The sequence below is a fragment of the Halalkalibacter alkalisediminis genome (assembly GCF_028610705.1).
GTDB classification, from domain to species: domain Bacteria; phylum Bacillota; class Bacilli; order Bacillales; family Bacillaceae_D; genus Halalkalibacter; species Halalkalibacter alkalisediminis.
Map to the genome: position 1 here is coordinate 57,672 of NZ_JAQQWT010000002.1, position 411,349 is coordinate 469,020.

Consider the following 411,349-nt stretch of genomic DNA (forward strand, 5'->3'; position numbering starts at 1 on the left):
ATTTGGTTTACAAATGCACCAGTTGAAATTAAAGTTGGAGACAAGGTTAAAGTTTGGTATGACTTTGTCGCGGACTCATATCCAGGCCAATCAGAGGTTATATATGTTACGAAAGTTTATCAAAGCCAACCTAAGGAGACCAACCTCACTGAGCCAGAAGTGTTATCTAGCGCTCTAAGTTCATTGGAGAACAAATCTGTAATGGCTGTTAAATCTATAAAGTTTAATGAAAGTTCACTTGCATGGAAGGTAACTCTATACGATACGTTTAGTAATATGGAAATTCATATTGATGTGGTAGATGAAAAATAGGCGTGAAGTTAATATGTAAGATAAAGAGCCAATGTAACGAAGTTTTCACAGCGTTCTCCTTTAGGAAGGCTGACATAAAGGAAGCATTTACATCCGATAGGTGGACAAACGAGAGTTGGTTAGCTTTGTAAACGATAACGAAATATCAATCTTGCCCACTGACCCTTAGCTACTCTAATAGGCCAAAGGGCATCTTTTTGTCCATATAAAATGATTAAATAGGAATGGTTATATGGTTTTATTAGAAGGACTTAATATAAAAAAATATGCATAGGACCGTTTATTACCTGATGTTTGATCAATTACAAATCTAAAAACGATCGATCGGGTTAGTTGGTCATAAATGAAAAACGGCTTTTATTAGGAAAGAAAATTTCAGAAGTACTAAGTCGATTAAGTATCGAACCATGTGAAGAATTAGAAAAGGAGTTTCAGTTCCTTTTAAAAGAGAAGCGGAAATTGGATAAGTAGTGTAAGAGATTACTTAGTTGATGCTCAAGGTAATACGTATGATATGGAAGTATCTTTAAAAATCGCATTGGAAAGTTAAATCCAATGCGATTTTTAATATAGTTGTATTTTGAGTCGAACTACCTATAATAATTGCTTTTTTTAATAAAATATACAATTAAAATAATCTATTGTACGGTTAAAGGCTTTTTGTAATGATGGAAAACAGCATGGTTATTAATTTAATTTCTTTAAATTGAATAGATTTGTTTTATAAGTTTTTCCCTCTTGTCATTGCAAACTAGCGATAATTATTTACAAAAAGAGAATCTCCTTCTAGCCATTCTGCATAAAATACTTGTTTTATATTAGCAATTCCCAATTTGTTTAGCTCATTAAACAGCCATTCTTCATTGTAGCCTGCTTGTTCTAAATTGTCATATAAAATTTCTCCATCTGAAATAACGGTGGTAGGTAGGAAAACAGGCTTGGCTATCACATTTATATCTTGTTTGGAATCATACAATGATTTTTTCATTACACTGACAGATCCATCCGATTCTAAAATAGCGTAGGCTACTTCACGAACAGAAAAAACATCTTTTTTTCTAAGTAGATTTTGTAATTGATTGATATCAAGACGATTTTTCTTCAACTCTTGAAAATCAATTATTCCGTTTCGAATAACAATCGAAGGTTTCCCTTCAAGCAGAGATCTTGTTTTTTTAAATTTTTGAGTAATCATCTCAACGGTGAAAATAAGTGTCGCCCATAATGTTAATGCCAAAGAACATATTGTATTCCTATTTCCTTGTCATAAATAGCGTTTCCTAATAGCTCTCCCAGTATCAGGGCAGAAATGAAATAAAAGGGAGTAAGTTGTGTAATTTGTGTTTTTCCAAGTATCTTCGTTACCAAGATTAGTGCAATAAACCCAATAATCAACTCAATTGTTAGATGGAAAAAGTTTGTATTCACTTATGTTTACCTCCTTATTGTTTCACATACCTATTTTTAACCAGTTAAGGGTACAATACTCAATGAAAGTAATAAGAAACTGACCTCATTCCTACTGAAGTTTTCACTCACATTCAACAAGTAGAGTCTCTGGATCAATCCTATCAAACTGGCAGATACTATTACTTGGTTCAACTGGGTGATTGGAGGGTTCGTTATGGCTGTTTTTAGTGTTCATAATACGACCATTGTTCAACAAACTTTGCCCAATCATATAACGGGAAAATATTCTCTGCTCGTCATTTTATTATTCGGGTCGCCATGCCTTTAGGTGTATTAGCTGGGGTGATTTTAAGTAAATTATGAGGCGGTCGGCCATTTCATATATTAATCGTAACTATTATTTGTATCACTTCATAAATTGGGATCACCGTTCCTTATTTTTAATTTATTGAACAAGATCCTAGAGGGGGTGAAAAGATTTTATGAAATTAGACTATTTGTGCGTAAATACATACATGTAAGGCTACGCGTACAATTTGATGGCTCTAGTCTAATAATTATTTCTAATACAAACTAGTAATAAATAATTTCACTCAGGCTAGAAAACGAAAGGCGAATATTTTTATTGTAAGAAAAGGCACTTACAGTTAAGTAAGCGCCTTTTCTAGATTTGTTATGATTAATACTGAGAACCGCCCATTTGCTGCTCAGCCATTTGAACAAGTCTATTCGTAATTTCTCCCCATATACCGAACCGTTAGCCATTTAAGAATGTTTTTGTAGTTTATTACTGTATTTTACCTTTTTCTTTTTCACCAATATCCTCTACAATATCTTCAATGGTTACATTTTCTAGTACCTTTTCCATAGCTAACTGAGCTGCTGACAATACAGGAGTGATAGAATCTTGGATGTTTCTGCCCACAAGACATTCAGGGTGCGGATTTTCATGAACATTAAACAATTCTTTTTCCTGAACAACATCAACCGCCTTATAAACGTCAAGTAATGATATATTTGAGGGTTCCTTCGCTAGTTTTGCTCCTGCAATACCAGGTTGTACCTCGATTAATCCTGCTTTTTTTAGCATACCCATAATTTTTCTTATCAAGGTTGGGTTCGTATTTACACTCCCTGCTAAAAATTCCGATGAGCTTATGCCCTCTTTATTTAAGTTAATAAGAGCTAATATATGAATACCAACGGAAAATCTGCTACTGATGGACAAATCATTCACCTACCTTATACTTGATTGCAAATTTATTACAAAAATCATGTATGTAATTTGATTACAACATATTATACATTAAAATTTGTAAAAAATGAAAAAGGGTTTATGAATTCTGTTGACAAATCAACAAGAAGTATCCATAATGAATACATGTATTCCTGGTGGATACAGGACGAATATGAATGGTTTAAATAATATAATTGGAGGAATATACAAATGAAAATGTTAGTAACAGGAGCAACAGGAAAATTGGGAACAAGAGTTGTAGAAACATTATTGAAGACCGTACCAGCAAATCAACTTGCTGTAAGTGTTCGCAACCTAAAGAAAGCAGCAGGATTACAGGCTTGTGGAGTAGAAGTTCACCAAGGAGATTTTGACCATCCAGAAACATTGGATTCTGCTTTTGCAAGTATTGACAGGCTTTTAGTTATTTCTGCGGATGGGGACAATGAAACAAGGATTAGGCAACATAGTAATGCGATAGCTGCAGCTGAGCGTGCTGGGGTTAAATTTATTGCTTATACTAGCATTGCGAACGCAAAGGAAAGTAAAAACTTCCTTGCCCCTACGCATAAAGCAACAGAAGAAGCTATTATAAAAACAGGCATACCTTACTCCTTCTTACGTAACAACTGGTATTTGGAGAATGAAGTTTCAGGAATTCAAGGTGTACTGGTAGGAGCGCCTTGGGTGACGTCAGCAGGAAATGGCAGAGTAGGCTGGGCATTACAACAAGATTATGCAGAGGCTGCGGCTGCTGTACTTTCTGGTAACGGGCATGAAAACACCATCTACGAGCTTTCTGGAAAGTTAATAACTCAGGACGAATTTGCCTCTGCCCTTGGCACTGTATTGGGTAAAGAAGTACCTGTTCAACAGGTTGATGATGCTACTTATACAGATATTATGAAAGGTGCTGGTGTTCCAGATTTCCTCATACCTTTTCTTGTTGACATCCAAAAAGGTATACGAGAAGGTACACTAGAAATTGAGAGTAATGATTTCGAAACACTTCTTGGACGTCCAGCTACACCAATCAGTGAGGGGTTAACTCAAATTGTTAAAGATATCTCTTAATCAGTTTAATTGAACTTATTTAAAAACCGACTTTCATATTAGGAAGGTCGGTTTTTTATAAATAAAGATTACCTGAATTCAATCTGTTAGGGGCTCTTTTCAAAGTCAATGCTAAAAGAACGTGAAGAATTGTACTTAAACTTAAACTTAAAATAACGAGTAACGTTAATTGAGAAAGGATTGGACGATAAAAATTACTTGGTAATCTAAGATATAGGCTTTATATTTCGGTAATAACAGCCTCATATATATTTAACATTATGAACGTCTTTGTTTTAAGTTTAGATAAAAGGGCTATTAGAAGTATTTAGTTACTAATTACCCAATGATCACTCTCTCTTTTGGGTAATGATAGTGCTCATCCGCGAGTTTTCCTCTAATAATAAATAAGAATGCAAAGACACCGATTCGACCAACAAACATTAAGAAGATTAACGTTAATTTACCAGCATTACTAAGGTCTGGAGTAATCCCCATCGATAATCCTGTCGTTCCAAATGCCGAGCAAACCTCGAAGATAATCGCGGTTAAAGGAAATGGCTCAATATAGGCAAGAAATATAACCGCTGATGCCGTAAGCATAATTGCCACACTAATGACTATAAAAGACTTTAACATATCTTCCTGATCAATCTCTCTTCCAAATATTTTAATAGAACTTCTTCCACGAGCAAAAGTATAAATTGTCAAAATAATGATGGCAAAAGTAGTGGTTCGAATTCCACCACCTACACTACTTGGAGATGCTCCAATAAACATAAGGGCGCTCAAAAATAACTGTGTAGGAATATAAAATTCTGCAACATCCATTGTAGCTAATCCGCCATTTCTAGTCGTTACAGATTGGAAAAGGGCATAAAAAAATGTCTCATGCCAAGATTTATCAAGGAAGAAATGATTCCTTTCTAATAAAAGGATCCCAAGAAACCCAACCAGAACCAGTAAACCAAACGTTGTAGTTGTTAACTTTGTATATAGTGAAAAGCGCTTATTAAATGTTTTTTCTTTTGCCGTTAGGAATTCTTTTAATTCAATTAGAACAGGGAAGCCAATGGCACCTAGCACTAATAAAATCATATTCACAAATTGTACAAAATAATCATGGGCAAAGGGCTCTAAGGAGCTTCCTGTAATGTCAAAACCAGCATTGGTTGTTGCGCTTACTGAGGCAAAGAAACCTTGAATAAATGCTTCTTGCCCAGTCGGGAAATATTGTAGAAAGTGGATACTAAGAATGAGTGCCCCGATAGCCTCAATCGCTAGAATCATAATCAGAATCTGTTTCATGACCATAACCAATCCTGCCATTTCTCCGCGATTTTGATCGGTCATGATCAATTGCCTTTCTCGTAATCCAATCTTTCGGCGAAAGAGCATCCAGACAAATGTTCCTAATGTCATAATTCCAATTCCACCAAATTGTAGTACAAAAGCTAGAATAAAGGTACCTGGCACACTAAAGGTTTCTGCGGTCGAAACAACCGTTAGTCCTGTTACACTTACTGCACTCACAGCAGTGAAAAGAGCTTCTATGAACCCCCATTGCGTTCCAGGATTTCGTGCAATGGGTAAACTAAATAAAACCATTGCAACAATTACAGCAACAACGTAATACAAAACAATAATTTGAACAGCTGAAAGATGACTTAAATGCTCTTTTATTTTAGCCATATATAAAACCTTCTTTGATATATTATTTACTTTATGGTTTTTCTTATCTACAATCCTTCATCCTCAAAACGTTTTAAGTCATTCTTATGTCCAATGACAATAAGAAGGTCCTTTTCAATAATGACTTCTTCAGGCATAGGGGAAACATTTACATCCTCACCACGTTTAATCGCAAGGATGGTACAACCAAACTTAGCTCGTATATTCAAATCAATCAGCGATTTATTATGAACTTTACTCGTAGCTAATAACTCAACGATGCTGTACTCATTTGATAATTCAATATAGTCTACAATTTTCTCTGAGGTTAGATGTTGGGCAATCCGAATGCCCATATCGTGTTCTGGGTGGATAATTCGGTCAGCACCTATCTTTTCTAGAACTTTATGGTGATAAGCATTTTGCGCTTTTACCCATACATTCGGTAGATTCAATTCCTTTAACACAAGTGTTGTTAGTATACTCGTTTGTATATCATCACCGATCGCCACTACTACATGTTCAAAGTTTCTGATCCCTAAGGAAAGTAGAGCTTTCTCATCTGCAGAGTTTGCTATAACAGCATGTGTGGCATATTGTGAAAACTCAGTAACCTTTGCTTCATTAATGTCAATCGCTAACACTTGATACCCCATCCTAAATAATTCTTTACAAATGCTACCACCAAAACGACCTAAACCAATAACAGCGAATTGTTTCTTTTTGTCTGCCAATCCAAACTTCTCCTTTTTTCTCCAAATAAAAAAGACCATCACAAAGAATGGTCCCAAATGAACCTTCTCTTTCATAACGCTTACGAGGTTAGCTGTCGGATTAGGGACTAAGAGTATCCCTTCTTACTAGGTAAGATTCACCCCAAGATGGTATATGATCCATCAAAAATGGTTCCCCCGCTCAAAATGATTAAGCGAATAAAGGTTTTATATAATTTTTAACTATTAGTGAATTTACTCCTCTTTATGGAACATGTCAATACATATTTTTTAACGAACTTCCATGATTTTTTCATAGGCTTCCTTACTACAAATGACATAAAGCTCTGCCTCAGTAGGAATCCGCTCTTCCAATTTCGCGAGAATGTTAAAGTCATTTCTATCAGAGATTAAATTTGCGCCTAACTTTTTTAAATCATCAAAAGCATCATTATACGTCTTCCAAATTTGCTTTTTCTTTATTTTTCGTATGTCAACGCCGCTTCTTCTACTTAAAAGTTCCATAATCAGTTTACTTGATCCTTTATCAACAGCAGCTTTAGCCATAAGGTCAGATAATGCTTCATCTGCAATAATAAATTCATCCACATTGGCATGCTCAAAATTTGATATGTGCTTTTCCTTGAGAATTTCAACTATTGTGTAAATCTCTTTATTCATTTCTACAGCGTAACTCTCAATAGATGAAACGATTAATAATGATTGTCCATCTGCTGTGACAGGGTTATACTCCATATCTCTCGTGAAAATTAAAACAGCTTTTGCTTCAAGGATATTAGCCTTTTCTAATGTTTCTATATCTGTGGGATCTCCTTGTATATAAGAAAATCTTTCATGCTCAATGGGGGACTTTCCTAATGAATCAATAACCAGAATTTTGGCATAATCATCTATTTCCATGATCTCATTCATTGTATGCTTTGCCTTATTCGTCCAGCCGATGATGACATAATGATTCTTACCTTTATATCTCAATTTCCCTTCCTCCTTTAACTTGCGGTATATACCGAAACCCTCAACAATTTTTCCAATGACAATCCCAATTAAACCGATGCCAACTAAATATAAAAAAAGTCCAAAAATACGCCCCATTGTGGTTTCTGGCACAAAGTCTCCATACCCTGTTGTCGTGACGGTTGTCATAACATACCAAAAACCAATAAAAGGGGTAACAAACATTTCTGGTTCTAACCAATGCATGATAAATGCGCTACTTATTAAGAAGATAAGTGTTAATAAAAGAAGTGTTAACTTTTTTATTCTTACAGTCATTCTCATGATCTCAAATATAAAAAGCATTAAATAACCTCCTTATTTACCATAACAATCTTTTTATATTTCCCTGTCTAAGCTGAAATATAAAAAAAGTTAAGTCATGAGAAGAAAAGTGTAATCAATTAATTTGTTGGCAGGATTAGGACTAAGGTTTGTCGAGGTACTCTAACAATTGGTTTTGAGAGATGTCTTATTCGAGTGCAGGAGGGAGATTACTTTTGCTATGTAAATACAAATTAATAATTTGTCATTTTTTACGTGAATTTATGGTAAAATTAGGGAGTTGGAGATATTGAATATCTTAAATACGTGTCAAGTTTGAAGGTATCATTGCAAACATAATTGTTGAAGTATTTGTTTGTAAAGACGGTCTTATTACTATGGGTGGAATATGTAGAAATATTGTATTGGTAATTGTAGTTGAAACAGGAATGTTTCGAAGAGGGGGTTAAAATGAAAGTAATAACTGGGAATAATAAACAAGATTTGTTAATCGAAACTGATACATTGGTAATGGGAAGCGTAGAAGGGGATATCAGGGTGTTAAGTGGTGCAAAACTACATTTGAAAGCTAAAGTAAAAGGAAATATCCATCTAAATAAAGATTCTGTAATCACTATTCAGGATAAAGTGATTGGAAATATCTACGATAGTGGCGCATCAATTGAGGTTATAGATGGAGAGGTAGAAGGTGAAATATTGATATATAGATAATTAATAGATGTATAATAACTCATTTAGCCTCTCATATTTTTCTGAGTTTTACAGTGAATAAACAAATGTAAGTAATGTACTTGAAGTATTTATGTTACAAAAGGATCTATAGAACCAAGGTCAACCTCGACCTTGGTTCTATTCTACATTCTCGCTTATTTTTGTAATAATCACAGTTTGTGTCTCAGGACAAAGTAGCGAGTAAGTAGACCCAAAGAAAACCTTATGTAACCGACTGGTGCTTCTCCAATAAAGTAGCCATGAACTTCAAAAGCAATTTTGGTTGGTTTCTTCGTGTTTGGTGCATGTAATTTTAGCGTGACGTTGCATTCCTCAAACTATACTAATTACGGAACAGAAGAAAAAGAGAGCGCAAAATGGATTTAGGATTACCTAATCCACAAGGTTCAAGATATCTCATCTTTTGAAAGATAAATAAATCAAATAATATCATTAAAATAACAGCTTTTCAGTATAAATAACAATTTAAGACTAACTTGATAATGGTCAACGAACAAACGCTAATCGGCTTTTTTTATGGAAAAACTCTCACTGTATTAAACTGTATATTTCGCAACCTCTAAAAGACCCAGAAAAAAATATTTATATTAACGGAAAGTTAGCAGGAAAAAAATGTAAGCTTGTTGAATTAACTTTAGCGCTAGTATTAATGCGGCCTTCCGTGGAGAGGAGTTCAATTTAAATATCTTTTATTTTATTAATTTTTGGGAGGAAATGGGATGGTTAGTTTGTTAAGAAAATCATTATTTTTTGCATTGCTTATTACTTTATTAGGAAGTTTATCTGTCAGTGCGTTAGCTGAGACAAATCAAAACAGAAATCAGGATCATTATCAAGCAATGAAATCCGAGAAAGAGATTAAGATACATCGTTTTGAAGCTAAAGTGAAGTTAGAGGGTCATGAGTTAAGAAATTCATCTCTCTTCATTCAAGAAAAGGGTAAATCGGCAAAGTCATATCAAGTTTTAACAGACTCGACTGGTAAGCTAAAAACAAAGTTACCAAATGGATCGTATACGATTAAAGCTGTCATTGAGGATGAAACATGGTATAGTACAAACGCTTCTTTTTACGTAGAAGATGGCAAGGTAGAAGGAGCAAAAGAGAATGAAATCAATCTTACTCAGAAAAGTAAGAGGAAAGAGTCTAAAAGAAAAGCTCAGCATAATGTTCAAGGATCATTAACTGAGGGGACAAAAGGGCTTAAAGGTGATCTTTTGATTGCTAAACACACAGATGTAGAGTATGAAGAAGAAATTTTTGTCATTTCGAGTAAAAATAATGGACAATTTACGGCAGCTCTTTCTGATGGGAATTATTATATGTGGGGCGTATTAGTAAATGGAGGCTATTATCGTTATGATCTTTCTTTTTCTGTAGTTGGCAAAGATCTATATGTAAATGGCGAGCAAGAGAGTTCTCTGACAGTAATGCTGCCTGAGAATCGGTATAAAGGCATCGTGCGTGATAACTCAAAGCCTCTGTCAGGTGCTGATATTATTTTAGAAGAAGTCATCGATGAAGATGACTATTACTTTGAGTTTATTCAAGCTGTTACGACAAACAACAAAGGTGAATTTCAATTAAGAGAGTTGCCTGATGGTGAGTATTCACTTAGTATAGCGGACAAAACGTATTATGCTTGGGATTATCAGAGGTTCACAGTCGTTGATGGCAACATTTTCGTTGATGGAAAACAAGTTTCAGTTTTAGATGCAAAGATTCCTACCATCAGCTTAAAGGGTACGGTTTATGATGGAAAGAATCCATTGACCTATGGTTATATAGATATTGAGCAACTCGATGAAGATGGCTATACAAAAGATTATTTCGGTGCAGCTGTTGATCAAAAAGGAAAATTTGCTTATAGACTAAATGATGGTAACTACCGAATTTCGTATGTTGATGAATTGAATCGTTATACGAGAGTAGACATTTCATTTGAGGTACAAAACGGAAAGCTCATCCAAGATGGCAAGGTTATTACCTCTTTGAACATTGATTTGCCTTCTGTTACGCTTTTGGGGAAAATCGTAGATGGAGAAGATAGCCTCCATGGTCATGTGGATATTGAGAAAATATCAGAGGACAGTTATGAGTGGCATTATGCTACCACCGATCAAAATGGAATCTATTCACTACGGTTACCTGATGGTGAATATAAAGTTACTTGGATGTACCTCTATGAGGAACATGAAGGAATTCCGCTTTCAAAAATGTTTGAAATAAAGGATCGTCAGCTTTATGTTGATGGGAAGAAGCTGGATATCCTTGAACTCCAAGTTCCACCAGTGACCTTGAACGGTCTGTTAAAAGAAGGCGACAACACTCTCGATAGTGGAGAAATAGGTGTCATTTCAATAGAAGAAGGTTTTTATTATTGGAAATGGATTAACGAGGATGGAACGTTTACGATGCGTTTGCCGGACGGCCATTATATAGTCAGAGATGTTTATACAGGTGAGGGCTCTAACACTTATGTAAATTTAACTTTTGAGATTCGTAATGGTCAGTTGTATGTAAATGACGAATTAGCAAAGAGATTGGAAATTGAGGTACCTCCAGTTACATTATTCGGCAACCTTACAGACAATGGGGTTCCGGTCCAAGGAGATGTGTCCATTCATTCAATTACGACGGACCCAGATGGCGAATATTATTATTTCTGGGGATGGACTAATGAAGAAGGAAGTTTTTCTTTCCGTTTGCCCGATGGAGATTATCAAATGAATTATGTTTATCTGTATGATGGAACGTCCTTTGTCTCTGGTAAGCCATTCACTATTCAATCAGGACAGTTACTTATAAATGGAGAGGCGCAAGAACTATTAGAGATTCAAGCAAACCCTGTGACTTTGTCAGGAAAAGTCTATAATAAAGGGAAAGTAATAAGAGATGGTTATGTTGCTGTCGTAAAGGTTAATGATGAGGGCGATTGGATTGACTGGCAGGATGGTTGGATTGGTTATGACGGAACATATAAATTCCGATTATCTGATGGAGAATACGAGTTGCTGTATGTGGATACTTTTAAAGAGACAGTATCTTTTTATCTGCCAATTATCATTCATGGAGGAATTGCGATTGTGAATGGTGAAGAAGTTTCTACTCTAGATCTTGAGTTACAGGAAGGTACTATAATCCCGTAAAATTTACTACAAATTGATTATTTTAAAAGGATTGGTGTTCAACGTTTATACTGTTGGCCTAATCCTTTTCTGTTTAATTTTGTTGCGGAGTGCGTGCTTTCAAGAAAAAAGTAGTGCTTTTGGTTATTGTACTAATAATCCTTTTTTAATTGTTGGTGTGATTAGTTAAATAATTTTTTGACCAAATTTAAAAACAAGTAGTCAAAACATTTTAGAGTTTTTCTAACTCAAAGTACGTTAATACCTGGTATACTTTTGTTGCCTACTCTTATAATTTAACAAGGCGTTCCGGCAACAGCAGCTGGAACGTTATTTCAAGAACGAGCTATCTCTTTCTTTATAGAGGGAGGTTAGTTGAACAAGGAATATATTTTTTAAATTTTTAAAATAGTCTATTAATACTATTAAATAATTAGTAAAATAATGCATATACTACTATTGACGGGGGTGAAATTTCATAGATAGTAAACCAATACATTATGATGAAAGTTTTCAAAACGTTGATGCTTTAGAAAGTGAAGCAAACAACAATGAAGAATTTGAAATAACAGAAGAAACCAGAAAAAATATAAGTGGAAATCCTTATATAAGTAAAGTCGAATAATATTACATAAAAGGGGTGTTTCATAAAGCACATCCCTTTTTTATTTTTATATAACCAAGTTCTTTTCAATCTAAAATCACTTTATATAAAATGATCGTAAATTAAAAATAAATGAATTAGAAATCAATAATATATTTTAATAAATTCACACAAACTAAAATGAAAATCCAGGAAGAAAGAAGGAGTACAAAATGGCAAAATTATTGTATATCACAGCTCATCCTCATGATGACACTCAATCTTACAGTATGGCAGTAGGAAAAGCTTTTATAGACACATACAAAAAGAAAAATCCAAACGATGAAATTTTGAATGTTGACCTTTATAAGGAAAATATTCCACAAATTGATGTAGATGTTTTTAGTGGTTGGGGCAAACTACAATCTGGAAAGGGCTTTGAAGAACTTTCATCAGACGAAAAGGAAAAAGTCGGTAGATTGTCCGAACTATGTGAACAATTTATATCAGCTGATAAATATGTTTTTGTAACACCATTGTGGAATTTTTCTTTCCCTCCAGTATTAAAGGCTTATATTGACTCAGTATCTGTTGCTGGTAAAACATTTAAATATACAGAACAAGGTCCTGTAGGTCTTTTAACTGATAAAAAAGCTTTACATATACAAGCTCGTGGAGGAATCTATTCAGACGGACCAGCTGCTCAAATGGAAATGGGTCATCGTTATTTAAACATTATCATGCAATTCTATGGAGTACCTTCATTTGAAGGCTTATTTGTAGAAGGTCACGCTGCAATGCCTGATAAAGCACAAGAAATTAAAGAAAATGCAATTGCACGAGCTAAGGATTTAGCCCATACCTTTTAGAATTCAAAAAGCCAACAATTGTTGGCTTTTTTATTTGATCTTCAATTAAAGGGTGGAATGCTTGAAGTACAGGCATTGCAAACAGAAGGTATTTCCATCTCGTTTCCATTTTTTATGCTCATTTTGTGTACTTTTTTACCAATCTTTATAATAGGTGATGTTGTTTTTTACTTTTTCGGGAAACAACTTAATCAAATACAATCAAGAAGGGAAATAGAATACTACCCTGTATTATTCAATTCTTATAATAATGGTGGAGGACAGGTGAGTATAAGGAGTAAGGAGAAAAAAGAAGTAAACATCCAGCTTGGATAGGAGTTATTTATATTATCTAAATGATATTCAACAATTGAATATTTGAAAATGGGAAACGAAAAACCACAACGTGCTTATAACTTAATAAATGAGTAAAGAATTATGAAAGAATTAATAGCTTATACTCCTTTACTATGTGGTACTTTACCAATACAGATTGATATTGATGGTTCAGATTTAGATATTATTATGGAAGTTAATGAATTTAATCATTTAAGGAACGAGTAAAGGCTTTATATGGAGAAATGAAAGGGTTTAAATTAAGCAAATATAAAATTAGGAATGTATTGATAATTAAAGCAAACTTCTTCTATGAAGGGTTTGAGTTTAAATTGTTCGGGCAAATGTTAAGGAACAATATGCATTTTTACAAATGAAAATTGAGGGTTACTTACTTGTGGAACATCCAAGTATGAGAGAAGAGGTAATATCGCTAAAGAAACAAGGGTACAAACAGAACAAGCGTTTTGTAAGGTTTTAGGTTTAGATGGAGACGATCTTTATACACTTCTAATAAAATACGGAAAAGATAAAGGCGTAACTTAATTAAATAGAAACAACTTGGAGTTTTATTTAGGAAAAAGCACCTACAGTAAAGTAAGTGCCTTTTCTAGATTAGTTATGATGTATACTGAGAACCGCCCATTTGCTGTTCAGCCATTTGAACAAGTCTTTTTGTAATTTCTCCACCAACAGAGCCATTTGCACGGGAAGTCGTGTCAGCTCCTAATTGAACACCAAATTCTGAAGCAATTTCATATTTCATCTGATCTAACGCTTGCTGTACACCTGGAACTAATAATTGATTTGAATTATTGTTGTTACTTGCCATGATTAAAACACCTCTTTCTTGGTTTTGAGAATAGTATTTTTTAGAATGCTTATTTATATTCATGAAAAGTAACTTACAACAGGAGGTAAATATTACCACCACAATCTCGCACTTTTATTATTGTTATATTCTCATCAACGTACATAGCCAATAGTTATAACATCGCATAACCCATTTTAATATGATTATTATACAAGATATAGAAATTAAGCTTTTTAATATGTTATTTTATTCACAACGGCATTTCAAATCTCACTTTTATAATCTTTGCTTGCTAAAAATTCAGGGCTTCTACATGCTCATATCCTGATGTAGGGAACGACTCTGAATAAATTCGTCCCCAAGTATCTTGAACTTGATCCCAATCACGATCAGAAGGGTGTGCTCCTTAGTCGGAGGCACTCTTTTTGTATTGGTAATCAATGTAGTTTGTCGTGTGTGACAGTGTAGTCTATGACTACCCATGTTCACCTGAATATGAAGAACTTTCTTAAGAGTTAGAGAGTATACTTCTGTATAGGCGATGATATAACCGACTGATAAGATAACTTTCCTATTACTGTTACAATATCATTTTTGTTGGTAACGGTTGTCTGGTCATATTGAGTAGGATTTTAAATAGGTATTTATTCGGTTTAAAAAAAATTAAAATCTTTTAACAGATTTTATATTCCTTAAATTACCTTCGTAAATATTGTGTTTCTTCACACTTTCTTGAAACATTAATTCTATTCTAATGATAGTAATTGATATGAGGTGTTGATAGATGATAGAAACTAGTTATAAGAAAGAAAAAGCTAAGGAATTAATTGATAGTAAATTAACATGTAGTTTAAAACATAGACAGGATGTTACCATTCCAGGTTCGATTAGAAAAAAGTTATTCATTCTACCTGGAGAAGAGGTAATTATTGGATTAGAGGAAGGTTCAAATGATTTATTTATCCGAAAGTACACGAATCATTCATTAGAAAACAAAATGGTGGTTAGTGATAGAGGTTCTATTCGGATCCCTACTGAGTTAACAAGAGCTTTAGGATTGTGTAAGGGTGACATGTTTCACATTTATCTAGTGAAAAATGAAAATGGTCTATTACTAAAGAAGGTTAATTTGTAACAGAAATTCACTACTAAGTTATCTACTATGAGAAAGTAATCTGACATTTTTTTGAAATTTAATGCAATACCTTTCTATCTTCATAATTTCTATACAATTTTTATTTACACTTAAGTAGTAATTAAGCAATCAATTTAAAGGAAAAGGGGAATAAAAATTGATAAAGTCATATAGTTTAGCTGGAATAACGCTTGCTTTGTCATTTGTGATAGCGGGCTGTTCAAATGATGCGGTTGACCATTCAACAATGGGACATGGTGAACCTCAGGAACAGGAACAAACTCAAGAAGCGCTAACGGAGGATGGAATGAAAGTGTTCGATCTTAATGTTACGGAAGTCCACTGGATGTTCAATGATGAAATTATGGATGATACGTGGACATATAATGGTAGTTTGCCAGGGGAAGAAATTAGAGTTCAAGAGGGAGATACAGTAGTACTAAATGTAACCAATTCACTTGAGGAACCAACAGCCCTTCATTTACATGGTTTTCCAGTTCCAAATGAAATGGACGGTGTTCCAGGTGTGACACAAAATGCAATTATGCCTGGTGAGGAATTTACGTATGAATATCAGGCTAATGTTCTGGGCACATATTGGTATCACTCACATCAAGATGGTGCTAGACAAGTTGGGAAAGGGCTTTATGGGGTCTTTATTGTCGAGCCTAAAGATGGTGAGCTGTACGATTTGGATAAAGTAATTGTAATCGATGAGTGGTCTTCTATGGGGATGGGAGACATGAACCATGGAAGTATGGATCATGGGGCCATGGAACACGGTAGTATGAGTGAAGAAGAAATGGATCATGAAAGTATGGACCATGGAAATATGGATATGAGTGGTGATAGTGATGGGTTAAGCCATTCAGAAATGATGAATAAAATGTATGATACGATGGTGATTAATGGAAAAGCAGCTCCGCAAATTGAGGCCATTCGTGTGGAAGAAGGGAATAAAGTGAAACTTCGTTTTGTGAATGCGGGACTTTTTACTCAAGTTGTTTCTATACCAGAACACTCATTTAAAATTACAAACTACGATGGGCAGCCAGTAAATGAACCAGAATTTTTAAATAATACGACTTTTCGTATCGCGCCTGCTGAACGTTATGACGTTGAGATAGAAATGGATAATCCGGGGGCTTGGGGAATTAAAGTTTCTGCTGAAGAGAATCAAGAGAAACTGCAGTCTCTAATACCATTTATTTATGATGGTTATGAAGACAACGATATTCAAACGTCCGAAACAGTATCATCATTCTTTGACTTTACCACATACGGGGAAGCGAAAGATCTGAATGTCGGTAATATTACAAAAGAGTATGATATGATTCTTGGAACAAATGATGGTGGCGAAACGTTTACGATTAACAATAAATCGTTCCCAGACCATGAAAGCTATGAAGTTGAAGAGGGAGATGTTGTGAAGTTTACTCTTGTGAACGATACGGACGTTGACCATCCAATGCATTTACATGGTGAATTCTTCAATGTTATTTCTAAGGATGGGACTCCGATCTCTGGTTCACCAATCGTTAAAGACACGTTAAATGTCAGACCAGGTGAAACATATGAAATTGTTTTTGAAGCAAGAAATCTTGGGATTTGGATGTTTCATTGTCATGAATTTCATCATGCAAATGCGGGTATGATGGCGGAAGTCCGTTACACAGGTTTTGATCCTGCATTTACGCCTGATCCTAGCATCCCGAATAAGCCTGAATAATAGTAATTTATTAAAACATGTTAAAATAAGGACTGAAGATCTAAGGTAGGTAAATTTTACTATACTTATCTACCTTAGGTCATTAAAAAAAGAAAACATTTAGAAAAGGGGATGTGTAAATGAAAAAAGGAATAATGGCTAGCATTCTTGCTTTATTTATCATTACAGCTTGCTCAAATGACTCAAATCAGGTTGACTCTTTTATGCATATTCATGGTTTGGAGTACTCCCAAAGCGATGAGAGTATTTTCTTAGCTACTCATATGGGTTTAATAAATATGAATGAAGACGCATGGAATTTAGTAGGTGATCCTGAACATCAGCATGACTTTATGGGTTTTACAATAATAAACGAGAAAACTATGATTTCGAGTGGCCACCCTGGTACTCGCTCTGACTATGTTGATCCATTAGGGGTTATCATTAGTCATGATTCTGGGGAGACATGGGAACCGATTGCTCTTTATGAAGAAGTTGATTTTCATTTGCTACACATAAATGAGGGGAATAAAGAAATCATGTATGGAATTGATGTATACAACTCAAACCTTTTCAGATCAAACAATGGAGGTTATGACTGGGAAATGCTTGATTCAACAGGGTTACCAGAACCTTTAGCTTCCGTACTCTCACTAATATCTCACCCTCAATCTCCAGATTACTTACTTGCTGGGACTGAGAAAGGGCTATATGAATCATCGGATGGTGGTTTAACATGGACCTTAAAAGAGAATAATCTAAGTACAAGCGCTCTACATACTCTTGATTCAAATTCAGAAGAGTTAGTTGCCTATCTTTTTGGTGAAAAAGAGGGATTGTTTTTTAGTGAAGACTTTGGAGAAACTTGGGTATCTCTTAATTTTAAGTTAGAAGATGATTACATTATGTATATTAGCAATCACCCAACTGACGACCAAAGAATAATAATTGGATCAGTCCACCAAAGTATTTATGAAACAACCGACTTCGGAGGAACATGGGAAGTGCTAGCGGAAGAAGGACAAAGAAAATAATAAATAGAGTCTGATTATGACTTGAGAGTAGAGTTAGTATATCAAATGACGGTTTGTCAATCTAACTGCGACACTTCTTCCTAAAATGCTTCGTATGAAGTTTTCATCCAAGACATTTTCTTGGACGATGATTAATTAAATACAATGCTAACTCTAAATTTTCTTCTGGAACTCGAGATAGATTGGTCTTCTTAGGTGGAAAAAGGAGTTCCATTCGCGCATTAATTGGACTCCTTTTATTTGGTGATTTACACGGCATTTTAGATTTTGGCACATAAATGAGCAAACAATAACGCAGCGCAAATCCCAACTATCTACTAGACAGCAGATTACTGTTATTTCAAGTATTAAACGGTCTGCTATTAAGAAACTTTTATGGTGCTGTATTTTACACGAACATCTCGTCTTCTTTTTCAACGAGGCTGAAAAATCGAAAAGCTAATGCCCTTCATCAAGCTGATGAAGAGCAAAGCAACGCAGAAACCCTAGGGAAATGTCCTTCATAAAGCCAATGAAGGACATTATTGTTGTGGATACACTTAGTAAGCAAGCTATCGGGAGCTTGTGTTTATTTAAAGATGACAAAAAAGCATTGGCTAATTTAGTTGTTAACCAACCTAGTGCTGCTCTTTGGTATGCGATTGAATATTTTCTACTCTTGAACCGAACCGGTTAATGGTTTTGATAATATAGCTACTTTGGCTGGAGGAATGGATGTATGGGATGGTCCTATTAGTGTGGATTATCAGAACAATTGAAAGAGTCGTTATATACAAGTTGGCCGAAATAATATAAGGTAGCAGGCTAGACCTAATTCATAAATATTTTTGATCGAACTACTGATAAAATAGAATGTCAGATACCAATCCGTAACAAATCTATACATAGGTGAATAAAATAGGGTATTTCATTCCAACTAAACCTTCAATTTAGAATGATAGGATAACCGTATGACACTTTTTGACTTCCTTTAATAAAATCCAATTGTACCTCAGTAGATTTAACGAAGGTACTGAAAAGGGGCATGATTTTTTAATCACAGCCCTTTTTTTCATTCAATTTTAATTTATACCTAAAACAAAGGCAAATCCCGGATTAATTTTGGCTATTTTAATAGATAAAAAATTTATTGATAAATATTACTTTAATGTTGGTTCAGAAAAAATCGTTAATATTGTAAAGAAAATCAACGTGACAATATTAACGATATAACAATTCAAATCGTTTGTATGAAGGGCCAGGATTGTCTCCGTATGGCTTTAATCCTATTACTTTACAGATACCAGGATTTGAAGTTATAAAGTATCAACTTAAAGGTATGTTAGGCGAATTCCTCTACAAACGCATTAAAGTAAAAGTGAAAGTGAATTTGCAACATTGTGAAGGATTACACTTAAGGGTGCGTTACTGCAACAGCAGCAAGAGCGCTTTTTCAGTAACAAGGCGGTTTATTACTATAAGGAATTACCAATTAATAACCCAAATATTATTGCTACAATTAGGGTGAACTCACAATGTAGAGTTTTAGAATTTTTGATTTTTAATTAAGAGAATCTTTGAATTATGAAAAAATAGAAATCGGAAGAATGTGATCCCATTTAAGAGCAATCAAATAAATAGTGTAAGATAATTTTAGCCTATAGAAAAGTATCGAGAGTATTCATGGAATATCGCTCAGTATGCGTTTTCCCTTTTTGTGATATTTATGATTTAATTAATGAATAAACTGTTCATACAGAATATATTTTATAAACACTTAAAACAAATATGGGAGGAAGTCATTTTATGGATAAAAGTGATAGGTCAATTTTTAAAGTTTCCGTCGGTATCGCAAGTCTTTTTGTATTAATAGGTATTCTTATCCCCGAACAACTAGGTCAAGCGATGGTCGTAGCACAAGGGTTTATGCTTGAGTCATTTGGTTGGTTTTATCAGTTAGTAGCTACATTTTTCCTTGTATTTTCAATATTTATGATCTTTAGTAAGTATGGAAAAATAAAACTCGGAAAAGCAGATTCTCAACCAGAATTTAGTCGACCGACGTGGTTTGCAATGTTATTCTCTGCAGGAATGGGGATAGGCTTACTTTTCTACGGTGTATCTGAACCAATTGCTCACTTTGCTTCACCTCCAATTGGTGATGGTCATACTGAACAGTCGGCGATTATCGGAATGCGTTATACGTGGCTTCATTGGGGCTTGCATGCTTGGGCAATTTATGCCATTGTTGCTTTAGCTCTTGCTTATCAAAAATTTAGAAAAGGTGCACCAGGGTTAATGAGTGCAACGCTTTACCCTGTGCTTGGTGAAAAGGTGAAAGGTCCCATCGGTCAAACGGTCGATGTCGTAGCTGTTTTTGCAACTTTGTTTGGAGTAGCAGCCTCTTTAGGGCTTGGTTCTCAACAAATAAACGCCGGCTTAGAATATCTTATCGGTATTCCTAATAACTTTATGGTACAAATGGTGATCATGAGTATCATAACAGTTCTTTTCATCATCTCAGCAAACACAGGTATTTCGCGAGGGATTAAATTAGTAAGTAATGTTAATATGTCCTTAGCAACCCTACTCTTTTTTGCCATGCTCATTCTTGGCCCAACCCTATTTTTACTTAATATGTTTACGACAAGCTTGGGTAGTTATATACAGAATGTTGCCTTAATGGGCTTAAGCTTATCGCCTTTTGATGGCAATGAATCAGCCTTTACCCAAGGATGGACTGTCTTTTATTGGGCATGGTGGATTTCATGGACACCATTTGTCGGTATGTTCATTGCCCGCGTTTCCAAAGGCAGGACGATCCGAGAATTTATGGTAGCCGTTCTATTTGTACCAACCCTTGTTTGCGCTCTTTGGTTTACGGTCTTTGGAGGTACAGGAATTTATTTAGAATTTGTTCAAGGGTTAAACGTATCGGGTCAAGGACTTGAGACTGCCTTGTTTTACGTCTATCAACATTTGCCGTTTGGTATACTCCTATCTATTCTGACGGTAGCCTTGATTACCACATTCTTCGTTACTTCAGCTGACTCAGCAACTTTTGTGTTAGGTATGCTGACTACTGGTGGAGATTTAAATCCTACCAAACGAGTAAAAATAACTTGGGGTGTTATCTTAGTGGCATCAACTCTAGTGTTAATGGCTTCAGGTGGGCTTGCCGGATTACAAACAGCCATTATAGTTAGTGCACTGCCACTTACATTTATTGTATTAGTCATGTGCTACGGATTGGTCAAAGCGCTTAATAAAGATTTAAAAGAGAAAAATAATGAAAAAGGGAAGCTAAAAGAGAAAAAGATGATCGGAAAAACAGCAAGTTAACAAATATAAAAGGTAAACTGGCCCCTCATCCAATTAGGAAGAGGGGCCAGTTTCGTAATGAATAAACATAAATAAATTGCCTCATCAGTTGTATCTGTTCGTCATCTTCATTTTTGTTTTCTTTTTTCGATGTGCTAGGCTTACCACCAGAACGAGAATGATAACGACTAGCGATTAAATGTATTGTTGTGTAACTAAAGGTGATCGATTATTCAATAAAGACAGTCGCTTCTTGTGGGTTAATGAAACAACAATAGAGGATTTATAAAATATTCTTTAATCAGTATGTATATAATCTATGGCTATTGTCATTGAAAGTGAAGAATTAAATCCATCATCATTCATTGAAGTAGCTTATAAAAAAATTTATGATAAGGTTATGATCGCACAGAAAATTAATTGGTAACGAAATTCGAATTTCTCGCTTACAGCACCCAGAAATTTGGCTTTTTTCATTTGGTTTTCCTTCGTTGTGAAATCACATTTTTCGGACGCCACCCCTTTAAGAAGAAAAATATGTTATTTTTTGATTCTTTTGGTTAGAATGAAGGAGGGACATTTTTATGTGCACTAATTTGATTTAGACCGTGATACGTCCAGTCAAGTTCTTTATTGAGAGACAATATGAGAGATTACAAGAGTGTAGGACATATCAATAAAGAGACATACACATCTACGTTTATAGAGCTTGATAACCGTGGCTACGTTTTGGAAAGATAAAGTATACCAGCAATAGTTAAAGAATTTACTGTTAATAAAGTTACTTGGCAAGAGCTACTTCAAGATTATATAACTGAATTTAAACATTACTGTGTTTCTTTTCCTAATCTAATCGAAATGTTAGAAGAACTGAAACGAAACAACCTTATTTTAGGGATAAATACTAATGGGAAAGGTCAGTTTCAGATGGATAACGTTATAGTCTTAGGGATCGACAAATACTTTGATGCGTCAGAATGAGAAGGACTAAGAAAGCCCGACAAGGAGATTTTTGAGAGAGCGTTAGAGAAATTACATGTATGTATCTGTGGAAGAAAGTGAGTGTTTGTTGGAGACCATCCAGAAAATGATGTGGAGGCTGCGCAACGTGTTGGCATGATCGGGATTTGGAAACAAGATGCTCAGTTTAATAATAGAATAGCTAATTTTATTGTAGATGATTTGGTCAAGCTACCTAGGCTTGTTAAAAATATACATTCTATTTGAAGTTACGGAGGAACAGTAATGGAGATCAGAGAAGCTAGCCCTAAGGATGCTGAAAGGTTCATCTCCTTAATTCAAAAAGTAGAAGCTGAAGCTGAATTTATGCTTATGGAACCAGGGGAAAGAAAAATGACTATAGAACAACAACGTAAATTTTTACAACAAATGAATAAAACGAACAACTCAATAATTCTCGTGGCAGATAAAGAGAGTGAGCTTGTCGGTTATGTCATAGCAATTGGTGGTAATACCAAAAGGAACAAACATTCTGCTTATCTGGTTATAGGAGTTATAAAAGAGTATAGAGGCCACGGTATAGGAACAAAATTGTTTCAACAGTTAGAAAAGTGGGCCATTACGAATCAAATGTATCGACTAGAGCTGACTGTTGTAACTGAGAATGAAAGGGGTCTTTCTTTGTATATGAAGCGAGGCTTTGAAATCGAAGGAACGAAACGGAATTCATTAATGATCAATGGAACGCTATACAGTGAGTATATAATGTCTAAAGTGTTTATAAAACTGTAGTTGTTACTTTATTTAACATATACCTTTACTGCATGTTCTTCGATGGAACAACTGAATAGAAAACCAGTGATCTAGAAGTAAGCTCTATTTTCAAGTCTGGTTCTTATTCAATGATTGACGAGGAAAATAAAGTTGGTTTAATATACGATGATTATTCAATTGCCTTTATTGCCGATGAAGAGCAAAATTAGAAAGTAGTGCAACAGATATAACAAGGAGATCTAATTCTTTATATAGCTATTCCATTCACATTATTACGCAAAATATAAATTTGACGTAATAATGTGAATGGGTTAAAATTGAATGGAGGTGAAATCATGACCAACGATGCTCAACAACAACATTACAAAAAACTTCAAACCTTACTTAAAGAATTACCTTGGTATGTTGAGGAATACATACATCATAAAAGAAGAAAATTATCCGCGGCATCTTTACTAAATTATGCTCATGATTATAAAATATTTTTCAATTGGCTACATGCAGAACATTTACATATGGACGAAATAAAAAATGTTCCTCTTGATTTGTTAGAATCACTTACTGTTCAACAAGTCGAAGGATTTTTAAGTTTTTTACAATATCAACTCAATAATAAAGAAATTACTGTAAATCGTAAATTATCTGCGTTAAAGTCCCTCTTTAATTACCTGCAAAACATTGCTGAGACTCGAGATTTAAAACCGTACTTGAATCGAAATGTAATGGCTAAAATTGAATTTAATGAGCTAAAGGATAGCATGGAAACGATCGCCAATAAGATGGAAGGAAAAATCTTATTGGGAGATGAATATGAGTCATTTCGGCAGTTTATTGCTTTTGAATATGGTCAGCTATTTAAAGATAATAAAAAAATAGTTAATTTTCATACACTAAATCGTGAACGCGATACTGCAATTGTATCATTGATTTTAGGGTCAGGATTACGTCTTTCTGAGGTTGTTAATTTAGATTTAGATGATATTGATCATAGCAAGTTTACCGCACGAGTCATTAGAAAAGGCAATAAAGAACAGTACGTCTACTTTAGTAAATTGGCCATGGATGACCTTCAAGAATACTTAAAAATCCGTGTTGAACGCTATAAAATAGATAAAACCAACAAGGCCTTATTTGTAGCAGCAGCAATGGGTCCAAAAGGCAAACTAAGAAGATTGACAGGTCGCTCTATAGAAAAATTAATTGAAAAATACGCAACAGCCTTTGGTAAACCCTCTTTATCTGTTCATAAATTGAGACATTCGTTTGCGACTAGGTATCACGCTGAGATTAACGATGTACCGAAGTTAAGGAGACAACTTGGTCACTCATCTATACAAACAACGATGATATACACTCATATCAGCAATGATGATTTGAAACATGCGGTTGATAAGATGGATATACCTAAAGATGATGTTTAGTCTTTTAGGGTATTTCTAAGTTTACTTCTTATAAAAAACTGCAACGCAGAACATTTGTTTGTGTGATGTGGTTAAGTTATATCTTTTACTCTTAGATTGATTATGCAAAAGAAGTTCTGTCATTTTTTAGATGGAGTTTACGTAGAGAGGTAACCAAGAAACTACGAAAAATAAAAATTCGATATTCGCGTTTGGGTTGAGAGTAAAGATCTTTACCTTCTAATGACAATATTGCACATTATGAATCTTAAGAACGCATTCGAAACCTATGAATTAAGGAGAAATTAAAATGTGGAAATTAACAGACGGAAAATTAGTCCATACAACAGATACTTCGAGAGTTAAGTTTAGAACGAATGTCAGTAAAGCGATAATTGACAAATTAAATGTAATGGCTATTGAGCATAATAGCTACCCCAATTACTTAATTGAAAGCGGGTTACAAAATGTACTTGCTGATGGAGTGATTCACTTTAATAAAGAATCTAGACCTAAAGACCGAATTCAATACAAAACGACGTATGATAGAGAATTATTGAATAGTGTAAAAGACTTAGCGAAAAAACACAATATGTATATCAATGATGTGCTGGAATATAGTGTTAATTTTATTGATTTAGAAAACATTAAAAAGAGTAGTTACAAACATCGTATAGAATAATTTATTAGAACGCCCCGAACATAACATATATTATTGGAACCAAAAACTAATCAATTAAAATCATCTCAAAAACTAAGTATACTCTTTATTTTGAGACGGAAAAATTATAATCTGAGTTTATCAAACATGAACTTAATTTTAGCTACGTATATATCTATATAGCTTGTCTAATTTATTGATGATTGCAGGTGATTTTGATTAACCATTTTTCAACTAGACAATGGATTGGTTTATATCTTGGTCCTTCTTTTGCATTACTCGTTTATTTTCTACCAACCATTACGAATTTGCCTAATGAAGCTAGAGCTGTTTTGGCTGTGACTTTATTTGTTGCAACTTGGTGGATAACAGAACCAATTCCTATGGCACTTACCTCTCTTCTCCCCCTTATTCTGTTGCCAGTCACTGGAGGAACCAGTTACGAAGCGGTTTCAAACGCTTATATGAATCCTCTTGTCTTAATGTTTTTAGGTGGTTTTGCCATTGCCTTAGCAATCGAAAAATGGAATTTGCATAAACGCATTGCTATGTTGATCTTATTAGTGATTGGAACGACCAGTAAACGTATTTTACTAGGGATTTCATTAGGAACTGCTTTTCTGTCTATGTGGATTTCGAATGCTGCTACTGCACTGATGATGCTGCCTGTTGCTCTAGCTTTAATATCAGAAGTAAAAGAAAAAAACTTATTTGATCAACAATCCTTTCGATCATTCTCAAAAGCCTTGTTACTTATTGTCGCTTATTCTGCATCCATTGGTGGTTTAGCTACGCTAATTGGGTCTGTACCTAATGCTGTATTTGCGGGGGTGATGAGTTCAATCCTACATCAAGACATCTCGTTTGCAACTTGGTTTCTCTTTGCATTTCCAGTAACTATAGTGTTGTTAATGTTGTTATATCTCTTAATCATAAATCAATTTCCTATAAATCGTAGCGCCTCCATCCCTCTTTCATTTGTTCATAAGCAATTATCTCAACTTGGAACCTTGACGAAAGAAGAGAAATTAATTTTTCTTGTTTTTCTTGCAACTGCATGTCTGTGGATTTTTAGTGATATGATCCCCCTTCATTTAACTGATTCGAGTATTGCATTAATAGGAGCACTAAGTCTTTTCTTTATCCCCTCTTCAAGAAATCAAGCCTTATTAACCTGGATGGATTTAAAGAACATTCCGTGGAATATTTTATTGTTATTTGGTGGTGGGCTGTCCATTGCATCGGCATTTATAGACTCAAATTTAACGAGTTGGGTTGGGGCACATTTCAGTCATTTATCCAATTATCCTTATTTATTGATTTTATTCATCTTTGCAACAGCGGTTCTATTTATGACAGAAATCATGTCTAATACGGCTATTTCAAATATGTTTATCCCCGTCTCCATTGGATTAGCCACTATACTAAGTGTAGAACCATCCGGATTAATGGCGATTGTTGCTTTATCTTCTACTTGTGCCTTTATGACCGGTCTCAACTCCTCCTAATCCAGTACTAATCATATCTCTCTTCTGAGGATATGATTAGTACTGGATGGCGATTGAATGTAATTGCAATATTTGTGATCGTAGCAGCCGTATACTTATGGTTGCCTCATGTGATTCACTAAAAAACTATATATTGAGTTAATACAGAATATTTATAAATTTCCTGGGTAAGCGCATAAAACAACCAAAAAAATTAGATTCGACTTTCCTAAGCATTTATTTACCGAATGGAGTCGAATCTAATAATGTAATTAACAATGGTTTTGTTTTGTATGAATGCCTAGCAAATACGCATCCAATAGTAAGCTCATGCTCTCATCGGTGCTTAGATTTAACCCAAATCCGCCATTTTGCTCCAATGACGCGAATCCATGTAAGATGCTTCGTAGTCCCCTTACTACGTGAAGGGCTTCTTCTTTTTCGAATTCAAACGGTTCCAGTGCTTCTAACGCTAGTGTTACTACCCTCTCCCCTGCTTCATACAAAGTCTTATCTTCAGGGTCAGGTGCGCTCAATGAAATCGAATACAAGCCTGGATGAGTTCGTACGAATGTAACATAAGCCCACGCTAGTGCCTTGACAGCTTTGTCACCTTTTAAACCTTCTATAGATTCATTTAACGTAAAATATAGTTGCTCAAGACCGTAAACAGCTAGTTGTTTACGTAAGTCGTGTAAGTTTTTCACGTGATTATATAAAGATGGCGGTTTTATGTTTAATTTAACGGCTAAAGTTGTAATCGTTAAAGAATCAATGCCATCTGTATTTGCAATGTCGGCTGCTGCCTTTAAGATCACTTTCTTTTCTAGACCTACTCTAGGAGACATCTAAACAGCTCTTTTCTTATCAATTTGTACGTCCTTTTTTGCTTTTTCAATTGCCTTATTCATCGCTTCGATCGGTTCTTTTAACATTTTACCATGACCTACGGCTAACAGCGTCGGGTTGAGCTCCATTAGCTTAATGGCGCTATCAATCGCAGCAACACGATTCCATGTGGCTAGTGCTGGAAATGGAAACAACCACTGCATATGACCACTAACGGCAATCCCTCCCCTTGTTTGAAATGCATCTCCCGCAATAAGTGCATTTGTACGCGTATCGACAAAAGACATTAGCCCTGGAGTGTGACCTGGAGATGATACACAGAGTAATGAGCCAATTACATCTTTGTCTTTTATGAAAAAATCAGCTTTTGTTTTTATCTGCTTCGGAACTCCACCTCTTATCTGCAGATTTGGCTCATTTGGAAATAATGAACGATCTCCTGCGAGCAAATGTGAATCTCTTTCTGATATATAAACCTTTGCATTAGGGATGTGTTTTTTTAATTGATCTAAGGCACCCACATGATCTTCATGTCCGTGTGTAAGAACAATCCTAGTGATTGGTTTTCCGATTGTTAAAGCTGTACTCAAAATAGACTTAGCTGAATAAGGCAAAGCAGCATCAATTAATGTCAGTTCTCTCTCCTCTTCTACTAAATAGCAATTTACAGGAAATAGATGTTCAAGAAACGTTAACTGATGTAGATGTTGGACCGTTTTCATAATAGCAACACACTCCCACTCGTTGATAAACTAATTTCATTAGTCATAAATATAAACTAATTAGATTAGTTTATCAACAAAAAAATAAAGCAGAACTGCTTTCTTAAACAACGGCCCTCGCACAGAGCCGTTGCTACTTTATCTTTTAAATCCACCTTCTGAATGAATAATCTGACCTGTAATCCAAGCTGCTTCTTCACTAACAAGAAATTTTATCGTTCTTGCGACATCTCTAGGTTCACCTATTCTCCCAAAAGGAAACATTGTTATTAACTCATTTTTTATTTCTTCTGTCATCCACCCTGTATCAGTTGGACCTGGATTGATAGCATTAACCGTTATTCCTAAAGGTGCAAGTTCAGCCGACAGTGTGATAGTTAGAGCATCAACTGCTCCCTTTGTTGTAGCGTAGGCCAGCTCCCCAGGCATCGGCCCTTGAAATTGACCCGAAGTAAGGTTAATGATTCTTCCTCCAGATTTCTTATTAAATACTAAAGCGAACTTACTACTTAACAAGGTCGTAGCGCGAACATTGACCATGTAATGTTTGTCTAACTCCTCCGATGTGACAGTAGAAAAATCATTACTAGTTGAGTATGCCGCGTTATTGATTAATATATCAGGACAACCAAGTTGCACAGTAACTTCATGTAAAAGTCGATCAGCTGCATCGGCTTGTATTAAATCCAACTCCATGTATGAAACTTGAACACCATTTTTTAATAATTCTTTTTTTAACGCACTTGGTTCATCTAAATCTATACTCCAGGGCATTTGTTGATCATATTCAGTCCAATATGTATAAAAAATGTGATAACCTGACATGGCTAACTCCTTACAGATTGCGGCTCCAATTCCTTTAAGACGGCTAACACCCGTAATAATCGCAATTTTTTCTTGATTCATAATTGATTTCTCCTTATGAAAGAAATACCAAAAGGCATAGGAGATGTTCTTTCCCACTGTTCCTTCTGAGTATCAAATTTATTTCTTCATTATGTAATTCGACTTATTTAGATAAAAACCTATCATTAGATTGTTGTTTTCTGTAAAAGATAAGAAGTAACTACAAGAAAGCTGGTGAAAGAATGGTATATCTCTTATTACTAGTCGGATTTGCCCTATTAATTAAAGGGGCTGATTATTTTATTGATGGCTCTTCTAATATAGCCACACTCTTTCGTGTACCACCGTTAATTGTTGGACTTACGATTGTTGCCTTTGGAACAGGAGCACCTGAAGCAACGGTTAGTATTATTGCTGCATTAGAAGGAAGCGCTGACGTTACAATAGGAAACATTGTCGGAAGTAACATCCTGAATATTTCGTTGGTCGTTGGGGTTACAGCTTTTATATTTCCTTTATCAGTCGAAAGGCCGACAATAAAAAAAGAAATTCCTTTTGCTTTTTTATCTGCCGTTGCATTAATTGTTTTAATGAGCGACCGAGGACTTCAAGTAACGGACGTAAATATGATTACTAGAAGTGATGGAATTATCTTTTTGCTGTTTTTTTCGATCTTTCTTTATTATGTTATTGAAGCAGCTCGAAATAGTCGCGAACAAACAAGTGACATTCCTTTACAATCAGAAGAAACTGGAACATGGGGAAAAAATGTCCTTATTACCATTGTTGGTCTAGCGGCGATCATTTTCGGAGGATATTTAGTGGTAGAAAATAGTACAGACATTGCTTTCCGTTTTGGAATGAGTGAAACCCTAGTAGGTTTGACTATTGTTGCTATCGGATCCTCTCTACCTGAACTCATAACATCAGTAACTGCAGCCATGAAGCAGCAGAGTGAAATTGCATTGGGGAATATTGTTGGAAGCTCCATCTTCAATATCCTATTTGTACTAGGAGTTTCATCCATTATTTCTCCACTTCCTGTTAATGATAAGTTATTTTTTGATGTCATCGTTCTTTTGATCTTAACGGTTTTCTTGTTTGTTTTTTCAAGAACCAAATATAAAGTGGCTAAATCGGAGGGCTTAATCTTAGCTATCTTTTATATCGTGTACCTCGTTTATATTGTTATCAGAAATTAGCAGAGCGTACGTTCCTTGGTGTATCGCTCAAAATGATTCGCCTAAATGGAACATGGCAATTGCATTAATGTCTAAAAAAACGTATACTTAACTTATATATCAGCATATAATAAAAAACCGACGGTGCTGGTAACACCATCGGTTCTGCAAAAGAACGGCCCTTCAAGGGGGCGGCAGATCATACAATTAAGCCTTGATCCACCCAGCTTCTCTAGAGTAAGGGTGGATTATTTTTTGTCTTTTGCGGTAATAATCACAACGACTAGTGTTGCAAAAGCAACCATAAGCATTAGTGATTCGAAGACGGTCATTGGCCTCACCCCCTTTCACATGGGGATGAAATGCCTCCACCCTTGAGAAGCAATATTCAATTTGCATCTACTATTATAACACAAAAGATACCATTCATAGAAACAAATGTTTGTATCCACCGTTGGAATCAATGATACATATATTGAATCTCTTCCAAGTCACGAATCAATGATTGGAGCTCTTCTTGTGACAAAGAAAGGAACATTTGATCGTACAAAGTAATGACTTGTCCATCCTTATCATTCTCATGACTTTTTAAATACCGATAAAGCTTATCCGTTTGTTTTTTATTGAGTATCGATTTTGTAGTTTGACTTTTTACTTGTTGTACAATAAATTCATTAACTTCTTTATCAAATTCTCCTGAAATAATTTTCCCATCCCAAGGCATTCTAACCACTCCTGAAGTTTATTACTTAGTATATCCACATCAGAAAATGACTATAAACAACTGGCTAATAATTCATAAGACTTCAATCGATCTTCAAATTGTAATGTATTGGTGATAACCATGATTTCGTCTACTTTGTAGTGTTCAATAAGGTTTTCTAATTCTCTTTTCACTTGCGATTGACTACCGATAATGGTTTTTTTAAATTTTGATCTCTCTCCCATCACTCTCACTCTCACTCATAAATAAACCAAATGCATAGGGCAATCCGTATTCAGCTGCCAGTCGTGCACTCGTCTTATTTGTTCCTAGAAGCCAAGGTTGTGCCGCGATCACTGGTTGTGGAGTTGCAACTACCTTAGAATTTGGATGGTCGGCTCGGGAGTGCCTTCAAAAAAGTACAGCAATTCTTTAAGTTTTTCTGGCATATTCCATACTTCTTTTAAAAAATGGTCTGACAACACGTCAGTTGCTTCTACAGACCCTCCAGGAGCACGAGCCATTCCTAGGTCCACTCTATCTGGAAAAAGGGTTGCTAACATATTCGCTAATTCAGCTACTTTATAAGGTTTATAATGAGGTAACAATATCGCTCCTGAACGAACCCTTATATTTTGAGTTTTTGTTCCAATGTAGCCGAGTAGAACTTCAGGAGCAGAACAAGCAAGATTGGGGAAACTGTGATGTTCAGCAACCCAATAACGAGTAAATCCCTATCGCTCTCTAGCTTGGGCTAATTTTAATGAAGCATTAAAGGCATCATAAGCCGTTTGATTCGTTGATATAGGGACCTGACTTAAAATGCTTATTTTCATGACTTACTACCTTTTTTCTAGCAATCCTTTGTAACCTTATTCTTAATTTTTTTGGGAAACCGTAACAAATGGCATTGTGTTATGATAAGTTTATTCTATTCATTGACAGGAGCTGATCAATTGATTAAATATAAAGAGCTTCATCACGTAAGTTTAACGGTAAGTGATTTACAAAAATCAACAGAATTTTATCGTGAGGTCTTGGGTCTTAGAGAGATCGAACGTCCTGATTTTGATTTCGCTGGTGCATGGTTTGAAATCGGCCAACAACAACTTCATCTTATTGTATTTCCAACTGCTCAAACCATCCGACATGATAAAAAACTAAGCAGTCGAGAAGGTCACTTTGCTTTAAGAGTAGAAAATTACCACGAAGCTTTGCATTGGTTGAAAAAGCATGACATCGAAATCCTCGAGAAACCCCACAGCAAAAGTGGGTTTGCTCAAATCTTTTGTACAGATCCAGATGGGCATTTAATTGAATTAAATGTAGATCAAAGAGACCTATAAATAGTAGAAAAAAACAAGGTGAGATTCTGTGTCCTCACCTTGTTTTTATTTAATTTATTATGCCCCAAATATATTCTGAATGAATATACGAACAACATCAGCTCCGCCAATGATTGTTCCTAATGTACTTCCTAAGTTGGTTAAGACGACGATTAATAAAATACGAGTGACCTTATTACTCCAAAATCCTTTAACGGTAAAAACATCTTCTGAAAGGGTTTCGAAATCGCCTACTTTCGGTTTACGGAAATAGGCCTCGACAAATCCAGCAAACCATCCAGCAGCTAAGAGCGGATATAAGGAACTAAATGGAGCAATGAGTAAAGCTGTTAATATCGTTAGAGGGTGACCTAAGGCAATCGCAGCTCCAATCGCGGAAAATAGCGAATTCCAAATGACCCAGCTCATTGTTAAATTAACACCCACTTCCGGATTTGCCCAGAATGAATAGCCAATGATGGCAAGAATAATGAATGGGATCGCCCATCCGATAAACATAGGTGCTTTTGATTTATTTGGACGTTTATTTAATGCATCTAAATTGTGTTCCTTTTTTATTTCTTCCTTGATCCCTGGAACATGAGCAGCTCCTAAAACAGCGAGAATCTTCTTCCCTGGAGCATCCTTTATTTTTTGTGCTAAATATTGATCTCGTTCATCAATTAATGGTACTTTTAATTTTGGAAAAGACTCAGTCAGTTCATCAAGCATGGAGTGTAGCATGTCTTGAGATTTCATTTTCTCGAGTTCTTCTTCTGAGATTTCCTCTTTATTAAAAACACTGTATATAATTTGCATAAGAAGCTTTGCTCTACCGCTCAAACCAATCCCATGCCAAATGCGCGCAAAAGTAATTTGAATATTTCTATCCGCCAAAACTAAATTTGCGTTTATTTCTTTTGCTGATTCAATCCCTTGAATCATTTCTTGACCTGGTTTTATATCAAATTGCTTTGCCATCCGTTTTTGAAAAGAAGAAATAAGAAGATTCATTAAAAGAAGAGTAGCTTTTTTCTCTTTAATCACCTTAAAAATATCCATATCTTTCCATTTTCTACCGTCTGTAATTGATTGGTACCTCTGCTCGTCCAACTCGATACAAACAGCATCGGGTCTCTCGGCCTCAATCACTTCTTTTACTTGTTCTGCACTTTTCTTTGAAACATGTGCAGTACCGATTAAAATAAATTCCTTATCCCCTATGTGGATTCTCGTAATGTTCTTATCTTGTTCTGACATAAATTACCTTCCCTTAGATAGATTCTTTATCTATTTAACCCTATGACACAATCATATAGCTTATACAATCATGAGCTAAAATGAGAAAAATTTCAATCAAATTGTATCGATTCTTTAAAATATACAAGATGTCACATCAAATTAAGATCATCTCTGTTGTTTCTATAGACCTGGATCATCGTAAGAGATTTATGAAATCCTTGAATAGGAATATAGGTTTGGACAAATAGTAAGAATTGAAAAAGAATTGGAGGGAATCAGATGATTAAACAACGAGCAATCGAAATTTCAGAATCACCTATTATGGCAAATGTTACTTATAACGATATTCCAGTATATATTCAGAAAGTAAGTGACCAAAATGAAACAGCAAGAATCTTCCCTTTAGATGATCCACAGGATGAAAAAGAAGTTAATCTTTCTAGTTTAATCGAACATTAATATTGAAAAACACCGCTCTCATTTATGAGCGGTGTTTTCTGAATGAATTATGTATTTTCGTTGATTTGCTTAATTTCTTCATCAGCAAAGTGCTCATTAGCCTTTTCTAAATCCTTGTGCTCGTTAACTGAATCTCCAGGGTATCGATCAATCGTATTTGAAGGATGATATGGATCTAGTTCTGTACGAATTCCGATCTCTCCGCCAGTGTTAGCTTCCGTTGGCAAATCAAATGTTTTCTTCTTTTTTTTATCCAAGACAATCACCTCTATTAATATCATTTGGTCTATAGTTTGCCTTCATAGCCATATTTATATGAATCGAATGTTGAAATACGAACATAAGTTCTATATAATAATAAAAGGGGGTTGAAGAATGTGGGATAAAGATGAAGAAGAATTAATAACAAAGGGTATTTACTTACCTCTAGTTAGAAAAGTATTAGAGCGAGATGTTGAAAAGTTGAAAAAAGCTGAATTGAAATTTATCGGACCTTATCTTCTATTAGTGGAAAGGACCATCATTAAAATTGGCTTGGAATTAGGAAAAGTAAAAAGACAATTGTCGCAAAAAGGAATTTATATATACAATGAAGGAATCAAAGAAGGCTTATGTTTATACTTAATTGTGATCAGAGGTTACCGTCAAGAAAAAAAGCTCTTCCCCCATTTAATGAAACAAAGCGTTGAAACCTATATTAACGAGTACTTAAATCCACCGCAAAATGAATGACTTGATAAGCAACAAGCAGGCATGTGTCATACATAAAATAATTAAAAATGGAATGCGTTCCTTTCACGCATCCCGTTTCCATATAAACATCCAAAACGATTGAACAAGTTAAGCTTACTCGTTGAAACTCTTTATAACGAGTGCCTTGAAAAGTTAACTAACCCACATCACCCTCAGCCATAAGTCCATATTCTTTACCAGATAACTTCAGTTCCATACGATCGCCGCTCTCTACCTCAAAAGTTATATAATATGTAGTCGAAGTTGAATGGTGAAGATGATCGTTATGGTGATGTCGGCGCCTGCAAACGGACGTTCGCTTCGCGACTACGTTTACAGGCACTGTTAAAACAGGCTGTTGATTATTGGAATTCCATTGTTTAACACCACTAACTATATTAAAATGACAATTCCCAAAATAATGAGAAAGAAAATGGGAAAAAGGCTTTCCATAATAGGAAAAGAATCAATTGCCATTTATACTCCCCTTAAACATGATCTAATTTACTCACCCTGAGTTCACCATCACTTCCATTTTTTATCTCTTGTTATTTAACTGTCGTTGTGTTAAAAAGGTTTCATCAAATTAGAAAACATTTTTACCAGTTTGGTAGTTTCATAAAAATAGGAAGAGATTTATCTCTTCCTACAGGCTTACACTTGATCTGGGTTTTCTAATTGAGGATATTCATTTAAAAATCGGTTTTCAGTTGTTGCAAACTTAACGGACAATAAACTTTCATCCGGATTTAATCCAAACAAATCCTTTTGTTCTTTTGTAGAAGACTCATTACGTTCTTTGTTTTTTTTCGTTGTCATCATGATTCACTCTCCTTTTCATTTACTATTTCCTAATGCTAAATGATTCACTCTTCCTTCATGGTTGTTAACTTTTTCTTTTCTTTGCTCCTTCTAGCGTCGAACATATTTTTCCTACAGGTGGGAAAGTAAAACTGGGGTGATCTAATGAGTTCATTATGGAGATTAATGATTTTAAAAAACTTCTTCTCCTCCTAAGGGGTTTGGTGATGAACAACCAAGGTATCCTTCTATTAACAAAATCACTTGGGTGAGAAGGGAAATGTTAGAGACCAAGGGAGATATATGGATCGCTGATTTAGAAAATCGCAACGCAAATCTCTGGATTCAGAACTCAGTAAGTCAGGCCATTTTCGAAAGGTGAAATAAATGACCGCATTCCATTTGTGAAACAGAATGCGGTCTTTACTTATTTTTGATTTGCGTACGGTTAAATCTCAATAATAATAGGAACGATCATAGGTTTTTTCTTTGTTTGGGCGAACAAATATTGTCCAACTGCTTTTTTAATATGCTGTTTGATTACTTTCCATTGGTTTCTATTCTCTTCTTGTAGATCAGAAACGGTTTTGGTAATAAGGCGATTCACATCTTTTTTAAGATCCTCGTAGTCTTGATACACAAATCCTCGGGTAATTGTATCTGGTCCAGAAACCATTTTTCGTTCGGCTTTACTCATGGTTAATACAATCACTAGCATGCCGTCTTCTGAAAGTTGTTTTCGATCACGTAACACCATTTCTCCAACATCTCCAACACCTACTCCGTCTACATAGGTATTGCCTGTAGGGATTTTCCGTGTCTGACGTGCTAGCCCTTCTTGAATATCGACAACATCACCATTATTTAAAATGAATGTGTTTCCTTGTTCGACACCAACAGATTCAGCTAATAATTGGTGATGGTGTAGCATTCTATATTCACCGTGAATCGGAATAAAGTATTTCGGTTTTATTAAAGTAAGCATCAATTTTAAATCTTCTTGATAGCCGTGACCTGAAACGTGCATACCTGATGTGCTTCCTGATCCGTAAATTACATGGGCACCCAGTGTAAATAAATTATCAACAATCTTTGTTACATTTCGTTCATTCCCTGGTATCGGTCCAGCAGCAAAAATCACCGTGTCTCCAGCTAAAATGTCGACACCGCGGAAGTTTCCAGTCGATAAACGCGCAAGAGCAGCCATAGGTTCTCCTTGACTACCTGTACATAAGATAGCGACTCTTTCAGGAGGTAGTTCATTGATTTCTTGTTGATCAATTAACATTCCTTCAGGAACTTGTAAATAGCCTCGCTTCATGGCAACTTCCACGACATTGACCATGCTTCGCCCAAGCAACGCAAGTTTTCGGTTGGTTTTACGGGCAGCATCTACGACTTGTTGAACGCGGCTTATATTTGAAGCGAAAGTTGATAGAATGACCTTGCGCTCGGCCTTCATAAAAGCTTCCTCAACATGTTCTCCTACCATTTGTTCCGATGGGGTTAAACCAGGGCGTTCTGCGTTCGTACTTTCAGACAAAAGGAGCAAGACACCTTCTTTGCCGATTTCAGCCATTTTATGAATGTCCGAATGCTCATTTTTTGCGGGCGTTAAATCAAATTTGAAATCACCCGTATGCACGACCTTCCCCTCGGGTGTATCAAAGACAATTCCCAAACAATCTGGGATGCTGTGTGTTACTTTGAAGAAACTTACATTCAACTCTTCAAAAGTTAAATTTGAATTCGGATTAATCTCAATTAGTTCCGTTTCCCTCAGTAACTTATGTTCTTTTAACTTTAACTCAATTAAACCAAGAGTGAAACGAGTTGCGTAAACAGGAACATTGATTTTTTTTAATAAAAAAGGAATGCCTCCTATATGATCTTCGTGTCCATGTGTAACAATTAAAGCTCGGATTTTTTCTTTGTTTTCAAGTAAATATGTAACATCGGGAATAATCAAGTCAACGCCTAATAAGTTTTCATCTGGGAACTTATTCCCACAGTCAATAATCAAAATGTCATTAGCTGACTCAATTGCATACATATTCTTTCCAATCTCATGTAAGCCACCTAAGGCGTAAACAGATAAAGTACTCAAGGTTACCATCCTCCCTTATGAAATATTACCGATAGTATGTCCTTGTTCTTGAACCATTATCTAGAAAAATTCAATTAAGACTGAGTTGATTACGTAATTGAATTCTCTTTTTTGTTTAAAATTCTAATGCAAGCAATAATAGTTCGACACATTAAAAATTTAATGGCTAAACTTACAAAAGACTGTTGCCATCCCCACCCTTTTTTCCAAGTTATCAAATCTGTCTTTTTAGCAGCGATGGTCTCAATAATAACTTGTGGGATAGTCATAGCAAAAAGCTTTAAGATGATAGCAGAGGGCTTGCTGTTTAATGTCCATTGATTGAAGTAAAGCAAGAATAAAGGGTAAAGTATATAATCAAATGGTAAATGAATAGAAAGTTTCTTTCGGAAAGGTCTTACTTTGTATTTTAAATATCCTTTAGAAACAAGTAAACGATCAGCAAAGGAGTTGCCAATGCAGCTAACAAGATAAACTATAATCCAATCTTTTAATGGGCGTTTCCCAATTGCAAAAGGCAACAAAACTACTCCGATAAATGTTGTAATCAATAGAAATGAACGCTCTATTCCTCTTTCCACGTACCTAACACCTCCGTTTTATAAGATGCCTTTTTTTGATGACTCATACATAGTTAAACGATTCTTACATTTAAAATCAAAACATACCTCTCACCTTTACACTCTCATAAATCGAGTACATGGCAAGAGGTTTCACTTAGATATCATAAAATTTTATGAAAGTAACATTCTTAATAACTTATCTATTTTAATGATTAAATCTTATGGTCAATATAAGTTATATCATCATGAGTAATAATTAGTTAAAGAAGTCTACTCCTAATACTACATACTACATACTACGATTCGTTATTAGGAAGGATTTATTTTTTCTATTATTCAATAGATTGACGACCAAACTCTAAACGACGAACCCTTCTTGTTAAATCCTCAACTTGTGTTTCTAAACGTGTAACACGCTGTGGTATACCTGTTGGTGGTGCAGGTGGTGTCGGTGGTACAGGTGTTGGGGGAAAACGAGGAATCCTAAGCACTTGACCTATATAAACTAGGTTTGGATTTGTAATTGCATTCAAAAACATAAGCTCTTGAAGTGTCACACCATAACGATTTGCGATACTCCACAGTGTTTCTCCAGGTTGAACCGTATGCATCAGTTGTCTCCTCCTCAAAAGATGTAAATTCAAACTAGTGTATGTGTTTAATTTTACAAATGTGCTTAGAATTAGCTTTATGGAAAGGAGGTTGGAATGATGGGTAAGTTCTCCGGGTGACCTAACTCAAGATCAAGTTCAACAATTACTTGGTGTCCTGCAAGGAATTCTTGGTGCACTTGGAAATCTAGGTACAGTTGAAAATCTTGTTGGCGGTGATGAGTAATTTAATTACTTGTTCATGTTAACAAACAACACGTGCAGTCGTTTTGTAAATGCACGGGCCCTTGAACTTTTGGTTCATGGGCCTATTAAGTTGATGTTTATTAAAATAAAATTAGCAACTAATAAAATCCTCCTTCGAAACAGTAAGGGGTTTACCTGCTTCCAACATTTTTCTTGTTAATGAATAAATAAAGATTTAACAAAAATTTCAGCTTCTCTTTCAAAATAAATAGTGGTATACTAATCTAGCGATGAGCTAAATTGCATAAGACGAGATTGACGCGCCTTTAGGCAATGCACAAATGTGGAGTGCTGTCTCTCGCCGCAATACGCATAAAAAGACGTCCTATGGACGTCTTTTTTTATGATGTAAAAGTATTTAAAAAGAAGAGAGAGTTATCGAGGTCACTGAAAAAGGAATGGTTTTAACCTTTGTCAATGATATCTAAGCAACGTGTGGAGCCATTGCCGCTTCTCGAATCTACTAAAAAGGGCTTTTTCAGCGGCCTCGGATTATCTCTCTTCTTTTTAGCGTTTTTTTAGCATGAATCTTATCTGTAGTCCGTATTAGTCGTACACGAGATTGTGATATTTTTTCAAAACGAACCTCGTTTATATCAGACGTTACATCATCCTTACTGTAGCATCGCCTTCATATCTTCCTCTACCGTAGTAATTAACTTCAAATCAAAAGCTTCTTGCAGGACACCGAGTACTCCAGGTGTAATCCATTCAGGTGGCTTTGGTCCAATTCGTACATCTTTAATTCCTAAACTGAATAGCCCTAATAAAATCGCTACAGCTTTTTGTTCGAACCAAGATAAAACAATGCTCACCGGTAATTCATTCACTTCACAATCAAAAGCTTCTGCTAGCGCAAGTGCAATTTTTACGGTAGATACGGAATTGTTACACTGACCTAAATCAATGTAACGTGGAATGCCCGTGTCAGCCACTGTACCAAAATCATGGTCATTAAATCTGAATTTTCCACAAGAAGTCGTTAAAATGACTGTATCATTTGGGAGTGTCGTTGCTAACTCACGATAGTAATTGCCAGCAGGTCCAGGTGCGTCACAACCAGCGATGACGAAGAATCGCTGAATCTTCCCTGCTTTAACGGCATTTACAATCTCTGGAGCAATTCCAATGACGGTATTATGGTGAAAACCGGTTGTTAATTGTTCTTCACTCTTCATATCCGCGTCTGGTAAAGAAAGTGTTTTCTCAATTAATGGTGAGAAGTCATCATTAACAATTTTCTCTACGCCCTCAAGTCCTGCAATATCATAAGAGAAGAAACGGTCGGCATACGTTCCTTTAATAGGCATAACACAGTTGGTCGTAGCTAATATAGCTCCTTTGAATTTCTCAAATAGACGTCGTTGATCAAACCATGCTTTTCCGATGTTTCCTCTTAGATGAGAGTATTTCTTTAATTCAGGGTATCCATGTGCTGGCAGCATTTCTGAATGGGTATAAATATTAATGCCTTTCCCCTCTGTTTGCTTTAATAATTCTTCTAATGCAAATAAGTTATGACCTGTTACGATAATCGCCTTTCCTTCGACATTATTTTGTGAAACGGTTACAGGTTCAGGAACTCCCAATCTAGATGTGTGCGCTTCGTCCAACAACTCCATGACTTTTACCGCTGCTGAACCTACCTTCATTGCCATGTCGATGTGTTCTTGAAGATTAAAGTTAGAGTTTGTTAAAGTCATATAAAGTGCTTCATGTGTAATAGCATCAACTTCTGGATCTGAGTAACCTAGTTGTCTGGCATGTGTCGCGTAAGCAGCAATTCCTTTCAAAGCAAAAACCATTGTATCTTGTAAACTTGCAATATCTTCATTTTTCCCACAGACACCAATAATTTGGCAGCCTCCTGTTGGGGTTTGTTCACATTGATGACAGAACATTCTCCATCGCCTCCGATTCATTCATTCATTTTTCTCTTTATAAGATGTATTTTAAATACTTCTTACTTGATTATCTGTGACATTCATCACATTTTAACCAATATTTTCATTCTCGCACTTAAAAGGTCCATGTATTGTTCAACAAAATCGAGTAGGAGGAGGCGTCTAGCCTCCGACCTCTCACACCACCGTACGTACGGTTCCGTATTTGGCGGTACTTCTTACCGTTCACGAGCTCATCACTGAGTCGTTGTTTTCTTGAAAAATTTCTTTATCTCGAAAACCCTGGGGGTAAGCCTAACCACTTTCCTCTAGAAGATACTGGATTTACTGTAGGAGATTCGGGCAGTGTTCGACTTCGTTTTCTATAGGAAACTCGTCCGTCTCCAGTCAGCCTTATAAAAATTTCTGTCCGTTGTCCAGAGATTTTGCGTCCAGCTTCCTTCAGATTCTAGCTCACCCTAGACACCCTTGCCATTCTCTAACAGTTCCCGCTTTCAAACCTGTAGTGGACATTCACCACCTAGCTGTTAGACATGCTAGGCACACTACAAAAAGCCATTGAGATATACATCTCAATGGCTTATCTATCTGATTTGAAGCAATTTTCTTGCTTCAAGAACGTTCTCTTCCGTTGGTGGCACTACCTCTTCTAAGGCATAGTCTAATCCTAATTCCTTCCACTTATAAACACCTAATTTATGATAAGGAAGTACCTCGACTCGTTCTACGTTATCTAATTCTGCAATAAATGCACCTAATGCGTGCAAGTCATTTGTATCATCACTTATTCCAGGTACTAATACGTGACGGACCCAGATCGGAACATGTTTGGTAGATAAATGGTTAGCAAACTTTAAGATATGTTCATTTTTCATGCCAGTTAACGCTTGGTGTTTGCTTGAATCAATATGCTTAATATCTAATAAAATTAAATCTGTTAATTCTAGTAAGCGATCTAATTTCTTTAGAAATTCAGGATGCTCTTGAAAACAGCCACCTGATGAATCGATGGTCGTGTGAATTCCTCGTTCTTTGCACTTTGTAAACAGTTCAATTAGAAAATCCATTTGTAATAGTGGTTCCCCGCCAGAGACTGTAATTCCACCGTTACTACTTTCGAAGTATGGAAGATAGTGCTCTAAATCATTGATAATTTCATCAACAGACATATCTTTTCCTTCACCAATTTTCCAAGTATCTGGATTGTGACAATATTGACACCGCAGTAGACAGCCTTGCATAAAAACTACGTAGCGCAGCCCTGGACCATCTACGGTTCCGCATGTCTCAATTGAATGTACCTTCCCTATCATAATAACCCCTCTTTTTCAAAATGGGATATACAACCCCCGATAAGATCTGGGAGTTGTATCCTCCATCATTTTTTAAAAATACAACCTATAGTGATTCATGGAATGTCCGGTTAATGACATCAATCTGCTGATCGCGCGTTAATTTAATAAAGTTCACGGCATAACCAGAGACACGAATTGTCAATTGTGGATATTCTTCTGGATGTTCCATTGCGTCTAGTAAGGTTTCACGGTTAAACACGTTGATATTAAGGTGATGCCCGCCTTGTTTCGCATAGCCATCTAGAATACCTACCAGATTTGTAATTTGATCTTGCTCTTCTTTTCCTAATGCCTTAGGTACAATGCTAAATGTGTTTGATATTCCATCTAGTGAATCTTCATACGGAAGCTTAGCGACAGATGTTAGTGATGCAAGTGCTCCTTTTTTATCTCTACCATGCAATGGGTTAGCGCCTGGTGCAAATGGCTCCCCAGCTTTTCGTCCATCCGGAGTATTTCCTGTTTTCTTACCGTAGACAACGTTACTAGTAATCGTTAATACAGACATTGTTGGAACGGCATTGCGATACGTTTGGTGCTTCTTCAATTTATCCATGAATGTCTTCACAAGCCATACCGCAATATCATCGACGCGCGCATCGTTATTTCCGTACTTCGGATAATCTCCTTCAATGTCATAATCAACAGCAATTCCATTCTCATCACGGATAATTTTTACTTTTGCATGTTTGATCGCACTTAAACTATCAGCTGTTACCGATAGTCCAGCAATTCCGCAAGCCATTGTACGAACAATCTCTTTATCATGTAGAGCCATTTCAATGCGCTCATAACTATATTTATCATGCATGTAATGAATGACGTTTAATGTATTCATATACAATCCGGCTAACCAATCCATTACTTTATCAAATTTATCTAATACCTCGTCATACTCTAAATACTCTTTTGTGATAGGTGCAAATGAAGGCCCAACTTGCATTTTTAACTTTTCGTCGATTCCACCGTTAATTGCATATAAAAGGGTTTTGGCTAAATTTGCACGAGCGCCGAAAAATTGCATTTGTTTTCCAATTTTCATTGCACTTACACAACAAGCAATACCGTAATCATCTCCGTAATGAGATCTCATTAAATCATCATTCTCATATTGAATCGAACTTGTTTTAATAGACATGTTTGCACAATAATCTTTGAATCCTTTAGGAAGTTGGTTCGACCAAAGTACAGTTAGATTTGGCTCTGGAGCCGGACCTAAGTTGTCAAGTGTGTGTAAGAAACGGAACGAATTTTTTGTCACTAACGGCCTTCCATCGACACCGACACCACCGATTGATTCAGTTACCCATGTTGGGTCTCCACTAAACAATTCATTATAATCTGGTGTTCTAGCAAATTTAACAAGACGTAGTTTCATCACAAAATGATCAACAAGCTCTTGCGCTTCTACTTCTGTTAATCGACCCTCTTTTATATCTCGTTCAATATAAATATCTAAGAAGGTTGAAGTCCTTCCTAAACTCATGGCTGCTCCGTTTTGTTCTTTAATTGCGGCTAGGTAGGCGAAGTACACCCATTGGAATGCTTCTTTTGCAGTTTGAGCTGGTTCTGATAGGTCAAACCCATAAGACGTAGCCATTTCTTTTAATTCTTGCAATGCTCGGATTTGTTCAGAGATTTCTTCGCGATCTCGAATAACCGCTTCTGACATCACACTGCTAGTTGATTCTAGATCTTTTTGCTTTTGTTCAATTAAGTAATGAATACCGTAAAGTGCTACTCTGCGATAGTCACCAATGATTCTTCCACGACCATAAGCATCTGGTAGCCCTGTGACGATCCCAGCTTTTCGAGCTAATTTCATTTCAGTTGTGTATGCATCAAAAACTCCTTGATTATGTGTTTTACGGTATTTAGAGAATGTATCGACTACATCTGGGGCTACTTTATACCCATAAGATTTACAAGAGTCGACTGCCATACGAATCCCACCATATGGTTGTAACGAACGCTTAAAAGGCTCATCCGTTTGAAGTCCTACTACTTGTTCTAGTTCTTTATTTAAGTATCCTGGTTCATGAGATACAATGCTAGATACTAGTGCCGTATCCATGTCCAAAACTCCACCATTTTCTCTTTCTTGCTTTGTTAAATCCATAATTTGCGCCCAGAGCTTGTTTGAATTCTCTGTTGGTTCAGCTAAAAATCGTTCATTTCCTTCATATAATGTATAGTTACGTTGAATAAAGTCACGTACATCAATACTTACTTCCCATTTTCCTTTTTTAAACGTTTTCCAAGATTCTTTCATATTAAGTCCCTTCTTTCATCAGGTTCCAGATTTGTTTTTGATTGGACCGAGTATCATGCAATGAACTCGGGAGTGATTGACCTCACACGGTAACTCCCTCTATGAGACTACAATAACCGTGTGAGAAGTCAGTTTTAAAGATTGAAGGAATTCCTCTTACTGATAAGCTTATAGATTTTAAGTGAAAATCAATGTGATAATAATCACATTGAAGCATTTAAATTTTGACAATATAATGAAATGAATTTTATAAAGCAATGAATAAATCATTTCCTACGATTTCTACTGGATAGGTTTTTACCTTCCCTTGGTCTGGAGCTTGAACAACACCATCCACTAAAGAAATTTTCCAATCGTGAATCGGACAGAATAAAAATTCTCCACTCACAAGTCCATCTGAAAGTTTTCCACCCTTTGGATGTGGACTCTTATTATCAATCGCTCTAACATTTCCATTTGATAAACGAAATATGGCGATTTCCTCTTCTCCTATTTGAATTAATTGTCCAATCCCAACAGGGAATTCATGAATGTTTTTAATTTTAATTTGTTTGTTTGTTGTGATCATCCTCATCTTTCCTTTCTTATTCCGTAACAATTGTCACTTGGTGTTTTGTGTAATAAGTGTCACGAATTAGCTCATTTTCAATCGCTTTTTGCCAAGGCTCTTCATAACGCGCTAACGTTTGATTCATTCTACCGTTTAATTCATCTCGTTTTATGCGGTCTGCAAGTACCACTTTGACATGATCTAAGCCGATACGTTCGATCCATTGAGAGGTACGCTCTAAATACAATGCTGTTTCACGATAATATTGTAGGTACGCTCCCGTAATTTCTAGCACTTCCTCTTCCGTTTTAACTTTGCATAACAGATCACCAGCACGAAGGTCTGTACCACCATTACCACCGACGTAAATTTCCCAACCGCCATCAAGACCAACAATTCCAACATCTTTAATGCCAGACTCTGCACAGTTTCTTGGGCAAGCAGATACCCCCATTTTCACCTTGTGCGGAGTATCGAGTCGTTCAAAACGTTTCTCCAATTCAATTCCCATACTCATTGAATCTTGTGTGCCAAAGCGGCAAAAAGCAGCCCCAACACATGTTTTAACGGTTCGTAATGTTTTTCCATAAGCGTAACCTGAAGGCATTCCTAAATCTTCCCAAACCGCAGGCAGATCTTCTTTTTTCAGTCCATATAACCCAATTCGTTGTCCACCTGTTAACTTAACTAGTCCGACATTATATTTATCTGCGACATCCGCGATCGTTCTTAAATCCTTTGCAGATGTAACCCCTCCATACATTCTTGGGATAACTGAATACGTTCCATCTTTTTGAATATTTGCGTGCATCTTTTCATTAACTAAACGTGAGTTACGCTCATCTACATAATCATAATGAACCATACCAAGAAAATAGTTTAGAGCTGGGCGACATTTGGAACAACCTTCATCGTTTTGCCATTCTAGAACATTCATTACTTCTTTAATGGATGTTAAGCCTTTCTCATGAATTTCCGCTACTACTTCATCTCGACTTAAAGTCGTACACCCACAAATCGTTTGTTTCTTAGCGGTTTGATCGAAAGAATCTCCAAGCGTATATTCAAGAATATCTTGGATAACTGGTTTACAACGACCGCATGAGCGACCTGCGTTCGTACACCCTCCTACTTGCTCAACGGTTGTTAACCCATCTGATTGGATGGCTTTTACAATTGTTTCTTTTACGATTCCATTACAGCCACAAACAATTTCGTCATCTGCCATAGATGCTACATCATTTGCTTCTGTTTGGCCCACTGCTTGAAGAAAAGAGATAGACGTTAAATCAGATACATCCTGTTTCTCTGTTAACATTCTAAATAGTCGATTGCTGTCTTTAGTCTCACCGTACAGAACAATCCCAACGATGCGATTGTCGCGCAATTGAACCTTCTTGTAGACTCCTTCGAATTCATTGTGTACGATAATCGATTTAGAAGTAGAATCTTCATAGATTTCACCGGCAGAGAAAAGGTCGATTCCTGATACCTTTAATTGCGTACCTGTAATAGAGCCTTCATAGGCTTTATTCTTTCCACCACATAATACTTGTGCCAAGACTTTACCTTGTTCATAGAGCGGAGCAACCAATCCATAGACAATTTCCCTATGCTCAGCACATTCACCAATCGCATACACATTCGGAATGGACGTCTCCATAAAGTCATTTACTACAATTCCACGATTAACGTAGATTCCACTTTCTTGTGCAAGGGTTGCATTCGGTTTAATACCAGCCGCCATGACGACAAGATCAGCTTCTGCTTCTGTTCCATCTTTAAATCGAATACCTTCAACACGCTCAGAACCTGTTAGTTCAACTGTGGCTTTTTCCATGAGGAAGTTCATGCCTTGTTCTTCTAATTCTTTTTTTAGCATCGTTGAAGCCACAGGATCTAATTGTCTCTCCATTAAATGAGGCATCAAATGAACAACATCCACATTCATTCCAAGATGGATGAGGCCCTTAGCTGCTTCTAAACCTAATAAGCCACCTCCAATTACGACTGCTTTTTTATATCGCTTAGAATCTTTGATCATCGTTTCACAATCTTTTATATCACGAAAACCAATAACTCCTTCTTTTTCCGCACCTGGCACAGGTAAAATAAATGGTAAAGATCCAGTTGCTAAGATCAATTCATCGTAAGTTACTTTTCTTCCTGTACTAGAAACAACAAATTGATTTTCTGTGTCAATTTTTTTTACTGTCTCCCCAGTAAAAAGTTCTATATTATTTTCCTCATACCAGTTCCAGTTATTTATGATAGTATCTTCGAAGCTCGTCTCTCCCTGAAGAACATTAGATAGCTTAATTCGGTTGTAGTTCGGGTGTGGTTCTGATCCGAAGATTGTAATGTCATAAAAGTAAGGATTAAGTTTTAACACTTCTTCTATAACTCGTACTCCTGCCATCCCATTCCCAACCATGATTAATTTTTTCTTATTCATATGGACCCCTCCAACTTGTGCATTGATTCACAATGTAATTTATATCCACATTGTATGGTTTTTTTTTTGGAAATAATGTGAGTTAAATCACAGTAAGCTAAATTATTTTTTATTAATCATTTTTTCATAAAGAATCTTTTTTTGTGTTAGAAATCGACTTTTCTTCCTTATATATATACATTCAATCTTTCCCATTTTCCCCACTAATCTTTTCATTTATGTGACTTACATCACATTCAATACTTCACTTTGTTTGTATGATTTGTTTTGTAAACAAGAATATATCAAAGAACGTATTTAATCATTATGGGGGAATAAACATGGCACGAATAACAGAATGGCAGCCGGAAAATCAAGAATTTTGGGAAAGAGAAGGAAAGCGACACGCAAGAAGAAATCTATGGATCTCTGTACCGACGCTAATGCTCGCCTTTATTGTTTGGCAAATTTGGTCAGTAGTCGCCGTTCGTTTAAATGACATAGGCTTTCAATTTACGGATGAGCAATTATTTACGTTGGCTGCAACACCAGGTTTAGTTGGTGCGTCATTACGATTTATTTATACATTTGCAGTTGGTAAATTTGGAGGACGGAACTGGGTCGTCTTTTCAACGGGAGTATTATTGATTCCAACACTAGGAATTGGATTTGCTGTACAAAATCCAGATACACCGTACTGGGTTATGCTAACTCTTGCTGCTCTTTGTGGTTTAGGTGGAGGGAACTTCTCTTCTGCTCTAGCAAACATTAGTTTCTTTTTCCCGAAAAAAGAAAAAGGAACCGCTCTTGGTGTAAACGGTGGTTTAGGAAATATGGGGGTATCAGTCGTTCAATTTGTAACACCGCTTATCATTACAGTTGGAACATTTGCCTTTATTGGTGGCGAAGCTCAAGTACTACCAGATGGACAAGAAATTTGGCTTCACAACGCCGCATTTATTTGGGTCATTCCGATTATTATTATGACTATTGTTGCTTATTTTGGAATGGATAACCTTCCAACTGCAAAACAATCTGTCAAAGATCAATTTATTATTGTAAAACGTAAACACACTTGGATCATGACGATTTTATATGTAGCAACATTCGGTTCATTTATTGGGTACGGAGCGGCTTTCCCACTTTTATTAAGATCGCAATTTCCTGAATATGTCGCATTAGCCTTTTTAGGAGCCTTTTTAGCTGCGGCTTTCAGACCTGTGGGAGGTTGGGTTTCTGATAAATTTGGCGGAGCACGAGTGACTTCTTATGTTTTAGCAGCTATGAGCCTTGGAGCCCTATCTGTTATCTACTTTATTGGGCAACAACATTTTATCGGTTTCTTACTTTCTTTCTTACTTTTATTTATTGCTGCGGGGATGGGATCTGGATCCACTTTCCAAATGATACCAATCATCTTTCCAGTTAAAGAAGCGGCACCTGTTCTTGGATTTACCGCAGCCTTTGCTGCTTATGGATCTTTCTTTATCCCTAAGCTATTCGGATGGTCTGTTTCAAATACTGGAACTCCAATAACCGCGTTATATTTCTTTATTGGATTCTATGTCATTTCAATTGTGCTCAACTGGTATTACTATCAACGTAAAAATGCAGAGGTCAAATGTGATGAAGCTGTTACTGGTGTGAAAAAAGCTTCATAAATGACTCTTCTCATTTATGAAGCTAAGCAAATGAAGAAAAAAGACTCAAGAGGTATAAAAGAATGAACTGTACTCTTGAGTCTTTTTATATACGTTGAAATAAAAAAAGACACTCACCGTATCCATCTATTTCCAGATGATCTTTTTGGATAAAACGAAGCGTGGCAGAATTTAACAATAACGGGGGCCAACCAACAATCGCGCAAAACATACGCTAAGCAAATTTCGACATGAAGAAAGCCGGAGTAAATTTTAAAATATGGTTTTTATTTTCATTCATTAATTGTTTCAATGTTTTCTTTTCACTCGTTTTCCCCATCTCGTTAAATAACCTATATTCTCTTTCTAGATCACTAATCTTCCTTAGGCATTCTTGGGATATCCAAATACCCTTCTTTGTTGACAAACCTTTTTCTAATCGGAACAGCAGAAAAATCAAAATATCTTCCATCCTTATCTGGTTCTGAAAAAGGATCGATCAACAAAGATGTATAACATATATATAAATCTTACTAAAAATTGATTTAAATTTTCTTGAAAAGTATTGGTCTTTAATACATTCATTTATTCCACTCCAATAATATGTAATAGTTAAACTTCTATAAAAGCTTTACCTTGTGCCACTATTCCAACAGACCCTTCAATCTTAAGACTTTCCAACTCTTCGTCATAACAGCTAGCAATTACATTAATAATCCCACCAGGCTGCCTTATTTTCGCAACAATCTCTCCTTTATTTTTCCATGAAAGATACGCTCCTAAGGAGGCTGTACCTGAACCACACCCCCTTTGCCATATCAAACTATCTAGATGTGGGACATAAATGAGGGGAGCCAATTCATCAGATTTCGTTTTATACAATAAAATGCCGATCAAGTTAGTACCTAAAGTGACTCCTAGCAACTTTGCTAATGATTCTGCTTTTTCTCTTATTGACTTATCAAATTCCTCCACTTCTATCACAATATGTATGAACCCCTGGTATCTCACTATGATTATATTTAAATCACTGCCATCATACTTTATTATTCTCTGTTCTATCTTTTTTGGGGTAGGCATAGTTACTTGGTATTAATATTCATCTATATTTCTTTTCACTTGACCCATTATTAATTGATATGTACCTGATCCTTCTAATAAGACTTCCGTCATTTCATTTTGCTTTAGTCCTTTTTTATACGCAATAAAAGCTGCCAACGCCATACAAGCATCTCCAGCCAACTGTAGATGTGCAGCAGCTTTATTATTTGTAGGTTTTTCTATAAAAGCCTACTTGTTCAGCATGCACGCTGTCATATGACATAATTTTTGAAGCAACGTGCTTATACTCCTCAACTGAATAATTAGTTTTAACAAGAATTGTCATATTTTGTGTTGGATTACATTTAATAAAATTTACTTCCTGTTTCATCACAACTATCCTTTACCTTTATTTTTCTTCAAATGAAATAAAACGTAATGATTACGATTTGATTATTACTAAATGAATTATAGCATGCTAATGTTGGATACTGTCAATATTTTCTATTTTTTATGATAGTGAAATCTAATGTCGTATAAAGATATCCGATATTTAGTTATCTATTCACTACCTTAGAGATAAAATTAACCTACTAGACGTGGTAAAGTCAGGGAGTTAAGTACCAAGTATTTCTCCCAAAAGAAAATTGTAAAAAAACTCATCAATTTCTGAACACGTAAAAATTAAAATAGTTTTCTAGTTTTCTATTTACTATAAGTGTTCAAAAACTCTGTAAATAAATCTATGTTTAGATATTACCCCTAACAGTAAGTTATGTTACGACAAAACAGAAAAATTAAAAACAAGAGGAGAAATTAATGAAGGTAGGTAGGATATGCGCGTGTTTCAACAGGTGTTCAAAATCTAGATTTACAATTGGATGCTCTTAGGGAACATGGTTGCAAAGAAATTTTCACAGATAAAATTAGTGGTACCAAACATAAAAGGCAAATATTGGAAGGGGCCCTTCGATTTGTACGCTCTGGTGATACGATAGTAGTTTGACGCTTAGATCGATTAGGGAGAAATATGGCATTTAATTAAAATTGTGAATGACCTTAATGATCGAGGCATTAGTTTCCATAGTCTTCAGAAAAATAGTACGATGGACAAGGCCAGTGCAACAGGAAAACCTATGTTTCATCTTTCTCCCCCCTACCGTTTGGCTACGCCCTTCACACGCTTGAAGAGGGAGTTTTCTCGCCTATTTTAGATAAAATTGCAGATAAAAGTCGGTTCGCTTTTATATTTAGAGTATCGCTGATCAGGATCATTATTGATAAAAACTTATTCATCCTTCGTCTTCAATCATTCTTCGCTTTATAAGACTTATCGTTTGCATGAACACTCCAAACAACATACTCAAAAGACGACTATGATTCCATAATCGTCCTCGAAAATTGTTATTTTATTGCCTTACTCACTTTTAATTTCTTTCCTTTAATGGTTGTGTTCTCCATTGCTTGTAACACTAACGAGCCTTTTCCGTTAAGAATATCGACGTAGGTCAGTGTATCTTGAATGGTGATAATGCCAATATCCTCTGCGGTTACACCAGGAATTTTAGCAATCGTTCCGACAAAGTCGACTGCTCGAATTTTCTTCTTCTTACCTCCCGTAAAGTGGAGTTTCATAATATCTTGGTTAATCCGAGCGGTTTTGTTATTTTTCACGACTCGGCGACCACTAATTTTCTCATCAAAAACAGCTTGGTTACTTACGACTTCTTCATACTTTGGAATATCCATAGCAGAAATGTTAAAGCCAATATATCTCTCAATCGCCTTCATGTATTTCTCTTCATTTGGTGTTAAGAAGGTGATGGCTTTACCTGCGTTACCCGCACGTCCGGTTCTTCCCGTACGATGAACGTAACTTTCTTTTTCCAATGGGACGTCATAATTAATAACAAGTGTGACATTATCAATATCAATTCCTCTTGCAGCTACATCAGTTGCGACAAGGTAACGGAAATTCCCTGTTTTGAATCCGTTCATAACGGCAAAACGGTCTTCTTGTTCTAATCCGCCATGAAGTCTTTCGCAAGAATAATTGGCTTCTTCTAACTCATTGAACACGAAATTAACGTGCTCTTTTGTATTACAGAAAATGATACAGCTGTCTGGATTCTCAACAACCGTTAGATCTTTGAGCAAAGCAATCTTGCCTTCTTCTCTAATTTCCACTAAACGATGATCAATTAAACTGGTTGTCAATCCTGTAGAAGCGATTTCGATATGAATCGGCTCTTTCATGTATTTATGGCAAAGCGTTTCTACATCTTTAGGCAATGTAGCAGAGAAAACCATCGTGATTCTGTCTTCAGGAAGTTGTTTTATAATCGACTCAACGTCATTGATAAATCCCATATTCAACATTTCATCTGCTTCATCAATAATGAGGTATTTAATTTCATCTAACGCTAGCGTTTCTCTTTCAATATGGTCCATCACACGTCCTGGAGTACCGACTACGACATGAGTTTTCTGTTTTAATTCTTCTTTCTGTTTCGAGAATGGCTCTTTGCCGTAGACGGCTAACGCTTTAATTCGCTTAAATCGACCAATATTCGTTATATCTTCTCGAACCTGAACAGCAAGTTCGCGTGTTGGCGAAAGGATTAAAGCTTGCGGTTTTTTCTCCTCCCATGAAACCATTTCACATATAGGAATGGCAAAAGCAGCCGTTTTACCGCTACCTGTTTGAGATTTGACAATCAAATCTTGATGATTCATTGCTTTTGGAATTACTTCACCTTGAACCTCTGTCGGAGTATCATATTTCAAAACAGTAAGGGCCCTTCTTAATTCTTCGCTTAACTGATAATCGTTAAAACTTCTTTCATCCATGTGCTAACCTCGTTTTTTTGTATTATTCGTTTTATAGATAGGATTTCTCATAAAGAAATATCATATGCAAAATCGGAATATGTTCATTATACTTCATCTAGCAAGTAAATTGACTTTTATATGAAAAGAATTAGGGCTCTTGCTAGTGAAACTAGTTTGAATAAACCCCCCCTTCCATCAGATTTGATTTGATAGTATAATGAACAAATTCGTTTTAGTAAAATGCAGGTAAAGTTTCTTGAAAACAAAGGAAACGTTAGGTATTCTTAATATACAAGATTGATTTAAGGAAGTGTCTAGTATGCGTATTAATAAATATATTAGCGAGTCTGGGAAAACATCTAGACGCGCGGCAGATAAGTTAATTAATGAAGGAAGAGTTATGATTAATGGAAGAAAGGCCAAAGTAGGTGATCAAGTAGAGCCTGGAGATGATGTTGTAGTCAACGGAAGCCCCATTCGAATCGCAAGAAACAATGTCTATCTTGCCTTGAATAAACCAATAGGCATCACCAGTACAACGGAGAAAAATGTAAAAGGGAATATTGTTGATTTAGTTAATCATCCATTACGAGTTTTTAATATTGGACGACTTGATAAAGAATCAGATGGTTTAATTCTCCTCACTAACGATGGTGACATTGTTAACGAAATTTTGCGAGCGGAAAACAATCATGAGAAAGAATATATTGTTTCAGTAGACAAGCCGATCACAGATGATTTTATTAAGAAAATGTCCGAAGGGGTACATATTTTAGGGACCAAAACCCTTCCATGTGAAGTCGTCAAGCTTTCAAAATTTGTGTTTCAAATTACATTGACGCAAGGATTAAATCGACAAATTCGCCGTATGTGCGAGGCACTCGGATATGAGGTGTATCGACTGCAGCGGACTCGAATAATGAACATTCATTTAGGAAATCTCCCTGTTGGACAATGGAGAGATCTTACGAAGAAAGAAAAGAATCAGTTATTCAGAGATTTAAATTACGAACCTAAAGAATGGTAAAACCAAAAGAGGGTGGGAGCACACTTAAGGTCTCCCATCCTCTTTTTTTATTTTAGCCTACATTTTTTTAAAAATCAGTGATACATTATGTCCGCCAAACCCTAAAGAGTTCGATAAAACAACATCCACATCTTTTTCCCTAGCAACATTCGGTACATAGTCTAGATCAAGCTCCGCGTCTGGCGTCTCATAATTAATGGTAGGAGGAACGACACCATCTTGAATAGCTAGTAGAGAAAAAATCGCTTCAATCGCACCAGCTGCACCGAGTAAATGCCCCGTCATTGATTTGGTTGAACTGACAGGAATAGAATAAGCAGATTCCCCAAATACTTCTTTAATCGCAACCGTTTCGTATAAATCATTATAATGGGTGCTTGTACCATGAGCATTAATATAATCAACTTGATCCACTGAAACATTCGCACCCTTTAATGCCAGCTTCATCGCACGTTGACCACCTTCGCCGTTAGGGGCTGGAGTTGTAATATGATACGCATCTCCAGTAGCTCCGTAGCCAACCATTTCTCCGTAAATATCAGCACCTCTAGCAAGTGCGTGATCTAATTCTTCAAGAATTAAAACACCTGCTCCTTCTCCGATCACGAAACCATCACGATTTTGATCAAATGGGCGACTTGCCGTGTTAGGATCAGGATTAGTGGAAAGAGCTGTCATGTTTGAAAAACCAGCAATCGTCATATCCGTAATTGCAGCTTCTGTCCCCCCTGTAATCATCGCGTCCATTTCCCCGTTTTGGATGACGCGAAATGCATCACCAATCGAATTCGCTCCTGAAGCACAGGCTGTGACAGAACAGTTATTAATCCCTTTTGCCCCAAGTTCAATGGAAACTCGGCCCGAAGCCATATCCGGAATTAACATCGGAATAATAAAAGGACTCACTCGTTTCGGTCCTTTGTCTAAGAAACGCTTGTGCTGTTCCTCAAATGCATCCAATCCCCCAATTCCAGATCCAATCCATACCCCGATTCTTTCAGGGTCAATTTGTTCTCCAATTTGAAGGTCTGCATCCTTTATCGCCATTTTACTGGCCGCAATCGCTAATTGAGTAAAGCGTGCCATTCTACGTGCTTCTTTTGGGTCCATGAAATCAGCTGGATTAAAATCCTTGACTTCTCCTGCTACTTTCACATTAAATTGGTCAGCATCTAATCTAGTAAGAGGACCAATTCCCGAAATTCCTTTTTTTACATTCTCCCAAGTTGTTTGAATATCATTTCCTAATGGAGTTACAGCACCAATTCCTGTAATGACGACACGTTTCTTCATAATCGATCTCTCCTATCAAATGAATGTTATTTTCCCCATCTTAAACAAAGTGAACCCCAAGTTAAACCGCCACCAAATCCAACAATCACAACGACATCGTCGTCGTTAATTAACCCTTTTTCAATCTCAGTAAATAACGCTAATGGGATAGAAGCCGCTGAGGTATTTCCATGCTTCGTTACCGTTGTTGATACTTTTTCTTTATCTAAACCCAATCGTTCTCTCGCTGCATCAATGATGCGCATATTCGCTTGGTGTGGTACAAGAAAATCTACTTCATCTTTTGACAAACCTGCTTTTGTGACTACATTCATACAGGACTCAGGCATTTGTCTAACAGCAAATTTAAACACTTCACTACCATTCATCGTCACGTAGTTCGTCTGATTATCCACGAGAAGATGTTTTCCGCCTGTTCCATCTGCTCCTAATTCAAAAGAAAGAATTCCTTTACCTTCAGACACTTCACTCAAAACGACTGCCCCTGCTCCATCACCGAACAGCACACATGTATTTCGGTCATTCCAATCTACAATTTTTGAAAATTTTTCACTTCCAATAACTAAAACATTCTTATATGTATTCGTTTCAATAAACTGTTTTCCTGTTACCAATGCGTAAACAAAACCAGAACATGCTGCACTTAAATCCATGGCTGGTGTATGTCTAATACCAAGTGCTTCTTGTACCATACAAGCAACGGTTGGAAATACATAATCAGGCGTTGCCGTCGCAACTAGGATTAAATCAATATCTTCAGGATGAAGGGAAGCATCTGCAATCGCTTTTTCCGCTGCTCGTATCGCCATATGAGAAGTGTCCATATCACTACTTGCAATTCTACGTTCTTCAATTCCTGTTCTTGATCGAATCCATTGATCACTTGTTTGTACTGACTTCTCAAGATCGCTATTTGTCACAACTTGCTCTGGTACATAAGCGCCTATACCGACGATCCCCACACATTTCATTTAATCACCCTAACTTATAAATTATGATCAGGTCATAATATCTCCTATAAAAATATATTACAGGAAAACACCGTAAAAATGAAGTTAAACTATAAAATAAGTAAATAGTTACATACAACCATAGAGCATTCTCACGGTTATCCGATTTACTAAAATACCTTTCCTTTTTATATGAGGTTTTTATCTTCTAAAAAAACACACTACTGCTATCCTTCGATAAAAAAATGCTTGAACCTGCACCGTAATTACACTAATGTTAAATTGGGGATTGTTCATAAAATTCACATTATTCATTTAAGAAGCGAAAGGATGATTATCAATGGAGTTTCATACTGCAGATCTTTGTGATGAACATCGTGAACGTGTAAAAGTAGCCGATTCTATCTTCACTTTGTACGGACAAAAAAGAGCTTTTTATGGACCTATTCATACGGTTAAAGTTTTTGAGGATAACGTACTTGTGAAACAAGCATTAGAAACGATTCCTAAAGAGAGTGTGCTTGTCGTTGATGGCGGTGGCTCTAAGAAATGTGCTCTCGTTGGAGACAATCTTGCTGAAATTGCGGTTAATCGCCAATTAGCTGGAGTGATTGTATTCGGTTGTATAAGAGATTGTGCCCAAATTAATGAAATGAATATAGGGATTTATGCCCTTGGTACGAATCCGTTGAAAAGCATAAAACAAGGAAAAGGACTTGAGAATGTCCCTGTTCAATTTGCAGGAATAAATTTTGAACCGGGTTCTTATTTATATGCAGATGAAGATGGGATCATCGTCGCTCGTGAACAGTTGGTCTAAATCCGATAAAAAGTATGTGAGGGTGGCCAGAATTCGACCACCCTCACATACGTTTAACGAAGGCCTAAACTAGCAAGGCCTATCACAGCTAACTTTTCTTGACCTGCAACTGTCGGGTGGATATCACCCACAAGGATATATTCGGCTTGATTTGTTCCTATGGCTTCAAAGGCATTAGCTAATAAGACATTTTCAAATTCTTCATTCAATTGGTACTGTGTCTCTAGAATTTTTGCATTAACACCTGGTAATATGCTTGTATGCGCTAATCCATGTAATGGATGATAATGATGGAACGGATTATAGACATTATAGATCACAATGGGGGCTTCAGTAAGGCTACGAATTTCTTTTGTAATGTTTGAGATATTATCATAAATGGGACTTGTTTCAACGGCAAAATTTAGTTTTAGTAGAAATTCTGAAAAATTACCATTACTCTCTAACTCTGCACGTGCAAGAGCTTGCAACAAATCATTATTACCGATCGTTAATGTAATATAATCTGCATGTCTAACCGCTTGACGAAATTTTTGCTCGGATCTTAAAGCGTGGAGCATTTGATCACTTCTCCAACCAGGGATTGACAGGTTTCTAACTCTCAAATTAGCTTCTTCACCCATAACATTTGGGAATCCAAATTTAGAAGGCTCTTCATTATCTTCTCCAAGATTATACCCGTATGGGATTGAATCGCCCAATCCAAGCAAATGCTGTTTTGCCTGATCGCTTTTAGCATAGGCAACTGTTGAAAATACTAAACTAAAAATAAGTAGAATGAGTAATGATTTTAATAGTTTAACCACAAGAACTCCCCCTCATCAATTGTAAGAGCTAACAAGTTTGAATTACATCGCGTTTTAAAAAGGAATCCTTCTTATTCTTTTTGGAAGAGACGGTCATCCCCTCCTTCCTACTATTTAGTTGTACATAGGAATACGAAGCATGGGCGTTGTATGTAAATCATATACTTATCTTAACAGTCGTGCTTGCATCTGTTAAGATTTTTTGTGGACATAATCATAAGCTGACGCCCTATAAAAAACGTGGTTAAATGCGTTTTCTTTTGTAGGCGTATCTCCTATTTCATTTTAACACATGTTGAAGGATTTTCCCCTCCGTTAAAAGTTGGATATCGATATCTCCCATCTTATATATCTTTGCTTTGATAGATAGGAGCCTCCATCGGAAAAGTTAGCCACTGCCTGCTCAGAGTTTAAAATGTCTTGTATAATTTCCCCTTTTACTACAAAAGCAATATTCGAATTAAATCCACTTGCATTATGAGGATTAGCAGAGGTAATAAGGGCTTCCTATTCTGTAGCCATAGCTTTACGATGATTTCCTTTTAAGTTAAGCATCCTCAAGTATGACCCAAGCGTAACTTTTGCTCCATTCTTACTAAACGAATTTTGTAACCATCCTTCTCCCTCTGTTCCAAAGACATGTAAAAAAGCACGCCAAAAACCTGAATATAAGGGGTTAGCATCTCTTAAATGAGTTAGGTTTTCATAGTTCCTTCTTATTATGAGTTCGTTCAGTTCATATAGAGTTCCGTATGAAGCAAAAATCATTCATGAAAAAGGGGAAAAGCTTAATAAAAAAGAATGGACGTTTGTTCGCCCATTCTTTCCTTATGCAATAAATTCAGTAAATCCTAAAATGAATAGAACCCAGATTCCAATTAACATATGAGAGAAACATACTCCTATCAGCGAACGTTGGCGAGCGAAGAGAAAGCCCCAATAAATGCCGGGTACAAATGCTACGAGTGCAAATAACGTCCCAATATGAGAATGAGCCATGGCAAAAAGCAAATTGGAAAGTACGACGGCAATGGCTAATTTGTGTTTTGAATCTGGTAAATATTGATAAAGAGCAGTTTGTAGTCCTGCTCTTGCGATAAATTCCTGAACAACAGAAAAAACAATATAGACAACGACTAATAAGATAAACATCTGATAGGAGAAGCCAATGTCTGCAAGCGCTGCAGATGGATTAAATAATGGAATGTCCGTAAAGGCGGGTATGAAAGTAATTAATCCCCATTTAATCAATAAGAAGAAAAGCAAAATAGGAGCAGTAAGAATGGTCGCTTCTTTCAAGTTTTCCTTCCAATTATCAAATGTTACGCCAAATGTCCTGAAGGAGTATGGACTTCTTTTCATTAATTTGTACATAATCCAGGCAAAACAAATAATTAGTGCGATATCTACATAGGTAGAAACCCCAAATTCTGAAACAAATCCTTGTAATGCGCCTAAGCTTAACGTATAAATCGAAAGAATACATAGCAGATAAATGGTGAAAGATCCAAGGGCATAGTAATTTTTTATCTGTTTTTGATTTCTATTAACATCGCTTGTTAGTTGTTTTACAAGTTTATTTAGTAGTTTAATCTGAAGCGGTTGGTACCGATTGGTTAAAAAGATCTTGTCTACATTAATCATCACTAACGTGGAAGGTTCACGTGCGATAACCGAATGGATCGGTGTTTCTGTTGATTTAAGAGCACCGACAAAATCTCCAGCTTCTCGGATCGTAATGGGATGTTTTGACATCGCTTCTTCAAGTACAACATTAAGACTTCCTGTTTTTACCAAGTAAAAGGCTTGATTGTAATGACCCTCTTTTATCATGTATTGTCCTTCATCTACATGAATTTCTTCAGAAAACATCGTAATTAATTTGATCTCATCGTCCGATAACTCATGTGATAACTGGTTGCTTCTTATATCAGTAACTAAATTTAAATTAGTAGTAGCCACTTTCATCTTCTCCTAATTAATCGAATCAATATCTATTCATTATACGGGAGTTTCTATCCGTTATATAGCAAAGGTGACCGGTAAATTATAGTAACTCAGGTGTAGTGAGACAAAAAAGGCTTACTGAGTAAATACTCAATAAGCCGACCGATTTAGTGATATAAACCTTTTTCTATAGCCTTCCAGAACTGTTCATCTTCTTGTCCCATTCTCCACATTGATACTCCGCCTAAGTTATACGTATGAACAAGTCTCGTTTTGATTTCGATACTCTTTTCATTCTCGAACCATACGATGTGCTTGTCTCCATTTGATTCTGTATATTCAAAATACGGACTTTGAACGGTACTATTCCATTGAACGATTGCCTTTGTTGTTTCAATAAGTGCTTGTACATTTTTCCATGTAAGAGCTCTGTTTTTTGTAGAATTTGTCAAATTCCAATCATACGCATAAGCTGGTAAACCAATGAGTAATTTTTCAGAGGGAATCTCACTTGTCGCGTATTTTAACACGTTTTCCACCCAGTCAGCACCGGCAACAGGACCAGGAGTTCCCCAAGAGCCATGTTGATCATAACTCATCAATTGGATGTAATCCGCTAATTCTCCTAACACTTTATATTCAAAGGTTCCACTCCATGCCCATGTTGGAAAATCTCCTGTTTTAGCCGGAACAGAAACGATAACTGGATATTCATTGGCATGAAATACATCCACTAATTCTTTCACAAATTGATTGAAATGAGCGCGATCACTCGCTAACATATTTTCAAAATTTAAATTAATTCCTTTATATCCTTTAGATTTTACTAGTTCAAGCATATTCATAATCGTTGTTTCTCTTAATTTAGAATCAGATAGAATCCGATTCGCCAAACTAGGATCGAATTTATTTTGCACGGTTACAAAAGGTTGAACCCCGTTCGCATTGGCAAAATCAACGCCTTCTTTAGGATCAAATCCTTCAATGGTCCCATTTGCTGTTACATCATAGGACGCCGTTGCAATAGCATTCATATAAGAATGATAGCTCGTTAATGAATGATAAGAAGTTAAATCCGTTGTCCAATACTTCGTATAATAACCAAGTTTCATAAAATTCGTTGGGTTTTCTTCTTCTACAGGTGGTTCAGGAGTAACAACTGGTTTTTCAGGAGCTGGTTCACTATCGACCGTTTTGTTGTTATTTTTTCCATTGCCATTTCCTTTTCCATTGTTGTTCGTGCTTAATGGTTCGATTTCACTTGAGTTAGGCTCGACAACTTCAACGCTCTCTTTTTGATTGCCTTTTCCGTTTGATTTTGAAGCTTCAATCAATATGTGGAACGAGCCAAAAGCTAATAAAAAAGCTAGTAAAATAGGAAAAAACTTTCTTAGTTTCATGTTGTTATCTCCTCTTTATAGTATTTCCCTACTAGATAACTATACTATGAGAAAATTTGGTCTCCTACTGGGAAATAGAGGTAAAAGATTTTTGGGAACGACACTTTATATATGAAAAAAACCTGTGAATGTTAAATTCACAGGGCCTTATAGATGAAAGAACTAGCTAGAGAGCCGTTCAACTATCTCTTGTTTCTTATTGATCGTTAAATGTACTTGTCGAATTCTTTTTTCTTCTGCATTTGTTATTCTAATCGTTAAATCTTGATATGAAAATTCTTCACCCTCTTTTGGAATTCGTTGAAATTCTTCAATCAACCAGCCACCTAATGTATGGTTCGAGGTTGATGGTGCATCCATATCTACAAATTGAGCAAAATCATCAATGGAATAATCTGCATTGACAACGTAATTAGATGGCCCCACCTGTTTGACTTGATTCACACTTATATCATGTTCATCCCAAATTTCACCAACGATTTCTTCCAATATGTCTTCTAAGGTAATCAAACCTGACGTACCCCCAAATTCATCAATGACAATAGCCATATGAACCTTTTTCTTTTGTAATTCGGGAAGTAGGGTTGATATTTTCATAGATTCAACCACGAATAAAGGGTGTCGGATAAGTGAACGAATTTCAATGCTGTCACCATGTTGGATGTAAGCTGTTAAAAAGTCTCTCTCAGACAAAATCCCAATAATATTATCAACATTCCCTTCATAGACGGGGAGTCTTGAAAACCGTTCTTTGAAAAAAACATCTTTAATTTCCGTTACACTTTGATTCACTTCTACTGCAATCATATCTGGGCGTGGTTTTAAAATTTCATGGACAATAATGTCATCAAATTCTAAAGAACGATGCACCATCTCTTTTTCGTTCTTCCCGATCACACCTTCATCCTCACTGATTTGTACAAGCATTTTAATTTCTTCTTCAGTGACAGATGGTGTATGATCTTTGTTTTTCACAAATAATGAAACGAGCTTTTTAAGCTGTAAGAATAGCCAAGTTATGGGATAAAACACTTGTATTAATAATAAGAGTAATCCTGACGTTTTCAAGGCATAACTTTCGGCATATTCTTTTGCTAAAGACTTCGGAATGATTTCACCGAAGATTAATACTAGAATGGTCACAACAAATGTACTGATGAAAACACCAAGACTAGGACCAAACAGTCGAATTGCAATTTGTGAAGAAAGCGTTGCTGCTGCAATGTTTACAAGGTTATTACCAACCAACAGGGTTGAGAGCGTTTTATCGAAATCCTCGGCTATTTGAACTGCCTTCTTGGCCCCCCTCCTTCCTTCCCCTTCATAATTCCTAAGACGAATCTTATTTACACTTGAAAAGGCTGTTTCAGCAGAAGAAAAAAAGGCTGACAAAAGCAATAACACGATAAATAACGCAATCAAACTCGACGGAACATCGTCCATCTAAACATCACACTCCAATTTTTGTATTAAGATTATTTTATAACTAAATGTTTAGTTTAGCTACTGTTCTTTTTAATTCGAAATAAGCTAACAAATACGCACTAATCCAACCTGTAATAAAAGCAAGTGTACTGATTAAAAACAAAGTAAAATTAGATTCAATGCCTGGGTAAACCACCACAATGGAACCGATGATAAAACCAATCATTACGGCATACATACCTGTTTTGTACTGTGCTAATAAATAAGTAATTAATCTACTAGTTAGGACAAGTCCAATGGCAATGCCAGAACCAACTGCCACAATAATCGATAGATTGAAAGTTGATAAGGCATTGATCACAGTCGGATAAACACCTAGAAGCAAAAAGATAAAAGATCCACTAACGCCAGGTAAAATCATCGCAGAACTTGCCATCCATCCAGCAAAAAATAATAAAAGATATTCAGTCCAACCTAAATGACCCATAGCTGTGGCTAGTTCATTTTCTTCACCGAAGATGGTTGCTCCTACAACCATTGCACCTATTGCAAGTAAGACATAGTGTTTCGGTCTAAATGATTTGCCTATAGTCAATGTCTTTTAACAACGTTGGGATGATTCCTATAATTAAACCTAGGAACAAGAAAAAAGTAGGTTGCGGATAGGCAACGAGTAACCATTCAATTAAATGACTAATAGACAGTAATGCCACAATAATGCCTAGTACAAGCGGCATGAGAAAGACAAGATGTTTTTTCCATTCCTTTGTAAATAGACCATTAATGGCTGCAATTAATCGTTGATAAATTCCTAGGACAAGAGCGATCGTTCCCCCGCTTACTCCAGGGATCAAATCACTAATCCCCATCGTCATACCTTTTAAAATATTACGCCATTCAATCAAGTCTCATTCTCCTTTTAATGTATCTTATAATCTTAGATTTTGCTAATATAACAAATTCTTTCATTTGTCATCCAAACTCTTGTTAGTTCTTACCCGAGAATCCAAAGCACGAAGGCGCCAGCAGCAAAACAGTAACGAAAAATTAATGAGCTTCTCCCTTTCATAATGTTCATAAACCACTTCAACGAGTAATAAGAAGCAATAACTACATCTTCCTCATTCAAACTTCTCATTTGTCACTATATAAACCAATGGTCGCCTCTCTTTTTCACCTTTTTTTAAAATGACAAAAGACCTCTACCAAAAGGCACAGGTCTAAAATATAAATTAAAAGACCTCTACCATTGGTAAAGGTCTGGCAAACAACATGATATGTTGCCAATAAAGCCGAGGATTTGATCCCGTGATGACGACTTTATTGTACAGCTACTCGCCTTTAAATAGGTGTATGCAATTATTGAATTTATATTAGTTGAATTCGATATATAAGACAACTCATTTTAAATGTTTTACTTAATTTCTCACAATTATATAGACCAAATAAATAACATAAACAACCGTTAATATTAGTCCTTCTGTTTTACCAACTCTAAAATTGGTACGAGAGAAAATCAACAACAAGAAGGTTAATAGGATCATGATGGATACATCCAAAAAAATTCTCGTGTCCACACCAAGTGGCGCAATCACAGAAGATGCACCAAGAACAAATAGAATATTAAAGATATTGCTCCCAACAATATTCCCTAACGCAATTTCACTTTTTTTCTTTATTGCAGCCGTTATAGATGTCACTAATTCAGGTAAAGATGTTCCTACAGCCACAATTGTTAAACCAACTAATGTTTCACTCATACCAAGGGCATAGGCAATTTCCGTACTGCTTCTAACGACTAAGTCTCCCCCAAAAATGATCGCTGCCAGGCCAAGAACCGTAAAAAAGATCGATTTCTTCCACGCTGTTGCTTCTGGCTTACTTTTTTCTTCAATAGAAAGAGTGTCCTTATGATTTCGTACAACTTCAAAAATATAATAAAGAAAAACAGCGAAAATCAGCAGCAATACTAATCCTTCACTACGTGTAATCACATTACTACTAGCAGATTGTAACATCACGTCACTTATAAAAATAAATAGAACAGCACTTGCTAACAATGTAAAAGGGATTTCTTTTCGGATCGTATCATTTTCCACTTTTAGAGGAGTAAGCATAGCTGTTATACCGATGACAAGAGTAATATTAAATATGTTACTTCCCACCACATTCCCAATGGCTACATCTGCATTCCCATTCAAAGCGGCCAATATACTTACGGTAGCTTCAGGTGAACTCGTACCAAATGCCACGATGGTTAATCCGATCAACAAAGGAGAGATATCAAGCATTTTGGCGATGTTCGATGATCCATCAACAAAATAATTAGCTCCTTTTATCAACAAAATAAAACCGACAAACAACAAAAGATATGCCATTTTTTACACCAACCTATTCTGATCATTTGTTTAAAATTTCCTTTAATTGTAGAGTGTGAATAGATTATAGTTGTAATTCGAAGAAAAAAATATCCATTCGATTATTTGATTTTAGGGCAGTATTTTTTAACAGCAAAAGGTCATTCAGAGATTAATCCTCAATTAGCCTTTTCTTAACTATTTTTGATAAGGAATGTAGAGATCATCTGTGTTATTTATAACAGAAATTGTAAATTTGTTCATATCCTACAAGATCTAATGTGAAAGAAGTGGCTGAATGTATTGATTCTTAGCGAAAAACAAACAAAATCCCTTCAAATATTTTTTTGAAGGGAAACGAAATATAGAAATTTTAATTAAAAACTCTTCAGTGAGCTCCATTTACATCACTTTTCTTAAATATAAACATTGCGCCTCAATTAATTGCGTCGCATGTAAAATTTATTCGTTAAATTCAACCCTTATGCGCCAGATCAAAACTTTATGCTTCCATCATCACGCAAGCACTCTTCTTTAACTTTAAATTGCTATCCTGTAGTAATCCGTCTGGAACTTTTCTCTTGTTCTTCAACAAATTCATTTCTCTCGCCACCATCAGAAAGTTCCTCTGCAAATTCTTGATCTTCCACAGGAGTATCGTCTAACCAGTGTTCCAAGGGTTCACATTGTTCTTTATCTTTTTTCATTCAAATTTCCTCCTACTTGTTCAAATTTTGTTGCGCCATACGGATCATCTCTTTCACCATGCTTCCTCCAATTTTGCCACCAACTTCTCCAGCTTGTTTGGAGGTCAGTGTACCGTTATATCCTTTTTTCAATGGGATATTTAACTCTTTCGCTACTTCAAATTTCACTTGATCAGGCTCATTTGAATTATCAGTATACCCTTGTTGCGCCATGACTTTATTTTTAAATTGATTAACGGCCTGTTGTGCCTCTGGTACGAGTAGCCTCTTTTTTCTAGCCAAATCAATCATCTCCAATTTTACTAATATACTTTTATCTTCCCACCCACTGTTAAAATCTTTCCTAGTACATTTTGGCTATATTCTTTGCTGATCAAAAAAAAGAACCATGGACAGCTCATGGTTCTAACCCTTAATCCATATTTTTACCGTAAAAAATTTCATCCATCTCGGTAGTCAGTTTGTTCGTAATTTCTTCTGCTTCCCCTGGATGTAAATCTACCTTTGTGGTTCCAAATAAATAATTATCTAAATCAAAATCCTTTAACTTACATTTTGTATGAAAGGTGTTTTCCTGATAAATATTCACATCAATCATGTCGTATAACTTTTTTACTTCGTCAGGAATATAATTTTGAATGGAATTAATATCGTGGTCGATAAATAATTTATGACCTTTAATATCTCTCGTAAAACCTCGGACTCGGTAATCCATTGTCATAATATCTGTTTCAAATGAATGAATTAAATAGTTCAACGCTTTTAATGGTGAAATTTCACCACAAGTAGACACATCGATGTCTGCTCTAAATGTGCTAATTCCCTCATATGGATGGAATTCTGGATACGTATGAACGGTAATATGACTTTTGTCTAATCCCATCACAACCGCCTCAGGTAATGGACCTGGAGATTCATCATAAGATTCATCTGGAACTTCTACAACCGGTCCTTCAGAGACTAATAATGTAACGCTAGCCCCTTGTGGTACGAAGTCTTGTTTCGCCACATTTAGAACATGTGCACCAATGATTTCTGTAACGTTCTCTAGTATTTTTGTTAAACGATCTGCATTATATTGTTCATCGATATATTCAATATAAGCTTCGCGCTCTTCTTTTGTCTTTGTATAACATACATCATACATATTAAAACTTAGAGATTTAGTAAGGTTATTAAAGCCATGTAATGTGATTCGGTCCTCAGGTGATAGCATGATTTAGATCCCCTTATTCTTTAGTCCTTTTCCTGTTCAATATCATTCATCTTACTTAGTATGTTACCCAACTTATACAATCTAAAACAATAAAATAAGATGTACTAATTTATAACTAGAGTAGCAAACGTCTTTTAAAGGAAATACTTATGAAGAGAGAATGTTCAATAGATCTAACATGAAAACCAACAGAATGGAGTGTAAATATGCGCGCAGTTACCTATCAAGGGCCGAATCACGTAGAAGTATCACAAGTAGAAGATGCAAAAATAGAAAAAAAAGATGATGTCATTGTTCGCATTACATCCACGGCCATTTGTGGGTCTGATCTTCATTTATATCAAGGGAATATGCCCTTACCTAAAGGCTATAGCATTGGTCATGAACCGATGGGAATCGTAGAAGAAGTTGGACCGGATGTAACAAAAGTAAAAAAAGGAGACCGTGTCGTTGTCCCTTTTAATGTGGCCTGTGGACATTGTACCTATTGCAACCATGGAGAAACCAGTCAATGTGATAATTCGAACCCCCATTATGATTCTGGTGGTTATTTAGGTTACACAGAAAAATTTGGAAATCATCCAGGGGGACAAGCAGAGTATTTGAAAGTTCCATTTGGGAACTTCACCCCATTTGTTATCCCCGAATCGTGTGAGTTAGAAGATGAATCTCTTCTCTTTTTGTCTGACGTATTACCAACCGCATACTGGAGCGTTGAACACGCAGGTGTCAAAAAAGGAGATACCGTCATTGTACTTGGGTGTGGACCTGTTGGGTTGATGACACAAAAATACGCCTGGTTAAAAGGCGCAAAGCGCGTCATTGCGATTGATTACTTAGATTATCGTCTAGCACATGCTAAAAAAATGAATCCTGTTGAAGTGTATGATTTCACAGATTTCCCAGACATGGGTGAGCATTTGAAGGAAATTACATCTGGTGGTGCCGACGTTGTTATTGATTGCGTTGGGATGGACGGAAAAAAATCGCCACTAGAATTTATTGAACAAAAATTAAAACTACAAGGTGGGACACTTGGTCCTATTCAAATTGCGACAAAAGCAGTTCGAAAAACAGGAGTTGTACAGCTAACGGGGGTATATGGTGCTAATTATAATAACTTCCCTCTCGGCCCATTCTTCTCTCGCAACATCACGATAAAAATGGGACAAGCACCCGTAATTCCAATCATGCCTAAACTATTTGAACAAATAGTTAATAATGAGTACGATCCTAAGGAAATCATCACTCATAAAGTTTCACTCGATGAAGCAAGCCAAGCCTATAAAATCTTTAATGATCATGAAGATAATTGTATTAAAGTTGTACTGAAGCCGTAATTCTAAGAAGTGCCGCATTAAATGTGGCACTCATTTTTTTTGAAAAATTTATCTTTTTTAGTGTCACAAATGCCTACCTCTGAATAAGGTGTTGTAGAAAAAGGAGGAGAAAAATTATGCAAAATTATCCATGGAATCAAATGCAACAACCAGGTACAACCGCCCCAACATCTCAACCGTATCAAGCTCAACAAGCACCAATGGGACCACCTCATCAAGGTGCCGTAGATCCGAGCATGCAACACCAGCAAATGTACGATCTATGTCAACAATACATGCACCACCTCGTACAATTTCAAACAAGTGATGGTCAAACGGTGGATGGCATCATTGATGGCATTGATCGTGATGGAGTAAGCATGCTAGTTCCTGATGGTGATGATGATCAAGCACAAACGACTCATAGCGAACTCAGATATGGATATCCTGGTTATGGTGGGTATGGCGGTTATCCTGGATACGGCTATGGTTACCCGAGAAGATTCCGCAGATTCAGACGTCGGCGTTTTCCTTTTTACTTGTTATCAAGCTTGCTTTTCCCGTACTTCTACTAAATTTAATATAAGAGACCAGCAACTAGTATGCTGGTCTCTCTATATTAAAATCCTCAATCAACTCTAAATGAAAGATACCCACCTGATTCTCCTCTTACAGGTTTGTAAAAGAAGTAGAATAATTACGAATGGCGGGTCGACCACTCCAGTTTCTATCAGGAATCTTGACATCAAAATTCATTTTATATAAAAGGGTTGTCATGGCATGGTACTCCTCACTAGTGACCTCGAAATCAAACACAATTCTCTTCACTTTTGGTCAATAATTTCATCATAATAACATAAGGCCTTGATAGGAATTTTATTTAAAATTACTGTTGAAATCATAATCAATCCTCCAAAAACATTCGGACAGCTTTTCTTTGTTTTTTATAAACGCTCTTGCCTAACTCAATCATTTCATCCATACATTTCACATCATCAAAAGGAACCTCTGTACCTAATTGCTCATTTAACCGAAAATATCGTTCTTTTAAAAGGTGTTGGCAATGATACGTAATCGATTCTGATGATAAATCTAATGCTAAATCAAGCAGTTTCGGTGTTATTTTCATAAACGGAAATTGAAAAGGAAGCCACTTTTTAATGCCCCAAAATTTGTCCTTTCCAATCTTATATTCAATTTCTTGCAGCCCAGTCCCGACCGAAAATATTTTTATATCCTCGAGATTCTTTTTAAAATGTTGTAATGCTTCCGTCACACAAACCATAGAGGGGTTATTTGCCCATAATCCGCCATCAACGGACAAATATTGGTTTTTAATATTGTTTGGTGGGAAATAAACAGGAGCTGAGCAAGAGGATAAAACAGCATCCCATAATTTAATGGATAAATCTTCACTTTCCGGATGGCCATAATTTGAACGAAATACATAAGGTCTGCCATGAGTCACATCAACAGCTGGTATTAGTAAAGGTCTATCTATATCAGAAAGCGTTAATTCCCCGAAATTATTTTTAAAATATTTTCGCAAATACCGATCACTGTAGACACTTTTAAAAATCCCTATTTGCGCTTGACGGGTAAATATTTGTTTCCCGAATTTCTTGTAGCTCTTTAAAACATCTTTCATCGGTTTCTTCAACACTACAGATGTAGCAATAATTGCACCTGTGCTCGTTCCTGCAATCACATCAAATAGATCAGCAATCGGTTTTTTATACTCGTCCTCCATCGCTTTTAACATAGATACAGCAAGAATACCCCGAATTCCTCCACCATCTATACATAAAAATTTCAAGTAACTCACCTAATTTACGTTATTTTCCTCTTAGTTTCTCCTGATGCATGACGGAGTATGTTCATTGTTTTCATTTTCCTTTCATGCCAATGAAATTTAAACCTTGCAAACGAATAGAACACACCCCAAGAGAGATATTAACAGTAGTAGGAAAAAGGAGGAGAAATGATGGAAGAGAAACAACCTATGGTGTTTGACCGCTACATCGCTGCAGATCTTAGTCCAGACCTGCTAAACAGAGTCATGATGTTAGAGTCGGAAATTCGTAATGCCACGGATAAAGACGTTGTTTTAATTGCATATGAGGAAAGTCAGCACAATCCAACCTAAGACAGAAGACCCTCTTTCATGCGAGGGTTTTCTTAAATATTTGCTTGAAATATTCTAAATATCGAATCCTCGCTCAAGTGCTCTCGGAATAATCGTCTTTCTTTTTAACTCTAGCGATGCTTCATTTGCCCAGTATGGATTTCTCAACATCCCGCGACCAACTGCGACAAGATCGGCTTTTCCATCACGAATAACCTGGTCACTATAGGTAGCATTCTCCATTCGTCCAACAGCAATGACTGGAACATCTAGTGCTTTTTTAATGCTTGCTGCTAAATCGACTTGATAGCCTTCCCCTGAATATTCTGGACCATTGTTGCTTTCCCCTCCAGATGAAATATGGAACAAGTCAATACCAGCTTCACGGTATTCCTTCACAAGATTGATCGAGTAATCAAGTTGATAACCCTCTTCTGCATACTCGACCGCTGAAATTCGAAAAATTAGAGGCATACATTCGGGCATTAACCGCCGAGCAGCTTGGATCATTTCTTTCCCGAACAAGGCTCTATCCTGCCCATATTTATCGGATCGCTTATTTGTGAAAGGTGAATGAAACTGATGAATCAAGTACCCATGTGCGCCATGAATCTCAATGGCATCCACTCCAGCTTGAACGGCACGCTTAAAGGCTTGTTCAAACTTTACGACCATTGCTTCTGCTTCTGCCGTTGAAAGTTCTTTTGGAGTATTGAATCTATCGGAGAAAGCCGTCGACGTTGAAGACACAGGAACTACTGCATCCTCCGCTTTTCTTCCTGCATGTGCAATTTGAATCGCCACTTTTGCCCCGTAACTTTGACAAGCTCTTATAATTCTCTCAAATGCGGGAACATGATCATCTTCCCAAATCCCTAAATCATAATCGGAAATACGACCATCTGGTTCGACATCTGTCATTTCTATAATGATTAAACTAGTTCCACCAATCGCTCTACTTGTATAGTGACTATAATGCCAATCATATGGATCTAATAAGGAAGCCATTTGTCTTTTCCCCCTCTCCTTACAGTTTTTTTGATACTTCAAAACGGTTAAGTTTAACAGGGTCTGCTAATAGGTATGGAGCCTTCAAACCGAAAATCTTAAAATAATCGGTATTATTATGAAACTCAAGTGCTTCTGCATCCACCCATTCTTCTACCATGACAAATGCATAGCGATTGACGGTATCTTCGTACAAATGACACGAAATATTTCCTTCTTCCGCCTCTGAACCTTTAATTAAGTCTTGAACATGATCTAAAAAAACCTCTCGTTTATCAGGGACAACCTTAATATGAGCATGTATCACAATCATGGTTATTCCTCCTTTTTGTGAATGAGTACGATGAACGAATTTGTCCATCGTATCAATAACTAAGCTAATTTGGCTAAGATTTCTCATCACGGATAAATGCCGGCTCATCTTCAGCTGCTAGATTTATTGTATAAACAGTACTTTTTTCCTTTACATTCAAAACCCTTCGCTAAGCCAATGATTGTAGCTTCATGACCTACCACCAATAAGTTTAGTGAATTCATCTTATAGATATTTTGGGGAGTAATTACAAAAAATTCGCTTCATTTGTATGCGTACCATAAAAATACACCCTCGGACTATGAAATCACCTTAAACGACAGGACATCCTCTTCTCCGATGACAAATCGTGTGTTTTCGACTGTAATCGGATATTTTGCTCCGATATCCGTAAGAAAAGACTGCTGAGAAGCGAGTCTCAAGCAGTCTTTAATCCATCTACTTATTTGATTACTTTGATTAATTTCGTGCCTTCAAACGAAACACCAGATTTCAGTTGACCTGTAATTGTAATTGAGGTTTCTTCCCCTTCATCAACTACAGTAAGAAGAGCTGCTCGTGAAAACTTCATTGACAATGTACGACCTGAAACTTCTGCAGTATCCTTAACTGGCTTTAATGCATAGTTAAGGTGAATGGACTCCAAATCAATGTCTTCAGCATTGAAACCATCAGGTAACTCAATGTAAAGGGTCGCGACTGAATCATTTTTCGCACTTGACTGTTGAACACCTTTTAAGTTCAATACTTGTGGATTAAATTCAACATCAGCTTCGATCGTTTCAACTTCAGGTTCTGGGTGGATCAATTTATTGAATGTTTCCCAAACATCATCCCATAAGATCTCTCCAGAGTCATTACGTTTAATCGAAACAATTCGACCATCATGATCTGTTTCAAAAATAGATTCTAAGCTAGCAAGAATTGTAGCAGATAGCTCTTCTCCTGATTTATTAACAGATGTACTACCATTAAACATGTAGTTTTGATCAGAAGCTAGTTCTGCTGGGTAACTATCTCTCGCACTCTCAACGTCAGCTGTTCGGTATGAAACAAATCCATCAATTGTGAAGTCCGTTGGAATATGTGCATACGTTGTAAAGCTTAAGTTTGCCCCGCCATTGTTATAGCCAATATTGTTCTGTGCAATCAATCCAGGATTACTATTACTCGTGAAGCCAAAATATCCATTCCCAAATGCAATGCTGTTTTTGATCACATGTGGAACGTGAACCCCTTCGCCACCAAGCTTAAATCCATTTTTACCCGCGTTTCCTTCATAACCATTTGTTAAACGGCCATTGTTAAAGGCAATACTATTCTCAATCGTAACCGCACCAATTGCCCCTGTTCCAACCTTGGTATAGAGGTCCCAACCATCATCAATGTTGTTATGAGACACACAACCTCGGAAGACATTTCCTTCTCCAACCGTTAATTTTGCAGCAAACCCATCAGCGTTATTTTCAGATGGGTCACGGTTATCAAAAGAAATACTATTTAACACCAAGTTATAAGACGGCCATTCTTCTCTAGGTGCAGAAGTATCCGTTCGACTGATTTGTAATCCTGTATCACCATGCTCAAAGAGGCGAACATTTTCAATGACATTATGGCTTCCACTAATTGTATAGCCTTTTGTGTTTCCGGCAGAACGAGCAAAGTCAATTCCTTCCACATGCCAGTAGTTGCCGCTATGCACAACCCCTTCTGAACGTCGATCAAAATCAATCAAAGGTCTCTCAGTTGCATCAGGGTCTGCGACTAAATATTTCATCGCTTCTGCTGTACCATCGTTATACTTTCTGATTTCAAGCAATGAATTACGAACGTAATTTCCTTCAAGAACAATGATTTTTTGACCTTCACGGACAAAGTGAATAGCCGTATCAAGATCTAATGGATTTGTTTTTGTACCGTCTCCAGCACTCGTTCCTGTTGGGGATACATACATATCTCCACCTTCGATAAAGGATCTTGTTTCAACTGTGAAGTTACGAACCATTTGATCATAGGAGGTTAAGAACTGAGTATCATCCGGTAAAAACGTTAAACTAAAGTTTGTGTTAGAATTCTCGTTTAGCACCGCTTTAATAGGTTTAACTTCTCCAGCTTGTACGACTTGGTCTTGAGCAATAACCTTTTGACCTTGTCTTACCGTAACAATCCCATCGACATTCGAACGGACCAATAAGTCATAATCCGTTTTTGATGTTTTATCAAGCGATAAAATACTTACTTGAGGAGAGACCGCTTCAGCTGGTGGTTCCAGTTTTGGAGCATCTGTTTTAGCAGCTGTTACTTGAAAATCAATGGCGCTCACTTCAATCGTAGCAAGACGAGCTGCGTAGAAACCTACATAAACCTTTGAATCTTGTACATGTAAAAGATCTGGCTCGAAGAACATCACTTCTTCCCCATTATTCAATTGACCTGTATAGCCACTGTTTGTTTTTGAGAGGGTAAGTCTATATTCCTTTTCAGGATGAGTATTTCCAACAGCAGGTCGCTCATGATGAAGCATTTTCTTTTGAATGCCTTCACTTCCCTCGCCATCGGAAGCTAAAACGCCAGTTCTTACAAAAGCTTGTGTACCATTTTCTTCTCTAGTACCTCCGCTAAACCCACCAATGGCAGCAATGTTTGATGCAAAAACACTTGCATCTTGAACTGAGTTAACTGCATCTCTTGCCATGATGCCAAATGATTCTTGCCCATCATGAGGAGTTTTCGCGTACTCTAAAACTTTAATATTTGCTGATAAAACAAAGTTATCTTCCTCAGCATCAATCTCAGTATAATAGAATGCAATTCCATCATGGTCTCCTGTAATTTTACCGCCGCCTTCTAACGCGACAACCTTAACAGAACCATCGTCTAACATCTCGACGTAGTTACGTTGATCAGAGCTTGATTGTCCAAATCTCATCGTCTTCCATTCTGTCTCCACATCTTCTCTAACGGATACAGAGTAAACAATCGAGTCAATAGATTCATCAGTCGGAGCAATCACTATGTCATACGTACCCGCTTTACTCGAATTAAAAGCAGATGAATCCACTGTATACTCACTTTCAGGTAAAACTTCTTTATCTAAATTATCATATACTTTTGAGACTACTAGTCCGGTAGAATTAAAGTTCTCATCAGTCACAAACGTTGTCTGCGGATAATTCGTCACTTTAATGGCCTCTAACTCTCTTTCTTTTACCCATACAGCAAAGTTTGTAGATACTCCCTTATGAGTAAATGTTACTTTACGCTCCCCTGTAGTTGTGGTCTCTAACTTTGAAACCTCATAATCACCTGCTAAAAGTCTCACTCCACTCCCGTTACTATACAGTGCATATAGACTTAGTCCAGCCAGATCTAATTCATCCCCTAGAAAGTAAAGGGTCTTCACAGGGGCTTGTCTTATTTCAAGTTTCTCCATTTCTGCATCTGTCACCACAACATCGAAGGTCGTTGTCGTATCAGGCGTTTCCGTTGAACGAACCGTTACCTCCACTGTGCCAGCTGATTCAAACACATATCCTTCATCAGTTAGTTCTTCACCTGAAATGATGAAGGAATATTGACTATTCTTGAGTTCTTCAAATTTATAACCGTTTTCATATTCTGCTACAACCGTAAAACCTAGAGGATCAAACGAATCTCCCTTGTAATAAACGGTTTTTGCAGGGAAATACTTAATGTCTAAACCTGTAACACTTAAAGCTTTAATTTCTAGATCAATCGATTTCGTTACCCCGTTGTAATTAATCGTAACCGTATTGGTTCCCACTTCACTACTGTCAAACCCAGTGACGATAAAATCATTGCTAGAAAGAACAGATTGACTACCATCTGAATATTGAGCCGTTACGACTAAACCTGTTAAGTCTAAGCTCTCGCCTCTCAAATACTCAGTTTTCATATTAGACGTATTTACATCTAATCCTGTTACTTGACGAGCATCAACATTGATTTCAAATTCACTATATATCACGTCCGCATCACGTGCTACGTAAAAACCGACGTAGATCTCATCAGTAAAAAGATCATCAAGAGTTACGGTTTCACTTTGACCATTGGCTGTTACAACAAAGGTATTCCCTGATTTACGAATGGTTAGGTCATATTCTTCTCCAGCAGCAGGAACGTTTAAATCTGTAAAAGGTTCGAATTTAGACTGTGTACCACCTTGCTTGTAAAAGCCTTTCATAACTGTATCCAAGGCACCAACTGCTACATACTCTGTCGTTTGCGTAATTGAATCGCCATGCTCACCAATTTCATCCCTTATCATCAGACCAAAAGATTTTTGGTTTGGTGTACTAATCGTACCGTTACTATTAAAACTGTTCACAGAGGCTTTAGTTTTTATTTCAAAATTAGCGGCTACAGATAGTTCTTTGTAATAAAACGATATTCCTTCGTCTGCAGCAGCTACTTTCCCACCAGTTGCTACCAACTTTACTGACCCATCGTCATTCAAAGTTGGTTCAGGATTGCGTTCGGAACTAGTATTCGAACCAAATGCATTAAAGTTCCAATCTCCAAGATCAATCTTGCCATCGTCAATCTTTATATTCACGTCACTAAATGTAACCGTTGTGTTTCTTGACGTGTAAAGTCCAGCAAAGTTAATTTCTCCATCATAATTCTCTATTAATCGAACTTCATCATTGATTTTTAGCATATAAAGATTGCCAGACTTTTGTATGCTCAGCTCGTATTCTTGATCAGCAGCAGGAGCAATAGCCTCAAATCCTAAGCCGTCTTTTTGTATACCAGAACTAGCATGCTTATAAAATCCTTTCATCTGTTGATCCAACGCACCCACTGCTACATAATCACCGGTAAAAGTTCCTTGATTTACATTCTCCAATACATTCCCACGGAGCATTAAACCAAAAGAGACCTGATTATTTGCAGTCCATGCATCCACATGAGCAGTTGCTGTAAGCTCAAAGTTCCCATCAGAGGGAACGTCCTTAAAATAATAAGCGATTCCCTCAGTGGAACTTGAAATTTTCCCTTTATCATTAGAGCTACGAACAGTTACTGTATCATTGTCATGTTCTGTAATCTCATAATTATCGTAGTTGATATTTCCCTGTCCTCCATTATCACCAAATACACTTCCTCTCCAGTCACTTGAGATCTGAATCATCTCTCGGTCTAGCTCATTCTCCCCTGTTTCGGCAAGAACGGCTAGATTCATCGGCGTTAAAACAAGGATAATTGCCATGATCATTGCAACAAAACGATGATGCTTTCTTCTCATAAGTACCCACTCCTCATTACAAATAATAGATTGATTAGTAAGTAAACCTCCTTTCTTAAAATGATGAACTATGATTATTCATGAAACACGGTTAGATAGCCGCTATCATGAAAAGGAATAACAATGAAAGATCACAAATATCAGATAGCATCCTTTTTAACAACGTTGTTAAAAAAGTACAAGAATAGCTAATTTCTACAATCCTTTCAATAACACTTTATTACAACGTTGTTATACTAAGGATTGTAATCGCTTACACGTATATCGTCAATCTATTTTTAGACGTAGTTCATAAGGCTCATAAGATAGAATTTTACATTTTAAATGGTAATTTAACAAATCAATAGTCTCACTATTGTGTTTTTGCTTTAACACCCAACACCCTACTCTTTCTTAAAAATTAATGTAAAAAACTGCCTTAAAAAACTAAGGCAGTTTCCTCATTCCTTACTTCCAAGATTCTAGTAACAAGTTTGCATAATTTGATAAATTCTTCTCTGCCTTTTCAGAAACAGTATCTTGCTTTGTTTTCTGTTCAAGTTGTGATACGAACTTATCTAAAGAAAGATGCTGCTTGTTTCGTAGATCCTTTATCCATTTGGTGTTTAGATTGTTTTAAAGTGTTTGTTAGCTTAGAAACGATCGGACCACTTACTTCTCCAGATGCAACATATTCCGACAATTCTTTTTCTATTTGCTCCATCAATCCTGGAGTCCAGAATGTAGGTATTGGAACCTTATCCCAGTCTATATCAGAAGCAAAATAGAAGCTAGGATATGCCGGCTGGTTATAAGTGGTTTGCTGCCACGCAATACCAGTACGATATTGGGCATCGTGCATTAAAGTATACAATTTACGGTCTGTTACTTCTGTACTTAAATAAATACGTATGGCCGAACTATCTGCTGTACGAATAAGTAGTTCCTCTCTCCAATCACCAAATACATCAGCAACTAAAGATGGATTTCCTTTTGTTCCATTATTCGTTCTTGTACCTGATGCAGTTAGAACTCTACCATTTTTCCAATCATCAATCGTTGGAGTTGCATTTCCCGATCCATTTACAATTTGTGTTGTCATATCTTTTGACCATTTGATGTTCATGTTCGTTCCTGGTGCTGAAGTTGATATTCTTTCTCCATCAGCTGTCCATAACCCAACACCCCATGTTTCTAAGCCACGACGGTCTGGGTCAACATCTCCAATCATTCCACGACCTGTATCTCTTCCCGTATAACCGCCATAAAGAACCTCACCAGTCTTGGCATCGCGAAGAGCGTAGCCATACGGAGCCCATGGCCCCCCTTCAAATACCATAAAGATCTCAAGTCCAGGACGATCGGGATCAATATCAGCCACATGTAGGGCGTCACCATGTCCAAGACGAGCCATGGTTCCTGGAGTAGCACTTTCTGGTGGCATAACATCCATCGAGCTATACAGCAATGTACCATCATGGTCAATCGTTGCCCCACCATAAATGATTTCTTGGTTTCCATCTCCATCCACATCAGCTGTGCTTAAGGAGTGGGCACCTTGAGTGGTAATCGTACCAAATTCAGGATCGGTACCATCTCTTCCATGAGGGCCATCATTAAATGGATTGGTCATTGGTGTCCAACCGCTATCAACATACCATCTTTCACTTAATTGCTCCCCATCCCAATCATAGGAAACAAGAGTTGTTCTTGTGTAATAGCCACGTGCAAAAACAGCAGAAGGTGTTTCTCCGTTCAGATAAGCTACACCCGCTAAGAAACGATCTACTCGGTTCCCAGGCTCAATCCGACTCATTGCATAGTCCCCCCACATTAAACCATCATCGTGACGACCTGGTTTATAGTGAATGGTTTCTAGCTCAGAACCTGTGGCACCATCAAACACGGTTAAATATTCAGGACCTTCTACGATAAAGCCTTCGAATTCTCTTAAACGGTTATTTCCACTTCTACTAGGTGCATAGACATCCATAAAATGATCAACTAAGCTTTCCGCATCCTCAAATGAAAGTGGATAGCTATATTGAGGCGCCATTCCTAATCCTTCCTCAATCGTTTCTGGCCAATTTCCATTAACAACCTCTTCATGCTCATGCCAGTGCATAAACATTTTTACAACATAATTATAATAATCATCGCGACTCATACGATAATCATCCTCATGACTATAACCGGCATCAATATCTTCTTGAGCCATTGTTATATACTCTTCTGAAGCCACATTTCCATCATCATCAAAATGGATGATTTTAGTTCCTGGAGCGGTTTTGAACATCATTTCCGCTTTTCCGTCTCCGTCGAAATCGTATACTAAAAATTGAGTGTAGTGAGCACCCGCTCTAATATTTTTACCTAGGTCAATTCGATAAAGAAGAGTTCCATCAAACTTATAGGCATCAATATAAACATTACCAGTATAGCCTCTTTGTGAAACATCTTTAGAATTAGAAGGATCCCACTTTACAAAAAATTCGTATTCCCCATCTCCATCTACATCCCCAACACTCATGTCATTTGCGGAATACGTATAAGTTTCCCCTGCAGGTGTTACCCCATCAGCAGGTTTCTGTAATGGTAAATCATAATAGGAATTTGCCCAAGGTGAAACGGATTCGCTCTGATCCATTTTTTGCCCATTTACTACAGCGCTCACATAGTAGTTCGACTCATTTGTACCTTCCTTATCTAAAAAGTTTGTACTATCAGCAACAGTAGCTATTTTCTGTCCATCTCGGTAGACATTAAAATTAGCACCCGTCAATCCATTTTCTGAATAGCCTGTTACTTCATTTGCTAACAAACGCCAACTAAGGAACACACCTTCAGAAGTCGAAGCGGCTACTAATCCCCTATCTAAGTATTCAAGCTGGATCACTTTGTCCTCTTTCACATCCATCGCAGTTGCACTAAAGGGTACAGGTAACAAAAGGGTCGTAGCTAAAACGACTGGCAGTACTTTGTTTACAAATGGAGTTTTCTTCAAATAACATCCACCTTTCTAGTAGTCTGTTTACATGGATTAAAACTTTATTGTGATATGACTTTTTATCACCTCCTTGACCGAACTTTGGTGGATATCGTATTAAGCTCTATCCACCATTCAAATGACAACTTTATATAGACGATTTAGTATTAAATTGCGTTTCTGCCTAATATATTAAAGCGCTTACAAACGATTAATTACATAACCACCGTCTACTGTTTCGGTCAACTTATTATAAAGTCAACCTCTTTATTATTTAAATATTAAAAATGTTAAATATCTTTTCTATAACAACAAGAACGGCATATCATGAAAAAACAGTTTATATATCCTGTATCAAAAGGATGATTTTGAAGACCTTTATAGGGATTTCTCACTACGAAATTCCTATAAAATTATACATCTCCCCCAGATCGTCACTTATATAAGTTTAAAATGATTCTCCTCCTCATTAATTCCTGAATCTTTATGTACTTTTTAACTTATAAAGTGAATTTTACAAGATGAGTTTTCATAAAATGACATAAGTTGAACAGTCATGTGTAATACCAAGGCGCAAACGATCCATAAGTGGTTATAGAGGAATCTGATCAAATAGTAGAAGCCCTACAGAATAACGGTATAAATATAGAGTATCTCGTCCTTAACAACGAGGGCCATGGCTTCTCGAATAAAGAAAATGAAAATAAAGTATATGAAAAAATGTTAAATTTTTGGTAAAACAACACTAGAACCACTCAAAATCCCACTTGGAAATGACCCCAAGTGGGATTTTACCTGTTTGAACTAATAGATAATGGTAAGTGACATTTAAAACTTTCTTAAACGAGAATAATTCCTTTATCATTCAACACTATTTTCAAGGATACTCTTACAAACGACAGATTTCATAACTACAGACAAAAATTAAACAAACGTTTGATTAATTTTTGTCGCACTATGTCCGAATGTGTTAGTTATTAACAGACGTTACCATATTGCAGTTCATCTAACTCTGATTTAGTAAGCAAAGGAACTATGATTTCTCCTAGTTAGAAACTATATCAACTAACTAATATCTTTTTTTCATTCATCTGAAATCTTATTAAGTTAATAAGATTTCGTCAAATGAGATTCCCGTTCTAAAAGCTAACGATTTAATGTAATCATTTTTTAGCAAATAAAAAACCCTCTAATCAACCGACTAGAGGGTCTATGAATCTTATAGAGAACCTTTTTTTAGAGACTCTGCAACTTGAACGGTGCGTTTAGCTTGATATTTTGCTGCTTCTTCCACATTCTCTTGCATCTTACCGTCTTGATCAACGGTGACACTTGTTCCATACGGATTACCACCAGAGGCAAACAATAATGGATCTGTATATCCAGGCGCAGCAACAATCGCTCCCCAATGATACATCGTTGTGTAAAGAGAAAGAATTGTTGCTTCTTGACCGCCATGAGCATTACTTGCAGACGACATCGCACTAACAACCTTGTTTGCAAGTTTACCATGGAACCAAAGTCCACCTGTAGTGTCTAAGAATTGCTTCATTTGAGCTGGCATGTTCCCAAATCGAGTCGGTACGCTAAATACAATCGCGTCTGCCCATTCCAAATCATCTAATGTTACTTCAGGTACATCAGCTGTAGCTTCAAGATGCTCTTTCCATGCCGGATTTGAATCAATCGCTGCTTGTGGAGCAAGCTCAGGTACTTTAAGTAGTTTAACTTCTGCTCCTGCTGCTTGGCCGCCCTCTTCTGCCCATTTAGCTAATTGGTAGTTAGACCCTGTTGAACTATAGTAGATAACGGCTAATTTAATGTTTGACATTTCAATCGACTCCTCTTTGTTTGAATTCCTAAATAATTTTTTAAAAAAACTCATCATCATTTCAACTCCTACGTCTTTTAATGTGATATCCAATGCACTACTTGAATATCATCACCTCCTCATAAAATTACACCTATTTTATTTTATCTTATTTCATATATCACGAATTAGAGATATCAGGCAACAAGAAGCCCTTTATAGACTTCTATTTAGGTCGTTCTAACTCAATCATCTCACCTAGCTTTGCATAAAAGTTCCCAGCTAAACGACTGATCGGTCTCAAATTTTCAGCATCAATCCGTCCATTCTGATAAAGCTCCTCTTGAATGTGATACTGAACCACACGACCAATTAATAGTTCACAGGCAGGTTCTTGTTCCGTCCCTCCAAGAGAAATGGCTTTTTCTAAAATACACTCCATTCGAACCTTTGCTTCTTGTATACCCGGGACTTTTATTTTTAAACTTTCAACAGGCGTTAGCTTAGCGTCCTCCACTTCACTTACATTAGAAGGGAGACTTTTAGCTGTCACATTAAGTTGATTTAAATAAAACTCATCAGCAACGTGGACAACAAACTCTTTATGCTCAATCGCATTGCGAGATGTATCCTTCATCACACCATTTGATCGCTGTACTGAGACTGAAATCATAGGAGGGTTAGCGGAGACGATATTAAAATAACTAAACGGGGCTGCATTTAACACACGATCTTTCGAAAGTGTTGTTACAAAAGCCACAGGTCTGGGAATAATGCTACCTGTTAAAAATTTATAATTCTCTTGTTCAACCAAATCACTTGGATCGACCGCTTTCATCCTTGCTCCTCCCCTCACATTTCATATATTCTTATTTCGAGATAATTTGAATCAAAAAAATTATAATTCCTGTGCATGGAATCCTAATTTTTTTAATTGTACGATCATGTCTTCCTTATCTTCTAATTCTAGTCCACCAAATATCTCATCAATAGCCGCACGATGCTTAGGAAATATGTCACTCATCAAATTCGTTCCATCTTCCGTTATTGCTGCATACGTAACACGCCGATCCTTTGGACAAGGCTTTCGAGTAAGGTAGTTCTTTTTCTCGAGTTTATCAACAACGTAAGTAATACTGCTGCTAGCTAGCAACACTTTTTCTCCAATTTTCTGGATGGGCTGTTCCCCTTTACTATAAAGAAGTTCAAGAACAGCAAATTCAGTTGGATTCAGACCGTAGCTTTTTATATCTTCTTCTACACGCTTCGTCACAGACTGCATAGCACGGGACATCACAACGAATAATTTAAGCGACTGATCCTGATTATATGAATGCATGGTCATCAGTTCCTTTAATTAATATCTCAGTTTCGAGATAATTATATCCTGAATGAAATAACCATGTCAACAGATAACGATACCAAAAAAACAACCCGATAAAGAATTTACCTTTATCGGGGTAACGGTTACTACAGTTTAAGCTTCGTATGTAAATGGACTAACTCTTTAGCTAATGTATCAATACGATCCCTAACCTCTTTATCAACAATTACGTTCGATTGATCAAAACAACTACTATGAACAAACACATTTGTTGGAGTAATTGCCTTAAAAAACGAGAGGATCGGCTTTAATTGATGATCGGCTACAAGAAAATGTTTTTCTGAACCAGCAGTAGTGACAGTACCTACTACTTTTGACTCAAAGACATTTGTCGGAAGATGATCAAACAAGTTTTTCAATGCACCCGTAATAGAAGCTTGGTAAATAGGTGTTCCAATTACAAATAAGTCGGCATCCGTAATTTTCTTTATAACCACTTGCGTATCCTCATTATAGTCATGTAGCGGCTTCCCAACAACAAACTCAACTTCATAATGCTTCATGTCCAATAATTCAATCTCTAATTTAGGTTCAAGTTCTTGAGCCTTTTTGATCACTTCATTAACAGCAATAGCCGTTTTCTCACCAATCAAAGATCCAGAAATTCCTAGTAATTTCAACCAGAATCGCCCCTAACATTATTTTTTGCAACAGTTCTATCTTACATTATGTATCATACCTTACTATTAAAACAGATATTAGCCAAAAGTACAAAAGAAAGACATGAACGATCTATAAACTGATGAAAATAAAAAGGAATCCAATGGCAGAATTTGTAACAACATGTCGATTTTTTTGGAAATTATTTGCTAATTATCCCATAGTAAATATGGTACTATGGTAATAACCTATTAACATAAACACACTGTAAACAAATCTTACACACGATTTTCTACCTACTTTTATTTCCCATCAAAACGTATAGTAATGTTCTTTTTCGTTTTTTAAAAAACTGAATAAAATGAAAAAGGCAAACTTATTGAAAAATAAGGACGCAAAGCTTCAGGTCTAAGGTAAACCTACTTACTAGGACGGCTGAGTTACCGAACAATGGAGGAATGAAATGTGATCGTAAAAGAAGAAAACACGAAAGCACTTGACCTAGAGTGGATCGAGCTGTTCATAGAAGCAAAAGACATGGGACTGCCCCCTGAAGAAATCAGAGAATTCCTCTTACATACTAGTAACAAGTTAAGATCTTGATTGTTGTAAAAGTACGGTAGAAAAGGATGGAAGATGGGTACTTAGGTACCCATCTTTTTTCTGCATTATTTTGTATATACCTAATTAAATAAAAGCTAAACAGCTTTTTGAAATTTATTTTTTCGTTAGGGTCAACAAGTTGATTTCTGGAGGGTTAAGAAAACGGAATTGCAAAAACGGTATGGCGTCACTGCTGCCGAGACCAGTGCTGACGTATTGTTTGGTTCTTTCGTACTCCCATAAGCCTTTCACTCGGTCTTGTGGTGGGAATAAGCCGTTACGATCATACCAAGGTTCTGGGACGAATAGAGCACCTAAAAACGGGAGGCGAATTTGGCCGCCGTGGTAGTGACCGGCGAGGATGAGGTCGAAGTTTCTAAACATATATTCTGGATGACTTTTAATAAAATCTATTCTAGCATCTACAATAGGATAATGATTTAATGCAATAATGGCATCATCTGTATGTTCTAAGTGGTCCAATAGTGAAATTTCATTATAAAGATTTCTCAAATGGTTTAAATACTTTTTTGTCACTTCATTATTGGGTTCTGCCCTGCTATCAAGTTCCTTTATTTTGCTTTCCCAATCTAGAATGGACAATTCAAATTCAACGAAATGTATATGAGACTGTCCGTTTTGAATGGAATGAATAGATTCAAGTAAATATACACCACGCTCTTCCATCCCTTTTATGAAATCGTGTTTATCAAAAGGATTTTGCGGCTGTGAAATATAATTATTAGGATCCGCATTACCAGGTACATAAATAGCATGTTCCTTATTATATATTCCTTCAATAAGATCATAAAAAGGTTGATAATGTGTACTACGATCGCTATCAAGCATATCTCCAGTAAAAACAATAGCATCATAATGAATATTATTAATAGAGTTGATAAGTTTCTTTTGTCGTTTTCCAAACTCTTTTTCATGTAAGTCCGAGACTTGAAGAATGGTAAACCCCTCAAGCTCACCCGGAAGGTTCTCTATTCCTATTTCTTGTTCTACCACAATAATTCGGTTATTGTCCCAGATGATAAAAACAAGTAGAACAACAAATACAAATAAAAGACCAACCATGGTCTTACCTCCTCTTTTTCTCAACGCAATCGCCCCAATAGCTTTATATTTATTAACTTAGAAAAGGATGACTTTCTAGAGTCACCCTCCTTGTTTTACGGTGTTGCTTCCATTTGATTACGTAATAAATGACTAAACGTACTTTTCTTCTCTTCAGAGAGTTGTGTGAATCCACCTTTTTGAATAATCTCTCCATTATCTAAAACCACAACTTGATCGGCATTACGAATCGTTGATAGACGATGAGCGATAACGATAATCGTCATCTTCCCTTTTAACCGTTCTAGAGCTTTCTGAATTTTAGCTTCGTTCTCTGTGTCTAATGCACTTGTAGCTTCATCTAATACTAGAATAGAAGGATTTCGTAAAATTGCTCGAGCTAATACTAGGCGTTGACGCTCGCCACCAGACAGTTTAATTCCGCGATCTCCGATTACCGAGTCCAGCCCTTCTGGTAGCTTTCTTACAAACTCAGCAGCAGACGAAAATTCAAGGGCATTCCACATTTCATGCTCGCTTGCATCTGGAACAACCAACTCTAAGTTTTCTCTGATACTTGCATTGAATAAGAATGGGTCTTGTGGAACGTAACTGATGGCTCTTCTTAAAGAAATTAAGTTCTCATTCGTTAACGGGGTTCCGTCTATAAGCACCTGCCCGTTTTCTGGCTGATTAAGTCCCATTAATAAATCAATTAAGGTACTTTTCCCTGCTCCTGAGCGGCCGACAAAGGCTGTCATCTGATTTGCAGGAATATGAAGGTTAATATCTTTTAGCGCGTAGGCTGATTCATTGTAACGGAAAAAGATATTTTGACAGTCAATTCCTTCTCTCACTTGAAGCGGTTTTACGTTCTTGCTATTCAAATCATCAAATTCTTTTGCGGATCGACATTCGTATTGTAATGCTTTAACCGCTTTAAAGGATGGAATTGTCGTCGCAATTTGCTCCAATGATCCTTGTATTCCAGCAACTCGTGGCCATAACCTTGAGAAAATAATAATGATCAGCATTAATTGTGCTGCTTGTGCATTAAAGAGCTGTACCGCAATAAAGATGAATGTCGCAATCAACACTGCTGAAGCAATTTTATAATAAAACTGTGACGTTGTTTTTAACATGGTATATTCAATCTGCTCTTTTTCCATACTACTTGTGACAGTTCGATACCAATGCATCCGCGATTCTTCTAATGTGTTACTTTTAATATCCTTGATTCCATTAATTTGATCCGTAATCCCACTTAAATAATCTCGCCCAAGAGTAAAGCTTCTGTTTCCTAACTCAAGCGAGCGTTTTAAAAACTTACGGTTAAAAAGTAAAAGAATAAAACCGCATGCTAGAACAAAGCTTGTAATCGTCGGTGACAACCAGAAAGCTAATCCAATTTGGATCATAGTGAAAATTAAGGATGCTAAAAACTGTAAAAACGAATGTGTAGCAGCACTTGATTTAGCAATTTCAGCTGTTAAAATATGAATCAAATCTGTTTTTCTATTCTTGACAAAAAATCTCCAATTTGCATGTAACAAAGATTGATAAGTTTCTACCCTCATGTGACGAAAAAAGCCGTGTTGAATTTTTGCGTTTCTAATCGTAATTTGCCTTGAGATTAAATTCTGGCCAACAACAATTAACACAAAGATTCCAAGGATGACAGGTAAACCTAGAGTACTTGGAAGGTCATTTAAAAAACCTAATACACCAGCTAGTGGCGTTCCTTCCGCATCTAAATTTACAATCCCTGTCATACTGATCATCGGAATCAAGAGCAAAATCCCAACTCCGTCCAACAGACCAATCAAAAGCATAGCAAATAGATTAATATAAAGAATCTTACCTGCGTAAGAGTCAATTTGCTTTAAGAAATATAAAATATCTTTCATTTAATAAGCCTCCTACGAGATCGCTTGTTTCTTCGTTTTGCGCCAAGCCCACAAGACTGGACGTAGTGGGAAATATAAAAAGTGCAATGATGTAGGTAATGGTAACGTTTGAGCATCCTCTGGAAACGGATGAAGAAAACTAGCAAGATGAATTATTTTTTGTTGACTAGACATTAATGAGAACAGATGTTTCGCATGATAACGTGCAATCTCTCTAGGAACAGGATCTGTATGTAGATTTACCATCTGTTCGAGGTAAAAGACTGCTTCCTCAGCCAGTTGTTTTGCGTTTTTTGTTAAGAATGGTCTCATTCCGTCTGAAAACTCTGCACCTAGTAAATTAGAAGCTAATATAATGGCTTGCCCTCCAACATGTGGGTTATGATACTTATCAAATAAACCGTACACAGATTCCCAGTTTAGTGATTGCTGCATCATCTTTTGAATATCCACTAACCACCGAAGACGTGACCAGCCATGTCTTGCTCCGTGTGCCACAAGAAACACAAATAGATCTTCTGTACCTAATATGGAAACGGAACTATTCGGAATCGTACTTGTTCTTCTCCGTTCCCATAACTCTTGAAAACTTGGTTCTTTCCCAGGACCTGGATGTAGACGCCAATGAATCTCAAGCTTCATCCCCTTCACAGGATGATAATAGGTTACGTGATGATGCCGCCAGCGCCAATCATTTAAAACAGTATCGAAATAATCATCCTTCTCATACCCGAGTTCTACCAATAAACGCTCGGCTTGTTCTAACTGGTCAATCGGAATGAGAAAATCTAAATCGCTCGAAGTACGAAGCGATAAATCTCCATACAGGTCATGAGCAAGAACAGGACCCTTTAAAAAAAGAGTTCGTATATCATGATTAGCAAACAAAGAGCTAACCATTTCCATCTCTGCTGTTAGTGGTAGCATTCGAAAGGTATTTTGCTGATAATATGCTTTTAGTGTCTTCGAAACATCAGATGGAATCGTAACATCAGATTGTTTAAGATGAGCGTAAAGTGATGGATAGACACGATGATGTAAAGAGAGTTCCAAAAACTGGTTCCAGTTCATGTCAGTCAACTGAAGATCTTGAAAATGACTTTGATATTTCATTAGCTCACATATGAATTTCAGCTCACTGCAAATGGTTTCTGTTTTAATTAAGTGATTCATGAGATTCTCCTTCAAGCTTTTCAGAGGTTAGCACCTTTGCAAATTTGGCTATTACCGTAAAACGCTCCATTCCTTCCGCTCCAGTGATATAAAAAGGTCCACTTCGTAACCATGCATGTGCAACAAACTGACCTTTGTCATCTTTCCCTGTTCCTAAATACAAGGTAGAATTGATGTTTCGCTTCTCAAGCATTTTCATGGCCGCAATGGCCTTAACGAGACACTGGCTTTCCCAGAACGTATAATTACTCATCATATGAACTGCATTAGAAACTTTCCTAAGTGTTGGCTTATCTTCTAGATTAGGAGTGTGAGAGGTTTCAACCATTTTCGTTCCTAACGAGGGAACCACTTTAGAAAAAGGCAGAAGCTTCAAAAATCTCGCCCACCCCAAATAGAGATAAGCTTCTACGAGCATTCCTTTCATTTCCCGATCTATATTAAGAAATGCCTTTACCTTTCTGATTACTCTCATTCGATAGTCCCTCCATAACTCTACTAAATTAGCTTTCTAGTTTAATTAAGCCTTCACTGTGTAATTGATGTAAGAAGTTTAAGACATGTTCTTCACATTCTTCGGTTTCAACGTCATACTGCAATTGAAGTTTTGCAATAACCCCTTCAATGGAAATTGGTTTAGTTATTAAATCCCAAATGTCGCCGCCAATATCACCAAGGTTGTAATACTTTCCATTATGAATACTAAGCATCACTTTCTCGCCATCCATATCAGAGACAATATTCCCTTCTACTTGAGATACGACTTGTTCTTTACCTAACTTTACGTTTTTAATCATACAACCTTCTCCTCCTTACGAACTGTAGATAAAATTAATTCCGTTAATTCATGAGCAGTAAAACGATTTATAGGTCTTTGTAATTGGAACATCTCGAGCTGGTTCACCATTTTAGCGGTTAATTGAAAATGCCATTCTAATAAACCCGCTGGTGTAATGAAAAAGTTTCTGTACGTATGGCTAAACAAAGTATGTAAACTCTCTAACCCTTGAACCAATTTAAATTCAATGTCGTCGTTCTCTGTTTTTAGTAACTCAATAACTCCAGCAAGCTGAGTTATTTCAGAACTGAATTGATCACGAACGGGAATAGCAAATTTTGTCTCGCGGTCAACTATAGGACGATAGCCCTCAGATGTCATTCCGAATTGATCCAGACTTTCGATCCAAAGCTTTTGTTGCGGATAAGCTGGGGTTATAACAGGAACACCTTTTTCATTTAACGTAACGGGAATGACATCATCACTTAAAAGCTTGTAGCCTCTTTTTAAGAATGCCGAAGCTAACGTCGATTTTCCTGCACCAGAATTACCTACAATGGCATAAGCTTTGCCATCAATTACTAGGGCACTTCCATGAAGAGGGAGAATTTTTCTCTGCATTAAAATAGCACCCATACACGTTCCAAGGATGTATAACCTTAACTGATCTTCTTGAACCTCGCCTATTGGAGAAACAAAGATTTCATTCCCATTTTGGATAAGAAAAATTCCAACTTCAGGAATACGGAATAATACATAATCTTCTTTGATAAAGAAATACTGATCATCTCCAGCACATTCTTCCCACAACGAAGTAAGAATGGTTTGTTCAATCTTAACGTCAATCTGATTAGTAGAATATGTAGTAGACTGAAGTAACTCTGGTAGAGGAAATTCGCTTTCTATCTGTAATCCAAAAGCTGTGTAGATTGTTTTCAACGGTGGTTCCTCCTTAGTACATTTCTATTTTACTTTTAATAGGTTCCCCTATACTTGCTTAAGGTATAAGGGGGGTAAATACTAATGGCTATTAACTACAACTAATTCGATTATCCGGTCTATTATTCGTTCTACCTTCATGAGTTACCGGCGGATCATGGACATCGGAGCAATCAGGTATTGCTCCTCCTCTACCAGTCATTGTCATACTCACATCAAGTATTTCTAATACTGGTGTATGCCATTCTTTCTTCATCTCTTCACCTCCCTTCATGCTAAGTTTCTCTTCAAGAATCGATGAACAATTAAAGCTCGAGTTAAAATTCTAAAGTGTGGATCTAACAGATACTCTGGACGAGGTTGATTCCCAAGATTATCAATTGCTTCCTTTATTGCCTTTATATTGAGGAAGTCAGCAGTTTCTTGTTGATTACATATATCCTTAACTTCTTCAATAAAGTCATTCCATGAAGCAGACATCCGATGTACTACATCAGCCCCCTGAATTCCTCGAATTTGCTGGTTAAGTCTCACTTTATCTGGTAAGTACGTTTTAGTTGCTCTTCGAATAAGTGAGCGATCGAAGCCATTCTGAACATACTGACTATCTGGAACACTTAAGCAAAAGCGTATAACTCTTATATCATTAGTTGGATCACGTTCCCATAATGAATAGCGCAATGACAACTTGGTACCTAATACCCCACTTTTATTCCAGCGGTATAACTGTTGAAAATGTCTTTTTCTTATGGCATTATCACTTTTTAATAGATCCCCTGTAAGGCTCAAGCCATGCTCTTTTAACTTACTAAAAACACCTGTTTGTTTTGCGAATGTTGGGTTGATCAACGAAGGAACTTGATAAGAATCATTTTTGTGTAACAGTTGATTCAGAAAAGGAAAGGAATAATCTCTTACTGTTGGTAATACATCTGTTTTTCCTAACCTCAAGTTTTTTGTATAATAAGTTAATTCTTTATTAAGTTGAACCAACCTAAATCTCTTTAATAGTTTAGAGTAATACGACATAGCAGAACCCCACGAAATAGACCAATTTCCTCTGGCACCATTTAGAAGAATATTGATACCTTCTTGATTCGCATTCTCATAGATTCCCTTAAGCCAGAAAGAGTTTTCAAAGAATTTATATGGCATTTCCATAATTTCTAGCCAATCATCAACCTCAGATAATGGGCTAATACCATCAAAGTCTAAATAATGGTCCTTAATATTTCCAACATGCTTTACAGTAGATTGGATATAAGGCCTTTCATCTGCAAGTAATGATTTATGAGTCCAATCCTCAAATCCCCTTTCCGGGATATAACTAAATGTATGTAACTGTTTATTACTTTTTTTTAGCTCATGTCCGGCAAAACTAACGACTGAACCCGAATCTAAGCCTCCACTCAAATGTGAACCAACTCCACCTTGAGTACGCAGCCGATCTGTTACAGCTCGCTGAAATACCTCTTGAAAAGCTTCTTCATACTCTTCATTCGACTTGAGCCTTAATGTTTTCTTGACTTCAATCCTGCTATATCTTGAAATTGTAACTCGACCATCACTAACCGTAATACTATGTGAAGGAGGAACTTGAGAGATAGCCTTATAGGCCGTGGTTGTCATGTCTACTGCTTCTACCATATTTGGAATAGCTAAGTATTCAGCCAACCATCCTTCATTTAGTTTCTTTTTAACATGTGGTATTGTAAATAATGGCTCTACTGTTGTAGAAAAGGCGAACTGACTTCGATCATTATAATAGTAAAGCGTACGCGCCCCACTGAAATCTCTAGCACCAAAAAGTTTTCGTTTTCTCTCATCCCAAATCATAAAAGCAAAATCACCAATTAGAAATTTAGGTACTTCTTCTCCCCATTTTTGATAGGCCAAAATAATTAATTGACTGTCAGGGATGGTTTTTCTTTGATGCTTATCTACTTGCAACATCTCAAATAACTCTTTTCGATTATCAATGATCACATCCGCTGTAATTGCTAGCTGTCTTTCATAATCATAATAAGGTAACTGTTCACCGATCGATTCTGGAGTAATCCATTGTGCATGGCAGCCTAGGAAAATATGCTGTTTCTGCCATGTTTGAATATCATCAGCAGGAAATTTCTCAAAGGTCTTCATCAAACTATAAATTTGCTCTATCCTGACTAAGTTCTTATTAAAATGAAAAAGTCCCGTGATCGCACTCACAACTTCACCTCCATTTCTTCTCACTAAAAGCGCACATCTCCCCTAGTCATTCGTTATAAAGGACAAAAAAACAAAAAAATATATTAATATTGCTATAACCTTAATAAAACTCCTTTTTAATTCTTTATAAAGAACAGCCCATTATTTTAAAATTATCACTATTTTACTATGTTGTCAATTACCCTTTTACATTTATCTATTGTTTGATTGATTTCATAAGAATCCACTTACAAACATGTAAAATAACCCATATATAAAACATATGAGCTATTTTACACGACAATTAAAACAAGAAAATCGAAACAATTTAAGTAGCATTGCTAATTAGTAACTCTCACATATTAATTTCTAACTAGTAAATCGATTATACGCAGGCGCACTGGCGTCAACTCTTTCACCCGGAACATATGCTTCATCCGTATATGGCCCATTAACAGTTGAGGCCATTGTCATATTTACCTTAAGTTCTTCCAATACAGGTTTTTTCCATGTTTGTTTCATATTGTCACCCCCTTTCAATCGAATCGTTTTAAAAATTTATAAACTATCAAACTACGCATAAGCACCTTGCTATTAGATTCAACAACATATGAGGGGCTAACGCCATCTTTCACTTTAATAAAAGCATCCTTAATTGCTTGACCATTTAAATAAATTAAATAATCCTTGTCATTTGCCATTTGTTGTACGTCTTCTATGAAAGTATCCCAATGCGGAATCATCCGATGAACCCAATCAGCACCTTGAACACCGTGAATACGCTGATTTAACCTAACGTTATCAGGCAACAATCCTTTAGTGGATCTTCGAATAAGGGCACGATCTAATCCTTTTTGAACGTATTGACTCTCAGGGACCGATAAGCAAAAGCGGATTACTCTGATATCATTGGTAGGATCGCGCTTCCATAATCCATGACGTAGAGATAACTTTGTAGAAAGAGTGTTACTTGCATTCCAATGAAAAACATCTGCAAAATGTCGTATCCTTTGTTCATAGATATTGGTTGACGAAAACCACCCCGATTCGTCTATGCCAAATTTACTTAGTTCCGTATAAACATTAGTTTTCCTAGCAAATTCTACGTTAATTAACATAGAATTCGTGTTTGAGGTGATTGCTGGTACTGCTCGCTTTATAGTAGGGAATGCTTTCTTTGCTAGACTAGGTAATCTCCGTAACCTAGCTCCACCCACGTTTTTACTATATTGATCCAACTCTTGATAAAGTCGAACCCATTTTAGTCTTTTTAATAGGAGAGCATAAAAGTCTAATGCCGATCCCCAAGATATACTCAGGTTTCCTCTTCCTCCGTTTAGAAGAATTCCAACACCCTCATTATTTGCTTTCTCGAACATCCCCTTTAACCAGAAAGAGTTTTCAAAGAATTTATAAGGCATTTCCATCATTTCAAGAAACCCTTCTATTTCTGAATATGAATCCCTTCCATCAAAATCTAGATAATGGTCATTTATACCACCTACATAATTCACTGTTGATTTAATAAGCGGCCTCTCATCAGGCATTAAATGTCTCGGTGTAAAGTCTATAAAATCACTCGGTGGGATATAACTGAATGTATGTAGTGTTTTATTACTTAAACTTAATTCCTTAGAAGCAAAACCAACAATCGAGCCGGAATCCAACCCACCACTTAACTGAGCGCCTACATGACGATACGTACGCAAACGAGAAGAAACAGCTTCTTGAAATACCTCTTGAAATGCTTCTACATACTCTTCATCTGATTTAAATTTCAACTTCTTTTCTGAGCTTAATGTACAATATCGGTTAAGGGCCACTTTTTCACCTACGATAGAAATGCTATGAGAGGGTGGAATTTGCTTTATATTGTTGTAAGGCGTTGCAGATGCATCAACAACATCAATCATTCCGGTTATAGCCAAATATTGAGCTAACCACTGTTCATTAAGCTGCTTTTCAACATACGGTAAAGACAATAGCGGTTGTATTGTCGTGCAAAAGGCAAACCGCTGTTTTCCTCGGTAATAATAAAGTGTCCTACTTCCAGAGAAATCTCTAGCCCCAAATAACTTTTGGTTGACATCATCCCAAATCAAGAAAGCAAAATCGCCTACTAAATACTTAGGCGATTCTTCTTTCCACTTGTGATAAGCAAGCAAAATTAACTCACTATCAGAAATCGATCTTCTTTTATAATAATCAACTTGTAATTTTTCAAATAGCTCATCACGGTTATCAATAATCGCATCTGCGGTAATTGATAACTTTCTATCTTTATCATAATAAGGTAATAACTCTCCTACTGATTCAGGAGTAACCCATTGTGCATGACAGCCAAGGAAAATATTCTTCTTGTACCAAGTTTGAATATCATCTGCTGGGTATTGTTCTAAGTTTTTCATAATGGCGTTACTATGTTCTATATGAACAGGTTCATTATTAGTATGATAAATTCCAGCAATTGCACTCATTGGCTCCTCCTATATTCGTACAACTATCGTTCTTATTAAAGAACTTAAAGAGTGAGAAAAGTTGAAGTTCAGGATTAGAATACAATAATGCCAAACTTCACAAATGTAACATGTCCGTATGTATTAATAATATATGCTGATTCATCGTTCTTTTTAAAGAACATTATAATACTTATATTACATCAAAATTATCTTATGTCAATCAGATAAAAGAAAAATCATTTACACAATTATCATTCCATACAGCCCTTAGTTCCTTTTCACAAAGAAACCCTTAATTACTTTCTACTTGTTTAATTGTTACATCAGCTTTGTCATTAGCCACATGAGGGTTTCCACCAACAAAGGTACAATCATTAAACTCATATTTCCCTTCTTGATTTATAACCGGTCCTACCGATCCACCTTCACCAGCTTCAAATACACAGTTGTTATACGTTCCCCTTGGAAGATCGAGCCCGTAAGTAGAGTTGTATCCAATGACTTTTAAATTGTCGAAAATACTTCCTTCTTCCACTCCACCCGTGAGATTTCGTAATGTTGATTGTCCTTCTATAGTAATATTAGTTAAATGTACAGGTTGGTCCCATACTGTTAATCCAGAATCATTTTTCTTATTATTCTTTATCAAAATATTTGAAGCTGTTACTCCAAATGGCACTTTACTACTTATACTAAATTTTGAATCTGTCAAAATCATCCCATCAATTGTAATGTTAGGACCTGTAAAATAGGTATACGAGTCATTCATTACATTATCTATGAATTCAGCATCATAATAAGCTACAATTCTGGATCCATCAAAAGTATTATTTTTTACTGTTGCTCCTGAAAATGGTTCTGAAATGGCTAAACCGATAGCACCTTTAGATCCTAAATAATTATTCTCGACTATAGCATTCTTTCCATCAAATAAAATAACATCATATGCTGCATTGTTATAGAAGTTATTATCTCTAATCTTAATGTTCTCATTAGGTAAACCATTTTCGCCCACGCCACCTTCAACATCAATTCCAGATTGAGGGGCTGTTCCTGAGATGTTATGTATTTCATTGTTTTCAATTAAAACGTTTTCTGCTCCACCTACAGTAATCCCTTGTCGGCGATTGTAAGCAAACTCAGAGTTTTTCACAGTAACATCTTTTGAAATTACTTTGTTCCAGAATTCTACGTAGACATCTTCTATAGCATCTGTATCAAAAACAGCATAATAATAGTCGGCATCAACAGGGACTTCGATCAAATCCCACCCTATCTTTTGATCTGTTACATGAGATAAAAAGATATCTTCTGCATTAAAAAAATACACATCAAAAGTAACTTCACTCGATAGATTACGTGGCAACGAAAACTGAAAGGTCCTTTGATTTTCAAAAATCCCATTAGTAAAATTCGTTTTTTCGATATCTTTAGTTCTAATTTTCGTTGTATCATAAATTAAATTGCCATTTTCATCGAGTCCTCCAAATTTAAAATCAGATTCAGATAACTCATTAATTAATTGACTTGTTCCACCTACACATAGGCCATCACCTGTAAAACTTACAGCCTTCACATTTTCAACAGTAAGACCTATAGCACCTTCAGCCAAAATCCCACATCCAGACTCATGAGTACCTGCACTATGTTCGTTATCTTTCCCTGAATAATCATGAGTATCACGGTCCCCCATATATATACCCCCAATTAAGGTAACGTTTTCTATGCCAGGACCAATATACAACAATTCATATCTTTCATAGCCATTTGTTTCTTTCTGAAGTACCGTTTCATCATCAAGTTTAAAAGTCATATTACTGACCATGTTTATCCGAAAATCTTTGTCTATAAGGTAGTTTCCTGCTGGTACCTCAAATATTATGTCCCCATTTTCAGATGCCCAATTAAGTGCTTCGTTAAATCCCTTAGTTGTTTCAATTGGGTGTGATTCATCATTATGTATATTCCAACGCTCTAGTTCCAAAGTATAAACCTGTTGTGATAAATCTTCCTCTTGTTCATTTTCGATATCTAAGCGAACTGCGTCAGAGTGGTCGGTACTGTTTGGTGTACACCCTACAAGAATGATGCTTATTAGCAACCAACCAAAATTGATTTTCATTACTACCCCATCCTCTTTAAAGTCCATTTTTCTCTATCATAACCTTCTGTTTCTTTATAGGATTTCTATAATTAACCTATGAAAACATAAAGAGAAAGCATCACAAATCACTCAAGATACTTTAACTTTTTCTGAAAATAGTTTTAGATTACACTTAACTAGATACTATATTACGACGTTTGTTCAAACTGATTATTAATTGCAACTAATCTTCCTTTGCTGATTTTGAATACAACATCACAATTCTCAATCGTACTTAATCTATGCGCTATAATGATTAATGTTTTTTCTCCTTTTAAACCGTCAATAGCCTTCATGATCTCTTTTTCTGTTTCATTATCTAATGCAGATGTTGCTTCATCCATAAATAATATTTCTGGATTATGATACAAAGCTCGAGCAATACCGATCCGTTGGCGTTGCCCACCTGATAGTCTTACACCTCTTTCTCCAATACTTGTGTCTAGTTTATCAGAAAGTTGTTCAACAAACTCTTTTAGTTGAGCCTGTTCCAATGCTCTCCACACTTCTGCATCATTAATTTGCTTTCCCTCTATTCCAAAAGCAACATTTCCACGTATCGTATCATCTGATAAAAATATAGATTGTGGAATATAACCTATTTTCTGTTGCCATATTGACTTTTGGTCAAGTAGGTTCTTACCGTCAACTAAAATGCGTCCCTTTTCTGGTTGTAAGACACCTAAAATAATATCAACTATAGTAGTTTTTCCAGCACCCGACTCCCCTATAAACGCAACAGATTGACCAATTGGAATCGTCAAAGACACGTCTTTTACTGAAAACTCATTTTGATTTGGATAACGAAAAGAGACATCGTTTAACTTTATGGCATTGTTAAAAACTTTCTTTCCATGGTTAACCTTTGCTGAATTCGTTTCAGTAGTGAAATCAACCTCTGAGGACTTTTCTTTATTCATGAATAAATCTTCATAAATAACCGTTAATGCAGGTTGGCTATAACGAATTGTTGTTATCATAGCCATGACTCGATTGATTGATGGCATTAGTCGAAAAGCTGTCATAGCAAATAATGCCATTGTTGATACTAATTCTGTCGTCGTATTTGTCCCTTGAAAAATTATTATGATCATAGTAATGAGGACAATCGCTACCAATAGTGTTTCGATAAAAAGCCTTGGAACTTGTTCCAACATTTTCATGTAACGATTATTATTCGCAATAGTTTGACTCTGTTTTGTATAAGCATTCACAAAAAAACTTTCTTTTCCTGATACCTTTATTTCTTTACTTGCTCCTAACCCTTGTTTTACCCATTTAATCATCGTACCACTTAATTTTTGTTGCTCTTTTCCTAAGTGACTAATTTTATTACGAAATACTTTAAAAAATAATACTACACTACTACATAATAATACTGCAGCAGTTATAGTTGCAGTTGGAGCTGTTACTAATAGCAATGCTAAGATGCAAATAATTACAAGTAACTCTGTAAATAAATGAAATGCGGACAAGATAATTCCTTGAAACACCTTAGGTACTTCACTATTAACATTTCGAAGTAAGTCAGCTGAATTTCGTTGTAGATGGAATGTGTATGGTTTTGTTAGGTACTCTTTAAATAGTTTTCGTGATAGCCTTACTTGTTGGTTTAAGATAACTCTATATTGTACATAGTGAAATAGTAGTAAGTAAAGGTTTTTCAAGACGAACACTGTAAGCAATACTACTACTGAAAATATAATAAACGATGCTGTTGTTGGGAAATTTAACATACTATAAATATATGATAATACGGCTTGCTCATGAATAATGCCTGGGTTTGTAATAATTCCAACAAATGGAACTACCAAGCCAATTCCAATTGTTTCAAAAATTGCTGCAATTAACATCATAAAAAATAATACTACTAACTTTTTCTTTTCTTTTTTCTCAAAAAGCATTAATAATTTCTTGAAGGCATCTTTCAATTGATTCACACCTTTAACTAGGATTAGTAATTTCACTTCAACATTTATTTAGAACCATTAGGTTCATAATAATAGAGTTTTAATTCCCTTATTTTTTTTAAAACTTTTGAATACTTTTATATCTCTTATAATCCAATTAAGGATATTATTAATATCTGCTAAGTTTAAATATTCCTTACTTTGATAAACTACGTTCAGCCAATGAGTAATATATTCTAAGTAGAATAAGTCCAAATAGAGATCACTATCTATAGTACTTGCATTGATAACATTCTCCTTATGTAAAAGTTTTATAAAAAAAGGTATATCCACTGTTGATTTTGTTTTATAACGTAAAAAGTGCAAATCGTATAGGATTGACCTTTTTTCACAAAACTCCCAATCTATGGCTTTGATAACTTTTTTATCTTTTATAAGGTTATTAAAATGAAGGTCTCCATGAGACATTACTAGATAAATCTTCTCATTTCCTCTCAGCAAAAGATCTTTTTTCATATCTGAAATAAAATCATTTATCTCTCTAATTTTACAGTTGTCACCTAACAATTTCCCTGTTGATTCAACCTTCAGTTTATGTAAATATACATCTAGGAGAATATGTTCTACAGGATATTTCGTTATTAAGTCCTTAATAAAGCTGGTTACTTTTTTAATTACAATTGCCTTATCTTCTTCGCTCATAGTTTTCAGTGAAAAGTGAGGATAATTTAAAAAAGCCTCTTTATACATCTTTTTTGTTTTGTTAAACTCAATTAATTGCGGTCCAAGACTTAATTCACCCAATTTTTTATACTTTTCTACTTTATTAGTGAGAATATCATTTTTGATACTATCTGAAAAAATTGTTGTAGCAATTCCCTTTTTGACATCAAATACCTTGAAGTTATCTTGCCTTTTACTATATATCGCTATTTGACCATAGACTGGTAGAACTATTAAGTTAGCTTTATTTATTCTAGGCTCTCTGTGAATATTGGTAATCAGGTGACAAATTCTATATAACTTTACAAACCATTCCGGAATTAATTTTTTATTTGTTGATTTGCCATCGATGATACTAAACGGTTTTAATTTGCTCCATAAGTAAAAAAACATTTTATACTTATTAGTATCTAAGCTATAAAAATAATTATTTACTTTAATATATCTGTATCCCTTGTACTTTTTTGTAGTAAAAATTAGTATCACCGCCTTTATAATTTTACCTTTTATATTTTTCATATAAATTTATAGTTCTACTACTAAACCCTTGCGTAAAAGGCAATACATTAAATAAAGTTGAGTAAACCCCTATATCTTTCGTATCACCTTGGGAAAAATCAACTGCTCCATTTTTTCTTGTAACTTTCATGAGATAATTAATTGCCATCTCACTACTTCTTAAACTTTCATTAGTAATCTTATCAATCTTTGCTGCATTCACTAAAAACCAAGCTAAAGTAGCTGTAGTTGAGGAATCAGGTCGTGATTCCTTCCTCGTCACTGTCCAATTCCAACTTCCATTCTTTTGTTGCATGTTTATACAGGCTCTAGCAAATTGTTCTACACTTTGATCCAATACTGACTTATACTTGCTATCTCCCGATAGTTCATTCCAAGCATCAATCAAACCGATAGCAAACCAACCAAGCCCTCTACCCCATCCATATAACCCAAGAGGCTCATGACTATCCACTTTATAGGCATGACATGGAATAGAATGTTTATCTAACATTCCATATTCTTCATACTCTTTAATTTGTTTTACTGCTAAATCAACACATTCTTCCTTGTTATACCTTGTTCCATAGGCAACTAAAAAAGGACATATAAAACCAATAGTATCTACGTATCTGTAGCTCATCATTGATTTCCTATATCCTACTGTTCCATCTTCACCTATATGATCTTTTATTAGTTCCCACGTATAATCCAATGCTTTTTGATATCGAGTTGTTTCTACAAAGTCTAACTTCATAACAGCATAAGCTAGTATTGCTACATCTACCTGATTAGGTTTATCTATCCAGTGACCTTCTTTATCAAATTTCCCATTTAAAAACTTTTCAATTTCACTTTTCACTTCAATATCATCATTAGTTTTCAAGTATTCTGATAAACCTAATAACAATGACGCCTCTTGCCAATGTTGTATGGCGCTTTTCATATAATTTCCTTTTACCATATCCAATACAACAAATCTTGTGTTATCAGTTACTTTGATTTTAGGAGTCTTATTTAGCCACCTAACCCCTTGTTTTGAAATAGCCTTATTCCATATTTCTTTATCAGTGTATCTCCCTATGTGGATCCGACTTACCCAATCTTTAAATAGAGGGACAATGTCTATTAGAACAATTATTGCTATTATGCCTAGTAAGAGAATAGCTACTAATTGAGTTATCATTTGTTAATTCCTTTCTGTCCTACTCTAAATAAATCGTATAGTTTTTGTATTTCAGATTCAGTTCCAAGTTCTTCTTTTAATAAATTTTCTTTGAGTGAATTCCTTATACTTACGTTATCAATTAACCTTTTTATTCCACCAGCAATAGCTTTTGGGTTCATTTCCACGATCAGACCATTTTGGTTGTTTGAAATTTGATCAGTCACTGTACTGAAGTTAGTTACCACTATTGGTTTGTTGAGTATTTTAGCCTCATCAATAGCAATGGACTTCCCTTCAAATCTAGATGGCTGTACATAAATATCAGCAGCTTTAATATACGGATACGGATTTTCCTTCAATCCTAGTAGAATAAAATTTTCAAGGAGATCATTTTCAATTATTAACCTCTCTAACGTGACCCGTTCTTCTCCTTCACCAATAACATACCATTTCACATCGTAACCATTTTTAACTAAATTTTTACATGCTTTTACCGCAAGTTCGAACCCTTTTTGTTGTGTTAATCTTCCTACTGAAACCAATGTGACTCCACTTTTTACTATGTCTATTTTTTCAGTAGACAATTTGTTCAGCACCGCTGGTGACACAATATTATACATTACATCTACTTTATTTTTGTATTGAGGGAATTTACTCCTTAATACCCTGGCGCATTCTTCTGAAACCGTAAGAATATTATCTAATTTACTAAAATAGTATTCATCAATTTTAGGATCCATCCCGAGTTTATTATAATCGTTATGTATGAATCCTATTTTTTTCTTCGCATTTACCTTTTCAATCGAAAAGTAAACCGGGCTTTTTTCTAAGTAACCAATTGCAACGTCATACTCCTTTTGAATAGACTGCAAAATATTTGATAAACATTTCCAAACCTTTTGCTCACAAATAGCCTTATTTTCCTCTGTTCGAAATATATAACCAGCCTTTAACCTGGAAAATACAATGTCAAACTGTCCTTTTTGAATACAATCTTTTATGGCAGTTTTTATGGACATATCAAAATATTTATAGCCACAAGGTTCTGCTAATAAATTCACTTCCGGAGGAATTTGCGAAAGGAATAGTCCTTCCTGTTTGAATAAAAGCAAATCGACATTAAACTTTGCATAATCTATTGTTTCTAATAATGAAATAAGAGCCTTTTCGGCTCCTCCACAGGTCAAGTTATTCATTACAAATAAAATGTTTTTTTTCACTGAACCCCACCTCCTCCTAAAACATTTTATACAGTTTATTTATCTCTTCTTCCGTTCCTAGTAGTTCTTTTGAAAGATTTTCTATAATATTATCTCGTAAATTATTGTCTAAAATGACTTTTTCCATCCCTTTACCTATTGACTCAGAATTCATTTCTACAATTACTCCATTTATCTCGTTAGTAATTTGATCTTTTGCCGTACTGTAGTTAGTAACTAGAATAGGCTTCTGTAAGATTTTCGCTTCATCAATAGCTATTGATTTCCCCTCAAACCTTGAGGTTTGAGCATAAATATCTGCTTGTTTTAGATAAGGGTAGGGGTTTGATTTCAGTCCTAACAATTTAAAATATTTTTCTAATTTGTTCGTTTTTATTAAACTTAAAAGTTTTTCTCGTTCTTCCCCTTCACCAATAATGTACCATCTAATATTGTATCCTTTATCTACTAATTTCTTACATGCTTCAATTGCCATTTCAAACCCTTTTTGATAATGCAGTCTACCAATTGACAAAATGATAACTTCATCATCTTTTTTATCATATATATCATATTTACCTTGAATAGCCATTTTATTTATCATCGATGGTGAGACAACATTATATATAACATCAACTTTATTACTTTCACTTGGAAATCTTCTTTTAAGAATACTGGCACATTCTTGTGAGACAGTTACAATGTTATCTAACTTTTTGAAATAATGAATATCAAATTCGGGATCCATACCTAATTTATCATAGTCAATATGAACCCAACCTATTTTCTTAGTTGCATTAACTTTATCGACACAAAAATAAGTAGATGTTTTTTCTAGGAAACCTATAGCGACATCGTATTTTTTATTTGTGATGTCTAAAGCCTCTGAGATATACTTCCAACTATATTGTTCTCTTTCAGAAGTATTTTTGTTATTTCGACTTGTTAATGTGAACATAATTCTAGCAATTGCTAATGAAGGCTTTCCTTTCAAAAGAAATTTAATAAGAGAATGGTAAAGTGGTAACGTAAATACAGAATAGGAGTCTGGTAAAGTTAGAACCTGTACTTCTTTCGGGATATATTCCATAAAAATACCATTATGATTTAATAAAAATAAATCCACATTATATTTCTTATAATCAATCTGAGACAATAAATTAACTAAACTCTTCTCTCCACCACCTGCAGCTAAACTTGGCATTACAAATAATAAATTTTTCTTCATTTTCCACCTCAGGTTATTAATTCATTAAGGTAATCTACTGCTTTATATGACATTTTTTTAATATTTGGTATTGATTTTTCTAATTGATTTCTAATCTGTATTTCTTCGCTAACCATCTTATCAAAAGAATTTATTAATTTCGTACTGTTAGATATTTCCTCAATCCCCAAAACTAATTTCTCTTTTCCAAATATATCTTTTGCTATCCCCTTTGATTTAACACTGTACCCTAAGACCATAGTTGGAATACTGTTCGAATAAGCAGCTATTGTTGCATGTGTTCTAGCACCAACAAAGTATCTCATTCTTGCTATATATCCTTTGTACTGGATTGCATTTAAATTATCCGGTAGTAAGATTACTCTACCTGTACCTTTAAACTCTTCATAAAAATTGTTTAGAATTTCATAGTCATTATTTCCTTCTTGTATAACATGCGGAGTAAGGGCGATTGTAAGATCTGTTGAATCTAGTATATGCTGAATTAGAGCTTTTACGGCCGTATGTGACTCCTTATTTCGCTTCCAAACTAATGGGCTAAAGTTCAACCCTAGAGTATTATCTACTTGCCAACCATCTGGTAACGGCAATTCTTCCTTTTCCATCGTGAAAGCAGGATCAGCACATAATTTTACATTGGTAAGGCCCTTATCTAATAACGTATTATAAGTTAGAGTCTCGCGAGCGAGGATTAAATCAAATAACTTTAAGTCTTCAAGCTTCCTTTCAGATAAGTCTTCTTCTCCGATAGAACAACCCCATAATACTAATTTTTTCCCTTTTTCCTTCACTCTTCTATCTATCTCATACCAACCTGGTTGCTCGCCATAACAGTAGTTATCACCACCAATTGATAAAAAAACGTCCATATCGTTAATATATTGAATTGTATTGTGTTCAATCTTTCCTAAAGCATAAGTTTCATCACTGAAAAACTTTATTTTAAGTGATGAAATAAACCATTCATAAGAATATTTTTTAATACTTTTTTTCGAGCCATCGTATATGCCGTCCAACTTAACAAGTACTTTATCTGTATCAGGTTTTCCCGATACTAAATACGTCTTAGCTCCATTAACCTTCTCTTTGATTAAATTATTTGAAGACCTAACTATAGCTTCACAACCTCTATTCAGACTTCCATCATGAGCAAACATCATAACTTTCATTTAATATACCTCCAAAAGGCTATTTATTTCTTAATCTACTGTATGTAACAGCACAATATAATCCTAAAATAGATCTTCTCTTTATCATATTAAGTATAAATTTTTCATATCTACCTGACATATTATAATTTTCACTATAATAAAAGGGTACTGATTCTCGAACACTTTTATTACTTATCATATTTTTTATATATCGATACCTTGTTTTAAAATTTACAACTTTTGATGGTTTAAAGTAAATATGTATGTACGCCATCACGCTTTGTATAAGTTTGATTGATTTTAGTTGAATTATCTTTTCTTTAGACATATCTCCTAATATGTCAAATAATAAATCTGATTTATACACTTCCAGAGCTCGTTCAAAATAATCTTTTTCCTCTATATTTCTAGTAGCACTACCTTCAACTTCCCTATAGTGATATCCCGTATAATCTACATACACCGCTTTGGTTGCAAAGCTAAAGAAACGTATGTTAAAAAGTCCGTCTTCTCCCAAGGTTACTCTTTTAGGGAATAAAACTTTATTTTCTTTTGCTATTTTAGTTTTATAAATTTTATTACAAGCCGTATTTAAATTATCATTTTTAAGAAAATAAGGTAAGAGTTCTAATTCAATGTATTTTCTATCTAAGGTTTGTATAATGGGAAATGAATATCTTGTGATCACTTTATGCCCATCAATTTCACTTTCAAAATTTGATATAACTACATCGCAATTGTTTTGCTTTGCTACACTGTATAATTGCTCATACATATCTGCTTCAATATAATCATCAGCATCTACAAATCCGATATATTCACCAGTAGCTACTCTCAATCCATTATTTCTTGCTATACTAACACCTTGATTTACTTGGTTGATTAGTTTCACCCTTGGATCTCGCTTCTCAACTTCCTCTATAATTTGTTGACTATGATCCTTTGAACCATCATTAACGAAAATAAATTCACAATCTTGAAGAGTTTGGGCTAAAAGCGATTCAATACATTGAGTAAGGTATTTCTCTGCATTGAAAACAGGGATAATAACACTTACTTTTGCATTCATAATTAACCCACTCCTCTTCTGTGCTCTTTGGAATCAGCTAAGTTATGTTTTTTCTCATGTGGACCAATAACCTTGTATAACTTTTCCAGTTCATAGTTATTTCTAAAATCTTTATACTTACAATTCATTTCCAGTCTCACTCTTAGTTCTTGATCGTAATAAAGATTCTCAATTCCTTCAGCTATTCCTTGAACACTTAACTCACATATAACTCCATCAACACCCTCATCAACTTGACTACTAGCTGTTGAATAGTTAGTAATCATTACTGGCTTTGAGAGAATCTGAGCTTCACCAACCGTTACAGCTTTCCCCTCATATCTAGAAGGCTGAACGTACAAATCAGCTACTTGCATAAAGGGGTATGGATTCGTTTTTTTACCCAGTAGTAGAAAGTTATTCTCTAAATCATATTGAGATATTAATTCTTTCAGCTTCGCTTCGTCGCCACCATATCCAACCACGTACCATGCCATATCACTATAACCCTTATCCTTTAACAGTTTTAAGGCTTTAACTGCTTGATCTATCCCCTTTGCATGAGACAACCTAGCTACTGTTACTATTTTGAAACGATTATCGTTAATTAAGGGGTTATCTACTACTTCATTTGCCATGCTTTTAATAAAGTCTGGTGACGTAATATTTTCAATAACGATAACCTTCTTTTCTAATTCATGGTATTTCTTTAGAAAAGATTGTTTACATGCGTCTGAAACTGCAACAATATAGTCAAATTTCTTCCACATGTCTACGTCTTTTGCTACATCTGTTTCAACAGTCGAATAGTCTGTATGAATCCAAGCTACTTTCCTTTTTGCCTTCACTTTTTCAGCAACAAAATAATGTGGCCACAGGTAACTAATGGCTACGTCATACTCTTTTTCCATTTTAGGGAGAAAAGGTAAGGCATATTTCCACATTAACTGCATTTGATAATAGCCAGGTTCGGTAACCCCTTGAAATCTTCCTTTTAAGTCAGCACTTACTTTAGCTAATACCCTCGATGCTCCAATAAAGAATTCCTTATCTTTTAAAATTTCACTGATTGATTTTCTAAAAGTGGTGTATTGTCGAATTTCGTCTAGTAAATTAGCCTTTTGAGATAGTAATTCCATAAAGTCACCTTGATGTTTATATAACATCAAATCTACTTTATGATTTCTATAATCAAAATTATCTAGCATGCTAATAAGACTTCTTTCGACTCCACCAACTTCCATATCAAAAGAGGCTATTAATACATTTTTCATTGTAACCTCCTAAGTTTTTGAAGTTAATCTTCTAATTTTTGCAATATTGTTTCCACCTATGATTTTTGAAGTTAACACTTTAATATTACTTTTCAATCTTGCTTTAGGTGGCAACCAACTCTTATAAAAATAATGCATCGTATATGAGTTTTTCGTAATGAATTTTCGACAGTTAATATAATCATAAGGAGAAAAGTAGGTCTGAGGATAAAATGAACCTAAGCCGGCTAGTTCCTGATATTCCCCGTTCTTTACAAGCCCACTGTTTTTTAAAATCTCCGTGATTATTGCAACATTGGTCAATTCATCAAAACTTCCATCTTGTTTAATAAAATTCTTATCTTGATAATGATCTAAAAATGTCTTTATCAACTTATTTCCTTTGGCAGCTCCAATTGTACTTGTCGCAATAAAGTTTTCTTGTTCAAACCCCCAGAAAGAATCATGGTGCAATAGGTCATCAAATGATTTGAACACTTCAACATCGGTGTCTAAGTAAATTCCGCCTTCATTATACAGGGCATGTACTCTGACGTAATCACTTACAAATGCAAACTTTTTCGATTCATACGCTTCCTTTACATATGGATTGCACGTTACATCGAAGCTTTTTTCATTCCACTCTTTTATTTGATAGTCGTTTAGATAGTTCTTCCAGCTATCAATACATCTAGTAACAATTGCAGGCTTTTCTTTCCCACCAAACCAACAATAATGAATGACTTTTGGTATCTTTTGATTCATTTTACTCATAGTGTGTTCACCCTTTGCTTATCTGACCTTTAATTGAATCGCGCTTGTGACACATTGAATGACTCTTTTTTGGTCGTCCTCACTTAGGTTTGACCCCGATGGCAGACAAATTCCTGTATGAAACAATTGTTCAGATACATTCTCAGTCTCACTATGAGGGTAGTATGTAGCTCCATCGAAAAGTGGTTGTAGGTGCAATGGTTTCCATACAGGGCGTGCTTCAATGTTTTCATCTGCCATTGTCTCAAGCAACGTCTTTACAGTAACTCCTGCTGCTATTTCATTTATCGTTAAAGAAGTAAGCCATCGATTTGATCTCGTATCTGTTAATTCAGGCATAAAATGCAGTCCAGGCAGCTGTCCGAGTTCATCATAATATCGGTCAAACACTCTTCTTCTAGCCTCAACTCTTTCATCTAGAACAGCTAACTGTGATCTTCCTACTCCAGCTAATATATTGCTCATTCGATAGTTAAATCCAAGTTTGCTATGTTGATAATGTGGGGCTTGATCTCTTGCTTGCGTTGCTAAAAACCTTGCTTTTTGTAGGGCTTCACCATTATTTGAAATAAGCATGCCACCACCAGATGTAGTAATGATTTTATTGCCATTAAATGAGTAAATACCGAACTCGCCAAATGTTCCACTTGGTTTCCCCTTGTAAGCTGATCCAAGAGATTCTGCTGCATCCTCGATGATCGGAATATTGTACTCGTTACACAAAGTAACAATTTCATCCATTTTTGCACTTTGACCATACAAATTCACAACAATTGCAGCTCTTGGAAGCTTCCCTTCAATAGATGCATCTACTAGTGCTTTTTCCAATGCCTGTGGTGACATGTTCCAAGTATCAGGTTCTGAGTCAATAAACACCGGTTCTGCTCCTTGATAAAGAATAGGGTTGGCACTTGCGACAAATGTAAGACTCGAGCAAAAGACTCGGTCTCCATTTTTTACTTCTAATAAAGAAAGAGCCAAATGAATAGCTGCAGTGCCTGAACTTAAGGCTACAGCTTCATTGACTCCAACATAGTTAGCTATCTCTTTTTCAAAAGCATCGACATTTGGTCCTAGCGGGGCAATCCAATTTGTATCAAAAGCCTCTTTAATATACCTTTGTTCATGTCCACTCATATGTGGTGGTGAAAGGTAAACCTTAGTTTTATTGGACAAGTCTATCACCTTCTTTCATTTTAACTTTGGCAGGAGTACCAACAGCTGTACAATTAGCAGGAATATGATTAATTACCGTTGCGCCAGCTCCGATAATTGACCATTCACCAATTCTCACATTAGGAATAATGGTAGCTCCAGCACCTACATGAACACCTTCTTCAATTTGAACAGAACCGGTTAACGTTGCATTCGGTGAGATATGAACAAAATTGTCAATGTGATTATCATGTTCGATTACTGATCCGGTGTTAATAATTGAGTGATGACCAATCCGTGTAGAAGCATTTATGACTGCGTTAGGCATAATAACTGAGCCACATCCTATTTGAGCGCTAGGACTGAAGCAGGCTGTCGGATGTACTATGGTCATATACTTTTCATTTGGTAAAGCCATCCTTTGAACAATTGATTTCCTAATGTGATTATCCCCAATTCCTACAACAAATTTTATATCCTCGAAATATTCAACTAATTTTTTAGTTGATTTTATAGGTCCCACATACATGCCATCAATGTTATTGAAATTGTTGTATTTATCATCTAAGTATCCGATAACTTCCATATCTTGATTTGAGCTAACAAGATCATGTATAACTTTGCTATGCCCGCCTTGACCAATAATAACGACCTTCATTCATGACCACCACCCGCTTTGGTGTTTACCCCATTAAAGCGTTCCATTGTAGCATTTCCAGGTTGACTTATCCCTTCTGACTTAAATACTTTGTAGACAGTTAATAAGAGTATTTTCAAATCAAGAAGAAACGATTGATTCTTCACATACCAAACATCTAATTCGAACTTCTCTTCCCATGAGATTGCATTTCGACCATTTACCTGAGCCCAACCAGTTATACCAGGCCTGACCTCATGTCGTTTGCTTTGTTCTTTTGTATATAACGGAAGATACTCCATTAATAACGGTCTAGGTCCAACTAAACTAATATCGCCTTTGATAACGTTTAAGAGTTGTGGAAATTCATCTAAACTATACTTTCTTAGTAACAGTCCAAAAGAAGTTAACCGTATATCGTCTGGCATTAACTCACCATTTGAATCTGTCTCACCTGTCATCGTTCTGAATTTATAAAGGTAAAATGGGCTGCCCTTTAATCCAGGACGTTCTTGTTTAAAAATAATAGGCTTACCAAGCTTAATTCTAATTAATATAGCAAGACAAAATATAATAGGTGATAATAACAATACTAAAGACAACGAACCAAATAAATCAAAAGCTCTTTTCAGATTCATCACCGCTTTCAACTAAAATGAAATTTTACTTATTATGTATTTTTCGTATCTGCGTCTTGCATTGCTTCTAGCACGCCTTGTTTAATGTCTTTTATTAAATCTAGTGCTTTCAAATCTTCTGTTTCCTCTCCCTTTGTATAAATGTTCATTAGAATGGTTTGTAATTGTTCTAGACTTAACTTCTCGGAAATATTCATTTTCTGACGCCTTTCTATTATATAAATCAAAGATTTATGTAATTGCTTTTATAGAACATGTTTAAAGCAATAACATGTTCATAATAAAAATAAATAAAATAACAACCTAATATACCAAAGTAAACTATTTTTTGGTCTTTTTCTGCAAATAGCTTTACAATCCAAGAAACAAGAATTAACTGGTATAACCCGAAGTAAATAGAGAAACGAGCGAATATCCAATTTTGTGTCGAAATAATCATAAATAGTAGGCTCAATACCGACATATTAACGATAACGTCACTTTTAGGATATATTTCTTTTAGTTTGTCTCTCCCTATAAATGCAAGCATAACCGGGGCTGCTGAAACTGCAACTCTAAGGAAATTTGCTCCTCCTTCTTGAAAATCACTGTACCCACCATACTGAGTATCTTCAATGGCTTTGAATAGCAAATCCATAAATTGATTAAAGCCCATTACAATTAGAATTGATAAGAAAAGCAAAAGAAATGTAACCTTTGACCAAGCAGGACTCCTAACAATGAAGTAAATTGGAATTAATATCAGAGCAGTTTGATGAATGGTTGATGCCAGAAGTACAACTAGTAGGTACTTCTTAAAATCCCCATTAATAATAAATTTTGTTGCAGCAAATACAATTGCAGCAGCTAAATACTGTCGAATCCCATTCATTGATACTAAAAAATAACCGATCGTTATATAGACATATAAGCTTAACTCAAACATTCGAGAATAATGATATAATGTCATGCCTATAAGAATATTAGTTAAAACTGCTGTTGTAAGTATCATTATTTGTGGATCTCTTGAAACTTGCTGTAAAAGCATTTGTAAGATATTAAAACCAAAGTCTCCAGTAAAGTCGATTGTTTCCCAAGTAATATCGAATTCTCGATAAGAGTGCATATAATAATAAGTGTCACCAACGTTATTTCGAAGACCTGATACCAATATTAATGTTGTTAATGCCAAAAAAGCAAAAAATTTGTTAGCGTTAAATTGAGCTGGAATTAATTCGGTCTGCTTACCGATATACCTTGCGAATAGCGACAACGCATAAACTAAAGATAGATTTATGTAAAATACAGTCATATGCGTTCTCCTCTCCCAAAGTATATCTATGCATTACTATTTTTTAGAATCGTTACTTTATTTGTATTTTTAATGTATAAGTACAAACACAATCCAATAGGACTAGCCAGTATGGTAGTCACCTTACATGGCGATTCTATTACAAACCTTTTATTTTTAATCATCAAATTACTCGACACATAATGGATTGATTCTCTTAATCTATCCTTAAAAGTTGGTGCATGTTTCATTGCTACTTTTCGAAAATAGGAAAATCCATGGGGATTATTTTTGTATTGCTTAATAATATTCATACTCGATCCATCCTCTAAATACTCCACATGGCAAAGAACCTCATTCATGACGAGTAGAGGCTGAATTTGATCAATTAAAATGTATTTATAGCTGAGTGGGCAGTACTTTTCATCCTTAAATAATGGATAAGGTGGTGTTCTCTTAGTTAATTCAGTCCGGTAAACAATTTTTTTATCTCCTTTTACTTTATGAACCCCGTATAACCTTGTAAGAGTAGACTCCTTTATTTGCTCTGGTAGCCTTGTTCCGATAATTTCTCCATCTCGAGTTGCATCCAACCCAACAATTCCTGCATAGGAGTCATTTCCATTTTCTCTCCAGAAGCATAAGATCTTTTCAACTGCTTCATCTGACATATAATCATCTGAGTCAATGCAAACATTTAATTCTGTCTCAATTAATTCATAAGCAGTATTATGTGCCCCGTGCATTCCTTGATTCTCTTGATAATGATAATGGATTGTAATTTCCCCTTCTAACATCCATTTTTCAATAAGTTGTTTTGTTTCATCTGTTGAGCCATCATCAATGATTAGCCATATGAAATCTTTAACGGTTTGTCTCTTCAAACTTTCATAACAAAGATGTAGACAATATGCTCGATTGAATGTAGGTGTAAAAATAGTTAAACTCGGATTCATACTGTTCCTCCATTAATTAGCTTGCTTTGTAAGTTGAATTTGACCGGAATAAAAGCCATATAGCCAGTCTGCCATGGTAACTGTATCGTAACCATTTTTTCTTAATTTCTCCGATGTATCCTTATGATCATAAGTTGAAGTAAGAATCACTTGAGCCCAAAATTTTGGTGACTTATTTAAGCTTACAAACTCAATTCTCTCAGTTACATCTGATTCAGAAGTGATTGAGTCTGAAACAATACATTTTAAACCAGCCGCTTGTGCTTCAACTAAAACAACTGGTAAACCTTCAAATAAAGAAGGGAATAAAAACAAGTCGAAGCCATGCATAATAGTTGAAATGTCTTCTCTAACACCCAAAAACAAAACCTGATCGGTTATACCTAACTCTGATGCTTTTTTTTCAATTGATGGACGTAAGTGCCCTTCGCCTACTAGTACGAGAACAGCGTTTGTTTGTTGTTCGTGGACAGCTTTAAAGATATCGATTAAAAAATCATGATTTTTTTGTTTGTTGAATCGACCAATGTGACCAATGACCAACTTATCATCTATCTTTAACTTTTTTCTTATTTGATTACGAGCTGATTGATTAAATTTAAATTCATTTACGTTAACAGCGTTATTTAAAACCAAATGCCTTGTTGAATTTGAAATTTCTTTTCCAAACAGCCATTCTCCAGCTTTTTGTGAGCAGGAAAAATAATCAGTAGGATGATTTTTCATTACATTTCTGGCATAGATTCGAAAAGGTAACTTGATGTCTATAGCCAAATCACTGAGATGACTGTGAGCAATTCGACATGGGACATTTGCTTTGTTTGCAGCTCTTAAAACAAAACTACTATTTTCGTTAATATGGGAATGTACTACTTTGTACTCAAAATGAGAAGAAAAGAACTCATCAAGTAGTCTGAAGTATCTTTTATAATTCCCTGGCCGAATTTGAGGCATTCGATAAATATTACCACCAAGCTTTAAAATTTCATCATCATAATGCCCTTCTTCATTCCGGTGCACCATAAAATCAAATTGAATTTTTGTTCGATCCATTTGACGGTAATAGTTCATTAACATCGTTTCAAGCCCACCACGATTCATAATGGTGACAACTTGTAAGATTCTAATTGGCTCCACTATAATCCCCCTATCTTACGACCTTTCTTAACCACTCAATGCTCATAAGTAATAAAAAGAAACTAAGTGCCTTCCTTGTTTTCGCACAAAAATAGAACATTCTCCATAATAGCGAGAAATGTTGCAGATCAAAATGTTCAAAAGATCGTTTAATTGTTCTGTGATTTAAGATTGTATCTAAGTTTCTTATTTTAACTAAAATAGAAGATTGATTTGCTTTGCTAATTTCATTTAAACCTAGACCTAAAGTATTTAGACAGATCCTATTATTTAATGCCTCATAATACTGATCATTCAAGTCATTTTCTTCTAGGAACGATTCGATCTCAGAGAAAAGAGTTGACCATTTTTCAATTAGTTCAGTTTTATAACCAGTAGTAACTGAATTTTCATTTACTCTCCAATAATGATAATAAGGTTTATTAGTAAAAACAAACTTATTTGCATAATAAAATGCTTGAATATTAAAAAGAGAGTCTTCATTCGTTCCAATTTTATTTAAATCAGTGAACACAATGTGATTTTCCTTAATAACTTCAGTGCGATAGATTTTAGACCAAACGGTACCCCAAGCATCAAGTAACTCAGGATTAGCAATTTCTTCATTTAGAGGTCCAATTAGTCTTCTCATCATCTTAAGCTGTACCTCTTCATTGGTGTAAGTTACTTTTTCAGGAAGAGGGAAGTTCTTTACTTTTGAATGTTTCCCAAACTCTCTAGTATAAGAACACATTGAAATATCAGCATTTTCGACCAAAACCATTTGATACAATTGTTCATACATGTGTTCGTCTACCCAGTCGTCAGGATCAACAAAGCCAATATAGCTTCCTCTTACTTTCTCAAGGCCTTTATTTCGAGCAGAGGATACACCCCCATTTTCTTTATCTATAACAATAATACGTTCATCTTGTTTAGCATACTCTTTAAGAATTAGTAGGCTATTGTCAGTTGAACCATCGTTTACCGCTATAATTTCAATGTCTCTTAAGCGTTGTGATACTAAGCTATCAAGACATCTTTTAAGGTACTTTTCTACATTATAAATAGGCACGATGATACTGACTTTTGGGTTCATTTTGTTCCTCCATATAACTTGAGTAAATCACATTTAATTCTTTCGTTGTCTGTTGTAAACTGTACTTCTTTACTACTTCAAGACTACCTACGCTAAGTTTAGTTAGAAGTTCCTTAGATTTATAAAGTTCTTTTAAATGGTCTGCAAATAATTGAATGTCTTCAGGATAGATTGTAAATCCATTTATTTGGTTCTTGATTAACTCTGAATGCCCGCGATTCTCACTCGCCACCACCGGCAACCCACAAGCCATCGCTTCCATAATGTTAACTGGTAACCCTTCTCTTAAGCTAGATGCCACCGCAATATCACAGGCTGGCAACAGTAGATCTATATCCTTCCGAAACCCTAAAAAGTCAATTTGTTCTATCACTTGCAGAGAGCGAGCCAGGTCCTTACATTCACCCATCAAAGCTCCTTCACCAGCAAGTAAAAGACGAGCTTTTGGAAGCTCGTCTTTTACCATTGCAAGTGCTCTTATAAGAAGTTGTTGATTCTTGTTTTTGTTAAACTCAGCTGCATAGAACATAAGAAAATCTTCTTGACTAAAGCCTAATTTTATACGTTCTTCCTTTTTTTTGTCCTCACCAATCGGCTTAAACCGTTCGGTGTCAATACCTACACCATGAACATGTTCAATTTCCATTGCCTTAAACCGATGTTTTGTAGCTAGGTAGAAATCCTCTGAATTAATCGTGATTAAGCTATCCGTGTATCTAGCTAAAAAACTCTCAATAGGATAGTAGACTAGCCAATTCATCAAAGGGGCTCCTTTACAAAAATGAAAACCATGAGCCGTATAAATTACTTTCGTCCCTTTGTTTCTCGACTGGCGAGCTGCCAATCTTGCAAGCACACCTCCAAGTGGAGTATGACAATGAATCATATCATATTGATTTCCGTCTATAATTCTCTTCAGTTCGCTGTATGCTTTCACATTCGCTAGATTAAATGGCGATCGTTCAATCGGAATATCGAACTTCTTATCAGTAAAAGGCAAGTCAATCGTTCCTGAAGCCGCCACATGAACGTCCCACCCCTGTTCCTTAAACCATTTCATATAAGGTAGATGAAAGGCTTTGAAATGATAATCAACGGTTGCACAAAATAAGATTTTTTTCGCCACTGTTTTCACCATTCCTTGCCTATTTAATGAATTCTTTTTCCATTACTTTGGATAGGTACTCTAGTAAGTCGTATTTTAAATCATCACGCTGAAGCGCAAATTCAATCGTTGTTTGAATGAAGCCCATTTTTTCCCCAACGTCATATCGTGTACCCTCAAAGTCGTAAGCGTATACGGCTTCGATTAAATTTAATGCGGCAATCGCGTCCGTTAATTGAATTTCTCCACCAGCACCAGGTTCTTGATTCCCTAAAATATCAAAGATTTTTGGACTAAGAATATAGCGTCCGAGTATCGCGAGGTTTGACGGTGCATCTTCTAACTTCGGCTTTTCAACCAAACTATTTACATTATAAAAGCGATCCCCCATTACCTTTCCATCAACGATCCCATATCTTGAAACATCTTCATCTCTTACCGTTTGGACACCTAGAACGGAAGCTTTATAGCGATCATATTGTTCGATCAGTTGTTTTAAACATGGTTTCTCTGCTCGGACAATATCATCGCCTAATAAAACGGCAAATGGTTCGTTGCCGATAAATTTACGAGCACACCAGATCGCGTGACCTAGTCCCTTAGGTTCTTTTTGACGAATATAATGAATGTCTACAAGTTTTGAAGATTTTTGGACTTCATTAAAAAGCTCGATTTTCCCTTTACTTAGTAGGTTTTGTTCAAGTTCAAAAGAGTTATCGAAATGATCTTCAATCGCTCGTTTCCCTTTTCCTGTTACAATGATAATGTCTTCAATTCCTGATTCAACTGCTTCCTCAACAATGTATTGAATCGTTGGTTTATCAACGATTGGTAGCATTTCCTTAGGCATAGCTTTGGTAGCTGGTAGAAATCTTGTTCCTAGTCCCGCTGCGGGGATAATGGCTTTTTTTACTTTCATGCGCTAAGCACTCCTTTAATTAACTTGGTATAGAAAGAACTTTTTCTTCGATTACTTTTCTATTTGCTAAGTCCACTAATGTACTGGCTAATGTTTCTTTATCCTGAATATCATAGGTAAGGATGATCTTTTCAATTTCTTCTAAGAAAATATGCGATGTCTTTCCAATATAAATCTTCGGAAAGATTTGCTTATCATGTACTTCGTTATCATTTAATAACTCTTCAAACAGTTTCTCTCCAGGTCGCATTCCGCTATATTCAATCCCAATTTCATCAATGGAATTACCTGAGAGCTTGATTAAATTTCTAGCTAGATCTACAATTTTCACAGGTTCTCCCATATCCAGAACGAAGGTTTCTCCCCCTCTTGCCAAACTTCCCGCTTGAATGACTAATCTTGATGCTTCGGGAATGGTCATGAAATATCTGACCATATCAGGGTGAGTAACGGTGACTGGTCCACCTTTTTGAATTTGCTTTTTAAAAAGTGGTATGACACTACCACGGCTACCTAATACATTTCCAAATCGTACGGCAATGAATTTTGTCTTGCTCATTTGATCCATATTTTGAATAATCATTTCAGATAATCGCTTTGTTGCTCCCATTACGCTTGTTGGATTTACAGCTTTATCGGATGAGATCATGACGAATGTATTAACTTCATTCCAATCAGCTGCCTTTGCCACATTCATCGTACCAATCATATTGTTTTTAACGGCTTCTTCTGGATTTCGTTCCATTAAAGGAACATGCTTGTGCGCTGCAGCATGATAGACGACATCAGGTTGATGAGCTTCCATAATGACATTCATTTTTTGCAAATCTTGAATATCTGCTATTTCCGTAACAAATTGAATGGTTGAGTGTTTATATGTTTCTTTTAGCTCAATTTCAATTGAATAAATGCTATTTTCGCCATGTCCTAATAAGATGAGCTTCATAGGATTGAATTGAGCGACCTGCCTGCAAATTTCAGAGCCGATTGAGCCTCCTGCACCTGTCACAAGTACGACCTTATTCGTAATGGAGTCTGAAATGCCATCGAAATCTAACTCAACTGGTTCTCTACCTAATAAATCTTCTACTTGGACATCCCTAAATTGATTGACCGATACTTTCCCAGTTACTAAGTCTTCTAGCATCGGAAGGATTTTTGTTTTCGCTTTTGTTTTCGCACATTCATTGAAAATCATGTTTAATTCTTTTTTATTTAATGAAGGAATTGAAATGATGATGTTATCAATCTTAAAGTCATTAACTGTTTGTTCAATCTGTTCAATCCCACCTACTACAGGAATTCCCAAAATATCTAAGTTATGTTTGCGTTCATTATCATCAATAAAGGCAACTGCTAGTAACTCTGCTTCATTGCTATTTTGCAATTGTCTTGCCACCATCGTTCCTGCAGCACCTGCACCCACGATTAATGTCCGTTTTTTGTTTTCGTTCTTTGTTATGTATGTATCTCGGACAACACGCCACCAAAAACGTGATCCTCCGATAAAAAACATATGGAGCATCCATGTAGCGGCTAGTAATCGCATAAATATTCCTTGTGCCACAACCTGTTGAACCAATGCTGCAATAAGAATGGAGAACGTTACTATTTTTAGAATAATAATAAGTTCTCCTATGCTTGCATACTCCCACGCCTTTTTGTAAAGCTTGTAATAAAATGAAAATACATGATGACAAATTAATAAAGTGCTTGCCGTAATAATAAGTGTTGAACTTAGTACTAAGTAACGATCATAGACAAGTAGGTTACTTAAAAAGATTGTGGTTAAAATAAAAAGTGAATCAACAAAGATTAATAATGAAAGTCTCTGGTGATACGCCACCTGATCTCCCCCTTTCTGTTAAAGTCGTAGTGTCCTTCTTTCAATTGCATTATCGATCAATTTTTTTATTTCTTCCAACTGTTCTTTTGGAGCATCCTGTTTTATATAGCGAACAGCTTTTTTTATCGATTTAGGATATTTATCCAAATTCATTCTAATCACTCCTTTTTTAAACAACTTTAACCATGCGGCTTTTAAAACCACATGGTTAAAATGTTTAAAAAAAATAATGGGCATTTAACCCTTCCTCACACCACACTATTGATGACTAGCATCTAAGGTTGTTTCAACCCACAGCATGACCGAGTACCTCCATAGATAATGGCAAGGAGATATCGCCAATTACAGTTTTAGTTCTTAATAAAGAACAAATAATTCAAAAAAAAATATCCTTTTTAATTTTCTTTAGATCTTTAACTTTCTTAAGATCGGATTTGTTCGTTTCCCATTCAGAATGACACCTAATAAATTGGCGTGAACCATGACTAATGACTTTTTTGCCTCTAATGCTAATGCATCTTCTGTTTTTCCGTTTCGAACGACTAGAATCACGCCATCACAAAGACTTGCCATAATTTTTGAATCATTTTCCTCCAGTACTGGTGGTACGTCAATTAGGACATAATCGTATAGCTCTTTTGCTTTATCTAGTAGTTGCTCTAACAAAACGGATCGGAATAATTTCTCCGAGTTATTAGGGATGGGACCACTGGTGACAACTCCAATTCTCCCGAATTCAGTTTGGTTCAGTGTTTCCTCTAGTGCTTTTTGACCTATTAAGACATTGGTTAAACCGATTGTGTTTTTTATTTTAAAAATTTGGTGAATGGAAGGATTCCTAATATTTGCATCAATAATCAATACCTTTTTACTATTTTGAGCTAACGAGATAGCTAAATTAGCTGTTGTGATTGATTTCCCTTCACCATACGTTGGAGACGTAATCATGATCGAACGGTAATTATTTTCAAAAGATGCAAACTCAATGTTCTCTCTGATAGTATCGTATTCATCTGCTACGATGGAATGAAGGTTTTTGTTTATCGTCATGTAGCTTCTTTTTCTAAGAACCAATTGTATCACCCCTTAAAGCAGGATTCGTTTTTTTGCCTTTATTCAACTCTACTGTTCTCTTATTCATTTTAGAGACTGTTCCAAGTACAGGAAGCTCTAGTAATTTCTCCACTTGTCTAGCTGAACGAAGACGGTTATCCAGACTATCTAGTAGGAAAATAAATCCAATTCCAATTATGATTCCTGCAGCGAAACCTAACTTTATTATTCGGTTGCTAGCCGGATTAATCGGCCAAGGATTTTCTATAACTTGGGCTTCTGCAAAAATATCAACGCTGTGAAAGTCTAAGATGTTTGCTACTTCTCTTTTATATACTGCAGCTACTGTGTTTGCAATTATGGTTGCTTGCTCGTGACTTTGATCTCGAGCAGTTATGGTAACAATTCGTGAGCTATCGATTCTCCCTACTGAAATCTGATTACTTAAACCTTGAGCAGAACGTTCCATTCCCAGCTCCTCTATTACAGCTTGCATAATAGGTGGTTCTTTAATGATAACTATTAGGGTGTCAAATAATTTCGAGTCTTCACTAATCATGATTCTTGCTGTCGATTCATAAATCGGTACAGGTTTATTTAGTTGATTGTAAGCGGCAGCTGCTCCTGTAGTGATCATCGTGATTAAGACAAGAATCCATAACCGTTTTTTTATGATATTAAAGATCTTTTTAATTTCAATTTCTTTCCCACTTCTCGGTTCCATCTGTTCACCTGCCTGTTTTATTCTGTTCTTTATAAAGTACGATAAAAATCAAAAAAATAGACCTGAACTTGTTTAAGAACTAGAACTTCCGAACTGCATAAATTACTCACATAAATTAACTTATTTGATAGTTTTATTTTAGTTCTTTATAAAGAACGTGTCAATGAGTTATTTGAAATTCCCCGAAAATTTTTAGTGAATAGAACAGTTTGTTGTCAACCATCTTATTTTACAGAGAATTATTTTATCACATTCGTCCGTTATAAAATATAATGTTAAATGATGTGAATAAAAAATACTTTTAAACTTTTCAATCGAAAAAAAGTTCAAAAGTATTAGGTAGTCTATCTCACATTCAAATAGCACTTCTTTTGCATTCGCTTTAGTGTACTTTGTTATTAGAACTGTAGTCGAGTAATCATGTTCTCACTCAGAAATGGGCCCATATAGTTTTAATACAGCTTTCGCATCGACAAAGCCCCATGTGACCGTTCCATCTGTTTCAATTCCTGAAGTATGGTTAGGAGCTATACTTCCACTTGTACCTTCTACAGTACACTTATATACCTTGTTATTAGCATGGACCAATTGGCCTTTTGTGTAAAGAGTATTTGTAGTCCATTGGTATTTATTTGCCTCTCCAGCAGAGGTACAGATCCACCCTACGTATCCACCAGGAATAGGACTTGCATTGTTTATCACTTTCCCTAATGAAAAATAGCCACTTTCAGGTTCTTTATTATTATGCGTAATGGGATCGTAACCAATATAAATTCCTTCATCTTCTTGTGGGAGGTTTATATTCTCAAATTTATTTTCTACTGAAATAAAATTTATCATGCTATTTTTGTTACTGTAATAGGATAAACTTAGGTTGTTACCCTCGCTTGAATATTTAATATTACATCTTTTTAAAGACATTATCACAATGGACCTGACTACAGTAAATCCATTCAAAATTAAGTGTTCGAAACTTGAGTTTGTGATTTCTATATTACACTTTTCAAGTTCCACATTTCCATAGCCAGCTGATCTGTTTATTTCTGTTGCTACAAGTACATTAACTGTTCTTACGATGAATTCACAGTCATTAGCAATAAAAGATGGATGTTCATTATCTGTGTTGATATTTCCTACTCTGATCGTACTATCAAAAAATTTACTTTTTCTTACCTCAACTAATCGTTGTTTCATACCAAATAGGTGGTTATCTACCCTACAGTTGATAAACTTACAGTCATGAAAAATAACCTTTTCTCTTGTAGTAGTATCATTCCTTGTTCTATTATTCAGTATTAGGTTATTATAAACACACCCTATTTGCTCATAAGACCTAACTGTTATTTCCCTTCGTTGTCCTTTCGCCTCCATTATACACCCTTCTAGCCTATTAACAGTTATCCAACCGGTTCCAGAATAATACGAAGAGTACCGTATATTATTATTCTTAAAAACTGACAAATCTGTGTTTGACATCGTTATAATAGAAGGGTCTACAAATGTATTCCCCATTACTAATACATCATATCCTGATCCACTTAATTGTGTATTCCCCCCGTGCATACTGTTATTTGTAATGTGGACATGAGCATTTTGAATATGCGCAGTCATCAAGCCTATTGTGTTTCCGCAGTTATAAATAAAATTCCCCTGAATATTCGCATATACAGTAGTGTAAATATTAATGGCTATAGAATCTACATTATATATATGATTATTTTCAATTAGGATTGAGTAACATCCTGCTAATATGCCATGATTCGTGTTATAAATGATGTTATTCCTAATAACACAATTATCTCCGTAAGAATCTTCTTGATTAATACCATACCTAGTAGGATCATTAAATTGAGGTTTTCCATCTAAGAAGTTCTTTCCGTTATCTCGTATCACATTATTTTGTACAACATTGTAACTTCCCCCTAATGTGATCCCCCCTCTATGGCCATTAAAAACTTCATTGTGTTCTACCTTGTTATGGTGCGGTGCTAACCCCCATCGTATCGTAACATTCATATTTTTTAATGGATTGGTTTCATTATTAAATACAAGCCTTAATTTTCTGGCTCCTACTGGTATAGAAATAGGTGTATAGATCTTTCTCCTTGTAAGTGGCCCGATATAAGTGTTGTCTTCTTTATAGAAGAACACACTTACTTCCCTAGTGGTAATTGAAGTTTGACGTGCAAACCCAAATCCAGCTATTAAAAATGATGTATATCCTTCATTCGGTATCGAAATAAACCCTGATGTTAGGGTGTTCGCAGAAGGGGTTAGGTTACCAGTTGATTGATCTACAGTATTTTTTGAAAGATTCATATTAAACTCTGTTAAAGTTCTAGGAGATTCACTAGTAAATGTAATATTATCGCCCATATAATCTCTTACAACACAATGTTTGATCGAACTATGATTGGTACCTCTCGTAAATACAACCCCATAAGTGTGCTCTTGTGCCCTCTCAGCACTTACAGCGAAGCTTCTATCGTCCCTACAACCTATGATCGTTCCACCAACTAAGCGTGAATTCGTAACGTTATCCAATGTAATGCTATTACCTTTAAAGTTGTAGTAGTCCGTGCCGGTTCTAGTGTCAAACGGAGACTTACGATCTGAGTCATAGATTACTTTTAACGTTGATCCGTTTAGGTGGAACACCATATGACTGCGTAAATTTATCGTTTTAGGATAGCATAACGCATACTTTCCTCTAGGCAGCACTACATCAGTAAAACCATTTTCTGATGCGTATTGCAAAGCGCTGTTAATCCCTTGTATATTTTGATCAGCCATGAAATAATCAGCGTCTTGATACGGTTTACTTGGTATGCCTTCCGTTATCCCCCATCGCTCTAATTCGATAACATATGCGTTTGATAGGTTGCTAGGACCATCATTATCATTATCTGATAGACTCACAGCTTTCCATATACCACCAGTGTATGAAAGTACAACTCCTTCATTAACAGCAGACACATCTACATCACTTAACCCATCTAAAGTTGTTACACCACTGTCTTCAGAATCGGGCAATGCTTTCGAAACAAATTTCTGTGTCGTAGAATCATACAGGAGAGCATGGCCATTTGTTTTGTTGGTCGTATCGACATCTGTAATATCTATTAACTTATGCTCATGGTTGACATCAGCCTTAGTTTGTAAAGCGTTATTGTACTCATCTACATCACTTTTATCAGCCTTTTTTGCTAGTTTATTAGCAAGTTCACTATTAGTTACCAAGTCCTCTATATCATCTCGATTGAATTTTGAATCTAAGCTTGCTTGTAATCCGGTTACTTCTTCTATTCTGTGTTCATGATCATGATCAGACTTGGCACTTAATGCTTGAATGAATTCTTCAATACTAACTAAATCAGCTAAAGCTTCTGTATTTGCTTTTTCAGACAATAAATTAGTCAAGTCCTCAATGCTAATTAACCCTTCTAAGTCTTTCAGATTAGCTTTACTTGAAAGAGAGTCATTTAATTTATCGTTGCTTACAAGATTTTGTAAATCATCTGTCGTAGCCATAGAATCTAATAGGTCTTTTATAGTAGAATCGTCGTAAACTTTAATGTCTGTCCCGTCAACTTTTATATATCCATTGGCTGTTGACGCCTTTACATCAGAACCAGGTTCAGATGGTACATTCATAAGTTTATTGCCAGATAATGTTCCAATATATAATTCATGCGTATCTATACAAAATCCAAATTCCCCTATATCCAATGTAGTCAATTCAGCTTTCAGTCCTTGTTTCACTTGAATTTTGGCCATTAGTTAACCCTCCGTTAATTGTATTAGTGTATTCTACTTGTTAAACCTCACTCCGATAGTTGCTTTATATCTCAGAGTCAAATTCACCATCAGTATCCGTTGTTTAACACTTTGGTATCTCGTTTTTCGTCAGCAAGCTTCATATAAAATTTCATATCACTCTCATAACCCTTCGCTCAAGTGAAGAATTGCCACCTGACATTTGATTATGGACATTTGAATTTTGGTCATTATTCCTTCTTTAACGCGCATATATACGATTCTTCCAATAAAATAAGAACTACGACTGCTGCCACATTTCATATCCGATCCAGATGACAAATTAAGTCCTAACCCTCATTTGCAATAATTTGCCCACCAGTAACTACAGCCATCCAAAACTTCCGGGACTTCCACTTACTCATTCTTCTCACCTCCCTATTTATATGAAAAGACAAGTTCTTTCGCTTGTGCATTGCCCTATTGGAAAACAAATAAAAAAACACTGTGGATTTTCATTCTTTTTAAGACAGGAAAAAAGAGTCAACACTGTGCGCTGACTCATTACATGGCTTCTTTAAGTTAAAATATGTAATTTATTTATAGGACAATAGGGATTATCCATTGAGTACTAGTCAATCGATCTATTACGTTCTCCGACTTATGGGCAATTAACACATAGAGCTTAAGCTACCAGTTAACAAACCAATTCGATAATTAGAAAAAGAATCACATTCTTATTTTGATGTTTGTTCACTTATGTTGCATTATCCTAGTTTAAATACCAAGAATACCCAGAATTTTCAATAACCTCATTATGTGCAAAGAAAAAGTCCTTTAAAATGGATTAAGTCAGGTGGTAACCCGTCCAAATCCACTAAAAAAGGACCAATTTATAGATAAGATTACACGCAAAACTTCATTTGGACAATGGTTTTCACCAATTAATCTTCATGTTTTTGAAGAAAATTTGAAAACAATGAAATTAGATCGCTATACGAAAGAATTAGCGACAGATATTTTCTTGAAATTATTACTTTTTGCGCAGCTCCAATAAATCAAAAGTCTACACGCGTTGGGAGATTCCCTATTTGATGACCAGTTTCAAAAAGGCCTTGATCTTGATTCAATCAGCATTTCACAGCTGTCACGTCAATTAAACGGCATGAATCCGGATATCTTCCAGCTTCTTTTCCTTGAGTTAGTATCCCAAATTCGTATAAAAACGCATGCTACCAAACTCATGATGTCCTTAAAAGTCATCGATCCAAACACATTTCCACTCAATTTGCCGAATCATTGGTGGGCAAAATTCCGCAAGACAAAGGCGGGTGTAAATTTACATCTGCGCCTTGTATTTATGGAAAAAGGAACATCTTATCCAGAAAAAGCCGTGCTGACAACCGCGAAAGAACATGATCGTGGCCAACTTGAAGTACTGGTAGATGACAAGAAATGCATGTATGTGTTTCACCGTTTCTATCTTGATTACGAACGTTTTGACCGCATGACAGATGAAGGTTATTTTTTATAAGCGAATGGGCGATTTACAATCAAGTGTTTATTGCACTGATCGTCTTTCACCTCCATGTTCTCGTGCAACTCGAAACGAAAAGTAAGCGTAAAATCTTGCAAATTAGTCGTTATTTAAGGGCTGCATTATGGAAGCTGATCTACTTGGCTTCGGAAAATTGGGGGATATCGATCCCTTAGCAAACAAAGTATTGTCGTCCAGTCAAATTGTAAATATACCCCACATGGATAGAGCCACTTTTGTTTGGGTATTAACTTTTTCGCTCTCTAATTATATGGAATAAGTGTTATAGAGTTTTAAAACTTTACTGTACTTCTGTGTTAGTTGACTTCGCGAACATTCTAATCAAGAACGGTAATAAAATCAATAACGCCAACACCCTCGCCATTTGAAACGTCGCTACCATCGCCGCATCCATCTTCAATGTAGCTGCTGTAGAGGCCATTTCTGCAGCTCCAGCTGGAACAATACCTAATAAACTTGTGAACCAATCAATCGGTGTTAACACAAAGAAGATCGTTGCAAGTCCAAGGCTCACAATAAAATAAATGAATAATGTAACAGCACTTATCGCCCCTATACTCTTCAACTGTAAGAGTGACTCTTTGTCAAAACGTATGCCAATAATGGCTCCCATAATTGCTTGTGCTACACCTGTCACCACTACCGGGACTTCGATCGTTGGAAATAAGAGATAGGCTAAAAAGCCTAATCCAATCGCAAAAAGTAAAGATGAACCTGGAAACTGTAATCGTTGACTCAAGAAAAGTGTCGCGAGCATGATGGCTAGTAAGGTAAGGATCGCCCAAAGAGCTTGAGTCAACGGAAACCCATTTGAAGCATTTGTATGTATGAATGGTGCATTTAATCCGACGACCAAAGGGATTACGAGTACAAACAAGGTAATCCTTGTCGTATGGAATGCTGCTACGATTTGTTCGTTCGCTCCATATTTGTGACTTAGAGCAATTACTTCAGATGCTCCTCCTGGTAAACAGCAAAAAAACGCCGTGTTACTATTTAAATTAGAAAAATGTTTTAAGAATTTTCCTAATAAAACTCCTCCTATGATGGTGATGAGGAGAGTTAAAAGAAACGGAAAAAGCAAAGCTTGATAATTTAAAAATTGTTCAGGTCTTAGCATTAACCCAATGTTGGCTCCAATCAACGCTAAAGCGATTTTAAACAGTTTGTTTGGGAGGTATATTTTAATAATAAAAAAGGAACTAATCATTTCTGCGAACATGGACCCTAGTAGCCAACCAGCCGGAACGTTCAGCCATGAAAAGAGGCCGCCTGAAAGAACAGCTAGTAAAATATAAATACTTTTTTTTATCAAGTGACCGCCTTCTTTTATTTTATAATGAGAATTTAATATTCTTTCGTGTATCTAATAGTATACCATCGTTTTAATATTATGAAAAATCGATATCTTCTTTATTTATATTTTCTACTAATGATTGTTTAGTGGTATATTTATAGTAAGTTAAATTGGAGGTGGATTTATATGAGTACCATTTCTATTTTAGGTGATTACGAGTATGTCTATGTGGAGTCGGAATATTATGCTGCTTTAAAAAAAGCTGGTCATGACATTAAGATCCATCATGAGGAACTTAAAAACGATCTGGAGATCATTGATGAAATACACGATGCTGAGGTAGTTGTGTTGATGCGCGAACGTACTCATTTAAATAAAAACGTTTTATCTAATGCGCCTAACCTTTCCCTTATCTCCCAAACGGGAAAAGGTCTCAATCATCTTGATCAAGAGTTTGCTGAAAAACAAGGTATTGAAATTCGAACAACTGAGGGAGTCTCTTCTCAATCGGTTGTCGAGTTAACGATTGGAATGATGATTGGGTGTGCACGACAGTTTTCCGTTCATCAACTTTATATGAGAGAAGCATTATGGGAGCAAACGCCTGGCTTTGAATTAAAAGGAAAACGGCTTGGTTTGATTGGTTTTGGTCATATTGGGAAAGGCGTTAGCCAAATAGCCAACAGCATTGGGATGGATGTGGTAGCTTGGAGACCACGAGGTGACAAAGCAAATGAACAGGAAGATTATCAGGTTCGAATTCTGAGTTTAGAAGAAGTTCTTTCAACGTCTGATGTTGTTTCCATTCACTTGCGGTTGCTTCCAGAATTCCGTCAGTTTTTAAACCGAGATCGACTCCGGCTGTTGAAAAAAGGTGCCATATTAATCAATACGTCTAGAGGTGAGCTTGTTGATGAACAGGCAATAGCTACCTTGCTTGAAAATCATCACCTTCTAGGTGCTGGGATTGATACGTTCACAACTGAACCTCTTACAGATAATCCTTTTAAAAATAGTACAAATACCATTTTAACGCCTCATATTGGCTATGTAACATACGACGTCTTGCAACGCTTTGCTGATGCTTCTTTGAAAAATGTTATTGATTGGTATAACATAAATGATCAGGTCTCACCTCCTTTTTAGTTAGGAGGTTTTTTATTATGTTTATTCGCCCTTTTTAACGTGAACAAGTTCCTTCAATCTTCTTCAACCTTATACTAATATAAACAGGAAAAGGAGGTCCTGCTATATGGAAAAAGTAAGAAAAGCGATTATTCCTGCGGCAGGATTGGGGACAAGAAGCCTACCTATTACAAAAGTGCTTCCAAAAGAGATGTTCCCAATCGGCGGAAAACCTGCCATTCATTATATAGTTGAGGAAGCAATAGCTGCTGGAATCGAAGAGATCTTAATCGTGCTTTCAAGAAGTAAAACGATGATTATGGATTATTTTGATCGTTCATTAGAACTGGAAGCTTTTTTAGAAAAGAAAAACAAATCACATTTGCTCGAGAAAATTGTAATTCCTGAAGTTAAGCTTTTTTATACAAGACAACCTTATGCTAGGGGTCTTGGTGATGCTATTCTTCAAGGCAAAGAATTTGTCGGTGACGAGCCATTTGCCGTATTACTACCAGATGATATTTATCTATATGATCAGTTTTCACCATTAGCAGAATTGATCGATTTAAATAGCGCGACAAGTCCAAATGTTTTAGCGTTGAAAAAGGTACCATTTGAGGCACTGAAAAAATATGGCGTTGTCAAAAATACAGAACTATCATCCGACGTACATCACATTACAGGCATTGTGGAAAAACCAGAAAGCCAACCTCCTTCTGATTTAGCCGTCATTGGACGTTACGTTCTTTCCTCTGATATATTTTCCATTTTAGAAAAGCTCAGTCCAGGAGTTGGTGGTGAAATCCAGTTAACCGATGCGATTGCCGAGTTAATAAAAACTCAAGCGTGCTTAGGCAAGGTCATTTCATCTGAGCGTTTTGATATTGGGGTAGAAGATGAGTATGTAGCACTGGTACAAAGAATCCATTTGTAGCTATTAAGACTAGGTAAATGGTCGTTTGCCTAGTCTATTTTTATGTAAATCAAGAATAACTAATGATTTTTCTAAAGGATGAAAAAAGGACCTTTTAGTAGTCTACGCCCTACCGGAATGTGAAATTTAACTATAAAAAAACAAGTGTAACTACGGAGAGAATCCATGTTTCCATTGGTTTCTTTGTATGGAGATAACTGTAGACATATAAAATCGTAAAGATGATACCAGACCAAAACACATTCCACCCGTGCCTGTAATCTATTAATTTCATTTTAACCGCTATATATTCACCGAATGTTGATAAAAAAGACCATTTGCCAATATGCCAAATTTGTTTGTTTAACGTCTCAGGATATGAACTTAAGCTTAAAAGGGCTAATGACGGTGTAACAAACAGGATATGTACAGCTCGTAACCACTTCCTATTTATTTTTCTAGGTCTGAATTCCCACAAAAAATAATTCCTACATAAATAATAATAGAAGGCATTTATGAAACTAACATACGCTAAACTTTTATAATACTTAGGCACTTGTTTCCACGACTTTTTTGAAACATTAAGCAAGACCACAAGCATAATGAGGGTGATGTGTTTTTGTTTCATCCTCTTCTCCTTTCCAATTTTTTGCATTTATAACTATATCATACCCTCCTTCCCTCCTTCTTACAAAAAATATAAGTTGTTTATTTAATAAAACAACAAAGGAACAAGAAGTTTATCTAGTTTCTCTTAAACAGCTACGGTCTTATTCTAAATTCGCATGTTTTCCATACATTTCATTTGAATCTAGACCTTTTTCTTCATAAGTTTTAAAATATTCGCTTCAAAAAACAATAACAAGCTTTGTTCGAATAGAGAGCCCCTTGGTTAAACCGTTTTATAGTCCTCCAACTGATAGATCTTTTGGTGAACCCGGCAAATCTAAGCTTGTCTTGAAAGGTTTGCAATGGTTGAATCGGGCTTGACCGTAACCGTTGCAACGGATGTCCAATTTCTTTAGCTTTTTACCCATTTCTCCTAATGGCAAATGATTTTCCTATTAAACCTGAACGACCTGCACCTGGTACAAAAATCTTCCGAGTTTTGAGTATCTCTTCTACAAGCTTTTCTGGTTGTTCATTATTAATTAGTTCGGTTGATTGTTATAGTTCACGAAGGATTACCGATAGGTAATGTGTTGTCTTCATCCTTAACTCAACCTTGTTTATTAAATTTTTACATTTTTGCATTTTTGCAGCAGCTTCAAACTTATTGTCTTGACCCGTTATCCCTCCGCTAACGATAACAAGGTCCCAGTTGACTTTAATGACCTCAGGCAATGTTTCTAACTTAATTCCTCCAGCAATTGCTGTTTTTGCATTTTTTACAACACTTTTAACGGTCTTTAGTTTTCAAAAGAGTTTTTCTGTTAACTCTTTCTCGCAGTTATACGTTTTAGCACAAACATGGCCATTTTCTTGACCTACCTTCGATCTTTTTATCTTTATGAATACAGAAGACCATTTAATTACCTGATCGTCCAATTGAATTAATGAAAAGATACGCAGAAATAGTGTATAATTTGGAATGGACGATAAGAACCAATATTGTAACTCTATACATAAAGGCAGTGAATTTAATGAAGTTTTTTAAACCTGATTTTGAACTCCAACATTTTTCTGAGATTACAATGGACTGGTTAAAGGCCAACCGAGTTGAAACCATTTTTTCTGATTTAGACAGCACATTAGCGACTCACGATTTACCAGCTGGCGATGATTTAGAAGCTTGGATCCAGATGCTGAAAGAGCAAGATGTACAATTAGTCATTGCTTCTAACAATAGTCAAGCTCGTGTCGATCGTTTTTGTGAGCCTCATGGGATCATTGGGTTTGGTCGATGCAAGAAACCAGCTGCTCGTATAGTTCGTCAGCATATGAATGAACTAGGGGCAAAAGATGATACCACGATCTTTTTAGGCGATCAATTATTTACAGACGTCTGGTGTGGCAAAAATGTAGGAATCAGAACTGTCCTTGTTCAGCCAATAGGTCAAGAACATGAACCGATCCAAATTGTGCTTAAGCGTAAGATTGAAAATTGGATGAAAAAGCGTTGGTAAGATCGATCGCTCCTTTTTTTAGGAGCGGTCTTTTTGATTAGAAGCAATCCCACTTTAAGTACTTCAAATGATTTTTTACAGGTTATAAACAAAATCCTCTTTTCTTCACATGAAAAATGAGCTGAGTAGTTATACTAACTTAGGGAGGTATATTTACTAATGAGCTATTTTCTAACAATTTTTCTGTTTTTATCATCCCCATTTTTAACTCCAGATGATTTGACTGTTACATACGAGGGGCAACCGATTGCAACCGTTAACAGAATGCAATTTCATTCTCCGTTAATCGGAAAGGAAATGATTGATTCAGATAAGTATCAGTTGTTTCTCAATCAAATTCAACAACAAGTGTATACACCACCTGTTAACGCAAAAATTGATAAATACGGGCAAATCGTACCTGAACAAATTGGCTATATGCTCGACAAACGTTCCTTCCATGAAACCTTTTATAAATACTATTATGGGAATGAAGAAGCACAATTTGAGGTTCCGCTTCGGCCGGTGCATCCTAAGGTTAACAGTGAGATTCTGTCTAATATTCGCGTTCAACGAATTGGTCAGTATGTAACTTACTTTAATAAACGGAATAAGGAACGGTCGCACAACATCTCGCTAGCAACCGAAGCAATTAATAATCATGTTGTCTTTCCTGGTGAGACGTTCTCCTTTAATGAAGTTGTTGGGAAACGAACGAGAGCGCGCGGATATTTAACTGCACCTGTCATCGTTCGGGGTGAACTTTCGGAAGACATTGGTGGTGGAATTTGTCAGGTTTCTTCGACGTTATATAATGCGATCGACCATGCTGGTCTAAAAATAGTCCAGCGTTATTCTCATAGTCGTCGTGTTCCTTATGTGCCTCGTGGACGAGATGCAACTGTAAGCTGGTATGGACCTGACTTTATGTTTAAAAATCAATTGAATCAACCGATCCTTATACAAGCTAGAATTTATGGTGGTCAAATGCTCGTGTACATTTTATCTTCTGACTTGATTGAAAATGAGCAACGACGTGTTCCTGGTGCTCCTCTTAAGTTACCAAAAGAAATTAACATAACAAACGAACAGAACGGATAACGTTCTGTTCGTTTGTTTCATTTCCTTAATAGTTGATCCGTTCTAACCCCATCAAGCGTCCATCCATCTGTGATCGATTCTCGTTTCAATCTAAATGTATAGCTAGAGGCCCTTTCCTTCTTGTCTTTTTGCTTTATGATAAAAGAAAGCGGAATCTCAAAAATGAGGTCGCCATTAAGTGTTGGCGATCGTTTATTACTTGTTAGACGTATCAATTCCACTTCATTAATGAATTCCTCTGCTTGTTCTAGGTCCTCGTTGTAAATCAATTTTAACAAATCTAAATCGTGTTGATTTAACGCAATAAAGAAAGTCTCGATAACTTCTTGTGCGGAAAGTTGCTTCACATATGGGGACAGAATACCCCCTGCTTTATACACCATCAACTGATGTGATAGATCGAGACTTCTTGTTGAATGAGTTAGGCTGTCTTTGAAGTGAATGCAAAAATGTCCTGGAAAGCCGTTTGCCAAAGCACCACCACCATGGGGCATCCCATGCATAGAAGCAGCTAAAGCCTGTCCGTTATGATGAACAAGAATGGCTCTTCTTTTCCAGCTCCACTTGCCACCGTATGCCTCTTTCATGATTGCTGTATCTGCTTTTGTTAAAGGCTGAACATCGGCATGGTTACTGCCGGCACGTCTTTGCGCTTTAAAGCGTAATCCTGTTTCTAAATCGGTAATTGTAAAGGTTGTATATCGAGGAATGATCTCGTCGATTTCTTCCCATTTTAACAGTGTCCCAAAATGATGCTCATGCAAACCTCGGAAATAACTTGTGATTTTCTTTGCTGCGTTCGGATCGACTTTTAACTTTCTTTTTTGTTGAACATCAAAGAAGTCACCGTTCACATCAATCGTGTATATTCGAATTGTCCCACGGTCTTCAAGCAACACATAATGATTAGTAAAAGGGATAAAATCAACTTTTTCAAGCTGAGTAGCTTGAAAAAGAGCTTGAACGATTTTTTCTGATCTGACTTTTAAAACGGTCTGATGCAATGATTGACTTGACGATTTAACAATTAATGATGCCTGTCCTGCAGCCTCAGTAGCAGATCCAATAGTCGGTATAGCGCCTAATAAGACAAGGAAAAGCGTCACCATCATCCATTTTTTCATTTGATATACTCCTTGAGATTAGTGTGATCGATTTCTATTCATCTTCTTCCATCACATCAGGATTAAATAAAGCTGTAACGACCATTTGATTTGGATTAATCGCTACTCCATCTGTGTATTCTTCAATCTCTTCTTTAATTTTTCTTAAATCATCTTCCACACTATCTGTTGGTTGTTGACTCGCCTTTAGTTCTTTTAGTCTTGCTTCGAGCATATTCTTTGTTTCCGTTAAGACAAAGACATTTTCAAGTTTTTCATAATAGGTTAAAGGTTCATGCTCCACTTAAGATTCCTCCTTTTCATTAGAGTCAATAAGGTATATCATCTCACATTAAAATAAACCTATTCGAGCATCGCTAAAACCAGTTGATCTTCAAGTTGCTTTGCTTGTTTCCCGTCTAATACTTGGTTAAGAATAATGGAGAAAATCAGAGGATCTTCGCTATGTTCAATATAACCAGCTAAAGAACTAACTGAAGTCAGTGTCCCGGTCTTTGCTCTAACTTTTCCACTTGCGACCGTAAGTCTCATTCTCTCGTGTAATGTTCCACGCTCAAGCTCGTTTTGCCCATCGACAAGTGGCATGGAACTTAGAAAAGACTCAAACCAAGGCTCGTTTTGTATCTCAAATAAAAGTTTTGTCATTTGTCTACTTTGGATTCCATTTACATGCGAAATACCTGAACCGTCTCTTATGATCATTGATTCACTCTCAATGCCCCACTTTTTTATTTCATCTTGTAACACTTGTAGTCCCATTTCCCAGCTTCCATCTTCTCCTTTTATATATCCCATTTCTTTAATGAGCGTTTCCGCATGACCGTTATTGCTTAGTTTCATAAATGGAATAAGTAATTTTGAAAGAGGCATGGAGCTATGAGAGGCTACCCTTTTTGAAGTTTGTGGTATTCGGTCTATTCTTGATTCACCCAATAAGGTAATGCCATGTTCCTTTAAAGATTGATTGAAAAGCTCTAATACATAGTTTGTCGGTTCCCATAGGGCAATCGTTTCTTTAAGAGAAGATGCGTTTTTGGGTATCCCCCCTTTGATGTACAGATGATTGGCCCCATGCTCACGCGATATCGTTAAATTGGTTATTTCGTCCATGTCAACGGTCGTGCTGGTGTTCCTTATCGTTAAAGGGGATGCGAAAGGGGTTACGGTGACTATTCCCTTCTCACCGATTTCATTTCCAGGAGTGATTTCAACCATTACGGTTCCCGAATCATAATTATTGTCTGGGGCAACGGTTAAAGCAGATACCTGTGCGCCATAGTAAGCCTCTTCATCTGACCAAGGTAAGTCGACTGAGTATCGCTGCGCATCATAACGACTATCGTCTGCAACTAGATTTCCTTTAATGAACGTTACTCCTTTTTCTTTTAACTGTTGAACAAGATCATCAATATCCTTTTTTAAAAGGGTAGGGTCCCCACTCCCTCTTATATAGAGATTGCCGTTAAGTATCTTCCATTTGATTGTTCCGTCTGTATACAAATTTGTTGTAAATCGGTGATGGTCTCCTAATACCGATAAGGCTGATGCCGCAGTAAAAAGTTTCATATTTGATGCTGGTCTTAAACGAGTATCAGCTAAATGCTCATACAGTACCTCACCAGTTTTAGCTGAGCGCACACTTACACTAATAATGGCTCCTTCTAAAATTGAACTCGTTTGCAAAAGGTCCTCTATTTTTTGTTGATCAAAAGCCTGTACATTTGGCATAAATAAGTTTATCAATAACAACATGATCAGAATGAAACCGATCTTTGCTCTCATTCAAACCCTCCTCTTCGTCCATGTTAGTATGGGAATCTCTTGCTAAAATAATTACGATTCCTATAGGGAAAAGTAACAGTACATCCTTTAAGGAGTGATACATGTGGAATCAAACGAAATGCGCGATCAGATTACCATTGAAGATGAAAATGGGCAAACAAAGGATTATTCAGTAGAAGCACTTTTTGACATGGAAGAACACTCATATGCTCTATTATCATCTAATGAAGACACCATTTTAATGCGTGTTGAGGATGAAGCTGATGGTCAGTACTTGGTGGGTATCACGGACCCCGAGGAGAGAGATTCAATCCTTTATGCATACGAAATAGCGGTTGATGCAAATCCAGCTGACTAAATATTATTTCGAGGTGAAACCATGGCAACGAGGAAAGAAAACAACGTCTTTGAAAATGTTCGTATGGGTCAAGGAAATATGGGGTTATTTGGTTTAACTGGACCAAAAGAAGTGGCTGATTATTCGTTATCATCGAGGCCCAAAACGACAGGCCAAATTGACCGTGAGTATGACGGTGCTACTGCAACGTCAAAAGAAACGGAACAAGGATAAAAAAACTGCACCTCCAATTGTTAGCGTCTAACAATTGGAGTGCAGTTCAATATAAGTGGTGCGGATTTCGGTTTCACACAAAAATAATGTGATACAGTAATTTTTTTAAATCGAGTTTAAATGGATAACTGTGCTGACAATTCATAGACTTGTTTGTCTATCTGATGTGGTTTCTGGAAAATCTCATCAAATGGGTAATGAACCAGTTGATTTTTCTCAAGACCAACAGCTATACCTGATTTTCCATCTAGTAGTAAATCTACCGCATACGCGCCTAAACGACTAGCTAACACTCGATCAAATCCGGTTGGAGATCCACCTCTTTGAAGATGACCAAGAACCGTGACACGCGTTTCTAATTGAGTCCTTTTTTCAATATCTTTTGCCACATCAAAGCCACTTCCAATTCCTTCTGCAACCACAATAATGCTGTGTTTTTTTCCACGCTTTGCACCACGCTCTAACCGATCAATGATGTCATCCATATTATGTCCGACTTCTGGTAACAAAATCGTCTCTGCGCCACCAGCTAGGCCACTTAATAAGGCTAGGTCACCAGCATGACGTCCCATGACTTCTATCACATAAGTTCGTTCGTGTGAACTAGCAGTATCTCTAATTTTATCAATTGAATCAATAATCGTATTTAAAGCCGTATCGAAGCCAATGGTAAAATCGGTTCCGGGAATATCATTGTCAATCGTACCTGGTGCACCCACGGTTGCAATCCCATGTTTTGAAAGCTTTTGGGCTCCACGGTAAGAACCATCTCCACCAACAACAATGACGCCTTCAATCCCATGCTTTTTTAATTGCTCAACAGCCTTCAACTGACCTTCTACGGTTCTAAATTCTTCACTTCTTGAACTATGTAACATCGTTCCGCCCCGATGAATAATATCTCCAACAGACCCCAGATCCAGTTCTTTTATATCTCCTTCTATCATCCCCGCATAGCCACGGTACACCCCAAATACTTTACAATCATGAAAAATAGACTTTCTTACGACTGCGCGGACAGCCGCATTCATCCCTGGAGAGTCTCCTCCGCTTGTTAAAACAGCAATTCGTTTCAAGAAATCACTCCTAGATTAGATTTAACTTTTTTAAAAGTATTTCTATATTGTTAAGCGGTTATACTTCTACCGATTTATTGGCTATGGTCAAGTTAAGAAAACGTTTAAGTGAACAAAAATAAGAAAGTAAGGACCAATAAACTCAATGTAACAAAATTCTCCCCTATTAATGACCCCGTCCTTACATATAGTGGCATTCTCACATTCATTTTAAATGGATATAAAAATTTAACACCTTGTGTCGTCATTGAATCAAGCAAAATATGACTTGCAACACCAACTAATACTCCAAGCCCCAATGACGTAGAACCGATAAAAGTTAATTGCTGAAAGAGTATGTATAACAGCATCATAAATAATAAGCTGTGGCTTAAGGAGCGGTGACCAAATATTTTGCTGAAAATCCGCGAAAGAATCGGAAGCCTCCTCCCGATCATTGATTTTGGATGACAAATATCTGGGATAATCGAGCCAATAAAAGCAGCACTATAATAATAGATCGGTTCTTGTATCGGTGTATTCGTAAATTTATGCCAAACAACGGCAGCGGCTATTCCTCCAATAATGTGGGTGGTCCCTTTCATTGTGTTCATCCTTTTATGTTTTAATTTTTATTAGTTTACATAACATTATTATAATAAACTGAAATAATCTTGTAATTTGTAAGGTTCGTTTTTAAGAGCATATAGATCAAATCGTTTCTAAAGGAATATATAAAGATGGAAAAACCGATGAGATTAAACCTCATCGGTTTTTAGAGTTGTATCAATTTCCTCCCATACTTCAATCACATCACCAGTTGTGGCAACATCAACAACAAAGGATCCATTGCTGTAACGATCGCTGTTACGATAATTATTAGGATCTATCGTCTCGATAACATCATTCTTTGTCCGAATGGTTAAGTGGGACGTTTCTTTCGTGACTCGCTTACATGCAAGCACTCGGTGTGGGTTTGATTTTAACTCTCTAAGCATCACAAGTCCACGTTTTGCACGACTTGATTTATCAAATTCTGTAATAGGAATCTTTTTAACGGCTCCACGTTGTGTAATGATAATAAACTCAACTTTCTTTTCATCTACCAAAAACGTGTCTGCACCAACGACATAGTCGCCTTCTTTTAAATTAATTGCTTTTACCCCTGCAGCCCTTTGACCAACCAAGTTGATTTCATCTACACTCAACCACAGGCCTAGAGCTAAGTTTGTTGCGATAAATAATTCTTCAGTACCCGTAGTATGCATCATGGCTACGACTTCATCATCTTCTTTAAGCTTAATTGCCATCAACGGTTTGGAGAAACGTTGTGCTTGGTAAAGCGATAACTGCGAACGTTTTGCCATTCCATTTTTTGTAATGAACAAAAGAGATTCTTCTTCTTTAAATTCTTTTACTGGCAATGCTTTGATGATTTCATCCTCTCGCTCTAGCCCACTAACGAGATTGGCAACATGCTGGCCATTGTCCTTCCACCTTATATCAGGGAGTTGGTGTACTGGAATATATAAGTAATTTCCTAGCTTCGTAAACAATAACAAAGTTTCTATGGTATTTATTTCGAAGTGGCCAAGAAGATAATCTCCTTCTTTCATGCCAGGATTTTCACCATTTGAGGCTCCATAAGAACGAATGCTCGTTCTCTTGACGTAACCTTCTTTTGTAACTGTAACCATCACGTCTTCAGAAGCAATCAATACATCCATATTAATTTTAATTTCTTCAATTTCCTCTTTAATAATCGTTCGACGAGGATCTGCAAATTCTTTCTTTATCGTTTGTAGATTTTTCTTTATAACTGAAATTAATTTCTTTTCACTTTCAAGAATCGCTTCAAGCTCATGAATACGACGTTCGAGTTCTGCAGCTTCTTCTTCAAGAGTCGTAATATCCGTGTTCGTTAAACGATAAAGTTGCAAGGTGACAATCGCTTCCGCTTGAGCTTCAGTAAAATCATATTTTGAAATTAAATTTTCTTTTGCGTCTTTCTTATCCTTTGATGCACGAATTGTTGTGATTACTTCATCCAGAATGGAAATAGCCTTAATTAGACCTTTAACAATATGTTGACGATCCAGTGCTTTCTTCAGGTCATATTTCGCTCTTCTTGTAAACACAAGCTTCTGATGATCAATGTAAGCTTGGATTAACGGTTGAAGACCCATTAACTTCGGTGCTTTATTAGCTATAGCCACCATGTTGAAGTTATATGTAACTTGTAAATCGGTATTTTTTAATAGATAGTTTAAGATTGCAGTAGCATCTGCTTCTTTCTTTAATTCTACCACAATCCGCAATCCAGTTCGATCGGTGTCGTCTCGGACTTCAGCTATTCCGTCAACTTTTTTATCAAAACGAAGTTCATCCATTTTTTTAACAAGGTTTGATTTTACAACCTCATATGGAATTTCCGTGATCACGATTTGCTTACGTCCACCGCGAATTTCTTCTACTTCTGTGTTTGCACGAACGACTACTTTACCTTTACCTGTGCGATAGGCTTGCCTGATCCCATCTAATCCTTGAACAATTCCGCCCGTTGGGAAGTCTGGTCCCTTAATCACTTGTAACAAGTCCTCAAGTGTCGTATTCGGATTTTCCATTTGCATGATTACACCATCAACAATTTCACCTAAATGGTGAGGCGGAATATCGGTAGCATAACCAGATGAAATCCCTGTCGATCCATTTACAAGTAAATTCGGATACATGGCAGGTAACACAACTGGTTCTTCCTCAGAATCATCAAAGTTAGGAATGAAATCGACGGTATCACGATCAATATCACGTAAGAGCTGTGCAGCGATTTTAGATAATCGCGCTTCTGTGTAACGCATCGCTGCTGGAGGATCTCCATCAATCGAACCATTGTTCCCGTGCATATCTACTAAAAGATTACGAACCTTCCATTCCTGACTCATCCGAACCATGGCTTCATATACGGAAGAATCTCCATGTGGATGATAGTTACCAATAACATTACCGACGGTCTTAGCCGATTTACGAAATGGTTTTTCAGCTGTATTTCCTTCTTTATACATCGCATATAAAATACGACGTTGAACTGGCTTTAGCCCATCCCTCGCATCGGGTAATGCACGTTCTTGAATAATGTATTTACTATAGCGACCGAATCGGTCCCCAATAACATCTTCTAAGGGAAGGTCTAAGTAACGCTCTGTTTGTGCCAAGCTTACTCCTCCTCAACTACTGCTAAGTTTTCATTTTCTAAGATGTTCGAGTCTTCTTCCAAGCCAAATTGAACATGTGATTCTATCCATTTACGTCTTGGCTCAACTTTATCCCCCATTAATGTCGTTACACGCTTTTCAGCACGCGCTGCATCGTCAAGTTTGACTCGAATGAGCGTTCTTGTCTCTGGATCCATAGTTGTTTCCCAAAGCTGGGTCGCATTCATTTCTCCAAGACCCTTATAACGCTGCAATGTATAGCCTCTGCCGACCTTTTTTGTTGCACTATCTAATTCACGTTCATCCCATGCATATTCAATAATTTCTTTTTTCCCAGTACCTTTGCTCACTTTATATAGGGGTGGCAATGCAATATAAATCTTTCCAGCATCAAAAAGTGGACGCATATAGCGGTAAAAGAACGTTAATAAAAGAACTTGAATATGCGCTCCATCCGTATCGGCATCGGTCATAATAACAACTTTATCGTAATTCACGTCTTCAAGCGTGAAATCAGCTCCAACACCTGCACCAATCGTATGGATGATCGTACGAATTTCTTCGTTTTTCATAATGTCTTCAAGCTTAGCTTTCTCCGTATTAATCACTTTACCACGCAAAGGTAGAACCGCTTGGAACTTTCGGTCACGTCCTTGCTTCGCGGAACCACCAGCTGAATCTCCCTCCACCAAGTAAAGTTCGTTTCGTTGCGGGTTCTTTGATTGTGCAGGAGTAAGTTTTCCACTCAACAAAACATCTCGACGCTTACTCTTCTTACCATTACGAGCATCTTCTCTTGCTTTTCTAGCTGCCTCACGAGCTTGGGCTGCTTTAACAGCCTTTTTAATCAGCATCGTACTTACATCTGGGTTTTCTTCAAAGAAATAGGATAACTTTTCAGATACAACACCGTCAACAGCAGAACGTGCTTCAGACGTTCCTAATTTCCCTTTTGTTTGTCCCTCAAATTGTAGCTTTTCCTCAGGCACTCGAACGGAAATAATCGAAGTGAATCCTTCGCGAATATCAGAACCATCTAAATTTTTATCTTTTTCCTTTAAGATTTTCACTTTTCTAGCATATTCATTCACAGCTCTAGTCATGGCTGCTTTAGCCCCTAGTTCATGTGTTCCTCCATCTTTCGTACGGACGTTATTCACAAACGAGAGAACATTTTCGGTGTAACCGTCATTGAACTGGAAAGCAAATTCAACTTCAATGTTATTTTGCTCTCCTTGGAAAAAGACAACAGGACTAATCGTTTCTTTGTCCTCATTTAAATATTCAACGAACGCTTCGATTCCATTTTCAAAATAAAACTCTTCTTTAGAACCTTCTCCACGTAAGTCAACCAGTTCAATTCTTAAGCCTTTAAGTAAGAAAGCGGCTTCACGTAGTCTCTCTGTTAACGTTTCAAGATTATACGTCGTTGCCGTAAAGATGGTTGGATCTGGCTTGAAGTGGATCGTAGTCCCTGTTTTACGAGTGTTTCCAACTTTTTCAAGAGTCGTTACAGGTTTGCCACCATTTTCAAATCTTTGCTTATAGACATGGCCATCTCGTTTGATTTCGACGACTAACCATTCAGAAAGGGCATTAACAACAGAGGCCCCTACACCATGTAGTCCACCACTTGTTGCATAACCGCCTTGTCCAAACTTACCTCCTGCGTGAAGAACTGTCAAAATCACTTCCGGAGTTGGCTTACCTGATTTATGCATTCCAGTCGGCATCCCGCGCCCTTCATCAGTAACAGAAATACTATTATCACGATGTACAGTTACATTTATGTATGAACCGTGTCCAGCTAACGCTTCGTCAACTGAGTTATCTACTATTTCGTAAACAAGATGATGAAGCCCGCGCGAGTCCGTACTACCAATATACATTCCTGGGCGCTTTCTAACTGCTTCAAGGCCTTCTAATACTTGTATTGATTCATCGTTATAATCCATATGTTGTTTTTTTGCCAAAGTTGAGACTCCTTTCAACATGCTACTCGTATTGTAGCACAAACGAACAAATGTTTCTTTTCCTCGAACAGTGCTGCTTAATCTATTTTAGCTGTTATTTCTGTATTCGCAACACCTTTTCTATTATCCTTTATTTTCTTTAAGTTTTTTAACAAGTAAAAAACGAGACTTTATAAGAAGCCTCGTCTTTAAAAAACAGTTATTTCCATTTGGCGTGTTCAACTTTAATACAACGATTCATAATGGTTTGAATTCCTTTTTGCTTGAGTATTTCGTAAGCTTCTTCATTTTCTAACCCAAGTTGTGCCCAAAATGCAGTAGCATCAACTTCCACAGTTTCTTTAGCTACTTCTGGTAAAAATTCACTTCTTCTAAAGACATTGACAATGTCAATTTTTCCTTCGATTTCATTTAGCGAGCTGACTGCCTTTACTCCTAATACCTCATCAACTGTAGGGTTTACAGGTATAATCTCATAACCAGCTTTTTGCATCGCTTCACTGACCATATAAGAAGTTCGGTCGGGACTCGCGGACAGTCCCACTACCGCAATTCGTTTACTTTCATTTAATAATTTTTTTATTTCTTCGTCTTTAGGATTTTGAAAACTCATGATGATCACTCCTTCCGTTTTATATCGTGTTCTTCTTTCAACTTCTTACTCCTCAATTCCTGCAATTTATGAAAACAAAACGTTTTATTCTCTTGAATTTGGCAAAACCTACTTGTATATCATTAGAAAAAGGGAGGTACAAATGAAACATCACCCAACTCTGTTTATTTTGCGTTCGCAATTTTGGTACATCCCAGCCATTTACGGAGTTATTTCCATCTTATTTGCTTGTTTGAGCATATGGGGGGATCGTTATATAAGTAGTCAGTTTCTGCCTAATTTTTTCTATGTAGACTTAGCTCTAGCGCAAACGTTGTTAAGTACAATCACTTCCTCATTGTTGACAATGACAACCATTTCCTTTTCTACAATTATGGTTGTGCTAACCACCTATTTATCACAATTCTCACCTCGAACCATGCAGGACTTTATGACGGATGTCTACACTCAGCGCATTTTAGGTGTATTCATTGGTGGATTTTTATATGCTTTGGTTCTTCTTCTTCTTATACGAGATACGAAGCAAGAATTGTTGTTTTTTTCCCCAACCTTAGCTGTTATATACGCGATAGTATGCGTCGGATATTTTGTTTTTTTCGTGCATCATGTTGGAAGATGGATTCAAGTGAGCAATTTAATTCATCATATTACTCGAAACACGATCGAATCGATCCATCATAATTACGACGATGCCATAGAAGAAGTGCCCGATGAGCCTTGGAAAGATTGGGAAAGTGAAGAGGTAAAATTAGTGGACCCTCTACACATCCATTCGAAACAAGCCGGTTATTTATTGGTAATCGAATTAGAAGAACTGATCGAGCAAGCTTCACAAGATGACTTGATTGTCAAAATCGAAGTAGGACTTGGTGATTTTTTAGAAGGAGGAATGGTTCTGCTATCTATATGGGGGAAAACTAGCCATTTAGATACGGCATTGTATGAACGTTATTTCCATGTTGGTGAAGAGCGAGCGACCATCCAAGATATTGACTTCGGCTTAACAAAGCTTGTTGAAATCTCGCTACGAGCCTTATCACCAGGGATCAACGACCCTAATACGGCGATTAGTGGCATTCGCGCTCTAGCTCGAATTTTAACCGTTTTAGCAAAGAAAAATTTACACCGATCCTATTATAACGATTCTCACCAAGCTCTTAGAGTCATTGTCCAACAACGACATTTCAAAGACTATCTGTATAAATGTTACTATCAAATTAGACGTCCCGGTACAGAAGATGTATCTGTTTTAGCCGCGATCATCGATTCCTTGCAATTGGTTGCAGCTCAAAACAACAAGCAGATTAAACAAACCATATGGGAATTTTCCAGATATATTGAAGAAGGAATTAAAAAAGAAGATATGCTTGATTTAGACCGCGTCTATTTAAATGAAAAACTGCAAAAATTAGCGATTCAAACAGATCAAAGTCAGAATTATCACCCCATGTGACTAGGAGCGTCTACTGTAGGTGCTCCTAACGTAAGTCTGTAGATTGAGTTCATTTAAAAATCCAAGAATGACTATTTATCCGATCTGATTGATTTATTATCTAAGCATCTTTCACTCACAAAAAAGACTGACAAACGAAGTCAGTCTCACTTTAAAAGCGCTTACTTTTTTGAATCAATACTAAAACTGAAACGATGCGTTATTCAGCCATTGTCCACCGTCAATTGTAATGCAATCTCCATTAATATATTGCGCTTCTGGTGAAAACAAGAACGCAGCTACCCCTGCTACTTCTTCAACTTTCCCAAAACGTCTTGCAGGAATTCCTTTCACTACCTTTTTATAAGCTTCTTCATTCATAATTAGTTTCTCAGCTCCACCCGTGTCTTCAATAGGACCTGGTGCAATCGCATTGACTCTGATTCCATATTGACTCCCCCATTCAACAGCAAGAGACCTTGTCATTGCTAGTACACCCGCCTTCGCACAAGCGGAGTGAACCACTCCTGCTCCAGCCGTCCATGCATAGGTAGCAACAATGTTAGTAATACTTCCAGACTTCTTTTCCTTAATCCATTCTTGGGCCACTGCTTGTGAGCAATACCACGTTCCATTTAAGACAATATTAATAACTGAATTCCATCCATTCACTGATAGCTCTTCAGCGCGAACAAGGAAATTCCCGGCTGCGTTATTGACTAAAAAATCGATGGTTCCGAATGCCTCTTTTGTTTGATCGACCATTGATTGAACCTTCTCAGGATCGCGAACATCCATTACAACAGGTAGAATTTGCCCTTCGAATGTCTCGATTTCTTGTTTTGCTCGTTCAAGTTTTTCTAAGTCACGCCCACTGATCGTAACATAAGCACCTTGCTCGGCGAATTTTTTAGCCATTGCTTTTCCCATTCCATTACTTCCACCTGTTACGATTACCACTTTCCCCTTCATCGTCTCAACCCCTATCATATAATAAACCTCCTTGAAATGAATGAATAGCCATTCATTTTAGTGTTACATCGAATTTAACACTATTTAGCAAAGGAAATAATGATCTTTTCACCTCCATTTAACTAATTAATCTTGGTGACCATGACAAGGATGTTTTTTCCATAGTATCATGTTCTTCTACCATACAGGAACCACTTTTTGAAATTTCTATCTTATTTTATCTTTGTTTTTAAGAAAAAAGAACTCTTTACGAGTCCTTTTCATTTTTCATTCCATTTTTATATGGATGAAGCAACGAGTAAATCGCATGAATCGATGGCACTTCGATCTGATATTTCTCTGCAAGTGTTAATAAATAGCCGTGTAGACTATCTAATTCAATCGATAACCCTTTTTCTAAGTCACGATGCATGGATGATGTCATTTCCGGTGAGAGACTATGTAACTTCGTTAAAATCGCTTCGATTGTGTTCTCAGGTAAAAGAATATTTCTAGCTTGTGCAATCTCATAGACTTCAGTAACCACATTATTCAAGAAGTTCGCTGTTACATCATCTTGAAGAGCAACGCCAATTGGTTGGCGTGTAGCCGTTGTAATTCCGCTTAAAGACGTTAAGAAAATATACTTTTTCCACATATCTTCTAAAATCGTCTCAGACAAGGTAACTGGCACCTTCGCTTGTTCAAACCTGTCTTTTAGATTTCGCAAAAAGATCCTATCTGTATCCAATAATGGTCCGAAAACGATCTCATGTAACGCACTTGTATGAACAATTTCACTTTCATTATTTAAGGTTGCTTCGATATAACATAGCCCACCTAATACTTTTTCTTGACCAAATTTTGACGTTAGGACATCAAGATGTTTAATTCCATTGAGTAAAGGCAGTACTTTCGCACCGTTGTTCACTAGCGTTTCAATTTGTGGCAACGCTTCTTCTAGATGATAATTTTTTAGCGCTACGATTACGAGGTCCGGTTTATCAATTTCGCTTGCTTCAAAGACAACATTAGGGGTTATAGAAAAATCCCCGGCTACACTTTTTACATGTAAACCATTTTTTTGTAGCTGCTTATATCGTTTAGGCCGAACGAGAAAAGTTACATTTGATCCCTTTGCTGCAAGCTTACCGCCAAAATAGCCTCCAACTGCTCCTGCTCCAAGTACTACTATATTCAATTAAAACGCCTCCTAGAATTGCTTACTTAACGGTTTAATTATACGTTAAGAGGAATATTTTATGGCAACATTTTCACTACTCTAAAGAATTCTAATGAAAGAGAAGAGGCTGTAAACAAAGCCTCTTCTCTATTAAATAACCACACCGCCATCGATACTTAATATCGTCCCTGTAATAAATCGCGCTTCATCTGAAGCAAGAAACGCGTATCCATTTGCTATATCTTCCGGTGAGCCTAAATCATTTAAAACCGATTTCTCTTTCATGATGTTCAACACTTTTTCAGGCATTTTTTCTGTCATTGGCGTCAAGATGAACCCTGGAGCTACTGCATTGACGCGAATGTTATAGCGGCCAAGCTCTTTAGCCCATGTTTTCGTCATCCCGTTTACTCCCCATTTGGTCGCAGCGTAATTGGTTTGTCCGAAATTCCCAAAAGAACCTACAATCGATGAGGCATTTAAAATGACACCACTATTTTGTTCTTTCATCACTGTTGCCGCCTCTTGAGATACAGTGAATACTCCTTTTAAATTCACATCGATGACTTGATCCCACTGCTCATCTGTCATTTTTAATAATTGAGCATCTGCCGTGATCCCCGCATTATTGACAACGACATCCACACTTCCATAAATCGCAATGGTTCTTTCCATAAGCGCTTTCACATCTGCTCTTTTTGTTACATTAACAAGCGTGCCAATCGCTTCTCCCCCAAGTTCTTTAATCGCTGTAACGGTTTGATCAACGTCTTCATGATTCAGGTCTGCTACTACGACTTTTGCTCCCTCACTAGCAAACTTCTTCGCTGTTGCTTCACCAATCCCTCGGCCAGCCCCTGTAATTATCGCTACTTTGTCTTTTAACCTCATCTTAGTTCCTCCTCGTATTCTATTAATTAAATAATTCCAATTGAAGCACATAAAATGGCAACAATTACACTTAAAATCGGAATCGCACAACCTACGACAAAAATATCCTTATAAGAGTCTTTGTGAGTCATAGCCGTAATCGTTAATAGCGTTAAAACAGCTCCGTTGTGAGGCAATGTATCGAGACCTCCTGAAGCAATGGAGGCGACACGATGGAATGCTTCTGGACTAATACCTGATTGAGCAGCAAGTTCCATATAACGATCACCAAGAGCTTCTAGTGCAATGCCTAGTCCACCCGATGCAGATCCCGTTGAACCCGCTAAAATATTAATGGCAACGGCTTGTGAAATGAGCGGACTTCCTTGAATGCCCATCAGGAAATCTGTTAATCTTTCAAAACCAGGAACAGCTCGAACAACGGATCCAAATCCAACAGCTGCACTGGTATTAATAATCGCAATCACAGAGCCACTTGCGCCTTTATTAACAGATTCTATGAACTTCTTCATCATACCTAGATTTAACAAAATAATCAAAATAATACCAGCTAGTAAAGCAACAACTATGTCCCATTTTAAGATATTTAACGTAAAAATGACTGTCATTAACGGTAAGAAGGAAAGAAGGGCATTAGGTAATTTTTCCGCTTCTACACGTTCAATGTTTTGATCATTTGGTTCTGTGTAAAATTCTCCAGCTTCTTTTGTCTTCTTCTCTCTCCATATTAAGTAGACATATCCTCCTATTCCCATAACTAGTGCTGCGACAATCCCCATAAAAGGAGCTGCCATGGCTGTTGTTCCATAATAATTAGTAGGAATTAAATTTTGAATTTGCGGCGTTCCTGGTACAGCTGTCATGGTAAATGTAAAAGCTCCTAGTGCAATCGTACCCGGTAAAAGCCTGCGAGTAATATTCGCTTCACGGAATAAAGCGATCGCTAGAGGATAAACCGCGAATACAACAACGAACAAACTTACTCCTCCGTATGTCAAAACTGCACAAGCAGCTATAACGCCTAGGATCGCCCTTTTCTTGCCAATTACCTTTGTAATGGTAACCGCCACCGAACTTGCTGCCCCCGTATCCTCCATTAATTTCCCGAAGATGGCACCGAGCATAAAAACGGGAAACCAAGCTTTAGCAAAGTTCACAAAGCCTTGCATGTACGTATCGGTATAAGCTTCTAGAAGATTTAATCCACCAAAAAGGGCCACAACACCAGCTGTTATCGGTGCTACCCAAATAATAGACCAGCCGCGATACGCTAAAAACATTAATAAGACAAGACCTAATATAATTCCAATCATCAATATCCCTCCAGATTCTAATTTGGTTACACTAAGATCGCTGTTCCTTTTTCAAGCGATAATCCCATTTTCCCTTCTTGGAATATACGTGTGTCCATTAGCTGAACTCTCTCTGGTACAATTGGTTTAAAATCCATGTGTGCAAGGATATCTTTTTCAATGTCTATTCCAGGTGCAACTTCTAGTAAGAGGACGCCATTTGGGGTTAACTCAAACACCGCTCTCTCTGTGACATACAGAATGGTTTGTCCTGTTTCATTTGCATAATCTCCACTAAATGTAATGTGTTCGACTTCTTGTAAAAATTTATTAATCTTTCCTTCTTGTAGAATTTCGAGTCTGCCATCAGCAATCTTAACTTTTAATCCTCCTGCCGTGAACGTCCCGCAGAAAACAACCTTCTTAGCATTTTGTGTAATGTTAATAAATCCTCCAGCCCCTGCTATTTTAGGTCCAAACTTGCTGACATTGACATTTCCAAAACGATCTAATTGTGCAAGCCCTAAGAAAGCAACGTCTAGGCCACCCCCGTCATAAAAATCAAATTGATACGGTTGATCAATGATACATTCAGGATTAATGGAGGCCCCAAAGCTCATACCCCCAGCGGGAATTCCCCCAATTGGACCTGATTCTACGGTTAAGTTGATTAAATGGTCAACACCTTCTTCATTAGCGACCATGGATACCCCTTCTGGCATCCCAATTCCAAGGTTCGTAATGGCATAAGGTTGTAATTCCAATGCCGAACGCCTTGCAATGACTTTTCTTTCATTTAGTGGTAATTTAGCTAAATCACGATTAACCGCTTTTAATTCACCGCTATAGGACGGGTTATACTGTTCAGCAAAAGTCTGCATATGCTCTTGCGGTTTAGAAAGGACAACGGCATCAACTAAGATTCCGGGAATTTTAACAAGTCTAGGATCAAGACTCCCTTTTGCAACAAGCCTCTCAACTTGAACAATAACCTTTCCACCAGAATTTTTGGCAGCTTGAGCAATTGACAAGATTTCAAGTGTTCCCGCTTCTTTATGCAAGGTGATATTGCCTGCTTCGTCTGCGAACGTTCCTCTTATGAGAGCAACATCAATCGGAAACGTCTTATAAAATAAATAATCACGTTCATTTAACTCCATTAATGAAACAAGATCTTCATTAGTTACTTCGTTTAATTTTCCACCTTGATTACGGGGGTCCACAAACGTTTTTAACCCAACATGTGTAAGTGTTCCAGGTTTTCCTGCTGCAATATCTCGAAAAAGATGCGTAATAACCCCTTGAGGGAAATTGTACGCTTTAATCTTATTTTCAATCGCTAGTTTCTGAAGCTTTGGAGCAAGTCCCCAATGTCCACCAATTACACAGGAAACGAGTCCTTCATAGCCAAGATGATTTAGGCCCTTTTCTTTTCCATCTCCTTGACCGGCAGCATAAACCAGAGTTAAGCCCGTAGGTTGACTTTCTTTTAGAAAACGTTCCTCTAAGGCTGCCGTTAAACCTTCTGGATGACCGTTACCAACAAATCCTCCTGTTGCGACGGTGGCATCATTTGGTATTAATTTCATTGCTTCTTCTGCCGTTTTCACTTTACTTATCATCTCGTTGTACCTCCTCTAAAACTTTGTATGCGCTTTCTTTTTCTACACTCTTCTTTATTGCAAAAGCCATGCCAACTTTAATAACTTAATAAACAGCGGATTTCAAAACATTTAAGCAGATTTAATTCCATTTTTGTACGGATAACCTTACAATCTATTAAAATAGTGTACGGAAAGACGAACATTAATACAGTGTAAGTTGACTTGTTGTACGGTAACGCTTACAAATAAACCTTTTCACTTACTCAGTAAACCCTAAACAATTTTTTTAAAAGTCTGTCACCCTGAAAAACGAGCCCTTTCAGAAATGGTGCAACACTAAAAAACCTCAATACATTATTGAGGTTTCAAGTTAATTCAAATCATACTTTGCAAGCTTTTCATAAAAAGATGTCCGACTAATTCCCAATTGTTTTGCGGCGTTTGAACGATTTCCGTTCGTTTGTTGCAACGCAGATTGAAGTGCTTCTCGTTCCGTTTTTTCCATTAATTCAACTAACGGTATGATGGGTTGTAAGTTAGATACTGACATAAGCTTTTCTGGTAGATGCTTAAGATCTATCCATTTTTCATGACGATCTACTAGGTTCATCGCTCGTTCAAGAACATTCTCCAATTCTCGAATATTCCCAGGCCAAGCATAATTGTAAAGTTGCTTTTCAGCTTCTTTCGTTAATGCTTGCACGTTTTTTTGCATAAACGTATTTAATTTTGAAATAAAATGATTCGATAAAATTGATAAATCTTGATTTCTTTCTTTTAAAGAAGGAATGTGGATCGAAACGACATTTAGTCGATAATAAAGATCGAGCCTAAATTCGCCTTTTTCAACCATGTCCTCTAAATCTCGGTTCGTTGCTGCAATAATGCGAACATCGATTTTTTTTGTTGATGTTGAGCCGATTTTTTCAACCTCTTTCTCTTGAAGGACACGCAAGAACTTCACTTGCATATGAAGAGGTAATTCACCGATTTCGTCTAAAAAAATGGTGCCTCCGTCTGCAGCTTCAAACTTCCCTTTCTTTCCACCTTTTTTTGCTCCCGTAAAAGACCCTTCTTCATAGCCAAATAGCTCAGACTCTAGTAAATCTGCCGGTATAGCTGCACAGTTTACTTTCACAAAAGACCCTGCCTGGCGCTTACTTGCATTATGTATGGAATGAGCAAACAATTCCTTCCCTGTCCCACTCTCACCTAGAAGCAAAATACTCGATTTACTTAAAGCTGCTCTTTCAGCTTCCTTTTTCGCTCTAGTTAAAGAAAGACTTTCTCCTATTAAATGGTGAAACGTATAAGCTGCTTTGTTTTGCTCCTTAAATTCCCCTTTGTACTTCTTAAGTTCTTTTTCTATGACATTGATTCGTTTATATAGAGAATTAAAATCTCCCACGTTTTTGAAGAGAACTTTTCCAACGGCTCCTTTAATCTCTCCATCTTTTATAATGGGCACACGAGTGGCAATCATATAGTCGCCGTTTATTTTTTGTAAGTCGGCAATTTCCACTTTTCCTGTTTTGACGACTTCGTGCATTCGGGTATTTTCAATTACTTCCGTTACATGTTTTCCGACAGCTTCTTTAGGATCAACTCCAATAAATTCACCATACTCCTTACTTAACATCGTCACAATTCCTTCTGCATCAACCATGACGATTCCATCATAGGCAAATTCCATCACTGTCTCTAACAGTTCATTTTTCTCTTGGTTTATTTGAAGTAATTGTTCCAACTGCTTGACTGAAGAAAGCAAATACAAATCATACGACTCTCCATGGACATACGCAAGTTCTTTTCGTATAACAAAGGAACGATTATCTATTTTTATGTATTGATTGGTACCAACCTGAATCGTTTCAATCATTTTTTGTTCAAGGAATTGATTAATTTTATATTGATCGACCTTTTTATGTTCTTTCTTGACCATACGTTCGAACATATCGTTGTGATAGTGGACCAGTCCCTTTTGATCTGTAAGGACTACAGCAAACGGCAAAGCTTGTACAATTGATTCCACTTGGTCAAAGGACCGAGCAAACTGACTTACTGTTTCTTTAATATTCATTTTACACCGCCTCTCTAACAGAAGTTTGTCTAAAAGGATAGCCCAGGATCGTATAGTTGGACTTTGTTAAAGAGGAACTCATCCTATTAGAGTTCCTCTTTCTTCTTATTTTCTCTCAACAATAAGAGCTGTTCCTTGCCCTCCTCCAATACAAAGAGTAGCCAGTCCACGTTTGGCTTCTCTTCTTTTCATTTCGTGAAGAAGAGTGACCAGAACACGAGTTCCTGATGCTCCAACAGGGTGGCCAAGGGCGATGGCCCCCCCATTCACGTTCACCTTATCAGGATTCAAACTCAGATCTTTAACAACCGCTAAAGATTGAGCTGCAAAAGCCTCATTTGCTTCAACTAAATCCAGGTCATCAACTGTTAGTCCTGCGCGATCTAATGCTTTTCTACTTGCAGGTACAGGTCCGTACCCCATAATTTTCGGATCAAGAGCCGCATTGCCATATGAAACTATGGTAGCTAATGGCTCGATCTCAAGTTCATCCGCTTTTTCTTTTGACATAAGTACAACCATAGCTGCTCCGTCATTAATTCCTGAAGCATTGCCAGCTGTAACCGTTCCATTCTTCTTAAAGGCAGGACGTAATTGAGACAACTTTTCCATCGTCATCCCGTGCTTAGGGTATTCGTCGGTATCAACATAAACAGGTTCACCTTTACGTTGTGGAATCTGAACGGGGACAATCTCCTCTATAAAGCGCCCCTCTCTTTGGGCAGTTTCCGCTCTTTGTTGGCTTAAACAAGCAAATTCATCCTGCATCTCTCGAGTGATTTCCCACTTTTCTGCAATGTTTTCAGCTGTCACTCCCATGTGATAGTCATTAAACTTATCTGTAAGAGCATCATAAATCATCGTATCCACTAGTTTTGCGTTGCCCATTCTTTGTCCCCATCTTGCATTTGGCATGACATAAGGGGCATTGCTCATACTCTCAATTCCTCCGGCTAAAATAACGTCTGCATCGCCAAGAGCAATAAACTGAGCTCCCATACTCACCGTTCGAAGCCCTGAGCCACAAAGTTTATTGATGGCCAGTGCGGGAGTTGTTTCAGGTAACCCTGCATAAATGGCCACTTGCCTTGCCACATTTTGACCAAGACCTGCAGAAAGGATATTGCCAATTAATACTTCATCCACTAGATCTGGCTTAATCCCTGCCCGTTTGATTGCTTCTTTTGTCGCAGCAACACCTAAGTCTACTGCTGAAACATTAGCTAGTGCGCCTCCAAAAGCTCCAACTGGAGTTCGAACAGCACTAACAATTACGACTTCTCTCATGTTTGGTTCACTCCCTTGCATACGCTTTCTTATAAAAGAAGAATTCGACTTTTATTTGCCGAATCCTGCATAAAAAAGAATGCAAGTTTTATGCCAATCATTTGCAATTTTACATGTCCATAATCTTTTCAATAAATAAATCATGAGCCCGATTTTTAAAGTCATGTTTTCCCTTTATAATCGAAAAATTGCGAGTGAATGTTCGATTGGTAATATGAATCTGTTTAATTTCATTTAATTCAAGTTCTTTTTGTACGGTTAACTTTGAGATCATGGCAATGCCTAACCCTGCGGAAACAGCTTCTTTTATACCTTGACTACTGCTAAAGATAAAGGACCGTTTGACCGGAATTTGTAAACCTTCAATTAATTGGTCACTATAAGCTCGTGTACCCGAACCTTTTTCTCTCCAAATCCATGATTGGTCGTGAAGCATATTAGGTTTCACCATTCGAAGCTGTGCTAATGGATGGTTCGTTGGTGCGATAATAATCATTTCATCTTCCATAAAAGGAACTGCATTCACATCTAACTCTTGAAATTCACCTTCGATTAAACCTATATCTAATTGATTACTTTTTGTTTTAGCAATGACTTCTTCTGTATTCCCCACTGTCACTTCTACATGTACTAACGGATTTTCATTGGCGTAACTGGCTAAAAGACGTGGTAGGATATATTCGCCAATCGTAAAACTAGCTCCAATATTAATCGTTCCTTGAACAATATGTTTTTGACTTGCAATTTCTTGCTTTGCTTCTTCATAAAGGGAAAGAATTTTCTTCGCTCGGATATACAACATTTCACCTGCTTCTGTCACTTTTACTTGTTTAGGTGAGCGAATAAATAAAGTCGTATCCAGTTCATTTTCTAAATTGCGAATATGAAGACTCACATTTGGTTGAGATAAACTAAGGATTTTAGCAGCTCTAGAAAAATGTCTTTGCTCAACAACGGTCACGAATATTTTTAATGGGTCAATAATCATCTATTTCTTCTCCCTTTTCGTCATTTCACATTTTTCATTTTATCATAAAAAATCCAAATAGTTGAAATAGCAAATATATATTTCCCTTATGATCACTCAACTCATATAGTTAATACATAAGAGGAGTGAATCATTTTGAAACAGAATGCAAGAACACCTAGAAGAAAAAATCAATCATCATTTATCATCGGTATCAGTTTGACTATCCTCATTGCGGGTATAGCTAAATATTTATCTCTTCTACCATTTTTTTCAATTATGGGTGAATTAGTTATTGCTATATTAATAGGCGTTATCTGGAGATCTACCATCGGCCTTCCGAAAGCATTCTTAAGTGGCACGGAATTTTCTAGTAAAAAATTATTACGGGTCGGAATTATTCTACTCGGATTTCGTTTGCATTTAGGAGATGTTTCTCAGGTGGGTCCGACCGTTTTTCTGCTAGCGAGTATTAGCTTAGTTTTCACATTAGTAGTTGTCTTTTTATTAACAAGAGTCTTTCATGTTGAAACAAGACTAGGAATCTTAACAGCATGTGGAACGGCTATTTGTGGGGCCGCGGCTGTGGTTGCTATCGCACCACAGATTAAAGCTAAAAATGAAGAGATTGCCATTGGCGCAGCGATCGTTGCCATTTTAGGGACGATGTTCACCATCCTATATACCGTCCTCTTCCCTTTTCTCGGCTTATCAGCTAATGGGTATGGCATTTTCTCGGGAGCTACCTTACACGAGCTTGCTCATGTTGTAGCCGCCGCCGCACCTGGTGGAGATGCAGCCGTTGATTTAGCCGTCGTAGTCAAACTAACGAGAGTGGCTTTGCTTATTCCTGTAGCGCTTGTAATTGGCTTTTGGTACTACTTAAGTCAAACAGAAAAACAAGATAAACCTTCATTTAGATCACTACCCATTCCTTGGTTTATCATAGGTTTTTTATGTACAAGCGCTCTTTACTCTCTTGGCATTATACCAAACTTTATTGCGGATACATTGGTTGGGCTGTCTTACTTATTCATTGGGACAGCCATGGCAGGTTTGGGTTTAAACATTCAGCTATCGAGCTTAAAACAGTTTGGACTAAATCCCTTAGCTGCCTCTTTTATCGGATCCATTTTATTATCGTTAGTAGGATATCTATTAATTCATTTGTTTGGCTTAGTGTAAAACACAAAGCGACTAATCATCTAACTAAGATTATATTTAGATGAAAGGAGACCTAGGAGACGTTACCCCAGGTCTCCTTTTTGTTCAAACATTTAGCATAGGCATTCTACTTAATTTCAAGAATCCATGTTTTTTGCCCACTCATTTTTCGAGAATAAACATACCTATGTACTATAACTCAAAAAGGAGGCATCCATGATGAGTTTATATGGTGCACCCCCATTTTACGGTTACCCAACTCCTTCCCAGGCATGGGAAATCATTTGGCGTTAATCGTTGTGCTGTTTATCCTACTAGTAATTGTAGGAACAGCTTACGTTACGTAACTACCCGTATAGGTATTTTTATTAAAATTGCTAGTTTATGGGTACTATCCCAAGCAATTTTACTCAAGAAGCATAACTATATGATATAGCTACTTAAAAAGGAGGTTTTCTATTATGGGTTACTATGGTGCAGGTAGCGGTTTTGCGTTAATCGTGGTTCTATTCATCCTACTAGTGATTGTGGGAGCAGCTTATATTAAATAATGACAAATATAACAGAAGGGTAGGAAAATGATCCTGCCCTTCTCATTTTAATTTAAGTCATAATAACCTTTTAAACAGCTTCTTAGCCATCCATTGAACTTTTCTACTATTTAATTAAATGATATAATCTACTAACTTCAATAAGATTGAAAGGATTTTGACGCATGCAAACATACATAAATAAAAAAGATGGGATCTTTCCATCCGTTTGTTCACTTGACTGTCCTGATCAATGTGGGCTTCTTGTCCATAAAAAAGACGGGAAAATTGTTAAAGTTCAAGGCGATCCCGATCATCCTATTACTCAAGGGAATATTTGCAATAAAGTACGAAATATGTCTGAGCGATTATACGATTCCAAGCGATTAACCACTCCTTTAAAACGAGTAGGACCAAAAGGCTCAGGATCGTTCACTCCTATTTCTTGGACTGAAGCGATTGACACGATTGTGTCTAATTGGAAACAGCTATTAAATGAACACGGACCTGAATCGATCCTTCCTTATAGTTTTTATGGGAATATGGGAAATATTAATGCTGAGGGTATGGACCGTCGCTTCTTTAACCGACTTGGCGCTAGCCAGTTAGACCGAGCCATATGTTCATCTGCTGGGGCTACTGGTTATTCATACACCATGGGAAGTAGCGCTGGAACCGATCCTGAGGAAACCACAGAAACCAAGCTCTTTATCATGTGGGGGATTAATGCAGTAAGTACTAATATGCATCAGATGATGCTTGCACAAAAAGCTCGGAAAAACGGCGCGAAAATGGTCGTGATTGATGTTCATAAAAATCAAACAGGTCGAATGGCCGATTGGTTTATTCCTATTTTACCAGGTACTGACAGTGCTCTAGCACTAGGAATAATGCATATTTTATTTGCTGAGAACATGGTAAACCGTGATTTTATGAAAGAGTTTACTGTGGGTTACGAAGAATTAGAAGAACATGTCAAATCGTATGATCCAGAAACAGTATCCACCATTACCGGTGTTACAGTGGAAGATCTCTATAAGTTAACGCGCATGTACGGAACCACTTCTCCTTCTTTAATTAGAATTGGAAATGGGTTACAGCATCATGATAATGGAGGAATGATCGTTCGCACAATTGCCTGTCTGCCTGCTTTAACAGGGGCTTGGTTACATACTGGTGGCGGCGCTATTAAATCCAACAGTAGTTTCTTAAGTCATAATGTCAATGCTCTACAAAGGCCTGATTTACTAGAAAATAAACATACACGTATGTTTAATATGAACCAACTAGGACATGTATTGTTAGAAGCCTCTCCTCCTGTGCGTTCCTTATTCGTCTATAATTCTAACCCTGCTGTTGTCACACCGGAGAGCAATAAAGTACGAAAAGGATTAGAACGTGATGACCTATTTATGATTGTACACGATTTATTTTTAACAGAAACAGCTCAATATGCTGACATTGTCTTACCAGCAACATCAGCATTTGAACATGCTGACTTCTATACCTCATACTGGCATCATTATGTTCACATGCAACAGCCGGTCATTGACCCTTATGGGGAAAGTAAATCGAATATGGATGTATTCAGGCTACTCTCCGAAGCTATGGGATTTGAAGAGGAAGCATTGAAAGATTCTGATGAGCAATTAATGCGTCAAGCACTTAACAATCCAACAAATCCTTATGCTAAACATGTGAATTATGATTCTTTACGTAAGGAAAAATATATGAAAGCGGACCGGAGCACTTTCAGTTTTAAGAAGTTAAATACACCAAGTGGCAAGATTGAACTCTATTCAGAAAAAATGGTAAGAAACGGATATCCAGGACTGCCTACTTATACTCCTTTAATAGACGATGGTCACTTTCCTTTTCTATTTATTCCTGGACCCAATCACAATTTCTTAAACTCGACCTTCTCCAATAACGAGAAACATATCAAGCTAGAGAAAAATGCGAAAATCCATCTAAATCAATCTGATGGGGATATGTTAGGAATTGAGAATGATGATTTAGTCAGAATTTGGAATGATCGCGGAGAATGTGAGCTTCCTGCTGTTGTTGGAGATTACGTCCTTCCTGGAGTCATAGTTAGTCAGGGATTATGGGCTGATATGCCAGGTAAAAAACAATTGGTCAATAGCTTAGTGCCCGACCGACTTGCAGATATGGGTGGCGGCGCGACATTCTTTTCAGGTCGTGTAAATATCGAAAAAGTTTATTAACCTACTGAGGGTGATTCAAGATTATGAATCACCCTCTCTTTTTTTTGCAAACATACCTTTTTATCAAGTAGATTGAACCAATCTATCATAATTTACATACATGTACATATAAATGGACAAAGCGTATTTAATCAATGAATCAAAGATTGGTGGTGCTAAAATTGAAAATTATCTCATGGTACGCGCACAAAGAAAAAGGCAACAAAAAAGAAGAAGAAAGAATAAATTTAGAAAAATCTCCAGCTAAGAGCTTATTTAAAATTAAGAAAAATAAAAAAGAAACTGAAAATGTAGAAGATGTAAAAGAATAAGGAAATTAACATGAGCCCCCGTAATTAGGAGGGCTCTAATTCATTGCTTCATGATCAAAACGCAAACACATGATTGCCAATCGTGGTAGATACGCTTCGACTTCTTATCCATTGATCGTTCGTTCGAGCAGGATTATAAAAATACAAGGAGCCATTTGTAGGATCTTCTCCTTTAAGGGCTCTAGTTGCTGCATCATAATTTACGGAATTAGGTGTTGCGCATAAATCGCTCCATTTCCGTCTGGAATAAATTGAAAATGACCATTATTTCTTTCTAAAATAACGCCTTCTACTGTATTCGGAAATAATCTGCTTTTAACACGATTCATGATGACAGCCGCTACGGCAATTTGTCTTTCTAAAGGTTCACCTCTAGCTTCACAAAAAATGATTTTGGCAAGCCAGTCTAACTGCGCTTGATTTACAGGAGCTTGTATCGGTGCTGATGGTGTTAACGTCGTCGCCTCGTTTGGAATCATTAAGCTCTGACCGATCCGAATCAAATCTGTTGTCAATTGATTCACTTCTCTTAAGGCTCCTACGGTCACGCCATGTCTTGCCGCTATTCCTGATAATGTATCTCCAGCTACCACTTGGTACCCAGTTGTTGATGTGGCAGTATTGGTGCTGATGGTGAAGGTACCGCGTTTAGAATAGTCAACCTTTGTCCCACTCGAATTAGATCACTCGTTAATTGATCCCCCTTTGTAGTTACTGTTCCCGATTCCATATTTTTTAGAAGTAATCGCCAAGATTAGCTATATTGATTAATCATATTTAGTACGATCGTTATAAAACTGATTTAAGTGGATATCGGACAGGCAACAATGGTTACCTTTCAAAACAAAAAACATTCCTTAATGGAATGTTCCGTAATCACCAACGTAAGAGTTTACAGTTTTCATTTCTCTCTAGCTTAAATATCTAGTTGATTTAAAACATCTCTAAGCTTTACAAGCTCCTCTGTTGAGAGCGTCAACCCTTTACCCATTTTCTCATGATTAGGGGCCCAGTCTCGAATATCATACTTTGGCTCTCGTCCATTCCAACTAACTAAATTAAGTTCTTTGCTCCAACCTTTTGAATTTTCAGCTAAAACTCCGACAGTTTCTATAATTTCATATTTTATCTCAGCCATGTTATCCAATCCTTTCTTTAATGAATCGCTTTAACTTTCTCCTTCTAAATTCTTCTTTTTTCGTACCTTTTTTCCATCACATATTGATAAATTGAAATACTAACAAATAGCCACATGCCGCTTACAAGAAACGCAGCAACAATATCACTAGGGTAATGAACTCTTAAATAGATTCGGCTAAAACCAATGACACTTATCATAATAGAGCTTAATATGATTAAGAGTATGCGTCCCCAAACGGTTGAGATATGTCTCCAAAATAAAAAGGTTACAATTCCGTAGAGTGATACCGCTGCCATTGTGTGTCCACTTGGATAACTAAAACCATTTTCTACTACAATTTGCTCAAAAGGTCGTTCTCTTTTAAAAACAAACTTTAAATTTTGATTAATACCCGTAGATCCTAGAGACACAATGACAAATAAGAGAACTTCATCTTTTTTACGATATAAAACATAAATAATAGCAAGAAAAATAAATGAAAGGACGACGACAGGACCTGTTGAACCCAAATGACTGAAAAAACTCATGAACTTTGTTAAGAACGCTGATTCAATCGGTTTAACCAGATTTAGTAAGGCTTTATCGAGAGGGAGTACCTCTCCATTTGTGACAAAATAGGTTGTCGTTATAAAACCTGCTAAAGGCAAAATAAAAAAAAGGATGAACATCCACCATAACTTGTGCTTCATCTCATACACCTCTACTTTGATCAAAGACCTAAAATATATAGTCCTCTACTTTTGAGGTTTATATGCAGAGTTACATGTGTAAGCTATTTTCCCCTTTTAAACGTAAATGACTTATCTTCATCCACCGCTGCCACCAACTCAACCTTTATCCTGTTTGGACATCAAAATAGACCCCATAGTGTTTTGAACCTCCTGCGTTAGGATATTTGTCTTCATATAGAACCGTCACCTGCTTTTCTTTTATCTTTTTGGTTATTTCATCCACCTGTTTTTTTGATTTAGCATGAAAGGCTAAATGATTTAAGCCAACTCTGCAGCGATGATAAGGCACGTCCGTAAAGCGTTCTTCTAATTGAACAAAAACCAAGTACGTTCGCTCGAACTTCCCCAACTTATACCAAAATCCATTTTTGAAAAGCCTCATAGCCTAGTTCTGTTAAAACCCCCCCAAAAAAATCACTTGATTTCTCTAAATTAGCAACATACAATTCCAGATGACATAACAATGAACCTCCTTTAACAAAATAAAAAGGACTACTAACTTACTTCAGCATTAGTAGTCCTAAGTTTTATTATTCTACAATATTAACAAAAATATCTTCTAATGAAGGCGACTCTTGAATCAAGTCAAATTCCAACATCCAATCAATTGTTTCTTGCCAAGAACCTGCTTCTTGACTTCCAAATCCATCTTCAGACTCCATTTTTGGAAGTAAGATGTTTAAGCTTTCTTGTTCTACTTCTTCAATTAATGGAAAATGAGCTTCGTCTTGATTCGTTAACAAGATGTTAAGAGCTTCCTCAGGATTATCTCTCATGAACTCATAGCCCTTTGACGCTCCACGCCAAAACGCTTTAATTTCCTCTTCTTGCCTTTCCCAAGTTTGATCATTTGTGACAACGACTAGCTCATAGTAACTTGGAACTCCATAATCAACAGGATTGAAATAGCGCGTTTCGTGACCATTATGTCTTAACACAGGTACTTCATGATTAATATACGCTCCAATAACGGCTTCAACACGCTCACTTACTACAGAAGAACCTAATTCAAAGCCTACGTCAATCATTTGTACATTCTCTGGATTTCCACCATCATTTTGAACCATTGTACTTAAAATCGATTCATTAAGCGGTATACCAGGAAACCCTACTTGCTTGCCCTCTAAATCTTTCGGCGACTCAATCTCACTATCTTCAAGAAACACGACGTGATTAAGAGGTGAGCGAACAATCGCACCAATTGATTTGACAGGAACATTTTGTGTCGCACGAGCAATTACAACATCTGGTTGATAAGAAATACCTAATGTCACTTGCCCAGCAGCTGCTAAATTAATAGGGTCCGTTGGGTTAGCAGGAAATTTAATATTGAGTTTAATTCCCTCTTCTTCAAAATAACCCTTTTCTTGTGCAACGTATAAATAACTATGTACCGCATTAGGATACCAATCTAACATAATATCCATTTCTGTTAATTTTACACCTTCTTCTGTAGCTGGTACAGGCGAAGCTGTTTCCGGCTCTGATTGCTCTTCACCACCCCCACACGCTGTAAGACCCGCTAACAAGATTGCACTAACAGTAGCTGTTAACCATTTTTTCATTCTGTTCTCCTCCACTTTAACGATAATTTTTCTAGTAAAACAACAAGTAAGAATAAGATTATTCCTATCGCTGATAACAAGACAATTGGCGCGAATACACCCGCACCATCAAATTGGGTCATCATTCTCCTGCTAAAATAGCCTAGACCTGATTGAGCACCAAGCCATTCCCCAATCGCTGCCCCAATAACGCTTAACGTAACTGCCACTTTTAAACCAGAAAAAAAGTGCGGCAGAGCAGATGGGACATTTAATTTTAAAAAGATGTCCTTTTGACTCGCTCCCATTGTTTGAAGCAATTCTTTTAACTCTTTGCTACTAGACTTTAGACCATCAAACGTATTAACTGTTATCGGAAAAAAGGTTATTAGCAAGGTCACAACGACTTTACTCCAGATCGAATAGCCGAACCACAAAACAAAAATGGGAGCTAAAGCAATAATAGGAATCGTTTGTGACGAAATAATAATTGGGTAAAAAGCTCTCTCTGCCGCTTTACTAATACTCATCCAAACGGCTAGGGCTACTCCTAAGACAATAGATAAGGCTAAACCTGTCACGATGATCAACAATGTCGATGGTAGATGAACGGTGAATAAGATTTGCCTAATGTCCCAAAGCTTCACAGCGACTTCGGTTGGCGCTGGTAATATAAACGTCATCCCGATAAATCTAGCTACTGCTTCCCAAAGAATAAGAAGCAACAGAACAACAAGAACAGGTGGTGCATAATTAGGGATCCTCTTCATGATTTCACCTGTTTACGTAGTTGTTCAATCAACTGTTCTTTCACAGCTATGACTTCCGGTGAATGAATGTCCCGAATTGCTCGCGGTCGTTTTAATGGAACAACGACTTCTTCTAGACTCTGAACAGGCGCCTCAGAAAAAACAAAAATACGATCAGATAAGAACAATGCTTCATCCACATCATGTGTAATAAAAAGAATCGTTGATTTCCATTTCTCCCATTGCTCTAATAACCACTCTTGCATAGAGAGGCGTGTAATCGCATCAAGAGCACTAAAAGGCTCGTCTAGCAATAGAACATTCGATCCACTTAAAACGGTTCGGAGAAAGGAGACACGTTGTCTCATTCCACCTGATAAATCACCTGGGTACATATTTTCTACTCCATTTAAACCAAATTCATGTAAAAGTTGAATGACTTGTTTGTGCGCTTCTTGCTTATGAATACCTTTTATTTCTAATGGCAGTGCTGCGTTAGTTAAAATCGTTCTCCATGGCATAAGTAAATCTTGTTGTGGCATATAGCCAACTTTTCCAAATCGGTCGGAATATGAATGGCCATTAATCAAAATCTCACCATGAACGGGTTGTTCTAGTCCAGTTATCAGCCTAAATAAGGTTGTTTTCCCTGAACCGCTCGGCCCAATGATGCTAACAAATTCACCTTCATCAACCTCAAAACTAAGCGAATCAAGGATGTGATCTTGATTTTGCTTTTGACCTTTTTTGTAGAGAAAGCTCACTTCCTTAAATTGCAAGGAATGTTTACTCATCTGTTGGCCACATCGCTTGATTAAAGGACATATCCCAGAACATATATTCAAAGCGCGTTGTATTTAAAAAGATTTCTTCAAGTTTAGCTATTTCCGACTCTGGTTTTCCTTCTGTTAATTGGTCCAATAGATCTATGCACCAATCAGCTAGTTCCTCGAACTCCTTCGAGCTATACATTTGGATCCATTCCCCGTAAAACTCATGCTCACTCGCTCCAGGAATTTGATTTAATTCTTTACCAATTTCCGAGTAACTCCACATACAAGGTAGAATAGCAGCTACTAAATCAGCGAGCGTTCCATTTTGACCAACATGTAACATATAATGGCTGTAAGCTAACGTCGTTGGTGAAGGCTTTGCTTGTTCAAATTCATCTTCATTCACGCCAAATTTCTTCGCATATTGGCGGTGAAGAGACATTTCTTCATTCAAAGTAGAATCTAGTAATCTTGCAAACTTACCCATGGTTTCTAGATCTTCTGCTTTCATTACTCCTAGAGCAAACAACTTAGCATAATCAATTAAATAAAGATAGTCTTGGATCATAAAGAAGCGAAACTTCTCTTGATCTAATGTGCCGTCCCCAATGCCTTGAACAAAAGGATGCGCATGGTTCTTTCTCCAAATCGGTTGCAATTCTTTATATAAGCGTTCGCTAAATTTCATGTTAGACACCTCTTTTATTCCTGATTGTTGGTCCATTCACAAATGAATTTCATCAGTGTTTTTGTGTATTCCACTAGCTGTTCAATCGATACTTGTTCATTCACTGAATGGGCATTAAGCAAATCTCCAGGCCCGTAAATAGCGGTTGGAATTCCTGCGTCCGCGAGCCAGCCTCCGTCCGTAACAGTTGGAGAAACATCAACAATTGCTTCTTTTCCAGTCACATGATGATGGGACTTTGCCAAAAGTTTGACTCCGGCATGTGTAGGGTCAATTTCAAGGGATGGAAAAATTTCACCTCGATCTTCTATCATTGATGCTCCACCCCAAGTAAAGGTAGGAAGGTTGTCCCGTAACCAAATATCACCTTCTGCTACTTTTAAGATGTGATCCTCAACTTCCTTTGAAACCTGATCGTACGTTTCATTGGGATAAAAATGAACAGTAACCCAAAGTCGACATTCGTCTGCGATAAAAGCAGCATGCCTCCCACCTTCTATTACAGCAGGATTAATCGTATTTGCTCCTGGTGGAAACCCTGGATAACTTTTAGTGACAGCCCAGTGACGTTCCAGTTCTTGTAATCCTTCTATTATTTTCACCATCTTCTCAATTGCACTAGCTGCAACTAAGTTTCCACCTGCGTGAATCATGTTTCTTCGTGTGGCGTCATGATAGGTCTGACTGCTTTTTACCGTAATCCAACCTGTAATGACCCCACCTTGGCCCTGTATATGTAAGTCGCTCGTATCCACAACCACTGCAAAATCAGCGGTGCTTCCTCGTTTGCAACATTGAAGCGTTCCAGCTTCTCCAACTTCTTCCCCGATTACGGATTGAAAGATGAGGTCTCCCGGTAATTCAACCCCCGCTTCGCGGAGTAATTTTATGGCAAATATAGCACCAGCTAAACCGCCTTTCATATCGGCAGCTCCTCGACCAATCACCACCCCATCTCGAACGATCGGCGTAAATGGATCCGTTTCCCACTGTTCATCTTCACTTACTTCTGCCACGTCCATATGTCCATTAATAATTAAACTGTTGTAGTTATTCGAATCACTTCCTTTTAGAATTCCAACGACATTTGGATCATTTGGATATACATCCCACATATCGATCTCAAACCCAAGCTCCTCTAGCAACGATGCAACATACAGTTGTGCTTCCTTTGTATTGCGAGCTGGTGGTGCTGGTGTTTCAAATGAGATGAATGTCTTTAATAGTTCAAGCAACTCTTCGTGACGTTCATCGACCTGTCTAAGGATTGATTCCATTTTTTCTGACACTATTGTCCCTCCTATTATTTAAGATAAGTCAAAGAAATAGACTTTCATGCTTATCGAAACCTATCCTGATTTTCACCATTTACTTATTAAAAAAACCACTTCTATTAATAGAAGTGGTTTATATTGGCAAATTACTAATTAAACAAAAGTTTGGATAAATAGAATTTACGAACACTTCTTCCCTACGCTAGTACAAACTAGATCAGGTTTTAAGGGTTAAGATTTTCATCTCTCTCAGCTATATAGCACCCCTAGTAGTGATAAAACATTAAATTTTTACACAACATTAGTTGTACCATACTATACCAATAACATCAATCATTACTAGAATTTTATTTTAAGATTGAGCCAAGTTGTCTATTCAATTAGGGACTTCTTCAACAGGGACAGCTCTTACATATGGATGTGACAATCGAAATGCCATTAATGCTACCCAAATCTCCGAAAAAATGATGACACCACAAATGGTTTTAAGCAACTAAACAGTCTAATCTTTGTTCTGTTGCTCGTCTTAAAACAAGTCGATATATTGCTAAAAAACGATTCTAATGTACCAAATATGTTCAGGAAGAGCCTATTTTGTTAGAACAAGTGACCATCTACAGAGTAGGCGAATATAGTACTTTGAATATTATAGGTTTAGGAGAGAGCTATATGATTACGATTTATCAAGGGAACACCCATTTATTAGAGTCATCAGACATTAATATCGTGATTGATGTAATCCGTGCTTTCACTGTAGCTCATTATGCATTTATCAATGGTACAAAACAAATTTTACTCGTAGAAACAACAGAAGATGCTTTTTCTATAAAAAATGAATACCCTCATTACCTATTAGCTGGAGAAGAAGACGGGATAGGAATTAAAGGTTTTGATTATGACAACTCCCCTAAACGAATCTCAAAAGAAAGGTTGAATGATCAAACATTAGTTCAAAAAACAACAAATGGTGTAAAGGCTACACTAAATAGTCTAAATACAAATCACCTTTTTGTAACAGGATATTCCAATGCGAGAACAACTGCTTTTTATGTAAAGAAAATCTATAATGCCTCATTAGAAAATTTAAAGATAAATATTGTTGCTTCTCATCCATCGGGGGATGATGATTTAGCTTGCGCTGAATATATGAAAGGCCTCATATTAGAGAAAAACAACTTGACTCCTTTTGAAGTGGAACAAAGAATCAAAAACTCCCATGTCGCACATAAATTCTTTGATCCAAACAATATTGATTTCAATTGTGAGGATATTTCCTTATGTTCTCTTGAGCGAGAATCGAATTTTGTGATGAAAGTAAACCAATCAAACCAAATACCCGTGATTGAGAGGATTAACATATGAACAGATTATTTGCTTGTGGATTAGACTTGCCCGTTAGAAATGCAAAGCCCCGATCCGAAGGCCTGACGATATTAATAGATAATGGGATATCTTTACACTCATTTAGAGATATAATCACTAGCTCTTCTGATCTAATCGATTTTGTCAAGTTTGGTTGGGGGACTTCCGTTATTACTAAACAACTTCAAGAAAAAATCAATTATCTCAAAGAAAACTCTATACATTATTTTTTTGGCGGAACCCTATTTGAGAAATTCTTAAGTCAGAATAAAATAGATGAATTCTATAACTATTGCAAGCAATATGATTGTCAGTATATCGAGATTTCCAACGGAACAATTGATATCAGCAACCGTGAAAAAGCAGCCTTCATTTCTGAATTCAGTTCTGAATTTACCGTTTTTAGTGAAGTAGGTAGTAAGAATCCTGAAAAATCAGATAAATGTTGCGCGTCAGAATGGATCGAATTTATTCAAGAAGACCTTAAGGCAGGCTCATCAAAAGTGATTACCGAAGCGAGAGAGAGTGGAACAAGTGGAATCTGTCAAAGCGATGGAGAAATGCGCTATCTATTAATTGATAGCATCCTCTCATCAGAGATTTCTATCAAAGATGTTATTTTCGAAGCACCTAATAAGAAAATGCAGACATTTTTTATTCAAAAGCTTGGAGCTAATGTGAATTTAGCTAATATTTCTTTCTACGACACCATCGCACTAGAAACACTTCGGTTAGGCTTACGCTCAGACACATTTAACTTATATAACTAGGAGGCTCTAATATGAGAGACACAAATAAAATATTCCATCTTGCCATTCCTTGTAAGGATTTAGATGAAACGGTTGTTTTCTATGAAAAGTTGGGGTGTAAGCTTGCAAGAAGGTATGATGACCGAGTAACTTTTAATTTCTTTGGTGACCAAGTAGTCTGTCACCTTAGTCCTGAGAACATTGATTTATCTCCTAAAATGTACCCTCGTCATTTCGGTATTACCCTAACAGACAAACAAGAATTTAATCAATTATTTGAAGAAGTTAAGAGTAATGGACTTCCATTTTTTCAGGACTTAACAACTCGGTTTAAGGGAAAACAAGAAGAACATCTGCTTTTCTTTTTAGTTGATCCCGCAAATAACCTTCTAGAATTTAAATTTTATCATGATACAACTATGGCCTATTAAGATTAACAAAGAAGAGATGGTCAGACCACCTCTTCTTTCTCCCTAGCCCGTCTAATATATAGATAGGCGTTATTGAGTATTATTGAAACTGATTTGGACTTTGATGCATTTGATTCATGTGCATAGGATTTTGTGACATTGGTTGCATATGTGTTTGAGTAGATCCAGTCATCGGTTGCATGGAATGAGATTGTGATAGGCGTTGATTTTCTTGAATTAGCTGGTTACACATATGCTGAAGTTGTTGGATTTGTTGACCGGCCATCCCTTCATGCTGAGCCATTTGTTGCAATTGGCTAGTAATTTGCTTTAATTGAGAAGCGTGTTGTTGTTCCATCTGTGACATTTGTTGAAGCATCTGATTTAATTGACCTGCCATGGATGAAGTGTTCATTGATGTCATTGAATGCATTTGTGAGTTTTGGTTTTGGTACATAGTAGTTCCTCCTAAGGTTGGGTTTGTAGTACAGATTTAAATTAACCTTAGAGAACAACAAATATGAGACGAATTCATGAATATTTTACTAAAGCTTCACAATGGTTCTTCCACGGACCTTTCCCTCTAAAATCGTACTTAAAACTTTTGGTAAATCCTCTAATGACACTTCATTCACTATTTCTGCATTTAGATGTACGGGCTTTAAATCTGTTGCCAAACGTTTCCATACTTTTTCCCTCGTCGGCATTTGACAATAAACGGAATCAATCCCGAGCCAATTGATTCCTCTTAGGATAAATGGGAATACAGTCGTCTCTACTTTTGTTCCACCTGTTAATCCACTGTTGGCAACCGAACCGCCATACCGGATCGAAGGTAAGATAAATTCAAGGGTTTTCCCTCCTACAGGGTCAACAGCTGCTCCGTAAAGTTGCTTTCTTAACACTTTCATATCTGTTGCTACAACTTGATCTCGACTGATCACTTCTTTTGCCCCTAACTTCTTCAGATATGTATGTTCTTCCTCTTTACCAGTGCTAGCTATAACCTCATATCCTAACTTCGCTAATATATCAACGGCAATGCTCCCTACGCCGCCTGTAGCACCAGTAACCAATACAGGTCCCTGATCTGGGGTTAACCCATTATCTTCTAACTTTTGTACCGATAACCCTGCTGTTAACCCAGCAGTCCCTAAGATCATAGATTCTTTTAACGTTAATCCTTCTGGCAAAGGAACGACCCAATCGGCTGGGACTCTTGCTAGCTCACTAAATCCACCATGATGTGTTACCCCTAATTCATAACTAGTGACAATGACCTCATCTCCTTCTGAAAAACGCTGATCTTTCGATTCTATAATGGTACCAGCTAAATCAATCCCTGGGATGAGTGGGTATGTTTGAATGATTCGGTTGGGGATCGTTGCCATACCGTCTTTGAAATTCACACTTGAATAAGCAACACGAATGGTAACCTCCCCTGCTGGTAAATCCGTTAACGAAATTTGTTTTACTGACATCTTCGTCTTCTCATCAACGAGATCTAAAACAAACGCTCTAAAATTCTCCATCACATTCATCCTTCCTATTTAAAAAACGCTTTATATCTTCTACTTCTTTTTACATACTCTTTTTCCTTCTTGCTTATCGAACTATACCTGATTTTCTTGCACTCTTCTTGTTTATATTCTAACGCTTTACTAGCCTCTTTCTTCTAGAATAACATCCATTTCATCTATGACTGTGATGTTCTTAACAGTTTTCAAAAAGAAAATCGTTTATATTCATACTATAAAAAGGAGGCAAATATGATGGTTTTACCTAAAGAACACGGTACATGGATGATGTTTTTCTTACCTTACTTACTTGGGGTGTTTCTTTCTTCGCCAAGTTTCATTCATCTTCCATTTTTAATAGGTTGGTTTTCTCTATTTCTAGCTGCTACACCACTTTTATCAATCATTCGTAACAGAAAGACGAAGGACATTATGGTTCCTTGGCTGATCATTTATTCAGTGATTTCCATTGCTTTTTTAATTCCGGTCATTTGGCTTTATCCGACTCTTTTATGGATTGGTTTATGCACTTTTCCTCTTTTAATCGTTAATATTTATTTTATTAAAACCAAAAATGAACGAAGCTTTTCGAACAATATTAGTGGTATTCTTGTTTTTTCGCTAGGTGGATTAGCTGCTCATGTCATTGGAGAAGGACAATGGACCATTGAGGCATTTATTACACTAGGATTGAGTGGTTTTTATTTTACGGGAAGTGCCTTTTATGTTAAATCACTAATACGTGAACGTAAAAATGTACGCTTTAAGAAACAATCACATCTGTATCACTTTTTTTTGATCGCTTTGCCTTGGATGATAGGTATACCGTATCTCATTTTAGCTTTTCTTCCAGGAACTTTAAAGGATTGGATCACTTCGCGCAAAAAGCAGATGAAACCGATAAAGATAGGAATGATTGAAATGGTAAATGGCGCCCTATTCTTCATAGTATGTGTAGCCATTTACTAAAAGGAGTCCAGTTCAGTTTTCTGGACTCCTTTTTATTCTTAGATTACAAAGTTTTACCTAGTTAAAAAAAGGGTATCAGCTTAATCATTAATTCACTTAGAACCCTTTCTATTGTAGAGGAAATCATTCAACTTAATAAAGACGTTCTCTGGACGTTTATTTGATCTCATTACTTTTCCACTCCTGGGTATAATAGCATTAGTAAGAAAGTGAGGAAGATAAATATGAAACTGGGATACGCATGTATTAACCTTTCCCTTCCTTCAAAGTTCAGAACTTGCCGCTTGAAGACCATCGAGAATGAAGGGATAGAAAAAGTGAAAGAACTTACCTTACATAATTTCAATGAAGTATTGAAAAATATCCGTTGGAACATTGATCAAGGAATTTTTTTCTACCGATTAAGTAGCGATTTAGTTCCTTTTGCCACTCACGAGATCATGGATTGGAATTGGGATCTTGATGAGAATGTGCTTAACCTAACGAATCAAATTAAAAAAATAGCTATTGACTATAACATAAGGCTTACCATGCATCCAGGTCAATATAGTATTCTTAACTCTCCTAAACCAGAGATTGTACGAAAAGCGATTTTAGATTTGGAGTATCACGCGAAGATTTTAAATCTGGTCAATGGAAGAGATATAATTATTCATGTTGGTGGTGCCTATGGGAATAAAGAAGAGGCTAAAACTAGGTTCGTAGAGACGTATAAGACTTTATCAAATGACATTAAAGCAAAATTGCGGTTAGAAAACGATGACAAAATCTTTCACATAAAAGATGTGATTGATATTTATAAAAAAACAGGCATTCCCATCATCTTTGATTTTCACCATAATCGCTGTAATCCGACTGATGAACTGCCATTAAAAGACGCCCTCGATATAGTGTTTGAGTCATGGGAGTCCGTAAATCGACCTAAAATGCATATTAGTTCAGGAAAAAATTCAGTAACAGATACGGCTCATCATGATTATATTTTAAATGAAGACTTTGTTGAATTTATCCAATTGATTGGCAATAGAGAAGCAGATATAATGTTTGAATCTAAACGTAAGGACGAATCCGTCTTAAGAGTTTATGACTTTATAAAAAACGGTTACCATGCTGAAGGGGTTACATTTGAGATGTAGCCTTTTTTGTCTAAACCTAATGTTCACAATACAGTACGTGAAATAATTCAACCTGAATGAACCTTATGCCTTAGAAAAAGATTGTCTTTAATTTTTCTTCTCCAGAAGTTTCTTTAATCAAGTGGATATGTCCCTTTAGGATTTTGTGAATATTAACCAACTTCCCTCCATCCTATACATAGATTATGGTAAGATTTTCATTAGATTCCTCTACCTGCTGTTAAATGAAAAATGATCATTGAGGGTTTTCAAGTTTAAATGGTATGCGAAGTCTCTTATTAGAGAAAAGTATTAATATGTTTAAAGAAAGGATGATCTACATGGTAGCCGTTATTTTTGACTTAGAACTCATTAAACGATTCCGCAAAGGTCAACCTAGTGAAATCGTTGAAATTGGTGCCTGCAAGGTCGATTTAGAATCACAGACAATCATTGACCAAATCCAAATTTATATCACTCCCAAAAGAGGACATATCTCCAAAAGCACAAGAAAATTTATTAAGATGAAGGAAGAAGACGTAAAGAATGCGGTGCCCTTTGAAACTGGAATCAGTCTCTTTCGTGAATGGCTTGGAAAAGGAAACTATTTCCTATGTTCATGGGGCAAAGATGATCGAGCTCATTTCATTAATCAATCTGTTCAACAAAAACTAGATCTTGATTGGTTAAAAAATTATAATGATATTCAAACTCCAATTGGTAAATTATTAACCGAAAATGTAAATGGCCAATTAGGTTTAAAGAATGCACTAACCATTGCAGGGATTGAATTAACTGGATTAGCCCATAGAGGAATTGATGATGCCCTCAATACAGCTGCTTTATTTATTAAGTTTATAGACCGAATAGAATTAGAGGAAAATACACTCTCCGAAAAAGAAATCCAAAATCATTATCGGAAGTACAAACGATCGAGGTTTCGACATTTGGACCGCCCTGCGAAAAAAGCACCTAAAGGTGAATAGATAAGGGAATAGAATATTAATAGGTAAGGAGGTGCCATGATGTTGCCTATCTTTGAAATCGGTACGTTCATTGAACAAGCTCTATTTTTGTCACCTGCTCATATCTACTCTTTCCTGTTTTCTCTAACCCTTATCATTCTTTTATATCGATTTAGAAATCATACATTTATTAACAAATATTCACGAGTTATCTTAATATCCATATTAGTCCTAACGGAAATAAGTTTAATCATCTGGAGTGTTTCTGTTAACCAATGGGACCTCCGTTATAATCTTCCTTTACAGCTTTGTACGATTAGTCTATATCTTTGTCTTTTTATGCTCATAACAAAAAATTTTTTTGTATTTGAAGTCGTCTATTTTTTTGGAATGGCAGGAGCCCTTCAAGCACTCATTACACCTGATCTTTTTTATACATTCCCACATTTTCGATTCCTGCATTTTTTTATTGCTCATATTGCAATTATCCTAAGTATTTTATATATGGTTTGGGTAGAAAAGTTCTCCGTTACATTCAGTTCTATTTTTAAATCCATGCTTGTGTTAAACGGTATCGCTTTTATTGCTTTTTGGACCAATAAAATAACTGGTGCCAACTATATGTTCCTTTCTCGAAAACCAAATAACCCAAGTATGCTTGATCTATTAGGACCTTATCCATGGTATATACTCTCCCTAGAATTTATCGCCCTTTTCATGTTTGTTTTACTCTATTTGCCCTTTCTATTAAAGCGGACCTCAAAAACAAATGAAAAGCGAAAGAGGAGGCGTCACTAAATCAAGGGTCAACTCTTTAAATTCCCCTTTTAACTAACGTCATCGAGGATATGGGTGGACAACAACAGGCTGAGCAAGTACAGCTAAAAGGACAGACCACGCCACTAGACTTCCTGTCATCCAGTAAGCAACACCTTTTTTAGAACCTCCTAGACTAATACTCATCATAGCGGTTAAATGACTTCCAACAAAAAACGGACCAATGATAGCAAGATCAGGAAATCCATATTTTTTCCAAATAAGTTGTGCCCTTTTTGTACGTTTACTTTCTTTTTCTTCTCTTTTTTCCGTTCTCTCCAACTTTTGATCTTATTAATAAATACAATAACTAGATAAACCGTAAGTAAATTCCCAACTAAAGCTATGATTAGAACTAATAGTGGATTTAAGCCCCCAACAATGGCAATTGGTACGATTGCCAAAGCTTCGAAGAAAGGGGTATCCGCTAACAAAAAAACAAGGATATAAGCCCACAAAACATTTAATAACTGCATTAATCTTCCCTCCAACTGTTATAAAAAGATGAAAAGCCTATTTTCAACACTTTAACAATAAAAAAAGAAGATGAACCACTCACCCCAATCATGGGGTAACTGCTTCACCTTCTTCATTCTGTAGAGTTAGTGCTTCTCCTCCACCTCTATAGAAACAATCAGTGTCACCGTAGCGAAAAATGACAAAATTAACAGCACTGAAAACTCTTCGCATCTAATTATTTATTTTCTCTTTGTACAAACATAGCTGTTCCAAGGGCAGGAGTCATTCCAAATAACTCACTTTCTGAGATCCATATTCGTACCGTATCTCCTTCATCTATGTCTTTCACTTCAAGACGAATATTTTGTTCATCCATGATTGTCGCATCTCGAATATCAAGATACACTTTTCCATCTATAAACAACCCGTGCTCCTCCACGCTTAAGACTTCCCCAACAAGATCAGGCTCAGAAACAGGTAACCCATTAATATAAGTTGGTTTCGTAGATCGATGAGGAAGTAAACACGATAGCATATTACTGATTTTTAAAGCGAGTAACATAATCTTCACCTTCTTCTTACTTAGTTACCCATAAAACGATGAAATTCAACAAAACGTTTCGTTTTTTTTTTTTGGAAAAACGCTATGGGATAAGAAAAAAGAGATGTTCTGTTCAAGGCGATCTGAGCTAGACGACTACTTTCTAATAGCAAGATCGTCTTCTGCACCTCTCAAGTAACAATATCCTATTACAAAAAAACAACTTGTTGCACGAAATATCTTATTAAATGAAAAAGAAGATCAAAGAATGATCTCCCAAATCCAATTTAATGGATCTTTAAATTGTTCAAATCAAATTGATAATCATTTACATATCTCTGAATGAGTTTTGCTTCACTTTCACTTAAACCTTCAAATTGTTCATCACATATGATTGCAGGCCCATATAATGCTTTTACTTCATTATTCTTTATTTGAATTCCTTTTTCATAACAGACAAAACCATAATTTCTACCTGCTAATGAATAACTTAGCCTACGTACTTCATCATGGAAGTAACTTTGCACATCATTTTCAAGAGCTGTAACTGTACAATTGTCTCTGGGGTTCATTTCAACAATACGCATTTTTTTCCTCCAACTGACATAGTGACACTAGTTTTAACTAAAACCTCCATCGATATACATCCAAATTAAAAATAAGCACACCAATTGAGGTGTGCTTAAACGATTAAAATGTTCTTCTTAAAATTTATATAGACGACGGTATTTTTCTGTTAAATAGGTCACTAATGGTTTCGAATCAATTCCTCCACCTGTAATATTTTTAATGATTTCGGCTGGTTGTTTCACTTTACCATGTTGGTGTACTTTCTCCGTTAACCATTCACGAATGGGAGAAAATTCTCCTGTTCTCACTAATTCATCGAAGTGAGGTAAATCTTTTACCATCGCTTCTTTAATTTGTGCGGAGTAAATATAACCTAATGCATACGACGGGAAGTATCCAAAGGCACCAAATGACCAATGTACATCTTGTAGAACGCCCTCTCCATCATTTGATGGACGTATGCCTAAATATTCTTCCATTTTGTCGTTCCATGCTTGTGGAAGTTCTGCTACTGTGATCTTATCTTCCATCAAGGCTTTTTCTAATTCATACCGCAAGATGATGTGTAAGCAATACGTTAATTCATCGCTTTCAATCCGAATTAGCGATTGCTTGGCTTCGTTTACAGCAAAGTAAAAATCCTCAAGCGAAACATCATCAAATTGACCAGACGAATGCTTTTTCAATAGATTATAATTGTTCTCCCAGAATCCGTAATTTTGACCAACAAATTTCTCCCAAAAAAGAGATTGTGACTCGTGAATCCCCATAGACGTTCCATCAGCCAATGGAGTACCAATTAAATCTTGTGAAATATTTTGTTCATATAGAGCGTGCCCCCCTTCATGAATCGTGCCGAATAACGCAACTCGGAAGTCGTCTTCTTTATACTTCGTCGTTACGCGTACATCATTAGGGTTTATTCCGATTGCAAACGGATGAACCGTTTCATCTAAACGACCTGCCTCAAAGTCATAGCCAATCTTTTTGAGAATTTCTAAACTTAGCGCTTCTTGATTCGCACGTGGAAACTTTTGAAACAGAAAATCCGTTTTAGGTTGGTGTGGCGATTCCATTACACCTTTAACAAGTGGAATCAATTGATCTCGTAATTCGCTGAATACCTTATCAATCGTTTCAACAAAAACACCAGGTTCATAATCATCAAGCAAAGTGTTATAAGGATGCTTTTCGTATCCCCAATAGCCAACAAAACGCTTTTTAAACTCAACTAACTTTTCTAAATTAGGTCTGAACAGTTCAAAGTCTGCCTTATCCTTAGCTTCTTCCCATAATGATTCAGATTGTGATTGAAGCATGACATATTCTTTATACTCTTCTTTTGGAATCTTTACATTTCGCTCATAGGATTTATGGCATTCGTCTACAGACTTTTGTGTAATGGTCGATAATTGACTATATACATCGCCTTTGCGAAGTTCGGTTAAATAAGTGCCCATTTGCTCCGAAGTTGATAGAGCAAATACTTCAGATGACAAAGTTCCAATTACTTCAGATCTTTGCTGAACGCCTTTTTTAGGAGCGCCTGTACGTGAATCCCATGCTAACACTGCAAGAGCTTGTCCGTAATCTTCAATTTTCTTAATGTATTGTCTAAATTCTGTTTCTAGATTTTGAATGTTGTCAGTCATAATAAGCATCCACCTTTTCTATGTAATAAAAAGTCCAAATTATTATTTCGTCATGCGAATCTATTTTTCCTTCTTCCTTTTATGCGCTTCTGGAAAAATGTTGATTCATGTGGTAATGTTTTGAAAGATAGGAGGTTTGAAAATTGCAGTTAACCATAACAGATTCAGCAGCACTTTTATATAAAAAAGAGATACCTCTTTATGATGGAGATACTATAAGATTGTATGTACGAGTAGGAGGTGTTGGTTCAGGTGGTTTTTCTGTTGGAATTATGAAAGATTTACCTACTGATACTTCATTTAAGATTCAAAAACAAGGTATTACTTTTTTTGTAACAGAAGATGACTTTTGGTATTTGGATGGCATGACCATCCAGTATGATGAAGATACTGGGTACCTTGATTTTTCAAATCCTAGGTTTTCTCAATTAGATCACCCCGAAAAACACGTTTAATCACTTTAAGAAAGGGACGATTCAGATTATGAATCGTCCCCTTTCTTATTTTTTCGCTTCTTTTAATTGATGATCGGCTTTATCAAGTAATTCTTGAGACATTTCAAAAAATGCCTCATCAACACCCGTTTGATGGGACATCGCTTTATACAGCTGTGATTTTGCATCTTGCAATGCATTCGTCGCTGCCTCCAATTGCTCTTCATCCATGCTCCTAGTTGCTTGACCAACCATATGTTCAGCTGATAATACAGACATTTCGACCTGTTTAATATCATTAAAACCTGATGGATTTGTCATTTCCAATCTCCTCCTTTTCAAATGCAAATCTTCAAGTAAAGGTTGTCCATATTGAATAAAAACATACTTTTATATATCGTTTTAATGTTTTTGAAAAAAATTAAATACAGCAGAATAAATTCGATATAAGCGGACATCATATTAACCGAGGAGCAATTAAATTGCTTTCTCAACCGACATGTTATTCAAGTACAATGATAACGATTTTTGAATCAACTCTTAATGAGGTGGTTGCATTGAACAGTGTCCAGAAATTTCAAGAGTGTTCCTAGAACATAAATGAAATGAGGGGTGTCTGTGAAACACAATAATCGTTACGGCCGCAGATAGTATTATTGAGATAGTTATCGGTGTTGACGATTTTTTATCAACTCTTAATGAGGTGGTTGCATTGCGCAGTGTCCAGATTTTCAATGCGTGTTCCTAGAACATAAATGAAATGAGGGGTGTCTGTGAAAGAGCATAATCGATTCGACCGCAGATAGGACTAGTCGTAATACTTGAGAAACTAACGATATCTCTTATTGAGGTGATTGCATTGTACAGTGTCCAGAAATTTCAAGAGTGTTCCTAGAACATAAATGAAATGAGGGGTGTCTGTGGGAGACAATAATCGTTACGGCCGCAGAGTGTTTGAGAACTTGTAGGTAAAAGTAAAAGGAGATGGCCATTTACGTGGTCATCTCCTTTTCAATATCGTGCTTTATGCTGTATTGGGAAAAGAAATGATAAAAGTTGTCCCCTTATGTAATTCACTTGAAATTCTCATCGTTCCTTTCATCATCTCAATAATCCGAATAGCTGAAAGCATACCCAAACCTGTCCCATTTCTCCCTTTCGTTGTGAAATAAGGTTCTCCTATACGAGCAATTTGTTCTTCTGACATGCCTATTCCTGTATCTGAAATTTTAATACTGACTTTGCTCTCCATATTTCTAACTTCTATCGACAAAACTCCACTGTCTGGCATTGCCTCTATACAGTTTTTTACGATGTTTAATAAACATTGTTGAAATAGTTGTCTTTCACCTTCTATAATAAAGGACTCAAGTTTCGTTTCTATCGTAATTGAATTCATATTCGCGAGAGGACTAATTAAATCTTTTAAGTGAGACAATTCTTCCGATACATCAAATTTTTCCAAGTTTTCTGGCTTCGGTTTAGCAAATGTAAGATAATCACGAATTATTAAATTGGCACGATCGATTTCACTAATGGAAATTGTTAAAAATTCATCCCTTTTTTCTTTACTTAAATCACCTTGCATCATCATTTGTAAAAATCCTCGCACCACCGTAAGTGGATTCCTTACTTCATGCGAGATAGAAGAAGCTAGATGACTGACTACCTCCATTTTTTCTGCTTTCATTACTTTTGATCTTAAAAGAGAGGCCTCTCTCATAAACTCAGTAAGGTAGACAATAACGATCGCAGCTATCACTTGCAGGCTCACGTATATTAGCGTCACAATAGGATCTAACTCTAGCCCATTAATAAAAGTAAGTGTAGTTAAAACTAAAAAACCTGTAAAAAGAGAGAACATTGAAATAATGGTGAGCTTTCTACGTTTTGAACTTTGAATAAAACGTGAATAAAGAAGGATTGCGATCGTCATAAGAACCAATGAAACAAAGATGGATGAAAGAGCCCCCATCCCCCCGAAAATAAGGCGATAGGTAATCCCAACAGTAAACAAAATGATACTCGCTGGAATTCCACCATATAAGCTACCTACCATCGTTGCGACAAGTCTTAAATCAAATACAAACCCGTCTGATATCTGAATCGGAAAACTAATACAACTTATAATGGCTAGTGCTGCACAAATAATATAAATGACATTCATATTGATATTCGTTTTTCTACTTATTTCTGCATCAGTAATCAAAGGAATAAATAAAAGAAAAAAACATAAGAAAAGTAAATTTAACAATAAAATTGCGATTGTATCATACATTTTACACCGTCCAGCTGAATTTAGAGTATATTCACAAGGATAGTATACTTTTACAGAAAGAGAAACTCTTTTTTTTGAAAATTTAAAAAGGAGAAGACCCACGCAATGGGATCTTCTCCTCAAACCATTAACCTTACTCAAGCATTTTAATTCAAGTTACAATCTGGGTCGTCACGATCTTCATTTTTCAGAGACACCTCAGCAGTTATGTTCTAAGGAACACACATGAAAAATGGTCACTGTCAAACATCATCACTCTCGTGATTCAATCGTCGTTTTCCTGTTGTATATGTGAACATCAACTTGATGGGATATGGTCAATGAGGCAACAGTCAACTGTTGACCTCGATATTAGAATGTGCTTCTAAACTTTGTTTATGCTGGTATTAAAAATCCAATATCCGGTAAATGAAATTTTAATTTCTTGGGGGTCTTGGACCAAAAAACTGATAATAGTCTACTTTCAAATTACCGTTATAAAGTTTGCGTTTTTTCGTTGCTTTTTTACCATAAAGCTCTTCGAATCCTTCGTGAGATGTCAACATATAAACTGACCATGTTTCTAAAAACTGGTTAAAAGTCTTGCCCATATCTCGATACATTTCTTCTACTTCAGGACGTTCCCCTAGCCGTTCTCCATATGGCGGATTCCCAATTAAAATTCCATACTCACCACGATGTCTAAAATCTTTCACTTGCATTTGTTTAAATTTAATCAAGTCACCAAATCCAGCTTCCATCGCATTATTACTCGCAAGCTCTACACTTCGGTGGTCAATATCTGCTCCTAAAATGTCCAATGGTTGATCGTATCTCGCTACATCTTCTACTTCTTGACGTGCTTTGTCCCATACATCATTTCCGATCCAATGCCAATCTTCAGATACAAATTCTCGATTAAAGCCTGGTGCAATATTTTGACCAATCATCGCAGCTTCGATAGGGATTGTCCCTGAACCCGTGAATGGATCTGCAAACGGTCGGTCTGGCTTCCACGCGGAAAGCATAATCATCGCGGCTGCTAATGTTTCCTTAAGCGGTGCTTCATTATGTAAGTAACGATAGCCTCGCTTGTGAAGACCTGTCCCACTTGAGTCAATCGTTAACGTAGCTACATCTTTATGCAAAGCGACTTCAATTCGATAAAATGGACCGTCTTCATCAAACCAACCTTGCTTATATTTTTTCTTCATACTCTCTACTACAGCTTTTTTAACAATAGCCTGACAATCGGAGATGCTAAATAATTTTGATTTAACCGATTTTCCAATTACAGGGAATTCCGCATCGACCGGAATTAAATCTGCCCATGGCAAAGCCTTAGTCTTCTCAAATAATTCATCAAATGTATAAGCTTTAAACTCGCCTATTTTCACCTTTACACGATCAGCTGTTCGCAGCCATAAATTAGCTCGTGGAATTGCTGAAATATCTGCAGTAAAGGTAACCTTCCCATTCTCTACTTGCACATCCTCATAACCTAAATCTTTAACTTCCCTAGCAACAAGAGCTTCTAGCCCCATTGTTGCTGTTGCAATTAACGTTACTTTTTCCATTATGTACTCCTTCAGTAGCTTAGCTTATTACTTTCATTATACGTTGTCTTTATATTGAAAACAAACTTAACTCGACTACGACTTTTTTTCAAAAAGGTGACCACTCTTTGATCATATGCTTTATACCCTTCGCAAAGGCTCCTCTTGCTGCGCGCTTTTCGGAGATACCCACTCAGAAAAGCTTAAAACCCTGCAGCGGTTCCGCTCTTTGCTACGACTTTTTAAGGAAGGGAAGGTCACCCTTCCTTAAAAAGTCTATAAAAAAAGCCCCTATAAGGGGTCTTTGTAAGAAATCATCCACTAAACATTCGATAAGCCATGTTCTGTTCCTTTGTACTGCAAACGGTGATGAACCTCGTACTCCGGGGGTAATCATCTATCTACAAGGGAGTCCCTTGTCCTTCTCATCTGTTCATTTCCAATTAGAGAAGATGCCCCTACCATATTTTGGGTTTCTCGCTCGTGGGGTTTACCGCGTTCCACTCTATTCGTTTCCGAATAGACTCCGTCACTGTGGCACTTTCAAAGGTCTCACACCATATCCAAAGACTTAGGTGCTTACCTTGCCGTTAGCCCAGTCGAAACCAGACTACCCTAGCTTATGAATTGGCTAGGCACGATCACTACGAACATCTCAGTCCGTGCGAGCATGGACTTTCCTCTACACGTAAACGTGCAGCGATTACCTGAATGTTTAATGTTGTCTAAAGCGACAAAACTTATTATACCTTTAATTTCAAAAGGATTCAACAACTATTTATTTCTTCTTTCTAATCGCTTGTCTAGCCAACTGATCTGCATTTCTATTCTGATTACTCGGAACCCATTTCATAAAAAAAAGGTCAAATTGATCTATTTTCTCTAGTGCCTTTTCTAGATAGGGCTGATATTTTTTATTTTTGACGTAACGCTTTTCAATCGCATCATCAATTAATTTGGAATCTGTTCGAAAGGAAACAGCTTTAATTCCTTTATCAATACAGAGGTCAAGTGCATGGATTAAAGCCTCATACTCTGCTTCATGGTTAGACATCATTTCTAAAGGAACTGCGTGACTTTCAACTTGACCATTTTTATAATTGATAAAGATTCCTGCACCGGACGGACCAGGATCACCGGCACTTGCTCCGTCAATATAAACATCAACCATCCCTCATCAATCTCCTACTCGTACAATTTACTTCCAAACACTTTTTTCTCTAAATTCGAAAGGCGCTGAAGAATATCATAATTCGTACTACCAACTGTTTGAGCAGGTGCCTGTCGTTGCGTACGTTCAGAAACTTTTTTCACTTCTCGTTTCAATGCTGCATTTTCTTGTTCTAATAATTCTACCTTACGTTGAAAAAGCTCGTAATCTTGTATAACAGCATCTAAAAATTTATCGACTTCGTCTGGATTATATCCCCGCATGCTTGTTTTAAAATCTTTCTCCAAAATCTCCTTAGCAGTAAAACGAATACTTTGCTGTTGATTCATTCCCATCACCTCTTAATATGTACGGCTTCTCTACTATTTTTCCAAAAGTTTTCGATCTTGTCAATTTGAATTATTAATCATTACTCATTAAAGCTCTCATATTGCTCTTCTTGTACTAGTATATCGAGATCAGTTGGAGTTATGATTACTATTGGAAAATGCTCATGAGCTTCTCGCTTTTTTGCTATTTCTAAATAATACGTAGGAGTACCTGGCTTTTCTTCATCATATAGCAACAATAACCCATCCGCTTTCGCAATAAGGAATTCATTTTTTTGCCTGAGCTGAACAGCATTGTCATAGGGTCTCCTTGTTATACTATCTTGAAAATCGGCTTGTTGAACAATTTCTTGGTAATACAGTTTTGTTGCTTCTTGCCATTTTTCCTCTTGATTTAAAAAAGGTGTTAATACAGCTAATTGTAGTTGGGGATATTCTTCTTTTAAATAAAGAACGACCTCAGCAGCCCAAAGTTCAACTCCTAATTGTCCGCTAATGATTACCCACTCAAGGCCTTCTTCCACTAATGATCGTAGACGTTGTTCAATTGCTTTTTTTATAAAATAAATCCCTTTATGTTTTTGGTCGAAGATTCCGAGCTCGTGGCCTTTGTACCCCGAAACAACGATTGATTTCATCAATTATCACCATAATTCTTTTACGAGTGTAAAGAGAAAGAGCGAACTGGACTCACAGTTCGCTCTTGTTGTTGTTCATACTAACGCTAGCAGCCGCATCCTTTACCGTGCATGTGAGGAGACATTGCTCCTGCTACTTGCGGGCCAAATCCTGGGCCTACGTTTGGAGACATTACTCCTGCTACTTGCGGGCCGAATCCTGGGCCTGCTGGAGACATTACTCCTGCTACTTGCGGGCCGAATCCTGGGCCGAATCCTGGAGACATTACTCCTGCTACTTGCGGACGAGGTCTTGGCGCTGCAAATTGCTGATGGAAAATTTGTTGACCAGCAGATTGTGTGTGTGGATAGCTTGCAACATGCTTATACACATGGTTTGTTTGGTGGTGTGTGTGTGATGGGAAAACATGTGGAACAATATACTCACACGTCTTCTCAACAACGTTTTGTTGAGTTGGAGCAACTTGTGCTGGCATCACTTGAGTTTGTGTTGGTAACTTACAAAATTTAGGTCTAGGTTTGCAATACATAAGTTATTTCCTCCTTTTATTGTTGAGTCAATATTAACCTATGTATTTTTAGGTGTAGATGTACTAATCATATCGCCTAAATAACCGCCTAATCCTATCTATCAACTGACCTAACTAGTAAGTTATAAGATTAGTAACGCCGAATCTCGCATTTCACTCATAATAAACACAGTGAGTCCAATCATCAAAAAAAACAATACTAATATCGCTCGATACATTTTGTTCACTCATTTCATAAGAAGAATATCGAACATATTGTAACGGTTTCTACACATAATGACAATTCTTTTTTTTGCATTACATTAACTTACTGAGGAATGTTCATAAAATTGTTGTTTTTTGTCCATTTGTACATTTATTTGCGCTTGCCCAGGAAATGGAGAACAACGGTTAAAAAAAGTTACAGAAAAAAAGTCGACTTTTACTTCTTTCAGGGCCTTACATAACTCTTTTTCTTTCCAGTCGCTCTATTCTTTGTTCAAGTTCCTTTATCATTTTTTCTTGTTTTGTTTTCGGTTGACTTATTACATAATCATCGTTATTTTTCATAACTTCCTCACTATAATAGAGAGCTTTTTCAACATCTTTAAATTGGTGTTCATATAATTTAGAAGATTCTACTGCAGCTAAGTACGTAAAGCCTTTTGTTCCAACTAATTTTAGAAAGGACTCGATAGCCGCTGTGTAATCACCCTGCTGTTTTTTCCCTTTTGCATAAGCAAATAAACTTGCTTCAGCCACTTCGTCCCCTACACCTTTTAGTTGTTCATAGAGATTCATGGCTATTTCTTTTTCTCCTAGTGCTTCATACCATCTAGCCAGTTCGTATTTCTCCCGAGGCCAAATGGCATCTCCTTCACAATCTAAAATTAAAGAAGAAAGATGAGTATATAAGGTCATTAAAGATAGAACATCCCATTCATGATGGTGGAATATTCCTTTTACAAATTCAGGATCTTGTTCTTGTAAAAAATCAAAGTATAGCATAGGAACCATATAACTTGGCGTATCTTCTACTCTCTCAAAATTCAAGATTTCTTTCTCAACAACTGATAGTTTACAAGAGGGTAGACTCTCTTTCCACAGTCGCCTAGAAGCATGTAGCAAATCAAAGTGTCCAAACTTTGGTAATTTAGGAACTTGATCTCTTACAAATGTATGCCTTGTCTTAACTTGAGGCCAATCAAATGCTTTTCCATTGTAAGTGACGAGGTTCCCGAGAGTGCCTACTTCTGTTAGAAAATGATGATATAAGGCGACTTCAGCTTCTGGACCTGGAAGAAAATACTGTTTTACTTTTACCGAATCAGACTGTAATCGACAGTAACCAAGCATAAAAATGGTATTTCCTACACCGCTACTTAAACCTGTTGTCTCCGTATCAAAGAAAATCAAGTCCGAAACGCTCCGACCTTTCGCGGAAAGTGGATGATTGAGTTGATGATCTTGCCATCTATGAATCATGTTGTTTATATCAGAAAAAAGATACCTTCCATGTTGGTGATTAAGTGGATATACTTTTTCACGTAAGAGAGTATATCCGTCTTCAAACCACAGAGCTTTCGTTCCAAAAGCGTCCCATTCAGTTTCATAGGGTATTACATTTGGATGTTTTGTTTCTTCAAGGACTGGAGCAGGCTTTAGATCTTCCTTCATTCCTAGATGCTGCTTCATTCGCGCAAGCTTGTTTTTCATTGACATCACATTTCCCCTTCCCTATTCCGCTTTAAGAGGCGAATGAAACGTTTTACTAGTGACTTTATGTTTCCATCACTAGCTCCTACACAAGCTGGACACCCTTGCTCACATGAACATGATGAGATTAATTGAGATACCTGATCTAATATTGTCGGCAAATGACGATACACTTCTTTAGCTAAGCCAATGCCACTAGGATAACGGTCATAGAGAAAAATGGTTGGTCTTTCTGAATGTTCAGCTTTCATTTGTGGTACAACATGAAGATCATGACGATCACACATCACAAAAACAGGGGCGACCTGTTGTAGCAGTTGAGCCAAACCAGTTAATGCTTGGTCAAACGCCCCTTCCCCGAAGCGATTCGTCACGTCCTCAGAAAAACTAATCCATATAGCGCTAGTATGAAGTTCTTCTTCTGGTAAATGTATAGGCCCTGACCCAATGTTTTCAAATGTAGACAAGCGGATCTTCTTAAAGATTGTTGCTTTTGCATTGACCATCACATCTCCATAGCTGACTGTGACCTCTTTTTCTTCACGCATGGCATCTTCTTCTAATACCCGCAACTGTACAGCTAAATTAGCATCTGTAAAATACTCCACATCCACTTCGCGGACGAAGGCTTTCTTTTCATCCCAGTCTAAATATTCTACTTGAAATTGAACACCTTGATGCAAATAAATCGCTTCATCATGAAGCAAGGTCATCGCACTAAAACGGTCCATTTCACCAATAACGCTCGAGTTCGCCACATCACTTTGATCAATAATGATCACATTCTCTTGTGAAGCAGAGCGAAGACTAATCCCATGTGCAGGAAAGGCATCATTCATCCAGTACCACTTGTTTACTCGCTCATGAAGAACCTGTTCTTCTGTTAAAAATTCTAAAATGTCTTCAATGTCTACCCCATCGAACGTCTCTGCACGTTTAAACGGGAGCTCATAAGCTGCACACTTCAGATGGTCGACTAAAATAACAAGATTATCTGGATTAATACGAGCAGATTCTGGACTTTTGTCAAAGAAGTATTCTGGGTGTTGTACGATGTATTGATCTAGGGGTGTTGAACTAGCAACCATAATAATAACGGACTCATTTTGCCTGCGTCCCGCTCGACCTGCTTGCTGCCAAGCACTTGCAACTGACCCAGGGTATCCTGTCATGATACAAACCTGTAATTGACCAATATCCACACCTAATTCAAGCGCATTCGTACTAACGACACCAACAATCTCACCTTGCCTTAATCCCCGTTCTATTTCCCGTCTTTGCTTAGGGAGATACCCACCACGATATCCACGTATCGTTTGGGGGCCCAAGTATTTCTTTGTTAGTTCTTGCAGATGACTTAGAATAATCTCAACTCGTACGCGACTTCTAGCAAATACAATTGTCTGAATTTTATTTTGTAAAAATTGTTTAGCTAATTCATTTACTTCAACCGTCGCACTTTGACGAATGTTTAATGCTTGATTAATAATCGGTGGATTATAAAAAAGGAAATGCTTTTTTCCTCTTGGAGCTCCGTTTTGATCAATTAAACGCATCTTTGTCCCAGTTAGCTCTTCCGCGAGTTCTTTTGGATTAGCAATGGTCGCAGATGTACAAATAAATGTAGGGTCACTCCCGTAATAACGAGCAATTCGTTTCAAACGACGAATCACATTTGCAACATGGCTGCCAAAAACCCCACGATATGTATGAAGTTCATCGATCACCACATATTTTAAGTTTTCAAAGAAGGCAACCCACTTTGTATGATGAGGCAGGATCGCAGAATGAAGCATGTCTGGGTTGGTAATCACAACATGTCCTGCTTTCCGTACAGCTTGTCGAATATTCGGTGCGGTGTCTCCATCATACGTAAAACATTTTAAAGGAATGCCCATCTCATCTATAATTTCATTTAACTCACTTTTTTGATCTTGAGCTAGAGCTTTTGTAGGAAACAAATATAAAGCCCTGTTTTCCTCATTTTCTAAAATTTCTTGTAAAACGGGCAAGTTGTAACAAAGCGTTTTACCTGATGCGGTTGGAGTTACAGCTACCACATTTTCCTTTTTTCTCGTATATTGAAAGGCTTCTGCTTGATGCGAATATAATGAACCAATACCACGACGCTGCATCGCTTGTTGAATTCTACTATCAAGAGAATTGGGGAACAGTTTATGTTTTGCTTCCACAGCAGGCATTTCATGCCAATGGACTATACGTTCCCGCCATTGTTCATTTGTTCTTAATTCATCTAATAATTGTTGAAGATTTTTTATAAACATCCGCTACACCTCAGTTTCAATTACTTTTATTTTAGCGAATGTTTGTTTGTTTTTCTACTCTGAACACGGAGAAATCACAAGAAAATATTGTATGAAGCGTAAACAAGATATGAACTTTGAGTTCTATACAATAGCTATCCTTTATGACGCATCATTTCTCGGTGGTTTCTTTTCGTTCAATAGCTATTTGATAAAACATAAATATTCAGCAATTATCCCCACGAATAAATTTGAGCAAAATAACTGATCATATAAAATGTTTGATAGTAATTCAAACACATTTTTAAAGGGGGAATAAAAATGGATATGTTCGGTCGTAAGCGTAAAAAGAAAAACGGTAATGGATTAATGATGTCAATGGTAGGAATCGGAATTGGAGCTGCCGCTTACAGCATGATGAGAAATCGTAATGGTGGTATGAACATGAACAACATGATGGAACCTATCAAAGATATGATTTCTCAAAACCGTAACCAAGACTAATTGGTTGAATGATACGGGTCAAACATGCTTTTGACCCGTATTCTTTTACCTGTATCTTTTTCTCCCCCTTTATATACATATTGCTAACCAAGTATCAAACGTACAGGAGGCTACTTGTGAACAAAGCCGTTTTTTTGGATCGTGACGGAGTGATAAATGAAGTTCTTTCTTCCCGGGTGAAATTTGTAAATAAACCTCATGAATTCTTCTTATTAGATGGGGTTGCAGAAGCTATTCGAAAACTCAATGAAGCAAACATCCCTACTTTCGTTGTAACAAACCAAGGCGGTGTCGGACTTGGGTTTATGAAAGAAAAAGGCCTATTAAAAGTACACGAAAAAATGCAAGAGGACTTAGCCGCATATGGGGCTAAAGTGGATGATATTGCTTATTGCCCACACAAGCCAAAAGCAGGCTGCGCTTGCCGGAAACCAGGCTCTCAAATGCTAGAGGCCTTGGCGCAAAAACATCAAATTGATTTAACTGCTAGTATCATGGTTGGTGATCGTGAGCCAGATATTGAAGCTGGTAAAAAAGTAGGTTGCAAGACCATTTTTATTGGCGATGAAGAAGAGGATATATCCGGTTCAAGTGCTGTTTTCTCCAATTTATTATCTGCCATCCCGTGGATTCTAGATCATTTCTTAGATGACCGTATTTCAAATGAATAATACCACTGCCAAAGAAAAAGGCTGCTAAAAGGTCGTTTCCACCTTTTATATTGTAAACCTTTCTATAAAATTTTTATATATTTTCGAACGAAATACATGCATACAACCTCCTAGAGTGCGTTAAATTTAAGTTTTTTAAAGGAGATACTTACATGATCCATACACTTGATTTAACAAAAGCTATTGATCATTATGCCAAACGTTTAAATGATTTATCTGATTTGATTCCATTACTAGAAAAAGCGAGTGGAGCCAAGTATGTCCTTTTAGGAGAATCTACTCACGGGACATCTGAGTTTTATTCCATAAGATCTGAGATTTCAAAATGGCTAATAAAAGAAAAGGGATTTCAGTTTATTGCTGTTGAAGGTGATTGGTCATCTTGTTACGAGGTTAACCGTTTTATCAAAGGGTACGATACCCCCTATACTCATGCAAGTGAATCACTGAGTGCCTTTAACCGATGGCCGGAGTGGATGTGGGCCAATGAAGAAATCGCTTCTTTCGTAAGTTGGTTGCAAGGTTTTAACAACGAGAAAGATACCTCATCTAAAATAGGATTTCACGGAATCGATATTTACAGTCTTTGGGAGTCAATGAGCGAAATTGTCTCTTACCTCGAATCCATTCAGTCACCGGATGTGGAGAAGGCAAAAAAAGCTTTTAATTGCTTTGAACCGTATCATAACGAACTACAAATGTACGGTGTTTCTGCTTCTTTTTACGGAAAAGATTGTTTGGATGAGCTTGTTGATTTGCTAAAATCCTTGCACCAAAATCGGACTTTGTACGAGCAAGATGCAGAGGCAGCACTTAATCTAGAACTCAATTCCCTCGTTGTAGACAATGCAGAAAATTACTATAGAGTTATGGTTACAGATGGCAATGAGTCATGGAATATTCGTGACCGTCATATGGTAGAGGCTTTCTATAAAGTGTCTTCCTTTTATGGGAAAGATGCTAAAGGCATCATTTGGGAGCATAATACCCATATTGGGGATGCAAGGGCAACCGATATGGCAGAAGATGGAATGGTGAATGTAGGACAGCTCACTCGGGAAAAGTATGGGGAAGAGCAAGTTTATGCCGTTGGGTTGGGAACGTATAAAGGAACGGTCATCGCAGCAGATCGCTGGGGAGATCCGCATGAAGAAATGGTCGTTCCAAAAGCACAATCTGGTAGTTGGGAGTATTATCTTCATCAAGCAGGCTCCTATGATAAATTTATTTTATTCAACCAGGAAAACATAAAATTTTTCAACAAAACCATCGGACATCGAGCTATTGGAGTCACTTACAATCACCGTTATGAGCATTTAGGGAATTATGTTCCATCAAGACTGTCAGAGCGTTACAATGCTTTTATTTACATCGACCAAACAAATGCCTTACGTCCATTAAAAAATAATTAAGTTGTAAATGAACTTGCTGTCTTCATTTTTGCTTTAGTTCAATAACTTTCTATTTATGATCATCTTCATTAGATCATCCATGAAAACACCCCTATTTGTGTGATACAGGGGTGTTTCTTACACTAATTATATAATACAAGTGACAGTATGCTCATTTTTACAAAAATGAGAATTCCATTTCAGGATGAAGCGACAAAACAAATTGCAGAAGCAAGTCTTTCGTCGCTTCTAAATCCATTAAATCGATCACTTCTACAGGAGAATGTGCATAACGAGACGGAATAGACAAGACGCCCGTTGGAATCCCTTTATTAGCTAAACTCATGGCTCCTTCATCCGTCCCAATACCAGGAAAGACTTCCAACTGATAAGGGATTTCCCGTTTGTCGGCTATTTTCAATAAATGATCTTTAACTGAAGAATGAGAGATCAAACTAAAATCCATTATTTTGATACCAGTACCGTCTCCAAGATTAAGACTTTTATCCATCATTTCCTCTGGTGTATCACTAACCGCTGTTGTATCAATCGCAATGGCTACATCAGCATCTACTTGTCTTGCAGCCACTTGAGCTCCTCTTAGACCAACTTCTTCTTGAACCGTAAAAATCATTGTTATTTCACCTGAAAAAGAGTGCGATTGTAGTTCTTTAAGTGTTTCAATGATGACCGCACAACCAGCTCGATCGTCAAAGCCCTTCCCTACTACTTTACCAGTCGTCTCGTTTCCAAGAAAATCGATAGATGGAGCCCAAGAAATCGGGTTGCCTATTTGCACCCCTAACCGGATCGCTTCTTCTTTGTCCTTTGCTCCAATATCTATGTATAACTGACGATGATTACGGACCTTACTCGCATCATCGAATTTAGTATAATGAGCTGATATGGTTCCAATAATACCGTTTAAATAACCTTTTTTCGTTCTAACTTGAACCTTCTGGGCTAAAAGAATTCGATCATCATGTCCTCCTAATTTTTCAAATCGAATGAATCCGTTTGGCTCAATGCTTTTAACTATAAAACCTACTTCGTCCATATGTGCCGTTAGCACTACACGAACACCTGATTTATCTCCTTTTTTACGTGCAATGACATTCCCCATTGGATCAACCATTACTTCATCAACAAAAGGCTTAACATAATCTCTTATCCATTTAGAAACAGGTTGTTCGAAGCCACACGGGCCATGAAGCAAACTTAAATTTTTTAGAAGTTCGAACAAATATATCCCCTCTTTCCTATTCATGAAAAACCACTCAGAAAATGATCTCATTTCCTAAGTGGTTTTATCGTATCATGTTTTCCTTAAACGGTTCCACTCTTCAGTAAGTTTCTTTAATTTATCTTTAATAGTGTTGATTGAATGCTCATCGTTTAAACTTATAAAGTAGGACAATTCAATCAAAAAATAATCAATTTCACGATAAACAACTTCTGCTCCTCTTTTTATTTCTTCAGTACTTTTTGAAGCTATTTTAACAGTGAAATCAATATCCTTATCTAAAACGCTCAAGACTTTATCGCTTTTTAACTTAGCTTCAATCAATTCTAAATAACCTTTGTGCCTTTTAAAAATAAGTTTATTATTCACTTCATTGTTGTAAATATTTAAAATCATCTTTCCTTTATTAAATCCCCAGAAGATTCGATATTTATTTTGAAGTACACCATTAATTAGTTTATCCAATTGATTTTTAGGTACATTAATCGACAGATCATCGTAATGTGTCACTTCCATGTTGATACACCCCTCACCTAATTGTTTGGTATTGATAATGTGTATACAGAAATGCTATGGTATAGACTTGAACTAAGTCACCATTATAAATGTAAGCCCTTACATTACTATTATATTCATTTTTCAGAATTCATGCTAATCTTTTTTTATTTCATTTGTTTTAGAAAAAAGACAACTCATTGACCTGCATTTCCTTATAGGAGCAGTTCATCTGAGTTGCCTTCATGCCTATTCACTTGTGTCATAGTCTCGGAATAGCTCTTTCACTTTATGTACTACATAAGCACTTCCCATTTCAATGTCTTCAATCATCATTAACATTAGCAAATCACGATCGTCTGTATCCATTGCAACGAACCAACCTGTCTCGCTTCCTTCATCATCTTCACGAGATAATTTATGCTCTGCCGTTCCCGTTTTTCCTGCTAGTTTTACTTGATCAAGGCGAACGTCTGAAGCTGTTCCATTTGGATTCTCAATCACTACAATCAACGATTCGAGAATAATATCTGAATGTTCTTTACTGATTACTTCGTCTAACCACTATTCGGGTTGTTCAGTTGACAAAAGCAAAGGTCTAGGTATTGAACCATCGTTGAGAAATGTTGAATATAACATGGCTAAGTGCAACGGATTTACTAATAATTCCCCTTGCCCATAAGCTGTATCTGCAAGTAAGATTTCCGTATCCACTTTTTCTGTTGCAATTTGTGATTCTGTAAATGGATAAGCAAATGGCATACTATCATTAAAACCGAATTCCATTAATCCATGTTCAAAATCATCTATTCCTAATTCAACAGCGATCTTAGCAAAATAGATATTGTCTGAATACATCATTGCTTCTGTTAAATTTAATTGTTCTAAATGATTCGGTACTCTCCTTACAGAATGATTCCCCCAAGAACCCTCTTTCCTCCACCCTTCATTTGAACTAGCAATCTTCTGATTAGGATCTAAACCATTTTTTAAGGCGATCGCCGCCGTAATGGGTTTAATCGTTGACCCTGGGATGAATGCTTGCGCAAAACGATTCGTAAGTGGTCTTTGCGGGTCATTTCTAGTTGACTATATTCAGTAGGTGACATAACTAAAATAAATTCATTTGGATCATATGCAGGTGAGCTAACGAGTGTTAGGACTTCGCCGGTCACAGGATGTACGGCTACGCCTACCCCTGAATCCCCCTCTTGATTGAACTTATTAAAGGCCGCTTCCTGTAATGTACGATCAATCGTTAATTGAATCGATTCACCATTGATCGCTTCCTTTCTCTGAACTACATGTTTGTCTTTTCCTTCAGCTGACTCTATAAAGATTTCACCACCACTTTGACCTCTTAACCGTTTTTCAAACAATCTTTCTAATCCTGCTCTACCTATCTTAGAATTAGATTAATAAGCTCTCTCTGTGTCTTCTTCTATATCCTTTTCTGACACCAACCCTATGTACCCAATTAAATGAGCCGAGGCTTTTCCTGCCGGATATACTCTAGCCTTTGCTTCTCTATAAGTAGCAAAAGGAATCGCTTCGTATAACTCTTCAACGAATGTTTGCTGATCGAATGAGACATTTTTAATGGAACAAATGTGTCAGGTCCAACCCAGGTTTGGGATAATTCCCCTCTTATAAATTCTTCTGAAACGTTAATTTGTTTACTTAATTGTTTGATCTCTTCTTCTTGATTTTCTACCCTACCAGGAACGACACCAATTTCATAAATCGTTCCATTCACAGCAAGTTCTTGATTATGACGATCAAATACACGCTCACTTGGATACAAGGTTCTAAGTTTAACGCGATCCCCTACTTCCATCATCGGAAAAATAAATTCAGGATTCCAATCGATTAACCATTCGTTTTTCTCTTCGTCAAGTGATAAAGAAACAGCAGAATCTAACTTGATGTCCCCTGTAAACATCGATAGATTTTTCTCATATTGAAGCGTTATTTCACTTCCTTCAATTTTTTCATTCTCTTCTTTTTCAGGTGATATGAGAATAATAGAGAGATCACTTGCTTCAATTTCCGTATATGTAGTTGTGTGTAACTCAATAAACTCATCTGCTGAAACGAGCTCCTTTGATTGACTTGAAAGTGATTCATACATCGCAGCATAATCACCTTGTTCCCATTCTAAGGCAAATGTTTGAAACACTTATTCAGGTGTGACAATGTTTTCAGCACACTCACCCACAATCAAAACGAGTAGACTGACTATCATTAAAGGTAATCTTATCATTAACTTCTTATTCTCCTTTCCTCAAACAATCATTCATATTAGGTAAATATTACCTTATTTTTAAACTTTTATCATGTGCATTTGCAAAATTGCTCATTTAGTTTACATAAAAAAATACTCGTAAACTAATATACTTGTTAAAAACTAAAAAAAGACATTGTCTCTTAAGAGACAATGTCTTTAGAACCATTTATCGTTTTACAACGTTAGCTGCTTGTGGTCCACGGTCGCCTTCAACAATTTCAAATTCAACAGCTTGACCTTCGTCAAGTGATTTGAAACCTTCACCAGTGATAGCGCTGAAGTGTACGAATACGTCGTTTCCGCCTTCTACTTCAATGAAACCGAATCCTTTTTCTGCGTTAAACCATTTAACTGTACCAGTTTGTGCCATGCTTAAAACCCCAATCTTAAAATAATTTTACTTAATATGCAATCGTATTTACAATCCGAGGTAAATAAAAATTCACATATTATAAGGAACATCAACCACGAATCGAGTGAATATCCCTTATAACATGTGAATACTGAACTCTTTAAAGTGTTGCCCATTGATGCAATTGTTTTATGGGTGAATCATAGGATCCATCAATCAATCTCCAGACGATGAAAGCCCTGCCTCTCGTTCATCCTTGCGGCTCCTAGACCGCGCCAGCTGAATGAAAAGCGCTATACGTAAGTTGGAAGTTGACGACCGTTGTTATTACTATATCCTATTCTACTGGAAATTGCAAGTAATTTCCCACTTATAGAAGGGGCAAGCCATGTGATCACAATAAAAACAGCTCCACCTGTACCATAACAATAAGAAAAAGCAGATTCTACAAACTCATAGAATCTGCTTTTTCTTTCTTACTATGGTTAATTACGGCTATAGTAGTCATTAATGGACTCGAGAATCGATTGATCTTCCTTAATTTCCACTGGTTTACGCTCTGATCCTGTTTGTGCTTTATTCATGTCATCTCATCCCCTTAATCAAGTTGTTTGAATTTTTCATTATTATTTTCTTGTTTTTATTATATGCTCACTGTACTATAATAGTCAATATATTTTTTATTTTTGTATTAATACACAATTCTCCCTACTTTAATTGATTTTAAGCAAAAAAAATAGGCCGAAAATTTCGGCCCTATGATAATGCTCTCCCTTTCCCAGAATCACTAATGGCTATTAGTCCTTCAGGATACGGTTCAAAATAGGTCTGCATTAATAAATAGGCATTTTCAAAACGATAACACCATGATCTTAATACTCCAAGCACACTACTAAGAGGGATTTGCTTCTTTCTATACTGGTCTAATAATTGCTCAAAATGCAGTTTTTCAGCTGAAGTCAGTTGATTGGAAAAATAGCCAAAAACATGTTGACAGACATTGATATGAGCGGTTAATTTAACTGTTGTCGCAAACAATTCATTTAATCCTTGCTCATATAATGAAAAGACTTCATCGATTTCTAACCCCGCCTGATTGGCAACTACTCTCCCCATCTCTCGCATTTTCACTTGGTTGCAAGCCATAAAAAGATACTTATTTTTCGCATGAAAGTTTACCAACTCTTTCATTTTAAGATCTTGTTTCATGATGCGAAAGTCCGTTACCGTAAATAGATGGGTAAAATAATGCTCTCTTATTATAAAATTTTTTAAACGCCCCTCGTCTTCTATTGGTTTCCCTGGAAAGGCTGCTTGGATCCGACTTGTAAATGTACCACTACCTGTTCGTACTACAGGAGAGTTATCGATCCTTGCATATATTTTCGCGTCTGTTATTCCACAACTAGGAGAACGGCTTTTTAATAGGAAACCATCAGTATTCGTCAAACTAGTTATAAAGTCATCTGCAAAATCTGTCATTACTTGCGTAAGGTTTTTCTTAGTTTTCGGCTGTATTAATTGATTCTTTTCACCGTCTACTACAAGGCGAATCACTTCTCGTGGGGTACCGAGTCCGATTTCTACTTCTGGACATACTGGAATAAACTCTACATAGTCAGCTAAGCTAGAAACAACCGGTTCACTTATTTTGTCACCGTTATACCTGCAGGCTGCAAATTCCATGCATTTACTTACGACTATTTTGGGTTTAGCAAACGCCCGCACATCCTCCACCTCTTTACTGATTAGTTTCCGCTAACATTTTTCGAATTGCCAAGGCAACCCCATCTTCATCATTTCTTTTCGTAATAAAAGAAGATAAATCTTTAATTTCTGGCTCCGCATTCCCCATCGCAATCCGATATTTAGCTATTTCAAACATCGAAATGTCATTAAAACTATCCCCGATTACCATCACTTCATTCATATCAATTCCATGTTGAGTAGCCCATGCTTTAACAGCTAGTCCCTTTTGAGCCTGAACATGCGTGATCTCAATATTATCAGCGGCTGACGCACTAATGGCCAAATCTTCATGTTCTCTTAATTTTTGTCTTGCCCTTTCTCGATTCATTTCATTTTGGGAAAAGGCAAGAATTTTCGTAACGATAACATCATCGTCACCAAGCAGGCTTTCATAACTATCGACTAACTGTATAGCTCCACTTGTATATCTTTCTTCAGCAATTAAACGCATCTTATCCATGGAATCATCGGTTCCCGCTGATATTAATACGTCAATGACCGTTTGTATTCCTAATTCGTAATGATTTGTAAACGCACCTTTGTTTGTATAAAGTTCAAAATAAACATTCTCTGAGACTAAAATGTCAAAAATAGCTCTCGCTTTCTGTTTTGAAAGCGGGAAACTAGAAAGAACTTCTCCATGTTCATTACAAGTCACCGCTCCATTGACGCTAATAACCGGACACGAAATGTCTGCTTGCTTAAGTGGCAATCTTGCCTCTAATTCATCTCTACCCGTTGCAACAATGACCGTTACACCTTGTGTTTGGGCTTCTTTAACTGCTTTTGCGTTTTCTATTGTGACCTCTCGCTCATCTCCAAGTAAGGTCCCATCCATATCTGTGGCAATTAATTTAATCATTGGCGCTCTCTCCTATATGTATGTTAACTTCTATATGTATATTAACTTAGTCTAGCAAATGCAACTAAATCACCTTTGTCGCAAGAGGTAAATTGATGCTTTTCATAAAATTTCCTCACCTCGACACGATCGTTAGTTAACAACACCTTCTGCCTTACTTTTTCGAAACGAATTAATACTTTCTCCATTAAAGTAGAAGCAATTCCTTTTCTTTGAAACTTTTTCAGTATAAGAATATCCTGTATATAGATAATCGTTTCCCCGTCGCCTACAATTCGAACAAGGCCTATTAACTCGTCTTCTGCCCAAGCCGTTACTACGTAAAGCGAATTTAATACAGCACGTTGTAACGTATCTGGATCCCTTATATAGGCAGTCCACCCGACATCATTATAAAGATGTAATAATTTCTGCTGTTTGAGTTCGGTATTTTCTTTATATGTGACGTTCATTATTTCCCTCCTCAAACCAGGCAATCGCTTTTTTCTCGATTTTTTGAATGTAACCATGTTTCCCCTTAATGTATTCCTCCATATTCGTTGGATGACTCATTGCTAAATTTTGTTTTAATTGACTATAGAACTGTCCTTCCTCTTTAAATGTCCGCATATAATCTCGAAAAACCAAATGCCTGGCGATCTCTTTATTTTCAAACTGATACATATGAACATGATGTGTACGTTCATCTCCACCTTTAATAAAAAATCGCCTACCACTCAAGCCGTTCTCACCTTGCGCTTCGTATCCGATCTCAAATAATGGTTCATTATAATCATCCATTTTTTCGATATGCTTTACCACTACAAGAATATCAATAATGGGTTTAGCATGCATACCATTAATCGATGTACTTCCTATATGATGAATTTCCTCTATTTCAGATCTTAGTATGCACTGCAGCTTTTCTTTTTCAACTTGAAAAAGAGTGTTCCAGTTTTTTTGATAGGGAATCACGTCTACCTTTCTCAATTACTCTTCCCCTTTCTTTATTAAACACCTTTAATGCTCCTTGATTATTATCGAGCTCTGATTAACTTTGGCATGTAGTTGAACTAGTCCACCTATTGGAAAAGTAAAGATTGGGGATGTGTGGCCAAAACTAGCATTGTATACAACAGGTATTGAATGAAGTTCTTGCTTTGTATGAATAATTAGGCGCAATTGATCTTCTGTTATATTAGAGGCTCTTTGAAATCTGCCAATGACCAACCCTTTCACTCCCCTAAACTGTGGTAGGTGCAAAAGAGATTGTAAATCACGGTCAAATGCTACAGCAGAGGAATCAAAATCGTCCTCAAGAAACAGAATACTCTCATGAAGATCAGGCATATAAGGAGTCCCTTGTAATAAATTGAGCGTACACAAATTGCCACCTAACAAGCGCCCTTCAGCACTTCCTTCATAGATGACAGTTAACCCTTTATTCTCTTCAAAAACTCTCTCGTTTTGATCAAGATACCAGTGATCGTCACTCCATTGTTTTGATGATTCAATTTTGTATGCTTGGTCTTCGAATAAGCATTTTTTAAAATATTCGAAGGTGTAATCAAACCCTTTAAGCATACCAAAAGTTGAAAAATGAGGTCCTGAATAAGAAACTAATCCTGTTTTCGCATAAATTGCGGCACTCAACGCAGTAATATCTGAATATCCACAGAGGATCTTTGGATTTTTCTTTATTAATTGATAATCAATGGATGAAAGTAGCTGATTGCTGTTATAGCCTCCAAGTGTCGTTAAAATCGCTTTTACATTTAGGTCTGCAAATGCTTCGTGTAAGTCGTCAATTCTTGACTCGATACTAGATGAATCAAACACATCGAGTTCTTCAGCATTCTTAGAAAAAGTAACGTTTAGGCCTAAGGACTCTAAACGTTTTATTGAAATTTCTCTTTGATCAAGTGCAACAACAGCTAAGCTTGTCGAGGGAGAAATAACTCGAACTTCATCTCCGACCTGGAGCTTTTTAGGAAAAATCATTGCTCTCACTCCTTTTTCTCCACATCGTAAAGTCACAAAATTCTCTTAAATAGGCTCCGTTTTACAAAGTTCATCATAATGTGCCTTAACAGTTTCTCAACCCTGACAAACGTTAAATCCCTTCCATTTCTTGTCTTTTTACTATAACATATAACTACATTCTGAAAATAATAAAAACTAAGTAGTAAAATCAAACGATCTAACTAAAAAGGTGGACAGCATATGAAAGCCATTCTACTTGGCATTTTATCTTCTCTTTTTTTCGCCTCGACTTTTATTCTTAATCGATCGATGGAGCTTTCTGGAGGAAGTTGGATTTGGGGCGCTTCCTTACGCTTCATTTTTATGGTTCCTTTTTTAATGGCTCTTGTTCTATGGAGAAAAAACTTTAAGCCACTTTGGAAAGAACTTAAGTGCAATCCAAAACCGTGGTTGATGTGGAGTTTTATTGGTTTTGTGCTCTTTTATGCACCCATTACATTCGCAGCCGCTTACGGTCCTGCCTGGCTCATTGCAGGGACATGGCAATTCACGATTATCGCAGGGGTCTTATTAACACCATTATTTAAAACTAAAGATCATCAAGCGCAGATGAGGATTCCACTAAAACCTTTAGCGATTTCATTGATTATCTTTATTGGGATCGTACTCATACAGGTTCGTCATTTTGAATCTGTCTCTTTATCTATTATGTTATTAGGTTGTATTCCTGTCATCATCGCTTGTTTTGCCTATCCACTCGGAAATCGAAAAATGATGGAAGTTTGCAACGACCGTCTTGACACATTTCAGCGCGTGCTTGGTATGACGATTGCGAGCTTACCCTATTGGGTTGCCCTGTCTTTTTATGGCCTTGCTACAGTGGGATTACCTAGTGGCAATCAAGTGCTTCAAAGTTTCCTCGTCGCTATTTGTTCAGGTGTGATCGCAACGATGCTTTTCTTTTTCGCAACTAATCTCGTTCGGCATTCATCAGAGCAATTAGCTGCCGTTGAAGCAACCATTTCCATTCAAATCATCTTCGTTATTCTCGGTGAAGTCTTTTTGCTTGCAAGTCCATGGCCAGATTCAATTGCTTTAACCGGCATTTTCATTATCATCTTTGGGATTATGGTTCATAGCTACTATTCAGTGAAAAAACCTAAAGTGACTACACATTTAAATACCGGTAAATTAAAAGCGTGAAGAAAGGTTGACTCGTATCATCGAGTCAACCTTTCTTTTGTATTCAATTGAATACCTACTTGCTCGATGTGAAACTGTTTTTGACGTTTTCGGATTAATAATATTTGCTTTCACACAATCACAAGCTTCACAATAAAAAACAGATGTGAGCCATTCACTTTCTGCTCGAGTACCATCAGCAAATACTCGACAATTATTCATTTGGTCATATCGATCAAGAACCTTTTGTATATCTTCATCGACTAAATATAATACCTGTAATAGAAACGTTGCTTTTTTTAGAAAAGGGAATGAAAATCTAGCTCCACATATTCAGGTAACCTACTCTCTAGCTCGGTAAGACTTCTAATTGTTACAACAGTCGGGCGTTTATGACCCTTCCAATTTAACCAAATTCCCTTCATCCCAGCGTTTCGACTAGCCAGAGCATCTATTTGAAGATTGTCCCCTACATAATAACAATTTTTTATTGGCATGTTCGCTTTTTCCGCAGCTAGTTCAAAGATTTTCTTGCTAGGCTTAGCTTTATTGCACATGCTGGCGGTAATCATAATTGAAAAAAAAACGTTCAATGCCAAGGTTCTTTAATTTTTTGACTTGTTGATTATAATCGCCATTACTAATGATCCCGATTTCAACTCCCAACGCTTTCAGCCGTTGTAAGCATGGTACTACATCCGCAAATACAGTCCATGAATTTTCATATGCCTCCAAGTACTCGTAAATGTGTATTTTTTCTCCAAAAATGCCTGAAAATGAATGGTTGATATTTGATGCCATAACTGGATAAAAGAATGAATAGGCATTTGAAAAGTGGAACGATAATGCTCAAAAAACACCTCAGCTCCTTGCCGAGATGCGTTTTCATGATCTAGTAACGTATCATCATGTCAAAGAATATCATCTTCTTTCACGCTCTCTCATAATGAACTAGTTACACTTTCGGCAAAGTTTAACTTAAATCCTTTATCTCACAAAAAAACATGCTATCCGCAGCATGTTTTCGTTTACAGTGTGACTATCTTTTCTTCTTTTTATTTCCTTTTTACTTGTTCATCCTGCTCATATTTACTCATCATTTCATCAATATAGGCTAATTCTTCATCGGCTGCCTTTGCTTGTAAGTATTCAATCGTTTGAGACATTTTATTTCCTAGCATCATAACTCCAAAGAAAAGTAAGAAGAAAATGGATAGAGAAATCGTTATGACTACTGTAAACATTTGACGTCCCCCTCGCCCTTTATACCATCATACGAAGGAATCCTCTAACTCATGCATACTTTTTCCTTTAAGTTCCATACTAAAGGAAACGTTTGCTAACGGAGGTTGATCTATTTTGAATAAGAAGTGTCTTTTCCTATTTGTAGGAGCCAGTATTCTGTTAACTAGTTGCGGAGTCGATTCAGAAGCTGATATCGCCAACGATGTAGAAGCTCAACAATTCAATCAAGAACGCCTTGGTCCACAGCCACCTAGTATAAGAGGACAAAACAGAGAAAGAATGGCGCAGGATGAACGTCACACCGCCTATGCACATGCAGCTGGTTTTTATTTAGCTGAAACAGCTACTTTACTAGAAGATATGACAGTTTTATTTGAACAAAATCAAGTAAATCAAGAAAACTTAAGTGCTACTCAAGATAAATTAGATGAAATTAGACAAAAGAGTGAACAGTTTATTAACCTTGATAGACCAGCAACGTTTGATGGTTTTCATCATGTCCATTTAGCTACACTTGTTGAATTGGACGCTCTTCGTAGAATACTCGATGACATGCAGGAACCTATACACCCTCTTCAAGTAACAAATGCGCGTGTTTATTATGAAAATGCAGTCATGTCCCATAAATTAATGGAGCGGGAATTTATGTCCGTTACAGAAGAATTAGGGATCTACTAATGCCCTAAAATATTTATCCACATAAAAAAGCAGGGAGAATCATTTCCCCTGCTTTTATCTACGTCCATGCGCGGCATCATCGACTAAATCGACAATGTCTCCTACTGCTCCTCCAATTGACTCAAAAGGTCTTGGTAAACCGACACCATGCTCAAGTGCATTCATCCGATTGATGATTTTTCGGTCTGTTGTAATATATACATTTGCTGTATCAACCAATTCAGATACTTCTTCTTTTACTGTTTTTATTAATTTAGGGCGATCTTGTTCACTTGACTCAAGGCCGATAATAATTCGATCCCCATCTGTAATCACATGTGCGTCACGAACAATTTCTAGCGATTCAACATGTTCTTCAATTGTTCTCGTTTGACTACTCGTTGCTTGAAAATCTTTTTGTCGGTTGCTTTGTTTCTGATTCACATCTGGATTATTACTATGTGCGTAACGTTCTCTTACAACCCCAGGTCGATTACTTAAAATTCTCTGCCCATAAATAGACTGCTCGTTAGCGATACTTAAGTCACGTTTCCCTGTTTTATAAGCTCCTTGACCGATTAATTCAGACGTAGGATCCGATAATCCTTTTGGTGCATGATCTGGAACCATTAAATCTGAAAGAGGTCCTTCCATCTGCCTTGTTTGATTGACTCCGTATCCATTAAATCCTTCGGTTCGATTTGAATTAGCCCCCATATCTGCTTGTTGTGGGACTGTGCAACCTGTTAAAAGTAATGCAGCAACCAGTAGATAGTTCCTATACCTCATTGGAATCCCTCCTACTTGTATTGTGCGGATAACCAATTGAATTCAACCCTGAAAATATTTAGAAATTCGCATCGTAGCTCATAAAAACTTTGTCGATTCTACACTTATTCAATCTAATTATGACTACTTTAGCAGAATCACTTTTCAACAATTTTCTTTTGGTTATAATAATCGTTATGAGCAGATTGTTTGGACCGATCTAACATATTTTTCCAGCAACAGCAACTAAGCCAGTCTGTTTTGATATATTATTTGAGTTGGAGTTGGAAGAAAATGCTGTATATTGAAATAGAACAAAAACGATTACAAATGTTGAAATTTGCAAAAAAATACGGGATGACTGCTGAGGCTACGGTACAATGCAGCCAAGAGTTAGACAAGCTCTTAAATTTACTGCAACTTCCCTCAACAAAAAAAAGAAAAATACTTTAAACCATTGCAATCATATAAAACATCTGGTAATGTAGACTCAAAATACGTAATATCTTACTTCAAATACTGAAGTGAGGGTAGAGGTGCAACTATCATTAGTATGTTAGCTGAAGAAAATGAGGTCTGTTGATGCTAACAAAAAGGGATATTTGCCGAAGCTTCTTGAGAACTCATTACTCAAAAGCTGGGACTGTTCTAAATAAGGGCAGTACTGTCATATAGCACCAGCTATATGGAGGGCTATCTCACACATTGAATGGTTTTGCAAGTCACGCATAACCTATCAACAATGAGTAGAGGCCTCATTGTTGTTTTTTTGTGCCTCCCAGTAGCCCATCTAGCCCAATACGTACGCGGAAAATTTGATGAATTGAGGGTGAATTGGATGAATTTTGGAAGAATTGTAACTGCAATGGTGACTCCTTTTAATCAACATGGACAACTGGATGTTGAAGCAACAAAGGACCTTGTGCAGCATTTAATGTCAAATGGAACAGACGCTTTAGTTGTAGCAGGTACTACAGGTGAATCACCTACTCTATCTACAGAAGAGAAACTTCTTCTTTTTAAAACAGTAGTAGAAACTGTAAATGGACAAATTCCTGTTATTGCAGGGACAGGCTCAAATAATACACAAGCCTCAATCGAACTTACCAAGCAAGCTGAAGAAATTGGTGTTGATGCGATTATGCTTGTTGTTCCTTATTATAATAAGCCTTCTCAAGAAGGTATGTACGCTCATTTTAGTACGATTGCGAACACAACAAAATTACCTGTTATGCTTTATAATATTCCAGGTCGTAGTGTAGTCAATATGAGTGTTGAAACGACACTTCGACTAGCTCAATTACCAAATATTGTTTCTACTAAAGAAGCAAGCGGTGATTTAGACGCTATTGCTTCTATTATCGAACATGCGCCTGAAGGGTTCTCTATTTATAGTGGTGACGACAGTTTAGCATTACCTGTACTAGCTATTGGTGGCACTGGTGTTGTTTCTGTAGCGTCCCATATAGTCGGAAGTGAGATGCAGCAAATGGTTCGCAATTACCAAGCTGGTCAAGTGACCGCAGCTGCCATGCAACATCGTCAACTTTTACCAATTATGAAAACTTTGTTCATCGCTCCTAACCCTACAGCGGTTAAAGCAGCACTTGAATTAAAAGGGATAAAAGTAGGTCAAGTTCGTCTACCACTTGTTCCGTTAACTGCTGAGCAGCAAGCTGAACTACAAACGGTTGTTCAACCAACGATTAATTTTTTTGTCAGCTAATGAAAAGCAGGGATAACAAATGTTATCCCTGCTTTTTTTCGTTTATGTAGGATCATCCGCTCACCCTCTCTTATTTTACTGTACCATTCGGTCACGGTTCCCCCAAAACTCTTTTCTAATTTGAACTTTTTGAATTTTACCTGATGCCGTCTTAGGCAAAGCATTAATAAAGGAAACTGATTTAGGTGCTTTAAAATGCGCTAGTTTTTGCCTCGCAAATTGAATTAGCTCTTCTTCAAGAAGCTCATAACCTTCTCGTATAACCACTACGGCATGTGGAACTTCTCCCCACTTCTCATGAGGAATGGCAACTACCGCTGCCTCTAACACGGCGGGATGATGATAAAGCACTCCTTCCACCTCAATTGATGAGATATTTTCTCCTCCGCTAATAATTACGTCTTTTTTTCGGTCCACAATTTCAATATATCCTAGCTCATTTACAGTTGCCATATCACCCGTATATAGCCAGCCGTCTCTAATTGTCTCTGCTGTAGCTTGAGGGTTTTTCCAGTAGCCCTCCATCACTCCGTTTGTTCGTGCCACGATTTCACCAATCGTTTTTCCATCAGACGGAACAGTTTCTCCATGTTCATCAATGACTTTTACTTTAGACCCAATCATCGCATAGCCCGTTTTCGCTTTCAGCTTTGATTGTTCACTTGGTTGTAAATCAACATATTGGGATCTTATTTCAGAGATTGTAATAAGTGGTGAAATTTCTGTCATTCCATAAACTTGAATAAACTCCCATCCTAAGCCTTCTTCCACTGCTGCTACAAACGCAGGTGGTGGTGCTGAACCCGCTATAATGATTCTTAATTGATTGGCCACATGTAAATGCTTTTGTTTTTGATACTCTAATAACATATTTAACACAGTTGGTGCCATATGGGCAACGGTAACACCGTAGGCATCAATCTTTTTAAAGATGGCTTCCGGATCAACTTTTCGTAACATCACCTGTGTCGCCCCATTAGCTGTATAATAAAATGGTGAACCCCATCCATTCACGTGAAACATTGGTAGTACATGAAGCAACGTATCTTGATCTGATACACGAAGGTGATGTTGAGTGGATAACGCATGTAAATAGTTACTTCGGTGTGTAAGCATGACACCTTTTGGTTTTCCCGTTGTTCCACTCGTATACAATAAACTAGCGACATCTATTTCTTCTAATAAGACACGATCAAACGATGCGAAGGAATACTGTGAAAGCCACTGATCATAGTTCTCTCCTTCTCCCTGTCTTTGAGTTCCTTGAACTATCACTTTCTTTAAGTTAGGTACGTTCGGTAAGATTGGTTCCACAAGTGGATATAATTCTGAGTCAACAAACAGCACTTTGCATTCGCTATGCTCTAAAATATAAAGATAATCCTCTGGTTTAAGACGAGTGTTCAATGGCGTCATGATTCCTCCTACTTGAAAAACACCGTAAAACCCCTCTAGCATTTCCATCGTATTAGGAGACAAATACGCCACTTTATCACCTTTTTCGATGTTAAGCGCTTTCAATCCATGGGATAATCGGTTGACTCTTTCCCCTAACTCGGCGTATGTATACGAACGATCATCACCAATAATCGCTAGCTTATTTCCGTACAATTCAACCGCTCTATCAAGAAAATCTGTAAGAATTAAAGGAACATGCATACCATTAGCCTCCTAATTATTCAAAATAGATAGAATATTCATATTGTATTATAACACATTCACCTTGTTTTTAGGATATGAAAAAAAGTGGTGACTGATCGTACTCACCACTTTTTTACTCTAGACTACTACATGCTTTTATTATGTAAGAGCTGCTTATGCTTAAGAAATGCACGTTCAATATATCCAGTTCCAAAAAGAACACCAATCACAATAAACATAAATCCAAATGTTTGATACCAATAAACTTGTTCTTTTAGGAAAAGCGCTGAGAATATCAACCCGAAGAAAGGTACAAAGTTGTTAAAAATGGCCGTTTGACCAGCTCCAATATGTTGGATTGCCGCATTAAATAAGAAGTGTCCAACAGCAGTAGCTAAAATAGACGAAATGAAGAAGAGCACATACAGAACTAACGATGCTTGGAACAGATTTGTCACTCCTGATGGTTCTACAACTAGACTAATAAGTAAAAGCCCAACCGAACCAAGTAGTAGCATTAAACTTGTCATTTGTTTAGAATCAAGAGTTGAAGTTGCTTTTTTTATATAAATAAAACTAATGGCTTGAAACACCATCGCAAGGAAAACATAAAATTCTCCGAGATCAATTGACCACGTTCCTGTGCCACCACCTTGTATAAATAACACACCAATAAAAGCAACACCTATCCCAAATAATCGCCATCTTGTTAAACGATCTTTCAAAAAAATGACAGCTAGAATAGACGTGGTTAATGGCAATAAAGCAAGAATTAAAACCGCATTTGTTGCATTCGTTAATGTTAACCCAGTGGCTAGAAAATAATGATGCCCTACCACGCCAAATAGTGCTCCTAAGAAGGTAAGATACCATTCCTTTTTGGTTAGTTTTCTGATTGAGCGCCCGAATAAAACAATCGTTAAAGCTGTTACACCAGCTAGCATGATGCGAAAGGTGGTCATCGTTACAGGTGGAAAAGCTTCCACTAATACTTTCAGTAACACAACGTTCAAACCCCAAGTGATCATCACTAAAAAGACGACTCCATATGTAAAAGCAAGTGGTTTGTCTTTCATTTTAACTTTCCACTCCATTTCTTATCTCTTTGATTAGTATCTTATCACCGCTTCATAAAATCGTCACGGACTTTTTTTCGCAACACGAAATGATAGCGATTTCAAATTAAATAAACCCGAAAAAGTAATTTTACTGTTTCGGGCTCATACTTTAGCGCTTATATTTAATTGTATTCTTCTTCCATTTGACCTAAGAAGTTTGCTCATCTGGTAAAATACCAAGCACCGGTTTTTCATATAGATCACGCGAGAAATTCGTTAATAATTCATGACCTTTATCTGTTATTCGAATGGTTTCAGTGATTTCGACACCGTAATCACTATACCAAATACCAGGCATTAGATGAAAAGTCATGTTTGGTTGTAAGATCGTCTCATCTCCTGGTCGAAAACTAACGGTGTGTTCCCCCCAATCAGGTGGAAAACTCAAACCAACTGAGTAGCCCAGTCTAGAGCTTTTCCGATGCCCATATTTTCCAATTGTTTTACTCCATACACTTTCTACCTCCTCAGCCTTCATGCCAGGTTGGATAAAATCAAGTGTCGCTTCAATGCCTTCCTCTACAATCTTTGCTAATTCCTTCACTTCGTTCGGTGCCGTACCGATTGACATCGTTCTAGCCATTGGAGCATGATAGCGTCTATACGCTCCTGCAATTTCGATCGTTAAGAAGTCTCCGTTTTCATACGTTTTATCTGTCCACGTTAAATGAGGAGAAGATGTGTTCTCATTTGTCGGCAGCATTGGCACAATGGATGTGTAATCTCCTCCATATTCTGGAGTTCCTTGAATTTGGGCATGATAGATAGCGGCTGCTACATCACACTCTCTAACACCGATTTGGACGCGCTCATACGCTGCTGTCATAGCTTTTTCGACTATTTTTCCAGCTCTTTTCATAAATTTAATTTCTTTTTGCGATTTAATTAAACGAACCCAATTAACGAGACTAGAAGTGTCCTTGAATTTAGCATTTGGTAGCCCATGTTTTAATCGTTCATAACATAGGGCGGTGAAATAATGCACATCCATCTCAACGCCGATCGTTCGTGCACTTTGACCAATTTCCGTGAGAATATTTGCGACGAAATCAACCGGATGTCTTTCTGTTGATTGGACATAAAAGTCTGGGTAGGAAATAATATGATGTTCATCTAGCCACGTCGTTTTCCCAACTCCACTTGCATCCATTTGCCGACCAATCCAGATTGGTTGTGCATCTTCTAATGTAACCACCATCATCTGATGGACATAGAAGCTCCATGCAGAATAATTCGTTAAATAAAACATATTTGAGGGGTTAGAAATAAGGAGTACATCTACCCCCTCGTCGACCATTCGCTTCTTTACAGTCTCTAATCTTTGTTTATACTCTTCTAATGCGAACAATCAGATCACCCTCTTTCTCTCTCTACTTCAATCCCCATAGAAGAAAGGTGCATTCTTTAATTTAAATGCGACTACCTTTTGCTCAGTCATGGCCTCAATAGCGTACCGAACTCCTTCTCGACCAATTCCTGAACCTTTTATCCCTCCAAATGGCATCGAGTCAATCCGGACATCACTACTATCATTGATCATGACTCCACCATATTGTAATTGATGAATCGCTTCAAATGCTTCCTCTAGCTTACTTGTAAAGATTCCTGCTTGTAAGCCGTAGCCTGTTTGGTTAGAACGCTCTATTCCTTCGATTAAAGACGAGATGGATTCGATTATTACAACTGGACCAAACACCTCATATTGAGCAAGTGTAGCGGTCTTAGGAACTTCGGTTAGAACAGTCGGTTCCAAGAAAGCCCTTGTTCTTTTTCCACCACACTTTACCTTTGCTCCCATTTTGACGGCTTCTCTTATCCACCCTTCTACTCGCTTTGCCTCTTTCTCTGAAATTAATGGACCTAGATCAGTCGATTCATCTGTTTTCAATCCAACTTTTAGCTTCTTTGTCGCGGTAATAAATTGCTTTAGAAATGCCTCGTAGATGCCGTGGTGAACAAAAATCCGTTGAACCCCAATGCAATTTTGACCGGCTACTCCAAAAGATCCAGATACCGTCGATAATACTGCTTCATTTAAATCGGCATCTTCTAATACAATCGTCGGAGAATTTGACCCTAATTCCATCGCAGTCTTTTTTACGCCCACTTTCCGGGTAATTTCTTTGCCCGTTTCATATCCGCCTGTAAATGAAACAAAGCGAACGTCCTCATGTTCAACTAAAGGATCACAAATTTGTGCCCCTCTGCCTGTTACAACGGATAAGATCTCTTTTGGTAAGCCCGCATGTAAAAAGGCTTCTGCTAACCGAATCGCACTTAGCGGCGTCGCAGTTGCCGGTTTTACGATCACGGCATTTCCAGCTGCGATCGCAGGACCAACTTTATGTGCCACGAGGTTTAACGGATCATTAAAAGGAGTGATCGCTGCAACAATTCCCACCGGAAAACGATACACATACCCCACTCGATTCTCGTGTCCTGGCATTTGCGAAAAAGGAATGGTTTCACCTTCAATTCTTCTCGCTTCTTCAGCACTGATTCTTAATGTCTCAATACACCTTTTTACTTCTTTTCTAGCTTCTCTAATCGTTTTGCTGCTCTCTAACACGATGGTTGTCACATAAACATCCTGATTCGATTCTATATAGGAAGCGGCATCTTGAAGAATCCGCATTCGTTCATGTACCGGAAGACGAGCACTTTTTTGTAACCCTTCACGTGCGGTTTCTATCGCAAACTCAACATCCTCTACCGTCGCTTCAGGAACAGTAGCGATCAAATCACCTGTACCAGGATCAAACACATCTATTGATTCATTTTTATGAACCCAATGACCACCAATCAACATCCGCTCTTGAACAATTTGCGTTGACATGTTATCCCTCCATCCCTTTTTTATGACGGCTTATTGCAATTAAATCGATAAGCACGGCAAATCCGGTTTCCTTAATACCAGCTCCTGCTCCCACTAATGTGATAGGTCCTGATAGATCACATGTATACGTGATAGCGTTCATCGCCCCTGTTACTCCGGCCAAAGGATCATCTAGATCAACCATTTCAGGCTTTACCGTTGCCATAACTCCTGCTTCTGTTTGTTTAAGAGACCCAATTAGTTTCCACCTTTTCCCTAACTCTTTTGCTCTATCAAGATCAGCTAAACTAATAGATGCTATTCCTTGACAGGCAACTTCCTCTCGCTTAAGAGGTACTCCTAACACAACATTAGCTAGAATTAATATTTTATATAGTACATCGTGTCCTTCTACATCAGCGGTAGGGTCGGCCTCTGCATACCCTAAACCTTGCGCTTCTTTAAGGGCTTCCTCATAGTTAAGCCCCTCCTCCATACGCATCAGCATATAATTTGTTGTCCCGTTTAAAATTCCTTTTATTTCCGTTATGTCATTTCCCGTTAAGGTCGTTTGTGGCAATCTGAGGGCTGGAGTACCGCTCATAACAGCCCCTTCAAATAACCACTGAACCCCGTTTTGTCTAGCCAGATTGGATAATGACTCATAAGCTAAAGCAACCGGTCCTTTATTGGTCATAACGACATTACGTTTATGCAAAAAAGCCCACTGGCAATGATCAATTGCAGGCTGTCCTGTTTGAACATCTGTAAACGTCATTTCGATAATTGAATCCGCATTCGTTTGTTCAATGGTTTCTTTGCTACTCCAATTCCGGATTAAACCTTCTTCATCCGGATACGCGTTCAAAGAACCCGTCTCTTGAACAGCTTTTATAACCTTATCTAAACAAAGTCCATCAGGATGGTATAAGGAACCCTTAAATAAGTCTGATATGGATACTACTTTGAGATCAATCTGATGATATTCAGACAACTTCACTTTTTTTTCTCTTAATATGTTAACAAACCCTTGACCAACTCCACCAAACCCAATTAATGCAAGTTTATGAGCCATTAGGATTCCTCCTTCTCCTGATCATACGTAATGCTCCGTCTACAAGGATTCGCATACCTAGTTCCATTGCGCGTTCATCAAAGTTAAAAGTAGGTTGGTGCAGACTTGTTTTACTTTCTGCTTGCGCACCAAGGAAGAGCATTGCTCCTGGAATTTTTCTAGTGAAATGACTAAAGTCTTCACCACCCATTCCAAATGATTGCTGAATAACCGTACAATTGGGCTCCATTTCCTTTATGAGCTCTTCTATCATTTGAGTGAGTTCAGGATCATTTAAAAGAGCAGGTTCTCCTTGATGAACATGTAAATCGTACGATCCTCCTAGTTGTATAATGATCTGTAAACCACGTTTTAGTTCTTCGACTAATTTAATTCTAGCTTCCTCGGAATACGTACGAATCGTCCCTCGCAACATGACATCAGAGGGAATGACATTTGTTGATGCTCCACCGGATATTTGGCAAATACTTAAAACAGAAGGTTCATGTGCTGCAAGCTTCCGACTTGGTAGGCTATATAAATAAGGCAAGACGACTGACGTAAGCCAAATGGGGTCAACCGTCTGTTCAGGATACGCTCCGTGACCACCTGTGCCTAAAATCGTTAATTGAAATGTATTGACATTAGCCATAACGGGTCCTGATTGTAACTTAATCTTTCCTAACGAAAGCTCTGGGTCGAGATGTAGTGCGAGAATCGCTTCAACATCGTCTAATACGCCTTTTTCTAATACATACTGTGCACCTGTTTTCCCCTGAGCATCTTCTGATTCTTCGGCTGGCTGAAAGAGACATTTTACTGTGCCTCGTAATGTTCCGAGTTGATACAGACTAGATAAAGTATGAACAGCACCTAGTAACATCGCAGTATGACCATCATGACCACACGCATGCATAATTCCCGAGTTACATGACTGATAAGAAGCGCCTGTATTCTCCGTAATCGGCAACGCATCTATATCCGCTCGGAGCCCAACAATCGGTCCGTTACCATTACCGACGATTGCCAAAACTCCTGTATGAACTCCTATTTGATCTATACCACTTCGTAATTGAACACCCGGCAGCCCTTGTAATTGCTCGATGATATAACTGGTAGTTCTGATTTCTTGGAAACTTAGCTCAGGTTCGCGATGTAGGTGCCTTCTCCATGTCATTAGTTGTTCAATACGAACCATAGATGCACCGCCTTTTCTAGACATCTATTGCAGCTAGAGCTTGCTTTAAATCTGAGATAAGATCCTCTATATCTTCAATTCCAGCAGAGTAGCGAACGAGTCCCTCTGGAATCCCAAGAGCGGCGCGCTCCTCTTCCGTATTCTCTACATGACTTGTAGTCCTCGCAGGTCCAACGGTTGTTTCAACGGCTCCTAGATTAGCGGCACGATGGGCAAACTCAAGCTTCGGCAAAAATTGTCTAACAGCATCCAGTTCACCCTTTAAAGCAAAGCTTAACATTCCGCCAAATCCGTTCATCTGCTGTTTCGCAATATCATGGTGTTTGTGAGTTTCAAGACCAGGATAGTACACTTGCTCGACTTTTTCATGAGTTGATAAAAAACGAGCAACTTGTAGTGCATTTTCTTGTTGTTTTTCGACCCGCAATTTTAATGTTTTCATTCCTCTTAATAATAAATAGGCAGCCATTGGATCCATTGTGGCACCATTGATTTCACGATAATGATAAATGTCTTTTACCAGACTTTCTGATCCACAGACGACACCACCCAATGCGTCAGCGTGACCTCCGAGAAACTTCGTTGCACTATGGATAACGAGATCCACTCCAAATGCAAGTGGATTTTGATTAATAGGTGTCGCAAATGTATTATCAACAAATACCAAAGCACCTACTGCCTTCGCCGCATTCGTAATCCGAGCTAAATCAGTAATCTTAACCGTAGGGTTAGTAGGGGTTTCTAAATAAACGAGTCTACAACCTTTTGCTATTTCCTTTTCCATTTCTGTGTGATTTCCTGTCTCCACTAAAGAAACATTAATTTGTAATCTTGGTAAAAATTCTGAGAATATTTTATTTGTCCCACCATAGGTATCTTTAATAGAGACCACTCGATCTCCAGGTTTTAAAACCGTAAGTAAAGAGTTGGAAATGGCAGCCATCCCTGTAGAAAAGCTTGTTGCAGCCTCTGCGTGTTCAAGTGCTTTTACTTTATCTTCAAATGCCTGAACCGTTGGGTTTGTATTTCTGCCATAAATGTGGCCTTTTCTTTTTCCGATTGCGACTTCATACCATTCATCAACATCATCATAACTAAAGGCAACACTATGCACGACGGGAACTTGTGTTGCCCCATGTACTAAATACTCCTTTTCACCAGCCCAAACTGATTGCGTTGCATCGCTTAAACGTCTTTTCTTTTCCATGCTGCCACCCCTTCCTCTATTTACTACATCTTATTTCAAATAATAAAAGAAAACATTCAACAATTTGTATGAAAGTTTAAAGGGCTGCATCATCTACTTTTACAAATAGTCTGATAATGACTACAATAAACGTAACTGCTTCATGTTTTAAGGAGGTTAGCTACATGAGTGTGACCATGATGGATGTTCAATCTTTAGAGATTTTCAAAGGTTCTACCATTCGAACAGGAGCAAATAAACTGCAGTCTCGTTATGTAAATTGGGTTTCCGTTATCGAGACACCGGTCGAATCGTTCGTTCGTGAAAATGAACTTGTCTTAACTACAGGTATTGGCTGTGGTCATGATCAAGAATTATTTTACAGCTTTGTTGACGACGTCATAAAATCAGGTGCCTCTGCCTTAGCTATTGCCCTTGGTCCGTTCGTTGAAGCAATTCCACATCGCGTTATTGATTTAGCTTTGAAGGAAGAATTCATTTTAATTGAATTAAATTGGTCTGTACGGTTTTCAGATATTTTAGAGCAAGTACTTGAACAAATTCATGAAGAAAAAAGACAGTACTTTGAAAAGATCGAAACCATTCGTAAGTCTTTGCTCCACTGTATATTGTCTGGTCAATCTCTTGATTTGGTTGCTAATCACTTTGCAACTTCCATTGGTTGTGAGGTTTTTATAGCAGATAAGCGAGGAGTCATCCGTGGCAAATGTAAGGACCTTGCGGAGGATTTACAAGATAGATGGACTTCATTCATGCAAGAACAACTTGAAGAGGATGGGATTTACCACTCTCTAGGTAATACATTTGAATGGCTTCAGTATTCAGGAGGTTACGCACTTCAGTTAACGATTCACTCAGCTGGGAATATACAAGGTTATATTATTGTTGGTGGGTTTGGTGCAGAACCATTTACCGAAGAGGAACATAAAGAGTGGTTGATGTTACTCGAGCATGCAACTACAGCTGTCGCGATTCACTTTCTTCATGAGCAAGCAGCAAAAGAAGCAGAATGGCGACTTCGAGATGATTTTGTATGGGAACTAACAAGAGGTTCATTTCATTCACAAGAATCCATGCTTTCAAGATCAAAATCATTAGGCTATCAATTGAATCTTCCATATATTTGTGTCGTTGCTAAGCCAGAGCACCTAAAACAGAGTTTTCAATCGATGACACACTTAACGATTACATTTGATCACTGGCTTCACGAATGTATCCGTCACATGGAGGAAGAAGCAGAAAGTGTGGCGAAGTCCATGGCTTTAAAGTCCATGGTTACATTTCAACAAGAAGAATTAATCATCTTCTTGGAAGTAAACCATCATAATGCTAATCAACAAACGAGAACGTATATTACGAAGTTAATCAGGCGCTTACACTATTTATACCCAACAATTACCTTAACATGGGGAATCGCTAAGCAATATGGGTATTCTTGTTTCACTGCTAGCTATCAAGAAGCGAAACGCGCGCTTGAAATAGGTAGAAAAAAAAACGATCAGCATGCAATATCGACGTTTGCTGACACTACAGCCGATCGAATTACTGAAAATTTATTAAAGAACGAAGAATTAATAGATATTGCTAGTTCTGTCCTAGATTCACTTCTTCGATATTCGGAAGAAAGGCAAATCAACTTACTGCACACGTTTACGACCTATCACCATAATAGAGGAAATGTTAGTCAAACTGCTAGAGAATTAAATTTACATCGTCAGTCACTTCTTTATCGTTTGCGAAAAATAGAAGCGTTGACTAATTGCTCCTTAGATGATGCAGATGATTTATTTATTCTAGATTTAAGTACTCGTTTATGGTTAAATGGGATGAAAACACATAGCGATTAGATTAAAGATCATTATAGATAAAGAACCTCCCCCATTCCCCGCCATTACGTATAATGGTCCGGAAATGGAGAAGGTTCTTTTTACTATTAAAAACCATATTCACTTTTACATTCGTTAAGCTTTTCAAGTGAAGCTTTCGCCCAATCTGAATCGTCTTCTTCTAAACTTTTTTGCAGTTCGACGACTGCTTGAAGAAGAGAACTTTTATATTCAGGTACTTCTCCCTCATACGATTTCAACGAAGAAAGAGGTACCCACGTTTTCTCAAATTGCGCTAATGCTTTCCTTTGATGAAACAGAGGCACTTCAATCATTTTAGGGTTATGAAGATCACCTTGTGTTGGATGTTTTAAGACAGCTAGAACTTTAACAAGTGCACGTTGCATGCTTTCTTGTCGTTCCACTAATTCTGCGATATACACTCCCGTTTTATAGAAGGCACGAACATATTCCATATTACCGAACCCCTTTTATAGCTGTATTAGATAATCCCGAAAGAAAACATAACGACTAGATAGATGATAATCATAATAAGTCCAATCGAAAAACTCCAAATAGCTCGTTTTTTCTTTTGATGGAAAATACTCCAAATGCCAATTCCACCAAACAAACCCGTTAATATAAAAAACACAAAAACAGTTATAATTAATTGAATTTCTTCTGGCATATCCCCCTCCTACAAACCCGGTACTAGCCATGTGAAAAGTTTCCACATAAACTCCGAAGTAGGAACAAGGTATTGTTCAGATAACACTCCTAGTCTCGTCGTTTCTGAAAAACTGTCAATGACGATAAACGTAAACGTAATTAAAATGGCAATAATCGTAATTGCTAATATGATGGCAAGTAATGCTACGTATCCGAGTAAAACGCGAAGTGTCCATTTTAACCATTCCGGCCGTCTTTTTTCTTGAACATGTGAGTTCAAACAAATCCCTCCCTGCTGATCATTATACATATATCTTTATCCTATCAGAATTATGTCGAAAAGCAGAGAAAGTAATTGAAAAAATAATGAATTTCTTAATCTAAATCTAGCTTATCAAGTATCGCACCAATAGGAACCCCGTCAGCAGTAGAAACATCACTGAAATCATAATCTCTTAAATCAATAAGCTGATTGCTTATTCCACGAATTTCTACACTAGAAAGCACATTACTAGACACAACGTCTTCTTCTTTCTTAGCACCATTCTTTATCGAATCAGGAAAATCAAAGGCTCTCTCATTACTTACTTCAGTATTAGCAGTATAATTAAGGGAGGCAGGATTTGGATCATGGGTAAATTGGATAAGAACTATAACCCATACTCCAACAAACATTATAGCAGCCAAGCCAATTATTAATAATTGTTTAATCATTCTTCACTCCATCTTTCATTTCATCCATTTTATAGGTCAATTTTACCACGAATGATCATCCATGTCTGTTACAAAATATCTAAATATGTAAAAAAACCGCGTATAATTTATACGCGGATCATACTGTTCCATCTAGGAGGCATATCTTTCCCCCATGGAATATTCCCAATGGTATGGTGTTTTTCATGTTGATCTAAATAAGTGTGATAATGAAAGTTAAAGGTATATCCCTGTTTAGGTGGTTGATCTCTTCGAACGTGAAAACGGAATATATCTTCTCCTGTCTCCTCATTGTATAAGTGGAAGATCTTTTCCCCTAAACCAGCAGAAGGTGTATTAGACATTTTAACCTTTTCCCAATCTTCATTAGAAAACGTCTTTGTTGTTTCACGAAGAACGTACTCTAATTCCGGTAAGATATCATCTTCAAAAGGACCACTAATTTTTTCAGTAATTACTGTACCAAATTTCATCATACTTTGTTTAACAGCTTCTTTAATAAAAAAGTTATTAAGTAGATCGGCCGATGAAACATTACGGTGAATATATTGCTCCGTTTTTGCAGGTAAGACCTCATCAAATAAATCATAACTATGTTCATTAACTTGATATATTAATGGTTTTTCGCTATTTGTTTCACCAGTGGCTTTCTGTGGAGTTTCAGCTTGCACCTCTCGAACAAAATCCGTTGTCGGAACAAGGAATCCAAATGTCAGAAGCGCCGATGAGATAACGATCCCACGCTTCATAAGTTGAATCACAATCATACGCCCTTCCATAGTTTCATTTTTGAAGAAAATTGCTCAAAAAGATCGACCTAGTATCTTTTTCAACATTTTTTAATGAGCGCTTATTGTTATGAGAGCCTGCTATGAGTAAATACTCACAGCAGGCTAACATAATTGTATTTTCATACACGCACTCTAATACTATAATTCTCTCATGAAATCTATGAAAACGCCATTACAAATAGATTAAAAATTGTGAAATACTATGGTAAATTAGAACTTCCCATTAAGTAACGATCGCACTCTCTTGCGGCTTCGCGCCCTTCATGAATAGCCCATACAACAAGACTTTGTCCACGACGATTATCACCAGCAGCAAAAACTCCCGCTACACTTGTCATATACTTACCATATTCAGCCTCAATAGTAGAACGTGAAGTGGTATCAATTGAGAGTTCCTCTAGGATACGCTCTTCAGGTCCTGTGAAACCTACCGCTAATAGAACTAGATCTGCAGGCCAAACCTTTTCTGTGCCAGGAATTGGTGTACGAATCTTTCTACCACTTGCATCGATTGTCGTTTCAACACCAATTGTGTGAATTTCTTTAACATGACCGTTCTCATCACCAACAAATTTCGTTGTACTCACTTGGTAACTACGAGGGTCCTGTCCATAAACTGCTTTAGCTTCTTTTTGTCCGTCTTCAACAGTATGGACAATGGGAAATAGTGGCCAAGGATTCTTATCACTACGCTCATCTGGCTTTTGACGGTTAATATCAAATTGAGTAATTGATTTTGCTCCGTGACGAACAGATGTCGTAATACAGTCTACACCTGTATCTCCGCCACCAATGACAATTACGTTTTTCCCTTTTGCTGATGTGTATTTTCCATCTTGATGATTAGAGTTTAAAAGGCTTTTCGTATTTTCAGTTAAAAAGTCCATTGCAAAATGAATTCCTTTTAACTCACGGCCTTCAACCTCAACATCACGAGGCTTCGTTGCTCCTGTACATAAAAGAACTGAATCAAATTCATTCTTTAAATCAGTCGCAGAAATATCTTTTCCAATTTCTACGTTGGTCTTAAACGTGATTCCTTCTTTTTCAAGAATGCTTACACGTCTTTCAACCGTTTCATTTGCGAGTTTCACATCAGGAATTCCGTAAGTAAGGAGTCCTCCAATTCGATCTTCTCTTTCAAAAACTGTAACTAAATGCCCTGCTTTATTAAGCTGAGCTGCTGCTGCTAGACCAGCTGGGCCAGAACCAACTACTGCCACTTTTTTACCTGATCTTTTCAAAGGAGGTTGTGGAACAATCCACCCTTCTTGGAAGCCTCGTTCAACAATATGGTACTCAATACTTTTGATAGAGACCGCATCATCACTGATCGCAACTGTACAGGAACCCTCGCAAGGTGCAGGACATACTCTTCCTGTAAATTCAGGAAAATTATTTGTTTTATGAAGACGATCTAGAGCTTCTTTCCACTTTCCGCGGTAAACTAAGTCATTCCATTCAGGAATCAAATTATAAACAGGACAACCAATTTCTCCAGACCCGTCTATTGTTGTTCCAGTTTGACAAAAAGGAACGCCACAATCCATACAGCGTGCTCCTTGTTGACGTAAAACTGGTTCAGGCATTAAAATTTGAAATTCCTTCCAACTTTTAGTACGTTCAAAAGGATCTCGTTTTGTAGGATTCTCTCTTTTATATTCTATAAATCCAGTTGGCTTCCCCATCGCATTCACTCCAATCTTCTTCTTCTCTAACAATTAAGAAGGCAAATAACTCAGGGAAACGACCCTCTCTTAAGCTTACTAGCTTAAGAGCGGAATCGTTTGTAAGTCATCTATTATTTCCCGCTTACACGAGTCTTGTCACTTTTATTTTCATCAAAAGCAACCATGACCGCATCCACGTCCGTAAGTCCTTCTTGTTTCACTCGATCAATTGCTTCAAGCATTCTTTTATAATCTTTTGGAATTACTTTTACAAATTTCGTTAAATAGTCATTCCAATTTGTAAGAATGTCTGCAGCACGAGTACTCTTCGTATAAGAAGAATGGTTTTCAAGTAACGTACGTAATTGATCAATATCTTTTGTTTCAATTACAGGCTCAAGATGAACCATTTCTTTATTACACTTCTTATCGAATGTTCCGTCCTCATCAAGAACAAATGCCACACCACCAGACATACCAGCAGCAAAGTTCTTTCCAACAGTTCCTAGGTTAACAACCACACCACCAGTCATATATTCAAGACCGTGATCGCCAACACCCTCAACAACAACTTTTACTCCAGAGTTACGCACAGCGAAACGTTCACCAGCAATACCGTTGATGTAGGCTTCTCCACTAGTTGCTCCGTAGAATGACGTGTTACCAATTAGAATATTGTCTTCAGCCTTAAAAGTTGAAGCTACAGGTGGATAAACGATGATCTTACCACCTGATAAACCTTTTGCTGTGTAATCATTGGCATCACCCTCTAAACGCAATGTCATACCTTTTGGTATAAATGCACCAAAGCTTTGACCTGCAGATCCTTTAAAATCAAAGGTAATTGTATCTTCTGGTAAACCTTTTGCTCCGTATCGCTTGCTAATATGACTACCAACAATCGTTCCAACAACGCGATCTACGTTTTTAATAGGGAATTGAGCATGAACCTTCTCACCACGTTCAAGAGCAGGTTGACTTACAGCTAGTAACTCTCTCATATCTAAAGAAGCCTCTAATTGATGATCTTGACTCTTTGTGCAATAATTCCGTTCATGGTTATCTGGTTTCGGTTGATAAAGAAGATTTGATAAATCTAGATGTTCAGCCTTCCAGTTATCAACATTCTTATTCATCTCTAGTAAGTCTGTACGACCAATCAATTCGTCAATTTTACGAATTCCTAGCTCAGCCATTAGTTCACGAATTTCTTCGGCTACAAAGCGCATAAAGTTTTCAACATGCTCAGCTTGCCCCATATACTTCTTACGTAATTCAGGGTTCTGAGTCGCAATTCCAACAGGACAAGTATCAAGGTGACAAACACGCATCACAATACAGCCTAATACAACTAGTGGTGCAGTAGAAAAGGCAAACTCTTCTGCTCCAAGTAAAGCTGCTGTAACGACATCGCGTCCTGTCATAAGCTTACCATCTGTTTCTAATGTAACACGATCACGTAAGTTATTAAGAAGCAACGTTTGATGCGTTTCTGCAAGCCCAATCTCCCAAGGAAGACCTGTATGTTTAATACTAGTTCTCGCAGCAGCGCCTGTACCACCATCATAACCACTAATAATAATTCCATCAGCGCGACCTTTTGCAACACCTGCAGCAATCGTACCAACTCCAGTACCAGCTACAAGCTTAACACTGACCTTTGCAGTAGGATTCGCATTTTTTAAATCATGAATCAATTCAGCCAAATCCTCGATTGAATAGATATCATGATGTGGTGGTGGTGAAATTAAACCAACTCCAGGTGTAGAACCACGAACTTCCGCTACCCAAGGATAAACCTTGTTTCCTGGTAATTGACCACCTTCACCAGGCTTAGCCCCTTGAGCAACCTTGATTTGAATCTCATCAGCATTCACAAGGTAGTGACTTGTTACTCCAAATCTACCAGAAGCAACTTGCTTGATAGAACTACGGCGCAAATCCCCATTTTCATCTGGTGTAAAACGGTTCGGATCTTCTCCACCTTCACCTGTATTACTCTTCCCGCCAATACGGTTCATTGCAATAGCTAGTGTTTCATGCGCTTCTTGAGAAATCGATCCAAACGACATTGCACCTGTACGGAACCGTTTGAAGATTTCTTCTACTGGCTCTACCTCATCAAGTGAAATAGATGTGCGTCCTTCTTTAAAAGCCAGTAACCCACGTAATGTTGTTTGTTCTTTCGTTTGTTCATTAATAGCATTTGAATATTTCTTAAAAAGATTAAAATTGTTCGTACGACATGCATTTTGAAGCATGTGAATTGTATGAGGGTTGTATTGGTGTGGATCCCCATTACGACGCCATTGTAAATCATCACCTGGGTCTAATGCTTTATCAACGCCTTCTTGATCTGAATAAGCACGACTGTGACGTGTACGAACTTCTTTTTCAATGATTTCTAGATTTATTCCACCAATTCTTGTTGTCGTCCAAGTGAAGTACTTATCAACAACGGACTCGTGAATGCCAACTGCCTCAAAGATTTGAGCACCACGGTAACTTTGAATGGTTGAAATACCCATTTTTGATAATACTTTCATAATTCCTTTTGAAGCAGCTTTCACATATTTGTTAACAGCTTCTACATAAGAAATTTCTTCAAGTAATCCATCTTGAATTAATCCATCAATAGAATCGAAAACAAGATATGGGTTAATAGCTTCTGCTCCAAATCCAAGCAAACAAGCGAAATGATGGACTTCTCTTGGCTCACCAGACTCAACCAATAGGCTTACTTGTGTTCTCGTACCTTGACGAATTAGGTGATGATGAAGCCCAGATACCGCAAGTAGTGCTGGAATAGCGGCTTGTGTTGCACTCACCCCACGATCACTCAAGATAATTAGAGTATGACCAGCTTTTATTGCCGCATCAGCGCGAGCGAATAAAGAGTTTAATGCATCTTCTAACTGGTTATCTTCTTTAGAAACATCAAATGTAATTGGTAAAGTGATAGATTTAAAGCCTTCCATTTTATTATGACGAAGCTTCGCTAACTCTTCATTATCCAGAATCGGATACGGAAGGTGAATATGGCGACAGCTAAGTGGCTCTGGATTTAATAGGTTACGCTCAGCACCAATGGTTGTACCCATTGCTGTAACAACTTCTTCACGAATGGCATCAATTGGCGGATTAGTAACTTGAGCAAATAATTGCTTGAAGTAGTTATATAAAAGTTGAGGACGTTTAGACAAAACCGCAAGCGGTGAGTCATATCCCATTGAACCTACTGGATCAACACCTTCTTTAACCATTGGTTGAATGACTTTTGACAACTCTTCATATGTGTAACCAAAAGCAAGCTGACGAGTACCTAAATTTTTAAAATCGGTATTTTCAACATGAGCTGTTTCAAGAACATCTTCAATTTGAATTAGGTGATCATTTACCCAATCTTCATATGGATGTTCACTTGCGATTTGGTGCTTAATTTCATCATCAGGAATAATACGACCTTCTTCTGTGTCAACTAGTAACATATGCCCTGGATGAAGACGTTCTTTATATAAGATATTTTCTGGTTCAATATCTAAGACCCCAACTTCAGATGACATGATAATATAGTCATCTTTTGTTACATAGTAACGAGACGGACGTAGTCCGTTACGGTCTAAACATGCTCCAATTTGTTTTCCATCTGTGAATACAATGGCCGTTGGTCCATCCCATGGTTCCATTAATGTGCTATGAAACTCATAAAATGCTTTCTTTTCAGGCGACATATGTTCATCATTTTGCCACGGCTCTGGAATCATCATCATAGCTGAGTGAGCCATCGATCGACCAGATAGCGATAAAAATTCAATTGTGTTATCAAACATAGATGAATCTGATCCATCTTTATCAACAACTGGGTGAATTTTTTCTAAATCACTTCCGAACGCATCGGATTCAAACATTGCTTCACGAGCATGCATCCAGTTTACATTTCCTTTGACCGTGTTAATCTCACCATTATGAATCATATAGCGATTCGGATGTGCTCTTTCCCAACTTGGGAACGTATTTGTACTAAATCTTGAGTGAACAAGTGCAATGGCTGTCTCAAAATCTGGATCCGGAATATCTAAAAAGAATTGATCAACTTGTTCTGTTGTCAACATCCCTTTATAGACAATTGTACGACTAGATAAACTAGCAAAATAGAACGATTCGTCTTCTGGTACAAATGAGATTAATTCTTTTTCTGCACGTTTACGAATGACATACAATTTACGTTCGAAATCTAATTCCGTCTTTAAGCCTGGGTTTCTTTTAATAAATAATTGACGAATATATGGCATAGCTGCTTTTGCCGCATTACCAAGCATTGAATCATCAACAGGAACTGTACGCCAGCCTAGAAGCTCCATACCTTCTTTTTCTATAATGGCTTCTAAACCTTTCTCGCAACATTCCCTTGCTTCTTCATCCTGTGGCAAAAACAGCATCCCTACTCCATACTCGCCTGTTTCAGGAAGAGTTACACCATCTGCCAAACAGACCTTTTCGAAAAAATGATGAGGTATTTGTAATAAGATTCCTGCACCATCTCCCGTATTAACTTCATCACCTTGCCCGCCACGATGTTCCAAGTTTCGCAAAATATGAAGGGCATCTTCAACTATTTGATGCGATTTCTTCCCTTTCATATGGGCTAAAAAGCCGATGCCACAATTATCATGCTCAAATTGTGGATCATATAGGCCTTGTTTCTTCGGTAATTGTGAGTACCGCATTGGCATCAACCCTTTCTCCAAAAAAGTAAAAATCAATCAACTCTCCCCAAAATCTCATGAGCTAATATACAAGATCATATCATTTTTCTGACATTTCGGCAAATTAAAATTTAATATAAATATCTATGAAAGCGCTTCCTGCCGTGTGGTTTTACCGTTTTTTTTACGTTTTAGAGAATTCACCACAATGTCTAACTTTGCATAATAATAAAATGCATTTGTATAAAAATTCACCTTTCCGAACATCTTAATTGCTTTTCTATAAAAATGTTATTACTGACTCCATTCTTTTTCAATTCGTTTTAGTTTTACTCCTTCTGGTCCGTACCCTTGTTCGACAAACTTCATTCGCCCTTCACTGTCCATTAAAATTATTGTCGAAGCGCGCGTACCATAAGTTCTTCCATTAATAAAAATGGATGAAAGCTGACGTTCACGTTTCATTCCAATACCTGTATCTGGTAACTCACTATCATGAAATAGTTCGTCATCTCTTAACATATTCATGCATAGTTCAATGAATAGTTGCTCTTGTTCATTAGTTTGACAAATTATTTTAAATTTTTCTTTCATTCGCACAGTTTTAGGCCAATCTGTTTGTAAGTCAGCATTGCTAACTACATGAAAACCCTGCTTGAGTTTTGTCTTTTTCGCTCGATTGGACATATAGAACCATTCATCTTTTTGACCAAATATTAAATTATACCCTTCAAATTGAGTTTCACTTAACTCCAGCTGGGTCAAATATTCATTTACACGTACGGATGTCGTTAGAAAATCCAAAACGAGTTTCCCTCGAGAATACTCAGCTTCTCCTCTCAATCCATTGGGATATTCTCGTACATTCGTGACAGCAGCGACCTTACCATTGCGATGAACCCCCATCCAAGTACCACCTTTCAATAAATCTTTTCCTGCCCAAACGTTAGGTACCTCTTCCCAGTAATAAGGGCGTTTAGTTGGTCGACTAAAAAATTCATCTCTGTTTGCACAAATAATCAGCTTGTAAATCGGATGGACATTTAATGCCATTGCAAGTAAACACATTTTTATCACCTCTACTATCATTAACTTAATCATAAAATAATCCCCTACATTAATCTAATTTTTATACACAGGATCAAGTACTCTCTCATTTGTCTTTTTCTTCTTGCGGTTTGATATGATTGTATTCAAAGAGAAAATCCATCATAATATTACTTGACTTGAAACAATTTGAAACATCATCACGTAAAGACAATAGATCGTGATTAGAAGGAGGCATATTAATGATTAACCAATCCGACAATACCCACAGTTTATTAAATCAATATAAAGAAGATAAAGACATGTCCAAACTTCTTTCTTCATTAGATACACTAGGTGAAAATGAGCAACGTGAAGCAGGAGAATCTCTTGAAGCCTTAAAAAGGCCTGTAAAAGAAATGATGCAGGATCAATCTAATCAATTGCCTACTCAGTTGCACCAATTAAAAGAAACCGTTAGTCAACTAGAGCCTAATTATTTAAAAGCGAGTCAAACTAAAAAATGGGTCAACAAGCTGCTTCGCAGAAACCCTATTGAACAATATGCACGAAAGTATCAAACAGTAGAAGCTCAAGTAGATTCCATTGTGGAAGGTCTCCTTAGTGGTAAGGATAAATTGCAGGAAGACTCTCTAATGCTGCATCAATTAAAAGACACAGCACGAAAAAGAATAAATAATCTAAATGAACAAATTGAACTTGGTCAGCAGCTCAACCGGATGCTCGAAGACGAAATGACAAAAGAACAATGGGCCGACAATCCAAATGAGTTAAAAAAGGGACAGTTAAAAGTAACTTCTCGTGTAAAAAACATGTCGCAAGCCGTTATGGTCCTTCAACAATCCTTAGCATCGGTTGATTTAATTGTTGAAAACAATGACAAACTAGAGGAAGCCATTTTTAACGCGATTACCATGACTAAAAATGTCATTACGGTTTCAGCTTCCATTCAATTGGCCTTGTCTAACCAACAAAAGGTCATTAAAGCAGTTAAAAATGTTAATGAAGCAACAGAATCAATGCTATTATCGAATTCAGAGTTGTTAAAACAAAATACTGAACAAACACTTAAAACATTGGAAGAACCTGCTATTGCGATTGAATCTTTTAGAAAAGCTTATAACAATGTATTTGAAGCGATTGAATTAACTGAGAAATCTAATGAGAAAATCGTTCAGTCAGGTCAACAATTTATTAAGGAATTAGATACATTAAATAAAGAAATGCAGACAAAATTACTAAATTAACACTTGTCATTCGTTGGAGAGGAGGAGTTTTATATGGAGTTAATTGACAAAGTAAAGTCCTTCTTCACCCCCGCTCATAAAAAGCCTATTGATGAACATTTAATAAGAGATAAATCAACTAGAAGTTTAATTGAAGATTCGGAAAAGCTTTTAGAACGCATGGCCCAAAATGCCCCTTCTTACAATAAGAAACGTACTGTACGTCGGAAACAAAAAGAGTGGCAAATAAAAGTTAAGATCACCCATTCTACAATTACAATTGTGATGATGGATCACAAAAACTCTACCTCACCGATAAAAAAGCGCTTTGTCATTACATGCTATCGAAAATATATGAAAGCTCAAAATGGTGTTGGTCTTTGTAAAGAAGCAAGCATTCGTTATATAAAAGATGGACGAGCGCACATTCGTGCTATTCGTGAATCTCCTATGTTCCATACACTTTTTTATCGTATTCATCAATTAGATTTAGCTTATTCCAATGAAACTGTGTCTATGGGTCAACCATCGAAAGAGATATTAACGAACCAACAAAACCTTTTACAAGAGACTTCAACTAAAGATGTCTTGCTCTTACTTGAAGAATCAAAACGGTACGTGCAAACCGTAAAACAATTCTCTCTTGATCCAGTAATCGAAAGTCGACTTCAAAGGCTACTGCAACAGGCTGAAAAATTGAAAGAAGATTTCTTACTGTTAGATTTTGAAGAGAGACATACAGTCCGACGGATGTTCAAGGACGACATCCCATCCTTGATTCACACATATTTATCTTTATCGCTAAAGCACCAACTTCATCAGAAGGAAAATCTCTACATTGCTCTATCTAAAATGGAACTTACACTCATTAACTATGTTGAACGTCTAGAGAAATTAAGAGTTGACCGGATGGACCATCTCCTTAGACTACAATCATTACGGTATGATAAAGAGTAGTAAGAAGATCTTTCATATTTTAAAAATTATCCTTGTCACTTCCTACTAATACACTTACACTATTTGTAAGTGTTTTCATTTTGTAGGGAGGTTAGTTGTATGTCTACTATCACATCGATATCACCTAGAATTTCACTTATCGACGGTTTTGATCTCGGCCTTAAAGAAAGAACCGGTACATATGTCATTCAAGAAGAAAAAATTACGTTAGTTGAAAGTGGTCCAAGTCCCTCAGTCCCTCATATTCTTAAAGGGTTAAAAACACTGGCTATTCTACCGGAGCAAGTTGATTACTTAATCGTCACTCATATCCACCTTGATCATGCCGGTGGAGCTGGCCTTTTGCTTGAAAAATGCCCAAATGCAAAGTTAATCGTCCATCCTAAAGGTGCCCGTCACTTAGTAGATCCTTCTCGTTTAATTGCCGGTGCCCAAGCTGTCTATCAAGATAAATTTGATGCTTTATTCCAACCGATTATACCTATTGACGAAGACCGGTTGCTAATAAAAAATGATTTGGACACTCTTGAAATTGGACCAAATTGCAACTTAACTTTTTATGATACACCAGGTCATGCTTTCCACCATTTCAGTATTTTAGATCCGGGTTCAAATGGTATTTTTACAGGAGATACTTTAGGTGTTCATTACGAGTCCTTAGCCAAAGATGGTATACATTTTGTTCTTCCATCAACGTCTCCTAACCAATTTAATCCAGAAGCCATGATTGCTTCATTGGAAAGAATACAATCTCTTCATGTCGACACCATCTTTTTTGGTCATTATAGCGCCTCACACCAACCAGTAAAAGTGTACGAGCAAGTAAAGTATTGGTTGGAGAGATTTGTCTCAATAGGCAAGAATGTAGAAGAAGGAAATGGCACTGTTAATCAACTTAGTCAGTTACTTCTCACCTCTATACAAAATGAACTTGATGAGCTCGGCGTTTCTAGAAGTCACCCCGTGTATGAACATATTCAATTAGATTTACAAATCTGCTCGATCGGCATATTAGATTATTTACGAAAGCAAGAAAAAGGAAAAGGAAAAGGTTATAGCTGAATATTTGATAATGACAAGTAATAACTTGCTTTAAGAAAATAGAGACGTCTATAATAAAATGGAATAGTATGGATTATGATTACAATGCATCAAGACTGTTGTAGAAGTGAGGGGTTTTATGGACCGAAAAAAAGCACAATCATTAATAGGAAAGTTCATTAAAGTAGATGATGGAGTAGCAGGCTGTTATATTGCTATCCTTAAAGAGATTAACGCAGAGCCCCGAAAGCCTTGGAAAGGGGTCGTACAAATTAAAGCTGTTCTAATGCTACCAGCAATAAATGAGTCTAACAATCAAGATCGGTTGCTCCCTTATAAAGAGGACCAAATTATAGAATTCGATGGAGCTAAATTATCAGCTGATTGCAAGCAAGAAACTCCTGAATCCTATGAGAATAGTTTAGTAAAATCTGCACAAGTCTTCATGAATAATTTGCAAGCTGAACAGCTTTTATTAGAGGAAAAAGAAAAGACCGTTCTCTCCTATTTTGAAGATATAGGCATTGATTTACATGCCATACAATCTGAAGATGACGAGAATGGCGAATTTATTATATACACATTCCATCATGATGGGGATCGTTATATCTTGATTGATGATCAGGATGAACGACTTGACTTACAAGATTGCCCGTTTAAGATATCATGGAAACATAAAGATCAAGTGATTACGGGAATTTACGAGTCTAATGGTACATTTCTTTCCGATAATGGGGTCAGATATACCCCAAAAGAAGGTGCTGTCTTTATCATAGCGAAGGAACAGTTTGACCCTTACGTTATTTTACTCAATGAACTTGAACCAACAGCATTAGCTTCGTTAGAAAAAAATTTGGCCCATCATCAATTACAGCATGATGATTTAGTAGAATGTCATAACTCGCTTTTAACCCAACTATTGGATGGCGATGGTCAAAAATCTTTCAAAGGTGTCAATTTCTTAACGTACAATGGAGCGGATGGTATAGTTCACGTTCAACATCACTATGAACGTGAACTGCACAGATATAAAAACGATAAAGTGTATGATCGCTTTGAGTTTACAACCGAACAAGGTAAACGTTCCATTGTCACTTATACGAATGAATATTCCCACTAAGGCAAGTAAATGAAAAAGCTCCCGTAAATGATCAAACCATAGATTTACGGGAGCTTTTATTTTTTTATTTCAAATTAGAAAGAATTTACTCCAAACCTTAGGTAACTCTTTGTTCCTATTTTTCTTTTATGTTGCTAGTCATAAAGCATTTAAGCATATGCATGGCGTAATCCCGATCTAAATCTAGCACCATAAATGACTTCCCCACCACACTTGAGAGAATAGAAAAACGAAAACTAGTCAATGCTTTTCGTTTTTGGAAAAAAGACGTTCTTATTTCCGCGGCTTGAATCTTTTTCCGTTCGGAAATGACTACGACCTGGCTGACTTTGCGATAACGTAACCAAAAATGTGTATGGTCACAACCAGCTCCTGAATCACGGTATTGTAAGTAACCAAAGATTAGACATATGACCACGATGATCAAACCATAATAGGCAATTGGATTGATGAGCCAACCTATTAAGACGGTTACGACTAATGGAGTAATCGCATTTCGGATTAAAAAGCGAATTAACGCTCTTCTAGGTACAGATTGTAACGGATATTCAATTGCGTAATTCGGTAAAATTCGTTCAAAAACACCCCGAATATCTTTCATTCTAGCAAGAGGAATTAACACGGTTGATAACTGCTCATCATTCGTCCCACCACCTGCACTCTCGACATAAACCGTTGCAAAGCCAAATGGTTGTCTAAAGATATTACGAACTACACGAATGGCTGTCACTCGATGTGTGTGGATTGTTAATTGCCGCTGTTCGAGCAAACCTCGTGTTATGACAATCTCTTCTCCATGCTTTTCTATTTTAAAACCACCATACTTCAACAACGTTCCCAGAAAAGAAATACACCAGGATAAGATTATTATGATGACAACTAACCCTATAAAAAGAGCTAGTCCAGATTCAGCAAGAAAACCAAAAAGTTGCTCATAAATTGATTCCGGTAAAAATTGTTCAACTTGACTAAACAATGCAGCAACAGCAGAAATCGTTAAGCCAATTCCACTTGACGTAAGTGCAGCAATTAGTAAATGACCTTTTGATAAGAACCAGATATAATCAGCTTTTTCTTCAACTGCTTCAATTGTCATCTCACCTGATTCATCCATCACCGAGTGAGAAGTTTCATTCTTTCTAAGTAACTGAGCACGAATATCTTCTGCTTCTTCCCTACTTACTGCACTTAGATGAAGCTCTGGCTCAGTTCCTCCACCCGCTGTTTCCACTTTTAATTTTACAAGGCCGAATAAACGTTGAAACACTCCTGCACTAATATCAATACTTTGTACTTTTTGTTGTTGGATGTATCGTTTCTTTTTTACAAAAATTCCTCTTTGTATATAGAGTTCCCCTGCCATGATTCGGTATCTAAACGTTAACCAATGACCAATTCCTTGTAAGAAAATAAAAAGGAGAATACCGATCCAAATATATTCAAATCGAAAAAAACCCGTCGGCTCATTTGAACTCCCTAGAAATAGACTCAAAACAAGCGGGATTAAGAAGCTTCGTAAAGCAGTTAAAAAAGATACGAAAATAGCTGCGACATGAAGTCTTTTAAAGTCATTCATCTTCAGCCACCGCTGCTAATTCCGCAATACGGTCTCTTAATTCATCGGCTACTTCCATCGTTAATGATGGAATTTGATGCACTGTTGCCGCTGTAGAGATCGAAACCGTTGCTAACTGGTATCTTTTAGATAATGGCCCTTGTTCTGTATCTACATACTGTACCCTAGTCATTGGAATTATCGTACGTTTTACAATAAAGACACCACGTTGAAGGTCAATTTCATCTGCAAGTACATCATACCGCCAACGCTTCCAACGCATTGGAGGTATGATTAAAACTGTTACAATAATATAAACCAGATAACCTGTAATTAAAGGCCATAAGACCCATACTCGAAAGTCAAAAAAATAAAGTAGAACACCATATCCAATTGGAACAAGTGCTACAAAAAGACTTTCAAAAAAAGCTTGTAGTCTCCAAAGCGGCAATGCTTTTTTCGATAGAGGTTGAGATGGTTCAAGGCGCAAGTTATTGCCCCCTCTCATGTAATTTACTCTTCTTCTTCATCCGTTATAAATACGATTGAGACACCAAGTTCTCTTAATACATTTAAAAGAGCCTCATTTAGATTCCGATCATAAAGCAGGCCAATTGACTCTACTAATTCTAACTCTTCTAGATGACCTTTTTCGGCATCTTCAATCATTTCTAGCATATCTTCCATACCAAGACTCTCTAATTTGGCAATGACTTCATCTTTTGTCATTTTTAACACCTCTAATCATTTTGTTTACGGGATTCGGTCATTTGTTTCCAGACAGAGCCCTTCGCTTCTTCTCCACCTTCAATTCGAGCAAGTGCCATCTTCACTTGTAGAGCAACTTCAAACTCTCGATCTGATTCAGCTTCCCTTAAAGGCTCTACAGCTCTTTCGTCTCCTACTTCGTAAAGAAACATCGCTGCACGCCAACGTACTAATTTATTTTTATCATTTAACGCTTCAATCATCGCAGGAATGGCATCTGCATTGCCTAAGTCCGATAAACAGTCTCCAGCTGTCCGACGTACCGTAACAGATGAATCTTTAAGCGCTCTGTACAAATAAGGCAATACGGCTTCAGTCTCGATCATCCCAAAGTAAACGGTTGCTAATCGTCTAATGGACGCTTTTTCATCCTGCAATGCTTTTTCCAAAACAGGGATATCCTTTTGTTTTGGATCCATTCTCTCTAATACCGCGTAGCGATCACGCCAATCCTCTTGACCTAGCATAGCTAGCGTCACATCAATGAAACGCTCACGTTGAGCAGCTTGAATATCTTCTGTTCCATTTGCCATTGCTACAAGTCCATTCAACCGCTCCTGAGAATAAGCGGCAGATAATTCATCGGCTACTTCCTTAGCGATTTCATCTAAATCGCCATAGCGCACCCCTTTATCAACCCATTTCCGAGCCATTACCACATTGTCATCAGGCTTTTGAGCTTTAGCAACAGCTTGGACAAAACGATCAGGCAGACCTTCTCTTTTCTCTTGTTCTCCATCTGTTAATTTAATTTGCATTGGTATCCCTTTAAACATTTGAATCGCAACATTCACTTCACCAAAGTGATCATTTACTTGATTTTCCTGTACGGTGGCATTAACATCTTCTCCAAACATCGTACGTACTTGAGGAAGGATTTCTTTCCAATCTTTTTTAGGATGACGATCAATCGCAATAAAATCGGCAACGTGATAGACACCTTTAACACCATCAATTTCAAATAGTTGTTGTATGTAGGTTGGGGCTTCATTTTTATTTTTTTCGTTATAACTATTTCTAGCACTTTCACCCAGACTTTCACTTAAAGTTAATTTCATGGTATTGGGACTTGGTGTTGGTTCAATAGATGTAATATACATAAGTTTAACCTCCAATTTCTCTTCTTTTTAATCTCTACTTGATCTTATCATAGCTGTAAAAATCCTGCCAACCACACGGTTTACTCTTCAATAAACAAAAGAATCACAAATGAAAAGGATTTGAAACATGAAATTTTAAGCTTGTCTGTTATAATAAGTAAAAAGGGAGGGTTTACATATGAGAATAGCTTTTTTATCTGATATTCATGGAAACGCGACTGCTTTAGAAGCCGTTTTAAGAGATGTACGATTACAGCAAGTAGATAAGATTTGTTTTCTTGGAGACTTATGTTTCCGCGGTCCAGAACCGAAACGTGTCCTAGACATTATTCGTAGCTTAGATGCAGATGTTATCAAAGGTAATGCGGATGAGTGGCTCGTTCGTGGGATTCAACAAGGTGAAGTTCCCGAGAGCTCTCTTGAAATCATGAACTTGGAGCGGGACTGGACACTCCAACGCCTTGATGAAGAAGATCTGAAATATTTAAAAAATCTTCCAACTGAGCTCATTCTTGATGACGGGTTAGATTCAATTGTTCATGCATTTCACGCTACTCCAACTAGTTTGTTTGATGTAGTCTTGCCTGATGATACCACTAAGATTGAAGAAACGATTATGCAACGTGACGAAGCGGACCTTTATGTATACGGGCATATCCATCACCCTTTTATAAGGTCGATGCACGGTAAGAATGTCGTAAATACCGGAAGTGTCGGAATGCCATTTGATGGACATCCACTTGCCTCTTATTTGATTGCTGACATTGAAGAAGGTAGACACCGTCTTCATTTAAATCGTGTACCTTATAACCGCGAACACGTTGTAGAAATCTATAAGCAAGGTGGATATCCAAATATTGAAACAATGGGAAGAGTTATATTTTATGGGGTTAGACCTTAATGATTAAGGTCCTATCAAGGTTGCTACACCTTGCATAATGTCCATAATCGTAGACCTATCGTGATAGATAAAAGCTATGTTTTTATTTTCGTCAATTAGAACAGTTGTTGGGACACCCATACAATGATACTGATCATAGACTTTTGTTCCAGTGTCTTTTAAAACAGGAAACGTATAGTTATGCTCCTGTAGAAAGGCTGATACATCAACATCAGGATCTCTACCGGTCACATGAATCATCACCATTTCAATGTCATTGGTATGAAGCGACTTATACAACGTATGCTTTGCTTGCAGATCTCTTTGCGAATCCGGACACCAAGACGTCCAGAATGTTAACATGGTTACTTTCTTAGTTGCATCTTCAAGTGTCCAATCGCCTTCTTTTACACTAGGCAATATAAAAACCGGTGCTTTTTTCATGATTGCATCATCCTTTACAAAAAAATGGTGACTCTTTATTTAGAGTCACCTTCTTTCAGCTTATATACTACAATGTTTATTATAAGCCATCGCTAAATTACGGATAATGCTTTCTGGGGTTTGACCTTCAATTTGCTCACGAGGAATAAAGTGAACGACTTCTTTTCCTTTTAAGATAGCCATTGATGGTGAGGATGGCGGTATTTCTGAAAAATAAGACCGCATTTCAGCAGTAGCTTCCTTATCTTGACCCGCAAATACAGTCACAATATGGTCAGGAGTGTTGTCATGTTGAAGCGATGTAACGGCTGCAGGTCGTGCTAAACCGGCTGCACATCCACAAACTGAATTGATTACAACCAAAGTTGTCCCTTCAGCCTCCTCCATATACTGTTTAACTTCCTCGGCCGTAGTTAATTCTTTAAATCCATTTTCAGTTAATTCCGATCTCATCGGCAAAACCACTTGACGCATGTATTCTTCATAAGCCATTGACATCATTCATTTCCCCTTTCATTTGTATTTGTTTTTTGTAAAGTCCAAGCAGTCGCATAAGGTTTTAACTTGTTATAAAGGAAACCAATAGAACCAAATGCATAGATACGTTCAACTCCTAGTCCTTTTTGAAACACAAGTAAACATGGAACACTTTGTATTTTCCATTGTTGCGCAAAAGTTGGTGAGTGATTGATATTTAGACTATACATTGGTAATGATTCAAAACTAGATTCAACAACTCGTAACATCCCCTCTGCTAATTTACATGTACCACATAATGGAGTATACACAAAAACAATCGTTAGTCGTTCTCTGGCTGCTAACTTTTTATCCAGTACGTTACTTACAATTTCCTCCATCTATTTTCCCTCATTTCATCATTATCTATTTTACCAGAAAATAATGAAACATGCTTGAGTAATGATCGATTTCTTTATACATACAAGTCGAAAAAAGCGAACACCCTAAGTAAGGATGCCCGCTTTTTTATTAACGCTTTAGAATAAAATGATTTTGCATTTGATGAACTTGAATTTGAGCACGATATAATTCATCACGTTGCTCTGGCGCAGCTGCATGTAATAGGGTATCAAGCTCGTCATCCAATTGTTGTAATTGACTTTGTACTTTCATATAGTGTTCCGGATCACCAGCTTGGACACGTTGTGAATCATCAAAAACCTGTTGGGCCCCTTGTAATGCCATTTCTACTTCTTCAAGAAATTGTGCAACTTGAGTACGCTCTGCCATGATCATTCCTCCTACTATAGTTGAATTCCTGATCTTACTTTGCGCATCTTACTTAGTTGTTATTCATTAACTTGTACACCATTAAATCATGTGCAATGAGCGACTCTGTAAATGTCCGCTGAGCTTCTTCTAGTAGTTCTTCTTCCTCTCCTGCATATCGGGAACTGATATGCGTCAAGATCAATAGTCCTACTTTAGCCTCCTTGGCTATTAACGCAACATCTGAAATCGTTGAATGGCCAAATTGATCAGCATGATTTTTTTTATCATATCGAAATGTCCCCTCATGAATAAGAAGGTCTACTCCTTTTGAAAATTCCTTCATTTTTTTTAATGGTCTTGTGTCTCCGGCTATGACTATTTTACGACCAATTTTATTCTCCCCAATATACTTAGAACCGTCAATCATCTTTCCACCTTCAAGTTCGATGACCTCTCCATTTTTAATTCTCTGAAAGATAGGCCCTGGTTCCACACCTATTTCTTTTAACTTTTCAACATTTAACGCCCCGGGCTTATCTGCTTCAATGATCTTAAAAGCAAAGCTAGGCATCACATGATCAAGTTCGATCGCTTCGACTGCAATCGTTGCATCTTCAAAAATAACCCCCTCATGAACTGGAACATATGATACCTCATAACCAAGATAAGATTTTGATACATTTAATGCAGTTTCAATAAACGTTTCGATTCCAAGAGGTCCATAAATGGTTAAAGGAGATTTGGCTCCTTGTGCGGAACGAGAACACAATAAACCAGGTAGTCCAAATAAGTGATCACCGTGAAGATGACTGATAAAAACTCGTTCAATTTTTGATAAAGAAATGGGAGTATGTAGGATCTGATGCTGTGTCGCCTCTCCGCAATCAAACAACCATTGGGTACTCTTCTTTTGTAGAAAGCGGACAACCAATCCGCTTACATTTCGAGTGGTTGAGGGGACGCCTGATCCCGTTCCTAAAAAATGAAATTCCATGACATCACCACTTTAATCCGCTAGTGCATCTGCAAAAGCTTTTGCATATGGAGGTAAATCTGGAGGTCTTCTGCTTGAAATAATATGTCCATCGACCACGACGGCTTCATCCAGCCACTTTGCACCTGCATTTTCCATATCATCACGAATACCTGGTGTACTTGTAACCCTTCTTCCATTCAAAACCTTTGCCGAAATAAGTACCCAACCAGCATGACAAATTTGACCAATTGGTTTTTTATCGTGATCCATCTCTTTTACAAACTGCAACACTTCACTATACCGACGCAATTTATCTGGAGCCCATCCTCCTGGAACTAAAATCCCATCATAGTTCTCGGATTTTATATCTTTAAACGCCAAATCAGTCGTAGCTGGAACTCCATATTTCCCTATGTATGTTTTTCCTTTTTCAGCTCCCACTAAGTGAACGGTAGCCCCTTCTTCCTGCAAACGCATGATCGGGTACCAAAGTTCTAAATCTTCAAATTCCTCATCAACTATCGCCATCACTTTTTTATCCTGTAACCGCATAACAATCACTCCCAATCCTTTTTACATACACTAAGTATAGCATGTCTAAAGAATTAGCAAAACCAATAGACAGTTCTAGCAAGGAGCTTCACTATATAAAATAAATGGTAGATTACCCAACAAAACTAACTAATTTCAGGAGGGAATCATCATGAATGCAAAGACTACAAGCTCTCTAATCCTGTCAACCGCTATGTTTGGAACTGTATTAGCCATGCCTCTAAACGATAGCCATGTCGAAGCTTCGACAAAACCTATTTCGAGTAAAAAAAACTTCAAGTAAACCAAATTCTTCAATTCGGGGCAACCGGGACACAGGTTTATGAGATACAAAGTTATTTAAAAGTTTTTGACTACTTTTTAAGGGCAAGCAAGATGATCTACGGCGTTCTTACTAAGCAAGCAGTCGCTACATATCAAGAAAAACATTCATTAAAGAGGGATGGAATAGCCGGTCCTGAGACTATTGGCCACTTGTTACATTCAAGTGATGTGCAAATTAATATAAACAATGCAACAACAGTGAAAATCCAGGAAGAACCAAATGACCCTAATCAAGCACTGACTTCAGACCGATTCTCCTTAGCCATCAAAGGAGAATCGGTTAGAATTTTCAGTCAAGGTGATCGTGGTAATTAAATCACCGAGTTTCAGCAACAACTTCATGAACATGGTTATTATAGTGGGGTAGACGGTATTTTCGGACCTAAAACAGCTGCGGCCGTCAGGTGATTTCAACAAACACACGGATTACAAGTTGATGGTATTATCGGACCTAAAACAAAAGCTATGCTAGCAACCACAGCCGAGGTTCAAACACCTAACATCCAACAACCAACTAAAGCAAATGAAGTAAAAGTAGAAACAACTCAAACTGTACATGAAACAAAATCTAATCATTCAAACCTTACAAAAACCGCTTCATCTTTAAAAGGTACGCCTTACGTTTTGGGAGGTACATCGCCTGTTGGTTTTGACTGCAGCGGCTTTATTCAGTACGTCTTTAATAAACACGGGAAAAACCTCCCTCGAACAACAACAGATTTATATCAAGAAGGGCAGCCTGTTTCCAATTTACAGCCTGGAGATATTGTGTTCTTTACCACTTATAAAAATGGGTCTTTTCACGCTGGCATATACTTAGGTGATCGATCATTCATTCACGCCGGATCTTCTACGGGAGTTACTACAGCCTCCCTTGAACAACCTTATTGGTCACAGAGATACTTAGGAGCTAAACGTTTTTAATAGAGACAAAGAAGGTTGCTATTTAAGCAACCTTCTTTGTTTCAGTTAAATTTTAAGCTTCATTAGCTGTTCTAGAACTTACTTCGCTATACACGCCTTGAATTGCTTCTTTTATAGGTGATTTTTTATATCTTCCAATAATCGTACTTGCTACAAAAATGGTAAATATAGATAAAAGAGCATTGCCCCACCCTACTAGTAACCCAGCAAAAATAACAATTAATAAGTCACATAAAAATATCGTAATTCCACGGTTAATATTCCATTTCTGATCAAGGTATAAAGCTAAAATGTGAATACCACCGAGAGAAGAACCATTGTTTAATACAAGAGTAACTCCAAAACCAATACATAAACCTGCAAGGATGGTTGCAAGCCACATAGGAACGGAGAAAAAAGGAATTAAATCTAAAGCGTCACGAATAATAGAGATCCCAATAATGGACATAAAACTAGAGATCGTAAACCATTTTCCGAGCTTCTTGAAAGACATCCAGAAAAAAGGTACATTCGCTAAGAAAAACAGCACACCCCACGACCACGTGCCAAGAAAGGTCAATACTGTCGCAAGTCCTGCTGTTCCTCCAAAAGTTAACTCGTGCATCGCTAAAAATTTCAAGCCAAAAGAAGTGAGAATTAACCCCAAGATAACTAAAGAAACCATTTTCATGCGCTCTGCCATCGTTTCCACCCCCTATTTATCTATTACACTATCTACCATATCTGATCGAAAACTCTCCGTCAATGCATATAAATGAATTTTTATTCATCAGAATTATCAGAAAAGTGTATCAGAGTTGATAAAGTAAAAAGATCATACAAAAGAATATGCATAATTCCATTCATTTTCAAACAAAAAAAAATGATAATTAGTTTTAAAATTCGTTTTCTAGACGAAATAAAACCTTATCATTCTTTCCCTTTTATAAAATTAATTGATCAATAATTTGAATGAGCTTAACGATATCTGGCTTACTGATTTGGGCATTAGCTCCAACACCCTTCCCTCTATGGTAGACATCATCTGTAATTAACGAAGAAAAAATGACAACAGGTAATCCTGATAATTGTTCATCTTCCTTAATTCGTTTTGTTAAATGGTGTCCGTCCATTTGCGGCATTTCAACATCCGTAATAATCAGTTGTACTTCCTGATTAATATCTACTTTTGGGTCTTCTTTTAAGAAAGTTAAGTAATCCCAAGCTGCTCTTCCATTATCAAAAAAGGTTACTTGGTCATATCCAGCTTCAGAAAGAGTTTCGTGGAGAAGCTTTCGTAACATCGCTGAATCTTCTGCTGCCACAATTTTTTTATAACTTCTCTCTCTTTCACCTAATGACTTCACTTGCTTTACATTGATGCCTTTTTCAGGGTTTATATCAACGACAATCTTTTCAAAGTCAAGTAATAATATCATCTGATCATCCATCTTTACAATCCCTGTTGATGCATTTTGTAGCCCTTGAGATAACTCTGTCGGCTTCTCAATTTGTTCCCAAGAAATACGATGGATTCTAGAAACATTCTGTACTCTAAAAGCTACCTTAATTTGGTTTAGTTCTGAAACAATTAATTTATCATGTTCTGGATTCTCAGAAGGTGGCAATCCTAATACTTTTGTTAAATTAACAACAGTAAGTACTTCATCTCTTAAACGAATAATGCCTTCAATATGAGGATGAGCATTTGGTATTGACGTTACAGGAGGAGCTTGTATGATCTCTCTTACCTTCATAACATTAATCCCAAATGTGCCTGTTCCAACCTGAAAGACGATGACTTCTAGTTCATTTGTCCCACTTTCAAGTAAAATCCCTTTTTCTTCGTTCACTTATGAACTCCTCCTTAAAGGCCATAGATCTAAATAGTTATATTTATATAAGTAGGTGAAAAAGGCTTTTATCTTTATTTATCTCTTGGTAATCAAATCCTTTTTTCTCAAGACGCTTGATTAAGCCAGGATAATCCTCCGGACTCTTCAATTCGATTCCAAGCAAGACCGGCCCGTTTGATTTGTTGTTTTTCTTTGTATATTCAAAACGAGTGATATCATCATCTGGACCAACAACCTCTTGAATAAATTCTCTTAATGCACCTGCTCGTTGTGGGAATTGAATAATAAAGTAATATTGTAATCCTTCGTAAATTAAAGAGCGTTCTCTCATTTCCTGCATACGACCAATATCATTGTTACCTCCACTAACCACACATACGACGTTCTTTCCTTTAATTTCATCTTTATAAAAATCTAATGCCGTAATTGGCATAGCTCCAGCAGGTTCACAGACAATCGCATTTTGGTTATATAATTCAAGAATGGTTGTACAAATTTTCCCTTCAGGAACGAGGACGATATCTTCTAAAATATTTTGACAAATTTCAAATGGAATTTCGCCTGGTTTTTTCACGGCTGCTCCGTCAACAAATTTATCAATTTTCTCTAGCTCAACAACTTTTCCTTGTTTTAATGATTCCTTCATTGCTGGTGCTCCAGCGGGTTCACAACCCACAATTTTCGTATGCGGACTAATACTTTTTATATAGATCCCCGTCCCACTAATTAAGCCACCACCACCAATAGAAGCAAAAAGAAAATCAATATTCTCCTCAATGTCATTCATAATTTCCATTCCAACAGTCCCTTGACCTGCAACGATCTTTTCTTGATCGAAAGGATGGATAAATGCTTTATTGTTTTCATTGGAATAACTCATCGCTTCATTAAAAGAATCATCAAATGTGTCTCCAGACAAAACAACTTCTACGTATTCTTTTCCAAAAAATTTAACTTGATCCACCTTTTGACGAGGAGTTGTTGATGGCATGAAGATTTTTCCATTGATTCGTAATGTACGGCAAGAATATGCGACACCTTGAGCGTGATTACCCGCACTTGCACAAACAATGCCATTATTTAACTCTTCTCTAGATAAACTTGATATTTGATGAAAAGCTCCACGGATCTTGAATGAACGGACTACTTGTAAGTCCTCTCGTTTCAAATAAACATTACATTCATACCTTTCTGATAATACTTGATTTAACTGCAAAGGTGTATGAGTGACAACGTCTTTTAATCGCTGGTTTGCAATAATAATATCTTCAATATGTACGGTTCCCATAGTCTTAATCCTTTCACTTCAAACTATCTTAAATTTACAATACGTTTATCTTATCATAACCGTTATCATTTGCGTAACCCCAATCATTCACACGTTTCGTAAACAATTCAAGTGTATACGCTTACCTACTATGTCTTTTTTCATGATTGATTATTTATAGGGTCCTAACTATAATAGAGAAGATAGAACATGACACTAACAGATACATATGTAGAGACATCTGTTTTTTTATTTAAGGAGGGTTGATCATGGGAAAATTGCTTACATTATTAACAACAATGGTTTTGGCTTTCGTTATCGTTCCTGGACAGATTCTAGCGGCAGGAGGCGGCGGTGCTGAGGATGCAGCTCACGCTGAGCCATCAGGTTTACTTTTGGCCACATTAACAATTATGTCCATTTTAACAATGGTTGTAATGATTTTTTTCTCGTTTCGTGATAACGGCTAATAGCTAATCGCAAGTGAACGTGGACAAGCGAAAGATTTGTCCACGTTTTTTATTGTTAAAAAAGATTTTTGGAGGAGAGAGAAACATGATTTGGGACATTTTAACACTCATTGGAACTGTAGCCTTTGCACTTAGTGGTGCAATCGTAGCTATGGAAGAAGATTATGATTTAATGGGTGTATACATCTTAGGTTTAGTTACTGCTTTTGGAGGAGGAGCGATTCGTAATTTGTTAATTGGTCTCCCTGTGTCAGCATTGTGGGAACAAGGCTCTTTTTTTATAATCGCGGTTATTGTCATGAGTATCGCTTTTATCTTTCCAACCATATTATTTAATCATTGGGTTAAATTCCATCTTCTTTTTGATGCAATTGGTCTTTCTGCATTTGCGATTCAAGGAGCTTTATATGCAACAGAAATGGGACACCCCCTTTCTGCGATCATAGTAGCGGCAGCTCTTACAGGGGCAGGTGGCGGTATGGTCCGCGATGTACTTGCGGGAAGAAAGCCACTTATTCTTCAAAAGGAGATTTATATCGGGTGGGCGATGCTAGCGGGTGTTGTTGTGGGGCTTGACCTTCTTTCAGGGCCTATAGGATTAACCATATTATTTATTAGTGTGATTATCCTGCGAATGCTTTCCGTTCATTTACAATGGCAGCTACCTCGTAGAAAGATCACCGGTATAGTTAGGAATGGGGAAAAGAGTTTAGAAAAGAGTTTAAATTAGGTGGATCATAAAAAAGGTTGTCGAAAAGGAGTGCTCACCTTTTCGACAACCTTTATCAATACTTATTTGTCAATTGCTCCTAACATTTGATTTAATACGTATTCTACGGACTTAAACGTTTCCATTTGTCTTTTTTTACTGGTTTCTTTATAAAACGATTTAATAGCTACAATTTCAAGATTTTCTTCCGTTTGTTGAAGTTGACTAGGATGAAGATGCAGCGGTTTTTCTTTTTGGACAAACTCTTGTGCTAGTGGCATCCACAGATCACGTACCTTTGCCATGTCTTCGGCAAAAGGTTTGACTACTCCAAAAAAATCAACCTCCCCCTCTTCCTCTCTAGCTTTTATATAATATTCTTCAGCCTTTTTATTTAAACGGATTAATGCATTTGTTAGATATTTTAATTCGGAACGGGTCATTTCGTTCATTTCGCACCTCCGTTCCTCATCTTAGCAAATCAATCTCTAACTTAAAAGGAAAAGATCTGCATAAGTGAACGCCATTTATTTTTATTGACACTTCCGCCAACAGCCATTGGGAGCTCACGCTCTTCAGGGATGTTATGATCCTGCATACGATTCTCAATTTTATTTAAACGTCCCTCTAAGTTTTTAATCATTTTCATCATATCCTCTAATTCTGAACGGTGCTTAAGCAATTGATAACTAACTACCTCATCTGCTTTTTGAGACAACTTACGATCTAACTCGCCGACACGAGTTATAACCTCTTCTAATTTTTCTTCATAAGTTGCTGTTTTAATGTTAAGTTCATTCTTTTCCATTTGGTTTAGCCCCATTCCTAATTGGATCTCCTTCATTTTCTTTCCTTGTTGAAGTTGAATCTGAACTTCACGCATCGTCTCCACATGCTCTTGGGTGAATAAGAAATGACCATGTTCATTTGTCTCACATACAAGACCAAAATATTTCGCCCACCGTTGTACCGTTGTTGGATTAACACCCAATACCTCAGATACCTCTTTTGTTTTCAAAGCAGTCTTCATGTAACGAACCTCCCATTTTTTCTTCTTGCAAACGAATTCGTCTCAACACTCACATATCCCTCCACCCCTGACAAAACTAGAATTAATTCGTCAAAGAAAGTGGAAAAATTCTTTCTGACGTGAAGGAAGTTCGCATTTTGACAAAACTTGTAAGCATTTGTTGAGGTTCGTCATGCATGGAGAACTCATCCCTCTCACATACTACTTTTGAACACCAAAAAGGGAGGCTATTCAAATGAACCAAAACAACAAGCAACAAACAGAAGGTAATACACACGACAAAACAAAACAACAACGCAAGGAAGGCTATACTGGGGACAAAAAACTAGGTGGGCCAAATCGTCCCGCTGAGTAGTAAGTGGTTTTAATTGCCCATCAATAAAAAATGGAACAAATGAACTCAGATCTTATGATTCGTTGTCTTAAACAGTCAAGTTATTGACTATTTGAGACAACTTTTTTTATCTTTTGAATGAGAAATAATTCTACCCATTTACGATGTAGCCATGACGTTCGTTCCACAGGTATACTTGTTTGAATTGGCTTCAAATAGCGACTTGGTTGAAGTACTGTCTCAGACCAATCCTTTCTCTCCGACCAATGGTGGGATACGACCGGATAAACGTCTCGTAATATAGGACTTGTGTTCCCAGTAGACCAATTCATAAACTGTTCATAATCATCTCTAGAACCTGTTGGTACGGTTTGGATTGTAAATTTGTAAATGTCTTCATGAATGAAAGGATGAAATAACAATTGCTGCAGTTGTTTCCCTAACCAAATTCGAGCTTTTACACTCTTGAAATTTCTTACATATAAACCATATACCTCTCCTTTTACTGTCGGAAAAATAACATAGCTCATATGTGCATGTTCTTCCAAAATGTAAAGGAGAGAAGAGAACACTTTCTTTCTATACAATGGATTTTTCATGACTGTTTCCTCAATCATATGTTGCTCATTGATAATCAAAGCTGTACAAAGTCTTTCTCCATCTCGGTTTTCAAAATAATACTTCCATTCCTTTTGCATAAACTTTGAAACCCCTAAACAATTAAGGAGGTCATAATTCGGATAACTTTCTGATTTGACCCACTCATACCAAAGTAACTGAGGGTATGCGTCGGCAAATATGGTCCAGTTTGCCCGTTCATATGTTTGAAACAATAAATCTCTATAACGATTCGTTAATAATGTTTGAAACCATTTGCTTTTAAGATCCGTCATATTCCAGCCAGCATTCCTTGACACAATTCCAGCTAATAAAGGCCATTTGATCTCTGGGTGCCTTTTGTAAAATTGTTCATAAAATTCGGTACGTGAAATATTATCTTTGTTACCTTGTTTCGTTTTCTTTAGAATTTGTTCATGAATCTCCGCTAACATACGTGCACCCTCTTTTGTCGTTCATCGTTTCTTCATAAATTTCTACCTTCTAAGTGTCTATTTATGGTAAGATTATGTGATGGAATCTAATTATACTTTCTTCAGTTCTTAGATAATCCATGCATGCATAGATATTTGTTTGGAAAGGTTTGTGAGTGAGATGGCGATACGTTATCCAAACGGACGGCAATTTAAAGGGCCCAGTGCCTCAAAGAAAGCATCACAAAGAGAGATAACTTATAGCAATCGAGGAATGACACTGGAAGAAGATTTAAATGAGACAAATCAATTTTACTTAGAGAAAAAACGGGCTGTCATTCATAAAAAACCAACTCCAGTCCAAATTGTTCAAGTTGATTACCCTAAAAGAAGTGCTGCCGTTATTAAAGAAGCTTACTTTAAGCAAGCTTCTACAACAGACTACAATGGAGTCTATCGCGGTCATTATCTTGACTTTGAAGCGAAAGAAACTAAAAACAAAACTTCTTTTCCATTGCAAAACTTTCATGACCATCAAATTGAGCACATGAAACAAGTCATGATCCAAAACGGAATCGCCTTCGTCATTCTAAGGTTTTCAATAACAGACGAAGTCTATTTACTTGATGCGAGCCACTTAATACAATTTTACGATCAAAAAAAGTCCTCAAGAAAATCTATTCGCAAATCAGATATTGAAAAATACGGGTATTTGATTAAAATAGGATATCATCCACGGATTGATTATTTACAGGTGATTGACTCTGTTTATTTTAAGGACGAGTCATAAACTTACCGAGGAAAAGGAGAAAAACGATGTCAAATGAAACGAATAATACAAGACTCGGGCGTCGTCAAGCCCAACAACAGAAAAAAACAAAGAAAACTCCAAAGAAAGGGATTTGGAAAAAATTTTTATTAGCCCTTCTCATTCTAGCCATGGTTGCAGTATTAGCTGGTGGTGTGACCATCTTCGCTATGATTCAAGGAGCTCCAGATCTCGATGAAGAAAAGCTTATGCTTACTCAGGGTCTGCTTATTCATGATGATGAAGATGTGTTTGTGTCACAGCTAGAAACGACTGAGCGTCGTGTTACTGTTAGCATTCAGGATGTCCCTCAAGTCGTTGAAGATGCTTTTATATCCGTAGAAGATATCCGCTTTCGCGAACATTTTGGGATCGATATTAGACGACTCTTTGGTGCAGTTAGAGCGAATATTACGGGTGGTTTCGGTGCAGAAGGTGCAAGCACCATTACACAACAGTTGGTTAAAAACCTTTTCTTAAACGAAGAGAAAAAAATAACTCGTAAAGTTCAAGAGCAATATTTAGCCATCCAGTTAGAGCAACACTATTCTAAAGATCAAATTCTTGAAATGTATTTAAATCAAATTTATTTAGGGTCTGGGGTTTATGGTGTTGAACTTGCATCACAAACTTATTTTAATAAGTCTGTAGAAGATTTAACGTTAGCAGATGCTGCTCTTCTTGCAGGTATTCCGCGACGTCCAAGTTTTTATGATCCAACTAAGAACCCAGAAGCTGCAGAGAGCAGACGAAATCTAGTTCTTTCTCTAATGGAGCAACATGGAAAGATCACAAGTGAAGAAGCTGCAGAAGCTAAAGCTGTGCCATTAAGTGATCAAATTGTGTTAACTGAAAGAGAATCTTATGCTTATGAAGCTTTTTACAATCAAGTCCTTACTGAACTTGAAGCCATGGAAGGCATTACAGTTAATGATATTTACAATGCTGGTTTGAAAGTGTACACAACCCTTGATGTTTCAGCTCAAGAACATGTCGAAAATGTGTTGCAAACAGATGAGTTTGTCGGGGTCTATCCTGATAATGAAGACTTTACTGCTGCCGTTACCCTACTCGATACGAAAACAGGGCAGATCAAAGCTCTCGGAAGCGGCCGAGAAGATACAGGCTTGCAACGTGGTTATAATTTAGCTACGGATGAACGACGTCAGCCTGGTTCAACGATTAAGCCTATTCTTGATTATGGACCGGCTATTGAATATTTACAATGGTCTACGGCTCAACGTATTACTGATGAACAACATGAATATTCAAACGGGACTCCTATTCGGAATTTCGATCGACAGTATGGCGGTCCGATGTCCATGCGTACAGCGTTAGCCCGCTCTCGAAATGTGACTGCGATAAAGGCCTTACAAGAAGTTGGTGTTGATCGTGCTCAAACGTTTGCAGAAGGATTAGGAATTCCCATTGAATCCCAAATACAAGACAGCCAAATGCCAGAAGCATATGGGCTTGGTGGATTTGATAATGGTGTAACGACGAAAGAACTTGCTGGTGCTTATGCTGCCTTTGGTAATAATGGGACGTACACTGAACCTTATACCGTTCGTAGAGTCGAATTTCCAGATGGTCGTGTGATTAATTTAGAACCAGAATCTACATTAGCGATGAGCGATTATACAGCTTATATGATTACAGATATGTTAAAGACCGCTGTTACAAACGGAACAGGTGGAGTAGCTAATATTGCTGGTCTACCTATGGCTGGGAAAACAGGAACGACCAACTTTGACCAAAGTGATCGAGAGCGACTCGGAATCCCAGAAGGTGGTGTTCCTGATATCTGGTTCTCTGGATACACAACAAACTATACGATTTCAGTCTGGACAGGATTTAATCGTAATGCTGAAAATGCTAGTAACAATTATTTTCCTAGTGGGGCTAATTCACGACAAGCAGCCCAACAAATCTTCAAAGCTATTATGCAAAATGTTTCATCTGATATAGAAACTCCTGATTTTACTATGCCTAACTCTGTCGTCCGAGTTGGTGTTGAACGAGCAACAGGTCTCCTTCCAAGTGACTGGACTCCTCAAGATGAAATCATTCAAGAGTTATTCGTTCGTGGAAATGAACCAACTCGTGTTTCTGAAAAATTTATTGAAATTGATGCTCCAACTAATTTGATGGCAAGCTATGAAGAGGCCGCTAATCAAATCATCGTAACATGGGATTACCCAAAAGAGCATCGCGATGACGTTACTTTTGAGATTCAGGTTGCTATTGACGGAGGTAGTCCGCAAACGCTTGATCGTAAAAAAGATATGCAATACATTTTCGGTGATCCGCAACCAGGTTCTAGTTATGTGTTCACTGTCATTGCGATCTCAGATGATAACAGTTCTTTAAGAAGTGATTCGGCTTCAGTTGCGGTTAAAATTGAAGAAGAAATTGTTGAAGAGGAGGAAGAGGAAGAAGAAGAAGAAGAGGAAGAAGAAGAGGAAGAAGAAGAGGAAGAAGAAGAAGAAGAACAAACGATTCCTAATCCTCTTGATGAAGTTGAAGATGATGAGCCAGACGATGAAGTAACTGACGGTGACCAAAATACGAACGAAGAAGAAGACGCAGATCAAGAATAAGGAAAAGACCCGCATATAATTGCGGGTCTTTTTATTGCTACAATGCTTGAAGCTCGTTGCTTTCTTTTGCCAATGATTCCACATGCTTAGGATCAGCCAAAGCCTCAAATCTCTCAAGTTCACGAACTAGCCCCTCGCGGAGTTTTTCTTTGGCTAGTTTCATTTCATTTTCAAATTTTTCATCAAGCAAGGCCAGGGTTTGTTGTTCGATGGTGCGCAAAGCTGAACTAGATTGCTCCGTTCCCTTCTCGACAAGAACCTCTTTTAACTTTTTAAGTTGGCCCTCTTCAAAGAACGATTTTGCCGAATGAAAATAAGTTTTAAACTCTTCTAATTCAACAGTAATAAATCTCTCTGTCTTTTTTAGAGGAATATCTTGTTGGTCTCCTTCGTACGATGCTTGAAATACAGGAAAATCAGCACGAATTTGTTTAATCGTTTCAGCCATCCAATCTTCAATTGCGTTAGACAAAGCAATTTCAATTCGAGTTAATGTCGCTTGTATCTCCTGCTTAATAAAGTGCTCCCCTTCACTTCTCCATTCTTGAAGTGCACTAATCAAAGCTTTTTGTTGAGCGCGCTTACTAGCACCTACGACTGTTGTCACATTAACCGCTTCAGAAAATTGATCTCCTAAAACGTATCGAACCCGATCTCTTAAAAATAAGAATAGCTGATTCACTTCTTGTGTACTTGTTTGATACGCCGTTAAAGGCTTTATATCGTCCAATTTCTTTTGCCAAATTGAAATCGCTGCAACAATTTTATTTCGTTCCTCTTCTCTTCCCTTTTCCTCTCCTGTTGCATATTCTAAGCCCTTCCTTAACATCGCTTTATACCTAGTTAACTCTTCTCCTAATAACTCAAAGCTTAATCGTTTAAGTTCTGTAATCGTTTTATCATAAAACGATTTTTCAAAAATAGTAAATAATTCATCTCCGTCTCCTTGCTGTTGCTTCCCTTTTAAGCCTTGCTTGCTTGAGAGAGGATATAGGCGAGGCTCATTCAGGCCATTTTGAATCAATTGGTCGTACACATGTTTTCGTACCCCATTTAATTCATATGGGCTATGAGCCAAATCAGCAGCATTTAAGATGAAATAAAGTTTATCTGTACGAAAACCTTCATTCACCTTTGCCATTTGCTGCAAGAATTGTTGGTCTGCTTTGGAAAAAGCATGATTGTAATAGGTTAAATAAAAAATCGCATCTGAGTCCCTTAGCTGCTTAAATGCAACATTCGTATGTCTACCGTGAATCGAATTAACACCTGGTGTATCAACTAGAATGATTCCTTGCTCGGTTAAAGGACAATCATAGTAAAGTGTCACCTGATCAATTAAACAAGCATCGTGTTCGTTTGCGACAAATGGTTGAAGTTCTTGTAATTTCACTTCAAAAGATGAACCTAATTCCCATTTCCCGTCTGCCAAACTATTTTTCAATGTTAAGAGATACGATTGATATGTTTTTTGCCAACTTGTCGTTACTGTAGGATCTTCTTTCCATGACACTAGTGATTCAATGGTTACTTCTGTGTCTAATTGCTCTCCCACTGATTTAATTTCATCTGATAATTGTTGTTTTGATTTCACTTGTACAATAGCTGTTCCAGAAGCATGATTTTTATCAGATCGTTTTACAATATTAACTGTTGCAGTAGTCGGATGCGGAGAAACTGGTAAAACAGTATCGCCAAGCAGCGCATTGGCAAAACTAGATTTACCTGCACTAAAAGCACCGAATAAAGAGATCGTAAATGTCTGCTCCTTAAAACGTTGAATTCGTTCTAGTAACATCGATCGTTCAAAATCAAATCTTTCTTTTACTTGATATTGTTGAAGCACAGTACGTAGTTGTTGAATCCATTCATTTGCTTGCTCTTGGTTAAAATCATTTATGACAACATCTTCTTGTTGCCAATCCGTATTAATGACTGACTCATCAGGTAAAGTAATCGATGACACTGAAGCTGATACTTTAAATTCAGGTATATCTTTCTCCATTGCTTCTACTAGAACTCGTTCAAACCCTCCAGCATCTTGGTATTGGTTTACTCGTTCTGAGTGTTCTTCGATAGCCGTATCAAAGCTATCCTCAATCTTAATTAATTGCATGGCAAACACATCAATATCATGAAGTTGCTCGAGCTCTTTTTCTACGTCCTCTTGTTCTTGTTCCCAATGATCTTGCATACCTATAGCCATTATATTGATAATAGATGCTGCCTTTTGACGAAGTATTTTAATGATTGTTGCTGTACGATCTTTCGTAAAAGTATATACATATTCTCTGTTTTTAGGCCCAGGCTGCACAGCTTCTTTGAAAAATTGCTCATCAATCGTTACATGAAGTTGATTTAATTCAGTCTCAACCTGTTCTCGATTAGTTAATAAAGTAAAATCATAGGAGTGAAATAGTTTATGCAGATGAAATTCTAACTGGCTTTTTACTTTATCTTGTGTTTCTTCTAATAGGCGTTTTAGCCTAACTTCTTGTTCTTCTTGTGTTTTCTTTTTTGTAAACAATAATCCTACTTTAAAACTTGGATCCATGCTTTCAAGCCAACTTCTTACTAGTTCTGTTGTTGTATAAGGAAAAACCGTTACATCCTTTACGATTTTCTGCCATTCCCTTTCGAAACTTTCTTCAAATAACTTCTTTGCATGAATGGCTTGTTCATAGCTTATCGCTAACGTTTGTCTTCGATCTAATTGTTTCAAAGAAAAGCCTTGCTGTTTCATTTCTTCCTTTACTTGATCTAATTCATCTTCTTTTTCTTCTTCAAGTCGATTAATGATACTTAGATAAAACCCTTGTTGTAAACGCTGTTTGGCGAAAGGAAGTAGTTCTTGCCCCCGATATAAAATAGCCTTCATTTCTCTTTCAAATTGCGCTAATTGATTCAGGGGATGTTGCCTCGCTTTCATGCTTGTATAGCGTAATTTAAGGATGTTAATTCCCCATGAAGCAAACGTATCACGAATCGATTGATCGAATTCTTGAAAAGAAAGTTCCCCGTCATCATGTTTATCAATTTGATTGACAACTAAGTATAATGGTTTCTTTTCATCCGATAATTGTTTTAAAAAGGTTAAATTCGTTTCAGACTGAACGTGATTATAATCCATTACATAACAGATGAAATCTGTTGTGTAAAGCGCTTCCAACGTTACCGCCTGATGGGTTGGGTCTGTAGAATCGACCCCTGGAGTGTCATAAATCCAACTATTATCTCCTAAGAACGGTAAGGGTGCTTGAATGGTTATGGATGAGATTTCTGCACCATTCATTCCCCATTCTCTAACTCGTTGCCATGGAATTTCCCCATCCCAACTTGTTTGTTCACCCTCAATCGATTGAACCGTTAAGCTCAAGTTTCCATTTTTAATTCCAATAATGTTTGCGCTTGTAGGAATGGGACTTGTTGGCAACATTTCTGCGCCTAATAAATGATTAAGAATCGTCGATTTTCCAGCAGAGAAATGACCACAAAAAGCTACTTGAAAGCTGTTATTTTGTGCTTTACCTTCCATTAATTGCTGACGCTCACGTTCTTTTTCTGTTATTTTCGTTACTTTTATCATTGAATCTAATGCTTTGCTCATCTCAACACCTACTCTTTTCTAGCTTATTCTATGTATTCTGATTATTGTATTAGTGAAAGAAGGATCTAGTGCGAGATCCTTCTTTTTATTTAAGTAATATGTTCAAGTAATTTTATTTTAGCGTATGTTTTTCGTACTTCTAGATATAAAGCTCTTAACTGTGTAAATGATTGATATTGACTCGGATGCCGAAGGACAAAATCTAATCGTTCTTCGCAATTAATTGGTTTAAACTTAATGTGTGCAAGATCTTGCTCAAGTTGAGTTAGTCCTGATAAAGTCTTATCATTCATCCAAAATAAACAATCAATAAAAGCCGCAGACATAAAAATCATAACAGGTCTAGCTTCTTTCGTATTACGTTCGCGGAATAACATTGTGAGTGTTTGTTCTTCTTCACTCCACCATTCTAGTAGTACCGGAATAATTTCATGCTTATTTTTCCAGTACTTCTGGTCCTTTACCATATCGTAATAAAAAGGAATCGTTCGACAAATTTCTTTAAATGAATTCTTTAAATCCGGTAAAGAGACCATTTTTTGTTGATAAAAAGGTTGAATCTGAAATGAATCTGGTATTTGAATCATTTTTTCTCCCTTGCTTTCATTCGCTTCTTGCCTTCACGACAACTCTCAAGTAAAGGACAGGTCTCACATCGCGGAGACTGAGCTTTACAATGATAACGTCCGAAAAAAATGAGTTGATGATGAGAATCAGACCATCTTTCTGCAGGGATTTTTTTCATTAGTGATTCCTCTACTTGAAGAACACTATCTTTCCACCGACAAATGGCAAGACGCTTTGATACGCGTTCTACATGCGTATCAACCGCAATGGCCGGTACACCGAATGCAACCGACGTTACAACGTTGGCTGTTTTACGTCCCACACCTGCTAGCTTTACAAGTTCATCTCTTTCTTTCGGTACTTCCCCATTATACTCTTCAATTAACATTTGACACAGCTTTTTTATATTTTTCGCCTTACTGCGAAAAAGTCCAATCGACCTGATGTCTTGCTCTAGTTTTTCTAATGGAACGGCTAAATAATCCTCAGGTTGCTTGTACTTTGCAAATAATGAAGGCGTAACCTTATTAACAAGCGCATCCGTACATTGTGCAGAAAGAAGAACTGCAATAACTAACTCAAACGGATTCGAATGTGTAAGTTCGCATTCTGCATCAGGATACATTTCGGCAATGACGTCAAGAGCCTCTATCGTTTGTTTCTTTGATAACATCTTTCTTCTCTCCCTATTTTCCCTACGACTGATCTAACCAGCTAAAAGTTGGGTATGATTCAGCTCGAACTCTTTTTGGTTCAGGTTTTGGCTGTTGATTATATTTACGAAATTTCTCTCCCTGTGCTTTCGCTTGGTCTAAAGTCCTGATGCCATTTCGTTTCCATTCAAATAAGATTCGATCAATATAACGAAAGTTTAATTTTGCTGAAACAACAGCTTCACGCAAAGCTGCAAGAATTAATTCTGAAGAATGATGGTCTTGGTCTAGCCACATTGATAGCGTTTCAGCCTCAATGGGGGATAACGGTCTACAAAATTCTTCTTCAAATCTTTTATATAAGATTCCTTCATCATTTTGCTTTTGTTGTTCTTTCTCCTCGAGCTGTTCCCCTTTCATCAATTGAATTAATCTAGTCCATAACGGTTCAAGCGTAAAATATTCATATAAAATTCCGTGATCATCCCACTTTTTATCAAGCGTGAGAAACCCATTTCGAATTAATCGTCCAAGCATTTCTGCACATTCATTCATAGATAACGTCATTCGTTCACTTAATAGCTCTGGAGTAGGAAATCCATCACCTTCATCGATAAACGATTGAACGTGTATAAGAGCAACAAGTTCTTCTTCTTTCAACCCTAACTGTTTATAATGTTTGAGCAATAATGTTGGTATGGAAAGTTGTCTTTGAGTCGTCCATTTTATAAGTAAATTCTGGTCCATTAGCAAACACCTCTACTCTAATTATAACATGCAAATACGTATACCGGTGTTTCCTTTTACTGACTGCGCACCTGTTAGCATAGTTATCGTAAACGGCTACTTTTGCTCCTTTTATTGACAAAAGCCTGCTATGAGTGTCCATAACAGGCTTTTGTTGCAGCTTGCGAAGTAAAATGTTTAAGGATATAGACGGTTTAAAAGTCTTGGGAATGGAATCGTTTCACGAACATGCTCAACCCCCGAAATCCAGGCAACCGTACGTTCTAATCCTAAACCAAAACCTGAGTGTGGAACTGATCCATATTTCCTTAAATCAAGGTACCATTGATATGCATCAAGAGATAATTGATGCAATTCTAAGTTTTTCTTTAGTAATTCATAGTCGTGAATACGTTCTGAGCCACCGATTATTTCACCGTAGCCTTCTGGAGCAATAAGATCCGCACAAAGAACCACATCATCACGGTCAGGTGCAGGTTGCATATAAAACGGTTTTAAAGATGTTGGGTAATGCGTAATGAACACTGGTTTCTCGTAATGTTCAGCAATAGCCGTTTCATGAGGAGCGCCAAAATCATCCCCCCATGATATATCATTAAAGCCTTTTTCATTTAGGAACTTAATTGCTTCATCATACGTTATTCTTGGGAAAGGAGCTTGAATGGCCTCAAGTTTCGTAAGGTCTCGCCCAAGCGTTTTCAATTCTAACTGACAATTTTTCAGAACAGATTGAACAATGTATGATACGTATTGTTCCTGAATTTCAAGGTTTTCATTAAACTCAACAAAAGCCATCTCTGGTTCAATCATCCAAAATTCGATTAGGTGTCTGCGTGTTTTGGATTTCTCAGCGCGGAAAGTGGGTCCGAATGAAAATACTCTTCCCATTGCCATTGCGGCAGCTTCCATATAAAGTTGTCCACTTTGAGAAAGATAAGCATCTTCATCAAAATACTTTGTTGCAAAAAGCTCTGAGGTCCCTTCTGGTGCACTCCCCGTTAAAATAGGAGGGTCAATTTTAGCAAAATCATTTTCGTTAAAGAACTCATAGGTTGCACGAATAATCTCGTTTCTTATTTTCATTACGGCATGCTGACGTTTTGAACGTAGCCACAAGTGACGATGATCCATTAAAAATTCCGTACCATGTTCTTTAGGTGTAATTGGATAATCGATGGCTTCATGTAATACTACCACTTTAGTAACCGTTAACTCATATCCCGAAGGAGCTCGATCATCTGCACGAACGATTCCTGTAACATATAAAGAGCTTTCTTGTGTTAAATTTTTAGCTTTTTGGAACATAGCTTCTTCTACTTCAGCTTTCACCACAACACCTTGAATAAAGCCTGTCCCATCTCGCAATTGTAAAAAAGCAATCTTACCACTTGATCGCTTACCTGCAAGCCAAGCACCGATTGTAACTTCTTGATCAACAAATTGGCCCACTTTAGCTATAGTTGTTTTCACATTCATACCTCCATCACTACTATGTATAACATCATTCATTATACCCTTCTACAATTTTTCAAGTCAACGAATTAAGTACGAAAAAAGGTGACTCAAAGGTTATACCCATTGAATCACCCAAAATTTTAGTAACAAAGCCTAATAAAGATTATAAACCCAATCAACTAGTTCTATCTCTAGTCAAGAATAGAAAGATAAATTATTTCGTATGTGTACGAACAAAACGTTCAATTCTTGTTAATGCTTCTTCTAAGGCATCTAGCGATGTCGCATACGATAATCGGACATTATCTGGAGCTCCAAACCCTGATCCAGGCACTAAAGCTACTTTCTCCTCTTCCAAAATCGCTTCAACCCATGCATCTACATCAGCAAAACCATTTAATTTTACAGCTTCACTTACATTCGGAAAAAGATAGAAAGCTCCTTTTGGTTTTACGCAAGAAACACCAGGAATTGAAATAAGTTTCTCAAATACGCGGTTTAAACGACCTTCAAACGCTTCTCTCATTGTCTCTACAGAGCCATCATCTTCTGTATAAGCGGCAATCGTACCATATTGAGCAGTTGTTGTTGGATTTGAAGTACTGTGGCTAGCTAAGTTCGTCATCGCTTTTATGATCTCTGTGTTTCCTGCAGCATAACCTATTCTCCAACCTGTCATTGAATGTGATTTCGATACTCCATTCACAACTATCGTTTGTTCTTTAAGTTCATTCGATAATTGAGCAATTGAAGTATGTGTTGCTCCGTCATACACAAGCTTCTCATAGATCTCATCTGAAACAATAAGAATATTATGTTTGATACAAACTTCTCCAAGTTGACGAAGTTCATCATCTGAGTACATAGAACCGGTTGGATTACTCGGTGAATTAAGAATAAATGCCTTTGTTTTTGAAGTAATGGCTTGTTCGAGTTGCTCCGCAGTTACTTTAAACTCATTGCTTTCAAGTCCTTCAATATAAACAGGATTTCCTTCTGCAAGCTTCACTTGTTCAGGATAACTTACCCAGTAAGGTGTAGGAATAATGACTTCATCACCAGCGTCTAAAATCGCTTGAAATAACGTATAAAGTACATGTTTCGCTCCTGAACCAACAAGGATTTCACCTGGAGTATAAGAGATGTTTTGGTCTGTTTCAAATTTACCAATAATCGCTTGCTTTAATTTGGGTAATCCAGCAGAAGGTGTATATTTCGTATGTCCTTCTTCCATCGAACGAACTGCAGCATCAATTATGTATTGAGGTGTATTAAAATCAGGTTCACCTGCTCCTAGACCTATTACATCATGTCCTTGCTCTTTAAGCTCCTTCGCCTTTGCTGTGATCGCAAGTGTTGAAGAAGGTGTTAAGGTAGATACTCTTTTTGCTAAATTCATTGATTAATTTCCCTCCCATGTTTTATATATACACTATAGTGTCTCGCTTACAATGATTCAAGTCCGAATGTGATGAAATGTTTAAAATAATTGCTTTCATTCAACATTTTACTTCCTTTTTACTCTGTACGAAGGACATATCTTTTCATAAAGGTGCCATCTTCAAAAGTCAGGTAATAATAACCTTTGCGGTTGTCTTCATTAAGGTATGTCACTTCATAGACCGGTAAGTTTCTTTCATATCCAAGCTTAACAGATTGAATTCGCTTCACACGGTCCTGTTGTTTTACGATTGCAATTGCCTCTTCCTTTGTGATGCCTTCGCTTACTTTTTCTGTATGATATGCTGAAAAATCCTCTGACACCCAAACAATCGTATCCTCTTCGTCTTCCGTTAAACCAAAGAAAACATAATATGTTTCAGTCCCATGATAATAAGAAACATCATACACAGTTTGTAGTACCTGACCTCTCACAAAATGTTCTGCTTGCTCAAGCTCATGTAACAATGGTTCACGAATGGTTTGATACGCGTAAACCCCAGCTCCCGTTAGCAAGACTGTTACTAATACGAAGATTATGATCAACCATTTTTTCATTATAATGCTCCAATTATGTACGATAAATCGTAAAAACCATTTTGTCTTGATCCTGCTTATCTAATGCGAGACCAAACATTAGATCCTGCTCTTTTAAAGTTCGATTTAATGAATCCACAATTTTATAAAGATCAGACGTTTTATTCACTCGAGTAGTGGATAACACAACCATTTTTTGTTCCATTTTTCTCCTCCAATTGGCTAAAGTTATTCCTTGATGTACAAGTATTGCTAACATAGTAATAGCGGACATGGTGATACTATAAGTACGCCAATGAAAGGGGGCGTACATGTTGTCCAGCTTAAAATCAACTGCAGAACGTTTTCAAAAAGAAAAAAATGATGTTGCCCTGTTACGTCGTAAAGGATTGAAATGGCATCAAGTATTCCCCATCTCAATCAGACAAACGATGTTTCCATCATTTTTTCAAGATCGTCCTGATTAAATACTGATATGTATCATCATAAGACAAAGTTGAAAAACAAACAACAACATTTCCTTCTCACACCTCAATGATGTCCTACACAATGCCCAGTGTAGGACATTTTCGTGGTCATCAAACACAGCGGATCCTAAACATGGCTTACTAAACTGCTCGGTGATCTGAGAAGTTCACTAAAGAAACATCTTAAGACCCTGCATTGACTCTGCTCATGCTTTGTAGTCATATAAACAGGTATGACCACTAGAAATGCACGGTTACGAGTTCGTAGTCAAATTCATTAACTTTTAAGATGACAGATCCATTTTGGTTCATAGTGTAAGTATCTATCCAGGTTTCTTGTAGTCTTTCCAACAGTGCTCCGCTTATTTCAGCGTTTTCTTTTGAGAATAGAATAGCCACCTGTGGGTCAATTTCTTTTAAAAAGCGCTGTGTGGTTCCTTCATCTGTTCCAAATTCAGCCACTTTTAAAAGGGTAACCGGTGACAACCCTTTCTCTAACCAATTTCGTTCTAATTGCTCATTTGCTTCAGAAGAGAAAAAGAATCGATGTTTATTGTGAACCGTAATAATAAACGAGAGCATGGGCATTAGCGATGAATGATTAGACAACGTCTTTATTTGCAAAAACTCACTTATATCATAATCTTCTTCTTCTTCCCAGCCGACAATATCTATCCCTAGATATTGATATTGTGTAATCGCTTGACTTAGTCCTTGATTAGGTACGATCAATTGATCCGTCTGGAACTGTGTAACCATTTTTTCAACATTTCCACTATATTCTTTTTCAAACCTAGGCAAAATAATTGTATTTATATGACTTACATTCAATTTATTTAATCGTGTAAATAATTCTTCGGACGAATCTTTAGCTCCCGTTCCAATTAAAATGGTTTCACCATCTGGGAGTTCCAAGTAAGTCGATTCTCCATTCGGTAAATCTAAAAACACCATTCCTAATTCTTCTTCCTCTAATTGTAAATCCAATTCAATTTGTTCATCTTGTTCATTTGTCGTAACACGAATATCTAACCCTACAATTACTCCTAACACAATAAGGCCTAACAGTCCTAAAAGACCTTTTCGCATAGCAGTCGCCTCCATACATTTACATGTAGTCTTGAAATTGTTCGAGCAAGTTTTCTAGTTCGTCTTCAAATACTGGTACATTTGGTAATGAACGAATAAATTGTTTTCCATAGCGAGCCGTTGAAATCCTTCGATCAAAAACAAACACAACTCCTCGATCTTCAGCCGTTCTGATTAAGCGGCCAAATCCTTGTTTGAACCTAATGATTGCCTGAGGTAAGGAAATCTCCATAAATGGGTTCTGACCATCTTCTTTTGCCTTTTCAAATTGAGCTTGAAGGAGTGGTTGGTCGGGAGGTGAGAAAGGCAACCTTACAATGACTAGGGTTCTCAACTCATCTCCAGGTAGGTCAATCCCTTCCCAAAAACTACTTGTACCAAAGAGAGTAGCTTGGTTGCTTTGTTTAAACATTTTCATTAGTTTCGCTCTACTCCCACTAGTAATTCCTTGACCAATCAATTGATATGTCCCAAATTCATTGAATTGTCTAACGTGATGATAAACTTGTTTCAGCATGTCATACGAAGTAAACAAGACTAAAATCTTCCCTTTAGACACTTCCATTAATCTCCACAGTTTAATGGCTACTTCAATTGAAAACTCTTCTTCCTTTACGTCTTTAATTGCTGGAATATCTTTAGGTAGCAGCAGTCTAACTTGATCCATATATGAAAATGGCGAAGGGATGATCGACGTCTTCAATCCAAAATCTGTCAAACCAAGTCGCTTCTCTTGATAATGAAAAGTTCCATTTACCGATAAAGTAGCAGAAGTGAGAATAACACTTTTTTTCTTTGTAAAGAAATGATCCGCAAGTAGTTCCGATACATCAATTGGTTTACTAAAGAGGAAAGTTGCATTCTTTGCTCCTCTTGGTTCAACTTCAATCCAATAGACGACATTCGGATCATACTCAAGTAACATTTCATAAAGAATTTGTTCTTCTTCGTATAACATGTCAATTACGCTTTCAACATCGACAATAAATCCCCTGTCTTTATAAGTCATATCATCACGTATATCTTGAAAAAGTTTTAACCACTGTTTAAGCTGTTGCAAACAGTCTTTTGTTTGCATATGAACGCGCATTCCACATTCTAAAATCGCTTGCCAATACGAATTGTTTTCTGCAAAACTTTCAAACCGGTAACGAATTCGACCTACATCAGTCGAACTCGTTCTTTGCTTTTGCATTACATAACCATGAAGCATTCGGAACAACTCGTCTATTTCTTCCTTTAAGCTTATAAGTTTATTTGAAAGGTCTTCTGCTTTAACAGCGATCTGGTAGTTCGCAATCAGGTGAGTAAGAGTTTTTAGCATATCTGCCTCTTGATTTATGCCGATTCGTTGAAACAAGTAGGAAAATGTCAAGAAATCCGTTTTAGCTCCTAAGTGATCACTCGCTGTCTCTTCTAGATGGTGGGCTTCATCTATTACAGCATGTGTGTACGCTGGCAATAACCTTTGTTCATGAACTAAGTCCGTACATAATAAAGCATGATTAGTAATAATTAAACTCGCTTTTTGAGCTCTTTTTCTTGCACGATGGTAAAAGCAACGAGAAAACCACGGACTGTACCTCCCTAAATCAGATGCCGCATCACTTTGAACTTCAAACCAAAATCCTCTCCCCCCTGAAGGAAGATTCAACTCTTCTATATCACCTTGATCAGTCTCCGTCAGCCAAATAAGTAACAAAGCTTTCGTTAATAAAACATCATAGCTATCTGTATCAATAGAGGTAAGTGATTGTTCAAACTTTCTTAAGCAAAGATAATGACTTCTCCCTTTTAAAAGAGCTGCATCTACTTGAAAGGGAAGCATTTTTTTTAGTAAAGGTAAGTCTCGTGCTAATAACTGTTCTTGTAAAGGAATGGTTTGCGTGCTAATGACAACCGGCTGCTTATTTTCATGAGCATAAAAGGCAGCCGGAATTAGATAAGCAAGTGATTTCCCTGTACCCGTTCCTGCTTCAATCATTTTATGTTCATTTTGTTGAAACGCTTCATCTACTTCCTTCATCATTTGCCTTTGACCTGGTCTTAATTCGTACTTTATGAAAGCTGATTCCATTTTCCCGTCTTCTTCAAATAAAGAAGAAGAATAATCAGAAAACGTGAAGGAATGCTCAGATTCAACTTCTACCTTATCATCAACTATCTTTTTTAAGGCAAGTTGACGATAGCAATCATAGTCCCTGTCATCACTTATTCCCATATTCACTTTTTCGTGGATGTAACTTGATAACAAAGGTTCTAAATCACTTTTAAACCGTCTCGATAAAGGAACCAATTGTTGCAAGGTAAGTAATGGTAATTGCTTTAGCTTATGTATTAAAGTCAAAAAAAGAGTCGCTGTAACCTCAGCATCACTATCGGCTTGATGAGGACGCTCATGAGAAAAACCAAGTTGGTCCGATAACTGACTTAATTTGTAACTCTCCTGTTGGGGAAGTAAAATCCTTGATAATTCAACCGTATCAAAAACAGGCATCTTAGGAAATCGATACCCTTCTAACTCCATCTGCATTTTTAAGAAAGATTCGTCAAAATCCACATTATGTGCAACAAATGCGCTTCCTTCTAATAATTCAAGGAGATCAGGAATGATCTTATGAAAGGCAGGGGCATTTGCTACATTAGCATCAGAAATCCCCGTAAGATCCTCAATAAAAGGAGGAATGACTTGACCAGGATTTACAAACGTAGCAAATGTTTCTACAACTTCACCATGTTCAATAACAACAGCCCCTATTTGAATAATTCTGTCCCCTTTTATGACTGAATGTCCAGTTGTCTCTATATCAACCACAGTATAACGTTCTTTCATTTTTCCACCTCTATTTTAAACGACCCTGCCCTTTAATTATAGTTCATGTACTTCTGGCCAAGTTGCCCCTAGCCATTGAAGCGATTGTCGGATATCGCTATTACCAGGATCTAACCGAAGTACATCACGGAAAAATTTAAGAGCGTTCTCCTTATCATCTATTAAAGCAAAGTTCCATGCTAAGCCATGTAAAGTAGGAATCGTATCCCCATGTATTTCCTGGATTCGTTTATAACAATGTATAGCTAAATAATGATAACCATGCCATTCACAGACATAAGCTAAAGAAAGCAAAGCCTCTGTTGATTTTAATAAGTTGATACTTGTCGTCCAAGACGCCCAGGCATCTTCCTTTTTTATGTTTTCCCACTGGCAGCACCCTAAGAAGAATAACGCTTCCCCATCTTCTGGTTCCTCTTCACAATAAGTCATGAAATACTTTTCAGCTAGATGAAACGCTTCTTCATAGAAATAACATACTCCTAAATTATACACGACATCGGTCGTTAACGTAAGCTGTTTGGCTGCCTCAAAAGAAACGATCGCATCTTGAATGCGCTCTTCTTGAGTTTGCAGGCAACCTAAGCCCATGTATGCAAAATGCTTAATTTGTGGATGTACGCTTACTTGGATCAAATATAAAAATGTTTCTTTTGCCTTTGCCACCTGCATAGAAAAAAGAAAAGCAAAACCTAAGTACAATCTGCGCAATAAATCCTTATCACCATTTGTTTTTTCATTCTCAAGTTCTAGGCTTGCTCGTTCAAACATCTCTAGTTCATAAAACCATGTCCCCTTGGAATGAAATGAAATGGAATCTGTTCTCCCTACTTCCTCCCGCAAATCATTAATCTTTTCATCCATTTCTGTCCATGTATCTAAAAGTGTACCAGCTGTTTCTTCTAAATAATGTAACTGCTCTTTTTGTTCCTCTTGTGACATAAGTGCCCATTTTTTTTCTGTCTCTTTAAAAATGGTTTGCCATGAAGATAACCATTCATTCAAAAAAACCCCTCCTCTTCAAACGCCTATTTAAAGTGTTTATCGAAGAGGAGAGGAATATGCGAATTATAGAACGGTAGAAGCTGGCTCTGCGTGCAACATTTCAACAATTTGATTGCACTCATTCATAATAGCGACTTTCGGCTTATGTTCTTTTACTAATTCATTAGCTACAAGTGCATACGAAATGACAATAATTACATCACCCTCATGAACTAGCCTTGCTGCAGCTCCGTTTAAGCAGAATACATTACTTCCTCTAGGTCCTTTTATCACATAGGTTTCGAACCTAGCACCATTATTATTATTAACAATTTGTACTTTTTCATTTTCCACTATGTCAACAGCATCCATAATATCTTCATCAATGGTAATACTACCTACATAATTTAAATTCGATTCCGTGACACGAGCACGGTGAATTTTGGCTTTCATCATTGTACGGTACATCGTCACCCTCCTACGCCTCCAAAATATAATTATCAATTAAACGTGCGTTTTGATAAAAGTAAGCAACTGCAATAATAATGGCACCATGTAATGTTTGTGTCTCATTGAGACTTGGATAGCTGAGAATCGTTAAGTAATCCAAGCGACCAGTACCATTATCCAAGCGAGCTTTCATTTGGTCTAACACACGATCACGTTTCTTTTCACCTGACTTAATAAGTTCTGCCCCAAACTGAAGCGTTTCGTATAGTAATGGAGCTTCTTGTCGTTCTTGATCTGATAAATACACATTTCTTGAGCTTTTAGCAAGTCCGTCCTCTTCTCGAACGGTTGGGCATGCAACAATTTGTAATGGTAGATTAAACGCAGACACCATATTCATAATAACAGCAATCTGTTGTGCATCTTTCTGGCCAAAAAAAGCTTCATCTGGCTGAACAATCTGAAATAGTTTCATGACTACTGTCGCCACACCATCAAAGTGACCAGGTCTACTTTCCCCACAAAGAACCTCAACCCCTTTTGTCACATGAATCGTCATTGGCATTGTCTCTGGATACATTTCTTGAACAGTCGGGTAGAAAAGGATATCCGTACCAATATGTTTAGCTAGACGTTCATCCCTTTCAAAATCTCTTGGATATCGCTCTAGATCTTCATTCGGACCAAATTGTAACGGGTTAACAAAAATGCTGACAACCACAACGTCATGCTTTTCTTTTGCTGCCTCAATCAAGCTTAAATGTCCTTCATGTAAATAGCCCATTGTCGGAACAAAACCAACTGTCTGACCAGCTTTTCTTGCAATTGTTATTTCTTGTCTCATCTGTGCAATGGTTTCAATGATCTTCACGAGCTTACTCCTCCATATAAACCTCTGAGTTCCTGTTCGTTCATTGTAAATGAATGTTCTTGTGCGGGAAATGTCTTTGCCTTAACTTCATCTACATAGGACTTAAGAGCTATTTCAATAATCGGTGAAACTTGCGCATAGTTTTTGACAAACTTAGGCACGTGCACATCACCATACCCAATTACATCGTGATAGACAAGGACTTGGCCGTCTGTGTCAACACCAGCTCCTATTCCTATAATCGGGATCTCGCAAACTTCTGAAAGCATAGCCCCCACCTGCTCTGGAACACATTCGACAACAATAGCAAATGCACCGGCTTCTTCTAATGCTTGAGCGTCAGCTAAAAGCTTACGAGCTGATCGGGAATCTCTTCCTTGAACCCGATACCCACCTAAAACCCCTACTGATTGTGGAGTCAATCCGAGGTGGCCCATTACAGGAACTCCAGCAGCTGTTAACTTAGAAATCGTCTTAATAACTTCCCCTGCCCCTTCAAGCTTTACTGCACTTGCTCCCCCTTCTTGCATTAAGCGCGCCGCATGCTTTATCGTTTCTTGAATACTAGAATGATAGGTTAAAAAAGGCATATCTGCGACAATAAACGTATGGGGAGCACCTCGACGACTTGCTTTTGTATGAAGCACCATATCATCAATTGTTACGGGAACAGTTGAATCATATCCGAGTACGACCATCCCAAGGGAGTCACCAACGAGAATCATGTCTGTCCCAACACGTTCAACTATTCTAGCAGCTGGAGCGTCATACGCCGTCATCATTGTAATCTTTTCTTGTTCTTTTTTCATCTTCAAAAAGCTTGCTGTTGTTTTCATAGTTCAATTCCCCCTTATTAAGGAGGGCCTCAAATCACGATAAACGTCGAAACGAAAAAAGATTACCCCTACAAGATTATACACCTTGAACACAGAGGTAACCCTTTATAGCCCTTTTAAGGCTAGTCTTAAGAACTATTTCAGCTTTTGAAATAGCACTAACGTTTATGTTATGAACCCCTCTGTCCTAGTCCAATCTGGATCAAGGCAGATCCGTATATAAATTAGTTGTTCGGTGCAGTTCTAATTAGATACCGCCCATTCCTCAAAATTATAACAGTAACTTTTATGTTTGGGAAGCAATTTCAATATCTGCAGAATAGATGTGATGGATTTTTCCTTCTTCGTCCTCAAGTAATAACACACCGTCATCTGTGATCCCTTTTGCAAAACCGTAAATGACTTCACGCATCGTCCTCGCATAAAGATACGTACCCACACTAATTGAATGAGCCTCCCATAGTGATTTAATGGGACGAAAGCCGTCTGTTAAATAAAGGTCATACAATTGTTCAAATTCATTTAATATAGCAGATATCACGTTAGCGCGTTCGACCATTTCACCTTTTTCAAGCGCTAAAGAAGTGGCAATGTCTCGAACTTCAGGGTCAAAATCCTCTTCTTTTTGATTGACATTGAGACCAATACCAATTATTACGGACTGAACCATATCTGGGTCTGCTTGCATTTCTGTTAATATACCGACTAACTTTTTTCCATTAATTAAAATATCATTAGGCCATTTTATTTCTGAATTGACCCCTAGTTTCTTCTTTAACGCACGGACAACAGCTACTGCTGTCAGTAATGTGAGTTGTGGTGTTTTTTGAGGTGGTAGTTCAGGACGTAAAATAAGGCTCATTGAAACACTTGTTCCGGACCTAGAATGCCATTTCCGACCAAGTCGCCCTTTTCCAGATGTCTGCTCATTAGCAATCACGACATGCCCTTCCTTCGCACCCTCTTGAGCTAGCTTATGGGCTACAATTTGAGTCGATTCTGTTGCGTCAAAATAAGTAATTTCCATACCAAGACGACTTGTTTTTAATCCCACTCTAACTTCATGTGAATGAATACCATCTGCTTTACTCACAAGTCGATAGCCTTTTCGAGGTGCTGATTCTAATGTATACCCGCTTTTTCTTAATTCATCAATGTGCTTCCAAATGGCAGTTCTCGAACACCCGAGTTGTTGACTGATCTTTTCACCCGACACAAATTCTCCAGGATGATCGGCAAAAACTTTCAACAGTTTTTCCTTTAACAATGTTCACACTTCCTTAACTCTTTAATAATAATTGATTTTTCATTTAGACATTTACGTTCGATCACTAGCTTCTCTGCTCGAAGTAAAAAGTCTTTGAGCCAAGGGCCTTGTTCTTTTTTAAACTCTTGTAAGAGGTCTCCGCCTGTTACAGCCAATTCTGATCGATTATGTATAGGTAGCGAATCCCACATTGCTTTTAATTTCGATTGGTCCTGTGCAGGAAGGCCAAATAAAAATCTTAATTTTTCAACATCTTGGGCGACATCAATAGACGAATCATATAAGTCCATATCTGACCAACTATGTACCTTCCTCTTTTGGTAATAATACATTCTCACTTTGACCGCACGAAGTAATTCATTAGAGAGATTTAATTGCTTCAAAGTCTCTTCATTCGGAACATTCATACACAAACAGAAAGCAGACCAACAAATGCTCTCAGACTCATTAACTAATGATTTTAAATGTAATAACTCATCTATTGCTTTTGCGTGAAGAGATAGACCTGGTATAGACTGATATAAACCTGTTTCTACTAAGAAACGAAGAGCGTCTTTTCGATCGGCTCCTTTTAATACTTTCACCCATTCTTTGACCACTCTTTCAACAGCTACCTTATTAATCAGTGGATGATTCTCCTTAATCGTGTTAAAAAGATTAGGGGCGACAGAAAACCCAAGCTCACTAATAAAACGAGCAACACGTAGCATTCTTAAAGGGTCCTCTGTCATTCGAGCTTTCGCATCAATTGATCTAAGCTGCTTGAACTCTAGATCCCTCTTACCATTTACTACGTCCACCAAATCACCATGCTCATCCATAGCTAAACTATTTATAGTGAGGTCCCTTCTCTGCATATCCTCTACAAAACTTGTCCCACGTATCGTTGTAACCTCAAACAGTTCTTGACCTTCTCTTACAAGAACAGTCTGATGCTGGTTGCTCAGTTGAACCGTTTTATCAAATAATTTTGAGACTTCTTTCGGTGTAGCGGCAGTAACAATATCAATATCAGAGAGCGTGCGACCTAAAAGAAGATCACGAACTGCGCCACCGACGATATATGTTTGGTATCCTTTGTTATTTAATTTACCAATAAGCGTCTTCGCTTCGGTCCATTGATGTACCACAGTCTTTTCCTCATTTCTGCAATACTTGTTTATAAAGTTTTTCATATTCAGATACAATAATTTCGGAGTGAAAAACGGATTTCACATGCTCCATTGCCCGTAATGAGAAAGCTTCATAACTCGAAATATCTGATAGTAACATAACCGCTTTCTTAGCAACACATTCAACGTCACCTACTTCGCATAAATAGCCTGTTACACCATCTGTAATGACTTCAGGAATCCCTCCTGCATTTGTTCCAATAACCGGGACTCCACAAGCCATCGCCTCTAGTGCGACGAGACCAAAGCTTTCTTTTTCGCTTAAAAGCAACATAAGATCGCTCATGGAAAGCAGTTCAGCAATATGCTTTTGGTTCCCTAAAAATAATACTTTATCTTCAATTTCTAACTCTCTTACTAATTGCCTAGCAATGGATAACTCTGGTCCATTTCCAATTAAGAGTAATTTTGATTTGACCTTTTTTGAAATTAACGCAAAGCTTTTGACGATATCCGGTATTCGTTTGACTGGACGGAAATTGGAAATATGGATAATCACTCGTTCATCCTTAGCAATTTTGTAATGACCCTTTAACTCTTCCGTATCAAGCTTTGTATACACACGTTCATCAATGAAGTTATAAACGGTTTCAATTTCTTTTTCGGTTGTAACTAATTCCCTCGTTTGCGTCACCAAATCATTAGATACCGCTGTAACAAGATCAGATTGCTCAATTCCAAACTTAATAATATCTTTTAAAGATGGATCATACCCTAGAACCGTGATATCTGTCCCATGCAAGGTTGTCATAATTTTTAATTGGTTGCCGAGCATTTGTTTAGCTAAAATAGCACAAATCGCATGTGGGACGGCATAATGGACATGAATGAGGTCTAACTTTTGCCTCTTCGCTACTTCCGCCATTTTGCTAGCTAGTGTTAAATCATAAGGGGGATACTGAAATACAGAATATTGATTAACTTCAACTTCATGATAATAAATATTCGGATAGACACGATCTAAACGAAACGGCACACTCGATGTAATAAAATGTACTTCATGCCCACGTTCAGCAAGTAATTTACCCAGTTCTGTAGCAATGACACCTGATCCGCCTACAGTTGGATAACAGCTAATACCAATTTTAAGCTTCATTGTCACGATCCTCTCCCGCAAAGAAATCAGGAACAATGATTGGTTTTGAAGTCATAAATCCCTCTGCAAAAGCAACACCCACCTCTTTACCAAACAAACGCTCTCTCCCTTCAACAACAGCGATGTAATCGTTTGTTAACGGAGTGTCAACAGAGTCATCTGTCTTGACAAACTGACTTTCGTAAACCATCAAAGCTTGTTTCTTTTTCTCCATTGTCTTCGTAACATCAACGACAAAGTCAGGATGTTGATAGCCATTTATAAAGTAATAATATAAATCTCTAGGCCGGTAAGCATCTAATCTGCTTTTACACGGATATTTCTTAATACCTGCATTAAAAACTGCTTCCTCTATCAGTTTGGCACATGCGCCGTGATCAGGATGACGATCCTTTTTAAAAGGAGCAAAGACAATGGATGGTCGATACTTTCTTATAATGGAAACCAATTCAGCAAGTTCGTCATTGGAAATCATCTTCAAACCCCGATCAGCCATTGTTAGCTGAATTCGAACATCTATACCTAAAACATCAGCAGCTCGCTTAGCTTCTGCCTGTCTAATTTCAACCGTACCGTTTGAGGATAATTCAGCTTTTGTTAGATCGCATATTCCAACACGATACCCTGCTTCTACATATTTAGCTAATGTTGCCCCCATCCCGATTTCAACATCATCGGGATGGGCACCAAAAGCTAGGATATCAAGCTTTCTCATTTAACTCATCCTTATCTTCTGCTCTCCAAGCAAAATCTCCTCTATCTAAACCCTTTAATAACACCTCAGCTGTTCCTAAGTTTGTCGCAAGAGGAACTTGACGTACGTCACATAAACGAATGAGTGCTGTTACGTCTGGCTCATGTGGTTGAGCTGTCAATGGATCTCGGAAAAACAAAATTAAATCAAATTTATTCTCAGCAACAAGTGCACCGATCTGTTGGTCGCCTCCAAGTGGTCCTGATTTAAATCGAGTTACATCTAATCTCGTAGCTTCCATAATTCTCGTTCCTGTCGTTCCTGTCCCATATAGTTCATGCTTAGCTAAAATTGCTTCATAAGCAATCGCAAATTGTACCATTTCATCTTTTTTCTTGTCATGTGCGATTAAAGCGATTCTCATCTAACTTCCCCCTTTAAATAAGTCAAACAAAACATAAACCTCTAATAAGTGGTGGTTTCACTAGTAACTTATAATACTCCATAGATTTTACTCAATAATATGTTCTAAACCATATACAAGCGTATCAATTTTCAACACAGATTCAACAGCTAACTTTACACCTGGCATAAACGATGTGCGATCAATCGAATCATGACGAATGGTTAACGTTTGACCTACTCCTCCAAAGATGACTTCTTGATGAGCAACAAGTCCAGGTAACCTTACACTATGTATGCGCATGCCTTCAAAATCTGCTCCACGAGCTCCCTTTAACTCTTCTTTTTCATTCGGATGCCCTTGTGCTTTCTCTGCACGTACTTCTGCAATTAATTGGGCTGTTTTAACAGCAGTTCCAGAAGGAGCATCCAACTTGCGGTCGTGATGCTGCTCAATGATCTCGACATCTGGTAAATATTTTGCAGCCATCTGCGAGAATTTCATCATTAAAATAGCACCAATAGCAAAATTCGGTGCAATGATCGCCCCTAGTTCTTTTTGTTCTGCCATGTTCCTTAATTCGGCAATATCAGCCTCTGAGAAACCCGTTGTTCCAACAACAGGTCGCACACCATTTGCAAAAGCAATCTCCATATGCTTTCGACCAAAAGCTGGAGCCGTTAAATCAATAAGTACATCCACATCAAGCTCCTCAAAACATGTCTGTATGTTTGTGTAAACTGGAACATCAATGCCGTGGAACCCTTCAATTTCGCTTAAAGACATTCCCTCATGTTTTGAATCAACAACAGCTACAAGCTCGAAGCTTTCCGTTCCCGAAACCATTTTTACTGCTTCTCTCCCCATGTTACCTCGAGGTCCGGCCACTACAATTTTCACATTATTCATTAGTTATTTCTTCTCCTTCTTTTCTTGTCCAACGATCTTTATCTCGGACTTCAAATTTATTCATCACAAGGTTAAATGCTTCTTCTAAATCTATGTTCAATGAATTGGCAAAACAGATCAAGACGAACAGAATATCACCCATTTCCTGTTCCATCGTATTTTCTTCTTCTTCAGATTTTTTAGGTTTCTCCCCGTAGAAGTGGTTAACTTCTCGAGCTAACTCGCCAACTTCTTCACTCATTCTAGCAAGCATAGCTAAGGGGTTGAAATACCCTTCTTTAAACTGACCAATATATGTATCAACTTCAGATTGCATTTGCTTCATCGACTTATCCACCTAATTCACCTCATCTTTCTACACATCCATGTTAGCGAATTGTTAACCGTTTGACAAATATTAGTTCTCATTTAATTAAGATTTGCCGTTCGACGGCTCTTTCTATATAATAGGCATGAAATTCCATTCTTATTTTATCACAAGGAGGGCTTCATGGCTTATACGGTTCGCTTAAAAAATATTCTTTTTATTTTACTTGGTTCGGCCATTTTATCCTTTGGTCTTGTTTATTTTAATATGGAAAATAATTTAGCCGATGGTGGTTTTACAGGTATCACACTTATTCTTTATTTTATCTTTCTCATCAACCCAGCTATTTCCAATCTTTTATTAAACATTCCCCTCTTTTTTATCGGTTGGAAAATTTTAGGTAAAGTTACATTTGTTTATACCATTATCGGAACGGTTGGTGTTTCAATTTTTCTGGAGATTTTCCAGCGTTTTCAGGTAATTAATATACCTCTTCATGATGACATGACACTCGCCGCTCTTTTCGCTGGTGTGTTTATCGGTGTTGGCCTAGGTATTGTTTTTAGATATGGTGGAACAACGGGCGGGGTTGATATTATAGCCAAGCTTGGCTTTAAATACTTAGGATGGAGCATGGGAAAAACGATGTTTATGTTTGATGCACTAGTCATCGCCACCTCTCTTATCTATTTAAATTACCGAGAAGCTATGTATACGCTTCTCGCTGTTTTCATAGCAGCTAAAGTCATAGATTTTATCCAACAAGGAGCGTATTCTGCAAAAGCTTCCCACATTATTTCTGATAAGGTTCCTGAAATAGCTGCAGCAATCATGAAAGAAATGGACCGTGGAGCCACCATTCTAAAAGGCAAAGGAAGCTTTACGGGTACAGAGAAAGAGATACTTTATTGTGTTGTTGGCCGAAATGAGCTCATCCGTTTAAAAACATTAGTAGAACGAATAGATCCACACGCTTTCGTTACCGTAAATGATGTCCAAGATGTAATTGGAGAAGGATTTACCTTAGATGAAAACAAAAAACCCCTAAGCCTCTAAATACCATAACTGAACTATTTCAGCCAATTAAAATACAAAAAAATCTTGGAGCCTAAGCTCCAAGATTTTTAATCATCATTATTCATTCCGATGTACATTAAGATAAAACGAACAAGTTCTAACAGAGCAACAAGTGCCCCCGCAACATACGTTAAAGCTGCTGCATTTAGGACTTTTCGAGTATCACGTTCCTCATCGTTACGAATGACACCAGATGAAACAATTTGTTCCATCGCTCGGCTAGAAGCGTTAAATTCAACTGGTAATGTAACCAATTGGAAAAGAACCGCTGCTGCCATTGCAAAAATCCCTAATAAAATAAATCCAGAAGCACCCATTAAAATACCAGCTAAAATCAAAAAGAATGAAGCATTTGATCCAAAGCTAGCAACAGGAACTAATGAGTGACGAATTCGTAAGAACGCATAGTCTTCTGAATCTTGCATCGCATGACCAACTTCGTGAGCGGCTACAGCCGCACCGGCAACCGAAGTACCATAATAGTTATCCGTAGATAAGCGAACAACTTTAGAACGAGGGTCATAATGATCCGTTAATGTACCGCGTGTTTCTTCGACTTTTACATCATACAACCCATTTTCGTCTAAGATTTTTCGCGCAACTTGTGCACCTGTAAGACCAGATGAAGCATGAACTTGAGAATACTTACGGTAAGCACCTTTCACTCTCATTTGTGCCCAAATAGGAATAATGAGAAGCAGGATAAAATAAACCAGAAAAGCCATTGAATAAACCACCTCTATGAGTATTTCTTACTACTAGTTTAAAATGAACATCAAACAAAGTCAAACAAAAACACCATTCTCACAGTAGTTTCAGGCAGTTCTCACATTTTTGTCACATTACTCCTTAACTCGCACTTTTCGTTTTTCCGCTCTGTACTTTTTCCAACCGACATAGGAAAGAGACATGGTAATCATTCCACCAATCGTAAACATAACCCACCAAAGGGAAGGATCAGCACTATCTTCCTTTATTCTTTGATAAAGATTTGTCCACTCTTTTTCCATAATTTCTAGATGAGATATCACCTTATCTTCATCTAAGCTTTCATTTCTTATTCGTTCTAGAAATGTAATTTGAGAATCCACTCTTTGTAGTTGCTGCGGTTCAATATCAATAAATAAGGCCGGTCTGATCATATCATAGTGCCGCAGAAATTCATTAAAGCGATGTTGGAATGCTTGCGTTTCACCTTCTCCGATCGTCTCCTTCATAGCCCTGATTGCATTCATAACCGATTTTTCAGTATGCAACCACAAAGGATGATGTTCACTTGATAAAGCATCAATAGCTAAGCGAAAGGCCGTTACGGTAAAGATTCGTTGATCCAAAGGCATATCTATAGCAGTTACAGCCTCAACTGCTTTTTCAAATGAGCTCGTTACCGTTCTTAAAGAACTCATCGTTATTCCTTCTTCTTGAAAATCAACTTCTAAAAAAGAAACAGAAAAATAATCCAACATTTGCTTCGCTTCTTCAAACTCCTCTTGTTTCACTAACTGAAGAATTTGGTCCGATGTGTGATTTAATTCTTTCCATGTATGTAGGGATGTGGCTTCCTCGGCATGAATACTTTGCGGAACATTGAAAAGAAATATGGCTATCAATAGTATGATTACTTGACGCATGTTTGTCCCTCCTTCTTCTATTTCCATCCTATGAGCAAATGGACAAGAGTAGACCAATAAAGAGAGACAAACTGTTAGAATTATTAAAACTAAAATAGTTAAATCCTTTACCCTTCTAGTTCAAGCACTTTTCTACCTTTACGTACACCAATCAAATAGACAATTAAAATAGAAAACAAACTTAACCAAAAAGTAAAATAACCAATAAGATTTATGTCCGGTACTAAACGGACAGATACCCATGGATGCATCATAAAAACATAATCAATGAAATCGTTATGTAATGTCCAAATGGCCGCAACAATTATATGCCAAGACTTTATCCGATAATAAGGTGCGTAAAGTATGGCCTGAAGAGCCATCCCAGCATGAGAGATGATTAGCATATAATTAGTCCAATGTAGTGTATCGCCCGCCACACCTCCAGCGATATTCATGACAACGGCCCATATTCCATATTTGATCAACGTAACAGCCGCTAGAGCTTCCATCAAAGGCCAGTTTCGCCTTATAAGAAAAGCCACTAACACGAACACAAAAAACAAACTTGCCGTTGGGCTATCTGGTACAAAAAGCAAAAAATGAGTAGGTGTTTGTGCTAGCTGACTTCCATACCAGTCATATCCAAAGATGGTGCCCGGAATATTTATCAGTAGCAATAATACAATTATCCATTTCTGACCAAACAATCGGAGTAAATTTGTAATCATCTACATTCCTACCTCTAATCTAATTTTGATATGAAAAAAGCTGACTGAAACAGTCAGCTTTTTCTCTTATTCATCTTCAGGGTTACCATGTGCTGCAATGTATTCAGCAAGAATTTCAAGCTCTTCATCTGAACCACCGAACAATCCAGCAGGCATCGCACCTTGACCATTAACAATTACATTCATTACTTCTTCTGGAGTTTTCTCAGTGTCTAGTAATGACGGGCCTCCAGCTCCTCCAGCCATAGTATCTCCATGACAGCCAATACATGAAGCTTGAGCTGAATAGATTGCATACCCTTCTGCGTCCGTATTAATATCAGCTTCTTCTACAATTGCACCTTGTTGAGCTGCTGCTTCCCAATCGTGTTGGTCAACAGACTCCCAAGTCAAGTAGAATACGGAAATAAATCCAAGTAACATCATGCTAGTAGCAATCGGACGTCTAAATGGGCGACGCTCTTTACCTGTATCTAACCAAGGTGCAAGAAGTAGCGCACCAAAAGCAAGACCCGGCATTACGATTGTTCCGATAACGTTATAATCACCAGAAGCATAAGTGTATTTTAAAAGTTGATACAAAAATAAGAAGTACCAGTCTGGCAATGGAATATATCCAGCGTCAGTAGGGTCAGCCATACGCTCAAGCGGCGCTGGATGAGCAACCGTGATGAGTAGATAACCCATTAAGAATACCGCACCAACCATCCACTCTTTCAAGAGGAAGTTCGGCCAGAACGCTTCTGTTTTACCTGGATACTCCGAGTAGTCCTTTGGAATATTGGGTTTGCGATTGTTTGCCTTGACACGAGAGTCACCGACAAACTTCATCCCTTTACCACGTTCCATCTCGTTCCCTCCTTTTTCATTTGTTTGCAAGTATGTACAAAAGAGTTGAAATGATAATACAAATCTAAGCTCTTTTGACAACCATTAAAGATTTTTTTATAACGGTCCAGAAATACCTTGTTTACGGATCATGTAGAAGTGAGCCGCCAGCAAACCAAGTAATGCAGCTGGTAAGAAGAAGACATGGATCGCAAAGAATCTAGCTAATGTTGCAGCACCGATTACTTCCCCACCGGCAAGCAACGTCTTTGTGAATCCACCAACAATCGGTACACTTTCAGCAATCTGAAGAACAACCGCTGTTGCAAAGTATGCCTTCATATCCCAAGGTAATAAATAACCCGTTACCCCTAATGCAAGCATAACAAAGAAAATAAGGACACCAACTACCCAGTTTAATTCACGAGGCTTTTTGTACGATCCTGTAAAGAAAACACGTAATGTGTGTAAAAACATCATAACAATAACCAAACTTGCGCCCCAGTGGTGCATTCCTCGAACGATTACACCGAAAGCGACTTCATTTTGTAAGTATGCTACTGATTGATAAGCGTTGACAATATCTGGTACATAATACATCGTTAAAAACATTCCAGATAAGATCTGAATAACTGTAATGAAGAAAGTTAATCCCCCGAAACAGTAAACGAATGCAGAGAAGTGGTGAGCAGGGTTAACATGCTCAGGTACTTCGTGGTCAGCAATATCGCGCCACATAGGCGTAATATCAAGACGCTCATCAACGTAGTCGTAAATTTTTTGAAGCATCGATTACGCCCCTCCTTATGTTCGCTGATTAATTTGACCTAAGTAAACTTTTCCATCTTCCACTACAACATCATAAACGTCTAGTGGACGTTGTGGAGGTGTACCTGGAATGTTAATACCTTCTTTGTCAAACATTCCAAAATGACATGGACAGAAGAATCGATCTGGATGATCATCTTGTGTACCATACGCTACCGTACAACCCAAGTGTGTACATGTTGGTGATAATGCAGTTACTGTATTATCACGAATGTAAATGTACGCTTCTCGAGTTACTTCTGATTCGTACCATGCATCAACTTGTTCAAATGAAAATCTGAACTTTTGTGGTTCTTCCGTTAATTCTGCCACTTCACATACATATTTGAGGTCTGATTCCGCACCAGCCTTTAGAGCAGGGTCTAGCGCAAATCTAGCCATCGGCATTAACATACCCGCAGCCATAAAGCCACCAACACCTGTAAGTGTGTACGTTAAAAATTGTCTTCGTGACACTCTGTGGTCTCTTTCACTCACTCGTTTTCCCCCCTTACGCCATCAGGTAGGCCCAAAAATGGGCATAATTTAACACATATTATACTAGGACATACCCATGATAATATAATGCGACTCAATAATCAACATTTTCCGCAATTTGGCACAAAATCGGCATAATTAATGTGATGAATCTCATTGACCTTTGCACTTGTAGCCCATACAATATCAAACAAAATGCCATTTTTCAAAAATAACTGATTCTCAAAAAGAGAAAAACCATTACTTGGATTGCCACTTATTTGTCATAATAGGCATGATTTGCTTAATTTGGTCTGTTATGACATCTTGCTTATAATTCGCTTCCATATGTTCGAGTGGTATCGTCGGCAACCAAAGTAACATCCCATCTAAATCGCTCTCTATGCTTTTCCACTCACTATCTGATGTTAAATAGATAATGTGTTTAACTCCACCAGCTTTTAGTTCATTTTCCCAATTACGAATTCGTTCAATACGTGGAACCTTACCTTCACTTTTGATGTAAGAAAATGCTGGAAACTGAACGACTCTGCCATGAAATTGCTTTTCAACCTCGGTTGCAATAATGGAAATAAATTCTCCCATAGCAACGGTCTGTTTAATTTCTTTTTCCCACGAAATCGGTATTAGTGTAATGATCGCCGTATCAACATATTCCCTCGCTCGTAGATATGTATCCATCTCAGTAGCTTGCCATTTCATTTATGTACACCTCTTCTAAATAACAGTCGCTTTTTATTTTAACGGTTAATCTCTCAACACACAAATAAAAAAGGATGATTCATGTAGTCTTTTTGCATAAGCTACCGAATCAACCCTTTAATATTTATTTACATCTCATCTAATTGCTGCAATTGTTGAACTAACCGTTTAAATGCAAACTCATCTTGTTGATCAAGGGCGTTATCAATTTGCGATAACAGTTGTTCTTTCCTGAACTTACGTATTGAACGATCTAGCAAAAGTTCCGCTTCCTTCTGGAAGGCAACCGTCAGCTCAATATTCTCAGGAATATGTGGATTGTCTTCTAAGACGACTAAATAAGGTGGATAATGTTTTGCACCATTAAAATGCAGTTCAATATAAATTTCTTCGTTTTGATTCAAGCGAATATCATGAAATGCTTTTTCAGCATCAGTCGTTATATGCTTTTCTTTATGGAAAGAAAACGGTATAGTATCGACCCCTTTTGCTGATATAATTAATGCTTTAGGAGTATGCGCTGCCTGTTCAACAAAATGAACTCTTTCCATCAATTCATCATCACTCATCAAATAATTTAACAACCAAGCGCACTCACGACGTTTCAACTCAAACTGTTGCAAGAAACTTTTAAGAAATTCTTTTTTGTCCACAACTGGAATGATGTTGCCCACGCTTCACCCCTCCTTAAGATCTTCTCATTTCATAGGTATTCATGAAGAAGTTTGTATGATGATATATTCGCTAAATATTAATGAATTCCTTTTTAAAACAAAATTTAATCGAGACTTTCAAGTAACTCAATTATATCGGCATTCTCAGGTTCGAAGATTAAATATTGTTGCAATTTCTTTTTTGCTTCTGCTCTCATCCCATATTCCAATAAGAAATAACCAAACTCTTCCAAGAAATCAATATCTTCTTTAAAATGAGCTTCAATTTCTACATAACGCTTGTAAGCATCCTCAAATTCATCTAATTCTTTTAACGCGGTTGCCTCATACCATGTAAAGAGAGTATCTTCTTCACCATACTCTTTCATATGCGTCATTAAATCGAGTAATTCATCAAATAAGTTATTATGTTTAAAATAAGCAGCCAAAGTTTGTACGGCATCAATGTTCGAAGGATTTATAGCGATTACCTTTCGTAAAAACTGCTCTCCTTCTTCTGGTTGTTGACGCTTAAAACTCAACTTCCCTGCATGTACATATAGCTGTTCATTAAACTCATCTACCTTAATGCCATTTTTCAGAGTCTCTAGGGCATCATCTAACCTTCCCTCAGCCTCATAAGCCTTTGCTAAATAAGGGTAGAGACTGGAATAATCCGGGTCTAATGCGAGTAAAGACTCTAACTGTTCAATTGCCAAAATCATATCCCCTACTTGATAGGCAGTAAATCCATAACCAAAAAGAGCATTTGGTTCTAAATGGTTTTTTAAGCCTTCTTTGTAGTACGTAAGTGCATCTTCAAATTGACCACTAGCACTATAAGCTTCTGCTAATAATAACTCTACGTGAACGTTCGGAATCGGTTCACTTCCATGGACAGCTTTTTTAAAATATGGGATACTTTTTATGTAATCTCCACGCTCTAAATAAAATTCCCCAAGCCCATATGAAATAATCGTTTCCTCTGGAGCTTTTTGGGCTGCTAATAGTAATTTTTGTTCCGCCACTTCGTCTAGGGACTGCATTTGATACAAGTCAGCAAGTAACAATTGCGCTTGTAAAAAAGCAGGATCATCCTCTTTAATTTCAAGGAGCAACTCTATCGCTTCATCTTCTTGATCCATATCAATCAGTAATTCTGCTGCTAAAGCATATAAAGTCCCTTCATCTGGATACAACATTAATAGCTCATCAATGATCTTTTTTGCTTTCTCTATATGTCCTAAGCTATGGTAGATCTCAGCAATATCATATTTCATTTGGTGATCTGCTTGTTTTTCAATTCTTGCAAGTTCACTAAGACCTTCGTTCACACTACCATTCTCAATATCCTGTATTGCTTTTTCAATCACGTTCATGATTAATTCCTCCAATGTTTAAATACCATGAATCACACTTCGACACTCAAACACAGGAACCCTTCGATAAAGAAAGAAAACCACCATTCCATTGAATGACGGTTTGAATGTCCAAGCATAAAATCAACCGCCGCTAGACTGTTGATGTAGTTGGTCCGTACTCGAAGCCTCTGATAAAGACATAAATCGCCCTGGTCTAACCACTTCAACTAATCGTCCAAAACCAGGCCTGAGTGAAAATGTATCATTCGATTTAACAATTTCCCCTTTTACAATGACAATAACCGGTTCTTTCTCATGATAAACATTCTGATCAACTCGTGCAACTTTTTGATCTACGGAATAATGACTTTTACTACTTTCTTCATGGAAAAGTAAATAATCTGCATCACTGCCATTCAACAAAATTCCTTTTTGTGGGAATAACCCAACTTTTTGCAATAATGGTTTAGACCAGTTTTTTAGTGGTTGAAGCGAGGGAGCTGTATGGATTTGAAAGTTTGCACAATGCAATTCCCACTCTTTCAATAGAACACTTTTTAACTTCGTAGACGACGTCTCTATCTCTGGTACAAGTACGATTGGATATGTTAACAGCGTTTGTGATAAATGCGTCCAAGGTAGCTTTTTTATGTCATTAAATGATTTAAGGGTAATACGTAAAAAAGGAATACGTAAATTTTGACATAAACGTAAAGCAGAAGTTCGTAATAAACAAACAGGAATTGTAAGTCCTACTACATAATCTAAGGTACTACTCGCTAGCGCATGTTTCGCACGTTTAAATTCAGCCTCGATCTGCCTCTCATATTCAACTAAGGGCGCAACCGCAACCGTCGTAAACCCGTTTTTGATTAATTCCTTCTGCCGAGTTTGAAATTCATGAAAACTTTCACAACCTAGAATTTGATCATCAAAAGTGATTCTTCCATTTGTCATAAGTATGCCCTTCATTGAAACGCGGCTTTTATTCCATTTATCAAAAGTAGTAGTTACATATTGGATTTGACCATCTTTAATCAAATAGGAACGTAGCGTATTTACTTCTTCGTCTATTTTCATCGCTTTGTCTAATAAGTACATCTATATTCCTCCTACAACTTGATATAGACAAGCTATGAAGAAAATGTGCAAAACAGAACTGCACAAAGTAAAAATAATTTTCGATTCAGAATTTTATCATTATTGTATTGACTTATTTTGAGATCTAGCTATAATAAAGATTAAGCGTATGGTTTCTCTCCACTCCTATCCATACAAATTTTTAGCTTTTGCTAAACTCCTTATTGAAAACGCTTACGTTCTCAATAAGGAGCTTTTTTTATGATTATACATATTCTCCTTTAGCCAAAAAAGGACTTAAATCAAAGTTATGATCTAAGTCCTCTTTCTCATTATTTGCTTTGTAACGTCTCAATGTGATTAAAAAAACTCGGGTAAGAAACAGCTATGGCTTCGCTACGCTCAATCTTCACTTCTTCACTAGCAATAAGGCCTGCTATAGCCATCGCCATACCGATGCGATGGTCTCCATAACTACTTACTGTCGCGCCATTTAATGACGAACGACCTTCAATAACCATTCCATCTTCTGTCGCTTCAATATTTGCACCTAGTTTCTTCAGTTCGCTAACAACTGTATCAATACGGTTCGTTTCTTTTACTTTCAATTCCTCTGCATCGCGAATAATCGTTCTTCCTTTTGCTTGCGAAGCAAGAACAGCAATAACAGGAATCTCATCAATTAACCTTGGAATTAGGTCTCCACCAATTTCTATTCCCGTTAAGTCTGAAGTAGAAATAGTAATATCAGCAATTGGTTCCCCACCAGCCATCCGTTCATTTTGAATAGACAGATTTGCGCCCATTTGCTGTAATACATCGATAATCCCTGACCTCGTAGGATTCATCCCCACGTTTGTTAACGTAATCTCACTGTTTGGAACAATCGCCCCAGCAACTAGGAAAAAGGCTGCTGAAGAAATGTCTCCCGGCACGACAATATGTTGTGCCTTCAGTGTTTGACCACCCTCCACTGAAACCGTTAACCCATCACGTTTCACTTCCACTCCATATGCTTCGAGCATTCGTTCTGTATGATCTCGAGACAGGGCTGGTTCACTCACAGACGTTGTGCCTTCACTTTGTAACCCAGCCAACAAAATGGCGGATTTCACTTGTGCACTTGCTACTTTTGATTGAAAAGCGATCCCTTTTGTTGCTCCTCCACGAATCGAAAGCGGCGTGAAATTCCCATGATCACGACCATCAATTGTTGATCCCATACTACGTAAAGGTTCCGTCACACGTGCCATTGGACGCTTAGCAATCGAATCATCACCAATTACAACGGAGTGAAATGGTCGAGTTGCTAATATACCTAGCATTAAACGAGTTGTCGTTCCTGAGTTGCCAACATCAAGAATGTCTGTTGGTTCCTTTAATCCATCCCACCCTTTTCCTTCAATCGTTACTTTTTCTCCCTCTTGCTCAATGGTTACACCTAATTTTCTAAAACAAGCAATAGTACTTAAGCAATCTTCTCCTGGTAAAAATCCTTCAACTGTCGTTGTTCCGTTTGCAATCGCACCAAACATAACTGCACGATGCGAAATTGACTTATCTCCAGGGATTTGTACCGAACCCTTTAGACCTACTTGGATATGGTTAACAATAGCAGTACTCATCTTTTTCCTCCTCATAAAATATACGTATCGTACATTTCTTGTTGTAAATGAATTTGGGCTCGTTCACGGTCTTCTTCAGAACGAAAACTCAATCGAAGAACCCCCATAATATCTTCTCTTGTTTCTAAAATACGAATATTCGTCAAACTAATTTGGTGTTGAGCAAGAATTCCCGTCACATCCGAAATAACACCTGGGTGATCTGGAACATCAACAAACAAATCGTAAAAAGAAGGAATAGCCCCTTTTTTCCTAACAGGAAGCCCATCCCGAAAATCTTTTGCGTCTTGGAAATACGTATGTATTGCTGAGGCATTTTCCTCTTCGATTAGTGTTTTGATTTGATCCATTTCACTCGTCCAAGATTCAAGCAACTGTAATAAACTCTCTTTATTATGTAAAAGGATATCCCTCCACATCGTAGGACTCGCTGAGGCGATCCGAGTAATATCACGAAACCCTCCTGCAGCTAATCTTGAAACAAGGGGGTCTTCTCCTTCTATTTTGGCAATCTGATGCACAAGACTAGCGGCAATTACATGTGGAAAATGACTAATGGCACCTGCTAATCGGTCATGTTGGGTTGGAGTTAGCTCAATAAAGGTTGCTTTTGTCCCCTTCAACCAATTTTGTAGTTGAATGATTAACCGCAAATCGGTTCCTTTAGCGGGCGTTAAAATATAAAAGGCATTCTCAAACAGATGAGCTCTAGCTGCCTCTACTCCTGTTTTATGCGACCCTGCCATAGGGTGACCTCCAATAAAAGTCACTCCTTTTTCCTTTAAACAAACAGCTTTGTCGACAATACGACGCTTTGTACTACCAACGTCAGTAACGATCGCTCCCGCCTTCAAACTATAATTGGTCAAGTCTTGAATAAATTGCTCTGTTTTACTAACAGGAGTTGCAAATATAATCAAATCTGCGTCCTTAACCCCTTCTTCAACCGTGGAAGCAACTTCATCAATAATTTGTAAAGATGAGGCCACTTTCAACTGCTCTTCTGAAATATCAAAGCCACGGATATGGACATCGTGCTCTCTTCGAATAGAAAGAGCAATCGAACCACCTATTAACCCGAGGCCAACAATAAACACCGTCCGCTTCATGTTAAGCTCCCTTCAGCTCTTAAGAAAAAACGCCCTTCAGCTTTATGAAAGACGATTTTTCATCCATACTTATTGTTCGACCGTTTTTGAAACGAGCATCTCTTCTAAAACAGCAAACAATTCTTCATTTTGCTCTTTTGTACCAACCGTTATTCTTACACAAGTAGGAAAGCCCAATGCTTGTCCTGATCTAACGATAAATCCTTTTCTAAGCAAATAATCAAACACCTCATCGCCAGGACAATTAAAGTCAATTAAAATGAAATTCGTCTGTGAAGGGTAAAAAATTAAATGGTGTTTATGACAAAAATCCTCAAATTGCTTTAGAAATTTCGAATTTTTCTCCACACAATGATCAATAAATTGGTCATCTTCTAGGGCAGCTACTGCTGCAGCATGAGCAAATAACGTATTATTAAATGGCGGTCTAACAGGATCAATCGTAGAAATTAGTTTAGGATTGGCTACACCATATCCAATTCTGAGAGCGGCTAAACCATACGCTTTAGAGAAAGTCCGCAAAACAATTAAGTTTTCAAATTTCTCAAGCAACGGCAAGGTTTCTGGATAATCTTCAGCCGTTACATACTCGTAATATGCTTCATCAGATACAACAAGAACATGTGCAGGAACATGTTCTAAAAAGCGACTAAATGCTTTATCGTTCACATATGTACCCGAAGGATTATTAGGATTACACACCCATACAATTCTAGTATTTTCGTCTATCGCCTCTAACATAGCATCTAAATCATGGACACCGTTGACACAAGGAACTTCTCGTAATTCTGCCCCTTCAATAGCCGCATTTAATTTATACTGTGAAAAAGTAGGGTCTGCTGTTACCGTGTTTGTATTTGGGGAAAGAAAGGCACGGCATAGAAATTGAATAACTTCATCAGAACCATTTCCAAACACAAGTTGATTTTCTGACACGCCTAATTTAGTAGCAACCTTTTCACGAATAGTAGCAGCATAGCCATCTGGATAGATAGCTGTCTGGGAAGCAATTGCTTGAATTGCTTCTACTGCCTTTGGTGAGGAACCGTATGGATTCTCATTAGAAGCTAGTTTCGTGACTTTAGTTAGACCTAACTCCTTTTTCACTTCTTCAATTGGCTTACCTGGTTTATAAGAAGGCAAACCATTTAATTGTGGTTTTGCTTGCATAAAATTCACCTCATCTTATCTATTTAGTCTACTGTATAATGTTACGATGAAATAAGGGATGAGACAAACCTTTTTATTTCTTCGAGAGCATCTGGACGAGTTTCTTTGTTTGTAAGCTCCTGCTCTCGTGCTCCAATTTCTGTAACAAGTGCACTTCCTACAACTACACCATCAGCGTGCTCTCTCATCACCTTTACTTGCTCGGCAGTAGAAATCCCAAATCCGACTGCAGTAGGGATATGACTTGCTTCACGAACGGTTTTAAGAAAATCATAAACTCTTGGATCCAACTCATTACGAGCTCCTGTTACTCCAAGTGAGGATACACAGTATAAGAAGCCTTTCGAACGTTCGGCAATCTTAATCATCCTTTGTTTCGAAGTGGGAGCTACTAATGAAATGAAAGAGAGATCCTTCTTTTCACAGAGGATTGCTAAAGAATCACTTTCTTCAAATGGCAAATCAGGGACAAGTAAGCCATCAATTCCAAGCTTAGCTGCTTGTTCTGCAAAACGTTCTTCCCCGTATTGTAACAATGGATTAAAGTAAGTAAAAATAATAACAGGAATGGTTAAGCCACGCTCTCTCATTTCTGGTACCAATTTCAATGCTTTTTCTAATGACATACCACCTCGTAGCGCTCGTTTAGATGCTGCTTGAATGGTTGGCCCATCAGCAAGAGGATCGGAGTACGGAATGCCTAATTCTAAAATAGAGGCGCCAGCTTCTTCTAAACATAAAGCAAGATCAATCGTTGCTTCAGCCGTTGGGTCCCCTGCTGTAATAAAAGGAATGAACAAAGGTGTATCAGACTGTGTCGCTAACTCCATACGTTTATTCGCCATTTGATTCACCTCGGAAATGTTTCATTAATGTATGAACATCTTTATCTCCTCTACCAGATAAACAAACAAGGATTGTATCATTTGGTGTTAACTTTTTCGCCCGTTCTACTGCCTTCGCTAACGCATGAGCAGATTCAACCGCCGGGATAATACCTTCCTTTTCTGATAGGAGTTTTAATGCATCTAAAGCTTGTTGATCCGTAACGGCTTCGTATGAAACACGACCATTACTCGCTAAAAAGGCGTGCTCAGGACCAACTCCCGGATAATCCAAACCGGCAGAAATGGAATAAGGTTCTGTTATTTGTCCAGCTTCATCTTGTAATAAATAGGTTAGAGAGCCGTGAATAACTCCTTTTCGTCCGTGTGTAATGGTTGCTGCATGTTTGTCCGTATGAACACCAAGTCCTGCAGCTTCAACACCTATTAACTTAACCTCATCCTCTAGGAAAGGGTAAAACATGCCAATCGCATTACTGCCTCCACCGACGCAAGCAATAATCTCACTTGGAAGAGACTCCTCTCTCTCTAAAAATTGCTTTTTCGATTCATCTCCAATGATTCGTTGGAAATCACGGACCATCTTTGGATAAGGATGCGGTCCGACAACAGAACCAATTAAATAAAAAGTATCCTCTGCATTAGCCACCCAGTAACGAATGGCTTCATTCGTTGCGTCCTTTAATGTTTTACTACCAGAAGTGGCAGGAATCACCTCTGCCCCTAGTAGTTGCATTCTAAACACATTAAGTGCCTGACGCTCCATGTCTTCTTCACCCATGAATACTTTACACTCAAGACCAAATCTAGCAGCGATCGTAGCCGAAGCTACTCCGTGCTGACCGGCTCCTGTTTCCGCGACAATTTTAGTTTTTCCCATCTTTTTAGCAAGGAGCGCTTGACCCATCGCATTATTAAGCTTATGGGCACCCGTATGAAGTAAATCTTCCCGCTTCAAGTAAATTTTAGCGCCACCTATCGTTTCTGTTAAATTTTGAGCGAACGATAACGCCGTTGGCCTACCTGCATATTCTCTTAGATGCTCTAAGTACTCCATTTTAAACGACTCATTGGCCATCGCATCGTCTAAAGCTGCTTCTAATTCTTCAATTACACTCATTAAGGTCTCAGGGACATACTTCCCACCAAATTCACCAAAACGTCCACGCTTATCTGGATGTACGTCTGTCATACTCGATTCATCCTTTCCTCAAGCTGCTTGATTAGCTTGTTACACTTGTTACCATTTTCCTCAATCCCGCTAGAAACATCAATTCCATCAGGCTCATAACTAAGAACCTGATCAATATTTTCTGGTCTAATCCCTCCAGCTATAAAGACAGGGACTCCTTGCGTTCTTCCTTCTTGCAGATAAGCCGGAATATATGTCCAGTCAAAAGAAACACCCGTGCCGCCCCACTGATTCCCTACCTTACAATCAACGATATACCCATCAACACTTCCATGGTACGTTCTCATCACTTGTAAAGCTTCACTATTATGATGAATAGCCTTCCAAACAGGTAAACAGGTAACTTGTTTGATTTTAGCTATTTCTTTTGCTGTTTCACTTCCATGACACTGAATAATATCAATAGGCAAGTCTAAAATAAGAGATTGTATAGTATTTGCCGTCTCATTCACAAATAATGCAACAAGCTTTTTCTCTTTTAATTCTCGATTTAATAACCACGTTTTTAATTGTTCTCGCGTCACTTGTCTCTTACTTTCTGCGAACACAAAGCCAACATAATCTGCTGAACTCGCTAAAGATAGGTTTGTATCATCAATTGAATGATTCCCACACAATTTAAGAAGAGGCTGCAATGGTTTCTCCTCCAAATAAGTGAGAAATACCAGCTACAGGTGTCTCAGCGCGCATGAGAGATTCTCCTACAAGGACTCCAGCTGCGCCAACTTTCCCAACTCGTTCAAGATCTTGTTTACTATGGATCCCACTCTCACTTACAAATAAACTTCCGTCCGGTATTAAATCTGACATTTCTTCAGTTTGAGTTAAAGAAGTTTCAAATGTTTTTAGGTTACGATTGTTTACACCAATAATCTTAGGGCTAAATGATGCCAAAAGCTCTTCTAACTCGCTCTTAGCATGAACTTCAACTAAGCATTCAAGTCCTTGACTATATGCATACTCATAGAGCTCCTTTAGCTCAAGGATCGGTACGGTTCCAACGATTAGTAGCATTGCATCCGCACCAATCCTTACCGTTTCATCCACTTGCTTTTTATCTATGATAAAATCTTTCCTCATAACAGGAAGACTTACGACCTGCTTAATAGCCGTTAAATAATCACAATGCCCTTGAAAGTACTTAACATCTGTTAAGACAGAAATCGCATCTGCACCACCTTCTTTATATCCTTTTGCAATAGCTACCGGTTCAAACTGTTCTTTGATCACTCCTTTAGAAGGAGATGCCTTTTTCACTTCAGCAATTAATCCAATTGAACGATTCGGTGAGCGTAAAGCTTCGTAAAGAGAGTGATGAGGTACATCTACTTGCTCCGGTAACTCCAATGCTGCAATTTCCATTTTTTTAGTTTCAAGTATTTTCTCAAGCATGTTGCTGTTCCTCCTGCAATGTTTGATAATGACGATTTACGACTCCAGTTTGAATAGCTTCTTTAACCAACTCAACACCTTCACTTATCGAAGCTATCCTCTTGGCCGCATAAAGAGCCGCAGCCGAATTAAGAACAACAATACCTGTAGCCGAATCATTTGCTTCCCCTTTTAGGACAGCTTTAATGAGTTGCGCACTTTCAGCTGGCGTATTGACTTGGATCTCTTCAAGAAGTCCTCGTTTTAAGCCAACTTCTTCCGGAGAAAGGGTATAAATGCTTTGCTTTGTTCCATTAACCTCTACTATTTGTGATTCAGTTGTAATCGATAATTCATCAAGGCCCTCACCACCTGTGACAAATAACGCTCTCGTTGTTCCTAATCGCGCGATGGTCTCTGCCATGTTAATGGCAAACTCTTTGTCATAAACACCGATTAATTGATGTTTCGCATTAGCTGGATTCGTTAGCGGTCCAAGCAAATTAAATATCGTTCGAAACCCGATTTCTTTCCGTGGGATCACCGCATGCTTCATCGATTCATGATATAAAGGTGCGAAAAGAAAACAAAGATTAGTGTCTAGTAAGGACTGTCTTGCTTCTTCTTTTGTATGTTGTGTTGGAATCCGAAGCTCTTCTAAAACATCAGCACTTCCACTTTTAGAAGAAACAGCTCGATTACCGTGCTTGGCAACAGGAACACCCATTGCAGCGAGAACAATCGCACATGTCGTTGAAACATTAAATGTGCTTAAATCATCCCCCCCTGTTCCACATGTATCAACTATAGAAAGGTCATCTGCTAGAATTTTAAGTGAATGTGATCGCATCGATCGAGCAAATCCTGTCATCTCATCTACAGTTTCCCCTCGAAAACGCATGAGTGTAAGTAGGCTTGCAATTTGACTAGGAGTCGCGTATCCATTCATGATTTCATCCATCACATCTTGTGCTTCTTTTTCTGTCATCAAATGACCATCTAGACATTTTTTTAGAATGGACTTAAACATATTGTGAGACCTCCTTATTACCAAACATTTTCTCAGCTAGTTGTACTGCTCGGATCAAAGCCTTCGCTTTATTTTGAGTTTCCTCAAATTCATTCTCCGCAATTGAATCAGCTACAATTCCTGCACCCGCTTGGATATGAGCTTTCCCATCTTGTATTACCATTGTTCGTATCGCAATGCAAGAATCAATATTTCCATCAAACCCTAGATATCCAATTGCTCCTGCATACACACCTCTTTTGGTTGGTTCAAGCTCTTGCAAAATCTCCATCGCTCGTATCTTTGGCGCCCCTGATACTGTACCTGCAGGAAAGGATGCCATCAATGCTTCTAGAGGCTTTGTCCCTTCTCTAAGGCGTCCTGTTACTTTGGAAATAATGTGCATGACATGTGAGAATCTACCGACCTCAAGCAAAGTTGGAGTTTCAACAGAACCGTATTCAGCAATCCTACCAACATCATTACGAGCTAAGTCTACTAACATATAGTGTTCGGCTCTTTCCTTTTCATCTGCCAAGAGTTCTTCTTCTAGCAATTTATCTTCTTTTTCATCCTTACCACGTTTTCTTGTTCCAGCAATCGGATGAATCTCAACATGTCCGTCTTGTACTTGAACAAGGCGTTCAGGCGAGCTTCCGACAATCTCCATCTCATCAAATTTCAAATAAAATAAATATGGTGACGGATTTACCATCCGAAGAACACGATATACATCAAGAGCTGAAGCTGATATGTCCATTTCAAACCTTTGTGAAAGAACCGTTTGAAAAACATCACCTGCTTTAATGTATTCTTTTATTTTTTCTACATCTGTTAGAAAATCTTTTTTCTCGTAATTAGACGTTACTCGTTCAAAGGAAACATCCACATCAATTTTTGGAACATTCTTTAACATAAGTCCATTACTTGGTTGTTCTAATATAGAGGAAATCCTTTTAATTTCAGCTCTAGCATTATGGTACGTATTGACTAGTGATTCGTCCTTATTTGGTCTAGCGTGAACCAAAATAGAAAGCTCTTTATTTATATGATCATAAGCAATTAATGTTTGGCAAAAAAGAAATTGATAATGAGGCAAACGCTCCTTCGTTTCACTTTGTAGAGACGGCTCAATGGTTTCGATGGCATCATAGCTCATGTATCCTACTGCTCCACCTTGAAATGGAATAGGGATGTCAATCGGTTGAACATTCAAAAACGCCATTGTCTCATCAAATGCCTTTTGAAACGTGTTTGCTTCATTGACCACATCACGATTTTTGGAGTAAGTTCGATAGACTTGATTTTCTTCAAGTAGCTCAAACATTGGATTTAAACCGATAAAGGAATATCTAGACCACGGTGACTGTTCATCCTTACTTTCTAGTAAAAATGAAACCTGGTCTGACAATTGATGGACAATTTGAACTGGCGTTAAACCATCAGCAAAAAAACGTTGGTAAACCGGAATGGTGTGGTAGGTTTCAGCGGTCTTTTCAAATTCTAAAAATGTTGGGGTTATCATTTACAATCACTCCTTATTTGGGAATGAATGAAATGAGTGGGAGGGGATGATTATAATTATATTAATATAAAACCTCCTAAACAAAATCTGTTTAGGAGGTTAATAGATAGACTTATCCCTCAACTAAACTCAGCTCTCCTCAACTCAATCTCATTCTCGACTCGTCTCAATATTCTTACTTTTCTAACTAAGGCTCGAAGGAATTCATTTTCCTTCATCTCATCTGCCCTCAGTCTACCTTTTTATTGACCATTCGTCAAGGTTAAATCTGGTCTAAGCTTGATCGCATCTCGTAAGTATGCATGAGCTATTTGGTCTTGTTTCACCTCTGTATTTACGGTAATAAGCACACGAATGCACATAGGTAAACTGCCAGGAACCGGTATTTCTTGGGCACAAACGACAGGTACTAATGACCAACCTGGAAATTCTCTTAAAACTTTGGCAGGAAAGGCCGCTGTAACGTCTTCGGTTACTGTAAATAGAACTTGTGCAACAGTATCTGGATCTATCTGATTTTGTTCAATTAGTACTTGAATGAGCTCAGAAGATGCTTCTGTAATCTCTTTATCTGTATTTGCATCAATGGTAATTGCTCCACGTATTCCTCTAACCAATCTTTTCTACCCCCATTCTTTCAACTAGTAATTGCTTTACTAGTGTTGGAGGAATGTCAATTAAGGCGGCCTCCCCAATCTTCTTTAAAAGGACCATTCTAATCGACCCTGCCTCCGCTTTCTTATCTTGACGCATTTTCGCAAGGAGAAGATCAGGCTCACAATCTGGCGGAATTTCAGTTTGAAACCCAAGATCATTAAGCCATTTCTCAAATTCCTTCACCTGTAGATCGATCTGATACATTTCTTCACTAACTCTTAATGAAAAAATCATTCCTACTACGACCGCTTCTCCATGTGTCAATACCCCATAACCAAGTTCAGCTTCTAGAGCATGCCCAAGTGTATGACCAAAATTTAGAAATGCACGAACTCCATTCTCTTTCTCATCTTCCTTCACAATCTTGGCTTTTACCCTAATAGACGTTTCTAATATTTCGCCTAACTTTTCAACAGGAAGTTGTTCAATTCCATTTAGCTCTTGTAAGTTATTTAAGAAAGTGTGATCGTGTATAAACCCATGTTTAATCACTTCAGCGAAACCAGAACGCCACTCCCTAACAGGCATTGAATACAACGCCTCTGTATCATAAAAAACAGCCTCAGGTTGGTGGAAACATCCCACCATATTCTTACCAAGGGGATGATTAATAGCTACTTTCCCTCCAACACTACTGTCATGAGCTAATAAAGTTGTCGGCACTTGAATAAAACGAATCCCTCTCATGTAAGTAGCTGCAACAAACCCAGCTAGATCCCCAACTACGCCTCCACCTAAAGCGACAATTAATGATTTACGATCTAAAGAACTAGAAAGGGCTTCTGTTAGTACTTGATCATAAACAGCTAATGACTTAGATGCTTCACCGCACTTAATGACTTCAGTATAAACAGGAAGCTGATTGTCAAAGCTCTCAACAACGTCGTTTAAATAAAGAGGAGCGACATGAGAATCCGTAATGACTAGAACCGATGAAACCGGTTCTGTCATTACGTTTTTTATTTTATCGCCAATCAAATGGCGAATACCAGGCTCTATGTAGACGAAGTAGTCCTTTGATTCTGCTTCAATCTGGACTTTTCTCATTAAAAAGACCTCGCTTCATCCTGATGACGTTTTACATTTGCTTGAATCGTTTTCATTTGATCATGTCCAAATGTTTCTAATAGCGCATTAGCTACTTCCCAAGCTACAACAGCTTCAGCCACAACAGCTGCTGCAGGAACAGCACAACTATCTGAACGTTCAATACTAGCTTCAAACGGTTCCTTTGTATCAATATCAACACTTTGAAGCGGTTTATAAAGGGTTGGAATAGGTTTCATAACCCCACGAACAACAATCGGCATCCCTGTTGTCATTCCACCTTCAAATCCTCCAAGACGATTGGTCTTACGTGTATACCCTTTTTCTTCGTCCCAAAGAATTTCATCATGCACCTGGCTCCCTGGTAAGCGTGCTGCTTCAAATCCAATTCCAATCTCAACACCTTTAAAGGCATTAATACTCATCACAGCAGCGGCTAATTTCGCATCCAGCTTGCGGTCATAATGGACATGGCTTCCAAGTCCAATTGGCACATTCTCAATAACAACTTCAACAACTCCTCCAATGGAATCTCCGTCCTGCTTAGCCGTATCAATTGCTTCAATCATTTTCACACTTGCTTCCTCATCTAAGCAACGAACTTGTGAAGCCTCAGAACGCCTTTGTAATTCTTCAACTGAATCATAAGATACATTCTCAGCTTTAACACCACCAATTTCAAGCACGTGTCCGCCTACTTTAATTCCAAATTGTGAAAGAATTTTTTTAGCCACTCCACCAGCTGCTACACGAACTGTTGTTTCGCGAGCAGATGAACGCTCAAGTACATTTCTCATGTCACGGTGACCATATTTGATCGCACCATTTAAATCAGCATGGCCTGGGCGTGGTCGTGTTAACTTTCGTTTCACTTCTTTTTCTTCTCCCTCGCCAATTGGCTCAGCACCCATTACTTTTGTCCAATGAGTCCAATCTTTGTTTTCAACAACAAGGGCAATTGGTGCACCCGTTGTTTTCCCGTGACGAACTCCACTCAAAATCTGAACTTGATCTTTCTCAATTTGCATTCTTCTTCCGCGTCCATACCCACCTTGACGACGTGCTAAATCGACATTAATGTCTTCTGCTACTAGTTCAAGTTGAGCAGGAACACCTTCTATAATCGTTGTTAATTGTGGTCCATGTGATTCACCAGCGGTTAAATATCTCATCTTTTTACTCCTCCATTACAACTCATTCTCTTTATCGCTTTTATGCGTTAAATTATAACATGATTTCAAACCCTTGTCCCGAAAATTTTTGACAATTAAGTTATTAATTAAACATTGTAACAAATTCGGACAATATAGTCTAAGAAAAATAAAAGAAAGTTGGTCTTCTGTTGCAGAATGACCAACTTATCTTACTATTATTATACTTTTTTATAGAAAAATGTATCTTCCGTATCAAATTGAAACGTAGAAGGGTTAAAAATTTGTTCTGTGCTTCCGACAAATAGAACGCCGCCAGGACGTAAAGCACGGCTAAATTTATGGTATAATTCATGCTTGGCTTCTTCTGTAAAATATATCATTACATTTCGACAAATAATTAAATCATATTGTTCTTCAAATCGATCAGCTAATAAATTTTGCTGTTTAAATCGTACTGTTCTTTTTATATTATCATTCACTTTAAATCCCATAGGGTCTTTGGTAAAGTGGGCGGATAAAATTTCTTTAGGTACTTCTTTTAAAGAGCGGTCTGTGTACAACCCCATCTTTGCCCGTTCGAGTATTCCACGGTCTAAATCTGTAGCGAATATAGACACTTTTGATAAAGAAATAAATTTAGACATAATCATCGCAAGCGTGTAAGGCTCTTCTCCCGTTGAACATGCTGCACTCCATAATTTGAGTTTAGCATTTTCTTTCAGTAGTCGGGGAAGAATTTTTTTCTCGAGCACTTCCCACCTTTTAGCATTCCGGTAAAACTCTGATACATTGATCGTCATTCGATCAAGAAATTCATTGAACATGTCTTCATTTGAAATTATCGCTTGATAATAAGACCGAAAATCATTGCAACCTCTTTTATTTCGTAAAGACTCTAGTCTTCTTTTCATCTGAGCCTCTTTATATAAAGACAAGTCAATGGCTGTTTTCTTCTTAATATCTGCGATAAATTGTTGATAGTCCTGACTCATTTCACTTACTCCTCATTAATTCATAATGATTTAATGATACGATGAAACAACAATAAATACTATTACAAAATAAAGCTCGTCCAAAATTTGGACGAGCTCTTAAATGATTAATTTTGATTAAACCCACTTATTAACTGTTTTCTCATAAGCGCTTAACTCTTCTTCATTAAAAAAGATTGAAATTTCACGAGCGGCACTTTCAGGTGAATCCGACCCATGAATAACGTTCATGGCAACTTGAACACCAAAATCACCACGGATCGTTCCAGGAGCTGCTTCTGCTGGATTTGTTGCACCCATCATCGTACGAGCAGTAGAGATGACATTCCCACCTTGCCAAACCATTGCAAATACAGGACCTGAAGTGATAAAATCAACAAGTTCACCGAAGAACGGACGCTCTTTATGCTCTCCATAATGAGTTTCAGCTGTTTCTTTAGAAAGTATTGTTAACTTAGCCGCCACTAATGTAAACCCTTTCTTTTCAAAGCGCGAAACAATTTCTCCAATTAAATTACGTTGTACTCCATCTGGTTTAATCATTAAATATGTACGTTCCATCTTCTCTATCTCTCCTATCAAATCTTGTAGTTAGAACCTCTATTAGTATAGCAAACAATCAAAACCGGAACAACAGTAGTTGAGATTTTTTTCTTGGAAAACGCAAACATTGTAAAAAGAAAGAAAAAAGAGAACTCATCCTCCCTAGTTTCTTTCCATAGGGTTTACTGAGACCTCTTTTATATTTAAAATTTTCGCTTTCCTATATAGGCAGCTATTTCTCGTAAATACGTTTTTTCTTCAATGTCAGGTAGTTTTTCTAGTGCTTCATAAGCCTTTTGTAAATATTGATCACTTATGGAAAGAGAATATTCAATTCCACCAGAATCCTTAATGGCTGATAGCACTCCCGTTAAATCAACATTTTCTGGAAACTTGGTTTCAAGTAATTCCATAATCCTCTTCTTAAGCTCAGAATCATGATGCATCGCATACAAAGCCGGTAAAGTGACGTTCCCTTGGCGTAGATCTCCTCCAGCAGGTTTCCCTAATTGCTCATCTGTACCAACAAAATCTAACACATCATCTGTGATCTGGAACGACATTCCGACATTATAGCCAAATTGATATAAATTTCGTTGCGTTTTATAATCCGCATTAGCAGCTAATGCCCCTAATTCACAACTAACAGCTATAAGTAAAGCTGTTTTTCTTTTAATTCTGCGTAAATAAATCCTGAAATTTTGTCCCCAATTATACTGATCTCTAATTTGTTCGATCTCACCTAAACAAATCTCTAACATCGTATTGGATAAAATTTGATGAATTTGAGGGTTATCAAAAAATGTTGTAGTCTCGATCGCTTTACCAAAAATAAAATCTCCAGTATACATAGCAATCTGATTATTCCATTGTGATTTGATCGTTTTTTTGCCTCGACGCAGCTCAGCATCATCAATCACATCATCATGTACAAGAGATCCCATGTGAATTAATTCCAATGGAACAGCAATATGCTTAAGCTCACTAATATCATACTTTCCGAATCTAGCGGCTAACAGAACAAAAACAGGACGAATTCTTTTTCCTCCTGCCTTAAGTAATTGTAGGGAGGCTTCTTGTAAAATGTCATTATCTGATTGAACAGATGCTTCAAGTTCTTTTTCAATTATCGTAATATCAGATTGAAATTGCATATAAATTTCTGCTAGTTTCATGTCGTCCACCTTATTTAATCAAGGCGATATCTCATCGCCGTTACTACAATCATTGTATTTATTGAATCATTGATACCTTATTTTTGCAAGCTCTTATTCAACTATACGCGCTGCATCCCAAATATTTAACGTTTTCACCTGATTCGGCAGATATCCCATTTGAAAGAGAAGTTCATAGAAGTAATCTAATCCTTTTTGTTCTTGTTCCCCAAAATCATTACAGAGATTTTGAAAGTACATATCCCAAAATTTCTTTTCTCCACCGTGTGTTTTTAAAATGTCGTCAATCATTAATTCATATTGATTGGTTTCACTCATTTTTTTACTTTCAAGAAAAGAGCGATAGACCGCTCCTATTAAACTTGGGTGCTCATTTAGAGTTTCATTCCGAACTGCAAAAACGGCAAACGTCATCGGTAGCCCTGTGTGCTTATACCATATATCTCCTAAATCATAACAATAGTATGATTTGCCAACCTCGTGTTTAGCTAAAATGGCATCATCACCAATAAGTAGACAGGCATCATGCTCTACTAACATTTTCTTTAGATCAGGTGTCATCGTAGTATAAGATACCTCCAAAGAATAGAAATGCTCCAATACGACCTTTAATAAGTTAACAGAAGTAGCAGAACTACTTGTTAAAGCAATTTTCGCTCCACCCAACTGTTGCAGAGGTTTTTTAGAAAATAAGAAAATAGACCCAACAGGACCATAAGAAGTAACCGATAAATTAGGCAACAAGGTAAAATGAGTTGAGTTTTCAGCATAGGCAAATGACGAAATACCTCCAACATCAATCTTTCCAGCGGCCATTGCTTGATTGAGCTGTGCAGGAACCTGTGGGACAAAAGAACATTGTTGCCTTTGTAGTTTGTCCCGGTCCAAATAATAGAAGAATGGCAATATATTCGTATAAGAGATTTCCCCAATGATTACGCTCACTGTCCCTCCCCCCATCTAGTAAACAATGTATGGTCTACTCCAAGGCTATCTAAAGCTTTTCCAACTAGGAAATTGATTAGATCATCCATCGATTGCGGCAGATGATAGAAACCTGGCATCGCAGGTAGCACTTTCGCTCCTACTTTTGATACACGAAGCATATTTTCTAAATGCAACTGATTTAATGGTGTTTCTCTCGGTACCAGTATTAATTTACGCTCTTCCTTTAACATAACATCAGCAGTTCGCTCCAATAAATTACCAGACGCTCCGGTCGCAATTCCTGACAAAGTTCCCATCGAACAAGGGATGATAATCATTCCATTATTTTGATACGAACCACTTGCAATGGGAGCTCCGTAATCATGTAAGTGATGAGTATGAAGTTCACCTTCATACTCACCAAATAATTGATCAATCACAGCATCACGATTTTCTGTGTCAAGTAATAACTCTTCTTTAAAAACACGCCAAGCTGCTTCCGTTAAAATTAAATGGACCTTATATGATTGTTTTAAAAGCTCCTGTACGAGGCGAACTCCATAAATAGCACCACTCGCACCAGTTATTCCAACAGTATAAATCCCTTTATGCTCTCTACTCATATAAGGATATCTCCAATCGCAAAAATGAACATAACAAGGCTTAGGATTCCATTCATTGTAAAAAATGCAACATCTAGTTTTGATAGGTCATGTTCAGAAACAAGCGTATGTTCATAGACCATAATAGCTCCAGCTATTAGGACGCCAACAAAATAAATCCATCCAAGTGGAGTAACGAAAAACAAGCTAACAAACGACAAGAAACTGATTACATGCAGAAATCGAGCAATTACAAGTGCTCGTCCAATTCCAAATCTACTTGGAATAGAGTGTAAATTATTTTCTCGATCATAATCAGCATCTTGGGTCGCATAAATAACATCAAATCCAGCAGTCCATAAAGCAACAGCGAGAAACAATAGAAACGCTTCCCACGTTAACGCACCGGTTGCACCGACCCATCCTCCAAGTGGTGCTAGAGCAATGGTTACACCTAAAATAAGATGACAAGCCCATGTGAATCGTTTGGTATAAGAATAAATAACAAGGAAAAAGACCGCAAGTGGAAGCAAATAAACAGCTAACATATTAAGTTGAAAAGCTGCATAAAAAAGTAAAGCAAATGAAACAATGATAAAAAATAAAACTTCTAATTTTGAAACTAATCCAGCGGGAATCGCCCTTGTAGCTGTTCGCGGATTATATTTATCGATTTGCTCATCAATTACTCGGTTTAGTGACATCGCTGCACTTCTTGCCCCAACCATTGCTACCGTAATCCAAATCCACTGTAACGTGGAGGGAAACTGTCCATTGACAATGAACGCTCCTAAAATGGCACCAAAATAAGCAAACGGTAATGCAAAAACAGTATGTTCAAATTTGATCATTTCTAAGATGATTTTAATCTTTCTAATCACGTTATCTGCTCCAATTCTATATCCTTCTTACCAAGGTGCATCGCTGCAACCCCACCAGAATAACTTTTCACTTCAATGTTGATTAGCCCAGCGTCCCTAAACATTTGCGCTAGTTTCTCTCGATTTGGAAAAGACATAGTTGATTCCTGCAGCCACGAATATTCGTCATAACTCTTTGCAAAGAATTTTCCAAATATCGGCATAACTCGACTAAAATAAAAAAAGTATAACTGTTTAAAAACGGGAATCGTCGGCTGAGAAGTTTCCAAACATACAACGCTACCACCAGGTTTTGTGACTCGAAACATTTCGCGCAACACCTGCTCATAATCAGGTACATTTCTTAATCCAAAGCCTATCGTTACAAAATCAAAACTATTGTCCTCATACGGAAGTTCCATTGCATTTCCGTGAGTTAAATTGATTTGAGTCAAGTTTTGCTCTTTTACTTTTTCTTGTCCTACCTTTAACATATTCTTACTAAAGTCTAACCCTTCAACTCGGCCCTCTTTTCCTACAGCCTCTGCAAGAGCTATGGTCCAATCAGCCGTACCGCAGCAGACATCTAATGCATGGTCACCAGCTTGGACATTCATTCTTTTCATAGTATCTTTACGCCATGCTTTGTGGCGCTGAAAACTTATAACCGAATTCATAACATCATATTTTTTATAAATTGATTCAAATACTTGATGAACTCGTTCTTCTTTTGACTGTGTCATCTTGCTCACCCTTCTTCTGCTACGATCTCTTGTAACGACTTACGACCAATCAGTTCATCAACATGTTCCACAACAAATCTCTCAAATGATTGCAGTGCCTTGCTGTTAGAAAGAAGTCGATCTTTCACATCCTCTACTTTCTCTTCAATCCAATTTAGTTCATTTCCAGCAGTACCATTGCTGTCTCTTAATATAGCTTGGATAATCGGTGCTTTTTTTCCTGCTAGCCACTCTACTCGGTCTTCTAAAAGCCGTTTTAAAAAGAAGAAATCTTTCATGACCCCTTTCCAAGCAGTTTGTTCAAAGTGTTCAGCCATATTTTGCATTAACACCGATTCAATTTGAGAAGTATTATTTTGTACTTCTTCGTAAGATAGGTCCCTTGAATTGCAAAGATTTAATTTGTATTCATTGATTTCTTGTATTGACTGACTGAATACCCTAATCATGGGTATTTGTTGTTTCTCTGCTAGTAAATAATAATGAAGACTTACATAATAATCGCCTGCTAAAACAGTCAATTGCCTATTTTTGCGTAGTCGATCCGAATGGATAGGATCCTGGGAAACTTCATCGTGAACATCAAGACCAGCTTGAAGTAATAACGCTGAAATCGTAAACATTTTAGCCTCATTAGTGGAAAGTTTTTTTTGCATCATCGCGTACAGAAAACGAACTTTATCATCATCTAAATCTGGTTTCTGAACATACGATTGTAAATACAGATGCTTCGTTAGACCATAAAAGCTTTTTTTTATCTCTTTTACTTTGTCATCAAACTGACTCATACTCACCATTCTAAAATCCCCCAAATTCCGTCCATCATTGTTGTATCCACATTTATATCGCAACTATTATACCATAGGTTTTTACATACGAGAAAATGAAAGTCCTTTCCTTTCATTTAATAACCAGTTAATCTTCCGTATCCATTGTGCCATGACTTGTTTGAATGAGGGCTTTGCCTCTTATTTTCACAGCCGATGTATGCTCTGTAAACTGTGCGATCATAACTTCACCTTTATCCAGTTTTTCAGAATGATGAAAGCGAGTATCAGAACCACGAGTAAGCCCAATTACATTTACTCCGTTTTCCTTCGCTTTAATAACAAAAAATTCATTTTGATTGCTCATCTCAACTCTCCTATTCAAAAATTCTTCACAGATAAATCCACTTTGTCCATTTTAACATGAAATAGTATTTTTCGCTTCCGTTCAGAAAATTTCCCTAATCACTCGCCATTATACGTTAAAATCTTAGCATAAACATTGCCTATAAGGCAAAAAGAACCCCCTTTGTAAGGGAGTTCTAGACTAGCTAAACGAAGGTATAACTTTATACAATTAGAGGATAATCGCGATAAGCCCACCAGATCCTTCGTTTATAATTCTTTCTAGCGTTTCTTTCAATTTGTAACGAGCATTTTCAGGCATTAAAGATAGCTTAGCTGAAATACCTTCACGTACAATCGAATTCAGCGAGCGACCGAAAATGTCGGAATTCCAAATTGAAAGAGGATTTTCTTCAAAATCTTGCATTAAGTAACGAACAAGTTCTTCACTTTGTTTCTCCGTGCCAATAATTGGAGCAAACTCAGACTCAACATCTACTTTAATCATATGAATAGATGGTGCTACAGCCTTCAACCTAACACCAAAACGTGAGCCTTGACGGATAATTTCTGGTTCATCGAGACTCATGTCAGACAATGCTGGAGCTGCGATTCCGTAACCCGTTTGCTTCACCATTCGAAGCGCGTCAGCCACTTGGTCATACTCTTGCTTCGCATGAGCAAAGTCTTGCATTAATTGAAGAAGATGGTCTTTCCCTCTAATTTCTACCCCAACTACTTCTTTTAGCACCTGATCGTATAAGTCATCTGGAGCATATAAGTCAATCTCTGCAATACCCTGCCCCATCTCTATACCAGCAAGACGAGCGTCATCAATAAATTCATATTCTGTAAATTGTCCGACTACACGGTCAACATCACGAAGACGTTTTATATCTTTAACGGTCTCACGAACAGACTCTTCATAACTTTGACGTAACCAATGATCTTCTCTTAAAACCATGACCCAACTTGGAAGATTTACATTCACTTCATGAACTGGGAATTCATATAACACTTCGCGAAGAACATTATTAATATCTTGGTCTGTCATACTCTCAATGCTCATCGCCAAACAAGGAATGTCATACTCCTCAGCTAATTGTGTACGTAAAGCCTCTGTATCAGGATGATGAGGGCGAACACTATTTACGATCATAATAAATGGTTTGCCCACTTCTTTTAATTCCTCAACTACACGAGCCTCAGATTCTAAGTAATCATGACGTGGAATTTCTCCGATTGATCCATCAGTTGTAACCACAACACCTAATGTAGAATGTTCTTGAATGACTTTACGTGTTCCAATTTCAGCTGCTTCTTGAAATGGAATTGGTTCCTCATACCAAGGCGTATTAATCATACGAGGTCCATGTTCGTCCTCATATCCTTTGGCTCCTGGAACCGCATATCCTACGCAATCCACTAAACGGATATTCACATCAAGACCCTCATCCACATGGATAGAAATCGCCTGATTTGGAACAAACTTTGGTTCTGTTGTCATAATTGTTTTTCCAGCCGCACTTTGAGGCAACTCGTCCTGAGCGCGAGCTTTTTCGGATTCATTCGTAATATTCGGGAGAACGACTAGCTCCATAAATTTCTTAATGAATGTCGACTTCCCTGTGCGAACTGCACCTACTACTCCAAGATAAATATCGCCACCAGTGCGTTCAGCGATATCCTTAAAAATATCAACCTTTTCCACGTGATCCCCTCCCGATCGAGTAAAAATTTGAGATTCAACTTCTTCCGGTAAACCTTTGACACTATCATATCTATGATGTTGTCCAAAGTTTATGACAACTGTTCTTGAAAGAAAGTAGATTCTCGTTTTTGGGCTACCGAGAAGGGGAGATAAATAAATGCCCCTTCCTCTGATATGTATATCAACAAGGTAGGGACATTAGACCAAAAAATTCAAGTCAACTCTATTATTTTTTTCTAAGCTCCATCGAATAAGTCGGTTCACCATTATCATCAAGTACATACGGAACGCTTCTTACAGGAACAAAAGGTGCGATTTCGTATAGTAGCGAGCGAATATCTTCCCCTTCTTCAAATTGATGCTCCTGTTGCTGAAGCATCATATTTAAATCAATTCGGTAATCAATAATGATTTCTCCATCATTTGTTAATAATAAAGGAAGCCATGTATCATGATAGGGACTTCTTACATGAGGAGCTTCTTTATAATTAAGAGCTTCATGATCAAGGAGAAAAAGCCCAACATCAAGCATTTCCTTAATTGGAGCGAAACGATGTTGTCTCATATATTCATTTAATCGTTGCTGCAATAGTCTAATTTCCCCTTGTGAAGTCAGATCAATTACTTTTACTTCAGGTTGATCTTCAACATTAACGAGCACATATTGAAAAACACCTCCACTTTCAAACGCAGTACCAGGAGGTTGTTGTAAATATCTCGGAATCAATTGATTGAAATCTACAACATAACGTTGATACAATGAAGTATTTTCATCAAACGTGCGAATAGGCAATACACCCGTATCCTCTTGAAAACGTTCAATAGCTTGTTCAACAGACTGTAACTGGTCAGGATAAGCAATTCGATTCTCTGCCCGTTGATCATCTGGATACATACACCCACTTAGTAAAAAGAAAACCATTGCACTACTCATTAAAACAAGTCGGTTCATACGTATTAGTCAACTCCTTTCTTATTTACTACAAAGTAGCGGTCGGCCCACCTACAACAATAAGAAAGACAATAATCCCAGATACAAGTAGACACATAAATGAAAAGGCCAATACTATTTTTTGGACCCATCCTTTTAACTTTTCTCGGCTAAAAATTGCAGCTCCCGCTGAAACGAACATTAAAGCAAGTGCAAAAAATGAAATCCACATATTTAACATCGCTTGTGACACGAATATCATCCTCCATTTAACTTTTTCCATGACACATTATAGCATAGCTTGTCCCAAAAGTCGGTGTCAGGTTGTGGTCAATTTTAGTTTAATAGCGAAAAAGACCAAAAGGCTAAAGTGCGGCCTTTTGGTCTCCAAACTAAAATCAGAGAAGTGGGGGCACACTTCTCTGATTTTGACGAAACCCTTCGTCTATAACGCAGCCCTATTGTAATGTTCGTTCTTTACAAGTATATGCAGAAACCTCATTTGTGTTTGTGGTTTTTGCCTACACACCGTTATTTTTTATTGAACATTTTTGCAAGTGAAGCGAAGTCCATTGGCATGTTGTTCTTTGTTATAGCTTCAACGATCTGATCTTCTTTTTCTTTTGAAACCGGTTTGTTAGCAAGCTTAGCTACTTGTGCAATAAGCTGTCTAACCGCAGCTTCATCTTGAAGATTTGTGTTACTAACGGAGTTAGCTAATTTAAATAAATCATCTGGTTTTACATTAGCTTTTTTCTGAATTTGATCCATGAAAGATGAGTCATTATTTTGAAACATGATTTGCCCTCCCTCATTCTAATATCACGATATCATATGCGTGAGGATGAGGAAGGTGCCGTGTAATTTATTATTTATTCAATCGCTTATTGGAAATCGACCGATAATTGCTCAACTTCGTGTTTCTTAACACGCCCCATTAATTGTTCTGTTGCTTGATTTGGAGAAAGACCTTCAAACAGCACAGCATATAAAGAACTAGTGATTGGCATATCAACTTGCCATTTCAACGCTAATTCATGTGCCGCTTTTGTGGTTCTTATTCCCTCTACAACCATTCCCATCGAAGCTAAAACATCATCTAAAGATTTTCCTTCACCTATCATCTTACCGGCTCTATAATTCCGCGAATGAATACTTGTACAAGTAACAATTAAATCACCTAAACCAGAAAGACCTGCAAATGTTAAAGGATTGGCACCAAGCTTAACACCCATCCTTGTTATTTCTGCTAGTCCACGAGTCATAATAGCCGCTTTTGTATTATCCCCTAGTCCAAGTCCATTCGTTAATCCGCAAACTAATGCAATGCTATTTTTTAGAGCTCCGCCAATTTCAACTCCAACTAAATCAGAATTCGTATAAACTCGAAAATGTTTATTAATGAATAAGTCCTGCGCAAGTTCGGACGCCTCATGACTTTCTGAGGAAACAGTTACCGTCGTTGGTTGACGAAGGCTAACTTCCTCTGCATGGCTTGGGCCAGAAAGTACCACAACATTTTGAAGCAGATTAGTCTTAGAAAATTCCTCTTCAATCATTTCAGAAACTCGTTTATGAGTTCCTGGCTCAATTCCTTTGCTAGCATGAATAATCGTAATTGGCTTCGATAAGAACTTAATCATGTGTTGTACGTTTTCTCTAATTGCCTTAGTTGGTACAACTAAAACGACAACTTCTACATTTTCTAAAGCTTTGTCTAACTCAGTATAAGCGGTAATTCTCTCAGATAAGGTTATATTAGGTAAGTATTTCGAATTCGTGTGATGTTCATTTATTTCATTCACTTGATCTGATCTTCTTGCCCATATGCGAACATTGTGGTCATTATCTGCTAAAACCATAGCTAAAGCTGTTCCCCAGCTTCCTGCTCCAATAACAGCTAAATTACTCAATACAATCACTCCTTACTCTCTGCCGGTGTCTTTTTTCCTAATTTGCTTTCTGTCCCAGTTACCAAACGGCTAATATTGGCGCGATGTCTCCATATAGATAGCAATGCAACAAACCCTGCTAAATAAAGATAAACGACTGGATAGTCATAATGATTATAGAGCAAAAAGGCAAATAAAGGTGTTAATCCAGCAAACAATAAGGAACCTAGTGACACGTATTTTGTGACGAAAATACTCAGTATCGCAACAATGCCCGCCCATAAAGCAGGAAAAAATACAAGAGTAGCTAACACACCAATGGTTGTTGCAACTCCTTTTCCCCCACGAAAACCATAATATACTGGCCAATTATGACCAAGGATTGCAGCTAATCCAGCTAAAGCTGGAAATAACCCAGAATCATCTGGTGCAACCCAAGCAGCTACAAGAACAGCGACAATCCCTTTTAGTACATCTAAAGCTAAGACAGAAATGGCTGGTCCAATCCCTAAAACTCTCAACGTATTAGTCGCGCCTGCATTCCCGCTTCCATGTTGTCTAATATCAACCTTTTTAATTTTCTTCGCAATAATATAACTAAAACTCAATGAACCTAAAAGGTAGCCAAATAAAACAGTTAAAATGAGTGCAACGATCATAAAGCCTTCCCCCATTTCAGCCTCTCCCTTTAAACATTTTTCTTTCTAGCAAAAATTTTAATCGGGGTTCCCTCAAATTCAAATGTGGCACGTAATCGGTTTTCTAAGAACCGTTCATATGAGAAATGCATTAACTCAGGCTCATTCACAAAGAACACGAATGTAGGTGGTTCTACAGCCACTTGAGTAACATAATTTATCTTAAGACGCTTCCCTTTATCTGTCGGTGTTGGGTTCATCGCAACCGCATCCATGATCATGTCATTTAATACATTCGTCGCAACACGAAGGTGATGATTTTCTGATACCTTTTTAACCATTGGCAAAACATGTTGCAATCTTTGTTTTGTTTTTGCAGAAACAAACAAGATTGGTGCATACGTTAAAAATAGTAGTTCTTCCCTTAATTTCGTCTCGAAATTCTTCATCGTTTTATCGTCTTTTTCAACGGCATCCCATTTATTAACGACAATGATAACAGCACGCCCTGCTTCATGTGCATATCCGGCAATTTTCTTATCTTGTTCAATTAATCCTTCTTCTGCATTAATAACAACTAGTACCACATTTGAACGTTCAATTGCCTTAAGCGAACGAAGTACACTGTATTTTTCAGTTGCTTCATATACTTTTCCACGTTTTCTCATTCCAGCGGTATCAATCAGAACATAATCCTGCTCATCTCTTGTAAAAGGAGTATCAATAGCGTCACGTGTTGTCCCAGGAATGTTACTCACAATTACTCGCTCTTCACCAAGCATTGCATTAACGAGCGAAGATTTCCCGACATTTGGTCGTCCAATTAATGATATGCGAATCGTATCTTCATCATACGGGTCTTCTTCTTCATCAGGGAAATGTTTGATTACTTCATCGAGTAAATCACCTAAACCTAGTCCATGTGAACCAGAAATCGGATAAGGTGTATCCATTCCTAAAGAATAAAATTCATAAAGCTCTTCTTGCATCTCTGGATTGTCAATCTTATTCACTCCTAATACAACTGGTTTATCAGAGCGGAATAATATTTTTGCAACTTCCTGATCTGCACTAGTAATACCTTCACGACCATTTACAATAAAGACAATGACATCAGCTTCTTTAATGGCTAACTCTGCTTGAGCGCGCATTTGAATAAGTAAAGGCTCATCACCTAGTTCGATACCACCCGTATCAATTAAATTGAATTCACGGTTTAACCATTCACCTTTACTATAAATACGATCACGTGTTACCCCTGGCATATCTTCGACAATGGCAACTCGTTCTCCTACTATGCGGTTAAAAATTGTTGACTTCCCTACATTAGGACGTCCGACTATTGCTACAACAGGCTTTGTCATCACGTCACAACCTTTCTTTTTTCATATGTAAAATCATCCATTTTTCAATGTAACTTATTTATCTTACTTGATTTTTAAGCACTTGTCGATGTTTTCTATGATCAACATGATTTTCAGGTTAAGAACTTTGTTTCAATACTCGTTGTTTCGACTCCGAAATAAGCTGATCCGCTATCCAAATAGAAATTTGTTGAAACCCCCATACGATCGAGAACAAAACACTTACAATTGCTACGATGTCAAAGAAATATAGATCGCCAATTGTTTGTTCTATTCTCATATGACGTACTAGGACCATACTGGTTAGCAGTTCTCCTTGAACAAGTCCTATTAAAGCCACGTACAAACGATCCTTTAAATTACGAGAAAGAAAAAAAGCAATGATCGCAATTATACAAGATGCCATCCATCTACTATCTGTGTATTCAATTACAGGATCAAAAATGAGAAGCATCTGAAAACCGGCATGTGCTGCTGCAATCGTAATAGAAACAATAAAAACATGAATAAGTCGGGACATTTCATACGATTTCATATGCCAACTTAAATAGATAGAGAATAAAACAAAAGCCAAATGAAATTGGATTTGACCAAATTGAATAGAAAGGGGTAGCACAATCAATAACGCAAGAATAAGAATGGCATAACCCATCCTACGTTTCGTCTTCGGCCAAAAAAAACTAATAATTGTCCAAAGTCCCCAACCTATCCAATATGCATAGACACCTTCCATTTCATCACCTCTTAATTATCCTTTACTAATAAGTATCGACTAAGGCCCACAGTTCTAACCATCCAAATACATAAAGAACGATCTTTGTTGGAACATTAATTGAGAACGCTTCTATTCAAAAAGTGAAAGGAAGGGGATATGTATGGGGAAAGACCGTCAAGAAAGAAAATTAAAACAATCAGGTAAGGTAGAATCTGACCGTGATCAAAATCTAGAATACCAAGGAGCTGCAAAATTACAAAGCCCAGATGAAGCAAGGAAACAGCAGCGCCCTTAAATGATGGTCCACTCTTAACTAAAAAGAGACGAACTCTTTTGGATTCGTCTCTTTTTAGTACGATTATCTTTGACTTATATCACTTATATCTAATCCTCGTTGAGATGCCCAATGAAAGGTATCCCCTGAAATAACAAGCGGCACTTCTTTTAGTTGTTGTGGAGCGTGTAGTTGTAGCGCTGTTAAGATCATCTTCAAATCTTTTTGAAGCTCTGTTATTTCTGTAATAAGTGCTTCTTGACCTTTCTCTACCAATATCTTTAGAAAATGCCCAGCAAATCCGCCAGCACAGGCTCCTAACGCCATTGCTTTAGCGAGATCTAGTGCCGTTTGTAGACCACCGGACGCCAAAACGTGAAGAGTCGTTCTCGCATCTTTCGCTTCCAAGAGGGAACAAGTCGTTGTTATTCCCCAGTCATCAAAGAAATCTAATCGACGCTGTCGGCGTTCATTTTCAATCCTCGAGAAATTAGTGCCTCCAAAACCACCAACATCCACTGCTTCTACACCGACTGAAGCCAGTTTGGAAACAGTGGATTTACTCATGCCATAGCCGACCTCTTTGACAATAACAGGGACTTCTAGTTGATGAACAAGATGTTCAATTCTAGTTAGTGTTTTTGTGAAATCTCGATCTCCCTCAGGCATCACAAGTTCCTGGATAACGTTCACATGGAGTTGAAATGCATTCGCTTCAAGCATATCAATCGCTCTCTTTGCTTGATCAACAGTAGCCTCACTCCCTAAATTCGCAAAAATAATACCTTTGGAATGAATACGGCGTACAACCTCATAAGTCGATCTTTGTTCCTGATCTTTAAGCGCCGCCATTTGTGAACCTACAGCCATCCCTATATTCGTCTCAGCTGCCACCTCTGCAAGTTGTTGATTAATTTCTTTTGTACGCTCTCCGCCGCCGCCGGTCATCGCATTGATAAAAATCGGCGAACTAAGGTGTAGTTCGCCGATTTCCGATGTAAGACTAATTTCATTAATGTTTATTTCAGGTATGCTATTGTGTACAAACTTAAGATCCTGAAACCCATGAGAATTTGCTTGACCGGTTATAAGAGCGTGATTAATATGATCTAGCTTTCGCGCTGACCTATTCATCTCATCACCCTGTTGTCATTAATTTTTATATTTCTTTAATTGGTCACCAATCATATCACCAAGTGAAAAACCACTTTGATCATCTTGCTTTGACGCCTCATAAGCTTGATAATCTTCATCCGATGTATCTTCTTTTTCAAGTAAATCACGGATGCTTAAGGAGATACGTTTTTCTTGAATGTTTACATCCAAAACTTTCACCTGCACGGTTTCACCCTCCGAAAGGACTTCAGAAGGTGTGCCGATATGTCGGTTAGCAATTTGTGAAATATGCACTAACCCCTCAACGCCTGGAGCTAATTCAACGAAAGCACCGAAGGAAACTAATCTTCTTACGGTTCCGTCGAGTACATCACCAGTTGACACAGTTCCTGAGAAAGCTTCCCAAGGTCCAGGTTGAGTATCTTTAATAGAAAGAGAAACGCGCTCACTATCTTGATCGACTGAAAGAATTTTAACTTTAACGTTTTCCCCTTCTTTCACTACATCAGATGGTTTATCGACTCGATGATGAGCAAGTTGAGAAATATGTACTAAACCATCTACCCCTCCAACATCAATAAAAGCACCAAAATCCGTTAAACGTTGAACTTTCCCTTCTACAATATCACCAGCTTTCAGCGATTGTAGTACAGAACGCTTTCTACCTTCTAATTCTTCATCTAAGACCGCTCGCTGAGAAAGAATTAATTTATTATTCTCTTTATCAATTTCTTCTACTTTCAATCGAAGTTTCTTTCCTTTGTAATCAGAAAAATCTTCGACAAAATGACGTTCGACTAAAGAGGCTGGAATAAATCCTCTAACTCCTAAGTCGACAACCAATCCACCTTTAACTACATCGGCAACTTCCACTTCTAAAATTTGCCCGGAGTCATAAGCTTGTTGAAGTTCGTCCCACGCTTTCTCTGCTTGCACAGCACGCTTTGAAAGAATGAGCTCATCGTCCTCTACTTTGAGAACCTTTAATTCTAGCTCATCGTCAACTGAAAGAACATCACTCACTTTTTCAACATGTAAACTTGATAATTCACTAATAGGAACAATACCGTCTACCTTAAATCCCACATCTACAAATGCTTGTTTATCTTCTACTTTCGATACTTTCCCTGTAACAATTTCTCCTACAGAAAAAGATTTTATTTTCGTCACTTCGTTGTTCATTTCTTCGACCATTGACTTTTGCCTCCTTCAAGCCCGCATTATATACGGTTATCTTTCTTTTATTATAACGAACTTTCGACAGGTGCGAAAACTCGTATATACCCTAATTTAATTAGTCGTGTGTTGTTCAAGTAACAATCTAATCTCATTCATAATGACTTCAGTTGCTTCCTCAGCTGACGCCTTTTCTTCTCTTAATTGAGTAAAGTCAATTGGCTCACCGTAGACAAGCTTCAACGTTTTAGACCGTTTATATGGTCCAATAATCGCACACGGGATAACGACAGCATCTGTACGTAGAGCAAAGAAACCAGCTCCAGATAACCCCTTTTGCAGTTGTCCATCTTTGCTTCTCGTTCCTTCAGGAAATAAGCCGAGGACATTCCCCTCTTTTAACAGCTTTAAAGCTGTACGAAGCGCTTGTTTGTCACTCATTCCTCGACGAACCGGAAAAGCACCTAATTTAGGTAGTAATTGTTTTAAAATTGGTTGTTCAAATAATTCCTGCTTTGCCATATAGTGTACTTGGCGCTCTATGTAAGAACCAAGGAGTGGAGGATCAAAGTTATGGATATGATTACAACAAAGAATCGTCCCCCCCTTATTGGGAATGTTCTCCTTCCCCCTTACTTCTACTTTATAAGAAGACGAAAGAAACATTCTACACACACTTCGACCAAACTGATAAATACCCATTTATGTCGTTCTCTCCTTTGCTAGCTCAATAATTAGTTCAGCAACTTCTGGTATAGACAACGTTGTTGAATCAATTTCTATAGCATCATTAGCCATTTTCAAAGGAGCAAACTCACGTGTGGAATCAAGTTCATCACGGCGAGCAATATCAAGTTTTAATTGTTCGAAATCGGAGTCGATTCCTTTTGCTTGCTGTTCTTCAAAACGACGCCTTGCACGCTCCTCGACAGAAGCTGTAAGAAAGACTTTTAATTTGGCATCCGGCAAGACAAATGTCCCAATGTCTCTACCATCAAGTACTGCATGTCCACCTTCAGCTAACTTCCTTTGCCGTTCAACCATTTCAACACGTACTAACTCGTGACTTGAAACGAGCGAAACATTGGATGTGACCTCTTTTGTTCGTATGACATCCGTAACATCCTCCTCATTAAGAAAAACACGAACTCCACTCTTTTCATGTTTAAGAGAGATATCTATTTGACTTAATAATTTAAATAGAGAAGGTCCATCATTCAATTCAATTTCATCCCTTAAAGCTGCATAGGTTAACGCACGGTACATCGCACCCGTGTCAATATACAAAAATGAAAGTTGTTCAGCTACTAGCTTGGCGACTGTACTCTTTCCTGCACCAGCAGGTCCATCAATTGCAATATTCATCTTCTTGTTCATTTACATAGCACCTCTAAACAAACAATTGAAAGTGTTTTCAATTGGTCAAACATTCCAATTGTTCTCATTATTATCTTATCATACTCTGACTGCTTGGTCTAACGAAAGCTTATGAATCTGTCAGATATTTCCGAAATCAGGCTTCATTTTTACGACGAAGCGCTAATTGCCTTTCAAAACAAAATCGGATTATTTTCTGTTGATCCCGTTCATCTACATTTAAAAATTGCAATGAAGCTCTTAGTCTTGCATCAGGTCTTGGTTGGTATACACGAACGATTTTGCAGTAGGCTTTTACATATGCGATATCTCCAGATTGCATGTGTAAAACGAGCCATAAATTAAGTTCCCCAACCTCTGGCAAAGTTTGATCCTGTGGGATTACAATACTACACCCCCCACCACTTAAATCAAGTGTAACCGTTCTAAACGGAGAAAAACCCTTTTCAATTGGATATATTGCTGCGTCTACTGTAGTTTCCACTCTTACGTAGTTTCTCCGTTGAATGCGCAAGTATTTTTCTTTACCCGGATTCTTCAAAAGCAGTACAGGAATATTCCCTTTTCTCCTCCCAATGATCTCCGTGTCAAATGCATATACCGCATCGTCATCTGCAATAAAAGAGGCTCGAAACTCTGTTCCATCGAAGAAAAAACTAGGTTTGTTTGTTTCTTCATTGATAGGATAATCGATAACGTAAATAGAATCAGTACGATCAACTAACCGGCAACGGAAACGAGTCTTTTTTTTCTCAAACTCTTTCATTTCCTCTAATTCTAAAGAGATCGTAGTACCAATAGTAATCAAGCTTCTTACTCCTTCCAAACCTTTATAAGTTACTGTTTCTAAACGAATTATTCACCTAATTCTAAAGCATCTGACGCAATCCCTATGTCATCACAATAAAGCGTTAAGATGACTTGCTTTTTTGCTTCCAATTAAACCTTTGATTATGTACACGCATAGTTTCTATTATTGCACGAAAGTCCAAAAAAAAGAAGAAGCATCTCCTGCTTCTTCTTTTCTTTCATTAGGTGAAATCATAGACCGGTTCTGAGTTATTTAAACGTTCAACTTTCTCTTCTTCACCATCTTCAGCATTAATAAAAATACGATACGTATCATCATCAATGACACCAAAAAACTCATAACAAAGCACTTCTTCACCTAAATCATTTTCTATTACAGCAATATGATCCTCCATTACATCTAAACGAGGGTTTAAACGTTCACTAGCCTCTTCACTAGTGATCTTAGGGTCAGGAATATTGCGCTTCTTATGATTTATTAAGTAAGCTTTTGCTTCATAACCTAAGATATCTCCATCATCCAATGCAACTTCTAACGAAATTAAATCGTTATAGACACGAACATTATCCTCAAGATGAACAAATTCTAATAACGCAATTGAATCATATTGTCTGCTATCTATTAACTGCATGCCTTCTTTTCCGTTATCTTCAAGAAATTTTTGTGCGATTTCCACAGCTTCATTTAAACTGATCTCTTGTTCCTCAATTTGCCGGTCTTGCAAGAACCAAATCGGTTCTCCACCATTAACACTTACATCCATGTAGTAATTCGTTTCATGATCGGGATCATCTACCACAATCGTATAAGCAGGGTACGCCAATCCATTTCCTGTTTCCGATACATGTACAGTAGCTTGTTCTCCAACTTCTAAATACTGACGTGCGACATTTTCAGCATCTTCTTTTGAAGTAGGTTCACCGTCTAATGCTCTCTTTAACTCACCATTCAGGTCATCAATAGCAGCTAAACCAGCACCCCATTCCGTTTCACTATAGCTTTTAATGGATTTGTTCATCACTTCTAAATTATTAACCATCATGTTATCAAGCGGTTCTTCTGAGGCAGCCATTTCAGCATCAATATCAACCCATTGATCTCCATTTGCTAACATCATTGCCTGCGACTTACGGACTTCTTCTCTAATTTCTTTAGAGTATCCATACAGCTTTTGTAAAGTTTCATATTCTTGATCCGTTAGTGGATCCGTTTCAAGATCTCGTATCGAAGTTCGATAACTAAAACGACCTAACTTGAATAAAAATTCTTCTGTTTTTCCTAAGTCTACAGAACTAAGTGGAAGTTGTCCGATGTTCTCTTGAGCCAGACTAACGATTCTCCATACATCAGCCAAAGCAGGCGTTAATTGACGACGTGTATTCATTGCTAACGTCGCCCCTAGTTGATCTTCAATTTGATCAATATGAAAGGCTAGCTCATGAAACGCACGCTGATAATTGTTTTCTGCCGTAATTTTTAGCATAGCCTTTTCTTCACGTTCTTGGAAACCCCAATTACCTGTCGCCACAACGGCAATGGCTAAAAGTCCAATTACAAAATTTCGTACCATAACTACTCACCTCCAAAAAATTAATGACAGAATATATGCTTTCCAATTCTCTTAATTTGTGGTCTTGACCAAATCCAACCCGATGTAGCTGTGTCTGGATTAAAATAATAAATCGCGTTTCCAGTTGGATCTTGACCATTAATCGCATCAAGAACTGCTCGACGTGCTGTTTCATTAGGTGTCATATAAATTTGCCCGTCCGCTACAGCTGTAAAAGCTCTAGGTTCAAAAATAACACCAGAAACGGTATTTGGAAAAGTCGGACTATTAATGCGGTTTATAATAACCGCTGCAACTGCCACTTGTCCTACATAAGGCTCCCCACGTGCTTCACCATATACGGCTTGAGCCATAAGTTGAATGTCATTCTCAGAATATCCAGGAGGTACATTTGTAGCCTTTTGAATATTCACATCATTATCAGCCTCTTCAGGTGTCTCTTCATACGGAACAGGTTCTCCTGGAGTTGGTTCCGGTTGCTCTTGCTCTTCTGGAGCTGGTTCTGGTTGTTCTTGCGGCTGTTGTGGTGTTTCACCCGCTCCTGGTTGTTCACCTGCTTGTGGTTGTTGCTGTGGTGCTCCCGGTTGTGGTTGCTCTTGACGCTGAGCAGTCCCTTGAGCTTGACCATCGTTACTTCCTTTTGGTCCTTTCTGTATTTCTTTAGGAGTTCCACCGTAGTGAGTAAATTTCCGTCCTTCATTTAATGCTTTTTTTACAAACTCTTCATTGTATTTAGTTGCTCTTTCTAACATATCTTTCATTTTCGGCCCTACAAGACCATCAATCTCTAAACCAAATTCACTTTGAAAATTTCGGACAGCCCAATAAGTGCTCCACCCGTAAACTCCATCGATTGTACCGTCATAAAAGCCGTTGTACTGAAGACGGGCTTGAAGTTCAACGACATCGTCACCTGTTGCACCTCTTTGAATGATTTGATCAGTGAATGCGTGAGTTGGAGAAGCTTGACTGATCAAGCCGATACAAATGAATGCCATGATAAGTGGAATCTTAAACGAAAACAGATTACGTTTCATGGTGTATACCTCCTTGTGTTCATGTTATCTGTTTCATGACACTACTTTTTTGGTCATGATTGATATGGATATTGTTTGTTAGCATTCTCTTTTTATACAATTTTTGAGCAAAAACTTACCATAATTCTTCCTAAACATCCTTGATATACAGTTTTGTCCAAGAAAAAACTGCTGAGAATATCTCAACAGTTTGAAGTGAAAGCGCATATAACAAAAGCCTACGTACTTATAAAATGTTAAGCTAACACATTAAAGTATCGGCCTTCAGGATGAGCAAATACCATTGCAGTAACGGATGCTTCAGGCTCCATCATAAATCCTTCTGTTAATTGAACGCCAATTTTTTCTGGTTTTAATAATGAAAATAATTTCTCTTGATCCTCCAAATTTGGACAAGCAGGATAGCCAAAAGAAACTCGCACACCTTGGTACTTCGCTGAAAAACGATCTTCCATTGTCATGTCTGCAGAATCTGGGAAGCCCATTCGATCTCGCATTTGCTGGTGAACACGTTCAGCAAACCCTTCAGCTATTTCAAGAGCCGCTGCTTGGATTAAGTGACTATATAAATAATCTCCATCTCGTTTTGCTTGTTCCGCTAATTCTCTCACACCATGACCAGCAGTAACAGCTAAAAATCCTACATAGTCCATTTCACCACTTGAAACAGGACGTAAATAGTCTGCTAAACATAAAAATGGTTTATGACTTTGTCTCGGAAAAGAGAATCGTTCAATTTCAGTTTTCTGATCGGCTGGATCGTAGATAACGACATCATTCCCATCTGCTTGTGCAGGGAAGAATTGATACATACCGTGTGCTTGAATCCATTGATTTTGCTTTGCCTTAACTAAAAATTCGTCTACCTTCTCTTTTAAATCAACAGTTCTTGGATCTTTTTCTTCCAGCAGCCTACTAACTTTCCCTTGAATTCCAAGATGTCTACCAAGCAACATTTGCATATTAATATAGGGCTCCAAATGTGATAGTTTATAATCACGTAAAATATGTGCATCCAAATCGGTTGGCGTATAGATAGGTCCATCTCGCTTAACATCTGATTGGGCATTTTCGTCAACAGGACGCTCATTTAGCGGTTTCCGTTCAGTTGGACGTACTGCCTCTTTCTTCGCTCGAGCTTCTGCAAGTTCTTCCGCAAGACGTTCACGTTCCTCTGGCTTAGCTAAGCGATTGGCTATATCCAACCCATTCATAGCATCTTTCGCGTATAAAACGAGACCATCATATTCAGCCGCAATTTTTGTATCAGTAAATTTTCTCGTTAACGCCGCTCCCCCAACCAAAATAGGTATGGAAATATTTTGTTGTCGTAAATCTTGAGCAGTTAACACCATTTGTTGAGCTGATTTCACTAGTAGGCCAGATAAACCAACCGCGTCAGGATCTTCTCTTTTTACAGCTTCTATTAATTCATTGGACGTAACTTTAATACCTAGATTAACGATTTTAAAGCCGTTATTCCCTAGAATAATCTCAACTAAATTTTTCCCTATATCATGCACATCACCTTTAACGGTAGCGAGCAAAATTTTCCCTTTACCATTATCGTTTTCCTTTTGCTCCATATGTGGCTCTAAATGAGCAACCGATGCTTTCATCACTTCAGCACTTTGAAGAACTTCAGCAACAATCAACTCATTATTATTAAACAAACGGCCAACTTCATCCATTCCCGTCATTAGCGGACCATTAATAATATCTAACGGTTCAGAGTAAGTGGTTAAAGCTTCGTTCAAATCTTCCACTAATCCTTCTTTTGTTCCTTCCACAATATAGGAAGCCAATCGTTCTTCGAGTGTTAGATTGGAATTATCTACTTTTTTCTCTGCTTTTTTCCCTCGATAAAATGCTGTGAATTCAGCCAGAGTTTCATCCGTTGTATCAAATAAGAGTTTGCTCGACATCTCTTTTTGTTCATCGGGAATGGAGGCATATCTCTCTAATTTTTCTGTATTTACAATGGCATAGTCTAAACCAGCTTGCGTACAGTGATATAAGTAAACGGCATTTAATACTTCACGCCCAACAGGTGGCAATCCGAATGAGACGTTACTTACTCCTAAAATCGTTAAACATTTAGGAAGAGCTTCTTTAATTAGCCGAATACCTTCAACAGTAGCATTTGCTGAACCAATATACTGTTCATCACCTGTACCTACAGGAAAAACTAATGGATCAAAAATAATGTCCTCGGATTTCAGTCCATACTTATTGACAAGAAGGTCATGAGAGCGAACGGCTACTTCTAGTTTTTTCTCCGCTGTAACAGCCATCCCGTCCTCATCTATTGTTCCTACGACAACAGCAGCACCATAGCGTTTTATGATCGGAACAACTGCTTCAAACCGTTCTTCTCCATCTTCTAAATTAATTGAATTAATGATCGCTTTTCCTTGAGAGTAAGTCAATGCTTTTTCAATGACTTTTTCATCGGTTGAATCGATCATCAGCGGAACCTTTACTTTGTTGACAAGAAATTTAAGGAAGTTCTCCATATCTTCCATTTCTTCTCTGTCAGGATCTGCTAGACAAGCGTCAATAACATGCGCTCCTCTTTTTACTTGGGCACGCGCAATTTCTGAAGCTTCTTCAAACTTTCCTTCAGCAATTAGACGCTTAAATTTCCGTGATCCAATGACGTTCGTTCTTTCCCCTACAAATAATGGACGCATACTATCATCATAAATTAGTGGTTCTATTCCTGATACAGCATGAGGGTGAGATTGCTGAAAAACTCTAGGCTCAAACTCTCTCGTTGCCTCTACCATCGCCCTGATATGATCTGGCGTCGTTCCACAACATCCACCAACAATATTCAACCAGCCCTTTTCTGCAAATCCACGCAATTTGATGGCTAATGATTCTGGCGATTCATGATAATGACCTTCTTCATCAGGTAAACCAGCATTGGGGTAACAACTTACATAGGTGGTTGCTAATTCTGATAATGAGCGAATATGATCTCTCATAAATTCAGGTCCAGTCGCACAATTTAATCCAACGACCGTTGGGTTCATGTGTTCAAGCGACAAATAAAAAGCTTCAATATTCTGACCAGCTAACGTCGTTCCCATTGGTTCAATTGTTCCAGAAATGAAAATAGGTAACTTTACATTTAACTCTGTGAAAGCACGTTCAATTCCAATATAACCCGCTTTCACATTACGCATGTCCTGACTTGTTTCAAGCAACAGAATGTCTGCTCCACCACGGATAATCCCTCGTGTTTGTTCATGATAGGAATCAACTAATTTTTCAAAAGTGGTTCCTCCTGTCACAGATAAAGATTTAGTCGTTGGTCCCATTGCCCCAGCGACAAACCTTGGCCATTCTGGTGTAGAGAATTCATCTGCTACTTTTCTTGCAATCTCTGTAGCAACTCGGCTTAACTCTTCTGCTTTATAACCGAGATCATAATCGTCCAAAACAATATCTGTAGATCCGAAAGTATTTGTTTCTATAATATCTGCACCCGCTTCTAGGTAAGCACGGTGGATGTTTTCAATCACATGAGGAGCTGTTTCATTTAAATACTCATTACACCCCTCATACTCTTCTCCACCAAAATCTTCTGCCGATAAATTCGCTTGCTGAAGCATGGTCCCCATTGCCCCATCTAGTATGAGAATTTTCTTTTCAAGCTGTTGTTCAAATAAAGACTTAATCATAATTACGTCCTTTCTACTTCCTCATTATCTTGACAATGATCTATTATCTTGCAAAATTAATTTCTGTGATTCAATATATTGTGTTAACTCTACCGTAATTTCATAGCGGAGAAAAGGAGTGATTAAGTAAATCCCATTAAAATGAGATAAGGCTGCATCAATTAATGATTTAGCAATAACAATCCCTTCCTTCGTTGAAGCTTCTCTGTCCTCTCCACAAGCAGCCATTGCTGCTCGAATATCATCTGTCAACTTGATACCCGGAACTTCATTATGAAGAAACTCAGCGTTTCTTGTTCCTGTCAATGGCATAATCCCTATATAAATCGGCTCACTTATATGCTTCGTTTCTTCGGCAAGTGCTTCAATTTGATCCACACTATAAATCGGTTGAGTCATAAAATAATCCGCGCCGCTATTCACTTTTTTCTCCATTCGTTTCACAGCCTTATCCAAGTGCCTTACATTAGGATTAAAAGCTGCCCCGACAGAGAAATTAGCTTTTTGGCCTAGTTCTTTTCCAGAGAAGGAAATTCCTTCGTTCAATTGTTTAATTAATGAAATAAGTTGAAACGAACTTACATCGTAAACAGAAGTAGCCCCTGGAAAATCACCAATTTTCGTTGGGTCACCCGTAATAGCTAGAACATCGTCAATCCCTAAGGCATGAAGTCCCATTAAATGAGATTGTAATCCGATTAGGTTTCGATCGCGACACGTTATATGAACGAGTGGACGAACACCAACCTGCTCTTTAATCATGGCTCCAAGCGCTAAATTATCAACTCTAGGAGAGGCCAGAGAATTATCCGCCAAAGTAACTGCATCAACTCCAGCCTCTTTCAAGGCTTTTGCTCCGTCCATAAATTTCTTCGTACTAAGCTTTTTAGGTGGATCAAGTTCAACAATAACAGACTTTCGCTCTTTAACAAGTTCTGGTAAAGGCCGTTGTTTTCTAGGTATATGAATCGCTTCACGAGCTATTTGCAAAGGGCGAACCACTTTTTGAGTAGCAGGCTTTGTTTGGGCTCTTACTTCTGAGAAAGCTTGGATTAATTCTGGATTCGTTCCACAACATCCTCCTAGCAGTCTAACCCCTTGCTGAATAAATTTTTCTCCCATCGCTTTAAAATAATCTATATTTGATTCGTAATAAACACGACCATCCCGAAAATCTGGCAGACTAGCATTCGGATAAGCAGAGAAGAATGCATCTTGTCTAAGTGGAATCGTTTCAAATGACCTGAGCATGTGAAATGGGCCCGTCCGACAATTTAACCCAACGACATCTGCTCCTACAGCCGTTAATTGATTAAAAGCTTCTGAAATAGGAATGCCTCCATTCATAACACTTACATCACCTAAGGACAAGTTAACGACAAGTGGCAAATTCGTTAATTTGCGTGCTAAACCAGCTGCCATTTTGGCTTCCTCTAAGTCGTAAAACGTTTCTAATAATAAACCATCAACACCTTCTGATAACAATTCGTTCATTTGTTCTGATAAGGCTACTTCGATTTCTCGCAAGCTCCATTCTTCAAGTTGAAAACGTCTAACTCCTCCGAGGGTTCCAAATACATACGTTTTTTCGTCTGCCGCTTTTTTAGCCAGTTGAACAGCCGCCTGGTTTAATTCTCTTGCTCGCCTCTCTAGCCCGTATTTCTCCAATTTTAATGTGTTGGCGGCATACGTATTCGTTTGTATGATATCAGCGCCTGCTTCCACATATTTTCTATGCACACTTAAGACTTTTTCAGGTTGTAAAACATTTACTTCTTCGAAACATTGGTCTACACCATTTTCATACAATAAGGTACCCATTGCTCCATCACCAATTAAAACCTCTGATTTTATTTGTTTTAGGAAACTCATTCCTTCTCCTCCTTTTATGACTGAATATGTTCTTTGACGAAGCGAAAAGCTTGATCCAGATCAGCAATTAAATCTTTATCGCGTTCAATGCCAACCGAGAAACGAAGGAGGCGATTACAAACACCATTAGCGATTCTAATATCTTCTGGTATGTCCATGTGCGTTTGTGTAGCAGGGTATGTCATTAAGCTTTCCACTCCGCCTAAACTCTCCGCAAAGGATACTAGCTTCAACTGTTGGAGGAACGGGTTCACCCAAGCCTCATGCAGAATTCTAAATGAAATCATGCCACCCTTACCTGGATAAAGAACATCGGTAACACCGTCTTGATCCTCTAAATACTCGACTAGTGCTTTTGCATTTTCTTCGTGTTTATCCATTCGAAGGGCAAGTGTTTTCATTCCTCTTATTAAGAGATACGAATCAAACGCTGATAAAATGGCTCCAATTCCGTTATGATAATAACCAATGCGATCACAAAGTTCTTTTCCTTTAGCTGCAATCAATCCCGCAATGACATCATTATGCCCACCTAAGTATTTCGAGGCACTATGTATAACAATGTCAGCTCCGTCAACGAGTGGTTGCTGCAATAAGGGTGTATAAAATGTATTATCAACAATTAATAACAATCCATGTTTTTGAGCTATTTTAGCTAAGTCAGGTATCGAAGCTTCCTGCATTAAAGGATTTGTTGGCGTTTCAATAAAGAGTGCTTTTGTTTTCTCAGTTATACATTGCTCAAACTGCTCTAACTTCCTTGGATCTGCGAAGACAAAAGATAGTCCCCACCGATTCCAACCTTGTTCAAATAAACGGTATGTCCCCCCATATAAATCTTGAGAGGCTAAAATTTCATCACCTTGTTCAAATAAGGATAACACCGTTTGAATCGCAGCCATCCCCGAACTACAGGCAAACCCTCTATCTCCCTCTTCTAATCTAGCGATCGCGTTCTCAACTACTTCGCGTGTCGGATTTCCCGTCCGTGCATAATCATAACCTGTTGATTCTCCAATTCCTGTATGTCGATAAGCCGTTGAAAAGTAAACGGGGGTATTTATTGTACCAGTTCGATCTTCAGACCTGTTTCCTAATTGTACTAAAATCGTTTCAAGTTTGTCTCTGTTCATAAAGGTATCCTCCAGTTTATCTAGAAATTAAAAAAACCACCTTCGATAATAAGAAGAAGGTGGTTGTATCATTGGGCTCTTCTTCTTATCTTTCAAGTCGGTTGACTTGATGGAATTAGCACCTGACCAAATCCTTTGGCTGGTTGCTGAGACATCATAGGGCCATTCCCTCCGTCTCTCTTGATAAGAAATTTTTATTAAATTTTAATTATTCATTTAATCAAAATTACAACAATTCTCATAATATTGCAAGCATAATTTTAAAATGTTCACTCAAATAAGTCAACTAGTCTACTCAAGAGTCGCATCAATATTTAACGTTTCTTCATTTCCACAAATGCAACGTTTAAAACCAGTTTCATATTCACCTTTTTCATTTCGTCTTCCCCGTAAAATGTATTTTTCACCACATACAGGGCAACGAATTACGATTCGATAACGTCCTTCAGCCATATTATTCACCCTTTACTTCGTTCTTTTCCTTTAGTGGTCTAATTGGTTTGCTTGTTTCACTTTATTTAATGCTACCCACCAGAGCAATAACATAAACGGAATAAGTCCAATTAAAAAGTAAATATCGAAAATAATTAAAATGAAATCATACATTCCATGTAAACCAACAGGCAATAGAATAGATAATAACAAATGCTTCTTTCGATTTTCTGTTTCCACTTTTGCCCGCCCCAAATAGTAACCCATGATGACTCCATATAAAGCATGGCTCGAAACGGGTAACAACGCGCGTCCAAAGGCTGTTTCAAGCCCATTAGCAATTAGATAAAGAACATTTTCTACTGTCGCAAAACCTAAAGATAATGATACTCCAAACACAATCCCATCATAACGCTTCGAAAAAGTAGCATGCTGATAGGCAAACGCCCATAATAAAAACCACTTAAAGAACTCTTCCACGAACCCATATAAAATAAAAGCCCGACTGAACGGTTCAGTGAAGTAACCTTCAACCGTGAAAGCATACTGTAAAACCATAACAGGAAAAACAAGAAGAACCCCAATTAAGAACGTACGAAAGACTAAACCATTTGTCGTAGTACTATAATGATTCTTTAAGTAAAAATAAGATAATAATGCCATCCCTGGCGCCATTGCTGCTGTTACAATTGCAAACAATTCGCCCTTCCTTTCTTCTTGCATCGCTCTTTTTTATATAGATTAATTTATTAGATATGTTATTATGTATGAGATAAAAAGACTAACATTCATCGAGGTGCCTATATGAAAAAAATACTTGTCTTACATACAGGGGGCACAATTGCCATGCAAGAAAATGAGCAAGGTGCCGTCCAGCCAAACGTAATAAATCCATTATATTCCACTATCGAATCTCTATCAAGCATAGCGTCCGTTATTGTCGATGATTATCTTAATATACCGTCTCCACACATGACACCTGCGTTAATGGTTGACCTCGCTGAGCGATTAAAAGAGCGAGCGAAAATAGACCAATTGGATGGAATTGTCGTAACACACGGGACAGATACGCTAGAGGAAACGGCTTATTTGCTTGATCTCCTATTAGATTGGGATATACCTGTTGTCATTACGGGAGCGATGCGCTCAAGCAACGAACTAGGAGCCGACGGTCCACATAATTTAATTTCTGCCGTTCGAGTCGCTGCAAGTGATTCCGCTTGTGGGAAAGGTGTATTAGTCGCTTTAAACGATGAAATTCACACAGCAAAGAATGTGACAAAAACGCATTCGAGCAACATCGCTACCTTCCAAAGTCCACAATATGGTCCGATTGGAATAGTCACTAAACGAGGCGTGTTTTTCCATCATACTCTCTCTGATCGAGAATGCCACCCCGTAAAATCACTTACTAAAAAAGTGGCTTTACTTAAAACGTATGCCGGGATGGATCATACCATTATTGAAGCTGTCGCTGAAACTAAAATAGATGGATTAGTCATTGAAGCATTCGGCCAAGGAAACGTACCACCTCTAGTTATGGATGCCTTGACAAAACTCATCGATGCGAACATCCCAGTCGTGTTAGTTTCACGTTGTTTTAATGGAGTAGTCCAAGATACCTATGCCTATGAAGGTGGCGGCAGGTTGTTAAAAGAAAGAGGAGTCATCTTTACAAACGGTCTTAATGGTCAAAAAGCCAGACTAAAATTAATGGTAGTTTTAGAACAGACAACAGAACATGCTTCATTACAGGAATGGTTCTACAAATAAAACAGCTAAAGAAGCCAACTATGAGTATAAATGCTCTAGTTGGCTTCTCTTACTTTCAATTCATGCAATTACTTTCGTTTTTGGATGGCAGCTGCAATTTGCCCTCCATGAAAACGACCATTTTCAATAAAAATCTCATTTGCATTATTGCCAGCTGCAATAACGCCTGCGATAAATAAACCCGAAATATTGGTTTCCATCGTCTCTGGATCAAAATGAGGACGACCGCTGTCATAATCAACTTCCACACCCATCTTCCGAAGAAACGAATGATCTGGATGATACCCTGTCATAGCAAAAACAAATTGAGCCGGCACCCTTTTTATTTGATCATTTTGTCTATAGATCACTTCCTCATTTGTAATCTCAATGACATCAGCATTAAATTCCAACTTAATTTGTTCATGTCGAACGAGGGAATCAAATTCTGGTAATATCCACGGCTTCACACTTGGTGAATATTGGGATCCACGGTATAGGTTCGTTACACGAGCTCCAGCCTTCTCTAGCTCCAGGGCCGCATCAACAGCTGAATTTTTCCCACCGATTACTACAACATCCATATCAAAGTATGGATGCGCCTCCTTAAAATAATGAAGCACATGCTCTTGATCTTCCCCAGGGACTCCCATCAAATTAGGAGAATCGTAGTAACCAGTGGCAACAATTACATACTTAGATGAATATTCCTCTTTAGTTGTTGTTATGAAGAAGTGTTCATCAGGGTGTTGCTTAACAGAGATCACTTGTTCATACGCTTGTACGCGAATATTTTTCCGCTTTACAACTTCACGATAGTAAACAAGTGCTTGGTTTCGTTTAGGCTTCCTGTCCTCAATGACAAATGGCAATCCTCCTATTTCAAGCTTTTCACTTGTACTAAAAAAAGTTTGATGTGTCGGATAACGATGAATGGCACTTACTACATTTCCTTTTTCAATCACTAATGGCAAAAGCCCCACTTCTAAACACGCAATCGCAGCCGCTAAGCCACACGGACCTCCCCCAATAATAATAACCTCTTCTTTTCTCATACAATCACCTCTTATACAATCAGAGCAACCCTTGCATCGATCGATACAAGGGTCACGTTAACCACAGCTAATTTACACCCATCCGCGGAATCTTGATGCTTCAGCCATTTTTCGAACGCCAATCATATACGCTGCAAGGCGCATATCCACCTTCCGAGTTCTTGATAGCTTATAAATATTCTCGAAAGAACCTACCATGACTGCTTCTAGCTTCCCTTCCACTTCTTCTTCCGTCCAGTAGTAACCTTGATTATTCTGAACCCATTCAAAATAAGAAACCGTTACTCCACCTGCACTTGCTAGAACATCAGGCACTAATAAAATGTCACGTTCCGTTAAAATACGTGTTGCTTCCATCGTAGTCGGGCCATTAGCAGCCTCTACCACAATGGATGCCTTTATTTCATGCGCATTTTTTTCTGTTATTTGATTTTCAATTGCTGCAGGAACTAGAATATCACAATCAAGCTCTAACAATTCTTCATTTGTGATCGTCTCTTTAAATAACTTCGTGACCGTTCCAAAACTATCACGTCGATCGAGCAAATAGTCAATATCTAGTCCTTCAGGATCATATAAAGCACCATACGCATCTGAAATCCCAACGACAATTGCTCCAGCATCATGCATAAATTTGGCTAAGAAACTGCCTGCATTGCCAAAGCCTTGGATTACAACACGAGCGCCCTCAATGTCAATTCCCTTTTTCTTAGCCGCTTCTCTTATACAGATTGTTACACCTTTAGCAGTAGCGGACTCTCGGCCATGAGATCCCCCTAATACAAGTGGCTTCCCTGTAATGAATCCAGGAGAATCGAACTCTCGAATACGACTATATTCATCAAGCATCCACGCCATAATTTGTGAATTGGTAAATACATCAGGAGCAGGAATATCTTTAGTTGGTCCAACGATTTGACTAATGGCGCGTACATACCCGCGACTAACCCGCTCTAGTTCCCTAAATGACATCTCTCGTGGATCACAAATGATTCCACCTTTGCCGCCTCCATACGGGAGGTCAACAATACCTGCCTTTAAACTCATCCATATTGAGAGTGCTTTTACTTCTTTTTCCGTCACATTAGGGTGAAAACGTACTCCCCCTTTTGTAGGTCCAACCGAATCATTGTGTTGAGCACGGAATCCAGTGAAAATCCTAGTAGAACCATCATCCATTCGAACTGGAATACGAACAGTTAACATTCGAATAGGCTCTTTCATTAATTCATACATTTCATCTGGATAACCGAGCTTGTCCAATGCTTTCTTTATGACACTTTGTGTCGATGCAAGCACATCGGTTTGTTCGGCTCGCTTTTCTTGTTCTGCCATTTCCCTTTTCACCTCAATAATGGTAATTAAAGCTTTTATCACTTCTAACTATAATGAAACGTGCGTAACTTTTCCACCTTTTATGAAAAGTTTTATACAAAAGAAATATCGAATTTTGTTTTTCAGAATAATCATTTTTTCCTTTCTGTTTACCCATGTCATTTGAAAGAAAAAAAGAACTGATAGTCGTTTATCAGTCCTTCCTATTTTCAATAAAACAACTGTATAGCTGTAAAATAGAATCAGCTTTCATTAGTTTTTTTCCGTACTCTTCAACTAAATACGAAGAGACTGTTGAAGGACTTCCAAATTCAGACAATAAAGCAACAAAAGCTTCTTCATCTACAACATCAACATCATATTCTTCAAATTTAATGAAATATTGATTCTGATAAGAATACAACTTTCCACCTTTTATTCCAAATGGATGGAGTCTTGAAGAAAGTGCAATCACATCTTCAATATCTTGAAACTCATAAAAAATATCATCTGTTTCATCAAGAGTTACTTGCATTTCAATATAACCCTCTTCAAATCCTTCTTCATCAAAGTCGTCATCTGCTTGACTCTTTGAAACGATGATTACCATTCCTTGAGCGGGCATTGCATACACTTCAACTGCAATAGGTCCATCAACTTTAAATCCTAATTCATCATCTGCTTCAATAATCATATCACGAAATAAGTCGTGAACTTTGGGAAGGTCTTGCCACAAATCTTCTTTAGTCAAACCTCTTTCGTGCATATCATCATAGGTTAAAAAAGCTTTGAATTTATCTGTATTTAAACGTTCAAGACGCATTTTAAACCCTCCTTATAACGAACGTCCATCATCACTTTCCAGGTCCGTCAATAACCGTTTACTATACAGTATGAAAGGACAGAAAAGAAGGTTCGATACACAAGACTAGAAATTTAAATTATAGGTTCTTTTTTAACCATTTCTCCCAATCTCCTTTTTTCTTTCCAACTAGAAAATCAGCGTATGTAGCCGCTTTGCTTTCATTTAAACGATCAAAGGCAAATCCACCTGCTCCAATTTTAAGATCCGGAAACTGTACTCGTAAGTGATCTAAAAGCTGTATTGAGGCATCAAGGTTTTGATCCATCGTACAGGATGTAAAGAACATATCTGGATCGACTTCTTCAATAACATGTTCAAGGTCCGTTTCAGGTATTCCTGCCCCTAAGTAAATGACTTCAAAACCCTTTCTACGCAGAAAAAGCGTAAAAATTAATAATCCTAATTCATGGGTTTCATGAGGACCACACACTGCAACCACTTTTGGCATAACCCCATCTACCGGTAAACCATGAAAAATGGTTCCAATTTTCGTTCGTAAAAAAGAAGTGACGAAATGCTCATGAGCAACTGAAATTTGATTCCGTTCCCACATATACCCAACTTTAACGAGCAATGTCCCTAAAATATCAATCGTCACTTTATCAATGCTAAATAAACAAAATGCTTGATTCAACAGTTGATTCGCTTTATTCTCTTGGAAGGACAATAGCGCCTCTAGAATGTCTTCAGATAATTGGATTGAATAATCCGCATACTGTTTATCTTCTTGCTCTATTGAAACGGTCCCTTGTTCAAATAAGTCGACGGCTTGTCCAATGGTAAACCCTTTATTCACCTTCTCCAGTAGCCAACGTAAAATAGCCACATGTTCATCTGAATATAATCTATGTCCAGCCTTATTTCGAACTGGTTCAATGATTTGATAGCGTCTCTCCCAAGCTCGCAGAGTCCCCGCTTGTATGCCAAGCATGGTCGATATTGCCTTTATATTATATTTCCCTTCTTTTGAAGCCATATTCCCTTCCTCCCATACAATCATAAAGCAAAACATCCAAATTATCTCTACTCTTAGTAACAAGAGTATATCGAATTACATCAATTGTGTAAACTTTGTACAACTTTTTTCTACATTTCACTTTGTACTTAATGTGATCAAATGAGTTTCCGCAGGTGCACAAAATCTTAAAGGCAAAGCCGTTGTTCCATAACCATTGCTTATTAATAGGTCAAAATGGTTGTAACGATAGAGTCCGCCTTTTCGAGCGATTCCCCATCTAAAAAGCCTTATTTGTCCACCATGCGTATGTCCAGTTAATATTAACGAAAAGGAATGGTTAGAAGGTAATTCTTCCGTAATTTCAGGATAATGACAAACGAGAATAGAAAAGGAATCCATCATTGGGTCTACCTTACTTAACGAATCTTTAGCAGTCTGTAATTCGTCTATTCCTATAAGAACGAGTATTTCTTCATCACGTTTAATTACTTTTTCATCTAACTCGAGTACCTTATAGTTTTTTAAGATGGTTTTAAGTTGTTTAACACCGACTTCGTGATCATTATTTCCCCAAACAAAAACACATGGAGCTAGTTTTGAGAGCTTTTGAATGTTAGCTTCAATTCTCTTTAACGGCACACCTTTTTCACACAAGTCTCCTCCAATAATGATATAGTCAACACGATTTTTTACGCTCTCTAACACTTTGTCTGAAATTATTCTTCTATGTATATCACTAATAAAAAATAGACGATAGCCTTCAAAAGCACGAGGCAACTCTTTATAGGTTAACGTTAGTTCCCTTACGCGGTTACGCTTTGACTCAACATACATATATAAGATCAGGATTACAAGTACCCCACTAGCAATGATCAAGCTCATACACGATTCTCCCCTTATCGATTCCAACAAACTACCTGTTCCGTTTCTCTAGATTCACATCCATAATACCATACCAAAGCGCTAACGCTAAACCTATCAAAGCTAACATGCCACCTTGCGAAAGCAAATGAAGCCAAGAAAGAATGGCCAGTAAAACAAAAAATAGCCTAGGTATTCTCAATGTATAATCGTGTATACGTGGACGATACACTTTTACTAAATCTCTAACAAATAATGAATATGATAAAAAGCCAACAACAAATAAAAACACCGCTATTAGTAACTTTAATGGAGAGAACAAAATTTCACCAATAAAAGAAGATATCGACCAAGGTGACGGATTAGGAATCATCGTAACGGATGATAATATTCCCACATATGCCGCTAATAAAAGTAGCACTTTCTTATAAATCCAGTACGCCAACTAAGCCACCCCCTTTTATCTAAAATATATGCAATTCAGTTCCAACAAGTCCATCTTTACATTAAAAAAGGCTCAAATAGCTGCTAAGCCGATTTGAGCCTTCTAATTTATATAATCCTTAAATTAAATGTTCTTGCACCCTAGACGTTTCAGTTTCACTACGCTCAAGAAAATCAATAGCTGCTTTGCCTAAGCATTTCGCTGCGACTAACATAGCTTGTTCATCAAAGTCAAATTTCGGATGATGGTGAGGGTAAATAATTCCCTTTTCATGGTTCCCAGCCCCAGTAAAGAAAAATGTACCTGGAACATGCTGCAAATAATAGGAAAAATCTTCCCCTCCCATTACAGGATCCATTTCACGAACAAGTCCCTCCGTTTGTATGGTTTTAGCTACTTCAATAAAACGAGATGTTTCAAAAGAATCATTTACCACAGCTGGATAGCCTTTTTGATAATTTAATGAATAAGTCGCTCCCATTGCATCACAAATCCCTTTAGTGATTTGATCTATTCGTCCAATGATTAGCTCCTGTATAGCGGGATCAAACGTGCGAACCGTCCCTACGATTTCAGCTGAATCCGCAATGACATTGAATGCTCCACCTGCATGAAAAGACCCTATACTTATAACCGCTGATTTTAATGGGTCTATATTTCGGCTTACAATTTGTTGCAATTGCATGACAACACTGGATGCTACTGCTATAGAATCAACGGTTTCATGAGGAATAGCCCCATGCCCTCCGCGTCCATGAATAACGAGTTCAAATCGATCAGCTGCCGCCATAATAGGACCTTGTCGATAACCAATTGTTCCAAGTGGCATAGTCGACCATAGGTGGGTTCCATAAACCGCATCAACTCCGTCTAAACAACCATCTTTTATCATCTCAATAGCCCCACCTGGAGCAAGTTCTTCAGCAAATTGATGAATAAGAACAACCGTACCCGTTAACTGATCCCGATACTCCACTAAGGCCTTAGCTAACACAAGTAAAGTAGCAGTATGCCCATCATGTCCACATGCATGCATGACACCTCGATGTTTCGAAGCAAAAGGCAGACCTGTTTCTTCTTCGATTGGCAATGCATCAAAATCAGCTCTAAGTGCGACTGTTTTCCCAGGTTTTTGCCCTCTTATGTAACCAACTACACCTCGCCCACCAACGTCTCGCTTTACTTCAACGCCTAATCCTTCAAGGTAGTCTGCAATTAGTTTGGGTGTTTTCACTTCATGAAATGACAATTCTGGTTCAGAATGAAGCAAGCGTCTAAGCTCCACCATTTCTGGATACAACTCTTCTAATCTAGTTAATAATGTATCAACCAACGGACATCCCTCCCTTTTCTATTGTACGCTTCGCTTTTCGAAAAGAAAACAGGAAATGCAAAATGTTCCGTTAATTATGCATAAAAAAAGAATAATCCAAATTTATTGACTTTCTGTCAAATCCTTTGAATTATCCTTTTATTTAATTATATCTGTTATCAATCTGAATGCTCTGCTACTTTAAGCATATAGATAGCCATCGCAACAGCTACCACCATGGCCATAAGTCCGATACCAAGGATTGCTACTAATTGACCTGCTGTCATCATCCATCCACTCCTTTATTCAAAAAACTTTTTCATTTCTCAGTCACATTTCCACTATAAAAATAGTAGCATAGGAATAAAAGGTCCGCCAAAACACTATGTGACAATTTTAAGAATTTTCCTTTGAGAGTGATTAAAGTCATTGAAAAGTTACTTAGAAAGTGCTGAAAGTAGCTGATAATAGTGCTAATAAGATTTAACAAAATCTCTGTTAGAAAACTCAACAAATAAATTGAAAATTTAGGTAATTGACGGTATACTGAAGTTAATAACTAAAAGGAAACGCTTACAAAATCAAAAAATCGGGAGTGATCTGCATGACCTTAACTAAATTAACCGACAAATCGCTCATTACGAACGAAGACCTTGATTTTAATCATCGCCTAGGACTTCCTGTTGAAGTGTTCTGCTCGAAAAAGGGAAAAACGATCGCCTTTGGTGCTATTCATGATTTTGATGAACAACATATTCATATACGCGGTGATGAGTATTGTCGTTCTACCTTTTTGTTCTTCGGTCAACCATCATTATCTTCTCCTTGTTGATTAAAATCATTCATACCCACAATAAACGACCTCCTTTTTCAAGGTCGTTTATTGCTATTTATGGTATAAATTAATATCGTGTTCTTCCTTCATATACGAATATACGGCTTCTCTGGATTTCCAATTAACGTCCGCCTCCCAAAATTCTAGGCTTCTAGCAATAATTTCTTCACGTAATTCATCAAATTCTTTTTCAGCTTTTTTTTCCTTTTTCCCAAAGAAGTGCAATTGAAAAAAACCTATTGCAAGAAGGAGCATGAGCATTAGAACAATGGGCTGTCCAATCAATGCACTTAATACATTTGAACTCAGTTGCGACTGTTGAAACTGAAAAGCTCGGTATCCAAATAAACAAAAAATAGCTGCACAAAACATTAAGTATAATGACCAACGTATTTTTGCTTTTTCCATTTGATCTACTTTATTTTTTCTTACTACAATTTCCTCTAACATGACCTTCACGACTTCAGGTCCATAATTCGATTTAACATTCCACTCTTTAAAGGGCTTCATCATGCACCTCCTCATAAACAAAGTATGAGCGAAGGACATGTTTTAGAATAAAATTAACGATCTTTAAGGCAATGGCTACACTTCTGCGCGCTTTCTGAAAAAAACGTTCAGAAAGCTTAAAACCTAGCAGCGTTTCGCTCATTGCTTTGAAGAACATGAAAAAGGTAAAGTTCAACCTTTTTCATGTTCTTCTTTTATGGGAGCCAGTAGGGTGATGTTAGGGCTGTGATGATTAAGGCAATGAAGAGCACTAATAATAAGCGAATTATTGGAAAGGAAAGTCTAAACTTACTTTTCTTTGCTTTTGTTCTCTTTCTTTGAAGGCGACTCCGAGGTGGTAAAGAGTGAATCGGTTGCTCCGCTTTTTTTTCTTCTTCATAAATCTCCATTTCTTCACGCAATTGCTCCGATTGATCTTGTCCTTTAGTCATGTCCTTACTCCTCCCTCTTTTTCAATGTTCTTTTTGTATCTATTTCTTAAAATAATCCCTAATAGAAAATCAATAAGAAAATGGGCGAAAATAGTTATCATAATCATCCCTGTCCAATAAAACAAAGTTCCAAGTAAAAAGCTTACTAGACAAACGTTAAAAAATAAGATTGGTTTATCTAAATAACGAATATGAACTAAAGCAAAGATCACACTTGCAATTACTAAGCCAAAAGCTGTTTGGATAACGGCTCGAAACAACAACTCTTCAGCAAATGCCACCACTGCACATAGAAGAAATAATTGGGGAATAGAAAGATTCCTAAAAACTCTTTCGTTAATTCCCCCATCATCTAGCCACTCTTTAGGCAACAGACGTTCTAAAATGAGGTCAGTAAATACGACAACTAGCGCTACACCGCCCCCTACTAAAATCATCCATTTTAGATTTGTTTTAAACAATAAACCAAAATCGAACCAACGATCAAAAACAAAATAACCGATTATAAGTGCTAAAACCAACATAATGACTTGTGTTAAATAAACATTTAACACTAGTTCCTGATCTGTTAAATCAGCTACGATTTCACGTTGTTTTTTCATCGTTCTAACAACTCACTCTGTCCAAATAGCTTCACTAACGTTTCCCTCCAAGGACGTAAGGTTTCTGATTGACTTAAATCTTGGAACTCTTCGGTGAGTGTTGCTCCGCAATTATCACAACAACCATTAGGACGAGTCTGTAAATATTCGCCAAAATAAGATAGAAGCTTTTCTCTCCTACATGTAGTTGAACGAATCCATCTTAAAAAAGCCTCTAGATTCATTCTCTTAACCTGCATTCTTTCTTCTTCTTCTTGTCGTATGCTTATGAAAGCCGAGTCCAATGAGAAAGGATGGATGCGATCGTTTCTCAAAATTCCTCTTGCTTCAAGTTGGAAACGAAGCTTTCTCCAAGTAATTTCTTGAATAGAGAGGCGATCCATCAGAACTTTTTCTTCTTTAAAATCTACCTGTTTTAATGTTTGTATAACGTTCAGAATTTGTTGCAGCTGATCATCTGTCAACAACTCTCTTTCTAAGAGCATATTAACTAATCCACGATCTTCCTCGCTATAAAGTAAAATGGCCACACTTGCTTCACCGTCTCTTGCCGCTCTACCAACTTCTTGGACATAGGACTCAATATCAACAGGATAATGAAAATGAATGACGTAACGTATGTTTTTTTTATTAATTCCCATACCAAAAGCACTCGTACAACAAATAATATCTATTTGGTCGTTCATAAATTGTTGCTGAATGAGCAATCGATCTTCTGTCGACAATCCACCATGATAGTAAGCCACCCTCCCAATTCCGGCCTCCTTAAGAAGATAGGAAATATTTTCAGCCCACATTCGGCTTGAGAAATAAATCATTCCAGGCCCTCTTAACCTTTTTACTAACTCCTTTATTCTCTCGATTTTATCCTTTGCGGTAGGACATGATTCTACATGGTAGGAAATCATTGGACGATCTACCGAATAGATAATGGAAGTTGGAGTGGTCAGTAATAACTGACTACATATATCTTTTTGAACCACCTTGGTTGCCGTTGCTGTAATTGCTAAACAAGGAGGATGACCTAGTGCTTCTTTTACATTGCCTAGCCTTAGATAGTCCGGTCTGAAATCAGGACCCCATTGTGAAATACAATGCGCTTCGTCGACGACAAAAAAAGAAATGTTCATTCTAGATAACTGCCTTTGAATAAAGGACATTTGCAACATTTCAGGCGATAGATAAATCAATTTATATCTATCCAATTTTTGTAATACAAGATCCCTTTCTTCTTTTTTCATAAAGCTATTTAAAGCAGTAACGGATTTAATTCCCTCACTCCGTAGCTGCTGTACCTGATCTTCCATTAATGAAAGTAGAGGGGAAACCACAATTGTCGCTCCATTAGACAAAAGTGCTGGTAATTGGTAGCAGATTGATTTACCTGTCCCCGTAGGGAGCATAGCGACCACATCTTCCCCTTTTAAAAGCGAGGAAATCACTTCTTTTTGCCCCTCCCGAAAAGTCATATAGCCAAAATAACGCTTAAGTTCATCTTCAAGCTTCATCATTTACCTTCTTTCTCGCAAGCACTAACCGAATCATAAAGTAACTAACTTTTGATTCCATTTTTTCTTTTAATTCACGCAGGCGACTTGTTTGTAATGTTTCTGACAAACTTAAGATGGTTTCTTCTAATTCTTTAGTAACGAAAGCTCTTATTGAGAAATGAGGATTTGAAATAGCAATTTCTACGATATGATCCTCAATTGTGCTTCTTTTCAATTGACGTATTTGACAGATCGAATCCAACGTTTTACCCTGTTCAAGCAAATCATACGTTTGTCTTGCTGATTGGGTAAGAACAAAATCTCTTTTTAAGTCTTTTATAAAGATGGACAGGTAGCTATATTGGGACTCTTTGCTTTCTATAGAATTAATAAGTCGATGAATCGTTGATATGTGGAAAAGGTTTACTTCGTCCAAACTTACTCCTATCTTTTCAGATAATTGAAGTCGTGTCAGACCAATTAGGTTGATTCCACTTAATTGATGCACGAATACTAGAGCTTGTTGCTCATTACACGCTGATAGGAAATCAAACAATTCGTCATAAGTAGCCTGAAGGAATTGTTGCCTTTCTTTAATTGGGATATGATTTTTCACCCATGCTTGTACGCGAATGTTGTGAGTAATTGGATAAAACCGCCGATTCCCACTTACAATATTTGTTAACGTTTGAATAAATAAACTTAAACGTAACCATACTTCTTCTGTATATGGGTGATAGTGCCATCCTCTTAAATCACTGAAACAACGGTTTCTTTCAACATTTTCCTTTAATGTTACTTTCCCAAACTCAGTTAATCGTAAACGATCTTGTTCTAAAAGCGTAGCTTGTCCATTTTCAATTAGTTCACGTACATCTTCTTCTAATTGAGCACGTGTTAATTCTGGAAACAAGCCGAAATAAGAATTTAGTCCGAATAAAGCACCATCTTGAATAGTCTGAGCGGATTTTTTACCTTTTAACAAATGAAAAGCACCATAGATAGACCTTTCTCCGTTAAATCCATTTAAGATTGTTGCTGTTATGGCTTGTCTCACATTCATACAATCATTCCTCGTCAATCTTTTATTCATATTTTTTATTGTATCAAATTCCAGAGAAGATGGTGGCTGAAAAACAAGAACCGGGAGATAAATAACAAGAAGAACTAAATTTTAAAATGAATTGGTTGAAAAGTTTGGCAATCCGTTTTACAATAAATCAGTAGAAAAAACACTTTTCGTATGAAATCGTAATAAGATGAACGAGGAGAAAAACAATGGAGGTTTATACAAATGGCTAAATATACAATTGTCGATAAAGACACATGTATCGCATGCGGAGCCTGTGGCGCTGCTGCTCCAGATATTTACGATTATGATGATGAAGGAATTGCTTTTGTCATCCTCGATGACAACAAAGGTACAGCCGCTATTCCTGAAGAGCTTGAAGAAGATATGATCGATGCTCAAGAAGGATGCCCAACTGATTCGATCAAAGTTGCTGATGAATCATTTGATGGCGATGCACTTAAATTCGAATAGTAGGAAACGCAATAGTTAAAAGAGTAGCTCACCTAAGGGGTGGCTACTCTTTTCTTCTATTTGCATAATTAACCTTTTTATCCGTTTGGAATACGGCATGTTCAACACCGACAATATGACTCATCATAGCTCCATATGCGTTTGTTGAATCTTGGCTTTTTATCGCTTTATAAATTTCAAGATGTTCTTCATATAACAATCTCATCTTGCCACTTTCTGAAAAAAGAAATAACTTACGTGCTTCCCGCATGGAAACTTGCATCGTATCTGAGACCGTTTCTAGCAATTTTAATAGCATCTCGTTTTTGGTTGAGCGGACAACAGCCATATGAAAATCGACATCTGCCTGTTCCCCTACTTCCCCATCCCCTTGCGCTCGTTTCATCTCTGCAAGAATACGTTCCATTTCCAAAAGATCTTCTTCTTCGCGATTAACAGCGGCTAACGAAGCAGCTCCTGTTTCAACAATCTTCCTAATCTCAAATAATTGTCTAATATCCTCTTGTTTCATAAAGGCAACTGAAGGTATTACATTTGAGGTTAAATCATGATTAATCTTCTTTACAAACGTTCCTTCGCCTTGTTTAATCTCAACTAACCCTACTGCCTTTAAAGCACTTAAGGCTTCTCGTATAGCTGATCTTCCAACATTAAAATCTTCAGCAAGCTGTTGGACAGAAGCTAAACGATCCCCTGGCACGACCTCGCCGGATTTTATCATTTCTGTTAAATGTTCTGCAACTATTTCGTATATTTTTTTTGGTCGCACATGTTCAATTGCCATTGTCCTACCCCCGTAAAATCACCCTAATTACCACTTATAGTAAAATTGTAGCGCTGTTTTATTCGTTTGGCAACTAGTCGATAATAGGATGTGCCAAAAGCTACTAACTCACTTTTATCAGATCATTCTTAAATACAAAAGCGAACGGGTTCCAAAAGAACATTTTAAAGAACAAGACCTTCCAAAGCAAGAAGACAATTATTGGACCAAATTTCACCATAAGCATGAATTGGAAGCGGATTGGTTCCTACTCCTACCTCAATTGTAAAACCAGGTCTTCCGGTCTCTTGTATGAACCAATCTTTGTAACCACCATCACTGTCTGCTGTATGGACCGGAGTATATGAGCTTACTAACGAAAGGCGTTCTACCATCCCTTTGCTTTCTGATGGCTCCATCCCGCGGTATCCCCAGTAAATAACTTGGCCTTGTGAATGAAATGCGAAAACGTAAGCAAATGAGTGTTGTTTCGTAAATTGATATACAGCTTTTGCTTCAGGTTCTGTCAACGGCGCTTTTCCACTATAATGGCGCGACCAAGGTTGTTGTGGACTTTCCTTCGCTTCAATCTCCCAGCCCGCGGGCCATTGATGATTTAAATCAACTCCTCTTATATTACTTGACCAATGTTCAAACCTTGTCATTCCTTTATTAATATTTAGTACTTCTTTTGAATAAGGATGTTCATCATAAATACCTTGTAGGACAAGATCAACACCGTCTGGATTTACTAACGGTACCACATACAAAGTAACTTCTCTTAAAATTTTTTCAATATCATATCCATGCCAGGAAAATCCTTGTTGTTGATAAAGAGCCAATTCCTCTATGTACTGAGTAATAAACTTACTTGTATGCCATTCATTTGCATGCCAACCGGCCGAATAAAAAATTTCTTTTTTTCCAGAGCCAATGGCTAGTGCATAAAGGGGTTTATTCATCACAGAATACCCAATTATCTCCACACGAATTCCTTGTTTTTTAAAATCAGGTATTTTTTTTTCAAGATCAGCTTGACCGAATTCCGTTTTTAGCTGAACATCATTGTCATTAAGTGACTGTTCCATTGTGATCTGAGGTATATGAATGTCTTGACCAGGGGATAAATAACTTTGATCTGAGTAAATATGCGGGTTAAATAGCAATAAATCAAACGGTCTGACCTTAAACTTATACGCAACCTTTGCGATTGTATCACCAAGTTGAACAGTGTATTTCATTGTGTTTCCCCCTCCTCCCTTACATGTATATGAGGATCGAATCAGAAGCATACAATTAAATTTTTGAAAACATTGTAGATTTCCTTGATTTAATTGACATACCAAATCCAATATGATAAATTATCAAACAATTAGTACTATTTAATTTCAACTATAAAACTAAACATAAAAATACGATGATGAAGAATGACAGAATGATTACCAATTCAGAGAGCTAGTGGTTGGTGTGAACTAGTTTGGTTCTTTCTTGATAGCCCTTCGGAGTTCATGCATTGAACTAAGTAGATGCATTCGGTTAATCCGTTATCTTGGAGTTAATTCTCCTTAAGATAAGCCCTTTTTATGGGTGTATGAATGAGGGTGGCACCGCGGTTAAAACCTTCCGCCCCTCACGACAGCCGTCGTGTGGGCAGAAGGTTTTTTGTTGTAGCGGTTACAATTAAAAATGATCATATAAGGAGTGTAGAGAAAATGAATAATCAAGTAGTTGCCGATCGAACATCTAACACCCAGACACAAGCAAAATATCAAATTTTAGTATCAGATAGCATGAGTAAAGAAGGATTATTGCCTTTACTTGAGAGTGATCAAGTCATATGTATTGAAAAGAATGTGAATGAACTTGACGATTTATCTCAATTTGATGCCTTACTTGTTCGAAGTGCTACAACTGTAACGGATGAATTATTAGCGAAGATGCCAAATGTTAAAATTGTTGCTCGAGCTGGTGTTGGGGTAGATAATATTGATTTAGATGCCGCAACGAAACGTGGAGTTGTTGTTGTTAATGCGCCTGATGGGAATACCATTTCTACGGCAGAGCATACCTTTGCGATGATGATGTCATTGCTTAGAAACATCCCTCAAGCTTATGCATCTATCAAGGCTGGTGAGTGGAACCGCAAAGCATTCCAGGGTTTTGAGCTTCGAGGAAAAACACTTGGAATCGTCGGGTTTGGACGAATTGGTACCCAATTAGCACAACGGGCAAAAGCTTTTGAAATGTCTCTTCTTGTTTTTGATCCGTTTTTAACGAAGTCTCGTGCGGAAAAAGTCGGAGTGACGACAGCTACTCTTGATGAAGTTTTAACTGGTTCTGACATTATTACGGTTCATACCCCATTAACAAAAGAAACGAAAGGCCTACTTGGCATGAAAAACATTGCTAAAACGAAGCCTGGAACGTTCTTAATTAACTGTGCACGCGGTGGAATTATTGACGAGCAAGCATTGAAGCACTTTCTAGCTAATGGTCACATTGCCGGTGCTGCTCTTGATGTATTCGAGGAAGAGCCTGCAACAGATAAAGAGCTATTAGCATTCCCTAATGTGATTGGAACTCCTCACATTGCTGCTTCTACGAAAGAAGCTCAATTAAATGTAGCGGCTCAAGTTTCTGAAGAAGTCCTGCGCTTCTTAGAAGGTGAGCCTGCTAGTAATTCAATTAATTTGCCGACACTATCTAAAGAAGTGTATGAAAAAGTGAAGCCATTTTATGAGCTTACGAAAAAAATGGGGAATATTCTTTCTCAAGTGATGCGCACACCTGTTCAAGAAATTGATGTCAACTACGGTGGTACCGTTACGGGACTTGAAACATCTATTACAACACGCAGCTTAATGGCTGGGTTCTTGCAACCTCGTGTGGATGCAGCTGTCAATGACGTGAACGCTAGTCTCATTGCGAAAGAGCGTGGAATTAGCTTTGGTGAAAAACAAATTAACCAAACGTTTGGTTATTCTAACATTGTTCATGCTATCGTACGTGGTGAAGATCGTACGTTCGAATTAAAAGGAACATACATTAAAGAATACGGTCCACGCATTGTCAACATTAATGGTTTTAACGTAGATTTCACACCTGAAGGTCATCTGATTTATATCCAACATAATGACCGACCTGGTGTAATCGGTAAAATGGGGCAAACATTAGCTGAACACGAAGTAAACATTGCAACGATGCAAGTAGGACGTAAAGAAGAAGGCGGAGAAGCGATTATGATGGTCGCTGTCGACAAGCTTGTGAATGATCAAGTGATTCAAGCCCTTCGTCAAATTGAAGGCATTCATTTTGCTGATACGATTGAATGCTGATAAAAACAAAGCTAGCCTTCTTTACTTAGCTTAGTCATGTTTGCCGCTTGGAAACCTATCCTGGTTTTTACTAGGATTCCCTTATAAAAAGAGGTTGTTTAATACAGCCTCTTTTTATAATAAAAAATTAAATATTGCTTTATCACAAGGGACATGACGATTTTGCATACGCACTATTGTATGGTGAAAAAACAGCTAGGGGACGATATAGCCGTTAATGCATCGTTTAAAACTACACAAGCTCGTTACTACTACTCAATATGAAGGTAATCTCTCCCACTCTTGTTAGAACATTGATTCAATTAAAGTTTTAGTAGAATAATGAATGGAGCCAGGGCTTAAATGCTCTGACTTTTTTGAATCAAGCTCAAAGTATTTCACACAGCTTAGAAAAGCAAGTAACGCTTATTTCCCGCTTACAAAAACTGGAATTTCGAAATAAGGTAGCTCTGCCCTTTCTAAAGGCTAAAGCAGCAAATTCTACGTGACATTTCCCATGAAACAATCTTATTTTCCAACAAGTTTTCTATCAAGCCTAGAAACTACAAAGAAACCTGCGAATCAACGCAAGTTTCTTGTTCAAATCCATTACCAAATGTATGAAAACAATAAGTCTAACTGCTCTTCTTTATTTTTCAGAAGATAACTGCTTCCTACAAAAGTCAGAACAAGCTTATCATAATTCCTTTCCACTAGACCTTCTGCAAAAGCAACGTCCACATAGAATTGATAAAGATGAGCTTGCTTTCTACTACTTTTGGGCTTCATTAAACCATAACCAAATGTTCGATCATGTGAACGCCAAAACCGCGGATGTAATTCTCTTTCATTAATAAGTCGTATTTCACGGTGATGGTTAATTTTCTTCAACATAAAAATAAACCCATCCACTAAATCCACTTGAGAGCTTTTTAAATCGGTTTGCTCATTTAACCACTGAAACATTTCCGTGTTGACTTTAACCATCTCGATCGCCATCTATCTTCATCCTTACCCACTTATCTTGACTTAATTTTACCATATTCGACAAGATTTTCACAGAGGGTTACCTTCTTAATTAACGACGATCGTTTGTCCCGGAAAAATATCTTCAGAACTCAAATTATTTTGAGCAATCAAGCTATCAATTGTCACTTCATACTGGTCTGCTATAGATGATAGGGTTTCTCCTTGCTCAATAACATGTACGTTCTCAGACTGCTCTATCGTTAAGACTTCATTTACTTGAATGATATCATCTTCTAAAGCATTCCATTCTTTTACCTGATCAACCGTAACCGCAAAGGTGTTTGAAATACTCCAAAGAGTATCTCCCTCTTGAACTTCTACTTGGACCAGTTCAGTGTTTGGTTCAAATACTTCTTCTGCTGTATGCATTGCATCTTCTAGTAACTTCGGACTCATAACAGAGGCAATTTCTCTTTGCTTCCAATCTTGTCCATAAGGAGAGTCTTGACCCAAGGCTGCATACATAAATTCAGGTTCCTTGGATAACACAAGAAAAGGATCAATGGATTCTGATTTCTCCATGTTCCAATTTCCTTTATGCACTTCAAAGTGAAGGTGATTCCCAGAAGATCGACCTGTATTGCCAACGGTCCCAATCTTCTTCCCTTCTTCAATAGCTTGTCCTTCTTCCACTTTTCTTACATGAAGATGCGCATATACGGTCTCTAGACCATTATCGTGCTCAATAAAGACGACATTCCCATATGTATCTGAATAATACGATCGACTAACTTTACCTGGTGCTATCGAAACAACAGGAGTGCCTTCTGGAGCAGCTACGTCAATTCCATAGTGCTTGCCCCCCCTTGTCCCATATATATCGGTAATCTCACCAAACGTTGGCCAGATAAGGGCTTCAAAGAGCTCCTCTGGCACCTCCGTTCTCGTTTCGGCAAATGTCGTCGTCGTACTAATGAAAAGCAATCCAATAAATGTTGCTAAAGCAAGAGCAATACAAATTCGTTTTATAAAGTCAACCATTATATCCTCCTCATATTTAGGAAACCTATTCACTTTTCCATTTGTTACACATGTTATCCTATGGAGGATTCCCTCAAATTATTCCAATAACTTTTACTCAACTGCCCCCGACTGTATGATGTCCAATTGAACCGTCACATTAAATTCAACCGTTGGGTATATCTCATTCTTCCATTTTTCAGGTTCCCAATTTCTAGTCGTGCTACGAAAGGTTTCTCCAATTCCAACAGGATCTATACCATTATCTCGAAATTGTATTAATAGTTCTTCAGCACGGTTAGCTAATTGCTCTTCAATGGAAGATTCAATTTCATCAATAATCTCACCCTCTTCTAAATTTTCTTCTCCATCATAGTCATCAATTGCTCCATCCATTTTAATGTTAAAATGAAATTTAGGTCTATCACCGGCTTTATCCACTCTTCTTTTTGCCTCACTATTAATATTTTCTATCACGACAAAATTAGCATTTTCTCCATTTAATATTTCGAACTGTTTCGTAGCTTGCCTAATAGGTTCTTTCACAACTTTTAAAATAAACGAGTCATCATGGTCCAGTTTCGAATGTAATTTTTCACCTAAAAATAAAGCAGTCCCCCATATAGTAGAGCCTTCTTCTGATTGTCTTAGAAATGGTAAATGTGGATCTCTTCCATCATTATAAAGACTAAACAAAAATTGATGCATATTGGTAGATGGTAAGATGCTTAAATCCATGTTGTGTTCAATTAAATCAGGTAAATAAACTCCTGCTAATTCACCACTTTCACCCGGTTGTAAATGGGCACTAGCGTCATCTCCTTCAGCAATCGCAAGGAAAATCCGATTTCCCACTGAAGGATCCCTATACATAGCATCTATGTACGTTTCTATACCTTGCTCCGCTAATTGCTCGCTGAACAATAACACGCGAAGTTGCCCGAAAACAATTGGTTTTTGACTACGTTTGCTTAAAATAATCCTTGCCCCTTTTGTCGTTTCACCAGTTGCTGAAATCAAACTATCTTCTAATTTGTTTTCTGCTCCATCCTCAGGAAAAGTTGGAAAGTTTGCTGTTAATTTAATTTGGTTATCTTCTGTTAAATCAAAGGATGCCGCTCGAACCATAGACACTTCGTCTACAATATTTGTGTCTAAGCAACCAGTTAGCAGCAAAGCAGACAAAAGAGCAACGAAACTAGAGGTTAGTCGCATGTTCATGATTTCTCCTCCTTACTTTTAAGGTAATTGCTTGAAGAATGACAAGTAATGGAATATAAACAAAAACCATATAAAAACCGATTTCACCAATCCATTCACTAAATACACTCACTTCTTGCCTCGTAGGAAGTAGCATGACGATTGTGACCATAATCACAATTGCAACACCTAATGCAAGACGCTGATTCACTGAGAAAGCTCTTTTCGCACAACGGCTCGCCCCCCATAATGCTAACGCAATATTCGGTGCAATAAAAAACATCCATAAGGATATACCTACGTATTCAAAACGTTCCAAAAAAGGCAATTGAACGACTTTAAATAACGTTAAAGTCGCCCATATTGTTTTATTTAGTTGTTCTTCACTATAAAACGCTAGGCTAACAAACATAAGAGCCGTATAGGAAATGTTCGTAGCAGCAGCTCCAAATTGAGCCCACTTTTGACTCAACTCTCGTTTCTTCAAAAATGGATAATAAAGCAATAGCAACTCAAACCCTAAGTAGCTAAGTGACGTGTCCTTCGCTCCTAATGCCAGCTCTTTCAATGAATGTTTTAAAATGGGTAACATATTAATAAAATTGGCAAATTCCAGAGGTAACAAGAGTATAGGTGATATCACAATAGGTATAACTACTCCAAGAAACATTAAGCCAACTACCGTTCGAAAACCTCCAGTTACAACATAATAGAAAAAAAATCCAGCAACGATTGCTATTGACCATGTCGGTAAATCAGGAAACATCCACACCTGAACAATTTCTATATAAGCTCTAAGGACAGTTGTTGCCAAAGCGACGAAATAAAAACAAACTAGTAGGCTCAGAGCATTCCCTACCCACTTTCCAAAGATCTGTCGATGTATCGTGATTAGATCACCATCTGCACGTTTTAATAAAATATACATACAGGCAATGATTAGGTGAACAACTGCACCTGCGATTAAAACAGAGATCCACCCATCGTAACCAGCTGACTTGACAACTGTTCGTTGGAAACCAAGTACACCAACCCCCACTTGCATTCCATGAATGAGAAAGAAGGTTAGAAAACCGGACACTAAATATTGTTCTTTGATAGGCTTATCCATTCCTTACACCTCCTTTATTCGTCAATATCTTTTTTCTTCTGTGCCCTCGAAAAATTAAAGCGCCCTTTATCATTAGGTCTTAAATAAACAGGCCGTGACGACATCCAATTAAAGGGGAGCCTGACGAATGCGTCACGCCAGTCTCTAAACCTTGGTGGAAATAAAGGTTCTAAGTACGGTCTTCCTAACGATGTTAAGTTAAGTAAATGAACGACTGTATACAATACACAAAAAGCTACCCCGATACCACCTAGAAAAGCAGCAGTTAAAATAAAAGGGAATCTGATCAGACGGATCGTGTTGCCCATTTGATAAACAGGTGTGGTAAATGAAGCTAAAGCGGCTAAGGCAACAATAATCAATAAAATATTACTTGTAAGACCAGCCTCAACTGATGCTTGTCCAATTACAATTCCTCCAACAATACCAATGGTTTGACCTACTTTTGTAGGTAAACGCGCTCCGGCTTCCCTTAACAATTCAATGGTTAATTCAAGAAAGATGGCTTCAAGGATTGGGGGGAATGGAATATTGCTTCTTGATGCAATAATTGTTGAAAGTAAGTCCCTCGGTATTAGCTCATAATGAAATGTAAGGACGGCAACGTAGATAGGAGTAGATAAAACAGAAAACATTACAGCAAAGAAACGCAACAAACGAACAGAAGTCGCTATTTGCCATGGAAGGTAATAATCCTCTAACGAAGAAAAGAATTCAACCAATGTTGCAGGCCCCAATATCGCTTCAGGAGAGCCATCAGCCAAAAAAGCTACCTTCCCTTCCGCTAATACAGCGGCGACTCGTTCTGGTCTTTCTGTATTAATTAATTGCGGGAAAATGGACATAGAATTATCTGTAATCATCTGTGCAAGACTACTTGAATCAATGACTTGATCAAATTCAATATCTTTTAACCTTTGCTCCATCGTACGTAAATTATCTTGATCGACAAGTCCATCTATATAAAGAACGGCTACACGCGTTTGAGTCACCTTGCCTAATTTAAATTCATTTATTTGTAACTGAGGAAGCGGCAAACGTTTACGAATAAGATTAATATTCGTTTCAATGGACTCAATAAAAGATTCTTGCGGTCCCGCCACACTAAACTCTGTTTCCGGCTTTGCTACAGCCCGGTTTGAATCCAGTGCCGCATCGATGACCGCACACTTAGATGGATTATTCCCCTCATAAATGATAATAGAACCGTGCAACACTTTTTCTTTTAAATCTTTAGCTGTATCAATTATTTCTTTATCTTGAATTGGAATGTTAGGTAGGATCTCCTTAAGATTCTGTTCCTTAGCACTCGTCACATATGGAAGAAGGTCACGGTTTAGACGATCACTATCAATCATTGTCTGAAAGTAACCAACGTTAAATGTCTTTGTTTCTTTTTTTAATGGATGGATAACGAAGTCGCTAGATTTCAAAAACACATCCAAAACGTCTTTTATGGTCTCTTTTCGGCTATCTCTCAATTGCTTATACAACCATTTACCGAGCATCACTCTTCCCCCTTCCGTTCCAAACTTTGTCTATTTTAGTATGAAATGAATGAAGAGAATTATGCAGTTGAACGAATAGATTGGTTAAAAGACATAAAAAAAAGTATAAACTGGCTACTTAATTGTAGTTTCGCTTATACCTGAAGGCTATTAGTGCGTATGGACAGAAACTTGAATTTCTCCACGATTTAAATCAACATGTGAGCGAATTAAAACAGGAAATGAATTAGAATTTTTAAATTTGAAGTCTGGGCCTCCCCAAGAAACCGTTGCATCCCTTCCTTCTGGAACGTAACCAATCTCACGTGAATGGGTATAACGTTCAATCATCTCTAAACCGGCATGATCAACCGCATTAAATAAAGTAGACGACGTTTGACAAATTCCTCCGCCAATCCCCATAACAAATTCTTTATTGACGATTTCTTTAGCCTCTTGATAACCTCGCTCTCTTGTCCGTTCCCCAACGGTTTGATTAAAGGAAAACGAGTCGCCAGGTCCAAGGATGATACCTGAGATCGCTTCTGAAGATAACAATACGTTCTTAGCACGACCGGTTACAGAAGGATTAAAGTATGTGGTGTATTCAGCAAGTTTCTTATTTTCAATTCCTTGCAAGTCATTCTCGCTGACAGCAGGTTCTGTTACATAAATAGGTAGCACTAATTCCTTCGTTCCAACCTCTAACTCTAGTAACTGGTCCATCAGCTCTTGTTCAGACAAAATCACTCGCTCTTTTCCAGGAATGAATTCACCGTTTGGCTTTAAACGAGGATTTTCCATTGGAGTATCAATCTGCCTCGCTAAATCACTAACTAATTGACGAAGGGACTCTTCGTCAACTTGTTGGGAAAATAAATATCCATAGTCATTCATCGAAACGGTATGAACTGCTTTGTTCCATTCATCTTTTAATTGTACGGGCCAATAAACAGGTGGTTTCTCTTTCGTCTCACTTACAAAATATGAAGAATGAACCGATACTACTTTAGGATCCTCTGCCCACACGGAATTCGTACAACCAGCAAGGAACAACAAAGGTACAATTAACAACTTTTTTTTCATCAATCTTCCCCCTCTAAAACATGAACACCCTTCAATATATGAATTCGCCTTTTAAAAATACCATATAATTACATCTTTTTATATGATTAAATTTCAAAAAAAGTTGACTTTAAAGGTGAGGATCCAAACCTTTAAAGTCAACCCATTATTGTTATTATTTCTTTCTTTTTCCGTCCCTAAAAACAATGGCACTTCGCTCATATTCAACATCTTTCACTTGCAGACGATGATTTACAACTCTGGCAATGGCAAAGAAATAATCAGAGAGACGGTTCACATACTTTAGAACAATCGGGTTACATACATCTGCTTCCCGGTGAAGTTTTGCGACATGCCTTTCCGCACGTCTTGTCACGGTGCGGCAAACATGAAGAGTTGAAGCAGGCACAGTACCTCCTGGTAAAATAAATCGCTCTAATTCTGGTGCTTCCTTAATATATTCGTCAATTCGCTCTTCCAGAAAATCGATGATTTCTTGCTTTGCTTTATAAGGGTGGACTTCTGATACTTTCACCATCGCTAAATCCCCACCACAGTCAAACAATTCATGTTGAATTTTGACTAGCTCGTTTCTAATATCAGGGAACAGATTTTCATCTAATTGAGTAAGAGCTATCCCAATGAATGAATTTAATTCATCTGTTGTCCCGTAAGCAACCACTCTTATATCGTCTTTGTCTAGTCTTCCTCCTATTACACTCGTTTTCCCTTCATCGCCAGTTCTTGTATATAGTTTCATTATAGAAACCTCCTATTATTTTAACTGCTCATTTAAGCCATACCAAATGACATCTACTCGGTTTGCCTGTCTAGCTACGTCTTGAAAGCACCAACCAACAAGGTCTCGATAACGTCTTGCTCCCTCATCAGTTGGTACAATCCCTTTTCCGATGTCCGTTCCTATTATGCTAAGATTGAAACCATTATCGATCTGTTCCCATTTTAGCCATGTTACGAGCCACTCTTGAAAGCTCTCCCTAGGCTTTTCCTTCCCAAGAAACGTACGAATGAAAGCTTCTAATCCAAAAATGATGACGTTACCATTATTTGTATTCAACGGTACAATGTTTGATTCACTATAACCATTGTACCATTTGATTGAATCATCACTACTTAAAAACTCAAGTGCCCATCTATTTTTGCCATGATAGGCTCCTCCTGTAATGAAATGAATGTTGATCCCCTCCTTACATCTAAAAGGTTTCCACTTAATTGAAATCTAGCATTAATCGGTACATCCCATTCAAAAAAAGCTCGTTTAATGGGTGAGAACATAGAAAGCCATTGCCTCACGACTCCTCCATGACAAACGATTGTGACATGTTTGACTTTTTTTTCTTCTATTATGTCTAGCATCTCAAAAAAAGCTTCATTTGTACGCGTTTGAAATTGTTGAAAGCTTTCCCCATTTGGAGGAGTCACCTTTTCAGGATCGTCGAGCCACCTTTGATAATGCTCTAACCCTTTCAATTGCTCATACGTTTTCCCTTCCCAATCCCCAAAATCAAACTCTCTTAATTTATAGAAAGGGATGAGAGAGTTATTAGGAAACAAGAGTTGGGCCGTTTGTTGACTCCTTAGCAAATCACTTGTAAAAAGAAGCTCAGTCTTGTGCTTGGATATAGAAGGAATTCGAGATAACACTTCGATTCTCCCCCGCTCTGATAAAGGGAGATCATGCCACCCTAAATACCGCTTCTCTTCATTAAATGATGTTAATCCATGTCTTATAAGAGTAAGAACCAAAGAATTCCCCATAGGAATGTCTCCCCTCCTTCCGCACCTGCTCCGATGGTGTCACCCGTAATGCCAGCAAGCTGATCATTGACCCATTTCTTCCAAATTACTAAAAAGAAAACTGCAGCTAAAAGTAACGAGATTAAACTTGGAGAAACGACAAGTAAAAGAAGAGCCAAACCTATTGTCCAAATTAAATAAATAATGACCATAACTTTAGTTTTTGCAGGTTGAAGCGCTGCTGCCATTCCTTCTGCTCTTGCAAACTTACTTTGTAAAACCTGCCAACCAAGCATCAGCCTAACGAGAGTGTAGATAACTATTACAGCCAAAACAGTTGAAGGAGTGGCTACTTTTACAATTTCTAACATAAAAATAAAACGCCATCCTACCACAAACAGCAAGGCTAACACACCAAATGTTCCAACTCTCGGATCCTTCATAATCTCTAATTTCTGCTCACGACTTCTTCTTGAAAAGACAGCATCGTGAAAATCAGCCCAGCCATCAAGATGCAAGCCTCCTGAAAACAAGATCGAGAAAGTTAAGAGCCATCCTACTAAAACAAATGGAGAAATAGATGTGTATTCTGTGAAAATAAACCATTGTAGAGCCATTAATGTGCCAAGTATGAGCCCAACTAACGGGTACGCACTAACAGATGCTTTTGCCCTCTCATCATCCCACTCAATTTGCTTTCTGATCGGAACCGTTGTTAATAGCTGGAAAGCTAGCATCGTTCCATCAACCCAGATTCTCAGCTTATGTTTCATTGTTCCACTCCCTCATACGCTGCAGGAGTTCATCAACGTTTAATTCTTGCTCTAACCAATCAGCTAACTCATCATAAGCTCGAGTACGTACCTCACTAAATGATTTTTTTTGTTTCTTTTTTAGACCTCGCTTTAGGCGAAGCCGATTCAACCACCAAGTACGCCATTCATCATTATGAAAGAGATGCTGAAAATAAGTTCCTATAATTTGACCACTACGAAGAAAGATTCCTGCTTCTCGCTCTCCCACTTTTAGGAAAGAACTAGAAGCCTCATCAAGCTTTTTCGTTAAACCTAAATGAATCTCAAAACCTTTCACTCGTAAAAGTGAGGTTAAATCACCAGGAATAAATGCCCCAATAGATTGACTTGTACACTTCTCATTTTTAAACCTAGTCTCAACTGGGATTAGACCCAACCCATTTACTTTCGTACCAGGTGTTCCTGTATCAGAACCCACCTCATCTATGATATATGAATTATTGGGTATATTTTGAGATTTAAAAGGTGCCACTTTGATTCCTCTATTAACTAACGCCCGGCAAAGAGCTGTACATATCAAACTTTTCCCGACATCTGAGGAAGTTCCTTGTATCATGATTCCAACCATGATCCCTCTCCTCCTTTTTTAAAACAGGGCAATCCATGTTCAACTAATATAGCTTCAGAAGCTAAGGAAACAATAAATTGATGGAGTCTGCCTAGTAGTTTCATGTAAACATTTGTGCCTAGTTCCTTCACTGGTAGATCGTAGGATACCTCATTTGAAACAACGAAGACAGAATATGAAGAAACAGCCATCTCTGTAAACAACCGCTTCATTTTCATCTCTAGCTCTCTTATAAAATCGTTGCTCTTCCATTTCTCTTGATTTATCTCCCAGCCTACAAATAATTCATTGCTTAAAAGGGTGGTAAGACAGTCTAATAGAATGACATCTCCTTCTTGAAACTTAGGCAAAAGCTCGTCAATCTCTCTTGATTGTTCATAAACTTGCCAATTTGCACCACTCTTAGCTCTTTGATGTTGATGCTTTTCTACTCTTGCTTTCATTTCACGGTCATATATATGACTCGTGGCAATATAATAGAGTCGGTCATGTTTTTTCCTAGAAAGTAGGTTGAGAGCGCGCGTTTCTGCATACTCACTCTTTCCACTTCTAACTCCACCTGTTATAAAAAGAATCATCTTTTCCTCCACATAGCTAAAGCATCCATCAGTTGATCATTATTTTCCCTCGTCTTTACTGCTAAACGTAGATACCGTCCATCTAATCCATTGAAATTGTATGTATGGCGAGCTATGATTCCTTTTTCTAAAAGAAAAACAAGTAAAGGCATCAAATCTTTTCGATCGCGTTCCGCAAGTAAATAGAAATTAACAACAGAATCCGAAACAAAAAAATCAAGATCGTTTAACACGCTTGTGACACGTCTACGCTCTTGATGAATATTCAATAGCGTTTGTTCGACAAATGCATCTTCTTTGAGTAAAGAAAGACCGACTTGCTGAGCGATTCCATTCACACTCCATGTAGGTTGTCGTATTCTTAGCTTCGTAATTAAGTCTGAATTTGCTAAAAGATAGCCAAGCCTAATACCGGCAATAGCAAACATCTTCGTTAAAGAGCGAATGATTACTAAAGTCGAAAATCGATTTACTAGCTGATGGAGACCACAATCTGCTTCAGTAAAATCATAAAAAGCTTCGTCTAGTACCACATAAACTCCTTGTTTTTCCGCCGCTTCTATTAAATGAATGATTTCTTCCTTGTGATAGCTGACGCCAGTTGGGTTATTCGGTGAACATAAAAAAAGGACATCGATGTCTGAAATGGAAGAAAGAACCATATTAACATCGAGATGCCAAGGTGAAGATAACACGATAGATGTCACGTTACACTCAAAAGCCTCGCATGCATCTCGGTACTCAGAAAAAGCAGGTTCGACAATCGCCACTCGCTTTCCTTGAAAGAAATTTGCTAGTAGAAAAATCAGCTCAGCTGCTCCATTGCCTACTAAAATGTTTTTTGTAGGTATCATAGTAAACTGTGCTAGTTTGCTCGTTAACTCTGTCACATGCGGATCAGGATAATTAGTCATCGTTTTAGTAAAGTCTGTGTTTAGAAATTGTATAACAGCTGAAGGTGGGCCATATGGATTTGTATTCTCACTGAAATCGATGAGATCATTTGGTATCTGTTTCCCAAGAGCCTCTATTAATTGTTTAGGATTAGCCCCATGGTTAGGTAAAAACATAGAATATACTTCCCCCTAAAAGTAGCATAAGTGTAAACACATAAGTTGTCCTGAGCATAATGAGGTTCGTTTCCTCAATATGTAGGGACCTAAGAGTCACAAGATCATCACCCATTTTAGCTCGATTTGAAACAACACCTTGATATGTATTTATTCCTCCAAGTTGAATGCCAAGAAGGGCAGCTACAGCTGCTTCTCCCCAACCACTATTTGGACTCGGGTGTTTTCTCGCATCTCTTTTAACAATTGCCCAGCACTCGCTCTTTGAGCGATTAAGCTTCGGTTTTGTGCAAAACACCATAATAAAGCCTGTTACTCTACTAGGAACCCAATTTAGTAAATCATCGCATTTAGCTGATGCCCATCCAAAATCACTATAGCGTTCATTCTTATATCCCACCATTGAATCACATGTATTTACAAAACGATACAACATCGCAAGTGGCGCTCCCCCTATTAACGCAAAAAACAAAGGAGCAGTCACTCCATCACTCGTATTCTCAGCGACCGTTTCCACAGTCGCACGTGTGATCTCTTCCTCGTTCAGTGAGTCCGTATCTCTTCCAACAATATAGGAAAGTTTCTTTCTTGCTTCATCAAACTCTCCTTTTTTAAGTGGAACAGCTACTTCATCTGCAGCCTGTTTTAATCCTTTTGATGCAATCGTTGTAGAGATTAACCATGCTTCTAGTAATATTCCGACATATAGATGGATTTGATAGGCCATTTGTACAAGGAAAATGGTTAAAGTTAGGACCGCTATGGCAAGAGCACCTACCATGAACAACCCTTTTGCTTTTCGATGATTCTCTTTATTCAATAGTCGTTCTGTGATTGAGATGAGTTTGCCAAATCCAACTACGGGATGTGGAATAAAACGGGGATCACCAATCATTCTATCTATCACAACAGCTAGTAATAACGCAACTAGATGAGACATTATAACGATTCTCTCCGTATTTTATTGCGTTTAATAGCGTCTCTTGTACCTTTGTACACTAACCTTGCTATTTCCTTACCAAGCGGTGTAATGGTGCCCGCATAAGGATAACGAACTCCTGATTGGCTTGAAGCAATTAATACGCTGTCTGTTGACGTCCCTGTTGCGATTGTTCCACTGACCGAATCTATTACATGTTCATCATGGAGTGCTTTTGCCTTTGCTTCTGTAACGGTCATCACCGCTTGAATATACGCAGCTTCTGGTAAATTTCCTTCAATAAACACCCAGATGTTAATTGTTCCCATTACTGGAATCCAATCGGCTTGTTGATGAGCTGTTGCCGCATCAACAGCATTTGAGACACCTGCACTAATCATGACATAAATAGCAGGAGAAGACGGTTTAGAAATGAGAATAGAAGCATCTTCGAGAAAAGCGGCGGTCATCATACCTAGCGTATCGTTAGGGTCAAGGCCTTTCTCCCTCAGATACTGCCCATATTCCATTTCAACATTATCAGCACTATAATTTTTATCAACATGACGGTTAACAAATTGATGATGCCAACGAAATCCAGCTCCAATTACAGCAGATGATAGCGTCTTCCATTTTTGACTGCTTTCTATTTTAATCCATTCATGCAGGCGTTCAACCTTTAGATCTTTAATCACTGCAAAGTCTTCAGTCCGCTCTGGAGTAAACGTAATTAAAGGACTTGGAACAGCTGGATGCTCCTTGCGCTGAAGGGATGTTTGGTAAACACCTTCTAGCTGCTTTTCTTCCATTACATCAACAGGAGTCCCTAAAGCAACAGAGGATCCTTCATTCAATAAAAGAACACGGTCACAATAAAGGCTAGCCATATTCAAATCATGTAAAACGGCAATAACGGTTAGCTTGCGCTCATGTGACCATTGTTTTAACGAATTGAGCAAGCCCATTTGATGAGAAATATCTAGGTGATTCGTTGGTTCATCTAACAAAAGAATATCCGGTTCTTGAGCAAGTGCCCTTGCTAATAAAACACGTTGGCGCTCTCCACCACTTAATTGCTGCAATGGCTTCGTTCTAAATTGATACGTGTCTGTTTGAAGTAATGCTTGTGTGATCATGTCTTCATCACGCTTTGAAATCCCTTGAAGCCAACCTTTTTGATGAGGATACCTCCCTAACGCAACGACATCCCAAACCGAGTAGGAAAAAGCCGTATCCGATTCTTGCGGCAAAACAGCAAGCTTCCTAGCTAACTCTTTTGATTGATACGCACTTAAGTCGCGGTGATCGATCATGATCTCTCCTTCTTTTGGGATGATCCCCCCACCAATCGCTTTTAATAAACTTGTCTTTCCACTTCCATTGGGACCGATAATTCCAAACATCTCACCTTGATTTACTTCAAAAGAAAGGTTGTTGACAACTTTTTCTTGTCCATATTGTATCGTTATATTCTGACATGTAATCAACGTTTTGCCTCCTTCCATTTTTTATTTAAGTCGACGTTGTCTTAATAAAATTAAGGCAAAGACAGGAGCTCCAATAATTGATGTAATGACACCTATTGGCAATTCAGTTGGGGCAATTATGGTCCGCGCAACAAGGTCGGTAAGAGCTAAAAATCCTGCACCGACAAACATAGATAAAGGCAAAAGATGACGATGGTCAGACCCCCAAATCAATCTTGTTAAATGAGGAATAACTAGTCCAACAAACCCAACCGTTCCTGAAACAGCAACTGCACCACCTGTTAAAGTAGTCGCACCTATTAGGATTAATATTTTCCGCAAAGCAATATTCACCCCTAATTGTCTCGCTGTTTCCTCACCAAAAGCCATCGCATTTAACTCATGGCGGTTAAAAAACAACAAGAGAAAACCAATGACAAAACAAGGAACAATCATCCATATAAATGGCCAGCCCCTCATTGCTACACTCCCCATTAACCAACCGATAATCTGCCTTAGCTCTTCTCCAGTCAAAGCAATCATGAGCGAAATAAAGGCCCCTAAAAAGGAACTGAATATAATTCCAGCTAATATAATCGTTTCAGCAGCCATCGACCTTTGAACAACCCTTGCAAATGTAATCACCAAAAATAAGGTAAAAAAGCCAGCTAAAATACTAACAAAAGGAAGAGTAAACCTCCCAATTATAGGAAGACTAATCCCGAAAAACAAAACGGCAACTGCCCCGACCGCAGCACCAGAAGAAACTCCCAGCGTATAAGGATCAGCAAGTGGATTTTTCAAGAAACCTTGAAAAGCAGTTCCAGCCATTGCTAAACAAGCCCCAACAAACATCGCAAGAACAGCACGTGGAAAACGAATTTCCATCACAATATTAATGTGCATTGGGTCTAGTTCCACATCAAGTGGCATACGAAACAGTTCGGTTGCTAATATTTGTAGAACGGTCAGAAAGGGAAGCTCAACGCTTCCCCGACCGATACTAGTAATTAAAGCAACAAAACAAAATAGAGTGACAATCACATATGCAATTTTAATATTATTCGCCAAATACCTCTGGATAAACTGCTTTTGCAATCTGCTCGACTCCCTTAGCTAAACGTGGACCAGAACGAGTCACCTCATCTGAATCCAATTCATAAATTCTTTCATTAGCAACAGCAGGAACATCTTTCCACGCTGCACGTTCCATAACACCTTCAGCTGCATCTTCAACGTAATAACCATATGTAATTAAAATCACATCAGGATTAAAGGCTACAGCTTCTTCTTCTGTAAACATTGGCCAACCTTCTTCTTCACCAGCTGCATTTTCTGCATTAATCATTGTTAACATTTCGTCAAGAAACGTTCCTTGACCTGTCGTGTAAATTTCAGGAGCTGGACTCACTTCCACCCAAACATTTTTACGATCTTCTTCTGAAATTTCACTTGCTTTTGCTTCTATAGCAGCAAATGTTTCTTGCATATCACTAACAACTGAATCAGCTTCAGCTTTATGGCCAGTTACTTGACCAATCAATTCAATGGCATGAAAGACCTCATTAATCGATGTCGCATTATAAACGACAACGACAGGAATACCAGCATTACGAATTTGGTTTAATCCTTCTTCTGAACTATGTGCATTCGAAGCGTGAGACAAAACTAAATCAGGCGAAAGCGCTAAAACTTTCTCAACATCAAAATTCATATCTCCAACACTTTCGATATCAAGTACGGCCTCAGGATAATTATCCCAGTCGGTACGGCCAACAACAGCATCTCCTGCTCCAACAGCAAATACTGTTTCGGTTACACTTGGTATTAAAGAAACAATGCGCTCAGGTTGAGCTTCGATGATTACTTCATCTCCTAGTGCATCGGTAATGGTTAAAGGATATGAGCCATCCTCTCCCTCTTCTCCATCCGTTGGTTCTGCTTCTTCAACTTCCGTTTCAGGTGCTTGTTCTAGCTCTGTCGCTTGGTCTTGTCCACATCCAGCAACAAAGATTGCCATCAGTAGCGCAATCAACATTAATTTTAACTGCTTCATTTCTCTCTTACCCCTTTTTTCTTGTTTTCTTATCTCTCTTTGAAACGATTGATCCTATGTAACATCAGTGTTTTAAGCACTAAAAAAAGCCCTCCCTATAGGAAGAGCTTGAAAACAAAAGAGTAAACATCTCGAAAAGTTCGAATGTACATCTATTGCTTCCCCTTTTCCTCGAAGGTTTCACATCAGCGTATAGGCAGGTCTCCTGACTCATGCATCTTGATTCACTTCACCTTCCCATCCATTTAGACAGTGGTAACCGAGGTGCTTCGCATTTACAGTGGCGGGACCGTGTCGGATTTTCACCAACTTCCCTATTATCATCTAATTTACATTAAATGACCTATACGTGTTTCATATGAGATTATGATAAGTACTTTTAGTATACATTAAAACAGAAAAGTTGACAGTATTTTTTACTAAAGATAACCATTCTAGAAGTCACTGAACTTATATGAACCATAATTTTCATTCTTTCTAGAACAGACAAGGTTTACCAATTAAAAATCTATATAAATGTTTTTTAAAAATTAAAAAAAGATTGACAACAACAACCAATGTACGCTAAAGTGAAAACCAATTTCATATGTTGGAAACAGGTACTTTGAATATCCTTTCAAAGTTTAAAAGGGAATCCGGTGAAAATCCGGAGCGGTCCCGCCACTGTAATAGATGAGTTTTCGTGATACATGTCACTGGCAATCGCCGGGAAGACCCACGGAAATGATGATCCTAGAGCCAGGAGACCTGCCTGCTTCAACAACACTGTTTTTTTACCTACGGGAGATAGGGAGGTGTTAACTTTATCACAAGAATTTTTATGGATATAGTTACCTTTCTACTGGTAATTATATCCATTTTTTTATTACAAAGAAAATGAACATGGAGGGTTTATCATGACAAACATTATTAGTAGTAGTAATCTCGGCTACCCACGTATCGGGGAGAACCGCGAATGGAAAAAAACGCTTGAAGCTTTTTGGTCTTCCACTATTTCTGAGGATACTTTTCTAAAACAAATGAAAAATTACCGTTTAAATTATCTAAAAAAACAAAAAGATTTGGATATTGATTATATTCCTGTTGGTGATTTTTCTTATTATGATCACGTCCTTGATACGGCTACGATGTTTGGTTTAGTTCCTAAACGCTTTGAGTACTCAGGTGGACCCGTTTCGTTAACAACATATTTTGCGATGGCTCGAGGAAATGAGCATGCCCACGCTTGTGAAATGACGAAATGGTTTGATACGAATTACCATTACATCGTTCCAGAAATAGATAATAATCAAACTCCTATGTTAGTAGAAAACAAACCTCTTCAAGCATTTCTTGAAGCAAAGAATGAATTAAACATGATCGGTAAGCCCGTGATACTAGGACCATTTACTTTTTTAAAGCTGTCTAAAGGATTCAAGCAAGATGAATTTGCAACGATCTTAAATCGCCTTGTACCTATTTATATACAGATATTACAAGAGCTTGAAACAGCAGGTGCGTCACTTGTACAGATTGATGAACCAGCTCTTGTTACTGATATGACAAAAGAAGAAATGAAGCTATTTTCGACGGCTTACGAAACAATCACCAGTCAGGTTCTGGGACTAGATCTCATTCTTCAAACTTATTTTGAATCCGTTACGCACTACGAAGAATTGATTCAGATACCCGTTAAAGGCATAGGACTTGATTTCGTTTTTGGAAAAGAGGAAAATCTCACATCCATCCTTACATACGGATTTCCCAAGGATAAAATATTGGGTGCAGGTATCATCGATGGCCGTAACATTTGGAAAAGTGATTTAAATGTTACTCTTGATCTTGTTCGCAAGCTTAACGACTACGTCCCTTTTGAACGTCAGATTCTTCAGCCTTCCTCAAGCTTGATTCATGTTCCCGTCAGTTTAAAACATGAAACTCAACTTGAGCCGCTCGTTAAAAATGCATTAGCTTTCTGTCTTGAAAAATTAGAGGAATTAAAACTGTTAAAAGAAGTAGTCAGAACCCCGACTCCGGCTAAAATGCACGAATTATCATTACATCATCAAACATATAATGAATTAGCAACATCCAAATGGCGTAAAGAGAAATCTCAAACACATTTACCAAACCAGAGAACCCTACCCTTTATACAGCGCCAAAATTTACAGCAGAAAAAGTGGAACTTGCCCCTACTACCTACTACAACCATTGGCAGCTTCCCGCAAACAAAAGAAATTCGTCAGACTCGGGCTAAATGGCGAAAAGGAGAACTTACAAATGAAGAGTATGACATTCAAATTAAAGAAGAAATCAAAAAATGGGTTGCGATTCAAGAAGAGATCGATTTAGATGTATTCGTACATGGTGAATTTGAACGAACTGATATGGTTGAATTTTTTGGTGAGAAGTTAGCAGGCTTCACTTTTTCTAAGAATGGTTGGGTCCAATCTTATGGTTCACGTTGTGTCAAACCACCTATTATTTACGGAAATGTATCTTTTTTAGAAGCGATGACAATAAAGGAGACTTTATACGCACAATCGTTAACAAACAAACCCGTCAAAGGAATGCTTACTGGTCCAGTCACGATTTTAAATTGGTCGTTTGTCCGTAACGATATTCCTAATGAAGAAGTCGCTTTTCAAATTGCTGAAGCCTTATTAAATGAAGTGCAATTATTAGAAGATGCTGGTATTACGATGATTCAAGTTGATGAGCCTGCTTTAAGGGAAGGGTTGCCATTAAAACAACGCAAGCATGAAGCATACCTAAATTGGGCAGTTAAGGCTTTTCGTACCACTACCTCTGCAGTAGCAGATTCGACTCAAATTCATACACATATGTGTTACTGCGACTTTGACGAAATCATTGATTCAATTTACGATTTAGATGCTGATGTCATCTCCATTGAGACTTCAAGAAGTCATGCGGAACTTATTTCAGCATTTGAAACAACTGTATATAACAAAGGTATTGGGCTTGGGGTATATGACATACACAGTCCCCGAATCCCAAGTGAACAAGAAATGCTTTTGACTATTGAACGAGCCTTGTCTGTACTCTCTCCTTCTCTTTTCTGGGTCAACCCAGATTGTGGCTTGAAAACACGAACAGAGGTCGAAACGATAGCAGCTCTTAAAAATATGGTAAAGGCAGCTAAAAAAGCACGCGCTTTAACCGTAGAAGTATAATAAAAACCTGTTCAATGGAATATCTATTCTCTACAGAGGAGTTGGTTTTAAAGTGAGATATGAACTCGTCTACTTCCTGCAAAATATGAATGATGAAAAAGTAATTGCTGCTTTTATTAAGAAGTTGGATGCGAAAAGTTTGACGATCTTGTTTCAATATCTTGCTTTAACGGATGATAATACCCAACAAAAATGGGTACATATTTATCAAAACTTGTTTTAAAAAGATGAAAATCTGTTTTTTAAACAAAGAAGGACAATCTTAAAAAAATAAGATTGTCTCTTGTTTGTTTTGCATTCCATATATTTTGATATCGCTACTTGTTCGGAATAAAGAAAGAAAACGTTGTCCCTTCATTTACTTTACTGTGAACAGAAATATGACCATCATGGGCATCAATAATATTTTTAGCTATCGCAAGTCCAAGACCTGTGCCCGAGCGTCCCCTTGTTCTCGCTTTATCTGCTTTATAAAAGCGTTCAAAGACATATGGCAAATCAACTTCTGGAATTCCAGAGCCTGTATCTTTCACATCGAACTTAATTCCTTCGTCATATTGACATACCGCTAGTGTGACTTGACCGCCTCTTTCTGTATGACGGATCGCGTTGTGAAGCAAGTTGGTTAACACTTGATCAATACGATCAGGATCACAGGTTATAGTGGTTATTTCATTACTATCAAGTGATAGTGTTATATCCTGTTCCCTAGCTAAACCTTGAAACTTACGAACAATTCGTTCACTAAACGATTCGACTTCAACCGTTTCAATATTTAGCTCAACATGACCTGCTTCCATTCTAGCCATATCTAATAACTCATTAACCAATCGGCCCATCCGCAATGACTCGTCATAAATAATTTTGGCGATCTCTTTCTTCTCTTCATCAGACCCGGCAATGTCATCAATAATGGCTTCACTGTATCCTTGGAGCATCGATATAGGGGTCCTTAGCTCATGCGAAACATTCGCAATAAAGTCTTTTCTTAACTTATCATGCCTTCGCTCTTCCGTCATATCACGTAAAACGGCAACCGCACCCCTTATTTCATCTTGGTCGTATAAAGGTGTGATCAGAATCGTCCAACTTCTTCCTTGTATTTCCACTTCACTCATTTGTTCTTTTTCAAGAAGAACGACTTTTTCAAATAACGTTTGTAACGTATCAGGTAAGATTTGATCGACATCATCATTCATTCCTTGCTCATAATACCAAGACTGGATAAAACGCTCAGCCGGTGGATTCGTTAATACGACTCGACCCTTTTTGTTTAACGTGACAACACCGTCTGCCATACTGACTAAAATACGAGCAAGCTGTTCTTTTTCTTGATTAAGTGCATGAATGTTGTTGTTTAACTCACGACCCATTCGATTAAACGCAATGGCAAGTTGGCCAATCTCATCGTGAGTTAATATCGGAATCTTTGTTTTAAATTTCCCTTGTGCGACTTCTAAGGCCACTTGACGCATTTTGCGAAGAGGGGCTGTAATTCTAGATGAAAGAAAGAAAGCAAAGATCGTCGTTAAAACTATGGCAATTCCAGCTGAAAAATAAATAATCTGTCGTGTTTCATTGGATGCCTCTTCAATGGCTGAAAGCGATTGATATAAAAATAAAGCACTATCCTCTACGTTGTCAAGTTGCAATGGAATTCCAACTATCATAATCTCAGATAGAAACTCCTCACCATTACCTGTAAATGGAAAGTCCCCTTCTGTCATCACAACCTGCTCTCCTGAAAAAACTTGCGATAAGGTTTCATCTGTAAAAAAAGTATCGAGTGCGACTTGATGTGCTTCAGCCTCATCTGAACTCCAAACTTTTTCACCTTCGACTAAAAAAATGACATGCATATCGAAAGCTTCGGTATACTGGAAAATGGTATTTAACGCATCACTTTCCGAACTATACTCTTGATAAATAGACGAAATCATAACCGCATGGTTTAAAAGGCGCGATTCCGCTTCGTTTACATGAAAACGTTCAAACGACTGCAACAACAAAACCATTAGTACGGTTAGTACAACAGATACTAGAAGCAAAATGGTAATCCAGAGCTTCCCTACGACACTGCGCCAAAACATTATTACTTCACAGCCTCAAATTTATAGCCAATGCCCCAAACTGTTGAAATCATTGATGCCGCCTCAGGTGAGATCTTATTTAGTTTTTCACGTAGTCTCTTTATATGAGTATCTACTGTTCTTAAATCACCAAAGAAATCATAGTTCCAAACATCTTTTAAAAGTTGCTCACGAGAGAATACTTTATCTGGAGACTGCGCTAAATAATGTAACAATTCATACTCTTTAGGCGTTAAGCTAATTTCTTGATCTGAAACTGTCACACGATGAGCGTCGTTATCAATCATTAAATGTTGAAAAACAAGAACATCCTTCGCCTGTGTTTCCGTATGCAAAAACTTAGTGGACGAAGAACGTCTTAGTAACGCCTTTACCCGAAGTACAACCTCTCTTGGGCTAAAAGGCTTTACAATGTAATCGTCTGTCCCAACTTCAAAACCTTGAACCCTGTTTGCCTCTTCTCCTTTTGCTGTTAACATCATAACAGGAGTTGCTTTCGTTTTACGAAGTTCTTGACATACTTCGATCCCATCCATTCCAGGCATCATAATATCAAGTAAAATAAGATCATATTCATCCGTTAAAGCCAATTCTAGGGCTTGTTCACCGTTTTCTGCTTCTTCCACTTCATAATTTTCACGTTCTAAATACATTTTTAATAGTCTACGAATTCGATCTTCATCATCCACTACTAAAATACGCGCTTCTTTTTCCATCTTTACTTCCTCCTAATTAAGGTCTCTTATATGTAGTCTAACACGAATAAGTTGCGAGAAAAACTAAGGCCTATCAGCTTATTTTTCCCTATCCTACTTTAAGTAATGAGAGTAGGTAAAGGATTACCATTAAAAAACTTCCCCGCAATTTCAGATTTTATAATCAGCCTTTTGAATAACTTAAGGCACGTTCATTCTATATCTTTGAAAAAAACCCTCGCATGCAGCGAGGGTTCGTATCATCAAGCGTACGAGTGAAGACCCGCAATAACAAGGTTTACAAACACTAAGTTAAACATGATGATCGCAAAACCGATTACACATAACCAAGCTGACTTTTCTCCATGCCAACCTTTTGACAAGCGTAAGTGTAAGTATGCCGCATAGAACAAGAAGGTCACTAGCGCCCATACCTCTTTAGGGTCCCACCCCCAGAATCTAGTCCAGGCGATTTGCGCCCAAATCATCGCAAAGACAAGACCTCCAAGTGCAAAAACAGGAAACCCAATCGCAATAGCACGATAACTTACTTCATCTATAGCTTGCGGGCTCACACCTTTTAGGATTGGTTGAATGGCACCACCGATTCGTTTACGTAGGACAAGACGTAATAGCCAATAGATAACCAAACCAGAAAGTAGAGACCAGATAACCGTATTAAGATCATTTGCGACTATGATCGCCGGGGCATCAAATAATGGTGTCATTTTTCCTTCTGTTAAAAGCTGACCTTCGTTAGGACCTACTAAAGCCGGTAAGTTGTAAACCATTTCAGCTTCAATGCCATTTTCATTCACATAGGCAAATGTAGATTCATAATTCATTGCATTAAAGATCGACCCCATTAAAATGAAACCAACTAAACTGATAATCGAGTACATCACCATTTCAAGTGCTCGTGTTTGTTTATTTGTTTTCGTAAAGTCGAGCGTCCTAATCAAATAGATGAGGCCAGCAACGAATCCAATTGATAAAATTCCTTGTCCAAGCGCTACTGTAATAACATGTATTTTCAACCAATAGCTTTGTAAAGCTGGAATAAGCGGTGCTACTTCTCCAGGGAACATGGAAGCATACGCAATAATGAGCATGACAATAGGCATGGTAAACATTCCAAGATAATTAGAACGATAAATAGCATAGATAATAACAAAAGCAAAACCAATCGCTATTCCAAGGAACGTCATGTATTCAAACATATTACTTACCGGCGCATGACCAGCATGTATCCAGCGAGTAATGAAATAGCCAAGTGAAAAGATCGAGCCTAAAATCGATAAAATATATCCAATTAATCCCCAACGATTTCCGTTCATTTCCCCTTGTTTGTTACGCCATTTCTTTCCTGTTATTGATACGGTAAAAGTAATTGTCGCACCAAGATAGAGGAAAAAAGCAATAAATAGTAGATTTCCACTAATTGCTCCCATGATAAAACCTCCTGACAAAAGGAAGGGAATACTCACTCACATTCCCTTTCTCCTCTTATTAACCTTCTATTTTTTTCAATTCTTCTTGCTTGGACTCTTCAGCCTCAACCTGATCAATCGGTGAGGAAATTTCCGTCTCAGCAATCGCATAATCAATATCTTTACGTAAAGCAAGATAATTCTTATTCGTATGACCTGCAATCCAAACCTCACCATTTATACGTTGTAACCAAATGCGACGATGAGACCAATACGAACCTTGTGTTAACCCAATCATGAAAATAATTCCCCCAACAATTAAGAAAGGAAGCGTATAATCTCTTCTAACGACTAGTCCAGTTACGTGTTTCGTATCTACGTCAATAAACGTCATTTTATAATTATTTTCACCCATAGGTTCAAGATTCGTTTGAATTCCAACAAAACTCACTTCTCCTTCAGGTGTTTCTGGAGTATACATATCAAAAATAAACACCGGATTGTCCGGAATTTGCGAACGAGTGGACGGGACATTCGAACTATTTAAGAAATAATCAGGAAAATACTCTCTTATTTCAATTCGATAGCCTTCTCCTAAATCATAAATTCGTTCTGGATTAAAGAGATTCACATCAATACGTCCAGTTGTTTCACCCGTTGCTTTATTTTCAAGTGTAAAACTCATTGTGTTCAATTCATGGAGTTTATAATCTACTTGATAAAGAGCAAAGCCATCAAATTTAAACGGTTCATTGACACGAATCTTATGGCGATCAACTTCGACTAGTTCACCTTCGCCAACTATTCCAGTAGATTCACTTTCATACAGTACCGCATCCGTTTGATAGGTTTTTACAATCTGACCACCAGCCCGTTGCATGGCTTCTCCGAAAATCTCATCATCTTCATCATATAATTCGACGAGAAATTCCTCGTTACCAATATGATATTGTCCATTCGTCCCAGGGACAACGGTCGTTTCCCCTTCACGAACCCAGACATTTTCATCAATATACATTCCAGGAAAATAACGAAGCATACAACCAATTAAAAAGACGATTAACCCAATATGATTAATATAAGGACCCCACCTAGCAAAACGTCCCTTTTCAGCAACGATGTTTCCATTTTCTTCTGATAGATTGTATTTCTTCTCTTTCAATTTTGCTTTAGCTAGTTCCAAAGAATAATCAATGTCTTGGACTTTAGACGTTCCATACACACGTTGTCTTTTTAAGAAGTTAGCATGCCTAGTTACCCGCTGCGTTTTTAAAGCGCGGTATAATGGAAATACGCGATCCCAACTAGCGATGAAAATCGAAACACCTAATGCTGCAATTAAGAGCATATACCACCATGAACCATATAAATTATGAAAACCTAACTGATAGTATAATTGTCCAGTAATTCCGTATTCATCGACATAGTATTGTGCTGGATTCACAGTCGGTGGGATATACATTTCCTGCGGATAAATGGTACCAAGTGCTGATGCGAGAAGTGTCAGCACGATCAACCAAATTCCCACCTTTACTGAAGAAAAGAACATCCAAATTTTATCAATAAATGTCGTTGTGTACGTTTGTGACCGGCGGGCAACGCCTTCATATTTCATATCGAGTAGCTGTTTTTGATTTTCTTGATCATCAAGAGGTTTGCCACACGATTCACAAACGATCGTTCCTTGTGGATTTTCATGCGTACATTCACATGTGATTTTGTTCATTCTCGTGCACCTCAATTATGTCCCGGGTTTAATCTCTTCCATGAAGTCTCGAACCATTTGCTCTGTCATTCCACCTTGATGCACACGCACAATTGTTCCGTGTTCATCAATTAATATCGTTGTTGGTAATGGCGAAATTCCATACGCATCGATTACGTCTCTTCCCTTATCAATGGCAATCGGAAAAGTAAGCCCGTAACGCTCAGCAAAACGTTCAACCGTTAGTCCTGGTTCAGCTGCGTTTACTGCAATAATTTCTACACCCTTTTCTTTATACTCGGTGTATAACTCTTCCATAATCGGCATTTCTTTTACACATGGTGGGCAATAAGTACCCCAGAAATTAAGAAATACCCCTTTTCCTTTTAATCCTTCAAGCTCAATACGTTCCCCTTTTAGATCATTCAGAACAAAGTTGACTGAAGCCTCACCAGCTTTGGCGACACTTCGGTCAGCAATAAAGTTTGAGTAAAACGTATAGGCAAGAGCAATTGCGATAACAGCCAGAATGCTCGATCGCATTATTAGGCGTTTTTGTTTCAACAAACTCTCCCCCTTTTTTGAATCAACCAATTTAAAGCAATTTTCTCTATTATAACGTTAGAAACATCACAATTTATGATTGCTTTATGACGGTTTCGTGACAGCTAATTCACGTAAATGTTTCACTTCAATTGGCTTAAGAGTTCTAGCATCACCAGGGTTTAAACCACGTAAATTCAGAAAGCTATACTGTTCACGTTTTAGTTTTAATACGGGGTGATCTATCGCATCAAACATCCTTCTTACTTGTCGGTTTCTACCTTCATGAATAGTAAGTTGAATGATTGACGTTTGCTTTTTCTTATCAATCGACATCACTTTCACTTTTGCGGGGGCAGTCTTTCCATCTTCAAGCATGACTCCATATTGCAGCTTTTTCAACGCTTCTCTTGAAGGGATCCCCTTCACTTTTGCTACATACACTTTTTCAATTTTAAATTTAGGGTGCATAAGCATATTCGCAAATTCTCCATCATTTGTTAATAAAATTAACCCAGAAGTATCATAATCCAATCGACCTACCGGGAAGATTCGTTGTTCGATTTCTAGAAAATCAGTCACAACCGTTCTTCCTTTATCATCACTCACACTAGAAATCACTCCACTTGGTTTATAGAGTAGATAATAAACAGGCTCTTCACGGTCAATCGGGACACCCTCAACTTCAATTTCATCCTTATTAGGCGTTACTTTTACTCCAAGTTCACGCACTACTTGTCCATTTACTTTTACTTTTCCTTCAATAATAAGCTGTTCTGCCTTGCGCCTTGATGTAATACCGGCTTGGGCAATCACTTTCTGTAACCGTTCCATCTCTTTCACCTCATGTCCCATCATACTCTTTCAATTATGAATTCTCAAGCCTAAGAGGGCCTCCTCATATGATTACCGTAAAAAACATTTTAATTTGAATAGTTAGTTTATTCCTGTCGATAATTCGACACGCTCATTTTCTAACAACAAAACATACCCGTTTCACTTGAAAAATCACCGTTACCATAGTTTAATCAGCTGCATTCATTCTGCAATTTCCTTACACCCTCTTGTTTTTTGGTTGTATCGGACATAAGTTACTTTGTTTCTCAAACTGATAAGAATTAGACTGTTCATTATCAGTATAGCTGAACTAATGTCCGCTAAACTCTATTATTAGATCTATTTTGATTGGATAACGGAACCAGTGTCCGCTAAAAACTAAATGACTCCACTCTTACCTTTCCTATTCAAAACCAAAAGAGACCAAATCGAATTTGGTCTCAATCATTCTTTACTAGTAGAAGTTCTCCGTTTAAATACCCAAAGAGATGTACTTCGTTTCTAAAAATTCCTCAATCCCGTGATGGCCACCTTCTCTACCTAATCCACTTTCTTTAAAGCCTCCAAACGGAGCTTGAGCTACTGCTGGAAGTCCATCATTGACACCGACAATTCCATATTCTAACGCCTCGCTCATTTTTATTGCATGAGATAAATTTTGTGTATAGAGGTAGGCTGCTAAGCCAAATCTCGAATTATTGGCACGCTTAATAACTTCTTCTACTTTTGAAAACGTTGCAACAGGCGCAAGAGGTCCAAACGTTTCTTCATTCATACAAACCATTTCATCAGTTACTCCTGCTAGAACAGTTGGCTGGTAGAAGAGTCCAGAAATAAGGTCTCCTCCAACTAATACTGAAGCACCTTTTTCTTTCGCATCACGAATTTGATCTTGTACTTTCGTAATCGCATCTTCATCAATGAGCGGTCCAATCTCTACCCCTTCTTTCAACCCATCTCCAACAGAAAGATCTCTCACTTTCTCAATGAATTTAGCTAAGAACGGGTTCATGATATCTTCATGTACATAAATACGATTGGCACAAACGCATGTTTGACCAGCGTTTCGGAATTTTGATGCCACTACCCCTTCGACAGCCAAATTAAGGTCAGCATCGTTCATTACGATAAATGGTGCATGCCCCCCAAGTTCTAAAGACACCTTTTTTACTGTATCTGCCGCCTGTCTCATCAGAAGTTTTCCAATTTCAGTGGAACCCGTAAATGTAATTTTCCTTACTCTTTCATCACTCATCCAAGTCGAACCGATCTCTTTAGGGTTTCCCGTCACGACATTGATAACGCCATCAGGAATACCTGCTCGTACAGCTAATTTAGCTAAATAAAGAGCAGTAAGTGGTGTTTGTTCAGCAGGTTTGATAACAGCTGTACAACCAGCAGCTAAAGCTGGTGCAATTTTTCGCGTGATCATGGCCGCAGGAAAATTCCAAGGCGTAATGGCAGCCACTACACCCACAGGTTGTTTTTGTACTAGTATTCTTTTATTAGGAAAGGATGCGGGAATCGTTTCCCCATAAATTCGTTTTCCTTCTTCTGCATACCATGAAATGAAACTATTTGCATAATTCACTTCTCCGAGAGCTTCTTTTAAAGGTTTCCCTTGTTCTATAGTCATTAGTTTTGCTATCTCTGCTGCTTCTTCATTAATTAATTGATGCCACTTAAGAAGCAACTCACTACGTTCAAGCGCCGTTTTGGCTTGCCAACTTGGAAGAGACTCGTAGGCTGCATCGACAGCTTGTCTTGCTTCAGATTTCCCTCCATTAGGAACGCTTCCAATCACGTCTCCAGTAGCAGGGTTTGTCACTTCAAATGTCTCTTTTAGCGAGAGCCATTTTCCGCCAATTAATAAATCCCAACTCTTCATAACTTTTCTCCTCCTAGGAACAATTTGAGAATAATAGATGTACAACAAAGCTGGAATCGCTAGCGATTTAACAGCTAGATAATTGTAGATCTGTCTACTAATCTGTAACCTCTTCTTTATTTTTTCAAACGATAATCAAAAAATCAATGAAAAAAATGGAGATTACTCTCTAGTTTTATGCTTAGAATGAGAACAGGAAAGCAGACCTTTATCTGCTTTCCTACATACCGAATACATACGTTACAATGATAATGGAAGCAACAATACCCACCACGTCGGCTAACAAACCAACTTTTAAGGCATCCCCCATTTTCTTTATCCCCACCGCTCCAAAATATACGGTCAGCACATAAAACGTTGTATCCGTGCTTCCTTGCATCGTTGAAGCCAATCTTCCAATAAATGAATCAGGTCCATGCGTGGCAATTAAATCGGAGGTCATTCCTAAAGCTCCCGTTCCAGAGATTGGACGTATCATAGCTAACGGAACGATCTCTGATGGAACTCCGATTGCCTGCAAAGCTGGCTTCATAAATTCAATAATGAAATCCATTGCACCGGACGCTCGAAAGACGGAAATGGCGACGAGCATTCCAACGAGATAAGGAATAATGGAGATCGCCATTCCAAAACCTTCTTTTGCTCCTTCTACAAACGTCTCGTAGGTGGGAACTTGCTTATACGTACCATACATCAGTACAAAAGCAATTAAAACTGGTATGAACCATATTGAAATGACGGTGATCCAGCCCATTTAAGCTCGCCCCTTCCTCACGCGTCTAAAGTAAAAGTATCGATCGATTAGTAATGCTCCCAAAGTCGAACATGTCGTTGCTAAAAGAGTGGTCCCGACAATTTCTGTTGGCGAAACGGAACCATAACTCATCCTGATGGAGATAACTGTAGTTGGAATCAATGTAATACTCGCTGTATTAATGGCTAATAACGTAATCATTGATCTGCTAGCTGAGTCTCTTCCCCCATTTAGGTCTTTCAGTTGTTGCATGGCCTTTATTCCCATTGGGGTTGCTGCATTCCCAAGCCCGAAAAGGTTCGCTGTCATATTCGATAATATATAACCCATTGCAGGATGATTAGCTGGAACCTCAGGAAAAATGCGTGTCGCAATAGGTCTCATCAATTTCGCTAATAGATTTAAAAGTCCACCCTCTTGTGCAATTCGCATAAGTCCTAACCAAAATACAAGAATACTAATTAACCCGAGACAAATGGTGACAGCATCTTTTGCCCCTGCAAAAATAGCTTCATTTACCTCTTCCATTCTGCCATTTACCGCTCCAAATCCAATGCCTATGACAAGCATCGCAACCCATATTTTGTTAATCACTACTTCTCACCCCTATAGTGAAAGAAAAAAAGTCAATGAATCTAGCCCAAAACCCTTTCTTTTCTTGCACTTCTGGAGCTTCGTATAATAATGGGATTTGACCGATAAGCTCATTATTTATTTTGAACTCAACTTTCCCGACTGGTTGGGGTGGGATATAATTTTCTGAACGAGTATCTCCTGGCGGGCGATACAAAGTAATTTCTTTATTAAGTGACTCGAGTTCAGAGTTGGTTAAAGGGTATTCAAACGAATAAGGGGCAAATACACGATCCTTATAAAACTCATCTTCTATTTCAGATAGAGTCCCTTCTTCTACTAACACATTCATGGAAAATGTATCAAATGCCCAGTTAAACAAATTCATATGATCATGCCAATCACTTGGGGCATTAAGCGTTACTGCAATTAAATCAGTGCCTTCTTTTTCAGCTGTTGATACGAGCGTTCGTTTCGCGCGCTTCGTATACCCTGTTTTCCCACCTGTTGAATATTTATAAAGCTCGGTTAACAAACGATTCTTGTTACGCCATACACGAATTTGCTCACCGTCCACACGGTAACTTTTAGTTGAAGATATTTCGCGATACAATTCACTATCCATGGCGTATTGTGTTAATAGCGCCATATCATAAGCACTTGAGTAATGATCTTCATGATCATCTAGACCATGGGGATTTTGAAACATCGTGTTCACCATACCAATTTCTTTTGCCTTTTCATTCATTAAATAAACAAAGCCTTCTAAACTTCCACCGACATGTTCAGCAATGGCTACGGCAGAATCATTTCCACTTCTAAGCATCAGACCATATACTAAGTCTTCTAATTTGATCTTCTCACCAGCTCTTAAATAAATGGAAGAACCTTCTGTACCTTCTGCCCTTGTAGAAACTTTGACCATTTCATCCATTTTTTCCGATTCAATTGCCAGAATAGCTGTCATAATTTTTGTGATACTCGCGATCCTTAATGGTGTTTTCTCATTTTTACCGTATAATATTCTTCCCGATTCCTGCTCGATAAGGACAGCAGCCTGAGCAGAAACAGAGAAATTTCGTTGCTCAGCATGAGCATGTAGCGGTACTGTGACAATAAGTAAAAAAGCAATCAGTATAAGTGCAAATTTCGTTCCCATTTTGATCCCCGTCCTGTCGTATTAATGTAGTCTCATGATGTGAAACGTTGTGCTTGTCTTTTCTTCTCTTACTAGCAATGTCTATGCAGGACAACCAATGTTATGACTGAAACATAAACGAATTACTAATGAACTTGCTTGTTTATCTTTCCTAAATTAGGAAATAATGATTAGATAATTTCGTAAGGGAGAGGACGGATTTATAATGTTATTAGAACTTGCTAATATATCGGGGCGTATCTTAACCATTTTCCCTCTTTTACTTGCAACAACATTATTTATGGGAAAGAGATCGATCGGTCAGGTCCCTATTTTTGATTTCCTCATTTTTGTTACGCTAGCAAGTGTCACTGGAGCTGACTTAGCTGACCCTTCTGTTAGCCATATTCATACAGCCTTTGCAATTGTTGCAATTGGTCTCTTTCAAAAAGCGGTTGCAAAGATCGCTCTAAAAAGACGCAAATTAGGAAAATTAATCACGTTTGAGCCAACTGTTGTGATAAAAGACGGGCAATTATTAATTGATAATTTACAATCAATTCAATATACAATTGATAATATTTTTCAGTTACTTCGTCAGAAAAATATATTCGATATAAATGAAGTCCTGTTAGGTGTTATTGAAGCAAACGGGGACATTAGTGTTCAAAAAAAGCCCGAGAAATCAGCTCCTAGCATTGAAGATTTAGGGATTAAAAAGAAAAGTAGTGGTATGTCCTATCCCGTTATCATTGAAGGAATGATGCAAGAAGAGATTATAAAAGAACTCAACATAACAAAAGAAATCCTTCGTTTGCGTTTGCAAAACGAAGGCATCGTTCGTATAGAAAGTATTTTTCTTTGTACGATGAATGACGAAGGGAAGCTACACCTCGCTTATTCACGAAAGGACGAAAAACATCAACGCATTCAACACTGATATGGCGTTTCTTTCAATAAAAGGTCAAATACTCTAACTTATTAGTTCTATTTCTAAAATGGTAACAACACAAATTAAAACATTCCCAATTCATTTTTTGGGAATGTTTGCATAACCAAGCTATGTATATACTACTCTTTTAAATATCCACTCATATCATCTAACAATTTATCCATTTGCTTGGCATATCCATTGTACATCTCCTTTGCATTTTTATTTTCAGTTTGCAAAGAAAAATTCACTAAGTTCGCCTGAAGCTGTTTAATATTGGCAGCAACTAATAACTTTTGCTTAACTTGTGGCATTTTCAACGTATCGTTATACAGGTCAACATAAACATTTCCCATCGAATCAATTTGAGCGAAAAACACATCTGGAAAATTCTTTGCTCCCTGCTTCATGATTTCACCTAACAACCATTCTTTCGTATAACCATATTCACTCAAACTTCTTTCCATAACATTCCCATCTATAATGACAATACGGGGTTCGCGTTCCTGTTCTGTTACCTTCCCCACATCCTTTGGCGTTAATGGCTGCAGTTCGGTTTTTTTCATTACACTAACTTGTCCATTTTTCTCCATAACAGCTGTTTCGACTTCGGAAAGTTTGAATACATCCTTTTGCCTTAAAGCAATCATAAGTTCATCTACCGTGAAATCTTCCTTTTTTAAACTTTTCTCAAGAATTTTACCATTCTTAATTAAAATTCTCGGTGTGCCTTCGGTCAATGTTCGAAAGCGAAATGATTTTAACTCCATTTTGGATATGAGAACAGGGATGATTGTCCAAATAATCATCCCAAGAAGAAAATTGGACATTCTTACCTCTGTACCGAACGTTAATTCCGCCGCTATACTCCCAATTGAAATTCCTACAACATATTCATAAAAGGTCATATTTCTAAGATGTTTCTTTCCCATAAGGCGAGCCAAAGTTAGCATGAAAGTAATTCCGACCACGCCTCTAAACAAAACAATCCCTAATTCATTCACAAAACCCCATCCTTATTTCATACAATGTACTATTTTTCTATTATTGGGCAAACTATATCCAAACATACTACTTAAAAATAATTAAAAGGAGTGTTAACGTGACAAGAATAAGCAGTGCTTTTGGATTATTGCTGATATTAACCTTCTTTTCAGGTTGTAATGTCGGGAATATCGTAAAAACGGAAAAAGATGAATTTTTATTTAATAAAATCAATGAGTTGCAACATCAGATTGAACAAAAAGAATGGGATGAGGTACGCTCAAACATTACCGAATTTGAAAAACAATATGCGCAACGAAAATGGAAGTTGCAGCTTTTAGCAGCACTGTCTGATTATAAAGACATTGAATTAGAAGTTGAATTGCTTAAAGAAAATGTGAAAGATGAGGATGAGGTGGAGTCTTTGATAAGATTACGACAAATTCACTACCAGCTAACTGTAATCTATAATATGTAAAAGATATAGAAGGACTAACTCAAAAATTTGAGATAGCCTTTTGTTTGGTGGGAGGTTTTCAAACTTCATTATCCATTTTAAAACTTGGTTCTTCCTCCTCCATTTTCTCCATTCGTGTTTCTAACCCTTCAATTATTTCTTGAATCTGTGCCGCAGCTTGGCTATACCTCTCTTTAGCTACCTCATCTTTCGTTTGCAAGGCAAATGTTTCAAAATTTGCTTGTACACTTTTCGCGTTTGCTAAAGCTTGCCTAACTTGTGTTCCTACTGTCACTTTAAACGCCTCCTTTAACGAGCACTATCCTTATACTTTCCCCGTAAGATCATTTTATTTACCCTATAGAACCCACTTCCTAAATAGACCTAGGCGGCATTTTCTTATCGTTATGTTGCCTAATAAGGTTAGTATAAATTTGTATTTTAAATCATAGAGGGTGAAAATGGTTGTCTTCCTAAATGAGCATGGATGGGTTTTATTTATTCTTTCAAAAGGACTAACTTGGTTAGCTGCGCTGTTGTTTTTAATCAGCCGATACCGGCTGAGAATAGATCGCCTGAAAGATCGACAATGGCTATTTCTTATACATACGACTACTTTATTTGTTATTCACCTTGCTTGGTTGATGATAGATAGCAAGGCATCTAATCAAAGATTATTTTTAATCAATGATTGGATTCAGCACCCACATCATGGTTTTTTAATAATCCGATTTTCAACATCATTAGTTATGTGTGGAGTATTTTATATGTCTTTGATCTATACTTCTTTCTATTTTGTTCGTTATTTTGCTGGATTAGGCACCTTAGAAATACATAAATAAGAGAAAAAAACAGTAGCAAAATCCTGCTACTGTTTTTTCAAGTATATTATTGGTTATTTTTAAATTGTGGTTCTTCTTGAAGAACTTGCTCATAGCGTGTTTGTAATTGTTGTACAATGTTTTTTTGCTGTTGGGCTAACTGTTGAAACGTTTGTTTAGCTTGCTGATTTTCTGTTTCTAGACTGAATTGCGTTAAACTTGCTTCAACACTTTGTGCAGAAGCTAATGCCTGTTGAATTTGAGTTTGAACTGTCATTTACTGGTCTCCTAGAAAGTAAAAATGTAAGCTTATAAAGGTTAATATGTCTAATTGAAATGATCCTATACAGCCAATAACTTCCATAACTTATATAAAAGGATATACTATATAATATAACAGTAATTAAAGACGGATATATGAGTGAGTTGAAAGATCATCATTTTAATAAGATTTTCTTTACCTGTGCTATAAAAAATACTGAGTCATGAGTGATATCACTATAGAAAAAAATACGGCTAATCCCCTATATTAATAGAAAAAACATAAAACTATGAATAGTCAAGCTGCTTATGTAGGGCTGTTTTAGCCATTAAATGAGAAAATGGCTTGTTAGATAAAATGAATTCATCTATACAATCTAGATTTGTATTTGAGATGTGGTCTTCATCTAAAATTTCAACTATGATATAAACATCAGCGTTTTTCTCTTGTGCCAATTGTTTAATGGTAGACGCAATTAATAAGGTCTTCCCATCTCCTGCCACCTCATCGATTATATTATCAGGTACAAAAATACAAATGGATTCTGCATGCAATACATTTGCTCTTTGAAGTGTATCTATCTTCGTTACGTTTCCTTGAACATAATGAATTTGATCATGTTGGCACGGAGAATTGTTTAATTGGTCTATTAAGACAATCTCAAGTTTTGGCTTCTTGTTTAATATTTCTTCAATTGTTATTTTCGTTTTTTGAGACCAATTAATCATAATCATATGATTTTTCCCTCTATAACCCATTATTTCTTTCTCCTTTAATTCTTCATAATTATTTAGTAAGTCTACCCACTTAGCAATAATGATGGCAAAAAAGCCCACTCCTATAAGGTATAGTAAGACTGTATAAAGCCTGCCAAACATGGTTTTAGGAATATAATCGCCAAAACCGACTTGTGAGATAGTCGTCATCACAAACCAAAAACCGTTAAGGGGATTTTTAAATTCATCCGGTTCTAATAAATAAATAATAAATGAACTTAAAATAATGAAAACAACACCTATTATCATTAATTTCCAATGTTCTATATTAATTGTTTTTTGAAGTACTTTTTTAATGAGCGCTATTAACATTTATTGATAGCTCCTTGATTAACCGACTAGTTTACCTTATTGATTTTCCTTATTTAACAGGTCCTGTTTTTCTTTTCCAAATAAACTTAACTTACCGTTTGGTTCCAGAAAACCGTGTTGTACCTCGGAAGGGGATCGAAATCCATTAACTCGTAATTCCTCACTTAATTCATTTTTGCTGATTCTGGCTTTACGTAATCCATTCATAATAATTGAGCCATTCTCAATCACCTTAATTGTTTTCCCCGCTATAAAACTTTCAAAGACTGTACTTTTAAGAGACAACCAACTAATAATTATTTGGGCGATCACCAATGCAAAAATAGCGACAACTGAAATCCATGGATTTAAATCAGGGTCTGATAGCGGTTTAGCAATTAAAGCACCAATGGCAATGGCCACAACCAGATCAAAATCGGTTAATCTTCCAACTGCTTGACTACCCATCAATCGAAATGCCGTAAGCCCAACAGCGAACATTCCTAATGCTTTAGCAAATGATATTATATATTCCAACACTTACCCCTCCTTTTTATTTACTCAATGGATTCTAACTTAAAGACAGTATTCCCAAATAAAGCATGATGCAACAAATTGATTACACTAAGACAAAAGAAAATTGAAATTCACTAAAAAATCCCTTCGTGAATTTTGCAAAACGAAGGGATAAGGAGGTATATTCTAAATGATAACTAAAAACATGCACCTTGTAATTAATTGTACTGTCAACTAGTTATGATTTTGTATAGGGTGATACCATTTCATGAACATGCTTCATTTGTTCTGCACACCACTTATACATCTGTTTAACTTGAGCATTTTCAGTATCAAGTGCAAATAACTCCATATCCGCTTGTGCTTTTTTGATACTTGCCTCAAGCAATGGTAATTCAGTTGGTTGTGGCACTTGGAGAATATCGTCAAATAAATCGAACGTTAATTGGCCATATTCATCTATTTGCGCCAAGAATACATTTTCTACAATGGCATCCATCTTCTTAAGCTCTGTTTTTAGCCATTCCTCACTTAAACCCCGTGTTGATAAAGGCTCATGAAGAATCTTCCCATCCATAATCACCGTTTCTGGTTCTTTTATAGGTGGAACCTGATGATGGAGCATTTTCGCCGTTATAGGCTGTTGCTCTTTTTTTACCAGAACATTTAATTCACCGTTTCCCTCAAGAACAGCGAATTCTACATCTGCCACTTGAAACACTTGTTTTCCACGAAGCTTACGAAGTAATTCATCTGTTGTTATATGTTGTTTTTTCATATTGTCTTCTAGGATTTTCCCATCCTTCATGATCGGGATCCCTTTCCCATAAATCACAGTACGGAATGATGCATTTTTCAAACTTAACATAAGGACTCCAAATGTCCCTCCGACCCAGATGAGTAAAGCAATCAATAAGTAAGAGATTGGAATAGCTAATTGAATGGACCCAATTGCTAGAATGACGGCGACTGAGGCGATAAGACCAAATTCTAATTGGGATGTCTCACCAATCGGCTTTCTTACAAATAATCTGGCGATAGCGAAAAATAACAAAAAACCAATAAAACTACGAAGTGCAACCTCAATCCACCCTTGCATCTTAATCCCTCCTTTCTAAGTTTCTTGATACTCGGGCTCTTCAAATTCAATTTGCCCCTTTCTTTTTTGAATCTCTTTAATAATGGTCCTTGTTTTTAAGGCACTTTGATGAAAAGCTTCCCTTGCTTCTCGCTCCTCCGTTTTTACAGCAAGCGACGAAAGAATAGCATCAATTGATTGTAATGATATAAGTAACCCTTGAACCTGACTACCTACTGTCATATTTTCACTCCTTATCCTTTTGGTTTAAATACAAGAGAAGCGATAAATCCAAAAATGATCGCTGCTGAAATCCCCGCACTTGTCACTTCAAAAATTCCCGTTAACACACCAACTAAACCATTCACTTCTGCTTCCGCCATCGCCCCGTGTACAAGTGAATTACCAAAACTCGTTATAGGAACTGTCGCACCAGCACCAGCAAAATCAATTAATGGTTCATACAAGCCAAAACCGTCCAATACCGCGCCAGCAACTACGAGTGTACTCATCGTGTGAGCAGGGGTCAGCTTTAATACATCCATTAATATTTGTCCAATTACACAAATCAAACCACCGACTACAAATGCTGATAAGAAGATCATAACTGTTCACCCACTTCAATTGAAACGGCATGAGCGATACATGGAATCGTCTCTTGTTGTTGAAAGGATAACGGTGAAAGTAACGCCCCTGTAGCAACAATAAGCATTCTCTTTAATTCTCCACGTTTCATTCGGTTTAATAAATGCCCATACGTTACAGACGCTGAGCATCCTGGACCACTTGCCCCAGCAAAAACTGGTTGTCCTTCTCGATAAATCATAAGGCCACAATCTTGAAACGTATTTTCGGGCAACTCTAATCCTTTTTGTTTTAAAAGCTCTTTTGCAATTGGAAGTCCAATCTCTCCTAAATCTCCTGAAGCAATTAGATCATAATGATCTGCCGGAAGATCACGGTCTCGAAAATGAGAAATAATCGTATCTGCAGCAGCTGGTGCCATAGCTCCTCCCATATTAAACGGGTCCGACAATCCCATGTCGATAACTTTGCCTATTGTTGCAGAGGATACTACAGGTCCATTTCCCACATGAGAAACGACTGCCGCACCTGATGCTGTTACGGTCCATTGAGCTGTTGGGGGTTTTTGCCCCCCGTATTCGGTTGGGTATCGAAATTGCTTTTCCGTTGCCGCATTATGACTTGAAGCAGCCGTAACAATTCGCTCTGCCCCTTTTGCATTTACAATGAAAGCTGCGAGCGCTAACCCTTCCATAGATGTTGAACAAGCACCAAAGAGACCTAAATAAGGAATGGCTAGTGTTCTACTTGCAAAGCTAGAAGGGGTAAGTTGGTTAATTAAATCTCCTGTAAACATAAATTGAATATCTTCATTTCTTAACTCAGCCTTTTCAATTGCCGTTGTAACTGATTCTTCCAATAATACTTTTTGAGCTTTTTCATAAGAGTCTTGTCCGATCCATAAATCATCATGTAGTAAGTCAAAATCGTCTGCTAATTCTCCGTTAGCTTCAAAAGGCCCACCAACAGTTCCCGTAGAAAGAATGACAGGATAATTTTCAAATTCCCATGTTTGATGACCTCTTAGCATTTTATAACCCTCCCCACTTCACAAGTATTGTTTTTATGATCGCGATAAAAAAGGCTGCTACCGTACCAAACACAATAACAGATCCCGCGAGTTTAAACATTTTCCCACCTACACCAAGAACATATCCTTCTGTTCGGTGTTCAATGGCTGCTGAAGCCACTGAATTCGCAAATCCTGTAACAGGTACTGCTGTACCAGCACCAGCAAATTGTGCAACTCGATCATACACTCCAAAACCGGTTAAAAGAACAGATAAGAAAATCAAAGTTGCAACTGTTGGATCTCCAGCTGTTCGCTGTGTAAAATCAAAAAATGTATAATAAAACACATGTAAACCTTGTCCTATTAGACAGATAACCCCCCCAACAAAAAAGGCTCGAATACAGTTTTTCCCTACTGGTCGTTTTTTTTCATATTTACTTGCTAATTTTTGATATTGTTCTTGTGCAGGAGTAACATTTTTCTTTTTACTTGTAGACATTCCCTTTCACCTCTTTTTAGCCTCTCGTCATTTCATCAAGTTCTTTCAACCGTTGCTTTAACCGTTTTTCACTAATCGTACGTTCTTTCAACTCTTGCTCCAGTTTTTCTAATTCCATATATATCTTTTGATCTGTAGAAACATGAACAGTAGCGTCTGGATACCTCTTTTTCACTGCGTCATGACCATATTTACGAATTTCCTTTAACCTGAAACGATCAAAATGTTTGACTTTTGGAGCTAAGTAAATATTATTTTCATCTGATACTCCTTTAACCTCAGTAACTTCCTCCATAGAGAGGATGATTTTTTTCGCTTCATCGGCTTGTTCTTGATCCAATACTGCGTTGGTTGAAAGTTGTAAAGGCTTAATATCTTGTTGGGGTTCTGCCATTTGACAGCTACATAAAATGCATAAAACAAGTAACCCTTGAATAATCCCTTTCATGGATAGCTCTCTCCTTTCAATAACTATGTACAACTGACACGAGCCTAAAAACGACTCGTGTCCAAGAACTTTTACTGTTTATATTGTGGCTCTTCTTCCTCAATTTGTTGTAATCGAGGTGCTAACCCATCTACTACACCTTGTGTCTGTTGAGCCATTTGTTGAAAAAGCTGCTTCGCTTGCTGATTTTCTGTCTCTAGAGCAAATGTTTCTAGACTAGCCTGAGCACTTTTTAATCCTGCTAATGTTTGCTTCATTTTTGCTGCAACGGTCACTTTTCATCCCCCCAATTTTTTAATACATGTTGAATAAGCTTTCCACCTTAGGATTGGAGAATTTGTACAGAACTATTAGAAACAAATTTTGTAAAAAAGGCCATTATGCTACACTGAAGGTTAATAACAAATAGGGGTTGTTAATAAATGTTCCTTACTTGGATTAACATAATCGCTCTTTTTACAACTTTATGACTCATATTCATCCTCTTACTAAATCAACGACAACTAAAAAACAAGCTTATACACATTCAACATCCTCTTAGAGACCTATCTCCCTTATCGAAATGAATCATTACTTACAAGAAAAAATACGCGAATAAAGAAAAGCACAGCTGTTGATTTATCAGCAACGCGAGGCGATTGCGAAACAACAAAGAGGTATTTTTCCAAAAGCAATTGAGATCTATCATCTATCCACTTTCATGATTCAGACCTTGTAGCCTTATTTTCACCGAAACAAATGTTAATTATTAAACAATACTTGACTGAGGTAGAAACCTATCTATTAACGTATTGATTGACGGCAGATCGTAGTGGTTTTTAAAGGTCGCCTCGATGATCGTAATTCCGAAACGGCATTGCTTCAACAAGCTTCAAAGCGATTAGTGCATAAATTAGATCAATGGCTCATTCAACTAAACTCACCCTCATAAAATCTTGTATTTATGTACACAATAAACTGAAATGTTATATGGAACAGAGGGGTACAAGTGTGAATACTAATTTTCTTTCTTTAACGCTTGAGTTGTTTGTTGGTTTTTTTGCACTCTTAGTGATGACGAAAGTCTTAGGGAAAAACCAAATCACTCAGTTGACTCCCTTTGACTTTATCTCTGCGCTTGTATTAGGAGAACTTGTTGGAAACGCCATTTATGATAAAGATATTGGGTTGCATTATGTTCTTTATGCAGTAGTAGTTTGGGGGACATTGATTTACGTGATTGAGATGATCACCCAGAAATTACGCGGGTCAAGACCATTGTTAGAGGGAACTCCAACCCTTGTCATTTCAAAAGGAAGAATACAATATGATGCATTACGAAAAAACAAGTTGGATTTAGACCAACTTTTACACCTTCTGAGAGATAAAGGTGTTTTTTCTATACGAGAAGTGGAATATGGGGTCCTTGAAACCAATGGAGCGATTAATGTTCTACGTAAACACCCTTATGAGATGCCAATAAATCGCGATTTACAAATGGCTCCTAAGTCTGTTGAGTTTCCCGTATTACTCATTCTTGATGGGGAGATTATTCCTGAAGGGTTAGTTAAATTAGACAAAGAAACAGCTTGGCTGAAGAACGAGTTGTTTCATCTTGGGATTCCTGGTCCCTCAGATGTCTTATATGCAGAATGGTTAGAAGGAGAAGGCCTGGAAATTCAAACGTACTAGTTAATAGGAAGGTGATACGAGATGAGAGCAATCATTGTATGGATTCTTATTGGCTGTCTACTAGTAGGATGTGGCGACAATCGTCCTGAAGGAGCAACGTTAGTACAGTCAACAAAAGCAGATCCTTTAAACGAAAAAAAGGTGATCGTTGTTTTAATCGATTCTATGACGAAACCAGTAATTGAAGAGGGCATGAAAAATGGTGCGCTTCCTGCTTTATCCTATCTAATGGAAAGAGGCTCTGTTTCCCATGATCTAGTAGCTCCATTTCCATCTATGTCAGTACCGATTGAAACGACGATCATTACTGGAACATCACTAAAAGAACACAAGTTGCCTGGTCTTGTTTGGTACGATTCAGAAGCTGATACACTCATTGACTACGGTTCAACACTCGTTAAATATTGGAAACTGGGAATGAATGATACACTGATGAATTCCCTCGTTCATCTAAACACGAATCATATTTCACCACAGACAGAAACCATTTATGAAAGTTTAAATCAAAAAGGATACTCCTCAGGTGCCGTTAATATGCTTGCTTATCGTGGAGATGAGACTCATACAATCACTTTACCAGTCTATGTAAAAACCCTACTCCACGTAAACGGTAAAATGGAAACGAAAGGCCCTGATCTTTTAGCCTTCGGACAAGCGGTACAACCTAAGGTTATTCAAGGAAAAAATGTTAAAGATAGCTTATATCAACGCTTCGGCTTAAATGATTCCTTTTCTGCTGAAGTGACCGAAACACTCATTAAAGAAAAACAACAACCTGATTTCTTAATGGTGTTCTTTCCCGATTATGACAAAGACGCTCACACTCACGGTCCTGTAAGTATTGAACACTTTGCGAACACGGATCTGCACTTACAAACCATTCTCAACGCATATGAAAGTTGGGAGCAGGCATTAGAAGAAAACATTTTTGTAGTTATGGGGGATCATGGTCAAGATTTATTAAAAGAGAAAAAAGAAGTGGCGGCCATTGAACTAGAACCATTGCTTGATCCATTGGTCGTTGCTCCACTTCTAGATGAACCCAGTAGTGGAGATGTTGTGATCGCCAATAATCATCGGTCTGCTTATTTGTATCCTACTACGGATGTGATTCATTACACAGATATTGCTGAAAGACTTCAACAAGATTCACGGATCGATCACCTTGCATGGCTCGAGGAAGAAGAACTTATTCTCTACCAAGTCGGTACTGAGGGTGTTCTTCGAGTAAAAGAAAATGGCGATTGGACCGATTCTTATGGACAAACTTGGACGATTGACGGCAATCATCAAATCGCTGACATCACATTAAACGATAATCAAACGATTACATTTGGAGATTATCCAGACATCTTCCATCAACTATATAGTGCTCTTAACAGTCACCTTTCAGCTATGGTCGTTACCGCCAGGCCAGGACATGTTATAAGTTCTGAAGGGTCGCCTGTTCATCAAGGCGGTGGCGAACACGGGGGATTACACAAAAACGATACACTTACCTCTATTATTATTTCCGGTACAGACAAGGAATTAGAAGATCATCGGATGGAAGCTTTAAAAGAGTTTTTCATTGAGTTACTTGAAGACCAAAACTAATCCATTTTCAAGCGTTTAGCTAAAAAACAAGCTAGCTAAAATAACATTCATCTTGGCTAGCTTAATCCTTTCGTTATTTGTATGTTTTCCACCTTAATTTACGCGCTTCTAAGTAACGCCCTTCTACTTCCGGCCAGTTTACAACATTCCACCAATTCGAGATATAAGGTTTTCGTTCGTTTTTGTATTGTAAGTAATATGCGTGCTCCCACACATCTAATACTAGTAGAGGAATCACATCTTGCTGGCTAAGATTTTGGTGTTTTTCTGCTTGTAAAATTTCTAGTCGATGGGTTCGAGGTGACCAAACCAATATTGCCCACCCTACCGCTTCTACATTTTCAGCAGCTTTTGAAAAATGTTCTTTCATTTTTTTGAAACTACCAAAATCTTGACTTATTTGTGCTGCTAAATCGCCACTTGGTTGACCTCCACCATGCGGACTCATGATGTGCCAGAAAATCGTGTGTAAATAATGCCCCGCTCCGTGAAACGCCGCTTCTCTTTCCCAATGTTTAATTAAATCAAAATCGTTTTTATTTCGTGCTTTTTGCATCTCTAGCTCAGCCTTATTTAATCCATCGACATAACTCTGATGATGCTTGCTATGATGTAATCGCATAATCTCTTCAGAAATGTAAGGCTCTAACGCATGATAATCATAGGGCAACGGCGGCAATTTATGTCCACCGATCGGAACAGGATCAATGAGGTGATTACCTTCTTCTGCACGGGTTGTCGGTTCTAATTCACACCAATGTTCATATACCTCTGAAGCTAGAGTTTCTAATTTTTTGATTCGCTTTTGTTCAGAATCACGTGTTTCTGAATACTCAAGTTCATTAAATAAGGTAACTAACGCTCCAACAAAAGGCTTTATTTGATCATAGCCTACACGGGCCTCAAGCACTGAACCATGTTGATTCCAAGTATCTTTGACTTCATTTGCCCATTCCAAAATTGCTTTTTCTTGTTTGTTCATCGAAAATTCCTCCTCATCTTACTAGCAGTAACATGTTATCCTATGCAAGATGAATATCTATGTGTGCCCAGGGAACAGACTTTTGTGATGCCTATTTCCTCTTATTAACCTTCTCCCTGTCAACGTAAAAAAGCCAATGAACTCAATTGGCCATTGGCTTGTCCTTTCTATTCTGTTTCAAGAGTTTCCTCAAATTTACTAAAGAAAAGATCAGCTTCATCCTCTAAATAAGACTCATCGATATTTTCTGGCAACGGCGGTAATTCATCTAAATTTCTTAATCCAAAATGATCTAAGAAGAATTTTGTCGTTCCATACAAGATCGGCCTCCCTGGTCCTGGTGCCCTGTCCACTTCTTTAATGAGCAATTTCGATGATAGCGTATGAATCGATCGGTCAGACTTCACACCGCGTATTTCATCGATTTCCATTCGAGTAATCGGTTGGCGGTAGGCTATGATGGCCAATGTCTCAAGAGCTGCCTGAGAAAGGCTCGAATGCAAAGGTGAAGTAGCCATTTTTTTAAAGTAAGGAGCGTGCTCCGGCTTCGTCGTTAAACGAAACGCACCCGCAACTTCAACAATTTGCAAACCACGTTGTTGTTCTTTAAACAACAATTGCAGAGAGTACATCACTTCTGAGATTGTTTCTGGCTCTACCTCTATAATGGTTGCCAGATCAGCTGTTGACAAACCTTCATCTCCTGCCACAAATAACAATCCCTCAATAGTTGCTTGAAGTTCTTGAACTGTCAATGTGGATTCCCTCCTCTATTCTGTATATCATGATGTCAGAAAAATTCATCGTCTGTTCACAGCGAATGGCTTTTGTTTTCATTAGTTCCAAAATAGCCAGAAAGCTCACGACAACATGCCCCCTATCTGGTACCGGAAATAAATCGTAAAAACGGCAAAAACCTTTAAATCGATCTAGTTCACTTAGAACTTCTTGCATGCGTTCTTCAATGGAATATTCTTGACTTTTAACGGTTGTCGTCCGTGGAGCTTTTAACTCTTTTCTCTTTAATAATTTTTGATAAGCACTAAGCATATCGAACAAAGAAACCCCTTGTATAGCAATATCTCTTCGTTCTTCATCAGTTATAAAGGGTTCAAGGTCTTCAGGTGGACGTGTATGTACCAGACTTCGCTCTTGTTCCTTTTCTTTCAATTCTGTAGCAGCTTCCTTGTATTTTCTGTATTCAACCAGTTTGAATATCAGCTCTTCACGAGGGTCTTCTTCTTCCATTTCCCAATCCTCATCAAAAAGCTCCTCCTCTTGTTTTGGGAGAAGCATCTTGCTTTTGATAGCAAGTAATGTTGCAGCCATAACCAAGTACTCACTAGCAACATCAAGTTCTAATTCTTGCATCGCATGTATATAGGTTAAATATTGATCGGTAATAACAGCAACTGGAATATCATAAATATCAACCTCTGCTTCATTAATCAAATGCAAAAGAAGATCAAGAGGTCCTTCAAACAAATCAAGCTTTACACTATAGGGATTCATCTTACCACCACTAGCATTCATAATTTACACTAGGTGAAATTATACCATAATTTCACCTAGTGGGATATCATACAAGATAACATTACATAATTATGATAGACTAGGTTTAGTAAAAACTGTAAAAGGAGATTTCCATCATGTATCCAACCGCCTATTTAGATTACCTTATTTACTTTCATGTTGACCGCGACTACTTTGAATGTCATGAAATATTAGAAGAGCATTGGAAAAAGCAGCCTGCAACTAACCGGCAACCACACTGGGTTGGACTTATCCAAATCGCTGTAGGCCTGTATCATCACAGAAGAGGAAACATGATCGGGGCCATACGTATGTACAACAAAGCGTTACAGACCGTTTCGCTTCAAGCGAATGCCCTAAGTCATCTCGGACTTGATGTAGATGAACTTATCCTTCTATTAAACAAGCAGATTAAGCTTGCTGAGACTCCGGAAGAACCTTTTGTTGATCTTAATTTACCCTTAGATGATTCAACGCTTTTAGCTCTGTGTGTAGATAGATCCGAGCAACTTGAAAAAAAATGGATCTTTACCGCTTCACCCTATATCGACAAAGCCTTAATTCACAAACATCGTGACAGAAATCGCGAAGATGTAATTAATGAGCGTCTTCATCAACTCCAACTAAAACTGAAAAAAAGGCAGTGAGTATATCACCTGCCTTTTTGAGGATAACGTTCAACTGTTCTCCTTTTAACTAGTCTTCTCTTCTCCTTGACAAGCTAACATAAAAGCCTCAGTCTCTTTTGTTGGCAGCAACTCACATGGAATAACACTTCTTAATTCATGTAGAATCATTTTGCCGATCCCTTCTTGTCTGAAGGAAGGATTCACACATAAATGCTGCAAATACGCAAACTGACCTTCAATTGAAATCCCAGCAACCCCAACAAAATCATCTTCTTTCCATAAATAAAGCTTCCAATCTGGGTCGTTTTCATATCGTTCCATTGTTTTCAGAAGTTTTTTGACGTCTTTCTCATTTGGCATAAAAGAAAGCAGTCCCATTGCAATTTTTTGATTAATTGGTTTATAAGGTATAAGCATGATAGACCTCTCACGTTTCTAACCCACTTACGGGCTGATTTCGTATGCGCTTTCACCACAATATATTTTACCATATTTTATTTAGTTTTGGATCGTTTTTTTACATTTCGCCTCTTCTAATCTACTTTATGCTAAGAGTGACTAAAATGTTTCTCAAATTCAACATTGATTTTTTATATTTTGTTACAAAATTGAAGTAGTATTTGTAATAGGTACATTAAATTTTAAAAAAGAAAAAGGAGATGCTAGCCTAAGCTAGTGCATCTCCTTTCATGTCTCTCACCTAAATGAAAAAATTAACATGATATAATAAACGATTAATTCTCAAAGCTTCTTCCTAAATTCGCCATTTCAATAGCAGCTGTAGCCGCGTCCCAACCTTTATTACCCGCCTTGGTTCCCGCTCTTTCAACTGCTTGTTCGATTGTATCAGTTGTTAGAACTCCAAAAATAACCGGTTTTCCAGATGAAAGCGTTAGAGACGCCACTCCTTTAGCCACTTCGCTACATACAAAGTCAAAGTGCGGCGTTGCTCCGCGGATGACTGTACCTAACGTAATAACAGCGTCATATTTACCTGTATCAAGCATTTTCTTCGCCGCATATGGAATTTCAAATGCTCCAGGTACCCACGCTACGTCTACATCCTCTTCTTTGATACCATGACGCTTAAGCGCATCTTGTGCCCCACCTAATAATTTACTCGTAATGAACTCATTGAATCGCCCTACTACAATCCCTACTTTTAATCCTGTTGCCACTAAGTGCCCTTCATAAACATGTCCCATTTACATTTCCTCCTCAAGTGTTTTCCGTTTTATTTTTAAATGTTGATGCGTACTACTATGTAGTTGTTCTACTATACTAGAACAACTTGTAATTCAGTTTATAGTAAAAAGGTAAAGTTCGATCTTTTTACTATAAACTCTCTAAAAGTGAAGCATGTGGCCTAGTTTTTCTGATTTTGTTTTTAGGTACTGTTCGTTGTCTTTGTTGTGTGGCAGTTGGAGGGCTACTCGTTCGACGACTTCGAGTTCGTATCCTTTTAAGCCTGTAATTTTACGTGGATTGTTTGTAAGCAATCGCATTTGCCTTACTCCTAATTCTCGTAAAATTTGAGCTCCGATGCCGTAGTCGCGTAGATCCGCTGGGAATCCTAGTTTTTCATTGGCTTCTACTGTATCATAGCCTTCTTCTTGAAGCTTATAGGCTTTCAATTTATTCATTAAGCCGATTCCACGGCCTTCTTGTCGCATATAAAGGAGAATTCCACGACCTTCTTGCTCAATTTGAGCAAGAGCTGCATGCAACTGTGGACCACAGTCACAACGATGTGAGCCAAAAACATCTCCTGTCAAACATTCTGAATGAACACGAACAAGAGTCGGTTCTTCTTCTGTAATTTCTCCTTTTATCAAAGCAACACTTTCTTTGCCATCAATAATGTCAGAGAATCCAACCGCACGGAAATCTCCAAAATCAGTTGGAAGTTGAATTTCTACTTCACGTTTTACTAATTTATCTTTGCGATGACGATATTTAATTAAATCTTTAATTGTGATCATTTTCAATTCATGTTCATCTGCAATCTTACGCAACTGTGGAACTCTTGCCATCGTTCCATCTGCATTCATAATTTCACAAATCACACCAGCTGGTTTTGCACCGGACAAGCGTGCTAAATCTACTGCTGCTTCCGTATGTCCTGCACGTCTTAATACTCCTCCATTCTTCGCAACAAGAGGAAAAATATGACCAGGACGTTTGAAATGATGCTTCATTGACTCATCATCAATTAGAGCTCGAACCGTATCCGCTCTTTCTTTCGCCGAAATCCCCGTAGAATTTGTATAATGATCCACACTTACTGTAAAAGCAGTACCGTGAGGATCGGTGTTATGATCAACCATCGGTACAAGATCGAGTTGTTTCGCGCGTTCTTCTGTGATCGGTGCACAAACAAGTCCCCGACCATGCGTTACCATAAAATTAATAACCTCAGGAGTTGTTTTTTCTGCGATGGCTACAAAGTCTCCTTCATTTTCGCGATCTTCATCATCACAAACGATAACACAACGACCTTGCATTAACTCATAAATCGCTTCTTCAATCGGATCAAACATTTTCGGCTCCTCTTTGTTAACAGTCATTTCTTTCACCATCCTATCTTCTATTTTATTTATAACCGTGCTCCGATAAAAAACTCTCTGATAGCGAAGAACTAGGCTTCTTTTTAGATTCAAAACGTCTTGAAATAAATTGTTCAATGTATTTACTAACCATATCACATTCAATGTTGACGATATCGCCTACACCTTTTAAACCAATAATCGTTTCCTCAATCGTATGTGGAATAATCGAAATCGTAAAACTTTCCTCATCGACTGCAAAAATCGTTAAGCTCGTTCCATCTACCGCAACAGATCCTTTTTCAATCATGTAATGCTGCAAGTCAGGAGATACCCCAATTCGGTAGTAAACCGCATTATGTTCTCGCTTCTTCGCTAAAATATTCCCAATGCCATCAACATGTCCAGATACAAAATGTCCTCCAAAACGTCCATTCGCACTCATTGCACGCTCAAGGTTCACCTTAGACCCTCGCCCAAGACCTTGTAAACTCGTTGCCCTTACTGTTTCCGGCATGACATCCACCGTGAAGAAAGTAGACTCATAAGAGGTTACGGTCAAACAAACACCATTCACAGAAATGCTGTCACCGAGATGAACGTCTTTCAATACGTGACTGGCACCGATTTTCATTACCATGGATTCTCCACTCGAGCGCATTTCCTGAATATTTCCTATCTCTTCTATGATACCCGTAAACATTTATTCACTTCCTTTCACACGCGCCACCACTTTAATGTCTTTTCCTATCTTGGTTACTTCGGCTATGTCTAGTTCAAGCGCCTCCTCCACTTCATCAATTCCTTCTCCACCAATCGCAGTCGGTGAAGCATGTCCCCCAAACAATTTAGGAGCTAAGTAAGTAATAACCTGGTTGACCGCTTTAGCTTTTAAGAAGCTTCCATTTACTTCAGCACCACCCTCAACAAAAAGGGATGTCACCCCTTTTGTACCTAGGACCTGTAATATCGATTCAATAGAATCATCAGAGAGCTGAACAATCTCTACACCAAATTTCTCCAACTCTTCTCTCTTCTTTAAAGAAGGGTCAGCTACTGTCAAAATCCAAGTCGGGGCCTCTTGGTCTTGAACGAGTTTTGCCGATATGGGTGTTCGTAATCTCCGGTCTAGTACAACGCGAATCGGATTCCTTCCACCGTTTGCAAGTCGTGTCGTTAAAGAAGGATCATCAGCCAGTACCGTGCCAATTCCGACGAGGATCGCATCATGCGTGTGCCGATAACGGTGTACATCCTCCCTTGCTTCTGGCCCTGTGATCCATTTGCTTTTTCTAGTTACGGTAGCGGTCTTCCCATCAAGGGTTGTTGCAGATTTCAACGTGACAAAAGGCTTCACATGTTGGATAAAGTGAAAGAACACTTCATTTAGCGCATCGGCTTTTGGTTTTTCAATTCCAATGACAACGTCCAAACCTGCTTTTCGCAACTTTTCTATTCCTCTTCCTGCTACTGCAGGATTTGGATCAGTTGTTGCAATAACGACTTTTTTCAGTCCTTTTTCAATAATTAGATCTGCACAAGGCGGAGTTTTCCCGTAATGACTACAAGGTTCAAGTGTGACGTAAATGGTTCCACCCGCAGCCTTATCTCCAGCCATATTTAATGCTTGCACCTCGGCGTGACCTTCTCCAGCTTTCAAATGTGCCCCCATCCCGACGATCGCTCCGTCTTTAACAACAACAGAGCCTACCATTGGATTGGGTGTCGTTTGGCCACGTGTGCTCTCTGCAAGTTGCAAAGCAAGTTTCATATAATCAACATCATTCATACTATTCCTCACAATCCGTTATTTCATCAACAATACAGAAAAAGCCCTGAGTTTAGTATACTCAGGGCCTTGAAAATAAAAGTGTTCACGAAATAAACGTACAATTAATAAATTGCCGTTTAGCCAGTGCCTCTAAAAAAGGATAGACTAACCCCTTTATAGAAAAGGTTCTTTTAAAAAACTCAAATAACCTTTAACACTGATTCGTTCCTTCTCCCATCCAGACTTTCACTGTCGGTCCCGGATTTACACCAGGTCCACCGGCTCTATATACATAGAGCCGGGTCACGGACTAAGAAGCTATTGCTTCATCACCGCCGGTCGGGAGTTCCACCCCGCCCCGAAGGAAACGACCAAAATTTGGTCTTATATTAGATTGTGCTTAAATTGTATCTCTATTCGTTGTCATTCGTCAACAAAAAGATCTTAAGTAATAGTAAATGAAATTTAATCTACTTAATAACGTCAAGTACCAAGCATCCCGATACCGGACTTGCATGTAACATGTTATCATGGTGACATAGTTATTGTTTTAAGGAGGACCCTTTTCATGCATGTTTCATGGCTATCAGCTACATTTATTTTATCGATTGCTAGTACCCAAGCAACTTTTAATAGAGGAATTAATTATCATCGATTAGGAAAAATTTCAGATTTAACTTATGATTCCCGTCTCCAAACATACTCTGCCGTTGTTGATGGATCTTTGCTTTATGAATGCGAAGTGAAAATACACGGACCAGAACAAATTGATTATTCTTGTGATTGTGAAGCAGCTGCCACCTATCCGGGTGCATGTAAACATATTATTGCCATGTTGTATGAAATCAAAGACGGCTCTAACGAAATCGTAGCCCCCGTGTTAGAAGCGCCACAGGCCAGTAGCATCCTGCTACAAAGGTTTCGAGATACGACTTTTGAAGAAGCTCATTTTACTTCTATTCAAAAGGAAGAACTGCTGGTCGAGTATGAAGTCATCTTCTCATATGCACCAAGCTTTAAAGAACATATCATTGACAAAATTGAGCTAAAATTAAAAGTTGGATCCAAACGTATGTATGTCGTAAGAGATATTGAAGAGTTTATTCAAGCTTGGATGGAGAAACAACCCTATACATTCACTCCAAATTTTCGTTATGATCCATCCGTTCATGTTTTTCATAAACGCGATGTGGCCATTTTTCAACAGCTGTATACTCATTTGGCTATTCAAGCTACACAGCAACAATCTTATTATTATAAGCCACATCAAAAACGTTCATTAGAAATTCCTGCCGTCAGCCTACATTCTCTTTTAGAGAAGTTAAAAGAGGTTTCTTTCTCCTATACAATTGGTGGCTATCAATCAAAGAACGTCAAAATTGAACCACTTGACAGGCAAAGACTGTTTCAGTTTTCACTACAAGAATCCCTGGATCAAGAGAACGTTATTGAGTTAATCAGTTTAAATGCTTCTGATTTTGATTTTGCAGAAGAGGAATACCGAATACTTTTACGCGCAAATAAAATCTATCAATTAACTAGTGCTCAAGCAAAAGAAATTCAAATTATCGGAGAACAACACTCCAATGATGAAGTGATGGATGTCATTCCAAAAGAGCAGTTAGAAGCTTTCTGTTCTTACGTTCTTCCTGCCTTGTCTACGATTGGACAAGTTAATATGTCTGAGTCTTTGCGACAATCGATCGAAACAAAACCACTAAAAGCGAAATTCTTTCTCGACATTGATAATGGCATATTAACGGGACGTGTATCCTTTGAATACGGAGAACACACTCGTAATCCATTTGGTGAAGACGACGATCTAGATCAAGATATAATCGTTACGCGAGATGTCCGAAAAGAAGAGTTAATTTTAGAGATAATTCGCCGTACTGATTTTTCCATTGAGGACGGACAACTGAAATTATCGACTTGGGATACAATTATCCCCTTTCTTTTTGAGGAACTCTCATCTTTACAAAATGAACTTGATGTCTATACGACTGCTTCCGTCAAAAAGGTTATTGCTACACCAGCATCGACTCCATCTGTACAATTAGATGTCAATTCAGAGACCAATTGGCTTGATTTAACGTTTTCCATTGACGGTATTCCGGAAGAAGACATTATGAATGTCCTGCGCGCTTTGCAAACGAATACGAAGTATTACAAACTGACTTCTGGAGCTTACTTACAACTAAATCATGACAGGTTCGATTCAATGAAACAAGTGATTCAAACCGTCTCTTCTCCTAAACAAGCTTTGCAAAAAGAAATGGTGATTCCTTTACATAAAGCTTTTGAATTAGAAAAAGACAAAAGCTCGACAAAAATCTCGAAACAACTGCATCAACTTTTGTCTGACATTCAATCACCTGAATTTAGTGATTGGAAACTCCCTTCAGACTTTCACGCAGAACTACGAGAATACCAAGTCAATGGGTATCGTTGGTTGCGAACATTAGCTCAAGTTGGACTTGGTGGAATCTTAGCCGATGATATGGGACTTGGAAAGACCGTTCAAACGATTGCCTTTTTGCAAGCTGAGAAAGAAGCACGCTCTTCATTTCAATCATTGATTGTCGCTCCTGCTAGTCTCATTTATAACTGGGAAAAAGAAATTGCGAAGTTCGCTCCTACGTTAAACACCGTTGTAGTCACGGGAGCCAAACAAGCTCGTAAAGACTTACTGACCGATAATCCGGCTGCTGATGTCTTTATCACCTCCTACCCACTCATCCAGCGAGATGGTGATATTTATGAGTCTGTTTTATTTCAAACGATTATTCTTGATGAAGCACAAGCAATAAAAAATGAAACAACAAAAACAACGAAGGCTGTACGATCATTGCGTGGGAATAGTTGTTTTGCCTTGAGTGGAACGCCGATTGAGAATCATCAAGATGAGCTATACTCGATCTTTCACAGTCTCTTACCTGGAATGCTTGGGACGAAAAAACAGTTTAAAGAATTGGAAAATGACGTGATAGCCAAACGGGTTCGTCCCTTTATCTTGCGTAGACTTAAAAAGGATGTTTTATCTGAGTTACCAGATAAAATAGAGTCCGTTCAATATACAGACCTAAGTGCGGACCAAAAGAAAATGTATGTCGCCCAAGTTAAACAATTAACCAATGACGTCAACGAAGCGATCACAAGCAATCAATTCCAACAAAAACGAATTGAAATATTAGCTGGATTAACGCGACTCAGACAAATCTGCTGCCACCCTAACTTAATCAGTCAAGACGCCGTTTATCAATCTGGTAAAATGGAACGATTAATGGAATATGTGGAGGAAGGCTTACAATCTGGTCAACGGATGGTGATTTTTTCTCAATTCACTTCGATGCTCCGTCTCATTAAAGATTCATTTGATGACAATAGTTGGACTTATCATTATTTAGATGGTCAAACTCCACCTAAACAGCGGGTTGAGATGGCGGAAAAGTTTAATAACGGCGAGAAATCCCTCTTTTTGATTTCCCTAAAAGCCGGAGGCACAGGACTTAATTTAATTGGCGGTGATACCGTGATTTTATATGATACATGGTGGAATCCAGCGATTGAAGAACAAGCAGCTGACCGTGTGTATCGCTATGGTCAAACCAAAAATGTTCAAGTCGTTAAATTAATCGCCAATGGTACGATTGAAGAGAAAATTCTTGATTTGCACGAACGCAAAAAAGCACTCGTTGATGCAATCATTCAACCTGGTGAGGAAACGTTGCAAGCACTTAGTGCAGAAGATATTAAAGATCTACTCGCTTTTTCTTAAAAATTGGCTGAAAAATGACTTCACTATTGTAGTGAAGTCATCTTCTGTTGCTACCTATCTAATCGAGAACAGCACTAACCTCATCCCTCGTTGACATCCCCTATTGTGCACCGAGTTTCGTCACTTTTAGTGCCCCAACGTTCTCAGGCAAAGCTACTACACGCCTCTGTTAATTCCTTACCCTCAGACAAAGCAACAGCCAATGCCCAAAAGAATCACCTGCCCCTGTTGTTTCTACAACACGTACTTGAACACTTGCAAGATGTTTCTCATTCATGCCATCGTAAAAAGAAATACCCTTCTCCCCTTTTGTCACAATCATTTTCCGTCTTTCTTCATGAGCGAATTTTTCAGCTTCATGTTCATTTGGTGTTAAATACGTGATGTAATAACTCTGGAGAAAGAGATTGAACAGGAGCTGGATTTAAAAGAACAGGCTAACTTAGCTGAGTATTCAACCGTCTTCATTGGAAATTCCAACTAAATAAGTAGAATATCCCTTGAAGCGATCACATTTTCATACGATTGAACGATTTGCGGTGTCAATTCTTGATTTACGCCTTGAATAACAATCATGCTATTGTCTCCATTTGAAAGGGTAATTGAAGCGATTCCCGTAGGTTAGTTAGCTCGGTACCTAGACACAGCCTGATCCCCTCTTTAAAAAACTGGGCCTTCAGTTCTTTTCCAAAGTTTTCTTCCCCAACGCAACCAATAAGGGTCATCCCACCAAGCTTTGTAGCTGCGACCGCCTGGTTCACTTTTTTTCCACCGGGAAAGGGTTTGAAATGACTCACCTTGTACTATTTCACCCTTACTAGGTCGTACCACTGTCGACGTTCGCAATTCCATATTGATCTACCAATCAATGTAATTTTCATTATTCTTCATCTTCTCTCCTATCCCATCAAAGGCTTAATCTTAAATGCAAAACATCCTGTAAACCACTTCTCCCATCAAGCGTCTTTCCATGCCATACAAATCCTACCGATTCATAAAGTTTACGCGCTGGCACATTCTTTTTGTTAACAGCTAATACGATTTCATCTATTTCAGGAAACCTCTGATGAACTAATAGTGGTAATTGATTCATCACTTGCTTAGCAACTCCCTGTCCCTGTTCATTTACATCTATTGAAAAAGCCCTTAGAATTGCAGCTCTTACATTCTTACTAAATACCTCAGTTCCGTTCCCTATATGTAACACGAAAAAACCAACTATCTTTCGCTCTCTTTCAATGATAAATGGATGTCTTTCGGGCTCTTCTTCACACAGTTTAATGGCTTCAAGTGGATGTAGGGTGAAGGCATCTTGCCCCTTTCCGAGGTGATAAGAACAAAACAATTGCTTGTCAACTAATTGATAGGGTCTCACACGGACCAACTTCTCTTTCACGTAGTCAATGACCTCCTTCTTTAATGGGAATGGAACATCTTCCTCTTTTGGATTGTTTTGATTCTGTGAGCACTGTATATGTTTTTTAACGATCTTGATTTTAACAATTTTGTTCGCTAGGCTTTCATTCCTTTAAAATAAGTCGATTGTTCCATATGCTCATTTATTTATACACTAAACTTATCATACAAAAAGGAGTGAGTACATTTGGCAACATCTAAAGCTAAGAAAGCACGCCTAAAACAGGAACGAGAAGGAAGAAGAAATCCCGAGCTTAATCGAAGTCCCTTTACGTTTGCAGATTTACGAACTAGAAAAACTAAAACGAAAAAGGTCTATTATATCGCCCTAAGCACAAGAATCATCCCTCCACTAATGGAAAAGATGATTCTTTTTTATTTATACAATTGTTGTCTTACTCGTCTTTCTTAAACAAACGAGTAGTAAACTCATCGAACGTACTTTCTAATTGGTACTCTTCCCATGTTCCATTACCAGATTCACTTTCCGTAATATAAACAACAGACGGTTCTTTCGTCTTTCGGTAATCAAGAGCTAACCAAGAATGTAGATCTCCTGTTAATAGAACAAGTCCCTCTGGAAGGCCACACTCCTCAATAAATACTGGCGATAAACCAATACCATGTTCCATATCAATTTCATATAAATATGGAACAATTGCCGCATCCCCATCCTCAAATAATACATATCTGAAGCTGAGTTCTCCCCCATTTTGTACTTCCATCAACTTAAGGTAAGAGGCTGGTAATGTAACACCTAATAGTCGTTCAACCTCCTGAAGGGTTTCTTTTGATAATTTCACTCCTGGTTTATATTCAGTTGGAGTTTTCCAAAAGTTAGTTCCCTCATAAAAACGCAAGTTCATTTAGTTGCCTCCCAATTCTCTTTAAGATTCGTACACTCGTGGCTTCTCCTCTACAATACGTTTTGATACAATTTCTAATTCTTCAAGAACATCATGAATAGAAAGAATGACAAATAGCACGATGGTTTCCGTTGTAAAATGATGATGATACTTTTTAACTGAGGGATGCGAACCATCATTTGTATGCCAAAATAATTCGTCAAGTTCTTTAATATTTGCAACATGTGCATCATTCGTGGGCTGTCTGCCAGCTGTTTTCATGAGCGCAACTGTCGAATCCACCGTTTGTTTAAGCAGTTCCTGATTGGAATGAATGAATTCTTTATCATTAATATGTACGGTTATTAAATGTCCTAAATGATAATGAATTTGTTGTAGCTGTTCTAATTTTTTTGTTTCATAGACAAAAGCCCTTAGTTCACTAATGGAATGTCTATGATACTTCCACTCTTCACGCTGATAATGAGCTAGTTGAAAAGACTTTGCGAGTTCACTTGTAATTCTCTTATACTCTTTTTGACACTCTTTTGATATTGCCTTTTTATGTAAAATAAGCTCATCCGCTCTTTTCTTTAAAAGCGTAGCTGTTTCAGTGAAAAGCTGATCATTTCGATTTTTAATTTCCTCTGAAAAACGAGGTGGAAAAATAAAGAAATTAACAAATGTTGAGACGACCAAACCAATGGTTGTCGTACCGCTTCTTTCAATAAAGGTAAGAAAATAGTGATCCTGCGTTACTGGAATCATCGCTACTGCGGTAATTGTCGCAATCAAGGCCCCAGCTTCTAGTTTTAGTCCCATACAAAGATAAATAGTAAAAACAGCAGCAAGCGTATAAGTAATCGGACTGTGCCCAAACCAATACGTAAACGTCATCGCTAAGCCTGCTCCAATTAAAGCAGCAGGAAATCGAATCATTCCTTTTTTAATGGAATCTGAAGCAGTTGGTTCTATTGTTGCTATTGCAATAATAACAGCAAACACAACAGGTAAATCAAAATAATAACAAATTGTAGCGGTAATAAAAACAGCAATCCCTGTTTTCATTAATCTAGCTCCAAAAAACTTTAATTTTTTATCCTTCATAAATGAAAACCCTACCTATTTAATAAGCTACTATAATCTTAGCATAAATAGATAGGATCAGGGGATCTTCGTATAAACTACTCTTCACTTTTTGAAAGATACGCATATAGTTGCTCTTGTTGATTTTCTGTACCAAACGCATGGGTTACTCCCCAAACCCGGTCCACTTTTTGTTGATTCATCAAGGCATCGAGATCATGAAAAATACGATGTAAATACCTAACCGACATGGAGTCTCCTGTGCTCATAGCCATCGTGAAAAAGTCCCTTGCATTTTCCATATCATTTATCACTTTAGATTCAGCAAATCCTTGTTCCTGTAACCACTTTATATCCTCCTCGAGGCTTTTCCAATTCTGATCATTTTTTAGTTGTGTTGAATTAACTGTCTCTGCATTTCCCCAGCCTGCTAGTTCATTTAAATATTCATGTTGTTTCGCTATAATGGCTTTCACCGCTAGTTCTTGGCCTTCATGATAGGCTATATCTTGATCATAACTTTGTTCTTCTTTTTCTAAATTAGCAGAAGCTGTTTGGACGATATCCAGTTCTTTGTCTTCCTCTATATCTTCTAATCCTTCATCAACGATTAGTTCAGGCTCGATGTCATTAAGGGAAGCCTCTTCAATTGAATTATGATTAAAGGATATGTAATATACGCTAACACCCACAACAATGACTCCTAAAATTCCAATAAGTATTCTATTCACAATACGCATCTCCTTAACTTAGTAGTCTATGAAAAGCCTACTATGAAATGAACTGACAATTCAAGCACATGACAAAACAAGAACGAAATCGTTCTGAACAGTCAAATTTCCAAGGGGACATTCGTTTGTTTTCGTCAAAAAACCACCCTAAGGGTGGTTTAATATTCTTCATAATTTCCTTTCACGCCCTGCCTCATCTCGGATGATGACTTCAATTCCTTTTGAATTTCCACTATAGATGTAATTCTCTTCATCCGATATTTGAAATTGTCCTTCTAGACGAACAAATTTCTTTTCTTTACTATACAACTCGACCACATGTGGCCCTAAATCGTTTAAATAAGAATACGTCTTAGCGTCATGAGTAAAGTAAAAACGCTCGACCAACTCAATCTCAAAGTCAACTTCTGATTTTCCTTTGTTTTCAAATGCGAGAATACATTCGATATCGGCTACCATTTCCGCTTCATTCAACTCATAGATACATTCGCTCCATTCTTTTTCATAGGAAATGGCATGAACACCAGAAGCTAAAAAAGTCTGATAGACATTTATTAATACAACTGGCCCAAAAAGAAAGAACAGGATGCATGCCAATACGACACTACCGTTCCACTTTGGAAGCATTTGATGAAAGAGAATTAAACTCATGAGCAAAAAGACCATTGCTATTATCCCTACATAATGAAAACCCATTTCATGCTCCATATTTGAGTAAGCAGGAATGCCTAACCAATTAAAAATTCGAGTGCCAAATGGGGTTTGATTAGGAAATGGAAAAATGAAAAGCATCGTTAGAACAAACAATAAAACCGCGGCATAAAGAAATACTGTTCTTGTCTTCACCTTCCCAACTCCTAGTTAAGCTCCCTTTGAAAGCTCCTTCTTTTTTTTCACATGTTCCATACGGTTCGTTAGCATCCCTGATGTTAAGTACACACCGATAAAGACAAGAATTCCTCCGACCATTTGTTCAAGCCTAATGGTTTCACCTAGGGCTAGACTAATCAAAGCCGTAAATACAGGAATTAGATTTAAAAAGATTCCCGCCTGACTCGCTCCTATTTTTTTAACTGAAATATTCCAAAAAACAAAAGAACAAACCGATGAAAATAAAAACATATATATGATTCCATAGATGGAAATTTGACTAGTTTTTGCAAACGGAAACCCTTCCCAAAAAGCAAAAGGGGCCAAGATGACCATCGCTAAAAGAGTTGATACTGCTGTTGCTGTAATCGGTGGAATGGATAAGCGTTTGCCAATGATCGAATAAAACGTCCAGACAATCACAGCACCAATCATTAACAAGTCACCACGATTATACCTAATCTCAAAGATTCCAAGTAGATCCCCTCTAGTTAAAAGAATAAGGGCTCCAAATAAAGAAATAAATAAACCGATTATTTGCATCCTTGTTAACGATTCTTTTAATAACAACACAGAAAATAAAACAATAAGTCCTGGATTAATTGCACTAATTAAGGCTGCATTCGTTGGGGACGTATACCCTAACGCTGAATATAGCAATAAATTATAACCAATGATGCCAAGAATCCCGAGTAGCAATAAAGGCTTCCAAGCTTTTTTTACATGATACCAATTCGGTTTCTCCACTACGATCGCAATCGGAAGAAGAACGAACAAGGCAAGTACCCACCTTGAAAATGTAATCCAAATAGGAGACAGCTCTGTGACCACATACTTACCGAATACATAATTTCCTGCCCAAAAAAAGGTGGCTAACACTAACATCAGCCAATATTTTAGCTTATTCAACCGATCTCTCTCCTTTTTCTACCCTCTCTCTTTAAACAACACTCTGAATCAAAAAAGCTTCCTTCAATGAGATAGCCATCTCTCGAAAAGAAGCTTCTAGAGCTTTTTCTATATTATGACAAATATTTAAAAGTAAGTAAACAAGACTTCAATAGTAACTTCGTAGATTAATTGACCAGGCTGAATCGGTGTAGGCGTCGTTTGAGCAGCAAGAACCGTTGGATAGCGTTCGGGAATTAGGCCCTTTGCTACCTCTTTCACTTCAAGTGGTACTGGGTTCAACGTTACATTAAGGGAACGAGCAAGTGTAGCCGCTTTACTTCTAGCATTGTCAACAGCTTGTGCTAAAGCTTGATTATAAACAGTCGTGGGATCTTCAAGTGTGAACTGGATGGAAGCAATTGAATTCGCTCCACTGTTTACAGCAGCGTCAATGACTGGACCCGCTATTCCCACTTGATCAAGCGTAATTTGAAGAAGGTGGACGATCCGATATCCACGAAAAACTTCGACTCCCTCAATGTAATCATACTGAGGGTCAATCCGGTAAACGACTGTTTGTATTTGATTCTCTTGAACATTTAATTCTTGTATGGCTGCAATAACAGCTGCTATCGCTTCTGCATTTTCCTGTTGTCCGATCGTGATCGATTCATTTTGAGTAATCACGCCTAATCTCATTTGCACTTGATCTGGAGTAGCTGATATTGTCCCTTCACCAAATACTCTTAACGTTTTCCGACCTTCAGCTCCCTCTTGATTTTGACGGTGATTCATGATTGTTCCCACCTTTCAAAAGATCCTTACCACCATTATTATATTGGTTCGTGCTTCATATAAGACCAATTGAACAAGTAATGATTTAGCCATATGTTTACAGGAATGACTATGGGGGAACAGAATCTATAAGCGAAGAGGAAAGGAGGGATTTCTAAATGTACTTAAAAGCTAAAAGTTTAGGAAACTTCACTATGAATTCCAAAGATGGAGAACTAGGATCGGTTCACAATCTTTATTTCACTACAAAATCGTTAAGTATTTGTTATATCGTTGGAGACACAAGACCTTGGTTTATAGGTGGGAAAGTATTACTTAGTCCAGAAGAGTGTACAGCGATCAACATAGAAGACCAGACCATCTCTATTAACGCAACGAAAGAGCAAATCAAAAACAGTCCGAAACCAGACAAGCACTCTCCTATTTCCCGCTCTTTCGAAAAACAGTTAAGTGATTATTACGGTTGGCGCTACTATTGGAGGGATACGATTGGTCCATTAATTAACAGCGGTGATGTGAGTGGAACACCTGTTGCTAAAACGCTGACTCCTTCTTTTCTAACAGATAAACCATCGGAAAAAGAAAATGAGGTCCATTTCGACCATCTACTTTTAAGTGTAAATGAGATGAGAGGGTTTCAAGTTATAGCGAAAAATCAGCAAATGGGGAAAGTATCCGATATTCTAATCAACCATAACACGTGGAAAATAGAGTTGTTAGAATTAGAAATAGGCGGTCTTCTTTCCAAGCAATATGTCCCAATCTCAACCGAATGGATTACACATATTAACTGGTCTGAGCAGACAATCATCATGAATAAGGATCGATACCAAACAGCAGAAACTGAACTACGAAACCACGTCAAAGCTGGTCAACCTTTTTCAACCTAATCTGCTAGAACAGTCAAGTAGACAAGCCCCTATTATATAAAGGGTCTTGTCTACTTTAATTGAACCGAGTATATGAAGCTTTTGCATGATTGAAAAGTATTAACACTAGATCTTAATGAATCGTATTAAGTGTAGCCAGCGCCTTTTGCACCTGCTCTTTTGAGACATCGTAATGTGTAGTGAAGCGGATAAGGGATGGTCCAAATGGCACAGCTAAAACACCGTTTTCTTTTAATCTTTCAAGGTACTCCTTAGAGTTTAAACCCTTCTTTGATACATCCACTAACACAATGTTTGTATCCACTGTGTTTACCACTTCTAACCCCGATACATTTTTGATTCCTGATGCTAACAGGGAGGCATTCTCGTGATCTATTGCCAAACGCTCGACCATTTGCGTTAAGGCAATAATACCAGGTGCTGCCAGTACGCCAGCTTGCCTTAAACCACCACCTAGGCGCTTTCTCCATTTCCGAGCTTTCGTAATAAACTTATGATCGCCAGCTATGATGGAGCCAACAGGCGCCCCAAGTCCTTTCGACAAACAAATTTGCACAGACGTTGTGTATTGGGTGAAATTCTTAATCGAACAATTCGATGCAACCGCAGCATTAAACAAACGCGCTCCATCAAGATGAACAGGAACATGATGCTTGCTTGCCACTTGATAAATTCCCTTCATATTTTCTTTTGGAACAACAGACCCCCCTGCTCGGTTATGAGTATTTTCTATACAAATCAATCCTGTTTCAGGTTCATGAATGTCTTGTCCTCGAATCGCTGACTCGATTTCGAGTGGATTCATCGCCCCATTCACACTTGGAATTGTCCTGGTTTGCACACCAGCAAAAGCAGAGATCGCTCCTCCTTCGTAATAAAATATATGTGAGTCTTTTTCTAGTAATACTTCATTTCCACTAACACAATGGGTTAAAACCGCAATTTGGTTTCCCTGCGTCCCACTTGTAACAAATAGAGCGGCTTCCTTCCCTAGCTTTTCAGCCGCTAACTCTTCTAATTTATTAATAGTCGGATCTTCTTTATAGACATCATCACCTACTTCTGCATCAATCATTCCTTGTTTCATTGCAGCCGTTGGTTTCGTCACCGTATCACTTCGTAAATCAATCATATTAGCCCTCCTACAATTATCTCCTATCCTATTATACATCCAATGAGACAGGAAGAAAAAGGAAAGAATGAAAAAAGGCTAGTGAATGAAGGGTGATTTCACCTCATTCATTAGCCGTCAAATGCTGTATCTAGCTGTACTTATTAAGCCTTCTATGAATTTTGATCTAATCCTTCTAATTAAGGGTGATTCGTTCAATCAAATGGTTGTCTTCTAGTTCAAGTAAGTCACTACCTTCATAAATTGATAACTCTAATGTGTATTTTTGACCTTGATGGTTAGTGGGGACGTTTATGATTGTTTGGATCGTATTCGCGCTACCAGGCTTTACTTGTTGACTTACAAGTGTTTGCTCCTCTGTTCTACCATGCTTATCGACTATTTTTACAGCTACAAGCATATCTTTTGTTTCTTTTTGGTTGTTTTTCACTTTATTCTCTATCAAGATTTGCTGGTTTCGTTCAAGCTTTGTAACCTCATTTCCTTTCTCATCAGTAAATGTATTTTCCACTTCATAAGGATCGATTACTCCAACAATATCAGCTTCCCCACGAGGCTTTAGTTGAATCGTATTATGATATCGACTTGAAATGCCCGTTATCGAAACAGTATCTCCATTGTTAAAAGCAAAGTCATCATAAGCCAAACCCGTCCGATTATCAACACGGACACGAACTGTTTCATCTCCTTGAGTCGCATCAAATTCAAACGTACCAAAGTTATTTATACTCGATAAATTTGAGATCGTGGCTTCTTTCACAAAAATTAATTTTGCTTCATTTTCTACTGAAATTTGCTTTGGCGTTACTTCTAACGGCTCAGGTATTTCTCCCTCTCCAACCTTTTCAATCGATGTAACATTTGAGATTTGTATCTCACTAGCAAAAGCTCCTTTCACTCCTGTCAAACGAATGATGTCCCCAGCATCTACATCTTGAGATGATTGAAAGACGTATATCCCTGCTTCTTCGTCTTGAAGATAAAAGCCTTTTTGACCCCAGTAACCAGAATCAGTTGTTGCTACAGCTTCAATGCTGACGGTTGAACCCTCAGCAGCAGCGCGCGCTTCGGTGATTGAGATAGGTTCGATTACCGGTTCTTCGATTTCAATGAAGTCAAATTGTTTGGTATCTCTCAGACCTGGTTGTGAAAAGTAATTAGCTAGACTCCCTGTAACCTGTACCAGCTTGCCATAGTTATCAGGATTATCAACTAAATTCAATCCTGTCCGCACACTTCCTGTAGGTAGCATAACGGGTAAGATTTTCGCCTTATCTCTTTCTTCTAAAGAGTCCGCAATAATTAAGTTTGTCGCCACGAAATTGCCGTCATACACAGGATTATTATTTGTCATAGTTCCGACAATATAACCCTGTACAGTTGCTGTACCACTGTTTAAGCTAATTGCCTCTGCCACTGTTAAATAATCGCGATCCACTGGAGGGTAAGGTTCTCCATTAGATTCATCTTTAATCGTAATTCGTGAACCTTCTTCATAATCAATAGGACCTTCATGATTTGTAATATACCAGACAATTGCTTCCCAAACCTTGCCATAGCTATCACCCACAAGATCACTGCCCAAATTGTAAAAGCCAGCTCCATGCATATAATCGTTATAAGCAACGGTATATTCCTTATTTTGATCTAATGGTGTACCTTCCGGAGTTGTAATAGTCACATCAACAAATTTGCCGTTCTCTTTCACTAGCTCATAATGCAAACCTGATACTTGTAGGTCATTGCCATTATGATAAACGGCTTGTGTCAGTAATATTTCTTTCATTCGTTCAGCTTTTGTTTTCACGACTACAACTTCATTTCCAAATTGATCTAAAAATTCAATTTGACCACCTGTAATGATACCAGGTGCAATGCTGCCGGTAACGGACGAACTGTTTAACATGCCGAAATTAGCATTAGTTATTGTTCGAACGGAATCAGCATATAGATTTCCAAGACTAGAATCACCTAGACGGTTATTAGCTGAAGAAAGTCCTCTTTCAGTTGAGCCGATTGGCTCGCCTACAATTGGTGCGTCATTCGACACTTCAAATGAAATCCTTTGTCCAGCCTGATAGTTAACGGCTTGTCCTTCAGCAGTTAAGTGTTTCGCGTAGGCAATCATGGCATCTGTCATATAACCTGATGTTGCTTCTAGAACCGTTCCCGCAAAATCATAGCCACTTCCACCCGTTCCAATATAATCTCCAACGGCTACGATATACATTTGATCGTCTTCAATCAGTTTTCCATCCACCTTTAATTCTGAATCAATGTAGCGACCCGCATTATTTGTAATAATCTTATAGGTTAATCCCGAAGTTTGAAGATCAATAGAGCTTCGGCGCTCATATGAATATTTAATAACTTCTTTAACGGCTGCACCCGTCATTTCAATTTTCATAATTTCATTGGCGAAAGGTTCAATCGTATAAATATCAAATTTCGTTATATCACCTGCAGGAATATTTGCACGAATTCCACCATTATTCGTTAACGCAATATCTGAATTAGTATGATAACGAATCGCATCTGTCCAAAAATTCCCTAGCTGCGTATCGCCATTTCCACTTCGGTTTAAACCAGTCTCTGTATACCCAATTACCTCTTGAAGCAATTCTTCCATTTCTTCATTGTAACCATCGACTTTTGCTTGAATTCCTTCATCAACTTCAGTTAAATTACTTACGTTCTGTAAGAAACCTGTAACCGATTCTACTTGTTTCGCTACTTGGTTGTAGGATATTGTCACATTTCCAACATTTAAGGCATTTCCGCCTGTTTGGACAATCGGGGTTCCATTCACAACAGCAGGTTGATTTAAGACCGTATGTGAGTGTCCACCAATAATTAAATCAAAATATTCAACTGCTTCCGCTAATGCTCGATCATCACTATAGCCAATATGTGTTAAAGCGATTAAGATGTCAGCTTCTTCTTTCAATTCTTCTTCATATCTCTTGGCCGTTTCAATAGGATCTTCAAAATTGATTCCTACCGTGTTGGCTGGTGCTGTAGCCGGAGGATTTTGAATGACCGAAAATACGCCAACCTTAATTCCATCTACATCAAAAATTTTATATGGTTCTGGTTGAGGAAAGTCTACCAGTGTGTCTCCTACGATCGTATTGGCACTTAACCAAGGAAACTCGCTCTCCTCCATACGTTGTACCATCTCTACCTGACCATAATCAAAATCATGATTTCCTATAGCCATAGCTTGAAGGCCCATATCGTTTAATAGATCAATAATCGGTTTCCCATATTGCAAGTCAACAACTGGGTTTCCACTAAAAATATCACCAGCATCTAAAAACATTGAGTGTGATGCAGCCTCCCGTTCTGATTGAATATAAGCAGCTATTTTCCCGAAATCATTCACACGAGCGTGAATATCATTTGTATGTAATATTTTTAATTCAACGATGTCCTCTTCTTTACTATTTGCAGCAAATACAGGAACAAAAGAGCCAAGCATTGAATAAAGGACTAACGTAAAGACTAGAAACATCGAAATAAATCGATTATTCTTATGTGTAGATAAAGACATAATATTCCTCCTCATTTTTGGATTCTATTAAACTATAAACGACGATTGTTAAAGCGACATTAAAATTATGTAAAAATATGTATATAGTAATTGATGTTGAAAGATTAACCTACAAACCTTCAGGAGGAATGGCTTATGAAAGTTTTTGTAAATAACCAGTCTATAGACCTACATTATGGGGCAACACTCAAACATGCTCTTTTAAAAACAAATGAAAAATTGTATCACGAGGTTATTAAAGGAGAGTCAATTATAAGAGACCACGAAGGAAACGAAACATACATTAGTGGAGCTGTTGCTGAGAATGTTTCATATTTTGTTGTAAAGAAAGAAGATAACTCTTGATCTTTTTAAAGGAGCAGCATCTTCCCCCTCCTTTTATCTATTGAAAAAACGCTAGATTCAATTGAATAGAAATTTAATTCTTACAATGACAATCCCGGTAATTAGTTAGATGCAATCTATCACCATATTTGTTATAATTAACCACACCAACACTTCAGTCCGCTTTGGGAGGCTAGGAAATGTCAAAATCGATTCTTGTATTCTTATTTACTCTCACTTTTTTATTAGGAGGTTGCGGAACCGACTCTACTAGTGTATTTGAGGAAAAAGATTTACTAGATGAGTTAGATGAAAAAGAGGTAGTAGCTCAGCAAGACACACATAGTGATTCTACAGGACAATTATCCGTGCATTTTATTGATGTTGGACAAGCAGATTCTACCTTGCTTACCTATTCAGATGCCGATCAACATTGGAACATCCTTATTGATGCAGGAAATTGGGATTCAGATCAGGTGATCAAGTATCTCCACGCACATGAGATAACTGAGATTGATCTATTAGTTGGTACCCATCCACATGCTGACCATATTGGTCAGATGGATCGTATTTTACAAGATTTTCAGGTCAGTGAGATTTGGATGTCAGGTGACGAAACCACTTCTCAAACCTTTGAACGACTACTTGATGCTATTCTAGAAAGTGACGTTGATTACCATGAACCTAGAGCTGGTGAACTTTATGACCTTGGTGCTCTTACTTTAGAAATTTTAAATCCAGTTTCGCTAACTGGAGATGCACATGAAGGATCCGTTTCTATTAAAGTTTCGTATCGGAACGTATCATTCTTATTTACGGGCGATGCTGAACATCAAACCGAACGAGCGATGATTGAACGTGGACATGATCTTAAGGCAACTGTATTAAAGCTAGGCCACCATGGATCGAACACCTCTACATCCCCTGATTTCTTGGAATCGGTAAAACCTGAAATAGCGATTATATCCGCAGGTGAAGTCAATCAATACGGACATCCACATGAAGAAGTCGTATCAAGAGTTCAGGATGCAGGAATAGAGATTTATTCAACTAGTATTCATGGAACAATCGTTATTACTACAGACGGAGATGACTATTTACTTAAAACGAAAGAAGATGAGATACCCTCTCCACCTGATAAAGATCAGTCACAAGTATCCGATTGTGTTAATATAAATGAGGCGACAGAGGCTGAATTAGAAAGGATTATCCATATTGGGACAGAACGTGCTAAAAGTCTGATTGAATTACGGCCTTTTGAAACACTGAATGATCTCGTAAAAATTAATGGGATAGGACCAGGACGACTTGCTGATATTCTTTCTGAAAACGTTGCATGTATGGGAGGATCATAACATGATAGCTGGTGTCATTGACCGTATTGTAGATAAGAAACACGCTGTGATTTTATTAGAAGATGAGAAGAAAGAACGAGTAATTAGTGTAGATCACTTACCAGAAGGAAGCAAAGAAGGATCTTGGTTACTTATCGACATTCAAGGTGAAGCTATTAAACACATTCAACTTGACGAAAAAAAAACAGAAAAAAAACAAGAACAAATCAAAAATAAACTGACTCAGTTACGGGCAAGAAGTACAGGTAGTCGTTTTAAAAGGAACTAACCAGATGTATTAATACATCTGGTTTTTCTTTACTAAAGAGCTACCCCTATCGATTAGTTCTTGAGCCAATTCTTTAGGGACGAGACTTCCTCCAGTTCCCCAAACAAGATGAGTAATCTTCTTTTTATCGATGTAATGTTTTTCAAGATAGCTCGAATCTTCTATCAGGGCAGGGCCCATCATCCCGGCTAGAGCTGAAGGTTCAAGGAACTTCCCTTCAGATTTTTGTAATATGTAAAGAAGTTTAAATAAGTCTTCATCTTCTATGGTAAAGACCCCACTTAACAACGGTTCCATTAATTTGCCTACAAATGCCGAAGGTCTTCCAACTGCTAAACCGTCAGCTTCTGTTTTATTATCAATGTTAATGTCTTGAACGGAAATTGCACTATGTTTTTTTGTAAGTACGCCAATTAACATTGCAGGTGAATGAGTCGGTTCAGCGAAAAAGCAATGAACTGCATCACCAAATACATGCTTTAGTCCAAAGGTGACACCACCCGGACCTCCTCCTACCCCACATGGTAAATAAACAAATAACGGATGCTCTTGATCGACTTTAATGTTGTATTCTTCTAGCTGCTTTTTTAAACCTAGAGCAGCAACCGCATAACCAGAAAAAAGACTCAATGAATCTTCATCATCAATAAAATAACAGTGTTCTTGTTTTTGACAAAGCGCTCTGCCACTGCTTATCGCTTCACTATAATCACCTTGGTATTCAATCACGTAAACTCCATTTTGCCGTAATAAGTCTTTTTTCCATTGTTTCGCATCAGCTGACATATGAACGGTTACTCGGAAACCTAATTTTGAGCTCATCATTCCGATACTAAGTCCCAAATTTCCAGTCGACCCAACAGCAATGGAATAATTTGAAAACACTTGGCGACTCTCAGACAGCAAAAGTTTAGCATATGAGTCATTTTTATCATGCAATAGTTGATGTTCTAGTGCAATCGCTTCAGCAATGGTGAATACTTCATGAAAGCCTCCCCTTGCTTTAATCGATCCGGCTACAGGAAGTAAATCATCGGATTTTAAATATAAACTCCCTTCGATCGTCGTTTTAGTAAATTGCTCTAATTTTTTCTTCATTTCAGGTAACTCGAGTAAAGGAGACTCGATTTGTCCTTTTGTTAAATGAAGTTCAGAATAAGCAGCTTCAAGAAAAGGCTCAAACCGTTTAAACCGTTGTGCCGCCTCTTCAATCAGTTCGACACCGATTCCGTTAATAGGAAATTCAGTTTTTGTTAAACGATCATTTTGCCATAACAACGGTTCTAAATTCATGATTCTCTTTAAAACGGGGTAACGTGTTATTAAATCAGCTATTTCTTTTTCCATTCCACTAACTCCTTTTAACATAACCTCGTACGATGGATCCTCAACAATTGAGGAAATCTATTCTGTGTTAACTTTAAGCGGGTCCCTTTCTTCAATCATTTGAATGAAAGGAAATACAAATTCAGGATCAAACTGACTATCTGAACATCTCTTTCATTCTTCTATTGCTTCATGAAAACTTTTGGTCGCTTGAAAAGGCCTCACGGTCGTCCTCGCATCAAAAGAATCAATAATACACAGAATTCTAGTTAACTAATGAATGTTATTTCCTGTTAACCGTGTGGATATTCCTTTCACCATTAACTGCAAAGTTCGATTTTATAAATGAACGAAATCATCGCTCGATCATTAGACCCATCTGGCAATTCCTCTGCACAAGGATCAGAATATAGAACTTTATTGAATCCGGAAAATAAATGTCTTCTTTTTGACCATAATTACTTAAGACCAGTACTCCAAGCGTATATGGAACACCATTTATATTTGTCATTCTTGAACTAGTTCCAATACCTCCTTTAAAACCAAGGCAAGACATTCCCGTTCCAGCCCCCACACACCCTTCTTCTACCTCATCTTTCCCTGTTGGATAATGACCAATCTTCATTCCTACATCACGTAGTCGTTTTCTCTTATTAGACTTCTTCTCACAACTTTCTCTCTAAACGTTATAATTAGTGCTTTCGTTTGTTCTTTCCTGTGTTCCGCTAATGATCTATCCCTTTATTTCAATACTAACATAACTTATAGTATACCAAGCAAAGGAGGTGATCGACTCAACCTGGTCACCTTAAATTTAGCTCCTCCACTAGACAAGCATCACGATCAGATTCACTTTTCTCTCCTTTTCTAAAATAGAGAGCGTCACTTGTGACGCTCTTTCGTTTTTCTATTTATTTTCATGTTTATCGAACAGTTTGATAACAGACTTCGCTAAGATCGTCACACCATCTTCTAAAGCTACTAAATCAAATTTCATTCTCGGATGATGTAAGCCTGGTGTAAGATCGGCTCCTAGACCTACCATCGTCGCTTTTAGATTTGGCTGGTGCACAGCATAAAAATGAAAATCTTCTCCTCCTGAAGTAACAAGCGGAGGGGATGTCCCTTTTTCTCCTAACGTTTCATGTATGGCCTCTTGAACGAGTTTCTCCATCCATTTATTAGGAACAGCTGCAACCAGTTCTACCAAAGTTTCAAGTTCTACTTCGGCACCGTTAAATCCAACTGAAGCAAATACAGCTTTTTTTACTTGATCAAGAAGAACTTCCATTGCCTCGTTTGTTTGTGCCCGTAAATCAATTCCAAATATACACTCGTCCGGAATAATGTTCATGTTTTTTCCTTCTGTTTGAACCATCGTTACTTTTGCTGAACTAGGTATAGCTGGATCCATTTTAATCGCATTAATGGCATTAATGATCGCTGCAATGGAATCTAAGACGTTAATGCCTAAATGCGGCCTTGCAGCATGCGCTTGTATCCCTTTGACTTTTCCCTTTAACACCATCGTAGCACCGTGATAAATCGCAGGCGAAGCTTGTTTCAGACTTAACTCTTGGATTGGTCTTACATGGAGCCCAAGTAAATAATCAACATCCTTGACCACTCCTTTTTCGATAAGCGCTTTTGCCCCTTTCCCTGTTTCTTCTGCTGGCTGAAAAATAATCTTTAACGTCCCCTTCGGTTGAAACCCAATATCCTTTAACATCTTAACCGTATATAAAACCACCGTTGCATGTCCATCGTGTCCACACGAATGATTAGCTTTCCAAACTCCATCTACATTTTGCCACAGTGCATCTATATCAGCTCTAATAGCAACGGTCGGCCCATCTATCCCCCCCTGCCAATAAGCTACTACTCCAGGATGATCTTCAAATGTCAAATAAGGTATTCCTATTCGATCAAGTTCCTTGCATAGATATTTTGTCGTTTCTACTTCTTGCCAACTTACTTCTGCAATCGAGTGAAGATGCTGATATGTTTCTTCTAGCTGATCTTTATTCTGATCGATCCACTCATCAAACTGTCTAATTGTTCTCACTCCCTTGTTATGCTGTCTCTACTTATCAAAGAAATTAAGTTATTACCACACAAATGACCATCACATTTTGCAAGAATATAAATTTCCAATTAGCGTTTACTCTTATTCACTATAGGCTTAGAGGACTAATAATGATCTGATATATACTATTCATTCTCCCTCATAAATTCTATTAATTGTTGGGAGTTCATACAATTATTATTGAAAATAAATGTTCCTTCTATCTTTAATACGCCTGGAAACATTTACTGTTATTGACATCCTTAAATGCCCCAAAGTTGACGGTATTGCCTATCCAGAATTAGACGATTATAATGTCCATATATAATTCGAAACATTTC

Annotated in this window: 400 protein-coding genes, 1 other RNA gene, 18 pseudogenes, 8 riboswitches and 1 other annotated feature (1 of these 428 running past the window's edge); of the genes and pseudogenes, 94 read left to right on the forward strand and 325 right to left on the reverse strand. The window is 37.4% G+C overall.

What is annotated here, in order from left to right:
• Positions 1-312: the 3' portion of a DUF3221 domain-containing protein gene (locus PQ474_RS02800; protein ID WP_273840404.1), read on the forward strand. The gene continues 183 nt to the left of window position 1, outside the view; only the last 312 of its 495 coding nucleotides appear in the window; its start codon lies off the left edge, out of view; the stop codon is at positions 310-312.
• A gap of 751 nt (positions 313-1,063) precedes the next feature.
• On the opposite strand, the pseudogene PQ474_RS02805 reads toward PQ474_RS02800, so the two are convergent.
• Both PQ474_RS02805 and PQ474_RS02810 read right to left on the reverse strand, forming a co-directional pair.
• Positions 1,064-1,740 (reverse strand): annotated as a pseudogene (locus PQ474_RS02805) (DUF421 domain-containing protein).
• A 769-nt stretch (positions 1,741-2,509) separates the two neighbouring features.
• Complete coding sequence (locus PQ474_RS02810; protein WP_273840405.1) at positions 2,510-2,950, reverse strand: Rrf2 family transcriptional regulator; 441 nt, start codon at positions 2,948-2,950, stop codon at positions 2,510-2,512.
• 219 nt (positions 2,951-3,169) lie between these two features.
• Between PQ474_RS02810 and PQ474_RS02815 the strand changes: the two genes are divergently transcribed.
• A complete protein-coding gene (locus tag PQ474_RS02815) occupies positions 3,170-4,033 on the forward strand; it encodes an SDR family oxidoreductase (RefSeq protein ID WP_273840407.1) in 864 nt (287 codons plus the stop codon).
• A gap of 318 nt (positions 4,034-4,351) precedes the next feature.
• Here PQ474_RS02815 and PQ474_RS02820 read toward each other — a convergent pair whose 3' ends face one another.
• The 3 genes from PQ474_RS02820 to PQ474_RS02830 form a co-directional block, all read right to left on the reverse strand.
• Positions 4,352-5,704, reverse strand: a complete 1,353-nt coding sequence (locus PQ474_RS02820; RefSeq protein ID WP_273840408.1) for a TrkH family potassium uptake protein — start codon at positions 5,702-5,704, stop codon at positions 4,352-4,354.
• A 47-nt stretch (positions 5,705-5,751) separates the two neighbouring features.
• A complete protein-coding gene (locus tag PQ474_RS02825) occupies positions 5,752-6,456 on the reverse strand; it encodes a potassium channel family protein (protein ID WP_273840906.1) in 705 nt (234 codons plus the stop codon).
• 22 nt (positions 6,457-6,478) lie between these two features.
• Positions 6,479-6,624: riboswitch (cyclic di-AMP (ydaO/yuaA leader) on the reverse strand.
• A gap of 63 nt (positions 6,625-6,687) precedes the next feature.
• On the reverse strand, positions 6,688-7,716 hold the full coding sequence (locus tag PQ474_RS02830; RefSeq protein ID WP_273840409.1) for an ion channel: 1,029 nt from the start codon (positions 7,714-7,716) through the stop codon (positions 6,688-6,690).
• A 429-nt stretch (positions 7,717-8,145) separates the two neighbouring features.
• On the opposite strand from PQ474_RS02830, the gene PQ474_RS02835 reads away from it, so the two are divergent.
• The 5 genes from PQ474_RS02835 (at position 8,146) to PQ474_RS02855 (ending at position 13,803) form a co-directional block, all read left to right on the forward strand.
• Entirely contained in the window at positions 8,146-8,406 is a 261-nt protein-coding gene (locus PQ474_RS02835; RefSeq protein ID WP_273840410.1) for a hypothetical protein, read from the forward strand.
• Positions 8,407-9,146: 740 nt separating this feature from the next.
• On the forward strand, positions 9,147-11,576 hold the full coding sequence (locus PQ474_RS02840) for a carboxypeptidase-like regulatory domain-containing protein (protein WP_273840411.1): 2,430 nt from the start codon (positions 9,147-9,149) through the stop codon (positions 11,574-11,576).
• A 795-nt stretch (positions 11,577-12,371) separates the two neighbouring features.
• Positions 12,372-13,007: an FMN-dependent NADH-azoreductase gene (locus tag PQ474_RS02845; protein WP_273840412.1), complete on the forward strand. Its 636-nt coding sequence runs from the start codon at positions 12,372-12,374 to the stop codon at positions 13,005-13,007.
• Positions 13,008-13,424: 417 nt separating this feature from the next.
• A complete protein-coding gene (locus tag PQ474_RS02850; RefSeq protein WP_273840414.1) occupies positions 13,425-13,550 on the forward strand; it encodes a DUF4269 domain-containing protein in 126 nt (41 codons plus the stop codon).
• A gap of 145 nt (positions 13,551-13,695) precedes the next feature.
• Positions 13,696-13,803 carry a hypothetical protein gene (locus tag PQ474_RS02855; RefSeq protein ID WP_273840416.1) on the forward strand — a complete coding sequence of 36 codons (108 nt, stop codon included), beginning with the start codon at positions 13,696-13,698 and terminating at the stop codon, positions 13,801-13,803.
• 138 nt (positions 13,804-13,941) lie between these two features.
• Here the strand turns inward: PQ474_RS02855 and PQ474_RS02860 are convergent, their stop codons facing one another.
• On the reverse strand, positions 13,942-14,154 hold the full coding sequence (locus PQ474_RS02860; protein ID WP_273840419.1) for an alpha/beta-type small acid-soluble spore protein: 213 nt from the start codon (positions 14,152-14,154) through the stop codon (positions 13,942-13,944).
• A 766-nt stretch (positions 14,155-14,920) separates the two neighbouring features.
• Here PQ474_RS02860 and PQ474_RS02865 point away from each other — a divergent pair.
• The 3 genes from PQ474_RS02865 to PQ474_RS02875 all read left to right on the forward strand — a co-directional run bounded on the left by PQ474_RS02865 (position 14,921) and on the right by PQ474_RS02875 (position 18,013).
• Positions 14,921-15,271: an AbrB/MazE/SpoVT family DNA-binding domain-containing protein gene (locus tag PQ474_RS02865; RefSeq protein WP_273840421.1), complete on the forward strand. Its 351-nt coding sequence runs from the start codon at positions 14,921-14,923 to the stop codon at positions 15,269-15,271.
• A gap of 157 nt (positions 15,272-15,428) precedes the next feature.
• Complete coding sequence (locus PQ474_RS02870; protein ID WP_273840423.1) at positions 15,429-17,000, forward strand: multicopper oxidase family protein; 1,572 nt, start codon at positions 15,429-15,431, stop codon at positions 16,998-17,000.
• 119 nt (positions 17,001-17,119) lie between these two features.
• Complete coding sequence (locus tag PQ474_RS02875) at positions 17,120-18,013, forward strand: F510_1955 family glycosylhydrolase (protein ID WP_273840424.1); 894 nt, start codon at positions 17,120-17,122, stop codon at positions 18,011-18,013.
• An 80-nt stretch (positions 18,014-18,093) separates the two neighbouring features.
• On the opposite strand, the pseudogene PQ474_RS02880 reads toward PQ474_RS02875, so the two are convergent.
• Positions 18,094-18,215: pseudogene (locus PQ474_RS02880) on the reverse strand (IS30 family transposase); the annotation flags it as partial.
• Between the two features lie 327 nt (positions 18,216-18,542).
• Between PQ474_RS02880 and PQ474_RS02885 the strand changes: the two are divergent.
• From PQ474_RS02885 to PQ474_RS02915, 8 genes and pseudogenes are all read left to right on the forward strand, one after another.
• The gene (locus PQ474_RS02885; protein ID WP_273840427.1) at positions 18,543-18,689 is read left to right on the forward strand and encodes a hypothetical protein; all 147 of its coding nucleotides are present in this window, start codon (positions 18,543-18,545) and stop codon (positions 18,687-18,689) included.
• Positions 18,690-19,798: 1,109 nt separating this feature from the next.
• Entirely contained in the window at positions 19,799-21,334 is a 1,536-nt protein-coding gene (locus PQ474_RS02890; RefSeq protein WP_273840429.1) for a glycine betaine uptake BCCT transporter, read from the forward strand.
• A gap of 789 nt (positions 21,335-22,123) precedes the next feature.
• Complete coding sequence (locus PQ474_RS26300; protein WP_337956318.1) at positions 22,124-22,294, forward strand: HAD hydrolase-like protein; 171 nt, start codon at positions 22,124-22,126, stop codon at positions 22,292-22,294.
• A gap of 81 nt (positions 22,295-22,375) precedes the next feature.
• Positions 22,376-22,540 carry an HAD family hydrolase gene (locus PQ474_RS26305; RefSeq protein WP_337956310.1) on the forward strand — a complete coding sequence of 55 codons (165 nt, stop codon included), beginning with the start codon at positions 22,376-22,378 and terminating at the stop codon, positions 22,538-22,540.
• A gap of 18 nt (positions 22,541-22,558) precedes the next feature.
• Positions 22,559-23,065, forward strand: a complete 507-nt coding sequence (locus PQ474_RS02900; protein ID WP_273840431.1) for a GNAT family N-acetyltransferase — start codon at positions 22,559-22,561, stop codon at positions 23,063-23,065.
• Positions 23,066-23,382: 317 nt separating this feature from the next.
• Complete coding sequence (xerS, locus tag PQ474_RS02905; RefSeq protein WP_273840433.1) at positions 23,383-24,468, forward strand: tyrosine recombinase XerS; 1,086 nt, start codon at positions 23,383-23,385, stop codon at positions 24,466-24,468.
• A gap of 289 nt (positions 24,469-24,757) precedes the next feature.
• Positions 24,758-25,129: an rRNA methyltransferase gene (locus tag PQ474_RS02910; protein ID WP_273840436.1), complete on the forward strand. Its 372-nt coding sequence runs from the start codon at positions 24,758-24,760 to the stop codon at positions 25,127-25,129.
• A gap of 197 nt (positions 25,130-25,326) precedes the next feature.
• A pseudogene (locus PQ474_RS02915) lies at positions 25,327-26,738 on the forward strand (SLC13 family permease).
• Positions 26,739-26,867: 129 nt separating this feature from the next.
• Here the strand turns inward: PQ474_RS02915 and PQ474_RS02920 are convergent.
• From PQ474_RS02920 to PQ474_RS02930, 3 genes are all read right to left on the reverse strand, one after another.
• Entirely contained in the window at positions 26,868-27,443 is a 576-nt protein-coding gene (locus PQ474_RS02920) for a TetR/AcrR family transcriptional regulator (protein ID WP_273840437.1), read from the reverse strand.
• Positions 27,444-28,166: an MBL fold metallo-hydrolase gene (locus tag PQ474_RS02925; RefSeq protein WP_273840439.1), complete on the reverse strand. Its 723-nt coding sequence runs from the start codon at positions 28,164-28,166 to the stop codon at positions 27,444-27,446.
• Positions 28,167-28,304: 138 nt separating this feature from the next.
• Positions 28,305-29,072: an SDR family oxidoreductase gene (locus PQ474_RS02930; RefSeq protein WP_273840441.1), complete on the reverse strand. Its 768-nt coding sequence runs from the start codon at positions 29,070-29,072 to the stop codon at positions 28,305-28,307.
• Positions 29,073-29,254: 182 nt separating this feature from the next.
• Between PQ474_RS02930 and PQ474_RS02935 the strand changes: the two genes are divergently transcribed.
• On the forward strand, positions 29,255-30,214 hold the full coding sequence (locus tag PQ474_RS02935; RefSeq protein ID WP_273840442.1) for a calcium/sodium antiporter: 960 nt from the start codon (positions 29,255-29,257) through the stop codon (positions 30,212-30,214).
• Between the two features lie 227 nt (positions 30,215-30,441).
• Here the strand turns inward: PQ474_RS02935 and PQ474_RS26520 are convergent, their stop codons facing one another.
• The 4 genes and pseudogenes from PQ474_RS26520 to PQ474_RS26530 all read right to left on the reverse strand — a co-directional run.
• Positions 30,442-30,525 carry a putative holin-like toxin gene (locus PQ474_RS26520; RefSeq protein ID WP_390186695.1) on the reverse strand — a complete coding sequence of 28 codons (84 nt, stop codon included), beginning with the start codon at positions 30,523-30,525 and terminating at the stop codon, positions 30,442-30,444.
• Positions 30,526-30,653: 128 nt separating this feature from the next.
• Complete coding sequence (locus PQ474_RS02940) at positions 30,654-30,917, reverse strand: hypothetical protein (protein ID WP_273840444.1); 264 nt, start codon at positions 30,915-30,917, stop codon at positions 30,654-30,656.
• 50 nt (positions 30,918-30,967) lie between these two features.
• Positions 30,968-31,141 carry a hypothetical protein gene (locus tag PQ474_RS26525; RefSeq protein ID WP_390186643.1) on the reverse strand — a complete coding sequence of 58 codons (174 nt, stop codon included), beginning with the start codon at positions 31,139-31,141 and terminating at the stop codon, positions 30,968-30,970.
• 129 nt (positions 31,142-31,270) lie between these two features.
• Positions 31,271-31,570: pseudogene (locus PQ474_RS26530) on the reverse strand (LLM class flavin-dependent oxidoreductase); the annotation flags it as partial.
• 282 nt (positions 31,571-31,852) lie between these two features.
• Here PQ474_RS26530 and PQ474_RS02950 point away from each other — a divergent pair.
• Positions 31,853-32,242: a VOC family protein gene (locus tag PQ474_RS02950; protein WP_273840445.1), complete on the forward strand. Its 390-nt coding sequence runs from the start codon at positions 31,853-31,855 to the stop codon at positions 32,240-32,242.
• 57 nt (positions 32,243-32,299) lie between these two features.
• Here PQ474_RS02950 and PQ474_RS02955 read toward each other — a convergent pair whose 3' ends face one another.
• Positions 32,300-33,481 carry a TraB/GumN family protein gene (locus PQ474_RS02955; RefSeq protein ID WP_273840447.1) on the reverse strand — a complete coding sequence of 394 codons (1,182 nt, stop codon included), beginning with the start codon at positions 33,479-33,481 and terminating at the stop codon, positions 32,300-32,302.
• Positions 33,482-33,742: 261 nt separating this feature from the next.
• Between PQ474_RS02955 and PQ474_RS02960 the strand changes: the two genes are divergently transcribed.
• The gene (locus PQ474_RS02960; protein WP_273840450.1) at positions 33,743-33,922 is read left to right on the forward strand and encodes an H-type small acid-soluble spore protein; all 180 of its coding nucleotides are present in this window, start codon (positions 33,743-33,745) and stop codon (positions 33,920-33,922) included.
• 47 nt (positions 33,923-33,969) lie between these two features.
• Here the strand turns inward: PQ474_RS02960 and PQ474_RS02965 are convergent, their stop codons facing one another.
• A complete protein-coding gene (locus tag PQ474_RS02965) occupies positions 33,970-34,179 on the reverse strand; it encodes a hypothetical protein (RefSeq protein ID WP_390186640.1) in 210 nt (69 codons plus the stop codon).
• A gap of 118 nt (positions 34,180-34,297) precedes the next feature.
• Here PQ474_RS02965 and PQ474_RS02970 point away from each other — a divergent pair, with 118 nt between their 5' ends.
• The gene (locus PQ474_RS02970) at positions 34,298-34,654 is read left to right on the forward strand and encodes a YhjD family protein (protein ID WP_273840453.1); all 357 of its coding nucleotides are present in this window, start codon (positions 34,298-34,300) and stop codon (positions 34,652-34,654) included.
• 157 nt (positions 34,655-34,811) lie between these two features.
• Here the strand turns inward: PQ474_RS02970 and PQ474_RS26310 are convergent, their stop codons facing one another.
• The 10 genes from PQ474_RS26310 to nirB form a co-directional block, all read right to left on the reverse strand.
• Positions 34,812-34,997 (reverse strand): DUF2500 domain-containing protein, encoded by a 186-nt coding sequence (locus PQ474_RS26310; RefSeq protein ID WP_337956312.1) that lies wholly within the window; start codon positions 34,995-34,997, stop codon positions 34,812-34,814.
• Positions 34,998-35,308: 311 nt separating this feature from the next.
• Positions 35,309-35,476, reverse strand: a complete 168-nt coding sequence (locus PQ474_RS02980; protein WP_273840455.1) for a hypothetical protein — start codon at positions 35,474-35,476, stop codon at positions 35,309-35,311.
• A gap of 427 nt (positions 35,477-35,903) precedes the next feature.
• Positions 35,904-37,571, reverse strand: coding sequence for a ribonuclease J (locus PQ474_RS02985; RefSeq protein ID WP_273840457.1), 1,668 nt, complete (start codon positions 37,569-37,571; stop codon positions 35,904-35,906).
• Between the two features lie 80 nt (positions 37,572-37,651).
• Complete coding sequence (locus tag PQ474_RS02990) at positions 37,652-38,143, reverse strand: CBO0543 family protein (protein ID WP_273840459.1); 492 nt, start codon at positions 38,141-38,143, stop codon at positions 37,652-37,654.
• Between the two features lie 314 nt (positions 38,144-38,457).
• Positions 38,458-38,736: a LysM peptidoglycan-binding domain-containing protein gene (locus PQ474_RS02995; RefSeq protein WP_273840460.1), complete on the reverse strand. Its 279-nt coding sequence runs from the start codon at positions 38,734-38,736 to the stop codon at positions 38,458-38,460.
• An 860-nt stretch (positions 38,737-39,596) separates the two neighbouring features.
• Complete coding sequence (hcp, locus tag PQ474_RS03000; RefSeq protein ID WP_273840462.1) at positions 39,597-40,883, reverse strand: hydroxylamine reductase; 1,287 nt, start codon at positions 40,881-40,883, stop codon at positions 39,597-39,599.
• A 587-nt stretch (positions 40,884-41,470) separates the two neighbouring features.
• Complete coding sequence (gene pflA, locus PQ474_RS03005) at positions 41,471-42,199, reverse strand: pyruvate formate-lyase-activating protein (RefSeq protein ID WP_390186637.1); 729 nt, start codon at positions 42,197-42,199, stop codon at positions 41,471-41,473.
• 85 nt (positions 42,200-42,284) lie between these two features.
• Positions 42,285-44,513 (reverse strand): formate C-acetyltransferase, encoded by a 2,229-nt coding sequence (gene pflB, locus PQ474_RS03010; protein WP_273840464.1) that lies wholly within the window; start codon positions 44,511-44,513, stop codon positions 42,285-42,287.
• A 247-nt stretch (positions 44,514-44,760) separates the two neighbouring features.
• Positions 44,761-45,081, reverse strand: a complete 321-nt coding sequence (gene nirD / locus PQ474_RS03015) for a nitrite reductase small subunit NirD (RefSeq protein ID WP_273840466.1) — start codon at positions 45,079-45,081, stop codon at positions 44,761-44,763.
• Positions 45,082-45,097: 16 nt separating this feature from the next.
• On the reverse strand, positions 45,098-47,518 hold the full coding sequence (gene nirB / locus PQ474_RS03020; RefSeq protein WP_273840468.1) for a nitrite reductase large subunit NirB: 2,421 nt from the start codon (positions 47,516-47,518) through the stop codon (positions 45,098-45,100).
• Between the two features lie 320 nt (positions 47,519-47,838).
• Here nirB and PQ474_RS03025 point away from each other — a divergent pair, with 320 nt between their 5' ends.
• The gene (locus tag PQ474_RS03025) at positions 47,839-49,158 is read left to right on the forward strand and encodes a NarK family nitrate/nitrite MFS transporter (RefSeq protein WP_273840469.1); all 1,320 of its coding nucleotides are present in this window, start codon (positions 47,839-47,841) and stop codon (positions 49,156-49,158) included.
• 356 nt (positions 49,159-49,514) lie between these two features.
• Here the strand turns inward: PQ474_RS03025 and PQ474_RS03030 are convergent.
• Together PQ474_RS03030 and PQ474_RS03035 are read right to left on the reverse strand one after the other, a co-directional pair.
• Positions 49,515-49,664, reverse strand: a pseudogene (locus PQ474_RS03030) (opine metallophore biosynthesis dehydrogenase); the annotation flags it as partial.
• 85 nt (positions 49,665-49,749) lie between these two features.
• A pseudogene (locus PQ474_RS03035) lies at positions 49,750-50,569 on the reverse strand (histidine racemase CntK family protein).
• A gap of 486 nt (positions 50,570-51,055) precedes the next feature.
• Here PQ474_RS03035 and PQ474_RS03040 point away from each other — a divergent pair.
• Positions 51,056-51,326, forward strand: a pseudogene (locus PQ474_RS03040) (recombinase family protein); the annotation flags it as partial.
• Positions 51,327-51,582: 256 nt separating this feature from the next.
• On the opposite strand, the gene PQ474_RS03045 reads toward PQ474_RS03040, so the two are convergent.
• The gene (locus tag PQ474_RS03045) at positions 51,583-53,028 is read right to left on the reverse strand and encodes a DEAD/DEAH box helicase (protein ID WP_273840470.1); all 1,446 of its coding nucleotides are present in this window, start codon (positions 53,026-53,028) and stop codon (positions 51,583-51,585) included.
• 301 nt (positions 53,029-53,329) lie between these two features.
• Between PQ474_RS03045 and rluF the strand changes: the two genes are divergently transcribed.
• On the forward strand, positions 53,330-54,037 hold the full coding sequence (gene rluF, locus PQ474_RS03050; protein WP_273840471.1) for a 23S rRNA pseudouridine(2604) synthase RluF: 708 nt from the start codon (positions 53,330-53,332) through the stop codon (positions 54,035-54,037).
• Positions 54,038-54,094: 57 nt separating this feature from the next.
• Here the strand turns inward: rluF and fabF are convergent, their stop codons facing one another.
• Both fabF and PQ474_RS03060 read right to left on the reverse strand, forming a co-directional pair.
• The gene (gene fabF / locus PQ474_RS03055) at positions 54,095-55,330 is read right to left on the reverse strand and encodes a beta-ketoacyl-ACP synthase II (RefSeq protein ID WP_273840472.1); all 1,236 of its coding nucleotides are present in this window, start codon (positions 55,328-55,330) and stop codon (positions 54,095-54,097) included.
• 26 nt (positions 55,331-55,356) lie between these two features.
• Entirely contained in the window at positions 55,357-56,292 is a 936-nt protein-coding gene (locus PQ474_RS03060; RefSeq protein ID WP_273840908.1) for a beta-ketoacyl-ACP synthase III, read from the reverse strand.
• A 328-nt stretch (positions 56,293-56,620) separates the two neighbouring features.
• Between PQ474_RS03060 and rraA the strand changes: the two genes are divergently transcribed.
• Entirely contained in the window at positions 56,621-57,100 is a 480-nt protein-coding gene (rraA, locus tag PQ474_RS03065) for a ribonuclease E activity regulator RraA (RefSeq protein ID WP_273840473.1), read from the forward strand.
• Positions 57,101-57,153: 53 nt separating this feature from the next.
• Here the strand turns inward: rraA and PQ474_RS03070 are convergent, their stop codons facing one another.
• From PQ474_RS03070 to speD, 9 genes and pseudogenes are all read right to left on the reverse strand, one after another.
• Entirely contained in the window at positions 57,154-57,906 is a 753-nt protein-coding gene (locus PQ474_RS03070; protein WP_273840474.1) for a GDSL-type esterase/lipase family protein, read from the reverse strand.
• Between the two features lie 828 nt (positions 57,907-58,734).
• Entirely contained in the window at positions 58,735-59,868 is a 1,134-nt protein-coding gene (locus PQ474_RS03075) for a CPBP family glutamic-type intramembrane protease (RefSeq protein ID WP_273840475.1), read from the reverse strand.
• Positions 59,869-60,020: 152 nt separating this feature from the next.
• Positions 60,021-61,253 (reverse strand): glycosyl hydrolase family 18 protein, encoded by a 1,233-nt coding sequence (locus tag PQ474_RS03080; RefSeq protein ID WP_273840476.1) that lies wholly within the window; start codon positions 61,251-61,253, stop codon positions 60,021-60,023.
• Positions 61,254-61,415: 162 nt separating this feature from the next.
• Entirely contained in the window at positions 61,416-62,696 is a 1,281-nt protein-coding gene (locus PQ474_RS03085; protein WP_273840477.1) for a hemolysin family protein, read from the reverse strand.
• A 43-nt stretch (positions 62,697-62,739) separates the two neighbouring features.
• Positions 62,740-63,580 (reverse strand): annotated as a pseudogene (locus tag PQ474_RS26535) (DUF368 domain-containing protein).
• A gap of 516 nt (positions 63,581-64,096) precedes the next feature.
• The gene (locus PQ474_RS03095) at positions 64,097-65,056 is read right to left on the reverse strand and encodes a calcium/sodium antiporter (RefSeq protein WP_273840479.1); all 960 of its coding nucleotides are present in this window, start codon (positions 65,054-65,056) and stop codon (positions 64,097-64,099) included.
• Positions 65,057-65,583: 527 nt separating this feature from the next.
• Positions 65,584-65,742, reverse strand: a complete 159-nt coding sequence (locus tag PQ474_RS03100) for a hypothetical protein (RefSeq protein WP_273840481.1) — start codon at positions 65,740-65,742, stop codon at positions 65,584-65,586.
• A 12-nt stretch (positions 65,743-65,754) separates the two neighbouring features.
• The gene (locus PQ474_RS03105; protein WP_390186693.1) at positions 65,755-66,033 is read right to left on the reverse strand and encodes an alpha/beta-type small acid-soluble spore protein; all 279 of its coding nucleotides are present in this window, start codon (positions 66,031-66,033) and stop codon (positions 65,755-65,757) included.
• Between the two features lie 121 nt (positions 66,034-66,154).
• Entirely contained in the window at positions 66,155-66,961 is an 807-nt protein-coding gene (speD, locus tag PQ474_RS03110) for an adenosylmethionine decarboxylase (RefSeq protein ID WP_273840909.1), read from the reverse strand.
• Positions 66,962-67,164: 203 nt separating this feature from the next.
• On the opposite strand from speD, the gene PQ474_RS03115 reads away from it, so the two are divergent.
• Both PQ474_RS03115 and PQ474_RS03120 read left to right on the forward strand, forming a co-directional pair.
• Entirely contained in the window at positions 67,165-68,298 is a 1,134-nt protein-coding gene (locus PQ474_RS03115; RefSeq protein ID WP_273840485.1) for a zinc-dependent alcohol dehydrogenase, read from the forward strand.
• Positions 68,299-68,414: 116 nt separating this feature from the next.
• Entirely contained in the window at positions 68,415-68,852 is a 438-nt protein-coding gene (locus PQ474_RS03120) for a hypothetical protein (protein ID WP_273840487.1), read from the forward strand.
• Positions 68,853-68,946: 94 nt separating this feature from the next.
• Here PQ474_RS03120 and PQ474_RS03125 read toward each other — a convergent pair whose 3' ends face one another.
• Together PQ474_RS03125 and PQ474_RS03130 are read right to left on the reverse strand one after the other, a co-directional pair.
• Positions 68,947-69,105, reverse strand: coding sequence for a DUF3219 family protein (locus tag PQ474_RS03125; protein WP_390292466.1), 159 nt, complete (start codon positions 69,103-69,105; stop codon positions 68,947-68,949).
• A gap of 76 nt (positions 69,106-69,181) precedes the next feature.
• On the reverse strand, positions 69,182-70,102 hold the full coding sequence (locus PQ474_RS03130) for a CBASS cGAMP-activated phospholipase (RefSeq protein ID WP_273840490.1): 921 nt from the start codon (positions 70,100-70,102) through the stop codon (positions 69,182-69,184).
• A 159-nt stretch (positions 70,103-70,261) separates the two neighbouring features.
• Here PQ474_RS03130 and PQ474_RS03135 point away from each other — a divergent pair, with 159 nt between their 5' ends.
• The gene (locus PQ474_RS03135) at positions 70,262-70,423 is read left to right on the forward strand and encodes a hypothetical protein (RefSeq protein WP_273840492.1); all 162 of its coding nucleotides are present in this window, start codon (positions 70,262-70,264) and stop codon (positions 70,421-70,423) included.
• A 54-nt stretch (positions 70,424-70,477) separates the two neighbouring features.
• Here PQ474_RS03135 and PQ474_RS03140 read toward each other — a convergent pair whose 3' ends face one another.
• From PQ474_RS03140 to PQ474_RS03155, 4 genes and pseudogenes are all read right to left on the reverse strand, one after another.
• On the reverse strand, positions 70,478-71,410 hold the full coding sequence (locus PQ474_RS03140; RefSeq protein WP_273840494.1) for an oxidoreductase: 933 nt from the start codon (positions 71,408-71,410) through the stop codon (positions 70,478-70,480).
• A gap of 19 nt (positions 71,411-71,429) precedes the next feature.
• Positions 71,430-71,723 (reverse strand): putative quinol monooxygenase, encoded by a 294-nt coding sequence (locus PQ474_RS03145; RefSeq protein WP_273840495.1) that lies wholly within the window; start codon positions 71,721-71,723, stop codon positions 71,430-71,432.
• A 442-nt stretch (positions 71,724-72,165) separates the two neighbouring features.
• The gene (locus PQ474_RS03150) at positions 72,166-76,992 is read right to left on the reverse strand and encodes a bacterial Ig-like domain-containing protein (RefSeq protein ID WP_273840496.1); all 4,827 of its coding nucleotides are present in this window, start codon (positions 76,990-76,992) and stop codon (positions 72,166-72,168) included.
• A gap of 447 nt (positions 76,993-77,439) precedes the next feature.
• Positions 77,440-79,918: pseudogene (locus PQ474_RS03155) on the reverse strand (rhamnogalacturonan lyase).
• Positions 79,919-80,524: 606 nt separating this feature from the next.
• On the opposite strand from PQ474_RS03155, the pseudogene PQ474_RS03160 reads away from it, so the two are divergent.
• Positions 80,525-80,695, forward strand: a pseudogene (locus tag PQ474_RS03160) (alpha/beta hydrolase family protein); the annotation flags it as partial.
• A gap of 481 nt (positions 80,696-81,176) precedes the next feature.
• Here the strand turns inward: PQ474_RS03160 and wrbA are convergent.
• From wrbA to PQ474_RS03180, 4 genes are all read right to left on the reverse strand, one after another.
• Positions 81,177-81,842: an NAD(P)H:quinone oxidoreductase gene (gene wrbA / locus PQ474_RS03165; RefSeq protein ID WP_273840910.1), complete on the reverse strand. Its 666-nt coding sequence runs from the start codon at positions 81,840-81,842 to the stop codon at positions 81,177-81,179.
• A 151-nt stretch (positions 81,843-81,993) separates the two neighbouring features.
• Positions 81,994-82,605 (reverse strand): flavin reductase family protein, encoded by a 612-nt coding sequence (locus PQ474_RS03170; protein WP_273840497.1) that lies wholly within the window; start codon positions 82,603-82,605, stop codon positions 81,994-81,996.
• Positions 82,606-82,665: 60 nt separating this feature from the next.
• The gene (locus PQ474_RS03175) at positions 82,666-83,106 is read right to left on the reverse strand and encodes a MarR family winged helix-turn-helix transcriptional regulator (RefSeq protein WP_273840498.1); all 441 of its coding nucleotides are present in this window, start codon (positions 83,104-83,106) and stop codon (positions 82,666-82,668) included.
• A gap of 131 nt (positions 83,107-83,237) precedes the next feature.
• Positions 83,238-83,771, reverse strand: coding sequence for an NADPH-dependent FMN reductase (locus PQ474_RS03180; RefSeq protein WP_273840500.1), 534 nt, complete (start codon positions 83,769-83,771; stop codon positions 83,238-83,240).
• A gap of 339 nt (positions 83,772-84,110) precedes the next feature.
• Positions 84,111-84,199, forward strand: a riboswitch (cyclic di-GMP riboswitch).
• A 17-nt stretch (positions 84,200-84,216) separates the two neighbouring features.
• Between PQ474_RS03180 and PQ474_RS03185 the strand changes: the two genes are divergently transcribed.
• Positions 84,217-84,354 (forward strand): anti-repressor SinI family protein, encoded by a 138-nt coding sequence (locus PQ474_RS03185; RefSeq protein WP_273840502.1) that lies wholly within the window; start codon positions 84,217-84,219, stop codon positions 84,352-84,354.
• A 114-nt stretch (positions 84,355-84,468) separates the two neighbouring features.
• On the opposite strand, the gene PQ474_RS03190 is transcribed toward PQ474_RS03185, so the two are convergent.
• From PQ474_RS03190 to PQ474_RS03360, 35 genes and pseudogenes are all read right to left on the reverse strand, one after another.
• Positions 84,469-85,437 (reverse strand): metallophosphoesterase, encoded by a 969-nt coding sequence (locus PQ474_RS03190; protein ID WP_273840504.1) that lies wholly within the window; start codon positions 85,435-85,437, stop codon positions 84,469-84,471.
• A gap of 95 nt (positions 85,438-85,532) precedes the next feature.
• On the reverse strand, positions 85,533-87,323 hold the full coding sequence (locus PQ474_RS03195) for an ABC transporter ATP-binding protein (RefSeq protein ID WP_273840506.1): 1,791 nt from the start codon (positions 87,321-87,323) through the stop codon (positions 85,533-85,535).
• 12 nt (positions 87,324-87,335) lie between these two features.
• Positions 87,336-88,496: a nucleotidyltransferase domain-containing protein gene (locus tag PQ474_RS03200; RefSeq protein ID WP_390186621.1), complete on the reverse strand. Its 1,161-nt coding sequence runs from the start codon at positions 88,494-88,496 to the stop codon at positions 87,336-87,338.
• Positions 88,480-88,971, reverse strand: a complete 492-nt coding sequence (locus tag PQ474_RS03205; protein ID WP_273840507.1) for a lasso peptide biosynthesis B2 protein — start codon at positions 88,969-88,971, stop codon at positions 88,480-88,482. The genes PQ474_RS03200 and PQ474_RS03205 overlap by 17 nt, the downstream gene beginning before the upstream one ends.
• A 28-nt stretch (positions 88,972-88,999) precedes the next feature.
• Complete coding sequence (locus tag PQ474_RS03210) at positions 89,000-89,293, reverse strand: lasso peptide biosynthesis PqqD family chaperone (RefSeq protein WP_273840508.1); 294 nt, start codon at positions 89,291-89,293, stop codon at positions 89,000-89,002.
• Positions 89,290-90,213, reverse strand: coding sequence for an aldolase (locus tag PQ474_RS03215; protein ID WP_273840510.1), 924 nt, complete (start codon positions 90,211-90,213; stop codon positions 89,290-89,292). Before PQ474_RS03215 ends, PQ474_RS03210 begins: the two co-directional genes overlap by 4 nt.
• Positions 90,214-90,364: 151 nt before the next feature.
• Positions 90,365-90,469: pseudogene (locus tag PQ474_RS03220) on the reverse strand (paeninodin family lasso peptide); the annotation flags it as partial.
• Positions 90,470-90,483: 14 nt separating this feature from the next.
• The gene (locus PQ474_RS03225) at positions 90,484-92,424 is read right to left on the reverse strand and encodes an asparagine synthase-related protein (RefSeq protein WP_273840511.1); all 1,941 of its coding nucleotides are present in this window, start codon (positions 92,422-92,424) and stop codon (positions 90,484-90,486) included.
• A gap of 348 nt (positions 92,425-92,772) precedes the next feature.
• Positions 92,773-92,925 (reverse strand): paeninodin family lasso peptide, encoded by a 153-nt coding sequence (locus PQ474_RS03230; protein ID WP_273840513.1) that lies wholly within the window; start codon positions 92,923-92,925, stop codon positions 92,773-92,775.
• Between the two features lie 14 nt (positions 92,926-92,939).
• On the reverse strand, positions 92,940-94,880 hold the full coding sequence (locus tag PQ474_RS03235) for a lasso peptide isopeptide bond-forming cyclase (protein WP_273840515.1): 1,941 nt from the start codon (positions 94,878-94,880) through the stop codon (positions 92,940-92,942).
• 274 nt (positions 94,881-95,154) lie between these two features.
• Positions 95,155-96,984 (reverse strand): right-handed parallel beta-helix repeat-containing protein, encoded by a 1,830-nt coding sequence (locus PQ474_RS03240; RefSeq protein ID WP_273840516.1) that lies wholly within the window; start codon positions 96,982-96,984, stop codon positions 95,155-95,157.
• 170 nt (positions 96,985-97,154) lie between these two features.
• On the reverse strand, positions 97,155-98,945 hold the full coding sequence (locus PQ474_RS03245) for an ABC transporter ATP-binding protein (RefSeq protein WP_390186689.1): 1,791 nt from the start codon (positions 98,943-98,945) through the stop codon (positions 97,155-97,157).
• A 54-nt stretch (positions 98,946-98,999) separates the two neighbouring features.
• Complete coding sequence (locus PQ474_RS03250) at positions 99,000-100,157, reverse strand: protein kinase family protein (RefSeq protein WP_273840520.1); 1,158 nt, start codon at positions 100,155-100,157, stop codon at positions 99,000-99,002.
• A complete protein-coding gene (locus PQ474_RS03255; protein WP_273840522.1) occupies positions 100,138-101,322 on the reverse strand; it encodes a glycoside hydrolase family 88 protein in 1,185 nt (394 codons plus the stop codon). Before PQ474_RS03255 ends, PQ474_RS03250 begins: the two co-directional genes overlap by 20 nt.
• Positions 101,319-102,524, reverse strand: coding sequence for a glycosyltransferase (locus PQ474_RS03260; protein ID WP_273840524.1), 1,206 nt, complete (start codon positions 102,522-102,524; stop codon positions 101,319-101,321). Before PQ474_RS03260 ends, PQ474_RS03255 begins: the two co-directional genes overlap by 4 nt.
• A gap of 16 nt (positions 102,525-102,540) precedes the next feature.
• Positions 102,541-103,731, reverse strand: a complete 1,191-nt coding sequence (locus PQ474_RS03265) for a glycosyltransferase (protein ID WP_273840526.1) — start codon at positions 103,729-103,731, stop codon at positions 102,541-102,543.
• Positions 103,732-103,739: 8 nt separating this feature from the next.
• Positions 103,740-104,900, reverse strand: a complete 1,161-nt coding sequence (locus PQ474_RS03270) for a polysaccharide pyruvyl transferase family protein (RefSeq protein WP_273840529.1) — start codon at positions 104,898-104,900, stop codon at positions 103,740-103,742.
• 19 nt (positions 104,901-104,919) lie between these two features.
• A complete protein-coding gene (locus tag PQ474_RS03275; protein ID WP_273840531.1) occupies positions 104,920-105,951 on the reverse strand; it encodes a glycosyltransferase in 1,032 nt (343 codons plus the stop codon).
• 2 nt (positions 105,952-105,953) lie between these two features.
• On the reverse strand, positions 105,954-107,204 hold the full coding sequence (locus PQ474_RS03280; RefSeq protein ID WP_273840532.1) for a glycosyltransferase: 1,251 nt from the start codon (positions 107,202-107,204) through the stop codon (positions 105,954-105,956).
• Positions 107,205-107,213: 9 nt separating this feature from the next.
• On the reverse strand, positions 107,214-107,957 hold the full coding sequence (locus PQ474_RS03285; RefSeq protein WP_273840534.1) for a glycosyltransferase family 32 protein: 744 nt from the start codon (positions 107,955-107,957) through the stop codon (positions 107,214-107,216).
• Between the two features lie 18 nt (positions 107,958-107,975).
• Positions 107,976-109,094 (reverse strand): DegT/DnrJ/EryC1/StrS family aminotransferase, encoded by a 1,119-nt coding sequence (locus PQ474_RS03290; protein ID WP_273840912.1) that lies wholly within the window; start codon positions 109,092-109,094, stop codon positions 107,976-107,978.
• A gap of 28 nt (positions 109,095-109,122) precedes the next feature.
• On the reverse strand, positions 109,123-109,770 hold the full coding sequence (locus tag PQ474_RS03295; protein WP_273840535.1) for an acetyltransferase: 648 nt from the start codon (positions 109,768-109,770) through the stop codon (positions 109,123-109,125).
• Positions 109,767-110,381, reverse strand: coding sequence for a sugar transferase (locus tag PQ474_RS03300; protein WP_273840913.1), 615 nt, complete (start codon positions 110,379-110,381; stop codon positions 109,767-109,769). Before PQ474_RS03300 ends, PQ474_RS03295 begins: the two co-directional genes overlap by 4 nt.
• A 38-nt stretch (positions 110,382-110,419) precedes the next feature.
• Positions 110,420-110,584: a YwzD family small protein gene (locus PQ474_RS03305; RefSeq protein ID WP_273840536.1), complete on the reverse strand. Its 165-nt coding sequence runs from the start codon at positions 110,582-110,584 to the stop codon at positions 110,420-110,422.
• Between the two features lie 26 nt (positions 110,585-110,610).
• Positions 110,611-111,678: an EpsG family protein gene (locus PQ474_RS03310; protein WP_273840537.1), complete on the reverse strand. Its 1,068-nt coding sequence runs from the start codon at positions 111,676-111,678 to the stop codon at positions 110,611-110,613.
• A 26-nt stretch (positions 111,679-111,704) separates the two neighbouring features.
• Positions 111,705-112,613, reverse strand: coding sequence for a glycosyltransferase family 2 protein (locus tag PQ474_RS03315; protein WP_273840541.1), 909 nt, complete (start codon positions 112,611-112,613; stop codon positions 111,705-111,707).
• 12 nt (positions 112,614-112,625) lie between these two features.
• Complete coding sequence (locus tag PQ474_RS03320) at positions 112,626-113,750, reverse strand: glycosyltransferase family 1 protein (protein ID WP_273840543.1); 1,125 nt, start codon at positions 113,748-113,750, stop codon at positions 112,626-112,628.
• Between the two features lie 10 nt (positions 113,751-113,760).
• Complete coding sequence (locus PQ474_RS03325) at positions 113,761-114,828, reverse strand: glycosyltransferase (RefSeq protein WP_273840545.1); 1,068 nt, start codon at positions 114,826-114,828, stop codon at positions 113,761-113,763.
• Complete coding sequence (locus PQ474_RS03330) at positions 114,791-115,954, reverse strand: glycosyltransferase family 4 protein (protein ID WP_273840547.1); 1,164 nt, start codon at positions 115,952-115,954, stop codon at positions 114,791-114,793. The genes PQ474_RS03325 and PQ474_RS03330 overlap by 38 nt, the downstream gene beginning before the upstream one ends.
• Before the next feature lie 19 nt (positions 115,955-115,973).
• The gene (gene galU / locus PQ474_RS03335; protein ID WP_273840548.1) at positions 115,974-116,852 is read right to left on the reverse strand and encodes a UTP--glucose-1-phosphate uridylyltransferase GalU; all 879 of its coding nucleotides are present in this window, start codon (positions 116,850-116,852) and stop codon (positions 115,974-115,976) included.
• 19 nt (positions 116,853-116,871) lie between these two features.
• Positions 116,872-118,698, reverse strand: coding sequence for a polysaccharide biosynthesis protein (locus PQ474_RS03340; RefSeq protein WP_273840550.1), 1,827 nt, complete (start codon positions 118,696-118,698; stop codon positions 116,872-116,874).
• A gap of 18 nt (positions 118,699-118,716) precedes the next feature.
• Positions 118,717-118,851, reverse strand: coding sequence for a hypothetical protein (locus PQ474_RS03345; RefSeq protein WP_273840551.1), 135 nt, complete (start codon positions 118,849-118,851; stop codon positions 118,717-118,719).
• A gap of 252 nt (positions 118,852-119,103) precedes the next feature.
• A complete protein-coding gene (locus PQ474_RS03350; protein WP_273840555.1) occupies positions 119,104-119,772 on the reverse strand; it encodes a CpsD/CapB family tyrosine-protein kinase in 669 nt (222 codons plus the stop codon).
• Complete coding sequence (locus tag PQ474_RS03355; protein ID WP_273840556.1) at positions 119,762-120,475, reverse strand: YveK family protein; 714 nt, start codon at positions 120,473-120,475, stop codon at positions 119,762-119,764. Before PQ474_RS03355 ends, PQ474_RS03350 begins: the two co-directional genes overlap by 11 nt.
• Before the next feature lie 426 nt (positions 120,476-120,901).
• Complete coding sequence (locus PQ474_RS03360) at positions 120,902-124,213, reverse strand: right-handed parallel beta-helix repeat-containing protein (protein ID WP_475690580.1); 3,312 nt, start codon at positions 124,211-124,213, stop codon at positions 120,902-120,904.
• Between the two features lie 913 nt (positions 124,214-125,126).
• On the opposite strand from PQ474_RS03360, the pseudogene PQ474_RS03365 reads away from it, so the two are divergent.
• Positions 125,127-125,996: pseudogene (locus PQ474_RS03365) on the forward strand (DUF4372 domain-containing protein).
• Between the two features lie 73 nt (positions 125,997-126,069).
• Here PQ474_RS03365 and PQ474_RS03370 read toward each other — a convergent pair.
• On the reverse strand, positions 126,070-127,104 hold the full coding sequence (locus PQ474_RS03370; RefSeq protein ID WP_273840560.1) for an AbrB family transcriptional regulator: 1,035 nt from the start codon (positions 127,102-127,104) through the stop codon (positions 126,070-126,072).
• Between the two features lie 168 nt (positions 127,105-127,272).
• Here PQ474_RS03370 and PQ474_RS03375 point away from each other — a divergent pair, with 168 nt between their 5' ends.
• Both PQ474_RS03375 and PQ474_RS03380 read left to right on the forward strand, forming a co-directional pair.
• A complete protein-coding gene (locus PQ474_RS03375; protein WP_273840562.1) occupies positions 127,273-128,232 on the forward strand; it encodes an NAD(P)-dependent oxidoreductase in 960 nt (319 codons plus the stop codon).
• A gap of 106 nt (positions 128,233-128,338) precedes the next feature.
• Positions 128,339-129,145 (forward strand): UTP--glucose-1-phosphate uridylyltransferase, encoded by an 807-nt coding sequence (locus tag PQ474_RS03380; RefSeq protein ID WP_273840564.1) that lies wholly within the window; start codon positions 128,339-128,341, stop codon positions 129,143-129,145.
• A gap of 130 nt (positions 129,146-129,275) precedes the next feature.
• Here PQ474_RS03380 and PQ474_RS03385 read toward each other — a convergent pair whose 3' ends face one another.
• The 3 genes and pseudogenes from PQ474_RS03385 to PQ474_RS03390 form a co-directional block, all read right to left on the reverse strand.
• A complete protein-coding gene (locus PQ474_RS03385) occupies positions 129,276-129,752 on the reverse strand; it encodes a CBO0543 family protein (RefSeq protein WP_273840566.1) in 477 nt (158 codons plus the stop codon).
• 142 nt (positions 129,753-129,894) lie between these two features.
• Positions 129,895-130,276, reverse strand: a pseudogene (locus PQ474_RS26325) (phosphoheptose isomerase family protein).
• A 15-nt stretch (positions 130,277-130,291) separates the two neighbouring features.
• A pseudogene (locus tag PQ474_RS03390) lies at positions 130,292-130,537 on the reverse strand (hypothetical protein); the annotation flags it as partial.
• Between the two features lie 230 nt (positions 130,538-130,767).
• Here PQ474_RS03390 and PQ474_RS03395 point away from each other — a divergent pair.
• Both PQ474_RS03395 and PQ474_RS03400 read left to right on the forward strand, forming a co-directional pair.
• The gene (locus PQ474_RS03395; RefSeq protein WP_273840567.1) at positions 130,768-131,250 is read left to right on the forward strand and encodes a YqeG family HAD IIIA-type phosphatase; all 483 of its coding nucleotides are present in this window, start codon (positions 130,768-130,770) and stop codon (positions 131,248-131,250) included.
• Positions 131,251-131,409: 159 nt separating this feature from the next.
• Entirely contained in the window at positions 131,410-132,330 is a 921-nt protein-coding gene (locus PQ474_RS03400) for a VanW family protein (protein WP_273840569.1), read from the forward strand.
• A 17-nt stretch (positions 132,331-132,347) separates the two neighbouring features.
• On the opposite strand, the gene PQ474_RS03405 is transcribed toward PQ474_RS03400, so the two are convergent.
• Genes PQ474_RS03405 through dacB form a run of 3 tightly spaced genes read right to left on the reverse strand, consistent with a single transcriptional unit; the run spans position 132,348 to position 135,236 of the window.
• Complete coding sequence (locus PQ474_RS03405) at positions 132,348-133,454, reverse strand: hypothetical protein (protein ID WP_273840570.1); 1,107 nt, start codon at positions 133,452-133,454, stop codon at positions 132,348-132,350.
• 34 nt (positions 133,455-133,488) lie between these two features.
• Positions 133,489-133,737, reverse strand: coding sequence for a hypothetical protein (locus tag PQ474_RS03410; RefSeq protein WP_273840572.1), 249 nt, complete (start codon positions 133,735-133,737; stop codon positions 133,489-133,491).
• A 59-nt stretch (positions 133,738-133,796) separates the two neighbouring features.
• A complete protein-coding gene (gene dacB / locus PQ474_RS03415; protein ID WP_273840574.1) occupies positions 133,797-135,236 on the reverse strand; it encodes a D-alanyl-D-alanine carboxypeptidase/D-alanyl-D-alanine endopeptidase in 1,440 nt (479 codons plus the stop codon).
• A 103-nt stretch (positions 135,237-135,339) separates the two neighbouring features.
• Here dacB and PQ474_RS03420 point away from each other — a divergent pair, with 103 nt between their 5' ends.
• Positions 135,340-135,594, forward strand: a complete 255-nt coding sequence (locus PQ474_RS03420; protein ID WP_273840576.1) for a DUF1292 domain-containing protein — start codon at positions 135,340-135,342, stop codon at positions 135,592-135,594.
• Positions 135,595-135,615: 21 nt separating this feature from the next.
• Positions 135,616-135,807 (forward strand): hypothetical protein, encoded by a 192-nt coding sequence (locus PQ474_RS03425; RefSeq protein WP_273840578.1) that lies wholly within the window; start codon positions 135,616-135,618, stop codon positions 135,805-135,807.
• A gap of 116 nt (positions 135,808-135,923) precedes the next feature.
• On the opposite strand, the gene pfkA is transcribed toward PQ474_RS03425, so the two are convergent.
• From pfkA to PQ474_RS03450, 5 genes are all read right to left on the reverse strand, one after another.
• Positions 135,924-136,883 (reverse strand): 6-phosphofructokinase, encoded by a 960-nt coding sequence (pfkA, locus tag PQ474_RS03430; RefSeq protein ID WP_273840579.1) that lies wholly within the window; start codon positions 136,881-136,883, stop codon positions 135,924-135,926.
• Between the two features lie 104 nt (positions 136,884-136,987).
• Positions 136,988-137,467, reverse strand: a complete 480-nt coding sequence (locus tag PQ474_RS03435) for a metal-dependent hydrolase (protein WP_273840581.1) — start codon at positions 137,465-137,467, stop codon at positions 136,988-136,990.
• Positions 137,468-137,620: 153 nt separating this feature from the next.
• The gene (parC, locus tag PQ474_RS03440; RefSeq protein ID WP_273840583.1) at positions 137,621-140,074 is read right to left on the reverse strand and encodes a DNA topoisomerase IV subunit A; all 2,454 of its coding nucleotides are present in this window, start codon (positions 140,072-140,074) and stop codon (positions 137,621-137,623) included.
• Positions 140,075-140,076: 2 nt separating this feature from the next.
• Positions 140,077-142,068: a DNA topoisomerase IV subunit B gene (gene parE, locus PQ474_RS03445; protein WP_390186604.1), complete on the reverse strand. Its 1,992-nt coding sequence runs from the start codon at positions 142,066-142,068 to the stop codon at positions 140,077-140,079.
• 178 nt (positions 142,069-142,246) lie between these two features.
• The gene (locus PQ474_RS03450; protein ID WP_273840587.1) at positions 142,247-142,660 is read right to left on the reverse strand and encodes a CoA-binding protein; all 414 of its coding nucleotides are present in this window, start codon (positions 142,658-142,660) and stop codon (positions 142,247-142,249) included.
• A 142-nt stretch (positions 142,661-142,802) separates the two neighbouring features.
• On the opposite strand from PQ474_RS03450, the gene PQ474_RS03455 reads away from it, so the two are divergent.
• On the forward strand, positions 142,803-144,113 hold the full coding sequence (locus tag PQ474_RS03455) for a DUF2254 domain-containing protein (RefSeq protein ID WP_273840589.1): 1,311 nt from the start codon (positions 142,803-142,805) through the stop codon (positions 144,111-144,113).
• A 180-nt stretch (positions 144,114-144,293) separates the two neighbouring features.
• Here the strand turns inward: PQ474_RS03455 and fadH are convergent, their stop codons facing one another.
• From fadH to PQ474_RS03495, 8 genes are all read right to left on the reverse strand, one after another.
• A complete protein-coding gene (gene fadH, locus PQ474_RS03460; RefSeq protein WP_273840914.1) occupies positions 144,294-145,064 on the reverse strand; it encodes a 2,4-dienoyl-CoA reductase in 771 nt (256 codons plus the stop codon).
• 247 nt (positions 145,065-145,311) lie between these two features.
• Positions 145,312-146,244: a ketopantoate reductase family protein gene (locus PQ474_RS03465; RefSeq protein ID WP_273840590.1), complete on the reverse strand. Its 933-nt coding sequence runs from the start codon at positions 146,242-146,244 to the stop codon at positions 145,312-145,314.
• Positions 146,245-146,376: 132 nt separating this feature from the next.
• A complete protein-coding gene (fabG, locus tag PQ474_RS03470) occupies positions 146,377-147,117 on the reverse strand; it encodes a 3-oxoacyl-[acyl-carrier-protein] reductase (RefSeq protein WP_273840592.1) in 741 nt (246 codons plus the stop codon).
• Between the two features lie 26 nt (positions 147,118-147,143).
• Positions 147,144-148,430 (reverse strand): GntP family permease, encoded by a 1,287-nt coding sequence (locus PQ474_RS03475; RefSeq protein ID WP_273840594.1) that lies wholly within the window; start codon positions 148,428-148,430, stop codon positions 147,144-147,146.
• 26 nt (positions 148,431-148,456) lie between these two features.
• Positions 148,457-150,028 carry an acyl CoA:acetate/3-ketoacid CoA transferase gene (locus PQ474_RS03480; protein ID WP_273840915.1) on the reverse strand — a complete coding sequence of 524 codons (1,572 nt, stop codon included), beginning with the start codon at positions 150,026-150,028 and terminating at the stop codon, positions 148,457-148,459.
• Positions 150,029-150,383: 355 nt separating this feature from the next.
• Positions 150,384-152,093 carry a sigma 54-interacting transcriptional regulator gene (locus PQ474_RS03485; RefSeq protein ID WP_273840596.1) on the reverse strand — a complete coding sequence of 570 codons (1,710 nt, stop codon included), beginning with the start codon at positions 152,091-152,093 and terminating at the stop codon, positions 150,384-150,386.
• A 105-nt stretch (positions 152,094-152,198) separates the two neighbouring features.
• Entirely contained in the window at positions 152,199-153,380 is a 1,182-nt protein-coding gene (locus PQ474_RS03490; protein ID WP_273840598.1) for an acetyl-CoA C-acetyltransferase, read from the reverse strand.
• 109 nt (positions 153,381-153,489) lie between these two features.
• Positions 153,490-154,368, reverse strand: coding sequence for a LysR family transcriptional regulator (locus PQ474_RS03495; RefSeq protein ID WP_273840600.1), 879 nt, complete (start codon positions 154,366-154,368; stop codon positions 153,490-153,492).
• A gap of 135 nt (positions 154,369-154,503) precedes the next feature.
• Between PQ474_RS03495 and PQ474_RS03500 the strand changes: the two genes are divergently transcribed.
• The 5 genes from PQ474_RS03500 (at position 154,504) to PQ474_RS03520 (ending at position 158,580) form a co-directional block, all read left to right on the forward strand.
• Positions 154,504-155,532, forward strand: a complete 1,029-nt coding sequence (locus PQ474_RS03500) for a YeiH family protein (protein WP_273840601.1) — start codon at positions 154,504-154,506, stop codon at positions 155,530-155,532.
• Between the two features lie 251 nt (positions 155,533-155,783).
• Positions 155,784-155,858, forward strand: coding sequence for a YjcZ family sporulation protein (locus tag PQ474_RS03505; protein ID WP_273840916.1), 75 nt, complete (start codon positions 155,784-155,786; stop codon positions 155,856-155,858).
• 114 nt (positions 155,859-155,972) lie between these two features.
• On the forward strand, positions 155,973-156,062 hold the full coding sequence (locus tag PQ474_RS03510; RefSeq protein ID WP_273840603.1) for a YjcZ family sporulation protein: 90 nt from the start codon (positions 155,973-155,975) through the stop codon (positions 156,060-156,062).
• A gap of 164 nt (positions 156,063-156,226) precedes the next feature.
• Positions 156,227-158,269 carry a molybdopterin oxidoreductase family protein gene (locus tag PQ474_RS03515; RefSeq protein ID WP_273840605.1) on the forward strand — a complete coding sequence of 681 codons (2,043 nt, stop codon included), beginning with the start codon at positions 156,227-156,229 and terminating at the stop codon, positions 158,267-158,269.
• A 161-nt stretch (positions 158,270-158,430) separates the two neighbouring features.
• Positions 158,431-158,580, forward strand: a complete 150-nt coding sequence (locus PQ474_RS03520; protein ID WP_273840607.1) for a hypothetical protein — start codon at positions 158,431-158,433, stop codon at positions 158,578-158,580.
• A gap of 54 nt (positions 158,581-158,634) precedes the next feature.
• On the opposite strand, the pseudogene PQ474_RS03525 reads toward PQ474_RS03520, so the two are convergent.
• From PQ474_RS03525 to PQ474_RS03565, 9 genes and pseudogenes are all read right to left on the reverse strand, one after another.
• Positions 158,635-159,059: pseudogene (locus PQ474_RS03525) on the reverse strand (cell wall hydrolase).
• Between the two features lie 437 nt (positions 159,060-159,496).
• The gene (locus PQ474_RS03530) at positions 159,497-159,718 is read right to left on the reverse strand and encodes a YdbC family protein (RefSeq protein WP_273840610.1); all 222 of its coding nucleotides are present in this window, start codon (positions 159,716-159,718) and stop codon (positions 159,497-159,499) included.
• A gap of 44 nt (positions 159,719-159,762) precedes the next feature.
• Positions 159,763-160,410, reverse strand: a complete 648-nt coding sequence (locus PQ474_RS03535) for a phosphatase PAP2 family protein (protein ID WP_273840612.1) — start codon at positions 160,408-160,410, stop codon at positions 159,763-159,765.
• A gap of 83 nt (positions 160,411-160,493) precedes the next feature.
• Positions 160,494-160,916 (reverse strand): annotated as a pseudogene (locus tag PQ474_RS03540) (VOC family protein).
• A 66-nt stretch (positions 160,917-160,982) separates the two neighbouring features.
• The gene (locus PQ474_RS03545) at positions 160,983-162,017 is read right to left on the reverse strand and encodes an ABC transporter substrate-binding protein (RefSeq protein ID WP_273840614.1); all 1,035 of its coding nucleotides are present in this window, start codon (positions 162,015-162,017) and stop codon (positions 160,983-160,985) included.
• The gene (locus tag PQ474_RS03550; RefSeq protein WP_273840615.1) at positions 162,014-162,766 is read right to left on the reverse strand and encodes an ABC transporter permease; all 753 of its coding nucleotides are present in this window, start codon (positions 162,764-162,766) and stop codon (positions 162,014-162,016) included. Before PQ474_RS03550 ends, PQ474_RS03545 begins: the two co-directional genes overlap by 4 nt.
• The gene (locus PQ474_RS03555) at positions 162,763-163,539 is read right to left on the reverse strand and encodes an ABC transporter ATP-binding protein (RefSeq protein ID WP_273840617.1); all 777 of its coding nucleotides are present in this window, start codon (positions 163,537-163,539) and stop codon (positions 162,763-162,765) included. The genes PQ474_RS03550 and PQ474_RS03555 overlap by 4 nt, the downstream gene beginning before the upstream one ends.
• A complete protein-coding gene (gene tenA / locus PQ474_RS03560) occupies positions 163,532-164,206 on the reverse strand; it encodes a thiaminase II (RefSeq protein ID WP_273840619.1) in 675 nt (224 codons plus the stop codon). Before tenA ends, PQ474_RS03555 begins: the two co-directional genes overlap by 8 nt.
• Before the next feature lie 14 nt (positions 164,207-164,220).
• Positions 164,221-165,483, reverse strand: coding sequence for an acetylornithine deacetylase (locus tag PQ474_RS03565; RefSeq protein ID WP_390186687.1), 1,263 nt, complete (start codon positions 165,481-165,483; stop codon positions 164,221-164,223).
• A 174-nt stretch (positions 165,484-165,657) separates the two neighbouring features.
• A riboswitch (TPP riboswitch) is annotated at positions 165,658-165,758 on the reverse strand.
• A gap of 391 nt (positions 165,759-166,149) precedes the next feature.
• On the opposite strand from PQ474_RS03565, the gene PQ474_RS03570 reads away from it, so the two are divergent.
• From PQ474_RS03570 to PQ474_RS03580, 3 genes are read left to right on the forward strand one after another with little or no spacing between them, the layout of a single operon-like run.
• Positions 166,150-166,842 (forward strand): 2-phosphosulfolactate phosphatase, encoded by a 693-nt coding sequence (locus tag PQ474_RS03570; protein WP_273840917.1) that lies wholly within the window; start codon positions 166,150-166,152, stop codon positions 166,840-166,842.
• On the forward strand, positions 166,839-167,612 hold the full coding sequence (locus PQ474_RS03575) for a phosphosulfolactate synthase (protein WP_273840623.1): 774 nt from the start codon (positions 166,839-166,841) through the stop codon (positions 167,610-167,612). The genes PQ474_RS03570 and PQ474_RS03575 overlap by 4 nt, the downstream gene beginning before the upstream one ends.
• 11 nt (positions 167,613-167,623) lie before the next feature.
• Positions 167,624-168,022 carry a VOC family protein gene (locus PQ474_RS03580; RefSeq protein ID WP_273840625.1) on the forward strand — a complete coding sequence of 133 codons (399 nt, stop codon included), beginning with the start codon at positions 167,624-167,626 and terminating at the stop codon, positions 168,020-168,022.
• A 79-nt stretch (positions 168,023-168,101) separates the two neighbouring features.
• On the opposite strand, the gene PQ474_RS03585 is transcribed toward PQ474_RS03580, so the two are convergent.
• Positions 168,102-168,458 (reverse strand): hypothetical protein, encoded by a 357-nt coding sequence (locus tag PQ474_RS03585; RefSeq protein ID WP_273840627.1) that lies wholly within the window; start codon positions 168,456-168,458, stop codon positions 168,102-168,104.
• Positions 168,459-168,546: 88 nt separating this feature from the next.
• Positions 168,547-169,533 carry an NADPH:quinone oxidoreductase family protein gene (locus tag PQ474_RS03590; RefSeq protein WP_273840629.1) on the reverse strand — a complete coding sequence of 329 codons (987 nt, stop codon included), beginning with the start codon at positions 169,531-169,533 and terminating at the stop codon, positions 168,547-168,549.
• 240 nt (positions 169,534-169,773) lie between these two features.
• Here PQ474_RS03590 and PQ474_RS03595 point away from each other — a divergent pair, with 240 nt between their 5' ends.
• From PQ474_RS03595 to PQ474_RS03610, 4 genes are all read left to right on the forward strand, one after another.
• Complete coding sequence (locus PQ474_RS03595; protein ID WP_273840631.1) at positions 169,774-170,487, forward strand: YwiC-like family protein; 714 nt, start codon at positions 169,774-169,776, stop codon at positions 170,485-170,487.
• Between the two features lie 224 nt (positions 170,488-170,711).
• Positions 170,712-171,623 (forward strand): UV DNA damage repair endonuclease UvsE, encoded by a 912-nt coding sequence (gene uvsE, locus PQ474_RS03600; RefSeq protein WP_273840633.1) that lies wholly within the window; start codon positions 170,712-170,714, stop codon positions 171,621-171,623.
• 320 nt (positions 171,624-171,943) lie between these two features.
• A complete protein-coding gene (locus PQ474_RS03605) occupies positions 171,944-172,588 on the forward strand; it encodes a 3'-5' exonuclease (RefSeq protein ID WP_273840635.1) in 645 nt (214 codons plus the stop codon).
• 39 nt (positions 172,589-172,627) lie between these two features.
• Entirely contained in the window at positions 172,628-173,365 is a 738-nt protein-coding gene (locus tag PQ474_RS03610; RefSeq protein ID WP_273840637.1) for a YwaF family protein, read from the forward strand.
• 39 nt (positions 173,366-173,404) lie between these two features.
• Here PQ474_RS03610 and PQ474_RS03615 read toward each other — a convergent pair whose 3' ends face one another.
• The 5 genes from PQ474_RS03615 to PQ474_RS03635 all read right to left on the reverse strand — a co-directional run bounded on the left by PQ474_RS03615 (position 173,405) and on the right by PQ474_RS03635 (position 176,605).
• On the reverse strand, positions 173,405-173,533 hold the full coding sequence (locus tag PQ474_RS03615; protein ID WP_273840639.1) for a hypothetical protein: 129 nt from the start codon (positions 173,531-173,533) through the stop codon (positions 173,405-173,407).
• A gap of 5 nt (positions 173,534-173,538) precedes the next feature.
• The gene (locus tag PQ474_RS03620) at positions 173,539-173,859 is read right to left on the reverse strand and encodes a small multi-drug export protein (protein ID WP_273840641.1); all 321 of its coding nucleotides are present in this window, start codon (positions 173,857-173,859) and stop codon (positions 173,539-173,541) included.
• A 218-nt stretch (positions 173,860-174,077) separates the two neighbouring features.
• The gene (locus PQ474_RS03625; RefSeq protein WP_273840643.1) at positions 174,078-174,404 is read right to left on the reverse strand and encodes a hypothetical protein; all 327 of its coding nucleotides are present in this window, start codon (positions 174,402-174,404) and stop codon (positions 174,078-174,080) included.
• A 266-nt stretch (positions 174,405-174,670) separates the two neighbouring features.
• Positions 174,671-174,970 carry a hypothetical protein gene (locus PQ474_RS03630; RefSeq protein ID WP_273840644.1) on the reverse strand — a complete coding sequence of 100 codons (300 nt, stop codon included), beginning with the start codon at positions 174,968-174,970 and terminating at the stop codon, positions 174,671-174,673.
• 117 nt (positions 174,971-175,087) lie between these two features.
• Entirely contained in the window at positions 175,088-176,605 is a 1,518-nt protein-coding gene (locus tag PQ474_RS03635) for a carboxypeptidase M32 (protein WP_273840645.1), read from the reverse strand.
• 143 nt (positions 176,606-176,748) lie between these two features.
• On the opposite strand from PQ474_RS03635, the gene PQ474_RS03640 reads away from it, so the two are divergent.
• On the forward strand, positions 176,749-177,060 hold the full coding sequence (locus tag PQ474_RS03640) for an iron-sulfur cluster biosynthesis family protein (protein ID WP_273840646.1): 312 nt from the start codon (positions 176,749-176,751) through the stop codon (positions 177,058-177,060).
• 45 nt (positions 177,061-177,105) lie between these two features.
• Here PQ474_RS03640 and PQ474_RS03645 read toward each other — a convergent pair whose 3' ends face one another.
• From PQ474_RS03645 to PQ474_RS03690, 10 genes are all read right to left on the reverse strand, one after another.
• Positions 177,106-177,360 carry a DUF2564 family protein gene (locus PQ474_RS03645; RefSeq protein WP_273840648.1) on the reverse strand — a complete coding sequence of 85 codons (255 nt, stop codon included), beginning with the start codon at positions 177,358-177,360 and terminating at the stop codon, positions 177,106-177,108.
• A gap of 703 nt (positions 177,361-178,063) precedes the next feature.
• Positions 178,064-179,317, reverse strand: a complete 1,254-nt coding sequence (locus PQ474_RS03650) for an ATP-binding protein (RefSeq protein ID WP_273840650.1) — start codon at positions 179,315-179,317, stop codon at positions 178,064-178,066.
• A gap of 416 nt (positions 179,318-179,733) precedes the next feature.
• On the reverse strand, positions 179,734-180,873 hold the full coding sequence (locus PQ474_RS03655; RefSeq protein WP_273840652.1) for a THUMP domain-containing class I SAM-dependent RNA methyltransferase: 1,140 nt from the start codon (positions 180,871-180,873) through the stop codon (positions 179,734-179,736).
• Positions 180,874-181,180: 307 nt separating this feature from the next.
• Positions 181,181-181,567: RNase P RNA component class B (gene rnpB, locus PQ474_RS03660), an RNA gene on the reverse strand.
• Between the two features lie 63 nt (positions 181,568-181,630).
• Positions 181,631-182,023 (reverse strand): reverse transcriptase-like protein, encoded by a 393-nt coding sequence (locus PQ474_RS03665; protein ID WP_273840654.1) that lies wholly within the window; start codon positions 182,021-182,023, stop codon positions 181,631-181,633.
• A 14-nt stretch (positions 182,024-182,037) separates the two neighbouring features.
• Positions 182,038-182,352: a cell division regulator GpsB gene (gene gpsB / locus PQ474_RS03670; RefSeq protein ID WP_273840655.1), complete on the reverse strand. Its 315-nt coding sequence runs from the start codon at positions 182,350-182,352 to the stop codon at positions 182,038-182,040.
• A gap of 80 nt (positions 182,353-182,432) precedes the next feature.
• Positions 182,433-182,990: an SLOG family protein gene (locus PQ474_RS03675; RefSeq protein WP_273840656.1), complete on the reverse strand. Its 558-nt coding sequence runs from the start codon at positions 182,988-182,990 to the stop codon at positions 182,433-182,435.
• 86 nt (positions 182,991-183,076) lie between these two features.
• Positions 183,077-183,520: a spore coat protein gene (locus tag PQ474_RS03680; RefSeq protein WP_273840658.1), complete on the reverse strand. Its 444-nt coding sequence runs from the start codon at positions 183,518-183,520 to the stop codon at positions 183,077-183,079.
• A gap of 438 nt (positions 183,521-183,958) precedes the next feature.
• Positions 183,959-185,221 (reverse strand): ribonuclease H-like domain-containing protein, encoded by a 1,263-nt coding sequence (locus PQ474_RS03685; protein ID WP_273840660.1) that lies wholly within the window; start codon positions 185,219-185,221, stop codon positions 183,959-183,961.
• Positions 185,221-187,500 carry a DEAD/DEAH box helicase gene (locus tag PQ474_RS03690; protein ID WP_273840662.1) on the reverse strand — a complete coding sequence of 760 codons (2,280 nt, stop codon included), beginning with the start codon at positions 187,498-187,500 and terminating at the stop codon, positions 185,221-185,223. Before PQ474_RS03690 ends, PQ474_RS03685 begins: the two co-directional genes overlap by 1 nt.
• Before the next feature lie 300 nt (positions 187,501-187,800).
• On the opposite strand from PQ474_RS03690, the gene PQ474_RS03695 reads away from it, so the two are divergent.
• The 3 genes from PQ474_RS03695 (at position 187,801) to PQ474_RS03705 (ending at position 190,066) form a co-directional block, all read left to right on the forward strand.
• Positions 187,801-187,983, forward strand: coding sequence for a hypothetical protein (locus PQ474_RS03695; RefSeq protein ID WP_273840664.1), 183 nt, complete (start codon positions 187,801-187,803; stop codon positions 187,981-187,983).
• 116 nt (positions 187,984-188,099) lie between these two features.
• A complete protein-coding gene (locus PQ474_RS03700; RefSeq protein ID WP_273840665.1) occupies positions 188,100-188,654 on the forward strand; it encodes a D-glycero-alpha-D-manno-heptose-1,7-bisphosphate 7-phosphatase in 555 nt (184 codons plus the stop codon).
• 152 nt (positions 188,655-188,806) lie between these two features.
• Positions 188,807-190,066, forward strand: a complete 1,260-nt coding sequence (locus PQ474_RS03705) for an erythromycin esterase family protein (RefSeq protein ID WP_273840667.1) — start codon at positions 188,807-188,809, stop codon at positions 190,064-190,066.
• Positions 190,067-190,223: 157 nt separating this feature from the next.
• On the opposite strand, the gene PQ474_RS03710 is transcribed toward PQ474_RS03705, so the two are convergent.
• The 12 genes and pseudogenes from PQ474_RS03710 to PQ474_RS03760 all read right to left on the reverse strand — a co-directional run bounded on the left by PQ474_RS03710 (position 190,224) and on the right by PQ474_RS03760 (position 199,010).
• Entirely contained in the window at positions 190,224-191,288 is a 1,065-nt protein-coding gene (locus tag PQ474_RS03710) for a M42 family metallopeptidase (protein ID WP_273840668.1), read from the reverse strand.
• Positions 191,289-191,360: 72 nt separating this feature from the next.
• Positions 191,361-191,804, reverse strand: a complete 444-nt coding sequence (locus tag PQ474_RS03715) for a hypothetical protein (RefSeq protein ID WP_273840670.1) — start codon at positions 191,802-191,804, stop codon at positions 191,361-191,363.
• Between the two features lie 228 nt (positions 191,805-192,032).
• Positions 192,033-192,818 (reverse strand): annotated as a pseudogene (locus tag PQ474_RS03720) (penicillin-binding transpeptidase domain-containing protein).
• Complete coding sequence (locus PQ474_RS03725; protein ID WP_273840673.1) at positions 192,773-193,162, reverse strand: hypothetical protein; 390 nt, start codon at positions 193,160-193,162, stop codon at positions 192,773-192,775. Before PQ474_RS03725 ends, PQ474_RS03720 begins: the two are co-directional and overlap by 46 nt.
• Positions 193,163-193,198: 36 nt before the next feature.
• Positions 193,199-193,393 (reverse strand): hypothetical protein, encoded by a 195-nt coding sequence (locus PQ474_RS26540; protein ID WP_390292479.1) that lies wholly within the window; start codon positions 193,391-193,393, stop codon positions 193,199-193,201.
• A 227-nt stretch (positions 193,394-193,620) separates the two neighbouring features.
• Positions 193,621-193,962 (reverse strand): annotated as a pseudogene (locus tag PQ474_RS26545) (NTF2-like N-terminal transpeptidase domain-containing protein); the annotation flags it as partial.
• Positions 193,963-194,236: 274 nt separating this feature from the next.
• Positions 194,237-194,440, reverse strand: a complete 204-nt coding sequence (locus tag PQ474_RS03735; RefSeq protein WP_273840676.1) for a cold-shock protein — start codon at positions 194,438-194,440, stop codon at positions 194,237-194,239.
• A 738-nt stretch (positions 194,441-195,178) separates the two neighbouring features.
• Positions 195,179-196,150 carry a YbgA family protein gene (locus PQ474_RS03740; RefSeq protein ID WP_273840678.1) on the reverse strand — a complete coding sequence of 324 codons (972 nt, stop codon included), beginning with the start codon at positions 196,148-196,150 and terminating at the stop codon, positions 195,179-195,181.
• A gap of 13 nt (positions 196,151-196,163) precedes the next feature.
• Complete coding sequence (locus tag PQ474_RS03745; RefSeq protein ID WP_273840681.1) at positions 196,164-197,033, reverse strand: Cof-type HAD-IIB family hydrolase; 870 nt, start codon at positions 197,031-197,033, stop codon at positions 196,164-196,166.
• Positions 197,034-197,074: 41 nt separating this feature from the next.
• Positions 197,075-197,485, reverse strand: coding sequence for a GNAT family N-acetyltransferase (locus PQ474_RS03750; protein ID WP_273840682.1), 411 nt, complete (start codon positions 197,483-197,485; stop codon positions 197,075-197,077).
• Positions 197,469-198,002 carry a GrpB family protein gene (locus PQ474_RS03755; protein ID WP_273840684.1) on the reverse strand — a complete coding sequence of 178 codons (534 nt, stop codon included), beginning with the start codon at positions 198,000-198,002 and terminating at the stop codon, positions 197,469-197,471. The genes PQ474_RS03750 and PQ474_RS03755 overlap by 17 nt, the downstream gene beginning before the upstream one ends.
• Positions 198,003-198,032: 30 nt before the next feature.
• On the reverse strand, positions 198,033-199,010 hold the full coding sequence (locus PQ474_RS03760; protein ID WP_273840918.1) for a S66 family peptidase: 978 nt from the start codon (positions 199,008-199,010) through the stop codon (positions 198,033-198,035).
• A gap of 225 nt (positions 199,011-199,235) precedes the next feature.
• Between PQ474_RS03760 and PQ474_RS03765 the strand changes: the two genes are divergently transcribed.
• The gene (locus PQ474_RS03765) at positions 199,236-200,198 is read left to right on the forward strand and encodes a DMT family transporter (protein WP_273840686.1); all 963 of its coding nucleotides are present in this window, start codon (positions 199,236-199,238) and stop codon (positions 200,196-200,198) included.
• A 278-nt stretch (positions 200,199-200,476) separates the two neighbouring features.
• On the opposite strand, the gene PQ474_RS03770 is transcribed toward PQ474_RS03765, so the two are convergent.
• From PQ474_RS03770 to PQ474_RS03780, 3 genes are all read right to left on the reverse strand, one after another.
• Positions 200,477-200,776, reverse strand: a complete 300-nt coding sequence (locus PQ474_RS03770) for an HAD family hydrolase (protein ID WP_390292275.1) — start codon at positions 200,774-200,776, stop codon at positions 200,477-200,479.
• Positions 200,724-200,978: an HAD family hydrolase gene (locus PQ474_RS03775; protein ID WP_273840690.1), complete on the reverse strand. Its 255-nt coding sequence runs from the start codon at positions 200,976-200,978 to the stop codon at positions 200,724-200,726. The genes PQ474_RS03770 and PQ474_RS03775 overlap by 53 nt, the downstream gene beginning before the upstream one ends.
• Positions 200,979-201,232: 254 nt before the next feature.
• The gene (locus PQ474_RS03780; protein ID WP_273840691.1) at positions 201,233-201,421 is read right to left on the reverse strand and encodes a hypothetical protein; all 189 of its coding nucleotides are present in this window, start codon (positions 201,419-201,421) and stop codon (positions 201,233-201,235) included.
• Positions 201,422-201,536: 115 nt separating this feature from the next.
• On the opposite strand from PQ474_RS03780, the gene PQ474_RS03785 reads away from it, so the two are divergent.
• Positions 201,537-202,100 carry a hypothetical protein gene (locus PQ474_RS03785; RefSeq protein ID WP_273840692.1) on the forward strand — a complete coding sequence of 188 codons (564 nt, stop codon included), beginning with the start codon at positions 201,537-201,539 and terminating at the stop codon, positions 202,098-202,100.
• Between the two features lie 54 nt (positions 202,101-202,154).
• Here PQ474_RS03785 and PQ474_RS03790 read toward each other — a convergent pair whose 3' ends face one another.
• Entirely contained in the window at positions 202,155-202,868 is a 714-nt protein-coding gene (locus tag PQ474_RS03790; protein WP_273840693.1) for a YhcN/YlaJ family sporulation lipoprotein, read from the reverse strand.
• 273 nt (positions 202,869-203,141) lie between these two features.
• Here PQ474_RS03790 and PQ474_RS03795 point away from each other — a divergent pair, with 273 nt between their 5' ends.
• Positions 203,142-203,300, forward strand: a complete 159-nt coding sequence (locus tag PQ474_RS03795) for an aspartyl-phosphate phosphatase Spo0E family protein (RefSeq protein WP_273840694.1) — start codon at positions 203,142-203,144, stop codon at positions 203,298-203,300.
• A 70-nt stretch (positions 203,301-203,370) separates the two neighbouring features.
• Positions 203,371-203,551, forward strand: a riboswitch (Lysine riboswitch).
• 134 nt (positions 203,552-203,685) lie between these two features.
• Positions 203,686-204,573 carry a 4-hydroxy-tetrahydrodipicolinate synthase gene (dapA, locus tag PQ474_RS03800; protein WP_273840695.1) on the forward strand — a complete coding sequence of 296 codons (888 nt, stop codon included), beginning with the start codon at positions 203,686-203,688 and terminating at the stop codon, positions 204,571-204,573.
• 75 nt (positions 204,574-204,648) lie between these two features.
• On the opposite strand, the gene PQ474_RS03805 is transcribed toward dapA, so the two are convergent.
• The 7 genes from PQ474_RS03805 to PQ474_RS03835 form a co-directional block, all read right to left on the reverse strand.
• Positions 204,649-206,232 (reverse strand): long-chain-fatty-acid--CoA ligase, encoded by a 1,584-nt coding sequence (locus PQ474_RS03805; protein WP_273840696.1) that lies wholly within the window; start codon positions 206,230-206,232, stop codon positions 204,649-204,651.
• A gap of 128 nt (positions 206,233-206,360) precedes the next feature.
• Entirely contained in the window at positions 206,361-207,308 is a 948-nt protein-coding gene (locus tag PQ474_RS03810) for a DMT family transporter (RefSeq protein ID WP_273840697.1), read from the reverse strand.
• A 172-nt stretch (positions 207,309-207,480) separates the two neighbouring features.
• On the reverse strand, positions 207,481-208,680 hold the full coding sequence (locus tag PQ474_RS03815) for a M24 family metallopeptidase (RefSeq protein ID WP_273840698.1): 1,200 nt from the start codon (positions 208,678-208,680) through the stop codon (positions 207,481-207,483).
• Between the two features lie 27 nt (positions 208,681-208,707).
• Positions 208,708-210,168 (reverse strand): aldehyde dehydrogenase family protein, encoded by a 1,461-nt coding sequence (locus PQ474_RS03820; RefSeq protein ID WP_273840699.1) that lies wholly within the window; start codon positions 210,166-210,168, stop codon positions 208,708-208,710.
• 1 nt (position 210,169) lies between these two features.
• Complete coding sequence (locus PQ474_RS03825) at positions 210,170-211,222, reverse strand: homoserine dehydrogenase (RefSeq protein ID WP_273840700.1); 1,053 nt, start codon at positions 211,220-211,222, stop codon at positions 210,170-210,172.
• On the reverse strand, positions 211,212-212,399 hold the full coding sequence (locus PQ474_RS03830) for a M20 metallopeptidase family protein (protein WP_273840701.1): 1,188 nt from the start codon (positions 212,397-212,399) through the stop codon (positions 211,212-211,214). Before PQ474_RS03830 ends, PQ474_RS03825 begins: the two co-directional genes overlap by 11 nt.
• 16 nt (positions 212,400-212,415) lie before the next feature.
• Complete coding sequence (locus tag PQ474_RS03835) at positions 212,416-213,606, reverse strand: cystathionine gamma-synthase family protein (RefSeq protein WP_273840702.1); 1,191 nt, start codon at positions 213,604-213,606, stop codon at positions 212,416-212,418.
• Between the two features lie 164 nt (positions 213,607-213,770).
• On the opposite strand from PQ474_RS03835, the gene PQ474_RS03840 reads away from it, so the two are divergent.
• Complete coding sequence (locus PQ474_RS03840) at positions 213,771-215,453, forward strand: PucR family transcriptional regulator (RefSeq protein WP_273840703.1); 1,683 nt, start codon at positions 213,771-213,773, stop codon at positions 215,451-215,453.
• A gap of 86 nt (positions 215,454-215,539) precedes the next feature.
• Here PQ474_RS03840 and kapB read toward each other — a convergent pair whose 3' ends face one another.
• The 8 genes from kapB to PQ474_RS03880 all read right to left on the reverse strand — a co-directional run bounded on the left by kapB (position 215,540) and on the right by PQ474_RS03880 (position 225,083).
• On the reverse strand, positions 215,540-215,908 hold the full coding sequence (gene kapB / locus PQ474_RS03845; RefSeq protein WP_273840704.1) for a kinase-associated lipoprotein KapB: 369 nt from the start codon (positions 215,906-215,908) through the stop codon (positions 215,540-215,542).
• A 26-nt stretch (positions 215,909-215,934) separates the two neighbouring features.
• Positions 215,935-216,120 (reverse strand): hypothetical protein, encoded by a 186-nt coding sequence (locus PQ474_RS03850; protein WP_273840705.1) that lies wholly within the window; start codon positions 216,118-216,120, stop codon positions 215,935-215,937.
• 9 nt (positions 216,121-216,129) lie between these two features.
• Complete coding sequence (locus tag PQ474_RS03855) at positions 216,130-216,381, reverse strand: hypothetical protein (RefSeq protein ID WP_273840706.1); 252 nt, start codon at positions 216,379-216,381, stop codon at positions 216,130-216,132.
• Between the two features lie 95 nt (positions 216,382-216,476).
• A complete protein-coding gene (locus PQ474_RS03860; RefSeq protein WP_273840707.1) occupies positions 216,477-216,815 on the reverse strand; it encodes a hypothetical protein in 339 nt (112 codons plus the stop codon).
• Between the two features lie 107 nt (positions 216,816-216,922).
• Positions 216,923-217,582, reverse strand: a complete 660-nt coding sequence (locus PQ474_RS03865) for a YpjP family protein (RefSeq protein ID WP_273840708.1) — start codon at positions 217,580-217,582, stop codon at positions 216,923-216,925.
• A 224-nt stretch (positions 217,583-217,806) separates the two neighbouring features.
• Positions 217,807-219,294 (reverse strand): glutamate synthase subunit beta, encoded by a 1,488-nt coding sequence (locus tag PQ474_RS03870; protein ID WP_273840709.1) that lies wholly within the window; start codon positions 219,292-219,294, stop codon positions 217,807-217,809.
• A 113-nt stretch (positions 219,295-219,407) separates the two neighbouring features.
• The gene (gene gltB, locus PQ474_RS03875) at positions 219,408-224,003 is read right to left on the reverse strand and encodes a glutamate synthase large subunit (RefSeq protein WP_273840710.1); all 4,596 of its coding nucleotides are present in this window, start codon (positions 224,001-224,003) and stop codon (positions 219,408-219,410) included.
• A gap of 273 nt (positions 224,004-224,276) precedes the next feature.
• On the reverse strand, positions 224,277-225,083 hold the full coding sequence (locus tag PQ474_RS03880) for an NRDE family protein (RefSeq protein ID WP_273840711.1): 807 nt from the start codon (positions 225,081-225,083) through the stop codon (positions 224,277-224,279).
• 248 nt (positions 225,084-225,331) lie between these two features.
• Between PQ474_RS03880 and PQ474_RS03885 the strand changes: the two genes are divergently transcribed.
• From PQ474_RS03885 to PQ474_RS03900, 4 genes are all read left to right on the forward strand, one after another.
• Positions 225,332-226,276, forward strand: coding sequence for a toxic anion resistance protein (locus PQ474_RS03885; protein WP_390186682.1), 945 nt, complete (start codon positions 225,332-225,334; stop codon positions 226,274-226,276).
• Positions 226,277-226,309: 33 nt separating this feature from the next.
• On the forward strand, positions 226,310-227,212 hold the full coding sequence (locus PQ474_RS03890) for a hypothetical protein (RefSeq protein ID WP_273840713.1): 903 nt from the start codon (positions 226,310-226,312) through the stop codon (positions 227,210-227,212).
• A 99-nt stretch (positions 227,213-227,311) separates the two neighbouring features.
• Positions 227,312-228,274 carry an MBL fold metallo-hydrolase gene (locus tag PQ474_RS03895; RefSeq protein WP_273840714.1) on the forward strand — a complete coding sequence of 321 codons (963 nt, stop codon included), beginning with the start codon at positions 227,312-227,314 and terminating at the stop codon, positions 228,272-228,274.
• A 118-nt stretch (positions 228,275-228,392) separates the two neighbouring features.
• Positions 228,393-229,373 carry a DUF2777 family protein gene (locus PQ474_RS03900; protein WP_273840715.1) on the forward strand — a complete coding sequence of 327 codons (981 nt, stop codon included), beginning with the start codon at positions 228,393-228,395 and terminating at the stop codon, positions 229,371-229,373.
• 115 nt (positions 229,374-229,488) lie between these two features.
• Here the strand turns inward: PQ474_RS03900 and PQ474_RS03905 are convergent, their stop codons facing one another.
• From PQ474_RS03905 to PQ474_RS03920, 4 genes are read right to left on the reverse strand one after another with little or no spacing between them, the layout of a single operon-like run.
• Positions 229,489-230,949, reverse strand: coding sequence for a PH domain-containing protein (locus PQ474_RS03905; RefSeq protein ID WP_273840716.1), 1,461 nt, complete (start codon positions 230,947-230,949; stop codon positions 229,489-229,491).
• On the reverse strand, positions 230,942-231,418 hold the full coding sequence (locus tag PQ474_RS03910; protein ID WP_273840717.1) for a PH domain-containing protein: 477 nt from the start codon (positions 231,416-231,418) through the stop codon (positions 230,942-230,944). The genes PQ474_RS03905 and PQ474_RS03910 overlap by 8 nt, the downstream gene beginning before the upstream one ends.
• Positions 231,419-231,441: 23 nt before the next feature.
• Positions 231,442-231,657, reverse strand: a complete 216-nt coding sequence (locus PQ474_RS03915) for a hypothetical protein (protein WP_273840718.1) — start codon at positions 231,655-231,657, stop codon at positions 231,442-231,444.
• Between the two features lie 11 nt (positions 231,658-231,668).
• On the reverse strand, positions 231,669-232,796 hold the full coding sequence (locus PQ474_RS03920; RefSeq protein ID WP_273840719.1) for a conserved virulence factor C family protein: 1,128 nt from the start codon (positions 232,794-232,796) through the stop codon (positions 231,669-231,671).
• A gap of 178 nt (positions 232,797-232,974) precedes the next feature.
• Between PQ474_RS03920 and PQ474_RS03925 the strand changes: the two genes are divergently transcribed.
• Positions 232,975-233,697 carry a metallophosphoesterase family protein gene (locus PQ474_RS03925; protein ID WP_273840720.1) on the forward strand — a complete coding sequence of 241 codons (723 nt, stop codon included), beginning with the start codon at positions 232,975-232,977 and terminating at the stop codon, positions 233,695-233,697.
• A gap of 3 nt (positions 233,698-233,700) precedes the next feature.
• Here PQ474_RS03925 and PQ474_RS03930 read toward each other — a convergent pair whose 3' ends face one another.
• The 6 genes from PQ474_RS03930 to PQ474_RS03955 all read right to left on the reverse strand — a co-directional run bounded on the left by PQ474_RS03930 (position 233,701) and on the right by PQ474_RS03955 (position 236,878).
• Positions 233,701-234,120 (reverse strand): TlpA disulfide reductase family protein, encoded by a 420-nt coding sequence (locus PQ474_RS03930; RefSeq protein WP_273840721.1) that lies wholly within the window; start codon positions 234,118-234,120, stop codon positions 233,701-233,703.
• A gap of 60 nt (positions 234,121-234,180) precedes the next feature.
• On the reverse strand, positions 234,181-234,618 hold the full coding sequence (locus PQ474_RS03935; RefSeq protein WP_273840722.1) for a BrxA/BrxB family bacilliredoxin: 438 nt from the start codon (positions 234,616-234,618) through the stop codon (positions 234,181-234,183).
• Positions 234,618-234,977: a thioredoxin family protein gene (locus PQ474_RS03940; RefSeq protein ID WP_273840723.1), complete on the reverse strand. Its 360-nt coding sequence runs from the start codon at positions 234,975-234,977 to the stop codon at positions 234,618-234,620. Before PQ474_RS03940 ends, PQ474_RS03935 begins: the two co-directional genes overlap by 1 nt.
• 130 nt (positions 234,978-235,107) lie before the next feature.
• Positions 235,108-235,368 (reverse strand): DUF2524 family protein, encoded by a 261-nt coding sequence (locus PQ474_RS03945; RefSeq protein WP_273840724.1) that lies wholly within the window; start codon positions 235,366-235,368, stop codon positions 235,108-235,110.
• A gap of 52 nt (positions 235,369-235,420) precedes the next feature.
• A complete protein-coding gene (gene rnz, locus PQ474_RS03950; protein WP_273840725.1) occupies positions 235,421-236,344 on the reverse strand; it encodes a ribonuclease Z in 924 nt (307 codons plus the stop codon).
• Positions 236,345-236,356: 12 nt separating this feature from the next.
• Positions 236,357-236,878: a type 1 glutamine amidotransferase domain-containing protein gene (locus PQ474_RS03955; protein WP_273840726.1), complete on the reverse strand. Its 522-nt coding sequence runs from the start codon at positions 236,876-236,878 to the stop codon at positions 236,357-236,359.
• Positions 236,879-237,029: 151 nt separating this feature from the next.
• Between PQ474_RS03955 and PQ474_RS03960 the strand changes: the two genes are divergently transcribed.
• The 4 genes from PQ474_RS03960 to PQ474_RS03975 are packed head-to-tail and all read left to right on the forward strand — an operon-like array spanning position 237,030 to position 238,126.
• The gene (locus PQ474_RS03960) at positions 237,030-237,161 is read left to right on the forward strand and encodes a hypothetical protein (RefSeq protein ID WP_273840727.1); all 132 of its coding nucleotides are present in this window, start codon (positions 237,030-237,032) and stop codon (positions 237,159-237,161) included.
• A 5-nt stretch (positions 237,162-237,166) separates the two neighbouring features.
• Positions 237,167-237,517: a peptidoglycan-binding domain-containing protein gene (locus PQ474_RS03965; protein ID WP_273840919.1), complete on the forward strand. Its 351-nt coding sequence runs from the start codon at positions 237,167-237,169 to the stop codon at positions 237,515-237,517.
• A complete protein-coding gene (locus PQ474_RS03970; RefSeq protein WP_273840920.1) occupies positions 237,518-237,610 on the forward strand; it encodes a peptidoglycan-binding domain-containing protein in 93 nt (30 codons plus the stop codon).
• A 57-nt stretch (positions 237,611-237,667) separates the two neighbouring features.
• Complete coding sequence (locus PQ474_RS03975; RefSeq protein ID WP_273840728.1) at positions 237,668-238,126, forward strand: C40 family peptidase; 459 nt, start codon at positions 237,668-237,670, stop codon at positions 238,124-238,126.
• 52 nt (positions 238,127-238,178) lie between these two features.
• On the opposite strand, the gene PQ474_RS03980 is transcribed toward PQ474_RS03975, so the two are convergent.
• The 3 genes from PQ474_RS03980 to ilvA all read right to left on the reverse strand — a co-directional run bounded on the left by PQ474_RS03980 (position 238,179) and on the right by ilvA (position 241,249).
• Entirely contained in the window at positions 238,179-238,808 is a 630-nt protein-coding gene (locus PQ474_RS03980; RefSeq protein ID WP_273840729.1) for a YitT family protein, read from the reverse strand.
• A gap of 241 nt (positions 238,809-239,049) precedes the next feature.
• Positions 239,050-239,958 (reverse strand): chemotaxis protein, encoded by a 909-nt coding sequence (locus PQ474_RS03985; protein ID WP_273840730.1) that lies wholly within the window; start codon positions 239,956-239,958, stop codon positions 239,050-239,052.
• Between the two features lie 43 nt (positions 239,959-240,001).
• Positions 240,002-241,249, reverse strand: coding sequence for a threonine ammonia-lyase IlvA (gene ilvA, locus PQ474_RS03990; protein WP_273840731.1), 1,248 nt, complete (start codon positions 241,247-241,249; stop codon positions 240,002-240,004).
• A 248-nt stretch (positions 241,250-241,497) separates the two neighbouring features.
• On the opposite strand from ilvA, the gene PQ474_RS03995 reads away from it, so the two are divergent.
• Complete coding sequence (locus PQ474_RS03995) at positions 241,498-241,698, forward strand: hypothetical protein (protein ID WP_273840732.1); 201 nt, start codon at positions 241,498-241,500, stop codon at positions 241,696-241,698.
• Positions 241,699-241,783: 85 nt separating this feature from the next.
• Positions 241,784-242,428 (forward strand): trimeric intracellular cation channel family protein, encoded by a 645-nt coding sequence (locus PQ474_RS04000; RefSeq protein ID WP_273840733.1) that lies wholly within the window; start codon positions 241,784-241,786, stop codon positions 242,426-242,428.
• Positions 242,429-242,490: 62 nt separating this feature from the next.
• Here PQ474_RS04000 and PQ474_RS04005 read toward each other — a convergent pair whose 3' ends face one another.
• A complete protein-coding gene (locus PQ474_RS04005) occupies positions 242,491-242,859 on the reverse strand; it encodes a YppE family protein (RefSeq protein ID WP_273840734.1) in 369 nt (122 codons plus the stop codon).
• Positions 242,860-242,900: 41 nt separating this feature from the next.
• A complete protein-coding gene (racA, locus tag PQ474_RS04010) occupies positions 242,901-243,437 on the reverse strand; it encodes a chromosome-anchoring protein RacA (protein WP_273840735.1) in 537 nt (178 codons plus the stop codon).
• A 235-nt stretch (positions 243,438-243,672) separates the two neighbouring features.
• On the opposite strand from racA, the gene PQ474_RS04015 reads away from it, so the two are divergent.
• Positions 243,673-243,792, forward strand: coding sequence for a spore protein (locus tag PQ474_RS04015; protein WP_273840736.1), 120 nt, complete (start codon positions 243,673-243,675; stop codon positions 243,790-243,792).
• A gap of 80 nt (positions 243,793-243,872) precedes the next feature.
• On the opposite strand, the gene PQ474_RS04020 is transcribed toward PQ474_RS04015, so the two are convergent.
• Entirely contained in the window at positions 243,873-244,823 is a 951-nt protein-coding gene (locus PQ474_RS04020) for a DUF2515 family protein (protein ID WP_273840737.1), read from the reverse strand.
• A gap of 160 nt (positions 244,824-244,983) precedes the next feature.
• Between PQ474_RS04020 and recU the strand changes: the two genes are divergently transcribed.
• Complete coding sequence (recU, locus tag PQ474_RS04025) at positions 244,984-245,592, forward strand: Holliday junction resolvase RecU (RefSeq protein WP_273840738.1); 609 nt, start codon at positions 244,984-244,986, stop codon at positions 245,590-245,592.
• A 26-nt stretch (positions 245,593-245,618) separates the two neighbouring features.
• A complete protein-coding gene (locus PQ474_RS04030) occupies positions 245,619-248,210 on the forward strand; it encodes a PBP1A family penicillin-binding protein (RefSeq protein WP_273840739.1) in 2,592 nt (863 codons plus the stop codon).
• A 37-nt stretch (positions 248,211-248,247) separates the two neighbouring features.
• On the opposite strand, the gene PQ474_RS04035 is transcribed toward PQ474_RS04030, so the two are convergent.
• The 8 genes from PQ474_RS04035 to PQ474_RS04070 form a co-directional block, all read right to left on the reverse strand.
• Positions 248,248-251,817: a dynamin family protein gene (locus tag PQ474_RS04035; protein WP_273840740.1), complete on the reverse strand. Its 3,570-nt coding sequence runs from the start codon at positions 251,815-251,817 to the stop codon at positions 248,248-248,250.
• Positions 251,818-251,906: 89 nt separating this feature from the next.
• Positions 251,907-252,404, reverse strand: a complete 498-nt coding sequence (locus PQ474_RS04040) for a YpoC family protein (RefSeq protein ID WP_273840741.1) — start codon at positions 252,402-252,404, stop codon at positions 251,907-251,909.
• Positions 252,401-253,057, reverse strand: coding sequence for an endonuclease III (nth, locus tag PQ474_RS04045; RefSeq protein ID WP_273840742.1), 657 nt, complete (start codon positions 253,055-253,057; stop codon positions 252,401-252,403). Before nth ends, PQ474_RS04040 begins: the two co-directional genes overlap by 4 nt.
• A 22-nt stretch (positions 253,058-253,079) precedes the next feature.
• Positions 253,080-253,784 (reverse strand): DnaD domain-containing protein, encoded by a 705-nt coding sequence (locus PQ474_RS04050; protein WP_273840743.1) that lies wholly within the window; start codon positions 253,782-253,784, stop codon positions 253,080-253,082.
• A gap of 177 nt (positions 253,785-253,961) precedes the next feature.
• Positions 253,962-255,254 (reverse strand): asparagine--tRNA ligase, encoded by a 1,293-nt coding sequence (asnS, locus tag PQ474_RS04055; protein WP_273840744.1) that lies wholly within the window; start codon positions 255,252-255,254, stop codon positions 253,962-253,964.
• A gap of 199 nt (positions 255,255-255,453) precedes the next feature.
• Positions 255,454-256,638, reverse strand: coding sequence for a pyridoxal phosphate-dependent aminotransferase (locus PQ474_RS04060; protein ID WP_273840745.1), 1,185 nt, complete (start codon positions 256,636-256,638; stop codon positions 255,454-255,456).
• Between the two features lie 119 nt (positions 256,639-256,757).
• Positions 256,758-257,237: a cell wall elongation regulator TseB-like domain-containing protein gene (locus PQ474_RS04065; RefSeq protein WP_273840746.1), complete on the reverse strand. Its 480-nt coding sequence runs from the start codon at positions 257,235-257,237 to the stop codon at positions 256,758-256,760.
• A gap of 13 nt (positions 257,238-257,250) precedes the next feature.
• Entirely contained in the window at positions 257,251-257,421 is a 171-nt protein-coding gene (locus PQ474_RS04070; protein ID WP_273840747.1) for a YpmA family protein, read from the reverse strand.
• 106 nt (positions 257,422-257,527) lie between these two features.
• On the opposite strand from PQ474_RS04070, the gene PQ474_RS04075 reads away from it, so the two are divergent.
• Positions 257,528-257,683 (forward strand): hypothetical protein, encoded by a 156-nt coding sequence (locus PQ474_RS04075; RefSeq protein WP_273840748.1) that lies wholly within the window; start codon positions 257,528-257,530, stop codon positions 257,681-257,683.
• Positions 257,684-257,923: 240 nt separating this feature from the next.
• Here the strand turns inward: PQ474_RS04075 and PQ474_RS04080 are convergent, their stop codons facing one another.
• From PQ474_RS04080 to PQ474_RS04140, 13 genes are all read right to left on the reverse strand, one after another.
• The gene (locus tag PQ474_RS04080; RefSeq protein ID WP_273840749.1) at positions 257,924-258,772 is read right to left on the reverse strand and encodes a ComEC/Rec2 family competence protein; all 849 of its coding nucleotides are present in this window, start codon (positions 258,770-258,772) and stop codon (positions 257,924-257,926) included.
• 19 nt (positions 258,773-258,791) lie between these two features.
• The gene (dinG, locus tag PQ474_RS04085) at positions 258,792-261,605 is read right to left on the reverse strand and encodes an ATP-dependent DNA helicase DinG (protein ID WP_273840750.1); all 2,814 of its coding nucleotides are present in this window, start codon (positions 261,603-261,605) and stop codon (positions 258,792-258,794) included.
• A 36-nt stretch (positions 261,606-261,641) separates the two neighbouring features.
• Positions 261,642-262,610: a tetratricopeptide repeat protein gene (locus tag PQ474_RS04090; RefSeq protein ID WP_273840751.1), complete on the reverse strand. Its 969-nt coding sequence runs from the start codon at positions 262,608-262,610 to the stop codon at positions 261,642-261,644.
• 63 nt (positions 262,611-262,673) lie between these two features.
• Complete coding sequence (gene panD, locus PQ474_RS04095; RefSeq protein ID WP_273840752.1) at positions 262,674-263,057, reverse strand: aspartate 1-decarboxylase; 384 nt, start codon at positions 263,055-263,057, stop codon at positions 262,674-262,676.
• A gap of 10 nt (positions 263,058-263,067) precedes the next feature.
• On the reverse strand, positions 263,068-263,910 hold the full coding sequence (gene panC, locus PQ474_RS04100) for a pantoate--beta-alanine ligase (protein ID WP_273840753.1): 843 nt from the start codon (positions 263,908-263,910) through the stop codon (positions 263,068-263,070).
• Positions 263,907-264,746 (reverse strand): 3-methyl-2-oxobutanoate hydroxymethyltransferase, encoded by an 840-nt coding sequence (gene panB, locus PQ474_RS04105; protein ID WP_273840754.1) that lies wholly within the window; start codon positions 264,744-264,746, stop codon positions 263,907-263,909. The genes panC and panB overlap by 4 nt, the downstream gene beginning before the upstream one ends.
• 286 nt (positions 264,747-265,032) lie before the next feature.
• Complete coding sequence (locus tag PQ474_RS04110; protein ID WP_273840755.1) at positions 265,033-266,013, reverse strand: biotin--[acetyl-CoA-carboxylase] ligase; 981 nt, start codon at positions 266,011-266,013, stop codon at positions 265,033-265,035.
• Positions 266,007-267,143, reverse strand: a complete 1,137-nt coding sequence (locus tag PQ474_RS04115) for a CCA tRNA nucleotidyltransferase (RefSeq protein ID WP_273840756.1) — start codon at positions 267,141-267,143, stop codon at positions 266,007-266,009. Before PQ474_RS04115 ends, PQ474_RS04110 begins: the two co-directional genes overlap by 7 nt.
• A 10-nt stretch (positions 267,144-267,153) precedes the next feature.
• On the reverse strand, positions 267,154-268,281 hold the full coding sequence (gene bshA / locus PQ474_RS04120; RefSeq protein ID WP_273840757.1) for an N-acetyl-alpha-D-glucosaminyl L-malate synthase BshA: 1,128 nt from the start codon (positions 268,279-268,281) through the stop codon (positions 267,154-267,156).
• Positions 268,271-268,996 (reverse strand): bacillithiol biosynthesis deacetylase BshB1, encoded by a 726-nt coding sequence (gene bshB1 / locus PQ474_RS04125; protein ID WP_273840758.1) that lies wholly within the window; start codon positions 268,994-268,996, stop codon positions 268,271-268,273. The genes bshA and bshB1 overlap by 11 nt, the downstream gene beginning before the upstream one ends.
• Positions 268,983-269,399, reverse strand: coding sequence for a methylglyoxal synthase (locus tag PQ474_RS04130; protein ID WP_273840759.1), 417 nt, complete (start codon positions 269,397-269,399; stop codon positions 268,983-268,985). Before PQ474_RS04130 ends, bshB1 begins: the two co-directional genes overlap by 14 nt.
• Before the next feature lie 87 nt (positions 269,400-269,486).
• Entirely contained in the window at positions 269,487-270,287 is an 801-nt protein-coding gene (dapB, locus tag PQ474_RS04135; RefSeq protein WP_273840760.1) for a 4-hydroxy-tetrahydrodipicolinate reductase, read from the reverse strand.
• On the reverse strand, positions 270,280-270,612 hold the full coding sequence (locus PQ474_RS04140) for a nucleotide pyrophosphohydrolase (RefSeq protein ID WP_273840761.1): 333 nt from the start codon (positions 270,610-270,612) through the stop codon (positions 270,280-270,282). Before PQ474_RS04140 ends, dapB begins: the two co-directional genes overlap by 8 nt.
• Before the next feature lie 165 nt (positions 270,613-270,777).
• Between PQ474_RS04140 and PQ474_RS04145 the strand changes: the two genes are divergently transcribed.
• The gene (locus PQ474_RS04145) at positions 270,778-271,650 is read left to right on the forward strand and encodes a YitT family protein (RefSeq protein ID WP_273840762.1); all 873 of its coding nucleotides are present in this window, start codon (positions 270,778-270,780) and stop codon (positions 271,648-271,650) included.
• Positions 271,651-271,718: 68 nt separating this feature from the next.
• Here PQ474_RS04145 and PQ474_RS04150 read toward each other — a convergent pair whose 3' ends face one another.
• The 39 genes from PQ474_RS04150 to PQ474_RS04340 all read right to left on the reverse strand — a co-directional run bounded on the left by PQ474_RS04150 (position 271,719) and on the right by PQ474_RS04340 (position 306,868).
• Positions 271,719-272,396, reverse strand: a complete 678-nt coding sequence (locus PQ474_RS04150) for a zinc metallopeptidase (protein WP_273840763.1) — start codon at positions 272,394-272,396, stop codon at positions 271,719-271,721.
• 117 nt (positions 272,397-272,513) lie between these two features.
• Positions 272,514-273,302, reverse strand: coding sequence for a sporulation protein YpjB (gene ypjB, locus PQ474_RS04155; RefSeq protein ID WP_273840764.1), 789 nt, complete (start codon positions 273,300-273,302; stop codon positions 272,514-272,516).
• Between the two features lie 107 nt (positions 273,303-273,409).
• On the reverse strand, positions 273,410-274,012 hold the full coding sequence (gene lhaT / locus PQ474_RS04160; RefSeq protein WP_273840765.1) for a lipoprotein heptaprenylglyceryl N-acetyltransferase LhaT: 603 nt from the start codon (positions 274,010-274,012) through the stop codon (positions 273,410-273,412).
• Positions 274,013-274,078: 66 nt separating this feature from the next.
• Entirely contained in the window at positions 274,079-274,861 is a 783-nt protein-coding gene (locus PQ474_RS04165; protein WP_273840766.1) for a menaquinol-cytochrome c reductase cytochrome b/c subunit, read from the reverse strand.
• A gap of 96 nt (positions 274,862-274,957) precedes the next feature.
• Entirely contained in the window at positions 274,958-275,629 is a 672-nt protein-coding gene (qcrB, locus tag PQ474_RS04170) for a menaquinol-cytochrome c reductase cytochrome b subunit (RefSeq protein ID WP_273840767.1), read from the reverse strand.
• 15 nt (positions 275,630-275,644) lie between these two features.
• Positions 275,645-276,145 carry a Rieske (2Fe-2S) protein gene (locus PQ474_RS04175; protein ID WP_273840768.1) on the reverse strand — a complete coding sequence of 167 codons (501 nt, stop codon included), beginning with the start codon at positions 276,143-276,145 and terminating at the stop codon, positions 275,645-275,647.
• Between the two features lie 240 nt (positions 276,146-276,385).
• Positions 276,386-276,847: a YpiF family protein gene (locus PQ474_RS04180; RefSeq protein WP_273840769.1), complete on the reverse strand. Its 462-nt coding sequence runs from the start codon at positions 276,845-276,847 to the stop codon at positions 276,386-276,388.
• A 128-nt stretch (positions 276,848-276,975) separates the two neighbouring features.
• Positions 276,976-277,521 carry a ReoY family proteolytic degradation factor gene (locus PQ474_RS04185; protein ID WP_273840770.1) on the reverse strand — a complete coding sequence of 182 codons (546 nt, stop codon included), beginning with the start codon at positions 277,519-277,521 and terminating at the stop codon, positions 276,976-276,978.
• Positions 277,522-277,625: 104 nt separating this feature from the next.
• Entirely contained in the window at positions 277,626-278,879 is a 1,254-nt protein-coding gene (locus PQ474_RS04190) for a tetratricopeptide repeat protein (RefSeq protein ID WP_273840771.1), read from the reverse strand.
• A gap of 123 nt (positions 278,880-279,002) precedes the next feature.
• The gene (locus PQ474_RS04195; protein WP_273840772.1) at positions 279,003-279,962 is read right to left on the reverse strand and encodes a hypothetical protein; all 960 of its coding nucleotides are present in this window, start codon (positions 279,960-279,962) and stop codon (positions 279,003-279,005) included.
• A gap of 311 nt (positions 279,963-280,273) precedes the next feature.
• Positions 280,274-281,566: a 3-phosphoshikimate 1-carboxyvinyltransferase gene (aroA, locus tag PQ474_RS04200; RefSeq protein ID WP_273840773.1), complete on the reverse strand. Its 1,293-nt coding sequence runs from the start codon at positions 281,564-281,566 to the stop codon at positions 280,274-280,276.
• Positions 281,567-281,577: 11 nt separating this feature from the next.
• The gene (locus tag PQ474_RS04205) at positions 281,578-282,675 is read right to left on the reverse strand and encodes a prephenate dehydrogenase (protein ID WP_273840774.1); all 1,098 of its coding nucleotides are present in this window, start codon (positions 282,673-282,675) and stop codon (positions 281,578-281,580) included.
• A 69-nt stretch (positions 282,676-282,744) separates the two neighbouring features.
• A complete protein-coding gene (gene hisC / locus PQ474_RS04210) occupies positions 282,745-283,845 on the reverse strand; it encodes a histidinol-phosphate transaminase (RefSeq protein ID WP_273840775.1) in 1,101 nt (366 codons plus the stop codon).
• 41 nt (positions 283,846-283,886) lie between these two features.
• Positions 283,887-284,690 carry a tryptophan synthase subunit alpha gene (trpA, locus tag PQ474_RS04215; protein WP_273840776.1) on the reverse strand — a complete coding sequence of 268 codons (804 nt, stop codon included), beginning with the start codon at positions 284,688-284,690 and terminating at the stop codon, positions 283,887-283,889.
• Positions 284,680-285,882: a tryptophan synthase subunit beta gene (gene trpB, locus PQ474_RS04220; RefSeq protein ID WP_273840777.1), complete on the reverse strand. Its 1,203-nt coding sequence runs from the start codon at positions 285,880-285,882 to the stop codon at positions 284,680-284,682. The genes trpA and trpB overlap by 11 nt, the downstream gene beginning before the upstream one ends.
• Positions 285,879-286,517, reverse strand: a complete 639-nt coding sequence (locus PQ474_RS04225) for a phosphoribosylanthranilate isomerase (RefSeq protein WP_273840778.1) — start codon at positions 286,515-286,517, stop codon at positions 285,879-285,881. The genes trpB and PQ474_RS04225 overlap by 4 nt, the downstream gene beginning before the upstream one ends.
• Positions 286,501-287,274, reverse strand: coding sequence for an indole-3-glycerol phosphate synthase TrpC (gene trpC, locus PQ474_RS04230; RefSeq protein ID WP_273840779.1), 774 nt, complete (start codon positions 287,272-287,274; stop codon positions 286,501-286,503). The genes PQ474_RS04225 and trpC overlap by 17 nt, the downstream gene beginning before the upstream one ends.
• Positions 287,267-288,283 carry an anthranilate phosphoribosyltransferase gene (trpD, locus tag PQ474_RS04235; protein ID WP_273840780.1) on the reverse strand — a complete coding sequence of 339 codons (1,017 nt, stop codon included), beginning with the start codon at positions 288,281-288,283 and terminating at the stop codon, positions 287,267-287,269. The genes trpC and trpD overlap by 8 nt, the downstream gene beginning before the upstream one ends.
• The gene (trpE, locus tag PQ474_RS04240) at positions 288,276-289,787 is read right to left on the reverse strand and encodes an anthranilate synthase component I (RefSeq protein ID WP_273840781.1); all 1,512 of its coding nucleotides are present in this window, start codon (positions 289,785-289,787) and stop codon (positions 288,276-288,278) included. The genes trpD and trpE overlap by 8 nt, the downstream gene beginning before the upstream one ends.
• Positions 289,788-290,029: 242 nt before the next feature.
• Positions 290,030-290,404 (reverse strand): chorismate mutase, encoded by a 375-nt coding sequence (gene aroH, locus PQ474_RS04245; protein ID WP_273840782.1) that lies wholly within the window; start codon positions 290,402-290,404, stop codon positions 290,030-290,032.
• Positions 290,397-291,491: a 3-dehydroquinate synthase gene (gene aroB, locus PQ474_RS04250; RefSeq protein ID WP_273840783.1), complete on the reverse strand. Its 1,095-nt coding sequence runs from the start codon at positions 291,489-291,491 to the stop codon at positions 290,397-290,399. The genes aroH and aroB overlap by 8 nt, the downstream gene beginning before the upstream one ends.
• Positions 291,491-292,663: a chorismate synthase gene (gene aroC, locus PQ474_RS04255; protein WP_273840784.1), complete on the reverse strand. Its 1,173-nt coding sequence runs from the start codon at positions 292,661-292,663 to the stop codon at positions 291,491-291,493. The genes aroB and aroC overlap by 1 nt, the downstream gene beginning before the upstream one ends.
• Positions 292,664-292,863: 200 nt before the next feature.
• Positions 292,864-293,637: a CheR family methyltransferase gene (locus PQ474_RS04260; RefSeq protein ID WP_273840785.1), complete on the reverse strand. Its 774-nt coding sequence runs from the start codon at positions 293,635-293,637 to the stop codon at positions 292,864-292,866.
• 117 nt (positions 293,638-293,754) lie between these two features.
• The gene (gene ndk, locus PQ474_RS04265; protein ID WP_273840786.1) at positions 293,755-294,198 is read right to left on the reverse strand and encodes a nucleoside-diphosphate kinase; all 444 of its coding nucleotides are present in this window, start codon (positions 294,196-294,198) and stop codon (positions 293,755-293,757) included.
• A gap of 185 nt (positions 294,199-294,383) precedes the next feature.
• Positions 294,384-295,355 (reverse strand): heptaprenyl diphosphate synthase component II, encoded by a 972-nt coding sequence (hepT, locus tag PQ474_RS04270; protein WP_273840787.1) that lies wholly within the window; start codon positions 295,353-295,355, stop codon positions 294,384-294,386.
• A 93-nt stretch (positions 295,356-295,448) separates the two neighbouring features.
• The gene (locus PQ474_RS04275) at positions 295,449-296,300 is read right to left on the reverse strand and encodes a menaquinone biosynthetic enzyme MqnA/MqnD family protein (protein ID WP_273840788.1); all 852 of its coding nucleotides are present in this window, start codon (positions 296,298-296,300) and stop codon (positions 295,449-295,451) included.
• Complete coding sequence (locus PQ474_RS04280; RefSeq protein ID WP_273840789.1) at positions 296,297-296,905, reverse strand: UbiX family flavin prenyltransferase; 609 nt, start codon at positions 296,903-296,905, stop codon at positions 296,297-296,299. The genes PQ474_RS04275 and PQ474_RS04280 overlap by 4 nt, the downstream gene beginning before the upstream one ends.
• Positions 296,902-297,765, reverse strand: a complete 864-nt coding sequence (locus PQ474_RS04285) for a UbiA-like polyprenyltransferase (protein WP_273840790.1) — start codon at positions 297,763-297,765, stop codon at positions 296,902-296,904. The genes PQ474_RS04280 and PQ474_RS04285 overlap by 4 nt, the downstream gene beginning before the upstream one ends.
• On the reverse strand, positions 297,762-298,487 hold the full coding sequence (gene menG, locus PQ474_RS04290) for a demethylmenaquinone methyltransferase (protein WP_273840791.1): 726 nt from the start codon (positions 298,485-298,487) through the stop codon (positions 297,762-297,764). Before menG ends, PQ474_RS04285 begins: the two co-directional genes overlap by 4 nt.
• A gap of 5 nt (positions 298,488-298,492) precedes the next feature.
• Positions 298,493-299,284, reverse strand: a complete 792-nt coding sequence (locus PQ474_RS04295; protein ID WP_273840792.1) for a heptaprenyl diphosphate synthase component 1 — start codon at positions 299,282-299,284, stop codon at positions 298,493-298,495.
• A 118-nt stretch (positions 299,285-299,402) separates the two neighbouring features.
• Positions 299,403-299,621 carry a trp RNA-binding attenuation protein MtrB gene (gene mtrB, locus PQ474_RS04300; protein ID WP_273840793.1) on the reverse strand — a complete coding sequence of 73 codons (219 nt, stop codon included), beginning with the start codon at positions 299,619-299,621 and terminating at the stop codon, positions 299,403-299,405.
• A gap of 210 nt (positions 299,622-299,831) precedes the next feature.
• Complete coding sequence (gene spoIVA, locus PQ474_RS04305) at positions 299,832-301,310, reverse strand: stage IV sporulation protein A (protein ID WP_273840794.1); 1,479 nt, start codon at positions 301,308-301,310, stop codon at positions 299,832-299,834.
• A gap of 226 nt (positions 301,311-301,536) precedes the next feature.
• A complete protein-coding gene (locus PQ474_RS04310; RefSeq protein ID WP_273840795.1) occupies positions 301,537-302,262 on the reverse strand; it encodes a hypothetical protein in 726 nt (241 codons plus the stop codon).
• A gap of 28 nt (positions 302,263-302,290) precedes the next feature.
• Entirely contained in the window at positions 302,291-302,494 is a 204-nt protein-coding gene (locus PQ474_RS04315; protein ID WP_273840796.1) for a DUF2768 domain-containing protein, read from the reverse strand.
• 278 nt (positions 302,495-302,772) lie between these two features.
• Entirely contained in the window at positions 302,773-303,039 is a 267-nt protein-coding gene (locus PQ474_RS04320; RefSeq protein WP_273840797.1) for a stage VI sporulation protein F, read from the reverse strand.
• An 86-nt stretch (positions 303,040-303,125) separates the two neighbouring features.
• A complete protein-coding gene (locus PQ474_RS04325) occupies positions 303,126-304,154 on the reverse strand; it encodes an NAD(P)H-dependent glycerol-3-phosphate dehydrogenase (RefSeq protein WP_273840798.1) in 1,029 nt (342 codons plus the stop codon).
• A 5-nt stretch (positions 304,155-304,159) separates the two neighbouring features.
• Positions 304,160-304,807: a glycerol-3-phosphate 1-O-acyltransferase PlsY gene (gene plsY / locus PQ474_RS04330; RefSeq protein ID WP_390186543.1), complete on the reverse strand. Its 648-nt coding sequence runs from the start codon at positions 304,805-304,807 to the stop codon at positions 304,160-304,162.
• 14 nt (positions 304,808-304,821) lie between these two features.
• Positions 304,822-306,135, reverse strand: coding sequence for a ribosome biogenesis GTPase Der (gene der, locus PQ474_RS04335; protein ID WP_273840799.1), 1,314 nt, complete (start codon positions 306,133-306,135; stop codon positions 304,822-304,824).
• A gap of 118 nt (positions 306,136-306,253) precedes the next feature.
• Positions 306,254-306,868, reverse strand: coding sequence for a YphA family membrane protein (locus PQ474_RS04340; RefSeq protein WP_273840800.1), 615 nt, complete (start codon positions 306,866-306,868; stop codon positions 306,254-306,256).
• A gap of 142 nt (positions 306,869-307,010) precedes the next feature.
• Here PQ474_RS04340 and PQ474_RS04345 point away from each other — a divergent pair, with 142 nt between their 5' ends.
• Complete coding sequence (locus tag PQ474_RS04345) at positions 307,011-307,145, forward strand: YpzI family protein (protein WP_273840801.1); 135 nt, start codon at positions 307,011-307,013, stop codon at positions 307,143-307,145.
• A gap of 63 nt (positions 307,146-307,208) precedes the next feature.
• Here the strand turns inward: PQ474_RS04345 and fni are convergent, their stop codons facing one another.
• From fni to prsW, 12 genes are all read right to left on the reverse strand, one after another.
• Positions 307,209-308,258, reverse strand: coding sequence for a type 2 isopentenyl-diphosphate Delta-isomerase (gene fni / locus PQ474_RS04350; RefSeq protein ID WP_273840802.1), 1,050 nt, complete (start codon positions 308,256-308,258; stop codon positions 307,209-307,211).
• An 18-nt stretch (positions 308,259-308,276) separates the two neighbouring features.
• Entirely contained in the window at positions 308,277-309,434 is a 1,158-nt protein-coding gene (gene rpsA / locus PQ474_RS04355) for a 30S ribosomal protein S1 (protein ID WP_273840803.1), read from the reverse strand.
• 96 nt (positions 309,435-309,530) lie between these two features.
• Positions 309,531-310,118, reverse strand: coding sequence for a lysophospholipid acyltransferase family protein (locus PQ474_RS04360; protein WP_273840804.1), 588 nt, complete (start codon positions 310,116-310,118; stop codon positions 309,531-309,533).
• Positions 310,119-310,793, reverse strand: coding sequence for a (d)CMP kinase (gene cmk, locus PQ474_RS04365; RefSeq protein WP_273840805.1), 675 nt, complete (start codon positions 310,791-310,793; stop codon positions 310,119-310,121).
• A gap of 136 nt (positions 310,794-310,929) precedes the next feature.
• On the reverse strand, positions 310,930-311,601 hold the full coding sequence (locus tag PQ474_RS04370; protein ID WP_273840806.1) for a flagellar brake protein: 672 nt from the start codon (positions 311,599-311,601) through the stop codon (positions 310,930-310,932).
• Between the two features lie 223 nt (positions 311,602-311,824).
• Positions 311,825-313,174, reverse strand: coding sequence for a germination protein YpeB (gene ypeB, locus PQ474_RS04375; protein ID WP_273840807.1), 1,350 nt, complete (start codon positions 313,172-313,174; stop codon positions 311,825-311,827).
• Between the two features lie 20 nt (positions 313,175-313,194).
• Positions 313,195-314,211: a spore cortex-lytic enzyme gene (sleB, locus tag PQ474_RS04380; RefSeq protein ID WP_273840808.1), complete on the reverse strand. Its 1,017-nt coding sequence runs from the start codon at positions 314,209-314,211 to the stop codon at positions 313,195-313,197.
• 236 nt (positions 314,212-314,447) lie between these two features.
• On the reverse strand, positions 314,448-317,900 hold the full coding sequence (gene metH / locus PQ474_RS04385; RefSeq protein ID WP_273840809.1) for a methionine synthase: 3,453 nt from the start codon (positions 317,898-317,900) through the stop codon (positions 314,448-314,450).
• Between the two features lie 24 nt (positions 317,901-317,924).
• The gene (locus PQ474_RS04390) at positions 317,925-319,772 is read right to left on the reverse strand and encodes a bifunctional homocysteine S-methyltransferase/methylenetetrahydrofolate reductase (RefSeq protein WP_273840810.1); all 1,848 of its coding nucleotides are present in this window, start codon (positions 319,770-319,772) and stop codon (positions 317,925-317,927) included.
• 14 nt (positions 319,773-319,786) lie between these two features.
• A complete protein-coding gene (locus PQ474_RS04395) occupies positions 319,787-320,905 on the reverse strand; it encodes a methionine biosynthesis PLP-dependent protein (protein WP_273840811.1) in 1,119 nt (372 codons plus the stop codon).
• Between the two features lie 82 nt (positions 320,906-320,987).
• A riboswitch (SAM riboswitch) is annotated at positions 320,988-321,095 on the reverse strand.
• Positions 321,096-321,196: 101 nt separating this feature from the next.
• Positions 321,197-321,358 carry a hypothetical protein gene (locus PQ474_RS04400; protein ID WP_273840812.1) on the reverse strand — a complete coding sequence of 54 codons (162 nt, stop codon included), beginning with the start codon at positions 321,356-321,358 and terminating at the stop codon, positions 321,197-321,199.
• Positions 321,359-321,388: 30 nt separating this feature from the next.
• Positions 321,389-322,036 carry a glutamic-type intramembrane protease PrsW gene (gene prsW / locus PQ474_RS04405; protein WP_273840813.1) on the reverse strand — a complete coding sequence of 216 codons (648 nt, stop codon included), beginning with the start codon at positions 322,034-322,036 and terminating at the stop codon, positions 321,389-321,391.
• 105 nt (positions 322,037-322,141) lie between these two features.
• Here prsW and PQ474_RS04410 point away from each other — a divergent pair, with 105 nt between their 5' ends.
• Positions 322,142-323,110: an asparaginase gene (locus PQ474_RS04410; RefSeq protein WP_273840814.1), complete on the forward strand. Its 969-nt coding sequence runs from the start codon at positions 322,142-322,144 to the stop codon at positions 323,108-323,110.
• Between the two features lie 68 nt (positions 323,111-323,178).
• Here the strand turns inward: PQ474_RS04410 and PQ474_RS04415 are convergent, their stop codons facing one another.
• The 7 genes from PQ474_RS04415 to PQ474_RS04445 all read right to left on the reverse strand — a co-directional run bounded on the left by PQ474_RS04415 (position 323,179) and on the right by PQ474_RS04445 (position 329,920).
• Positions 323,179-324,144, reverse strand: a complete 966-nt coding sequence (locus tag PQ474_RS04415; RefSeq protein ID WP_273840815.1) for a YpdA family putative bacillithiol disulfide reductase — start codon at positions 324,142-324,144, stop codon at positions 323,179-323,181.
• A 72-nt stretch (positions 324,145-324,216) separates the two neighbouring features.
• Positions 324,217-325,479 carry a Glu/Leu/Phe/Val family dehydrogenase gene (locus tag PQ474_RS04420; RefSeq protein WP_273840816.1) on the reverse strand — a complete coding sequence of 421 codons (1,263 nt, stop codon included), beginning with the start codon at positions 325,477-325,479 and terminating at the stop codon, positions 324,217-324,219.
• Positions 325,480-325,672: 193 nt separating this feature from the next.
• Positions 325,673-326,281: a genetic competence negative regulator gene (locus PQ474_RS04425; RefSeq protein WP_273840817.1), complete on the reverse strand. Its 609-nt coding sequence runs from the start codon at positions 326,279-326,281 to the stop codon at positions 325,673-325,675.
• A gap of 118 nt (positions 326,282-326,399) precedes the next feature.
• A complete protein-coding gene (locus tag PQ474_RS04430; protein ID WP_273840818.1) occupies positions 326,400-327,299 on the reverse strand; it encodes a MerR family transcriptional regulator in 900 nt (299 codons plus the stop codon).
• A 117-nt stretch (positions 327,300-327,416) separates the two neighbouring features.
• Positions 327,417-328,115 carry a metallophosphoesterase gene (locus tag PQ474_RS04435; protein WP_390186679.1) on the reverse strand — a complete coding sequence of 233 codons (699 nt, stop codon included), beginning with the start codon at positions 328,113-328,115 and terminating at the stop codon, positions 327,417-327,419.
• A gap of 79 nt (positions 328,116-328,194) precedes the next feature.
• A complete protein-coding gene (locus tag PQ474_RS04440; RefSeq protein WP_273840820.1) occupies positions 328,195-328,587 on the reverse strand; it encodes a hypothetical protein in 393 nt (130 codons plus the stop codon).
• Positions 328,588-328,705: 118 nt separating this feature from the next.
• Complete coding sequence (locus PQ474_RS04445; protein ID WP_273840821.1) at positions 328,706-329,920, reverse strand: M20 family metallopeptidase; 1,215 nt, start codon at positions 329,918-329,920, stop codon at positions 328,706-328,708.
• 583 nt (positions 329,921-330,503) lie between these two features.
• Between PQ474_RS04445 and PQ474_RS04450 the strand changes: the two genes are divergently transcribed.
• Entirely contained in the window at positions 330,504-330,731 is a 228-nt protein-coding gene (locus PQ474_RS04450) for a hypothetical protein (RefSeq protein WP_273840822.1), read from the forward strand.
• A gap of 54 nt (positions 330,732-330,785) precedes the next feature.
• Here PQ474_RS04450 and PQ474_RS04455 read toward each other — a convergent pair whose 3' ends face one another.
• The 5 genes from PQ474_RS04455 to PQ474_RS04475 all read right to left on the reverse strand — a co-directional run bounded on the left by PQ474_RS04455 (position 330,786) and on the right by PQ474_RS04475 (position 334,830).
• Positions 330,786-331,244 carry a DUF2663 family protein gene (locus tag PQ474_RS04455; RefSeq protein ID WP_273840823.1) on the reverse strand — a complete coding sequence of 153 codons (459 nt, stop codon included), beginning with the start codon at positions 331,242-331,244 and terminating at the stop codon, positions 330,786-330,788.
• Positions 331,245-331,438: 194 nt separating this feature from the next.
• Positions 331,439-331,675 carry a hypothetical protein gene (locus PQ474_RS04460; protein WP_273840824.1) on the reverse strand — a complete coding sequence of 79 codons (237 nt, stop codon included), beginning with the start codon at positions 331,673-331,675 and terminating at the stop codon, positions 331,439-331,441.
• Positions 331,672-332,277, reverse strand: coding sequence for a CPBP family intramembrane glutamic endopeptidase (locus tag PQ474_RS04465; RefSeq protein ID WP_273840825.1), 606 nt, complete (start codon positions 332,275-332,277; stop codon positions 331,672-331,674). Before PQ474_RS04465 ends, PQ474_RS04460 begins: the two co-directional genes overlap by 4 nt.
• Positions 332,274-333,785 carry a RecQ family ATP-dependent DNA helicase gene (locus tag PQ474_RS04470; protein WP_273840826.1) on the reverse strand — a complete coding sequence of 504 codons (1,512 nt, stop codon included), beginning with the start codon at positions 333,783-333,785 and terminating at the stop codon, positions 332,274-332,276. The genes PQ474_RS04465 and PQ474_RS04470 overlap by 4 nt, the downstream gene beginning before the upstream one ends.
• The gene (locus PQ474_RS04475) at positions 333,775-334,830 is read right to left on the reverse strand and encodes a YpbB family protein (protein WP_273840827.1); all 1,056 of its coding nucleotides are present in this window, start codon (positions 334,828-334,830) and stop codon (positions 333,775-333,777) included. The genes PQ474_RS04470 and PQ474_RS04475 overlap by 11 nt, the downstream gene beginning before the upstream one ends.
• 231 nt (positions 334,831-335,061) lie before the next feature.
• Here PQ474_RS04475 and PQ474_RS04480 point away from each other — a divergent pair, with 231 nt between their 5' ends.
• Positions 335,062-335,310, forward strand: a complete 249-nt coding sequence (locus PQ474_RS04480) for a ferredoxin (RefSeq protein WP_273840828.1) — start codon at positions 335,062-335,064, stop codon at positions 335,308-335,310.
• Between the two features lie 43 nt (positions 335,311-335,353).
• Here PQ474_RS04480 and PQ474_RS04485 read toward each other — a convergent pair whose 3' ends face one another.
• Positions 335,354-336,094 carry a FadR/GntR family transcriptional regulator gene (locus PQ474_RS04485; protein WP_273840829.1) on the reverse strand — a complete coding sequence of 247 codons (741 nt, stop codon included), beginning with the start codon at positions 336,092-336,094 and terminating at the stop codon, positions 335,354-335,356.
• Between the two features lie 164 nt (positions 336,095-336,258).
• Positions 336,259-337,314: a M14 family metallopeptidase gene (locus PQ474_RS04490; protein WP_273840830.1), complete on the reverse strand. Its 1,056-nt coding sequence runs from the start codon at positions 337,312-337,314 to the stop codon at positions 336,259-336,261.
• Positions 337,315-337,481: 167 nt separating this feature from the next.
• Positions 337,482-337,707, forward strand: a binding site (T-box leader).
• Positions 337,708-337,785: 78 nt separating this feature from the next.
• On the opposite strand from PQ474_RS04490, the gene serA reads away from it, so the two are divergent.
• Positions 337,786-339,408, forward strand: a complete 1,623-nt coding sequence (serA, locus tag PQ474_RS04495) for a phosphoglycerate dehydrogenase (RefSeq protein WP_273840831.1) — start codon at positions 337,786-337,788, stop codon at positions 339,406-339,408.
• A gap of 588 nt (positions 339,409-339,996) precedes the next feature.
• Here serA and PQ474_RS04500 read toward each other — a convergent pair.
• The 17 genes from PQ474_RS04500 to PQ474_RS04580 all read right to left on the reverse strand — a co-directional run bounded on the left by PQ474_RS04500 (position 339,997) and on the right by PQ474_RS04580 (position 355,469).
• Positions 339,997-340,386, reverse strand: coding sequence for a hypothetical protein (locus tag PQ474_RS04500; RefSeq protein WP_273840832.1), 390 nt, complete (start codon positions 340,384-340,386; stop codon positions 339,997-339,999).
• 75 nt (positions 340,387-340,461) lie between these two features.
• Positions 340,462-341,397 carry a peptidoglycan DD-metalloendopeptidase family protein gene (locus PQ474_RS04505; RefSeq protein ID WP_273840833.1) on the reverse strand — a complete coding sequence of 312 codons (936 nt, stop codon included), beginning with the start codon at positions 341,395-341,397 and terminating at the stop codon, positions 340,462-340,464.
• Between the two features lie 93 nt (positions 341,398-341,490).
• A complete protein-coding gene (locus tag PQ474_RS04510; RefSeq protein ID WP_273840834.1) occupies positions 341,491-342,597 on the reverse strand; it encodes a Ger(x)C family spore germination protein in 1,107 nt (368 codons plus the stop codon).
• A complete protein-coding gene (locus PQ474_RS04515; protein WP_273840835.1) occupies positions 342,575-343,687 on the reverse strand; it encodes a spore germination protein in 1,113 nt (370 codons plus the stop codon). The genes PQ474_RS04510 and PQ474_RS04515 overlap by 23 nt, the downstream gene beginning before the upstream one ends.
• Positions 343,688-343,701: 14 nt before the next feature.
• The gene (locus tag PQ474_RS04520; RefSeq protein WP_273840836.1) at positions 343,702-345,195 is read right to left on the reverse strand and encodes a spore germination protein; all 1,494 of its coding nucleotides are present in this window, start codon (positions 345,193-345,195) and stop codon (positions 343,702-343,704) included.
• Positions 345,196-345,345: 150 nt separating this feature from the next.
• A complete protein-coding gene (locus PQ474_RS04525; protein ID WP_273840837.1) occupies positions 345,346-346,260 on the reverse strand; it encodes a VanW family protein in 915 nt (304 codons plus the stop codon).
• Between the two features lie 154 nt (positions 346,261-346,414).
• Positions 346,415-346,999, reverse strand: a complete 585-nt coding sequence (locus tag PQ474_RS04530) for a cob(I)yrinic acid a,c-diamide adenosyltransferase (protein WP_273840838.1) — start codon at positions 346,997-346,999, stop codon at positions 346,415-346,417.
• A gap of 15 nt (positions 347,000-347,014) precedes the next feature.
• Complete coding sequence (locus PQ474_RS04535) at positions 347,015-347,317, reverse strand: bifunctional adenosylcobinamide kinase/adenosylcobinamide-phosphate guanylyltransferase (RefSeq protein WP_273840839.1); 303 nt, start codon at positions 347,315-347,317, stop codon at positions 347,015-347,017.
• Between the two features lie 56 nt (positions 347,318-347,373).
• Entirely contained in the window at positions 347,374-348,018 is a 645-nt protein-coding gene (locus PQ474_RS04540; RefSeq protein ID WP_273840840.1) for a histidine phosphatase family protein, read from the reverse strand.
• Complete coding sequence (gene cobS, locus PQ474_RS04545) at positions 347,988-348,770, reverse strand: adenosylcobinamide-GDP ribazoletransferase (protein WP_273840841.1); 783 nt, start codon at positions 348,768-348,770, stop codon at positions 347,988-347,990. Before cobS ends, PQ474_RS04540 begins: the two co-directional genes overlap by 31 nt.
• On the reverse strand, positions 348,760-349,380 hold the full coding sequence (locus tag PQ474_RS04550; protein ID WP_273840842.1) for a nucleotide-binding protein: 621 nt from the start codon (positions 349,378-349,380) through the stop codon (positions 348,760-348,762). The genes cobS and PQ474_RS04550 overlap by 11 nt, the downstream gene beginning before the upstream one ends.
• A complete protein-coding gene (locus PQ474_RS04555) occupies positions 349,365-349,958 on the reverse strand; it encodes a bifunctional adenosylcobinamide kinase/adenosylcobinamide-phosphate guanylyltransferase (protein WP_273840843.1) in 594 nt (197 codons plus the stop codon). The genes PQ474_RS04550 and PQ474_RS04555 overlap by 16 nt, the downstream gene beginning before the upstream one ends.
• Entirely contained in the window at positions 349,955-351,028 is a 1,074-nt protein-coding gene (gene cobD, locus PQ474_RS04560; RefSeq protein ID WP_273840844.1) for a threonine-phosphate decarboxylase CobD, read from the reverse strand. The genes PQ474_RS04555 and cobD overlap by 4 nt, the downstream gene beginning before the upstream one ends.
• The gene (gene cbiB, locus PQ474_RS04565; protein WP_273840845.1) at positions 351,015-351,968 is read right to left on the reverse strand and encodes an adenosylcobinamide-phosphate synthase CbiB; all 954 of its coding nucleotides are present in this window, start codon (positions 351,966-351,968) and stop codon (positions 351,015-351,017) included. The genes cobD and cbiB overlap by 14 nt, the downstream gene beginning before the upstream one ends.
• A complete protein-coding gene (locus PQ474_RS04570) occupies positions 351,968-353,434 on the reverse strand; it encodes a heme ABC transporter ATP-binding protein (RefSeq protein ID WP_273840846.1) in 1,467 nt (488 codons plus the stop codon). Before PQ474_RS04570 ends, cbiB begins: the two co-directional genes overlap by 1 nt.
• A gap of 21 nt (positions 353,435-353,455) precedes the next feature.
• Complete coding sequence (locus PQ474_RS04575; protein WP_273840847.1) at positions 353,456-354,511, reverse strand: FecCD family ABC transporter permease; 1,056 nt, start codon at positions 354,509-354,511, stop codon at positions 353,456-353,458.
• The gene (locus PQ474_RS04580; RefSeq protein ID WP_273840848.1) at positions 354,474-355,469 is read right to left on the reverse strand and encodes an ABC transporter substrate-binding protein; all 996 of its coding nucleotides are present in this window, start codon (positions 355,467-355,469) and stop codon (positions 354,474-354,476) included. Before PQ474_RS04580 ends, PQ474_RS04575 begins: the two co-directional genes overlap by 38 nt.
• 177 nt (positions 355,470-355,646) lie before the next feature.
• Positions 355,647-355,831, reverse strand: a riboswitch (cobalamin riboswitch).
• Between the two features lie 218 nt (positions 355,832-356,049).
• Positions 356,050-356,238: riboswitch (cobalamin riboswitch) on the forward strand.
• A gap of 127 nt (positions 356,239-356,365) precedes the next feature.
• Here PQ474_RS04580 and metE point away from each other — a divergent pair.
• Complete coding sequence (gene metE / locus PQ474_RS04585) at positions 356,366-358,642, forward strand: 5-methyltetrahydropteroyltriglutamate--homocysteine S-methyltransferase (protein WP_273840849.1); 2,277 nt, start codon at positions 356,366-356,368, stop codon at positions 358,640-358,642.
• Between the two features lie 52 nt (positions 358,643-358,694).
• Complete coding sequence (locus PQ474_RS04590; protein ID WP_273840850.1) at positions 358,695-358,865, forward strand: hypothetical protein; 171 nt, start codon at positions 358,695-358,697, stop codon at positions 358,863-358,865.
• A gap of 94 nt (positions 358,866-358,959) precedes the next feature.
• On the opposite strand, the gene PQ474_RS04595 is transcribed toward PQ474_RS04590, so the two are convergent.
• The 10 genes from PQ474_RS04595 to PQ474_RS04640 all read right to left on the reverse strand — a co-directional run bounded on the left by PQ474_RS04595 (position 358,960) and on the right by PQ474_RS04640 (position 370,316).
• The gene (locus tag PQ474_RS04595; RefSeq protein ID WP_273840851.1) at positions 358,960-360,732 is read right to left on the reverse strand and encodes an ATP-binding protein; all 1,773 of its coding nucleotides are present in this window, start codon (positions 360,730-360,732) and stop codon (positions 358,960-358,962) included.
• A gap of 2 nt (positions 360,733-360,734) precedes the next feature.
• Positions 360,735-361,448: a response regulator transcription factor gene (locus PQ474_RS04600; protein WP_273840852.1), complete on the reverse strand. Its 714-nt coding sequence runs from the start codon at positions 361,446-361,448 to the stop codon at positions 360,735-360,737.
• A gap of 242 nt (positions 361,449-361,690) precedes the next feature.
• Positions 361,691-362,878 (reverse strand): c-type cytochrome biogenesis protein CcsB, encoded by a 1,188-nt coding sequence (gene ccsB / locus PQ474_RS04605; protein ID WP_273840853.1) that lies wholly within the window; start codon positions 362,876-362,878, stop codon positions 361,691-361,693.
• 58 nt (positions 362,879-362,936) lie between these two features.
• Positions 362,937-364,583 (reverse strand): cytochrome c biogenesis protein ResB, encoded by a 1,647-nt coding sequence (gene resB / locus PQ474_RS04610; protein ID WP_273840854.1) that lies wholly within the window; start codon positions 364,581-364,583, stop codon positions 362,937-362,939.
• A gap of 15 nt (positions 364,584-364,598) precedes the next feature.
• The gene (resA, locus tag PQ474_RS04615; RefSeq protein WP_390186519.1) at positions 364,599-365,126 is read right to left on the reverse strand and encodes a thiol-disulfide oxidoreductase ResA; all 528 of its coding nucleotides are present in this window, start codon (positions 365,124-365,126) and stop codon (positions 364,599-364,601) included.
• Positions 365,127-365,210: 84 nt separating this feature from the next.
• Entirely contained in the window at positions 365,211-365,939 is a 729-nt protein-coding gene (locus PQ474_RS04620) for a pseudouridine synthase (protein ID WP_273840856.1), read from the reverse strand.
• Between the two features lie 475 nt (positions 365,940-366,414).
• Positions 366,415-367,830, reverse strand: a complete 1,416-nt coding sequence (locus tag PQ474_RS04625) for an NAD-dependent succinate-semialdehyde dehydrogenase (RefSeq protein ID WP_273840857.1) — start codon at positions 367,828-367,830, stop codon at positions 366,415-366,417.
• A gap of 220 nt (positions 367,831-368,050) precedes the next feature.
• Complete coding sequence (locus PQ474_RS04630; RefSeq protein WP_273840858.1) at positions 368,051-368,584, reverse strand: spore maturation protein; 534 nt, start codon at positions 368,582-368,584, stop codon at positions 368,051-368,053.
• Positions 368,585-369,178, reverse strand: coding sequence for a nucleoside recognition domain-containing protein (locus tag PQ474_RS04635; protein ID WP_273840859.1), 594 nt, complete (start codon positions 369,176-369,178; stop codon positions 368,585-368,587).
• Positions 369,171-370,316, reverse strand: a complete 1,146-nt coding sequence (locus tag PQ474_RS04640; protein WP_273840860.1) for a D-alanyl-D-alanine carboxypeptidase family protein — start codon at positions 370,314-370,316, stop codon at positions 369,171-369,173. Before PQ474_RS04640 ends, PQ474_RS04635 begins: the two co-directional genes overlap by 8 nt.
• 205 nt (positions 370,317-370,521) lie before the next feature.
• Here PQ474_RS04640 and PQ474_RS04645 point away from each other — a divergent pair, with 205 nt between their 5' ends.
• A complete protein-coding gene (locus tag PQ474_RS04645) occupies positions 370,522-371,235 on the forward strand; it encodes a DUF421 domain-containing protein (RefSeq protein WP_273840861.1) in 714 nt (237 codons plus the stop codon).
• Between the two features lie 131 nt (positions 371,236-371,366).
• Here PQ474_RS04645 and PQ474_RS04650 read toward each other — a convergent pair whose 3' ends face one another.
• The gene (locus tag PQ474_RS04650; RefSeq protein ID WP_273840862.1) at positions 371,367-372,230 is read right to left on the reverse strand and encodes a DUF421 domain-containing protein; all 864 of its coding nucleotides are present in this window, start codon (positions 372,228-372,230) and stop codon (positions 371,367-371,369) included.
• Positions 372,231-372,328: 98 nt separating this feature from the next.
• Between PQ474_RS04650 and PQ474_RS04655 the strand changes: the two genes are divergently transcribed.
• Positions 372,329-372,688, forward strand: a complete 360-nt coding sequence (locus PQ474_RS04655; RefSeq protein WP_273840863.1) for a DUF4363 family protein — start codon at positions 372,329-372,331, stop codon at positions 372,686-372,688.
• 58 nt (positions 372,689-372,746) lie between these two features.
• On the opposite strand, the gene PQ474_RS04660 is transcribed toward PQ474_RS04655, so the two are convergent.
• Positions 372,747-372,962 carry a DUF1657 domain-containing protein gene (locus tag PQ474_RS04660; RefSeq protein ID WP_273840864.1) on the reverse strand — a complete coding sequence of 72 codons (216 nt, stop codon included), beginning with the start codon at positions 372,960-372,962 and terminating at the stop codon, positions 372,747-372,749.
• Between the two features lie 166 nt (positions 372,963-373,128).
• Here PQ474_RS04660 and PQ474_RS04665 point away from each other — a divergent pair, with 166 nt between their 5' ends.
• Positions 373,129-373,509 carry a hypothetical protein gene (locus PQ474_RS04665; RefSeq protein ID WP_273840865.1) on the forward strand — a complete coding sequence of 127 codons (381 nt, stop codon included), beginning with the start codon at positions 373,129-373,131 and terminating at the stop codon, positions 373,507-373,509.
• 46 nt (positions 373,510-373,555) lie between these two features.
• On the opposite strand, the gene PQ474_RS04670 is transcribed toward PQ474_RS04665, so the two are convergent.
• From PQ474_RS04670 to PQ474_RS04715, 10 genes are all read right to left on the reverse strand, one after another.
• The gene (locus PQ474_RS04670; RefSeq protein WP_273840866.1) at positions 373,556-373,765 is read right to left on the reverse strand and encodes a DUF1657 domain-containing protein; all 210 of its coding nucleotides are present in this window, start codon (positions 373,763-373,765) and stop codon (positions 373,556-373,558) included.
• Positions 373,766-374,037: 272 nt separating this feature from the next.
• A complete protein-coding gene (locus PQ474_RS04675; protein WP_273840867.1) occupies positions 374,038-374,838 on the reverse strand; it encodes a potassium channel family protein in 801 nt (266 codons plus the stop codon).
• Between the two features lie 36 nt (positions 374,839-374,874).
• Entirely contained in the window at positions 374,875-375,354 is a 480-nt protein-coding gene (locus tag PQ474_RS04680) for a DUF421 domain-containing protein (protein ID WP_273840868.1), read from the reverse strand.
• Positions 375,355-375,571: 217 nt separating this feature from the next.
• Positions 375,572-376,432: a DUF421 domain-containing protein gene (locus tag PQ474_RS04685; protein WP_273840869.1), complete on the reverse strand. Its 861-nt coding sequence runs from the start codon at positions 376,430-376,432 to the stop codon at positions 375,572-375,574.
• A 15-nt stretch (positions 376,433-376,447) separates the two neighbouring features.
• Positions 376,448-376,654: a DUF1657 domain-containing protein gene (locus PQ474_RS04690; RefSeq protein WP_273840870.1), complete on the reverse strand. Its 207-nt coding sequence runs from the start codon at positions 376,652-376,654 to the stop codon at positions 376,448-376,450.
• A gap of 11 nt (positions 376,655-376,665) precedes the next feature.
• Positions 376,666-377,016: a stage V sporulation protein AE gene (spoVAE, locus tag PQ474_RS04695; protein ID WP_273840871.1), complete on the reverse strand. Its 351-nt coding sequence runs from the start codon at positions 377,014-377,016 to the stop codon at positions 376,666-376,668.
• On the reverse strand, positions 377,013-378,026 hold the full coding sequence (gene spoVAD / locus PQ474_RS04700; protein ID WP_273840872.1) for a stage V sporulation protein AD: 1,014 nt from the start codon (positions 378,024-378,026) through the stop codon (positions 377,013-377,015). The genes spoVAE and spoVAD overlap by 4 nt, the downstream gene beginning before the upstream one ends.
• Before the next feature lies 1 nt (position 378,027).
• Positions 378,028-378,507, reverse strand: coding sequence for a stage V sporulation protein AC (spoVAC, locus tag PQ474_RS04705; RefSeq protein ID WP_273840873.1), 480 nt, complete (start codon positions 378,505-378,507; stop codon positions 378,028-378,030).
• Positions 378,508-378,523: 16 nt separating this feature from the next.
• Positions 378,524-378,955: a YhcN/YlaJ family sporulation lipoprotein gene (locus tag PQ474_RS04710; RefSeq protein WP_273840874.1), complete on the reverse strand. Its 432-nt coding sequence runs from the start codon at positions 378,953-378,955 to the stop codon at positions 378,524-378,526.
• A 71-nt stretch (positions 378,956-379,026) separates the two neighbouring features.
• Positions 379,027-379,230: a DUF1657 domain-containing protein gene (locus tag PQ474_RS04715; RefSeq protein WP_273840875.1), complete on the reverse strand. Its 204-nt coding sequence runs from the start codon at positions 379,228-379,230 to the stop codon at positions 379,027-379,029.
• Between the two features lie 715 nt (positions 379,231-379,945).
• Here PQ474_RS04715 and PQ474_RS04720 point away from each other — a divergent pair.
• Together PQ474_RS04720 and PQ474_RS04725 are read left to right on the forward strand one after the other, a co-directional pair.
• Positions 379,946-380,626 carry a DUF421 domain-containing protein gene (locus PQ474_RS04720; protein WP_273840876.1) on the forward strand — a complete coding sequence of 227 codons (681 nt, stop codon included), beginning with the start codon at positions 379,946-379,948 and terminating at the stop codon, positions 380,624-380,626.
• A 21-nt stretch (positions 380,627-380,647) separates the two neighbouring features.
• On the forward strand, positions 380,648-382,222 hold the full coding sequence (locus tag PQ474_RS04725; RefSeq protein WP_273840877.1) for an alkaline phosphatase family protein: 1,575 nt from the start codon (positions 380,648-380,650) through the stop codon (positions 382,220-382,222).
• A 73-nt stretch (positions 382,223-382,295) separates the two neighbouring features.
• On the opposite strand, the gene PQ474_RS04730 is transcribed toward PQ474_RS04725, so the two are convergent.
• The 3 genes from PQ474_RS04730 to PQ474_RS04740 all read right to left on the reverse strand — a co-directional run bounded on the left by PQ474_RS04730 (position 382,296) and on the right by PQ474_RS04740 (position 384,716).
• Positions 382,296-383,204: a superoxide dismutase gene (locus tag PQ474_RS04730; protein ID WP_273840878.1), complete on the reverse strand. Its 909-nt coding sequence runs from the start codon at positions 383,202-383,204 to the stop codon at positions 382,296-382,298.
• Positions 383,205-383,371: 167 nt separating this feature from the next.
• Positions 383,372-383,959: an SMC-Scp complex subunit ScpB gene (gene scpB, locus PQ474_RS04735; RefSeq protein ID WP_273840879.1), complete on the reverse strand. Its 588-nt coding sequence runs from the start codon at positions 383,957-383,959 to the stop codon at positions 383,372-383,374.
• Positions 383,928-384,716 carry a segregation/condensation protein A gene (locus tag PQ474_RS04740; RefSeq protein ID WP_273840880.1) on the reverse strand — a complete coding sequence of 263 codons (789 nt, stop codon included), beginning with the start codon at positions 384,714-384,716 and terminating at the stop codon, positions 383,928-383,930. The genes scpB and PQ474_RS04740 overlap by 32 nt, the downstream gene beginning before the upstream one ends.
• A 137-nt stretch (positions 384,717-384,853) precedes the next feature.
• Here PQ474_RS04740 and PQ474_RS04745 point away from each other — a divergent pair, with 137 nt between their 5' ends.
• Entirely contained in the window at positions 384,854-385,384 is a 531-nt protein-coding gene (locus PQ474_RS04745) for a DUF309 domain-containing protein (protein ID WP_273840881.1), read from the forward strand.
• A gap of 45 nt (positions 385,385-385,429) precedes the next feature.
• Here PQ474_RS04745 and PQ474_RS04750 read toward each other — a convergent pair whose 3' ends face one another.
• From PQ474_RS04750 to ribD, 5 genes are all read right to left on the reverse strand, one after another.
• A complete protein-coding gene (locus PQ474_RS04750; protein WP_273840882.1) occupies positions 385,430-385,783 on the reverse strand; it encodes a GNAT family N-acetyltransferase in 354 nt (117 codons plus the stop codon).
• 317 nt (positions 385,784-386,100) lie between these two features.
• Positions 386,101-386,571, reverse strand: coding sequence for a 6,7-dimethyl-8-ribityllumazine synthase (ribH, locus tag PQ474_RS04755; protein WP_273840883.1), 471 nt, complete (start codon positions 386,569-386,571; stop codon positions 386,101-386,103).
• Between the two features lie 141 nt (positions 386,572-386,712).
• Positions 386,713-387,906 carry a bifunctional 3,4-dihydroxy-2-butanone-4-phosphate synthase/GTP cyclohydrolase II gene (locus PQ474_RS04760; protein ID WP_273840922.1) on the reverse strand — a complete coding sequence of 398 codons (1,194 nt, stop codon included), beginning with the start codon at positions 387,904-387,906 and terminating at the stop codon, positions 386,713-386,715.
• Between the two features lie 52 nt (positions 387,907-387,958).
• Complete coding sequence (gene ribE / locus PQ474_RS04765; RefSeq protein WP_273840884.1) at positions 387,959-388,615, reverse strand: riboflavin synthase; 657 nt, start codon at positions 388,613-388,615, stop codon at positions 387,959-387,961.
• Complete coding sequence (gene ribD / locus PQ474_RS04770; RefSeq protein WP_273840885.1) at positions 388,616-389,701, reverse strand: bifunctional diaminohydroxyphosphoribosylaminopyrimidine deaminase/5-amino-6-(5-phosphoribosylamino)uracil reductase RibD; 1,086 nt, start codon at positions 389,699-389,701, stop codon at positions 388,616-388,618.
• Positions 389,702-389,905: 204 nt separating this feature from the next.
• Positions 389,906-390,053, reverse strand: a riboswitch (FMN riboswitch).
• A gap of 198 nt (positions 390,054-390,251) precedes the next feature.
• On the opposite strand from ribD, the gene PQ474_RS04775 reads away from it, so the two are divergent.
• Positions 390,252-393,461 (forward strand): DEAD/DEAH box helicase, encoded by a 3,210-nt coding sequence (locus PQ474_RS04775; protein ID WP_273840886.1) that lies wholly within the window; start codon positions 390,252-390,254, stop codon positions 393,459-393,461.
• Between the two features lie 169 nt (positions 393,462-393,630).
• Here the strand turns inward: PQ474_RS04775 and PQ474_RS04780 are convergent, their stop codons facing one another.
• The 9 genes from PQ474_RS04780 to PQ474_RS04820 form a co-directional block, all read right to left on the reverse strand.
• On the reverse strand, positions 393,631-393,885 hold the full coding sequence (locus PQ474_RS04780; RefSeq protein WP_337956320.1) for a PfkB family carbohydrate kinase: 255 nt from the start codon (positions 393,883-393,885) through the stop codon (positions 393,631-393,633).
• A gap of 148 nt (positions 393,886-394,033) precedes the next feature.
• Entirely contained in the window at positions 394,034-394,222 is a 189-nt protein-coding gene (locus tag PQ474_RS04785) for a PfkB family carbohydrate kinase (RefSeq protein WP_273840887.1), read from the reverse strand.
• Positions 394,223-394,368: 146 nt separating this feature from the next.
• Positions 394,369-394,857: a GNAT family N-acetyltransferase gene (locus PQ474_RS04790; RefSeq protein ID WP_273840888.1), complete on the reverse strand. Its 489-nt coding sequence runs from the start codon at positions 394,855-394,857 to the stop codon at positions 394,369-394,371.
• A 415-nt stretch (positions 394,858-395,272) separates the two neighbouring features.
• The gene (locus tag PQ474_RS04795; protein ID WP_273840889.1) at positions 395,273-395,743 is read right to left on the reverse strand and encodes an SMI1/KNR4 family protein; all 471 of its coding nucleotides are present in this window, start codon (positions 395,741-395,743) and stop codon (positions 395,273-395,275) included.
• A 21-nt stretch (positions 395,744-395,764) separates the two neighbouring features.
• Positions 395,765-396,829, reverse strand: coding sequence for an FUSC family protein (locus PQ474_RS04800; RefSeq protein WP_273840890.1), 1,065 nt, complete (start codon positions 396,827-396,829; stop codon positions 395,765-395,767).
• 77 nt (positions 396,830-396,906) lie between these two features.
• Positions 396,907-397,539 carry a hypothetical protein gene (locus PQ474_RS04805; RefSeq protein WP_273840891.1) on the reverse strand — a complete coding sequence of 211 codons (633 nt, stop codon included), beginning with the start codon at positions 397,537-397,539 and terminating at the stop codon, positions 396,907-396,909.
• A 168-nt stretch (positions 397,540-397,707) separates the two neighbouring features.
• On the reverse strand, positions 397,708-398,385 hold the full coding sequence (locus tag PQ474_RS04810; RefSeq protein ID WP_273840892.1) for a DUF2721 domain-containing protein: 678 nt from the start codon (positions 398,383-398,385) through the stop codon (positions 397,708-397,710).
• Positions 398,386-398,400: 15 nt separating this feature from the next.
• Complete coding sequence (locus PQ474_RS04815; protein ID WP_273840893.1) at positions 398,401-399,318, reverse strand: DMT family transporter; 918 nt, start codon at positions 399,316-399,318, stop codon at positions 398,401-398,403.
• A gap of 126 nt (positions 399,319-399,444) precedes the next feature.
• Entirely contained in the window at positions 399,445-400,095 is a 651-nt protein-coding gene (locus tag PQ474_RS04820) for an SIMPL domain-containing protein (protein ID WP_273840894.1), read from the reverse strand.
• A 158-nt stretch (positions 400,096-400,253) separates the two neighbouring features.
• On the opposite strand from PQ474_RS04820, the gene PQ474_RS04825 reads away from it, so the two are divergent.
• Positions 400,254-400,985: a PRC-barrel domain-containing protein gene (locus PQ474_RS04825; protein ID WP_273840895.1), complete on the forward strand. Its 732-nt coding sequence runs from the start codon at positions 400,254-400,256 to the stop codon at positions 400,983-400,985.
• A 112-nt stretch (positions 400,986-401,097) separates the two neighbouring features.
• Here the strand turns inward: PQ474_RS04825 and ltaE are convergent, their stop codons facing one another.
• Both ltaE and PQ474_RS04835 read right to left on the reverse strand, forming a co-directional pair.
• The gene (gene ltaE / locus PQ474_RS04830; protein ID WP_273840896.1) at positions 401,098-402,117 is read right to left on the reverse strand and encodes a low-specificity L-threonine aldolase; all 1,020 of its coding nucleotides are present in this window, start codon (positions 402,115-402,117) and stop codon (positions 401,098-401,100) included.
• 175 nt (positions 402,118-402,292) lie between these two features.
• Positions 402,293-405,670: a 5'-nucleotidase C-terminal domain-containing protein gene (locus PQ474_RS04835; RefSeq protein WP_273840897.1), complete on the reverse strand. Its 3,378-nt coding sequence runs from the start codon at positions 405,668-405,670 to the stop codon at positions 402,293-402,295.
• Positions 405,671-405,805: 135 nt separating this feature from the next.
• Between PQ474_RS04835 and PQ474_RS04840 the strand changes: the two genes are divergently transcribed.
• The 3 genes from PQ474_RS04840 to PQ474_RS04850 all read left to right on the forward strand — a co-directional run bounded on the left by PQ474_RS04840 (position 405,806) and on the right by PQ474_RS04850 (position 407,617).
• Positions 405,806-406,015, forward strand: coding sequence for a hypothetical protein (locus PQ474_RS04840; protein WP_273840898.1), 210 nt, complete (start codon positions 405,806-405,808; stop codon positions 406,013-406,015).
• Positions 406,016-406,194: 179 nt separating this feature from the next.
• The gene (locus tag PQ474_RS04845) at positions 406,195-407,349 is read left to right on the forward strand and encodes an MBL fold metallo-hydrolase (RefSeq protein WP_273840899.1); all 1,155 of its coding nucleotides are present in this window, start codon (positions 406,195-406,197) and stop codon (positions 407,347-407,349) included.
• Position 407,350: 1 nt separating this feature from the next.
• On the forward strand, positions 407,351-407,617 hold the full coding sequence (locus PQ474_RS04850; RefSeq protein ID WP_273840900.1) for a DUF3006 domain-containing protein: 267 nt from the start codon (positions 407,351-407,353) through the stop codon (positions 407,615-407,617).
• A gap of 9 nt (positions 407,618-407,626) precedes the next feature.
• Here the strand turns inward: PQ474_RS04850 and PQ474_RS04855 are convergent, their stop codons facing one another.
• From PQ474_RS04855 to PQ474_RS04865, 3 genes are all read right to left on the reverse strand, one after another.
• Positions 407,627-408,964 (reverse strand): D-serine ammonia-lyase, encoded by a 1,338-nt coding sequence (locus PQ474_RS04855; RefSeq protein ID WP_273840901.1) that lies wholly within the window; start codon positions 408,962-408,964, stop codon positions 407,627-407,629.
• A 334-nt stretch (positions 408,965-409,298) separates the two neighbouring features.
• Entirely contained in the window at positions 409,299-409,568 is a 270-nt protein-coding gene (locus tag PQ474_RS26550) for a P1 family peptidase (protein WP_390186491.1), read from the reverse strand.
• 282 nt (positions 409,569-409,850) lie between these two features.
• Entirely contained in the window at positions 409,851-411,008 is a 1,158-nt protein-coding gene (locus PQ474_RS04865; protein ID WP_273840902.1) for a M20 peptidase aminoacylase family protein, read from the reverse strand.
• Positions 411,009-411,349: the final 341 nt, after the last annotated feature.

Bases quoted from the DNA above. Each gene is read 5' to 3' on its own strand.
- PQ474_RS02815 (WP_273840407.1), top strand. From the start codon at position 3,170: ATGAAAATGTTAGTAACAGGAGCAACAGGAAAATTGGGAACAAGAGTT.
- PQ474_RS02820 (WP_273840408.1), bottom strand. From the start codon at position 5,704: ATGGCTAAAATAAAAGAGCATTTAAGTCATCTTTCAGCTGTTCAAATT.
- PQ474_RS02825 (WP_273840906.1), bottom strand. From the start codon at position 6,456: ATGGTCTTTTTTATTTGGAGAAAAAAGGAGAAGTTTGGATTGGCAGAC.
- PQ474_RS02830 (WP_273840409.1), bottom strand. From the start codon at position 7,716: ATGCTTTTTATATTTGAGATCATGAGAATGACTGTAAGAATAAAAAAG.
- PQ474_RS02835 (WP_273840410.1), top strand. From the start codon at position 8,146: ATGAAAGTAATAACTGGGAATAATAAACAAGATTTGTTAATCGAAACT.
- PQ474_RS02840 (WP_273840411.1), top strand. From the start codon at position 9,147: ATGGTTAGTTTGTTAAGAAAATCATTATTTTTTGCATTGCTTATTACT.
- PQ474_RS02845 (WP_273840412.1), top strand. From the start codon at position 12,372: ATGGCAAAATTATTGTATATCACAGCTCATCCTCATGATGACACTCAA.
- PQ474_RS02850 (WP_273840414.1), top strand. From the start codon at position 13,425: ATGAAAGAATTAATAGCTTATACTCCTTTACTATGTGGTACTTTACCA.
- PQ474_RS02855 (WP_273840416.1), top strand. From the start codon at position 13,696: ATGAAAATTGAGGGTTACTTACTTGTGGAACATCCAAGTATGAGAGAA.
- PQ474_RS02860 (WP_273840419.1), bottom strand. From the start codon at position 14,154: ATGGCAAGTAACAACAATAATTCAAATCAATTATTAGTTCCAGGTGTA.
- PQ474_RS02865 (WP_273840421.1), top strand. From the start codon at position 14,921: ATGATAGAAACTAGTTATAAGAAAGAAAAAGCTAAGGAATTAATTGAT.
- PQ474_RS02875 (WP_273840424.1), top strand. From the start codon at position 17,120: ATGAAAAAAGGAATAATGGCTAGCATTCTTGCTTTATTTATCATTACA.
- PQ474_RS02890 (WP_273840429.1), top strand. From the start codon at position 19,799: ATGGATAAAAGTGATAGGTCAATTTTTAAAGTTTCCGTCGGTATCGCA.
- PQ474_RS02900 (WP_273840431.1), top strand. From the start codon at position 22,559: ATGGAGATCAGAGAAGCTAGCCCTAAGGATGCTGAAAGGTTCATCTCC.
- xerS (WP_273840433.1), top strand. From the start codon at position 23,383: ATGACCAACGATGCTCAACAACAACATTACAAAAAACTTCAAACCTTA.
- PQ474_RS02910 (WP_273840436.1), top strand. From the start codon at position 24,758: ATGTGGAAATTAACAGACGGAAAATTAGTCCATACAACAGATACTTCG.
- PQ474_RS02920 (WP_273840437.1), bottom strand. From the start codon at position 27,443: ATGTCTCCTAGAGTAGGTCTAGAAAAGAAAGTGATCTTAAAGGCAGCA.
- PQ474_RS02925 (WP_273840439.1), bottom strand. From the start codon at position 28,166: ATGAAAACGGTCCAACATCTACATCAGTTAACGTTTCTTGAACATCTA.
- PQ474_RS02930 (WP_273840441.1), bottom strand. From the start codon at position 29,072: ATGAATCAAGAAAAAATTGCGATTATTACGGGTGTTAGCCGTCTTAAA.
- PQ474_RS02935 (WP_273840442.1), top strand. From the start codon at position 29,255: ATGGTATATCTCTTATTACTAGTCGGATTTGCCCTATTAATTAAAGGG.
- PQ474_RS26520 (WP_390186695.1), bottom strand. From the start codon at position 30,525: ATGACCGTCTTCGAATCACTAATGCTTATGGTTGCTTTTGCAACACTA.
- PQ474_RS02940 (WP_273840444.1), bottom strand. From the start codon at position 30,917: ATGCCTTGGGATGGGAAAATTATTTCAGGAGAATTTGATAAAGAAGTT.
- PQ474_RS26525 (WP_390186643.1), bottom strand. From the start codon at position 31,141: ATGGGAGAGAGATCAAAATTTAAAAAAACCATTATCGGTAGTCAATCG.
- PQ474_RS02955 (WP_273840447.1), bottom strand. From the start codon at position 33,481: ATGTCAGAACAAGATAAGAACATTACGAGAATCCACATAGGGGATAAG.
- PQ474_RS02960 (WP_273840450.1), top strand. From the start codon at position 33,743: ATGATTAAACAACGAGCAATCGAAATTTCAGAATCACCTATTATGGCA.
- PQ474_RS02970 (WP_273840453.1), top strand. From the start codon at position 34,298: ATGTGGGATAAAGATGAAGAAGAATTAATAACAAAGGGTATTTACTTA.
- PQ474_RS02980 (WP_273840455.1), bottom strand. From the start codon at position 35,476: ATGATGACAACGAAAAAAAACAAAGAACGTAATGAGTCTTCTACAAAA.
- PQ474_RS02985 (WP_273840457.1), bottom strand. From the start codon at position 37,571: ATGGTAACCTTGAGTACTTTATCTGTTTACGCCTTAGGTGGCTTACAT.
- PQ474_RS02995 (WP_273840460.1), bottom strand. From the start codon at position 38,736: ATGCATACGGTTCAACCTGGAGAAACACTGTGGAGTATCGCAAATCGT.
- hcp (WP_273840462.1), bottom strand. From the start codon at position 40,883: ATGTTCTGTCATCAATGTGAACAAACCCCAACAGGAGGCTGCCAAATT.
- pflA (WP_390186637.1), bottom strand. From the start codon at position 42,199: ATGATAGGGAAGGTACATTCAATTGAGACATGCGGAACCGTAGATGGT.
- pflB (WP_273840464.1), bottom strand. From the start codon at position 44,513: ATGAAAGAATCTTGGAAAACGTTTAAAAAAGGAAAATGGGAAGTAAGT.
- nirD (WP_273840466.1), bottom strand. From the start codon at position 45,081: ATGATCACAACAAACAAACAAATTAAAATTAAAAACATTCATGAATTC.
- nirB (WP_273840468.1), bottom strand. From the start codon at position 47,518: ATGAATAAGAAAAAATTAATCATGGTTGGGAATGGGATGGCAGGAGTA.
- PQ474_RS03025 (WP_273840469.1), top strand. From the start codon at position 47,839: ATGGCACGAATAACAGAATGGCAGCCGGAAAATCAAGAATTTTGGGAA.
- PQ474_RS03045 (WP_273840470.1), bottom strand. From the start codon at position 53,028: ATGGATGAAAGAAGTTTTAACGATTATCAGTTAAGCGAAGAATTAAGA.
- rluF (WP_273840471.1), top strand. From the start codon at position 53,330: ATGCGTATTAATAAATATATTAGCGAGTCTGGGAAAACATCTAGACGC.
- fabF (WP_273840472.1), bottom strand. From the start codon at position 55,330: ATGAAGAAACGTGTCGTCATTACAGGAATTGGTGCTGTAACTCCATTA.
- rraA (WP_273840473.1), top strand. From the start codon at position 56,621: ATGGAGTTTCATACTGCAGATCTTTGTGATGAACATCGTGAACGTGTA.
- PQ474_RS03080 (WP_273840476.1), bottom strand. From the start codon at position 61,253: ATGAAACTAAGAAAGTTTTTTCCTATTTTACTAGCTTTTTTATTAGCT.
- PQ474_RS03085 (WP_273840477.1), bottom strand. From the start codon at position 62,696: ATGGACGATGTTCCGTCGAGTTTGATTGCGTTATTTATCGTGTTATTG.
- PQ474_RS03095 (WP_273840479.1), bottom strand. From the start codon at position 65,056: ATGGCATATCTTTTGTTGTTTGTCGGTTTTATTTTGTTGATAAAAGGA.
- PQ474_RS03100 (WP_273840481.1), bottom strand. From the start codon at position 65,742: ATGAAAAAAGATAAAGAACAATGTGAACCCTTGGAACACTGGTTAGAC.
- PQ474_RS03105 (WP_390186693.1), bottom strand. From the start codon at position 66,033: ATGATTGATTTGGCTAGAAAAAAGAGGCTACTCGTACCAGAGGCACAA.
- PQ474_RS03115 (WP_273840485.1), top strand. From the start codon at position 67,165: ATGCGCGCAGTTACCTATCAAGGGCCGAATCACGTAGAAGTATCACAA.
- PQ474_RS03120 (WP_273840487.1), top strand. From the start codon at position 68,415: ATGCAAAATTATCCATGGAATCAAATGCAACAACCAGGTACAACCGCC.
- PQ474_RS03135 (WP_273840492.1), top strand. From the start codon at position 70,262: ATGGAAGAGAAACAACCTATGGTGTTTGACCGCTACATCGCTGCAGAT.
- PQ474_RS03140 (WP_273840494.1), bottom strand. From the start codon at position 71,410: ATGGCTTCCTTATTAGATCCATATGATTGGCATTATAGTCACTATACA.
- PQ474_RS03145 (WP_273840495.1), bottom strand. From the start codon at position 71,723: ATGATTGTGATACATGCTCATATTAAGGTTGTCCCTGATAAACGAGAG.
- PQ474_RS03150 (WP_273840496.1), bottom strand. From the start codon at position 76,992: ATGAGAAGAAAGCATCATCGTTTTGTTGCAATGATCATGGCAATTATC.
- wrbA (WP_273840910.1), bottom strand. From the start codon at position 81,842: ATGAGTTTTTTTAAAAAATTATTTAGGAATTCAAACAAAGAGGAGTCG.
- PQ474_RS03170 (WP_273840497.1), bottom strand. From the start codon at position 82,605: ATGAAAGCGGTCGATCCAAGTGATTTGGTTGAACAAGAGAATTATAAA.
- PQ474_RS03175 (WP_273840498.1), bottom strand. From the start codon at position 83,106: ATGCATTCATATAATCAGGATCAGTCGCTTAAATTATTCGTTGTGATG.
- PQ474_RS03190 (WP_273840504.1), bottom strand. From the start codon at position 85,437: ATGGTTGGTCTTTTATTTGTATTTGTTGTTCTACTTGTTTTTATCATC.
- PQ474_RS03195 (WP_273840506.1), bottom strand. From the start codon at position 87,323: ATGAAAGATATTTTATATTTCTTAAAGCAAATTGACTCTTACGCAGGT.
- PQ474_RS03200 (WP_390186621.1), bottom strand. From the start codon at position 88,496: ATGAATCACTTAATTAAAACAGAAACCATTTGCAGTGAGCTGAAATTC.
- PQ474_RS03205 (WP_273840507.1), bottom strand. From the start codon at position 88,971: ATGAGAGTAATCAGAAAGGTAAAGGCATTTCTTAATATAGATCGGGAA.
- PQ474_RS03210 (WP_273840508.1), bottom strand. From the start codon at position 89,293: ATGATTAAAAACGTAAAGTTAGGTAAAGAACAAGTCGTATCTCAAGTA.
- PQ474_RS03230 (WP_273840513.1), bottom strand. From the start codon at position 92,925: ATGAAACAAACATGGAAAAAACCTGTATTGGAAGAACTTAAGGTAAAT.
- PQ474_RS03235 (WP_273840515.1), bottom strand. From the start codon at position 94,880: ATGAGTGCAATTGCTGGAATTTATCATACTAATAATGAACCTGTTCAT.
- PQ474_RS03240 (WP_273840516.1), bottom strand. From the start codon at position 96,984: ATGAAAATCAATTTTGGTTGGTTGCTAATAAGCATCATTCTTGTAGGG.
- PQ474_RS03250 (WP_273840520.1), bottom strand. From the start codon at position 100,157: ATGAAAAATATAAAAGGTAAAATTATAAAGGCGGTGATACTAATTTTT.
- PQ474_RS03255 (WP_273840522.1), bottom strand. From the start codon at position 101,322: ATGATAACTCAATTAGTAGCTATTCTCTTACTAGGCATAATAGCAATA.
- PQ474_RS03265 (WP_273840526.1), bottom strand. From the start codon at position 103,731: ATGAAGAAAAATTTATTATTTGTAATGCCAAGTTTAGCTGCAGGTGGT.
- PQ474_RS03270 (WP_273840529.1), bottom strand. From the start codon at position 104,900: ATGAAAGTTATGATGTTTGCTCATGATGGAAGTCTGAATAGAGGTTGT.
- PQ474_RS03275 (WP_273840531.1), bottom strand. From the start codon at position 105,951: ATGAATGCAAAAGTAAGTGTTATTATCCCTGTTTTCAATGCAGAGAAA.
- PQ474_RS03280 (WP_273840532.1), bottom strand. From the start codon at position 107,204: ATGAAAAATGTATTAATAGCCTCTTTTGATATGGAAGTTGGTGGAGTC.
- PQ474_RS03285 (WP_273840534.1), bottom strand. From the start codon at position 107,957: ATGAGTAAAATGAATCAAAAGATACCAAAAGTCATTCATTATTGTTGG.
- PQ474_RS03290 (WP_273840912.1), bottom strand. From the start codon at position 109,094: ATGAGTGGACATGAACAAAGGTATATTAAAGAGGCTTTTGATACAAAT.
- PQ474_RS03295 (WP_273840535.1), bottom strand. From the start codon at position 109,770: ATGAAGGTCGTTATTATTGGTCAAGGCGGGCATAGCAAAGTTATACAT.
- PQ474_RS03305 (WP_273840536.1), bottom strand. From the start codon at position 110,584: ATGAATATTTCCGAGAAGTTAAGTCTAGAACAATTACAAACCATTCTA.
- PQ474_RS03310 (WP_273840537.1), bottom strand. From the start codon at position 111,678: ATGACTGTATTTTACATAAATCTATCTTTAGTTTATGCGTTGTCGCTA.
- PQ474_RS03315 (WP_273840541.1), bottom strand. From the start codon at position 112,613: ATGAATCCGAGTTTAACTATTTTTACACCTACATTCAATCGAGCATAT.
- PQ474_RS03325 (WP_273840545.1), bottom strand. From the start codon at position 114,828: ATGAACCCAAAAGTCAGTATCATCGTGCCTATTTATAATGTAGAAAAG.
- galU (WP_273840548.1), bottom strand. From the start codon at position 116,852: ATGAAAGTAAAAAAAGCCATTATCCCCGCAGCGGGACTAGGAACAAGA.
- PQ474_RS03345 (WP_273840551.1), bottom strand. From the start codon at position 118,851: ATGAATTTGGATAAATATCCTAAATCGATAAAAAAAGCTGTTCGCTAT.
- PQ474_RS03355 (WP_273840556.1), bottom strand. From the start codon at position 120,475: ATGGAACCGAGAAGTGGGAAAGAAATTGAAATTAAAAAGATCTTTAAT.
- PQ474_RS03375 (WP_273840562.1), top strand. From the start codon at position 127,273: ATGAGTACCATTTCTATTTTAGGTGATTACGAGTATGTCTATGTGGAG.
- PQ474_RS03380 (WP_273840564.1), top strand. From the start codon at position 128,339: ATGGAAAAAGTAAGAAAAGCGATTATTCCTGCGGCAGGATTGGGGACA.
- PQ474_RS03385 (WP_273840566.1), bottom strand. From the start codon at position 129,752: ATGAAACAAAAACACATCACCCTCATTATGCTTGTGGTCTTGCTTAAT.
- PQ474_RS03395 (WP_273840567.1), top strand. From the start codon at position 130,768: ATGAAGTTTTTTAAACCTGATTTTGAACTCCAACATTTTTCTGAGATT.
- PQ474_RS03400 (WP_273840569.1), top strand. From the start codon at position 131,410: ATGAGCTATTTTCTAACAATTTTTCTGTTTTTATCATCCCCATTTTTA.
- PQ474_RS03405 (WP_273840570.1), bottom strand. From the start codon at position 133,454: ATGAAAAAATGGATGATGGTGACGCTTTTCCTTGTCTTATTAGGCGCT.
- dacB (WP_273840574.1), bottom strand. From the start codon at position 135,236: ATGAGAGCAAAGATCGGTTTCATTCTGATCATGTTGTTATTGATAAAC.
- PQ474_RS03425 (WP_273840578.1), top strand. From the start codon at position 135,616: ATGGCAACGAGGAAAGAAAACAACGTCTTTGAAAATGTTCGTATGGGT.
- PQ474_RS03435 (WP_273840581.1), bottom strand. From the start codon at position 137,467: ATGAAAGGGACCACCCACATTATTGGAGGAATAGCCGCTGCCGTTGTT.
- parE (WP_390186604.1), bottom strand. From the start codon at position 142,068: ATGTTGAAAGGAGTCTCAACTTTGGCAAAAAAACAACATATGGATTAT.
- PQ474_RS03450 (WP_273840587.1), bottom strand. From the start codon at position 142,660: ATGAGTTTTCAAAATCCTAAAGACGAAGAAATAAAAAAATTATTAAAT.
- PQ474_RS03455 (WP_273840589.1), top strand. From the start codon at position 142,803: ATGAAACATCACCCAACTCTGTTTATTTTGCGTTCGCAATTTTGGTAC.
- fadH (WP_273840914.1), bottom strand. From the start codon at position 145,064: ATGAAGGGGAAAGTGGTAATCGTAACAGGTGGAAGTAATGGAATGGGA.
- fabG (WP_273840592.1), bottom strand. From the start codon at position 147,117: ATGAGGTTAAAAGACAAAGTAGCGATAATTACAGGGGCTGGCCGAGGG.
- PQ474_RS03475 (WP_273840594.1), bottom strand. From the start codon at position 148,430: ATGATTGGAATTATATTAGGTCTTGTCTTATTAATGTTTTTAGCGTAT.
- PQ474_RS03485 (WP_273840596.1), bottom strand. From the start codon at position 152,093: ATGAATATTAAAGAAACAGTAAGTCAGTTTGCTCGGTCCTTTGACCAA.
- PQ474_RS03490 (WP_273840598.1), bottom strand. From the start codon at position 153,380: ATGAGAGAAGTCGTAATTGTTAGTGCTGTTCGAACTCCAGTTGGAGCT.
- PQ474_RS03495 (WP_273840600.1), bottom strand. From the start codon at position 154,368: ATGATTATTGACCCATTAAAAATATTCGTGACCGTTGTTGAGCAAAGA.
- PQ474_RS03510 (WP_273840603.1), top strand. From the start codon at position 155,973: ATGGGTTACTATGGTGCAGGTAGCGGTTTTGCGTTAATCGTGGTTCTA.
- PQ474_RS03515 (WP_273840605.1), top strand. From the start codon at position 156,227: ATGCAAACATACATAAATAAAAAAGATGGGATCTTTCCATCCGTTTGT.
- PQ474_RS03530 (WP_273840610.1), bottom strand. From the start codon at position 159,718: ATGGCTGAGATAAAATATGAAATTATAGAAACTGTCGGAGTTTTAGCT.
- PQ474_RS03535 (WP_273840612.1), bottom strand. From the start codon at position 160,410: ATGAAGCACAAGTTATGGTGGATGTTCATCCTTTTTTTTATTTTGCCT.
- PQ474_RS03545 (WP_273840614.1), bottom strand. From the start codon at position 162,017: ATGAAAAAATGGTTAACAGCTACTGTTAGTGCAATCTTGTTAGCGGGT.
- PQ474_RS03550 (WP_273840615.1), bottom strand. From the start codon at position 162,766: ATGAAGAGGATCCCTAATTATGCACCACCTGTTCTTGTTGTTCTGTTG.
- PQ474_RS03555 (WP_273840617.1), bottom strand. From the start codon at position 163,539: ATGAGTAAACATTCCTTGCAATTTAAGGAAGTGAGCTTTCTCTACAAA.
- tenA (WP_273840619.1), bottom strand. From the start codon at position 164,206: ATGAAATTTAGCGAACGCTTATATAAAGAATTGCAACCGATTTGGAGA.
- PQ474_RS03565 (WP_390186687.1), bottom strand. From the start codon at position 165,483: ATGGAATCAATCCTTAGACAGGTCGATGAACGTCACGAAGAGTTGCTT.
- PQ474_RS03570 (WP_273840917.1), top strand. From the start codon at position 166,150: ATGATTACGATTTATCAAGGGAACACCCATTTATTAGAGTCATCAGAC.
- PQ474_RS03575 (WP_273840623.1), top strand. From the start codon at position 166,839: ATGAACAGATTATTTGCTTGTGGATTAGACTTGCCCGTTAGAAATGCA.
- PQ474_RS03580 (WP_273840625.1), top strand. From the start codon at position 167,624: ATGAGAGACACAAATAAAATATTCCATCTTGCCATTCCTTGTAAGGAT.
- PQ474_RS03585 (WP_273840627.1), bottom strand. From the start codon at position 168,458: ATGTACCAAAACCAAAACTCACAAATGCATTCAATGACATCAATGAAC.
- PQ474_RS03590 (WP_273840629.1), bottom strand. From the start codon at position 169,533: ATGGAGAATTTTAGAGCGTTTGTTTTAGATCTCGTTGATGAGAAGACG.
- PQ474_RS03595 (WP_273840631.1), top strand. From the start codon at position 169,774: ATGGTTTTACCTAAAGAACACGGTACATGGATGATGTTTTTCTTACCT.
- uvsE (WP_273840633.1), top strand. From the start codon at position 170,712: ATGAAACTGGGATACGCATGTATTAACCTTTCCCTTCCTTCAAAGTTC.
- PQ474_RS03605 (WP_273840635.1), top strand. From the start codon at position 171,944: ATGGTAGCCGTTATTTTTGACTTAGAACTCATTAAACGATTCCGCAAA.
- PQ474_RS03610 (WP_273840637.1), top strand. From the start codon at position 172,628: ATGTTGCCTATCTTTGAAATCGGTACGTTCATTGAACAAGCTCTATTT.
- PQ474_RS03615 (WP_273840639.1), bottom strand. From the start codon at position 173,533: ATGATGAGTATTAGTCTAGGAGGTTCTAAAAAAGGTGTTGCTTACTGG.
- PQ474_RS03620 (WP_273840641.1), bottom strand. From the start codon at position 173,859: ATGCAGTTATTAAATGTTTTGTGGGCTTATATCCTTGTTTTTTTGTTA.
- PQ474_RS03625 (WP_273840643.1), bottom strand. From the start codon at position 174,404: ATGTTACTCGCTTTAAAAATCAGTAATATGCTATCGTGTTTACTTCCT.
- PQ474_RS03630 (WP_273840644.1), bottom strand. From the start codon at position 174,970: ATGCGTATTGTTGAAATGAACCCCAGAGACAATTGTACAGTTACAGCT.
- PQ474_RS03635 (WP_273840645.1), bottom strand. From the start codon at position 176,605: ATGACTGACAACATTCAAAATCTAGAAACAGAATTTAGACAATACATT.
- PQ474_RS03645 (WP_273840648.1), bottom strand. From the start codon at position 177,360: ATGACAAATCCATCAGGTTTTAATGATATTAAACAGGTCGAAATGTCT.
- PQ474_RS03650 (WP_273840650.1), bottom strand. From the start codon at position 179,317: ATGTATGATACAATCGCAATTTTATTGTTAAATTTACTTTTCTTATGT.
- PQ474_RS03655 (WP_273840652.1), bottom strand. From the start codon at position 180,873: ATGGAAAAAGTAACGTTAATTGCAACAGCAACAATGGGGCTAGAAGCT.
- PQ474_RS03665 (WP_273840654.1), bottom strand. From the start codon at position 182,023: ATGGTTGATGTTTATATTGACGGAGCAAGTGCCGGTGATCCTGGTCCG.
- gpsB (WP_273840655.1), bottom strand. From the start codon at position 182,352: ATGAATCAACAGCAAAGTATTCGTTTTACTGCTAAGGAGATTTTGGAG.
- PQ474_RS03675 (WP_273840656.1), bottom strand. From the start codon at position 182,990: ATGAAATCAATCGTTGTTTCGGGGTACAAAGGCCACGAGCTCGGAATC.
- PQ474_RS03680 (WP_273840658.1), bottom strand. From the start codon at position 183,520: ATGTATTGCAAACCTAGACCTAAATTTTGTAAGTTACCAACACAAACT.
- PQ474_RS03685 (WP_273840660.1), bottom strand. From the start codon at position 185,221: ATGTCAATGAAAAACAAGCTTGCGCGAATGAAGCAGCATCTAGGAATG.
- PQ474_RS03690 (WP_273840662.1), bottom strand. From the start codon at position 187,500: ATGTTTATAAAAAATCTTCAACAATTATTAGATGAATTAAGAACAAAT.
- PQ474_RS03695 (WP_273840664.1), top strand. From the start codon at position 187,801: ATGGATATGTTCGGTCGTAAGCGTAAAAAGAAAAACGGTAATGGATTA.
- PQ474_RS03705 (WP_273840667.1), top strand. From the start codon at position 188,807: ATGATCCATACACTTGATTTAACAAAAGCTATTGATCATTATGCCAAA.
- PQ474_RS03715 (WP_273840670.1), bottom strand. From the start codon at position 191,804: ATGGAAGTGACACATTACGATGATCTGTCGATTAATGTACCTAAAAAT.
- PQ474_RS03735 (WP_273840676.1), bottom strand. From the start codon at position 194,440: ATGGCACAAACTGGTACAGTTAAATGGTTTAACGCAGAAAAAGGATTC.
- PQ474_RS03745 (WP_273840681.1), bottom strand. From the start codon at position 197,033: ATGATTAAATTAATTGCCACAGATATGGATGGGACCTTACTTGGAGAT.
- PQ474_RS03750 (WP_273840682.1), bottom strand. From the start codon at position 197,485: ATGAACGTCACATATAAAGAAAATACCGAACTCAAACAGCAGAAATTA.
- PQ474_RS03765 (WP_273840686.1), top strand. From the start codon at position 199,236: ATGAAAGCCATTCTACTTGGCATTTTATCTTCTCTTTTTTTCGCCTCG.
- PQ474_RS03775 (WP_273840690.1), bottom strand. From the start codon at position 200,978: ATGGCATCAAATATCAACCATTCATTTTCAGGCATTTTTGGAGAAAAA.
- PQ474_RS03780 (WP_273840691.1), bottom strand. From the start codon at position 201,421: ATGTTTACAGTAGTCATAACGATTTCTCTATCCATTTTCTTCTTACTT.
- PQ474_RS03790 (WP_273840693.1), bottom strand. From the start codon at position 202,868: ATGAGGTATAGGAACTATCTACTGGTTGCTGCATTACTTTTAACAGGT.
- PQ474_RS03795 (WP_273840694.1), top strand. From the start codon at position 203,142: ATGCTGTATATTGAAATAGAACAAAAACGATTACAAATGTTGAAATTT.
- dapA (WP_273840695.1), top strand. From the start codon at position 203,686: ATGAATTTTGGAAGAATTGTAACTGCAATGGTGACTCCTTTTAATCAA.
- PQ474_RS03805 (WP_273840696.1), bottom strand. From the start codon at position 206,232: ATGCATGTTCCTTTAATTCTTACAGATTTTCTTGATAGAGCGGTTGAA.
- PQ474_RS03810 (WP_273840697.1), bottom strand. From the start codon at position 207,308: ATGGAGTGGAAAGTTAAAATGAAAGACAAACCACTTGCTTTTACATAT.
- PQ474_RS03820 (WP_273840699.1), bottom strand. From the start codon at position 210,168: ATGTCAACGCAAATTGTTCAAGAGCGGATGTTGATTGGTGGTCATTGG.
- PQ474_RS03825 (WP_273840700.1), bottom strand. From the start codon at position 211,222: ATGGCTCATAAACTTGCATTAATTGGGTTTGGTGGAGTTGGTCAAGGG.
- PQ474_RS03830 (WP_273840701.1), bottom strand. From the start codon at position 212,399: ATGGTTCGTATTGAACAACTAATGACATGGAGAAGGCACCTACATCGC.
- PQ474_RS03835 (WP_273840702.1), bottom strand. From the start codon at position 213,606: ATGGAAAAGAAAAGACGTTTAAGCGATGCAACGCAATCAGTTTGGGCT.
- PQ474_RS03840 (WP_273840703.1), top strand. From the start codon at position 213,771: ATGAGTGTGACCATGATGGATGTTCAATCTTTAGAGATTTTCAAAGGT.
- kapB (WP_273840704.1), bottom strand. From the start codon at position 215,908: ATGGAATATGTTCGTGCCTTCTATAAAACGGGAGTGTATATCGCAGAA.
- PQ474_RS03850 (WP_273840705.1), bottom strand. From the start codon at position 216,120: ATGCCAGAAGAAATTCAATTAATTATAACTGTTTTTGTGTTTTTTATA.
- PQ474_RS03860 (WP_273840707.1), bottom strand. From the start codon at position 216,815: ATGATTAAACAATTATTAATAATTGGCTTGGCTGCTATAATGTTTGTT.
- PQ474_RS03865 (WP_273840708.1), bottom strand. From the start codon at position 217,582: ATGATTGTGATTCAACTTATGAAGCGTGGGATCGTTATCTCATCGGCG.
- PQ474_RS03870 (WP_273840709.1), bottom strand. From the start codon at position 219,294: ATGGGGAAGCCAACTGGATTTATAGAATATAAAAGAGAGAATCCTACA.
- gltB (WP_273840710.1), bottom strand. From the start codon at position 224,003: ATGCGGTACTCACAATTACCGAAGAAACAAGGCCTATATGATCCACAA.
- PQ474_RS03880 (WP_273840711.1), bottom strand. From the start codon at position 225,083: ATGATTAAGTTAATGATAGTAGAGGTGATAAAAATGTGTTTACTTGCA.
- PQ474_RS03885 (WP_390186682.1), top strand. From the start codon at position 225,332: ATGTCCAAACTTCTTTCTTCATTAGATACACTAGGTGAAAATGAGCAA.
- PQ474_RS03890 (WP_273840713.1), top strand. From the start codon at position 226,310: ATGGAGTTAATTGACAAAGTAAAGTCCTTCTTCACCCCCGCTCATAAA.
- PQ474_RS03895 (WP_273840714.1), top strand. From the start codon at position 227,312: ATGTCTACTATCACATCGATATCACCTAGAATTTCACTTATCGACGGT.
- PQ474_RS03900 (WP_273840715.1), top strand. From the start codon at position 228,393: ATGGACCGAAAAAAAGCACAATCATTAATAGGAAAGTTCATTAAAGTA.
- PQ474_RS03905 (WP_273840716.1), bottom strand. From the start codon at position 230,949: ATGAATGACTTTAAAAGACTTCATGTCGCAGCTATTTTCGTATCTTTT.
- PQ474_RS03915 (WP_273840718.1), bottom strand. From the start codon at position 231,657: ATGACAAAAGATGAAGTCATTGCCAAATTAGAGAGTCTTGGTATGGAA.
- PQ474_RS03920 (WP_273840719.1), bottom strand. From the start codon at position 232,796: ATGTATATTACATCTATTGAACCAACACCAAGTCCCAATACCATGAAA.
- PQ474_RS03925 (WP_273840720.1), top strand. From the start codon at position 232,975: ATGAGAATAGCTTTTTTATCTGATATTCATGGAAACGCGACTGCTTTA.
- PQ474_RS03930 (WP_273840721.1), bottom strand. From the start codon at position 234,120: ATGAAAAAAGCACCGGTTTTTATATTGCCTAGTGTAAAAGAAGGCGAT.
- PQ474_RS03935 (WP_273840722.1), bottom strand. From the start codon at position 234,618: ATGTCAATGGCTTATGAAGAATACATGCGTCAAGTGGTTTTGCCGATG.
- PQ474_RS03940 (WP_273840723.1), bottom strand. From the start codon at position 234,977: ATGGAGGAAATTGTAAGTAACGTACTGGATAAAAAGTTAGCAGCCAGA.
- PQ474_RS03945 (WP_273840724.1), bottom strand. From the start codon at position 235,368: ATGGCAGAGCGTACTCAAGTTGCACAATTTCTTGAAGAAGTAGAAATG.
- rnz (WP_273840725.1), bottom strand. From the start codon at position 236,344: ATGGAATTTCATTTTTTAGGAACGGGATCAGGCGTCCCCTCAACCACT.
- PQ474_RS03955 (WP_273840726.1), bottom strand. From the start codon at position 236,878: ATGCGGTTACAGGATAAAAAAGTGATGGCGATAGTTGATGAGGAATTT.
- PQ474_RS03960 (WP_273840727.1), top strand. From the start codon at position 237,030: ATGAATGCAAAGACTACAAGCTCTCTAATCCTGTCAACCGCTATGTTT.
- PQ474_RS03975 (WP_273840728.1), top strand. From the start codon at position 237,668: ATGCTAGCAACCACAGCCGAGGTTCAAACACCTAACATCCAACAACCA.
- PQ474_RS03980 (WP_273840729.1), bottom strand. From the start codon at position 238,808: ATGGCAGAGCGCATGAAAATGGTTTCTTTAGTTATCTTGGGGTTAATT.
- ilvA (WP_273840731.1), bottom strand. From the start codon at position 241,249: ATGGGAACCGTACATATTGAAGATATTATTATTGCAAACCAGCGATTA.
- PQ474_RS03995 (WP_273840732.1), top strand. From the start codon at position 241,498: ATGGGAAAATTGCTTACATTATTAACAACAATGGTTTTGGCTTTCGTT.
- PQ474_RS04000 (WP_273840733.1), top strand. From the start codon at position 241,784: ATGATTTGGGACATTTTAACACTCATTGGAACTGTAGCCTTTGCACTT.
- PQ474_RS04005 (WP_273840734.1), bottom strand. From the start codon at position 242,859: ATGAACGAAATGACCCGTTCCGAATTAAAATATCTAACAAATGCATTA.
- racA (WP_273840735.1), bottom strand. From the start codon at position 243,437: ATGAAGACTGCTTTGAAAACAAAAGAGGTATCTGAGGTATTGGGTGTT.
- PQ474_RS04015 (WP_273840736.1), top strand. From the start codon at position 243,673: ATGAACCAAAACAACAAGCAACAAACAGAAGGTAATACACACGACAAA.
- PQ474_RS04020 (WP_273840737.1), bottom strand. From the start codon at position 244,823: ATGTTAGCGGAGATTCATGAACAAATTCTAAAGAAAACGAAACAAGGT.
- recU (WP_273840738.1), top strand. From the start codon at position 244,984: ATGGCGATACGTTATCCAAACGGACGGCAATTTAAAGGGCCCAGTGCC.
- PQ474_RS04030 (WP_273840739.1), top strand. From the start codon at position 245,619: ATGTCAAATGAAACGAATAATACAAGACTCGGGCGTCGTCAAGCCCAA.
- PQ474_RS04035 (WP_273840740.1), bottom strand. From the start codon at position 251,817: ATGAGCAAAGCATTAGATTCAATGATAAAAGTAACGAAAATAACAGAA.
- PQ474_RS04040 (WP_273840741.1), bottom strand. From the start codon at position 252,404: ATGATTCAAATACCAGATTCATTTCAGATTCAACCTTTTTATCAACAA.
- nth (WP_273840742.1), bottom strand. From the start codon at position 253,057: ATGTTATCAAAGAAACAAACGATAGAGGCTCTTGACGTCATTGCCGAA.
- PQ474_RS04050 (WP_273840743.1), bottom strand. From the start codon at position 253,784: ATGGACCAGAATTTACTTATAAAATGGACGACTCAAAGACAACTTTCC.
- PQ474_RS04060 (WP_273840745.1), bottom strand. From the start codon at position 256,638: ATGAATTTAGCAAAAAGAGTATCTACCTTAACACCTTCTTCAACACTT.
- PQ474_RS04065 (WP_273840746.1), bottom strand. From the start codon at position 257,237: ATGAAAAAATGGTTGATCATAATCTTCGTATTAGTAACAGTCTTGCTA.
- PQ474_RS04070 (WP_273840747.1), bottom strand. From the start codon at position 257,421: ATGGAACAAAAAATGGTTGTGTTATCCACTACTCGAGTGAATAAAACG.
- PQ474_RS04075 (WP_273840748.1), top strand. From the start codon at position 257,528: ATGTTGTCCAGCTTAAAATCAACTGCAGAACGTTTTCAAAAAGAAAAA.
- PQ474_RS04080 (WP_273840749.1), bottom strand. From the start codon at position 258,772: ATGCGAAAAGGTCTTTTAGGACTGTTAGGCCTTATTGTGTTAGGAGTA.
- dinG (WP_273840750.1), bottom strand. From the start codon at position 261,605: ATGAAAGAACGTTATACTGTGGTTGATATAGAGACAACTGGACATTCA.
- panD (WP_273840752.1), bottom strand. From the start codon at position 263,057: ATGTACCGTACAATGATGAAAGCCAAAATTCACCGTGCTCGTGTCACG.
- panB (WP_273840754.1), bottom strand. From the start codon at position 264,746: ATGAAAACAACAGCAAGCTTTTTGAAGATGAAAAAAGAACAAGAAAAG.
- bshA (WP_273840757.1), bottom strand. From the start codon at position 268,281: ATGAAGCTTAAAATTGGTATTAGCTGTTATCCAACTGTAGGCGGATCA.
- bshB1 (WP_273840758.1), bottom strand. From the start codon at position 268,996: ATGAGAAAGCTTGATATCCTAGCTTTTGGTGCCCATCCCGATGATGTT.
- PQ474_RS04130 (WP_273840759.1), bottom strand. From the start codon at position 269,399: ATGAGAATCGCTTTAATCGCACATGACAAGAAAAAAGATGAAATGGTA.
- dapB (WP_273840760.1), bottom strand. From the start codon at position 270,287: ATGAATAATGTGAAAATTGTAGTGGCCGGACCTCGAGGTAACATGGGG.
- PQ474_RS04140 (WP_273840761.1), bottom strand. From the start codon at position 270,612: ATGAAGCAAATGCAATCTGAAGTTGATACATATATTGGTCAGTTTAAA.
- PQ474_RS04145 (WP_273840762.1), top strand. From the start codon at position 270,778: ATGGCTTATACGGTTCGCTTAAAAAATATTCTTTTTATTTTACTTGGT.
- PQ474_RS04150 (WP_273840763.1), bottom strand. From the start codon at position 272,396: ATGGCTTTTCTGGTTTATTTTATCCTGCTTCTCATTATTCCTATTTGG.
- ypjB (WP_273840764.1), bottom strand. From the start codon at position 273,302: ATGCGTCAAGTAATCATACTATTGATAGCCATATTTCTTTTCAATGTT.
- lhaT (WP_273840765.1), bottom strand. From the start codon at position 274,012: ATGATTACAAATTTACTCCGATTGTTTGGTCAGAAATGGATAATTGTA.
- PQ474_RS04165 (WP_273840766.1), bottom strand. From the start codon at position 274,861: ATGGAACGTGGTAAAGGGATGAAGTTTGTCGGTGACTCTCGTGTCAAG.
- qcrB (WP_273840767.1), bottom strand. From the start codon at position 275,629: ATGCTTCAAAAAATTTACGACTACGTTGATGAGCGTCTTGATATTACG.
- PQ474_RS04180 (WP_273840769.1), bottom strand. From the start codon at position 276,847: ATGAAATGGCAAGCTACTGAGATGGATACATATCTACGAGCGAGGGAA.
- PQ474_RS04190 (WP_273840771.1), bottom strand. From the start codon at position 278,879: ATGAACGTGATTGAAAAAGCAATACAGGATATTGAGAATGGTAGTGTG.
- PQ474_RS04195 (WP_273840772.1), bottom strand. From the start codon at position 279,962: ATGTACTTATTAGACAAAGCGATGAAAATAGACGAAGAAGTAAATACG.
- aroA (WP_273840773.1), bottom strand. From the start codon at position 281,566: ATGAGTACTGCTATTGTTAACCATATCCAAGTAGGTCTAAAGGGTTCG.
- PQ474_RS04205 (WP_273840774.1), bottom strand. From the start codon at position 282,675: ATGAAGCGGACGGTGTTTATTGTTGGCCTCGGGTTAATAGGTGGTTCG.
- hisC (WP_273840775.1), bottom strand. From the start codon at position 283,845: ATGCAAGCAAAACCACAATTAAATGGTTTGCCTTCTTATAAACCAGGT.
- trpA (WP_273840776.1), bottom strand. From the start codon at position 284,690: ATGGCGAATAAACGTATGGAGTTAGCGACACAGTCTGATACACCTTTG.
- trpB (WP_273840777.1), bottom strand. From the start codon at position 285,882: ATGACAGACGTACATCCAGATAAGCGTGGACGTTTTGGTGAATTTGGT.
- trpC (WP_273840779.1), bottom strand. From the start codon at position 287,274: ATGCTTGAGAAAATACTTGAAACTAAAAAAATGGAAATTGCAGCATTG.
- trpD (WP_273840780.1), bottom strand. From the start codon at position 288,283: ATGTTTAAGTCCATTCTAAAAAAATGTCTAGATGGTCATTTGATGACA.
- trpE (WP_273840781.1), bottom strand. From the start codon at position 289,787: ATGATAACCCCAACATTTTTAGAATTTGAAAAGACCGCTGAAACCTAC.
- aroB (WP_273840783.1), bottom strand. From the start codon at position 291,491: ATGAGAAAAGTCCAGATTGAAGCAGAATCAAAGGACTACTTCGTCTAC.
- aroC (WP_273840784.1), bottom strand. From the start codon at position 292,663: ATGAGATATTTAACCGCTGGTGAATCACATGGACCACAATTAACAACG.
- PQ474_RS04260 (WP_273840785.1), bottom strand. From the start codon at position 293,637: ATGAGTCAGGACTATCAACAATTTATCGCAGATATTAAGAAGAAAACA.
- ndk (WP_273840786.1), bottom strand. From the start codon at position 294,198: ATGGAACGTACATATTTAATGATTAAACCAGATGGAGTACAACGTAAT.
- hepT (WP_273840787.1), bottom strand. From the start codon at position 295,355: ATGAAACTAGCAGAAATTTATATGCAATTTCAATCTGATATTACGATA.
- PQ474_RS04280 (WP_273840789.1), bottom strand. From the start codon at position 296,905: ATGAGTAGAGAGCATAAAGGGATTTATACTGTTGGAATAACTGGTGCG.
- menG (WP_273840791.1), bottom strand. From the start codon at position 298,487: ATGACACAGTCAAAAGAAGAACGAGTTCATCAAGTATTTGAATCAATT.
- PQ474_RS04295 (WP_273840792.1), bottom strand. From the start codon at position 299,284: ATGGTGAGTATGAGTCAGTTTGATGACAAAGTAAAAGAGATAAAAAAA.
- mtrB (WP_273840793.1), bottom strand. From the start codon at position 299,621: ATGAGCAATCAAAATGAATTTTTTGTTATTAAAGCGAAGGAAAACGGA.
- PQ474_RS04310 (WP_273840795.1), bottom strand. From the start codon at position 302,262: ATGAACCGACTTGTTTTAATGAGTAGTGCAATGGTTTTCTTTTTACTA.
- PQ474_RS04320 (WP_273840797.1), bottom strand. From the start codon at position 303,039: ATGTTTCAAAATAATGACTCATCTTTCATGGATCAAATTCAGAAAAAA.
- plsY (WP_390186543.1), bottom strand. From the start codon at position 304,807: ATGGGGGAAGGCTTTATGATCGTTGCACTCATTTTAACTGTTTTATTT.
- der (WP_273840799.1), bottom strand. From the start codon at position 306,135: ATGACAAAGCCTGTTGTAGCAATAGTCGGACGTCCTAATGTAGGGAAG.
- PQ474_RS04340 (WP_273840800.1), bottom strand. From the start codon at position 306,868: ATGGAAGGTGTCTATGCATATTGGATAGGTTGGGGACTTTGGACAATT.
- PQ474_RS04345 (WP_273840801.1), top strand. From the start codon at position 307,011: ATGGGGAAAGACCGTCAAGAAAGAAAATTAAAACAATCAGGTAAGGTA.
- fni (WP_273840802.1), bottom strand. From the start codon at position 308,258: ATGAATAGGTCAGCGCGAAAGCTAGATCATATTAATCACGCTCTTATA.
- rpsA (WP_273840803.1), bottom strand. From the start codon at position 309,434: ATGGTCGAAGAAATGAACAACGAAGTGACGAAAATAAAATCTTTTTCT.
- PQ474_RS04360 (WP_273840804.1), bottom strand. From the start codon at position 310,118: ATGGGTATTTATCAGTTTGGTCGAAGTGTGTGTAGAATGTTTCTTTCG.
- cmk (WP_273840805.1), bottom strand. From the start codon at position 310,793: ATGAACAAGAAGATGAATATTGCAATTGATGGACCTGCTGGTGCAGGA.
- ypeB (WP_273840807.1), bottom strand. From the start codon at position 313,174: ATGGTACGAAATTTTGTAATTGGACTTTTAGCCATTGCCGTTGTGGCG.
- sleB (WP_273840808.1), bottom strand. From the start codon at position 314,211: ATGAAACGTAATCTGTTTTCGTTTAAGATTCCACTTATCATGGCATTC.
- metH (WP_273840809.1), bottom strand. From the start codon at position 317,900: ATGATTAAGTCTTTATTTGAACAACAGCTTGAAAAGAAAATTCTCATA.
- PQ474_RS04390 (WP_273840810.1), bottom strand. From the start codon at position 319,772: ATGAGTTTCCTAAAACAAATAAAATCAGAGGTTTTAATTGGTGATGGA.
- PQ474_RS04395 (WP_273840811.1), bottom strand. From the start codon at position 320,905: ATGAACAGAGACAAACTTGAAACGATTTTAGTACAATTAGGAAACAGG.
- PQ474_RS04400 (WP_273840812.1), bottom strand. From the start codon at position 321,358: ATGGCTGAAGGACGTTATCGAATCGTAATTCGTTGCCCTGTATGTGGT.
- PQ474_RS04410 (WP_273840814.1), top strand. From the start codon at position 322,142: ATGAAAAAAATACTTGTCTTACATACAGGGGGCACAATTGCCATGCAA.
- PQ474_RS04415 (WP_273840815.1), bottom strand. From the start codon at position 324,144: ATGAGAAAAGAAGAGGTTATTATTATTGGGGGAGGTCCGTGTGGCTTA.
- PQ474_RS04420 (WP_273840816.1), bottom strand. From the start codon at position 325,479: ATGGCAGAACAAGAAAAGCGAGCCGAACAAACCGATGTGCTTGCATCG.
- PQ474_RS04425 (WP_273840817.1), bottom strand. From the start codon at position 326,281: ATGCGTCTTGAACGTTTAAATACAGATAAATTCAAAGCTTTTTTAACC.
- PQ474_RS04430 (WP_273840818.1), bottom strand. From the start codon at position 327,299: ATGGCTTCAAAAGAAGGGAAATATAATATAAAGGCAATATCGACCATG.
- PQ474_RS04435 (WP_390186679.1), bottom strand. From the start codon at position 328,115: ATGTATGTTGAGTCAAAGCGTAACCGCGTAAGGGAACTAACGTTAACC.
- PQ474_RS04450 (WP_273840822.1), top strand. From the start codon at position 330,504: ATGACCTTAACTAAATTAACCGACAAATCGCTCATTACGAACGAAGAC.
- PQ474_RS04455 (WP_273840823.1), bottom strand. From the start codon at position 331,244: ATGAAGCCCTTTAAAGAGTGGAATGTTAAATCGAATTATGGACCTGAA.
- PQ474_RS04460 (WP_273840824.1), bottom strand. From the start codon at position 331,675: ATGACTAAAGGACAAGATCAATCGGAGCAATTGCGTGAAGAAATGGAG.
- PQ474_RS04465 (WP_273840825.1), bottom strand. From the start codon at position 332,277: ATGAAAAAACAACGTGAAATCGTAGCTGATTTAACAGATCAGGAACTA.
- PQ474_RS04470 (WP_273840826.1), bottom strand. From the start codon at position 333,785: ATGAAGCTTGAAGATGAACTTAAGCGTTATTTTGGCTATATGACTTTT.
- PQ474_RS04475 (WP_273840827.1), bottom strand. From the start codon at position 334,830: ATGAATGTGAGACAAGCCATAACAGCAACAATCTTAAATGGATTTAAC.
- PQ474_RS04480 (WP_273840828.1), top strand. From the start codon at position 335,062: ATGGCTAAATATACAATTGTCGATAAAGACACATGTATCGCATGCGGA.
- PQ474_RS04485 (WP_273840829.1), bottom strand. From the start codon at position 336,094: ATGGCAATTGAACATGTGCGACCAAAAAAAATATACGAAATAGTTGCA.
- PQ474_RS04490 (WP_273840830.1), bottom strand. From the start codon at position 337,314: ATGAAATACACTGTTCAACTTGGTGATACAATCGCAAAGGTTGCGTAT.
- serA (WP_273840831.1), top strand. From the start codon at position 337,786: ATGAATAATCAAGTAGTTGCCGATCGAACATCTAACACCCAGACACAA.
- PQ474_RS04500 (WP_273840832.1), bottom strand. From the start codon at position 340,386: ATGGCGATCGAGATGGTTAAAGTCAACACGGAAATGTTTCAGTGGTTA.
- PQ474_RS04505 (WP_273840833.1), bottom strand. From the start codon at position 341,397: ATGGTTGACTTTATAAAACGAATTTGTATTGCTCTTGCTTTAGCAACA.
- PQ474_RS04510 (WP_273840834.1), bottom strand. From the start codon at position 342,597: ATGAACATGCGACTAACCTCTAGTTTCGTTGCTCTTTTGTCTGCTTTG.
- PQ474_RS04515 (WP_273840835.1), bottom strand. From the start codon at position 343,687: ATGGATAAGCCTATCAAAGAACAATATTTAGTGTCCGGTTTTCTAACC.
- PQ474_RS04520 (WP_273840836.1), bottom strand. From the start codon at position 345,195: ATGCTCGGTAAATGGTTGTATAAGCAATTGAGAGATAGCCGAAAAGAG.
- PQ474_RS04525 (WP_273840837.1), bottom strand. From the start codon at position 346,260: ATGAAAAAAAAGTTGTTAATTGTACCTTTGTTGTTCCTTGCTGGTTGT.
- PQ474_RS04530 (WP_273840838.1), bottom strand. From the start codon at position 346,999: ATGAAACTATATACAAGAACTGGCGATGAAGGGAAAACGAGTGTAATA.
- PQ474_RS04540 (WP_273840840.1), bottom strand. From the start codon at position 348,018: ATGGGGAATTCTTTGGTTCTTACTCTTATAAGACATGGATTAACATCA.
- cobS (WP_273840841.1), bottom strand. From the start codon at position 348,770: ATGAAACATAAGCTGAGAATCTGGGTTGATGGAACGATGCTAGCTTTC.
- PQ474_RS04550 (WP_273840842.1), bottom strand. From the start codon at position 349,380: ATGGTTGGAATCATGATACAAGGAACTTCCTCAGATGTCGGGAAAAGT.
- PQ474_RS04555 (WP_273840843.1), bottom strand. From the start codon at position 349,958: ATGATTCTTTTTATAACAGGTGGAGTTAGAAGTGGAAAGAGTGAGTAT.
- cobD (WP_273840844.1), bottom strand. From the start codon at position 351,028: ATGTTTTTACCTAACCATGGGGCTAATCCTAAACAATTAATAGAGGCT.
- cbiB (WP_273840845.1), bottom strand. From the start codon at position 351,968: ATGTCTCATCTAGTTGCGTTATTACTAGCTGTTGTGATAGATAGAATG.
- PQ474_RS04580 (WP_273840848.1), bottom strand. From the start codon at position 355,469: ATGAAGCAGTTAAAATTAATGTTGATTGCGCTACTGATGGCAATCTTT.
- metE (WP_273840849.1), top strand. From the start codon at position 356,366: ATGACAAACATTATTAGTAGTAGTAATCTCGGCTACCCACGTATCGGG.
- PQ474_RS04595 (WP_273840851.1), bottom strand. From the start codon at position 360,732: ATGTTTTGGCGCAGTGTCGTAGGGAAGCTCTGGATTACCATTTTGCTT.
- PQ474_RS04600 (WP_273840852.1), bottom strand. From the start codon at position 361,448: ATGGAAAAAGAAGCGCGTATTTTAGTAGTGGATGATGAAGATCGAATT.
- ccsB (WP_273840853.1), bottom strand. From the start codon at position 362,878: ATGGGAGCAATTAGTGGAAATCTACTATTTATTGCTTTTTTCCTCTAT.
- resB (WP_273840854.1), bottom strand. From the start codon at position 364,583: ATGAACAAAATCACATGTGAATGTACGCATGAAAATCCACAAGGAACG.
- PQ474_RS04620 (WP_273840856.1), bottom strand. From the start codon at position 365,939: ATGGAACGGTTACAGAAAGTGATTGCCCAAGCCGGTATTACATCAAGG.
- PQ474_RS04625 (WP_273840857.1), bottom strand. From the start codon at position 367,830: ATGAAGAGTTGGGATTTATTAATTGGCGGAAAATGGCTCTCGCTAAAA.
- PQ474_RS04630 (WP_273840858.1), bottom strand. From the start codon at position 368,584: ATGGGCTGGATCACCGTCATTTCAATATGGTTCATACCAGTTTTAATT.
- PQ474_RS04640 (WP_273840860.1), bottom strand. From the start codon at position 370,316: ATGGGAACGAAATTTGCACTTATACTGATTGCTTTTTTACTTATTGTC.
- PQ474_RS04645 (WP_273840861.1), top strand. From the start codon at position 370,522: ATGTTATTAGAACTTGCTAATATATCGGGGCGTATCTTAACCATTTTC.
- PQ474_RS04665 (WP_273840865.1), top strand. From the start codon at position 373,129: ATGGTTGTCTTCCTAAATGAGCATGGATGGGTTTTATTTATTCTTTCA.
- PQ474_RS04670 (WP_273840866.1), bottom strand. From the start codon at position 373,765: ATGACAGTTCAAACTCAAATTCAACAGGCATTAGCTTCTGCACAAAGT.
- PQ474_RS04675 (WP_273840867.1), bottom strand. From the start codon at position 374,838: ATGTTAATAGCGCTCATTAAAAAAGTACTTCAAAAAACAATTAATATA.
- PQ474_RS04685 (WP_273840869.1), bottom strand. From the start codon at position 376,432: ATGCAAGGGTGGATTGAGGTTGCACTTCGTAGTTTTATTGGTTTTTTG.
- PQ474_RS04690 (WP_273840870.1), bottom strand. From the start codon at position 376,654: ATGACAGTAGGTAGTCAGGTTCAAGGGTTACTTATATCATTACAATCA.
- spoVAE (WP_273840871.1), bottom strand. From the start codon at position 377,016: ATGATCTTCTTATCAGCATTTGTAGTCGGTGGTTTGATTTGTGTAATT.
- spoVAD (WP_273840872.1), bottom strand. From the start codon at position 378,026: ATGCTAAGAGGTCATCAAACATGGGAATTTGAAAATTATCCTGTCATT.
- spoVAC (WP_273840873.1), bottom strand. From the start codon at position 378,507: ATGTCTACAAGTAAAAAGAAAAATGTTACTCCTGCACAAGAACAATAT.
- PQ474_RS04710 (WP_273840874.1), bottom strand. From the start codon at position 378,955: ATGAAAGGGATTATTCAAGGGTTACTTGTTTTATGCATTTTATGTAGC.
- PQ474_RS04725 (WP_273840877.1), top strand. From the start codon at position 380,648: ATGAGAGCAATCATTGTATGGATTCTTATTGGCTGTCTACTAGTAGGA.
- PQ474_RS04730 (WP_273840878.1), bottom strand. From the start codon at position 383,204: ATGAACAAACAAGAAAAAGCAATTTTGGAATGGGCAAATGAAGTCAAA.
- PQ474_RS04740 (WP_273840880.1), bottom strand. From the start codon at position 384,716: ATGAATCCCTATAGTGTAAAGCTTGATTTGTTTGAAGGACCTCTTGAT.
- PQ474_RS04745 (WP_273840881.1), top strand. From the start codon at position 384,854: ATGTATCCAACCGCCTATTTAGATTACCTTATTTACTTTCATGTTGAC.
- PQ474_RS04750 (WP_273840882.1), bottom strand. From the start codon at position 385,783: ATGCTTATACCTTATAAACCAATTAATCAAAAAATTGCAATGGGACTG.
- ribH (WP_273840883.1), bottom strand. From the start codon at position 386,571: ATGGGACATGTTTATGAAGGGCACTTAGTGGCAACAGGATTAAAAGTA.
- PQ474_RS04760 (WP_273840922.1), bottom strand. From the start codon at position 387,906: ATGTTTGATCCGATTGAAGAAGCGATTTATGAGTTAATGCAAGGTCGT.
- ribE (WP_273840884.1), bottom strand. From the start codon at position 388,615: ATGTTTACGGGTATCATAGAAGAGATAGGAAATATTCAGGAAATGCGC.
- ribD (WP_273840885.1), bottom strand. From the start codon at position 389,701: ATGAATGATGTTGATTATATGAAACTTGCTTTGCAACTTGCAGAGAGC.
- PQ474_RS04775 (WP_273840886.1), top strand. From the start codon at position 390,252: ATGCATGTTTCATGGCTATCAGCTACATTTATTTTATCGATTGCTAGT.
- PQ474_RS04795 (WP_273840889.1), bottom strand. From the start codon at position 395,743: ATGAACTTGCGTTTTTATGAGGGAACTAACTTTTGGAAAACTCCAACT.
- PQ474_RS04800 (WP_273840890.1), bottom strand. From the start codon at position 396,829: ATGAAGGATAAAAAATTAAAGTTTTTTGGAGCTAGATTAATGAAAACA.
- PQ474_RS04820 (WP_273840894.1), bottom strand. From the start codon at position 400,095: ATGAATCACCGTCAAAATCAAGAGGGAGCTGAAGGTCGGAAAACGTTA.
- PQ474_RS04825 (WP_273840895.1), top strand. From the start codon at position 400,254: ATGTACTTAAAAGCTAAAAGTTTAGGAAACTTCACTATGAATTCCAAA.
- ltaE (WP_273840896.1), bottom strand. From the start codon at position 402,117: ATGATTGATTTACGAAGTGATACGGTGACGAAACCAACGGCTGCAATG.
- PQ474_RS04835 (WP_273840897.1), bottom strand. From the start codon at position 405,670: ATGTCTTTATCTACACATAAGAATAATCGATTTATTTCGATGTTTCTA.
- PQ474_RS04840 (WP_273840898.1), top strand. From the start codon at position 405,806: ATGAAAGTTTTTGTAAATAACCAGTCTATAGACCTACATTATGGGGCA.
- PQ474_RS04845 (WP_273840899.1), top strand. From the start codon at position 406,195: ATGTCAAAATCGATTCTTGTATTCTTATTTACTCTCACTTTTTTATTA.
- PQ474_RS04850 (WP_273840900.1), top strand. From the start codon at position 407,351: ATGATAGCTGGTGTCATTGACCGTATTGTAGATAAGAAACACGCTGTG.
- PQ474_RS04855 (WP_273840901.1), bottom strand. From the start codon at position 408,964: ATGGAAAAAGAAATAGCTGATTTAATAACACGTTACCCCGTTTTAAAG.
- PQ474_RS26550 (WP_390186491.1), bottom strand. From the start codon at position 409,568: ATGAAGATTGGTCATTATCCAACAGGGAAAGATGAGGTAGAAGAAGGG.